Here is a 461373-nt window from a genome sequence, read left to right on the forward strand (position 1 = left end):
TGGTTCTGTTACATACCATAATTCAATTAGCCAAGCACATCCAGAAGCAATACAGATAAGTGATCGGTTTCATTTACTTAAAAATCTCACTGATTATGCCATTGAATATTTAAAAAAGCATTTTAAAAAAACTATTGATGTAATAATAAATATTACGGATACAGAAGTTCCTAAAGTAAATGAAATCAACAAAGCAAACAAGAATAGAAAACTGACTTTAGAAGAAAAATATAATAGGATATGCTTACTACAGATGGAAAATAAATCTCAAACTGAAATATGTCATGAAATTAATATGGATGTCAGGAGTTATAAAAAACTAATAAATGCTTCTAATGAAGAAAGAACAAAAATATTTTCAACAGTGTCTGCCATTAAACATGAAAATAGAGTTTTAAATAAAGTGAAAATAGTAAATGAAGTGCGTAATTTGAAAAATAAGGGGTTAAGTAAATCTGCAATTTCAAGGAAGACCGGTCTTGATCCTAGGACAATTTCAAAGTATTTAGATAAGAATTTTAATCCTGTACATGCTTCATATGGAATAAAAAAGGGAGGAATATTAAGTCCTTTTTACAGTGATATAAATAATCTTTTAAAACAAGGAATTATGTCTAGTAAAATTGAAAAAATTATACTAGAAAAAGGATTTAAAGGCTCTTCATCAACAATTAAACATTATGCATCTGAATGGAAAAAAAGATTCAAGAATGAAATAGAAGAAAATGAAACTGAAGAGGGTAAGAAAAAAATAATAATTAAAAGAACTGATATATTTAAAACCTTATTCAGACCTATATCAGATATAAAAAATTTTGAAGAAAATAAATTTTTATGCTTTTATGAGCAGTATCCTTTTTTCAAAATAATTTTAGAGTTAGTTAAGTCATTTAAAGATATTTTTACACAAAATAAACCTGAATTGCTAAAAGAATGGATATCAAAAGCAAGAAGCACGGAAATTGAAGAAATTAAAAGTTTTACAAATGGAATTGAGCGTGATTATGAAGCCGTAGTAAATGCTGTATGTTTGCCATACAGCAACGGCTTAGCTGAAGGCTGTGTAAATAAAATAAAAGTTATAAAAAGGGTTATGTATGGACGATGTAGCTTTGAAACATTAAGAAATAAAACTATTAAACTTGATAGAATTTATAAAAAAATCAACTAACTTTGGAAAGAACCACTTTTTTCTTGACAATAACAGGGTAAATAATTTGAATCTTATATGGTAAAATTTCGTCGTGAATTCGTTCATTTATAGTAAAATTTATTTTATGTTTTTAATGGCGATGCTGCCATTATTTTTGCATTGAGTTGTACTATTTCTTAAAGTACAATTTTTGTATATAATTTAAATATTTTTTAATAATTGGAGGTTTTTTAGTGAAGATAAAGAAATTATTAGTATTTTTAATCACATTTACTATGACTGCAGCACCTGTTACATTTAGCACTAAGGCTGCTTCCTCTATTTCAAGACGAGAAGCACAGGAGAGGGCTTATGAAATGGCTTATGTTACCTGGAAATATGATAAAAGTTTAAATGGTAATGTTACGGATTATATAGAATTACCTGGATATTTAAAGGACAAGACTACTTCAGAGGAAGTAGGTATTCCCTATAATTATGGAGGCTCTGACAGCATTGGTAGAAGTTCTAATAGATTGTGGAGTAACTTTTTTGATGCCCTTACCAAAAGAGCTACTGCAGGCAATGTAAAATTTGAAGGAGGTTATAAAGGTGAAACTGCAGGTATAGATGCCGCAAGTTTTATTCAAGATTCTCTTAAGATTCCAGGTACAAAACTTACTACAAACAGCATAAGCAAGTATTTAACTGCCATAGACTTCAACAGTCTCACAAATATGGATATACTTTTATCCAAAGGGAAGCACATAGCTTTCTTTCAATCATGGGTTTACAATGACCTGGGAGAAATAGTAGGAGCCGCCACATTGGAGGCTACCATTGACAATGATGACAATACAGGTCAGAAAGTTAAGGAGTACTACAGGTCTAAAGATTATATAGTAAATAATTTTAAGGCATATAGATATAGTTATATAAGTGATGACTATATAGAAGATAATGCACTGGAACCTAAACTGGAAGCTCCTTTATACGGACAAGCTATTGATAAAAACTGCAATGGTATTAATCTTAAATGGAATTTTGATAATGAGGATAATGGACAGTATCAAACTTCTTATAGAATTAGGATTTATAGTGGAGATTTAAATAGTACTTCAGACTCATCAGGAATATTGGTTAAACAAGTTTATCAGGATTCTCAAGCTAAGGAAGCAAAGGTATATTTTAGTGATATGCCAGAGGGAAGCTATTATTTTATTTTAGAAGTTAAAAGTAATAAGGGTTACTGGAGTAGTCCCACAGCAGCTCCTTTTGAATTTACAAGTGATATAAGTAAATTTCCTTCCAAAATAAATAGTGTGGTAAGGTATGGAGGAAGCAGCAGGTATGAAACCTCAAAGATAATAGCTGAAAATGAGTTCAAAAATTTTAGTTTACAAAATATAGTTATAACAAATGGAAATGATTTTGCAGATGGCCTGGCGGGAGTTACTTTGGCTAGAAAACTTAATTCCCCTATGCTTCTTGTAGATAATGAGCCTTCAGATGAAGGAAGTCAAATTACATTGCAGTATATAATGAAAAATGTTGGTAGAGATGCAAAAATATATCTGCTGGGGGGAGAAGGGGTTTTAAGTAATTCCTATGTAGAATATCTAGAGAAAAATGGATATGAAAAAAACAATATAGTAAGGATTGGCGGCTCCAACAGACTTGAGACTAGTGTTAATATTGCCAAAGAAATGGATGTTTCAAAGAATAAACCTATTATAATAGCTAGTGATTCTTCCTTTGCAGATGCATTAAGTGTGTCATCCAAAGCAGCCTCAGATCGTGTACCTATTTTATTAACTTCAAGAGATGGATTAAGTGAGGAAGTTATAGAGTATATAAAAGATGTGAAACCTTCTAAGGTATATATATTGGGAGAAACCGGGGTTATTTCAAAAAGCGTAGAAAATAATATTGCTCAGATTACTAATTTAGACAGTAGTAAAATTATCAGATTAGGTGGAGAAGATAGATATATAACCTGTGAAAAGATAAATAAATATTTTTATGGAAATCAGTGGACAAAAGTCTATTTGGCTAATGGGGAAGATTTTGCTGATTCATTAAGTGGAAGTGCAGCAGCTGCAGTAAACAGTGGAGCGCCTCTAGTTCTTGTATCAGAGTATTCCTATGGCACAGCAGGAAAAACAATAAAAAATCTTACAAGAAATAAAAAAGTTACACTTAATGTATTAGGAGGAGATAAGCTAATAACAGAATATCTTATTTCCAAGATAAATAATGCTGCAGTTAGTGCAGAAGAATAGATATTAGAAGGGGTAGTGTAAACACCCCTTCTAATATTTATTTTTATGTGGATAGATATTGATACAAAATTCTATTAGCATTGTAAATAATATAAAATTCACATTTTTATTCAATATTGTTATCATAATTATTAAGTATAATTGTCTATAGAAAGATTTAAATAATATAATATTAGATTTATTTAATTCATTAGGTGGGATTTTATTTATGATGAAGATATTAAATAAGATATTTCTTTTGACTATGACTGTTATTATTATAGTATCAGCTACAATAGTGTTAGCTGAAGATAATACTAATTTAATAGAAAGAGATGAATCACAAGTGGAAAATATTAATAGTTTCAACAGAATAACACTTCACGATGCTTGGGTAGCTTGGGAAAATAATGAGAAATTTCCTGTTGCATTTTTTGGAGATAGTACATTCGATGGCAATCAAACATCAGGATGGATTAAAAATGAAATAGGACAAGATCATCAGCCACCTAATGCCCTTACAACGTATTTACAAAATTTAATTAGAAAATATACAGGTTCTACTGCGGCCAGAATATATAATGCTGGATTTTCTGGACAAACTGCTGACTGGGGATATTCAAATATCAGTGATATCTTTTCAGGGGCTTATTCAGATGTGAAAATGATTGGTATAGGATTTGGTATTAATGATAGGCTTAATAAAACTTCAACTAAAGATTATAAGGAGCAGTTCAAGAAAAACATAGAAAATATTATAATATGGTGTTTTAAAAATAATATACAACCATTTTTAATTACTACTCAAGCTACAGTAGAGCCTGGAAGTATTGATAGTTTAAATTATCCATATCGTACAAGTGAAAATATAAACTCTATAGCAAATACAGTAAAAAAAGAGTTATCTAAAAAGTATAATATTGAATTAATAGATATGAATTATTATACTTCAAAACTTCTGGCAAATAATGAAAGTGATACTTTGAAAGATATAATTAGTACCGATCATCTCCATTTTGTTGATAAGGGGCATAGATTTGAATCTGAAGTATTGTTTGCATACTTTAATCCAAGAGTAATTATATTAGATGGCAAGAAACAAATGAAATTAGATTTTACTTCTCAGTACATAAAAAGTAATATATCAAGTGATAAGGTGTCATTGGAGGACAATCAGATTAATCTTTGGTATACAAATTATTTATTTAATAGCTTTATTTATTGTGATAAAGAAGATATGTCTGATGTTTTACTTCAAGATTTTATAATTTTAAACTTGTCGAATAATTTGAATTTATATAGTATACAGATTCAGATACCTGAAAATCCAGGGTACAGTTTACCTTCATTAGATATTCAAAAGCCATATGTTACATTCAATGATAAAAATTATATTTTAAATGATACTTTTATAGATAGCTATTTCTCTCTGGCAAATATGTATAAATTATTTTTAGTTGATAAATTAAAATTTGGTCTGAATGAAATAAAATTATACTCTGGACAATTTAATAGAATAGCAGCAGTTGGTTTTTACATCTCACAAGATTTTAAGAATTATACTTCTAAAATATCTATATCTCAAAATAATAGTACTGTTACAAAACAGTTTTTAGCTCCATATAAATTACAAAATTATTTTGAACATAAAGTGTTATTTAAACTTAAATTAGACACTAATATATCTGATTCAACAGATGTATTTATCCCTGTTGTAGATAGAATAAATTCAGGATTACTTCTAGGTATTAAAGATAATACAATAAAGTTATTTTCATACGATAGAAATAGCCTGTCTCTGGATAATATCGAAAATTTAAATCAATTATTATATTATGATATTGGATCAAGTTCAAAGGAATTAGTGAAATCTTCAGGATTATATGTTGAAATCAATACCACCTATATTAAAATATATACAGATTTGAAATCATCACCTATATTAGATTATGAGACTAATGGAAAGATTATTGGTTCGGGTATATTTGCTAATTTTATAAAAATGCTTAATCAAAGCGATAATGAATATGCTATAGTTACTACTGATACGCTATATAATCAATAATAGAAAATTAAGGGGTATTAAATAGTTTTATTAATTTATAAACCTATCAATTGATAAAATAATAAAATATTATTATAATATATGTAAATGCTATAAATTATGAGGAGATAATAATGGGGGATATCAATTTGAAAAATTTGGATATACTGGCACTACTGCCTTGTCCTTTAAAAGTTCCTGTAGAAATTGCATTCGAAAATCATTTACATGATAGTATGTGTGGTGAAAATAATGTATTAAATTATATTATTGAGGGAAATGCAAATAAGCAGATTTCATATAATCAACAGGTGGAAGAATATACAGATATAGAGTCCATACCAGATATTACAATAACTTCGGGAATAAATAGTTTTTATTATAAAAATTTCAGAGAAAATTTTGTTGAAAAAGGATATTTCTATGACGCATTAAGCCCCTGGATTAATTCTATGTTTTCAGACAGTGGTATAAAAGATCCTGAAGGCAATTATACCATAATAGCTTTAAATACATTGGTTATGGTAGTTGACATGAAAGCTTTAGGAGATGTTAAATGTCCATGTACATGGGAGGAACTTTTAAAGCCTGAATTTGAAAAAAGAGTTGCTATAAGAGGATATAATGATTCATTTTGTGAGACAACTTTACTTACTATATTTAAACAATGTGGATATGAAGGAATAGAGAAATTAGGCAGAGCTGTGAAATATGGATGGCATCCATCCCAAATGGTAAAAATGGCTGGAAGCGGAAGGACCGGGGCACCTGCCGTAAGTGTCATGCCTTATTTTTTTACTAAAACCATGCAAAATAAAAAAGATGTAAGAATAATATGGCCTGAAGATGGAGCTATTGTAAGTCCTATTACAATGATGGTGAAAAAGTCCTGTAGAGAAAAACTAACTAAAATTATAGATTTTTTTACGGGTGATAAATTAGGTGAGATATGTGCAGGGGCATTCTTACCTTCTTTGAATCCTGAGGCTTCCAATAAAGTACCTAAGGGAGCTACTTTTAATTGGATAGGTTGGGATTTTATAAAGGAAAGAGATATAGGTTCACTTATAAAAGAATTGAATACTGTTTTCATTAAATCTCATAGAGGTAAACTATGAAATTAATAACAGTTTCAGGACCGCCATCCACAGGAAAAACATCTGTAATACTTAAAACCATAAATTCCATTAGACTTAAAAATTTAAAAGTTGGAGTAATTAAGTTTGACTGTCTTTCTACTTATGATAACGAGGTATATAGTGACAGGGGAGTTGAAGTAAAAGTAGGTGTTTCAGGAAACCTATGCCCGGATCATTATTTTGTGGCCAATATTGATGAGTGTATAAGTTGGGGCTTAAATAAAGGCTTTGATATTTTAATAAGTGAAAGTGCAGGACTGTGCAATAGATGTTCTCCCTATATAAAAGAAGTACTTGCGGTTTGTGTTATTGATAATTTATCGGGAATTAATACACCTCAAAAAATAGGACCTATGCTTAAATATGCAGATATTATTGTAGTTACCAAGGGGGAAATTGTGTCTCAAGCTGAACGGGAAGTTTTCACATTTCGTATAAGACAATGTAATTCTAAAGCCATCATACTACATGTAAATGGAATAACCGGTCAGGGAAGTAATGAACTTGGAGAGCTTTTCATTAAAGCCTGCGATATTGAAAATATAGAACATAAAAAATTGAGGTTTACCATGCCCTCTGCATTATGTTCCTATTGCCTTGGGGAAACTCAAATTGGCAGTGACTTTCAACTGGGAAATGTTAAGAAAATGGAGTTATCCGAATGAGCAAATTCCACCTGACCTCAAGAATCACTTGAGAAATATGATTAAGAACATTTAAAGGAGGTGTGTTTGTTGTCAGATAAAAAAGTTATAGAAAATGACGGTAAATCTACTGTTAATAAAATAACTGTTATTGGAGGGTATGATAAACAGGGTAAACCCGAAAATATAACATTGGATTTAAATGTGGGACAGATTATATCTATAGTAGGACCTACAGGTTCAGGAAAAAGTCGTCTGCTGGCGGATATAGAATATATGTCTCAAAAGGATACACCTACGGGCAGACAAATACTTATAAATGATAAAGTACCGGATATATCAAATCGCTTTTCTTCAGAAGAAAAATTGGTGGCACAGCTTTCTCAAAATATGAATTTTGTAATGGATGTTACAGTAGGTGAATTTTTAAATATGCATTCAAGGTGCAGGAAAAATTATGCTTCAAAAGAGATAGTAGATAGTATAATTAAAAAAGCCAATGAACTTTCAGGGGAAAAATTTTTTCATTATACTCCTTTGACTGCTTTAAGTGGAGGACAGTCCAGGGCTCTTATGATTGCAGATACTGCCTATTTAAGTACATCTCCTATAGTTTTAATTGATGAAATAGAAAATGCAGGTATAGATAGAAAAAAGGCATTGGATGCTCTAATTAAAAAAGAAAAAATAGTACTTATGGCCACCCATGATCCAATTTTAATACTTATGTCAATTAAGCGCATAATTATCAAAAATGGAGGAATAAATAAAGTGATTTTTACAAGTCCTGAAGAAAAAAAAGTTCTTGAAAGTTTACAAACTATGGACAATAAAATATCATCATTGAGAAATTTATTGAGAAATGGTGATATTGTAGAGTCTATATCTTTATAATCAATTAACTCTTACCTTTAAATTTGAAAGTGAAATAGATAGATTTAATATATCAGTGATTCAGAGGTTCAGCCCTGACATAAAAAATTGTTTTGGTGTATAAATTATAATAAGGAAATATTTATCACATATTTGATAATATTAATAAGTTTTAAACCAAAATAATTTGGAGGGTGCATTATGATATATAAGTATAAAAATTTAAAAAAGGATTTAATTCTCATATTTATAATGGGCAGTATTTACATGGTTTTAGAAGGAATATGGCGTGGATGGACGCATATATCCATGCTGATAGTAGGAGGTATATCGGCTTTCTTTATTGGAAAGTTAAATGAAGATCATGCTTTTTCTAATCGTAAAATGTTGGAACAATGTTTGATAGGAACTCTTATAATTTTAATATTGGAGTTTGTTTCAGGGGTCATTCTAAACATATGGCTTCAGCTTGGAATATGGGATTATTCTAACACTTGGGGAAATATTTTGGGACAGATATGTATTCCATATGCAGTAATATGGTTTTTACTGGTTCCATTTAACATATATATTGATGATTACTTAAGATATAAGTTTTTTGGAGAAAAAAAGCCAGAGAAACTTATAACAAATTACAAACACTTATTTTTGTATAAGTAATAAAATTTATAACTATTTATAAAAGCGTTGTATACAATATATAGAAAGCAATTTAAACTTAATCAGAATACAAAGTATGTTTTTTAGATGAAAATGGAGTGCTGCGAGACTATTCTTTAAAGTAGTTTACAGCAGTTTTTATTTAAACATATACTGTAAGTTTTTATAAATTTAGTATTGACATAATATAGTATAATTAATATAATGATCATATAGTTAATTATTATAAATATTTAAAAAATGAATTGGCTGAAACTTAATACAGTTATTCTTATCAAGAGCGGCGGAGGGATAGGCCCTGTGAAGCCCGACAACCGACATTTTGTGCATCGGTGTTAATTCCTACAGAGTGTATTAATGCTCTGAAAGATAAGAAAAGTAGAAATCTTATTAAATTGTTTTGTTAGTTAATAGAGGCTATTTTTCTTATATAGGAATTATAGTCTTTTTCTTGTTGGTTAGAAAATAATTTTGTAGAAAATGTTATAGATCATAGAAGATTCACTTTAAAATGGTTGACTAGGAAACTGGAGGCTATATTTTTCTTGATGAAAAGTATAGTTTTTTTATTTTTAAAGTTTCCATATGGATTATATAGTAATGTTTAATATATTTAATTTATAAATTAGAGTGTTAAATACATTAACGAAGAAGGAGATGAAAGTATTAATGGGATATAATATTGCAGTTGCTTCAACAGATGGAGTCAACATTGATAAGCATTTTGGAGCTTCAAATTCTTTTTTCATAATAAAAGTAAATGATGATGAAAGCTATGAGAATTTAGGAGAAAGATTAGTTGAAAAAAATCAAAAGAATAGTGTGAATTGTAGTTCATATTCATCTAAACATTCTTTTGGTAACATTAATCCCAAGATTCAAAGAAAAGTAGAAGCTATTTCTGATTGCAGATGTTTGCTATGTAGTAGATACGGACCTAGTTCAGAAAAGCAATTAGGGAAAAATAACATTTCTGTATTTGGTATTAATATGAAACTTGATGAGGCATTAAAAACAATAATAGGATATTACAAAAAAAGTGATGAACGTAAATCATTGAAAGGTATAAAAAAGCAGAAAATAAATTCTTTTTAAGAAAGTAAGAAAGAAGGTATTAAATAGGGAGTGATTACATGGGCAGAGTTTCTATAAAGTTAACTGAATTGGTGGGAAATACACCATTATTACAGTTGACTGATTATAACAAAGAAAAAAAAATAAGAGGTAATTTAATTGCAAAACTAGAATATTTTAATCCTCTAAGTTCAGTTAAAGATCGTATTGCTCTAGCTATGATAGAAGATGCTGAGGAGAAGGGATTGATAAATAAAGATACTGTAATTATTGAGCCTACAAGTGGTAATACAGGAATTGGCCTGGCATTTGTAGCTGCTGCAAAAGGATATCATATTATCATAACCATGCCCGAGAGTATGAGTGATGAACGTAAAAAGCTATTAAAAGCATTAAATGTTGAATTAATACTGACACCAGCAAAAGATGGAATGAAGGGTGCAATAAGAAGGGCCGAAGAACTTTCTTTTCAAATTGAGAATTCATTTCAACCTCAGCAATTTTTTAATGAAGTGAATCCTAAAATACACAAAGAAACAACAGCCGTTGAAATTTGGAATGATTTAGAGGGAGAGATTGCAGCCTTTGTTGCAGGAGTTGGAACAGGAGGGACAATCACAGGGGTTGGTGAAGGATTAAAAGAAAAAAATCCTAATATAAAAATAATTGCAGTAGAGCCATATGATTCGCCAGTTTTATCTGGCGGAGTACCTGGTTCCCACAAACTGCAAGGGATAGGAGCAAATTTTGTGCCAGAATTAGTTAAATTCGAAAATATTGATGGAATATACAAGGTTAGAAATGAAGAAGCAATTGAAACTGCACAAGATTTGGCTAGGACAGAAGGGCTATTAGTAGGTTTTTCGTCAGGTGCAGCAGCTTTTGCTGCCACACAAATTGCAAAACGTTTAGAATTTAAAGGAAAAAATGTGGTAGTTCTATTACCTGATACAGGGGAGAGATATTTGTCCACAGATCTCTTTGATAGAATAGATAAAATACAATTTTAAATTATAAAATATTAGTCAGCCAGATGGCAGATTGGAGGAAAGATGAGCAAGTTTGTTGACAGACCACGATACTCATGTGCACTAGGAGGTGCACTGTCTACATTAAGAGCTATTTCTAGAGCAATACCCATCATACATGCAGCTTCAGGTTGTGGTTATAATTTACACAACGCAACTAATGCTGGTTCAGCTTATCTAGGAGGAGGTTATTGTGGAGCAACATCCCTGCCTAGCACAAATGTGACGGAAAGGGATATTGTTTTTGGTGGAGAAAAAAGATTGAAGGAACAAATAAAAAGTACATTGGAGATAATGGATGGAGATATATATGTCGTTGTAACAGGATGTATGGTAGAAATGATTGGTGATGATATAGAAGCAGTGGTTAAAGATTTTACTGGTACTGAAAAACCAGTTATAGCAGTTCCAACCCCTAGCTTTAAAGGAAATTCCTATTATGGTTATGATCTTCTTTTACAGGGCTTGGTAAAACAATATGTTGAACCAAAGGAGAAAAAAACTGAAAAACAAGTAAATATATTGGGTATTGTGCCTGGACAAGATATATTTTGGAAAGGTAATTTAAAAGAAATAAAACGTATTCTTGGTCTTATAGGTATAAAAGCTAATACATTATTTGGAGAAGGTGAAGATATTGAAGATATTAAAAATTCAGCTAATGCAGGCTTAAATATTGTGCTTTCAAAAGTATTTGGAAAGGAAACAGCAGAAGAGTATAAGGAAGCTCATAATATACCATATATAACAGCTCAAATTCCTATTGGATATATTCAAACAGAAAAATTCATAAGAAAGATAGGAAGGTATTTTGATATACAAGAAAGCATAATAGACAAAGCACTGGAGAAGGAAAGAAATATCTATTACGATTATTTTGAAAGATTTTTAGATATTTATACTGATGCAGATTTGCAAAGATATGCCCTTGTAGTTGGAGATTCCAATTATGCACCCTCTTTATCACGTTTTGTATCGGATGAATTGGGATGGCTGCCAGAACTTGCTGTGATTACTGATCTATTAAGTGAAAATGAAAAAGATAAAGTAGAAGAGCAATTTAAAGGATTTGAATCAGGATTGAAGACAACAGTTAAATTTGATACTGATACAAGTTCTATTAAAAGATATTTACGAGAAGTATGGGAGCCTAACAAAAATCAAAGGTATTATGAGGCTATGGCACCTCTTGTGGTTATAGGAAGTATATTTGAAAAGGAATTGGCAGCCAGCATAAATGTACCTTTAGTTACAGTTTCATTTCCCATTACAAACAGAATTGTTCTTAATAGATCCTATGTTGGATTTAATGGAGGATTAACTCTTACTGAAGACATACTGAGCTCATTGATTACAGGTAGATAAGGAGGGATAATGTATGAAAATGGAATTAAGCACGACTGCACCAGCACGTGAAGAAAGATTGAAAGCTGGTATTGCCTTTGGAGGAACATGTGCCAATTTAAAATATTGCTTGAATAAAGCATGTTTAAATAATGCAAATCGCAGCTTTTCTCAAACTTATGGATGCCAACATGGGTTAAGTCTTGGAATTTTAAATACATTAAGAAATGCTGTTGTTATAATGCATTCTCCGCTAGGATGTGGAGCCTCTACTAATAGTTCTGTAGGACAAGGTTCTAATTTTAAGCGTTTAAGAGATCCTAAAGCTGAAGGAACAATATGGCTGAGTACTAATCTGGATGAATCAGATGTAATAAGTGGAGGAGAAAAAAAGCTGAGAGATACAATTATATATGCTGATAAGGAATTTAGGCCAGAAATGATTATTGCAGTAAGTGGATGTGTTCCGGCATTAATTGGAGATGATATAGATGGAATAATCTCTGATCTGCAATCAGAAGTTGCCGCTGCTTTAATACCTGTTACTTGTGAAGGATTTAAAACAAAAGTAATGGCTACGGCATATGATGCAGCTTATAATGGTATAATGAAAAAACTTTTAAAGAATGTAGTCAGGGAAGAAAATTTAGTTGAAGATGACTTTGAAGAAATTCAGAGAAAATATTTGCTCAGCAGACATGTTAATATTTTTAATGTGGGTTCCATGAGTAGAGCTGATGAACTTGAACTAGAAAGGCTGTTAAATGCCATAGGGTTAGCTGTATCTTTCCTGCCTTGTTACTCTGCACCAAAAGATTTTGCATATTCTTTGGAAAACTCTCTAAATATAAGCGTATGTGGAACACATGATGATTATTATATTAAATATGTAGAACAAGAATATGGAATTCCTTTTATAATTGATACAATCCCAATTGGAAGAAAGAATACGACACGTTGGGTTTTAAAAATTGCAGAGCACTTTAATCTAGAAAAAGAAGCAGAAGCTTTTCTGAAAAAAGAAGATGAATTGCTTAATGAAAGTCTTAAACCATATAGAAAGAATCTTAAAGGTAAAAGGGTGTATTTAGGAGGAGGGGCTATCAGAATAGTTGCTACTGCAGAAGTATTACAGGATTTAGGAATGGAGATTGTAGGGTTTAAAGGACATCATATAGATAAATTCATAGAGCCAACCTTTGAGGCCCTGGAAAATATAGATGATGTTGTATTTAATGTAGCAACTCAACAACCTTTTGAACAAGTAAATATTGTAAATAAATTAAAACCAGATGTAATTGTAATTCATAGTGGAATTAATAATATTACTGCTAAACAAGGCTTACCTATATTGCCTCTGTTTGGACCCACCAATATTTATATGGGATATGCAGGTGTATTTGAAATTGCCTGTAGACTAAGTAGAAAAATTAAAAACAATCAATTCAATAAAAATATTTCAAAAAATAGATCACTTCCGTATAAAAGAGAGTGGTATGATAAGGAGCCGTTTACTTATATAAGAGAAGATTAAAAGAAAAATGAGAAATGAATGATGAAACTCTTTGTGATATGGGAGAAAGTTAGAAAATTTATATCAAGCGATTTTAAGATTCATTATGAAGGGCATGTTAACTAAGGTATTAAAGTCAGGAGGAACAAAATGAGTAGTAAAAAAATTGATCTTAATAATACAGTTGTAGAAAGCCGTGAACAGCGATTGGGTACTATAATTTCATGGGATGGGAAAGCATCAACTTTATCAACCTTATCAAAAACATTATATTCACGTGAAGGATGCGGATCAAACAGTGGTAATAAAAGTTGTAAGTTATGTGAACTTAATGGCCCTTTTACTCAAGGGACTAGCTGTACTATGCAAATGGTTGAATGTCAAGCTGGTCATGTACGTGATGCAGTTTTAATTCAACACTCACCTATAGGGTGTTCTGCTGGGCAAGGAGGAAACAATTCTATATTTCGAAATGGACTGGCAATGCGAAACTTACCTGTAGAAAATATCCGTATAATTTCTACTAATTTGCAAGAAAATGATATGATATTCGGAGGAGTTGATAAATTAGCTCAGTCTATACAAGATGCATGGGACCGCTATCATCCAAAGGCAATCTTTATAGGTAATTCTTGTGCAACTGGTATTATTGGAGATGATATAGATAGTGTAGCTTCTGAATTTGAAAAAAAGCTAAAAATCCCAGTTGTTGCCATGCACTGTGAAGGATTTAAATCTAAACATTGGAGTACTGGATTTGATGTGTCTCAACACGGAATTTTACGACAAATTGTACGTAAAAAATCTAAAAAGAAGCAAGATGATCTAGTTAATGTGATTAATCTTTGGGGCTCCGATGTATTTACTCCAATGTTGAAAGAATTGGGCCTTAGAGTTAATTATGCGGTAGATTTGGCTTCTGTAGATGAGTTGGCACAACTTTCTGAGGCCGCGGCAACAGTAGGTTTCTGTTATACATTGTCTTCTTATATAGCGGCAGCTTTGGAACAGGAATTTGGTGTTCCGGAAATTAAAGCACCTCAACCCTATGGATTTTCAGGGACGGATGCATGGATTCGTGAATTGACAAGAGTTACTCATCGTGAGAAGGAAGGTGAAGCTTATATAGCAAAGGAACATGCAAGAGTAATGCCGCGTGTTAAAGAATTGAGAAAATTACTTAAGGGTAAAAAAGGATATGTTGCAACGGGTTCTGCATATTCTCACGGATTGATAGCTGTACTTAAAGAACTTGAAATTGAAGTAGATGGTTCTCTAGTATTTCATCATGATCCTATTTATGACAGTGGGGATAAAAGGCAGAATTCTCTTGCTCATCTAGTTGATAATTATGGAGATGTACCTGCTTTTAGTGTAAGCAATCATCAGCAATATCAATTTTACGGATTGTTAAAAAGAGTAAATCCAGATTTTATTCTCATAAGACATGGCGGATTAGCACCGTTAGCTACGCGTTTAGGTATTCCAGCAGCTCCACTTGGTGATGAAAACAGCGTTATAGGATATCAGGGAATTATTAATTTAGGAGAAGCCATTTTAGATATTCTTTCTTTTAAGAAATTACATCGTTCTGTAGCTGTTCATGCCAGATTACCATATAAAAAATGGTGGTTGAATCAAAAAGATCCCTATATACTGGCAAAAGAGCCTAATCTGGCGCTAAAAAAGTAAAATATAAGTTTAAAAGGGGAAAGTGGAATATGTCAATAAATAAGATTACAGATAAAAGTATATCAAAGTTACATTTAAAAAAGACTAATTCTATCAGCCAAGCTCGCTATACTTGTTCTATTGGAGCCATGAACAGTGCCGCTGCAATACCAAGAGTCATTCCAATCACTCATTGTGGTGCAGGCTGTGTGTCTAATCAACAAAGTAATATTGGATCCGGTTATCAAGGTAGTTCATATGGCGGTGGATCAGTTATACCAAGTGTGAATTTTACGGAGAATGAAGTAGTATTTGGAGGTGAAAAGAAATTAAGAGAATTAATTGAAGCATCATTGAAAATTTTGGATGCAGATTTATTTGTTGTACTTACAGGTTGTGTTTCAGATCTTATAGGAGAAGATGTGGGATCCGTAGTTAAAGAGTTTCAAGACAAAGGAGTTCCAATTGTATATGCTGAAACTGGTGGATTTAAAGGGAATAATTTCAAAGGACATGAAGTAGTTACTAGAGCCATTATAGATCAGTATGTAGGATATTATGGCGGTGAGCGTAATCAAGCCTCTGTTAATGTTTGGTCATTACTCCCTTATCAAAATATTTTCTGGCGCGGTGACTTTACTGAAATTAAGAGGATTTTGGAAGGTATTGGACTTAAGGTGAATATACTTTTTGGCAATGGATCAAAAGGAATTTCCGAATGGAAGAATATACCTAAGGTTCAGTTTAATTTAGTGCTTTCACCATGGCTGGGTCTGGAAACAGTTAAACATCTTCAAAAAAAATATGGTCAGCCATTTTTACACATTCCGGTAGTTCCTATTGGTGCTGAAGAAACCAGTAGTTTTTTACGTAAAGTAGTTGATTTTGCTGGCCTCAATAGTAAAAAAGCTGAAAGATTCATCAAGAAAGAAGAAGAGATTTATTATCAATATTTGGAGGAATTTTCGGATTTTTATTCTGAGTATTGGTGGGGTTTACCGGCTAAGTTTGCAGTAATTGGTGATAGTGCTTACAATCTAGCATTAACTAAATTTTTGACAAATCAACTGGGACTAGTTCCAAGAAAACAGATTATTACAGAAAAACCACCAGAAGAATATCATGAAGCAATTCGGGAACAGTATAAAAATATTGCAGAAGATGTTTCTACAGATGTTGAATTTGAGGAAGATGGATATATAATTCAAGAAAAAATTAGAAATACTGATTTTGGTCATAAACCTCCGATTATTTTTGGCACTAGCTGGGAACAAGATATTGCAAAAGCTTTAAAAACATTTGTAGTTGAGGTAGGTTTTCCGTCATATAATGAATTGGTAATTACTCGTTCATATGTGGGATATCGTGGAGCATTTAATTTGTTGGAAAAAATTTATACTGAAGTTGTAAAACGTTAGGTAGATTAAACATAGAAAGTGTAGGTAAATTAGTAAATTGAAAAGAGAAATTTTCAATCAGAAAAAATATGGGGTATTAAAATAAAAATACCCCATAAATGTATATATTCATATAGTAAAAAATTTTAATGTAATTGGGATTTTCTTTTTAACTGCTGTTTTTTATCTTTCAGTTTTAAATTTAAATCCAAACATCTTTTATAGGAACAGTAACAAAAACTCATTCCAAGGAGTTCTGCGGATATTAAGGTTGGTATTAATTGTATCAAGGATATAGCATTATTATAAGCTAAATAATAGTAAAAGGATGGCATATAGGAAATAGCTCCTATTATTATAAATACTGATATAAATGCCAGTTTTACATCTTTTTGTTTTATGGCAAATATATATATGAAAATAAACCTGGAAATTGTTCCAATAACTCCTCCAATTATGGAAGATATAATTAATATAGTTAAAGCTTCACTGTTTATGTTTACAGCTGTTACTTGAACCATACCTACAAATAATCCTATAAACATGGATATTGATAAATTAAATAAAAAATCTTTTAAATTTCCTTTCATATCTAGCTCACCTCAAAATCCAAGAAATTTTTTGAAATCATTTAAATATTTTCGTGTAACATAAATCTCCTCATCTATATCCATGATTTTTAATATAAGCCTACTATTAAACCATGAAATAATACGATCTACTTTTACTATGTTTACAATAAAACATTTGCTTACCCTTATAAATTCCTTATTTTCTAACTTTTTTTCCAATTCATAGAGTTTTTCCTTTACCTTGTATTTTTTATCTTTTGTCTTACAAAATACATTGTTCCCTACAGATTCGAAATAATAAATGTTATCATAAGTGAGTACTTTAAGTTCGTCCTCTTCACATTTTCCTGTTATTATATTTTTAATTTCTTCCTTACTGGCTGTGCTCTGCTCTAAATAGTCCATTAAAAGGTTTAGGGTACCCATATCAAAATATATGCCTATTTTACCTGCTTCTAAATCAAATCCTTTTTCAATAATGCATACTTTAGACTTTTTACTAATTGTTATTTTACGGTTAGTAAGAACTTCCTCTAATATTCTTTTTATGTTCTCTGAGCAAATTAAATCCATCTCCATATAAAACCCTCTTCTATTTTAAGCTTCTGGAAGTAATCCCGGGATTATGATAGACAATGCAATTCCGAGAATTATTAACATATTTATAATTATAATAGTAATAGTATTATGGCCTGTTAATTCTATAATAGCATTAATTAAGTATATAGTCGTCCATATCTTTGTTATCAAAATATTAACCTCTATAAATAATGGGGATTTTCCAAAACCTTTTTTGTATCCACTTTTAGCTTCATACATAGTGTAGGGCTTTGATATTATAATAGAGATAAGTCCCATTAAACCTAGTGTTATATAAGAAGTTAAATATTTATACCCCACAACAAAATCCATTTGAAAATAAAAGTATAATATATTAGATGTAATAAAGTATACTAATAACACACAGGACATAATTCCCATATTCTTATTCATCACATTTTTTATGAATAATATTGCAATAGAACCTAAACCTAAAATAAGTCCTAGTTTACTTGACATACTCCAAAGAAGTATTAAAGGAAGAAAGCCTAGTGTTACATTTAAACTTGCCTTTAAACTGTTAATCATTACTTAGTACCTATTTTTTGAAGAACTTTTTTATGGCCTGCAATCATATGATCAATCATATTTTTTTGTACTTCTTTCCTGAATCTTTCTTTGCCCATAAAGTATCTCATAACTTTCACCTGTATTTTTTGCTTAAAGGATATGTTTTTTATCAGTCCATTTTTTTTATAGTATTTATAATCAGCTGCAAATATGGCTCCTAAGTTGCCTCCTATGGCATCGGAGAACAATTTTCTTGAGGCTACGCCTAAAAAGGTTTCGGATTTAAAATAATTTCTTTCACAGTAATTTACACTCATTTTAGCAAAGGTGTATATTTGCTTATCTATAACATCACTGTTTTCACTTTCATCAGTGACAAATCCGATTAAATTTCTGTCTTCTCCAGTATATAACTCTAATATTTGTCTTAAATTTTGGTGTTCACTTAATTTTCCAGAAATAATATAACCTATTTGTTTACCCTTTAAGAAAGGAATATGGGTGTAGCAAAAGCTTCTATCATAATAAAGTTTAAAACGTGAGGATAAATACCTATCTTTTATAGTGCCGGCAAAAATAATTATATCTCCATTTTTAATAATATAATCTAAAAATTTTCGGTAACCATCCTTGTGGTGGTAAACACATATATTTTCTTGGGCGCAGCTGCAGCAGCCTAAACAAGGACCTTTTATATCTATCTGATGAAGATTAAATACTTCTACTAAATTTTGTAAATAGCTTTTATATTTATTAATCATTTCATTAAGATTACTATCTTTTTTTTGGGCATCTGTTAAAATAATTATTTTTTTAGTAGTATGAATAAACTTATCTGTTTTACCTGGATTATATTTAAATGTGCTTTCACTTAAGGTGTTAAATAACTTATTAGTAATTAAACCTTCATCAACGTAGGTAAGTAAATTTTCAAAGAATAACTTAAGTTCCTGCCTTCTATTTTCTTTTGTTAAATCCTGCATTTCATGGGATAGATATTCTACATAGTTCATGCCCAGATCCTCACATATTGCCCTCATGTAATTATGTGCATGAATATCTGCATAATGAATAGAAGTAGAGAATACACTGGTATATTTTGCTGAAAAATAACCTGTTAAATTATTTTCAAATATTAATTCAATAAACCTTTTATAATGAGAAGGTACCAGGGCATAATATAGTGGAAAAGCCCATATGACAGCATCTGCTTCTCCAATTTTTTTACATAAAGTTTCTAATTCTTCCTTGGATTGCTCATATTTTTTTATATCTTTTATAGTGTGGATATACTCAAATTGATGATTTTCATAATTCTGTTCTAGATATTTCATTGATTGCATTGTAACGCTTTTTTGTGATTTTGGACTTCCATTTAAGACAATTATCTTCAAAAACAACACCTCCTGATCTTTACAATTTTATTTTATTGAATTACCCAAATTAAAACTATAGATTTCTTTTAACATGCAATATTTAATGGATAAGATGCATCCATGGATAAATTAGGATGCTCATTTGTAATAATAGGATAAATAAATTCACATACAATTGTTCAATTTGAACATATACACTAAATTCACAGTGTGATATTATGTATCTAAATTTATTATTAAATTAATAATAAATAGCATGTTTATTAGTAAAAATAATAATTATAAAACGGTAATATTAACAATGTTATTTTGTACATCACAACGTAAAATGTGTACATAAAGAATTATAAAAAATTATGTAAAAGGAGGATAAACAAATGGCAAAAAGTAAATATGAAGTAATTTTATCCACCCTGCCTGAGACAAAAAATAGAGTAGAGGTACTTTTCAGGCAGGCGGGTGATGGTTTTATCCAAATTGAATATGGCAGGGAACAACGGGCAGATATATTGGATTCTTTTAGAATGCTTGCTGTAGATGAATTGATAAAAGGGAAAAATATAAAGGGGCTTATTGAAACCCTTCCTGGTATCAGAACAAATATGATACATTTTGATCCTGTGGAAATTCCAGCGGAAAAAATAATCGATGAAATAAAAGATGCAGAGGATTCCATAACGAGTATAGAGGATATGGTAATTGATTCAAGGATTATACACCTGCCTATTGCATTTGAGGATAGTGAAACAAAAAAAGCAGTGGAAAAGTATGAAAAGGAGGTTAGACCTAAAGCTCCAAATGTAATTAATGGTTATAATCTTGAGTACATGGCCATGTGTAATGGAATTTCAGTGGATGAGATTAAGAAAACATTGCTAAATACCTATTGGTATAACAGCGGTTGTGGATTTTGGCCTGGAGGTGGATTTTTCTGGGCCATGGATCCAAGGTGTGCCATTGTAGTTCCAAAGTATAACCCACCTAGAATTTGGACACCAGAGGGAGCAGTGGGAATTGGGGGACCATGTGTATTTACCTATACTACTCCTACTGGAGGAGGGTATCAACTCTTTGGAAGAACTATACCTACATTTCAGCTTAGCATGAAGCATCCTCAATTTAAGGAAAGTCCATTCTTATATAGGCCTTCAGGAGACAGAATTAAATTTTATGAAATTACAGAGAAAGAATTGTTGAACATATATGATCACGTCCACAATAAAACCGATTATAAATACGAAATTGAAGATGGTGAAATAATTGTTAAGGATTACCTTGAATTTTTAAAAAGAGACGATGTTGTAAAAGGCACTGAAGAATTTCAAAAGAAACAAGAAGAAGGTACAAAAAAAGCCCCTAGGCTTTAAATATTATAAAGTGAGGTGAGTAAAAATGATAAAAATACAAAATGGAGGAATAGAAGCTATTGTTGAGGATTGGCCGGGAAGATTAGGCTATATGGGACTTGGAATGGCAGCGGCAGGTGCTATGGATAATTTGGCACTTCAACTAGGAAATTTAATTGTGGGAAATAAAATAGGTGAAGCAGGAATAGAAGTTGCAGGAGGGTACTTTCAAGCGCAGTTTGAAGAGGATATGGTTATAGCTGTTACCGGTACGGATATGAATCCTACTATAAATGATGAAAAAATTAAGTTATGGGAATCTTTTAAAGTAAATAAAGGTGATGTATTAAAATTTTCTCACTTTGGAGAATTTGGATTCAGATGTTATATATGTGTTGCCGGAGGGGTTGACGTTCCAGAATATTTAGGAAGCAAATCTACCTGTGTTTTTGGTTCTTATGGAGGCTTTGAAGGTAGACGGCTGGTCCCTGGGGACAAAATTAAAGTTGGAAAACCACTGGGTGAACTTAGCAGCCTGGAAGGACGAAAGCTAAAATCAGAAATAATTCCAGAGTATTCAAGAACATGGGAATTAAGAGCTATTCCAGGAATGAATTCAGTGCCGGATTATGTAACAGAAGAAGGTATGGACTATTTATTCAGTAATGAATTTAAAGTTTCCTATAGTTCGAATCGTTCTGCATATAGAATTTCAGAGATACCATCTTACTTTTTCTCAAGAGAGGATGGTGGGAAAGGTGGAAGTCATCCTTCAAATATTGTTGATCATGGATATAATATGCGGGGAGCTATAAATATATGTGGAAATACTCCAATTATTTTAATTGCAGATGGTCCAACCCTTGGAGGATATATATGTGTTGCAAATATAATTAATGCAGATTTGTGGAAAATAGGACAGGGCACCCCATCTAGAGATTACATAAAATTAGTTTATTGTACTAGAGATGAAGCAGTGCAAGCGAGAATAGACAGAAGTAAGATGCTTACAGAAAATTCACTATTATAAAATAAAAAAATAGATGTTTTTAGGAGGAATATATATGGAAAAGAAAGTATGTGCTCATATGCCTGGACTTGTTGCCCGTGTAGTGGTTAATGAAGGAGATAAGGTTACAAAAAATCAGGAAGTTGCCGTGTTAAATTGCATGAAAGTAGAAATACCTGTACTTGCTAGTGATGATGGTGTAGTAAAAGGCATTTTGGCAAAAGAGTGGGATGAAATGGAAATAGGAACTCCTATGGTCATATTGGAGGTTTAATGGGGGGAGATTTATGTTTAAGAAACTTCTTATAGCAAATAGAGGAGAAATTGTAAATAGAATAATAAATACTTGCGAAAAAATGGGTATAAAAACTGTAGTTATATATTCCGAAGCGGATAAAAATGCCACGTATATAAAGAGGGCAGATGAAGCCTATAATATTGGACCGGCTAATCCAATGAAAAGTTATCTAAATATTGATGAAATAGTTAAAGTGCTAAAAATATCAAATGCGGATGCAGTTCATCCCGGGTATGGTTTTCTGTCGGAGAACAGTTCCTTTGCAAATGTTATTTCAGAACTTGGTGCAAGCTGGATTGGACCATCTCCTAAAATACTTGAGGAAATAGAATCCAAATGTTATTGCAGAGAAATTGCCAATGATGTGGGGGTACCTGTAGTTCCAGGTTCTGATAAGCTTGTAAGTAGCGTTGATGAAATATTAGATATAGCAAATTCTATAGGGTATCCTATTCTTTTAAAATTGGATAAGAGCGGCGGAGGAAAGGGAATAGAAATTGCTGAAAATGGCAATGACATAAAAAATATATTTGAACGTCTTTGTCGAGTTGGAACTCTTGCCTTTGCATCTTCTGACTGCTATGTAGAAAAAGCTATAAAAAATCCAAGGCATATTGAAATACAATTTATCATGGACCAATTTGGAAAATGTGTGTGTCTAGGTGAAAGAGAATGTTCTATTCAAAGAAGATACCAAAAAATTATTGAAGAATCTCCTTCGCCGGTTGTAACACAAGAAGATAGAGAAAGACTATATGATTATACTAAAAAATTAGCATCTAAAATGCAATACAAAGGCGCAGGTACAATGGAATTTATAAGGGATGAAAGTGGGAAGTTCTATTTTATTGAAGTAAATGCAAGGCTTCAAGTAGAACATCCTGTAAGTGAATTTGTAACAGGTGTAGATATAGTAGAAAATCAAATTAGGATTGCCTGTGGAGAAGAAATTAGTTTTACTCAAGACGATATAAAGCTTAATGGTCATTCTATTGAATGTAGAATATATGCAGAAGATCCCGTGAAATTTATACCTTCTCCAGGAACAATTGAAGACATAAGTTTTCCAACTATTGATTCTAAGCATTTAAGAATTGAGCATGCACTTGAAAAAGGAAGCGTAGTTCCCCCTTATTATGATCCAATGCTGGCTAAGGTAATTTCATGGGGACAAAATAGAGATGAGGCTATTAGGATATTAGTACAAGCTCTAAATGATTTCAAAATTGAAGGTATTAAAACAAATATATCTATAAATTTAAATATATTAAAAAATCAGAAGTATATTTCAGGTGATTTTGATACTTCATTCATATCTAGTATGAATGCGGTTGAATCGGTGGAGGTATGATTATGAAAATAGATATAAATGTTGATATGGGGGAAAGTTTTGGTAGATACACCTTGGGCAATGATGAGGAAGTTATGAAGTATATAACCTCTGCTAATATAGCTGCGGGATTTCATGCAGGAGATTCTTTAGTAATGGAAAAGACAATACAATTTGCTAAAAAATACAATGTCGCAGTTGGTGCACATGTGGGGCTTAATGACAAACAGGGCTTTGGCAGAAGAGAAATTAATTTGACTCCAGAAGAATTGAGGGCAGATGTCATCTATCAACTTGGGGCTTTAGATGGTTTTCTAAAAGTAAATAATTTAAAGATGCAGCATATTAAGCCTCATGGGATATTGTATCGTATGGTTTCTGAATATGAGAAATATGTAGATTGTTTTTTAGATACAGTTAAAGAGTATAATCCAGAGCTTTATGTTGTACTTCCCGAAAATACCATTGCCTTTGGAAGGGGAAAGCAAAAAGAACTTAAAATGGTTTCAGAAATGCTGGTTGATTTAGATTATGATGATTCTGGTAATTGGGTACTTGAGAGAACTAAAAAAGCTCGCTCTCCTAAAGAAGTTGCAGAGAGGGCACTTATGGTAGCTAAAGATAAGAAAATTGAAACCGTAACTGGCAAGCTTATAAAGGCTGATGCAATCACAGTATGTGTCCACGGCGATTCTCCCAATGCTGTTGAAGTAGTGAAGGAAATTAAAGAAGTGTTGATATCAAATGGCGTAGAATTAAGTAGTATATCAAATATATATGTTTAAAGGAGGAAGTATATGAAGCCAAAAATTCCTATAGAAATTGTAGTTGCTGTACTTGCTGCTCTTTCCTGTTTAGTTTCATTGCCTGGACTAGGATTTCCAGTATGGGCACTGTTTATAGGATGGGCCTGGTATTTTGCTTTAGGTGCAACCCCCTCTACTATGAAGAGTATATATCCTTCAATGTTACCAGGGGCCTTGCTGGCAGTACTTTGCATATTCCTTATTAATGGCTTTGGAAAGATTATGCCATCAATGCCGGCAATGATGATAGCAGTACTTATAACTGTATTTTTACTTATGGTTTGTTTGAAAATTCCTTATACCAATTGTTCTCTGTCTGCATTTAATGCATATTCAACTACATTTGCAGTATTTTATGGAGGATTTTTCCCAAAGACGGGAGTACAGAGTTATGATATTTTGATGGCTTTAGTATGGGCATTAATTGGTAATGCATTAGGGCCTGTTTTCGGATACTTAAGTATAGTTCTTACAATACCAGTTAAAGATAAACAATAATTATATTGATTTCTAATTTAGCCCGGTGATTTATGAATAAAAACACTGGGTTAAATTTTGTATTAACTCCTTTAAACAATAAATGTAATATATTTCTACAAAATTTTAAAAAAACAGTTTGAAGGAAAAGTAAATCTTTTGTAGAATAATCTAATAGGGAGAGTGATATATATGTCAAATCATTTAGAAGGAAAATTTAGCACATTTGATGGCATTGAGTTATTTTATACTAAAGATGTAGTGGATTGTGCCAGGGCAGTAGTTGTAATAGTGCATGGACTTTGTGAACATTCAGGGAGATATGGGTATTTTACAGAAAAGTTAAATCAATTTAACTATACCGTTTACAGGTTTGATAATAGAGGACATGGAAAATCCGAAGGAGAAAGAGGATATGTAGAAGATTTTCAGTATTTCTTTCAGGATGCTGATAAAGTGGTAAACATGGCTCAAGAAGAAAATAAAGAAATTCCTGTTTTTATGTTCGGTCATAGTATGGGAGGATTTATTACAGCAGGTTATGGAATGAAATATAAAAATAAATTAAAAGGCCAAATATTATCAGGAGCTGCAGTTTTAGAACCTCCAGCTTTTAAAAGCTTAAAAGAGAATGATTATTTTGAAAAAAATCCAAGGGAAAAATCTCCTAATCTTTTAGCCAAACTCATGTGTAGAGATAAAGTGGTGATTGAAGATTATAATAATGATCCTCTCGTATTAAGGGAAACTAATATAAAACTCTTGGGAGAATCATTTATAAAGGGATCTAAATGGATTGGAGAAAATGTAAAAAGTTATGAGTATCCTTGTCTTATTCTTCATGGGGAAAAGGATAGAATAGTTAGAAAAGAAGAATCTGAATGGCTTTTTAACAATATAAGTTCAAAAGATAAGTCTATAAAAATATATCCTGAATGTTATCATGAAATATTAAGTGAAAAAGATCAAAAAGAAAATGTTATAGAAGATATACATAAATGGATTGAAAAAAGAATTTAGAAAAGTTATTAAATATATTTGAAATAATAGTTTTTACAGATTACAGCTTAAATGCACTTTGCATTAAGCTGAATTTTTATATGGTATAATTGAAATATTGATATTTAATAGATATAGGAGGCAGGTATATTATGGCAGATATAAAATATGATATAAGAGAAACTATAGGAATGATTTCAGAATCACCAAAGGGATGGAAAAAAGAATTGAACTTAATCAGTTGGAATAATAATGCTCCTAAATTTGATATTAGAGATTGGTCACCTGAACATACAAAAATGGGTAAGGGTATTACTTTAACAAATGAGGAATTAAAAAAGCTAAAAAATATACTAAATGAAATGAAATTATAGAAGATATGAATTTATTTAAAAATTTTGGAGGAATATCATGAATAAATTACAGCAAATATTGGATTATAATCGTTGTTTTGTAGAGAATAAAAAATATAATAAATATACTACCTCTAAACATCCGGATAAAAAGTTGGTGATTTTATCGTGTATGGATACTAGGTTAACAGAGCTTCTTCCAAAGGCGTTGAATTTTAAAAATGGGGATGTGAAACTTATTAAGAATGCCGGTGCTTCTGTGATGCATCCCTTTGGCAGTATAATGAGAAGCATTGTAGTTGCTGTATATGAATTTCAGGCAGATGAAGTTCTGGTAATTGGTCACCATGATTGTGGTATGAGTAATTTAAATTCAGATAAAATTTTAGAACAGGCCGTAAAGCGGGGAATTGCCCAAGATGTGATAATAACTTTATCTGATGCTGGCATTGATATAAAAAAATGGCTGCAAGGGTTTAATTCTGTAGAAGAATCTGTAAAAGAAAGTGTGAGTTTAATAAAAAAGCATCCTTTAATTCCAGGAGATATAAAAATTCATGGGTTAATAATGGATCCCGAAACAGGAAAATTAGAAGTTATTGTTAATGGATATTAAAAAAGTGAGAAAATCTTTAATTAATTGGAGATTTTTCATGTAATGTATTGATAGGTTAACTGTTTAAAAATATTTTCCCAATAAATTTTTATTATACATAATTATAATAAATTTGAATATATAAATAATATCAAATAACCATCATTAATTATAAGACTGGATTTATGGAGAATCAACTACTATAAATTAAGTATGCAGGTAGTAAGCTAGTCATAATCGTGTGATCCTTAGATTCAGGTGGAGTTTGATTATAATAAAAAATTATTGGGGGAGATGAGGGTTTTATGCAGGATACCGTATTGTTAAGTAAAATATCAAGAGGGTTGGATGAATGTTGTAAAAAAGAAAGAATTTCAAAAGTAAATAGCATGTCTGTTATTGTAAATAAACGCAGTTGTATTAATTCTAATAATCTATTTGAATATCTTAAAAATTATAATGAAAATATAATAGACATTTGTACACAGATAAAAATTGAAATTGGAGATTTGCCGGATGAAACCGCTATTATTAGAAATATAGAAGGGGACTTATATTGAAGAATAGTTAAGCTTTCTTAGATTCAATCTGAATTGTTTTTTTACAGCACTAAAAGATTCCTGTGACTGTTATCATGGGAATCTTTTTGATATTAAATAAATTTATCATGTTTGGGTTGTCAATTGATGAAGGGTATTTTATCAAACCTTGGATATGGATTAAAGTAAATGTCATTTACTGATATCCATTTTTTTTGTCTATTGCTTCATCTTTAATTTCTGCTCTCATGGAATTAAGAGATTTTTTCCTTCTTTCATTCTTTTCTATTAGTGTTTTTTCCATTTTTTCATCATCTGTTTTTTCAATCATTTCTTCTGCAAGATTGATATTTTTAATATTATTACTGATATTGTTCTGAATTCTATCTACGTTATTTGTTCTGTCATCTGGCTTATTCTTCATATTTGTGTATCTCCTTTTACTTAATGTGTATTTTATATAATTACAATAGTTATTTTAATAAAGTGAATAAACTTATTTAAAATTAATTTTTTAATTTAGGTAATTTTTAAATTCTAAAGATAGTGTTACCGTAAGGTAAAATTTTTATTCAATTTCCGGTGGCAGACAATAGTATATATAAAAAGTGAAAAGCCTTAAAATATAAATAATTATTATAAAAATTATATTGATATTAATTAAGTATAAATGTTATAATATAAGAAATTATGACTATAATTGTTATTTAATAGTACTTATTTACCGCTATAATTTTATTCGAAGTAAATTTATTTTTAGGAGTATTTTTGTTGTCAAAAATATATAAGATGATGGCATTTACAAGAAAGTACGTGAAAAACAATTATGAAAAACTAGGTTATAGAGGGGAAGAGAAGATACTATGGAAATTGTAGATAGGCGCAATAAAATTGTCGCAAAGATGACAATTTTTATTTGCGCTTTACTTATCGTATATTTATTTGCGTCAGTGTATTTTATAAAGCATTTATATTTTGGTTCTAAGATTAACGGTAGAAATGTATCAGGCAAAACGGTGGAAGAAATTAAGAAACAAATGACATCAGAGCTGAATACATATATTTTGAATATAAAAGAAAGAAACGGTAAAAAAGAACAAATAAAAGCAAGTGATATTAATTTAAAGTATAAATCAGATGAACAATTTCAGGATTTTAAAGATGAACAGAATCCTTTTAAATGGGTCTTATCATTTTTAAATACAAAGAGTTCTAATATGACAGCTGAGGTTTTATACAATAAAGAACAGTTAACAAAACAGGTGGACAATCTATCTTGTTTTACGTCCAGCGATATAATTGAGCCTAAAGAGCCTAGTTTTAAATATGTAGGTAATTCCTTTGTTATTATAGATCAAGTAAAAGGCAATAAGGTAGATAAAGATATTCTACTAAAATGTGCATCAGATGCCGTATCTAAAATGGAGCCTACAATAGATTTAGAATCTGCCAATTGTTACATAACTCCAAAGTATACTTCAAAATCTAAAAATGTTATAAAAGCTAGGGATGTGCTCAATAAATATGTGGCTTCAAAAGTTACATATACTTTTGGAGATAGTAAAGAAATTTTAGATGGTTCAACAATTAATAAGTGGTTTATAATTGATGACAATTTTAATGTTACACTTGATGAGGAAAAAGTAAAAGAATATGTAAAATCACTTGCTAATACTTATAATACCGTTGGTAAAACGCGAAGTTTCCATACATCATCAGGAAACACTTTAAATGTTAGTGGTGGTACCTATGGTTGGCAAATTAATATTAATAAAGAAGTACAGGATTTAATTGAGGTAATAAAACAAGGACAAACTGTAACAAAAGAACCAGCATACAATCAAACTGCAGTTTCCCACAGCAGCAATGATATTGGAAATACATATGTAGAAATAGATATGGGAAATCAACATATGTGGTTTTATAAAAATGGTTCACTGATAGTAGAAGGAGATGTTGTTACAGGTAATGTAAGTTTAAATACTGCAACACCTGGAGGAATTTACAAATTAGAATATAAAGAAAAAAACGCTACTTTAAAGGGGCAGGATTATAACTCTCCTGTTAGTTTCTGGATGCCATTTAATGGAGGCATTGGGATTCACGATGCAAGTTGGAGGAGTGTATTTGGAGGGGAAATTTACAAGACAAATGGTTCTCATGGGTGTGTAAACTCACCATATGGTTTAGCACAGACAATATTTCGTAATATTGACGTAGGTACTCCTATTGTATGCTATTATTAGAAAATTTTTTAGAATATCAAGTGATCCAGAGGTTTAGAGTGGCAGCTAATTCTAGCTTTTGGATAAAAAGATTCCCAGATTTATATCATGGGAATCTTTTTTGCTGTAAAGTAACTCTACCACGTCTGGCTTGTTTTGATAGAGGATATTTTATCAGTTCTTGAAGATGCATTAAAATAAATATCCGCTAATTGTTTGAAGTTTGGTCTTGTAACAGAATCTAATAGGTATGCTGAATGTGTTGCTCCTATAATTCGACGTTTGTTTAATGCTGCAATTATTTCATCTGCATTTTTTATGCCTATTCCATGGCCATAATATTTCCCGTTTCCCAGTACAATTACATTTTCACCTTGCCATTCTGGAGTTATAGGATTCACTTCAGGATTTTTAAAGTATCTGCAATCTCCTGGTAAATAAACATCCACATCAGTAAGAACATCTAAGGAAAGATTTTCATCTGTGTTCTGCCAATCCATTAAATATATATGTTTAAAAGTGGAGTCAAAAATTTTTTCGCGGAAAGAGCTAAGACAACCTCTGTAATATACTATGACTATTGCTGTAGCACATTCTGTACCATATTTACTGCTGTTTTTATAGATGTCATCAATGGCAGCAGAGGCTTTTATTCCTTCCTTCAATAGAAAACCACCTTGTTTTGTCCTTTCCCAGTACTCTGGGTTGCATATTGATTTACGAAAAGTACGAAAACGAAACTTACTCATACTTAATTTTATAGATGCATCTACAATATTTTTTCTTAGATCCAGTTCCAATTTCAATTCTTCCAGGGAATTATAATAATAAGTTTGGCTGCTTGAGGAAAGTTCATTAAGAATATATCTTTCTATGCTGTTATCTTTATATTGAGCTATTATTGAATTTATATCAAAATTACTGTTTGAAATTTTAATCATTGTAATACTCCTATTCTAGCAATTTTTATCTGTTTTTCCAGGGAGTATTCACACCATATATGCCATAAATATATATTTTTATAATGTATTCTAAATGAAAAATTTGCAAGCAGCACTTTGGTATTATAATCCAATTTATTAAACTGGTTTAATAAATTGGATTCTTTTTTTGATGGAGAACATAAAGCTTTTCCAGTATTAGGGGAAATACTTTTACATAAATATTTACCTTCAAGAACTATCTTATAAGGTTTAGGATTTGTAGTCTGGTGAAAACTTTCACCAGTATATTTTAAAAATGCACTATTTTCTTTCATCCAATTTAAAAATATCGTGTATTTTCTTTCTTTGGTAGTGACCTTATCTATTCCTGGTATAAAGTTCAATAGCTTAGATGCTATTTTAACGTCTTCTACATTGGAAGATAGCAAGCGTTCTCCAATAATATTTAAGCTTTTTGGATTGGCACATTCAAAAAAACCCCATACCAAATCATGGATGAAAAATCCTTTTTTATATCTCTTAAAAATCATATCTGCCATAATAGGAAGCAGGGTGGTATCTCTATAAACTTTTGTTAGAAGTATGGATGTAATGTCTAGGACTTGATCGTATTCATCATTTATACCATCATCATGAAATCCAGTTTCCAGTATCCACTTTAGAACTGAATGGATTATTTGTATATAATCAAATGATATTTGTTCTGATGCCAAATCATATTTTTTATCTGTTAGTATTTCTTTTACAATCAAAAGTGCTACTTTGTTTTTTTCTGTTAAACTGTTAAATAAGTTATTTCGCTGAAGTATTTCTTCAAGAATAAATAAAATATTAAATCCCAAATGCTTATCGTTGATAAAATCTAGTGCTTTTTTTAAATTTTTTTTAGATAATTGAAGGAAAAAGTTTTTTAAGTCATCTATTCCCTTGTCAATCCTGATTTTATCTAAAAAACTCAAGGTATTTGAATCTAAACTATACATGGATACTCTATATCTCCTTAATATATCTATCCATACATATTTATTTTTATAGATATAATTTATACTAATATATGATGAATTTTTTAAAAAATTATTTTAGCAATTTTCTAAACATATTTTCATGTTCTTCTTCTTCTCTTATGATAATGGATATAACTCTATAAATTCTATTATTTACATCATTTATATTTTGTAGTAATCTACCTTGAATATTTAAAAGAAGTGCTACATTGTTTCTTTCAAATTCTATGGCAAATTCAATTAAGTATCTGGAAGTATTTACTTCAGGAATTTTGATATTTTTTTTAAATTCAAATAAAAGTCCTGAAATTTTATCGTAGAGGTAAAAATCGATAGAATCATCCAATTTACCTTTCAAGCTAGATGACAGACTTTCATAATATTCAATATGTTTTTGTTCTTGTTTTGCAATAGTTTTAGCAAGTATACTAATTTCTTGAGATTCATTTTTAAAGTGTTCTTCTATTTTTAAGTACAGCTTTAACGACATATTTTCAATATCAATAAAACTTTGAAGTAGATCAAATATTTTATAAGTCACATTACTCAACTCCTGTTAAATGATTTGGATATTTTAGTGGAATTTTTATGTTTTAGAGAATCATTTTTAAGATGATTCTCTAAAATCTTCCGTTAAAGAATTGTTTATTGTCTATGGATATGGTAAATTGAGAATTTGTAATTAAATTTAAATCTGTATAAAATGAATTGTCTTTTGTCCAGAAAAACGCTAACATTAGTTTATTATCATTCTTAGGATTTTTAATAGTAAAAGCTCCATTTATATTTTCATTTTTAAAAGAAAAATTGTCACAGGAAATAGTATTTTTAGTTAAAAGTATTGGAAGATCGTCTTTCATAGAATTAAAGACTTTATTGTTCCATGGATTACCAAAGAGTATTATATTATTATTTTTTATATCCTCATCAGTTATATCTTTATCTTCTTTTATTGATATATCGCTGTTAGATGTCATAGTTTTTATAATATTATCCAGGGACTCTTTTTCATCTGTAGCTAAATTAGAGGGCTTTACTAGTAGGGCTTTTTCACCATTTAGTATTCTAAGCTGAAGACTGCCAAGAATTAATCCGTTGTTTTCTTCTAAATTTTTAAGCATATTCCTATATTGTTCATTTGCTAGTTTTTCTATTTGTTCATCTGTAAGCTTCAAATTTTCAGCAATATAATTGTTGGAATTTAGAGAAGCTTTAATGATATCACTTACATTTTTGCCTGCCTTTTTTTCAATGACACTTAAGAATCCTTCTATGGATGAATTTTTAAATTTATACTCTTTAAAGTAAGTTTGCATTATATCCAAGAATACAGTATCTCCTACTCTTTTTCTTAAATCTTCGATTAAAAGAGGACCTTTACCGTATATAACCATAATATATGCAGTTGCATTACCATCATCATCAAATTTATCCACACCTGATCCTATGCTTGGAAATTTATATTGAGATGAAAGTGCTCCAATACTTTCATTACTATATGCAGGTATCATATTTAGTATGCCATTTTGGGAATATTCACCTTCAGTTTTTTCAAAGTAATAGGCTGTGGAAAAAGTTGCTAAAGACTCATCTAAGAATGGTTCTTTAAATTCATTATTGCCCACAGTTACATACCACCATTGATGACTTACTTCGTGAACCGCAGCTTGTGAAATAAATGAATCCTCATATAAACTGGATATATATTGATCGTTATTAGAACTTGGTATCTTCTCAGGATACGTTGGCATTTGAATTATTTGAGGATATTCCATTGCTCCTCCAGATAGGTGACTTTCCATTAAGTCTAACTCATCGTAAGGATATTTACCAAATTGCTGGCTGAAAAATTCAACTGCACTTACAGCTGAATCCAGAACATCTTCAGCGGTACTAGTATCACTATAGCCTTCTTTAGCTAAGTAATAACTGTTTACTTTTATTCCATCTATTTCTTTAGACAGAACCTTGTAATTAGGACTCATTATAATGACAAAATCCCTTACACTGCTGGCGTTTAAATTCATTATTTTACTATTTTCATCAGAAGATTGTTCCTTTTCCTCTCCAGTAGATGCCACTACATAATCTTTAGGAACTTTCAAGTTTATGTCATAGTCGGCTGTATCGCTGTAATTGGACTCTCCTACTACATTGAAAACATTTTCATCCCATTTGTTCTCTTTATTATCGTACATTGATAGTATAGGATACCAATTGGTTAAAGAGTAGTCATTGTCTATATATCCTAATCTTGAAGTTCCCATAGGTAATTTTAATTTAAAACTAATGGAAATTTTTATGTTTTTATTGATTTCAAGAGATTCATTTAAACTTATTTTCAGTATTTGATCATCTTGAGTGAACTTCATATCTTTTTTATTCACAATGACTTTGGTTATATATATATATCCTTTTTGTGATTCAGTTAAATCTTCCATACCAGTTATACCGACTAGGGAGGGCATGGTTTCTTTTTTGTTATAAGAGTCTGGATAAAGGTGAAATACTATATCATTTAAGCTTGTACCAGTGTTATTTTTAATAGTGACTTCTTCACTTCCTGTCAAGGTTTTAGTATTTGCATTAAAGTTTAGATCCATGCTGTACTTTGCAGGAAGAGTTGAAGCTTTAACAATTCCAGTTTTAAATAAACACGGAGTCAATAGAGTTAAAAAAGAGATTAAAATAATATTCCTTGTTTTATTAAAGTTCATCTTAACATCACATCCTTTATTAATAAAGTTATTTTTAAAATAGTATAGTTATCAAATAAAATGTATTTTATGTAAATTATATCATATATTATGGAAATAAAGTATGGAATTGTCCTCTTTATTTTGGATAAAATCTAGAAAAATTATTAAAAAATAAATTATAATGATAAAAAGGGGGGAATTTAAGATGTTTAAACTATCTACTCATGGTGAAATAATCAGTAGATCTTTCAATAGGTGCATTAAATATTATATGGAAAAGGGTATACCCAGACCCAAACGAATACTTAACAGCAAGGAATTAGAAAACCTAATAAAGAAGAATAATGAGATTATAAAAATAGCAAGACCGTTTATGGAAATACTTTACGATTTTTTAAAAAAATCAGGTTTTTCATTGTATCTTGGGGATAAGAACGGGATTGTATTAACTATTATAGGTGACAAAGATATAGTAATAGAGCAAGCAAAAGCTGGAATAGTAGAAGGTGCTGATATGAGTGAAAAAAGTGCAGGCACAAATGCAATGGGAACTGCTATCTTTGAAGATTCATCAGTTCAAATTTCAGGTGAGGAACATTTCATAAACATTTTTCAGATTTATACATGTTGTGCTTCTGTTATACACAATGAACAGGGAGATATAATAGGATGTCTAAATCTAACTGGAAAACGGAAACTTGCCCATCCTCATACATTGGGACTTGTTGTATCAGCAGTAAAGTCCATTGAAAATGACTTGAAATTACATAAATCTCAAAATGAATTGTTTAAAGCATACCAATACTTGAATAAAATTATGAATTCCATAGATTTTGGAATTTTAGCTGTAGATAATAATGGAATGGTTAAAGCTATAAATAATAGTGCCTGTAATATGCTTGGAATAAATAGAAAATATATTATAGATAAAAATGTACATAAGGTTTTATATAATTGGCAATATATACTTGATGAGTTGAAATCAGGAAATGTATATAAGGATAAAGAAATTTTATACTCAGATAAAAAGAAGAGGTTCAATTTAAATGTGTATCCAATAAAGGATAAAAGTGATGATGTCACTGGAATGGTGGTTATATTTAAAGATATTCAGAATATATATAATCTGGTTAATAAATACATGAGTGGATCTGTTACTTATACATTTGATGATATAATTGCTAAAAGTGAAAAAATGATAAATTTGAAAGAACAGTTAAAAAACATATCTAATAGTCCTTCCACCGTATTAATCCAGGGAGAAAGTGGTACAGGTAAGGAGCTTATTGCACAATCCATCCACAATAGCAGTGATAGAAAAAATAAAAGTTTTATAGCCATAAATTGTGGTGCCATACCAAAAAACTTAATAGAAAGTGAATTGTTTGGATATGAAGAGGGGGCATTTACAGGGGCAAAACATGGAGGACGTGCAGGAAAATTTGAACTTGCAAATGGGGGTACTTTATTTTTAGATGAAATTGGGGAAATGCCTTTGGATATGCAAGTAAATCTTTTAAGGGTTCTTCAGGAGAAGTGTATTACGAGAATAGGGGGAAACAGATATATAAAAATAGATGTGAGAATAATTGCAGCTACCAATAAAAACTTGAGGAAAGAAATAAAAAGGGGGACATTTCGTGAAGATTTATATTATAGATTAAATGTAATACCTATATATGTGCCGCCACTGAGAGAAAGGGACATGGATGTAAAAATACTTATAGATTATTTTTTAGAAATAAAGGCTTTTAAACTTAAAAAACCTGTTCCAACAATAAAACCTCATATATATGAAAAACTTTTAAGCTATAATTGGCCTGGAAATGTCAGAGAATTAGAAAATTGTATTGAAAACATTGTAAACATGAATGGAAGTACATCTTTCTATTTCCAAAACAATCCTTCAGAAAATAAACAAAACGGCTCTTATGACCAAAGCTTCAAGTACAATATGTGTTCATTGGAAGAATGGGAAAAGAGGGCAATAGTAAATTGTATAAATAATTGTGATGGTAATATATCAAAAGCTTCTAAAATTTTAGGAATAAATAGAAGTACATTATACGCAAAGATAAAAAAATATGAAATCAATTTTTTTTAAAGCGTATGAAAAAACAACACCGTTGTAAAAAACAACACTATTTCTTAAAAAAATGTTGCTTTTTACAACAATTTTTTAAATGATTATTTTTATTCTTATAAAATATCTAGCTATAGCAAATCTTCTCATAATAAAAAATGCATTGGCATAGTAATTGCTGATATATTGAATTTATAGAATATAATTTTTAGAAGTTTGTAAATTGGCATGAATTCAATAATAAGGAGGAAAGTAATGGGAAGATTTACTTTGCCCAGGGATATTTACTTTGGTGAAAATGCCCTGGAAAATTTAAAAAATTTAGATGGAAATAGAGCAGTAGTTGTCGTAGGTGGGGGCTCCATGAAAAGGTTTGGATTCTTGGATAAAGTTGAAGAATACTTAAAAAAGGCAGGTATTGAAATTAAATTAATAGAAGGTGTGGAACCTGATCCATCTGTGGATACTGTTGTAAATGGCGCTAAAATAATGAGAGATTTTAAACCAGATTGGATAGTAGCTATGGGGGGAGGATCGCCCATTGATGCTGCTAAAGCAATGTGGATATTTTATGAATACCCTGATTTTACATTTGAGAAGGCAATAGTGCCCTTCGGACTTCCTAAATTAAGGGGGAAAGCACAATTTATTGCTATACCTTCTACAAGTGGAACGGCAACTGAAGTGACAGCATTTTCTGTAATAACGGATTATAGATCTAAGATTAAATATCCTCTTGCAGATTTTAATCTTACACCTGATGCAGCTATAATAGACCCAGCTCTTGCAGAAACAATGCCCAAAAAGCTCACAGCACATACTGGGATGGATGCACTTACCCACGCAATAGAGGCGTATGTGGCGAGTTTGCATTCGGATTTTTCAGATCCACTTGCCATGCATGCTATAATCATGATTCATAAATATTTATTGAAATCCTATGAAGGAGATAAAGAAGCTAGGGGACATATGCACATAGCCCAGTGCCTTGCTGGAATGGCATTTTCAAATGCACTTCTTGGAATAACTCATGGCATAGCTCATAAAACTGGTGCAGTATTTCACATACCTCATGGGTGTGCTAATGCTATATACTTACCTTATGTTATAGATTTTAATAAGAAGGTTTGTTCAGAAAAATATGTTGAAATAGCTAAAAGACTCAAGCTTCCAGGAAATAATGAAGATGAATTAATAGATTCATTAACTGAAATGATTCGTGATATGAATAAAAAGATGGATATTCCTCTCACAATAAAGCAATATGGTATAAGTGAAATCGATTTTAATGAAAATCTAGATTTTATAGCTCATAATGCTATGATGGATGCTTGTACTGGATCAAATCCGAGAAAAATAACTGAAGAAGAGATGAAAAAGCTTTTACAATATATGTATAATGGGCGAAAAATCAATTTTTAAGAGATGATGATAGCTCACCCGACCCATTAGTTAAAGTAGTCGGCTTATAATTATATTAAAATATACCACTACAATTTAAAAGATAATAAAGAATGTGGACAAGGTCCACATTCTAACTGGTTATATTTATTTTTAGAATTAGTCCATGTTTGTTCTGAAATATTTAATTCCAGTTAAGATACATTAATCTCGTCAAGAGTTCTACCTTTAGTTTCAATGCCTATTATAGCAACTACTACAGCAACTGCTGCAAATACTATAGTTAATATGATAAATACATAAGTGAAGCCAACTTGGTTACCCTTAGCTTCATATATTAGTCCAACTATATAAGGAGCAGCAATAGCGCCAATACGACCAATTGCAGCTGCCCAACCAACTCCACTGCCTCTTACACTCGTAGGGTAAACTTCTGGAGTATAAGCATATACAGCCCCCCAGGCACCTAGACTGAAAAAGTAGAGTAAACATCCGAAAGCAAGCACAGTAGTTACAGAGACTGCTTGACCAAATAAGTATGATGACAGAGCAGTGCCTATAAGGTAAACTACTAAAACCGGCTTACGGCCAATTTTTTCTATTAGGTAGGAAGCACTATAATATCCTGGTAACTGTGCAATACTCATAATTAATATAAATTGAAAGCCCTTTACTAAGCTGAAACCTTTGCCCACAAGTAAAGTAGGAGTCCATAAAACAAAACCATAATAACCAAAATTAATACCCAACCATAAAATCCATAACACAAAAGTACGCCTAAAATAAGTTTTATTCCATAAATCTGAAAGGGTTGTGACACTTATTTTCCCTTTTATCTGGTCATCTATAGCCACTTCACTGGTATTTATCCCAGCCTGGTGCTCCATTTTACTTACGATTTCATCTGCTTCCTTGAAACGTCCTTTTTGTTCCAGATATCGAGGAGATTCTGGAATATTTCTTCTCAGATAAGCCGCATATAGTGCCGGTATTCCTCCCAAGAAAAATCCAATACGCCATCCATAAACAGGAATTAAAAGGTAAGCAATTAAAGCTGCAGCAATCCATCCCCAAGCCCAAAAGCTTTCAAGTAAAACAACCATTCGACCACGTGCCTTAGCAGGGGAGAATTCACTAACCAAAGTAGACGCTGCCGGCAGTTCACCACCTAAGCCCAATCCAGTTAAAAATCTTAGGAAGAGCAGTACAGTAAAATTAGGGGCGAGCCCGGATACGGCACTAGCCAATCCATATAGTACAAGAGTAAATGTAACAACTGTTCTTCTACCCCACCTGTCAGCTGCCATTCCAGCTACGGCAGCACCAATGGCCATTCCCACTGCGGAAGCACTTCCCAATAAACCGAGATCAGCAGGGGTGAGTTGCCATGATTTTCCGATTGCAGCCATTACGCCAGATACCATACCCTGATCCATGGCATCAAACAACCAGCCTATACCTGCTAAGAATAGCACTTTCCAAAGCATAGGTGTAACTGGCAACTTTTCGATTCTTTGCGAAATAGTACTCATTTAATTCATCTCGCTTTCTGTATTTATATATTTTTTTATCCAGTGTCTTTAGTTCTATGTAATACTATCACTATGTCTGTAATAATAACAATTTACTACATAAATATTCACCTCTAGATACTATAAATTTTATAACGTTAACATCTATATTATAATGTATATATAAGTGTAAATACAATAACTTTATTAATTTATTTAGAAGAATAGCAGTTAATTGTTAATGGAATCTGTATATTACGAATTGCTAAGGATCAATTTTAGAATTTGACATAGATATATATCTATTTTATAATTTAGTTACATAATGGAAAAAATAAGGAAGCGAAGATGAATATGATAACTTTTATTAAAACTGCAGTTGTAACTATAATAATATCATTTATATCTGGGTGGCTGCTAGACCACTATAAAAGCTTGGCACCTAAGATATTATGCAATGTTGGAAATGGTGTACCTATAAAGATAAATAACAAAAAGATTCATGCGTATGTAGTTACTATAACAAATGCATCAAATAAAATAATTCATGAACTAACTATAAATATACAAAGTTTAAAAAACAATTTACAAATTACAGATGCCAAAATAACGAAGGGTTTAAAATTTCACTCCTCAATAAAAGATAATGTTTTAGATGTTTCCATACCTTTTTTAAGTAAAAAGGATAAGTTTTCAGTTACATTATATATAGAGGACAAAGATGGATTGCAAAGCGAACCTTTTATTACAATTAGATCACCTGAAAAATTTAAAGAAATACGTTCTATAGGAAAAACAGGCAAGGTATCTTTATTGTCTGATAGACCCCAAAATATAAATGGTAAAATTTCTAAAAAAACTAGAAAAACTAAACCAATGTCTTTCAATAAAAAAACATTGGTGTCCATTACATCCATTATACTCGTTATTATGATTGGAATTTTAGGAAAATTTTATTTTAAAGGGCTATTTACTAGTGCAAAAACTACCGATAAAACCACTGTTCACCAACAGTCTACTGACAATACAGAATCATCAAATAAAACAACTAAAAATACAGATTCGAAAACTTCATCGAATAACACAAATGGAGATATAAACTCAAAGGTATCATCGGATGGAACGACTAAAAATACAGATTCGCAAACATCATCGGATGGAACAACTAAAAATACAGATTCACAAACATCATCAGATGGAACGACTAAAAATACAGATTCCAAAACATCATCAGATGGAACGACTAAAAATACAGATTCACAAACATCATCGGATGGAACGACTAAAAATACAGATTCCAAAACATCATCAGATGAGACAACTAAAAATACAAATTCACAAACATCATCAAATGAAACGACTGAGAATACAGCTAACTAGTATTATTTTAAGGTTCAAATGGAGAAAAACATTCTTTATGTACAAACTTCATCTGAACCTAAGATAAGAATCATTTGGTAAAAAGGAAAGCACTCACACTAAGAATATAGTATCCTCTTTAATACTACTGTTCTAATTTTTTCTTTATTTCTAAAAGGAATTCCTCAGTATTAACTATTTTCTTATTTTTCAATTCTGAAAGTGGAGCTAAATCTTTAGTCATAATACCTTCCTCAATAGTTCTAATAGATGTAGTTTCAAGTCTATCTGCAAATTCAACTAATTCATTTATTTCGTCTATTTCTCCTCTTTTTCGTAGAGCTCCTGTCCATGCAAATAGGGTAGCCATGGAATTTGTAGAGGTTAACTGTCCTTTAAGGTGCTGATAATAATGTTTTTGTACAGTACCATGAGCAGCTTCGTATTCATAATAGCCTTCAGGTGACACAAGTACTGAAGTCATCATTGCAAGACTTCCAAAAGCAGTAGCAACCATATCCGACATCACATCGCCATCATAATTCTTACATGCCCATATAAAACCCCCTTCTGATTTTACAACTCTGGCAACAGCATCATCAATTAATGTATAAAAATATTCTATATCAGCATCATTAAACTTAGCATCGTATTCAGCATCATATATTTCCTGGAATATATCCTTGAATCTATGATCATAGGTTTTGGAAATCGTATCTTTTGAAGCAAACCATAAATTTTGATTCATATCCAATGCATAATTAAAGCAGGAGCGTGCAAAACTTTCAATAGATTTATCAAGGTTATGCATTCCCATTACAACACCTGGTCCATTGAAAACATGAAGTGTTTGTCTTGTTTCTTCTCCTTTTTCAGAGGTGAACACCAATTCCATTTTACCAGGTTCTTCTACTTTGTACTCTACATCTCTATACACATCACCATATGCATGTCTTGCAACTGTAATAGGCTTTTTCCATGTTCTCATAAGAGGCCTTATACTGTTCACTATAATAGGTGTACGGAAAACTGTACCATCCAGAATTGCTCTTATTGTTCCGTTAGGACTTTTCCACATATTCTTAAGGTCATATTCCTTAACTCTTTTAGCATTTGGAGTTATAGTAGCACATTTTACACCAACACCGTATTTTTTTATTGCATTTGCAGCTTCAATGGTTATTTCATCATTAGTTTCGTCTCTTTTAACAAGTCCAAGATCATAATACTCAGTTTTTAAGTCTATGTATGGTTCCAAAAGTAACTCCTTAATCATCTTCCAGATGATTCTAGTCATTTCATCTCCGTCCATTTCTACTAAAGGTACATTCATTCTAATCTTTTCAGTCATTATTAGTCCTCTCTTCATTTATATTTTTTATGTATTCATGTATTTTTTAACCAAATATATTTTATTATAAAAGAAATAGACAGTACATGCAAGTTAGCCTTGTATTTTACTAACGTCAGTTTTATTCTTATATTATACATTCAATTTGATCAGAAGTGCTATTAGTAAAATGGTTATTAATTAGTGGATATATTATAAACTATAAATGTAGAGATAATAAAAAAGAAGTCTGTTATAAATTAACTGAAAAAGCAAAGTTTCACTTGATAAATATTTCAAGTGACATTCTGTAAGACACAGATAAATAAATTAAAATAAGGAGTGATAGTGTGTTGATTGATTTAAGCGTAAAGGTTACTAGGTCATCTAATAAAGATGCTTTAGATAATGAAAAAATGGTTTCTTTTGGTCATTTGGGTACTCATTTTGATGTAATGAATAAAGAGTTTCCATTGGTGTTCACAAAGAGAAAAGGTATAGTATTTGATGTAAGTGGGATATTTGACAGAGATATTGATGTGTCGGATATTGATATTAATTTTATTGAAGCGGATATGTTTATTGCTTTTTATACAGGCTTCATAGAAGAGGAAGATTATGGCACAAAGGTTTATTTTACATTACACCCACAATTATCAGATGAGTTAATTGATCAGTTGATTCACCGTAGAGTTTCAATTATTGGTATTGACTTTGCAGGAGTAAGACGTGGTATTGAGCATACACGCAAAGACCAATATTGTGCTGACAAAGGTATATTTATTATTGAGAACCTTTGTAACTTGGGTAAGGTTTTAAATGGAAAAAATATAATGAAGTTCACAGCAAACACCTATCCAATTAATTTTTCAGGTATGACAGGATTGCCTTGTAGAGTAGTAGCTGAGGTTGAATAATTAATACAAAATTATATATGTAGTACTAATACCATTTGCAGTTCCTATAGCGGATGCAGACGACGCTCCAGGTCTCATGGGATTTCCAATCATTTTTATTTTTGTCTCAATTGTGATTGCAGTCTTTGCTGCTGTTCTTCAAAGACTTTTACAAGATGCTATTGATATAAAATCGGAAAATGATTTTAAAGATTCAGCAGGAAGAATATAAGTTACCAATAACAGCAGATGATCAACCAGATTTAGCAAATATAGATACCTTCTATCGGGAAAACAACGGAAATTTTTGGGTAGCTGTTGATAACCAGGTAGTTATAGGAACTATTGCTATAAAGAATATTGGTAATAAAAATGCTACACTTAGAAAAATGTTTGTTAAACAAGAATATAATAGAGGAAAAGACATAGGAGTATCCAGTAACCTTCTCTTGCAATTACTTGATTGGGCAAAACAAGAAAATTTTAGTAGAATATTTTTAGGAACAACATCTCAATTTTTAGCAGCACATAGGTTCTATGAAAAAAATGGATTTAAGGAGATGTTTAAATGGATAAGGTCAACGTTTATGAAAAATTGAATCTTTTTAACGAGCATTGGAGTCCAAAAATTTTAGGTGAAATTAACGACTCTTATGTAAAAATTGTTAAACTTAGTGGTGAATTTTTATGGCACACTCATGAAAACGAAGATGAAATGTTTTATATTTTAAAAGGGTCATTAATTGTTAAGTTTAGGGATAAGGATGTCATTTTAAGTCAAGGAGAATTTCTTATTATTCCAAAGGGAATTGAACATATGCCAGTTGCTAAAGAAGAAGTGCATGCAATGTTAATTGAAGCAAAAACAACATTAAATACTGGAGATGTTAAAAATGAAAGAACAGTAGAGAAACTTGATAGAATTTAGTGTAGCTCGATCATATTGCTTTCTATGAAGGTTGATTCAAGGCCTTTATTGGATGTATAGAGGAATTATTAAATATCTATCCAATAAAACTGACAGTGCAAATGAGTCAAATTGAACAATAACGGGAATGGGAGAAATAAGTATGAGCATAAGATTGGCTGAATACAAGGACTTAGAGCAAATGGTGAAAATCTATAACCAAGCAATTGAAACACATCGTTGTACTGCTGACATGGATACTTTTTCAGTGGAAGAAAGGATTTCTTGGTTTCAGGAACATCAATGTTTAGAATATCCACTCTATGTATATGAAATTGATAATAAAGTTGTAGGATATCTACATTTTACTGGTTATCGTAAAGGAAGAAGAGCTATGAGATATACTGCGGAAATCAGTTATTATATACATAATGACTATCAAAGGCAAGGGATTGGAACAAAAATGATGGAATTTGCACTTGAAAAAAGTAAAGAATTAAACTTAAAAAACTTGATAGCTATATTATTGGAGTGGAATATTCCAAGTATAAGGTTACTCGAAAAATTTGGATTTAAAGAGTGGGGCTATCTACCTAAAGTTGCAGATTTTGACGGAGAAGTATGTTCACATTTATATTATGGATTAAAGGTATAGAAATAAAGGTTAAAGATTATTACATAATATTCTTAACTTGTATCACAAATGTAATTTAATGACATACCTTCTTATTTTTTAGTTCAGAACTGTCGCACTAATTTTTAGTGCAACAGTCCCTTATGATATGTCATATTGGGTATTTAGCCTATTATCATATGATTAACATACCCTTTTAATTCATTACTTATTATTTTCAGCATAAAACTTTAGGGCTTCTCCAATAAATTTAGATGCACCATTTCCATATTTTTTATCTGTTGCTTTTATAAATTCAGGCTTTGATAAATAAAAATCTGCAATATACCCCAAATAATTTTCTCCCTCATCTACTTTTAAAGTTTCATGTATTTTTCGGTTCTCATTTGCTATTTCAGAAACAATTTGCTGGATCTCTTTTGAAGTGGGATCTTTACTTAAGTTAGATCTAAGCTTTTTATATAGAGTTTCTATTTTAGGTTCATAATCCCCCAAATAAATTTTTAAAGCTTTTCCAATAAATTTAGACGCACCTTCTCCATATTTCTTATCAATTTCTTCTAGCCACGATATACCACTTCCACCATATTTCTTATCAATTTTTATTTCCTTAGGAAATACTAAGTAAAATTGTACCATAGTGTACCAATAATAGTCTCCCATATTAGTTTTAAAAGCTTCATAATCTTTTTTAGCTATATTAGTTACCTCACCAGCAATTTGTTGAATTTCCACTGAAGAAGGATCTTTACTTAAATCAGCTGTAAGTTTTTTATATAGCTCTTTTAATTTGGGATGCTTATCATAAAGACAATCTTTTTTAAACTTATCAATTTGTTCTGATTTAGTTATTGCCAGACTATTATTTAAATTTTTCTTCAAAGCTTCAGTAAATTTTTTTATACTTCCATAATGATTTATAGCATCCTTAGCGATCTCAGCTTCCTTAGATTTACATTTTTTAATAAATTCATTATAATTATCTATACTACCATAAATTCTAATTACTTTATCCTTATTTTCTTTCTTAAATTCTTCTAATACATTATAATATTCAGTCATATCAAATTCTTTAAAACTCATCGTATTGGCTCCCTTCAAAGTTTTATCTATAAGTTCTATCAAGCTATTCAATCTATCTCTTTTTAAAACGATTAGCTTTTTATGACTTTCTAGTGCTTTCATCTTATCAAAGTGAGGGCTAGTTATGATTTCTTTAATTTCTTTCAGTGGTAAATCAAGTTCTTTAAAAAACAAAATCTGCTGCAAAGTTTCAAGAGCCTCATCATCATAAATCCTGTAGCCTGCTTCTGTTAATTTAGTTGGTTTTAATAATCCAATTTTGTCGTAGTGATGAAGCATACGCACACTTACTCCTGTTAAATCCGAAACTTGTTTTACTGTTCTCATAACTTTACCTCCAACTTTGATTTTAGAGCTGTCAATACTGCCCGATACTCTGCCGGCTGTGAGTTTTAGTTTATATTTTCAAACTCTATTTTTATATTACACTATGACATAGTGTTAGGGTCAACACTTTAAAAAATTTTTAATTCTAAAAATCATTAATCTCACTTAAACCCTAAATAAACATTTTGTAAAAATATAAAGAACAAAAAAGAGCATTTCAGCTCTTAATGTTGTATAAAATAAGAAGATTGCAAATTAGATTATACTAATAATCTACATTATTTACTTTTTTAACTGGAATGCTTTGATATTCCTAAAATCAGGAAACTTAGCACAGGGATACGGCTTATTATTTCATATAGAAAAGGCATTGCCATAATTTCAATGACTAATAAAATAAAATAATATAACAGCATTGGCAATTGCAAATATGTGGTTAATAAATATGCACTCATTATTAAAACTGGATAATGCAGCACGTATATTCCGAATGTTCTTTTGTTCATATATTCTGTAAAGTGATTTGTTCCATTAAACCATGCATTTCCACAACCTAAAATTGCAAGAATAATTATCCATAGGTAAAAATTAGTGAATGGGCTTTGTAAACAGGCTGCAGTGGTATAGTTATCTCCATAATAATAAATTGTATAAATAATTCCACAAATAACTGCAGAAATTAAAAGTGGTAAATGCCATTTCTTCAGTCTTTCCTGCACTTCATCATGTGAAAAAACGTAATATCCGAGTAAAAACATAAAAATATAGATACCATTGCGATATACAGTAATAAGAGGTGTATTTAAAATAAAAGAACTTCCCCATACTGCAAAGAACAACAATAAGATAATTGCCATATTTGCTTTTTTGCATATTTTCCATAATGTATCATTTTTATCAAATTTTCTAAATAGCAACAATATCATAGACGCTAAAAATAATTCATGTGCAAACCACAAAGGTCCTATTCCGCAAAGTGAATAAATCAGATATTTTATAAAACCTGGAATAAGATCTCCTTTGCCACCAAACATATCTACATAATGATTTGTAACATAACCACTTATCCAACCCAAAATAAAAATACCTGCAATCGAAGGCACTAACAGCCTTTTGACACGCTCTTTTGCAAATTGTTTTCCAGTTCTCTTTTGTAAAGAATAACGTGCAGATATTCCTCCTACTAAAAATAAAGAAGCCATAAACCATGGATATATAAAATACAGCATTACATCCATCTGCGGTATTCCCTTTACCCCGATATTAGATATTACTCCTACACTATTGAAAATGTATATTATATGATAAATAACAACTAATATGATAATACCCCAACGAATATTATCCAAATAATTTTTTCTCATAATTAACTCCTGTATTTCCATATGATTGAATTTATAACAGCTGCGACATTATTCTTTAAAATAGCAGAGTATTTCTTACACAGATTTTCTACTTCAAGTACACTCATTCTTCGTCATCCTCCTTTTCTGGAAGGTCTCCGTCAAAAATTGTTTTGGTCAGTTTTGTGAACAGTGATTTTGGAGGTATAGCAATACCTTTCTTCTTATCAGCAAGAACTATAATAGTATCGCCAGGCTTGATATCAAAAATATCTCTGGCTTCTTTTGGGATAACAAATTGTCCTTTTTCACCAATTTTTACTGTCCATGCATACTTGTCGTTTGGGTGCTTCATATTATTTCCTCCATTCGTTGTTGGTATAATATTAAAAGTATGATTTGTATGATTTATATAACTTTATTATAGTTATTTATTTTAAAAAGTCAAGATTTTAAACATTTTAGTAATGACACAGCCGCCGGTATTAAGCCATAATAATTACTTGGGTATCACCAACATTTCCTACAAAACCCAGGCTAAGACGAAAAATGGGTAATTGTAATCAGATAATGATATAGTTTACTTATTATTTAATTCACAGTTTTCATAAAGCGACATAACAAATATAAATGAGGAGCTTTGGTAATTGAATAAAGTAACATTTAAAATAAATACCACTTTAAATGAAAACACAATGTGTAGTTTACATAAAGTGTTGATATTCGGAGAAGCTAATTTATATAATACATTAAACTAGGAGGTTATTTTCATGCCAGATTTAAAAAATATAAAGTTAGTTTCATCAGAAATATAAGGTCTTTGGGATTCATATATGAGTGATAGCTTATTAATATGTGTTCTTAGACAGTTTCTTAATAATGTAGAAGATAATGATATACAAACATTGTTACAGCATACTTTAAATTTATCAATTCAACATATTTCAATAATTACAGATATATTTAATCAGGAAGGGTTACCGATACCTCAAGGATTTACTGATAAGGATGTAAACATAAATTCGCCACGTCTATTTAGTGATACTTTCTATGCCGCATATATTAGTTTTATAGCAAGAGTAGGAATGCACGATTATACCCTTACCTTAAATCAAATAGCTCGTTCAGATATTAGAAAGTACTTTTCAAAATGTATCACTGAGTATATAGGCTTGTATAATAAAGCAGCAGAATTAAGATTATCAAAAGGTATTTTTATAAGGGCACCGCATATAGAAATTCCTAAAGAAGTTCAATTTGTGGGAAGTCAAAGCTTTATATTCAATATTTTTGAAAAAAAGCGCGCATTACTAGCTAGGGAAATAACACATATATTTTCGCTTATTTCTGCAGATATAATAGGAGATGCTCTTGCAACAGGTTTTAGCCAGGTTTCTAGAGATAAAAAGATTTCAGCGTATTTCCTTGAAGGTAAGCATTTAGGTCAAGAAATAATTGCTGAATTAACATCAATTTTAGTAGATGAAGATATTCCGATTCCAACTACCTCCGAATCTTTTGTAACGGATTCAACTGAGTCACCGTTTTCGGAAAAATTGATGTTGTACCATGCTTTGATAATGACAGCGGCAGGGGTAAGTAGTAAGGGAGCAGCAATAGCACAAAGCATGAGGGCTGATTTAGAAGGCATGTATACTAAACTCATAGTTAAGATTATGAAATATACTAAAGATGGTATAGATATTATGAATGATAATAAGTTTCTTGAACAACCACCACAAGCTATAAGTCATGAAAAATTAGTTAAAATATGAAGTGGCTAAATATTGAATAATTTTAATATTGTATTATTTATAATCTGTAATCTATGAGAAATCCTTTATATTATGTATATGTCAGAAATAGGCACTGTTAAGGCGGTGTCTATTTTTATATTATTTACAAATAGTTATTACGTAGGACATTGGATTGTAACAAATACTGTGTATAATTATAAGTACTTTAAGGAAATAGTCTTAGAACAAATAAAAAATAATGTTGTTAATATTATATCCCTTCAAAAATAATATTATATAAAATAGGCACTCGTCATTTAGGGTGCTTATTTTGTAGAAATTTAATGGATGTAAAAATTTAGGAGGAAAGAATGTACATGGATAAAGAGAATTTAAGGCAAGAAATATTAGACATGCTAGAAAAACATAATTATATAAGCAGGTTAAGTGAATGCCCAATGACTACTTTAAAATTTCTTTTAAAAATAGATGATGCTTCTTTAATTTATGATGCTTTATGTCAACTTCAAGAAGAAGATAGGGTAATAAAAAGTTTTGAACCATTTGCCGGTAATTCGAACCAGAAAATTAATGCATCAAGATGGTATTTAAAACAACAGGGAGAAGAAGAAAACCCTGAGAGTATAGAGTGATTTCTATGCTATTTTAACTAAATAATTAGAGTATTTTAGAGAGCCTTAAGCTAGGGGCTCTTTTTTCATCTCCAAAACAAAACGAATATTAAATGAAGTTGATAAAGTGTATACTTTGGTATATAATATTTGATATTAGATAGATTTCAAAAAGAGAGGTAATTTTGTGAGTGTTTAGTATCTAAAATAGGTAACTTAATATTGATTCTAAAATTGAGGGTACAGTACCTTTAATTGTTATGGAATTAATTACTATTTATAGATACAAGTCCACGAAACTACTTTGGGGTGCAGTACCCTTTATCAAGTTTGCAATTAAAGCTGTGGAGTATCCATGGCTTTTTTATTTTATCCGATCGCTACCATTGCTAACACCACCATCGCACTCTGTGAAAGCGATTCACACAAAATTAAAAATTTTGGTTCTCTGCTTTTCTATCAAAGTGAGGGATAAGCAGTGCTACGCGCCTGGATAAGTTCTTCTAAGGTTCAGCTGGAGAAAAGCAGTTCTCATAAGCAAACTCCACCTGAACCTAAGAATCACTTGATAATTAATACTATGAAATCTATCTAGGTTTCGTCGGCTTGAATAAAGTTGGGGAAGGAATTTTAAAATGGATAATACAACATTAGAAAAATTACATTATTATGAATTAAAGGAGATAGTAAAAGGATATTGCGCAAGCGGCTTGGGTAAATCCTTAATAGATAAACTAGAGCCGAGTACAAATATAGAGGTAGTAAATAGAAGGTTAGATGAAACCTCTGAAGGAAGGACACTTTTAGATGCTTCTTATCATATACCTTTCGATGGAATATTTAATGTAAATCCACTTGTAAACAAAATGGAAAAGGGTGCAGCATTAGATCCAGAGGATTTAAGTACCATGGAAAACTTTTTAAGAGGCTGCAGAAAGCTTAAATCATTCATGAAGGATAAGGAAGGTTATGCTCCTACTTTAAGTTCATATAGCTTAAATATAACAGATTTAAGTTATATAGAAGAGGAAATAAATATATCGATATCAGGAAATAGAATAGATGCCAATGCTTCAAAGGAGCTAAAAAAAATAAGAAAGCAAATTGATGTATGTGAAGGTCAAATAAAAGGAAAGCTTGAAAAGTTTCTAAAAAATCCTTCAAATAAAGAGTATATACAAGAATTTTTTGTAAGTCAAAGAAATGGAAAATATACGATACCTATAAAAGCTGCCTTTAAAAATCAAGTTCAGGGTGAAATTGTGGAAACTTCAGTAAAGGGCAGTACTGTATTTATAGAGCCAAATGTAGTGGTGAAATACACTTCTGGGCTATCAGCTTTAAAAGTTGAAGAGTCTATAGAGGAATATAAAATATTAGCTACTTTAACAGAAATGCTATATGATAGAATAAGAGAAATTAAGATGAATATTGATGTAATAGCTGAGTATGACATGGTTTTGGCAAAAGCAAAATATAGTAGTGACATAGAAGGAATAAAACCTAAAATAAATGAGCATGGTTATATAAAAATAGTTAAGGGAGGCTATCCTTTAATTAAAAATGGAGTACCCTTAGATTTTGAAATAGGAAAAGATTATAGATCATTAATAATTACAGGACCTAATGCGGGAGGAAAGACTATAGTATTAAAAACTTTAGGAATGTTAACTCTTGCAGTTCAATCAGGTTTTCATATAAAGGCTAAAGAAGGCACAGAAGTTGCTATATTTAGCAAAATATTTGTAGATATAGGTGATAATCAAAGTGTAGAAAATGCTTTAAGTACTTTTTCATCCCATGTGAAGAATTTAGCATATATAATAAAAGAAAGTAATAAGTCAACATTATTGTTGTTTGATGAAATTGGCGGTGGAACAGAACCGAATGAAGGGGCAGCTTTAGCAATAGCTATTTTAGAAGAAGTGTATTATAAGGGCTGTATAACAGTATCAACAACCCATTATGGAGAGATTAAAAACTTTTCGGAGCAGCATCCAGACTTTGAAAATGCAGCTATGGAGTTTAGATGTGACACATTAGATCCATTATATAAGCTTAATATAGGAAAGACAGGAGATAGTAATGCTCTTTATATATCAAAGAAAATGGGTATTTCAGATAATATAATTGAAAGAACTAGAAGATATATAGAAAGTAAGAATTATAATTATGAATTAATAAGGGATAGCAAAATTATAAAGAAAAAAGATATTCAAGAAGATAAAGGTGAAAGTTATGAATTTGCTGTAGGAGATAAGGTTCTTTGGATGGACAAGAATGAAAGTGCCATTGTTTACAGAGAAATGGATATAGATAATAATGTAACTATTTTATTTAATAAAGAATTTGTTAATGTAAATTGCAAAAGGTTAAAATTAGAAATTAAAGCTTCAGAGCTATATCCAGAAGGGTATGATTTAAATCAATTATTTGTTAGTTTCAAGGAAAGAAAGCTTGAAAGGGATATAGAAAGAGGATCTAAGAAGGCTTTAAAGAAACTTAAAAAAAATCATTTGAAATAATATAGCTAATTGCATTTATTCGAGAGTTAGATTTTATTGCATGTGATGGGGAAGTAGCTATTGGTAATATTATTTACTCGAAAGCAAAGATAATTAATGAAGATAATGAAGAGTTTCAAGTTTTGTGCATGGGTCCTCTTGGAGTATTACCTTCTTATCAAAGTAAAGGTATTGGAACTTTACAAAATAAAGATGGGGAGCCAGAACATCTACCTGCCAAGAATTACAGCAGCGAAATACACAGATTTATAAAGATCATTTGGAGGGTTGTAGTTCACAAGATTTATCTAAAAAATATTTTTTATCCTTGAAAAGTATTCAAAGGATAATACGAATACAAAGAAATAGTTATTAACTTTTGGAATAAGCCAATGCAATTTTATTGTTGTATTGGCTTATTTTCTTTTACTAACTGTCTTTAAGGTTTAGCTTTGTGTGAGCAGTTGGTACAATTAAGTTGGAAAAAATACTAGATTAGGAGGAATTATAATGAAAAAGGTTTGTAATAATCCACCTGTTATCCTTCCTATTTAATTATAATAGAAAGGAGCAATTTTCATGCAAAAGGTAATCTGGAATATACAGTATCTGTCTTCACCACCTGTAATTAGGTATTGTAAGAGATGTTCTAAAAAGACAGAACATGTTTGCTCTGGATTGTTTCGGATAAATGCCCAACGCAAATATTTAGATATATGGTTAATATATAGATGTTCAGATTGCGATTCTACTTGGAATATGACTATCTGCTCACGTATCAATCCTTAAGAGTATTGCCCCCGAAATATTAGATAAATTCCATAGCAATAATGAAGAGCTTGTGAAAAAATATGCTATGGATACAGAGTTAATACGGAAGAATGGATGCGAAGTCGGTCTTCCCAAGTATACAATACTAGGAGCCAATATTGACTTAAACACTCCTGTAGAATTGCATATAAAAAGTCCCTTTCCGTCTAAGCTTAAAATATCTGCTTTGTTGCGAGAAAAATTAAATTTATCTCAAAATGCTTTTAAACAGATGATAGCCAGTGGAGCAATTCGAGGAGATAGCGGACTTGATTTGAAAAAATGCAGATTGTAAGCAGAAACTATATTGATTATTGATAAATCTATAAATTTTCCTCCTTGAAAGGAGGATTTATTTGTTTTTTGAAGAAGTATTAATCTAATATATATTGTATAAATGTAGAACATTGTGAAGTAAAGATAATTTAAATAATATAATGGGTGGTTATTGAAGCTTCGTAACATTATTAACTTGTGTCATAAGTGTAAAAAATGAGAGGCAAATATACTTTGGGAGGTGTATAATGAATTACAATTTTAATGATATAACAATTTCAAATACATGGATAAAAATTAAAAAAATAGAATACGGTTGGTCATCTGATGAAAAATATTACATAGAAGATAATAAAAATATGAAATACTTACTTCGTATATCTACTGCTGATACTTATGAACAAAAAAAGAAAGAATTTGAGGTCATTAAGAAATTTAACACACTTGATTTTCAAATGTCAAGAGCCATAGAATTTGGGTATTTTAATGAGTACAAAAATGTTTATATGCTTTTAAATTGGATAGAAGGTCATTCACTTGAAGAAAAGTTGCATTCTTTACCTCAAATAGAACAATATCGACTTGGATTACATTCAGGTGAAATTTTAAAACAAATTCATAGTATTCTAGTTGAACCACAAGATGTTCCTTCGGTAAATAAAATTTCTAAAAAGTTATTACAATTACAAAAGTATGAAGATTCATCTGTCAGAATTTCAAATGATGAAACTGCCATAGCATTTGTAAAAAACAATATTGATATGTTGTGCAAGTCATCGCCTGTTTATGAACACGGTGACTTTCATGTGGGAAATTTAATATATACACCTGATAAAACGATTGGAGTTATAGATTTTAACCGTTGGGAATGTGGTGATAAATATGAAGAGTTTTACAAGGTTCAAAGTTTTGATGTAGAATATAGTATTGCGTTCTCAGTAGGAGAAATTCAAGGATACTTTGATGGAGACCCTCCAACTGATTTTTGGAAAGTACAGGCGGTATATGTGGCACATGCGTCTTTGTATTCAATTAAATGGGCAGAAAAATTTGGACAAAAAGAAGTTGATGGAATGACCAAACGTTGTCTTCAAGCGTTCACTCATTACGATAATTTTAACTTAATAATTCCAAAATGGTATTTACAAAATAAAGATAAATACAGATTTAAATTATAGGAGATTTAAGTGTAAATACTATCTCAGCATAATTTTGTGCATATCAAAAAGATTCATGTATTTATAATTTTTTTGAAGACATGAATTCTAAATTATATTATAATGGAATTATTTTATGCGGCGGATTTGCGCCTCTTTTCTTGACAGTTGTAGAAGACTGCAAGAGTGTCAAAGAAGGTCTTTTTGTCATTTATTCTTTAAAATCAAAAACAATCTTACTATCCTTTATAATTAGAAATGCATCAAATTCCTTTCCATTCTTACTTTTGAATCCTTTTATAAGATTAGTTTTTTTATCTTTTAGTAACTTTTTAACCATAGATTCCGTTATACTTTTACTTGCTATTTTGCTACCTATAAAAAATTTACAGCCCTCTTTCCACTTATCACATCCATACCCCGATCTATTAGCTACAATATTACCTTTTCCACACACTGGACATGTTCCTAACCCTTTATTTTCAGAACTAAAATCAAATGCTACACTTTGATCTTTTATTATCAATACTGCATCAAAACTCTTTCCATTTTTACTCTTAAATCCTTTAATGACATTCGTCTTTTTATCTTTTATAAGCTTTTTTACCATTGATTCACTTATGTTTTTTCCTGCTATCTGCTTTCCTATAAAAAACTTACAACCTTCTTTCCACCTACTACAACCATAACCAGATTTATTGGCCATAATATTACCCTTACCACATACTGGGCATACCCCCATGCTCTCATATTTCTTACTTTCTATTCTATCGATTTTAATTTCATCTCCATTTCTAATTATATTATTTAATTCACTTTTTACATTATATATTATTGTATTTATTTCTATATCATTCTTATAAACCCTTTTAAGCTGTTTCCCAAATTCAACTGTTTTTCCTTTATCTAAATCAATATTTAACCTTTCTAGTACCTCGATAAGCTGTATACCCTTATTCTCACATTTAAAATGTTCCTTTACTTCTTTTATATACTCATACTTTTGGGCATTTTTGATTATTCCGGCTCTGGTTGCAACAGTGCCTATCTCGCAGCCTTCAAGTATCATTTTGTATTCTTCATCATCATTTGTACTCTCTAAGTCCTGAACTTCTTTTTTCTTAAAAGGATTTTTAAGAAAATTATTTAATTCCGATTCCGTTACTCTATTGGGTTTTTGAGTTTGCTTTTCATCCACTGAAAGTTTAGTATCTAATTCCTCACCTTCTACAAAGTCAGGTAATTCATTTTCTTTTTTCATATTTTCATATTTTAAGAATCCTTCTTGTTTAATTACAGTTCCTTTAAGCTCTATAACTTCATCATCTATTCTTATTACTACATATGTTTCCTCTATTATTGTTTCTTCATTTAAGAAATTACTTATAAACCTATTTCTTATTGCAATATAAACTTTTTTTTCATCTTCACTTAATTTCTCTATCTCCGGTATTTTTGTAGTCGGGGTAATGGCACTATGGGATTCTACTTTATTGTTATCAAATATCCTTTTCTTATCTTTAAAATCTATATCTACATTAAATTTTTCTTTTACTACTTCAATTATACTTTTTATTTTTTCTTTTTCATTTTCTGCTAAATATTCCGTATTAGTTCTTGGGTATGTGGTAAATCCACATTCATATAATTTTTGTAAATGTTTCAAAGTATCATCTAGTGACATCTTAAATTGTTTAAACATCTTATTCTGAAGTGTATCAAGAGAAAATAATTTAGGTGGCTGTTTCTTGACTTTTTTCTTTTCTACTTTATCAACTACAGCTTTTTTATCCTTTAGGCTATTCAATAAACTCTCTGCCTTTTCTCTTTCATCTGCTGAAAATCTTCTATCTTTTAATTTAGCTTTTATCGCTAAATTATCTTTTTTAATGACAGCTCCTATCTCAAAATAAGTTTCTGGCTTAAAATTTTCTATTGTCATGTCCCTGTCATAAATAAATTTTACAATAGGTATTAAAACACGACCCACAGGTAAAAAGGTTTGTGATCTTATACTTAGATACCTGGTTAAATTTATTCCATATGTCCAGTCTAAATACGTCCTTGCAAGCCCTTCATTGTATAAGTTCTTATAATCTCCATTATCTTTTAAATTTCTTAGTTCTTGTCTTATGGTTTGTGTAGTCTGTTCTGGAAGCCATAATCTCTTAACAGGCTTATTAATGTTTTCTTCTTTAAAAATCCTACTGATTATATTATTTACAATTACTTCGCCTTCTCTATCTGCATCACCACAGTTGACTATTTCAATAACATCATTTCTCCTTATCAAATTCTTTATAACTTCATATTGCTTTTTTACTCCTTTATCTTCTCTAATTTTAAATTTAAAATCTTCAGGTACAAATGGTAGTTCATCTAGATTCCATTTAGTTTTACCCCTTTTAAAATAGTTATCTACATCATATAACCTCAATAAGTGTCCATAAGCAAAAGTGACTAAATAATCCTTATTTTCAAAGTATCCATCATTTCTATTCATATTTCCAATACTCTTAATAATATTCAATGCCAAGCTTGGTTTTTCTGCTATTATCAATTTCATTTCTTACTCCTTTTCTAATCTATATTCATTATACCTAACACAAATTGATTATATTCACTTATGTAGTCTAATAGAATACTTTTACAAGCGAATTGTCAGATATCTCATTTATATTTAAAGTTCTGTTAATTGAAAAAATCACAGCGTTGTTTAACATTTATTTAACAACAGTATTTTATAATAAAAAAAGTTAACTATAAACCTTTGATAACATAAATTATTTTTTAAAAATATTAATAATTCTAGCATAAAGCTCAAAGAATTGATTGAAAAAAGGTGAAATCTTTATTATAGTTAATTTTGTAATATGAAGGAGGAGAAAGCATGATTAACATACTGGTAGTTGAAGATGATATAAAGATTAATCATATTGTATGTACCTATTTAAACGATAATGGTTATCATGCAATCGGGTGTAAAACGGCTACGGAGGCTTTTGATAAAATGATGGACAATACGATAGGTATGATAATTTCGGATATAATGATGCCTGAAATGGATGGATATGAATTTGCTGAAACTGTGCGAAAACAGAATAAAAATATTCCAATTCTTTTTATGACAGCAAGGGACGATATTTCTTCGAAGAAAAAGGGATTTAATATTGGAATAGATGATTATATGGTAAAACCTATTGAGCTGGATGAGTTACTTATGCGTATAGAAGCACTTCTTCGGCGTGCTAATATTGCCAGTGAACGTAAGCTGGCGGTTGGCTCACTAACTTTGAATGCAGATGAAAATATGGCATACCTGAATGGAGAGGAAGTACCATTAACTGTTCGGGAATTTAAAATTTTATTTAAGCTTTTATCCTATCCAAAGCGGACTTTTACCAGAACGCAGCTGATGGATGAGTTTTGGGGAATAGAAAGTGAAAGTACCCCTCGTACAGTGGATGTTTCCATTACAAAATTGAGAAGTAAGCTTGCAGAATGTGAGGACATTGAAATTGTAACGGTGCGTAGTCTTGGGTACAAAGTGGTGATAAAGACTTGAAAATTAAATATAAGGAACCAAAAGATAAAAGAGTAAATGCAAAACATTCTTTTTGGAAAGAGTATATAGTAATCTTAGGTACGGTTTTACTTTGTTGTTCAGGCGCAGTTCTTATCAATGATGCATATATGGCGGAACAAGCAAATCCATGGAGTATGGTGCTGGGTATCGGCAGTTATTTGGCGATGATATGCTTTATTGTCAGCGGAGTCATACGGTGGATTAAATATACAGCATATACAAAACCAATGGGGAAAATTGGTCAGGCAGCCAGAAAAGTGGCAGTTGGAGATTTTACAGTACGTATTGCTTCTGAGCGTAAAGATGGAAAAAAGGATGAAATGGAGTTACTAATTGATGATTTTAATAAAATGGTGGAAGAATTAGCTACTATTGAAACATTGAAAGGTGATTTTATTTCAAATATTTCTCATGAAATAAAGACGCCGCTATCTGTTATTCAAAGTTATGCAACTGTACTGCATAATGGAAATATATCAGGGGAACGAAGACAAGAATACCTGGAAACAATCCTTGAATCTACAAGAAAACTTTCAGCATTGATTACGAATATACTCCGATTGAATAAATTAGAAAATCAGGAAATCATACACGGTGAAACATATTCACTGGATGAACAGTTACGTTGCTGTATACTGGCATTAGAAGAAAAATTTGAAGAAAAGTCTATCGAATTTGATGCAAATTTGGAGGAAGTGGTTATTACTACAGATGAGAGCCTATTAGAAATCGTTTGGAACAACCTATTGACAAATGCCATTAAATTTACAGAACCTGGGGGTTCGGTGATGGTGAATTTAAAGGTAGAAAATGATATTGCAATTGTATCCATAAGTGATTCAGGCTGTGGTATGGATGAAAAAACTATACACAGTATTTTTGATAGATTTTACCAAGGAGATACATCACATTCTCGTGAAGGATATGGACTGGGATTAGCTCTTGTAAAACGTATTATAGCCCTTGTGGATGGCAATATTACAGTTGAAAGTAAACTTGGAAATGGAACAATCTTTATGGTGACAATTAAATTATAATATGTGAAATCTCTCATAATGAAATATTGTGGGAGATTTTTGTTTTTAACAGTACTTTAACAAAACTTTAACCTTATGGAATATTTGCAGGATATTATAGAGATATCAAATAAAAATTAAGGAGAATAATATGAACGAGAAAAATTTTACTATGAATGAATATCTGGATGTGAATGTTAATAAGGATTTGTTACCGCTTTGTAGTGATTGTTATCGTGCACTGGGATGGACAATTGTAAGTACAAGTAATGGCATTGGAACTGTAACAGTGAAATTGCAGCGTGACCGAAAGATTAAGAACCGTACAGCGTTATGTGATTTGCAGAGAAAGTGTGAAGAAGCATTCAAATCTATAGAATGTCTGGAAAAATCAAAAACAAAAAATGCTGTGGCTGCTTCACTTGGAATAGGACTTATAGGAACCGTTTTTATGGCAGGTTCAGTATTTGCATATTTAGCAAGTGCAATTTGGTTATGTGTCATTCTTGCAATTCCAGGATTTATCGGATGGATTTTGCCATACTTCTTATATAAAAAAATTGAAAAACAGAGTATTAACAAGGCAGTTGCTATAATTGATCAGAATTATGATGTAATATATGAATCTTGTGAAAAGGCATCAAACCTTTTAAATTAATTATTATTGCAATATTATTAATAAACATAGAGGAGAATTTAGATATGAATAATAGGATTTATTTATTAACCGGAGCAGCAGGACTTTTAGGAAGCAATGTATCAAGACAATTGATTGATCGTGGAGAACAGGTAAGGGCACTTGTGTTAAATGGAGATCCGGCAGTTAAATATATACCGGAAGAAGTAGAACTTGTAAGTGGAGATGTGACGGACACAGAATCTTTACAAAAATTTTTTACAGTATCTGAAAGCACAGATATCTATGTTATCCATTGTGCAAGTATCGTTACATTGGATCCAAACCCTAATGGGAAGGTTCATGCCGTAAATGTAGGTGGAACTCAGAATATCATTGATAAATGTGTAGAACATCAGGTTAAAAAACTGGTGTATATTAGCTCTACCGGAGCTATTCCAGAACTTCCTGGTAATATGCCAATTAAGGAAGTAACTCATTTTGGAATAGAAGGACTGGTTGGTTATTATTCTGTTACTAAAGCAGAAGCTTCACAGTTAGTAATAGATGCATTGGCAAAGTATCCGCAGCTGGATGCATCCCTTGTTCATCCAAGTGGAATTTGTGGCCCGAATGATTATTCTTTTGGACCAGTTGCAGATTTTATAATGCAGTACGCAAATGGTAATATGCCAGCATGTACTGAAGGAACATTTAATAGTGTTGATGTTCGCGATTTGGCAGAGGGAGTAATTGCCTGCTGTGATAAAGGAAGACGTGGACAATGTTATATTATGAGTAATGATCTTGTATCAATGCAGGATATGTTTAAGTTGATAAATCGTGCAGCAGGATTAAATTACAATCCAAGGATTCTGCCAGTACCTGTAGCAAAAGTTGTGGCAAAAGTAATGGGAGTTGTCAATAAAATCACAGGAAAGCCAGCACGGTTGACAGGTTTTGCAATTTATAACCTGACACGTAATAATAATTTTAACTGTAGTAAAGCAGTCCATGAACTTGGATTTAAATGCCGTCCATTCGAAGAAACAATCAGTGATGAGGTTCGTTGGCTGAAAATGGAAAGGAAAATTTAGAATGATAAGGAGAATTATTATGTATGAAACGAGAAGAAATAAAAATAAATTAACTATGAAAGCTTTAATTTACAAAGGGATTAAGCATGTAGAATTGCAAGAAAAGAAGATTCCTATCTGTGGGCAAGATGATGTAATTATAAGAAATATGAGAGCAGGTATCTGTGGATCGGATGTAACCGGATATCTGTATGGTGGAGAAAAAGTTGCAATTTACCCAGGACGAGAATTTGGCCATGAAATGGTTGGCTATGTATATGAAAAAGGTGAAAATGTTACTTGTGTGGAAGTAGGGTCAAGGGTATTTGTTGATCCGACATTTTGTACACCAAATCCATATGAAGCAGATATGGCCGGGGCATTTTCCCAGTATGTAAGAGTCCAAAATGCAAAGGAAGGATATAATCTGTATATCCTTCCAGATAATCTTTCCTATGATGATGCGGTTTTAATTGAGCCATTCAGTGTTGGAACTCATGGAAAAAATACACCGCAGGTAAAATCGGATGAAAATGTACTAGTTATAGGAGCAGGAACGATTGGCCTTTGTGCAATGAGCAGTCTTATGGCACGAGGGAATAAAAAAGTTGCCGTATTGGATATGGATGATAACCGTTTAAAGGTTGTTGAAAAAATGGGAGGTATTGGTTTTAATTCAAAGCAGGGGATAGAATCTACTGAGAAATTTTTAGAAGAATACTTTGGTGTTATGGCAAATAAGAACCATCGTATCGACATGAAAGACGGAAGGGTGATGGTTACGGAAAATTCAGTAATAGATATTGATGTAGTAATTGATTGTGCAGGAGTATCAGAATTTGTTGATGAATTTATGAAACATGCGAAACAGCATGCAAGATATTCCTGTGTTGCATTACATAAAAAAGAAGTATCAATCCGTTTTCATGAAGTTATGAGTACACAATGTGTATTAATGGGTTCAAGAGGATATACAAGTGAAGACATCAATGAAGTAATTGATAATCTTTCGCAGAATAATTCAAAAGTAACAGAAATTATTACGCATGTATTCAAGTTAGAAGATGCAAAAGAAGCTTTTGAAATGGCATCTTCCCCAGATAAAGCAATCAAAGTTGTTTTGAATATGGAGTAATAAATTTAAATTTATGGATCAGACTGCTGGCAAACATATTTTGTCAGCAGTCTGAGAAAACTTTGATTTCAAGGGCTTTTCTTATACAAAAATTTATAGATCGCCTAATTCTAATAAACATTCAAAAGAATCTATATATCTATCACAAAGTAGCTGTATTTCTTTTTTTGGTTTACATGCATATTCATCATATACTCCAATGGTATAAAAACCTGCATTTTTTGCTGTTCTGATTGCATAGTCGGCATCTTCATAAACTATGGTATCTGTTATACTTGCTTTCATTTTCTTTAGAGCAAGATAATAAATATCCGGCTTGCTTTTTCCAGAGCCGACCTCATCGCAGCATACTATAAAAGAAAAATATTGTAACACTTCCAGACGTTTCAGTGCTAACTCTGCCAATTGTACTGGTGTAGCTGTGGCTACACACATTATTATGTTATTTTTCTGTAAATATGAAAGATATTCTTTGACATATGGTTTTAATGGTATCTCATACCTATATTTATCCCTAATTAATTGATTCATGTCAGAAATGATTTGTTCAGGGTAATCCATGATTTTTAACTCTTTTCTAAAATAGTTGGCTGATTCTGTCATAGACATTGCACTTATAACTTCATTCAAGTTTTCTGGAACTTTAATTCCCTTTTTTATTAAATAATCTTTTCCAAGATTCTTCCATACAGGCATAGAATCCATAATTGTGCCGTCCATATCAAAGATAGCATGTCTATATTTTCTCAATATTTATTCCTCCATTTATAATTTTTCAAGTTATATTGATTATACTATCAATTAGGAATATGTGAAACATCATAATACTGCCTTTCCTCTTCTATTTCGTTTTTTCTCAATGAACCATACACACTGTGAATTATAACTTATTTTAATGTAAGGCACCCTTGTCTACACAGATAATCTGACACTGGCGTTGTTGTTTATAAATAAAAAAAGCATAAAAAGTAAATACACCCAGAAAAAGCAGATAACTTGGAAAATTTGAAAAACGAGATGGAAATTTTAAATGATATTGTATCTGGAAAAAGAAATTCTTTGTTAGATGCAAAAGCTAAGTCGATGGATGAACTTAAAGAGGTAATTCATAAATATCCATCAAGATATGTAGGATTTGGCACTGTCCCCGTTGGATTGAATCAAAATTTATACCTTGATACATCTGCTTATTTTTCCACACTTATTTTGAAGATAGCTGTAAATGAAGTTCCACTAAAATGTATTTTTGGTGTAGATATGCCCTATGGAGACTTAGAGATGTCAAAGGAAGCTATTAAAAAAGTATGTAATGAATCATATATTACTAATGCTGTTTTAGGTGATAATATGGCAAAAAACCGTACCGAATTTTTTGAGTACGGTTATAATTGTGAATTTGAGTGATGGAGACAAGAGGGGGTCATTTGGTATTTATAACCCACTACTTTTACTTGATATCTGATATATAATATTTATATTTTGATATTTTAAAAGTAAATAATAGATCTAGAAATTATAATTATCTTCCAATAAATTATTAAGGTCATTGTTATTAAATACGTCTAATTCTTCATCCTTTTCTTTGCTATCTGTATCTAAATCAATAATAACACTTCTTTTTTTAGTTCTTGATAATTTTCTTTTATTCTTATCTTCTAAGGCCATCTTTATTAAAGTTATTGATTCTGTGGGAGTTTCACATCCTCCAAGAACAACTATATTATTTTTCTTATTATATGTTATATATGTACTTCTATAAACCTCAAATAATTTAGTTACTTCATAGGGATCATATCCGTCAATTTTTAAATTAATGGCTAAATAGTCACAATCGTATACATCTTGTTGGACAAATACACTATTTTTTATTGCTAAATCAATAGCGGTTTTAACATCTTTTAAACCATCATACAACTTTAAAATAAGTCCCGACCCATCTGCCGTATTTATTCTGAATGAATCTTTATTGTCAATGCTGCCATCGGCATGGATACCTACTATGTTATAGGCTAAATCTAAACTTTCAATCACTTCATTATTAATTTCTTTATACGTATTTCTTTTATTATTATCTACAAATTTGACGTCATTTATCAAATCCATTATGCTATTTATATCATTCCAACATTCTATTGTATTTTTAAATGCTAACTCATCTTCCTTTAAACTAGGTAAAATAGCTACTACATTCACTTTAGAATTTGGTAGTACTTTTTTTACTATTTGTACAAAGGTTTTTATTGCTCCAGAGCCCGTTCCTCCAGCCATAGTTGTAAGTACTACAACTACTTCTGTTAAAGGATATTTGCTTAATAATGTTCCTATAGCATTGGCATTATCTCTTATCATTTCTTTAGATTTAGTTCTATCTCTTCCCGAACCATCTGTTCCTGGATATACATACACATTTTTTCCCATATCTGCGTTTTTCAATGGCTTAATGTCAAATAAACTGCTATTTATAAATAACCCATTGTATCTTGAATTTCTACTTAATAATCCATCTACAATATTTCCGGCACCTTGACCTAATGCAACTAATAACATTTTACCTTTTTCCATAATTACGCTCCCTTATTTAAAACTAATTTTTTCATATCTCACTTTAATACTAGCTTGTATTTTCTATATTTATTATCGAAAAAAGTCAGAATAACCTTATATTTTTTTAAACTAATAATATTTTTTACTTAAGCTTACCTTCTATTTGTTCGAAAAAAGAAGGAGGGGGAGTAATTATCATGGATAATAAAGATAAATATATAGATACACAAAAAGTTGAACATAAAATTCAAAATAGAAAAAGGGGCGAAATATTATATTATTCTATGAGTCAGGTTGCTGATTTGTTGAATGAAAATATTAGCAATATAAAATACTATACAAATATATTTGATGATCTTTTAAAAATTGAAATAATAGATAAAGAATTGCGTTATACTAATGATGATATTGATAATTTAGAATTTTTAATAAAATTAAAAAATAGAGGTATGACCCTTAAAGAAATTCAAGAGTATTATAGTAAATTACCTTTAAATGATAATGAAGTTCAGCATCTAGGAAGTAATTTATTATCTGTTGAAGAACTTATTAATTCAATTAAAGAAGAGCAGCGAATTCAATTTGACAATTTTAAAATTCAGTTAAATAAAGATATACAAGATGCCAATTTATTATATGTTAAAAATATTACCTCAACAATTATTGAGGCTCAAAATAAAAGCCTTAATAAATTCAAACAGGATTTATTTGAGGAAATTAGAGAATATCTAAATTCTGAATTTGATAAAATTAATGAAATTAACCTAGATTTACATAACCAATTTATTGACAATATAACAAAATTTGTATCCAAAGAAATTGATAATAAAAATAATGAATTAAAACTTAACTTACAAAATGATTTTAATGCATTTTTTCAATCATGTTTAACTAATAGTGAACGTTTAATAAAGGAAGTTAAAAGTTTCAAAAAAGTTATAGAAAATGCTTATTATACCCAATACCAGGTAGAAATGGATAATGCTAATTCAGGATTTTTGAATAAATTACTTCAAATATTTAAATCTAAATAAAATTTGAAGAGATTAATTTTATACTCTTGTTTGAAACTGTAAAAAGGTTGCTAACAGAAAATATTTGTCTGTTAACAACCTTAGTTTTTATATAGGGCTATTACACGATTTTATTCGTTTAATGCTAACAACACATAGAATGTGTTTATATTTTTGCCTTTTACATACATAACAGCTCAATGTTTTGAAAGTAATTTTAGAACTTAATAGTTTTAGGTTCTTCTGTAAAGGAATAAATGGTAGCAGTTGCATCTTTTAGATAAAGTACTTCACAATTTCCATCATCAGCAGCATACATATTTTTAAGATTTGGATATTCATCAAGCATATGTTGTCTAGCTTCTACTCTATCATCCTGAACAGCAGTGGCTGCAATACGTATCCAAGTTTCATCTTTGCCCATAGCACACATTTCAACTTTAGGATTCTTTTTCATTTGCGCAAATACCTTTTTAACATTTCCAGTCTGAATGTAAAGATTTCCCTCAAAAATAGCTATTGTCCCAAAAGGTCGAACCCTCGGCTGGTCGTCTTCAGATGTTGCTAGGTAATAAGTACCGATATTTTTTAAATATTGATAAACTTCATTCATTTTAATTACTCCCTTCATTTATGTGATATAATCATTTTAACCCTTATGCTTAAAATAACAAGTACGATTTTTATGTAATGTAAGTATTAAATTGATACTAAATCAATTCATACCATGCCGCTATCTTTAATTCTCATCCTCAAAGGTAATCTTCATCTTTTTTAAAATATAATAGGTAAATGTTGTAGATGCTATAAAAGTTTCTTTTTCATCAGTAATATTTACATTAACTACCATAGTGTTTTTCCCGTGCTTTATCACGCTAGCTTCTGCAATAAGCTTTTCCACACCAATAGCAGCATTTAGAAAATTAATGGTCCCGTTTAAAGTTGCAACTCTATTTTCACAAAATGCAGTAGATGAAGCTCCTACCATATCTGCAAAGGTAAAAATGACACCTCCATGTACAGCATTAATGGGATTTATATGTACTTTCTTGATAAGGAGTTCCCCACAAGCGTAACCCTCCCTGATTTCAAGAATCTTTACTCCAATATCTGTTGCAAAATCACCTGGTTTATTTCTTTTCTCTATGAGCTTTTTATAATCCATTTTTTTATCCTCCTATTCTTGTACAAATATTATACAACGCCAACCTGTGCATATAAAAATTGTATCATATTTATAATAGGGGTCTCTAGTATTAGAATAAGGAGCAGATACTGATTTTGGATTTAAAAATCTTGAGTGCATTAAGATTAATAACATAAAAAATTCCATCAACTTTTGACCGTTGCTGAAATTAATTGGATAAGCTTATCCTTCCTTTATTAATGAATATATTAAATTAGGTATATTTTCAAGAGATACCTGTTTTTCTACTGCTCCAATATCATATGCTACTTTCGGCATCCCATAGACTATACTTGATTTTTCATTCTGACCAATGGTCCTTGCACCGGCTTTCCTCATGGATAGAAGACCTTTAGCTCCGTCATATCCCATGCCTGTTAGTATCATTCCTACAGCATTCCTACCAATTTCTTTTGCTACAGATTCAAATAGTAAATCTACCGAGGGACAGTGACCATTTACCCGTTCTCCAGAAAAGCATTCAACTTTATATTTGCCATCTATTTTTTTTAGCTTCATATGTTTATTTCCAGGTGCTATTAGTACACTTCCCATTTCCACTATGTCTCCAGTCTGAGCTTCCTTTACTTTTAGGGAAGTTGAATTATTATTTAACCTCTCTGAAAACATACGTGAAAATATAGGGGGAATATGCTGAACTATAACAATGCCAGGAGTATTTCTCGGAAGATATTTCAATACATTGTATATAGCCTCTGTTCCTCCTGTGGAAGCTCCAATTGCAATTATTTTTATTTTATTAATTACTTTACTACTTTTATGATTTATGATCCCTTTTGATATATTATTTAATTCTCTATTGGGTACTTTAGCTATTGAAGCTATTTTGATTTTAAGTATAAGCTCCTTTATAAATGTCTCTACACTTTTAACAGACTGAACATCAGGCTTTGTAACAAAGTCAACTGCTCCGGCCCTCATAGCTTCGAACACCGATTCACTTATTGTACTGACAACAACCGTAGGCAGAGGGTATTGTGGTATAAGCCTCCGTATAAATTCTATACCGTTCATTTTAGGCATTTCCACATCACATATCATAACGTTAGGATGAAACTCCAGTATTTTATCCCTTGCGTCAAAGGGATCAACAGCTTTTGCTACTACTTCTATGTATGGATCAGAGGAAATCCCCCTTGATAATACTTCTCTGAATACGATACTATCATCAACTACTAATACTTTTATTTTTTTCCCCGTCTGCACAATATCACCTTGTATAATGAACATATAGTAAAAATTCATTATACTTTTCCTTTCTTAGAGATTTTTACTATAATTATCATAAGACGCTGTGGATTAGTTTTATCACCTATAGCTGGACTATTTTAATTGAGGATCTAACCACTGTCTTATGCTTATCTGTTAATTAGTTAGATAACGCATGACGTTTTATATATAGCAAGGATACATTTGCATGAGATTTGTGGAACATGGCGTATAATACTATAAAGGAGTTGTTCTTATGATTTATATTGGTATAGATATAGCAAAAAACAAACATGATTGCTGTATTATAGATTCAGATGGTGTTGTTTATAATGATTCTTTACGTATATCCAATTCCCGTCAAGGCTTTGAATTACTTTATTCTTCAATACTTTCCATTCTGCCTGACAAGGATATTTCCAACGTAAAAATAGGACTTGAATCAACAGGTCATTACAGCACCGATCTCCAAAACTTTTTGTATGCTAAAGGCTTCAAGCTCTCCATTCTCAACCCTTTAGCTACAAATCTCTTCCGTAAAGCCCAGTCTCTTAGAAAAACTAAGACTGATAAAACGGATGCATTGGTTATTGCTAAAATGCTCTTTTCTGATGATACAAAATCCTATTCTCCTGTATCATACCAGATTCAAGAGCTAAAGTCATTAACCAGGCATAGATATCGCTTAATTGGATATAGGTCTAAGTTGAAAACATCTGTCAATAGATTGGTAGATATTATATTTCCCGAGCTGCCCGATCTTTTTTGGTCAATTCATCAATCTTCTTCCTATGCCCTTTTATCCATACTTCCAAGCCCAAAAGATATAGCTGGCTGCCACCTGACCAAGCTAACAAACATACTAAATACAGCTTCCAGGGGCAAGTATGGAAAAGATAAAGCTATTTCTCTAAAGGAGTCTGCTGCAAATTCTATTGGCACTAACTCAAGGTCTCTAAGTTTTGAACTCAAGCAAACCATTAGGTTAATACAGTCAGTACAACACGAGATTGATTCCTTAGAGCTTCTCATAAAAGAAATCGTTGTTGAGATCAATTCCCCACTTATTAGTATTCCAGGAATTTCATATACCCTGGCAGCTATAATATTGGCAGAAATCGGCGATATTAAAAGATTCACCACTCCCTGTAAACTCCTGGCCTTTGCCGGATTAGATCCCTCCACCTATCAATCTGGAAAGTACACTGCATCCCATACACCCATGGTCAAACGGGGTTCTGCCTACCTTAGATGGGCCATACTTATGGCTGGGAGAACTGTTTCAATGAGAGATGCCACTTTCTCTGCATATTTGTCGAAGAAACGCTCTGAAGGCAAGCACTATTATGTTGCCATGAGCCATGTTGCTAAAAAATTGATACGTATAATATTTCATCTTCTAAAGACCAATGCAACTTTTGCTCCACAAATATAAACTTATCCATAAAAATTAATATTTTTCAAAAAGCAATTTTCCATTGCTCTTTTTGTCATGCTTTCTTTTTTAAATTAAATAACTATAAAAATCTTTTAATTTTTACTTGACTTCATATAGTTAGTCTCGATTATTCTTTCATGTATACAGCAGGCATAATATATTTGTATCTTGTTTCTTCTCTATTTAAGGATTCCGAATGACCAATAAATAAATATCCACCAGGCTCGGTGATGCCATAAAACTTGTGAACCAATTCTGCTTTTGTTTTAGTATCAAAATAAATCATTACATTTCTGCAGAATATGACATGAAACTTTCGTTTAAATGGAAATACTTTATCCATAAGATTAAATTTTCTATATATGATTTCATTCTTTATCTTATCCACCAGTACACTGTTTTCATCATCATATTTCTTAAAGTAACTAAGTCTCCAAGTGGACGGAAGTAAAGCTATATCTTCATTACAGTATATTCCTTTTATCGCAGTATCAAGTACTTTACTGGAAATATCAGTGGCTAAAACTTTAGTATCCCAACACATTTTCTCTTTGCCGAAGAATTCATCTATAATCATAGCAAGAGTGTAAGGCTCCTCGCCTGTGGAACAGCCTGCACTCCATATTCTTAAATCTTTATGCTTTTCTATTTTATTTAGATGTGGTAGAATTTTATCTCTGAAGTAATAAAAATGTTCAGCTTCCCTCATAAAGAAGGTATGGTTAGTAGTAATCTTATTAATCAAGGTAACTATCGAATTACCGGTTTTATCTGATATAATATAATCATAATACTCAGAGAAACTATTAAAATTGTTCTGTATAAGTACATTATGAAACCTACCCTCTACAAGAGCCTGTTTTTCTTCTTTTAAATGAATACCATAATTAGTTTTTATGTAGTCTGCGAGTTTTTTGAATTCTTTTTTCGTAATTGCAACCATGGATCTTACCTACCTTTTGATAATTAAGATAGCTTTTTAGCTCATCTTTTTTAAGTACACTAATATTTGCCAAATTCTTTATCGCTTAATGCAATTATGGATTTTGTAATTGCAGCTTCTTCATATGTGTCATTGGTTGGAGTTGAGTTACTATTCTTCTTTTCAGCCATTTTCTCAAGCATTCTTAATACTTCTGGATTTAATTTATCTAAGTTATCGTAAGATTTAACACTTTGTTTTAGGCTAAACCTACTTACCATTTTTTTAAGGAGTGCGGCTTGGCTGGAGAGTTCTTCACTTGCTGCAGCACTTTCTTCAGAAGTAGTTGAATCAGTTTGTACCACCTGTGATATTTGTATAATTCCCTGGTTAATCTGTCCTATACCCGTAGCCTGCTCATTTGAGGCAACAGCAATATCATCTACAAGATTGGCTACTTTTTCAACATCATTTACTATTTCATTAAGAGCATTAGCTGTATCTTTTGCAATTTTTGTACCATCTTCAACCTTCTTTATGGAATTCTCAATCATATCAGTTGTCTCCTTGGCAGCATTTGCTGAACGTGCAGCAAGGTTTCTTACTTCCTCGGCCACAACTGCAAACCCTTTACCATGTTGACCCACTCTTGCAGCCTCCACAGCGGCGTTAAGTGCAAGGATATTAGTCTGAAATGCAATCTCATCAATTACTTTAATGATCCTTGAAATGTTACCAGAAGCATCATTTATTTCTTCCATGGCCTTTAGCATTTCCTTCATCTGTTCATTGCCCTGCACTGCATTTGATTTAGCATCTTTAGTCAGTTCATTGACTTGATTAGCATTTTCAGCATTTAGTTTTGTTTGTGAAGATATCTCCTCAAGGGAAGCGGTTAGTTCTTCAATTGAACTTGCCTGCTCTGTTGCACCTTGTGAAAGAGCCATACTTGAATCAGATACCTGTTTTGAACTTGAGGCCACATGTTCTGCAGCATTATTTATATTTGTTAGTACCTCATTATTTTTTTCAACCATTTCAGATAATTTTTTACCAAGCAGGTCATTTTCTGATTTAATATCAACATTAAAGGTTAAATCACCTGCAGCTATCCTTTCAGCAGCTAAAGCATGTCCTTGAATATTGGCTATAATTCTTCTAAATGATTCTGCAAGACTACCTATTTCATCTTTAGTATTTACTTCAACATTTATATTGATGTCACCAACAGCAAGCTTGTTTGCAGCCTCAACCATCTTATTTACTGGTCTACTTATAATGTGGGATATGAAAATTCCAAGACCAATTGCCAGTAAAAATCCAATTATAACAGATATAATAATTGTTTTCGCAGATGAAATATGGATATTATCAAAATTTTTAAAAGTATCATCTGCTGATTTTTTATTTATATCTACAAGTTGGTTTAATAAATCTTTTGCAGCAGAAAATGATGCTCCATTAGTTATAAAAGCTTGCTGAACCATTTTCTGATAGATATCATCTGATTTGTTAACATCAAACTCTTTAACCAAACTAATATAAGCAGCATCATCACTTTCCCATTTATCCCAGGATAAGACGAATTTATCCCAAACAAGTTTTTCTTCTGGTGTTTGTGGCAATGTTTCAAATACATTTCTGGCATCATCAGCTCGTTTAAACGCAGCTATAATTTCATCGTACTGAGATTGTCTTTCTTTTCCAACTAATTCTTTTGTCAGTAATGCATTTTCTGCACTATCAACGTCTGTTTGTGCTTGACCCATTATCATTAAATTTTCAATACTAGGAAACCTGTTATCTATAATTTCATTCCCTGAGGTATTCATAGAATTCATACCATTGTAGCCCACAATTCCTATAATTGCAGCAACTACAGCAACAAGTACAAAACCTATCAAAAGTTTTACAGCAACCTTTAAATTATAAAACCATTTCATTCTTTAATTTCTCCTTTAAATATCTAGTATTTACCAAACTCTTTGTCACTTAATGTTATTTTAAGCTTGGATGCAGCGGCTTCATCACTAGCTGCATTTGAACTACTAGTACTAAATCTATTTTTTTCAGCTAAACCTTCTAACATTTTAAGTACCTCTGGATTTAACTCATCAAAATTACTTATAAGAGAACCACCTTTTTTAAGTTCAAACCTACTAACCATGTTCTTGAGTATTTCTGCTTGATTAGATAACTCTTCACTTGCTGCTGCACATTCTTCAGAGGTTGTGGAGTTAGCTTGAACAACCTGCGATACTTGTATAATACCTTGATTAACCTGTGAAATTCCCGAAGCCTGTTCACTAGAAGCGATTGCAATTTCACCAACAAGTGTAGTGGCTTTCGAAATAGCTTCAACAATACTATTTAAGGCTTCTGCTGTTTCATCAGCAATTTTTGTACCATGTTCTACTTTCTTAATAGATCCTTCTATAAGTACCGTTGTCTCTTTGGCTGCATTAGCACTTCTTGCAGCAAGATTTCTTACTTCTTCTGCAACTACAGTAAAACCCTTACCGTATTGTCCTGCTCTTGCAGCTTCAACGGCAGCATTTAATGAAAGTATATTGGTCTGAAATGCGATTTCATCAATGACTTTAATAATCTTTGATATATTACTGGAAGCCTCATTAATTTCATCCATGGCTTTTAGCATTTCACGCATTTGGTGATCACCATGGACTGCATCACTTTTAGCTGTCAATGCAAGCTTATTAGCTTCATCTGCATTTTCAGCATTTTGTTTTGTCTGTGCAGCAATTTCTTGTATAGAAGCAGTAAGTTCTTCAATAGAGCTAGCCTGCTCTGTGGATCCCTGTGATAGTCCCTGACTTGAATGTGAGACCTGACTTGCCCCGGAAGCTACCTGCTGTGCTGAATTATTAATATCATTCAATACTTAATTGAATACCTTAAGTGTAGAGTTAACATCCTCTTTCATCCTGGCATATTCTCCTTTATAGTCGCCATCCATACTCACTGTAAGGTTACTTTCAGCCATCTTCCTCAGTACGGTTGAGGATTCACTTATAGGTTTAACAACTGCGTCAATGGTCTTATTAAAGCCTTGAATAATTTCTCTGTATCCACCTAAAAATTTGTTTGAATCACCTCTAACACTTAAATCACCATTCATTGAAGCATTGGTTACATGACCAACTTCATTTATAAGTCCCTTAATTTCCTCCAACATATTAACCATTGAAGGCAATATTTGATCTTTTTCTGATCTTTTTCCGATCTTCTTAAGCTCCTCCAGTCTGCTTGTATCACCTTTACCAACACGAACCATAGCATCTTGTATACTTAATAACCTTGTATTTACCATATTTATAGAATCAGATAATTCCTTGAACATTCCATTATACTGTCCTGTCATTGTTAAAGTAAGATCATTTACTGACATCTTACCTAATACCTCTTTAGCCTCATCTAATGGAGTAACGACAATATCAAGAGTATTATTTATTCCCTGAACAATTTCTTTATAACCTCCCTTAAATTTTTGTACGTCTCCACGAATATGAATATTTCCTTCAACTCCAGCTTTAGTGATCATATTTACTTCAAAAATTAAATCCTTTATAATAACTGTAATTGTGTTAAAATACTTTATTAAATCACCGATTTCGTCTTGTGTAGGGGTCTCGTCATTAATATTAACATCACCTTCAACAATTCTGTCTGCCATTTTAACCATTCTTTTAATTGGATTACTTATAAGTTTAGCTATAAAAATTCCAAGGGCTGTGGTTGCGACCATATTAATAATTACTGTAATAATGATTATAGTTGTGGACGTATTAGCTGCAGCCGTATAGTTGTCCATACTTTTTTGCGCCTGACTTAACTGGAGTTGAAGGCTGCTTATATTTATAACTCCAATTAGTCCTACCACTCCTGCAGTGAAAGCTGCAAGAATAAATCCTGATAATATTTTTGTAGAAATTCTTAAGTTATAAAACCACTTCATAATTATATATCTCCTTTACTTGATTTACTTATAATGCCTCATTTAAATTTTTAAGTTCATCTTCCTCAATCAACTTTTCACAATCCAAAATAAGTTTTACGCCATTTCCTATTTTGCCTATTCCTTTTATATATCTATTTTGCAGATCTTTATTTACTATAGGTGGTGGGACGATATCCTGTTCTGGAATTGCCACAACTTCTGAAATGCTATCCACAATAAGACCAATTGATATGTCTTTAATATCAACTACTATTACACAAGTCCTATGGTGGTATTTTTTTAATTCTTTCTTAAAACGTAGTTTTACGTCCATTACTGGAATTATTTTGCCTCTTAAATTGATAATTCCTCTTACGTGCTCTGGAAGCTCTGGGATTTGAGTTATAGGCTGTAGGCCAATAACTTCTGTCACATATCTAATTTCCATACCGTAGTCTTCTTCTCCTAATGAGAATGTCAGGAACTTACCTTTCTGTGTGTCTTCCTGGAACTCTAAAGTTTCCTCCATTATTTTCATATCCTTTCTTTTTTCTAATAATTGATTAAATCTGATATATCTAGTATCAGACTGATACCTCCATCACCTAGCAAAGTACAACCGGCTAGCCCCCTTATTTTTTTAAAGTTTCTAAAATAGTTAGGCAAGGCTTTTACAACTACTTGGTTTTCACCTAAAAGTTCATCAGCAAATATGCAAATACTTTTACTTTCATTTTCAACCATCAATATTATTCCATCAGAAATATTGATTATTTCTGTTTCTACCCTATATATTTCATGCAGCCTTAAAATAGGGTAACATTGCTTTCTAATTAAAATCATTTCATTACCATCAGTATCTTTAATGATATCACTTGATTTAGCTTTAAAGGATTCTTTAATATTCGTAATTGGCACTGTATATCTAGATTGACCAACCTTCATGGTCATACCATTTATTATGGCAAGAGTAAGTGGTATTTTTAGGGTTATTATGGTTTCTTCACCGTACGTACTGTCTACTGAAATAATTCCACCAATGGCGCCTATATTTTTAGTTACAACATCCATACCCACTCCTCTTCCTGAAAATTCTGTTATTCTCTCCTTTGTTGAGAAGCCTGGCAAGAATATATATGAATATATTTCCTTATCTGTAAGTTCATCTTCCGGTCTGTTGATAAGTCCATTTTCTTTTGCTTTTTTAAGTATTTTTTCTTTATTTAGTCCTCTACCATCATCTTTAACAATTATTAATACATCTCCACCTGCATTTTTCGCCTCTAAAGTTACTGTTCCAACATTAGGCTTTCCCACTGATGCTCTCTCTTTGGCAACTTCTATTCCATGATCAATAGAGTTTCTAATAATATGTATTAGTGGATCGGATATGTGGTCTATAATGTTTTTATCAACCTCAGTTTCTTGACCTATTATTTTCAATTCAACTTCTTTATTTAGTTTTTTACACATATCACGAACTACCCTATTCATTTTTTGGAATGTGGTGGACAGTGGAACCATCCTTATGGACATAACGATATCTTGAAGTTCATTTGTAATTTTCTGAAGTTGTCTAGAGGCCTTATGGAAACTGTTCAAATTTAACCCTGTTAGATCAGGATTTTCAATTACCATTGCCTCTGAAATAACTAGCTCACCAATAAGATCCATAAGTTTATCTAATTTTGAAACATTAACACTAATAATATTTTGGTGGGAAGAAAATTGCTGAGTATTTTCTTTATTTTTACTAACTGTAGCTTGTTTGTTTTTTTCAGGAAAAGAGTGGTCTAAAATTATTTGTTTTATTTTCTTAAATTCATTAAGCTCTTCATGATCTTCTAGTTGGGTTAACTGCAAATCTTTTAGAAATACGGTGCCCATCAAAATGGAATGTATTTTATCAAAGGTATTATCTGATTTAAAGTATATTTTAAAACCTTCTTTTCTAATGATTTCAACACTATTGTTGCCATCATCAACATCATCAGGTACATAATGAACTTCATCGGCTATATCTTTTATAGTGTTAACAACAGTAAATGCATGTATGTCTTCCATTTCACAGTCTTCTTCGAAATAAATTACTGCTTTATAGGCATTTTTTTTAGAGGAATTAAGCATATCCTTATTTATATCATATTTTTCAGGAATATCTATTACATCACATTGTAACTCATCTGACATAACCTTTGATATTAGGTTATTTTGTTTTAATTCAGATAAAAAATTTTTTATCTGGGACATAAGCTCAGAAGCATCCCCATCAGGCTTTTTCTTACTTGTAATTTTATCTACTTCTGTTTTAATAAAATCAACGCCTTTTAAAACCATGTTTGTAAGCTTTAAGTAATCAATATTTTTTGGCTTTTCCTCACGTATAAAATAGAACATATCCTCCATGGCATGGGAAAGAGAGGATATGTTTTCAAAAAGCATCATTGCGGAAGAACCTTTTATGGTATGCATTATCCTAAAAATTTCATTGATTGCATTTTCAGTGTAACAGCTTGATTTTTCACTTTCTATTGCAGATTGTTCAAGTTGCTCAATAAGTTGGGTAGTTTCAAAGATGAACATATCAAGCATTGGTTCTTGACTAAAAATTTCCGACAACGGGTTCACCTCTTTTTGTGTAAACTGATTTTTATTAAACAGCTAAAATTTTTGTTAATGTTTTTATTACAAGTTCATTTTTGAAAGGCTTAACTATAAAGGACTTAGCACCTAATACTATGGATTTTCGTACAGTGGCTTCTTGTCCCATTGCTGAAATCATAACTACTTTAGATTTTGGATCTATATTCTTTATTTCTTTTAAAGTTTCTATACCATTCATTTTAGGCATGGTAATATCCAGAGTTACAAGATCTGGTTTTAATTCTTTATATTTTTCTATACCTACTGCTCCATTTTCAGCTTCACCAATTACTTCAAATCCATTTTTTTCAAGAATTGATTTTAAAGCTAGCCTCATAAAAGCTGCATCATCAACTATAAGTACCTTTTTCATTAATACTTCACCTCTCCTAACTTAATTTAAATCAAAAATGGTAGGCAGTATAGCAGCTGCCCACCATTAACAAACTAATTTAATAAATAAATTGTTAAACTGGAAAAATACTTGGCAACCTGACTATCATGGCAAAAAACTGCTTTAGACTCATGGCTTTGCGTCTCCACCTTTCAATGGATTTGCTATTTGCAAATACTAACTATTAAATTTTAATCATTGACCTGAACAATTAAACTAGGAAAATAACCTAATAAGCAAATTGTATTTATATTTTATAACACTATATTTGTGAAACCAAGGTAACTAATGTTAAGTTTACGCTATTAATGTAAACTTTAGTATATACTACTAGAATAGGTTCAAATTAAAGCTCCACTACTATATTTTTACCCCATTATACATTTTATCACATGAAATTCACTTTATTATGTCATACAAAAGTTATAATTTTCAAGTATTATTTTAGTATAAAAAATTTAAAAATTTAGTTAAAAAGAGTGTTTGGATGATAATTTTATACAAGTAAATTTTAGGAGGGTTTTTTATGTGGATAATTATAGCAACTACAGCATATTTTTGTATTATGTTAGCAATTTTGAAACTTTGTAAAGCTGCTTCTATAGCAGATAAACAACACGAAAAAATGTACAGCAAGGCTATAAAGGAAGTTGCTGAAAATCGTTGAAGCTTATGAATATGAACAGGAGTTAAAGTAACAATAAAAAATAAGTTGGGATTAGCATATAGCAAAAATTTTGCAGTAAAATTAAACACCAGGGATTATCCATCCCCGGTGTGGTGAAAAAGACAATGGCTATATTCAGAAAGTAAATAGAAAACATAAAAACTTTTAATGCAAGGAAAGTTTTACACAAACATAGGATATGTAAGATTAGGTTTATTATACTGGAAATATGTAGATTAGATATAAAATAAGTATCCCAAATGAATGGATGCTCATTTTTTTATTTCAAGAAGTTAACGAAATATTGTGGATAATGTGTATAACCTGTGGATAAGTTGTTGATAACTAAGGAGTATATTAATGTTTTTATTTAAAAAAGTCAGAGTAGAGTTGAAATGTTGATGTTAAGATAGCAATGGTTAAGGCTAACTCCTAGCTGTGATAAGAATTAGCCTTTTGTGAGCATGGACATGTGGATGACTATTTTTAGATTTTATCATTTTTATCATGGATGTCTAATTCAGAGTCTTTATTTTCTATCTTTTTTTTAGCAATGTTAATGGATTCTTGTTTAGTATTAGTAGTTTTAGAATTATCGATACCTAACATCTTCCATATTGCAGAATCAGGGTTGCCAATAATATTTGAGCTGCTCATTATAATCGCCTCCTTTTAGTACAATATTCAATGTAAATATGTTATCATATATTATCTTAAAAGTGGCATAAATCCTGTTAGTTTATTTACTTTTTTCTTATTCCCATAAATGGCAATTCCAAAATAATTGTGGTCTTGCTCCGATGTGGCTGCTGCTTTTGCAATATATTCGCTGTATATATTACAACTTTGTGCAACATCAGAAAAGTCAACAACCATTAAATCGCCAAATTCAGATTTATATAAACGTTCTCGCAAATTTTTCAGAATTTCCTTATCTCCGCGCAGTATTGTAACAGGTATCGAAATAATTCCCAAATGGGTGTAATTTGAAGCGTCCATTACATCGTCCCCTACCTGTTCAGGTATATGTTTTCCGAGGGTTACACCTAAGATAGCGGAAGTGTTGGCTATGACACCAATTGGCAGTTGTGAATCTATAATCATAACGCATTTTATATTAGAATCATTCATTTTAAAGTCCTCCTTTTGTCTTAATAGTAATTCTGTTTTCAGAAATAAACGGTCCCGCTAATGTAAGTAGAATTCCCAGTACAGCAAGCAATACCGGTGATTTCCTCTGTAATACAATGACTGAAGTAACCACTCCGTACAAACACTCATTTATGCAAATCTTTAAATATGTTCATATACTGTTTAGGTGTTAGTCCAATAAATTTCTTAAAAAAATTTGAAAAATGGCTCTGGTCAGTAAAGCCTGTTTGAAATGCCACGTCAATTGGCAATACGCCCTGCTCCAAAAGCTTTTTTGCCTTATCAATTCGTATCGTTTCCAAATAACTGTATGGCGAAATCCCCTTTTGTTTGGTAAAGGAGCGTAATAAATAATACTTGCTTAGTCCAGTCAGATTGCTTAAATCGTCTAATGTGATATTCTTCATGTAGTTTTGTTCTAAAAACTCACAGACGGCTTTCGCTTCTGTGCTCTGCTCAGCTTTTGGTGATGTTATGTCCTGTTCTGTGTATTCTTCGATTAGCTGATCCAAAAGAAAAAAAAATATTTCTTCTTTTCTAAAATCCTTTTCCTCTTGCATGATCATCAAATGCAGTTCCTTTAGCAGTGAAACTAATTCACTGTGAAAAACAACCTGTGGTGTAAAATAGGGTGAATAGTCTCTGCCCATTATTTCAAAAACAACTTTGCTCATAATCTCCGGTTGAATATTGATACAGCGATAATCCAGCGTTTTACCATCAATTTGCTCACATGTATGATTATCTCGTGGATTAAACAGTAATAGATCTCCAGGCGCTATAGTATATTCTTTATTTTTACAGGATAGATAGCGTTGGCCGTTTTCAATAAATCCAATCACATAATACTTATGAAAGTGGTTGGGGAATTTTTGCATGATCCCTTGAAAATGATAAGCTTCCATCATTAAATCTGTATCGAATTTCACAGTTCTTATTTCTTTTTCCAAGAATTCACCCTCTTTCCTAATTATCTGATAATCAGTGTATCACAGATTGTCGTATCATTCTTGTATGATATTGCTCTGTGAATTCTCCATGCCCATAAGTAATATTTTTATATACATTATGTATCCGCTGGTTGTCTATTCTATTGTCTTTTTGCAAGATTTGGGGTAATTGAATACATTCTACCCTAAAATTTTACCTTTGGCTCCAGGGTTAAATGGGGCTGTCAATGTGGAAAATCGTAAATAAAAATTAAACTGTATGTGTATATGTTAAAGGGCAGGCACTGTTAAGACGGTATCATTTTGTTCATAAATAGTTAATAAATATAACATTAAATTGTAACAAATACCATATATAATAATAAGTGTCCTAAGGAAATAGCCTTAGAGGAAATAAAGAATAATGCTGTTAATATTATTATCTTCAAAATAAATTGTAAAAATAGGCACTAGTTATTTAGGTGCTTATTTTTTATTGTGTGTGGATATAAAATAGTTGTTTATATTCATCAAGTGATTCTTAGGTTCAGGTGGAGTTTGCTTATGAGAACTGCTTTTCTCCAGCTGAACCTTAGAAGAACTTATCCAGGCGCGTAGCACTACTTATTCCCCCACTTTGATAGAAGATGGGGGTGTTAGCAATGGTAGCGATCGGATAAAACTTTTTAAAATATAACTAATGTATATACAAGAGTATGTACATTAGTTATAATATGTGTTAGTATATATTATATGTTGCTGTTATTGCAATGCAATTGGTAACAATCTCCAAAGTTTAAATCTTTATCACATACATTGTGACCTATTAGAGAAATAAGTACCTGAAATAATAAAGTGGTACTTATTTCTCCATGTACAAAAGTATTTAAAATATATATAGTTTTAGAGGTACTTGATTAAGTTCAGGTGCCTTTTGATATGTGTAAATATTTATTTAACCTGTACAAAATAATATAGTAACAATTGATATATATAATACACAATAAGACATGTATAATATTATAATATCCCCTGGGCATTGAGGATACATAAGGCTGTGTCTGTGGTTGCAGGGCACATTAAATATAGATGCAACCATTATTCTAAATCTAATTAAAAATAAACTTTTTACATATAAAGCAGACATCCTTTATTCAGGGTGCCTCTTTTTTATATTGTTCACAAATAGTTATCATATATGACATTGATTGGTAACAAATACCGTATATAATAAATAGTGTAAATAGCTTAAAGTTAGTTTCCCATGACGTATAAATTTAAGCTAGTGTCTGTGGTTGCAGGGCACTTTAAATTTAAATGCAACTATCATAAGTTATATATTTACTGAACCCTTAAAATAATACTGGAAATAAGTACTTAGCACTGTGGGGTGCTTATTTTATAAAATAATAAAATCTGTTCACAAATAGTTAATCATTATGCCATTAAGCTGTAACAAATACTACTTATAATTATAATTACATTTAGTGGACAAGTACCAATGTTGAATAAGTAGTTTATAAAGTATGCCCCCTAAGTATAAATGTAAACTGGTGTCTGTAGTTGCAGGACACTTAAAACTTAAATGTAACTACCACAAGATAGTATAAGTTTAGATTCCTTAAAATAATATTATCATAAAGAAAGCACTCGTCATCTAGGGTGCTTATTTTTATATTTTTTAACATACGTATAATGATATCATAACAATTAGTGAATATAATAGAGTTCAAATATCGGCCATAATAATATTAAAGGCAATACTTATAATTAAATATAAATTATTGATTGCATCTATAATTATACTCATCAACTAGAAAACTCTTTACACACAAAGTACCAACACTGTTTTGGTACTATTTTTTTATTTTGTGGAGTTAATGGAATGTTGTTGATAATTTAATATGCAAAACTGGTATTTTAAGGTATCAAACTTTTAAACCTTGTATATACTATGTATATACAAGAAAGTAAAGGTGTGATAATATTGAATAAAGAGAGTAATAAAGGAGTGAGATATGTGGCAACCGCAACTGTACGTAAGTGGGGAAATAGTTTAGCTTTACGCATTCCTCAAGAGATTTCTGAATTATTGAAATATAAAGATGGGGTTAATGTAGAGATGTACGTAAATGATAAGGAACAAGAATTGGTTTTACGAACAGTATTTCCTGATGCGAATGATCAAGTAGCGTTAAGAGAACATTTTTTATCACTGCGAGCAAAATGTAAGCCAGAAATGGAGACACATAAAGAAATTTTTGAAGAACCCAAAGGGGATGAAATAATTTAATGGGTATTACAGGCAACATAGAGCGTGGCAGCGTTATATGGTTAAATATGCACCCCACAAAAGGGCATGAACAAAATGGATGGAGAGCAGCAATTGTATTATCAGATGGGTTGATTGATCCCAATAATTCAACCTTCGCTATAGTTGTTCCAGTAACAACACAAGTGAAGGAATATCCTTTTGAGGTTGAAGTACCATTTGGAATTGACACGACAAATCCAAGAGTTCCATTTAAAGAATTAAGTGGAGTTGTGTTAACTGACCGATTTAAATCACTCGATATTAGTGCAAGAGATGCTGTTGTAATTGGTAAAGTATCTGAAGAGTCCTATTTTTATAAAACTATAATTACTAATGTAAGATCTATTTTAGCATAAGTAAGATAAAAGAAAAAATATTATTTATATGTCAGATTTTGAAAATGTTGTGACAGAACAGTAATTTATGATGCAGTAATGGAATATTAGATTATTGGATAATTGCTTTGAAATAATGGTAACCTACTAAAAAGAATTACTATATGAGGTGATAAATTTGAGGAAATCACTTTTTACGTTTCTTTCAAAATATTATAAAGAAGAAGCTGCTATAATATAAATGAAATCATAATATTCTTATTAGTGTACTATTCAAAGCACAATTGTGCTTTTTTATCTTTACTTTACTAATGGTAAAACTTTTGCTGGTATCTCAAGCCTCAAAATGAGTTTGGAAAATTATATCAGTATCAAGAAGACATAGGATCTCAAGATTAACTATATTTACTTGGATAAAAAATTCTAAAGATAAGAATGAGATCAAAGTTAAGTCTGGTAGAAAAGCTTTAGTTGGGAGAGAAAAAGAACTTGAAAATGAGTAACAGCTATGTTATTAGATCTCTATTACGAATATTTCTTGTATAAAGATAGTATTTTTGGTAAAGCTATTTTTGAGGTGATAACAATGTTTAAATTATTTACAGGAATTATTCTTGGAATTGGAATGACAATTTTGGGTATTTATGGGTTAGCTACCAAATCTATTTTAGGTATAATACTATAAGCAGGGTACTTTCCCTGTTTATTTTGACTTAGGTAGAGATGTTTTTAATTATAAACTTGCAAATACTATAGTACTTAAAAGTATAGTATAAATGCACACAAAAGCCCTAGGCAATTCCAGGGCTTTTGTAGAGTGAGACAATTAAGTGGCATACAATATATAAAAAGTGAAATAATTAAAGTGTAGGATATATAATGATAAAGTTTTATATTTATTATCCACTCCCTTACACTAAATCAAGTGATTCTAAGGTTCAGGTGGAGTTTGCTGTAGGGACTGCTTATCTCCATCTGAACCTTAGAAGAACTTATCCAGGCGCATAGCAGTGCTTATCTCCCACTTTGAAGAAGATGGGAGTATTAGCAATGGTAGCGTTCGGATAAAAAATGTGGAGGGTGATTTTTTTGAGGTATCATAGTAAAATAAAATCTTTACTTTTATCTATTGTAAATGCTATTGAGAGTAATGTAATGATTTCAATACTCAATCTAGGATTAAGGAAGAAATAATAAATAATATATTAATCCATATGTGGTATAAATTTGAAACCTAATTTCCTTTTAAAACAGGAGGAGGTTCTGGAAAATTTGATAAACCCAGTAGAAATCAAGGGTTGTGTGGATTTTGTACCCTTAAAACACATAGGGGTAGGGGGTATATAAAGAGCTGATCAATATATAAGAGATGAATATTTCTTAAGGTCGAGGTGAATATATAAATATGAAAATATTTAATATAAGGAGTATATTATGACAAGAAAAATTATAGAAATAATTCTTAGGAGTGTTTCTACTTATATTATTCTATTAACCTTGGGAAGAATAATTGGAAGAAAATTGATATCAAGAATAACATTTTATGATTTTATAGTTGGAGTTGCACTTGGGTCTATTGCAGTAAGAATAGCACTAGGTTCACAAGAATCACCATTTTTAGCCGCAATTTCAGTAATTGTCATTACTATATTAGTTGTTATTACAGATTATTTAAGTATTAAAAGTTTTAAATTTAGAACTTTAATAGATGGAAGACCTGTGATATTAATAAGTAATGGAAAAGTATTGGATTATAATTTAAAAAAAATGAAAATTGCAATAAATGAACTAATGATGCAGTTAAGAGAAAAAGATATATTTAATATAGAAGATGTAGAATTTGCAGTTATAGAAAATGATGGAGAACTAACTGTACTTCCTAAAACAAATAAGCAACCAATAACAGCTGGTGATTTAAATATTTCAATAAGCTATACTGGTTTGATGAGTGATATAATTATCGATGGCAAAATAATGTATGATAATTTAAAATTAACTAATCATGATGAGCAATGGATTGGAGAACAGCTCAAGACTCATAATATTTGTGATGTGAAGGAAGTTTTTTATGCTGGTGTAAATGCTGCAGGAATTTTATATGTTTCAACAAAAACAAAGAAATAAATTAAAAAAGAATTTAGATTATCTGGCTAAATGATCTGTTAAATAGACTATTTACACTTAATTATTTCAGAATATTTTTATTTTATGCATTTATAATTATACAAGCCAAAAAACAATGAAAACCTAGTAGGATAATCTACTAGAGTGTTTTTTATTTTTTGTAAAATACTAGGCGAAGGGTTTAATCATAAAAAAGAGAGCTTCAAGCCCTCAAATTTTCTTCCACGTATCATAGAATCAGTCAGTCTTTTTTGGGACAAACTGTTTTGCCACTTCTTTTCTAACTTTCTCGTCATTAGTTATTTCGTAAATATAAAATAACCTGAGTTCGAAAAAATAAACTACAATTTTGTATAAATATAGATATAGAAAATGCAAAAAATAATTTAACTACAAATGAAGAAATTATTTAACATTTATTCACATTTAAAGCAATATTGTGATTAAGCTAAATGAAGATGTTTGTCCAATTTCAAGGAAGGTTTTTTAGGAAGAAAACTATATGCTGCTAGTCCAGAAACTATATTTACCATAAAGTTGGTAAGGCTTCTATGACGGCTATGCTCTATTTGACATACATTCTTCAAATGATCGTTTACGTTCTCTATAACAGCTCTTTTCCTAAGAATAATTTTGTCTTCCATACACATTAACTTGTTTTTCATATTCCTTTTTAGTTTTGTTATGAGCTGTACCCCCTTGGAATACAGTATATCTGATATTTTCTTGGACAAATAACCTTTGTCCCCAAATAATTTTCCGTAGAGTTCTTTTGAGAGTTGTTCTATAACCTCTATATTCCTGTCATCCACATTCCCAGGTGTCAGATAGAAAGAAAGAATTTCACCCTTGTCATTTATGACAAGATGAAGTTTGAAGCCATAAAATCATCCTGTTGAACTCTTTCCCCTTTCTGCAATTCCCTTGAAAACCTTGTGGGAATGGATTCTCCTGTTATGGCATACATCTAAAGTGGTGGAATCAATGAAAGAAATTCCTGTACACTTGCCAATTCTAAATTTTCTCATGTATAATAGTAGTGGAAGCAATGTTTCCTGCATTAGTTCTACAAACCTGTTATAGCTTACAAGCTCAGGGAAATAGGGTCTTAGAACAGTTGATACATACTTTATATAATAGGCTTTGAAATTTCTGTAGGCTGATAAGTGAAAGTATATGATTATTGTCATGACTTCACTAAGCGATAAGTTTCTACTTTTTATTATTGAAAAATGACTACAGTTGTTTTCCTCTATAAAATGGCTCCGGCAGTATTCTTCAAAAGCTATACAATAGTTATCAACATCGTAAAATACTTCAAATAATAAATTTTGCATAAAATCCCATCCTTTTGTTTTGTTTTTTCTCTGTATTTATATAATAAAACATTTTGATGGGATTTTTTATATCTATAAATACTTTTTTTATTTTCGAACTCAGGTTATATTAGTATGTTCAAAGTCGTTATAATAGCATAGTTCAGCTATTTCAACATAAGGTGTTCTTGGAAGTTTAGATGCTATAAACCCAATTGTAGATAAGTCATCTAAAAAGGGCTTTAGCTTTTCAGGCGAATTGATTTGATTCAAAAATTTAATTGGATATTTAAGTTTTATAGGCTGACCTGTATCATTTGATAAAGATTCAAGATGCTTAATCATGTTTAAAGTTGAGCCAATATATGTAAAAAGTGGGTAAGAGTTATCCATAAACGCCCCCGTTTTAGGATTTTGTAGACCAATATAAAACTCAAATTCCTCTTTTTTGCTAGTGAATTTCGGAACTTTTATTAAACCTTCTTTAGTCTCTAACTGCTTATGTATTTGATTCAATTTAGAAAATGCTGTTATGTAATGTCCCTTATCGAGATAATAAGCACATCCAAGCATTTTAAATTCAAATTGCCCCATATAGTAGCCTTCAGCTTGAAGTTTGCTGTTTAAACGAAATATTTCTGAAATTGATGTAACACTTCTATAAATAAAACTTCCTAAACAAATTAAAATTATCATTACAAATATAGATATTATTATAATTAAACGTTTTTTTTTCATTATATTTAACTATCCTCACTTTTTCTTATTATTAATTATTTCTCGAATATAATCTAAACTTTCTTCAGCCCAATAAATGTGAGATTCAACATCATGAAAACCTCTACTAAGTGCTATTTTCCAATAATAAACTTCATCCTCTCTATCAAACATTTGTAGATATTCTCCAAGTTTATTTTCAACTGATTTAAGGTTTTCATAATCTCTTTTATACTTTTTTAATCTTTCTTGAAGCTGAAAAAATAATTTTTCAAAACCTACATTTGAGGATAAAAAAACTCTCGATAAAAAAGCATTACGGTTATCCTCGTCTATTTCATCAGGGACATTAGTAAGCCATTCTTTCAGATAGGATAACCCTTGTTCAGTAATGCTATATATACGCTTAGATGGACCCTTATCACTTGGTTTTACTACAGAAACTATGTAACCTTTTTCCTCTAATGTTTTTAATTCACGATAAATTTGACTTGTTTGAGCTGACCAAAAAAAGTTAATAGAATCATCGAAAATCTTTTTCAAATCATAACCAGTCATAGAAGCATAATTTAGCAAACCTAATAGGGTGTATGATAATGACATGAAATCACTCCTTAAACTATTATACATTTACTATAGCATAAGTAGAATAGATAATCAATTTTGAAACAAATAACGTTTTAAGCATTTATAAAAAGACTGAATTTACTCATTTATGCTAATTACTCATTATTCGTAAAATGTGAAAAGTTCTATTAAAAAATAATAGATTAAGAAAAATGTAAATGAATTGAGATTTAGCTCCTGTTCTAAATTATATATAAAGTTACGCTATCCAATCTTATTTGTAAAAAATTAAACCCTATACTAGATAGTAAATAACCATACTTAATGAACAAATCTCATCGGAGTTATTTTTATAAGCGTGAACACTGTCTGCCTTAAACTGTATTGAATTACCTGTTGTTACAACAAAATCTTTACCTTTTATACTGATATTAAGCTTGCCAGAAAATACAGTAATGAATTCCTGTGTACCTTGTTGGTGAGCTTCAGTAGATAGATAACCTTTAGGGTCAATCTCAAGGGAATACATTTCAAATCGTCTTGTGCCATCAAAAGGAAATACAGGAAATATCCTAATCTTGCCCTTATCCTCAATAAGTGGCTGTACTTGAGACTTATCTATGACTTCAAAGTCATCCTCCGGCATGTTCATAAGTTCCTTTTAAAAAAGTCTTGCAAATCTATTAAAATACGTCTAATAAATGTTGTTTCGAATGAGGGGCAAATATAGAAACATAAGACTTAATGTCATTTAAATGGCTACGAATAACATCGTCACCAATTCCACCAGGTGTATAAACAAAGAACAGTACATTTTTTGTATCGTTTGTAATACGAGTTCGATAATCTGGTCCATTTAAAATGCTTGATATGGCTCCTTTTCCGTCTGACAACATCATATCATCTTTAGTAAGCGATTGTTGCTTTTTTGATATACTTACAAAACTTTCATTTCCTTGTGCCAAATTCAATTTGATAGGAAGTTCTAGTTTATCGAGATCATGACCTGCTGTCAGAAGTAGGTTTTTTACTTCGGCAATAAACATAGCTTCAACTAATGCAGCAACATTTGGAAAAGAATTAGATTTTAAAATAATTGATTCCAGCTGTAGTTGAACGTGATAAGTTTTTTTAAACTTTTTATAATAATTTGTATAAAAACAAACAGGTTCAGATCTAATGAATTCTTTTCGATTAAAATTCTTATATTTACTTAGCAGCTGATTTTTTACTAAAATTTTAGTTTTGTTAAACTCTGAATTTGTTTGGGGATTTCTAACATCCTTCATTATAAGGATTCCAAATTTAGCATTAGAATAAACTTCCTTTAAATTTTTTGATATGATCAACAATTTATATCACTCCTATGGGTTTTATTGAGAATTTATAATCTTTATTTTATAATATTAACATACATAAAGTGGTTTCTGTAGTTCCACTTAATCTAACTTATTATAGAACCACTTTAATTAGGGGATGATAAAATAATGTGGTTGACTATTGATAAAAATATTAATACCTCTCTTATAAGACAAGTTTATGAGCAGATTAGAGCAATGATATTGGAAGGAAAATTATCTGCAGGTGATAAGCTTCCATCAACTAGATGGCTTTCTGAAAATTTAAAGATATCCAGAAATGTTATATTGGAAGCTTACGCTCAACTTACTGCGGAAGGATATATTGAAAGTAGGCGAGGTTCAGGTACAATTGTAGCAGAAGATCTCTATTTTAAAAGATGTGAAAGAAACTTAGAAAAAAGCCCACATAATTCTGTTTATACAAGAGTCGAAAATGACCTTATTGATTTTCGTTCAGGGATACCTGCGCTTGATATGTTTCCTCAAAAAGAATGGGGAAATTTGTTTAATAAGGTATGCAGCCATATGCCTTATTCATATTTCAGATACTGCCAACCTGGAGGAATTATGGAATTAAGACAAGCGCTTTCAGAATATTTGTTTAGGACTAGAGGTATATGTTGTAGAGCAGAACAAATAATGATTGTTTCTGGTTCTACACAGGGATTATCCCTAATATCAAAATTATTGTATAGGCCTAATGTGGAAGTTGTTGTAGAGGATCCTATACATTATGGCTTATTGAATGTTATTTCATCTTACGGATATTTAATAAATCCTATTCCTGTCGATAGTAAAGGTATACGTACAAACATAATTGAAACAAAAAATGATGTTGGATTTGTCTATGTGACACCATCTCATCAATTTCCTCTAGGTAGTATACTACCTATTCAAAGGCGTATTAAACTTATTAGATTTGCTGAAAAAAAGAATTGTTATATTGTTGAAGACGATTATGATAGTGAATTCCGTTATGAAGGTCATCCAATAAGTTCTTTTTATGAACTAGATCCAAATAGGGTAATATATGTTGGTTCTTTCAGTAAAATTTTAGCACCAGCACTTAGGCTTGGTTATATGATATTACCTGATTTATTAATAGATAAATATTTAAAGTTAAAAATGTATACAGATGTACATACTGAATCCATATCACAACTTGTGCTTGCACAGTTTATCAATGATGGGAAACTTGAGAAACATATTTGGAAAATGAAAAAAAAATATTATAATAAACGTCAAGCATTAATAAATAATTTAAGAATTAATTTTTTTGATGAATATGTGATAAAAGGTCATGCTGCCGGATTGCATTTAGTTGCAGAATTTCAAAACATTCTTTTTACAGAAGAAATATTGAAAAAAATCACACAACAAAAAGTAAAAGTATACCCGGTTGAGAAGTATGCAATTCATAAAGGTAGACATAGGAATAAGATTATTCTAGGTTATGGACATCTTAGTATTGATGAGATAACAGAAGGTATACGACGAATTAAGAAAGTAATACAAAATACTATCATATAGAAAGCTAATGAAAATTCTGTTAAAAATTAATATCGTGTGTATGTCAAAGGCACTTAGTTAAATCTAGGTGTCTTTTGCTATTACTATGGTAAATATTCATTTAACCTGTACGAAATAATATTGTAACAATTGATGTGTATAATACATAATAAAGTATATATAATATATCCCTAGGCGTTGAGGCTGTGTCTGTGGTTGCAGGGCACTATAAATTTAAATGCAACTATCATATTTCATATATTTACTGTACCCTTTAATATAAAATAATATTGAAAATGAGCACTTAGTGTCATTGGGTGCTTATTTTTGTTAAAAAAAGTATAATTATTTGAATATTGTGGATAATGTGTATAACTTGTGGATAATTTGTAGAAATAGAGCATATAATAATAAGTTAAAAAGTTTAAAGCAGAAAATTTTGATATAGAAGATAATGACTGACTCAGAGATTTTAGAAATATGATGCATTTAATGAAGTACGATTTTTAGTTTTAAAATAAATATAGTTTTGAACTACTAAAATCTAAACTATTTAGAATTATTAAATATTTACATTTTAAATTGAGGGTAACTTATAAGACCATTAATACTCTAAATCATAGTTAGGATTTAGAGCATTTTTTATATATTTATTTTGTAACAGTAAAATTTCAAGATATAGCAGGAATTTAAGTTAATTTACTGTGAAAAATTATGCGAACTCAGTAAAATAAATTGTTATTTGAAAATTGAATAATATGGTGTATTATGTAATTAGTGATAGTCAATAATAAAAATAGCAAAGTGAATTATAGCGAACAAAAAGGAGCGATAATTATGCAGGGATATTTTGCGATTATAACTATAATCTTACTTGTGATAATGATTTTATGTCGTGTTTTTCTATTACGTAAAATGGGTATTAAAGTTATAAAATTTGGTGAGATAGACAAAAAAGATTTCATTATTATCCCATTTGTTTTGGTGTTTTTTTATCTTGTGTTTGCAAGTGCCCTGAACTTGCTGGAAGTAGGAACAGAATTGTTTAACAATGAGATTGTTGGCTGGATTGGTGTGGTGTTATGTATGATAGGACTCTTATTATTTCTGTTAAGCCTGATTTTCTTTGGAAAAAGCTTTAGAGTCGGGATAGATGAAGAAAAACCAGGTGCTCTAATAACAACAGGTATTTTTGCAATTAGTCGCAATCCTATTTACGTTGCTTTTGGGTCTATACTGTTTGGAATATTTCTAATTTTCCCAAACTGGATATTATTGTTGTACTTAATTGCAGGTTTCTGGCTTTTTAATCGCCAAGTTCTTCGTGAAGAGGATTCTTTGAAAAAGATTTATGGCAAAGAATACGTGGAATACTGTAAAAAAGTCCGTAGATACCTTTAATGTAAAAGAAAGAATCCTGTATTAATTGGTATTTTGCTTATTTTATGATTAACATCAAAAAATGAATAAATATTTTGAACACCGTATTATTCAAAAGAATTTTATAGTGTTTTATAAAATACCAGGGATTTGAACATCCCCGGCACAAGAATTTATTATGAGAAGTAGAAATTAAAATGGAAATTAAAATAATACTTTAATAAATAGTGTGTCCAAAATAGGATTTATTATACGGGGAATTTAATATGGATTAATTGAAATTTCAAGCAGAATTAAACACCGGGGATTATCCATCCCCGGTATAAAGAGAAATAAACAATATATAAGCATAGTATCTAGTTTACACACAAGGTTAGATATTATTAATCTAATATATTGATATAACCTTATAAAAATATGATGTGCAGAATTTTAATTAATATGTTGGGAATTTAAGGGGTGATGAAATATAAGCTTGAGGAATATGCAAAACAACATAATTTAAAAATGATTTAGTTTACAAAACAAATATATTCTGATACAACTTTGTTCTGAACGATACAAGTTTATTATAAATACGGAGGAATAAAGAGTGAATGAAATAATACTTTTAGTAGATGATGAAAAGACCATTTTAGATGTACTAACCTATGCACTAAAAAAAGAAGGATATTTAGTAGAAAGAGCTTATGATGGTGAGGAAGCACTCGATAAAGTAGATATTTTTAATCCACATGTAGTAATATTAGATTTAATGCTCCCTGTAATAAATGGATACGATGTTTGTAAGAAATTAGAAGACAAAAATATTGGAATCATCATGCTTACAGCAAAAGAAGATATTGTGGACAAGATACTTGGACTTGAACTGGGAGCGGATGATTATATAACAAAACCGTTTGATATGAGAGAACTTCTTGCAAGAGTTAAGTCCCTTGTAAGGAGACTTAATAAAACTACTGATGAAAAAAAGGACAGCAGCGTCATAAATATAAATGATCTCAATATCAATAAAAAAAAGAGAACTGTAAGTATAAAAAATATTCCAATAGAGTTTACACCTATGGAATTTGATCTGTTGTATTTACTCTCTTCAAATCCGGGTGTAGTATACTCACGTGAGCAGCTTTTAAACATGATATGGAACATGAATTATGTTGGAGGAACGCGAACTGTAGATACACACATTCAAAGGATAAGAAAAAAGTTGGGCAATAATTATCAAGATTTAATACAAACTGTGTATGGTATTGGATATAAAGGGGTTGACGAATTACTTGAAAGTGGGAATTAAATTTAGACTCATATCTTTTACAGCTTCACTTTTATTGATTGTCATATTATTTTTAAGCTTTTTAGTGCTCAATGGAATAAAAAGTTACCAGAGTAAAGAAATCGAATCCATTTTATTTAAACAAAAGGATATGTTTGAAGAATACTTTGGTGAACGCATGAGTTTGAATAAGGATAGTAATTATGGAAGCCTAGCTAGAGGCAGTATTTTTAATAAGGCATGGCTAAGAACTATACCTGCAAATATATATAATACAAAAGGTGAGCTCCTTTCAGGATTTAAAACAGATGCAAAGGTAAATGAAAATGATAAGAAAAAAGTCATGATAGGCTATGCCATTAGAGGTAAAGTATCTTATAGGGAAATTAACCATGTTATATACTTTTATTCACCAATCAAGTATAGAAACAATATATCAGCAATTTTGGAACTGGAGTATTCAATTAAAGAAAAAAATTTATTTTACAGTAATATAAAAAAATTGTTTTATGGTACAGGTCTTTTGACGCTGGTGCTTGGTATAGTTGTGGGAATCTTTTATTTTTCTAGGCTGACTGGAGATATATATATAATGAAAAATTCAGTAGAAAGTATTCAAAAGGGTGAATTTAGTAAAGTAGATAAAGTTAATCGAAATGATGAATTGGGAGAATTGAGTAGTGGTCTGGTATTTATGAGTAATACCATAGAAAAAAATATTGAGGACCTTAAAGTTGAAAGGGATTCTTTAAGTGTAGCCGTAGATAAATTAAAAAGGATGGATAAGCAGCAAAAAGAGTTTATAGGAAATGTGACCCATGAATTTAAGACTCCAATCACCAGCATAAAGGCCTATTCAGATGTGATTGGAATGTATATGGATGATTTAAATTTAATTGAAGAAGGTACTTTAAGTATATCAAAAGAATGTGATAGACTTTCAAGTATGGTGGACAATGTATTAAAATTATCTGCTCTTGAGGAGTATGATTTTGAAATTAAAAAAAATGAAGTAAATTTAAAAAAAGTATTTAATGAAATATGTAAAGGAATGAATGCAAAGATTAAAAAAAACAACTTGATTTTAAAATGTGATGTCCAAAATATTGATATTACATTAGATGAAAAGAGCTTAAAGCATATTATTATCAATTTAATTGATAATGCTATAAAATATAATAAGCAAAATGGCAGTATAAATATTGAATGTTATAAAAATGATAAAGATAAGATAACTATAAGTGTCTCAGATACTGGAATAGGTATGAGTGAAGAAGTACTTCCTAAAATTTTTCAACCATTTTACAGAGCCGACAAGCATAGAAGTCGTGAAGCAGGAGGAGCAGGAATAGGATTAGCTTTAGTTAAAAAACTAGTTGAAAAACAAGGAGGAACTATAAAGGTAAGCTCCAAATTAAATGAAGGTACTACTTTTTACATTGAATTTTCTGCATAAAGTTTACAAGATTGTGACATCTGTTTATAATTTCGTGAACAAGTTTTGATAATATGAATTTATCAAGAAAAAGGAGGAAAGTTCAATGGTGAGTAAAAAAATCTTGTTTCTAGTTTTAGTTGTAGGAATAGCAGGAGGTATAAGTACATTTGAATTAACTCAGCATACTCTTGCTAAATCTACTCGGGATATAAAGGTAATGGAATATAAACCTTCTGCTAAAGTTAATGAAAATGGATATCAAATTGACAAGTATCAAAATATTGAGAGTGTTGCGTGGATAAATGAAAATGAAGTGTTGACCTTAACTAGAAAAAGTGAATTTAAAAATGCCGATTCCATTAGAACTATAAGATATTGCAGTATATATAATTTAAATACAAAAAGCTCTAAAGATTTTAAGAATGTAGATATAGATGAATTTTTAGGGGTATCACCAGATAAGAAATATGTTCTTTATGCAGAAGCGAGAAACATTCCCAAAATCGAAAGTCAAGAGTGGAAAGATGCTCTTGCTTCAGGAGACTTACTTCACAAAAATGTAAAATTATTAAATTTGTCTACGGGTGAAATTACAGATATAAATACAGAAAAGTTAAACAGTGATGCTCAGTTTATATGGGTAAGTAATAACAAAATTTTAGGAAATTATTTTACTCACTGGACAGTAATGGATACAACTGGAAGGGTATATGTTGATGGAAGTTACAATGCCGAAAAATACGATAATGCATGGATATCTGGTGTAGATGATATCAAGGATTTGGGAAGCAGCGTAGAAGGTAAATTTTATTATACACAAAATAAGAATGGAGAAGAGGGTGTGAAAGTATGCTCCATGGATGTCAAGACTAAAGAGATAAAAGATATTTATGCCAATAAATACTCTTTGCATGCAGATAAAAAGGGAAAGACAATTATAATGGATAACTACAATAACAATGGTGATGCAGTTGATGGAGTTTATGTAAATAGAACTTTTGGAGCACTTGTTATGAATGAATCTGGCAAGGTACTTCAAGATATTGAATTACCTAAAGGTAGAATAACCTCGGGATCACTTACCTCTGACTATGTACTATCACCTGATGGAAGTAAAGCTGTTTATGTTGAGAGAAATATGGATAAGAATAATCAGACAAGTTTAAACAACAATAACCTTGATGTAGATATTAAAGTTATAGATACTAAAACAGGAGATACAAAGGAAATAGTAAAAGCATCTAATTTGAAAGATAAAAATGAAGAAAATAATTATATTACAATTAAAATTAAAGATAAAGATGGCAATATAAAAGAAAAGAAAGTCACAAGAGAGCCTTGTATCTCAAACATTTCGTGGGATAGTACAAGTACTTCAATATCATTTACTTATGGAAGTTCCATTGATAGTTTTAATAAAAATAACATAAATACTTATATTGTTACCTTTGATAGATAATTTCTAATTCATATATGAAAAAGGTTTGATTTATAGAAACAGTAAAACGGTTATTATTGATTTTGGAAAATGGAGGTTATATGAATGAGTATTGAAAGTAGAAAACTTTTAAGCCATATAGATGAAACAGTGAATTGTAAGGTTGAAATACCTGGAACTGAACAGTTTTATATACGTTCACGTGAAAAAAAACGAGAGTATAGGATATTTATTGCAAAGCCTGATGTGGAATCACCACCTTCAGGTTATCCAGTTATCTATCTACTAGATGCAAATTCTGTATTTGGAACTATGGTTGAAGCAGTGCGTATACAATCCAGAAAACCTAGGAGAACAGGTGTTGTTCCAGCTGTTATTGTAGGAGTAGGCTATAGGGGGGATACTATTTTTAATATTGAACGACATTATGATTATACTCTTTCCGTTCCAGTTTCCGAACTTCCGCCAAGTCCAGATGGCAAGACATGGCCACAACAGGGCGGAGCGAATGCCTTTATAAATTTTGTTGAATCAGAATTAAAACCGATGATAGAGAGTAAAATTAAAATTGATCGCAACAGGCAAACATTATTCGGTCATTCTTTAGGAGGAATTTTTGTATTACATATGCTGTTTACAAAACCAGATACATTTCAAACATATGTAGCAGGTAGTCCATCTATTCACTGGAACAAGAAACCCATACTAGAAGAAGAGCAAAAGTTTTTGATGAGTATTAAAAGTAAAGAATTAAGTTGTAATATTAATATAATGATTGCTGTTGGAGAATTAGAAAAAGAACAGGTCATTCCTATGAACTATAATGCAAGGGAGCTTTCTAGACGATTATCTGTATATCAAAATAAAGGACTTAGGGTGCAATTTCATGAGTTTGAAGGTGAAAACCATGTGTCTGTTTTGCCAGTGCTGATCAACAGGGCTCTGCGCTTCGCATTAAGTTCTGTCATTCCATAAAATTAGGAATATGCTGATTTTCAGTGCTGTAAAATTTCCCCTCAATTCTTAATGGCATTATATTTTCTTGCTTACTCTTAGCATAGATAGTTAGAAGTATTATTTCTTTATGTTCTGTAACTTTAAATTGATGCTGCATTTTTTTCATCCCCAAATAAAGTGTCTATTGAAAATACTTTTCCATCCTCAACATCCTTAAGTCCTTTAGCTATGCCATAGTTTACATCAACACTATCTATATCTCCTAGTGATTTTAATATTTCCTTTTAACGGTATGCGTCACATAAAAAGGTGGATAGAAAATATTATTATCAGATTTAAGTTCCATTTAGCTTTTAAAAAGGCATCATAAACAAGCTGTGCATTTTTATGCTTACCAGCTGAATATCCTATTGTTTCTCTGTTATGTAGATTAATAAGAACACATATGTAGTTCCACTTTCCTGTAATATTAACATAAGTTAAATCACTTACCACTACATCTACACTCTCTTTGTTTCCCAATTTTCTGTTAACTATATTGTCCACTTTATCATTATTACAACTGGATTTGGGTACCTTAAATGGTTTAATAGCATATGTTGATAGTGGAAATTACTAAAATTTAAATATAAGAATATAAAAAAGAGCATTTGATGATAGAATTGATTTATTTTATTCGTAATAGTAGGTGTAGGGGTCCTTCGGAAAGGAGAAAATTTTGCATGGATGAAGAAATTTACTTATTAATAAAGAATAGAAATGAAAAGGGCATGGAGTTACTTATTAATGAATATGCATCGTTAATAAAAGCTATAGTAAAGAAACATTTATATAACCTTTCACAATATCATGAAGAATGTATTAATGATATATACCTTGGAATATGGAATAACATAACCAGATTTAATAGAGAAAAGAATATTTTAAAAAATTGGATAGCTGCAATATCAAAGTATAAGGCTATTGACTATAAGAGAAAGTATTTAAAAACCCTTGAATATATAGATATATCCGAAGTAGATATAGAAAGTGATTTTACCATAGAAAAAGAAGTTTTAAAGAAGGAATTAGAGTATGAAATAGAGGAGATTCTTAAAAATCTTAGTATATTGGACAAGCAACTTTTTACTAAGCTTTTTTTGAAAGGACAATCCATAAAGGAAGTTAGTGAGGAGTTTAATATTAAACCATCTGTAATATATAATAGAGTTTCTAGAGGAAAAAGCAAATTTGGAATGGAAGGGTACTAAGCTTACTTTAAATGAGTTTTTTACTGACAATTCACGAATTATTGTTAACCTCAATATTAATAAGAAAGTAAATGAGACCTATAAGAACCGTCTTAAGTTAATACCTGATGTTTATATTAATGATAAAAAGGTTGAGAGAAATTCTAATTATGTTGGAGTTAGGGTTGCAGAAATAGATGAAAATAAGGAAGAAAGTAATGTAACTCTTGAGGTGGAAGGGAAGGATTTACCCTTGAATAATAAGGAGAATGTAAAGTTAGTCTTTTCTACTTTAGCTAAGGAATGCGGTGTTAGTGATTCAGATTTTACTTATAGTTTTGTTTATGATTTAAGCAGTTATAAAAATGCTTCTAAAGTGATTAAGGTAGATAAAAATATCATAATAGGTGAAAATGAACTTACTTTAGGTAATATTACTATTACACCAGATAGAGTGCTTATTTCAGGTTATTCAAAGGGATTTAGTGTATGGGAAAATAACAAAGATGTAAATTATTATTATGATGTTGTTGATGAAAATGGTGATTCAGTTCCGTTAAAGGAGGAAATAGGAAAAGGAGCATATTTTTATAGAAATGGTGAGGTCATAAATACTTTAAAGATTATTCCTTATACTTTTAATAAGATAAATACAAATACTACTGTTAATTGTGGTGAGGATAGAATAAAATATATTATTGAAGATAAGATTATTACAGTCAATCTAAAATAAAGCATTTAACAATATTTTGTAATTCCTATATAATTAAATTAATAAATGAAATAAGTGATTTTAGTCAATAGTGGAGTAGCAGAGTTCTAAATTAAGAGCTACCATACCACAAATATAAAATTTGGAGGTATGGATATGTAGGAAGAATTTCAAGAGTTTATTGATAAGAGGTTTAATGATATTTCATTTGACTTAAATAAGAAAGATGAAAATTATAAAAAATTAGAGAGTACATTGCTGGAGGTACAGGATAAGTTTATAATTAAGGCTGAGGAAGATTTACAAGAGCTATTTATCCGAAGGCTACCATTGCTAATACACCCATCTTCTTCAAAGTGGGGGATAAGCACTCCTACACCCCTGGATAAGTTCTTCTAAGGTTCAGATGGAGAAAGGTATTCCTTACAAGCAAACTCCACCTGAGACTAAGAATCACTTGATAGAGTATGGAGATAGTGGTTTTTATGCTAATTAATTTATTTATATTAGGTGGTGCAAGATAAATATGAAAATTCGAAACCAAAAGACACATTTAACAGTGATTATTTTAGTAACAATAGACCAAGCTATTAAAATAGTAATTAGTAACAATTTTTTTAATAAAACATTTTCCATATTGCCTCCCTTGCTGTACTTTGATCCTATATTCAATAGGAACTATTCATGGCTTAATTCTATGTTACAATTAGGTATTGGTAAATGGATACATGTTTCAGCAGTAGCAATTATGGGTGTATTAATATATCTGTTTTATCAATATCTAAATAAGGCATTTGGAACTAATGAAATTATTAATATTATGTATGCTTTTATATTTTCTGGTGCTATGTGTTCATTAATTGATAAGATTTTTTGGAACGGTAGTTTAGATTACATATTATTAAATGGCTTTTTTACATTTGACTTAAAAGATGTATATATTAGTATTTTTATTGGGTTACTAATCTTAGTATCGCTCTTAAAAAACAAAATTTTAAACCAAATTGATAATAATTTAGTAAAAAATTTTACTAAATATATTCTACAAAAATTATAAGCATAAGTTATATCATTGAAAGATGTCGCCTGAGCCTGGTGGGGCCTTGGCGGCAGGATATTTTTCTTAGAAATATTTAAATTTCCAATGACCGCTGCAAAACGATCATCGACGCTGGCATGGTACATCGTCTTCGCTCCGCCATAGCTCTCTCCTGCTACAACAAGACGTTTGGGATCTACATCAGAACGGTCAAGCAACATGTCTGTAACCGCTCTCCAGCATGCCGCAAGTTCTTCTCCATTAAAGAATTTGTATGTTGCATCAGGTGCATAAAATCTTCCGCATGGATCCCATGGACCATCAAGTATTAAACAGTTGTATCCCCGGTCAAGTGCCGATTGTGTGTACATAAAATAATGGTCTTCTGCATGCGTTTCTGCACCGTTGTGTAAGTAAATGGTCGGTCTTGGCTTACCACTGTTATCATGTTTAAAGAAGCAGCCCGGAAACTTATGACCTTTGTAATCTACTGTCACCCACTCATGCGGTATAAGTTCAGACTTTGCATCAATTCCTCTTCTGAAGCATGATGTTGATTTAAAATAAATGGTGTCATGATCTTTTTCGCCAGGTGCCACACCACAAAAAGCCGCCCTATAATAGCTATATGCTCTCAAGAATGCATCGCCCGCGCTTACCCGATGTCCTTTTTCTAGACAACCTTCAGCTAATGCTTCAATTTTCTCTGCTTCTTTTACAAATTCAGCCTTCCAGCTAGTATCGTCTTTGGGATCGATACGACGGGCAACGTTGAATAGTTCGCCAAATGCACCGCCGCGTTCCCCGCAATTAGACATAAAATATTGAAACATGAAATCCATGTCTGCCTGAGCGAAGAATATTTTGTGCTTTAAACGCTCTGTTAATTTCATTTCATCTAGATTTTTATTCATTTTATTACATCTCTTTAAATTATTTTAGATACGGTACGTATCGTATCTAAAATATATGATATAATATATTTATAAAAAAGGCAATAGCAAAAAACAAATTTGGGATGAGGAATGAAAATAATTATGAATAATAAAAAAGATGAAACCTATAATAGCTTTGGCCAATTTATTGATGAGGAGCCTGCTACAAATACACGCCGCCGAGGTGAAATACTTGAGAATGTTATTCTTCAAGCTGCCTGGGATGAACTTAATGAGGTTGGCTATGCCCATCTGACTATGGAGGGAGTTGCAGCACGGGCAAAAACAAATAAACCGGCTGTGTATCGTCGCTGGCAAAAAAAACATAAGCTTGTTATGGCAGCGCTTCTCAAATTTGCACCTAAACCTGACAATGATATTCCGAATACAGGGAATCTACGCAACGATTTAGTGATTCTGCTTGACAAAGTAATGCAACTTTTGCAAGAAATTGGATCCGAGACAATTCATGGTCTTATGGCAGACTACTTGGGAAAAGAATTGTTTTCTTCTCCGCAGAAAAAGAGTTCCATATCAAAAGAAAAATGGAACACAGACATGATGATCATCCTTAAAAATGCGGAGAGCCGGGGTGAAATCCTCTTAAAAAAAATTAATCAACGTGTAGTTTCACTGCCTATTGATTTACTCCAGCACAAATTTCTTATAATTCATGAACCTATATCTGATGAAACAATAGCTGACATTGTGGATGATATTTTCTTACCACTTATTCGTGGACTACAATAAAATATCTCGCTCTCTAAAAACACATAAAACAAAGGTATCGAGACCTATACTTGCTCTTGATACCATTGAAGGGCAAAAAATCAGGGGTCAAATACCCCAAAAGGCTTATGCCATGTGGTTTAACTGCATGGCATCTTTTACTACCTAAAATTTTGGTGAAGGCGAACCGTATGAAGTTTCATACACAATTTCTCGTAGTAATATTAATAATAAACAAAAGCTCGATAAATTGATGGTCTCAACAGATATATCTAATGGAAGCTTTTATATTGCAGCAGTATTAGATAAGTCACGGAGAAATATACTTGAATAGTTTATCTGAATGCTATCATTGCTAACACCCCCGTCTTTTTCAAAGCTATACATTGCACATAGGTTTGGAAATTAATTGGTAAGTAACGTATACAGAACCAAAACATACATTTGAACATTTATACTAATAAAATGAAAGGGGCTGTTGTTTTTTATTTTTAATAGATATTTATAGAAAATTAAATGAAACAGAATAAGTGTAAATGAAAAATAAATAAATTGAAAGGAAGAATGAAAATATGTCCTCGTCAGATAGCGTCAATGCTAGTTATAGCGCTAAAATTTATTAAATATAGCTTTAAAATAGTGTCCTTTTACATGGCATTGACGTACCTTTTATAATAGTATAATATGGTATTGAGTAAAATTATAAAAATTAATATCGTGTGTATGTCAAAGGCACTTAGTTAATTCTAGGTGCCTTTTGTTAAATTGAGGACTAGGAGTTCTCGAAAGAGAAGTATAGATATAAAAAAGCAGACAGGTAGGTGGGGCGAAATTTAATATGTTCCAAGGAGCAGTTACAAAGAGGCGGCATAGGTTGATTGAGAATATAGTTAACAGGGATATGTGGATTAGTACCGTGAATTAGTATTGATGTGTTTATTTAATAGTAACGGTTTATTCATAAAAGTAATATAATAATTGCAGTAAGTAATTGTTATATTAAGGAAGGTAGACTATGTTATCTAGTACTGAATTTATACGACAATCCTTGGGATTACATCTTTTTTTTGCAAGGATTATGAAAGAACATTCATTTTTTTTGGAAGTAAGTTTTACACAGAAGAACTCAGATCTTATACTTAAAGCAGATACGCTTAGGATGGAGTTTGATGGACTTTTAGCAGATACAATAGCTCTTTCTAATGGTGTTGTTAGCTGTAGTGTATTACAGTCTGGTGAAGTAATAACCCCATTTACTTTAAAAGCTGAAATGGCTTCAGCATATTTTACAGGAATAAACATTTTGACTGATTTGACGAAGACAGAAGCAGCATTGATGTGTAATGACTTAATGATAGTTAACCCCATACTTGAACAAAGGGTATTCATGCTTAATCAAAGAGCTATGGAGCTGATTTCAACTTTAGTACAGTTTAAGTCCAGGATATTATCAGCAGTTATATCATGTAAGATATTCACAAGTAATTATCCTTTACTTATAGACCACATTTTAAGAGAAGCAAAGTTTTATCATAAGTTGATTCAAAAACTTCAAAATTGTGAAAATATGAATTTGGAAATGGAGGCTTATAAGCAAGAAGCTTTCTGGAACAGAATTATGGCCGAACATTCAAAATTTATTCGTGGACTTCTAGATCCAACCGAAAATGAACTTATAAATACGGCAAATAATTTTGGAAATGAGTTTGATAAATTGACAAAAGAAGCGAAAGAAGCTATGGAAAAGACAATGCCAATTTCAAAAGTAACAGATGACAGCCTTAAAGCAACTATAGAAATTAGTAAATTTAAAGCACAAGGTACACAAGGATTGGTAAATTGTGAAATCAAGTCCATAATAATACCGTTATTGGGTGATCATGTCTTACGAGAAGCAAATCACTATTTACGGTTATTAAAAATATTTAAGAAAGCAAAAGTATAATAAAATATTGTTGTAACAAAAATATTAGGAATTAAAGTGGAATTAAACAGGAATTAAAATGGAATTAGATTGGAATTAAAATATTGTGAAAGTGTAATATAATTATATTGTGAGAACATCAGGGACTACACTGGTAGTAACTCATATACAAATTTCTCCCTTAAAATATACCTCTGGCTCCAGGGTTAAATGGGGCCTTGCTTTTATTTAAAGGAAATAGTACTATGTATTAGGATAATATTAAAGAGGATGTATGGGGGAAAATATGGACATTTCTTTTAAAGAAGCATGTAATATTATAAACAGTAATAAAATAGAGAGGATACTTTGCATAGAAGATTCTAAGGAAGAAGATTGGGGGAAACCCAAAAGTAAAGGGGTAGCAGAATCAAGAATTGCGCTTTTTGAATGTGGACGTGATGTTGGTGTAAAGTCTATTGCTCCAATAGTTGCGATAACGGAAGATGGAGTTTTGGAGATTAGTTCTAAGAATAAAGAATTGATTTTTAATTTTAATAACGGTATGAAATATAGAATTGTTCTTTCTTAATTACACAGGTTTGGCTATAGCCTTTAATATAGCTGCCAATGCGGGAAACCGCGAATAAAAATTAATATCGTGTATATGTCAAAGGCACTTAGTTAAATCTAGGTGTCTTTTGATATGTGTAAATATTTATTTAACCTGTACAAAATAATACCATAACAATTGATGGATATAATACATAACGAAGTATACATACTATCCTCTGGGCATTGAGGATACATAAAGCTGTGTCCATGGTTGCAGGGCACATTAAATATAGATGCAACCACAACCCTAAATCCAATAAATGAACTCTTTATACACAAAGCAGGCGTCCTTTACTCAGGGTGCTTATTTTTTTATTTCAAGAAGTTAATGGAACATTGTGAATAACCCGTGGATTAATAGGAAGTGAGGTGGTATTAATGAAACTAACATTAAAGCAGAAAATATTTGTGGATGAATACTTAGTGGACCTTAATGCCACTAGAGCCTATAAGATAGCTTATCCTAGGTGTAAAAAAGATGAAACAGCAGCACAAGCAGGAAATAGATTGTTGAGAAATGTCAAGGTTAAAGATTATATAGATAAAAGGATGAATGACAGAGAAAAAAGGACTAAAATAACCCAGGATTTTGTGCTTAAAGAACTTTATTCTATAGTATCTGCTAACGGTACTGATTTCGCTAAAGTGGTTGAAAAGTCTTATATGAAACCTATATATGATGGCAAAGGTAAAAAATAGATTGAAAAGAAATATTTTACAGTGATATTGTTCTTGTATCTACTGATGAATTGCCAGAAGATAAGAAGAAGGCTATATCTGCTATTAAACAGACTAAGTTTGGAATATCAATAGATATGTGTGTAAGTTTGCATGTTGTAAAAAAGAATCGTGATATAGTAGACGAATACGCAAAAAAAATTCTTGGAATGGTGGATACTATTTGTTTTTATCGTTTTTATAAGTGTAACTATAATAACTCTGTTTCAATGATGTTGCTAGATTATCTTTATTAGAAAGAATAAAAACTTATGTCGATTATATAAGATTTATTTTGTGAAGGAAGGCATATAGTTGATTTAATCTTAATATTATGCTAAAATTAGCCTATAATTTTTAATTTATAAATCATAATTTAATTATATATGTAAGTTTTCTAGGGTTCCGCAGTTTGTAACTGGCAGGTCCGAGAGAAAACACACAGTTGACTGTGTACACGGAAGGATAAAAGCCTGGGAGATATTTAATAATATTTCTATGGCTTTTTTATTTTGTATTATTTAGGAGGATAAGGTGATGGGTGGTTTCAGTTATAAAGATATTTATATTGAAGATGGGAGAAGGGTACTGGAAGTTAACATACTTCCAGAAAAGTATTGTAACTTTGACTGCATATTTTGTCCTATTGGAAGGTCGGAAAATAAGGTGGATACTCAAAAGTCGTTTGATGAAATGGATAGTTCATTAAAAGAACTGGAAAACATGATAGAAAATACAAAAGCAGAATTAATCTTTATTAACTCAAAAGGAGAAGCCTTAATAAACGATAAAATTGGTGATATTATTGATCTTATCAAAGGCAAAGGGTTACCTGTAAGACTGCTTTCTAATGGATATTTACTAAGTAAAGATGAATATATAAAAATTGCTAATAAATTTGATGAGGTTGTTGGAGAGATAAAAGTAATAACAGAAGAAGATTTTCAAAAAATCCAAAGACCGATTGAAGGGTATACGTTAGTAGAATATATTTCAGACAAGGTTTCCTTTAATAAACAATACAAAGGTAAATTTATATTTGAAATTACTATCCTTAAGGGCTATAACGATAATGAAGAATCAATTCAAAAGATAAAAAATATTATTAAAGAAATATCTCCTAACAAGATAATTATTGCAAGAATGGAAGATGAAAGATTTAAGAAAAAACTTGGTATAACTAATGAAAGATTTGAGGAAATTTCAAACGCATTACTAAATACTTGGTAATGTTAATACAATAATATTCTTAACTTACGTTGTAAGCGGAAAATTTTGCGTCACAAAGACTTATTAACTTAAGTCTTTTTATTTTGCCTTGAATATAAAATATGGTAATATTAAATCATGAGGAGTAAATTAAAAGGATAAATAAATTATGGATTTTAAAACAAGAACAAAAAAATTAAAATCAGACATACCTGCAGTATTTATAGCATTGAAGAAGAAGGAGACTCCAATAATAGCGAAGGTTTTCGCAGGAATTACTATCGGATATGCACTGTCACCTATTGACTTTATACCTGATTTTATTCCTATACTTGGATTATTAGACGATCTTATTATATTACCCGTGCTTATAGCAATTACAATAAAATTTATACCTAAACGAATACTTAAACAGTGCAGAGATGAATCAGAGAACTTATGGAAAAATGGGAAACCGAAAAAGTGGTATTTTGCGATTTCAATTATATTAATATGGATATTGTTAATATTTCTAATAATTAAATTAGTTATTTTGTGATTTTTAAAATTGAAATATTAAGAGTTTTGGAGAAATCCAGAGCTCTTTTTTAATACGAAAAATCAAGGAGGCTACAGATGAACAAACATATATTTAACAGCATAGTGTCAGGGGTAGGAGGTGTATGTACTTACATATTTGGTGGGTGGGATACTCCTATAGTAGTCTTATTTTGGTTCATGGGAATTGACTATGCCACAGGGCTTTTAAGTGCAGCAGTACAAAATAAATTGAATTCCAAAGTAAGGTATAAAGGTATAGCAAAAAAAGCATCTATATTAGTAGTGCTTATAGTAGCAGTGTTTTTAGACAAACTTTTAAATAGTGGAATATGGGTCTTCCGTATTCTTGTTTGTTATTTCTATATAGCAAATGAGGGTATTTCTATTCTAGAAAACTGTGGGAAATGTGGACTTCCATTTCCGCAAAAATTAATTGATGCATTAGAACAATTAAAAAATAAAGAGGGTAAAACTAAGTGAAACAGATAGTAGATATTAGTAATTTAAATGGTAATGTAGATTTACAAATTTTTAAGAGCGCAGGATATAAAGGTATCGTGGCTAAGGTAAGTGAGGGCGAAACTTTTGTAGATAGATTATGGGGGCAGAATTATGGCAATGCTAGAGCACTTAACCTTATGGTGGGATTGTACCACTTCGCTAGGTTCAAGAATAAAGCTAAAGCTATTAGGGAAGCTAATTTTTTTGTGAGTTTGATACAGAATATTAGTCCCAACTTTGTAGTATTGGATTTTCAACAGGATTGTAGTGGAGATGTGACAGATGTATGTTTAGCCTTTTTAGATAGTATCTTTCTTTAACTTTTTAAATACACCTATCGCTAAAATTGTAAATACCATAGGGATTATAATAATAACAATTGAATATTTAACAATGTTTAAGTTCAAGAACAATCTTAATCCATAAAATGGTGCAAAAAATATAAGATCGAATAGAAAAAAGATGAAACAAAATAACATATACATAGAAGGAATAATAATTTTATTATAGTTTACTATAGTAATGATTGCAGATATTATAGAAATAGCAAGTCCAATTATCCAGTAATTTAACTGAAACTTTGAGAGCAACACATCTTTTTTTATATAAGTATAGGCACTTAACCCACCCCACAATAGTACATAAAAAATTGAAAAAGCACAGTCCAAATATGTGGGAGCATTTCCCATAAAAAAGTTATTACCATTTAATATTATTCCTATTATATTAAAAACAACAGTAATTAAAATAATAGATTTACCTACCATAGCCACATCCCACCTTTTATGAAACTCTCGCAATTTACACCGATTAATATGTAAATTATATCATTGTATAGTTAAACTTATCCATTGTTTAGCCAATTATTAGGCAAGGTAGAGCCAACAAATTATATAAATCAATTATCATATTTCTATTGAAACCATTTACACGCTTTATAAAATCATATATTATATACTTACAAGGTTAATTGCCTTAATTAATTTTTTACAAACCAGCATAATTTCTAAGCCTACCAGAGATTTTTCTGGTAGGCTTTACTTTTATTATCACATAGAAGATATGTCGTAAGATTAACAAAAATATTATTAATACTCTCTGTGAAAATAAAATCGAGATCGTAAAGAAGAGGAGCTCATAAATAAATGATTATGAATTTAGATATCTGTAATTATTACTTAACGTTAGATGAAGCTGGTATTAAATGCCTAGTATAAGCTTCCTTATTACAATATATAATAAAATTATTATCAATGTAAATTTTAGAATTATATATGAGTTGAATTATTATATTGAAGATAAAAATAGAAAAATTCAATGCTATTCTATATTGTTGTTTTGCACTAAAGTGACAGTTAATACGAGTCAAATATTTGTTAAAGAGAGGCGAATTAATGTAGCAGTTTTTGATAAAAGAGCTGAAAGGATATTATACAAAGTGAGGTGCAATATATATTGAAAAGAAAAAGGTTTATAAAGAAAATTCTCTTTATAGTCGTAATTATTCTTATATTTAATATAAGTGAATATCCTGTAAAATCAGTTTTAAAAATTGATTCAAATAAAAATATTTCTATATTAGTAGACATTAGTGAAGAGAGGCTTTATTTGATAGATACAAAGAAAAATATAATTTTAAAAAAATATAATATAGCTAGTGGTAAGGCAGAAACACCTTCTCCAGTAGGTACATGGAAAATTACTAGTATGGGAAAATGGAGTGGGAGTTTTGGCACAAGGTGGATTGGATTAAATGTACCTTGGGGAATATTCGGAATTCATGGGACAAATAGACCCGGTTCAATTGGAAATGAAGCTTCCCATGGATGCATTAGAATGCAAAATAAAGATGTGGAGGAGTTATATGAGTATGTAAATCTAGGAATGATAGTATGCATATATGCTGGAGCATATGGCCCTTTTGAGAAAGGATTAGTAACTCTAAAACCTGGAGATAGAGGGGCAGATGTTTTAGAGGTGCAAAGAAAAATGAAAGAAAAAGGTTATTATCCTGGAAATTTAGACGGCATATATGGAGAGGGGATGAAGCAGTATGTGATAAAATTTAGAAAAGATAATAAACTTACAATTAGTCATAATATAGACTCCGAATTTTATGAAAAACTCGGAATAAAATTAGCAGATTAAAATGATTTGTATAAAAGTTCGTCGCTTATTTCGCAGGACAGCTCGTCCGCAAAAATCATAAATCTGTGGGACGCATATTCGTCCTCATATGGCAATAAATCTATCATGGTATCAATGTCGATGATTTCCTCGCGCTGGGCGGGGATGCCGCCCTTACACCGCAGGTATTTATCGGTGTTATCCTGTACCGGTTTGCAGTAACTGTCGAACATCTGGCAGAGCCGCTTTTCTCTGTCTGTGGGAGCTGACACGGTCGTTACCTCCTTTCCGACGCTCGACCTCCTGTGCTTTTCCCCTTTCATCTATTTAGATTGCAAAGGGTACGGGAAATCGGAAAGGGTATGAGAAAAAATTTTTTCGTCTATAACGCAAAAAATTTACGGCAGCTTTTTGATTCAAAGCGGCCGTAAATCCTAAAGCTACTCATTTCAGAAGATATGTCAAGCGAAGCAATGATGCGTGTTATTGTTATTCATAATATCTTACATTTGCCATACGTCTTTGCCAGGTCTTTGACTTGTAAAATAGCCATTATTTACCTTCTCCATTATTTTTTTTTATAAAAAACAAGCTAAATTTATCCGACATAGTTGAGCGCCCCTAAAACCACCCGTTCCAACCTCGCTCCCAATCGGCCTAAAATCTCGGTTGAGACTGTTCCTGCTTGCTCTGAAATTTCACAGGCGGTTACCTCGGCTTTGCCGGACTTGCAATAATAACCGCAATATCGCCCTGCCTTATACCTTCGATACCCGTAATATCAACCATCATTTGATCCATACAGATACGGCCAACAACAGGCGCTTTCTGCCCATTAATCAGAACATGACCGATACCGCAGGAAAGGCATCGCAGGATATCGTCAGCGTATCCGATCGTCAGAACCGCAATTCTCATGTTATGAGGCGCTGTAAACGCAAGCCCATAGCCCACCGCTTCACCGGCAAAGAGGGTCTTTACCGCGCTAATCCTCGCTTTTATAGATACAAGTGCTTTTATTGTATCTAATGTTGCGATATGTGGCGATGTTAAAACTGATAGAAATACAAGGGTCATGTATGGAGTTATAGTAATTGCTAAGGATGGTACTATAGAAATAGATGATAATTGTGTAGTATCAGAGAATGCTATTTTAAGGAGCACAGTTAAACATTCGTTGAATATTGGTAATTTTGTGACTTTGGAGAAAGACTAACTATTAAAAGTCAAGTGTTAAATTGATATTTTTGAATAAAATGCAAAAATGCATTTTAAGTAAATCAGTACATTGAAAACTGCATGGCAAGTAGAGCATCTATACAGGTGCTCAAAAAATGAGTATTTAGAGTAAAGTATTAAGCTGTTTTGATATAGAGCTGCTTAGTCTTTTCTAAGTGATAGATTACCCTTACAAGTTTTTTTACAGCATGTGATATGGCAACATTATAATGTTTGCCTTCTGAGCGTTTCTTTTCAAGATAAATAGCGAAAACAGAATCCCAGTGGCAGACATATTTTGTAGCATTATAAAGTGCATACCGTAGGTATTTAGAACCTCGTTTTTCCATGTGGGAATGTGAAGAATCTAATTGTCCTGATTGATATATAGAAGGCGAGAATCCAGCATAAGCAAGTATTTTATCAGAAGAATTAAATCTGCTGAAATCACCGATTTCAGCAATAATCATAGCACCCATACGATAGTTGATGCCAGGAATACTTAGGATTGGTGAGTTAATTTTGTCCATGATGGTTTTAATTTGAGATTCTATTTCATCAATTTCAGAATTAAGTTCATGAATTAATTTAATAGTATGTTTTAATTCTAGAGATTTAGCAGGCATAATAGAACCAATAGAGTTTTTTGCAGCTTCTCGAAAAGATACAGCAGTATTCTTACTATATCTACCTTTGGAAGATTTCTCTAGCAGATTAGTAAGTTTGGTCAAATGAACATTAGCGATCAGATAAGCTCCCGGATATTGAATTAAGAGGTTATAAACAGAAACCATATGAAGTGAAGGTAAAAGTTTTTCGAGTTCTGGGAAAAGTATATTTACCAGACGTGAAATAGAGGTTTTAAGTTTTGCACGCTCTTTAACTTTGTCAAAACGATAACGGGTTAGTAACTTCAATTCTTCATTGTGATAAGAGGCGTTTGAGTAGGACTTAAGGTTTACATCAGACATTAACATCATAGCAATGGTGTGGGCATCAACTTTATCCGTTTTCGTCTTTCTAAGGCTTAGACTTTTTCTGTAAAGATTAGTATGTAACGGATTGATAACAAAGGTGAGCAGACCTTTATCGAGGAGAAATCCCAGAATATTATAGCTGTAGTGTCCAGTAGCTTCGAGCCCTACTTTCACTTTAGTTAAGTCATCTGTGACAGATTCAATTCTTTGATAAAGATTGTCAAATCCTTCTTTATTGTTTGGAATAGTAAATACTTCGAATAGTACTTTTCCATCTGAGTTAGTAATAAAGTAGTCATGGTTATCCTTGGCAACATCAATTCCCACGTATATCATAAGTAATACTCCTTTAAATATATTTGATACTGTTTTAGAACCACGGGTTCTCTCTGTGATTGTAACCTCGTTCTAAATAAACCGTCATGCGGTATCTAACTGATTAACAAATTTACAAAGAGACTGTGGTTAGAGCCTTTCTATAACCATCAAGTGGTAGAATGATTAAACTAATCCACAGTATCTTAAAATAGTATAGCAAATGTCCTTGGAGAGGGACATAAATAACTACTACTTTATAATACGAGTATTCCTGTAATAAAGAGTTTTAGACTTTGAATGAAATAAAAAAACCTGATATAAATATATTGTGTCACTTGCAAGAAGACAACAACAATCTATATCAGGAGGAAAACAATATGAATAATCGAATTATAGTTCCTAACACATTAATATTAGGGATAGACATAGCAAAGGAAAATCACTATGGTCAATTTGTAGTAAATGGTGAATATATAAAAAAGCCGTTCCTTATAAAGAATACCAGAGAATCTTTCGAATGTCTATTAGATTCAATCAGACAATTAAAGGCGAAATATAACTTAGATTATGTATTAGTAGGAATGGAGCCAACAGGTCACTATTGGAAGAATCTTGCTTACTACTTAAAAAGTCAAGGGATAGAGCTATGCTTGGTCAATCCATATCATGTTAATAAAATTAAGGAGCTTGAAGATAATAGTCCAACTAAGAATGACAAAAAAGATGCCAAGATTATTTCTAAACTTATATATCAAGGTCAATACCTAAACTGCATGTTTGAGGAAGAACTCTACGTAAATCTTCGATTATGCAGCAACAATAGGCAAGAGCTAAAAAAACAGTTTATCTCAGAAAAAGTAAGACTAATAGCGCTATTAGATGAATACTTTCCAGAATTTAAAAAGATGTTTTCAGATATCTTAGGAAAGTCCGCTTTATGTATACTGAAAACATGTCCTTTCCCACAAGATATAGTGAATATAGGAGTTTCTGAGCTTACTCAAAAGCTTCTAGATGCTACACATAATCGTGTTGGATTTAAGAAAGCAGAGCTGGTTTTTAATGCAGCTAAAACTTCAATAGGAGTGCCTGTAGGGCTTGAAGGGGCCAGATATAGATTAAGGCTTATTTTAAGGCAATTAGAAGCTTTACAAAAGGAACTAGATGATGTGGAAAAGCTCATGGAAGAATATCTTTTGCAGACAGGTTATTCAGAATATTTACTTAGCATAAAAGGTGTAGGCATAGTAACAGCTGCGGGTTTTCTAGCTGAAATTGGAGACATATCAAAATATGACAGCTATAAGCAAATACAGAAAGTGGCAGGACTTAACTTGAAAGAAACCAGCTCTGGCATGAAAAAAGGTAAAACTAAAATTAGTAAAAGAGGTCGTTCAAATTTAAGAAATATTCTATATCAGGCAGCAACTGTTATGGTAGCTAAGAATGCTGCATTTAAAGAAATATATACCCATTTAACGAAAAGACAGGAAAATCAATTAACCGGAAAACAAGCAATAGTTGCACTAAGTGTAAGACTTATAAAAGTTATGTACACTTTATGCAAGAAAAAAACAACATATACACATGACAAAGTTCATGGGTTGACAAGTTATCAACAAGCAGCTTAATTTAATATATGCATAGGTATATTGAAATTTATAGTTCTTTGAAAAGAGTAAGGTAAAGCGCGTTCAAACCCCCATAAGGGCTTAATTGACCCAGTATACGAGGATTAATGCTAGCACCTGCTCTAAAATGCAGAACGAAGGAATGTAGAGACATAGATATGTACTCCGTGAGACATGGTAGGGTAAGCATTAGAGCTATATAGGTGTGTTTCCTTCAAAATATTGGAATATCACTTACACTCTTATGCACACGTTCAACCTTCTCCATCCAGTATTACCTATATATTCAATATACTCACATATTTAAATTTAACCACTTGTTTATAAATAATGAAATTCTATGAAAATAGAAGTAAATAAAAGATAAATTAAAATTTATTGAGGTAGGAATGATTATAAAAATGAATAAGTCAAAAATAGAAAAAGTAAATTTTTATAGCGATATACTTGGTAAAGAGATGTCAATGTTGGTATATTTACCTGAATGCTATAATAGTTCAACTCCTATGCCTGTATTATACTTTCTACATGGGAGAAGTGGGAATGAAAATATAATGTTTGAAATGGATATAAACACCAAAGCTGATGGAATGATAAAAGATGAGGGAATTAAACCTATGATAATTGCATGTCCAAGAATTGAAAACAGCCGAGGATTGAATTCATCCTTAATCTGTAAAGAGGTGTCTGAACTTGGAGATAATAATAGAATCATAAATGTAGGAATGTATGAAGATTACTTTATAAAAGAGATAATACTTTTAACAGATAAAACTTTTAATACTATAAAAGATAGGAAAGGAAGGTATATAGGAGGGGCATCTGCCGGTGGTTATGCAGCTCTTCACAATGCATTTCGGCATCAGAATATGTTTTTAAAGGTAGGAGGGCATATGCCTGCTTTAGAACTTCAACTTGAAGATGAAGACAAACCATATTTCAAAAATATGGATATATGGCAAAAATATGATCCAATACATATTGCAAGAAACAATAATATTTCTTCTGATATTGATATATCTTGATGCTGGAGATAAGGATGAAGGGAGATTTTATGAAGGCTGTTCAATTTTACATAAAATATTGGAAGAAAAAGGTGTAAATTCTCAAAATCATATATTCCCGGGTAATCACAGTGCTGAATATATACAGTCAAATATTGAAAAATATCTAAAATTTTATGGAGGTTAATATATTATGAACAGACCTTGTGTATTTATACAGACAAAACTGATAATTAATAACTATTAAAGAAAGGAAGTCAGAAAAAGTGAATAATCCAGCTAAAGATTTGTTAGATGATAACAGAGTTAAAATATCAAAGCATATTGCTATAATTTGTGATGGAAATGGTAGATGGGCTAAAAAGAAAGGCTTGCCTCGAACTTTTGGCCAGATTTTAAATACGATCATTTGAAAAACGCAATTAAATACTACAATGAAATAGACTTGTAAATTTCTTAAACTTATGTATTTAATAAAAATTATGGTTTTAAGTAGAGACGGAACAGCTATTAAATAACCTGAGTTCGAAAATAAAAAAAGTATTTATAGATATAAAAAATCCCATCAAAATGTTTTATTATATAAATACAGAGAAAAAACAAAACAAAAGGATGGGATTTTATGCAAAATTTATTATTTGAAGTATTTTACGATGTTGATAACTATTGTATAGCTTTTGAAGAATACTGCCGGAGCCATTTTATAGAGGAAAACAACTGTAGTCATTTTTCAATAATAAAAAGTAGAAACTTATCGCTTAGTGAAGTCATGACAATAATCATATACTTTCACTTATCAGCCTACAGAAATTTCAAAGCCTATTATATAAAGTATGTATCAACTGTTCTAAGACCCTATTTCCCTGAGCTTGTAAGCTATAACAGGTTTGTAGAACTAATGCAGGAAACATTGCTTCCACTACTATTATACATGAGAAAATTTAGAATTGGCAAGTGTACAGGAATTTCTTTCATTGATTCCACCACTTTAGATGTATGCCATAACAGGAGAATCCATTCCCACAAGGTTTTCAAGGGAATTGCAGAAAGGGGAAAGAGTTCAACAGGATGATTTTATGGCTTCAAACTTCATCTTGTCATAAATGACAAGGGTGAAATTCTTTCTTTCTATCTGACACCTGGGAATGTGGATGACAGGAATATAGAGGTTATAGAACAACTCTCAAAAGAACTCTACGGAAAATTATTTGGGGACAAAGGTTATTTGTCCAAGAAAATATCAGATATACTGTATTCCAAGGGGGTACAGCTCATAACAAAACTAAAAAGGAATATGAAAAACAAGTTAATGTGTATGGAAGACAAAATTATTCTTAGGAAAAGAGCTGTTATAGAGAACGTAAACGATCATTTGAAGAATGTATGTCAAATAGAGCATAGCCGTCATAGAAGCCTTACCAACTTTATGGTAAATATAGTTTCTGGACTAGCAGCATATAGTTTTCTTCCTAAAAAACCTTCCTTGAAATTGGACAAACATCTTCATTTAGCTTAATCACAATATTGCTTTAAATGTGAATAAATGTTAAATAATTTCTTCATTTGTAGTTAAATTATTTTTTGCATTTTCTATATCTATATTTATACAAAATTGTAGTTTATTTTTTCGAACTCAGGTTAAATAGTATTTATAGAAGCAATACGCCCCGTATCTTCAATTATAAGTATAAGCAAATGTGAAAAAGCACAGCTAAAATTTGAGGAGGGTACCTCTTATCACACACGCTTTAAGAACATAATAAAAGCGATGTATATTTCAAAATCATTAATAACAAATGAAATCAGTAAAAGAGGTTAATTTTCAGAACAATACTTATGTTACAAGTGTTAGAAACTACGAACTAACGATTATTTATATAATGTTAGGTAAAAAGGAATTTGAAAGTGAGAAAATGTTTTTAGGATAATTCGTCAGGAACCTTCTTATATTTCACTAGAGTAGATGAAAGCCGGGTTTTCAACATGAAACTTTTCTTAAAAGGCGGCCTTTGTGGAATTAGGTCGCTTTTATAGGATTATCATAAATGCAACTAATAGAGTGTAGAGTAAAGTTGATTCTTATTAGAAGAAGTAAATAAAAGCATGTACTCTATATAGAGTTCTGTAGATTTATTTGCAACTGAAAATGTATTTGTCATCATGAGAAAAGGTATCAATAATGTAGTATGAAACGACATACTGGATTACTTAATAAAACAATCCTTTTTTCAATAGTACTTATGCCAGCTATGTAGTGATTATTTAACTTTTATTTCTATTTTTGTTAGATATGTTAAAATAAGAACCCTAGTGGTTCTAATAAATAGTTATAAGATATTGCTAGTTTACGAAAGTTATAATTGTCAGAAGGATGAGAATCATTACATTAGGTGTTCTAATCTCTAATTTGATCTTTGATTCTCATGGAGGATATTATGAATATAAACAACTTATTTTTTCATCTTCACTACTGCAATTGTAGGCAGCCAGGTGGAGTATTAAAATATTCAAGTAAAATTAATAGAACATTGCAGCATTATGAACTTTTTTTAGTTACCGGGGGTAAGGGACATATTAGTGTTCCACATAAAAGCTATCAGCTTAAGGAAGGCACTTTGTTATATCTTTGTCCAAATGTTCAATACTCCATAGATATAGATTCTGTGGAGCCTATTTGCTTTTTTTCAGTACATTTCAGTTATGCAATTGTGGGCTTTGATAATGATAAATGGGATATTACAGATGAAGTTGATACTTTGCCATTAGATCTTGTGCAAAGTTTAAAAGACTATTATCTGGTTAATAATATTTCTAGAAAGTTAGTGGAAAATTGGATGGCAAAACTACCGAATTATGAGTTCACAGCGAAAACTTTATTTCAGGAATTATTATTTGAGATCTTTCAAAATATAAAAAATAATAACAATAATTATTCAGCCTCCTTAAAGGTTGATAAAGTAATTGAGTATATGCTCCATAATATAAATAATAAAATTACTTTGACGGAATTATCTGAAATGGTGTGCTTGTCTCCTGCATATTTATCCAGAGTTTTTAAAGAAACTACCGGATATTCTGTGATAGAGTTTTTTAATAAGATAAAAGTTGATAAAGCCAAAGAGCTAATTATAGATGGTGATAAAAAAATAAAAGAAGTAGCTAAAATACTTGGCTTCACTGATGAATTTTACTTTAGCAGGAGTTTTGAAAAAATTGAGGGCATAAGTCCCTTAGAATTTTATCACAAAAATGTCCATGGATATTAAAATCCTGCATGGAACAAAGGCATTTTCATGATTATAATTAGGACATAATTATATATCATGGAGGTAAAAGTATGAATGAGGGTATGGAAAAGAAATTTAATAGTATGTTGGTTTGGAATGTTTGTATCGAGCATTGGAATGAGTCAGATTGCTCCTGTATTACCGCTTTATATAAAACATCTTGGAATTACTAACTCAGCTACAATTGCACAGTTATCTCAGCTTCGGGACTCGCAAATATAATTGCTGCTCCGAGACTTGGGAAACTATCAGATAGAATTGGAGTACAGAAAGTTATGCTCATAGCCCTTATTGTGGCAGGATTAGATTTCATACCACAAGCTTTTGTAAGAAACTCTCGGAAGTTAATGGGGCTTCGATTTATATTAGGGTTAACCAGTGCATGGCTTATACCTTCTGTAAATATACTTATTAAGAAAATTACACCAAGTGAAATCACAGGTAAGGTTATTGGTCTTAACATGTCGGCAAGTTATTTAGGCATATTTGGAGGCTGTGTTTTAGGTGGACAAGTAGCAGCCTGGTTTGGCATCAGATATATATTTTTTATTACAAGTGCATTATTACTGGTAAATGCTATGCTAGTTTATTTTAAGATTTATAAGGTAATGAACACTAGATAGGATAAGGAGGATAATTTAAATGAAGATTAAATGGTATGGTCAATCATGTTTTATGATAACATCTAAAAATGGAACTAAAATATTAACAGATCCTTATAAAAAAATGTTGGGGTATAAATTGCCTGAAATTGAAGCAAATATAGTATCTACAAGTCATAATCATGGTGATCATAATAATATAAAGGCAGTCAAAGGCAATTTTATGCATATAAATGAGATAGGTGGATTTTCGAAAGATGGGATTGAGATAAAGGGTGTACAGACATTTCATGATAAAGTTTCAGGAGCTAAGAGAGGCAAAAATACCATATATAACTTTAAAGTTGACGGAATAAATGTTTGTCATTGTGGGGATCTTGGACATACTCTGGATTCTAATCTCGTGAAAGAAATAGGCAATGTAGACATACTACTACTTCCTGTTGGTGGGAGGGCTACAACAGATGCTATTGATGCAGTTAATGTAATGAAGCAGTTAAACCCTATAGTGGTTATACCTATGCACTACAGAACGAAAGCATTAGGGATATTTGGATTCTTGTTTGCCAAGGTTGATAAATTTATATCAGCTTCAGAGCTGAAAGTAAAGGAGCATGATGTACTGGAATTAAACCAAGGGAATATTAATGATTATTCTGGGATTGTTGTTCTTAAATATGATTAATATTCGGTGCATCTTATTAAAAGGCGTATTAGAGTTATATAGTTTTTACATCTATGCTAGTTAATGTTTATTATTAATTTGCTCTCGATTGCAGGATGTTTCAAATTTAAAGAAGGAATGTGTGCAGAGTGTAATGCAATTGCAAATATAATAACCCATGGAGAAAGTAAAATTGATAAAAGTGGTTGCTATTGTACAAGATGGAAGCGCACGTTCGCTTTGTGGAGCGTGTAGAGAATATATGATGCAGTTAGATAAAGATAGTTCTGAAATAGAAATATTAATAGATTATAAGACCAGAAAAACTGTTAGATTAAAATATTTAATTCCTATAAATTCACTACAATGTGTACAATCAGGTATAATAAGGCTATACAAATGATTATGGAGATTCTATTATACCAACTGTAGAGCCAGTAAAAAAAGATATGGAGCTTTAGGAACAGAAGGATAGAAAGAAATATATATGTAATCTATGTAAAGTATTTGTAATTCTACACTTATGTGATATATAATTAAACAAGTGAACAATTGTAACTAATAACCCATTAAGATTAAGGGGGAAACCATGCAATTTAAGAAAATACATATTATTGGCGGACCAGGAAGTGGAAAGTCATATATGGCAAAGTTAACTTTTAAAGAAGCATGTAATATTATAAACAGTAATAAAATAGAGAGGATACTTTGCGTAGAAGATTCTAAGGAAGAAGATTGGGGGAGACCCAAAAGTAAAGGGGTAGTAGAATCAAGAATTGCGCTTTTTGAATGTGAACGTGATGTTGGTGTAAAGTCTATTGCTCCAATGGTTGTGATAACGGAAGATGGAGTTTTGGAGATTAGTTCTAAGAATAAAGAATTGATTTTTAATTTTAATAACGGTATGAAATATAGAATTGTTCTTTCTTAATTATACAGGTTCGGTTATAGCCTTTAATATGGCTGCCAATGCGGGAAACCGCAAATAAAAATTAATATCATGTGTATGTCAAAGGCACTTAGTTAAATCTAGGTGTCTTTTGATATGTGTAAATATTTATTTAACCTGTACAAAATAATACCATAACAATTGATGGATATAATACATAACGAAGTATACATACTATCCTCTGGGCATTGAGGATACATAAGGCTGTGTCCATGGTTGCAGGGCACATTAAATATAGATGCAACCGCAACACTAAATCCAATAAATAAACTCTTTACACACAACGCAGGCATCCTTTATTCAGGATGTCTACTTTTATATTATTTACAAATAGTTATTACATAGGACATTGGATTGTAACAAATACTGTGTATAATAAGTATTGTAAATGGCTTATGAATTAGTTTCCCACCATATGCATGTTTACGCTAGTGTCCTATAGTTGCAGGGCACGTTAAACTCAAATGCAACTGACAGAAGTTTATATGTTAAATTGATCTCCTTTTAGATAATGATTAACAATGTTATCAAAAGTAAGTACCCGTCACCTGGGTGCTTATTTTTTTTATTTCAAGAAGTTAATGGAATATTGTGAATAACCCGTGGATCAATAGGAAATGAGGTGGTAATAACAGTTAATAAAAATGTATAAAAAACCATAGAAATCCATTAATTATTTTATATATTTCTGGTACTCTAGTATTAGAGGTGAAAATAATGTATTCTATAGGAAAATTCGCCGAAAAATTAGGTGTTACAATACAAACATTAAGAAATTGGGATAAAAAAGGAAATTAAGTCCTATAAAGTTGGATAGTGGACATAGAAGGTATATAGAAGAACATTTATTGAAGGCTTTAAATTATAATAGGCCTAAGTTTCAGAAAATGTGGGATTTAATATTATCTAATCAAGTTGAAGGAATTATTATAGCTTATAAAGATAGATTTGCAAGATTTGGATATGACTTCTTTGAAACTATGTGTAAAAGATTTAATATGGAGATTGTTATTATGAATAAAGCAGAAGAAAAAACATATGCTTTCTTAATCTATACAAAATATAAAAAATTCCTGCTTATACCATAAACTATTAACGGGTCTTTAACTTTTTGATTTTTGTATGGTAAATATAACACATAATGCTTAATTAAAGTTGTACTGCTATGTACTGCTAGTCTATATCTCTTAAGCCCCTAAATAAACTTGGACAATTATATCTATATTTATTATAATGTAGAAAGTGATTGGAGGCAAACTATGAAAGGAAAAAGTTATACAAAAGAATTAAAAGAAGAGGTATTAAGAGAAGTGAAAGAAGTAGGAAATGTTTCACTGGTATCAAGAAGGCATGGGATCTCAAAATCAACTATATTTACGTGGATAAAGAATTCTAAGGATGAGATTAAAGTTAAGCCTGGTAGAAAAGCTTTGGTTGAGGGAGAAAAAGAACTTGAAAATGAGTTAACAGAAGTAACAAAAGAGAATGATCATCTAAAAAAATTGTTAGGAGAAAAAGATTTAGAAGTAGCAATTCTTAGAGACTTAATAAAAAAATCAAACCCTCAATTAAAGAAAAAGTAGAAATAGCTAAAAAATATATAGATCAAGGATACAATGCAGTATTTGTACTTAAAGTAGTTAAACTCGGAAGATCAACATATTACTATAATTTAAGCGTAGAAGGCAAAGAAAAGGCTAGACCTAAAGGTGGAAAGCCAAAAGGATACAGTATAAACGTAGATGGTGAGAAAGTATGCGATGATCAGATTAAGGAATTTATTTTGGAGGCCATTGATGGGGATGCTATTAACTATGGATATAGAAAAATAACTTACCATCTAAGAAAATATTATAATCTTGTGATTAATCACAAGAAGGTTTATCGGCTTTGCAAAGAGCTCAGAATACTTAAAGACCAGAGAATAATTAAAGCTAAAATAAAGAGAAATATTGCAGTTAACAGAACTATAACAGGCTCAAATCAACTATGGGAAATGGATATAAAATATGGCTACATAGAAGGTGAAGATAAGTTCTTCTACTTACTAAATTTAATTGATATCTTTGATAGGAGCATTATAGATTACCACATGGGTTTACACTGTGAGGCTAAAGATGCTACAGCACTACTGAGAAAGTGCTTAATAAGAAGAAACTTGTTTGAGGAAGGCTCTAAAAAGCCAGTAATAAGAACAGACAACGGGCCTCAGTTTATAAGTCATAAATTTGATGAATGCTGTGAAGGACTTAAAACTGAACATGAGAGAATACCAGTGAAGACGCCAAATAAAAACGCACATGTGGAATCATTTCACAGAATACTTGAGGATGAGTGTTTAAAAATTAATGAATTTCAAAGCTATGCGGAAGCATACAAAATAGTAAATGAATTTATGGAATTCTACAATAATAGGAGATTACATTCAAGTTTAAGATTTATGGCTCCACATGAATTTTATAACCTTTATTTTGGAGAAAACCTAACAAATATTCAAATAAGGGTCTAAATTTAAAAGAAATGAAGAATTTATTAGATTCTGTCCAAAACGAGGGGGTTAATCCGATATTTCCTTTATAGAATGTAAGAGTTTCCAATATACATACTGGAAAATTATACATGCGGAATGTAGGTTACACCTAACGAAGCTGAGGTTATTAAAAATATTACCGGATTTGACATTGGAGGATACAAGCATGAATTAACTGATAATGATATTAGACATATGCTGAATAGACATGGTAATCCTAATGGAGAAGCAAGAAAAGGACAAATTGCCATTACCTCTAATGACATCAAACAAATTCCAAATATAATTAATAATTATGATTATATCAAAAAGGGAAATTTAAATAGGAAAAACCAGACGATAGTTTACATGAAAGATATCAAGGGAATGGTCTATTACGTGGAAGTTATAAGTGAATCTAAGAATACATTGTCTAGTAAAACAATGTGGAAGAAGCCTTCTGTAACTGTCAATGACAGTACCAGAGGTACTTCCCTGACATTAGACGTCCAAACAACCGGGTACAGCCTGAAGTTATAAGAAGTAAATTGGCCGGAGATATACCAACTATATCCCATGAAATAGGGCACCATCTTGACAAGCTGTATAGATTAAATGCTCTAGTTAAAAGTAATTCTAAATTCAATGGAGAAATTATGAGTCTAGGAGAAGAACAAGCTAAATTACAAAAACTAGATGCTGACGGACAAAGAAGTGAGGGCATAGCTGAGCTTGCTAGAAAATATCTAACTGATGAAGATTTAAGTAATATTACGTTTGCTAATACTTTTGAAAAAAATGCTGGATAAAAACCTCTTAAAATCCATGCAAGAGTTTAAAAATAACTACTCAAATTATTTAAATGCTAGTTCAGGTAATTGAGCTTAATATTATATAAGAATTACACTCAAGTCAGAATGTGCTTTATGATGGTTCTATTAAGTGCTTTTGAAGTAATTACTGGCTTATATTACTGGAAGAAAGGAAAAGTAAATGACGGGAAAGTGTATATTTTTGTTGGAATATTTGTTTTTATCATTTTTACAAGTGTGACTATAATAACTTTGTTTTAATTATATTGTTAGATTATCTTTATTTAGAAAGAATAAAAACTTATACTGATTATATAAGTAAAAAATTATGTATTAATATATAAATGGAGGGATATTTTCAATGAATCCAGATGACGATCCTAAATATTGGAAATTAGGAGTTTTTTACTATAATCCAGATAATTCTTCGGAATTTGTTGATAAGAGAAGAGGCATAGGAGGTACTATTAATTTTGGTAGTAAACTCGGCAGACGCATATTTGCACTTCTATTTGTACCTATTGTCATAGTAATATTACTATTTATTATTATTGCATTTTTTAAATAAACAATAGATTATCAAAATAATTCACAACATTCTTAACTTGTGTCACAAGTGAAAGATTATGTGAGTTACAGTTATTTCAAGGTAGATATTGATAATCAATCAAGTAAGTGCTATAATTAATAAAATTAGTTTAGAGGGTGATATTATGCCAGAGGCTATTCTGAACAATAAAAGTAATAAGTCTGCTATAATTTGTTTAATACTATCTGTCTTGTTATTTCTTTTTGCTGGATTATTGCATACAATTTTAGGGAATGTCTTTATAGTTATTCCTATTCTTACTATTGTTTTTGCTGTCTTAAGTCTTGTAAAATCCGATAGAGATGGGCTGAGCTCAGTTGGAATATTGGGAATTATGATAGGAGCAATTTATGTAGGAATGTTTATATATCAACATTTATAGCATTTAAATTAATATTTATTAGGTATTGATAATCAACCAGTACTTATTTTTCTTAAAAGTTAGGAAAGCGTTCTACGAGTAAAAACTTATATAACATAACACATTAAGAGTTTTGGAGAAATCTAAGACTTTTTTTAATGCTAAAAAATAACTATGGGGAGGTCTGGAATGGAGAATGAAATATTTAAAATGGCAGTTAACCAGGGGATATGGGCGGCACTCTTTGTAGTGCTGCTTTTTAAGGTGAAGGAAGGTATTGCAGAAAATACAAATAATACAACTGTTGTAAAAGACAAAGCAATACAGAATACTTCTATTGCTCAAACCGAGTAAAACATTAAAATAACATGAATTTTATATATGTTTGTCACAATATACAATTATAATTATAATGTATTATACCTGTGTATAATAAATATTTGGGGTTTAGGAGCGACTAAATATAGTGGTATTAACAGGCCACTATATTTTTTATTATAGCTTATTTACATATACTGTAAAATAATGTGTTATATATTTATAAGATTAATTTCCTAAGTTTATTATTCTTTGCAATCTAAAACAACAAAAGCCCTGGTATTTTGCCATGGCTTTTGTTGATTGGAACTATTGAAACGATATTAAAGAAGTACACAATATTTTTATGAACATGAATTATTATGCCCAATTCACTATATTTAAAACAAAAGAGAGCTTTATATCTAAAATATTATATATTTATGAGGTCAACTTCCTAAATATAATTCTTTACAACTCAATATAAGCTTAATTCTTCCAAATTTACGCTCCAAATGGCATGGTTATCACTCAATCATACTATTTTTGATAGCAAGGCTTATTTTCTTAGCAATTATATTATCGTTTATTAACAAAAGATAGTGATGCTTTCTACATATGAGGTAAAATTTGTTATAGAATAAAATACATAGAAGATCTAAGTCAAACAGAATATACGGCTGAATGATAAAACAAAATATACATTTAGATAATAAATATATTTTTAAAATCATAAATATATTTTATATATGCTCAAAAATAGAGGAGGATAACATGAAGAGCTTGGATATATTTTCCTTGATTTTAGGCTATGCGGTAGTACCTAGCTTATATTATAGAGGTTTTTCGAATAAAATAATTAAAAAAGCTCCTACAAAAGATAAGGTTATTGCTTTAACCTTTGATGATGGACCTAGTCCACAATATACACCAAGACTTTTAGATGTACTTAAAAAGAATAATGTAAAATGCACGTTTTTTGTTCTTGCAGAAAATGCACAAAAGTATCCAGATATAATTAAGCGTATTGAAGATGAGGGACATTACATTGGACTTCATTCACTAAAGCATAGAAATGCAATTTTTTCATTACCGCACCAAACACGAAAAAATTTTTCTAAAGCTTTAAACATTATGGATAATTTAGGAATAAAAGTTGAATTTTTCAGACCTCCATGGGGGATATTTAATCCGTCAACAAATTATTATGCTAAAGCTAATAACTTAAAGGTTATTCTTTGGTCCATTCATGCTATGGATTGGAGCAGATGGGTAACTGAAGATTATATAAAGAACAAACTTATAAACAATATAAAATCTGGTGACATTATATTATTACACGATGGCAGAGGATCTAAAAATTCACCTATGAAAACAATAGGAGCTTTGCAAACTGTTTTACCTGTTCTCAAGAGAAAGGGATATAGATTTATTCTTGCTAAGGATTTATAAATGTAAAGTTATGATTTTAAAATATATACCATTAAAAGGCTGTATATTTTATTGAGAGTATAGAGGATATCTATTTTTAAGTATAGTAAAATCTCTTATATTCATTAGTAGTTTAGGATTATTAGTTATTATACCATCAACACCTAAATTGATTAACTTACGCATAGAAGTTTCGTTGTTAACTGTCCAAACATATATTTTTTTATTAGAATTATGGATGTTTTCAACTAAATTTTTTGTTACTAAATTTTCTTTTATACTATAAAAATTTACATCTATTGAATATAAATTAATATAAGGATTGGTTGTTATATAACTTGTATTAACATTGGGATCTAATTTTTTTATATTAGTTAGAATAGCATAATTTGAAGATTGAATAATACAGTGACTAATTAAATCATTTTCTTTAATAATATGAATAACTTTATTCGTTAAACTAATAGTGTCGCCATAAGGCTTAATATATATAATTAAATTAAGTTTTTTGCTAACAATAATTTATGTACGCTTATATAAAAATTTAATTATTTAGAGGGTGTGTAAATTGAAAATCAGAAAACATTATTCTATAGTTTGTTTGATGTTCTTAAGTATTTTTTTGATAAACAATTGTATAGGTCTTCAATATAATAATAGATTGAATGTTAAAGCAGCATCAAATACAGAGCATGATGAAAAGGTAATATATTTAACTTTTGATGATGGGCCAAGTATAATAACAGATAAAATTCTTGATATATTAAAAGCCAATAATGTAAAGGCAATATTTTTTTTAATAGGGAATCAAATTGAGGAAAACAAATCAACTGTAAAAAGAATATATGATGAAGGACATGGGATAGGGCTTCATACTTACAGTCATAAAATTAAGAAAATATATTCTAGTCAGGATGCTTTTATAAAAGAAATGAATAATACACGTGAAGAGATAAATAGTGTTATTGGAATAAGGCCTGATATAATAAGGTTTCCCCAAGGCAGCAGGAAGCATTTAAGTAAAAATATGCTTGAGAAATTGAATAAATATAACTATAGAGTATATGATTGGAACATAGTTACTTCAGATGGAATAAAGGCAAAAACTCCACCAGCAAAGCTTTTTAAGGAAGCTACAGGAGATAAAGATAAACCTAATCCTATTATATTACTTATGCATTGTGATTATATGCATAAAAATACATGTAAAGCTTTGCCTAAAATAATAAATTATTTAAAAACATAAAAAGTTGACCCAAGGTCAGCTAAAAATTTGAAAGGAGTAATAGCATTTAATAGTATGAACAAAATTTTGAAGTTGCATACAATGTATAGAAAACAATTTTAATTTAAATGCAAGGTATTCTTTAAATAAAATAAAAATTTTTATAATAAAAGCCCTGGCAGCACCAGAGCTTTTATTAATTGAGGTAACACATAATGAGTAAGATATTAGAAGGATTCTAGTTATGCATTAGTATTATAACCAATTCACCATATTTTATATTTATTTTCCAAATATCCATCCAATTACCTAGAGTATTTTTTATAGAAATGTACAAACTTTAAGTATAAGCAGTAAAGATTACTATGTAAAGGAGTGTTAACTATGACACGTAACAGTAATAATTTAGTAGTTCCACAGGCTAGAGAAGCTTTAAATAGATTTAAAATGGAGTCAGCTAGAGAGGTAGGAGTAGATCTAAAGAATGGATATAATGGAGATCTTACTTCAAGAGAAGCTGGCTCTATAGGTGGAAATATGGTTAAGAAAATGGTTGAAGCTTATGAGCAGGGCTTAAAGTAGGAATGTAATAAGAGCCTGTGCCTTGAGGGTGCAGGCTTTGGCTTTTTTATCTGGAATTACATATATTTATAGATAAGAGTGAAGTTTATATAATTATAAAAGCCTCAACTTAAAACTAAGCTGGAGCTATATTACTTTAAATATCTACATAATCTAAAAAGTGTAATTTATCCATTGTTGTAACTAATTTTATGCGTTCACCTTTTTTTATGTTTTTACTAGTTCTTTGTTTTCCACCTCTAATATTATAAGCATATGATAAGTCCACTAAATTCTTTTGAGTAATGTTATGTTTTGCAGCTATATCCTTCTGTGATCCATAATTTAAGCTAGCCTTCATATTTCTATATGATTGTAATATGATACGAGATTTTCTAAATCTTTCATCTCATTTTTAAACAATATTCGTAAAATTTATACTTATCCATTAAATCAACAGGAATTACATCTCCATAGTTTTCTAATATAAATTTTAAAAATATCTCTTTCTGACAATGTGGTTTTTTGAACTCTTCAAAATTGATTCTTTTTTTGATTATATAAGCTTTATATACACACTAAATAGAAAACATTGGTGATAAAGCTAGTATTCCATATTTTCAACATAGGAAATATTTACAACTTCTATCATTACAAAAAGTCTACGTCATTTATGATACGGTTCACCGTAACAAGTATAACGTAGACTTTTACTTATTAATCAGTTACAATCCTATAATCAACACTAACGACCAACTGAAAAATACTTGAAGCCTTTTTTTATCATAGGTTCATTATCATATATATTTCGGAAATCAAAAAAATAATCACCTTTCATATTTGATTTAATCTTATCCAGATTAAGACTTCTAAATTGATTCCATTCTGTAATAAGTATTATAGCATCTACACCCTCTGAAGCATCATATTCATCCTCACAGAATTTTATGATTTCTATGTCAAACTTATTAAAGGATTCCAATGCGCTATTCATAGCCTTGGGGTCATACACTCTGAATTGTGCCCCATGAAGAGATAGCTCTTTAATGATAGTCAACGATGGGGATTCTCTCATATCATCAGTATTATTTTTAAAGGACAAACCTAACACAGCAAATATTTTTCCATCCAGGGGCCCCATCTCCCCTTTAATCTTATTAACCATCCTCATCTTTTGTTTTTCATTTGCATTAATTGTTGCCTTTACAATTCCAAGTTCGCACTCATAAATTTCTCCAATGTTTACTAGAGCCTTAGTGTCCTTAGGAAAACAACTTCCACCATATCCCGGTCCTGTGTGAAGAAACTTGGAGCCAATCCTCCCATCCATACCCATTCCCTTGGCAACTTGCTGAATATTGGCACCGGTTTTTTCGCATAACTCTGACAATTCGTTAATGAAGGATATCTTTGTGGCAAGAAAAGCATTGGAAGCGTACTTTATTAATTCTGCTGTCTCAATATTTGCTATAATGAAAGGAGTCTCGTTTATATATAAAACTCTGTACACTTCTTTCATTATATCTATTGCATGCTGTGACTCAGCTCCTATTACAACTCTATCAGCATGAGTAAAATCTTGAATAGCTGAACCCTGTCTTAAAAATTCGGGATTGGAAACTACATCAAAATCAATACAGAGTCCTCGATTGCTCAATTCTCCTCTGATTATTTTTTTAACCGTTTGACCCGTTCCCACTGGAACTGTTGACTTATCAACAACAATCTTATACTCGTCCATGGAATGGCCTATTTGGCGTGCCACCTCGTAAACATTAGATAAATCGGCACCACCATCAACGTTTGATGGAGTTCCTACTGCAATGAATATTACATCGCTTTTTTTTATAACTTCATTAATGTCTGTTGTAAAGCCAATTCTTTTATAATATAAATTTCTAAATAGTAAATCTTCTAGCCCAGGTTCATATATTGTAGGATTTCCATTGTTTAGTCGGAGAATGATGTCTTCATTTTTATCATGGCATATTATCTGCCAGCCAAAGTCTGATAAGCAAAGGCCTGTAACAAGCCCCACATATCCAGTTCCAATTATACCTATTTTAATCATTTATCTTTCCCCTAGGCACTGATAGTACTCCTTTCTTTCAACACTTCCCTGTATATATCCATAAGTCCATCAATAATTTTATCCCAAGATCTACTTTTACCCGAATTTATACCATTAATTGTTATATATTCTCTTAGAGTCTTATTTTCTATTAGTTCTGTCATGCAGTGAGTTAATTGTTCACTATTTCTTGCCTTAAATTTAAGGCCATTTTGCTTGTGCTTTATAATTTCTTTAACTCCTCCTGCATCAGCACCAATTACAGCAAGACCCGAGGTCATAGCTTCTAAGACCACATTTCCAAAGGTTTCTGTAGAAGATGGACATACAAATATATCACTGGAAGCATATATCTCCGAAAGCTCCCTTCCTTTTTTAAATCCAGTAAAAATTGTGTCTTCAGGATATATGCCTCTACACTTTTCCATATAGGGTCCATCTCCTGTTATAATTAGAGCAACTTTATCTCTATGCTTTTCTTTTATTGTTTTATAACTCTCTCTCAGAATATCTAAATCTTTTTCAATAGATACTCTGCCCACATATAAAAATACCGTTTTATTTTCAATCCCAAGTTTCTTTCTCAAGGCATTATTTCTATAGCCTGGATTGAATCTTTGAGAGTCTATTCCTCTTGAAAATATTTCCACATTGCTTATGCCATTTTTATTTAGCAAATTTTGAGCTTCATTGGAGGGACATAAAGTTATATTATTTTGATTATGAAACCACTTCATATAATTCCAAATATGCTGTTTTAAGAAATCCAGTTTATAGTAATTAGCATATTGTGAAAAATTCGTTGTGTAATTAGAAATGGTTGGTATGTTGTATTTTTTACCATAATAAAGACCCGTGAAACCCATGTTAAATTCCGTCATCAAGTGTATGATATCCGGCTTGAAATCAGATAAGATTCTAGAAATTCTAAATAAATTTGGTATAGCCAACCTGCATTCAGGATACAGGAAAAACTTTAAACTATAAAATCTCTCTGTACGCAAATCTATACTATCATCATATTTTGGTACAAAAACCTTATATTCTACATTGTTATTTTCAAAATACCTAATCAACTTATTTAGTGTATTTGAAACTCCATTTATCTGTGGATTGAATGTATCCGAGAATAATGCAATTTTCATTATTGCTCCCTCCTGTTAAAGTGTTAGTGTAAAGTTTCTCACACTATTTTTTAAATTTTCTCTTTATATATCAAGGTTACAAAGTTTTTTGAAATAAAAAACAATGACCACCTAATTTCATGTTATAAATGATTGCTAATTATGCTATGACTGTTGCTGCAGTTATTAAATCTACCGTGTTACTGGTGGTTACGGAAGTGAAAATGGTGCCCTTTATGGTGTTTCTCTTTGGGCTGCCTATTATAACTTTCTACGTCGTCGGTGGCAATTTCAGAGCATTTATTTCTGATGCAGTCAAGAGTGGCGATTATAACAACCAATCCCCATTTTGAGAAAAATTTATAACCATATCAATTCTTATGAAAATATTTTTTAAAATTATTTTTTCCATATTTCACTTTACACTACCGTTAAATTTGTATAGGAATCCATTTCATTACAAGGTACGAATGTCATAGAATTAGTTAAGAAGAGACCTACTGACTCGCAAACCCAAGTAGCTGTGTTTACTGCATAAGAAATGTCTTTTTCCATAGATGCAATTTCAGACAAATACTTTAATCTCATGTTAAAAATAATAGATTTAATATTCTTTGTAAGATTGTTGTCTTCAATTTTTATTTCAAACTTTTCCTTTCTGGTTAATTCTAAAAATTTGAAATGAAGCTTCAATTCATATAAAAAATGATCGATAGATTTATTGAATATTTCTGTATTTAAATGATACATACAAAAGAAATCACATGTATAGTGACATATTTCACCTAATTTAATTGAAAAATCTTTAACTGACGCTCCTCCTTTCATTAAATTATTTCCACATGAACATACATAACTAAAATAATTATCAAAAGTATGTGAGACTTGATTTATCTTTAAAGATAAGTCAGGTTTTAAGTTACCATAAATAAAATACCTTTTATCCAATTTCATTTTGTTTTTTAAGTGCTCATATATTATTTTAGAAATAGCAATATGTGTAAAAAAGTTCATTATTATCAAACCTCCTAACGCTAATGCATCTACTTATAATATACGCCTCTATTATAGATATGACTTTAAGTGGAGTTAAACCTTTGTCAACTCTTTGTTAAACTTTTTTGGCCCTAAATTAATAAAGTCAGTCAATTAGCTCCTATTTTTTAGTATTCAACATAATGATTCGGTGTATTTGCTAAGTCAATTTATTGAGGAGATGGTAACAGATTTGTATTCGACTTACTCCCGTATAAGGGAGAATCAGGCAACATCACGTCAGATGCTTAAAATTGTACTTTATTCTTATATGAATCACAACTATTCATCAAGAGCAATGGAACAATCTTGTTATAGAGATGTTAACTTCATGTATCTTTTAGAAGGCTCTCCTGTATCAGATCATTCTACGTTTGCAAGATTTCACAGTCTTCATTTTTCACCATGTACAGAAACAATTATGTCTATATCAAAGAAAATACGCAGTTGTCATTTATCAAGCCGGCAAATTATGAGATATCCAAAACAAGAAAATATAAAAATGATATAAGTAAAATAGAAAATATGAGTTACAATGGATTTAGAGACTATTATATTTGTAAAAATAATAAAAAACTAGCCGTAAATAGGACCATAAAAAGGAAGAGCAAGACTGATTATGTAAGTGAAAAAACAGTTTATACATGTGAAGATTGTAGTAACTGTGAGTACAAAAGCAAATGTATAAAAGGACACAACTGCAAAACCCCATTAGAAGAAAGAACTAAAAATATTGAAACTTTAAAGCTATTGAATATGCTTCGCAGAGAAAACCTTGAAAGAATTGTAAGTGAAGAAAATCATTCATTCAGGGAAGTTTTTGTGGGTAAAACTGATAAAAATATAAATCCAAAGACTATCTGGATGATCATCCATAAGAGGTGGAATATTGAAAACTCATGTTTTTATCAGCTTAAAAGTTATTGTAATATGGAACATTGATTTAGGAATTTGACAAGCTGCTGGCCGAAAAAATACCCATAATATTCCAGAAAGAGCTGGATTACTTTGGGGAGGCTATCTGCGGAAAGGTGAATTCAGAAATTAAAAGCAGTGGTATATTAGCTTCCGCGTTTATAGAAGGAAAAGATATCGCAGATATAGTTGTTGCATAAAATACAACAACTCCATAGAAATAATTCTAGCCTAGTAGGTAATTCCTGCTAGGCTTCATTTTTTATGCCTCGATTAAGTGCATCTACAATTTAAATGCACTTCATGTTAAAGTTCGGCAAACCAGAAAAAGTAATCCTTATAATGCTTTCATGCATTTAAATACATCCCATGTTAAGGTGGGCCTATAATTAACTATTGATATTTAATTTTTCTTTTATTGCTTCCTGCAACAGCTGGGAAAAATTAATTTTATTTTCCTCCGCTTTATATTTTAGCCACTGGGGCATAGTCACATTGGTATTTACAGTTTTGTTGTTCATCTGGGCCCTTACAAGTTTCATATCAGCTATAATAGGGACAACAAAGTCACCTGTTTCAGTCTCAATTTTCTCTGGTAGCGTTGGCTGCGGTATATCGTCTTTATCATCCTCCATATTCCAGAGAAACAATTCTAACGCTTCTTTGGCCATATATAGTGCTTCATCTAAAGTATCACCTTCGCTTATGCACCCTGGCAAGTCCGGGAAATGTATTGAATATCCACCTTCCTCACAGGATTCAAACACTGCTGGAAACATATATCTATCCATTGTTTTCACTTCCTTTAGTAACTATTTATTTATATAATTTTAGGCGGTGTGGGGTTTTATTTCAGCCCCGCTTGCTTAAAGATTGATTCTAATGTTTTCTTTTTTAAGTCCTTGTGTCCGTGTATTGGCACTTGAACTTTACACTTTTTTGCCGGATGAATGAATTGTGCATGTGAACCATTCTGATTCTTCTTAACCCATCCATTCGCCTTTAGAAGTTTAATAACTTCTCTTGCTGTCATTTCTCTCCCTCCCTACAATTATATTATAACGCGTATTGTAACACACGTAAATAGTTTTTAGAAAGTCTTTAAAAAATTTGGTAGGCTTTACTCTTGTGTATAAATATGGATAAACTATTACTATATTGTTACAATTAAATAAAATGTACATAAATGGGGGAAGGGATTATATTGGAAAATAAAAACTTAGTAAAATGTAAAGTTTGCGGTGCAGATATTGCAAAGAATGCCCCAAAATGCCCACATTGTGGAGAAGACTAGCGAAATTTTTTTATGCGACATAAGGTATTATCTATAATAATTATTTTAATAGTATTGGATGGTATTGGTTCTGCACGGAATAATGGGGATGATAAGACAGCTACTACAAATTCTACAAAACAGGATACTACTAATAACGCCACAAAACCTAAAGTAAAAGACAAAAAATATAGTTATGATAAGTTCATGCAGATTGAAATAGGTATGACTTACGAACAGGTTAAAGTAATTCTAGGAGATGATACAGAAGAATTTTCTACAGGTGATGGAGAGACTAAAACTATAGCATATAGATGGAAAAACAGTGATGGAAGTAATCTCTCTGTAACGTTGCAAGGGGATAGAGTCATGAATAAGACACAAACATTTTTACAAAGCATGGATGTTAAAATAACTATGGATAAATATAATCAAATTGAAAATAGAATGAGTTATGACCAAGTAATTGTGGATTTGATTGGTGGAGGCGAGGGGAGTCGAACCCCTGTCCGAAAGACCGCTATTGCAGTTATCAACCCAGCATTATCAATGTGTTTCACAGTTTTATATTAAAAGTCCTTATCGGAGTGTCTGATTTTTACTGTTATTTACATTATAGCATAAGAGAGTTGAAAGTAACATACCAGAAAATATTGGTTATAGCGAAGATAGTTACAATGCAACCAAATGTAACCAAAATAAAACATACCAATTGATAATCTATTGATAATACTACTTTTCACGTTATAAATTATCTTTCACGTTGCAGGATGTTTTTACCTCTTTTAGCTGAACTATATCCAGTTTACAAGGGGTTCTTCCCACATTGCCTATTCTTCAATTTCACAATATTCTCTCTGTAAGACTGCGAATAATCAATCCTAAACCTTGTTATGACCTCTGGATATAAGTTACCTGTGAAAGCCACTGTTCTTGAGGGGCTTTAAAATGAGTTTTAAAGAGGGAAGACAAAATTAAGCCATTCTATGTAAAACACCCCCAATACATCCACTAATTCACAAATCACAAACACAAATAAATAAAAAAGCCTATATGATATATGGAATCTCATTGAGTTCCTTGGAAACAAAAACAGATAAATGATATGACATAGGTAAGTGTAACGAAGTCATTGTTTGTTTTAGATGGTGCTTTTAAGATTACAGGAGAAGGGTTTATAGAACGATAGAAAGATAATCTTTTTTCGGTTGGAACTGTGGGATAGTAAGAAGAGATGTTAACAGTGCTATCAAGATGATAGTACCGAGAGGGTAGTAAAAACAGGTGTAAAGGTAGATGGTATAGGTACCTTCCTCGTTGGGGCAAGATGTCTCCACAAAAAAACAAGAGGATACTCCAATATAAATATGAGTGGTGCTGATTACTATGAAGTTGATAAGCTAGCAATTGTCAAAATCATTCAAAGACATGAAGACGAACTTGTTCCAGATGGAGCAGTAAAAATTAAGGGTAAAGAGTTTCATGAACAGTATAGTCAAGATGACGAGACTGTGAAAATCATTCAAACAGGAATAATGATTGATGGATGGAGTTCCTACACTAGAGAAAGAAAAACTCGGAGAAATAAAAGGGTCGCCTACAGGCTGTAGACGAGCTAAATAAAGCAGGATATTAATACATAGGTACAATTTTGAACTCATCTGATTTCTTCTAAGAGAATATAAAAGTTTTAGAGGACAGCTCAAGTTTGGGCAGTCAAAACCAAAGTCTATATTCAACATTTAGAAAACGGAAAGTCCCGTTTTGGGGATTTTTTTCATATCAAGTACCTATAAAACAGGATGAAGTTGGTAAGTATAGAAACTCAATATAAAAAAATTAGATGGGCGGAATTTTCCGCTGGAACTCATGTCATCAAATACAATATGATGGAACAATAAAAGAATATTACCTATTTTCTAATTAATTATACTACTCTTTTTAAAGCTAGTAAGAGTAGTGCAGTTATCTTCTTTATCAGTTTTTGCACAAATTCCATACCACATATCATTTGGATAATCCTTTTTTATTATTTGGTCAAAATAGTATATTGTTGATGGGAGAAAGACATTGGGATTAGAATATACATCATATACAGTATCTATTATTTTCTCGCCATTATACTCTAAATCATATAATTTATTAGCCCATATAACTCCAGGCTCACTAGCGTATTTAACAATGCGAATTTTAGCTGGTTTTCTATCTTTAATATTCTTAACAAAGTCCTCTAGTTTATCAATATTATAAATTTCAGTATGATATTGTGTCGTATCTGATGATAAGTTGGAAGAAGTAATTTCTACAAAGTTTCCTTGTTTTATCGCTTTTTTAAAATATAAAGATTTATTATTTAAGATATCATTTTTCTTAATAATATTTTGATAATGCGATGGTAAATCGTAATTTTTGATATGCTCAAAACTATTGACTTCAACACCACCCGCTCCATTTACTGTAATTGTAATACGGTCAACACCTACCCCAAGATGTGGCCCAACATATGGTTTTACCTGTATTTTAAGAACAAAAAGAAATGTACGATAACCATTAGGTCTCTCAGCACTTAAAATATCAGTTGCCCAAGGGTCAACTGTGGGTATATCAGTTAGAAAGTTTGTATAATAATCCGCTACTGATTTCTGTATATATGGCGAAAGTAGCGAGAAGGAAATATCTTGATATAGTTCTTCTCTTGATTGTTCTGGTGGCTTATATAGTATGTTATCACCATATATTTTATTAGCTGACACAAAAGTAAAACATGGAAATTGTAAGCATAAAATCAAAGCTATCAAGATTGGAATACTTTTATAATTTTTTTTCATTATCATCACTCTCATAAATATTCTTACTACTTATTATCCCCAAAAACAATTTTTATCTTCTGGCAATGTGTTTAAGCATTGTATTTATATGGAATACCAAAAATGTATTTCAAAAGGGTGTACCTCTTTTCAGATAACTTTATAAACTGCCCAAATCACACTTCTCACACACGAGACACATCTTTCTCACAATATTGCCAATATTTCCGTAATTCGTGTTCATACGGTGTAAATCTAGTTATATGAAGAATTCATAAAAATAGGGACTAAAATACTAAGTCATTACAGCTAGTTCCGTGAAACACACATTAAAAAAACTAAGATATGGAGTCACACGCCAGTCTCACTATTGTTTGAATACTCAGACAATCATTCCCAAGGAAATAAACAGTAAAAACAGGAGGGAGGTATAACTTTCCTCTTATTTTTTTGTCACAAAATTAATTTTTCTCCTACATGGTTAGTGTTAAACAAAGTGAAGTTGACGAGCGAAAAACAAGGAGGTATGAGCATGGGTTAATAAAAATACTTAAATTCAACAATATTCCATGTCACAAAATAAAGTTTTTACCTACATGATTAATGAGAAACAAAATAAAATACCGGCGGGTAGGAACGCAGGAGGAAATAAAATGATGATGTATAAAATTAAATTAGAAAGAGAAATAAGACCAGAGGATAAAGAAAAATTTATATGTGTTACAGCTCACGAGTATGACTATGAAGAAGATTGTTATGAACGTATGGATTTTATATACATTAAAGATATATTTTCTAAAAAGTTACCACACGATATTAACTATCTTGTTATTCAGCAAATTTATGACCAACTTTTCAATCCAACAAAAAAAGTTTTAAAAGCAACAAAAAAGAAATTGAAAACTGCCACTACTTACTTGGTGGAACACGAAAACTTATGTCAGGATACTCTATTGTCATACGCTAGAAAGATAGCTTTACTAAGTAGAGAAGTTAAAGATAAAGAGGCACAGTTGTATAAATATAAGTATTGTATAAAGACACTTTATTATACTATGCCTGAAGATGTTTACAATAAAATCCAGATAGAAAAAACAAACCATCAAATACAATATTTAAAAGATGAGTTAAATTTTCAAAAACAAATATTAAAACAAAATAAGGCTAGTTCTAAAGTTAACAACAAGTTATAAGGACAAGATAAGCCACAGATTAATTTCCGTGGCTTCTTCTATTTTTCAAGTAACCATAGATATTGCTATGAGAACTATTATCCTGCCACTAGTGTTACAAACTGGTTAGGAGGTATCCTTAACAATCCTCGTAGTCCTGTTACTACGTACCAGTCCTACTACCTATTTTTGTAATTAAATAAGGAGTTTTTTATAGATTTACAAAGATGAGTAGGAGAGCCGAGTGATAACGAGGTGAATCCAACAACCGAAGCGTAGCGAAGGGCGTTAGTTAACAGTTATTAGTGGTTATGTTGATATATACCTTTCTTTAAGGGATTACTTGTGAAACCCAGTGATAGAGCCATTTTAAAATTGTTTTGGAACTTTTTTTTACAGAAAAGTGGCAAAGGTATATTTATCATGTCTATGAATCTGCGAAGAATCCGCAAAAGGTTTAGTTAGATAGTGTTAAAAGATTACTAAGTATAGGTAGTAAAAGATAAAGGTACATGGATAGTAAGGTAGGAGCAGTAGGACATGAAAATACTGCTTACTTTAAATATTCGGGGGTATCTGTTATGGGAAAGGAAAGCTTATTAGAGAGAGCTAGCTTTGAATTGGGAAATTTTGAGCTGAGATTATTTGTTTATGCCCTAAGTAATGGCGGTACTGTTGTCCTAAGTAAGAAAACAATGTGTGCTTTAACTTCTACAAAAATAAATAATGTGAACAAGCAATTGAAGACACTGGATTTTAAGGGAATAGCGGAATTAGATTTAATAGAGGGTACTGTGTTTACTTTGAGAGTTGTTAAACAGCTTGAGGGAGGTATTGCAAATGTCTAAAGTCACTGTAATAGACTCAATAATGGGAACTGGCAAGACAAGCTGGGCAATTCAATATATGAGCGAAGCACCTTTGTTAGAGAAGTTCATCTATATAACACCATTTTTGTCAGAGGTAGAAAGAGTTAAAACTTCTTTATCTGACATGAATTTTAAAGAGCCTTCCGTTAAGAATAGAAAGGGGAGCAAACTTGAAGGATTAAAGCAGTTACTTTCCAAAGGAGAAAACATAGTATCAACCCATGCACTGTTTAAAAGATGTGATGAAGAAGTTATAGAGTTATTACAAAAAACAGGCTATACGTTGATATTAGACGAAGTAGCTGATGTTGTGGAACAGTTTGAAATTGTAGAGGAAGATATTAGCATACTATTTAAAAGCCAGACAATTATTGAAGATGATAAGAAGTGGATTAAGTGGGTTGGAACTGGCAGGTCTTATAATGGTGGACTTAAAGATACTATGGAAGCCTGTTTTTTAAATAATGTATACCACTATGGCAAAAAATTCTATATATGGACATTTCCAATACAGATATTTAATTCCTTTGACAATGTATTCATACTCACATATATGTTTGAAGGAAGTTTACAAAAATATTACTTTGATATTTTTAGCACTGAATACACGTATAAATCCGTTACAAAAGTAGGAGATAGATACGAACTAACTGAATACAAAAAACATATTGATTTGATATCTATTGCCGAATTACTTCAAATCTATGAGGGAAAATTAAATGATTGTGGTAAAGGCGAATACACTTTCTCTGCTACAGATTTAAAAAGGCTAAAGAATAAGCCAGTACTATTAAGGTTAGTACAGAATAATATGTCAAACTATTTTAAACATATATTGAATAGCAAATCAAATGAGAATATGTGGACAACATTTAAAGACACTCAGAACTCTCTAAAAGGTAAAGGATATACTAAGGGTTTTGTTCCAGTTAATTCTAGAGCCACTAATGAATTTAAGAATAGAACAGCGCTGGCATATATAGCCAATAGATTTACACAGCCACATATTAAGCAATTCTTTAAGGCTCACGATATAGAAATCAATGAGGATAAGATAGCCTTGTCCGAATTAGTACAATGGATTTTCAGAAGTGCTATAAGAGAAGGCAAAGAAATCAACCTGTATATTCCGAGTGAAAGAATGAGAGGTCTGTTAAAAGGCTGGTTAAGCTAAAAACGGAGGAAGCCAGTATTATACATTGGCTTCTTTTTCTTGTTTATAGGCAAAAATTTATCGAGTTATTATAGTAAAAAGGCAAAAAACTGCTATAGGTTTTTCTACTACTTTTTTAAACTTCAAGTGGATTTTGAATATTCTTCTCTACGTTTTACTTCTCAAATATATTGCTGTTACTTAACAATATGACAACGTCACCTCCTAATGTAGTATATTGATATATAGATTTAGTATGTTTCTGTAATTATATGAATAACCATGCAAAGTATGGAAAATAATATAATTATAAGAAAGAGGTGTATATAGAAATGAAAAATATTTATAAAAGTGCTGTAGTGGTGGTGGCGTTTCTTACTTTAACTGCTGTAGGATATACATATTCAAAGTATTGCAATAAGTTAACTGTTAATAAAGCAATAACCAGTAATACAGTACCGACCAATACAAAAACTTCATCAAATAGTTATACTGAAAATTCTATAGTTCCATTTTCATCAGATATTGTAATTTACAATTCCCATCCAGAAGAAACTTATCCATCTGGTAAGAATGTAACTGATGTTGGTGCTTCAATTAATGATGAACTCACTAAAGTAGGATTAAATAGTAGCTTTATAAAAGTTACAGCACCTAAAGAATATACAAAATCATATGAAAATACACGTAATATAATAACAAAAAATGTAAAGAACTATGCTAACACAACTTTATTAGATGTATCTAGAGATACAGTTGATAGTGGTACATCAGATACAAAAAAAATAAAGTTAATACTTACTCAGGCCAGTCCGAGATATGAAGAAAATAAGAAATTCGCTAACCAATTGTTAGAACAGCTAAAAAAGGCTAATGGTGTTACGGCAGAAATAGTTGAATTTAATATAGATACATTGTCGTATTTAAATGAGGATTTGTCTAATAATACTGTCCTTATTGAGATTGGAAATGATAATTCTAGTGACAGTGATATTCAACAAGGTGTAAATGTATTAGCTGCGTCATTAAAGAACATACAAAATAAATAGTTTCTATGAAAACATAAGCACACAATATTTAATTGTTATCCAAAATCCACCAATTAATACTGTGTGTTTGTATTTTTACACAGTTTTTTCTTAGAATCTTTTAATCAATTAGAAGTTTTAATATGAAATTTTGTGAACAATAGGTTAGCGTTGTAACACTTGATAAGATAGTATTCAGTTTATTTGAGATTTCTTAATATAACATTTACTATATTTTAGGCTCAACGGTTTTAAATATAAATCTTAATACCATTATGACTGACGCAAGTCTATATTTTATCTCAATCGGAACTGTACTACTATCAATCATGAAATCTAAAACATACTGCGTAGGAATTTTTGCAAATTTGGCAATAGTATCGGCACTAATCTTATGCACTTCAATTAGAACTTCTAAAAATGCTTTAAATTTGAAATCTGGTTCTTCCTTTGAAAGAGTGTCTAACATAAATATTAAATTAGTAAAAGAACGCTTTTCTTCAAATCCTGCTGGTATTTCAATCTTATCTCCGTCACTTTTTCCTCTCAGCAAATGTGATAAGCATTCTGTACTCATTCCATAATCTTTCTTCAATGTATTTATTGTTTCTTCTATATCTTTGTTTCCAATCGCTTGGATTTCTTCTGCCATTGTTATCACCTCTTAAAATTGATATCTCTAAAACTTAATTCACATTTAGCTACAATTTAGGAACTAATTCCATGAAATGGCCACTTTCTTAATATTTTTATTTACTAATTTAAGTGCATGTATTATCAAATTATAGTAGTGTTTATTTATCGTTTCCTTTATATGTTCATTAGGAACACTTAATATTATTTTCTCTCCTGCTTCAACTGTACTTGAAGATATTGGTTCAATGAATTGCTTATATGATATTGAAGTTAACTCTTCTTTAATTATAGCTTTAGCTTCTTCCCAAGCGGTTTTAGCAGTATTACTTTTCACTATATTGGAGATAATTGTATCTTCATTACAGGGTGTTGCTTGTTCTTTGATAATAATGGCCTTTTCAGTTCTCTCAACCTTTTCTAATATAACCTTTAACATATCTAAAATTTCTTCATTCATTTTAAATTCCTCCATTTATGTATTACAAATTTTATCATAATCATATTATACAATAAGCTAAAGGGAAAATATTATACTATCTTTTAGTGAATATTGATTAGAAATCATGTAGGTGCGATGTAGGTGCTGTGTCCTGTACTTCGTGGACTTTTTATACCATTTCCTGTATTTTAGCATATCGGATACCCTATCCGCTTGTCCTTATGGTGTATATTGGCAGGGTTATTGGCAGAGGTTGACAGATATATACTCTTGGCAGTATCGTCCTGTTATACCTTAAAATTCACAATATTACCATTACCATCCATTGTTATACTATTATTGTATACCCTCCCACTAACGTACTATTGACATAATTCTGCTATAGGTTGTTGCTAGTGGTTCCTCATAAATACACTTTATTTCTATTTAATTCCTATAAATTCACTTAAATAAGTTTACTTCTCTTTGCATTGAAATCAATGGAAAATTACCCAACCAACGGTGGAATACCCACAGGTGCCCTGACATCCTGCCTATTGAAGATATACATACCATTTTTAAACTTCGACTCTGTTAAAGAATAGTGTTGAAAATTCACTGCAATCTGTAAAATTATGTATAATAGGGCTATACAAATGATTATGGAGATTCTGTTATACCAACTATAGAGCTAGTAAAAAAATATATGGAGGTTTTAGAAACAACAGGACAGAAAGAAATTCTACATCATCTTGAAGAAGTGTTTGTATTAGGTTCATTTGTTACAGAAGTTAAGGAAAACAGATTTTCAAAGGCAAAAGTCTGCCCTCATTGTGGTCAGAAATAGGTGTCCAGAAATGGAAGGTATGATAGAAGGAAATCCATATGTAATCCGTGTAAAATATTTGTAATTCTACACTTATGTGATATATAATTAAACAGGTGAACAATCGTAAGATATGACGAAACAAGAATGGGTGGCGATTATTTTTAGGGAGGTAAACAAATTGCTTAAAGAACTAATGGAAGAAGAATTAAAATTGATGGGATTGAACTCTCTCGAACACCCTATATTTTATAATTGCCAATATGGTATCCGTTTTGAAATAGGTGTTGGAAATGTATATAACAAAGATATGACTCCACGAAAAGAATATGTTGAAAGTGCTTTGAGTCGTGCTATGACTATATATAATAATGGAATAAAATCTCCAACGTTATTAATGTGGGAAGTATATCCACAAGGCGAAGAAGATAAGAGTGATTTTGAAATTCTCTTTTCAAAAAAGATTATATCAATTTTGCCACAGGAGGAATTTTCACAGGATATAGATATTGATAATGAAGTTATAAAGCGAACCCAATTATATTGGGATTTGAAGAAATCCAATATTCCAATGAATAAAGTATTTCGTGAAATTATTATTGGTGATTTAGGTGGCTCGGAGGACTTTATTTCGTCTATATACTTATTTGATGTTGAAAACCATGTTATGCTTCATCTGTATGATGATAGAGGGCTTGATATTGTTGCCTATGATAAGAATAAATTAATTCCAATTTATCAAAAATTGAATACATGGATACTTGATTATGACCGTAAACAAATAGATAAGATATTTTTTGTTTAGATTTAGGTTACAATATTCTTTTGTTGGTTATTAATGGTAAATATAAGATATTTAAACAATAGTAAGATTATTATGCAACAATAATAAATAATCTAAAATTTAAGATTTATATTTTGGGGGAATATTTAATGAATAAAAATATATTATCATTTTTTACAAAATTTATTTGTAATCTATATATAATATGTACTATAATTATGCTTTTTATTGTTTACAACAATATAGAAAACAATATTATTTCAAGATTTGGGATGTGTTATTTTTATTTAACGCTTTTTGTGTTTGTATATATACCATTTATTACTATTTTTAATTCAAGAAAGTTAAAATGGGTTGAAATAAAGGAAAGGCTGTTTAAATTTATTGCTTTGTCTATTTTATTTGGTGGTCTAAACTATGTTTTTGATTATGTTTTTAGACCTTCAAATATAGATTTATTTAGAGAATTTTCAATTGCTTTAGGTTTAACCTTTGGTATTTCATTTATTGACATTATATTATTGGGAAGAAAAATAGAGTGATTGATACGCATAATTCATAATTCAAGTCATAAATGTAATTTTTTACAAAAAAGACTTTGGTAAAAGGAGTTGAAACTCATAGAACCAATTAGAATAATTAGAAAAATCAAATTAAAATATTTAGAATTATTTCTTTTAAGAGAAGGATATTATGGAAAAATAATTAGTTATATGCTATTTATTGATTTTAACAGACCAAGTACACTAAGTGATTTTCCCTATCTTAAACAATTTGAAGATAAAAATGATTTTGGTAGAAGTAATTTCATTAAGGTTATATTTTTCGCAAATAGTATATTAAATGATGGAATGAAACAAGAAGTATTGAGTATTGCAGGTGGTTTTTTAGAAGATAAAGAAGATTGTGACTGGAATGCTGACTTTGAAGTAATTCCTAATAATAATTATGATATAGATGAAACTTTAAACTATGTAGATACTTTCGTTAAAGATAAATATGACTTAAGGATATGTCTAAAAAACATACCTTATTCTAAGTTTAATAATTTATCCCAAGATTAATAGTTTTACTGCACATTAATTATACTATTCGAAACAATAATCTACATATTATTAATGAAATAAGAGTTCACACATGTTAAAATGACATATAGATTTTAGTAATTGGAGGAATAAAAATGCGAATAGGTTTTTTTGACTCTGGCATTGGAGGCATTACTGTATTACATGATACATTAAAAATGTTACCTAATGAAGATTATATATATTATGCAGATACATTAAACGTTCCATATGGGCCAAAGCCCAAAGATAAAGTTAAAAAGTATATTTTTAATGCTGTAGAGTTTATTATCCAACAGGGAGTTAAGGCAATAGTTATTGCTTGTAATACTGCTACAAGCGTAGCAATCAAAGAGTTAAGGGCTAAATACAGTATTCCAATCATTGGTATGGAGCCTGCCGTAAAACCCGCTATTGAAGAAAACAAAAATATAAATAAACGAGTTCTGGTAACTGCTACAGCATTGACTGTGAAGGAAGAAAAACTGCAAAATCTTATCGCCAAATTAGATAACGAACATCTCGTCGACTTATTACCTCTTCCAGGATTAGTCCAATTTTCGGAAAGACTTGAGTTTAATGAAGAAATAGTAGTACCTTATCTTAAAGAACAGTTATTTAAATATGATTTAAGTAATTATGAAACTATTGTTTTAGGGTGTACCCATTTTTCTTATTATAAGGACATGTTTAGAAAATTACTTCCATCACATGTAAATATAATCGATGGAAACATTGGTACTGCAAAGAATCTAAAAAGAATTTTGAAAGAAATGAATTCCTTAAATGAAGGTAATGGTAGTATTACTTTCTATAATTCAGGATTCAAAATTGAGGATAAAGCTGAATTAGATAAATATAACAGACTATTCAAAAGGCTGGATACCATCAATGAATAAAATTAATTTTGGAAATTCTAATATTAAGAAGCAATATTCTTAGAAGTATTAAAGAAATATTAGATTATTGTATAACTGCTTTTAAATAATGGTAACCTACTAAAAAGAATTACTATTGAGGTGATAAGTTTGAGAAAATCACTTTTTGCTTTATTTTTAGTGTTATTAATAACTTTTAATATTCCATTAAATATTAAGGCATCTTCATATAATTATGTTAAATTTGGATTAAAAGAACATTATATTACACCTGAAAATTCAAAAGAGAAATTATATAGGGATATGCTTATGACACTATTATTGCCTATTTTACAGAATACAGTTGATAATTACTATAAAGAATATTTATCAGTATCTCCTATGGTAGCACCTTATGATATTTCGGTATTAAGAATGGATAGACTAGGTGAGAATGGAACATTTGATTTCCGTTTAAAGTTAGAGCTCCATCCGTATGTTGGTCCACACCTTGATGTAGGACTTGATTATATTACTATTAAAATAAATCCAGTAGATAAAGTTAAAATTGAAAAGTTTGAGCATATTAAGAATTATGAGTTACCATCATACTATCAAAATATTATAAAGAAGAAATTACCATAATATAAATAAAGTTATAATGTTCTTTAAATATGAAAAGTTCTCTTAAAAAATAATAGACTATCAGCATTATTTTTTAATATAGCCTAAACTTTAGATATATAAATAGTATAAGTCAGTAATACCAATGTTTCTAGAAAAATATAATATGTATAAACATAAAAAAATAACAGTCACCCCCACAATGGAAGGTGACTTTTGTTCTGCAATTGAAGCTGGCCATAAAAATTTTTGCTACATTTTTAAATATCTGAAAGAGTATCCTTGGCAATACATTTCTGTAAATCCTTCAAATTATTATGATAATATCCCATAGTAATCTCCAGTGAACTATGTCCAGCTATTGATTTTACATCTAGCGGATTACTTCCATTTTTGATTAAGTTAGTTATCGCTGTATGTCGTAGCTTATGAGCAGAAGAACTCTTGTCTAATCCTGCCTTTTTACCATAATCTATTAACTGACCTTTTATGTGTGATAGATTGACCTTGTCATGAGATACGCTGGATAAAAATACATACTCACTGCCGACATCATTGCTAATCTCTATAAGCTTCTTTAAATATACTATTAACTTGCTATTTAATGGCACTACTCTCTGTGTCCTATTCTTGGCAGTTTCAGCATTTATAACAATGTACTTTTCTTTTAGATTTATGTCCTTAACTCTGATGTTTATTGTTTCGTTTATTCTTGTACCCACGGACAACATTAAAAGTACCAGTGTGTAATCTCTTAATCCCGCGTAGGATTTCATATTTATTACTTTCAATAGCTTCTTTATATCTGAATTGGTTAAGGGTTGCTTTTCATTCTTTACTTCTCTTACCTTTTTAACTCGTTCATTAATACGCTCTTTAACATATCCTTCCTGTTCCAAGAACTGCAAATACACCTTCAAATACCTAATGCGAATATTAACAGTATTTGGACTTACCTTCTCTAACATGTAGGAAATGTAGCCTCTAATCAAAGTTATGTCATATCGAATTTGCTTATCCGAATAGACTTCATTTATGTAATTGTTCAGATACAGGAAACTTCTGTCATAATCGTACATACTGCGTGGTGAAAGGTTTTGAGAGCGTTTGTAGATAAGAAATTCATTCTGTTTATTCATGAAATCTTGAATTGTAAAATAGATTGTTCTTAATTCTTTTACTTCTGCTTCAACCCCTATCGGAGTTACTTTTTCTGTCAATTGTAGTCTTTTGGCCATTTTCAACACCTCTAAAATTTATTACAGTACTATCGGACACTGAAAAATTTAATCCTTATCGGACTGTAATATAAATCTGTAGAGTTGCTGTAACATGTTGAAAATACTGTATGTATGGTGGAGGCGAGGGGAGTCGAACCCCTGTCCGAAAGCAGAAACATTTGAGCATCTCCGAGTGCAGTCCTTATTTTAGAATTCCCTCTCTTAGACGCCTAAGGACAGGCTTCTAAGTTCAGTAGCTTCATAAATTCCGTTTCCAGGTCAAAGCTTTCCTGGACTCGTTTCCCCACTGTCGACGCCAGACCCTAAGTCGTGGGAATCTTAGGCTGACGAGCTGCTATATTAGGCAGCTAATGCTAAATTATCGTTTTCGTTTATATTTAAACCCCATAGTTTTTTAACGCGGGCCCACAGGATTCCCTCGACTCGCTTCTCAAACACATCTTACCCCCGTCGAAACCAATTACGCCCCCAAGTTGATAATTTAATACTACATATAGCAGTAAGCCAATGTAGTATTAAATTATATCATTTAAGTTGTTCTAAGTCAACTTGTTTAAATATGAAAATTTCTAATATCAAGTAATTCAGAGGTTCAATCGGAGTTTCTATATGAGGAATACTTCTTCTCCATCTGAACTTTAGAAAAACTTATCCAAACGTGTAACAATGTTTACTTCCTTTTGAAAAAGATAGGAGTATTAGCAATGTTAGCGTTTGGATAAATGGATATTCAAGCATATTTTAAAAAATCACTTTCATTATACTTATATAAAGTGTAATTTGATTATCTTAAAGTAGATAATAAGTGAAATATGTGCGGCTAAATGCAGTATCAATATTACACTATAACCGTAAAATTATCAATAGTATACAAAAGTATATTAAGTTATATTTATGGTAAATACATTAATTCTTAAACCAATTTCATCTATTATACATTATATCAAAAATGCTGCAAATAAAGTAGTTACAAGTAAACCGATTATCACAGGTTTTAGATTTCTTCTAGCTAATTCAAATGCATCTACTTTGCATATGGCAGCGACAGGTATTACTGCCCAAGGAATTATAGTTCCTCCACCAACCCATATACCTGCTATTTGACCTAGGGCTGTTAACGTAGCTATTCCTCCGCCTATTGCAGTAGAAAATAATTTGGCTACGGATCCTACCAGGGATATTCCTGAAAAGCCAGAGCCGTCCAATCCCGTTATGGCACCTACAGCAGTTAAAGTTCCAGAAGCCAACAGTGGATTTAAAGGCACTATATTTGAAAGAGCCATTCCAAGGTCGTTAACTATTCCGTGAGAAGATTGAGGTAACACTTTACCGAATATTTCAATAAAGGCTGAATCACCCAGATAAAAGAATGCTGCTATAGGAATAACCACACCAAATACTTTAAAACCAAATTGAAGCCCTTCTACAATATGAGCTGTAATATTTTCTAAAGATTTTTTGCCATAGGCTATAATTGAAATGAAGCTTAGAATAAACAGAGAAGTTCCTCCAATTAGAGCAGTAGCATCTCCACCTTGGAGTTTATACATATACATTATTATTATATCTCCTAAAAATATAGCTATAATTAATATAGTTAATATTTTTCTAAATATATTGGAGGATATAACATTTTTTTCTTCATATGTTTCTTCTTCTTTATTAAAGCTGGTATTCAATTTATTATTTTTTATGTCTTTTCTCAGCATATAAAAAGCTGTTACTGTAGTCACTATTCCCATTACTATAGTTAATGGAATACTTGCAGACATTACACTGGAGACTCCTATTCCTGCTGCATCTGCTGTAAGTTTAGGTGCTCCTTGTATTATAAAATCACTGGACAGGGCAATACCGTGACCGAATAAGTTCATAGCTACTGCAGCTCCTATAGGAGGAAGGCCCACTTTTTTTGCTATGGGTAAAAATAACGCACCTATGAGAGCTACTGCAGGAGAAGGCCAGAAAAACCAGGATAATGTCATCATAACTATACCTATGATCCAATAGCACATCCAGTAGGATTTAATTATTTTCTTAAAAGGTGATACTAATTCTTTATTTATTCCTACTACAACTAGCACATTGCTCATGGCAGTTATTATGGAAATAATAAAGATGGTAGGCATAAGTTCTTTAGTGGCATAAATGAGACTATTGAAAATTTGTATAATGGATATATATATAGAATGGGTTGAGAATATTCCAAGGGTAAAAATGCCAACTATACATATGAGAGATATATCCCTTTTTAGAATCATAGCTAGGATTATCACTAAGATAAAAATAAGGTATATATAGTGCAGATTGGTTAATACGACATTCATATCCATCCTCCGCATAAAATAAATATATTAATAATTTATGCGGAGGAAAATTCCATGGTGATTAAAAAAATAAGTGTTTATCTAAAATATTTTACCTTGTTGATTGCTTTTTTGAATTTTTATTATGGTTTTGTGCTTCTTCTGTAATAGGTGTCTGTCCTTTACTTTTCATTTTCCTGGCTTTTTTATTGTCAGGTTGACTATCTTTTGGCATTATTTCAAACCTCCTAAATTAATATGCTTTCTTATTTCCGGTTTTAGCTTTTCCTTGAATTTCCGGAACAGGTTCTAAAGTGTTTTTTTTAATGTGAGTCTTTTTGTTGCTTTCAGTTCCATGCGGGTCTTTCGGATCAGGTCTTCTGGTACCTGCTTTAGCCATAGGGACACCCTCCTTAAAATTCATTCAAAATATAATTTATAATTTTATATTTCTTTCAGTAATATTATTTGTGAAAAATTGAAAAGATATATATGAATTATTAAAAAGACATACTGTTAAATTTAACTATCAATTTTTAAGAGAGGTGATATATTTATGAAGAAAAAATTTAGCATATTTATGTTGATTATATTTGCAGTATCATTTATGGCAATGTCTGTAGTATATTCTAGAGGTATTTTTAGTTCACAAAATGAAGATGAGCAGCTTAGAATAGATTCTAAAAGAGAAGATGAGATGCCAAAAAGATTTAGAAAGACCACAGATACTATTAAAGAGGATGACGATCTTCCTAATTTAACTGGGTTTTCTTCATTAAATGAGTCAGGGAGTGCACAGTTTACTACAAAAAATATAGGACTCATGAAAAAAGCTATAGGTAATATGCCTATATTTATAATAGATTTGAGAGAAGAATCCCATGGATTTATCAATCATTTCGCAGTGAGCTGGCTAGGAGAAGATGGGAAAAATAAAGGAAATAAAGGATTGACAAAGGAAGAAGTATTGAAGAATGAAGCTAAGAGATTGAATAGCATTAAATTAAAGGAACCAATTACCATAAAAAATAAAGAAATTATACCCACTAAAGTACAAAGTGAAAAAGAGTTAGTAGAAAAGAATAAGATGTTTTATGTAAGAATACCTGTTACTGACAATGAAAGACCTGGTGATGAAATGGTAGACTATTTCATAAAATTAGTAAAAAAGCTCCCTAAAGATGGCTGGGTGCACTTTCATTGTAAAGCTGGTATTGGAAGAACCACTACTTTTATGGTGATGTATGATATCATGAAAAATGGTAAACAGGTAAGTTTAGAGGATATAATGGAAAGGCAGGTCTTAATTGGAGGAAAAAATCTTCTTAAGCCTTCTTATAAACCGGGAAGTTATTCTTCAGAAAGATCTGAATTTATAAAAGATTTTTATGAATATGTAAAAGAAAACAAGGATGGATTTAATACCAACTGGTCTCAATGGGTAAAAGATAAAAGAGAGGTAGGCGTATTGGATTGGAATATAAAAATAGCATAATAATAAATAGTATAGTATTTATTATTATGGTTTTTGCAGCGGTGAATTTAAATGTAACTATAGTTATGGCAGAGAGTACAAAACAAAATACAGAAAAATCCATAAGTGCCGATGAAAAAAAGATTATTTATCTAACTTTTGATGATGGTCCCAGTAATATAACCAATAATATCTTGAATATATTGAGAGAAAAAAATGTAAAAGCTACATTTTTCGTTATAGGAAATCAAATACCAGATAATGAGAATATAATAAGGAGAATCGCAAGTGAGGGACATAGTATAGGGCTTCATACCTATACTCATAAATATGGTAATATTTATAAGAGTAGTGATAATTTCATTAAGGAGATGAATATTACAGGCGATATGGTTAAAAAGATTACAGGATTGGAAAGTCATATAATAAGGTTTCCAGGCGGCAGCAGAAAACATTTAAATAATAAACTTTTACAGAAATTACATGAAAATAAATTTAAAATATATGACTGGAACATACAAGCTTCCGATGGAATTAATGCTAAAACATCTCCTTATAAAATATTTAAAGAAACTACTACTAATCCAGAAAACCTTAATTCAATTATACTTTTAATGCACTGTGATTATATGCATAAAAATACTTGCATTGCTCTTCCTAAAGTAATAGATTATTATAAAAATCAGGGATATGAATTTAAAATTATAACAGAGGATACTGAAGAGCTATATTTTCCTATATCTACTAAAAGAACTTCGGGATTCTTTAAAAAAATACTTACAAATTAAAAGTTTAAGGCAAGATATTAAATTATAATATGTCTTGCCTTAAACTTTTATATTATCAATGTTTAATATTAGTTTTTATAAGTTCCATAAAGGTGTCAGGAGTAACCACTTTTATTTTAGAATTTTTATTTAATTCACTTATAACCTTTTCGATATCATCCATAGTTTTACTCCAGGCGTGTACATATACAAAAGTATAGGAGTTGGGATTAGTTATATCAGTATATCCTTTATCTGCATAAGAATTAATTTTTTCAACTAAGGTGTTGTTCTCTTCTAATTTGGACCATAGAAGATTTCTACATGAAACTATTGGTTTACCATTGCTCCACAGTATTTTTCCTTTATAGTCGTCCTGTCTGTGATAATTTAAATAAAATATGCCCTGTATATTGGGATATACGGTATACTTATCCCATAGAGCTATATTATCAAAAGACCAATTATCTAAAATTGAAATATATTTTTGATTTACGTTTTCCATATAATTATTTAACCTTTTAATATTTAATTCAAGGGCATCTTCTTTAAATTTACTGGGATACATGTAACCTGCTCCAGAAGGAGATACAATAAAGTTGTCATTGTAATCCTTTTGGGAAGCACTTTTATAATACAGCTTAAATACAGTAGGAGCCAGTTCGTATAGAGAAGGACTTATGGTGAATCCCATGTTGAATTTGCCACGGCTGGGAGAGCCATACCACTTTTTAGAGCTATAATTGTTTCCAAGAGTCCACTGTTGATTATCTCCATCTGACATAATAAATGTAACAAAATGAGTGTTCTCTTTAGAAAAACTATTTGAAGAGTTATTTTTTCGAGTTAAAATTTGGTATGGAAGTGCACTAAGTACAGTTAAATTATAGGACCAGTCTGCAGGAACTATGCTTACGCCGTGTTTTGAAGCTTCTTGTACATTTTCATATTCATCTGGTCCCCAGCCTAAACAAATGGAGTCCTTCTCCATGGAGCTAAATACTTTGTCCCGTAGGGGAAATTCTTTAGGGGCGTCTTCATAAAATACAAGACATTTACTCATTATGGCATAATCCCTTAAAGCTGTGCTTTTATTTGGAGACAGTTCAATTACAATAGAATGGCTTAATTTAGAATTCCATAGATTATTGTAGGCCCAGTATTTATCGGTATTTCTGCAATCACCTTTCAATTTTTTTATGCCATGATCTCTAAGTCTATTTTCTATGGATTCATCAATGGCTATACAATTTTTTAAAGCTGCCAGAGAGCAGGCATTATTTATTGAAGGATCTTTAGAAGAAGAATTACTATAGAGTACATATCCTTTTACATATGATTTGAATTTGTCCAACAAATACCAGGGATCTTTTACTATGTCATAAGTTACCCCATGATTTTGTTTTAAATCATCCAGCCATATATTGTAATCTGGATGACTTTTGCTTAAAATATATATCTGGGAATATGAACTAGTTGATATTACTCCCTGCAGAGTAGCTATCATTGTCTTTTCTTCTGGAGTTAAATTATTTTCGTATATTGCGTAAAGGTGAGTAGGTTTTTTAGGGTTCTTTATATAGTAAGAGTGCAGAGAAGAAGCATTTGCACCTGAATTAAATATATTGATACATAGGGTAAAAATAATAACTATGGTAAAAATTTTATTAAGTTTATATTTTAATTTCAAAAATTACACCTCCTTAGTGCTTATTATGCAAATTTTTTTAATAATTTATGTGTATATAGTATTGCTGAAAAATATATTGACAATAGATTTTTTATAACCTATCATATAAAATGTTATTGTAGTTAATTGAATATTAAAAATGCAAAGAAGGGGATTAGTAAATTTTATATTCTTTTTTAGAGAGGAAACATCTGGTGAGAGTTTCTAAAGAATTATTTTGAACCTGCCCTGGAGTTTCTGTATTTTAATTATTAGAGTACAGCGGTGATAATCGTTAAAATTTTAAGTGAGTATATTTGGTATCAAATATACTAATCAGGGTGGTACCGCCGATATGACCTCGGTCCCTTTAGGGGATTAGGGGCTTTTTTATATTTAAAATAATTTATAAAAATTATAATTAAACTTGGAGGTAATTAAATTGGATAAAAAATTGGTAGAGCAAATAACATCCAGAGATGAGGATTTTGCTAAGTGGTATACTGATATTGTGAAAAAGGCAGAGCTGGCTGACTACTCAAGTGTAAGGGGATGTATGATAATAAGACCTTACGCTTATGCCATGTGGGAACATATACAAGGCTATCTGGATAGAAGATTTAAAGAGACAGGTCATGAAAATGTATATATGCCCCTTTTTATTCCAGAGTCACTTCTTGAGAAGGAAAAAGATCATGTAGAAGGATTTGCTCCTGAAGTTGCCTGGGTGACTCAGGGAGGAAATGAAGAACTTACAGAAAAATTATGTGTGAGACCTACTTCAGAAACTTTATTTTGTGAACATTATGCTAAAATAGTTCAATCTTATAAGGATCTTCCAAAATTATATAATCAATGGTGTTCTGTGGTAAGATGGGAAAAAACTACAAGACCTTTTTTGAGAACTACTGAATTTCTGTGGCAGGAAGGTCATACAATACATGCTACTAAAGAAGAGGCAGAAGAAGAGACTATAAGGATGCTTAATATATATGAAGAACTATGCAGAGAAATGCTGGCTATTCCTGTTTTAAAAGGACAGAAAACTGAAAGTGAGAAATTTGCAGGCGGAGAAGCCACCTATACCATAGAATCATTAATGCATGATGGAAAAGCGCTGCAGTCGGGTACATCCCATTATTTCGGCCAAAATTTTGCAAAACCTTTTGAAATGCAATATTTGGATAAAAACGGTAAATTGCAGTATGTATATCAAACTTCCTGGGGAATAACCACTCGTATTATAGGAGCTCTTATAATGGTACATGGAGATGACAATGGATTGGTAGTTCCGCCAAGAATAGCCCCCCTGCAGGTAATAATAGTTCCTATAGCCCAGCATAAGGAAGGAGTACTTGAGAAGGCAAATGAATTAAAAGAGGAATTAAGTAAAATTGTACGGGTAAAAATTGATGATAGTGATAAAATGCCAGGGTGGAAATTTAGTGAACATGAAATGAAAGGTGTACCTATTCGTTTAGAAGTGGGACCTAAGGATATTGCAAAAAATCAGGTTGTACTCGTAAGGAGAGATACTAGGGAGAAGATAATAGTACCTATGAGCAATCTTTGTGATGAAATACCAGCGTTATTGGATAATATTCATAATTCCATGTTAAAAAAAGCAGAGATGTTTATAGAAGAAAATACGCATAATGCTGTAGATATGGAAGAATTTAAGGCTATACAAAATAATAAAAAAGGCTTTATAAAAGCCATGTGGTGCGGGGATGCCAGGTGCGAAGAGAAAATTAAAGAACTTACTGGTGCAACTTCAAGGTGTATTCCGTTTAATCAGGAACATATTTCAGATAATTGTGTATGTTGTGGAAAGAAAGCAGATAAATTAGTTTATTGGGGTAGGGCATATTAAAATAATTATTTAGAAAATACTGATAGATATAGATGACTTGGTAAATAGTTATAATGAAAAGAGATACTGTGAATTTTCATAGTATTTCTTTTTTATATTAATAAATAACTTTGAAAATATATTATAAAGTATTAAGAAAGAAAACATTTATTGTTATAATATAACTAGAATTATAAGTCATAGTGATGTGGAGGCTCATACAAATTATGTTCAATGGTAAAAAATTCAAAGACAATAAATTTATATATTTTATTTGTTATGCATTGTTAGCTATTATAATTGTATTTACAGTTAATGAATATTTTAACGGATTAAAATATGAGCATATAAAATACAGCGATTTTGTCAATTATATTAACCAGAATAAAATATCCCAAGTTAAAATAGGAAAGGATAAATTGTTCATAACACTTAAGAGTAAGCAAAATGAAGAAGAAAAAATACTTTATACGGAAAAGTTAAATGATCCAGATTTAATACAAAAATTAGATGCTGCCAATATTAAGTTTGATGGGTCATCCCAGGAAAATGCTGTAATGAAGAACATTTTTACAGGTTGGATTTTACCTGTAATTATACTTATGTTTTTTGCAAAAGTTATTTTAGGAGCATTAGGTAAAAGAATGGGCAGTGGAGTTATGTCTTTTGGTAGAAATACTGCCAAGATATATGCAGAAAATGAAACTGGTGTTAATTTTGAAGATGTAGCAGGGCAGGAGGAAGCTAAAGAATCTCTTGTTGAAATAGTAGATTTTTTGCATAACTCTCAAAAATATGCTTCTATAGGAGCTAGACTACCTAAGGGTGCACTTCTTGTAGGTCCTCCGGGTACAGGAAAAACTTTGCTTGCAAAGGCGGTAGCAGGAGAGGCGAAAGTTCCCTTCTTCTCCATATCAGGTTCTGCTTTTGTGGAAATGTTTGTAGGCATGGGCGCTGCCCGGGTAAGAGATTTATTTCAACAGGCACAGGAAAAAGCTCCCTGCATAGTTTTTATAGATGAAATAGATGCAATAGGCAAGAGTAGAGGGGGAAATGTGTCTGGAAATGATGAAAGGGAACAGACTTTGAATCAGCTTTTGGCGGAAATGGATGGATTTGATTCTTCAAAGGGTGTAGTGATATTAGCTGCTACAAATAGACCGGAAGTTTTAGATAAGGCACTTTTAAGACCGGGAAGATTTGATAGGAGAGTAGTAGTTGATAGACCAGATTTAAAGGGTAGAGAGGATATATTAAAGGTCCATATAAAGGGAGTTAAGGTTTCAAAAGATGTAGATTTAAATGCTATAGCAAAATCTACTCCTGGAGCTGTAGGAGCAGACCTTGCCAATATAATAAATGAAGCAGCACTTAAGGCTGTTAAAAATAACAGGTATGAAGTAACTCAGGATGACCTTCAAAATGCTGTAGAATTAATTATAGCTGGTAAAGAAAAAAAGGATAGAATACTTTCTCCAGAAGAAAAACGCCAGGTTGCTTTTCACGAAGTAGGGCATGCACTGGTAGCAACACTATTAAAACATACAGATCCTGTTCATAAAATAACTATAGTACCAAGAACTATGGGATCTCTTGGATATACAATGCAGCTTCCTATAGAAGAGAAATATTTGATTACCAGAGAAGAGATGATAGATCAGATATGTGTTATGTTAGCTGGAAGAGCTGCAGAAGAGGTTAGGTTTAGTAGTATATCCACAGGAGCTGCCAACGATATTGAAAGGGCAACTGAAACTGCCAGAAGTATGGTTACCGTTTATGGAATGACAGAAAGATTCGATATGATGGCACTAGAATCAATACAAGATAAGTATCTAGATGGCAGACCAGTACAAAATTGCAGTGCAGAAACTGCTTCAATTATTGATGAGGAAACTTTAAATATAATAAAACAATGTCATAACAAGTCCAGAGAACTTCTAAAAAACAATATAGAATTACTTGAAAAAATATCAGAAGAACTTATTGAAAAGGAAACTTTAATGGGGGATGAGTTTATGGGCATAATAAGAATGTACAGAGATAGAGGAAAATAGATCTTATCGATAGGAACTTTAATAATTAAAAGTCAATGAAATGGAGATATAAATATGTATGAAGAGAATTCAAAAAAGGATTTACACAGGGAACTTGAACTCAATTTAGAAAAACAAAAACTAAAAGAAGTATTAAAAGAAATTAAAATCCAAATATTAAATTATGTGAATATTAGAAAACAAATTGTAAGTTCCATACTTGACTTGAGAGAAAAAAACTTAGAACAGTATAGAGATGATGAAGACCAATATGTAGAATATTTTAGTCATGAAATGTATGCAAGAGAAGAGCAGTATAGATTGGTAAATAAGAATATAAGAGAACTTTCCATACTTAAATCCTCACCTTATTTTGGAAAAATTGAGTTTGAGGATAGTTATGGAAAAGAAAGTATATACATAGGGAGATTTGGAATGACGACAAGGGAAGACTATGAACCCATTGTGATAGATTGGAGATCTCCTGTATGTGCCTTATTTTATGAAGGTAAATTAGGAATTTTGAAGTATCAATCTCCAGCAGGGGAAGTTGAAGCAGAAGTACTCTCAAAAAGGCAATTCATTATAAAGAAATCCAGTCTTTTGGGGATGTTTGATTCCAGTCTGGACGTAAAAGATGAAATATTACAAATGGTACTCAGTAAAAATGCAGGAGAAAAGTTAAAAGATATAGTAATGACCATACAAAAAGAACAGGATAATATAATAAGACAGCCAAGAAAAGGAGCAGTTGTGGTAAATGGGGTAGCGGGAAGTGGCAAGACCACTATAGCTTTGCACAGGGTGGCATATCTTCTGTATAATTACAGGAAAATACTACAGGAAAGGGTACTTATACTAGGGCCTAATAGCATATTTATAGACTATATTTCAAGAGTACTTCCTAGTTTAGGAGAAGAAAAAGTTATTCAAACAACTTTCAGAGAATTCTTTGGGAGTATGATAAACTTGCCATATATAATGAGTTTTAGGGAGTATACAGAAAATGCTGTGAATAAGAATAGAGAATTTATTGATGAGGTTATATATAAGGGTTCTTTAAAATATATGGATGATATAAATAAATTAATTGATGTTGTGGAAAAGTCTTATTTTAAAATGGAGGATGTACTATTTTATGATAAGGTAATAGTGTCTAAAGAACAGATGAATAAAATGTTAACATATGATTTTAAAAGTATGCCTTTATTCAAAAGAGTTAGAAGACTAAAGAGAATTATCTATTCAAAAATAAAAGATGAAAGAAATATTTTAGTAAATCTTATTCAAAAAGACTATAAAGATAGAATTGAAAATATGACAGAGGGAGAACTTAATGATTTTCAAACTGATCTAGAATATAAAAGACGAAATAAAATAAGAAATGTGATATATGAAGTAATAAAAATTAAAAAGGAAAAATTAAAGTGGATGAATGAGCCGGATGTGCTTTCTATATATAATTACTTTAATAAAAATAAGCCTCTGATTTATAATGATCTAGCCGCTATTTTATATCTTAAGATAAAATTAGAAGGATTAAAATATAACAAGGGAATAAGGCATATAGTGATAGATGAAGCTCAGGACTATTCACCTCTTCAGTTTTGGGTTATCAAGGAACTTACAGACTGTAAGTCATTTACCATAGTAGGGGATGTAAATCAAATGATTATACCCTCAGAGAACAAATGTGCCATGATGGAATTAAAAGATATTTTTACCGATATAGAAGTGAAGAATTTTTCATTGGACAAAAGCTATAGATCTACAAATGAAATAATTAGTTATGCAAATAAATATTTGAAACATAATAAAATAATATCTTTGGTGAGAAAGGGAAAAGAAGTTGTAGAAAAACAAATAGATAATCATAAAGAACTTGTGGACAAAATACTCCATGATGTTGTAGAATTAAAGGAGAGAGGTTACGAAAGTATTGCTGTAATATGTAGGGATTTAAAAAATACAGAAGCCTTAAGTGATTTAATTAAAGGAAGAATGCATATAAATCTTATAGATAGAGAAAATATGATTTATTCTAGTGGAGAAGTTATTCTTCCATCTTACTTTGCTAAAGGTCTGGAATTTGATGCCGTTATAATGGTAGATACCTCTCAAAGTAATGACGATACATTAAAATATATAATGGCCACAAGAGCTCTACATGAATTGTATGTGTATAAGACTTCCTCGATTAATTAAAGTTTCTAAGCTTCAGGTTTTGTTAAATTATCCTGAAGCTTAGTGTTTTATCCGGACATTATCATGGTTAATACCTCCATTTTCTCCAAAGTGAAAATAGGTGGATAAGTACAGATAATCGCCTGGATAAGTTCTTCTAAGATTCAGATGGAGATATGCATTCCTCATGAGTGAACTCCGTCTGAACCTAAGAATCACTTGATAAGGAGATTATAAAATTATGATAAATAAATCAGTGCAGTTAATTGAAAAAGCGGAATATGGGCATAGATTGGATAAAAACGAAATAGTTCATTTGCTTCAGGATGATGGATGTAATGAGAAACTTTTTAAGGCATCTGACAGGGTAAGAAAAGAATATGTTGGTGATAAAGTTCATCTAAGAGGATTGATAGAATTTTCAAATATGTGTAAAAGAAATTGTATGTATTGTGGGTTAAGGTGTGATAATAAAAATATTGAAAGATATAGAATATCTCCAGATGATATTATTGAACTTGCTAAAAAAGCAGAGGGGTATGGATATAAAACCATAGTTATGCAGTCTGGAGAGGATGATTACTATACTGTAGATAAGCTTAAATATATAATATCAAATATAAAGAAAATGGATATGGCACTGACTTTAAGTATAGGTGAAAAGACCTTTGAAGAATACAAATCTTTTAAAGAAGCAGGTGCAGATAGGTATCTAATAAGGATAGAGACCACAGATGAAAAGTTATATAAAAAAATGCATCCGGGTATGAGTTATAAAAATAGAAAAAGATGTTTAAGAGATCTTAAAATTTTAGGGTATGAAGTAGGCACAGGATGTTTGATAGGACTTCCAGACCAGAGTATTGAATCTTTGGCAGAAGACATATTGTTTTTTAAAGAAATAGATGCGGATATGATAGGAATAGGCCCTTTTATTCCAAATGAAGATACTCCATTAAAAGATGAAATGGGAGGGAATTTTATAACTAGCATAAAAGTTATGGCTGTAATTAGATTGTTAATGCCAGATATAAATATTCCGGCTACAACAGCCATGGAAAGTTTGGAGTTAAATGGTAGGGAAATAGCTCTTCAAAGTGGGGCAAATGTAGTTATGCCCAATGTAACAGAAGGGGTGTATAGAAAACTTTATGCTCTTTATCCGGGTAAAATTTGTACCGGAGATACACCGGCTCACTGCAGAAGCTGCATTACAGGAAAAATAAATAATATAGGTAGAAGTATTTCTGACTCTAAAGGGTTTAGAATAAAATCAGTGGTTTAGTAAATTAAAACAATTGTCTGAAAATAATGGAAAAGAGTTTTCTGACTAAAAAAGTTGAAATTAGTAAAAGTTTATGATAAACTTAGGGCAATTTAATAATTTGGCTGCCTAGGGTAGAGGTGCTGTAATTAATAGTATTTATTTTTAATCGGCAGATGTTTGAAGAATAAAGAAAGGAATTACAGCCGAAAAGTTAGTTTGGCGAACCTAACTTTGGCTTTGCATATAATATGTGTAAGGCTGTCACTGAGATATATCTTGGTGGAGAGCTACAAGGGTACACAGCTGTGCATAATGTGCAGTATAGGTCTGTGTTCCTTTACTGCACTTATTTTTTATCCTGATGAGGTATAATTAGCCACTGCTCCAGCTTCTTTAAAGTGGAGTGGATGTGCAGGGCCGCACATATGGATAAATTCTTTTAGGATTCAGATGGAAAAAAGTATTATTTTATAAGTGAAATTCATCTAAACCTAGAAATCATATGATAATCAGAAATAGGGAGGAGTATTATGGCAATTATTGTTCAAAAATATGGAGGAAGTTCTGTAGGCACTCCAGAAAAAATAAAAAATGTAGCAAATACCGTAGTAAATAAAGTAAAGGCCGGAAATAGTCTGGTAGTTGTAGTGTCAGCTATGGGAGATACTACGGATGATTTAATAGCGCTTGCAAGACAAATTACGGATAATCCAGATAAAAGAGAGCTGGATGCACTTTTATCCACGGGAGAAATGATGTCCTGTGCACTGCTTGCAATGGCTGTCAAAAATTTGGGATATGATGCGATAAGTTATACAGCTTATCAAATTGGAATAAAAACCAGTGGTCAATATGGTAAATCTCTTATAGATGATATAAATGCAGATAGAATGAAGAAAAGTTTAGATGAAGGCAAAATTATAATTGCAGCAGGCTTTCAAGGTATAAATGATGAAGGAGATGTAACTACCCTTGGCAGGGGTGGTTCAGATACTACAGCTGTGGCTATAGCTGTAAAGTTAAATGGAGTATGTGAAATATACACCGATGTAGATGGAATATACAGTGTGGATCCTAGAAAATATAAAAATGCCCAAAAATTGGATGAAATAGATTATGAGGAGATGTTGGAACTTTCAAGTCTAGGGGCACAAGTTATGCATTCTAGGTCTATAGAACTTGCACAAAAATATAATATACCTGTGTATGTAGGATTAAGCAATAGTAATATAAGAGGAACAGTTATTAAGGGGGTAGATACAATGAATTTAGAAAGTAAACCAGTAACAGGACTTGCGACCAGTGATGAGGATATTGCAATTACGGTAAAAGATATTAAAAATGATATAAATATTATTTCAAATTTATTTGAGAGTGTAGCAGAAAAAAAGATTAATGTAGATATGATAAGTCAAACTGCACCTATAGGTGGCAAGGTTAATGTATCCTTTACCATACCAAAAGATGATATGAAAGAATGTCTAACTATTCTAAAATCCTACTTTAATAATAATCAGGTGGATATAGATGAAGACATAACCAAGTTTTCCATAGTAGGTATAGGAATGAAAACCACTTCAGGAGTAGTTGCAAAAATGTTTAAGTTATTTAGAGAAAATAATATAGCTGTAAAGATGATAACTACATCAGAAATAAGAATTACATGTGCTATAAAGCAAGAAGACAAAATGAAAACAATAAGTATTATAGCAGAAAAATTTAACTTATAAGGGTTTAATTATGTTTTTGGCAAAAACTTTTAGGAGGATACCAGTGTGAGATTAATAGGTAATATGGAAGTTAAAGATAATGTTTTATATATTGGGGGAATAAGTACTGAAAAATTAGTAGAAGACTATAGAACCCCACTTTATGTAATAGATGAAAAACTAGTTAGAGATAAATGCAGAAGATATTATAAAGCTTTTAAAGCACATAAAAATAATAAAGTCACTTATGCTGGTAAGGCCTTCTTAAATTTAGCTATGTGTCAGATAATAAATAGTGAAGGACTGTATTTAGATGTGGTGTCAGAGGGAGAGCTTTATACTGCTTTAAAAAGTGGCTTTCCTATGGAAAAAATTTATTTTCATGGAAATAATAAAACATTAGAAGAAATAGAAATGGGAATAGATGTTGAAGTGGGAAGATTTGTAGTAGATAATCTTTATGAAATGGATAAGATAAATTCTTTGGCAAAGGAAAAAGACAAAATACAGAAGGTACTTTTAAGGATAACTCCTGGAATAGAAGCTCATACCCATGAGTATATAAAAACAGGACAGATAGATTCCAAGTTTGGATTTACTATGATAAACGGTGAAATCATAGATGTAGTAAAGAAAGCTATAAGTCTTTCTAATATAAAACTTACAGGTATTCACTGTCATATAGGCTCACAGATATTTGAAACCAAGCCTTATGAAGATGAAGTTGAAATTATGCTGAAACTGGTAAGGAAGATAAAGGATGAAACTGGATACGAAGTAGAAGAGCTGGATCTTGGGGGAGGATTTGGAATATATTACACTCCAGAGGATAAGCCTAAGACTGTAGAAGATTTCTGTAGTATTATACTGGAAAGGGCAGAATTGAAATCAGAGGAATTAGGTATAAGATTACCATCTTTAGTAATAGAACCTGGCAGGTCCATAATAGGGAATGCAGGAACGACCCTTTATACCATAGGTGCAATAAAGGAAATTCCGGGTGTAAGAAAGTATGTGTCTGTAGATGGAGGAATGGTAGATAATATAAGACCTGCACTCTATAATGCTCCTTATGAGTGTGCCGTAGCAAATAGAGTAGAGGATGGCAGTAAGGAAGTGGTGACTATAGCGGGAAAATGCTGTGAATCAGGAGATGTATTGATAAAAAATGTACAACTTCCAAAAGTTCAATCAGGAGATATATTGGCTGTATTTACTACAGGAGCCTATGGATATTCCATGGCAAGTAATTACAATAAGATTCCAATTCCAGCAGTGGTTTTAGTAAAGAATGGACAATCAAGACTAATCTCTAAAAGACAGAGTTTTGATAATATGATAGAAAATCAAATAATGTTGTAATTTAATTCCATCCTACTTGGGAATTTATATTTTCACTTTTATTGGGAACAATAATGAAAGTACAATTCTTTTTCACAAGAAAGGATGGATTTTTTATGCTTTATGTTATAGGTATAGCTATAATTATATTCCTTGCAATGATTTATAAAAATTTAAATAAGTGTGTTGATGTGGATGAAAATATGGTAGATGACATTCCCACACTTAATCTAGGTAAAGAAGAGTTAAAAAAATATGCTAGAGAAATATCAATTATACCTGCACGAGTTAAGAAAAGAAGCTGTAAGAAAAAATTAATTGATAGTTTAGATAAAAATTATAAAAATATTTTACATGGATATAATTTTTTTAACATGGAAATTAAAAACAGAGGGGATATAGTATTTTGTGCTGAATGGCTTTTGGATAATTTGTATTTGATTAAAAAGGAGTATAAGGATATAAAAACTAATATGCCGGGAGATTATTATAATAATCTTCCTGTAATTACCAAAGGAGCTATGAAAGGATACCCTAGAATATATTACATAGCAAGGGAAATGTTACAGTGTAGTTATGGTACTGTAAGTGAAGAGGTTATAGAGAATTTTATAAGTGCCTATGAGGAAAATACAGTATTAAAAAGCTGTGAACTTTGGGCACTGCCTATAATGCTTAGAATAGCCTTGATTCAAAATATAAGTAATATAACAGAGAATATAGTATTTATGCAAAAGGAAAGAAAAAGAGCGGAGTCTGTAGCAGAAGGTATTATAAATTCTGGAAGCAATATAGATTTTGAAATTGAACGACTTAGAAGGGATAGAATAAAATTCACTTCACCTTTTACGGAAAGATTTATAAAAATATTAAGAGACAATTTTATAGATAGTGTGAAGGTATATGATTGGATAGATGAAGAATTGGATAAAGGAGATAGCAGTGCTGCAAGGGCAGTGAATATAAATCATCAAAAGCAGGCTGTATATCAAGTATCTATGGAAAATTCCATTAATGGTATAAGAGAAGTATGTGCATTGAACTGGAAGGAAAATTTTGAACGTCTAAGTTATGTGGAACAGGTGTTAAGAAAGGATCCAGCAGGGGTCTATGAACTCATGGACTTTAATTCCAGAGATTATTACAGGCATAAAGTAGAAAAGTTATCTAAGAAGATAAATGTACCTGAGTCCTTTATAGCGAGAAAGGCCGTGGAATGTGCAGAGGAAGCATCTGGAGAGGTATATGAAAAACATGTAGGATATTATCTCATTGATAAAGGCATATCCTGTCTTAAGAAAAAGATAAAATCCAGTGGAGAAGAATATAAAAAAGTGAATTCTGAAATTGGAACTAATATAACAGTAGATCTCTATATAGGGACTATAATATTTGGTACTATTTTTTTGGATTTGTTAATAAATGGAATGAATTTTTATGGTCAGAATTTGTCCATATGGAAATACATAGCAGCGGCTGTAATACTTTTAATACCAAGTAGTGAAATATTTATATCCATATTCAATTGGAGTATAAATAAACTTGTAGAAACTAGATTTATACCTAAGATGGAATTTAAACAGGGTATACCACAGGAGTCTAGTACGGTAGTTGTAATTCCAGCACTTATAAACAATGTAGATAGGTTAAAAAGTCTTATAAGTGATTTGGAAGTGTATTATCTAGCTAACGAGGAACAGAATTTGTATTTTGCATTACTTGGAGATTTTAAGGATAGCTTCTATAAAGAAGAAAGCGGGGATAAATTAATAGTAGAGACTGCCTTAGAAGAAATAAAGAGCCTTAATAAAAAATATGGAAATGGTCACAGAGATAAATTTTATTTTTTGAGCAGATACAGAAAATATAATGAAAAAGAACAAAAATGGATTGGATGGGAAAGAAAACGGGGAAAATTAATGGAATTTAATTCTCTTGTAAGGGGAAACAAAAATACCAGTTATGATGTTATCAGCGGAGACATAACCAGCTTGTGCAGTGCAAAGTATGTAATAACATTGGATGCAGACACCAAACTTCCGAAGGACACAGCCAAATTACTTATAGGAGCTATGGCCCATCCATTGAATATTCCTTATGTTGATAAAAACAATAAAAAGGTATTGAGAGGACATGGATTAATGCAGCCTAGAGTGAGTGTAGGCGTGTTAAGTGCAAATAAGACAGTCTACTCTAATATTTTTTCTGGGGAAACAGGTATAGATATATATACAAGTGCCATTTCCGATGTATATGAAGATTTGTTTGATGAAGGTATATTTACAGGAAAGGGTATTTACGATATAGATGTGTTTAATAATATTTTACAAGATGAAATACCTGAAAATACTGTATTGAGCCATGATTTGCTGGAAGGATCTTATGTAAGGGCAGGACTGGTAACTGATATAGAGCTTATAGATGGATACCCTGCCTATTATGATTCCAGTTGTAAAAGGCTTCATAGATGGGTCAGAGGGGATTGGCAGCTTTTGCCATGGCTGTTCAAGAAAAATTCTTTAAATAAACTATCTAAATGGAAAATAATAGATAATCTAAGAAGAAGTGCTGTGAGTCCTGCAGTTATAATACTTATTGTAGGGGCTTTAACTTTATTTTCTAATTCAGATAATTTGCTTTTGATAGCCCTTATTTCACTACTCTGTCCTATATTCTTTGATGTATCGGAGACTGTGGTTTCTCCTGTAAAAGGCATAAGTCTTTCAGGAAAAGTGAGTAATTTTAAAGTTGCTATAGAACAGTTTTTCCTAATATTAAGTTTTTTGCCTTATCAGGCGTATTTAATGTTAGATGCTATAGTGAGAACGCTCTACAGGGTTTTTATAAGTGGTAAAAATTTGCTTCAGTGGCAGACTGCTGCGGATGTGGAGGCAGCTTCAAAAAAAGAATTCAGTCATTATTTGAAAACAATGTGGATAGGTAGTGTTATTGCGGTTGCAATAGGACTTTTAGGGTTTATGAACTCTTTGGAAACTGCATTTTTGGTATTGCCATTTTGTGTGGTTTGGTTCTTTTCGCCTTGGATAGCATTTAATATAAGTGAAGACAGAAATAACGATGAAGAGGAACAAATAAATGACGAGGATAGAAAATTGTTGAGGGAACTTGGCAGAAAGACTTGGGCCTATTTTGAAGACTTTATAACTTCGGAAACCAACTGGCTTTCACCAGATAACTACCAGGAAAAACCTTATAAGGGAATAGCCTATAGAACTTCTCCGACTAATATGGCTATGGGTATTACTTCTAACGTAGTAGCCTATGATCTGGGATATATAGGTATATCAGAGTTTCAGTACAGACTTCATAATATACTTTCAAATATGGAATCTTTAGAAAAGTATAAAGGCCATTTTTATAATTGGTATGATATAAAAAATAAAAAGCCGCTTTATCCAAGATATGTATCTACGGTAGACAGTGGTAATCTAGTAGGATATATATGGCTTGTAGAGGAGAGTTTGGATGAATATATGGGATATCCTCTGATAAATAAAAATTTACCTTTAGGTTTGAAGGATACCTTGAAATTAGCAGAAGGTGAGATCTATAAAGAACTTAAAATTAAACAGGTATATAGAAGTTTTATAGATAGGCTTTCTAGTGATGAGCTGAATAAATTTAAAGGGGAAGATAGGATCAATGTATTCTTGTTGAGATCATTTTTGTATGAATTAATAAAAAAATCTATGGAATTCGATAAAAAATCTATAAAATTATATTGGAATATGAAAGTTTACAATATGTGTATAAAATTTTTGGAAGAATTAAATAATGTATTTCCATGTATTGCTTTTATAGATGAAGATTCACAATTCAAAGATTTTAAACATAGATTTAATGATTTAGCAGTTAAGGTACCTTTAGAAAAGATTCCAACAGCTGTTGATGAATTAATTAATGAATTTGATCATCAGAGTGAAAACAATAATGTAAATGCTTTGAAAGAGCTTTTGTTACAGACTAAGTCAAATGTAGAAAAGATTATATTTGAAATGAGAACTATAAAAAATACTTTATCCAATATGGGAAAAGAACATAATTTCAGTATGTTGTATAATAAAAAAAGACAGCTTTTTGCCATAGGATATGATGTGGAAAAAGATACTTTAGGTAAAAATTATTATGATTTGCTTGCATCAGAAGCAAGGCAGGCCAGTTTTGTAGCTATAGCTAAAGGTGAAGTGGAACAGGCACACTGGTTTAACCTGGGAAGAGCCATGACTTCCGTAGGTGGAGGTAAAGGATTGGTTTCCTGGTCTGGAACTATGTTTGAATATTTGATGCCCCTTATAATTATGAAAGAATTTCCTGATACTTTGTTTAGTGAAACTTATGAATATATAGTTGAGGTACAAAAAAACTATGGAGATAAAAAGCATGTGCCTTGGGGTATCTCAGAATCTGCATATTATGATTTTGACATAAATTCCATATATCAATATAAGGCTTTTGGAGTTCCAGGGATAGGATTAAAAAGAGGTCTTACCAATGAATTGGTGGTTTCCCCTTATGCTTCTGTAATGGCACTTCAAGTTGATTTTAAAAATGCATTGAAGAACATAAAAAGACTTATAGAACTTGAGGCTGAAGGAATATATGGATTTTATGATGCCATAGACTATACTTGTGAAAGATTATCTAAAGGCAGAAAAAGTGCCATAGTAAACTGTTTTATGATACATCATCAGGGAATGAGTTTTATGTCTCTGGATAATGTGCTTATGAAAAATGTTTTACAAGAAAGGTTTCATAGAATTCCAAGAGTTAAATCAGTAGAACTGCTTCTGCAGGAGAAAGTTCCAAAATCTATTATTTATAATAGAGAAGAACACAGTAAAGAGGCAAAACCCCTATTTAAAGAGGAAAATATGGTGGGGAGAAAATATACCACTGCAGTTACTAAGGCACCAGAGACAAATATAATTTCAAATGGAAATTATTATTTGATGATGACAAATAGCGGCAGCGGATATAGTAAAAGAAAGGATATTATGGTATATAGGTGGCGTGAAGATGTTACTACGGATAATACAGGAATGTTCTTTTATATAAAAAATATAAATTCAAATGAGTATTGGAGTGCCACCTTTGAACCCTGTAAGTATGAAGGAGAAGATTATGAGGTCATATTTCTTCCAGATAAATGTGAATTTAAAAGAAAAGATGGTAATTTAAGAACTTATACCGAGGTCACCGTATCTCAGGAAGATGAAGGAGAAGTAAGAAGACTTTCAATTACAAATAGTAGTGATCATAAAAGAGAAGTTGAAATCACAAGCTATTTAGAGGTAACCCTTGCGCCATATAATGCGGATTTGGTCCATCCTGCTTTTGGCAATTTATTTATAGAGACTGAATTTGTTCAAGAACCAATGTGTATTATTGCAAGCAGAAGGCCTAAGTCCAAGGAGGAAAAACTATGGCTTATGCAAACCATAGCAGTAGAAGGGAAACAGATAGGTTCTGTTCAATATGAAACTAGTAGAGTTAATTTCATAGGAAGAAATAGAAATCTTATGAATCCCAGAGCTATGGATAATGATGCTCAATTAACTAAATCTATAGGTGCGGTAATTGATCCTATAATAAGTATGAGAGTTAGAGTGGTTATAGAGCCTGGAAAGACCTGCAGGGTAGCTTACAGCACTGTAACTGCAAATTCCAGGGAAAAGGCAATTGATCTTGCCAATAAATATAGAAATATGTCCAATATAGATAGGATATTCCAACTGTCCTGGACAGAAGTGCAATTAGAAATGAAATATTTGGGAATAAAATCAAATCAGGTAAATATGTACCAGAAAATGGCCTCAAGGATTTTATTTATAAATGATTTATTTAAAGACCGATATGAATATATTACTAAAGTAAAGCAAGGTCAGTCAGCACTATGGCCTTATGGAATTTCAGGAGATTTACCTATAGTTCTTCTTATTATAAGAGATGAAAAACATATGGAACTTGTGAGACAGCTTGTAAATGCACATGAATATTGGAGTTTGAAAGGATTGTCGGTAGATCTGGTTTTGCTGAATCTACAGGATACTTCTTATGTACAATTACTTCAGGATAAGATAAGAGATACAGTAAATTCCAGAAGGGCAGCCAGGAAAAATGTGCCTGGAGGAGTATATATTTATAATAATAGTACCATTAATAGGAGGGATATAGAATTTTTTATAGCTGTATCCAGAATTGTAATAGATGCTGAAAAGGGAGAGTTTGTAAAACATATTAAAGATACTGAAGGGAAAAGAGCAGCTTATGGAAATATAAGTAACAGGTATAAGAATAATACTTCAAATTACAGTTTTAAGATCCCAGAACTTCAGTATTTTAATGATATAGGGGGATTTTCTAAAGATGGAAAGTCATATTTTATAATATTAAAAAATTATAGTAATACCCCTGCTCCATGGATAAATGTGATATCGAATAAAAAATTTGGATTTCATATTTCCGAAAATGGAGTATCCTATACATGGAATAAAAACAGCAGAGAAAATAAACTTACCACATGGTCAAATGATCCGGTAGTAGATGGAGAAGCTGAAGCGCTATATATAAAAGATGAAGTTACAAAGCAGATATGGAGTATATCTCCTAAGCCCATAAGAGATTCAGGACAATATGTAATAGAACATGGCTTTGGATTCTCTACATTTAAACATGAAGCTAATGAAATATTAGGAGAGATGACTGTATTTGCAGATATTGAGCACAGTGTAAAGATCTGTCGGGTAAAATTAAAAAATATTGGAGTAGTTAAAAGAAAACTTTCACTCACCTATTATGCAAAATTAGTACTCGGAGTTTGCCATGAACAAACAGCCCAGTATATATACACAGGATTTAACAGTAGGGAAGAATATATATATGCTGTAAATCCCTATAGTGAATGTTTCGGAAGAGGCATATGCTATATGAAGATTTTAGGAGGGAAGGACTCTTCCTATACTTCAAGTAGAGAAGAATTTATAGGCAGAGGAGGAGATGTATCAGAGCCAAAGGGTTTGGAATATGAAAGTTTTTCCGGTAAAATAGGAGCTGGATTTGACCCTTGCTTTGCTGAAAATACAAGAATAGAGCTAAATGAGAATGATGAAAGTGAAATTTTAATTCTTTTGGGACAGGAAGATAGTTTTGAAGAAATAAGCAAGGTTATTGAAAAATACAGCAGTATGGAAATTTGTTTCAAAGAATTAAGTAAAGTTAAGGATTATTGGGAAAAACTATTTAATGTTATACAGGTTACCACACCAGATAATTCCATGAATATTATGTTAAATGGATGGCTTATGTATCAAGTGGTGGCATGTAGGTACTGGGCAAGAACTGCATTTTATCAGTCTGGTGGAGCATATGGATTTAGAGATCAGCTTCAAGATGTAATGGCTATTTGTTACTTAAATCCTGATATAACAAGAGAGCATATACTGTATAGTGCTTCAAGACAGTATTTAGAAGGTGATGTACAGCATTGGTGGCATCCTCATGTGGAAAGTGGAATAAGGACTAGATTTTCAGATGATTTATTGTGGATGCCTTATGTAGTGGCAGACTATATACAAAACACTGGAGATTACAGCATATTGGATGAAGAAGTACTGTACCTTGAAGATGAACAGTTGAAAGAAGGGGAAGATGAAAGATATAAAATATCCAATGTTTCAAATAAGAAAGGAAATATTTATGAACACTGTATAAAGGCTATTGAAAGATCACTAAAATTTGGCCCTCACAATATACCTCTTATGGGTTCAGGAGATTGGAATGATGGCATGAGTACTGTTGGGAATAAGGGCCAAGGTGAAAGTGTATGGTTGGGATGGTTTTTATATAGTATATTGGATAAATTTCAGTCCATATGTAAATTTAAGAGAGATGATAAGCGTTCAGATGAATATTTAAAGCTGAAAGAGTTTATAAGAGAAAATATAGAAACAAATGCATGGGATGGAAGTTGGTATAGAAGGGCATATTTTGATAATGGAACCCCTCTTGGATCCGTTGAAAATGATGAGTGTCAGATTGATGCAATTTCACAATCCTGGGCAGTTATATCAGGCGCTGCTAAGGAATCAAGGGCCAGAGAGGCTGTAGATGCTCTGGAAAGAAATCTTATAAGAGAAGATAAGGGAGTTATGCTTCTACTTACTCCAGCTTTTGATAAATCTGCTTTGGAACCTGGATATATTAAGGGATATATACCTGGAGTTAGAGAAAATGGAGGGCAATATACCCATGCTGCTATATGGTCCGTTTTGGCACTTGCTAAGATATGTCATAATGATAGAGCGTATAAAGCCTTTTCCATGATAAATCCTATAAATCACACTAAAACCTATTTGAATTGTGAGATTTATAAGGTGGAACCTTATGTAATGGCGGCAGATGTATATGCAGTGGATTCTCATGTGGGAAGAGGAGGCTGGAGCTGGTATACAGGTGCTGCGGGATGGATGTATAGAACTGGCATAGAGACAATTCTGGGGTTGAAGTTCAATGAAAATTATGGATTTACAATTTCCCCTTGTATACCAACTAGCTGGAAAGGATATACTATAAAATATACTAGAGGACAATGCATATATAATATAAAGGTAGAAAGAAATTCTGAGGTAGGAATATGGCTTGATGGCAATATCATTCACAATAAGGTTGTCCCCTTTCTAAATGGAGGAGAACATGAAGTAAAAGTAAATATATAATGTAATTATACCTCCTAAATTTATTTGGGAGGTTATAATTTTAAATAATCTAACAATTGGGGATATGTACTATATAATATAGTATGGTATAAATTAACATAGCAATTTTCAAATGTTTATAGTACAATATATGATGATATTTAGTGAAATTTGAATCTTTTGGGATTTAGGTGATACAGTGCCAGTAATACCCTATGATTGTGTATCATAGGGATTTTTCATACATTAGATGTTGAAACATGGAGGTAATGGAAATTATGGAAGAGAAAAAAAAAGTGATATTTAGCGGAATTCAGCCTTCGGGAAATTTAACTATAGGCAATTATTTAGGGGCCTTGAAAAATTGGGTAAAGCTTCAGGAGGAATATGATTGTTATTTTTGTGTAGTAGATTTACATGCAATAACCGTAAAACAAGAACCAAAGGACTTAAGGAGGAGAACTCTTGAAGTATTAGCCATATATCTGGCAGCAGGGATAAATCCAGATAAAAATACCATATTTATTCAATCTCACGTACCAACACATAGTGAAGCGGCTTGGATCTTGAATTGTTTTACTTATGTAGGGGAACTTGAAAGAATGACCCAGTATAAGAGTAAATCTCAAAACTCTGGGGAAGGAGAATCTGTACGTGCAGGACTTCTTAATTATCCTGTGTTAATGGCTGCAGATATTCTGCTTTATAATACAGATCTTGTTCCAGTGGGAAAGGATCAAACGCAGCATATTGAGCTTACAAGAGATATAGCGGAAAGATTCAACAATCTTTATAGTCCTACATTTAATATACCAGAGGGATATATACCAGAAGATGGCGCGAAAATAATGGATTTACAAAATCCTACAAAAAAAATGTCTAAATCCTCGGATAATCCAAATAGCTATATATTAATTATGGATAGCCCTGAAATTGTAAGAAAAAAAATTAATAGATGTGTTACAGATAGTATTGGAAAAGTAAGATACAGTGATGATCAGCCTGGAATAAAAAATCTTATAACCATATTAAGTGCGATAACTGGAATAACTCATGAAGAAATAGAGAAAAAATATGAGGGAAAAGGATATGCACAGTTTAAAAGTGATACCGCAGAAGCTATAATAAACGAACTTAGACCTCTTCAAGAAAAGGTAAATAATTTGCTTAAAGATAAAAAGTATTTGGAGGATATATATAAAAGAGGAGCAGAAAAAGCATACTATGTATCCAGTAAAATATTGAGAAAGATGCAAAAGAAAATAGGGTGTATACCTGTACCTGTATCGAAATCAAGTGATTCTTATTGATAGTATTCTTAGTGTTTTTAGCACTTAGAATACGTAGTAGTGTTATCCCATTTAATGCTGACCTTCGAATAAATGTGCTTGTTTTGAATATTGACATATATAAAGGAATAGCATACTATAAAAATACAAAAAATATTTTTAATTGACAGTTAGTTAAGAGTATATTTAAAAATAGTTTGAAAAGAGGTGTATATAGTGAGTTTTCTTTCAAGATCATCAAGAAAAAGAAAATATGCAAATAATCACCAGGGAAGTAGACACTATAAAAGAGAGGGTTTTTTTAGTCGTATATTCAGGATGTTTGGTTCATATTCTAATTCACATAGAAGATATAAAAAATATCATTCGTATAGTCCAGATGAAAGATACCATTATGATGAAAGAAGGTATCCACCTAGAGAATATCGTAGGAAAAGATATAAAAGCTCGTGGTCTTAATTCCTATTTTTAGAAAAAGAATATACCCACCAGATTATTTGGTTGATAAATACAAAATTATAAAGTTAATAGGTGAAGGACGGTTTGGTATATGCTACTTAGTTCATGCACAGGACAGAACGTATATATTTAAACAAATTAAGCCTAAAATTATGAAAAAATATAAAAATAAAATTATATTTGAACAACAAATACTTTCAGATATTGATTATCCTTTGATCCCCAAAATAATTGATGTAATAAATAGAGATAATATATATGGATATATTTTAGAATATAAAAAAGGCAGTACATTGGAACAGATGATTTTCGGAGATAATCACCAATTTAAATCCTTTGAGATTTATACCATAGCAAGTAAGCTAATAAAAATAATAAAATATCTTCATAAAAAAAATATTGTGCATAGAGATATAAGATTGCCTAATGTAATTGTTAATCAAAAAGATGTTTATCTTATCGATTTTGGACTTGCAAGACCCATAGATAACAAAAAGTATGTATACTGTGAGGATTTTTCATATTTAGGGCATTTACTTATTCATCTATACTATTCTTCTTTTAAGAAAACTAGCAGAAAATCAAGGCCATGGTATAATGAACTTGGATTATCATCGGAAGAATTAAATTTTTTAAAAAAGCTGCTGGGATTAAATGATGTTTATAAAAATATCTTTAACCTAGAAGAAGATTTTTTCAAATTGAAGATAACTCAATTATAATATCTTGGTGGGTAAAAATAAGTAGAAGATCAACTATCGAGTATGAAACAAGTTTCCTGATGAAATGATATTTGTCAATTTGTGGTTTTGATCTTCTACTTTTCTTACGATTACCTTTTTATAATTATTATGTTTAACCTTTTGACATGTTATAGTTACCGTTATTATTAAAATCTTCTTTAAATGCTTGCTCTGCAGCAGGCTTAAATTCTTCAGACAGCTTATCCAATTTTTCCATAAATTCTTTATCCTTAATCATCAATTCTGCACTAGGATGAGTAGCATAAGCACCTGTTTCCTTTACAATATCCCGAATGTGCTGAGGATTATCAATCATAGGGCATGGCATTAATAAATTTTTGTTATAGGGCTGTCTGTTTCTCAAGTTCTTAAAATAAGGTGATTTAAATGCCTCCATGAGGGGCTTGTTTTTAACATTTGTTGTAGCAAAGTGAGAAAATATACATGGTTCCACATCTTCTTTTGAGTTTATATGACAATAGTATTTACCGGATATGCATCCTCCTACGTATGGAGCATCATTAAAAAAGTCAATTGTAAATATTTTCTTTGTAGTTCTGATTTTCCTACTTCTTCTCCCAAGTTCTATTCTCTCTTTTGGAGAAAGCATATAATCCATTTCTTCCACTGGATTGTCACCTACAGGCATAAACATAAAATACCAGATCATTTTGCAGCCCTTATCGATAAGCATATCTATAAACTTTTCAGAAGTGACAACGTCAACATTTCTATTAGATGTAGCTGAGGAGGCTCCAAAAAGTATTCCTCTTTCATTTAACATTTCCATACCTTTTATAACAGAATTAAAAATACCATCTCCTCGCCTTGAGTCCGTTTCTTTTTGCCATCCTTCAATGGACAACATCGGCATTACATTGCCTAGTTCAGCCAATTTGTCAGCTAATTTTTCATTGAATAGAGTACCGTTGGTAAATGGTGTGAAATATATGTCATTATATCTTTTATAAATATCCAACATGTATTCGTTAAAGAAAGGTTCTCCACCTAAAATAATTATATAGTATATACCTGCATCTCTGGCCTCCTTAATAAGTCTATCTACTTCTTCATAAGGAATATCATCTTTTTTACTATAATTTGCAGCATAACATCCAGTGCATCTTAGATTGCATCTCATTGAGGGACTAATAAGTAGTACGAATGGGATCTTTGTATCATTTTTTGTACCTATTTTATCTCTTTTAGCAACTCCATACCATATAGCATTGCCAATAAAATTGGAATAAAATTTTTTCAAGCAATTTTTATTTGTATTTTTTAATATATTTTCAATATACCCTTTTACCGATGGCATGTCATTGTAGTATTTTTTTATACTTACAATTTTACTCTTTGTGAATTCATCTCTGCTTGCCTTTTCGGCGATTTCAAACAATTTGTTCACATTTTTTTCTGGATTTTTATCGATTATTTGAAATCCAGTTTTTATTATAGTTTCTTTTAATTTTCTTCTTAAATTGTCTAAATTAAGTTCCATATAAAAATTCCTCCTTATAATTAAGTTATTCCTTAAATTTATCTCTTTTTTACGGAAAATTTATAATTTTTTAATATGAGTACTTTTATGTATAGATTTTAAGAAATATTCTATTAAATAAAGAAATAAATAAAGTCCAAAGGTGCATTCTTATTTATTTTGAATAGAATGTTTTAATTTATACAATAAATAATCAGGATGCTTGAATTAAAAGAGTTGTGACATAATAATTTTATTTAAGTATTATCATGTCAGAGCTTATCTAAATAAATTATCAATAAGGCTTAATATAGTGGTTTCATAGAAAATAGGTAGAAAAAAGTGTTTGTTTTAGTTAACTGTACTTGAATCTAATAATCATTTGATAAATACAATTAATGCTGACATAGTTTTCTAAGATACATAGGTGTAAACCTTTAAGATTTAAAACTGTTTTAGTATTCTGTTAGGGTAAATATATCCTATTTTATCATCTCCCTTGTCTAATATTCAGGATATAATTACTTTCTGTAATAAGATTATTATAAACCTATATATATGTGGTTATCAACTTTTTTTATGTGAAGCATATCGCTTATAACAGCTCCATAGCATGAGAATATGTATTGTATTTAAGTGTTTTGGGAAAGTTAATATAATAATTAACATTTATATTGTTGTATTTTTTTATAAATGAAGTAAAATCAATAATGTATATTATTAATCTTAATTAAGTTTTAGTAGTATCCGCTGTTGGTCTTAAAAATTTAGAAAAATAAAAATAAATAAAAAGGAGAGGTTAAGTTTGTCTAAGTTTTCTTAACCAAAATCATAGTGATTGAGTTAATAAAATCAGTTTGTAAATTGAAAGAATATGTAGAAGATTATGAGGGATATAGGAAATGTATTAGTGATTTAATTCAACATGAAGATGTGATTTCTATGAAAAATTTTATACAGCATGGTGATATAACTTGTCTTCAACATAGTACCTATGTGTCCTATATGAGCTATTTGGTTTGTAAAGATTTGGGTCTTGACTACAGTTCTGCTGCCAGAGGGGGATTACTTCATGATTTTTTTCTATATGATTGGCATGTGAAAAGGTATGATAAGGGATTACATGGATTTACCCATCCCTATACAGCGCTAGAGAATGCAAACAGGATTTTTCAGTTAAATGAGGTGGAAAAAGATATTATAGTAAAACATATGTGGCCATTAACATTAAAATTACCTAAGTATAAAGAATCTTTCATAGTGATGTTTGTAGATAAATATTGTGCATCTATGGAAATTATTAAATTTCATAGTAAAGATAATATTTACAGGCTTATGAGTAAAATTTTATCATAATAATATCAATAATAATTCCCCCAGCTTTTTTGGATTGGGGGATAAGCTTTTTTAGATTTAGATAAAGAAAAGTATTTTTATAGTAAATTCAACTTGAATTCGAAAATCACTTAATGGAAAGATTAATATTGCAAAGTAAGCAGTATGCTGATATACTAATAATTAATTATTATGATGATAAATAATTTTCATATAACAGTAATAATATATTTTCCATAATGCTTAAGAGGATTCTAAGATAGCTTTGGGGTGAAAAAGGGGTGATGGAAATCAATTCTTATCTTAAGAAATATGTATCACTGGTAAAGTTTTTAGGTGAAGCTTTAGGAGAAGATACAGAGGTTGTATTACATGATATAACAAATGTAGACAATTCAGTTGTGGCTATAAGTAATGGTCATATAAGTGGGAGAAGCATTGGGGCACCTGCTACAAATTTGGTATTAAAGATATTAAAGGACGGAAAATATAGTCATAAAGATTATATAACAAATTATAGAGGAATATCCTCCCAGGGAAATATACTAAGATCCTCTACCTATTTTATAAAAGATAATAATAAGGAAATCATTGGAATACTCTGTATAAATATAAGTTTAGAAAGATTTAGAAAGTTAAGGGATTTTCTTAATGAATTTATACATATAAAAAATGATAGTTCAAAGGTAGAAGATGTAGAAAAGCTTGGTCAATCTGTCGAAGGAATTGCCCTGGAGAGTATGCAGGAAATCATTAAAAGTACAGGAATACCTCCAGAGAGAATGTGTCAGGAGGAAAAAATTGAAGTTGTAAAAAAATTGAATGAAAGTGGAGTATTTTTACTTAAAGGGGCAGTAAGTGAAATTGCGGGACAATTAAAGTCCTCTGAAGCTACTATATACAGGTATTTAAATAGAATTAAAAAGGATGTAGATTCTTAAAAGATATATTTTATCCTAACGCTACCATTGCTAATACTCCCATCTTCTTCAAAGTGGGAGGTAAGCATTGCTATGCGCCTGGATAAGTTCTTCTAAGGTTCAGATGGAGATAAGCAGTCCCTACAGCAAACTCCACCTGAACCTAAGAATCACTTGATTAGGATAAGGTGAAACGATTATGAGAGGAAAGTGTTGTTATGTATGAGGGAATGATTAGATTATTGCACAAAGAGGTAGTACTTGCTCTTGGATGTACAGAACCTGTAGCGGTGGCTCTTGCAGCTGCAAAGTGCAAAGAGACTTTAGGCAAGATTCCTGATACAATAGAAATATTGGCAAGTACTAACATACTTAAAAATGGAATGGGTGTTGGAATACCAGGGACAGGCATGGTGGGACTTCATATTGCAGCAGCACTTGGCGTTACTGGAGGGGATTCCCATAAACTATTAGAAGTACTTTCAGATATTAAATCAGAAGATGTTAAAGCAGCAAAAAGGATGATTGATGAGAAAAGAGTAGATATTAAACATAAAGATGCATCAGAAAAGCTTTATATTGAAGCTGTATGCAAATATAATGATGAATACTCGAGGGTAATCATAAGCGGCAGTCATACTAATATAGTTCTAGTTGAGAGCAATGGAGAAAAAATATCGGAAGAAAATGGACAAGATATTTTAGAATATAAAGAGATAAAAAATGAAAAAATTACTGTGGATTACATATATAAGTTTATAAATGAAATTTCTACTGATGAAATTATATTTTTGCTTCACGGGGCGCTTATAAATAAAAAGTTATCGGATGAGGCTTTAACTAATCATTATGGTTTGGGTGTGGGAAAAAATCTTTATGAAAATGTAAAGTATGGACGAATTGAAGATAGTATGGAAGTACGGGCCAAATATACCACTGCAGCAGCAGTGGATGCAAGAATGGCAGGATGTTCTCTCCCTGTAATGACTAACTCCGGTAGTGGGAATCAGGGTATTACAGTTTCTATGCCAGTTTTAGCAGCAGCTGAAAAATTGAAAATTCCACAGGAAAAGTTAATAAGAGCTCTTGCACTTAGTAATTTAATTGCCATACATATTAAAAGCAATTTGGGAAGGTTATCCGCATTATGTGGCTGTGTAGTTGCTTCTACTGGTGCCTGTTGTGGCATAACCTATATTTTCGGGGGTAAACTTGAGAATATAAAATATGCTATTAAAAATATGATTGGAGATATATCGGGTATGGTATGTGATGGTGCAAAATGCGGATGTGCACTTAAGGTATCTACAGGTGTCAGTGCAGCGGTTCAAGCAGCCATGCTGGCGCTGAGTAATGTAGAAATATCACAAAATGATGGTATAATTGATAAGGATGTAGAAAAGACTATAAAAAATTTATGTGAGCTTGGTACAAAGGGATTGAAAGAAGCGGATGATGTAATATTAAATATTATGACCTGCAAGTAAAACTTTAATTAAATGCTGCATAATTTTAGAAGCTGCCAATAAAGGTTATCGGCAGCTTTTTTATATAATTTATGCAATTGCATTTATATCCAAATTACCAGTGATAATTGGAGTATTGGTGCTTTGTTTTGCTTTTGTAGACAATAAACTTGCTGTATTTACTAGTTTATTTATTATGTCTAAACTATCGGTTACTTTACTACAATTATGTATATCACAACTTGCAATGCCAATGGATGCAGAAACTCGTATATTATTTGGGAATTCATATGAATCAATAATATTTAATATGTCTTGGGAAATTAATTTACTTTTATTTATACAATATGGAGTCAATATGGCAAATTCATCTCCTGCATATCTACACAGACAACAGTCCGTTGGAATGTTTTTTTTCAATATGGTACCTACATTTTTCAATATAATGTCTCCATTTATGTGACCATATTTTTTATCGATGAGGCCAAAGTTATCTAAATCTAAAAATATAATGGTTGTATTTTGCTTGTTTTCTATAAATTTATGTGCATTGTAAAACATATAATCGCTTTTATAAAGTCCAGTGAGTAAGTCAATATGTTTGCTAAATTCCACATTTAGGCTTGTCCTTGATATGTATCCCATAATATCATTATCATTTTCTAAAAGTATGATATTAATATCTTTATTTGAATCGAAAACTTCTTTAATATTCCAGATATGGATATGGCAATTAATGCAAATATATCTGTCAGACATAATATCTGCCAGTATCCTATTTGGGTGCGCTCTGACTAATTCCTTTTTAGTAACTATACCCATTAAGTCTTTATTTTCATACACTATGAAACAGTCTATATCATCTTCACAAAAAATATTTTGGATTCTCCTTACTCCATCTAGAATGTCTACCTTCATAAAATTTTTTTCTGCTATGTTAATAGCCTTTTTATTCATAAATCTACAGATTTACTAACATGTAAAATAATATCAACCTGTGCCTTTACAATAATTGATTCGTTAGCAATCTTTCCCCCTTCCTCCATTATTATGGGAATAAGTTTATCCTCTGAAAGCATATTTAATAGAGATTTTCTAACTACAATTGCTTCGATATAATCATGTTTAATTTTTATTATGTCATATTGTTCTGGAGATAATACGTCTACCATCCTTCTTGCAGCTTCAGGTCCAATTGGGGCATGTTTGCCTACTATTAATATATCCTGCATTGGAGGCATTTCAAATTCTGAAAAATGCATATTTATCTCTGCTCTTTTTGTTCCTTCTATTTTACTTTTCATTATCTTGCCACCTTCTACATAATTCACATATTATGTTATCATATTTTGTCTAATTTTTCTATTATATGTATTATATTTTAAGTGAAATTATTTAAAAAATTTTGATGAAACGATTTCCTTATGTATTTATTATGTGAAAGGTGGTCATTTATTATTAATGGAAAAATACAATTATGCCTAAACCTAAGAATTATTTTATTAAAAAGGTCATGATTAAAGGTTATCTAACCTTTATTTCATGACCTTTTTTCTTACTATTTTAGGAAAATAAAACTCTGTCACTTAATCCTTCCTGTTTTCCCTGAACTTTTTCGAAGGATTTAAGTAGTTTATCTATGGTTAATCTGCTTTTTTCTTCTCCTCTTACGTCCATAACTATCTTGCCCTCGTGCATCATAAATAGTCTGTTCCCTAAGGTTATGGCATGATTTAAGTTGTGGGTAACCATGAGGGTAGTTATTTTATTTTCCACTATTATTTTATCTGTAATTTCTATTATACGTTCTGAGGTTTTAGGATCCAGAGCTGCTATATGCTCATCTAAAAGTAATAGTTTGGGCTTGCACATTACTGCCATTATTAAAGATAAAGCCTGTCTTTGCCCGCCAGATAAAAGATTTACTTTGGTATTAAGTTTATCTTCCAATCCCAGATTTATCTGAGACAGTATTTCAATGAAAAGCTTAGTATTGTTTTTATTTACACACATTGTGAGTCCATACCTTTTTCCTTTATTGTAGGCTATAGACATATTTTCTAGTATAGTCATATTGGGCGAAACGCCTTTTGAGGGATCCTGAAATACTCTTCCTATATGTCTGGTTCTTTTATATTCAGGAAGCTTACTTATTTCCTCACCATTTAATATTATAGAACCTTCATCGGCACTTAAAGTACCGCATATTAAATTGAGCAGAGTTGACTTTCCAGCACCGTTACTGCCTATTATAGTGACAAAATCACCTTCTTCTACTGTTAAAGATAAATTGTCATATAATATATTTTCATTTAAAGTATTTTTATTAAATACTTTATGCAGTTTTTGTATCTTTAACATAGGACTCACCTCCAAGATTATGTTTCTTGGTTTTGAAACTTAATTTTTTTCCATTTAAGGATAGAGCCAGAATTACTATTAAGGCAGTTACCAATTTTAAATCATTAGACTGGAGGTTACACAAAAGTGCTAATGCTATTGCACCCTTATATAATATAGAACCCAGTAGTGCTGTAGTAGTGGATTTTAATAACTTTATTCTTCCAAATACAGATTCTCCTAGAATAACTGCTGCAAGACCCATTACTACAGTTCCAGTTCCCATTCCCACATCAGAAAAGCCTTGATATTGGGCCATCATTGAACCAGATAAAGCTACCAGTCCATTTGAAATGGCAAGTCCAATTAATTTTATATTATCTTTATTAAGACTAAGAGAAGTTACCAATTGTTCATTATCCCCTACAGCCTTTAATGCAAATCCCATTTTAGTTTTTAAAAATAAATCCAAAAGTACTTTTACTATAACCATAATAATAAACAGTATCAATAGAAGATTTATATTATTTGAAAATATGGTTTTTTGTCCAAATAAGGGCACATTAGATTTTGTCATTATTCTTAAATTTATAGAATATAGACCTATCATTACCAAGATACCAGATAAAAGGTTGCTTATTTTTAATTTTACATGGAGAATTCCTGTAAAAATTCCCCCCACACATCCAGCACCAAAAGATAAAATAGATGCTGCAAAGGGATTCATTCCTTTTACTATACATATGGCAGTTACAGCAGCACCCAAAGGAAAGGTACCATCTACGGACAAATCAGGAAAATCCAATATTCTAAAGGTTATATATACTCCAAAAGCTGCTATGGAGAATATAAGTCCCTGTTGTAATACACTTATTAGTATATCCACTAATTAACTCCTCCCTTTACTTTTTCAGCTTTAGAGTTTAAATCATCTGGAATAGTTATATTGAGCTTTTTAACTGCATCTTCATTTATAACAAGTTGCATGTCCTTTAAAGTGGTAATAGGAAGTTCACTAGGTTTTTTACCGTTTATCATTTCTACCGCCATAAGACCTGTTTGGTAGCCTAATTTAGTGTAATCGATGCCTGTAGTGGCAAGAGCACCACCAGTTACCTGTCCTTTTTCAGAACCAATTACAGGTATATTTTTCTTGTAACATGTGTTTACTACGGTAGCTATAGATGAAACAACTGCATTGTCTGTAGGTACGTATAATGCATCAATTTTTCCAACTATGGAATCTAAAGATTGAGGAACTTCACTTACATTTGTAACTCCTGCTGTTACAATTTCTAATCCGTAAGTTGGAGCAGCTTTTTTAGCATTCTCCACCTGAATTTGTGAGTTGGTTTCACTGGTGTTGTATACAATACCTAACTTTTTAGCATTAGGCACCAATTTCTTTAAAAGTTCAAATTGTTTTCCTATTGGTAGATCATCTGAAGTTCCTGTTACATTAGTTCCAGAGTTTTCAAGAGATTTTGCAATTCCCGATTTAACCGGGTCTGTTACTGCGGTTATAAGTATAGGAATATCCTTGGTAGCATTATAAGCTGCCTGGGCAGAAGGAGTTGCTATTGCAAGGATCAAATCTTCTTTTTGTGACACAAAGTTTTGAGCTATACTTTGAGTTGTAGGCATATCGCCCTGGGCATTTTGATAATTTATCTTAATGTTTTTACCATCTTCATATCCTTTTGCCTTTAATGCCTCTATAAAACCTTTTCTAGCGGAATCAAGAGCCGGGTGTTCTATAAATTGGGTAATACCAATTTTAATTACTTCTTTGTCCTTAATAGTTGATTTAGAACTGCTTGATGATGTCCCACCACATCCTCCTAGAATTGATGCAGCCAATAAAAATACTGCAAGAAATGAAAGCTTTTTCTTTCCTACCATACTACTCATCCTCCAAAATAATATTTTATATTGTATTTATATATTGAAGTGTATAGGATATATAGCAAAAATAAAAAAAAGTTCTGTGTCAGCAGAACTTTAGATAACAGAAAAATTTTTTTGTAACTTAAAATTTTTATATCTTTAGACTATATTATGTTCTACATAAACTACCAATTCTACTTAATCAAGTTCAATATAGTATTTTTTATTTTAAAATTACTATGTTATAGATTCTGCCATACTACATTATATTTTTATATAAAACTAGCCTACAATATATAAATATACGACATAATTATACTTTATATAGTATAGCTTGTCAAACACCATAAAATGCACTTTTTAGAAGTTTTTATATAGGAATAGAACGATGTCCAAGTCCGATTACTACCTCATTTAAATGCAGTAATCCTATGCTCATGAATATACATACACTTATATGTTCCTTATTTCTCGCTATACCGATTTTACCTCCTACATTCAGTCCATTTGCTTTTTGAATAATTTGAAAAAGTGCCTCTCTAGTAGCACCTGCTATAGCACCATCGTGTACATGATAATTTTCTCTTATAAGTCCTCTCTTTTTAGATGCTACCAGGGCTCTTTCAATTATTTTTGGTATACTGTTGTTGATATTTCCACCTATGTCTACAGCAGCAGTTAAAATACCTTTATCCTCGAAAAAGTCCTCTAATTTTTTTTCACTTTCCCTAGAGGATATGGACATTTCTATAGAAGCCTTTGCTACATCAGTACTTTCTATAATCATATATTTCGCCTCCATAATTAAATGAATTATTTTTGTGCCGTTAAGCCATAAAAGTTTTCACCTATACTTACAAGGGATATATTTGAAAATTTAATTTTATCTAATACTTTCATAAGGTGAAATTTATCTAATCTATGTTCTAGAGGAGGGCCAAATTCTCCCTGAATCTTTTCCCATTCTACAACAGCTAGTCGTCCTTTAGGAGAGAGAATTCTTCTAATTTCATTTAAAAGTTTTTCTTTATCTAATGCTTCGTGAAGTACATTACTTATAAAGGCAAAGGATATTGTGTTGTCTTCCAACTTTAAATTATTTTCTGATGTTAATAAAGTTCTTATATTAGAAGCAATGTTATGCTTTTTTATATTTATTTCAACTTCCTGAAGCATTTCGGGCAGAATATCCATTGCAAATATTTTTCCCCTCTCTCCTACGATTTTACATGCTGGTATTGAGAAATATCCAATTCCACAGCCTATATCTGCCATTATATCGCCCTGTTGTAATCCAAGTTTTATAAGGGTTTCCTCAGGGGGAAGCAATCTCCTCCTAGTGGCATTATCCAGTTTATGCTTATTTTTTGCATCAAATTTATGAGTCATAAGTTATAAAGTCACCTCCAAATATATTATTAAATGTTCTTTGTTTTTTAGTATTCTTTTTTTCATAATACTATATCAATAATTTATTTTCAATTTTTTAAATTGGCATTTGACAATAATAATAAATAGTAGTATTATGAAAGTGGCAAATGCCAATATAGATATAGGAGATGATTTTGTGTCAGAGTGTAATTCATGCCCGTTAAATGGTGGGTGCAGCAAGGATAAGGAAAATTGTATGGTTAAAAACAATCCCTATAATAATGTAAAAAAAATTATTGGTGTTATGAGTGGTAAAGGGGGAGTGGGAAAATCATCAATTTCTGTTCTTATAGCCAGACACTTGAAAGACATGGGATATAGTGTGGGAATTTTGGATGCAGATGTAACAGGACCAAGTATTCCTAATTTAATGGGTCTAAGAGGGAAGAAAGCAGAAACCAATGAAGAATTTATATTACCTGTAGAAACACAAAGTGGAATAAAAACGATATCATTGAATTTACTTTTACAAGATGAAAACCAACCGGTTATATGGAGGGGACCGCTAATATCTGGAGCAGTAAAACAATTTTGGACAGATGTAATATGGGGAGAACTTGATTATCTGGTAATTGACATGCCACCTGGAACAGCAGATGTTGCACTTACAGTAATGCAGTCTATTCCTATAAGTGGTTTAGTTATGGTATCTATACCACAGGATTTAGTTTCTATGATAGTTTCAAAAGCTGTGAATATGGCAAAGGCCATGAATATTAATATTTTAGGTGTTATTGAAAATATGAGTTATATAGCCTGTCCCCACTGCGGAAAAAAGATAAAACTTTTTAACGCAGAAGGTACGGGGAAATTTTTAAAGGATATGGATTTAAAACTTTTAGGGGAACTTCCCATGTTAAGCAGTATAAGTAGTTTATCAGAACAAGAAGGTAAAGGTATAGATGAAAGCCTTGAAAAGGTTTTTAATCCTATTGTTACTAATATTATAAGTGGTTTGGAGGAAAAACGATGAAGATAGCAATTTCAGCACATGGGGTGGAGGTAGAAAGTTTGTTGGATGTGAGATTTGGAAGATGTAAGTATTTTCAAATTCATGATACTGAAGGGGGAGAAATTAAGATACTAGAAAATAAGGGCCAATTTTCGGGAGGTGGTGCTGGTATTGCAGCGGCACAACAAGTGCTTGATGAAAATGTGGATGCTATAATCACTGGAAGTTTGGGACCTAATGCCTTTAAAATCATTAACAAATCAGGAATTAAAGTTTATAAGTGTGAAAGCATTGCTGTGAGTTCTATTTTGGGAAAATTTGAAAAAGATGAACTTAAAGAGTTAACCCAGTCAGGACCGGCGCATCATGGAATCTAAAATGGGATTTTAAGGAGGAAGTAACTTGAATATAGCAGTATTAAGTGGAAAAGGAGGTACAGGTAAAACTACTGTGTCTACAAATATTGCCCTTGCATTAAAGGCCAGTTATGTGGATTGTGATGTAGAAGAACCAAATGGATTCTTATTTTTGAAACCGCATATTGAAAAGACAGAACAGGTTAAGGTAGAATACCCATTTATAGATGATGAAAAATGTATTTCCTGTGGTTTATGTGTAGAAGTCTGTGAATTCAATGCCCTTGCAAAGGTTAGAGATGATATTATATTATTTCAGAAGCTATGTCATGGTTGTGGTGCCTGTAAAATTATATGTAAGCAGGATGCGCTAAGTTATAGGTATAGAAATACCGGTAAAATAGAAAAGGGTTACGCACAAAATATAGAATGTGTAAGGGGAGTACTTGATGTGGGAGAACCTATGGCAGTACCTGTAATAAAACAGCTTTTAGAAAATGTGCCACAGGGAGTAAATATAATTGACTGCAGTCCAGGCACTTCCTGTAATGTAGTAAATACTATGAGATATGCAAAAGGGGCAATACTTGTTACAGAACCAACCGAATTTGGATTTCATGACCTTAAAATGGCTATAGAAGTGGTGAAAATATTTAATATTCCTTTTGGAATAATTATAAATAAAGATAATGGTGAGGACAATGTAATAAAAAAGTACTGCAGGGAAAAAAATGTACCTTTAATAGGCAGTATTGCCTATAGTAAAAATATAGCTGAAATTTATTCAAAGGGAGAAATTCTATATAATAATCCTGAATATAAAAGGGCATTTGATGACATGGCAGAAGGTGTATTGGAGGTGCTAAAGTGGAACTAGTAATATTAAGCGGAAAAGGAGGCACCGGAAAGACCACAATTGCAACAGCATTATCAGAACTTGCCAAAGATGTGGTTAGAATAGATTGTGATGTAGATGCTCCTAATTTATATCTTTTTTACAAGGGTGTAGATATAGAAAAAAAAGATTTTTACGGCGGCAAAAAAGCAGTTATAAATGAGCATTATTGTAATAGATGTGGAAAATGTGAAATTACATGTAAATTTAATGCCATAAAAGATTATGTGGTAGATGGTTTTCTCTGTGAAGGTTGTGGAACATGTACTTTGATATGTCCTGAAAAAGCAATTAAGCTGGTGGAGGATAAATCAGCTGAAACTTTTATTACAAGTACAAACAAAGGTATAATTTCTAGGGCACAGATGAACATAGGAAGCGATGGCTCAGGAAAGTTAGTGACTTTTTTGAGGAATAACGGTAAAAAGTTTAATGCAAAAGATACACTAACAATTATTGATGCTTCTCCGGGAATAGGATGTCCTGTTATTTCATCTGTAACCGGCAGTGATGCAGTATTACTTGTTACCGAACCCACAAAATCTGGACTTGAGGATTTGAAGAGAGTGACTGCATTATGTATGAGTTTTGAATTATTTATTATGATATGTATAAATAAGTATGATATAAATTACAATATCACCGTGGAAATAGAAAAATTTGTAGCAGAAAAAGAGTTAGAGTTAGTGGGAAAAATACCTTATGATGATACCGTAATAAAATCAATAAATGAGTTGAAATCAATTATATACTATGAAAATAGTGAGGCCTGTAGATCCGTTAAGGAAATGTGGGTTAATATAAAAAAACATATTTATTAAAAATTTTGAAATGGAGGAATGTATAAATGAAAAAAGCAGTGGACTTTTATGAAGAAGGATATAATTGTGCAGAATCTATAATAAAGGTAGTAAATGAAGAAAAAAACTTAAATATTCCGGTATCAATAGCTAGTCCTTTTGGAAGGGGAATGACTGTGGGAAGCAGTTGTGGGGCAATAACAGGAGCACTTATGGCTTTAGGTGCAATAAAAGGAAGAAAAGAAGCAGTGGAACCTAATCAGTCAAGAGATTATACAAAAAAAATTATGGGTAAAATAAAGGAGAAATATGGAACATTCCAGTGTGCAGAATTAAAGAAAAAGGGTGTATCCTGTGCTGAAATAATTGAATATACCCATGGTGTTTTAAAAGAGTATATAGATTAATTTTATAATAATAAAACATACTATTTAAGGAGGATATTTTTATGAAAATAGCAGTTGCAAGTGAGGGAAAATATATAAGTGGACATTTTGGACATTGTGATGGATTTACAATTTATCAGATAGAGGATAAAAAAATAAAAAATGAGGAATTTAAACCTAATCCAGGACATAAGCCAGGATATTTACCGGTATTTTTAAAGGAACTTGATGTAAATGTAGTAATATCAGGAGGAATGGGTGCCACTGCTCAGCAGCTTTTCAATGAAAATGGAATAGAGGTTGTGGTAGGAACTGAGGGCTTATGCGGTGCTGCCGTAGAAAAATTTATAAAAGGTGAACTTAAATCCACAGGTAGTGTATGTACTGAACATGCCCATGAAGGTCACTGCAGCGAGTAATATTTAATAATATGGATAAAAATCTTTTGTTATACAAAAAGTTAATTAAAAATAAAGGATATGAGTTCACTATACAGAAGAGAATTTTGCTTTTAGAGATGATAAATGCAAATACCCATTTATCTGTAAAGCAAATTTATGAAAGAATTAAAGACAAAAATGTTGGTCTTGCTACAGTATACAGAAGTTTAAAGATATTTGGTGAGCTTGGTATAGTAAAAAAAATCAATGTTGATAATATCAATTACTATGAGATAAAAATTTTTAGCGGGAAACCTCTTCATGTACATTTTAAATGTGATAAATGTAATAGTATAATAGATGTAGATAATCTAGAGCAGGATCTTTCATATATCAAGCTAAATAAAAAAATTGAAGAAAAAAATGATTTAGAAATATATGATGTAGATATCATGTTAAAAGGACTGTGCAGTAAATGCAAAGGAGGATAAAACATGGCAAGACCAATAAAATTTAGGAAAGTAGAATTTTTTCCTAAAAGCACCTATTTTGTACCTTGGGGAAAGGCTAAATGCAAAATTAGTGAAACAGTTTTAAAAGTGGAAGAGCTTGAGGCCATGAGGTTGAAAGATATTGAGGAATTGAACCAGGAAGAATGTGCTGAAAAGATGCAGGTATCCAGACAGACTTTTCAAAATATAATTGATAGTGCAAGAAAAAAGGTGGCTGTGGCTTTGACACAGGGAAATGCTATAAGAATAAGTGGGGGGAATTACACAACTAATTTTTGTAAATTTAAGTGTTTTGATTGTGGTGAACTATATGAAGTGAATTATGAACAGGACAGACTTCTTTGTCCTGTTTGTGGTTCACAAAGGGTTTTATGCAGTAAAAAAGCAGATTTTTGCACAAAATGGTGTAAAAATAATAAGTGTGAGTAGTATATTTTAGGGGGATGAAAAGTATGTTTACAAGTGAATATACAGATACTGTTATTGAGCATTTTATGTGTCCTAGAAATGTAGGTATCATAGATGATTCAAATGGTGAGGGAAAAGCTGGAGATGCATCCTGTGGAGATTCATTAAATATATATATTAGGGTAGAAGACAATATAATAGAGGATATCAGTTTTTTAGTTTATGGGTGTCCTGCATCTATAGCTACAAGTAGTATGACAACAGAACTAGCAAAGAAGAAAACCTTAGAAGAGGCATTATCTATTGGAGAAGATGATATAATAGATGCCCTAGGAGGATTACCGGATCATAAAAAACACTGTTCTAATCTTGGTGTTGAAGCTTTAAGAAGTGCCATTTATGATTATCTTTATGAAGATAAAAAATAAAATGTTTAAAAAGGTGAGAAGTAAAAGTTGGGCTATATAGTAATTTAAGGTATGTAATGATATAATCTATTTATAACTTTTATTGTAATTAGTGAATGTACTTTTTTCTATTTACATGTATGTTGAAAATTATATTTAGGGAGATGGTTTTATGAACTTTGAACTCACCAAAGAACAACAAATGATTAGAGATAATGTTCGAAAGTTTGCAGAAGCAAAAATCGAGCCTATTGCATTTCAACTAGATGAGAAAAATATGTTTCCTGAGAAAATAGTTAATGAGATGGGAGAACTATCTATTATGGGACTTCCATATCCAAAAGAATATGGGGGCGAAGGAAAAGATGTATTGAGTTATGCTATTGCGGTAGAAGAACTATCAAGGGTAGACGCAGGTGTGGGTGTTATATTATCTGCACACACATCTCTTGGAACTTGGCCCATCATGGAATTTGGGACAAAAGAACAAAAAGAAAAATATCTAGTTCCACTGGCTTCTGGCAAAAAAATTGCCGCTTTTGGTCTTACAGAGCCTAATGCTGGAAGTGATGCAGGTAAAACAGAAACTACAGCGGTTTTAGAAGGAGATTATTATATTATAAATGGCTCTAAGGTATTTATAACGAATGCTGATTATGCGGATACTTATGTAATATTTGCAGTTACAACTCCGGGGTTGGGAACTAAGGGGATAAGTGCCTTTATTATTGAAAAAGGTATGGATGGATTTACTTTTGGTACTCATTATAATAAAATGGGTATACGTTCTTCTGCTACTGCAGAACTTTTATTTAAAAATTTGAAGGTACCAAAACATAATCTCTTGGGAAAGGAAAATGAGGGTTTTAAAATTGCCATGCAGACCCTAGAAGGTGGGCGCATAGGTATTGCAGCACAGGCACTTGGAATCGCCCAGGGTGCTTATGAAAAAGCACTAAGCTACTCCAAGGAAAGAGTTCAGTTTGGAAAACCTATCTCAAGACAACAATCCATAGCATTTAAACTTGCAGATATGGCTACTAAAATTCGGGCGGCTAGATTTATGGTATATAGTGCAGCTGTACTAAAACAGGAACATAAAAATTATGGAATGGAATCTGCTATGGCAAAATTATATGCTTCTGATATTTGCCTGGAAGTTGTTAATGATGCAGTGCAAATATATGGGGGCTCAGGATTCATTAAAGGATTTCCTGTAGAGCGTATGTACCGTGATGCTAAAATCTGTACAATATATGAAGGAACTAATGAGATTCAAAGACTGATTATCTCCAGTGATATTTTAGGCAAACCTAAAAAAGAACCCATTGAGGAAAATAAAGAGAATAAAGTTAATAAAGCAAAACCTATAACGGGAAACCGTAGGAGGGTTATTATAAAAGAAGGTTCTCCAAAAGAAAAGGTAGATGCATTTTTAAATTATATTAAAAATGAAAATATAGATATTAATAAAAGTGAAGCTTCTAGAGGAAGTATAGCAGATGCAGATAAAGTATGCAGTATAGGACTGGGATTAAAGGATAAAAAAGATTTGCCTTTAATACAATCACTAGCGGATACAATTGGTGCTGAACTTGGCTGCTCCAGACCTGTGGCTGAAGAAAGGGAATGGCTGTCACTTGATCGTTATGTAGGCATATCGGGACAGAAATTCAGTGGAACATTTTATCTTGCCATTGGTATATCAGGACAAGTTCAACATTTAAAAGGAATTGAAAATGCTGGAATTATAACTGCTATAAACATAGATGAGGATGCTCCTATATTTCAGAGTTCAGATTATGGTATTGTAGGAGATCTATATGAAATTGTGCCGCTGCTTATTGAAACTTTAAAATAGAATTTATAATTTTTTAGGAGGTGATTGTTCACCTCTTATTTTAGTATGTAAAAAAGTTAAGAATTGCATTATAATATTCTGGTACGATAAAACTAAAGAGGTGATAAAATGGCAAGGCCAAGAAAATGGAGGAAAGTCTGTACATTGCCGCAAATTAATAAATTTGGACCTGTAGATATATCAAAAGATATAAATGAACCTATAATAATGACTGTAGAAGAATACGAAACTATAAGACTTATGGATTTAGAAGGATTAAATCAAGAAGAAAGTGCAAGTGTAATGGGAGTGGCACGCTCTACTATACAAAGAATATATGATGATGCCCGTAAAAAGATAGCAAAAAGCTTGGTAAACGGGAAAATATTAAAAATAGAAGGAGGCAGTTATAAACTTTGTAGTGATTTTAATGATAAGGAAAGCTGCAGTGAGTGTATTTGTAATAAATATAGACAGTATGATGAATGTGCTGAATAAATACACTAAGAATATTATTTGGTTTATTTATTAATAAGGATATGGATTTTAAGGAAATATTAATATTAATATAGTAAATTTACCTAAGGGAATATAATAATGAAATTTTTAGGAGGTATTAATATGAGTATTTCATCAATTTCTTCTATGTCAACTGGCACAACTATAACTTCGTATAATAGCAGTAGTGATACAAGCCAATTAGAAAAGCAGGCAGCTAATATTAAACAGCAGATACAAGAAGAAAGTGCAAGTGACGATGATGAGCAAACAAAACAGGCTAAAATCCAGCAGTTACAGGCGCAACTGCAGCAGATTGAATCACAAATTCAGCAAATGCAATCTCAAAAAACATCGAAAACTCAAACTTCTATGGATAGTATAAAATCAGAAAAAATGGAAAATAGCAGTACTAATAAAACCAATGATGGTAAAAACAATTCTGATAACATAGTAGATGTATTTGCTTAAAGTATATTTATCAAAATAGTGCTCCATGAATTTGGACTTTTAAATTAGTATGTATTTTAAATTTTTAAAGTATTAAAGACTCTGATGATTCAGAGCCTTTAATACTTTAAGAAACATTAGGAATATGTTTATATAAATAAAATTTACAAAATTAATATATAATATACTGGGAATTTGAAGAAAATATAAGTACTTGAATAGAACTTTAATGTGTGCTAGAATAACTTTGGGTAGTATCATTTTGAGCTGCACCATAAGTGTTGATAAATTATTTTTCTGCTCATATCAATTTTTGAAAGAGACAGGCTGCGATTTGATTTTAAAATTTTGTTTGTATTTTTGTATTGTAAAGAGATGGTGATGCCATGAAATTTAATATTGGTTTTGTTGGAGCTGGTAGAGTAGGAGTAACCTTGGGCAAGTATTTTTCCCTTAATGGATTAAACTTGAAAGGCTACTACAGTAAAAGTAAAAGTTCAGCAGAGGAAGCTGCTGATTTTACATCCAGTAAATATTACGAAGAACTTGAAGCTTTGATAAAAGATTGTAATGTTATTTTTATAACAACCCCTGATGATATTATACAAGAAATATGGAATAAAATAAAAAAATACAAACTAAAAAATAAAATAATCTGCCATTCAAGTGGTTCTTTGTCCTCTTCAATCTTTTCAGATATTGACACTTTAGGAGCATTCGGATATTCTATCCATCCCATGTGTGCTTTTTCAGATAAATTTAATACTTATAAAACATTATATAAAATTTATTTTTCCATTGAAGGGCATGATGCTTACATCACAAATTTAAAGGGACTTTTTGAAAAAATGGGTAATAAAATTATTATACTTGACAAAAGTAAAAAACCCTTATATCATCTTGCCAATGTGACAGTTTCTAATTTAGTGCTTTCTCTTTTAAATATAGGATGTGCATATCTAGAAGACTGTGGTATTAATAAAGATGATGCAATTACTGCTCTTATGCCTTTGATTGACAATAATTTAACTAACATAAAAAACAAGGGCTTTATAAATGCATTAACTGGTCCTGTAGAACGTGGAGATATAGAGACTATTAGACATCATCTTGAGGTTATACCAGAGGTGCATAAGAATTTATACAGAGTATTGTCTTTGAATCTAGTGGAGCTGTCAGAAAAAAAACATGTGGGAACAAAATGGGATAAAATAAAAAATGAACTTGGAGGTAATGAACATGGCTAAAAATAATGTTTCTACTTTTGTAAGTGCAAAACATAATAATGAAAAGATTACAATGCTTACTGCTTATGATTACTCTATGGCTAAGCTTATGGATGAATCCGGTATTAATGGTATTCTAGTTGGAGATTCACTGGGTATGGTATGTCTTGGTTATAAAGATACCTTAAGTGTTACTATGGAGGATATGCTTCATCATATTAAAGCAGTTACAAGAGGGGCTAAAGATGCGCTGGTAGTGGGAGATATGCCTTTTATGTCCTATCAGACTTCTGTATATGATGCGGTAAAGAATGCAGGTAGGATAATTCAAGAGGGACTGGCGGGAGCTGTAAAACTTGAAGGGGGTGTTTCAGTGTATGAACAGGTGAAAGCTATTGTAAAAGCTCAAATTCCTGTAATGGGACATATAGGTCTTACCCCTCAATCTGTTAATGTATTTGGTGGTTTTAAAGTTCAGGGTAAGGATGAATCTAAGGCAAAAAATATAATTGAAGACGCAAAAAGACTTGAAGAAGCAGGAGCTTTTTCTATTGTTTTGGAAGGGATACCTTATAAACTGGCTAAAATTATTACAGAAACAGTATCTGTACCTACTATTGGAATAGGTGCAGGGAAGTATTGCGATGGACAGATATTGGTATATCAGGATATGTTGGGATTATTTTCTGATTTTAAACCTAAGTTTGTTAAGTCTTATGGAAATGCTGGGGAAGTTATAAGAAAAGCATTTAAAGACTATATTGCTGAAGTTAAGGAGGGTATTTTTCCCGATGAAGAATATAGTTTTAAAATGGATGATAGTATTATAGATAAATGCATTAAAGAAGGTGTATAAATTGGAAACGATTGTATTAAAAAGGCATAATAATATAAAAAGAGTACAGACAGTGGGTGAAGTGAGGAAGCAGATAAAAAAATGGAAAAGAGAGGGATTTACTATTGGCCTTGTACCTACTATGGGATTTTTACATGAAGGGCATGAAAGTCTTATAAAAAGAGCAGCAGAGGAAAATGACAAAGTAGTAGTTAGTGTATTTGTAAATCCTACACAATTTGGCAAAAATGAAGATTTAGGATCCTATCCTAGAGATATAAAAAGAGATGAGGTTTTATGTAAAAAAGCTGGAGCCAATTTAATATTCAATCCAGAACCTTCAGAGATGTATTATAAAGATGCAAGTACTGTTGTAAATGTAAATGGTTTGACAGAAGGTTTGTGCGGCGCAAAGAGACCTGTTCATTTTGGGGGAGTGTGTCTTGTAGTTTCAAAATTATTTAATATTGTAACTCCTGATAGGGCTTATTTTGGCGAAAAAGATGCACAGCAGCTTGCAGTTATAAAGAAAATGGTAAAAGATTTAAATTTTGATATAGAAATAGTAGGATGTCCTATAGTAAGGGAGTTTGATGGTCTTGCTAAAAGCTCAAGGAATACTTATCTCTCTTTGGAAGAAAGGAAAGCAGCCTGTATACTAAATGAAAGCCTTATTTTAGCAAAAAAAGCTTTAAATTTAGGAGAAAGAAATGTAGGCAGAATAAAGGATATGATTAATGAAAAGTTAAGTTCAGAAACTTTGGCAAAGATAGATTATATTGAAATTGTGGATAGTTTAAGTTTGGAACCTGTACAGAGTATATCTTCTTCCATTCTAGTTGCAATTGCGGTATATATAGGAAGAACCAGGCTTATAGACAATTTTACTTTTAAAGTATAGATTATATAATGTACTTATGTATTTTTGGATATTGGGATATTGTATTTAATTACATTTTATATCTTGATATCCATTTTTTTATACCATAAAATATTTAATCTATGTAGAATAATTACTTATACTAGAATATAATAAAGTTAAATCATAATAGTTCAAGTGATTCTTAAATTCAGGTACTGATGATTTAATTAAATTGGAGGAAAATATTTTGACTTTATATATTTCAGATCTAGATGGAACATTATTGAATTCAGAGCAGTTTGTAAGTGAATATTCCGTTAAAATTGTAAATAAATTAATAGCACTGGGGATAAAGTTCACTGTTGCTACTGCCAGATCTTATGAGGCTTCAAAAAATATATTAAAGCCGCTAAATTTGAGTTTACCTATTATTTTAAATAATGGATCTTTTATATATGATCCTTCTTTGAATAAAAATATCAGAGAGAATTATTTAGATAAAGGTATAGTTGAGTTTATTTTAAGGCATTATAGTTTAAAGAAAATCTCTCCTTTTGTATCTGGAATAGATTTTAATGGAAATAAAAAAATATTTTATAAAGGTATTTTTAATGAAGGTCAGAGAATATATATAAATTCACGAAAAAGACAAGAGGATAAGAGACTTACTATAGTAAAGGATTTTTCAAAGATTGGAGAATATAATATTATAAATATATTTGCCATAGAAAAGGGAAGTGAATTAGATTATTCTTATAGATTATTTAAAAATACCATAGATGCTACCTGCCATTATACAGAAGAAATTTATTCAAAAGGTTTTTTCTGGCTGGAGGTTACGAATTCCTGTGCTAATAAAAAATGTGCTGCAGAATTTTTGAAAGATTATTTAAAAATTAATGAACTTATTTGTTTTGGAGATAACTTAAATGATAAATCCCTTTTTGAATTAGCGGATGAAAAGTATGCAGTTGAAAATGCTTACAAACCATTGAAAGATATTGCCACTGGAATTATTCCCTCTAATGATAAGGATGGAGTAGCTAAATTTCTTTACCATAAATATAAAAATTTTACGGATAAATTAAAATAATTTAGCTGTGTGAATTATAATTTTAAAAAGTCTTTAATAAATTAGAGAACATTTATTAAAGACTTTTAAGTTATCTTAAAGTTATATATGAAATTTTTTTATTTTCATTGCAGCAAACCTGTACACTTTCATCTTTCAACTTTGTATTTAATTTAACTGGATATCCCCAAAGTTCATAAAGATATTTTAGAGTAGCTTCCATATAACTTGAATTTAATTCCCTTCCTTCATAAATATGATTTAAAACAAGAGTAGTATCTTTTTTTGATATACTGTCAACTACAATATTGGGAATTAAATTCATGCCGCAGAGATTACAAAGGGTATTTCTAATTTTTAGCCATCCGTCTCCGTCTGGAATCTCCCTTACTACATAGTCATCTCCTCTTTTACCATATTCAAATAAGTTTAATTCATAGCATAGTTCTTCGGTGAGATATCTTCTTATAAAGGATTCGTCTCGTTCTAACATTCGCACTTCAAATATTTTATCTATTCCATATTTTTTTTCTAGGTTTTCAAACATTTTAAAACCGACATAATAAGGATTTATACTTCCCATAGTGGGGGCTATAACGTCATTGTGTCTTTTTATAAATTCCACATAAAGGGAAGCCGTCAGATTAAGTTGATTTAAAATTTTGTAATGCCAGTAACTTGCCCAACCTTCATTCATAATTTTTGTTTCAATTTGGGGTATAAAATATAGGGTTTCATTTCTAACCACATTTAAAACATTTTTTTGCCATTCTTCTAAGGTGCCGTGGTTTATTATAAATGCTATAATATCATCTTTACATTCCTCTTCTGTTTTTTTGATTCCCACAGTTCTCACTGTTTGAAATCTTATGGCATGGGCGGTATTTAAAATTTTTTCTACTTCTTCATATCCAATGCTAGGATCATTTACATATTCTCTTATCATATCTGCGTGGTTTTTAAACATCTCGATAGCATAGGATGCATTAGTACCTTGTTTAAATAGTCTATTATTCTTAAAAAAATCATTATGTCCATATACATGGGCCATAGTAAGAATTTGAAGAAGCAGTGTATTATCTTTCATTAAATAGGCAAGACAAGGATTCGAATTTATTACCATTTCATAAGGAAGACCTGTAAGATTATATTTATATAGTGATTCAGATCTGTCGTAGGCCTTTCCAAAGCTCCAATGTGGATATCTAGAAGGCATACCCACATAAGCTTCATAGGCAATCATATCCTTATAACTTATGATTTCAAATTCCTGAGGGTAAAAGTCAAGGCCTGATTCTTCAGCTTTGGATTCTATGATATGCCCCCAGGTTTCTAAGTCCTTATTTGTATATTCCACGGAAATCACCTCTCTTCCAATTCTTTACTCAGTATTTTTTTCAGGGATTTCCATAAGTCTTGTTTTTCATGAATAGTCACTACGGTAAAATTATTATCAGTAATTTTATTTTGAAAAATGTGTTTTATGCTGCTTCCATAAGGGCTTGGAATAATTTCAGCGTAGCTAAAAAGATTGCATACCTTACATAGGTCCGTAGCACATTTTAATGCTAGACTATTATCTTCACTCCAATTATCCCCATCACTAACATAAAAAGTATAAACATTCCAGTAAGCAGGGTTATAATTTTCTTCAATTACTTCTAAAGCTTTTTTTAAGCCGCTGGATATATAAGTTCCACCAGATTCTACCTTATGAAAAAATTCATTCTCTGTAACTACTTTAGCAGAAGTAGAATGAGAAATAAATTTTACTTCTACATTATTGTATTTCATTTTTATAAATCTATATAAGACAAAGAAAAAAGATCTAGCTAAAAATTTTCTAGTACTATCCATAGAACCTGATGTATCCATTACGCAAATAATTGCAGCGTTTAGTTCTAGTTTTGGTTTCCTTTTTACTCTGAAATATCTTAAATCATCTTGTTTAAATGGAAATCTGGATTTTATAGTTGTATCTTCTGGCAGTTTATTTTTAGGCTCAGACTCCAATTCCCCATGAATTTCACGTAAAGCTCTTTTAGTACCCTGCTGTCTTTTTAATTTTTCTACCATGGTTCTCTTTTTAGCAAGTCTTGGGTTTATTCCTCTTCTCTGATAACCGGATTTTTTAGGAGAATTTTCAGAGAGAATCTGTGAAAATTTCTTTTTATCCATTAGAGGAAGCTCCAGATCTTCCATCAGGTAATCTAAAACATCTTCTATGGTAACTTCTATTTCATACATATCTTCTCCTTCTTGATTACCTGCACCTTGATTACCCTTTCCATCTCTGTCTTTTATGGCTTTTCCAATTCTATCCCCTTTTTTTTGGGAGCCATCTCCGCTGCCTACTCCGGAATTATTGTCTCCATATATAAATTGGTATTCTTTTATACCTTTTATGGGAATTTTAACTTTTTTGTTTTTACTTTGACCTATGATGCTTTCTTCAGATATTATGTCCGCCAAATTATCTTTAATGGATTTTTCTACCAATTGTCTATGGCGTCTTCTATCTTCTAAAGATCTGTCATGATGGTCATTAACATCAAATTCTCTGAAAATAGCCATAAGATCAATCCTTCCACAAATTGTTGGCAGCATATTTTAAGATAACATCGCAGCAGTGATCGCAGTAACCTGTTGCCTTTAGTTCTTCTACCATGGAATTATATTTTACATCTTGGTCTTTATCTCTAACTCTGGATTTAGTTATAATTCTAGATAATTCTTTTACTGATGCCGTAAGCTTTTTTTCAATAGCCTCTTTAAGTGGTTCATAGGAAGTATATTCAATTTTACCCCCATTTCTTATAATGTAGAACATATATGAGGTGACATCTGTTCTAAAACCTTTGGAGGAGCTTTCAGAAACTCCTATATGCTGTTCTATAGATCTCATAAAGGTTTCGTCAGGCTCAAGTTCTTCTCCAGTGGAATGATCTTTGATTTTATTTTTATTTACATAAGCTTCGGCATGATCCAGATAATTATCAAAAAGACTTTCTGCCTGTTCTTTAAAACTGTGTATAAAGGCTCTAGTCACTTCCTTTTCAAGCAGTTTATTATATTCTTTTCTTATGGTATCTTTTAAGAATGTTAGATATTTCTTTTTGTCATCTTCTGCAATATCTAAATCCTTAACTGATTTTATTAAACTTTCCATTACGCTTAGGGGATTTATACAATTATATTCTGAATTAGAAAGTGCCTGATCTAAAGCTTTTATAATGAATCTTGTGGATATTCCTGTCATACCTTCTCGCATGCCAGCTTCTTCCTTTAATTCTGAAAAATCAATTTTTTTAGTACTTCCCTTTTCTACTATATCTTCTCCATTATAAATTTTTAATTTTGTCATAGGATCCACTTTGTTCGAAGGTGAAAGCCTGGATAAAATTGCAAACATTGCTGCGATTTCCATAGTATGTGGTGCTATATGGGCGTTAAATTGGCTTCTACCAAGTATTTTTTTATATATTTTAACTTCTTCGTTTAATTCCATACAATATGGAACTTCTATTTTTACTATTCTGTCAAGAATTGCTTCATTGGTATGATCTGATTTGAATTTATTCCATTCTGATTCATTAGAATGTGCTAAAATAATTCCGTCAAAATAAATCATTGATCCTTTTCCAGGAGATGGAACAGATTTTTCCTGGGTAGCTGTAATTATAGTGTGAAGATATTCAACGTCATTTTTGAATACCTCTATAAATTCTACCAATCCTCGATTTCCTACGTTGAATGCACCATTAAGAGAAAATATTCTAGGGTCATCTTCAGGATAAATGTCCATCTTTGATATATCAATAGAACCTGTGAGTACAGAAGTATCCTGATTATTAGGATCTACAGGAGGTACTACGCCGATTCCTTTTCTGGAACGAATAGAAAAATCAGTAGTTATTACAGGAAATTTTTCATATTGCCCATTATAGTCATGTTTAAGTCTGTATTTACAAATAGGGCATAGATCTCCCTCGATTTCGACATTCAAAATTTTTTCAAAGTCATGTTTTAAATGGTTGGGTATTAAATGAAGAGGTTCTTCTCTCATAGGACAACCTTTAAGTGCATATATTGGTTCTGATGTTTCAAGGGCTTTTTTTATGGATTCAACTAAAGATGATTTCCCGGCACCTACAGGTCCTACTAGGTAGAGTACTTGTCTTGATTCTTCTCCTTTCATTGCAGCTGAATGGAAGTAATTAACCAATTTCATTATCACTTTATCAATACCAAAAAAATCATTTTTAAAAAAGTTATATCTTCTTATAGGTTCATTTCCATGCAATTTCTTAATTTTAGGGTTTTCTTCAGGGTTTAATACCTCGTATTTTTTATCTATTATAATATCATACATTCTCTTATGAGCTAATTTTACTATTTGAGGATTATCCTTTACGATTTGTAGATATTCTAAAAAAGTGCCTTCGAATTCATGTTTTTTTCTTAGTTCTCTATCTTTTTCAATTATATCTTTAAAGTTCATATTCTCCTCTCCTTTTTACTTTATCTATTACATACTACGCATGATGAATATTTATTATGTATAATAATGATAACTATTGGACTTAAATTAATTAAGTAAATATGTTCAAATGATCTTTTAAGTAGCTGTTATATTAAAAAGGAGTATATATTATTAGATTTTCAAAGATTTGGTTTAAAGTAGAATAAAAATAGTCGTTTTTATATAATTACAATTAGATAAGTGAATACTTTTATAATTTAAGTATTAATTTATTAAATGAGAGATTTGTTGCAATCATTATATTGCTTTCCTGCATTGTTGTCAATGTATTTATCATAGGTAAATCTTTACTAAATTATTATTTTTCTAATGGTTGGTTTATTAAATTATATGAAGATTAAATTTTTTTGGCACTTATAATTAAATATTTAAGGATAAAAATATAACTGGAAATTATATTTTCCAGTTATGTGAAAAATCAAATAATGTAGATTAATTACAATTATCTTCATCTAATAATAAAATAAAACTTTCTAATGCATGAATAATTTTTTCTACGCTGGTTGGATCCATATTCTTTATAGTATTAGATATGCAGTAGGCAATAAAATGTTCTTTCATTCTGACTATATCATTATTTTTTTTAAAATCCTCAGAAACAGAGAGTTTTACGATTCTTCTGTTGTTTTCAGGTATTTCTCTTATTACCACGCCCTGGCTGACTAATCGGTTTACTATACCTGAAACTGTGCTTTTGGTCAGCATTAGATGGTCACTTAATTCATTAAGAGTTATATCCGGTGTTTTGTATAAATGAAATATAACAGTAAGCTGAGGGGCTGTGAATCCATATTGTTGTGCTATTTTTTTAAATTTGCACCTAAAAGTTCTATGGATAGTTTTAAAAAGACTAATTATTTCATCAGATTGTTTGGTTATTAATTCATCATTCCAACATGACGGTTCCTCCTTCATTATACTTTGGATCACCTTCCTTATTTTGTTTTTTAGGTATTTTTTTGTTTCTCATCATTAAAGTTAAAATTATGGCTAAAACCAATACAATAGAGATTATGGCCAGGGAATAAGCCATAGCATCTATTGTAGCTTGCCCTTGAACCATTTTCGCCAGTGTGGATACTGCAGAAGCTTTAGCCGCTTTTAGGGATTGCCCCTCATACATATATGCTTGTGTTAATGTGCTTATAGTGTTATTAGAGGCTGCATTATAAACGTTTATTTGTTCAGATAGTTTTAAGTAATTATAATTAGTCTTACTCTGTATTATTGTTGACATTATAGTTACACTGAGTGAACCTGATATTTGACGTATAGTATTGGAAAGAGCAGATGCCCTTCCAATTAAATTTTTTGGCACCGCATTCATTCCAACAGTATTAATTGGCATCATGGCTAGCCCGATTCCAACTGATCTTATGCATAAAACAAGAGTTATCATTTCTCTACTGGAATTCATATTTATTAAAGTTGAAATATGATAAGAACTTAGTCCTAATATTATAATACCAGGTATTACAAGTGGTTTTGCACCAATTCTATCAAATAAATTACCGCTTATGGGCATTAAAAGTCCTGTGACTAGGGCTGCTGGCAGCATAATTATACCTGTTTCCATAGCAGTATACCCTCTTATATTTTGTAAAAATAGAGGCAATACGTATACTCCCCCCATTAATGCTAGTGTTAAAATACAAGATATAAGCTGACTTGCACTAAAATCAAATAGTTTAAAAACCCGTAAATCCAGCAGTGGATCCGGGTGAGTGAGTTCATTTACTACAAATAACACAAGACTTAAACATCCTAAGGTTAAAAGTATAGGATATTTTACATCTGCCCAATCAATGGAGGTCCATTCACCTAATACATATAGTAGACTGACCACACCTATTGTAGAAGATAAGAACCCTATTATATCAAAGGATTTGAGTTGTTTTCTTTTTGAATCTTTTAATAAAATGGCAGCCAATACAACACCTATTACACCTATAGGTACATTTATATTAAAAATAAGTCTCCAATCCATTTTTTCAATAATATATCCACCTAGTGTTGGTCCTATGGAGGGAGCTGCCATAGCGGCTATTCCCCAGATGCCAAGGGCCAGGCCTATCTTTTCTCTTGGGAATATTTCATATATCATAGCCATCCCAACAGGCATTATCATACCTCCTCCAATGGCCTGAATAATACGGAAACATATCATCGATGTGTTGTTCCAGGCAAATCCACATAACATAGAGCCTAAAGTAAACACTGTCAGTGCAAACATATATATTTTTTTAGAGCCAAAAACATCTTGAAGATATCCAGTAAGAGGTATAATTGCCCCAAGTGCTAGGGTATATGCTGTAAGTATCCATTTTGAATCATCCATTGATACTCCGAAAACAGCCATCATCTTGGGAATTGCAATATTAACTATACTACTATCTAGTATAGACATAAATGTACCAATTACAACTACAATTAATGCCAGCCAGCTGTATAGAGAATCATGATTATTTTCTTCCATTATGTATCACCTCATTACTTCACATGGATTTTCACAACAGCATTAGTCCCTGGAAGTATTTTATTGTTAAATTTATTAATGGAGATTTTTACAGGTATTCTTTGAACTACTTTTGTAAATGTACCACTAGTTGAAGAAGGTAGTATGGATAAGGCAGATTGTGATGCTTCCCCTACAGACTTCACTTTCCCTGTAAATTTCTTTGAGCCATATTGGTCTATGGTAATGGTAACAGATTGTCCAATCCTTACTTTGCCAAGTTTTGTTTCCTCGATATTAGCAGTTATGTAAAGCTTATCTGGATCTATTAATGTAGCCAAGGTTTGACCCGATGACCAAATTTCACCGATGGTTCCTTGTTTTTTAATGACTATGCCGTCAATAGGAGATCTTATTAAAGATTCATCTACACTTGAATCAGGAAGGTTAACCATTTCCTGGCGTGCCAATATCTGGTTTTTTATAACAGTATCTCCTTCTTCTACATTAAGTTCTAATAATTTTCCACTAATTTGTGGAGTTACATTAACTAAATCTGCACTTACTGATGCATCGTCAGTGGAAACATAATAGGTATTTTGATACCAATAGTAGCATCCAATACTACCAAGTGCTGCTACAATTACTATTAATATTCCTATAATCAATATTTTCCGTTTTTCCTTCATAATTAAGGTACCCTCTTTCTTGATTTATTTATCCAGACCAATTTCTGCAAACATTCCAGGTTTTAGATTTGTATCTTTGTCTGTTAAGGTTACTTTAACTAGGATGTCTCTACTTTGGGAATTTAATGTAGAATTTATAACAGCTATTTTACCATGGAATTCCTTGTCAGGTATTTCAGATACTTTGGCAATTACAGATTGTCCTTCAGAGATTTTACTTATTATGTCTGCTGGAGCATAGGCATTTACATACAAATTATTGGTATTAATTATGGAAACAAGTACTTTATCTGTAGATGCTACGTCTCCTAAATTAATATTTCTTGCATTTACTATTCCAGAGATAGGTGCTGTAATAATGGCATTATTAAGTGATGTTTGAGCAGTTTTTAAAGCTGCTTGAGCCTGGGTTATCTGAGCTTGATAAACATCTATAGAGGATTTCGTAGGGCCGTTGTTTAACATATTAAGTTGTTCCTGGGCAGTTTTATATTGTGCTTCTGCGGCAGATAACTGCTGATTAGCTGTATCTAATTCTTGTTGAGTGGCTGCTCCTTCATTTAACAATGATTGTACACGGTTGTAATTTTTCTTTGTTGTCTCGTAGGATTGAGATGCACTGCTTAGGCTGGCCTGGGCCTGGGCTATTTGTTCGGGGCGAGTACTATTTTGTGCATTTGCTAAATTAGCTTTCGCAGTATTAAGAGCAGCTTGGGCTTGATCAACTTGGCCTTGCAAATCTGTTGAATCTAATCTTATAATAACATCACCTTCATTCACTTTTGAACCTAAGTCTACTGATATTTCAGAAACTTTTGCTGAAACTTTTGCAGTTACGTCTGCTTCTTCATTTGTTGCAATTTTGCCACCCATTAAAAACTGGGTATTGGTACTTTGTTTAATGGTATTGGTAGTTTTACTGGTAATGGTGCTTGTACTAGTAACAGAACTACAACCACTTAAAAGTATTGCTGCAACTAGACAAGATAAAGTAAGTCCTTTCATTTTTATCTCTCCTCAATATAATGTTTGTATAAATACTGTTCGCATATTAACAATATTTATTATATAACCATTTAGTTGCATATTCAACAAAATTATTCTAAATATTTAATATAAAATTTCTTTTTTATTTTTTGGATATTATTAGATTTTGGAATCAAGTGATTCTTAGGTTCAGGTGGAGTTTGCTTATGAGAACTGCTTTTCTCCAGCTGAATCTTAGAAGAACTTATCCAGGCGCGTAGCACTGCTTATCCCCCACTTTGATAGAAGATGGGGTGTTAGCTAATTGCCGCGATCGAATAAATAAAATAATCTATTCCAAAGGAATAGATCAGGATATAAATCATTTGAAATTTTGGGTATATACCATAGAAAACAATGGAAGAATTTTTATTGGACAGAAACTGCTTGTCTTTTTTGCAGTTTCTGTTATATGTAGTTACGTTAGTTTTTTATTTACCAAAAATTTCGGATGAAAAAACACTTTCAGTAGATTTTGCTTTATTAATACCAAATACATAGTAGCAAACTATTAAGAGAGCAAACCAAATGGGTGCAACTATAATGGCAACTAGTGTATCTTTATTAAAAAACATCATTATAACTACAAAAGCTAAAAATGCTAAAGTAATCCAGTTCAAATAAGGGTAACCAAATACAGGGAAATGTAATTTTTTTACTTCTTCAGGGTTAAGTCTTTTCCTGAATTTAATTTGAGCAACTAAAACTATTCCCCATACCCAGATTGCTCCAAAGGTTGCAACACTGGTAACATAAGTAAATACTTTGCCAGGAACCAGATAGTTAAGCACAACTCCTATCAAGAGGAAAAGTGCTGAAACTACAATTCCTGTTATTGGAACGTGTGATTTATTAAGTTTACTAAATACTTTTGGGGCTGATCCCTGCAGGGAAAGATTATAAAGCATACGTCCTGTGCTAAATATACCGCTGTTACAGGAAGATAATGCTGCAGTTAACACTACAAAGTTTATAATGCCTGCTGCTGTTGAAATACCCAGTTTATTAAAAGTAAGTACAAAAGGACTTCCTATTGTACCAAGACTGTTCCATGGATATAGGCACATTATTACAAAAAGTGCTCCCACGTAAAATACTAGTATTCTCCAAAACACTTTATTAATTGCGGCCGGTATGGTCTTTTCAGGATTTTTTGCTTCACCAGCTGTGACACCTATAAGTTCTGTACCAAGATATGCAAACATAACCATTACTATTGAAAGCATTGGTCCCCATAAACCTTTAGGCAAAAAGCCTCCATGAGACCATAAGTTTGAAATACCAATAGGTTTTCCACCATTACCTATACCAAATATAATCATGAGAAGTCCTAAACCTATCATTATAATAATTGTAACTACTTTAATAAGTGCAAACCAAAATTCAAATTCTCCATAAGCTTTTACAGCAATTAAATTAACACAGGTCATAACAACTAGTGCTGCTAGAGCCGGTATCCATTGGGGCATATTTGGAATCCAAAATCTTACATATACACCTACTGCAGTGATTTCAGCCATACAAGTTACAATCCACATAAACCAATAGGTCCATCCAGTCAAGTATCCTGCTAAAGGTCCAATAAATTCGTTGGCATAGGCACTAAAGGAACCGGAAACTGGATATGAAGTTGCAAGTTCACCTAAAGCTCTCATAATAATAAACATGGCGAATCCTGCTATAGTGTATACTAATAAAATTGCTGGTCCAGCAGTTTGAATGGCATTAGCTGATCCTAAGAATAATCCTACTCCAATTGCTCCTCCGAGGGCAATCAATTGGATATGACGTTCTTCCAGACCACGTTTTAAGTTTTCATTTTTTAATGCATCTTGTTTACTCATCGTACTCTCCTTACTAGCCAAACGTTTTTTGCAAGTATTAATTCAAAATTATTCAGCTTAAATTTTATTCGTTCAAATTTCGCATTTATTATGCATTATTAAGAACATTTTTAAATAAATACTAGCATATTTTTTTCTTTTTAACAACTATTATTTAAATACATGTTGAATTAATAATTTTTATATTTAAAATTTATAATATTTAAATATTATTTTATCAGTAATTACATATATAGATATTATTAATGAAATGCTAGTATTTTACTTGGAATGGAAGATATATTCGTGTATTATAGGTAAAATTTATCATATCTGATATGCAGATATTTATAGAATATTAAATCTACAATTAATATATTTATGTCATTTTATATAATTAATTAATATTTTTAAGTCTTAATAGCATATTAATTAATATTTTTTGACTGTTAATATTTTATTATGATTTTAATAAATTAGTAATATAATAAAAGTTTACTTGCATATATTATTCAAAGTGGAAGATAAGCACTGCTGCGTGTCTTTGTTATTCCCCTAAAGGATAACGTATTCCAAGTGCTAAAGACGCTAATAATACTATTAATAAGGGTTAGGTGGAAAAAAATAGTTCTCCATAGCAAACTCTATCTGAACCTAAGAATCATTTGATAAGTACTTGACATGGAAATGTATTTTAATTAGAATAAGACGTAAGAATTAAGTGAAAAATACACTTTAAATTGGTCCTGTGAGGCCAGAAAGGGGTATATATCTATATGTATGGATATAGTTGTTTGTTAAAAAAAGTGAAATGTTTTATATTAAAAATTAGATATAGGTAATAGAAAAATTATTTCAAATGAGAGTTTTTCTATTACCTTTTTTGTATATTTAAAATTAATTAAGTGTATTTTTACAGGTAAAAATACAGGAGGTATATTATATATGAAAGCAAAACTTATATTAGAAAATGGACATATATTTCAAGGAGAAGCTTTTGGCTACTTAAATGATAGTATAGGAGAAGTGGTTTTTAATACGGGAATGACAGGATATCAAGAAATACTTACAGACCCGTCCTATTATGGACAAATTGTTACTATGACCTATCCTCTTATAGGAAATTACGGAGTGAATTTAGAAGATGTGGAATCTGATAGTCCCAAGGTAAGAGGATTTATAGTAAAGGAGAGTTGTAATTATTCTAGTAATTTTAGAGCAGAATTAGAACTTGAAGATTATCTAAAAATAAATAAAATTATAGGACTTTCAGGAATTGATACCAGGGCACTAACAAAGATGTTGAGAGTAGATGGTACCATGAAAGGAATTATAACTGTAAAGAATGTAAATTTTTCTACAGTAAAGGATACAATACAATGTTTTTCCAATGAAAATGCAGTAAAAGGGGTAAGTACAAAGGAGATCTATACATTAGGTAAAGGTAAAAAACATGTGGCTATATTGGATTTTGGCATAAAGAGAAGCATAATAGAGGAATTTTTAAATAGAGGCTATAAAGTAACGGTGTTTCCTTCAAATTATAATGCGGAAGATATTCTTAAACAAAATCCCGATTTGATATTTTTATCTAATGGGCCAGGAGATCCTTGTGATTTAAAGTTAGAAATAGAAAATATAAAAAAGCTTATAGGAAAGAAGCCTATAACAGGTATATGTCTTGGACATCAACTCTTAGCCCTTGCTCTTGGGGGAAGTACTGCAAAACTTAAATTTGGCCACAGGGGTTGTAATCATCCTGTAAGAAATCTTGAAAGTGGCAGGGTGCATATAACTTCCCAAAATCATGGTTATTATGTAGATAAATTACCCGACGAAATGGAACTAACCCATATAAGTCTAAATGATGGTACCATTGAAGGTATGAAGCATAAAAAATTGCCTATATTTTCGATACAGTTTCATCCAGAAGCATGTCCGGGACCTTCGGATAATAACTACATATTTGATGAATTTAATAAATACTCACTTTAAAAACTACAAATTGTGAATTGTGAATTGTACATTGTGAATTGAAAGAGGGGGTAAGGTATTATGCCTTTAAATAAGAACATTAAAAAAGTTTTGGTAATAGGTTCAGGGCCTATAATAATAGGTCAGGCAGCAGAATTTGATTATTCTGGAACCCAGGCCTGTGAATCACTTAGGGAAGAGGGAATGGAGGTTGTACTTGTAAATAGTAATCCTGCTACTATAATGACGGACAGAGAAGTAGCAGACAAGGTTTATATAGAACCACTTACAGTAGAATTTATAGAAAAGGTCATAAAGAAGGAAAGACCAGACAGCATTTTACCGGGAATGGGTGGACAAACTGCGCTTAATCTTACTGTAGAGTTATACGATAATAAAATACTTGAAAAATATAATGTAAAAATAATAGGTACTTCTATAGAGGCCATAAAAAAAGGTGAAGATAGAGAACTTTTTAGAGATACCATGAATAAAATAAATCAACCAGTTGTAGAAAGCGATATAGTTACGGATATAGAAAGTGGTATGAGATTTGCACAGAAAATAGGTTATCCTGTTATAGTAAGACCTGCCTATACCCTTGGAGGTACAGGTGGTGGAATAGCGGAAAATGAAGAGGAACTTAAAAGTATATTGGAATCTGGACTGGAACTTAGTTCCATAGGTCAGGTATTGCTTGAAAAGAGTATAAAAGGGTGGAAAGAAATAGAATATGAAGTTATGAGAGACAGCTTTGGAAACTGTATAACAGTATGTAATATGGAAAATATAGATCCTGTGGGAATTCATACAGGGGACAGTATAGTTGTAGCACCAAGCCAAACTTTATCAGATAAAGAATATCAAATGCTTAGAACTGCATCTATCGACATAATAAATGAAGTTGAAATAGAAGGTGGATGTAATGTTCAGTTGGCCTTAAATCCACATTCCTTTGAATATGTAGTTATAGAGATAAATCCTAGGGTTAGCCGTTCATCAGCTCTTGCATCAAAAGCCACAGGATATCCTATTGCAAAGGTGGCAGCTAAAATAGCTCTTGGTTATGGTTTGGATGAAATAAAAAATGCAGTTACCCAGAAAACCTATGCTTGTTTTGAGCCCTCTCTGGATTATGTAGTAATAAAAATTCCTAAATGGCCTTTTGATAAATTTCAAGGAGCAGAGAGGGAACTTGGGACTAAAATGATGGCTACAGGGGAAATAATGGCCATAGGAAGTAACTTTGAAGCTGCATTTTTAAAGGGGATAAGATCTCTTGAAATAGGAACTTATTCTTTAGATTATAAAAAGTTTAAAAATTTAAGTATGGATGAACTTAAAAATAGAATAACATATCCTGATGATGAAAGAATATTTGCACTAGCAGAGTTATTAAGAAGAAAATACAAAATTGAAAAATTATCTGAAATCACCGGTATAGATAAATTTTTTATAAATAAATTTAAAGGGATTATAGATGAAGAGGAAAAATTGAAAAACATCAGTATAAGTGATATCAATAAAGAATGGTTTGTTTTGCTGAAGAAAAAAGGATTTTCTGATAAGGGAATAGCAGACATGCTTAAGGTTTCACCAGATGAGGTTTATAGACTCAGAAAAATATGGAATATAAATCCCTCTTATAAAATGGTAGATACCTGTGCAGGGGAATTTGAAGCCCTTTCTCCTTATTATTATTCTACCTATGAAGAATATGATGAGGTGGAAGTTTCAAACAATAAAAAAGTTATAGTGATAGGATCGGGGCCTATCAGAATAGGGCAGGGTATAGAATTTGATTATGCTTCCGTACACTGCATAAAAATACTTAGAAAGCTTGGTATAGAGACTATAATAATAAATAATAACCCGGAAACTGTAAGCACAGATTTTGATATTTCAGATAAACTGTATTTTGAACCTATAACTGAAGAAGATGTTTTAAGTATATTGGATAAGGAAAAGCCATACGGTGTTATATTGCAATTTGGGGGAGAAACTGCTATAAAACTGGCAGAATTCTTAAAAGAAAAAAATATAGTTACATTAGGTACCACTGCGGACCAGATAGATATGGCAGAAGATCGGGAAAAATTTGATGATCTTCTTGAAAAATTAAACATTAAAAGACCTAAAGGAAAAGGAGTATGGACTATAGATGAGGGACTTCAAGAAGGAAGAAAGCTGGGATTTCCTGTACTTGTGAGGCCATCTTATGTACTTGGAGGACAAGGCATGGAAATAACTTATACGGAAAAAGAACTTGCATATTATCTTTCTATGGCTTTTAATAAAGATAAGAAAAATCCTATATTAATAGATAAATATTTAATGGGCAGGGAAATAGAAGTAGATGCCATATGTGACGGTGAGGATGTACTTATACCTGGAATTATGGAGCATTTGGAAAGGGCGGGGGTACACTCTGGAGACAGTATAACTATGTATCCTGCTCAAAATGTAAATGATGATATAAGAGAAAAAGTTTTAGAATATACTGTAAAGTTATCTTTAGGAATAGGTATAAAAGGTATGATAAATATTCAATTCATAGAATATGAGGGTAATCTTTATGTTATAGAAGTAAATCCTAGGGCTTCGAGAACTGTTCCTTATATAAGCAAGGTGAGTAATGTACCTATAGTTGATATTGCGACAAAGGTAATGCTTGGGGAAAAATTAAGAGATATTGGATATGGAGTTGGAATCTGCAGGGAGCCTAATATAGTGGCAGTAAAGGTTCCGGTATTTTCAACAGAGAAGCTTCCTAATGTAGAAGTTTCCTTGGGACCTGAGATGAGATCCACAGGAGAGGTCTTAGGAGTGTCTACCACCATTGAAGGGGCCCTCTATAAAGGACTTTTGGCTGCAGATATGTTTTTTAATATGAAAAATGGAGTAATACTTGCAACTATAGGAGACCATGATAAACAAGAGTTTCTACCTATAGCAAGGGAAATACATAAATTAGGAATTAAATTTATAGCCACGGAAAATACAGCAAAACTCTTAAGTAATAATGGAATTGAAGTAAAAAAGATTAGAAAAATGAAAGAAGAGAGTCCAAATATAATAGATGTTATAAAAAATGAAGAAGTGGACTTAGTAATAAATACTCCTACTAAGGGAAATGATTCTACAAGGGATGGATTTCATATAAGAAGATTGGCTGTGGAGAGGAATATAGAAGTTATAACGTCACTGGATACTTTTAGAGCTATGACTTATGTAAAAAAGAAAGATATAAATGACGATAAATTGGAAGTATTTTCAGAGTACAAATAGATAAAATCAAAAGATAATATAAATTGGGGAGGGTTTATGTTATGGAACAGTTGTGTGAAGTAGAAGAAATAAAGCACCTGGCTAATAAATATTATTCTGAAGTGGTAAACTTGAGGAGATATTTTCACACATATCCTGAGGTTAGTAAAAAGGAATTTAATACTCAAAAGAAAATAATTGAAGCGTTAGAAGGTCTTAGTTTAAATATCAGAAAAGCAGGGGGAACTGGTGTTATTGCAGAACTTAAGGGGGGAAAGCCAGGCAAAATAGTGGCAATTCGTGCGGATATAGATGCTTTGGCTATAGATGATGAAATAAGTAAAGATTATAAATCTAAAAATAAAGGTGCATGTCATGCCTGCGGACATGATGGACACACTGCCATGCTTATAGGTGTTATAAAAGTATTATGTGATATACGTCATAGAATAGAAGGTACTTTAAGATTTATATTTCAGCCTAGTGAAGAAGAAGTAATTGATGGTTCAGGGGCAGCAGCTATTATAGAAGATGGGGGCTTAGAAGGTGTAGAAGCCATTATAGGAGCTCATCTGTGGCAGCCTATTGAAATTGGAACAGTGGGAATATCAAAGGGACCTGTAATGGCTGCCAGTGATGAATTTGTAATAATTATTGAGGGAAAAGCAGGTCATGCTTCTATGCCTCACCAAACTATAGATTCAATATTAACAGCTTCTCAGATAGTTGTTGCCTTAAATACAATTGTGGGAAGAGATGTAGATCCCATGAAACAGGCTGTAGTATCGGTAGGTGTATTTCAGTCAGGACATATTTATAATGCCATATCAGGGAAGGCAGTATTAAAGGGAACTATTAGATCCCTTGATGAAGATGTGAGAAGAGAAGTGCTTATGCATATTAGAAAAATTGTGAAGCATATATGTGATATGGCAGGAGCTCACTGCAGCCTTCAAAAAAGCTCATGTACCTATGTTCTTAATAATGATTCTAAAATTACAGATATTGTACTTGAAGCGGGAAAAGAGGTAATGGGAGAGGGAGCTCATGAAGTAAAGCCGTGTATGAGTAGTGAAGATTTTTCTTACTATTTACAGAAAGTACCGGGGTGCTTTATTTTTATAGGTATAGGAAACCCTAAGAAAGGAATTATTTATCCTCAACATCATCCTAAATATGATATAGATGAAATGGCATTATTATATGGGGTTGAAGTTATGGCCAATGCAGCTTTAAAATTACTTTCCAAATTAAAATAAATAGGACGTTAAATTATAACATCCTAAGAATAGAAACTTAGTTAAAAGGAAGTATAACTTTAAATATGGAACCTTTGCCTAAAGCACTTGATACAGTTATATTTCCTTTATATTCATTGACTATAGATTTTGCTATAGACAGACCTAAGCCAAAGTTACCATTTCTATTTGAGCGGGATTTATCCACTTTATAAAATCTTTCAAAAATTTTGTCTAGATGTTCTTCTGAAATACCTTCCCCTGTATCGGATACAGCAAATTCAATCTTGTTTTTTACTGTATGCATCTTTATTTCTATAGAACCTTTTTCATAAGTATGTTTTATAGCATTATCTATGAGAATAGCTGCAAGCTGTTTGATACGGCCTTCATTGCCTAAAAAAATTACATTTTGTTGTATGTCATATGAAATATGTATTTTATATTTTATGCAAATGGCTTCAAAAGGCATTATTGATTGGGTGATAGCATTACTTAAATTAAAGCTGGAAATAGATAATGATACCTTATGTGAGTCTGACCTTGCAAGAAAAAGAAGCTCTTCTATAAGCTTAGTCATTCTAGCTGTTTCCAGTTTGATATTTCCAAGCCATTTACCTTGAGTTTCTACAGTTTCATTTTTGTTATCTAAAACTATGTCAAGATTAGTGGTTATGACTGCTAGAGGGGTACGAAGTTCATGGGAAGCATCTGCAACAAAAGACTGCTGCTTTTTCCAGGCATTTATAATAGGTTTTAAAGAAGTATTAGCAAGAAATAGACTTATTATAAATACCAATATGAGACTTGCTATACAAACTAATACAGATATAATAATCAGTCGCCTTAATACTTCACTGTCAAAGGACTTATCCTGAAAAATTATGATAAATCCATATTTTTTTGGAACTTTAAGATACCTAAAATTAAAACTTTCATATGTAATAGTACCCCGAGAGTCTTTATTGTTAAAAATATTCTTTATTATATTATAAGATACTTCCTCAGATAATGTAAAATTGCTGGAAGTTTCTCTGATTCTACCAATTTTATCCGTTTTAATAAAAAAGTTTTCTGAAGATATAAGCTCTCTATTTGGACGCTCAGGAGGGGGAGGAATATCTTCCATTTCTGATGTTTTAGCCATGTGCATATATGAAGAATGTTCAAAACTTCTTTCCATTAACACATATATACCTGAAAATATGATTATTAGAACCAAACCTGTTAATATTAAATTGATCAAAATTAATTCTATTTTTAATTTTCGAAACATAATTTAAACCTCTTTTAGACAATAACCTATTCCTCTTATGGTTTCTATAATAACATTGCAATTCAATTTTCTAAGTTTTTTTCTAAGATAGGAAAAGTACACTTCAATATTGTTATTCATCTCTACATCAGAATCAGGTCCCCAAACCCTGTCTAATATCTGATCCTTGGTCAATACTTGATTTTTATTACGAGCCAGAAGTTCCAATAGCTGAGATTCTTTAGAGGTAAGCTTAATTCTATTTTCTTTATACTGAAGTTCTCCTCTTAAGGGATCAAAAGTTAAAGAAGCCAATTGTATGGTTCCATATTGAATAAAATCTATATGTCTCCGTCCAAGAGCTCGTATTCGTGCCAGAAGTTCCTCCTTGGAAAAAGGTTTTATTAAATAGTCATCTGCCCCCTGATCCAAGCCCTCTACTCTGCTGCTTATAGAATCCATAGCTGTTAATATAATTACAGGAGTTCTGATGCCTTTGTTTCTAATATCCTTTAGAATCTCCAGGCCATTTTTCCCAGGAAGCATTCTATCTAGTATTATAACATCATATATATCTATTTCTGCCATTTCTTGTCCCTTAATTCCGTCATAGGCAAAATCTACATTGTAATTGTTTTTTTTCAATATATAAACTAGGGCTTCTGAAAGCATCACTTCATCTTCAATTAAAAGTAGTCTCATAATAATTCCTCCTAATTATAAGGTAATGTCTATATAAAAATTATAATTGGCAAATTTTAAATATCTGAAAATTTTTAGTAACAATACTATAAATCATATAATAACAATATACGATAAATTTTCAATATAAACAATATTGAATGCATATTTAAGCAAATTACTAAATTATATACTATATGTTCAAAGTTAATTTACATTTATTAGTGATGTTTTTAAGTGTTTTTTAAGGTTTTAATATAAAAATTATATTAAACTAAATATGAGGTGAATTAAATGTATAAAAGTGTTATTTACTCTATAATAGTACCTCTATATAATGAGGAGCTAGTTATCGATGAAACTTATAAAAGGTTAAAAAGTATAATGGACTCCACGTCAGAAGGTTACGAGCTCCTATTTGTAAATGATGGAAGTAGTGATGCCACACGAAAAAAGGTGGAAAAAATATGTGTTAAAGATATGAATGTAAGACTTGTTAATTTCTCTAGAAACTTTGGACATCAATGTGCTATAACTGCTGGGATGGAAGTTTCCATAGGAAAGGCAATAGTTGTAATAGATGCGGATCTTCAAGATCCTCCAGAAGTTATTCTTGAAATGATAAAAAAATGGAAGGAAGGTTATGATGTTGTATATGGAAAAAGGATAAAAAGGGAAGGGGAATCTTTCTTTAAAAAATTTACTGCTAAAACTTTTTACAGGATGCTTAAAAATATGACTAGTGTTGATATACCTGTGGATACAGGGGATTTCAGACTTATAGATAGAAAGGTGTGTAATACTTTAAACTCACTGCCGGAAAAGAATAGATATGTAAGAGGATTAGTAAGCTGGATTGGATATAAACAGACTTTTGTAGAATTTGTAAGACAGGAAAGATTTGCAGGGGATAGCAAATATCCTATTAAGAAAATGATAAAATTAGCTCTTGATGGTATAACTTCATTTTCATATAAGCCTCTTGCCTTTTCAGGTTATTTAGGTGGAATATCTTTTTTTGTGGGAATATTAATTATGGTAGTAGATATTATTAAACATTTAACTGGTGGAATAAGTATAATAAATTTTGCCTTCTTAATATCTATTGATTTAATTATGTTTGGTGTAATGTTAAGCTGCATGGGGATAATTGGCCAGTACATAGGTAGAATTTTTGACGAAAGTAAGGGAAGGCCTAATTATATTATTGAAAGTATTATAAATGATAGAAAGGTTGATAAAGAGCATGACTCAGTTAACTAAAATAAAGTATCCCATATTTAATCGTATTTTTAATGGTAAATTAAAGTGCATAAGTCGTTTTTCTGCTACAGGAGTATTAAATACTCTGGTAGATTTTTGTGTATTTACTATATGTGAAAGTTTATTTGGTATATATTATACTTTAAGTCAAGTTTTAGGTTATAGTTTTGGAATAATAAATAGCTTTATATTGAATAAAAAGTGGACATTTGAAAGTAAAGCTTCCAATAAGAAAATATATCATGAACTGATGCAATTTATTGTAGTTAATGTTTGTTCTCTTACAATTACCGTGGTGTGTATGAAGTTTTTAGTAAATAACTTTAGTATAAATATTTATATATCTAAAGTTATTGTTACTTTAATAGCTCAAGTTGTGAATTTTTTACTGTATAAACTTTGGGTGTTTAATTAAATAAGAGGGGGAAATGCATGAAGAATGTAAAATTCAAAAAAGAAAATCTTCCAATAGTATTGATTTTAATTTTATCTGCTGTATTAAATTTTGCTAACTTAACTATAGAAGGATATGGAAATGAATATTACGCTGCAGGTGTAAAAAGCATGCTTGTAAATCTTAAAAATTTTTTCTTTGTATCCTTTGACCCAGCCGGATTTGTATCCATTGATAAACCTCCTTTAGGTTTTTGGATACAGACTATTTCTGCTAAAATATTTGGATTTAGCGGCTGGAGTATAATATTGCCTCAGGCTCTTGCAGGAGTTATATCAGTTGGGCTTATATATTATATTGTAAAAAGATCTTTTGGAAATATAGCTGGAACTATTTCGGCACTTTGTCTTGCAATTACCCCTGTTTTTGTAGCTGCTAGCAGAAATAATACCATAGACAACCTTTTGGTCATGGTGCTTCTTATTGCCTGTGTATTTATTTCTAAAGCTGCAGAAAAGGGTAGGTTTAAATATATCATAATAAGCTTGGTTTTAATAGGTGTAGGCTTTAATATAAAGATGCTTCAAGCCTATATGATTATACCGGCAGTATATGTAGTTTACCTTATTTCTAGAGCTGTACCTGTAAAAAAGAGAATAAAACATCTAGCTTTAGGTACAGTTGTACTTGTAGTAGTATCTCTGTCTTGGGCGGTAATAGTAGATCTTGTGCCGGCACAGTATAGACCTTATGTAGGAAGCAGTACCAATAATACTGTTATGGAACTTATATTAGGACACAATGGACTTGAAAGATTTAATAATAGTGGTATGGGAGGAAGACAAGCACCGGGAGAATTTAGAAATACTAATATATACGGCACACAAAATCAAAGGGGTAATGGAAATGCTCAAAATGGAAATTGGACTAATAGACAAAAGACTGCAGAGGACAGTCAAAATGGAAATATGGCTAATTTTTCAGGTGGAAATGGCAATGTTCCAGAGGGAATGAAATTACCAGAAGGGTCGTCGGGAGGAAGAGGTGCCCAAGGTGGCGGCATGGCAGGAAACTTTGGTGGTCAGACAGAAGCAAGTATTACCAGATTATTCTCCAAAAATGTTTTATCAGATCAAATAGTATGGTTTTTACCTTTGGCTATATTTGGATTCATTGCAGGAGCAATAGTGGAAAAATTGAAGTTTACCTTTGATAATAGAAAAAAACTAGATTTAATATTATGGATTTTTTGGCTTATTCCTGAATTTTTATATTTTAGTTACACTAAGGGATTGTTCCATCAATACTATTTAACTATGATGGCTCCACCTATTGCGGCTTTATCAGGAATAGGACTTGTTTCTATGTGGAAGCTTTATAAGGAAAAGAGTAAGAATATCACATGGCTTCTATTGCCAGTATCCCTTGTTGCAAATGGTCTAGTTCAGCTTCTAATGTTATCTTATTACAGTAATATATCCTCTGCAATTAAAGCCATTATTATATCTTCTTTAGTACTTTGTTTTATTTCATCTACATTACTTATAGTATACAAAGTAGTTAAGAAAGGTAATTTAGAGAAGGCTGGTAATATAAAGCTTGGTAAGGCATTAACAATACTTGCTTTTGTAGGAATTTTAATAACGCCTGCTATTGGTTCCGGTGCTGCTATAAATCATAAAGTGAATGGTACCATGCCTTCAGCAGGATTGGAACTCCTATCAAATAATGAATCCGGTAATTTTATGATGGGAAGAGGTTCAGGAGGCAGTGGTAATGATAAACTTGTAAAGTTTCTTGAAAAGAATATCACAAATGAGAAATATATTCTTGTAGTTTCCAGTGCAACTTCTGCCCAGGATATAATACTACAAACTGGTAAAGGAGTAATGGCATTAGGAGGTTTCACAGGCTCTGATAAGATACTTACCTTAGATGAATTTAAAACCATGGTGAAAAATGGAGAAGTTAGATATGTACTTACAGGGGGAATGGGAAGAGGTTCCATGGATGATATTATGAATTGGGTACAGAAAAATGGCAAGGCGGTATCGGAAAGTCAATGGAGAAATACGGTAGAGTCTCAGGAGGAAAAAGGATATTCAGATTTTAATGTAACTGAATATGATAAAAATACAGATACAAAATATAACTATAAAAATGATAATTCAGGTAATAACAGTGGAAACAATAGTGGTGGTGGACCAGAGGGCATGAATTCACAAGTGCTATACGATTTAAAAGGCAGTGTAAAATAATATTTCAGAGTGATTTTTAAGTAGGCTTTTATTTTAAGGTCTACTTAAAATTTATGCACAAATATTAATTTGTTTGAGAGTACTTATAAGTGTTATAATAAAGATAATTTTATCCCAACAAAAGTCCTTCTGACATATCTGTTTAAGAGGATTTTTTGTTTGGATCAAGCTAAATATTTTGTAATTGTAAATGTTGGAGCTGATAAAATGATACAACTTATAGGTATAAAAAGCCAGTGTGATAATTGTAATAGGAGAGTATAAAATGAGAAATGATAAAATATTTGAAGAATCGAAACTATATATGCCAGGTGGGGTAAATAGTCCTGTGAGGGCTTTTAAGGATGTTCCCTTAAATCCCCCTGTAATAAAAAAAGGCAGGGGTGCTTATATATATGATGAAGATGGCAATGAATACATAGACTTTGTGTGTTCCTGGGGGCCAATGATTTTAGGCCATTGTGATGAAGATGTAGTAAATGCTATAAAATACACTAGTGAAAATGCTATATCTTTTGGAGCTACCACGGAAATTGAATTAGAGCTTTCCAAATATATATGCACTACTTTGGAAAATATAGAAATGATTAGGATGGTCAATTCAGGTACAGAAGCTACTATGAGTGCAGTGAAACTTGCCAGGGGGTATACAAAGAGAAATAAAATAATAAAATTTGCAGGATGTTATCATGGACATTTTGACGACTTCCTTGTAGAAGCAGGCTCAGGTGTTATGACAGAGGGGATTCCCGGAAGCGCAGGAGTTCCTAAAGATAGTATAAAAAATACTATTATAGCTGAATATAATAATCTTGAAGATGTAAAAAATATTTTTAAGAAGTATGGCAGTGATATTGCAGCTATTATAGTAGAGCCTGTGGCGGGAAATATGGGAGTAATTCCAGGAAAAATAGATTTTCTAAAAGGACTTAGAAAGCTATGTGATGAATACAAAAGTTTGCTTATTTTTGATGAAGTAATGAGTGGATTTAGAGTTGCCTATAAAGGAGCTCAAAGTTTATATGGAATAAAACCTGATATTACTACCATGGCAAAAATTATGGGAGGAGGATTACCCTGTGGTGCTTATGGAGGTAGAAAGGATATTATGGAAAAACTTTCTCCCCTTGGACCTGTATATCAGGCTGGGACCATGTCTGGAAATCCAATTGTAATGGCTGCAGGACTTGCCACTTTGAAGAAGCTGAATGAAAACTCCGAGTATTATGTGAATTTTGAAAAACTGGGTAAAAAATTAGAACAAGGTATAAGACAAATATCAGAGGACAAAAGCATATCTATGGTAATAAATAGATGTGGAGCCATGTTTTCTATATTTTTTACCAGTGACTCAGAAGTTAAGAATTATAAGGATGCAAGGAAATGCGATACAACTATTTTTGCTAAATTTTTTCAGCATATGCTTGAGCAAGGCATTTATATAGCACCTTCCCAGTTTGAAGCTATATTTTTAAATGTGAAACATACAGAAGAACACATTGATAAATTCTTACAGGCAGTTAATACTTTTGAAGCTTTTATTTAGAAATACTTAAAATATTTAATTTGAAGGTATAATTTTATATGCATTGATTAATAAAATAAGGTTAAAAAGATTTTAACCTTATTTCTTATGTAATTATATAAAATATATTTAATTTTTTTAATATATGTATTATAATTTGGTTAATAAATTTAAGAGGGTGACGGTGTGGACAATATCGATATTAAAATACTAAAATTGCTGCAAGAAAATGCTAGAATTTCTATTTCGGAAATGAGCGGCAAGATTAATCTGTCAATACCTGCAGTAAGTGACAGGTTGAAAAAATTAGATGCTTCAAGCTTAATTAAAAAATATACAATAATTATCAACAATAAAAAATTTAATAAGAATCTCATGGTTATAATGTTTGTAAGTCTTGAAAATCCAACATTTATTGATAAATTTATAGAGATCATCCAGGGGGAAAATGAAATTGTTGAATGTCATTATTTAGCTGGCGAGTTTGATTATGCATTGAAAATTATTACTGAAAATACAGAAACCCTTGAAAAAGTTTTAAATAAAATAAAGTGTATTAAAGGGGTTCAAAAGACTAAGACAATAGTTACCCTTTCTACAATTAAAAATAACTATTCAATAATACCTGACCAAATTAAATAATAGGGGGAATATATAGTGATTATAGGAGTGCCTAAAGAATTAAAGAATAATGAAAATAGAGTGGCTATGACACCAGCCGGGGTACATGCTCTAGTGAGGGATGGCCATCAGGTTTTGATAGAAAAGTCAGCTGGAATTGGAAGTGGAATAGAAGATAAAGAATACCAGGATGTTGGCGGCAAAATAATAGATACAAATATGGAAATATTTAAAGAATCAGATATAATAGTAAAGGTAAAAGAGCCAATAGAAGAAGAATATGAACTTTTTAAAGAAAATCAGATTTTATTCACCTATCTTCACCTTGCTGCCAATATACCTCTTACAGAGCTATTAATAAAAAAGAAAATTACATCTATAGCCTATGAAACAGTACAACTTGATAATGGAAGTCTTCCATTACTTACTCCTATGAGCGAAGTGGCAGGAAAAATGTCTATACAGATAGGGGCAAATCTACTTCAAGAGTATAATGGCGGAGCCGGTATATTACTTGGTGGAGTTCCAGGAGTACTGCCTGGAGAAGTTGTAATCATTGGAGCAGGCGGTGTGGGAACAAATGCTGCTAAAATGGCTCTGGGACTTGGAGCAAAAGTTACAATACTTGATATAAATAAGGATAGATTAGTTTATGTAGATGATATATTTAACGGAAGATTGTCTACATTAGTCTGTAATGAATTCAATGTGGCTGAGATGGTTAAAAAAGCAGACCTATTAGTAGGAGCAGTATTGGTAATAGGATCAAAAGCGCCTAAAATTGTTAAAGAGGAAATGGTTAAAACTATGAAGAAAGGTTCTGTAATAGTTGATGTAGCAATTGATCAGGGAGGATCCATAGAGACTATAGACAGGGCTACTACTCATGATAATCCATGCTATGAAAAGTATGGTGTAGTTCATTATTCAGTATCCAATATGCCTGGAGCTGTATCAAGAACATCTACCTATGCACTTACTAGTTCTACTCTTCCTTATTTGGAGGATATAGCTAACAAAGGAGCAGAGAAAGCAATGAAAGATGATAAAGCTCTTTTAAAGGGCCTCAATGTATATAAAGGCTTTGTAACTTATAAAGCAGTGGCAGATAGTTTAAAACTTGAGTACAAAGCACCAGAAAGCTTATTTTAATGTAAAAAAAGAGATGTTTCAGAGTTTGTTCTGAAACATCTCTTTTGGATCAATAAAATTTTATATCAAAAGATTCAGGATTAAATCCTTTTTTCTTAAGTACTATGTCAAGCAATATTTTTACAAGATATGCAAATAAAATTATGTTCAATATGCAAGTTCCATCGCTTATTAGAGTATGTGAAGTAGTATTTCCAAAACCTCCAAAAAGTATGGAATAGATATTACTGTAGATTGTAAGGGTGTATCCCGCCAGTAGTATTAGCAGCCTATTATCTTTTAAATATATAAAAGATAAGATGGATAGTGCTGCAGCAGGAAATAAGTATCTTTCATGCATTCCGGTAGAAAAAGTAAAAACTCCTGAAATTTGAACAAGTGCACAGGAAAAGGCAAATATTTTGTTTTTACTTTTAATATAAATGTACCAGGAAAAAGCTGTAATTGCTATAATTGCAATTATTCCCCAAATTTTATAACTGAATATAAAAAATGTAGAGGAGCTTTCTTTATAATTTCCGCCAAGTAAATTAAAAAAATTAAAAGCATTTACAGAAGCGTAAGGGTATTCTGATATGGTATTTTTATATAATTTAAAAATCCACAGTGCATTTTGATTAAAGGAAAATGGAAGTATAATAACTAAAGAAGTCACAATACATGAAGCTGCACATTTAATAAGGGTCTTTAAATTTTTCCTGGCTATAAGTTCAAATAAGAGTACAGGAAAAAATATAATTCCCTGGGGTTTCATAAGCACTAAAGAGGTAAAAAGTATAGATGAAAAAACAAATTTCCCTTCTGATAAAAAGAACAAAGAGAGAACTAAAAAAAGAGTGAAAAAAGAATCTACCTGTCCCCAAAGGGATGAATTTATAAAAATAGCTGGGCTAAAAATATAAAAAGCACTTAAAAGAATACCTATTTCTAAAGAAAAATATTTTTTAGCCAATTTATATATCATATAAGCTGTTACAATATCTGCTATTATAGAAGGCAATTTTAAAAGTAATGTATAGTAAGGAGTTATTGAACTTATTTTTGCTAATTTACCAATTAAAAATAATATATAGATATATAATGGAGGATAGTCAGCTGATTTAGAATTTACATAAAACTGAGATAGACTGTTTGCAGCAGAGGAAGCCCAGCTTTTAAATAAATTTATATCTCCACCGTATCCTTCCATAACTGTGGATAATGAAATTCTTAAAAATAAGCCTATGCAAAGAAGTGAAAATATAAGTATTTTTGTGTTTGCATTATTTATTTTAAAGTTTCTATAGCCGAAAAAATAAAAGGCTGTAATACATAGTGCAAAAAATATTATTAAATATAAAGTGAGTAATGGGGCATATTTATTATTTGAGGACATGGATTCTCCTCGTTGATTTCTTACTCCAGGAATTTGAGCATTATTGCCGGGAGCTTTATTATTATTTGATGAAAAGTTTTTATCAGGTGTATTTGAAGTAACTCCTCCTTGTGTTTTTTGTTTATCATTTATTTGTGTTCTTTGCCTGTTTTCTGAATTGAATTGTTCTACTCTGCTCCGGGATGTATTGGTATTAGCTGTATAATTTTTTATATTATAAATACATAAAAATGCAGATAATAATATTAAAAGAATTAGACCAATTTTAAGCAGATTTTTTTTGAAAAATATTTTTATCATATTTTTTTGAATCTCCTTTTCTAGAATTATATTTTTACCATTTAAATATATTTTCATTAACAAAACTTAAAATAAGCTTAAAAAGTAATACAAAATTCTGTTAATATAGTTTTAATAATGTTTTGTGATATATTATAATCTAAATAGATAGAAATATGTGGAGGCGTTTTTATGGAGAAAATTGCATTATTGACAGATTCGGCCTGTGATATAGATGAAGAAACTATAAATAAATATAATATAAATATCCTTTCCTTCAGAATCATATATAGGAGTGGAGAATATATAGATAAAGTTGAAATCACTCCAAGGGAAGTATATGATAACATGAAAGTGGAAATTCCTAAATCTTCACTGCCTTCCATGGAGGATATGGAAAAGGTCTATAAAAGACTTGAGGAAGAAAATTATACCCATGTAATTGCCGTAGTTATTTCAAGTGGACTTTCAGGTACATATAATGCTTTAAAAATAGTAAGTGAAAAGCATAAAAATTTGACTACTTATATATATGATTCTAAATCTACATCTGTGGGGGAAGGAATCATTTTAAAAGAGTGTGGTAAACTCATTGAACAGGGGAAAAATTTTCAACAAATTGTAGATACTATACCAAAAATAAAAAATAATATGCATTTCTTTTTTGTTTTTGGCACTTTGGAATATGCTAGAAAGGGTGGTCGTATAGGAAAGATACCTGGTACTATTGGAGAAATACTAGATATAAAGCCTATTGTTTATTTCGATGATAACTGTGGTGTTTGTTGTACTTATGACAAGGTCAGAGGAAGAAAGCGCTCTTTAAATAAAATGGTAGATATAGGAAAGAGGTTTTTAGATAAAAACCCATGTGAGGTGTATATAGTACATGGTAATGCAGAAGAAGATGCAGATAGAGTTCATAACATGATTTCACAATTACCTAATATAGAAAATATACACATGATAGGTCAAATAAGTCCTATAGTTGGGGCATATTCTGGTCCGGGAACAGTTGGAATATGTTATTTTACAATGTGACCATTGACATTATAAACTTAAGTTGATATAATTAAATCCGTAAATTGAATATGAATCTTGAACTTATCAAGAGAGGTGGAGGGAACAGGCCCATTGAAGCCCGGCAACCAATACGTTGTATAATGGTGCCAAATCCTGCAGCGAAGGCTGAAAGATGAGAGAAATATTATGTATGTTAAATCTGAGGTTTTCCTCAGATTTTTTAGTGCTGTATAATTTTATTTGTAGAGGCAGGGTGAATATTATTGATAAATATTAATAATGTTGGTAAGAGTTTTGATAATAAGGTTGTAATTAAAAATATAAATCTTAATATAAAAAAGGGGGAAATATTTGGAATAGTAGGACAGAGTGGAGCAGGGAAATCTACACTGCTCAGATGTTTAAATGGCCTTGAAACCTATGATACTGGAAGTATAAAGATAATGGACAAAGAGGTAAAAGACTTAAAAGGAAAAGAAATAAGAGTTTTCAGGAAAAATTTAGGTATGATATTCCAAAATTTTAATTTACTAAATAGGAAAAATGTATATGATAATATATCACTTCCCCTGGAGGTATGGGGATATGATAAAAAGAAAATAAAGACTAGAGTAGAGGAATTATTAAAATTAGTGGCACTTCGTGATAAGGCTAAAAGTATGCCAAGGCAATTAAGTGGAGGGCAAAAACAGAGGGTAGCTATTGCAAGGGCACTTGCTTTAAATCCCAGTATATTACTCTGTGATGAAGCTACTTCAGCTTTAGATCCTAATACTACCCAATCTATACTTGAACTCTTAAAGAAGATAAATAAGGAATTTGAACTAACAATAGTAGTAGTAACACATCAAATGGAAGTGATAAAAGAAATATGTAACAAGGTAGCAATTATTGACAGTGGGGAGATAAAAGTAGAAGGAGATGTGGAAGAAGTATTCCTAAGGCCAGGTGAATATTTAAAAAAATTGCTGGGAAATGAAAATTTACTGCCAGAAAGAGGAATGAACATAAGAATATTTTTCCCTAAGGAAATAAGTCAGGATAATTTGATAACTTCCATGGCTATAGATTTAAATATAAAATTTTCCATAGTATGGGGAAAACTTGAGAGATTTCGAGATAATGTACTGGGAAGCCTAGTAATAAATATAAACCAAAAAGACAAGGAAAAAATATGTAATTATCTTTCTTCAAAAAATGTAACATGGGAGGTGGAATAGTATGAGTTTTAATGAAATATTTAAGCAGGTACTATTTCCTGCTGTAGGAGAGACATTTTATATGGTAATAGTTTCTACAGTATTTGCCGTAATTATAGGATTTATACCTGCAGTTTTACTAATAATAACGCAGCCAGGGGGGCTTAGACCTAATAAGGCAGTTTATAAGGTTTTAGATGTAGTGGTAAATTTACTTAGATCATTTCCATTTATAATACTTATGATAGCTATCTTTCCTTTTACAAAGCTTATAGTTGGAAAAGCCATAGGTACCACAGCGGCCATAGTTCCACTTACCATAGCTGCAGCACCTTTTGCAGCCAGGGTAATTGAATCCTCTTTTAAAGAAGTGGATCCTGGAGTAATAGAGGCGTCTAAATCTTTTGGGGCAAGTAATATTCAAATAATATTCAAAGTTATGCTAAAAGAGGCTCTTCCATCTATAGTACTTGGAATAACACTTACAGTTATAAGTGTAGTAGGATATTCTGCTATGGCAGGTACAGTAGGGGGAGGGGGACTTGGAAATGTAGCAGTAAATTACGGATATTATAGATTTCAGACTAATATAATGGTGTATACCGTAATAATACTTGTAATAATTGTCCAACTGCTTCAAACTATTGGAGATATAATATATAAAAAACTTAATAAATAAAAATATATAAGGCATAAGTAAATTAAACTATAGTTTTACTCATGCCTTAATTTTTTAAGATTAATTGAAACTATGTAATAAAATTTATATTAATATACAAATACCATTTTACCGACTCTTAAAGCAATAGGTTTTGACCAGAGCCAGGTATTTGTTGTACTATCATCAAAGTAATACAATGCACCATTTGTTGGATCGGAACCATAGAGTGCTTCATAAGCAGCATTTTTTGAATCCTGAGAAGCAGCTTTGCTTATCCATCCATTATATACAGGAGTAAATTGATAATAGCCACCTGATACTTCATATATTACATCTTTTATAGTAGATGGAAATCTTGAATTTTGAACTCGGTTAAGTACTACAGCAGCTACAGCTACTTTAGCCTTATAAGCCTCTCCTTCAGCTTCCGCAGTTACCAGTCTTGCCAGTAAATCTAAGTCACTTTCACTATAAGGTACTATAGGATCTGAGGAGCTTGTACTCTTAAAAATCCAACCTGCAGGTATGTTTAATACTTCACCTGGATAAATATACTTGTCCACATTGTTGTTAGCTGCAATTAATGTGTTAAGAGCTATACCATATTTTTTTGCTATTAAATAAAGAGTATCTGAAGGTTTTACAGTATATGTGTTAGAATTCACATATAAGACTTGATTTGGATATATCTCGCTGCTTTTTAGATTATTATTTTTTATAATAGTGTCTACGTCGGTTTTAAATAGTATACTTATTTTAAATAGAGAATCTCCCGACTTTACTGTATAATTAGCAGCATATACCTGTGTAAAAGACAACATAGAAAGAGTTAATGCAAATAGTAGTGTTCTGATTTTTTTGAAATTCATAAATAGATATCCTCCCTAATTAGCCTACGAGGTTAGTTGACAGGTTCGGAGAGGGATTGTCCTACTTCTTAATAAAAAGATTCACCTCAAATATTGTTATCCCCCGCACTTCATTCCAGTTTTGGAAGTTTAGGCTTGTTTTATAGTTGTTATTTTAACAGCATTTTTATAATATATCCTTATTAAATTGATGGATATATTGGATTTAAAATGATTATATGGTTTATTGTGTAAAATAAATAAAAAGTAATGAAATAACTATAAAAGTAAAAACTATTGTTATGAATTCTAATAAAAATATGTGTTAATCATAATTAGGAGAGAAAATGTATGAAAAATTATATAACTTATAATCTTAGAGATAAATTAAAACATTCTGATGAGTATTATAAATTTATGCCTGATTTTTCAGAACAGGTAATACAAAAAATCAAAATTAGGACAAATAATATAATAGAGGATTTTATGGCATATATTATAGAGTTTGATATAGAACAATTGAGAAGCAGGGAAGAATACCAACTGGAAATCCTGATTATGGGGGTTTTGTGGAATGTGTATTCAGAAAAATCTTTGGATTTACCTAAAATACCTGGTAAAACTTTATCTTTACTTTCAAGTATGAGACAATACTCCTGGATTTTTAAAAAGTGTATAGATAGTATAAAAGGGAAAATGGCATATAAATATCTTTTAAAAGGAAAAATCAATAGAGATTTAGTTTATAATACACACTGTATAGAAAATGACTTTGAAAAATTAATAATATGGCTTAAATGTACAGGAGAATTTAAATTCCAAGCAGGAAGAATGGAAATATGGAATTTATTTTTTAAACATAATAATAAGGAGTATGTACGCAATGCAGGTAAACTTATTGTTGAAATAGCAGATTGGTTTGAGAAAGAATCCATGGAAAAACTCGGCAAATATACTTTAAATGTAAAAAAGTTTTTAATGAATGAATATAAGTTTTATGGAACGAGAGAAGATAATATTTTTTGTGGACGAAGAGAAATTGAATATCATCTCAACATGGTGGGAGCAGAAATTTTAAATAGAGTCTTTAGAAATACATTTTTAAAAACGGAGGATAAAATAATATTTCTTCCAGCATGTATGTGTCTAAAGCCTTATAGTACATGCAGAAGAAAAAAAACAGATAAAGGTTTTATATGTATGAGGTGTTCTGAAAATTGTAAAGTCAATATATTGAATAGAATAGGGAAAAAGTATAATTTTAAGGTTTATATAGTTCCTCACGAAAGCAATGCCTTCTCAGGCAGAAAACATATCAGATATGGGGATATAGGTATTGTAGGCATTGCCTGTGTACTAAATTTAATAGAAGGAGGATTAAAGGCTAGAAATTTGAATTTGGTACCTCAATGTGTTATTCTTGATTACTGTGGATGTAAAAATCACTGGCATAAAAGTGGTATTGAGACAGATATAAATTATAGAAAATTGTTTGAAATTTTACAAATTCCACAGGGTGATATAATAGTAAGAAATTTAAAACAGTAGAGAGTAAACATGGTAAGATGTTATAATAGAGAAGTTTAAAAAATTTAATTTTTAGATATTTAAATAGAATTTTGGAGGTAATTTTATGTCTCAAGAAAAATTATTGATATTGGATGGACATAGTTTAATGAATAGAGCTTTTTATGCACTGCCGGATTTGACCAATTCAGAAGGGACTCATACAAATGCAGTTTATGGATTTATAAATATGCTGTTGAAAATGAAAAAGGAGATTGAACCTAGTCACATAGTATGTACTTTTGATAGAAGTGCACCTACCTTTAGACATGATAAATATAGTGAATATAAAGCCGGCAGGAAAAGAATGCCTCCTGAACTGTCAGAGCAGTTTCCTATAGTTAAGGAAATATTAGAGCTTTTATCCATAAATATTTTTGAAATAGATGGATTTGAAGCAGATGATCTTATGGGTACATTATCTGTTTTTGGAGAAAAAAAAGGCATGGAAGTATATATAGTTACAGGAGATAGAGATGCCCTTCAGCTGGCTACAGATTCGGTAAAAATTGTAATAACTAAAAAAGGTATAACACAAAAGGAAATATATGATAGAAATAGAATTATAGATGATTATGGAGTAACTCCTACGGAATTCATAGATGTAAAAGGGCTTATGGGAGATGCTTCGGATAATATTCCTGGGGTACCTGGCATAGGAGAGAAAACTGCCCTTAAATTGATAAAAGAGTATAAAAGCATAGAAAATGTACTTTGTAATATAGATAACATTAGAGGGAAAAAAGTTCAAGAAAATTTAAAAAATTATATGGAACAGGCTGTATTTAGTAAAAAACTTGCTACTATTGTCACAGATGTTCCTATAGAACTGGATTTACAATCTATTGAATCTAAAGAACAGTACGATGATGAGGGCTTAAAAAAATTATTTGAGAAACTTCAGTTTAAATCCTTAATGGATAAAATACCTAAAGTAGAGAAACAGGATAAGATGGAAATGGAAGTGGAAGATCTACAGGTGGAATGTGAGGTTATAGATACTTTAAATGAATTTCATAATTTTATAGATTCTTTACATTCTAATAATATGAAAGATAATTTACTTTACATTAATTTTAAAGTTATAAATGAGAATAGTTATTCTAAAAATTACATAGATAAGATATTTGTAAATATAGGAGAAAAAAATTTTGAAATACACATAAAAGAAATATATGATGAAAATAAAATTAAAGCAGTAGAAACAGCTAAGATGTTGTTTGAAAATTCTAGCTTAAGTAAAGTGAGTTATGATGTGAAAGTACCTTGCAGTATATTGCATAGAATAGGAATAAAGCTTTTAGGCATAGAATTCGATATAAAGATAGCAGCTTATTTAATGGATCCTGCTAGGACCAACTATGAATTACCGGATATTGTTAAGGAGTATCTGAATATAGAAATCTCTGAGGAAAAGGAAAATTGTCTTATAAAGGAGACATCGTTGTTTAGCAGATTATACTCTACTTTAAAGAAGAAGATATCAGATTCTTCTATGGATAGATTGTTGTATGAAGTAGAACAGCCGCTTACTTTTGTACTGGCATCTATGGAGTGTGAAGGGTTTAAGGTGGATAAGGATAAGTTAACTGAGATGGAGGAGAAATTTAAAATAGAAATAGATAAGGTACAAAAGGAAATATATTTCCTCTCTGAGGAAGAATTTAATATAAATTCCCCAAAACAGCTGGGCAAAATATTATTTGAAAAGTTGGATTTACCTGTTATAAAAAAGACTAAAACGGGATATTCCACTAATGCAGATGTATTGGAAAGATTACATGGTAAACATCCTGTAATTGAAAAAATAATTTATTATAGACAGCTTACTAAATTATATTCTACATATATTGAAGGATTAAAAGGAGTAATAGAGGAAGATGGTAAGATTCATTCTAATTTTAATCAAACAGTAACTACTACAGGAAGACTTTCAAGTACCGAACCCAATCTTCAAAATATACCTATAAAATATGAGATGGGAAAAGAAATAAGAAAAATATTCATACCAGATAATAGGGATTGTGTTATACTCTCGGCAGATTACTCGCAAATAGAACTTAGGGTGCTTGCCCATATATCAGGGGATGAAAATTTAATAAATGCATTTATAAACCACAATGATATTCACACTAAGACTGCATCAGAGGTATTTAATGTACCTTTGGGAGAGGTAACATCCATGCAGAGAAGTAATGCAAAAGCCGTGAATTTTGGCATAGTATATGGTATTGGCGATTTTAGCTTAGCGAGGAATTTAAATATACCCAGAAAAGAAGCAAAATCTTATATAGATGCTTATTTTGAAAAATATCCTAAAGTGAAGTTATATATGAATGATATAGTAAAACAGGCCGAAAAGAATTTTTATGTTACCACCATTTTAAATAGGAGAAGGTTTATACCAGAGATAAAATCTTCTAATAAAATAATAAAAGCTCTAGGAGAAAGGTTTGCCATGAATACCCCCATTCAAGGAAGTGCAGCGGACATTATAAAAATAGCTATGGTAAATGTTTTTAATAGATTAAAAGATAATAATTCTAAAAGCAAGATAATACTTCAGGTCCACGATGAACTGGTGTTAAATGTGTATAGAGATGAACTAAAAGATGTAAAAGATATTGTAAAAGAGGAAATGGAAAATGTGTTTGAACTAAAGGTTCCTCTTGAAGTTGATATAAGTACAGGGGATAATTGGTATCAAGTTAAATAAAATGGCTGAAGGTGGGGAAAAGTGTGATTAAGATAGGACTTACTGGAGGAATAGGTAGTGGAAAAAGTACTGTTTCTAATATACTCAGGGAACAGGGTATAGCTGTAATAGATGCGGATATTATAGCTAGGGATGTAATGGAAAAATATATTGTAATAACGGATAAAATAAAATCTACTTTTGGAGAAAAATTTATTGATGGTTCGGGGAAGTTGAAAAGAAGAGAATTTGGAGATTACATATTTTCAAACAAGGATAAAAAAAATATATATGAGGACATAATAATGCCTTTTATTAAAAAAGAAATATTTGAAAAAATAGATGAACTACATAAAAAAGGAGATGAAATTTGTATAATAGATGGGGCTACTCTTATAGAAAGTGGATTTTATAAGTACACAGATGTAATTATACTTGTATGGGCAAATAAGAAAACTCAAATATTTAGGGTAAAGGAAAGAGATCAATTGACAGAAAATCAGATAATTGATAGAATAAATTCTCAAATGTCCTTAGAAGAAAAAAAGAAATATGCTGATTTTGTATTGGATAATTCAAATACTTTAGATGAAACAAAAAAACAGTTAAAAGAAATATTGAATAAGATAACTATGAATTTGTAGGGGGTGGAGTGCCTTAACATGTAATATTTAAGGCATAAATAACATTGAAATCTAAAATAAAAATAGTAGCAGTGGTATTAATAATAATAGCAATATTTAGTACACAAAGTATGGTGAGATATTATTTTCCTTTAAAATATTCGGATTACATAGTGAAGTATTCTAAAGAGTATAGTCTGGATGTTTATTTTGTAATTGCTGTAATTAAGACAGAAAGTAATTTTAAAAGGTATGTAAAATCAAATAAGAATGCCATAGGTCTCATGCAAATAACTCCAGATACAGCTAAATGGGCAGCAGAAAAAATGAATATAACTGATTTTAATGAAGACATGTTATATGATCCAGAATTTAATATTAGAATGGGATGTTGGTATCTAAATGATTTAAAGGCAGAATTTAATAATGATATGAAGCTTGTATTGGCTGCATATAATGGAGGAAGAGGAAATGTGCAAAAATGGTTAAAGAATTCGGAACATTCCACGGATGGAAAAAATCTTGACTATATACCTTTTCAGGAAACAGATAAATATATTAAAAGGGTAGAGGTGAATTACAGAATTTACAAATTTTTATACAAGAATACTTTAATGAGTATATTAGCAAATGTATATTATTAAATTTTAGTTGACAGCATTATGAAAAGTGATTATAATACTATTGTATGTTAGGTCAGTAAATATTAAGTGTTTTAAGTTATAAAAATTAAATAATACTTTTATTATTTTAATAATATGAACAATGCGAAGGTGGCGGAATAGGCAGACGCACTACTTTGAGGGGGTAGCGAGTAACATCGTGTGGGTTCAAGTCCCATCCTTCGCACCAAAACAAATAATTTAAATAATTTCTAATAGTTGGAGTAAGGTTTTTAAGCCTGCTCTTTTTTATTATATTTTATGAATGATATTTCTACAGCTACCAATACTATTGTTAATTGATTTTAAAATAGTATAGGAGGATTATAACATGAATAATGAATTTTACTTAAACTTTCCTAAAGCTGTTCCAGAACAGACTCAAAATAAACATCCGGGTATAGAATCCCAAATGAATCCCAAGCCTGTATTTGAAGATCCAAATTACAAAGGCAACAATAGGCTAAAGGATAAGGTCGCATTAATTACAGGAGGAGACAGCGGCATAGGAAGGGCAGTTGCTGCAGCTTTTTCAAAGGAAGGGGCTGAGCTGGCAATAATTTATTACGACGAACATGATGATGCCAAATACACAAAAGAAATTGTTGAAAAGAATGGAAGACAATGTTTGTTATTACCAGGAGATATTTCAGATGATAATTTTTGCAGTACTGCAGTTAAAAATACCATGGATAAGTTTAATAAGATAGATATATTAGTAAATAATGCTGGAGTACAATTTACCCAAAACAGCATTGAGGACATAACAAATGAACAGCTGGAAAGGACTTTTAAAACTAATATATTTAGTATGTTTTATCTTACCAGGGCTGTATTACCTCACTTTAATCCGGGAAGCTCCATAATCAATACCACATCTATAACTGCTTATGATGGCAATGAGACACTTTTAGATTATTCCTGTACAAAAGGTGCCATAGTATCTTTCACTCGTTCTATGGCTTTATCTTTGATAGGTAGAAACATAAGGGTAAATGCAGTGGCACCGGGACCCGTATGGACTCCTCTTATTCCATCATCCTTTAGTGCTGAAAAGGTAGGTAAGTTTGGTTCAAATAGTCCCATAAAAAGACCTGCCCAGCCAGTAGAAATAGCGCCGGCTTATGTATTTCTTGCATCAATGGAATCCTCTTATGTTACAGGTGAAGTTATACATATAAATGGAGGACAATTTATAGGAGGATAAAAAGCTAAGGGTTAAGGAGAAATTATCCATAACCCTTAACTTATTAGTTAGCATTAGAAGCACTTTTTGGTATCCATGAGGTCCTGTACTTGCACCAAGGCCTCCCCGAAACGTTGAAAGTGAACGATTTCCCTGGCCCATAGAAATTTTAAAACATCTATTATATCAACATCATCTGTTAATTTTATTAGATGTTCATAAGTTGTTCTGGCTTTTTGTTCAGCAGCCATATCTTCATGAAGGTCTGTTATAGGATCTCCTGATGCCTGAATATATGCAGCTGTCCACGGAACACCATTGGCATCTGTAGGAAAAGTGGCTTTGCCATGCTGGGTATAGTGAGAAGCTAGTCCTGCTTCTTTAAGTTCATCTATAGTGGCATCTTTTAGTAACTGGTATACCATTGTAGCTATGATTTCAACATGAGCTAATTCTTCAGTACCTATATCTGTAAGTAATCCTTGGGTTTTACCGGTAGGCATAGTGTAACGTTGATTCAAGTATCTAATACCGGCACTTAATTCCCCATCGGGACCTCCGTATTGGGCAACCAAATACTTTGCCATTTGAAGATCTTTACACCTAATATTTACAGGATGTTGTAATTTTTTTTCATAAATCCACATATACATTACCTCCTACATGTCAGATTCCCAAGGCCAGGGTTCATTTACCCATGTCCAGGGGTACTGACTTTGGGAGAAGCCAAAATTAAATAGAGCACCGAAGTTTAGTTCATATTCTCTTATAAGTTTCATAAGCTGTTTTGAGAATGTGTTGAAGTCTGATAATGCTTTTTTGTTATCGGGAAAGTTATCTAAAAATATACTTAAATCTAGTGTAGCAAATTCTAATTGACGAATTTTATTCAGTAAATTTTCGCGGTTATCCATATTTATTTTCCTCCTACACAATCTTCATTTTCAGGGTAAGGCATAACAAGGTTCGGGAATATAGTACCTTTTTTTAATGCAATATTTAAAGGAAGTAGGCCTATATAAGGCTGCATAGGAACATATGCTCTTGCAAGCCTTCTACCTGAAGAAGGAGGAAGATTAGAATTACGCATAAACTGGGGATTTACATAGGGAATAAATCTTGAATACAATATTTTCACCTCGTATATTCTCTCTACAATGATAATATATTCAAAGCTGTAAATTGTGTTAACGTAAATTATTTCAAAGATATATCTTGAAAAATTTATTAATATAGAGGTTTTAAATATATTGGTTTAATGATATAATCATGTTAAATGATATATTATAATGACTAATTTAATAAATAAGTTTGTGTAAACTCCTATAAATGTTTTTCACTATATAATTTGTGTACCCTCCAATTTATATATTTATTATTTACCAGGAGTTTACATAAATCTTTCTATATATTATACGATTAAGTAAGTCATATGGCTTCAAATAAAATATATTTTATTTGAAGTTTTTTTTGTATAAATTTATTAATGAGGATACATAATAATTTTGGAGGTGTTTTTTATGTCAATGAATTTAGCTAATGCAGTAAGTTTAAGTAATAAGGAAAGATCATTATTAGAAGATCAGAAAAGTCATGAAGCTATGTGTATACAGAAGTATACCAATTATGCTAATCAGGCAAGGGATTCACAGTTAAAACAGTTGTTTTTAAATAATGCTTCAATAGAGCAAGAACATTTAAACAGTATTAATACCATTTTACAAGGGCAGGTGCCTGATATAAATAATAAACAAAATACAAACAATATAAATTCAAATATGAATAGTTCTTCTTCATCTGCAGGAAGCCAAGTTTCTGATGCGGATATGTGCAAGGATATGCTTATGACAGAAAAGTATATTTCGGGTACATATGATACTTCCATATTTGAATTTAAAGATACAAATGTCCGGGATGTACTAAATCACATACAAAAGGAAGAACAACAACATGGAGAATCTATTTACAAATATATGGAAAGCAAAGGGTTATATAGTATTCAGTAAAAAGTGTTTAGGTTTAAAGTGGTGATTTAATCAAGGGTTACGGGAATGTATTCCATAACCCTTGATTTTTTATTGTAGATTTATACCAAGGGATGTAAGTATTTTTATTTCAACCATTTCTTTTTCAGATAAATTTTCTAGTTGAGGAGATTCTGAATTGTTTGTTTTACACCATATAACAAAATGCTCACAATTATTTTGTAGTAAATTATAACTTCTTTCTCCCAATCTTGTTCTTGCCCTTTTTACAGTTTCTTGAGGGTTAAACGGCACAGTGTTTTCTATATTTAAAATAAAGTAATTACCTTTCTTAAAATAAGGTTCCATATCTGTTTCCTGTATTTTAGCGTCTGCGGCATTACCTGTACTGCTGCAGTAATGAATGACTTTGTTATTACCTATATATATTCCCATATGATCGTACTGGTACTCCATAAATTTACCAGTAGTTCCTACTATATCTCCATATTTAGGTTCTCCTATAGATTTAGATACTTTAGTTTGTGTATGCTTTTTTACTTTAAAATATAATATGTTGTTTTGGTTCATTTCAATAGAAATGGTGCTGTTTTCATGAAATCCATCTATAGGGGGATTTATCATAAGAGTTTTACCATCAAAGCTTAAAAATACATAGGCATAAATATTATTATTATTTTCATCTTTTATGGAAATATTTTTTATAGTACTAGAGTTTAACTTATCTTTATTATCTAGGGGAATTTGAATTTGACTGTATTTATAAATATAGGTTATTTGATTTTTAAATATGTAATTTTTATATATTAAAATTGAAAGTAAAAATATAACTATAACTATAGTCAATAACCCTATTAGTTTTATAAAAAAATGTTTGTTCATGCTTAACCTCTGTTCTTTTAAAATATATATTAATTATTTTTTTAGGAAACCAACCTTTTTCTAATCTTTTTTTGTTTGAATAGCTCTAATATTCCCCAAAGGAAAGTGAATCCTAATATTCGCCCTTTATTACAGCAACATGACCAATACCTGTTAAAAGTAATACAAATAAGCCTATAATAAATCCATAGTAATTAAACATTTAATACCCCCTCGAAATTTATATGATATAATGACTTTATATGTACAAGTACTGTAAAATTTTATCCGAACATGGTAATTAGCTAATACTCCCACCTTATTCAAAGTGGGAGGTTTGAGTACTTGGATAAGTTTTTCCCCTAAAAGATAACGTATTCTAAGTGCTAAAGACACTAAGAATACTGTTAATAAGGTTTAGATGGAGAAAAGCATTTTTTATAAGCAAACTCCACTTAAATCTAAGAGTCACTTGATGGTATAAATATCTTCACCTTATTTTCTATAAATTTTTCTTCACTATATTGAATGTATATATTAGCATAAATATCATTTACGGCAGATGATATTATATTATTACCTTTTAATTTTGTTATTTTATATCTAGCTATTTTTTCGTATTTTGGACTTTCTTTTTTAGTAGATATTACTTCTAAGGAGTTTTTTTCAAAATCTATAAGATTAGGTTTTTTGGCAGTTCCTACATTTACAGTATATATTTTGATATTATTATTTATTTTTTGTTTTATATAATTCTGATTAGAAGTTGAAATTGGAGATAAATTTTTAGTTTCAGTAATTTTATCTGCAATACCTACTTCTTTAGGAAATATAAGCCATATTAAAAATGGAAGAACAACTAATAAAAATATACACAGTATGCACATTATAATTATATTTACAAACATTCTTTTTATCCAATATTCTAATAGCTGTTTTTCATTAAATTTTTTATTTTTTAATTTTTTGCTTTGCCTTTTAAATAATAATGTGCCTAATAAAATACTTAATATTGCCGATGAATATAAAAAGAAAAGCATAATTTACCCCCTTTAAAGTACACTTTATCCGAACGCGGCAATTAGCTAATACTCCCATTTTCTTCAAGGTGGGAAATAGGCACTGCCGGGCACCTGGATAAGTTCTTCTAAGGTTCAGGTGGAGATAAGCATTTTTCTATAGCAAACTCCACCTGAACCTAAGAATCACTTTATATAAAGTTTAGCAGAAACTGCATTAAAAATATATATAGTTGAGTATTTTTTAAGGTATTAATATATAAACTGACTTGGGTCTAAATCAAAGAACAGTAAAAATTTGAAATTACATTAAATAGGAGGTGTATTTGGTTTGATTTTTTTAAAAATAATAGGAATTATAGTACTATTCATTGTAATTTTTTTTATGGTCATAATATTAAATGACATAAAATATAAAATTGAATTAACCTATAGGCAGTGTAAAATTAACTATGACGTGAGGATGAGTTTGTTTTTAAGTGTTATATCTATAGTAGCAAAAGGCACTAATGAAGACATAGAAGTTTTTGTAAAAATATTATTTTTTAAAAAGAAATTAAAAACAGACTTTAAACAGCATAGACAAAATAAGATTAGGATAGAAGGTGATATAGAGGGTACATCTTTTCACATAGTAAACACAATTGAGATGATTAGCAGACATAAAGAGTATTTAGGCAAATTTATCTCTATAATTAAACCTAAGTACATAAAAATAGAAGGAGTCTATGGATTTGAGGATCCTTACATAACAGGAATACTAAGTGGATTTATAGGAGCTATTTTTTTACTTTTACCTGCACACTCTATCAAATTAAATCCTGATTTTTTTAATAAGGTTTTTGATTTAGAAGTAAAAGTTGAGGGAAAAACGAGAATTATATTTTTAATTGGTATTACACTTAGATTCCTTATATGTAATGCATATGAAAATATTATGACTAAATTAAAAGCTAAATTTAAAAAGAGATCAAAAATGGGAAAAATTAAATTCAAAAGTTCAGATGAGATGAAGTTTGATTAGAGTTTACAATAATAAAAAATATATATTTTAAGTTTGTATGTATTTGACTATAATAATTAATAATAAGATAAATTAATGAAGGAGAGGTAATTGTGGTGGATATCAAGGAAAATACAGAAGTACTATTTTCAAAATTGGAGAATTTTTTTAAAACAGAGACTGTTGTAGGTAAGCCTATAAATGTAGAGGGTATTATTTTGGTGCCCTTTATAACTGTAACATTTGGATGTGGAACTGGAGGAGGAGAAGGTTCTGATTCTGGAAATAAGCAAGAGGGGGGAGGTTTAGGTCTTGGTGCAGGTGCAAAGATAACTCCAGATGCCGTACTTGTAATAAAAGATGACACAGTTAAAATGCTCCCTATAAAAAGTAAGGCTAATATTGACAAGCTTGTAGAATTAGTGCCCGAAATAATTAAGAAAATAAAGAAAAAAGAAGATAAGTAAAATATTTTTTTAATATCAGGTTATTCTAAGGTTCATATAAAATTAGCATTAATAATCGGTAGTTAGGAGTTATTCAATATATAAATTATGTGCTTGTTCTATTAGGTTGAATGGAATGGGTCCCTTTTATAAATTACACAAAGTTCACATTGTAATTTGATAAGATAACTATAATTCTTAGATATACTATTAAGTAGTAACAAACAAATAGTAACAAACAAAAATTTAAGGGGGACCAAGAATGTTAAAAATGAAGTACAAATTGCTTTCAGCTTTAGTACTTGCAGCGCCACTACTAGTAAATACAGGAATTGTCACAACAGTACATGCATGTGACAGCAGTAATAATACCAATATCTACTGATTCAAAAGATGATAAACATGTATCTAATGATTTTAAACATAATGATTCTGCATCTAATAATTCAGGACACAAGCATTCAAAATAAAGGTATAATTAAGCTATATCTTAAGACTATATTTAATGATGTCTATGGTCTTGTTGAACTATAAAAATATTGTAGGAATATATAAGAACAAAATATATTCCTACAATAACTGTTTAGCATAAATTTGGATACTTAATTATAAAACTTACACCATTTGATCTATTTACTGCTTTGATATCTCCTTTGTAAAAGTTAATTATTTTTTTTGATATAGCAAGTCCAAGGCCGAAATTCCCTTTTTTATCTTTATACATGCTGTCAAATATGCGGTCTATATCATTATTTCTAATGGTATTTCCGTCATTATAAATTTCAAGAACAGCAAAATTATTTTCTTCCTTTAGTGTTATTTTTATAGTAGTTTTTGCATATCTTAATGCATTATCCAGTACATTTTCTATAGAAATTATCACTTTTTCTCTATTGCCCCAAATAATGCTTTCTTTGATATTTAAATCCCATACAATGTCATTGTTAAATGTTTTAAACCTGTGTATTATTTTATTAAGAATATCCTGTAGATTTGTATCTTTATTCTCTATATTGTTTTCTAGCATATAATCTAGAGTATTTAAATATAATATTTGTTTGATTTTTTTCTCAAGATATATAGCTTCATTTTTTATTATTTCAGCTGTTTTTTCAATAGAGTCTATATATAAGCCCTCTATAATGGCTTCCGCATGACTCATAATAACCATAACTGGTGTTTTCAAATCATGGGATATACTTTGAAAAAATAATTTTTCATTTTCCTCAGCATACTTTAATTTTTTTTGCATTATATTCATAGAATTTGCAAGATTCCCAATTTCATCATTACTCCTTATTCTAATTGGTTCCCCCCAATGTTTATTAGCTATTTTCTTAGTATAGTCTTCTAATTCTTTAAGAGGCTTTGAAATGTATCCTGCAACGAGTTTTGAGGTAAAAAAAGCTATAAAAATAAATATAATGCCTGTTAAAATAGCTTCATAAAGTACAGTTTTATCTAAAGAATATGGCATATAGGTAATAAAATATGATTTTTCTGAAGGTTGACTTTTTATTGGGCTTATTATAAAAAGAAACTCGGTATTATTGTAATTCTCTTTAAATTGGGTTTGGGAGTTATTTACGTACTTGATAAAACTTGTTAACCATTTTCCTTCTTTATTCTCCAATGAATCTGGTTGGTCATTAGGAGCATTTATATTTATTGTCTGAGTTGTAGTTCCATTAATATGGACGATTAAGTTTTTAATATTTACAAGATTTTTTAATTTATCAAATCTTAAAGGATCTTCAAAATTACCATTTTTTACTAATATATTGTGGGCTGCTGCTAAATCCTGAATTTTAGAATTTTCATCAAAAATTCTGAAAGCTACTAAATATAGAAGTGAAATGCAGCATATTATTATAAGAATGATAATTGTAAATGTTACCCATATTCTTAACATCAATGATTTCATTTTAAATACCTTCATAAACTTACAACCACCTTAACCTAAGAATTACTTGATTAGTTAAAAAAATTATAGCTAATAATTGTGGCTATAATATGTAATAACTATGTGAACTTTATGGAATCCTTTAAACATAAACAAGCAATCATCATTCTATTGATGACTGCTTTTAATTGGATACCTAATTATAAAACTTACCCCTTGTTCTCTGTTTACTGCCTTGATATCTCCATCATAGAAATTTATTATTTTCTTTGATATAGCAAGTCCTAACCCAAAATTACCATTTGTATCTTTGTACATATTGTCAAATATACGTTCTATATCCTCAATTTTAATATTATTTCCATCATTATAAATTTCAAGGACAGCAAAATCAGCATCTTTCTTTAATATTATTTTTATAGTAGTCTTTACGTATCTTAGTGCATTGTCTAATATGTTTTCTATAGAAATCTTTACCTGTTCTTTATTTGCAAAAATGATACTTTTAGTAATTTCTACTTTCCAATCAATATTAACATTAAATATTTGAAATCTATTTAACATATCATTAATCAGTTCTTGTAAGTTTATGTCTTCATTTTCTGAATCATTTTCTAATATATATTCAAATGTATTCAAATATAATATTTGCTTGATTTTTTTTTCAAGATCTATAGCTTCATTTTTTATTATTTCAGCTGTTTTTTCGATGGTATCTATATATACACCTTCTATAATAGCCTCTGCATGACTCATAATAACCATAACTGGTGTTTTTAAATCATGAGACATACTTTGAAAAAACAGCTTCTTATTTTCTTCATCATATTTCAGTCTTTTCTGCATCATATTTATAGAATTTACAAGATTTTCGATTTCATCATTACTTTTTATTTTAATTGGTTCACCCCAATGCTTGTCAGCTATTCTTTGGGTATAGTCTTCTAATTCTTTGAGGGGTTGTGATATATGTTGTGAAACTAGCTTTGAAGTAAAAAATGATATAACAATGAACACAATCCCTAGAAGAATAATTTTATAGAAGATCTTATTATCTAAAAAATATGGCACATAAGTAATTAAACATAATTTATGAGAAACTTGACCTAAATGTACATTTATCATCATAATCGCCTTACCTTATTTTTATCTATATCAATAATCAAATTTTGTGTATTAATGAGATTTTTAATTTATTAAAGCCTAATGAGTTTGCTTTAAATATTTTCATGACTGTTGACCAATTTATAACCATATCCATATATTGTTTCTATAGTTAACTTATTCACTTTTTTTCTAAGCCTTCTTATGGTATCATCTACTACTCGACTAGAACCAAAATAATTATTACCCCAAACATTTGTTAAAATTTGTTCTCTTAAAGTTAAACTATTTTTGTTTTCAATAAGATAACTTAATAAATCAAATTCTTTACTGGTAAGTCTAAGTTCTTTGCCTTTGAATAAGACTGTTCTCTGTTTTTTATTAATTAAGTATTGTCCAATTTGTATGTTTAAATTTTGTGTTTCACTAGTAGTACCATAAATTTTTTCAATAAGATTATTGGTTCGTATAACTAATTCTCTAGGTAAAAACGGTTTTGATAAATAATCATCACTGCCAAGCTCTAATCCCACCACTCTGTCAAATTCTTCATTTTTTGCGGATATAAATATAACAGGCGTATTTTCGTTATTTTCTTTTATGCATTTAATTAATGCATAACCATTTATATCGGGAAGCATTATATCTAATATCCAAAGGTCTGGCATATCTTTTATTCTGTTTTTTGCACAGCTTCCATCAGAAAAAGTAGTTACATCATAGCCTTCATTTTTGAGATATTTCTCAAGTAAAATGTTTAAATTAAATTCGTCCTCAACCAAATATATCTTTTTAGACAATTTTATCACCTCAACTTAAATTAGTATTATAGTTGAGTAAAATTCTAAGGTTTTTATTTTAATAGGTTCGTAATTCCAATTAAAGGATATTTTCATTGAACCATATAGTAAGTACATAATTGTAATTATATGGTTATAAATAAAATTAGAGAGAAGTTTTTAATAACTTCCCCCTAGTTTTTATGTGTTATATTCATCAAAATATTATTTGACTAAAGTTTATATATTTATTTAAAATGTTTTAATTCAATAAAGTTGTTACTATAATAAACTTTATTTAGAGGGATTGTATGGTTTTATATTATATGTCTGATTATGCGCTGGTATTTGCCAGCTAGAACCCCAGCCGCTAAATGCATTCAATATAGATATAGCTTGACTTTGTGTTATAGTTCCTGCTGCCACTAAAGCATCTAATTGAGCCTTAAAAGTTTCTCTTGTTGTTATTTTATTATTATAATATAGATTCAATATTATATTTTCTTGGTTTGAACTTATAGTTCTTGCTGCCACTAATCCATCTAATTTAGTTTTAAAGTTTTCAAAAGAAAAGTGAGATTTATAAATTATGTTAGTCTTTGCATTATTAACAGGAGATGCTTGTACTGTTGTGGCAATTCCTGTATTTACTAATAGTGGTGCTGCAAGCACTAAAACTGAAAGTAATTTGTACTTCATTTTTAACATTTCTGATACCTCCTAATTTTTTATCACAATAATATGTGGTAAATTGTTTTATTTAACTTTTCCTTTAAAAAAATTATAACTGACGATTGTGGGCTCAGTATCAAATAGTTATGTGAAGTTTATGTAATTTACAATTTAACTTATAAAACCTTATATAGGATAAAAAATAAACTGTTGCATAAATTAATTATGCAACAGCCTCTTGACAGTTTAAGAAATAATTTGCTTCTTAACACAACCATATTTTATTTTTGCTTATGTGATATTGTTTTATAAATGTAATTAATTTTTAATTTATCCGAAGGCTACCATTGCTAATACTCTCATTCTTCTTCAAAGGGGGGATAAGCACTGCTACACCCCTGGATAAGTTCTTCTAAGGTTCAGCTGGAGAAAGGTATTCCTTACAAGCAAACTCCACCTGAGCCTAAGAATCACTTGATTTAATGAACATTAGTTTGTCCAGCCACATTAGGTGCAGAATTACCATTTTGTACTTTATCCTTATTAGTTACTGTGTTATTATTTTTTGCCTTATCTTTATTAGATGATGGTGTGGTATTTTTTGTCTTATCAATTATTTTTTGGTTATCATGTGAGTCTTTAGATGGAGCCGGTATTTTCCAGGTAGAACCCCAGCCGCTAAATGTATTTAATATGAATACTGCTTGACTTTGTGTTATAGTTCCTGCTGCCACTAAAGCATCTAGTTGAGCTTTAAAAGTTTCTCTTGTTGTTATGTTACCATTATAATATAGATTTAATATTATATTTTCCTGGCTTGAATTTATAGTCCCTGATGCAACTAAGGCGTCTAGTTTGGATTTAAAATTTGCAAAAGAGTAAGAGGATTTATAAACTATACTGGCCTTTGCATTATTAACAGAAGATGCTTGTACCGTTGTGGCAATCCCTGTATTTACTAGTAATGGTGCTGCAAGTACTAAAGCTGAAAGTAATTTGTATCTTGTTTTTAACATTTCTAATACCTCCTAAAATTTTTATTATACAGTAATTTCTTTTAATTTTTTCTTTTCAATACAAATTATAATTAGGGACTATGACTATGATATGACAGAGCAATGTGAAATCTGTGTAATTTGAATAGGTAAGATTTTTAGAAAAATATGCTTTAAATATCATATATTATTTGTTTGAAGATATGTTAAAATCCATTTCTGCAATAATTACAGACAAAAATATTATGCTTGCTCCCAGCACCATATTTAAGGTGAATATTTCTTTCAAAAATATCACTGAAAAAATGGCACCAAATACGGATTCAAGAGATAATAGTATGCCTACATGATTAGGGTTAGTATATTTTTGAGCTATGTTTTGTATTAAAAAAGCCACCATAGTACTGAAAATTATTAAATATGAAAGTGAAAATAAGGCATTTCCAGGTATTTTGTTTAAATTAGGTTCGAATATAACGGCAAATATAATTGAAAGAATGCCTGCAGAGAACATCTGCAATACAGATAATATTATAGGATTTGATTTTCTGGCAAAACAGGCTATGGAAATTATATGTGATGCAAATAATACTGCACTTAGGAGAGTAAGCCAGTCACCTATAGTCATATCTAAATGCATCCCAGGTTTTAAGCTTAGCATAAATATTCCTATAAGAGAAACTATAGCAGAAACTAGGACATTCAGTTTAGGTTTTGTTTTAAATATCTTCCAGTATATAAAGGGAAGTATAATTACATAAACTGAAGTCAAAAAAGACTGTTTGCTTGCAGTAGTGTAATTAAGACCTATAGTTTGGGTAGCAAAGGCCAAAAATAAAAATATGCCTATTACAAAACCGCGAACAACATCTTCTATAGATGTTTTTATAACTATTTTTAAAAATATAGCTGAAATTAATATTCCAGCACATAGAAATCTTATAGCCATCATATAAAAAGGGGTTACATTATTTAAAGCATTTTTAGTGGCAGTATAGCCTCCTCCCCATAACATGGCCGCAAATAATAAAGATAAATCTGCCATTATGGTTTTATTTATAATTTTTGATATTTTCATTTATATACCTCATTTTAAGTAAAGTGTTTGGAATAGGATATTTTGTTTCTTCATATATTTTACAATTGTATTTTATATACATTTATATTTTATGTCAAATAATTTGATTTTTCAAATTTATCACTGAATTCTCCCAGAAATTAATGATTATGAAATAGTTTTCTTTAAGTGGTATAATAATTTTATTACATGCTTTTTATCCTAAGATCCTGTTTCTAATGATTTATATTTTTTAAAAAAGGGGGATAAACAATTGCATCTTCGGATAAAATTATTAGTATTCTAAGAAAGAAGGATGATTGATATGAGTAGAGTATTGCAAAATATTGAACCAACTGAAGTGTTTAAGTACTTTGAAGAAATTAGCAGTATACCAAGAGAATCCGGAAATGAAAAAGAAATAAGTGATTATTTGGTTTCTTTTGCAAAAAAGCATAATTTAGAAGTTATGCAGGATAAGGATCTAAATGTGGTTATAAGAAAAAAAGGGTCTAGGGGATATGAAAATAGCCAGGGGGTAATATTACAGGGACATATGGATATGGTATGCGAAAAAAATTCAGGAGTAGAACATGATTTCACCAAGGATCCGCTGAAATTAAAGATAGTAGATGATATGATATATGCTGCAGGTACAACCCTTGGAGGGGATGACGGTATAGCAGTTGCCATGGGGCTTGCCGTTTTAGCGTCTAATGGCATATCTCATCCTCCAATGGAATTACTGGTTACTACTTCAGAGGAAACTGGCATGAATGGAGCTATAGGATTGAATCCTGAAAGTATAAAGGGAAAAATTCTTATAAATATAGATTCAGAAGAAGAGGGGGTATTACTTGTAAGTTGTGCTGGGGGGTGTTCAGCTAAAGCAAGTATTCCTATAGAATGGAATAATCCAGATAAAGATGATAAGGCCTTTTCCATAAGAATTGAAGGTTTAAAAGGGGGTCATTCCGGTGCAGAAATACACAAAGGCAGGGCAAATTCAAATAAGCTTATGGCTCGTGTGCTTAAAAATCTAAGAGAGAATGTAGATTTTAAAATATCTAAAATATCAGGAGGCTCTAAACATAATGTCATAGCTTCTGATTCAGAGGCTGTTTTAGTGTTATGTTCTAAATATGAATCTGTCATGAAAAATGAAGTGGCAAATTTGCAAAAAGTACTAAAAGACGAGTTTAAAACTTCAGATTCAGATTTGAAAATAGAAGTAGAATCCCTAGATATATTACCAGAAAAAGTTATGTCCAATGATACTATAGAGAATGTAATTAATTTTATGTATTTAATCCCTAATGGAGTTCAAAGTATGAGTATAGACATAGAGGGACTTGTGGAGAGCTCACTAAATTTAGGTACAGTTGTAACCGGAGAGAACAGTGTGGAGTGCTTAAGTTCAATAAGGAGTTCTGTGAGAAGTTTAAGAGATAATATATTTAATATCATAGTTACTATAGGAAATTTTACAAAAGCTAAAGTGGAGTCTGAATCAAGTTATCCAGAATGGAAATATAGAGATGATTCTAAAATAAGAGAAGTTATGGTAGAAGTATATGAGAGATTATTTGGGAAAAAACCGTTAATAAGTGCAATTCATGCAGGACTTGAATGTGGAATTTTTTCAGAAAAATTTAATGGTCAATTAGATATGATATCCATGGGACCTAATATTTTAGATATTCATAGTCCAGATGAACATTTAAGCATATCTTCCACACAGAGAACATGGAAGTACTTATTGGAGGTATTAAAAGAACTCAAATAGATTTAAATTATATCATTAAATTGTCTTGATATTATATTTATGATATCCTCCAGCTTTTTTAACTGGAGGATAATTATTTTAAATTCACTTACTTTTCTATAAAAAAGCTTAGTATAAGTATTAAAAGTACCAATGTGGTAATTTTCACATATAAGAAGTCTTCTTCTTTTAAAAATACTAGTATAGATATTGCCACCCGCAGCATAGGTATCAGTATTAAGGCTAATAGTCCTAACATTATAATGGCATAGGGTTTTAAATAAATACTATCTTTTAATATTTCCAGGGGTGAAGTAGGATAATAGTTAGGTGAATATCCCGTATAACCTAATGTTAAAAACATTATAAGACCTGTAAGTATTATAATTGAACTTAGTATTATTCCTATTCTTAAAAAAATTCCTATTATTAATTCTATATTATATGTATCTTTTTTATTAGTGGTATGTTTTTTCATTATTTTCCTCCTAATCCTTTCAATATCATTTGTATTGATATATAAATAAGAAAAGGCACAAATATTTTTCTGATAGTCTTACTTTTCATGTTTTCCATGATTTTAGCCCCTATGGTAGCACCTAATAACACTCCCAGGGCAACTGGAGCAGAAATTTTAGGATCTATGTCTCCTCTTAAAAGATATATTCCTGCACTGGCAGTGGCAGTAACACCCATCATAAAATTACTGGTGGCACTGGAAACTTTTAGAGGTAATTTCATGAATAAGTCCATAGCCATAACTTTAAAACTTCCACTTCCAATCCCAAGGAGACCTGAAATAATTCCAGCGCCATACATTACTCCAAATCCTGAAGGCACTCCAGATACTTTGTATGATATATCTTCATTTAAAAATTTATCATGATATTGTCCATTCAGTTTGAGTTTTTCTGCAAGAGGATGAGTCTCAATAATTTCAGTAGATTCCATCCTACCTTTTTTAAACATGGCAAAGGCAGAATATAGAAGAAGTATACCAAATAAGAAGTAAAGATAATATGGATTTATGATTCCGCCCAGAAAAGCACCTGTTATAGCCCCTAGGGTAGTAGCTATTTCCAGAAACATTCCAATCCTTATATTGGTTAGTTTATCCCTTATGTAAGCCACAGCAGAACCGCTGGAGGTGGCGATTACCGATATTAGACTGGCACCTATGGCATATTTTATATCTATACCAAATAAAATTGTAAGAGCAGGGGTAATTACGGTCCCACCACCTAAGCCCAATATGGAGCCAACTATACCAGCCACTATAGATATGATAAAAATTTGCAGTATTAAAAGTGACAATAGATCATCTCCCATGTTGAATAAATTTTATTTTTCAAGTATTATTATAACAAGGAATATGTAGGTGGTATATTCAAAAACATAAAAATATTTAAAATATATGAGGATAAAGGATAGTGTTTATAATGAATGACAAAAGTTTGAATTTTAATATTAAAATCTTGTTTTTTGTAGCAGCTTTGACTGCAGCATATTTTTATGTAGATAAATTAGAAATTATTGCTTTAATTCCTTTGGCATTATGCATATATGATGCATGTTATATATTTTTTAAAGTTAAAAATAGGGATGGACTTAGAATATTTTTTATAATAACTACTGTTTTAGCATTAATTTTTATGATCCATACTGTAGTAGCCTATGGAATATCAAATCCTGTTCCAGTAATACTTATATTTATTATGACCAATTTATTTTTCATATATAATCTTATATTATACTTTTATAAAAGATATGGTAAATCAAACCTTATATTTATATTTTTGGGTTGGATTATATGTGACAGTACCCCAATAGTTATGTTGTTTATATTGTCTGCAGGACTTTCTGCTAAATAATAAATGGTAGAGATTCAGTAGAATTAGGAAAATTACCAGTTGAATTACACAAATTCAGGAATTACTTGATAATACAAAAAATTATAATACAACATATTTGATAAAAATATATGTTGTATTATAGAGGTAAATTTATTATATAGTACTTTTGTTCTTAATTATCTTTTTCAAAGTATTAATTAAAATATCAACTTCGCTATAAGTATTATATAATCCAAAACTTAATCTAACCATGCCGGGGCGAAAATCGTTATAATTATATTTAAAATAATTTATTTCCTCTGGAGAAAGTTTTAAAAGTCTCTGTACATAAGGGTTGGCACAAAAGCATCCATTTCTTACTGCAATACCACTAAGTTCTGAAAGAAGTTTCGCAGTGGTTTCGTGGTGAATTCCTTTTATATTAAAAGGCAGTATGGCAACCTTATTGCAATCAGGTTTTGTATCACCATAAAAAATAATATCTGGAAGTTTCATCATTTTATTTAAAGCATATTTATAAAGTTCTATTTCTTTATTGTCTATGGCATTCATACCTAGTTTATTCAATACTTTTATTGCGGCTGTAAGTGCTATTACTCCTATTACATTAGGAGTTCCAGCTTCGTTTTTTTCAGGAGGGTCAGCCCAGAGTACATAATCATCTGTTACAAGTTTTATAGTACCACCTCCACTGTATTCAGGAGCTGCATTATAAAAGATTTTTTTTGGACCTATCAGTACACCTATACCAAAAGGAGAATACATTTTGTGGGCAGAGAAGGCCAAATAGTCAATACATTCTTCTTTCAGGGGACGGTTCATATATATAGGGTAATGGGCTACTGCTTGTGCACCGTCTACAAGAATTTCTGCTCCAAAGCTGTGGGCAATTTTTGCTATTTCATATATTGGATTTTTATATCCTGTTACATTTGAAGCTCCTGCTACACATACCAATTTAATTTTACCGTTATGCTTTTTCAATTTATATTTTAAATCTGATAAATTTAATTTTCCGAGCTCGTCCAATTCTACATAATCTACTTTAAATTTATGCCTCCAGGGTAGATCATTAGAATGATGTTCCATTCGAGTGGTCAATATAACTGAATCTTTATACAAATCATTGAGTATATAGGATAATTTATTTATGGCTTCTGTAGTATTTTTTACATAGATTACCGTATTTTCTTTGCTGTCACAGTGGACAAAATTACATATAGTATTTCTTGAAAGCTCATAAGCTTCAGAGGAAAATTGAGATTTAAAACCAGTTCCTCTATGAATTGAGGAGTAATATGGTGAAAAATCATTTATTTTTTTTAAAACATAGTTAAAAGGGGGAGTAGTAGCTGCATTATCAAAATTTATGGCAGTTACAAATTTATTGTTTTTTGAAGGAATTTTTGTATTTACACCCGCTATAAGCCCTCTGTAGCCATAATTTATTTCACCATAGGACAATTGAAATCACTTCCTGTTAGCTTTATTATAGAAGTAAAAGCATTTAAAAAGTATAATGGCATACTTTTACTTCTATTTATATTATGTAGCGGTAATTATAAATGTACCAAATTATTTTTTTATTTTATGAATAAAACATTGCACATTTTCTATATTTCTTATATATTATATGTAACAAATATAAAGAGAATAAAATGGTGATGGATAGTATAGCTGTAAACGATAACGTAGCTGCTAAAAATATCTATTTATATAAAATATAAATGTAGAAGGAGATACATATATATGAGCATAAATGGAGTACAGGTAAGAGAAATATTAAATAGTATGGCCATATTGATAAATGAGAATGTAGATTATTTAACCGAACTTGATGCAGCTATAGGAGATGGAGATCATGGTTTGAATTTGGACAAGGGATTTACGGCTGTGAGAAGAAAACTGAAGGATAAGGACCTAAATGATATAGGGCATATTCTTAAAAAGGTTGGTATGATTCTGGTATCAAATACAGGAGGGGCATCAGGTTCTCTTTACGGTACTGCCTTTATAAGAGCAGGCATGACAGCAGATGGAAAACAGACTGTGGATATAAAGGATTTTTTAGAAATGCTTGAACAAGCTTTAGTTGGGATTAAAATGAGAGGAAGAGGAAAGCTTGGAGGTAAAACCATGATAGACGCCATAGAACCTGCAGTGAACTCTTTAAGATATTCTATAAGTAAGGGATTAGATAGTATACAATCTCTCGAGAATGTAAGAAATGCTGCTCTTATAGGAGTAAAAAGTACTGAAAGTATAATTTGTAAAAATGGAAAAGCCAGTTATCTAGGAGAAAAAAGTATAGGGTATCCAGATCCGGGGGCTACATCCAGTTATCTTATGTTAAATGCTATTTATGAAAAAGTTAAAGAACTATGTGCAGTAGAAAAGAGTTAATTTAGGTTAACTAATTTTATTAGGAGGTTATTTTGATGGTTGGCGTTGTAATCGTATCTCATAGTAGTGAAATTGCTAGAGGGGTGAAAAATCTGGTTGAACAAATTTCTCCAGAGAGTAATGTGGCATCTGCTGGAGGTACAAAGGACGGCAGACTTGGTACTGATGCATGTAAAATAAAAAGTGCTATAGAAAAGGTTTATAGTGAAGATGGAGTGCTTATATTATTTGATTTGGGCAGCGCATATATGAATGCGGAGATGGCAATTGAATTTTTGGACAAGAGTATGCAATCAAAGGTTCAAATAATAAATGGAGCATTGGTAGAATCAGCACTGATAGCTGTAGTAGATTCTAGTATAGGCAAAAGCATAGAAGAAATAAAGGAACATTTAGAATGTATGTGTATAGATAAAATGCCTTTATAAAATTAGAGAATGATAAATATCTTCAATAAAAAACAAATTAGTGTTCTAGTTTATTTCATATAATACTGTTTAAATGGATTCCTATGATGATATTATTGTCATAGGAATCTGTTTTCTGTTTGATATCAAGTAACCCTATAATTTTAATTGTTTTATCCGATCGCTACCACTGCTAACACCCCATCTTCTATCAAAGTGGGGGATAAGCACTGCTACGCGCCTGGATAAGTTCTTCCCCTAAAGGATAACGTATTCTAAGTGCTAAAGACACTAAGAATACTGTTAATAAGGTTCAGCTGGAGAAAAGCAGTTCTCATAAGCAAGCTCCACCTGAACCTAAGAATCACTTGATTTTTGGCTGTTTTTCCAATCTCTCAGGCAGTCTTTTAAAATATTGTGGAGTATATGGCCTATTTCGGAGTAGGATTCATCATTTAAGTTTGCAAGGGAGATTCTTATGGACCATTCTGGTGCATAAAATCCGGCACCACTTAATAGTACTATGGAAGATTTCTCGGCCAATTTAAAAAGAATATCCACTGGTTTATAATTTTCCTTTAAGTATGATCCAAATTCTTTACCATAATGATGCTCTGACCATTCAAGCAAATCAAATTCAGCATAATAAGAGGCATCATATTCATTTTTTTGTAAATCTATTCCCAATCCATCAAATAATAATTTTTTGCGTTTTCTACAAATGCTATTTGTTAAGTTTCTATATTTTTTTTCTTTGTCCAGTAGATCAAAAGCTGCAAAAAAAGCCATTTGTACTTGTTGGGGGGTAGAAAGGCCTGCGGTATGTTGGAGTGCTACTTGACGGCTATCTGCCACAATTCTATCGATAAAATCAATTTCTCCGGGGTTGACTGAAAGGGCTTCATAGCGTTTCTTAATAGATTTTTTTTTATTTTCCGGTAATGTTTTTAAAAGTTTATCGAATATATTATTTTTATGAAGAGCAATTGTTCCTAAACGCCAACCAGTTACTCCAAAGTATTTTGAAAAAGAATAGACTCCTATGGAATTAAAAGGTAAAGCTGATACTATAGAATGAAAATTATCTGGAAAAGTTCCATATACATCATCGGAAATTATCATTAAATTGGGGTTTTTATTTTTAACTATTTTCACCAAATATTCTATAGATTCAGATCTTATAGCTACTGAAGGAGGATTACTGGGATTAACTAAAAATAAAGCTTTAATGCCTGGGTCATATAATTTTTCAAGTTCTGATTTAGGATATTGCCAAGTATGAGTACTGTCTTCTAGAGATTCAGATGCCATAATCCTGATTAGGTCAAAATCGTATCTAGGTATAACTGGAATTTCGAGATAGGGGGTGAAAATCGGAGTCATAATTGCAATTTTATCTCTTCTATGTAATAATTCATTGGCTATTAGAGAGTCAAATATGTAACATATTGCTGCAGTGGCACCTTCTACTGAAAATAATTTAAACTCTAGGGAAGAATCTTTAATATTGTATATCCGTTCAATTAAATATTGATGAATTATTTTTTCTACATGGATTAACATTCTATTTGGAGTAGGGTAATTGTCACCAATAATTCCATCTGTTAGTTCATAAATCCAATCTTCTGCAATGAATCCTTGAAAATTGATACCATAATTTATAATGTTCTTAAGTAATTTTACTCCGGGGGAATTTTTGTGATTTTCCAGATATGTGTAAAATCTTTTATCAATACCCTTTTTCTGGGGCATTCCAGCCAAGGTATCTTGATTCCAAGTTCTTCTACATTCTTCTGCAGCGAACTGCCCAAAGGTAAAAAAGGCTTCTCTAGGGGTAATTGATACCCAATTGGGATTACCTCTTCCGGCATCTAAAAGAGTGCGAATGCTTTTTTTCTTTTGATTTTTAGCAAGATTAATTAGTTTATCTTTTAGTTCAAAAGGACTAATTCTGCCATAAATGCGTTCTAATTCTAATAATTGAATATTTTTATTATACATAGTTAATCCTCCTTATATAACTTTTTTTATAATTATATTATAATTACAAAGTTTATATTATGTAGATTTATGATGTAATATTCTAATTTTAGATATAATAATAGTATTTACTTTTATGTGTAAATTCTTATAATATAAGATTGTTGGGAGGTTGGTGTTAAGGTGAGAGAATATAGCGTTTTTGATATTTTAGGACCTATTATGATAGGGCCTTCAAGTTCTCATACGGCAGGAGCCGCAAGATTAGCTAAAATTGCGGAAATTATTGCAGAAGACAATATTTCGAAAGTTCAGTTTTTACTTCATGGTTCTTTTGCAAAAACTTATAAAGGGCATGGCACAGATAAAGCACTGGTTGCTGGAATATTAGGTATGAGTCCATGGGATGAAAATTTAAAGAACTCTATGGAAATAGCGGAGGAAAGAGGTATTTCTGTAGAATTTATAGAAATGGATTTAGGAGATGTACATCCAAATACAGTTAAATTTATTATAACTAAAAAAAACGGCGAAGTGTCACAAATAATGGGCTCATCTATAGGTGGAGGTAATGTAGTGATAAATGAAGTAGATAAGGATAAAATAGAATTTACAGGGGTTTATCCTACTATACTTATAAACCATTTAGATATGCCAGGTATGGTTGCCAGGGTATCGGAAGTACTTTATGAACATGAAATAAATATAGCTTTTATGAAAGTATATAGAAAAAGTATAAAAGGTTCCAGAGCGGTTATGGTATTTGAGGTGGATGATTTTATCATAAAAGATGTAGTGGATGAAATAGAAAATATACCTAATATATATAAAGTAAGGGCTATAAACCCTGTAAATGAGGAGGAGTAACATGGTTGATACTGGCAATGAATTAATAGATATATGCAGTAAAAAGAAGATGAAAATATGGGAGTATGTAATTGAAGAAGAAATGAAATCAGAGAATAGAAGTAGAGAAGAAGTTTTTAAGGCTATGACAAAAAATTTTTATGTGATGAAAGATTCTGCAGAATATGGGTTAACTCATAAAATGAAATCTATAAGTGGACTTACAGGAGGAGATGCTTATAAATTAAATAGATATTATGAAAAGGGAGAGACTCTTACAGGTAAGTATATGATAAAGGCTATGGCAAGAGCTTTATCATGTTCAGAAGTAAATGCTGCCATGGGAAAAATTGTGGCTGCACCTACAGCAGGCTCCTGTGGGATAATTCCAGGAGCAATAATAACTGCAGGAGAAATATTAGATAAAAAAGATGAGGATATGATTAAGGGATTGTTCACTGCTTCTGGAGTAGGGATAATAATAGCTAAAAATGCCAGTATGTCCGGGGCAGAAGGTGGATGTCAGGCAGAATGTGGTTCTGCAGCAGCCATGGCAGCTGCAGGAATAGTTGAGATTATGGGTGGTACTCCCAAACAAGCATTGGATGCAGCAGCCATAGTAATAAAGAATATAATGGGATTAGTGTGTGACCCGGTAGCAGGGCTTGTAGAAATTCCATGTGCCAAGCGAAATGTGGGTGGAACAGTAAGTGCATTGACTACAGCGGATATGGTTATGGCAGGAGTCTGCAGTAAAATTCCTTTTGATGATACTGTTTTGGCTATGTATAAAGTGGGAAGGCAATTACCCTGTGAATTAAGGGAAACAGCTCTTGGAGGGGTTGCAGTTACAGATACAGGGCTTAAATTGAAAGAAAAAGTCCTAGGAAATAATATATAAGAATTAAAAACTGTTTTTAAAAATGAAAAACCACCTTTTAAAAATAAAGGTGGTTAAAACATTCGTTCATTTATGTTAAGATGTTTTATTATGCTATAAAATTGTATTATAATTTTACAACATTAGCAGCTTGAAGACCTTTTGGTCCTTCTTCAACATCAAATTGAACTTTCTGACCTTCTTCTAAGTTCTTTCTTGCTTCATTACTCTGAATTGCAGTGAAATGTACGAAAACGTCATTTTCACCTGGGACTTCAATAAATCCAAATCCTTTCTCAGAGTTAAACCATTTTACTGTTCCTGTTTTCATTTATTATCCTCCTAAGATAAAACACTTATAATTGATATATCTTAATTTTGTATATCGGTGTTTATTAATTATTGATTACATTAGTATATCATAAAGAAATAAAATTAACAATATATTTTAAAGTATTTATTTCTATTATTGTTATTTAGTAAAAACATTATGCATTAGATTTATGATATAATCGAAATAAATTTTATAAAAATCTATGGAGGAATTTATTATGGAGCATAAAGAAATAGACCATAAAAATATAGATTCCAGACTTGTTTGGATTATGGCTATAATTTGTGGAGTAACGGTAGCAAATCTATATTACAACCAGCCTTTGCTTGGAGAGTTATCTCGAAGCTTCAATGTATCTACAAAGGATATAGGTTTAGTATCTACTTTTACTCAAATAGGATATGGAATAGGAATGTTTTTTATAATACCCTTGGGTGATATCATAGAAAGAAAAGGAATGATTTTAAAATTATTATTGGCTTCTGCAATATCTTTACTTTTATTTGTTTCTTGTAAAGATATAAAGGCTGTTATTGTCTGCAGCTTTTTAGTTGGATTTACAACAGTAATTCCCCAACTTATAGTGCCTTTTGCAGCAGAACTTTCATTGCCTGAAGAAAGGGGGAGAGTTCTAGGAACTGTTTTGAGGGGACTTCTAGCAGGCATTTTATTAGCTCGTACCATAAGTGGATTTATAGGAACTTTTCTGGGATGGAGAAGTATGTATTACATTGCTGCTGTACTCATGATTATTTTATATATAGCAGTAGTTAGATTTTTACCTAAAAGTGAGCCTTTGTCTAGGGAATCCTATAAAAATATACTTATTTCTTTAAAAGATATAATTAAGAAAGAATCACTGCTTAGAGAAGCATCTTTAAGTGGCGCCATGATGTTTGGAGCTTTCAGTATATTTTGGACAACCATTATATTCTTTTTAGAATCGCCAAGTTATAATATGGGAAGCAAGACGGCAGGATTATTTAGTCTAATTGGAATATCAGGGGTAATTGCTGCTCCTATTATAGGTAGTTTTAGTGATAAGAAAGGAACTAAATTTACTGTAGGTATTTCTATTTTTTTTGCTGCAGCGGGATTTGTAGTATTTCTCATATTTGGACATAATATTGTAGGGCTTATAATTGGATTAATATTACTAGATCTCGGTACTCAATCAGGTCAAGTTTCAAATCAAACCCGTGTACACAGTCTTTTACCAGAAGCTAGAAGTAGATTAAATACAGTTTTTATGGTTGCCTATTTTATCGGGGGAGCGTTAGGCTCTTTTATAGGTACCTACAGTTGGAATTCATACGGTTGGATGGGAGTGTGTATATCAGGACTGACTTTTTTATCTATTGCTTTAATTAATCATATAGTTACTATGAGAGCTGCGTGAGTATATTATAAATAATAAATATTTATTTTAAAATATAATTTAACGTGGCAAGAATATGTTTCAATTATAATTTTCAAGTTATATGTCATATGTTATTATATATATTAATATGTGTTAACTACATGGTGTTATAATTTTAGGAGGAGTGATATATTTTGAAGGAGATTTATTATAATAGTACCAGAGGTCTAAATAAAAATTTTACTGCATCCAGGGCAATATTAAATGGAATATCCGAGGATGGGGGATTATTTATTCCGCATACCATACCTTTTATAGATGAAGAGGGGTTAAAAAAACTTAAGTATATGACTTATAAGGAATTGGCCTTGTGTATAATTGAAAAATTCTTTACAGACTTTAGCAAAGAAGAATTAAAAGAATGCATAGATTTAGCCTATGATAATAAATTTGAATCGGATAAAATAGTTCCTTTGGAAAAAGTCGGAGATGTATTTTATCTAGAGCTATTTCATGGTCCAACTTTAGCTTTTAAGGATATGGCATTATGCCTTTTGCCGCATTTGATGAAGACTGCTGCTAAAAAACAGAAATTACATAAAGAAATAGTAATACTTACAGCGACATCTGGAGATACAGGAAAGGCCGCTTTGGAGGGCTTTGCAAATGTAGAAGGGACTAAAATAGTAGTATTTTTCCCGGAACAGGGAGTAAGCAAAATTCAAAAAAAGCAGATGGTGACCCAGCAGGGGGAAAATACAAAAGTAATAGGTATAGAAGGAAACTTTGATGATGCCCAAAGCGAAGTAAAGAAAATTTTCAATGATCATGAATTAAAGGAAGAACTAAATGAAAATTCCTACAGATTTTCTTCTGCCAATTCCATAAACATAGGAAGACTTATTCCTCAAGTAGTTTATTATTTTTATGGATATATGGAACTTTTGAGAAGAGGAGAAATAAACTTTGGGGACAAAATAAATTTTTCTGTTCCTACAGGAAACTTTGGGAATATACTTGCAGCTTATTATGCTAAAAAAATGGGACTTCCAATTAACAAGCTCATATGCGCATCAAATGAAAATAGGGTACTTTACGATTTCTTTGAAAATGGAACCTATGATGCAGAAAGAGAATTTATTTTAACTATATCTCCTTCCATGGATATACTTATATCAAGCAATCTTGAGAGACTTATATATGATATAAGCGGCAAGGATTCCACGGTTGTGAACAAACTCATGACAAATTTAAGTGAACACAGTAAGTATACAGTTAGTGAAAGCATGAAAGAGGAATTGAAGGTATTTTACGGAGGATTTGCGAGTGAAGAAGAGACTTTGAAGTGCATAAAAGAAACCTTTGATACATATCAGTATCTTATGGATACTCATACTTCTGTAGCCTATTCTGTATATAAAAATTACTTGAGGGATACTTGTGATGATACAAAAACCATAGTGATTTCAACAGCAAGTCCATTTAAATTCACCAAATCTGTAATGAGTGCTTTGGACACTAAATATAGTTCTCAGGAAGATCTGGAACTTGTGGAAGTTATGAGTAAAATTGCATCACTTGAAATTCCAGCACCTATAAGAAAATTGGAAGATAGCAAAGTTGTTCATGATACTGTATGTAAGAGGGAAGAGATGAAGGAAGAAATTAGAAAATTTTTATTGTAGTTTATTGCATAATGAAATAATACTTAATTTACCAGATGACTTGATATTTTATTTGGTAAATTCTTTTTTAACTAATCATATGTAAAATTATGTTATGTTTTTTACTCAATTATGGCCTCATTGTTAGTAAACCCCTAATATAAAAACACATAAAGGTTTAAGTAGAATTTACTAGAATTTTGGAGAATAAAGTCATAAATACTCTGTTAATTTAATGTAAAAAATCTAATGGACATTCCTTATGAGTAGTATAATGTGAAATTAAGAGTTATAATTGTAATATAAATTTTAATTTTATTATATATTATTTTAAATGAGCTGTTTGAGAGATGTAAATTGTTAAGAATAATTTACATAATGTTAGACATATTTATAAGGAAAAATTTTCTTGTGAATATACACTTTTAAAAGTATAATTATTAATATACAATAATTTTTATGGCTGCATTGTATTAATTATCTAATGGGTTAATTTATCCGAATGTTGTAAATAGCCACTGCGTCCATCTTTTTCAAAGTGGGAGATAAGCACGGCTAACGCATCTGGATAGGTTTTTCTAAGATTAAGGTGGAGAATACATTTTTTATAGGCAAACTCCACCTTAACCTAAGGAGAACTCGATCAATAGTTTTAAATAGAGGAGAGGGTTATGTTAGCATCATTATTAGAGAAATATAATAAACTAAAGCTTGATTATGAAGGTTATCAAAAAATGGCTGAAGAAACCATACAAAGACAGAATATAAAGATTGTAGAGTTAGATAAAAAGCTAGATATGTTGTCTCTAATAGTTGAGACAAGTCAGTATATAAATAAATGTCTTGGAAGTGTGGAGATAATTTCTAAAATACAGGATATAATGATAGGAATTTTAGGAGTAACTTACTCTACTGTGTATATTTTAGAAAATAGAAAATTAAAATTAAAGTGTACTAATTTAAGCAGCACTAAACATCATTATAGTATAAACGAATATAATAGTAAAATAGTACACCAGCTAGATACTAAATTACACAACTCCTTCAACAATATATGTAAAGATGATATTCAAATCCACTCTTCAATATTCATGCCAATATATTTAAAACAAAGTCTTCTTGGTGCAATTATAGTAGAGCATAAAATATATAATTATTTAAATGAAGAGCATATTAAGCTTTTGACTGCACTTAGTAACCAAATTGCCATATGTATAGAAAATAATAGACTTTATAATAAGATAAAAGAAAACTCTCAAAAAGATTTTTTAACAGGCCTTTTTACCAGAAATTATTTTTTTTCTGTCATAAAGGAAAAGATAAAGAATTGTGGCTGTGGATTTGCTATTATAATGGTAGATATAGATAACTTTAAAAGATTTAATGATAATTTTGGCCACCAATATGGTGATGTGGTGCTTAAAACTGTAAGTAATATAATAAAAAGTAGTCTTAGAAAAGAAGATTTAGTAGCTAGATATGGTGGGGAAGAAATTATAATATATATGTATGATATTAAAGGAACTTTGGATGTATATAACAGAATGACTACAATAAGAAAGCGTATAGAAGATGAACTCATAGAATATAATGAGAATTCATCTCATGTGACGGTTTCTATGGGAATAAGTATATCCTCTAATAATGAGGAAAACGTTGAAGATATGATAAGAAAGGCTGATGTAAATTTATACAAGGCAAAAAATACGGGTAAAAATAAAGTAGTATGCTAATGAACTGATATTTTTATAGAATTGAATAAGGTGATAAATGTGAATACAAAGTGGACGGAAACTCAAAAAAGTGCCATATTTACTCCAAACTGCAACCTATTGGTGGCAGCAGGAGCGGGAACTGGTAAAACTGCAGTATTGGTAGAGAGAATACTACAGAAAGTGATAGATGATAGTGAAGAAGTTGATATAGATAAATTATTGGTGGTTACATTTACAAATGCAGCAGCTTCTGAGATGAAAGAGAGAGTTGGAGAGGCACTTTCTAAACTGCTTGAGTTAAATTGTACTTCTAAAAATCTTCAAAGACAACTTGCCTTATTAAGTCAATCCAACATAATGACAATACATTCTTTTTGCCTTAAGGTTATAAAGAATAATTTTCATAGAATAGATTTAGATCCTAATTTTAGAATATGTGATGACACAGAATCCAAGTTATTAAAGCAGGATGCCCTTTTAGAACTTTTTGAGGAAAAGTATGAAGAAGAAAATTTGGAATTTTTAAATTTGGTGGACGGATATGGGGGGAAAAATGATAGTAAACTTCAAGATATTGTACTTTCCCTATATGAATTTTCTCAGGGTAATCCATGGCCTAAAAAATGGCTTCACGATGTCTTAAAAGACTTCGATTTAGGCAGTGATTTTGATTTTGGAGATACTAAGTGGGCTAAGGTATTGATGCACAATGTAACTGTGGAGCTTAAAGGTTGTAAAAATAAGATGAAAAATATACTAAATACAATTGAAAATATAGAAGGATTGGAACATTATCTGGAAGCTCTTAAAAGTGATATTGAAAGTATAGATAAACTTATGAGTATTACCGCCTGGGATGAAATAAGAGATGAATTTATTAAGTTAAGTTTTAATAAACTTCCCTCTAAAAGAACAGAGCCTCTGCTTAAATCCTATAAAGATAAAGCCAGAGATACAAGAGATGAAGTAAAAAAGAAATTAATCAGTATAAGAGAAGATATAGTTTTATGCACAGATGATATATATGAAAATTTTAAAGAAGTATATCCTTTAATGAAATCTTTAATTTTTCTTGTTATGGACTTCTATGAAAAATACCATAATAAAAAAAGTGAAAGAAATATGATAGATTTTAATGATATAGAGCATTTCTGCCTTGAAATATTAACCAGTAGAGATAAGAATGGAGATATAATTCCCTCGGAAGCGGCTTTAGAATACAGAGAATACTTTGAAGAAATATTTATAGATGAGTATCAAGACAGTAATGAAGTTCAAGAAGTTATAATGAATATGATAACTAGGAAAGATATTTATGCTAATTTATTTATGGTGGGAGATGTAAAGCAGAGTATATATAGATTTAGACAGGCAAGGCCAGAATTATTCTTAGAAAAATATAATAGTTATGATGAAAAAGAGGGTAGTAAAAATAGGAAAATCAAGCTGTCTGAAAATTTTAGAAGCAGAAAAGAAATAATAGATGCTATAAATTATATATTTAAACAAATAATGTGCAGGGAAGTTGGAGAACTTGACTATGGTGAGGAAGAATGTTTAAAGAGTTCAGCAAGATATAAACCTTCTGAAGGAAATTGTGGTGGAGATGTAGAACTTCATGTGGTAGATAAAAAGGAAAATGAGAATAAATTAGAAGAAGATGAAAATGAGGAAGATTTATTAGATGCTATTTCCGCGGAGGCACGATTGGTGGCATCAAAGATAAATGAATTAGTAAATCCCTCATTGGATCAGCATGGTTTTAAAGTATATGATAAGGAAATTGATAACTATAGATCTATAATGTATAAAGATATAGTGATATTGATGCGTGCTACACAAAATTGGGCACCTGTGTTTGTGGAGGAACTAAATAATTCAGGAATACCTGTATTTGCTGATACTTCTGTGGGGTATTTTCAGGCTATTGAAATAAAAACTATAATATCTCTTCTTCAAATAATAGATAATCCGCTTCAAGATATTCCCTTTATAGCAGTGCTCCGCTCTCCTATAGGAGGATTTTCTCCAGAGGATCTTATAGATTTAAGAGTAGTTAATAGAGAAATATCTTTTTACGAAATACTAAAAGCTATAAAGGAGCATAGTCTAGAGTTAAAATACTCTCTAGAACATATAGATGAAAAATTGGAATATAAGGTGGAACAATTTTTTAATAAACTTTGTCTTTGGAGAAGAAAAGTGATACATATGCCCATAGATGAATTTATATGGCATATTTATATAGAAACAGGATATTATGGCTTTGTAGGCGCTATGCCTGGAGGTATTCAAAGACAGGCAAATTTAAGAATGTTATTTGAAAGAGCTAAACAGTATAAAAACATTAGTTATAAGGGGCTTTTTAATTTTATAAATTTTATAAATAAACTTAAAAGCAGTAGTACTGATATGGGAAATGCCAAGATACTTGGAGAAAATGAGAATGTAGTTAGAATAATGAGCATACATAAGAGCAAAGGATTGGAGTTTCCTGTAATAATACTTTCTGGAGCAGGAAAGAGATTCAATTTGACAGATATAAATAAAAGTGTATTATTTCACAAAGAACTAGGACTTGGACCAGAGTATGTAAATTCTAAAAGACATATTTCCTATCCTACTATTGTTAAGCAGGTATTAAAAAGAAAATTAAAGATGGAAACTCTTTCAGAGGAGATGAGAATACTTTATGTAGCTTTTACCAGAGCTAAAGAAAAACTTATAATAACAGGAACAGTAGATAATATTGAAAATACTTTTCAAAAGTGGTGTGAAGCGGCTTATTGTGAAGGAGATAAACTTCCTGAATATTCACTTATAAATTCCAGGAATTTTTTGGATTGGATAGGACCTGCAGTAGCAAGGCATCCTTGTGGAGAACTTATTAGAAAAGTGTGTCCTTTTGAATATAATTTAAATCTTATAACAGAAGATGATTCTAAATGGAAAGTATTTATATACAGTAAAGATAATTTTAAAAATACATTGGATGAGAATGCAGATGAAGATATAATAGGGCAGATTAAAAGTTTAGAGTCAGATAATAATAAAGAAATATACAAAAAAGAAGTGTATAGAAGACTTAATTGGACTTATAAATATGAACAATCTTCTAAAATAGCTGCTAAATTTTCAGTATCTGAGTTAAAGAGAAGATTCAAGTTAATAGATACAGAAAATGGTATAGAATTTATGGAACCAATATACTTAAAAAAACCGGCTTTTTTAAGGGAGAGCAAAGGACTCACTCCTTCTGAAAGAGGAATTATTATGCATCTTGTTATGCAGCACATTGATATTGACAAAGTTGGTTCTTATGGACAGATAAAAGAGCAAGTAGATAAATTGGTATTTAGAGAATTTATAACTGAAGCAGAAGCTAAGTCTATATCAATATATAAAATAATAAAGTTTTTTAATTCTGAAATTGGAATAAGAATGAAAAAGTCAAATAATGTATATAGAGAAGTTCCATTTTATATGGAAATAGAAAGTACAGAATTGTATAAACAGCTGCCACAGCACATATACAGAGATGAAAAAGTATTAATTCAGGGAATAATAGATTGTTATTTTGAAGAAAACAATGAATTAATACTCGTAGATTATAAAACGGATCATGTAGGAGATATAGATTCAATTAAAGAAAAATATCAAGTTCAAATTTATTATTATGGAAGGGCATTAGAAAAATTAACAGGTAAGAAAGTTAAAAGGAAATATTTGTATTTATTTTCTAAAGACTATACACTAGATTTATCTTAAATATAATTTAGATTACACTATAATTTTTAGTAACTTTTTTGAGAGTTTTTAATAATATATAAATATAAAAGATTTCAATATATACAAATTTTTATGGCTGTATAATAAAAAAAATTTATTATAGAGCCAAAATGTTTCATTTGAGTTAACAGTTATTTATTGTATACGTTTTCTAAAAACCCATTTGAATATTGGGATTTAATAGATTGAAATTCTAAAGAGACTAAGGTAAATTGTTAGTAAGGAGGTATAAGATGAAGGATACTAAAAAATTTAAAATAACCATGGAAGTAATAGAAGAATGTTTAGAAGAGTGTCTGGAGAATGATAATGTATATAAAAACAAAGAAAAGCCAAACTTTGTTAGTAGTAGATAACAAAATTTGACTTTCTAAAAATTAGTTCCAGTATAAAGTTTGTAATAAATTATTTTACGGAATATTTTTTTTCTAACTGTCTAAACCCCATAACTAAAACTGAAGTTATAAGGAGATATAAAGCTGCAGCTATGAAAAAAGGAGTAATTGTAAAATCACGAGTTACCACCTCTTTTGCTGCTCTTAAAAGATCACCAACTCCAATAGTAGCTACTAAGGCTGAATCTTTTACTAAATTTATACTTTCGTTACACATGGCAGGAAGTACATTTCTGATAGCTTGAGGAATGATTATTTTTGTTATAGTTTCATAATAATTCATTCCTAAAGCTTTTGCAGCTTCAAATTGTCCTCTATCTATGGATTCAATACCCGCTCTAAATATTTCTGCTAAATATGCGGCATAATTTATGGTAAAGGCCAAGCTTGCAGCGGCTAATGGTGATAATCTTATGCCAATTACAGGAAGACCAAAATATGCAAAAAATAGCTGCAATAACAAAGGGGTTCCTCTAAAAGCCCAAGTATATAAGCTTAATATAACTTTTAAAGGCTTAATCTTAGATATTTTTCCTATAGCAACTATACCACCGAGAGGTATAGAAAAAATAGCAGTTATAAAAAACAATTCTATAGTTATTAAGCTTCCCTTTAGTATAAATCCTGTAATGTCCATAAGTTCAGACACGCAAATCACATCCTAACCAATTATTTTGTAACTATATTTTTACCAAACCACTTTTGAGATATTTTATCAGCGGTTCCATCACTTTTTATAGTATCCAGCGCTTCATCTAGTTTTTCCTTAAAGCTTGTATCTGTTTTTCTTATACCTACACCGTAATCCTCTACTCCAAAGTTATCGTCCAGTATCTTATATAAATCAGGTTTCTTTTCTATGTAGTACCTCCCTACAACTTCATCTACTATTACTGCATCTGTACGTCCTTGACTTAAATCTAAAAGTGCTTCTGTATTATTTGAGTATTTTCTGACTTCTTTTAAAGATTTAGAGGTATCAGCATCTGCTTTTAAGGCCTTTTCACTACTGCTTCCCATCTGTAGTCCCACTGTCTTGCCTGATAAATCCTTTTTACTGTTTATGGTGGAATTCTTTTGTACTACGATTATCTGTTTATTTTGAAGATATACCTTTGAAAAAGCTATTTGTTTTTTCCTTTCTTCAGTTATAGTTAAACCATTCCATATAACATCTATATCCTTATTATTTAAACTAAGTATTACGCCATCCCATTCAACAGGTTTAAACTCAACTTTAACTCCTAGTTTTTCTGCTGCTGCTTTTGCCATATCTATGTCAAATCCAACTATTTGACCTTTTTCGTCTCTAAACCCCATTGGAGGGAAGCTGTCATCTAGTCCTACTACAAATTTACCTTTTGCCTTTATATCATCCCAGGATGTATCATTTGATTTTTGAGTTTGTCCACATCCTGTAAGTAATATTCCCATCAGGAATATTACAATAGTTAAAACTCCAAATTTTTTTTTCATTTCATATATCCCCCTATTTGTATGAATTCTAATTACACTAAACATTATAATTTACTGTATTAAATTTGTAAACCAATAAATTATCGGATAAACAATGATAATGTAGTAATTCATAGAAAAATATATTAAAGAGGGAAAAACCCTTAAAATATAATTGAACATTTCAATTTACTTTAAGGGTATTGGTATTTATTTTCCCGTATCTATAATTTCATTGAATAATTCTTTATTCTCTTGAATTTTATCGCTGGAACCTTCTAAGAAATATATATTTTGGTTTAAAACTTTATCTAACATATTCCCATAATTTCGTATGTCTTCTGGTGTAGTAGAAAGAGCTTCTTTTTCATATTTTAAAAGATCATTAGGGGAAAAACCTGTAAGATATATTGAATCACAAAGGGCACTTTCCACAAGTGGTCCACTAATCTTTAAATTTACAAATTCTTTAATGGCACCTATGATATATTTTGTCATTTCATCATCTGATGCTTCAAAATTTTTAAGATAGTTTACTGTGGTTTTAAAAGTTTGCAGGGTTTCTTTTAGGTTTGGGTCTCTTATGGATGCAAGAATAACTTTTCCATCGGACGAGATGGAAATCTGGCCTCCATAGGCACCGCCGGCTGTTCTTAACTCATTCCATAGATATTCTGTATTTAATATATTTTGAAGTACCATCATCTTTCCACTGTAACTATATCCAGTACCTTTTAAAGTTCCACCTTGTAGTATTGTTTGCACTTTGGCAGAGGAAGAAAAGGCTACATTTTTATTGGTTTTTGTAAAAGTATAATTTTGTTCCGGAACACTTTTTGATGTAATTTCTGAACTTATACGGTTTAATTCGGTTTTAAATTTTTTAATGGAGGAGTCACTTCCACTGCAGCTTGCTATTAGATTATTTTTATTAAAGGCAAGCTTATAGGTGTCATTTAAGTTTTTATAGATATCCTCCCATTTTGAATCAAAATTATCATCTAAATCTTGTAAAAACTTATAATATGAAAGACCAGAAAGTTCTTCATTGTATTTTCCACCGTCACTCATATAGGAATTCATAGTCATAAGTGCAGCACTTCCAGAACCAGAGGTAAAAATTGATTGAAGAGCTGCTTTATTCTGCTGTATGGTCTGTTTTATTTTTTCTTTATTTTCAAAGCTGCTTTCATTTATAATTTCCTTAATTATATCCAAAGATTCATCAATGGTATCCTCAGGCATTAACATGGATACTATAATTTTAGGAGAATATTTATTAAGATTTTTACTATTTGTTATTGCAGAAGGTATAAAACTTATAGATCCTCCAGCATTTTCTAGCATTTCATTTGAAAGTTCCTCGGAAGTGTGTTTTTTGGTGTCTACATTTCCAAGTAAGGAGGATAATAAACTTAAGTAGTGCAATTCATCTTGAGGAACCCTGGATGTATCAAAGTAAAGATTCAAAGTGGATAGTCCATTTAAATTTTGAACATGACTGAGAACTTTTACACCAGATTGATTTTCAACTCTATAGCTTAAATTAGGAAGTTCAAGTTCAATGTCATCTAAAGGAAGTTTTGGCAAGGTGTCTAATGCTTCTTTAGAATCTTCACTTTTTTGCCATAAGGTAAAATCTTCTGTATCCTTTACCAAAGAATTAATTGTTGTTTCATCCAAGCTGTTTTTATAAGCTCGAAGCTTTTCTGAAAAGGCTTTGGAAGTTGTACTTTCAAGCCCCACTTCAGGTTTCATTATAACTAGTGAATAGTAATTGTTCGTAAGAAAATACTTATTAATCAGATTTTTGAAATATTCATTTTCATCTGTTTCTTTGATTTTTTCCATTATGTCATCCGTGTCAAAGTACATGGTGGGATCTTTATCATATATCCATGTAGCTAATGCGGTTTGGGATAACACAAGACCTGTTCCCCCAAGGGAAGGTAATATAAGTTCCTCAGAGTTAACGCTTATATCATAAGATGCCAGGGCAGATTTAAGAAAATTCTCATCAAATCCATTTTTATAAATATCCTGTAATGTATTAAAAATGGTTTGCTTAAAAACTTCACTGGAGGATTCATTCGAATTAGAGGCATCAATAGAAAATGTAGGTTGGATACCTTCCATATTAAAGGAAGAAGATACATTTACTGCAATACCTTTATCTGCTAGAGCTTTTTTAAGTGGAGCATTATCTGTACCCATAAGCAGGTAACTTAAAAAACTTAGGGCTATATTTTCTTCTCTGTTATCTATAGTTCCTGTGACAAAGTTTAAGGAAAGATAGGTTTTATCTTTTGTATCACTGTCTTCTGGTATAGAGTAATAAGCTGTTTTTACAGGTATACTGGACAAAGGTTCCTGTGGTTTTATGGAAGTATTTACTTCCACCTTGTCAAATTTACTTAAATAATTCTGGTCAATAAATTCAAGATACTCCGATATATTCAATTTACCATATAGATATATATAGCTGTTGGAAGGTGAATAATTTTTTTTGTATGTTGATACTAATTGTTCCATTGTAAGGTTTGGAATTTCTTCAGGATTCCCACCTGCATCCCACTTATAAGAAGTATCAGGAAAAAGCGACTGCATTTTTGCATTATGTAAATTATAATCTGGATTTGAGTAATTGCCTTTCATCTCATTGTATACTACACCATTAATTGAGAGGGTAGAATCTACCGATGGAAGTTCATATCTCCATCCTTCCTGTTTAAATATATTAGAGTTCGTAGTAAAATTTGGATAAAACACTCCGTCTAAATATACACTCATTAAATTTTTAAGATCCTGCTCATTTGTACTGGCCACAGGATATGTAGTGTAGTCATTATATGTTAATGCATTGATGAACGAACCTAAGGAGCCCTTTAAAAGCTCAGTAAATGGAGATTTAACAGGATAGTTTTTAGAACCGTCTAAGACCGAGTGTTCAATAATATGATTTACCCCAGTATTATCTGAAGTAGGAGTTCGGAAACTGATATCAAAGACTCTTTGAATATCTTCATTGCTAACATACATAAGCTTTGCACCCGTTTTTACGTGAGTAAATAACATAACAGAAGAGTTGATCTTTGGTATGTCTTTTATTGAAGTAAGTTCAAATCCATAATAGGTTTTTCCTACTTCATTACAGGTTGTAATGTTTGTATCTGATGCATAGACGATTTTGTTGGTAAATACCATATTGGACGAAGAAAATAACATAAAAGAAATTACAATTAAAGCAGTGATTTTTTTGAAAAACATTTTCATTATATGTGCCCCCCTTATATTCTTATATAGATATTATTTGACTTTTTATTGAATTTAATAATCTTTTAGGTGAAAAAATTATAATATATTAAAAGTCCATTTTTGACGTGTTTTTTGAGATTATATTTATCCCAAGGTTAGAATAACTTGACAGATGCTTTAAGTGAATTATAACATGTATTTTCCAAGTGCTCAAATTTATATATAAATTGTCAAATATAAAATATATATTAGTTAATTTTTAATATTGAAAAAATAAAAAATATTTTTACAAAGTTTATAGATATAGAAATACTTACTTTTCAATAGATGGCATAAGCAGATTTTATATAGTATACTATGTTATAATATATTTCTTTTTTATCCTCAGTAATAGTTTCAGATGGGTTGATTATATTGGATAATATTAAAAGGGGATTCTTTGTAGAAAACTAAAAATTACAATAAAATTATTTTGGCTTTTGACTTAAAAGAGGTGGGAACTAATGCATATAAATGTTATTTTTCAACCTACAGGTCGTAGGGGGAAAATATGTTCAGGAAAAACTATTTTAGAGGCTTGTCAAAAATTTGGTATTAATTTGGAATCTCCCTGTGGGGGGAATGGAGCTTGTGGAAAATGCAAAGTTAAATTGGAGAAAATATCATGCAATAAGGAGAGTGATTTCAGTAACAGCAGTATTTCACCAATTACAGAAAAAGAGAGAGAAATATTGACAAAAGAAGAGCAATTGCAGAATTTTAGATTAGCTTGTTGTACTAAAATAACCGAAGACATGGTAATTTTTGTACCTGAGAAAAGTGAGAAGGGAAAGCAAAGAATCCTTGAAACTTCAGAGTCAAAATTATTTCATTTAAATCCCGGGGTAAAAAAATATTACATAGAATTAGAAAGTCCCACACTGGAGGACTGTAGAGATGATTTTACCCGGGTTAAGGATGCATTGTTGCATAAATATAAAAATCTAGAAAAACATATTTCTATGGATTATAAAGTAATGCAAACTTTGTCTTCATTATTGAGGAAAGAAAAGTATAAGATAACTGTAACATTATGGATGGATAAGGAAATTATATCTGTAGAACCCGGATTCAATGAGAATATATATGGAGTTGCCATGGACGTAGGTACCACAACCATTGCAGCTGCTTTATGTGATTTATCTACTGGTGAAGTGATAACACAGATCTCAAGTTTAAATCCACAGATTATATATGGAGAGGATATACTATCTAGAATTTCCTATTGCAGTATAAATAAAAACGGACTTGAAGAGATGCATAATTTAATTATTAAAGAGATAAATAAACTATTAAAGGAATTGGCTGCTTCAATAAATAGGGATGTGAATCAGATTTATGACATGGTAATAGTATTTAACACTGCTATGCATCATATAGCTTTAAATATAAATCCTGAATATCTCGGACAATCTCCTTTCACACCTGTCATATCCCAGGGGCTAAATATTAAAGCAAGGGAATTAGATATAAATATATGTAAAGGGGCCTATATGTACAGTCTTCCTATCGAAGGAGGTTTTGTAGGTTCAGATAATGTTTCTGTATTAATTTCTCAGGAAACCTATAAACAGGATAAAATGCTTATAATAATTGATATTGGAACAAATGGTGAAATAGATTTTGGAAATAGAGAAGGGTTGTTTTCCACTTCCTGTGCAACTGGTCCTGCACTTGAGGGAGCACAGATAAAGTACGGCATGAGGGCAGTTACTGGAGCTATTGAAAGAGTAAAAATAAATCCTCTATCTTTAGAAGTTGATTTTAAGGTGATTGGAGAAGATAAGTGGAATAATGCAGCTGAAATGGGAGGGGTAAAAGGAATATGCGGTTCGGGCATAATAGATGCTGTGGCGGAGATGTATAAAAACGGCATAATTGGGAAGGATGGAACCTTTGACAAAAAAATAGTATGTTCCAGAATACGTAGAGATGAAGAAGGAAGAATGGAGTATGTATTGGTGTGGAAACGTCATACGTCTATAGGAGTGGATATTTCTATAACACAAAAAGATGTAAGAGCCGTACAACTTGCCAAATCAGCATTATATGCAGGGGCGAAGGTACTTATGAAAAAAATGAATGTGGACTCTGTAGAAGGGGTTATATTGGCAGGTGCCTTTGGCAGTTATATTAATAAAGAAAATGCTCTTGTTATAGGGTTGTTTCCAGATTGTGATTTAAATAATGTAGTAGTTGTAGGAAATGCCGCAGGTGAAGGAGCTAAAATAGCTCTTTTAAGTACAGACAAAAGAACTGAAGCTGAGGAAGTGGCTAAAGATGTACAGTTTATTGAGTGTGCAGCAGAAAAGGACTTTGAAATGGAGTTTTATAATGCTATGAATTTTCCACACAGTGAGGATGAATTTCCACATATTAAACATATTCTTGATAGTATTCCCGAATAATACAGAAGGTTGGTGATATAAAATGAATTTTAAATGGACGGAGTTGCAGCTAAAGAGACTGAGTGAATTAAATGTTTCGCAAGATAAAAAAATATGACTTTTTTAAGTGAAGAGGGACGTAATGCTGTTTTAATAAAATTTGTAGAATGGAAACATATACAGAAATATTTATTTGTATTATCATAGAAATTAAGATATTATTCAGTTATTAGAGAATGACTGCAATTTGGATAATAACATAGAAAGGAGGACATAAGTGTCAATTAAAAAACATGAGCTTTTCAAGAAAATATCAGATGCAGTGGTTGAGATGGACGAGGATACTGTAATTTTACTGTCAAATCAAGTGATTGAAGAAAAACAGTAAATATAAAATAGTTATAGGTGTAGTTGAAGGAGATACCCATGACATAGGAAATTTTAAGGTTATGGTTGGCGGCGGCTGTATATCTCAAGATTTTGCAGATAAAATTAAAGCTGATGGATATTCTGCAAATGCTGTAGAAGCAGTTAGACTTGCTAAAAGTCTAGTGGGATATGAGGATTAATTAAAAGTGAAAGGGGTTGGGATAAATAATGAATTTTGATATTGACTCCATATGTAAAGGTGAAAGTATAGAGCAAATTCCAACAGCAATTTTAGATAAAACAGGCATACATTTTGGAGATGCACATTTTAAAAAAGATTATATGGCTGTTGTTTCTGAAAAAATAAAGGAAGTTGATAAAAATTGTATCTGCTACATACCCTTTTCTGTAACTGCGGAAGCAGAAGCTTTTGGTGCCAAGGTGAGGTTAGATGAAGATAGCAATGGAATTTTAATAGATGGTTTTAAGTATGCTAAAATTGAAGAGCTTTCAGATGTCCATGAATTTGATACGGATAAGGGTAGGATAAAAGAAATACTGGATTGTATTGAAATATTGAGTAAAAGGGGAAATATTGTGGCACTTAATGTAGAAGCTCCCTTTACTATATTGACTTTGTTAATAGATAACTTAGCTATTTACAGGGGATTAAGACGACAAGGTGATATTATTTATAATGCACTTTTAACTATACAAAATAGTATTAGAAAATATATCATTAAAGCTTTAGAAAGAGGTACCAGAATAATATCCTATGCAGATCCCAGCGGTGATATTGATATTATAGGTCCTAAAATTTATAAAAAATTCAGTGGCGAGATATCTTATAGTCTTATAAAAAGTTTAGAGGACTATATTGATAACTCTATAATACATCTTTGTGCCAGGACTTCTTTACCTTTTGAAAAATCAGGTTTCTGTGAATCAAGTCCCATAGAAATAAAAAAGGACATTAAATATGGAGAAGCTATTTGCAGTTTATTGGATGAAAAAGATGTTAAGATTTTAGGTCATAAATGCATGAATTGTAGTAATAAAATGGTGGAAGACTCCCTTGTGTGGAAACTTGAGCTAAATAATAACTACACCTTTATTTAATTGAAAAAATATTATTTTTTTATTGACATATTAGAAAATAGTGCATATAATAACATTAAATCAAAGTTAATAGATAGGAATAGTAATAAAAGCGAAGATGAGAAGAAGTAAATTCATGGAAGCTGTCAGAGAGAAATCTCCATTGGGTGTAAGAGATTTTGAGTGGAAATTGATTGAAGTGCGTCTCGGAGTTCTGAATTGAAATGTTAGTAGACTTCAGTGGGTACGCCCGTTAAAGCGTTGAGGTATTATTGTACCAATATTTATGAGTTATTATGTACTTTATTTTTAATACATAATAAACAGAGTGGAACCGTGGAAGTTAACTTCTGCCTCTGTATTGAGGCGGGAGTTTTTTTATTTTTCTAATTATGACTTATAACAATCTAAAAAGACGTCTATAAATAAAATTAATATGTACTTATGCATGAGTATTTTGAAGCAATATCTAGAATGTGTTGCCCTTTTTCAGAAAAATATTCTAATTCTGGAAAAATATCATATAATAATCAAAAAATTGAATTATAGTGCCAACTGAATTTAAGAATCACTTTGATATGTTGTGATTAAAGAAGTGTATACAAAAAACATAGCAAGTATAAATGATAAAATGGAGGTTAAAAAATGTCAGTTAATAGAGATGAATTATATAAAAAGTTAGCAGATTCTGTATTCAATATGGATGAGGAGGAAGCAGTAAATATTTCTAACCAGGTTATTTCTGAAAAATTGGATGCATATGAGGCCATAGATAAAGGGTTGTCAGCAGGTATGGATGAGGCAGGAAAACTTTTTGAAGAGGAAGAATATTTTGTTCCCGAACTTTTGTTGTGCTCTGATGCAATGTATGCAGGTTTGGATGTGTTAAAGCCCCATATAAAAGCTAAAGATGATGAGATAAAACACAAAGTAGTTATAGGTGTAGTTGAAGGGGATACCCATGATATAGGAAAAAATCTTGTAAAGATTATGCTTGAAACTGCGGGTTTTGACATTATTGATCTTGGAAGAGATGTTCCACCTTCAACCTTTGTGGAAAAGGCAAAGGAAGAGAATGCTGAAATTATAGTACTTTCTACTTTGATGACTACTACAATGGAAGGAATGAATGAAGTCATAGAGCTTCTCAATAAGGAAAATATAAGAGAGAATTTCAAAGTTATGATAGGAGGAGGTCCCGTATCTCAAGGATATGCAGATAAGATTGGGGCTGATGGATACTCCATAAATGCTGCAGAAGCTGTGACACTTGCAAAAAGATTGATTGGAGACAAAGAGCTAGAGAGTATTTTAATTGAAGAATAGTTTAAATAAAAAGGAGGTAAAGGGTATGTCACTGATACAAAAAAAAGATGAATTAACTTCACTTGAAAGGGTTGTTCTTACTCTGCAGCATAAAAAAGCAGACAGGGTTCCAGCTGTACCACTAGTTTGTGGTGCTTCATACAGGGTTACAGGTACAAGATATGATAAATGGTCTAATGATGCAGAAATAGCAACTAAAAGTTTATTGGCAGCTCAGGAATTGATAGGACATGATGCATTTTTATTACTTGTGGATCTTTCAGTAGAGGCTGCTGATTTTGGACAAGAATTGATTTTCCCAAAGCATAGTACGGCGTATCCCGATTTTAATAATCAATTAATTGCCACTGTTGATGAATATAATAAAGTTAAAAAAATAAATCCTAGAGAAACAAGGCGTATGAAACAAGTTGTTGATATAATAAAAGGCCTTTCAAAGGCAAGGGGAAATGAAGTGGCCATCCTTGGATTTGTATATGGTCCGTTAGGTGTATTGTCTCAAATGAGGGGACACAAAAATTTGTTTGTAGATCTTATTAAGCATCCTGAAGAGGTTCTGGAAGCAGTAGATATTATAACTGATGTACTTGTAGAGTATGCTAAAGCTCAAGCAGAGGCAGGAGCTCACTCAGTATGTATAGATCCTTTGTATTCTTCAGGAACGGTACTTAGAAATACAACATGGGAAAAATTTGAGGGCCCATATCTTAAACGTATTGCTGATGCCATTCGTGAGACAGGTGCAGCAGTATCAATACACAATTGCGGAGATGGAGTATATTTTGAAGAGGTAATAAAATGGTCAGATCCCGTGGCAATATCTGTAGCACATCCTGCCCACGGATCAAAAACCTGGGAAGAGCATGCTAAAACTTGGGGAAAGAAAGTAGTTACTATTGGATATTCAGATCCTGCTGATACAGGATTGGTTATGTCTGCTGATGAAATATTAGAAGACTGCAAAAATCAAATTGATTTATTTAGAAAAAATGAAGCTGGATTTATTCTTTCCACAGGCTGTGAATTCCCTCCTAATGGAAACCTACTTAGTGCAGCAGCAATGGTTGAAGCATCTAGAAGATATGGGAGATAGAGTAACTAATATATAGGAACATATTTAGGTCTAATTCAGGTGTTAAAAAATCTGAATTAGACATCTTCAAACAACTACCCAGCATTTTACATATGATTCTGCAGCGATTATCAGTAATTTTAGGAAGTGAGACAATGAAAATAAAAATTGATATTTTTTCAGGCTTTTTAGGTGCAGGTAAGACCAAATTAATAAAAAAGTTAATAAATGAAAATTTCTATACTGAGAAAGTTATTGTTGTTGAAAATGAGTTTGGTGAAGTTAGTATTGATGATAAATTTTTACAGAAGTGTGATGTGAAAGTTAAAGAAATAAATGCTGGATGTATTTGCTGTTCAATCCTTAATGATTTTAATAATGTACTTCAAGAAATTATTAGTTCACAGGAAGCAAAAAGAATTATTATTGAACCTTCGGGAGTAGGCAAACTTTCTGAAATAGTTAAAATTGTAAAAAAGCTTGAGTCAAATAATGAAGTGCTTCTTAATATGATAATTACAGTTGTTGATATTACAATGTATGAAGATTTTATTGATTTTTTCAGTGAATTTTATAAAGATCAAATTATTTATGCCAATACAATTGTGTTAAGCAGGACACAAAATGTTGATTATAAAAAATTACAGAGTGTAGTTTCAAAAATAAGAGAGCTTAACAAAAGGGCAAATATTATAACCACGCCTTGGGATGATTTAACAGGAGATAGTATCGTTAAAGTTGGAGAAAAGGATGGTGAGAAGGATTTATTTAGAAAAGTAAATATAATTAAAAGGCCAAAGGTAGAAACAAAATTTAAAACCATAAGAAAAAATTCAGCCCCAAATATATTTAGCAGCTGGGGAATTGAAACACCTAAATTATTTTCAGTAGAAACTTTAAAATATATATTTAGTAATTTTAAAAATGAACAGTTATACGGCAAAGTATTGAGAGCAAAAGGAATAGTACAGACAGATAGAAATCATTGGGTTGAGTTTGATTTTGTACCAAATGAATTTGAAATAAGAGACACAGAACCTGACTATACTGGACAGGTATGTGTAATAGGAGTTAATTTAAATAAAGAAAATTTGATAAGTCTTTTCTAAAAATATATTTGGTTTGAAAATTAGTAGTTATATCATTAGCTGTAATAGTTTGTTGAATTGAAGTTTAGTTATGTGAAATAGCAGGGAGATATAATGATGAAGATAAAAGTAATAGCTTGTGAGGTTATGAAAGAAGAAATATTATCAATAGAGCCATTACCCCATGAAGAATTTCAGTTTATATCTATGGATTATCATCTTTATCCTAAGAAGCTTGGCAGGGAACTTCAAAATATTATTGATAAATCTTTAGGTTATAGCAGAATTATTTTGGCTTTTGGTTTGTGCGGAGGTGCTGCCAGGGACTTAAAGGCAACTAATTGTGCACTTACAATACCAAGGGTACATGATTGTATTTCTGTATTTCTTGCCTCAGATAAGGGTTATGTGTGTGATTTTGAAAAGGAAAAGGGAATATTTTATTTAACTTGTGGGTGGATGATTACAGAGAAATCAATACTTTCTGATCACCAGCGTATTCTTGAAAAACATGGTGAAAAAAAGGCATTAAGCTTATTGAACAGAATGTATGATAGTTATAAAAAAGTTTTATTCATACACACAGATCGTTCTTCTCAAGATGAAGAAATATTACAATCAAAACAAATAGCCAGTTTACTCAATGTTAAATATGAGGAGATTAAAGGGAGAATTGATTTTATTAAAAAAATCGTAAGAGGACCTTGGGATGATAAAAATTTTATAAATATAGACCCTTTGGGAGTTATTACTGAAGAAGACTTTGGGATTAGTGCAAAGTGATTGCTAATATACAAAGCAGAAGGAGAGATATTTATTATGAATGATTTAAGTCCAAAAGAACGTATAATTCGTACATTTAAAAAGGAGACCACAGATAGACCGCCTGTAATTTGTCCAGGAGGAATGATGAACTCAGCTATTGTAGAGGTAATGAATAAAACTGGACATAAGCTTCCAGAAGGTCACCATGATGGCAAACTGATGGCTGAAATTGCAAGTGATGTACATGAAAATACTGGTTTCGAAAATTTTGGCATACCATTTTGTATGACTGTTGAAGCGGAAGTATTGGGGAGTGAAATAAACTATGGAACTCTTTCCTGTGAACCTAAAATACAGAAAGAGGTATTTTCTTCTGTATCAGATGTAATATTTAAAGAATTGGGTGCAATGGAGAAGAATCTCAGGGTTAATTCAATAATTGAAGCTACCTGGGCACTTTCACGAAAGTATTCAGATGTACCTGTAATAGGGAGTCTCACAGGACCAGTCAGTGCGTCAGCATCAATTGTAGATCCTATTCAATTTTTAAAGGAGTTAAGGAAAAAGGCAAAGGATGCCCATAAGGTAATTGATTATGCAAGCAATCATATTATAGAACTGGCAAAATTAATGATAGAAAATGGGGCAAGTGTAATTTCTATTGCTGATCCAACTGCAACTGGAGAGATATTAGGACCAAAGATGTTTAAAGAATATGCAGTTAGATATATAAATAAAGTTGTTGATGCAATACATGCAATGAATACACCAGTTATTGTGCATATATGTGGAAAAATGAATGCTGTAATGAAGTATATTCCAGAAATCAGGTCTGATGCCATAAGTACAGATGCATTTATCAATTTAAAGGCATTGAAGGAAGAGTATCCTAAGCTTACTACCATGGGAAATCTTAGTACAATTCTTTTAGAGTTTGGAGATGAGCAAAAAGTTGTCAATCAAACAGATAGACTTGTAAAAGATGGCATTAACATTATATCACCAGCTTGCGGACTTAGTACATCAACCCCGCTAAAGAATATAGTATCAATGACAAAAGTGGTAAAGGAGTCATAATTTATGGTAAAAGTAAATTTTGTTACAAATAATAAATCAATTGCCGTGGAAAAAGGAACTACAATTTTAGAGGCAGCAAGGGAGGCTGGAGTTATTATAGAGTCTCCTTGTAATGCAGTAGGTGTATGTGGTAAATGTAAGGTAAAAGTTGTTAGTAATAACCTACAAGATATAGTGCAGGAGGGTAAGCATCATTTATCAGAGGAGGAGAAGTCCCAGGGTTTTGTATTATCCTGCCAGGCTAGGGTAATGGCAGATATAGATGTACAGGTGGTATCAGAGAATTTAAATAAGACCCTAAAAATATTAAATTATGGTGAGAGTTTTCATATAGAAATAGATAGTTTTATTAAAAAAGAATATAAAGATACGGGAAGGACTTTTATATATGCAGGAGAACAAATAATAGGAGAAGAACAAGGCGATACTACAGCATTGAATTATGGACTAGTTGTGGATATTGGAACTACAACATTAGTTACATCATTGGTTGATATTAATACAGGTAAAGAAGTTGGTTCAGTTTCTGCATTAAATCCACAAAGTCTACATGCCCAGGATGTTTTATCTAGAATAAAATTTGCATCTGATGAAAAAGGGTTAGGTGTAATGTATTCTGAAATAATAAAAGAATTAAATGGCATGATAGAAAAGATTACAAAAGAAACTGGAATAGATAAAAAGTATATTTATGAAGTGGTTTTCAGCGGTAATACATGTATGATTCATCTTGCGGCCAATGTAAACCCATATTCTTTAGGTAAATACCCTTATACTCCAGGGTTGGTGGGAGGAAGCTATTTAAGTGCTAAAGATCATAAATTAAACATCTCGGATAGTGGGCTTATATATTTACCACCTATTATTTCAGCATATGTAGGACCAGATATAACGTCTGGCATATTAGCTACAAGACTCCAAGATAGAAAAGGTACTACACTATTTGTGGATATTGGAACAAATGGAGAAATGGTAATAGGAAGAGATGGTGAATTATCCTCCACATCCACTGCAGCAGGCCCAGCTTTTGAAGGTATGAATATTACTTATGGTATGAGGGCTGAAAGAGGTGCTGTAGAATATTTTAATATAGAAGAAGATGGCTCTATAGAAATCAGAACCATTGAAGATGGAGAGCCTATTGGAATTTGCGGTAGCGGCCTTTTAGATATTGTTGGAGAGCTGGTTTCTAGCGGGGTTATTGGTAAAAATGGCAGGTTTGCATCACCGGAAAAGTCTAATTTACCAGAAGTACTGAAGAAAAGACTGATAAAGTTAGATGGAAAAATTGCTTTTGAAATAGCAAAAGACGTATTTCTCACCCAAAAAGATATAAGACAGGTTCAACTGGCAAAAGGTGCAGTAAGATCGGGAATAGAATTTCTTATGAAAAGTAAAGAAGTACAGTCAGATGAAGTTGATAAAATACAAATAGCCGGATCATTTGGCTATCATCTAAGAGCAAAAAGCCTCATAAATATAGGCTTATTACCAAAGGAGTTTGAAGATAAGATAGATTTTGTCGGTAATACATCTAAATCTGGAGGGCGTGCATTTTTATTAAATAAAAAATACAGAAAAGAAATGGAAGATACAGTAAAAACAATTAAAGTAGTTGAATTATCAAATGGTGAGAATTTCGATAAGATTTTTGTTAAATGTTTATCTTTTTAAAGGTAAGGAGAAAGTGAAAATATGAGTGAATTTTTATTAAAGGATGAAATGACTCCAAAAGAAAGAATTGAAGCTATGATTAATGGTAAGCCTTTTGACAGAGTACCTTGTAATATTTTTATAGGTGATCATGCTGCAACTATAATAGGTGTAAAAGTATCTGATCTTCATTTTTTCCCGGAAAAGGTTGTTGAAGGGCAATTAGCAGCAAATGAAAAATATGGAATAGAATCAACAGGAGTTAGTCCAGGGCTTGCAGGAATTGCTGAAGCATTAGGAAGTAAACTTGTTTTTCCTGATCATGGTGCTCCTTATGTTTCAGAATATGCAATAAAGGATGATTCTGATTTGGAAAAATTAAGTGTACCTCATCCTGCAAAAGCAGGGAGGTTTCCATTTGTGCTGGATACTGCAGAAAAGCTTGTAGATGAATTTGGAAAAGAAATACCAGTTTCAGTGGAAGTGCCTGGACCATTTACTTCCGCTGGAAATCTTATGAGAATAGAAAAATTTTTACGTGATACAAGAAAAAATCCTGAATTTGCCCATAGAATCCTTCGCCTTGTAACTGATACCACAATTGCATTTATAAAAGAAGCTGCAAAACTTGATGTAAGCATGGGTATAGCAGAACCATCCGCTTCTGGAAGCTTAATAAGCCAGAATATGTTCAGGGAGTTTACTCTTCCATATTTAAGAGAAATAGTTGATTCTATTAAAGCTTCAGGTAAGGGAGCTCCGTACCTTCATATCTGCGGAAACACCAAAAAAGTTTGGACGCTGATGGCAGATACAGGTGCAGAATCATTGAGCCTTGACGATGTGATAGATCTGGAAGAGGCAAAGAAGATTGTAGGAGACAGAGTAGTGTTGATTGGCAATGTAAAACCTACGGAAACTATGTATTTAGGAACACCAGAGGATGTGGAGAGAGATGCTAAAGAATGTCTTAGAAAAGCCTATGACAATCCTAAAGGTTATGTACTTGCGTTAGGATGTGGTTTTCCAATTGATACGCCTCCTGAAAATGTCCATGCTTTGCGTAAAGCGGCAATAAAATATGGCAAGTATCCATATGAACCAGAGCTGTTTAGCTAGAAATACTTAGAATTCAATAAAATATAGGAGGAGTAGAAATGTCTCTTAGAAATGAAAATAACAATGAGTTTAACTTCGATAAAAGGGCAGAACGCTATGAAGTCAAAGAGCCAAAATGGGATTTTAAAAGCCTGATTTTAACTAAAAATGTTTTGGAGGAACTTGAAATTTCCTTAAGCATTATAGAAAATGAAACCTTAGTTTTTGATACTTGGGGTTTAAGAACCTTCGAGCCTCATCCACGATCTGCTTTGAATTTTTATGGACCTCCTGGAACAGGTAAAACTATGGCTGCTCATGCCATAGCAAATAAGCTGGGCAAAAAAATATTAATAGCCAGTTATGCACAGATAGAAAGTAAATATCATGGTGAAGGTCCTAAAAATGTGGAAGCTTTATTTATGGCAGCCCAAAACAATGATGCTGTATTATTTATTGATGAAGCTGACTCAATGTTATCTAAGAGACTTACACATGTAACTCAAGGCTCAGAACAAGCTATAAATTCCATGAGAAGTCAACTGCTTATCTGTCTTGAAAAATTTAAGGGTGTAGTAATATTTGCTACTAATTTGGTAAAAAATTATGATTATGCTTTTGAAACAAGAGTTAAAAACATTAATTTTACCATGCCGGATGAAGAATGCAGAGAGAAAATTTGGGAGGTACACCTACTGCCCAGCATACCTAAAAGTTATGATGTAAATACTAAAGAACTGGCAGAAAAATTTACGGATTTTTGTGGAAGAGATATAAAAAATGCAGTTATAGATGCCTGTCTTTTTGTTGCAGTAAACAAAAAAGATGAATTAAATCAAAATGACATAATAAAAGCTTGTGATAGAATACTTGAAAAAAGAAACAATCTCCATGAAGCAGAGAATAATGATTTATATAAAAATAGTAAGTTTGATTATAATTAAGTATGTTTATTCAGATGAAAATTGATAGATTGTTACTACTATTTGTGATTTAGCAATAATAAAATTTGTTGTATAAAAACATATATAGAAGTATTAATTTATGTTACTATATAAAATAAGGGTTAGAGTATTGGTGAAAAACCACTATAAACCATATAAGTAAAAGTGAATATTAAGAAGATATGGGTTTAATCATTAATTGATTAATTAAAGAGGAATCAGGTGCAATTCCTGAACGGTCACGCCACTGTAAGAAATGAGTTTAAGTACCTTAGCCACTGGGAAACTGGGAAGGCGTACTTAGATGTAGATTTTCAAGTCAGGATACTTGCCTATATTTGTGTAATATTTTTTTCTACGAGTGATAGGAGGAAATAGCATTATGGAATGTATGGAACAATATATCCATTTATGACCTTTTAACGCTTTGTTAAAAGGTTTTTTATAAGTTTGAAGAAACAACCTGATATCAAAATTTATATAAAAAATATTAAGTGATGAGGTGTTCTTATGTCAAAAAAATATCAGATTTCATTGGGGATTTTTCTTGGATTATTGTTTATTCCTAAAAGTGTATCTGCAATGCACATTATGGAAGGATTTCTTCCGGCAAAATGGTGTATAGCATGGGGGGCTATATGCATACCTTTTATAGTTGTAGGCTTGTTTTCCATAAAAGAAAAGATAAAATTAAATCCTAAAATAAAGATGTTAATAGCAATGTCAGGTGCATTTGCATTTGTGCTTTCTGCTTTAAAAATTCCATCAGTAACAGGAAGCTGTTCACATCCTACGGGAGTAGGACTTGGAGCCATACTTTTTGGTCCGGCAATTATGAGCGTATTAGGTGTCATAGTTCTTATATTTCAAGCACTTCTTCTTGCACATGGAGGAATCACAACTCTTGGCGCTAATACTTTTTCCATGGGAATAGTTGGACCTTTAGTATCTTATTTTCTGTACAAGCTTTTAAAGAAAAGGAATGTGTCATCATCTGCAGCGGTATTTACAGCGGCGATGCTTGGAGACTTAATGACTTATATTACAACTTCAATTGAACTTGCACTGGCATTTCCTGATGCTACCGGTGGAGTTTTGGCCTCTATGGTAAAGTTTATGGGTATATTTGCAGTAACCCAGATTCCCCTTGCAATAAGTGAGGGAATACTGACTGTTGTGGTTTTCAATCTTTTAAATAGTTATGACAAAGAAGAACTTATACAGTTAAATGTTATATCAAAGGAGGCATAATAAGCATGAATATAGAAGGCAAAAATAAAAACAACAGTGTGTTTAAAAAGAATTTGATATTGTGTTTTCTTGTAATAGCTATTGCGGTTATTCCTCTAATATTTTTAAAAAATGCTGAGTTTGCAGGTTCTGATGATAAGGCTGAAAAGGCAATTACACAGATTGATAAAAGTTATAAGCCGTGGTTTTCTTCCATTTGGGAACCGCCAAGTGCTGAAATAGAAAGTCTCTTGTTTTCATTACAGGCCGCTGTGGGCTCAGGGATTGTGTGTTATTATTTCGGATACTTAAAGGGCAAATCAAAAAAGGATGAAAGTGAAAAATCATGATTTCTATAGATAAACTGGCATATATATCTCAGTTAAGAAATGTTAATCCTGTGGAAAAGTTTGTATTTTCTATTTTAACTATGATACTTTGTATACTTCTAAATAACATAGTATATTCAATAATAGTAATATTTTTTATGGGCATTATAACTGTTTTTAAAGGAAAAATACCCATTGTATCCTATATAAAATTAATGTCAGTTCCACTGGTATTTTTGGTTATTGGAACTGTTACTATTGCAATAAACATAATTGGAAATACTAATGATATATTGTTCAGTTTTAGTATATTAAATGTTACACTTGGCTGTACAAAAGATAGTATGTTTATATCTTCAAAAATATTTTTTAAGGCACTTGCCTCAGTTTCCTGTTTATATTTTCTTACTCTCTCAACTCCTATTTTTGAGGTTTTGATGGTACTTAGAAAGCTGAGAGTACCTAAATTATTTGTTGAACTGATGGGACTTATATACAGATTCATTTTTGTACTTTTAGATACAGCCAATATGATTTTTATTTCGCAAAATTCAAGGCTTGGATATTCAACAATGAAGACGGGGTATAATTCATTAGGGAAATTGGTTACCTGCCTGTTTATAAGTTCACATAAGCGGTCACAGGATATTTATACTGCAATGGAATCCAGGTGCTATGATGGTGAAATAAATTTAATAGAAAATAGTTATGAAATTTCATATAAAAACATTTTATTGATGATTATTATACAAATAGTGTTCATACTTGTAACTTTTGGTAAAAGCATTTTTGGGGGAATTCTATAATGAATAAATATATACTTGAGGCAAAGAATTTAAGCTTTCAGTATCCAGATGGAACTAAGGCATTGAATAATATAAATTTGAAAATTGAAAAGGGGAAAAAAATATCATTTATCGGAGTTAATGGTTCTGGAAAATCCACACTATTTTTAAATTTTAATGGTGTTTTAAAACCAACTAAAGGCAGTTTGGTATATAAGGGAACTGAGATGAGATATAATCAAAAATCCTTGATGGAATTAAGAAAAAATATCGGAATAGTTTTTCAAGATCCGGAAAATCAACTATTTTCAGCAAGTGTATATCAGGAAGTTTCTTTTGGAGCTGTAAATTTAAAACTCAGTGAAGCTGAGGTGAGAGAAAGGGTGGATGTGGCTCTGGAGAATATAGGCATGTATGACTATAAAGATAAGGCTGTACATTTTTTAAGTTATGGACAGAAGAAAAGGGTGTCAATTGCAGATATACTTGTTATGAATCCAGAGGTAATAGTATTTGATGAACCTACTTCAAGCCTTGATCCTAAACATGCAAGGCAGATTATTGATATATTTAATGATATTAATGAAAAGGGTATTACTGTTATTTTATCAACCCATGATGTAGAACTGGCATATTCCTGGTCGGATTATATTTTTGTTATGAAAAATGGGGAGATAGTTAGAGAGGGAAGACCTTATGAGATTTTTTCTGATAATGATTTAATAAATGAATGTTATCTTGAGAAGCCTCTGGTTCTTGAAGTTTTTGAGCATTTGTATAGAAATGGACAAATAAGTTCTTCCAGCAAAATACCAAAAAACAAACAGGAGCTTTTTGAAATGATGATTAAAACAAATAACACAAAATGGAGGTAATAGAATGTTTAGTAGACATAGAAGACTTAGAAAAAATCCTACAATAAGAAGTATTGTAAGAGAAACAGAATTAAATCCAGAAGACTTTATTTATCCTTTATTTGTTGTGGAAGGAGAAAATATAAAAAAAGAAATAAAATCTCTTCCAGATAATTTTCACTGGTCTTTGGATAGGCTTACTGAGCTGATTGATGACATAGTTCAATCAGGTGTGAAAGGTATAATGATTTTTGGAATTCCAGATTATAAAGATGATATAGGCAGTGCTGCTTATGACTGTGAGGGCATAGTTCAAAAAGCAGTGAGAAGAATAAAGGAAATTGCACCTGAGCTTTGGGTTATTACAGATGTATGTATGTGTGAATATACAAGCCATGGGCACTGCGGCATAGTTGTAGATAATAATGTAGATAATGATGAAACATTAAAATACATAGCAAAAATAGCACTTTCCCATGCACAGGCAGGAGCTGACATGGTGGCACCTTCAGATATGATGGATGGAAGGGTAGAAGCAATTAGAAATATTTTAGATGACAATGGATATAAAGATGTAAGTATTATGGCATATAGTGCAAAATATGCTTCGGCCTTCTATGGGCCATTTAGGGAAGCTGCGGATTCATGTCCACAATTTGGAGACAGGAAAGGCTATCAGATGGATCCGGCCAATGGCAGAGAGGCAATGCTTGAAATTGAAGAAGATATTGCTGAAGGGGCTGACATAGTTATGGTAAAGCCGGCTTTATCTTATCTTGATGTAATAAGGATGGCACGAGATAAATTTAATCATACCATAGCAGCTTATAGCGTAAGCGGGGAGTTTGCCATGGTTAAGGCTGCAGCATCCATTGGAGTTATAGATGAAAGGTCCATAGTACTTGAGATGCTTACATCAATTAAAAGGGCAGGTGCAGATATAATAATAACTTATTATGCCATGGAGGCGGCCAGGTGGACAAAAAAATGATTGCAGCTTTAAGGCTGCTGTGAAAGGGGGACGTAGAATGCTTCATGGAGGAGATATTTATACTGATGGAGTTTTTAAACAAAGGAAATTGTTAGATTATAGTTCTAATATTAATCCTCTTGGACTTCCTAGAGTTTTTTCGGAAAATATACAAGAAGCTTTAAAAAATGCAGTGGTTTATCCTGATATTCACTATAGAAATTTGATAAAGTATATAAAAGAATATATTGGCCAGGAAAATGTAAATATTGTTTTAGGTAATGGTGCTTCTGAAATTATTGACATTTCAATAAGCCTGTTTAAAAGTATACTTATTGTTGTGCCTTCTTATGTAGAGTATGAAATGGATGCAAAAAGATGGAACTGTAGAATTGAATTTTCTTATTTGTCTTCTAATATGGAAATTGATTATGATGACATAATGTCTAAACTCACAGGAGTAGATTCCATTATAATTGGAAATCCCAATAATCCAAATGGCGGAGTAATTGATAAGAATAAATTTCATCCTATACTGGATTTTTGTGAAAAAAATGGTAAGACAATTATTTTAGATGAAACTTTTATAGAATTTACAGGAAAACCTGAATTTAGTTTTATAAGTGAAATTCAAAAATATAAAAGTCTTTTCATAATAAAGGCAATGACCAAGTTTTTTGCAATGCCGGGTATACGATTTGGATATGGCATAAGTAAAGATGACAGCATTATAAATAAAATAAAGAGCATGCAGAATCCTTGGAATATTAACTGTTTTGCGGAAGTGGCTGCTAAATATTGCTTAAGTGATAGGGATTATATTAATGACTCAATTGTCTGTATTGAAAAAGAAAGAGAATTTATGATGGAGGAGCTTGAAAAATTATATTTTGTAGAAAAAGTATTCTTGACTTACGCAAACTTTGTATTATGCAAGATAAGAAATATAAGCTTGAATCAGGTATATGATTACTGTCTTCACAGGGGAGTAATTATAAGAAAAGCTGATAATTTCAGGGGACTTGATAAAAACTTTATAAGATTTGCAATAAAAGATAGAAGTTCCAATGAAAAGCTGTTAGCTATTTTAAGGCATCTTCAAAGAAACAGCCAGCCGGTATGCTAGCATATTGACTTGTTATTTATAATCCAGATTTAAAAGGAGGTAAAAATATGGGTAAATTAAAAAAGGGTTTTGTTCAGGTATATACGGGAAACGGAAAAGGTAAAACCACAGCAGCTTTAGGATTGGCATTAAGAGCTGTAGGAAATAACCTTAAGGTGTATATGGTTGAATTTTTAAAAACTTCTAAATCAGGCGAAATTGAAAGTGCAAAAAAATTAGAAAGTAATTTTAAAATATATAGGTTTGAAAAGAAAAAAGGGTTTTTCTGGACATTAAATGATGAGGAAAAAGAAGAACTAAAAAAAGAAGTAGAGAAAGCCTATGAGTTTTGTTTAAAAACTCTTGAAAATAATGACTGTGATATTTTGATAATGGATGAGGTTATGGGGACACTTTCAAATAAGCTGCTTTCTGTAGAAAAAATTATTAAACTTATTGATAAAAAACCAGACAATATGGAACTTGTATTGACTGGAAGAAATGTACCTGAGGAAATTTTAGAAAGGGCTGATCTTGTAACCGAGATGAAAGATATAAAACATTATATGGATAAAGGGGTACCTGCAAGGGAAGGCATAGAGTATTAGAATATGAATATAGCACTAATTAGCTTGAATAAATATGGTGATGTAATTGGTGAAAAAATAAATGGTGTTATACCGGTAAATATATTTTCAAAGAGTAAAATTAAAAATTTTAAAATTACAAAGCTTGCGGAAGAACTTATGAAAAATTATGATGCTATAATCTTTATTTCTTCTACAGGTATAGCCGTTAGAGCCATTGCCCCTTTTATAAAAAATAAGACTAAAGACCCTGCTGTTATTGTAGTTGACATACTGGGGAAATATGTTATAAGCCTTTTGAGTGGACATTTAGGTGGTGCCAATGAGTTTTCAAAAAAAATAGCTGAGATAATAAATGCAGAAGCTGTAATTACTACTGCCACAGATAACTTGAATTTAGAATCCCCAGATATTATTGCAAAAGAAAATAAGTTAATAATAGATAATATGAAAAAAGCCAAGTGTATTTCAGCTCTTATGGTAAATGGTGAGAATATTGGCTTTAAAGATGAAGAAAATCTTATTCAGCTTCCAAGAGGCTATACAACTGATTTAGAAATTGCCAGAGGAATTGTATATGTAACAAATAAACTAAATTATCTTAAAGGTTATGATAATACAGTTAAACTTAAGCTCATAAGGAAAAATATCATTATTGGAATTGGCTGCAGAAAAAATTATTCAGCTGAAACAATGAAAGGTATAGTAAGAGAAAAACTTAAGGAACATAACATAGATGAAAGGGCCGTCAAGATAGTTGCCTCATCCAGTGTGAAAAGTGAAGAGAAGGCAATTGTAGAACTAAGGGAATTTTTAGGGGCACAATTTAGGACCTTTAGCAATGAGGATATAAAAACGGTGCAGTATAAGTATAGAGGCAGTAAATTTGTAGAAGAACATATTGGTGTGAAGGCTGTGTGTGAACCCTGTGTTGAACTCTCAGGAGGGAAAATTCTAGTTAGTAAGCTAAATTTATCTGGAATGACCTTATGCATAGGAGTGGAGGTAATTCACAATTCACAATAGTTGTAGTTATTAGGATGAGCCAGAAAAGAGGGGAAATATGAAAGCTGCTGCAAGTTATCCGGGGAGTATAGGTGAAATGATTCAGGGCAATTTTAATGGAAAAGATATATTAATATCCTGTCCGGTGAATTTTTTTACTAGAGTAACTTTATTTGAAAGTAATTGTCCAGTATTTAAGTATAATTACACAAAAAGTATGAAGTTTATGAATAATATCCTTGAAAAATGGAGTTATGCGGGTTATGAAAAAAATATAGACATGGTTATAACTTCCCAAATTCCAAGGGGAAAAGGATTTGCAAGCAGTACCGCAGACCTTTGTGCTACTTATTATGCACTTTTAAAGCTTTTTAATAGATCATTTAATGAAGAAGAATTAATAAAATCATGTATTCAAGTTGAGCCTACAGACAGTATAATATTTAATTCAATGACTATATTTGATTATAAAGAAGGTGTATTTAAAGAAAACATAGGGGAATATATCAAATTTTATATGTTAGTCTTTGAAGGAAGTAAAATAGTAAACACTGTGGAATTTAATAATAAGGAACTTAAACCCTTAAGTTCAGTAGATGATTTAATTAAAATATTTAAAAATGGATTAAGAAAAAAATCTCTGGCAGATATGGCCTTAGCATCAACGGAAAGTATATATAGAAATCAGATTAGACTTAAATATGATGTATTGCCGCAGATTATGAAAATCAAGACTTCAACAGGAGGACTTGGTATTATAGGTGCTCACAGCGGTGATGCACTTGCTATAATTTATGAAGATTTAGAAGCTGTAGACAGGTCTGTAAAAAGCCTTCAGAATATTCATAGTTATAAGGTATATAAACTTGAAACAATGGATAAAAATGAACTTTATCATTGTATACAAAATGAAAGGTTATTTGAAGATGCATTAGGATAGGGGGAAAAACTATGGATTTGGAAAACGCAGTAAAAGGGATTAGGGGGATAGACAAAGAAGTAACGGAAAAAATTCAAAAAAGACTGGACAATTTAACAAAACCTCTGGGGAGTCTTGGAAGGCTAGAAGAAATAGTAAAACAAATTGGTGGAATTACAGGAGAGTTATTTCCAAGTGTTAAAAATAAAACTGTAGTCATTATGTGTGCGGATAATGGTGTGGTAGATGAAGGAGTAAGTTCATGTCCTAAAAGTGTTACATCAACAGTTACTAAAAATTTCATGAAGGGTTTTACCGGAGTTAATGTATTTAGTAGACATGCTGGGGCAAATATAAAGGTAATAGATATTGGTGTAGATGATGATATATTTGAAAAGGGAATAATAAATAAAAAGATTAGAAAAAGTACATGGAATATGGCAAAAGGACCTGCTATGAGCAGAGAAGAGGCCATAAGAGCTATAGAAGTGGGCATTGAAATAATAGAAGACTTGAAGGAAGAAAAGGTTAATTTAATAGGAACAGGTGAAATGGGTATAGGTAATACAACTACAAGTAGTGCAGTAGCGGCAGTACTTACAGGGTGTAATATAAAAGATGTAGTGGGTGTGGGTTCAGGATTAACCAAAGAAGCTTTTAAGAACAAAATAAAGATTATAGAGCATTGCATAGATATAAATAAACCTAAGCCCTGGGATCCAGTAGATGTGCTTGCAAAAGTTGGCGGTTTTGATATAGCTGGTCTTGTGGGATGTTTTTTAGGGGCTGCACTATACAGGATACCTATAGTAATCGATGGTTTTATATCTGCTGCAGCAGCCCTTGCTGCAGTTAAAATAAAACCAGAAGTAAAAGAGTTCATATTCCCATCTCACGGTTCTGCAGAACCTGGAAGTGAGGAGATTATGAAAGAGCTGGGTTTAGAGCCCATGTTAAAGCTTGGCATGAGACTAGGCGAAGGTACTGGTGCAGTACTTGGTTTTCAGCTTATTGATATGGCAGTTACGGCTTATACTGAAATGGGAACCTTTCAAGCAGCAAATATTGAACCTTATAAGCCGCTAAGCTGATAGTACATAATAACATTTATATTATTTGGAGATGATTACATGCTACAACTAATAGGAGTAAAAAGTAATTATGATATTGAAATCAGACAAAAATTTTCAATTGTACCCTCAAGATTTGAAAGTAATCTTAAAAGATTTAAGGAAATAGTTGATGAAATTATAATTATTAGTACCTGCAATAGAACGGAGATATATATTAATTCTCAAATGTCCTATGATGAGTTAATTAATTCTGTATTTTATAATTTCAATTGGGATAAATACCTAATCTCATATACATTTTATAAAGAAGGAAAAGATGTGGTGACACATCTTATGGAGGTTATTTGTGGATTTGATTCAAAAATATTGGGTGAAGAGCAAATTCTTGGTCAAATAAAAACAGCATATACTTTAGCCTTAAAAAATAATTCCATAAAAGGAGAGCTGCAGAGATTATTTCAAGAGGGAATAGCCTGTAGTAAAAATTTCAGGCAGCATTGTGAAATATACAAGATACCTGTATCGTCTGCTTCTATAGTAGTTAAGGAAGCTTTAAAGGAAGACATTAAAAGGTTTATGATAATAGGATTTGGAGAAACAGGAAGGTTGGTTTTAAAGTATTTACTCAGTTATGAAATAGATATAGTTTATGTAGTAGTTAGAGATAAAAATAATATTAAAAATAATAGCATCATGGATGAAAAAGTAAGATTTATAAATTTTGAAGATAAAAATAAATTTTACAATGAAGTAGATTCCATAGTAAGCTGTACTTCAGCGCCTCATACCATAATACATAGAGAGGAACTGCCTGAGCAAAAAAGTATACTTATATTTGATTTAGCGGTTCCAAAAGATGTAGATAAGGAAGTGGTAAATTTAAGGAATATCAGGGTGCTGGATATTGATGATATAAGCAGCATGGATGATAACAATAAAATTATGAGAAGAAAAAAGATGGAAAAATATAAATATATTTTAGATGAGTATATAGATAAGTTTATCACATGGCAGAGTATAAATGAACTTTCACCTGAAATCCAATATATAAAAAATTTTGGTGAAGAGGTTAACCGAGAAAGGATTAAAACTTTTAAAAATAAAAAGAATACTAAAGATCATGAGGAGCTTGCTGAAACGTTAATTAAAAGTACTTCCAAGGTATACATAAACAGATTTATAGAAGTGTTAAAAGAGGAAAAATTAGAGGGAAGAGAAAAGTATTGTCTGGAAATAATGAAGAAAATTTTTTGTTAGGTATCTGAAAATAATAAATGAAAGATGAGGGTATTAATTTGAGTTTTAAAATTGCTACGAGAAAAAGTAGGCTGGCATTAGTACAAACTGAATATATAATAAACTTATTAACTGAAAATTTTGGAATTGAATGTGAAAAAGTTTTAATAAAAACAGAAGGCGACAGAAAACTTAATGTATCTCTTGATAAGATTGGAGGGAAAGGCCTTTTTGTAAAAGATATTGAAAAGGCATTAATGGAAAAGCGTGCTGAGGCAGCAGTACACAGCATGAAAGATATGCCAAATGAATTATTAGATTTATTTGAAATAATTGCAATGCCAGTAAGAGAAGATGTGAGAGATGTTTTTATATCCCGGGAAGGCATGAAATTTTCGGAGCTTCCTAAAGGTGCAGTAATAGGCACCAGCAGTAACAGGAGGGCAGTTCAAATAAAAAGTTTGAGAGATGATATAAAAATAGTACCTGTAAGGGGAAATATAGAAACCAGAATAAGAAAAATGCATGAACAAAAATTAGATGGTATAGTGCTTGCAGCAGCTGGAGTTAAAAGATTAAACATGACAGAGGTTATAACGGAATATTTTGATCCTCTCAAGTTTGTTCCGGCAGTTGCTCAGGGAGCAATAGGAGTAGAAGCTTTAAAAAGCAGTGAATATGCAAGTGTCTTAAAAAAGATTGATAATGAAGATGTAAGAATAGGTGTTGAAGCAGAGAGAAGTTTTTTGAAAAAGTTAGGGGGAGATTGTCATACGCCTGTAGGGGCATATTCCATAATTGAAGGTGAAACTCTTAATATAACTGGCATTTTTCAAATTGGTACTGAACTCATAAAAAAAGATATCTGCGGCAGTAAGTGGGATTATATTAGCCTAGGAGAGAGATTAGGAGAGAAGATCATACGAAGCTGTGTGTAATGAAAGGAGATAGGGAATCTATGGGAAAAGTATACTTAATAGGTGCAGGACCTGGAAATGAGGAATTAGTTACACTAAAAGCAATAAGAGTTTTGAAGGAATGTACGGCAGTACTATATGATAGGCTTTCAGGAGAGGGCTTACTTAAATATTTAAATAAGGACTGTAAAATATTTTATTGTGGAAAAGAACCAGGATGCCATTATAAATCTCAAAATGAAATAAACAATATGCTTGTTAAGCTTGCAAGGGAAGGTCATACAGTAGGAAGAATAAAAGGTGGAGATCCTTATGTATTTGGAAGAGGAGGAGAAGAGGGCATTAGACTGAGTGAGGAGGGGATTTCCTTTGAGAGTATTCCTGGAATTACATCTGCCATAGCTGTTTTAAATTATGCAGGAATTCCTGTTACTCATAGGGGAATTGCCAGGAGTTTTCATGTTTTTACGGGTATGAGCAGAGAGGGACTAAGTCTTCAATGGGAATATATTTCAAAATTATCAGGAACTTTGATTTTTCTTATGGGTATGGAACATATAGAAGAAATATCTAAAAACCTTATAAAAAACGGAAAAAGCGAGAATACACCTGCAGGAGTGATAATGAGGGGAACCACTTCAAAACAAAAAATGGTAATAGGAAATTTGATAAATATAACACAAAAGGCACAAGATGAAAAGCTTAAGGCACCTTGTATTATTGTGGTGGGGGAAGTAGTATCTTTCAGTAAAACTTTGAATTGGTATAATAAAATGAAATTATCTGGTACTAATGTATGTATTACAAGGAGCAGAGAACAAGCTTATGAGGTTAAAAACAAGCTTCTTAAATTAGGTGCAGAAGTTACGGAAATTAATGCAATAAAGATTTTAAGTACCACTGAAAATATGAAACAGTATTTAGATAGACTCAATACTTATGATTTTATAGTTATGAGCAGTGTAAATAGTGTAAATATATTTTTAAATTATTTAAAAGAAAAAAGGTATGATGTTAGAAATATAAAAGGGAAATTTGCAGTAATCGGCACTGCTACGGAAAAGGCTTTAATGGAAAGAGGCATATATGCAGATATCAGGGCTAAAGAATTTGTAAGTGAAAGCTTGAAGGAAGAACTTATGAAGAAAGTAAAAAAATCTGACAGAATATTAATACCTTGTTCAAAACATTCTAGAAGAAAAGTAGCCCAAAGTTTAATTGATTTTGGCTGTATAGTAGATGAAGTTTATATTTATGAACCGGTGCAGGGTGACATATCCAATAAAAAAGCCTTTGATGAGGTGGATGTTGTATTTTTAACCAGCCCTTCTACAGTGAAAAATATGATAAATATTGTAGGCTTGGATAAGCTTCGTGAAAAAATCAATATAGCCATAGGTCCCATTACTTATAAGGAACTAGAAAATCACAATATATCTGGGTTTATCAGTGATGAATTTACAACGGACGGCATGATTAATAAGCTTATAGAGTTAAGGTACAATAAAGATTAGGAAGTGATTATGTGAAAAAGGCAATTTTAGTTGTTAGTTTTGGAACAACTTATGAAAGTACAAGAAAACTTACAATTGATGTTATTGAAGATAAAATAAGAAAAAGATTTAGCGATTATGAAATCAGAAGGGCATTTACGGCTTATAAAATAATAAACGTATTAAAAACAAGAGATAAAGTAATAGTAGATACACCTGGAGAAGCTCTGGAAAAATTAAAAAATGAGGGTTTTGAAAAAGTAATTGTGCAGCCGCTTCATATAATACCTGGAGAAGAGTATGAATTCATTGTAAGGATAGTCCAAAAATATAATAAAAGTTTTAAAGAAATAAAAATAGGTAGACCTGTATTATTTTATAAAGGAATAAATGAAGAAATTCCAGATGATTATGATGTGATGGTAGCTGCAATTAAAAAAATACTCCCAAAAGGTACATTAAGCATATTAATGGGTCATGGCAGTACCCACTGGGCTAATGCCTGTTATTCCTGTCTGCAGCTTGTTTTAAGAGAAAATGGATTTAATAATTGTTTTATTGCTAATGTAGAAGGCTACCCGGATTTCGATAATGTAGTACAGCATATTAATAAAAATTTTGTTTTTGAGAAAGAAGCAGATAAAAAAATTACATTAATTCCACTGATGTTGGTGGCAGGAAATCACGCCCTAGTAGATATGGCGGGGGAAGAAGAGGAATCCTGGAAAAATATTTTAATGAGACTTGGATTTAATGTAGAAACTTATATCCATGGGCTTGGAGAAATCGAAGAATTTCAAAATATTTACATAGAACATATACAAGACATTATAGATTCAAAGTATGATTATACATCTCATAAAAAAGAGGAGGAATATGAATGTCAAAAATTATGATTCAGGGAACGGCTTCTTCTGTTGGTAAAAGTATAATTGTTACGGCTTTATGCAGGATTTTTAAGCAGGATGGGTTTAAAGTCTGTCCTTATAAGTCCCAAAATATGTCATTGAATTCCTATATTACACTGGATGGTAAGGAGATGGGAAGGGCACAGGTACTGCAGGCTTATGCGTCAGGTTTGGAACCGGAAGCTTATATGAATCCCATACTTTTAAAACCTACTACAGATAAAAACTGTCAGGTTATTGTAAATGGTGAGGTGTATTGTAATTCCAGTGCCCAGGAATATTATGATATGAAGAAAAAATTTGCACCCATGCTAAAAGAGGATTTTAAAAAACTAGAGGATAACTTTGATATAGTTGTAATTGAAGGAGCAGGGAGCCCTGCCGAAATAAACTTAAGAGATAATGATATTGTTAATATGGGGCTGGCAGAAATGGTGGATGCTCCTGTAATTTTAGTAGGAGATATAGATAGAGGAGGAGTATTTGCTTCCCTGGCAGGTACTATGCTGCTTTTAAATGAAAATGAAAAAAAACGGGTGAAGGGAACTATTATCAATAAGTTCAGAGGAGATGTGGAAATATTAAAGCCTGGACTATCAATGCTGGAAGAAAAAATAACAGTGCCTTGTATGGGAGTAGTTCCATATTTCAGATTGGCTTTAGAAGACGAAGATGGTGCAGTTGAGTTTAATACTAAAATTAATGCACCCATTGATATAGCCGTTATAAGACTGCCTCATATCTCTAATTTTACAGATATTGATGCGCTAAAAATTGAAGAAGATGTATCCCTGCGTTATATAACAAGTGCAGATAATTTTGGAAATCCAGATTTGATTATAATACCAGGAAGTAAAAATACCATAGGTGATTTACTTTACATAAGGAAAATAGGCATAGAAAATGAAATAAAGAAATATTCAAGTAAAAATGGACTTATTATTGGATTGTGCGGAGGATATCAAATGTTAGGTAAGTCTATAGAGGACCCTTATGGAGTGGAGACAAAGCTTAAAAGTGTGGAAGGTATTGGCGTTTTAGATGTAAGTACCGTCTTTGAAAAAGAAAAAGTAACAACAAGAGTTAATGGTACAGTTTGTGGGCTGTCTGAAAAGATTAATATCTATGGCTATGAAATCCATATGGGCATATGTAATTATGGTGAAAATGCAAAGCCTCTCATTGAAATAACTGATAAAAATGGACAAGAAGTTAGCTTAAAGGACGGAGCTGTTAACTCCAGTGGAAATGTTATGGGCACATACATTCATGGAATTTTTGACGGAGCTGAGCTTAGACAGTATATAGTTAATTTGTTGAGGGATAGGAAGGGACTAAAAAAGAGAGAGGCAAGGGTGTATGAAAACTTAAGGGATGTGGAAATTGACAAATTAGCTCATATTGTAAGGTCTAATTTGGATATGGAAAAAATATATGAACTGTTAAACATTGAAAGTAAAGTTATGAGGTAGCAATATGAAAAGCATAATTATATCATCTAATAGCAGCGGAGGTGGAAAAACCACGGTAACTTTGGGACTTATGAAAGCCCTTATAAATAGAGGCATTTCAGTGCAAGGATATAAAGTGGGTCCGGATTATATAGATACGGCATTTCATGAACATATTACAAAAAAGGCCTCCAGAAATTTAGATTTATATTTAATGGGTGAAAAAGGATTAAAAGCTTCCTATGCAAGAGGTGAGGGACAATATGGAATAGTTGAAGGTGTAATGGGTCTATATGACGGTAAAGGAATAACTTCGGAATACTCTACAGCGGCTGTAAGTAAACTTTTAAAGCTTCCGCTTATATTAGTTCTCACACCTAAGGCCCAAAGTGTTACATTGTGTGCAGAAATAAGCGGCCTTATAGATTTTGAACAAATAGATGTGGCAGGAATTATTTTAAATAATATAAATGAAAATTACTATAAACTCTTAAAGACTATAATTGAAAAAAATTTTTCTGGAAAAGTTAAGGTATTTGGATACCTTCCTAAAGATGAAAGCCTAAATTTAAAAAGTAGGCATTTAGGGCTTGTTCAGAGCAGTGAAGTAAAAGACTTGGATGAAAAAATCCAAAAATGCAGTGAATTGCTTGAAAAATATGTACAAATTGATGAATTATTAAGGTGTTTTTCAGAAACACAAAAGTTTGAAGATTCTTATCATTTAGAAAACAGAAAACTAAAAATTGCTGTGGCAAAAGATAAAGCTTTTAGTTTTTACTATAAAGAGAACTTAGAATTATTAGAAGAATTAGGAGAAGTTCAATATTTTAGCCCTTTAAAGGATAAAGCATTACCGGAGAATATAGATTTTTTATATTTAGGAGGTGGTTATCCTGAAATATTCAGGGAAGAATTAAGCAGTAATAAAACTTTGCTCTGCAGCATAAATAATGCATTAAACAAAGGGACAAAATGTTATGCAGAGTGCGGGGGACTTATGTATTTAATGGACAGTATAGAACATAAGAATATGGTAGGATTTTTAAAGGGAAGTGCTTATATGGGTACAAAACTTTATAATTTTGGATATGCAGAAATTGAAGTGGAAGTTGATAATTATATAATACCTAAAGGCATAAAAATAAATTGTCATGAATTTCATAAGTCGTATATAAAAACAGGGGAGAGAAGAATATATAAATTAATTAAAGACACATATAGCGGAGAACAAAAAAAATGGAAATGTGGTTACTTGAAAAATAATACTCTGGCAGCCTATGCCCATGTACATTTTTTCGGAAATGTAGATTTTATAAAGCATTTAACTACTTAGGTACATTTTAATAAAAAGGAAGTGACATTTTTATGGATTATATTAAAAATCCTATGATGATTGAAAAAAAGAGTTTTGAAATTATTGAGGAAGAATTAGGGGCTAATAATTTTACTGATAAGGAACTTTTAATAATAAAGAGAGTAATACATACTACTGCTGATTTTGAATATAAGGATTTATTATATATTAGACCGGGAGCAATAGATGCTGCACTAGAACTGCTAAAAAAAGGGGGAACTACAATTTACACAGATACAAATATGATCTTGGCGGGAATAAATAAAAAGGCACTGAAGGCTTTAAATTGTACAGTAGTTTCCTATGTGGGAAGTGATGAAATAAGCCAAATTGCAAAACAAAAAGGTATAACCCGCTCTATGGTGTCAATAGAAAAGGCTTCAGGGGAAGGAATAAATTTTTTCGTATTTGGAAATGCTCCAACTGCATTATATAAGCTGAAGGAGTTAGTGGAAGAAGACAGGTGTAAACCGGATTTTGTAATAGCTGCTCCTGTGGGCTTTGTTGGTGCGGCGCAATCAAAAGAAGATTTCGAAAAGTTGCCTTTGCCAATGATTACGGTAAGAGGGAGAAAAGGAGGCAGCACAGTAGCGGCGGCAATTGTCAATTCACTTTTATATATGCTTATAAATAGGGAATAGGGAGTGTAAGGATGCTTAAACTATATGTAAATTGTGAAGGAAAAAAATTAAGATGCGGTTATACAACAGGTTCCTGTGCTGCAGCTGCTGCAAAGGCTGCTGCAAAAATGCTTTATTCACAAACGGATTTAGATTATATAGACATAGATACACCTAAAAATATTGAACTTAACTTGCATATTGAAAGTGTGAAGAGAGGACTAAATTACGTGGAATGCTGTATAATAAAAGACGGTGGAGATGATCCTGATGTGACAAATGGAATTGAAATATGGGCAAGAGCTGAAAAAAGTAATAGAGAATACAGCTTAAAGGCTGGTGTTGGGGTGGGAATAGTTCAAGGTGAAGGATTATATGTTAAAAAAGGTGACTTTGCCATAAATCCTGTTCCTAGAGTTATGATTGAAAAAGAAGTAAGGAAAGTTCTGCCCCAGGGAAAAGGGGTTACCATAACCATATTTGTTCCAAAGGGTGAAAAAATTGCAGAAAAAACATTTAATCCAAGATTAAATATAATAGGCGGCATATCTATTTTAGGCACCACAGGGATAGTAGTACCTATGTCAGAAGAGGCACTAAAGGAATCAATAAAACTTGAAATTTCTCAAAAAGTTGCAAGTGGCCATAAAGATTTAATACTCCTATTTGGAAATATGGGAGAGGATAAGGCAAAAGAACTTGGACTTGATATGAAAAAATCCGTAATAATATCCAATTATATTGGATTTGCTTTAAATTGTTGTGTGGAAAATAATATAAGGAAAATACTGATAGTGGGACATATTGGGAAACTTTCCAAAGTTGCTGCAGGGTGTTTTAATACCCACAGCAGGGTATGTGATGTAAGAATGGAGGTTCTGGCTCTTGAACTTGCACTTATGGGAGCAGATAAAAAAATTGTAGAGGCTGTATATAATGAGAAAACCACAGAGGGGGCAGTAAAAATTATAAGCCCTGAGTATAGAGATATATATGAAAAAATTGGAATTAAAATAATAAAAAGAATAGAACAATTTACCTATGGAACTTTAGAAGCTGAGGCAATTATGTACTGTATGGCAAGTGGAGTTTTGTGGGATGGAAGAAAGTGAGAGAATAAACATTATGGTGTATATTGTTGGCATTGGGCCTGGTGCGGCGGATTATATAATACCTAAGGCAGAAAAGACTATGAAAAATTCCGATGTAGTTATTGGTTTTGAAAGAGCTATAAAAAGTCTTGATTATATAAATCAGAAAAAAATTGTAGTTGATTCATTTTCTAAGATACTTGAATTTATAAAGCATAACAGGGATAAGAATATATCTGTTGCAGCTTCAGGAGATCCTTGTTTTTATGGTATAACAGATTATTTTAATAGAAATTTTCATGGGGAGTTTGAAGTAATTTCAGGTATAAGTTCTTTCCAGTATTTAATGTCAAAGGTGGGTAAGTCATGGCAGCATGCAAGATTATACAGTCTTCATGGAAGAGAGGAGAAATTAATTGAGAGGGTTAAAAATAATAAACTGACCGTATGGCTTACAGATAAAAACAACACTCCTAATTATATCTGTAGTGAATTAATAAAAAACCATATTAACGCCCAGGTATATGTAGGTGAAAATCTGTCTTATGAAGATGAGAAAATTTCAAAGGGAACTGCAGAGGAAATTCACAAAAAAAATTACAGCAGTTTATGCGTAGTAGTTATTGAAAATGGAGATGACTTAGCATGATATATATAAAAGATGAAGAATTTGTAAGGGGAAATTGCCCTATGACAAAGGAAGAAATTAGAATATTAAGTATAGCAAAAATGGAAATCAAAGATAAGGATATTTTACTGGATATTGGTGCAGGAACAGGTTCACTCAGTATACAAATGAGTAAATGCAGCCCCTTAGGTAAGGTAATAGCTGTGGAGAGGGATAAGGAAGCACTTGAAATACTTGAGAAAAATAAAAAGAAATTTGAGGCAGACAATCTTTATATAGTAAAAGGAGAGGCACTTCAGGTAGAACCTGACATAGAAAAATTATTTGATGCTATTTTTATTGGTGGAAGTGGGGGAAATATTGAAGAAATAATTAGAAGATACTCTTTGAAGCTGAAAAAGGGTGGAAAGATGGTAATGAATTTTATAACTATCGACAATCTATATAAGGCTATGGAAGCTCTAAAAGCACTGGAATTTGAAACAGAATGCACCCAGGTAGGAATAAGCAAAACAAAAAATAAAGGTTATATGTTATTTTCCAATAACTCAATTTATATATTAAGTGGAAAAAAATAATGGAGGTTATAATATGGCTAAATTATATGGAGTAGGAGTAGGACCAGGTGATAGTGAATTATTAACATTAAAGGCATTAAATGTAATAGAAAAGTGCCAGGTTATAGTGGCACCAAGTTCCATGGCAGGCGGCAGGAGTATTGCACTTGATACGGCAAAACAGTTTATAAGAGAAAGCTCAGAGATAATAGTAAAGCATTTTCCAATGGGGGGAGAACAGCAGGAAGGAAAAATATATGAAGCTTTTCAGGTTATAGAGCAAAAAATACAAGAAGGAAAAAATGTAGCCTTTTTAACCATTGGAGATCCTCTCATATATAGTACTTACATTTATTTGTTAAAATATATTGAAGAAAAAGGATATGATACGGAAACAATTCCTGGAATTACATCTTTTTGTGCCTGTGCCAGTGTGGCAAAGGAAGCTTTAGTTATAGGGGATGAACCACTTTTAATAGTTCCCGGGAACAGGCTGGATGCTATAAAGGATGAAAAAAATGTTGTAATAATGAAAGTTTACAAAAGGGAAGAAGAGATAATAAATTATTTGGAAGAAAGGGAATTTACCTATGTATGTGTAAAAAAAGCTGGCAGGGAAGGACAGAAAATTACACGAAATAGGGATGAAATATTAAATGAAAAAGAGTATATGTCTATAATAATAGCTCATAGAAAATGAGAGGAGGAGTTTAATATGGTTTATTTTATCGGAGCAGGACCTGGGGATGTGGATTTAATTACAGTGAAGGGAAGAGAAATTTTAAAAAAGGCAGATGTAGTTATATATGCAGGTTCCTTAGTAAGTAGTGATCATATGGATTTTTGCAGAGAAGGGACAAGCATATATAATTCAGCTTCTATGAATTTAGAACAGGTACTTTGTGTAATAGAAAAGGCTGAAAAGGAGAATAAGCTAACAGTAAGACTTCACACAGGAGACCCTTCCATTTATGGTGCCATTAAAGAACAGATGGATGAGTTGGATAAAAAAAATATTAAATATGAAATTATCCCAGGGGTGAGTTCTTTTACAGCAGCAGCTGCAGTTATAAAAAAAGAATTTACTTTGCCGGAGGTAAGTCAGACTGTAATTCTTACAAGGATAGAAGGAAGGACGCCGGTACCAGGAAAAGAAGATATAGAAAAATTAGCTGGTATTGGAGCATCCATGGCTATATTTTTGTCGGTTGGTATGATTGACAAGGTGGTGGAAAGGCTGAAAAAAGGATATGGAAGGAATGTACCAATTGCGGTAGTTGAAAGGGCCTCCTGGGAGGATGAAAGAGCTATAATTGGGACTCTTGATGATATATGTGAAAAAGTAAAGGAGGCTAATATTACAAAATGTGCACAAATACTTGTGGGGGATTTTATAGATTGTGAATATAAGAAAAGTTTACTTTATGATAAAAGTTTTACACACATGTTTAGAAAAGGTGAAAGTAAATGATTGGCCTCATACTAGGAACTTCTGAAGGAAAAAATATAGTTGGAGGATTAAATAGATTTACTGACAATATTTTGATTTCAACAGCTACAATTTATGGCGGTGAATTATTTAATGAATATAAATATAAGTTTCTAAATACAAAGCCGCTGAGCTTTGATGAATTAAGACAAATGTTCCTAAAGAATAATATATCAGTTTTAGTGGATGCATCTCATCCCTATGCTGTAGAAATATCTTGTAACTGTGAGAAGTTATGTGAGGAGTTAAATATAAAATATCTAAGATATGAGAGAGCTTCTGTATGTGATAAATATAAAAATAAAGATAAGGTAATCTTTGTTAAAGACTATCAGGAACTGATAGATAAGATAAAAAGTATTAAAGAACTTCATAATAAGAATGCTACTATTTTAAATACTACAGGAAGTAAGAATGTAGATAAATTTATATGTTCAGGTATTTTAAATAGGATTGTTCATAGAATTCTACCTTCTGTAGAGGTAATGAAACAGTGCTTTAAATTAGGCATAAACACAGAAGATATTATTGCCATAAAAGGTCCTATAGGATATAAGCTTAATTTAGGGTTTATAGAGCAGTATAATGCAAAGGCAATAATTTTAAAAGATAGCGGAATTCAAGGGGGAACAGAGGAAAAAATTGAAGCGGCCTTATATAAAGATATATATATTTTCATAATTGAAAGAAAAAAGAAAGTATATCAAAATATTTTTTATAATGAGGAAGAAGTGGTTAAATATATAAAGGATAAAAAGCTCTATTGAGGGGGAGGAAAATTTGGGCAAATTATATGTAGTAGGAATTGGACCTGGAGGCATAGAACATATGACCTTAAGGGCAAAGCAGGTTATAGAGGAAAGTGAAGTTATTGTTGGATATACAAAATATATTAAGTTAGTTGACACTTTAATTAGAGGAAAAGAAATATTTGCAACAGGAATGAAGGCTGAAGTGGAGAGGTGTAAAAAAGCTTTGGAGTTATCCCATAATAAAGTAGTTTCAATAATAAGCACAGGTGATGCAGGAATATATGGTATGGCTGGTTTGATTTTAGAGATGAAGCAGGAAAAGGAGACAGTAGAAATTATACCGGGTGTAACGGCAGCTACGGCAGCAGCTTCATTATTAGGTTCTCCACTTATGCATGACAGCTGCAATATAAGTTTAAGTGATTTAATGACACCCTATGATTTAATAAAAAAAAGAGTTGAACTTGCAGCGCAGGGTGATTTTGTGATATCATTTTATAATCCCAGGAGCAATGGAAGACCGAACTATTTAAGAGAGTGTACCGACTTAATAAGAAAATACAGAGATGGAAATATACCAGTAGGTGTAGTGAAAAATGCTTTACGACATGGGGAAAAAGTGAAATTGTTTACTTTAGATACTTTTAGTGACAATGAAGTTGACATGTTGTCTATAGTGATTATTGGAAATAGTAATACATTTATAAAAGAAGATAAAATCATAACTCCAAGAGGATATGTATTGTAGGAGTTTACCATTTACAATGCACAATTCACAGTTCACAATGCACAATTACAGTTCAGAATTATAGTGATTATTCTCCGTTTTGAAGAAGATGGGTATGTAGCCATGAGATAATCAGAAAATTTTTGAGTTAGTGTTCTTTCAAAATACATAACTGTAAAGGATGGTAGTAATGGGAAAGTTGATTCTTATAACAGGCGGTGCAAGAAGTGGGAAGAGTTCTTACGCAGAAAAACTGGCAAAAGAACTTAAAGGTGACATTTTATATGTGGCTACTTCTATTCCTTTTGATGAGGAAATGAAGCTCAGGATAAAAAAACATGTAGAAAGAAGACCAGAAAGCTGGGAGACTTTAGAAGCCTATAAAGATTTTCATAGTAAATTAATACCTATGTTAAATGGAAAGTCGGGAGTGCTTTTGGATTGTATAACAAATTTGGTTTCAAATTTATTGTTAGAAAAATGTGAAGATACTGAAAAAACTACAACTGCCAGAGCATTAGAAATTGAAAAATATATTAAGGCAGAAGTATCAGAAATTATAAATATTTCAAAAGAGGCATCTATGCCTTTTATTATGGTTACCAATGAAGTGGGAATGGCACTAGTGCCAGAATATCCTCTGGGGAGGATATTTAGAGATTTGGCAGGCAGTGTAAATCAGATGATAGCAAAAGAAGCAGAGGAAGTGTATTTTTGTATTTCCGGTATACCTCTAAAAATTAAATAAAGTGGTGTAATTTTTGGATAAAAGTTGGGGATGATAAGAGTGGTATTTTTAAAAAGATTAATTCTAATGATTCAATTTTTTACTTCAATACCTATTAAATCTGAAAGTGATATTGGCAGTGAGGATTTTGGAAAAGCATTGGCATTTATACCGGTGGTAGGATTAATTATAGGAATAATAATGGGCATTTCTTATATAATTTTACTCCATGTATTTTCTGTAAAGATTAGTACCACATTGGTATTAATAGAATATATTTTTCTTACGGGGGGGATTCATTTAGATGGTTTAGGAGATACTTTTGATGGGATATTTTCAAATAGGACAAAGGATAGAATACTTGAAATCATGAGAGATAGCAGGGTGGGAACAAATGCCGTACTTGCTATAGTGTCACTTTTAATTCTTAATTCAGTTATTTTATCTGAAATTAATTCTTTATATATGGTTAAAATACTTATTCTTTTTCCTGTTGCAGGTAGGGTTGGCTCTATAATTGCTGCCAGTTTGTCTAAATATGCAAGAAGCGGTGAAGGTATGGGAAAGTCATTTATTGACTATTGTGGAATTAAAGAACTGGTGATGGGAGTAATATTATATTTAATAATATTTTACCTAACAAACTTATATAGGGGATATATAATTATGTTTTTTCCAATTGCCACGGCAATAATACTTATCAAATTTTTAAGTAGGAAGATAAATGGTGCCACAGGTGATGTACTGGGTGCAGTATGTGAATTAAATCAGACACTTTTTATAATGATTTCATATATTATTTTGAATTATGGGGGGAATTTATAATGTTGGAGTTAGTTATGGTAAGACATGGTGAAACTGACAGTAATAAAAATGGAAAATACTTGGGATGGACAGATGTAGAGCTTAATAAATATGGAATTAGCCAGGCTGAAAAAGCAAGAGATAAATTAAAACATATTAGTTTTGATGTTGTAATATCCAGCCCTCTTAAAAGGGCAAGAGAAACTGCTGAAATTATCAGTGAAGATATAATCTATGACAGTGAATTAAAGGAGACTAATTTTGGGTTATGGGATAACCTTTCTTTTCAAGAGATTAAAGAAAAATATCCACAAGATTATAAATTGTGGATGAAAGATTGGGGAGGGTTTATTTTCCCAGGGGGAGAAAGTGCTCTGGATATGCACAAAAGGGCAGTAAATTTTGTTGATGAAATAATTAATAAAAAGCAACAAGGTACTGTTCTAATTGTAACCCATGCAGGATTAATAAGAAGTATTATAGCGCATTTGCTTGGCATGGAAATAGCGGGGGCATGGCATTTCCACATAGATAATTGCAGTATAACTAGGATTCAAATAACAGATGGCTATGCCATCTTAATTGAGCTAAATGGTTAAGGTTATAATACTTTTTAAGAGAATGTTCTCTGATAGTATATCTATGGGATAAATTTGTTTTCGTTTGAAATGAAGTGATTCTTAAGTTCAGGTGGAAAAAAGCACTTCTTATAGGCAGATTCCACCTAAACTTAAGAATTATTTCATTTTCAGATATATAATTTTAAAATTTTATTTCTTTAGGGGGCTCTCCTGTTAAATGTGAAATTGATGCTGCGCCATGTTCAATGTAAAATACTTTAAAGATAGGATTATCAGTTGATTTATACAAGCTTTTCACAAGTTCTGATGAATCCAATACTTTTTGCTTTTTATCTATATCTTCTGTAAATACAATTTCACCATTTATTCTTGCCGTAACCATATCTTTAGAAGTGGCACTGTACTCTACATAGGGAGTTTCAATTAATTGTTTATACACCTTTTTTGTATTACTGGTGCAAAAATAAAGTTTGCCATTTTCATAAAACATGAAACCAAAGGGTCTAACCCTAGGTTTTCCATCTTCTACTGTAGCTAGAAATCCATATCCATTTTCTTTAAAAATTTTTATTACCTCTTCCATTATATATACCTCCTTGATTTTTTTTCTTATTATTAGTATAATACGTATGTTATATAATACAAGTACGCATATTTATATTACATAGTCATAAAAAATAGACTATTGAGAAAGGATAGGGTATTGATGAATGATGAAATTAAATTTTGTCCGGTATCTGTAGCTCAAAATATATTGATGGGAAAATGGAAATTATCGATTTTGTGGGTTCTTAAAGGCAAGACAAGACGTTTTAATGAATTACAGAAATTGATGGCTACAATTTCGAGAGGTGTACTTACACAACAATTGAGAGAACTGGAACGGGATAAACTTGTTAATAGAAAGGTGTATAGGGAGGTACCACCAAAGGTGGAATATTCTCTTACTGAGATCGGCAAAAGCTTTATTCCAATAATGGTTCAGATTATAGAATGGGGAGCAGAATATATTGAAAAAGTAAATAATTGCAATATGGATATTTGTATATTAAATAAATTTCCCTGTCAAAAGTGCCATGAAATGCTGCAGACAAATAAGAAAAAATAGTATAACCATGATTTTAACAAGGTTATACCATTTTGTGTTTTGATGAATATAATAATATGCTTTAAATTATTAAGAAATTTTAAATCTATGAACTAGTTCATTTAATTCAGTCACAATAGACTTAAGCTTTTGAGTACTGGTATTTATTACTTCAAAGGATATCTCCTGTTCTTTGATTGAAGCAGAAACCTCTTCAGATGCTGCAGCGGATTCCTGTGATATAGCAGATATATTCTCAATTGAGGTTATAACGCTGTTTTTATCTTTATTTATCTCTGTAATTTCACTGTTCAGTTCAGTTATTATAGATATCATGTTGTTTATAGATGTATTCATAGTTTCAAAATGTTTTTCTGACTGAACCATGGAAGTATTGGCAGTTTTACCCATCTCCTGTGTTTTATCCATATTGGCCTTGGTATTGTTAATTTGAATTTGAATTTCATTTACCATATCACTTATTTCCTGAGTTGAATTGGAGGTCTGTTCTGCCAATTTTCTGATTTCCTCTGCAACAACAGCAAATCCTTTTCCAGATGCCCCAGCACTGGCTGCTTCAATGGCAGCGTTTAACGCAAGCAGATTGGTTTGTTTTGCTATGGATTCTATAGTCTGTACTATGTTTCCGATTGAGTCTGATTTATCTGATAAAATTGATATATTTTCTGAAACTTTTCTTGCAGCATTACTTCTTTCGTTAAGTTTTGAATAAAGTTCTCGTACTGCAGAGGACACATCCTTATTGATTTTTTCTGTGGTTTTAGAGTACTCAATGACTTCTGCAGAATTTTTTGTAACCTTATCTATTTTATTTGATAAAACATTTAATTTTTCAAGCCCTAGAGATACTTCTTGTGCCTGGTCTGTAGAACCTTTTGCCACTGCTTCCATGGAATTGGTAATTTCTTTTATTGTTTTAAATGTTTTATTTATGGAGGAAGATACATTTTCCGACTGACTGTGGACTTCATCAGAATTATTCTTTAAAGATATAATTATATTTTTAAGTTGTTCTCTTAATTTTCTTATAGAAATTCCTATTGTACCAACTTCGTCTTTATATTTTAAGACATAATTATAATCAATACCGCTAGGAGATAAATCCAGATCTTTGGTCTTATTTACTATTTTTGATAATTCTATTAAAGGCTTTGTTATCTTATTTCCAAAAGCTAAGGAAAATATTATAGATATAATTACAAAAATTAAAGCTATTGCTATATATGCATATATTAAGTTATTTAAGGGTTTCTTAAATTCAATAGTTGGAATGGCAAAGCCTACTGTCCATTTTGAGGATGATACTTCAGCTGAGGCGAAATATCTTTTTGCTTTATCATAGTCTGTTAAAATTATTCCCGTACTTCCTTTACTGTTATTAAGTATTTGTTTATAACTACCTTCCATAACTTTATTGATATTTTTTAGTTCTTTTTCAGTAGGTTTAAATGATTTATTAGGATGTACTATAATATTGTTTTCATCATCAAACAAATAGGCATAACTGTTGTTTACGGGCTTAGCTTTTTCGATAATTTTTGTAACCGTATCTATATATATATCAGTTCCCACCACTCCAACAACTTGTCCATCTCGGGATAAGGGTTTTCCAATAGTTATTATCATTTTCTTGGTTATTGCATCAAGATAAGGAGCGGAATAAGTTAATTTGTTATTTTTTATAGTTTTTTTATACCAGTCTCTTACTGTACAGTCGTATCCTTCAGGGGGTATCCAGCCTGAACCATCCCAAAAATCTTTACTTGAAAAACCTATATATACATCTGTAACGTATGAATTAGTTTTAGCTTTGTGGGTCATATATGATATTACGTCTTCTTTGTTAAAGTCTGGATTGGTCTCTAGGTCGTCTGCAATATCCTCTAAAAATTTCCCCTGTACACTTAACCAGCTATTTATAATTTCAGAGTATTTTTGGGATGTAATAAGTGTTTTATCTGTAATTTGTTTATTTAAAGCATTATATGATATAGCATAGGATATAATTATAGAGAAAAATAAAACTATAATACAGGTACCGCATATGGCCGCTGCGAATTTTGATTTTAAACTTTTCATGTATAAGCCTCCCCATTTATTTTTAGTTTGTCAAGTTATTCAAGTATTTTGGGCCCAATGTATTTGTATTTGTATACAATTAAAAACAAAACAACTTAATCATTTACTAAAATTAATAGATAATTAAGAAATTATTGCTAATATATTAGCATATAGCATATGAAATTACAATAATATTTATAAATAAATATTATTTTTATTAAATTATAAATGCTTTTAAGATGTTATGAAGTATTTTGTCTATATTTCTTTGAATATTAATTTATAATACAAATAAAATATGAAAATTTGCTTTATTTTTTTAAAATATTCCTATATAATCTATTCTAATATTAATAATTTATCATAATAACTAAATATATAATTTTAAATTACTAAAATATATAAATCAAAATTGGAAAGTAAAGGATTTGGTATAGTTTACTTTTATCAGATCGCTACCATTGCTAACCCCCCCATCTTCTATCAAAGTGGGGGATAAGCAGTGCTACGCGCCTGGATAAGTTCTTCTAAGGTTCAGTTGGAGAAAAGCAGTTCTCATAAGCAAACTCCACCTGAACCTAAGAATTACTTGATAGATTACTTTAGAAAGGTGGATAAATAAAATGAAACAATTAGTATTTCATGGTACTTCTATTATTATAGGAAAAGGGTCTTTGGAGTATATAAAGAACCTGGAGTTTAAGAAAGCTTTTATTATAACTGGTGGACAGTCTATGATTAAAAGCGGAGTTATTTCTATGGTGAAGGATATGATAGAGAAAGCCAATAGAGAGGTTTTTATATACAGTGGTATTACTAAGAATCCGGATACGAAAACAGTATTAAATGGCCTTGAAAGGGTAAAAGAATTTAAGCCGGATATTATAATATCTATAGGTGGAGGATCTTCTATAGATGCTGCAAAAATTATAACGTTATTTTATGAATATGAGGATATAAATTTTAGTAATGTGTTAGAAAACAAGCTGCCTGAATATAGAAGTAAAGTTAAATTTGTAGCTGTACCTTCTACTTCTGGTACGGGTACAGAAGTTACAAAAGTATCTGTTATTACATTTAAAGAAAAAAATTTAAAAATAGGCATAAAATGTGGAGCACTAATACCAGATGTAGCTATACTGGATCCAAATTTAACAATGACTATGCCAGATAATATAGCAGCTGAAACGGGAATGGATGCTTTAACCCATGCTCTGGAATGTTATACAAACAATGCTTTAGATGACTTTACTGAAGTTATGGCAAAAGGTGCTGTAGAGGGGCTCTTTAAATATTTACCATATTCTTATAAAGATAAAGATATAGTAAGTAGAGAAAAAGTTCACAATTTTCAGTGTATGGCAGGTTGTGCTTTTTCTAATGTGGGATTAGGAATGGTACATGGAATTTCTCATGCTTTCGGCGGCAGGTATAATATGGCTCATGGCCTTGCTAATGCTATTGTTTTACCTTATGTACTACAGTATAATTCGAGAAATAAGTTAGTAGCGGAAAAGTTAAAGTATCTTTCAAAGATAATTGATAGAGAAGATATAATAGAGGCAGTAAAAGAACTTAAGAGAGAATTAAATATTCCCCTGTCTTTTAAAGAAGCCGGTATATTAGAGGAAAATTTTAAAAAGGATTTTCATCTTTTAGTTGATAATAGTTTATTAGGATCAACTAGGGTAAATCCTATTTTAGTAACTAGAGAACATATGGAATATATCGTGAACAGCATATATGAAGGAAAAGATATAGATATATAGAGGTGTCCGGTTATTTAAGGAGGATAAAATGAATATATTACCCAAAATAGGAGATAAGGTTTCTTTGACACAAAAAGCTTATGATGCAATTAAAGATGCTATTATGTCTAATAAATTTAAGCCTGGGGAATTATTAATTGAAGAAAGATTAGCAAAACAACTTGCTATTAGCAGAACTCCTTTAAGAAGTGCATTGAAAATGCTCGCTTATGAACACTTAGTTACTATAAATTCTTCAAGAAATGTTATTGTTTCCAGCATTGATAAAAATGATATAGATAATATTACAGTTGTTCGTGAATCTCTGGAAGTTGCTGTAATTAAACAGCTACAATTTAACATAACTGAAAAACAAATAAAAGAACTAGATAGAATGTTAAAAGATCAAATAGAAGCTTGTCAGAATGAGAATTATGAACTATTTATAGATTTGGAGTATAAATTTCATGTAAGTATGGCGGAATTTACAAGGAATAAATGGATGTATGAAATGGTAAAGAATATAAATACTATTGTACAGAGGTATTTAATACTGTCAGGAAGTTTAAAAAGATATGCACAAATTGCTCTGGAGGAACATGAGAAAATATTGAAGGCCATAAAAGATTGTGATTATAGAAAAGCTTCATATAACATGAAGTGGCATATTACAAATGTTAGTAAAAGAATGCTGGAGTAAATACTATATTTAAAAGAAAATTTGTTTAAAGATCTATATAAATACAAATGTTTTAAAAGTAAGGAGGTTTTTAATTGGAGGATTTATTTGAGGAAATAGAAAAGTTAACTATAGAATTGATTAATATACCAAGTATTAATAATTCTATAGGAGAAAGAAATATATGTAATAGAATAAGTGAGTACATAAACAATATAGAATATTTTAAAGAACATAAAGAGTACACTTTTCAAGTTTCTCTTAATGAGGATCCTTATAGAAGAGTTAATGTTTTTGCGTTATTAAGAGGAGAAGGAGGATTTTCAAATAAAACTGTAATTTTACACGGGCATGTGGATACTGTGGGTATAGAAAATTTTGGAGGACTGGCAGAATATGCTTTTGACAGTAAAAGTCTGAATGAAAAATTGAAGGAACTAGATTTACCAAAAGAAATAAAAAATGATTTACATAGCGGAGATTGGATATTTGGCAGAGGAGCTGCAGATATGAAAAGTGGAGTGGCTGTTCATCTTGTGATTCTTAAAGAGCTGAGCAAAAATATTAAGAATTTTAGTGGGAATATTTTGTTTATGGCAAATCCTGTAGAGGAAAATCAGCATACGGGCATTATAGAAGCTTTTGCTACATTTATTTATTTCAATTATTTTGTACACAACTCTTCTGTGAATAAAATAATAAATAATTTAAAAAACATAGCAGAAAAATCCTTTGGTGAAGTTATTTCTAAGGTTAATACAGAATATGAAAAGTTTTGCAAATTAACAAAGGAAGAATATAGTCCTTTACCATGGAAAAGTAATGTAATTACTTATAAAGAATTATATGAGGAAGTAAAAAATGGGCATGGATGTAAAGTAGATGAGGAAATAAGTAATTTAACTAAAACTTTAACCAAACAGGGTATGGATAGAAGGGAAATTTGTCTTAATATAGTAGAAAAACTTTGGAGGTTAAGCAATAATAGAGAGCCTTCCATTGTAATATTCTTCGCTCCACCCTATTGTCCACATAATACTTTAAAAATTAAAGATAAGAATGAACGTAATGTTATAGAAAAAATAGAAGAATGCGTAGAGGAGATCTCTAGGAAAAGTAATGAGGAATTCAAAATACTGCAGTTTTTTCCCAGTTTATCAGATAGCAGTTACTTAAAGATAGATGATAATTTTAATTCTTTGAAAAATTTAATGGATAATTTTCCTAATTGGAAGGAAATATATAATATACCTGTGGATAATATAAAGAAATTGGATATACCCTCAGTTAATTATGGATGCTATGGTAAAGATGCTCATAAATGGACGGAAAGAGTATGTAAACCCTATTCTTTTAATATATTACCTAGATTAATATTGACTACGGTTTATAAATTTTTACATGAAACAAGATAGTCTAGTCCTATTTAGAGGCAGGACTAGACCATTTTGTTTTTTATTAAGATTTTAAATCTGTGAACTAAATTATTTATTTTCATTTTGAACTGTACTGTGAGTTCTTCCGTAGATAAAATAGACTATAAGTCCCAGACACAGCCAGATGAGGAAGCCAATCCAGGTTATTTTTCGCATTGATGTTAAAAGTAACAAGCAGCATAATACCGTTATTATGGGTGTAAATGGTACACCTGGACATTTGAATTTTCTTTCAATATCTGGCATGGATTTTCTTAAATAGATAACTCCCATAGATACAATTATAAAGCTTAATAAAGTTCCTATACTTAAAAATTCAACTATTATTCTAAGTGGTAATATACCTGCTATAATGGAAGCTATAATTCCTGTTATTATAGTTGCTTTAACTGGAGTATTATGAACTTTGTTGATTTTAGAAAAAATTTTGGGCATCAATCCATCTCTTGACATAACCATAAATATTCTAACCTGTCCATAAAGCATTGTAAGCATTACAGAAACCATTCCTACAATGGCACCAACTCCAACTAATGCTGAACCCCAGTTAATTCCTATCCTTCCAAGGGCATCAGGTACTGCATTATCTGAAACTATTTCTTTATAAGGAACTATTCCTGTAAGTACTACAGCCACTAGAACATAGAGTATACAAACTACTATAAGACATAATATTATTCCTCTGGATACATCCTTTTTAGGATCTACTGCTTCTTCTGCAGATGTGGAAATGGCATCAAATCCTATAAAAGAGAAGAACACCATACTTGCACCAGTGAAAACTCCTTTCCAGCCATAAGGCATAAAAGGTTTATAGTTAGACACATTTATATGCGATGCTCCTAAAAAAATGAATAAAAGAATTATAAGTATTTTTATTCCTACAATAATATTATTTATCTTGGAACTTTGCTGCATGCCATAACAAAGAAGTGATGTTAATATTAATATTATGGCAACTGCAGGTACATCGATTATTCCACCGTTACTTGGTGATGCAGCTATGGCCTTAGGCAGCGTAATTCCTGCAGAGGTTAGAACTCCTCTAAAGGTTCCTGACCATCCTGAGGCTACTGCACTCACTGCAACTAAATATTCTGCAGTTAAACACCAACCTATTATCATAGCAGTAAATTCTCCAAAAGCAATATAAGCATAAGAATATGTACTTCCCGCTACAGGAAACATAGTGGCAAGTTCACAATAACATAGTCCACATAGACAAGCCACTATTCCAGATAATATAAATGAGAGTATAATTCCAGGTCCTGCAGAGTGTGCTCCCTCGCCTGTGGCAACGAATATACCTACACCTACTACAGCACCTATGCCTAATGCAGCTATATCTTTTGCCCTGAGATTTTTTTGTAAATTTGTCTTTTTAACGCTATCTCTTAATTGATCTAGAGACTTTTTTTTAAAAAGATCCATAAAAGAAGTCCTCCCTTTAGTCTTTAGTGATCCATAATCTTAATGTCAGTAAAAACTAGTATATTTTATTTTGTACATTTTATAATTATATAATATTTTTTAAAAAAATGAAATATATTATGTGTCATAATATATTATTGATGGTTTTTTTCATACAATTATTAAAATATTGCAAGGAGAGGGAGAAGGCATGAAATACTGATTTTAAATGGGAATGTATATATTCAAATTATTTCCATAAATATATATATTTTAGTAAAAATATATATTATAATAAAATCTATACATTAGAATGGGGGGAGAATACTATGGATCAGTGGGAAATGATGCTGAAATTGGTTCTTTCAGGAGTACTTGGGGCTCTGATAGGATTTGAAAGAAGAAGTCGTTCTAAACAGGCAGGACTTAGAACCCACTTTGTTGTGGCAGTTGGAAGTGCACTTATTATGCTGGTATCTAAATATGGCTTTCAGGATTTGTTAGATGTGTCTTCAGTTTCAATTGATCCAAGTAGAATAGCCGCCCAGGTGGTAAGTGGAGTTGGGTTTCTTGGAGCAGGTACTATAATTGTAGAACATCAATTTGTAAGAGGACTGACTACTGCTGCTGGATTGTGGGCTACTGCGGGAATTGGTATAGCAATTGGAGCAGGTATGTATATACCTGGTATAGGAGCTACTATATTTATAGTAATAGGACTCGAGATATTTAATAGAGTACAAAAAAATTCTGTTCATTGTTTAGGCAGAGTAATTTTATCTCTAGACGGAATTAACCCAGTGCTTGATATATTAAAAAATTCTAAAGAGAGAATATCTAATATTCAAGTTAATAGACATTACAATAAAAATAATAAGGATTCTGAAGCTAAAATTATTTTTAGAATGTATGGTGTAAATCAGAGTCAGACAAAAGATATTATGGTAAATATTCTGAAGGTACCTTATGTAAAAGATGTAAACATAGAATAGTGTACTGTAAATAATTTAAAGTTGGGAGTGAGTTGTTTATGGAAAGTAAAATTTTAGTTGTGTACTATTCACTTGAAGGAAATACCAAATTAATAGCTGAAACTATTTCAAATGAAGTGTCAGCTGATATATTGGAAGTAAAACCTAAAAAAGACATAGAGCCTCATAGTAAAATAAAATATTTAATAGGTGGGAAGCAAGCTATAACCAAAGAGAAGCCGGAACTTGTACATTATGATGTGAATATTGAAAATTATGAAATTTTATTTATTGGGACTCCAGTTTGGGCGTGGACTTTTGCACCTGCCATAAGAAGTTTTTTTGCTAACACAAATTTAAAGAATAAAAAGATAGCACTATTTAGTTGTAATGGAGGAGCTAACGGAAAAACTTTTCAAAATATGAAAGCAGAACTCGGGGGAAATGAATTTTTAGGTGAAATTGAATTTAAGGATCCTCTTAAAAATGATAGAGGAGAAAATGTAGAGAAGGCTAAAAAATGGTCCCAGGATATTTGTAAATTAAATATAAAGTAAGTTATTTAACTCATGGATTGATATAATCTATGAGTATTTTTATTTACAATATTATAAGATTTGTTTTAAACACAATAGATATTAATATTAAAATATATAAATATATTTTTAATATTTTATTGACATTTAGCTATTAAAAATGTTATTTTATTAATAAATTAATATTAAAAATATCATTTAGTTATTTGTTGTGAAATTTCATGTAAAGGAGAATTGTATTTAGTTATGAAAAAGAACATAAATGAAAATATAAGGTTACTTAAATATAATTATCTACCTTTGCAGCCAGGTTTCGAAATTAAGTGTGAAAACTATATGGAGATGAAATTAGATAAAACTGATGCATTGAGCAAAACCATATCTGTATTTTATCAATTTAAAGTTACTGAAAGTGTGGAGAATTTTATCCCGGTAATTCCAGATGGATGTGTTGACATTATATTTTACTGCAGTCCAGATAATTCTTTTTCAAATATTTGTGGCAGTGTTATTAAAAGTAAAAAAATATCTTTTTTATATGGATGTGAATATTTTGGAGTTAGATTTTTCCCGGGAGAAGCTATTAGAGTTTTAAAGTGTTCAATTAAAGAATTCATTGATAATGAAATACCTTTAATTGACATAGTTAAAAAGGATTTATTTATTAGCGAAAAAATATCTAAAGCAGAGAATTTTTATGATAGAATAGCTGTATTTAAAAATTTTATTACAAGTTTTCTTTTGGATACACATATACCAATTATAATTCAAAACTCAATAAATAGAATATGTGAAAATAAAGGCCTAGTAAGTATAAGTGAATTGGCAGAATATACGGGGTATTCAACCAGATACCTAAGGAAAACATTTGAAACTTTTGTGGGAATATCACCAAAACTGTTAAGTCAGATTGTGAGATTCCAAAACTGTTTATATATTATTATTAATGAGGGTAATTACCATGTGATGGATACAATATTGGAATGCGGATATTATGATCAATCTCATTTTATTAATGAATTCAAAAAATTTACTTATCTTACACCAAATCAAATAAAATTGAAAAACTTTTGATATAGTTAAGTCTCTATGGGTTTTGAACATAGAGGCTTTTTTGGATTTGCAATTTATCATTAATCAGTTCCGATTTTTACAATACGATTAAAAATATTGGTGATATATTAATAATGTGATTAGAATGAGCCTTTAAAATTATTCGAATCATATTATTATTTTAAGCTTAAAGGAGGAGTAAAAGTTGGATAATGATGTAAAATTAGAGTCTTTTGGTTACAAGCAAGAATTGAAAAAGGTATTGGGACTAAAAGATTTAGTGATTTTCGGAATAGTATTTATGGGACCAGTATCTGTTATGACGCTATTTGGTATAATGCATGTTACTTCGAGAGGGCACTCTGTTCTAGCCTACGCCATTGCTTTTGTAGCTATGCTTTTTACAGCATATAGTTATGGTGAAATGGTAACAGCATTTCCTATAGCTGGATCTACCTATAGTTATACTCAAAGAGCCGTTAATCCTAAACTTGGATTTATATCTGGCTGGGTAATGATATTAGATTACGTCCTGATTCCTATGTTGCTCTATTTAATTAGTTCAAGCTTTGCCAATGCAATGATCCCACAAATACCTATATGGGGATGGGTATTAATGTATGCTATACCTGTTACAGTAATAAACTTAATAGGTATAGAAGTTGCAGCTAGGGCAAACTTCATTATAGCAGCTGTTATGTTTGCAGCCGTTATAGCTTTTGTAATTTTAGCATTGAAATATATTATTACCGGGCATGTAAGTAGTGGAATTTCTATGGCTACAATATACAACAAAAATGCATTTACCTTTAAGGCTTTAGTAAGTGGTTCTGCAATAGCAGTTGTATGTTACTTAGGCTTTGATGCCATAACAACACTATCTGAGGAAACTAATGTTGGAGGCAGGAAAATAGGATTGGCAATTATGTTAGCTTGTCTTATTCAAACATTTATTTATGTTGCAGTTGCATTTTTAGCAACAGTTATAACTCCAGATTATACCAAGATAGTTAATCCAGATACAGCTTTCTTTGATATAGCTTCAAAAGTTGGAGGCAGCTTTTTGCAAATTTTTGTATCTGTTGTAATTATGATTGCAGGGGTAGGAACATCATTGGCAGGGCAATCAGCAGCCAGCCGCTTATTGTATGGTATGGGCAGAGATAAGGTTCTCCCTGAGAAGATATTTTCATATCTTCATCCTAAATTTAAAACACCTTTTAATAGCATATTATTTATGTCAATAATAGGTACTACTGGAGCACTGCTTTTAAGTGTAGGAACAGTATCAGAGCTAACTGCTTTTGGAGGTCTGTTTGGGTTTACATGTGTAAATCTATCAGTTATAGTTTATTACTACTTTAAAAATAAAAGCGGAAAAGTAGTAAGACATTTAATTGTGCCGCTGCTTGGAATGTGTGTTTGTGTGTATATATTATTAGGACTTTCTACTATTGCTAAAATTGTAGGATTTACTTGGATGGGATTAGGTATAGTATACCTTATTATAAGATGTGGATTATCGGAAGACTTTAAGAAAAATATTTCAAATGTTAGTTTTAAAGAAGCGTCCTAATATTTTTATTAATGAAATTTATAATTATTTGGAGGTAAAGGGGAATGAAAGAAACAAAAATAGATTTTATTTATTTAAATGAAAAAGACATGATTAAGGCAGGTGTTAAAGATATGGCTGCTTGTGTCGATGTAATGGAGGAAATGTTCAAATTACTAAAAATGGGCGATTACCGCATGGGTGGCCCTAATGGAAATTCACATGGTGTAATGCTTTCTTTTCCAGAGAATTCTGAATTTCCTGATATGCCAAAAGACGGCCCAGACAGAAGATTTATGGCTATGCCAGCATATCTTGGTGGAAGGTTCCGTATGACAGGTATGAAATGGTATGGTTCTAATGTTGAAAATAAGAGCAAAGGACTTCCAAGATCAATTCTTATGCTCACATTAAATGATAAAGATACAGGAGCACCTCTTGCATATATGTCAGCCAATATTTTGAGTGCTTACAGAACAGGGGCTGTTCCAGGTGTTGGTGTAAAATATTTCTCAAAAGAAAACTCAAGAGTTGTTGGCATCATTGGACCTGGTGTTATGAGTAAGACTGCGTTTGCAGCCACAATAGCAGTAAGAGCAGGAATTGAAACTGTTAAAATCAAAGGTAGAAGTAAGAAATCAATAGAGGGTTTCATTAAATATTTAAATGAAGAGTATCCTAAGATAAAAGATATTAGAGTAGTTGAAACAATTGAAGAGGTAGTAAGAGACAGTGATATTATTCATGTTGCAACTTCAAGTCCAACAGGAGATTCAAGTCAGTACCCATATATTAATGAAGCATGGATTAAGTCAGGGGCACTTTTATGCTGTCCAGCTGCTGCAAGATTTGATGATGATTTCATTTTAAACAGAGCAAGAACTGTAACAGATAACATTGGATTATATGAAGCATGGGCTGAAGAAATGACTTATCCGGCATACAACACAATTCCAATTCCAGCTGTTCATTGTATGGATCTTATAAAAGAAGGAAAAATGACTAGAAATCAGATTGATGATTTAGGGGATATATTAATGGGGAAAATTCCAATAAAACGTAAAGAAGACGAAGTTGTTATTTACTCTGTCGGCGGTATGCCAATTGAAGACGTTGCATGGGGAACAATTGTATATAGAAATGCAATTGAAAAAGGAATCGGAGTTAAATTAAACTTATGGGATATGCCGGAGCTTGCATAATTTTATAGGATCAAGTTTATAAGGAGATGATTTGGATGAGGATTACAGAACATCCAATTTTGGGTGAAGCTAATAAAGGACGTTTAGTAACTTTTAATTTGGATGGGAAAATACTTGAAGGCTATGAAGGAGAGCCAATAGCTGCTGCATTAAAGGCGGCAGGTGTAATGGTGCACAGGCATACAAAGAAAGGAAACTCTCCAAGAGGTATATTTTGTGCTATCGGAAGATGTACAGACTGTGTCATGGTAGTAGATGGTAAGCCTAATGTAAGAACTTGCGTAACTCCTCTTGTTGAAGGTATGAAGGTCCAAACTCAATATGGTGTTTCTGCAAGGAAACTGGATTAAACTTAAAAATACTTTTAGGAAAGGATAGAGAGTCGTATGAAAAGATATGATGTAATAGTTGTGGGTGCGGGACCTGCAGGACTTTCAGCGGCTGTTGAAGCGGCAAGGAGAGGATTAAAGGTTGTTATATTTGATGAGAATTCTAAACCAGGCGGACAATTATTTAAACAAATTCACAAGTTTTTCGGTTCCAAAGAGCATAGGGCTAAGATGAGAGGTTTTAAGATAGGTGAGGAGCTTTTAAAGGAAGCAGAGGAAGCTTCAGTAGAAGTTGTGTTAAATGCCATAGTAATAGGGTTATTTTTGGATAAGGAGATTACTGTAAGTATAAATAAGGAAGTTGTCCATTATAAAGGAGATGCAATTATAGTTTCAACAGGTGCCTCCGAAAATATGGTTACTTTTGAAGGGTGGACTCTTCCTGGAGTTATAGGTGCCGGTGCAGCGCAGACCATGATGAATCTTCATAGTGTAAAGCCGGGAAAGAAAATACTTATGCTTGGCAGTGGAAATGTTGGGGTAGTTGTTAGTTATCAGCTTATACAGTCAGGCTGCCAGGTGGTTGCCATTGTAGATGCAGCACCTAAAATTGGTGGATACGGAGTTCATGCTGCAAAGGTAGCTAGGTGTGGAGTACCTTTTTACTTATCCCATACCATAATTAAGGCTGAAGGGGATCAATATGTAACAGGGGTTACTATTGGTGAAGTTGACAGCAAGTTTAAGGTAATACCTGGAACGGAGAAACACTTTGATGTTGACACCATATGTGTTGCAGTAGGTCTTTCTCCTATGTCACAGCTTCTCAAAATGGCTGGATGTAATATGGAGGAAAATCCTAAAAAGGGAGGGCTTGTTCCTCTTTGTGATAAATATGGTGAAACTTCAATTTCAAATATATTTGTGGCAGGGGACGTTTCAGGAATAGAAGAAGCAAGTTCAGCTATGCTTGAAGGGAGAATTTCAGGGGCAGCAGCTGCTTATAAATTAGGATTTATTCATAAAGAAGAATTAGAAGCAAGAACAGCAGAATTGGAAAAGGCATTATTTAGTTTAAGGCAGGGAATGTTCGGACCTGAGAATAAAGGAAAAGATATTTCTAAAACAGAGGAAGGTTATGATATTTCAACAAATCTTTTAAAAAAGGGATATCTCACGGATGAAGAAGTAATGAAATATCCAGGAGTAAAGTTTATTAAAGGAATTCATCCTGTAATAGAATGTTCTCAAAATATTCCCTGCAATCCATGTCAAGATGCCTGTCCTAGGCAATGTATTAAGGTTAGAGAAAAAATCACATCCCTTCCTATTGTGGATGAAGCAGCAGCTTGTACTGGATGCGGACTATGTGTGGCATCTTGTTCAGGACAGTCAATATTCCTCATAAATGAAGATTATGAAGAAGGATATACTGCAGTAACACTTCCCTACGAGTTTTTACCACTACCGGAGAAGGGTATGAGAGGTGCTGCTTTAGGTCGAAGCGGACAAGAGCTCTGTGAAGCAGAAGTTGTTGAAGTTAAATCACTTTCTGCGTTTGATCACACAAATTTATTAACTATAAAGGTCCCTAGAGAAATGGGGATGAAGGCTAGATTTTTTAAACAGCAAGGGGTGGGAATATGAACAAAGTGAATGATAGATCAAGGGATATAGGTGAATTTATTCCACAGTGTGATGATAATATGATAATCTGCCGCTGTGAGGAAGTTACAAAGGGTGAAATTAGAAAAGCAGTACATGATGGAATGTTTACCATTACGGAGATAAGAAGATATTTAAGAACAGGTATGGGGCTCTGTCAGGGTCAGACCTGTAGTAAATTAGTAAAAGGTATTGTGGCAAGAGAATTAAATGTTTCTCCGTCAAGGTTAGAATCAGCAATGTCACGTGCACCTATGAGGCCTATAGAAATGAAAGTTTTTGGGAATGAGAGGAGGAAATAACATGAGAAATTGTGCTGATGTAATAATTATAGGAAGTGGTGTAATTGGAAATGCTGCAGCATATTATTTGGCCCAAAAAGGCTGCTCTGTTATTGTCCTTGAGAAAAGCGATAGTATTGGCAATGGAGGTTCTACAAGAAATGGTGGAGGAGTTCGTCAGTCAGGACGTGATAAAAGAGAGCTTCCCCTTGCCATGTACGGAGTGAAAAATATCTGGCCCACATTGTCAGAAGAATTGGAAATAGATGTGGAATATTATCAGCACGGTAATTTAAGATTAGGCAAGACGGAGGAGCATATGGGAATCTTGAAGAATCTTACTAAAAGTGCTAAGGACTGTGGTCTTGATGTAAGAATGATTTCAGCTGAAGAGGGGAGAAATATTTGCCCTTATCTTTCAGAAGAAGTTATTGGTGCAAGCTGGTGTCCTACTGATGGACATGCTAATCCGCTGCTGACAACCTTAGGTTATTACCGCAGGGCAAGACAGATAGGGGTTCGTTTTATAACTGGAGAAGAGGTTATGGAGATAAAAAAGATAAAGGGTAAAGCAAGACAGGTAGTAACTCAGAATAATATATATGAAGGAGAAAATATCATTCTAGCTGCAGGCTATGAAAGTCGTAAAATAGCTTCTACTTTTGGAATTGATATTCCAATGAATAAGGTTTTATTAGAGGTTCTTGTTACAGAGGCACAGCCTCCTATGTTTTATCAAATGTTAGGTACTGCAGCAGCTGACTTTTATGGCCATCAGAGTAAGCACGGATCATTTGTTTTTGGTGGTTCATCAGGTTATGAAGCTTTTAATAAAGATAATGGGACACCAACTACATCTAGTATTACAGCATCTGCTATCTGCCGTGGTATTATGAAGTATTTTCCTATACTGGAGGATGCTAAAATTGTGCGTACCTGGGCGGGATGGATAGATGATTGTGCAGATCACATACCTGTTATAAGTTTTGTAGAAGAGGTTCCAGGACTAATACTTGCCTGTGCATTTTCAGGACATGGTTTTGGAATATCCCCAACGGTAGGTATGCTTTTATCTGAGATGGTAGTAGAGGGTAAAACATCTATTGATGTATCTGCTTTCCGTTATGATAGATTTAAAGCAAAAATATAATATTTTTAAAAAGGAGAATTTATCCGAACGCTACCATTGCTAATACTCCCATTTTTTTAAAAGTGGGAGGTAAGCACTGTTACGCACCTGGATAAGTTCTTCCCCTAAAGGATAACGTATTCTAAGTGCTAAAGACACTAAGAATACTGTTAATAAGGTTCAGCTGGAGAAAAGCAGTTCTCATAAGCAAACTCCACCTGAACCTAAGAATCACTTGATTTTTTAAATTTTTAATTGTAATTTTTACAGTATCATTAAAAATAATAAGGTAGATTAAAAAAGATAGTACTATAGCTGTCTTTTTTAATTTTTGATAATACGAAATGCTAATGAGGTAATTGATAACAGGGCAGTTGAATCTTTAAGTGAGGAAAATTATTTAGACTATTTAAAATATAAAATATATTTATAATATATTTTATATTTTAAATAGTCAGAAAAATAATTGACATATGTGACTATGCGTTATATAATAAAGTTAAAACTTAGGATAAGATTTCCATAGAGGATTTTTATTAATAATATAAATAGTTTTACAAATAATATACTGGAGTATATTTAAGCTAAAGAGAGGGAAAATATTGATAATCCTTAGACACAGGTAAACTAGCAGCTTTAAGGCTTTACGATTATTTAAAATCAAGATATACAGGAGGTAGTTATTATGAAAAACAAATCTTTATTTGAGCCTATTAAAATAGGTAATATGGAAGTGAAAAACAAAATAGCAATGGCCCCTATGGGAGCCTTTGGACTTGTGGATAATGAATGTTGTTTTAATCAAAGGGCTGTTGATTATTATGTGGAAAGAGCTAAAGGTGGTACAGGACTCATTATAACCAGTGTAGTAAAAGTGGAAAATGAATTGGATAAGGTTCTAACAGGAGTACTTCCTATCACTTCAATAAATCCTGCAAAATTTATTATGACATCTTCAGAAATGACAGAGAGAGTTCATGCTTATGGTTCAAAAATATTTCTCCAATTGTCAATGGGATTTGGGAGAAGTGGTGCACCAGGAGGACTTTTAACCTCACAACCTGTTTCGGCATCAGCTGTTCCAAATTACTGGGATCCAACTGTTACCTGTAGGGAACTTACAACCTCAGAGGTAGAATGGATAGTTGAAAAGTTTGCAGAGGGCGCTAAGATTGCCCATAAAGCAGGGTTTGATGGTGTTGAAATACATGCAGTACATGAAGGATACTTACTTGATCAATTTACATTGTCAATATTTAATAGAAGAACAGATAAATATGGGGGAGATTTAAGGGGAAGACTTCAACTTCCTATAGAAATAGTTGAAGCAATAAAGGGTGAAGTAGGAAGTGATTTTCCTGTAGGATTGAGATATAGTGTTAAAAGTTGTATAAAAGATTGGGGGCAGGGAGGACTTGCTGAGGAAGACTATGTAGAAAAGGGCCGTGATTTAGAAGAAGGCCTTGAAGCGGCAAAAATTCTTGAAGCGGCAGGATATGATGCATTTAATGCGGATTTAGGAACCTACGATGCCTGGTATTGGGCACATCCACCTCTGTATCAAAAAGATGGATTATATCTTCCATATACTAAAGAACTTAAAAAAGTTGTAAAAATACCTGTTATGGTTGCAGGAAAAATGGGTATGCCTGATGTTGCAAAAGGAGCTCTTGAGGATGAAGCTGCAGATATGGTTACGCTTGGAAGACCTCTTTTATGTGATGCATATTGGCCTAAGAAGGTATTTATGGGGCAAATTGATAGAATACGACCTTGTATTGGATGTCATACTGGATGTATGGGAAGAGGATTTGAAGGAAGGCCACTAAGTTGTACAGTAAACCCTGCAGCGGGAAGAGAGAGATACTATGAAGTAAAGCCAGCAGCTGCACCTAAAAAAGTTATGATTGTAGGTGGAGGAGTGGCAGGAATGGAAGCAGCTAGAATTACAGCTATGAGAGGCCATAAGGTTTCTATGTATGAAGGCACAAAGGAACTTGGAGGGCAGGTTATTCCGGCTTCAGTTCCTGATTTTAAAATAGATGATAGAAGACTGCTTGATTGGTACAGGAATGAAATGAAGGAACTTAAAGTTAAATTGGTTTTAGATACAAATGTAACAGAAGAAGTTGTAGAAAAAGAAAAACCAGATGTAGTTATTATAGCCACAGGTGCTAAAGAAATCAAATTGAATTTGCCTGGAATAGAAAAGGATAAGGTTGCAGCGGTAATTGAGGTTTTAAAAGGTAGTAAACAAGTAGGAGAAAATGTACTTATGGTAGGCGGTGGACTGGCAGGATGTGAAACGGCCCTTTACCTTGCAAAACAGGGTAAAAAGGTTACAATTATCGAGGCAAGAGATACCATATTAAATGCTGGCAAACCAGTTCCACATATGAATAAGATTATGCTTATTGATCTCCTTAAAAATAGTGGAGTAGAGGTTATTACAGAGACTTCTTTACTTGAGGTAACTGATAGAGGAGCTATTTTAATTGATAATAAATTTAAAAAGCAAAATATAGATGCAGATACCGTTGTAATTGCTGTTGGATTTAAAGCAGATAGGGAACTGTATAATAAACTAAGAGATAAGGTAGCAGATTTATATCTTGTAGGTGATGCAAATGAGAGTGCAAATATAATGAATGCAATCTGGAGTGCCAATGAAATTGCTCTTAACTGTTAAGGAAAATGAATATGTACTTAAAAAAGAAGTCTATATAGAAATATTATAATTGTATGTTGAAAAGCACAAAATAATCCTATTCTTTTAATTAAATCATAGTAATTTTATAAAATTAATAAAAAATATGTTGATTTTTTATCGAAATAGTAATATAGTATATGTAAGAGATGGTTTTAAATAAACCCATAAAAATGTAAATCTCCTATAAATGATATATGATGTGTATTTAGGTATTAAATGATCAGACAAGAAAAAAGATGCCCATATAGGCGTCTTTTTTCTATGAATCACATGGTGAAGAAAGAGAATCATGATATTTGCGTTAATATCATACTTAAATCCCATAAACTATGTATTACAATCGGGCATATTAAGGAATCAGTTTCTTCAAAGAAATATCCAAAAATTAATGATAAAATTCCTACTTGAACAAAGTATAATGGATCTATATTATGATTATTTATAGATATAGGTATATGTATCATTGCAAACATTAAACTAGTTATTATATTTGAACCAATGAATCCCATATACAATTTCAATTTTTGCATAATATACCCTCTGAAGGCTATTTCTTCAATGATACCTACTACTAGAAATGTATTTATAAAATCTGAGTAGGTAATATGTATGTTGAAATTTTTTGTCTTTACGATATTTATAACTAAAAATGCAATACCTAATAATAGTCCAAAAGATATTCCTTTCATTATATTGGAATTTAATTTTAAGAATGAAATTGGATTAAGTTTTTGCAATTTTAAAATAACATATACAGGAACTATCCAAATAACTCCTTTTAAAATTGCCTCACATAATGCATAGGAAAGGGAGGTGTTAGGTAAAGTTTTTTCTAATTCAGGTAATAATATTAACCTTGATATACTCCAAAAGACTAAGAGAAATAAAAAATATGCACCCACATATATTAATTCTTGTTTTGTGGTTTTACGGTTTCTGTTCAATTCAATCATAATAACCCTACTCTCTTCAATTTATTTATAAAGTGGTTCTTAGGTTCAGATAGAATAAATTTATAATATCAAAAAGTAAACAATAGTTCAACATTATTATACATGGAATATGATTTTAAAGTATGTGGGGAAAAGTTCATTAAATAAGTAATTTTAATGGAAAAAGACACTATATTTAGTGCCCTTTTTCACGAATTCATTTTGTCTGTTTAGCTGCTGTAATATTTTCGTAAGATGCTAAAGGAATTATTCTAAATCCATAAGTTTTAATTTCATATTTTCTTCTTATCATAAGTCCCCTGTATAGATCTTCAGAATTAAATTTAAATTCTAGTATGCTGTTATCATTTTTAAAGGCCTTGATAGTGCCATCTTCCATTTGAGTATATATAATATACCGTATATCTTTATTATTCTGACTTTTTATTTGTTTACTTGCAATGGTTACTATATAAGTATTTCTAAAAAAATGTGGAAGAACAGTTATCATAAACCATATTACAATAACTATAATTATTATTGGAATTATTTTAGCTCTTAAGTGCTTAATGGATTGAAACTTATAAAAATTATTTTTTCTCATAAAATCCTCTCAATAAATACGTGCTTTTTTATTAATATTCTTGTTTTAATTAAAATAGTCTTTTATTCCTTCAAAGTTTAAGTATAAACAAATAATCTTTACCATGGCAAAGATTATAGATTTAATAGGAGAACTTAGCGTGATATAGTTTGAAGAGAGTAAGTTCATTGTGGAGTTAATTATATAATAGATTTTTAATAATTGCTTATATAAGGTGTATATATAGACAGAAGCTTGACAAAATAGTAAAATATAATTAGTTAGAATATTTTTTAAAATTGAATTACTTAATTTAATGAAGGAGATAATTTTATGGATGATTTTTATATGAATAGAATTCAAGATATGGTAAAAAATATAATGAAAGATATGCAAAATTCTGAGGAGCAAAGTATATATAAAAACTTATTTTCCAAAGGTAAAATTGGTAGTTTGGAATTAAAAAATAGAATAGTAATGACACCTATGGAAAATTGCCTAAATAATAAGGATGCTACTGTATCAGATGAGATGATTGCCTTTTATGTTGAGAGGGCAAAAGGTGGCATTGGTCTTATAATCACAGAGGTAACAAGGGTAAATGATGAAAATGGAGTAGCTGACAGACAGCAATTATCTGCGGCTCATGATAAATATATACCAGGTCTTAAAAAGCTGGCTGATGCTGTACATGAAAATGGAGGTAAAATATTTATTCAACTTCACCATCCGGGAAGACAGGGCTTTTCTGAGGTAAACGGTAACAAGCCAATGATGGCACCAAGTAGAACTCAATGTAATGTGGTACACCAGGAAACAAGGGAAATGACTACAAAAGAAGCAGAAGGATTAGTACAGGATTTTATAAATGCTGCCTGTAGAGTTAAAGCAGCGGGTATTGACGGGGTTGAAGTACACGGTGCTCATGGATATTTGATCAATCAATTTTTAAGTCCTTATACAAATAAAAGAACTGATAAATATGGTGGAAGTTTTGAAAATAGAATAAGATTTATAGAGGAAATAGTTATAGGAATAAGAGAAAAATGTGGACAAGATTATCCGGTTATAGCGAGGTTGTCCGTAGATGAATTCTTAAGGACTAAGGGTATTGAGGATGGAATACTTTTGAAAGATGGAGTTAAAATTGCAAAACATCTAGAGAAGATAGGGGTTGATGCGATAGATGTAAGTGCAGGTATTTATGAAACCATGAATGTATCCTGGGAACCTACATCTTTTCCTCAAGGGTGGAAGCTGTACCTTGCAGAAGAAATAAAGAAATCAATTAACATTCCTGTAATATCAGCGGCGGTAATTAGAGAAGCAGCTTATGCAGATAAAATAATAGGAGAAGGCCGTACAGATTTTGTGGGATCTGCAAGGCTTCATTTTGCAGACCCTGAGTGGTCTAATAAAGCAAGAGAAAACCGTGCTTATGAATCCAGGTTATGTATATCCTGTCTTCACTGTATAGAAACCTTGTTTAGTGGAGTAGCTACAGGTAATCCTATAGAGTGTAGTATAAATATTCAGGCAGGAAAAGAATTTAAGTATTGTAATATGAAAAAAAATGGAGATGGAAGGGTGGTAGTAATATTGGGAGCAGGTCCTTCAGGACTTGAAGCCGCAAGGGTACTTGCCATGAGAAAATTCAAACCTATAATATTTGAAAAATCAGACAGGATAGGTGGTCAACTTAATTTGGCAAATAAACCTCCTAAAAAAGAAAAAATATCATGGCTTATAAATTATTTGCAATTACAAGTCCATAAGTTGGGAGTGGAAATAAGGCTTAATAAAATACCTACCATTGATGAAATTAAGAAACTAAGTCCTTATGCTGTATTCGTGGCAGAAGGCTCAAGTCCTATAATTCCTGAGTCCATAAATGGTATTCATGGAAAAAATGTATTTACTATTGTGGATGTATTATCAGGGAAAACAGAAATTTATAATAAAAAAGCAGCAGTAATAGGTTCAGGAATGACAGGTCTTGAAACTGCAGAATTTTTGGCATCAAAGAATAATGATGTAACTGTATTTGAGATGGGAGATAATATAGGTCCTGGTGTATTCTTTCAGAATTTAACAGATGTTCAAGAAAGATTAAAAGAACATAATGTAAAAATGATTACAAAGCATAAATTAATTAGCATAAAAAATAATACAGCTGTATTTGAATTACTTTCTTATGGGGAAATAAAAGAATATTATTTTGATTATATAATCATATCATTAGGGACAAGCTCAAACAAAGATCTTATAGATGAAATAAGTTCAAACTTTTATACAGTAAGGGTAATAGGAGATGCTAAAAATCCTGGAAGAATACGAAATGCCATGGAAACTGGATTTGAAAGTGCGTATAATCTATAAAAATTGATCTAAAATATACTATAGATAATATTAATTTTACTATATTATATTTTAGCATTGTATATTTAAGGAGTATTTATGCGTGATTTAACGATTTTAGGATTTTTATTCTATGATATAGTACTTTATATTGCCATATATGGATTTTTAGGATGGTGCCTTGAAGTTGTTTATGCAACAGTTAATACGGGAAGATTTATAAATAGGGGATTTCTTAATGGACCTGTGTGTCCTATATATGGTTTTGGAGCTGTTATAATTATAATTTGTCTTGCTCCTTTTAAAAATAATTTATTTTTGTTATTTATAGGTTCTGTTTTTATAACTTCCCTGCTTGAATATATAACAGGACTTATACTTGAGAAAGTGTTTTATAATAAGTGGTGGGATTATTCTCATATGCCTTTTAATATTAAAGGATATATATGTTTGAAGTTTTCACTTGCTTGGGGTATTGCTTGTATTTTTCTCGTTAGAATTGTTCATCCTGTTATTTCAGGTATAATTAATTTAATTCCGTATATTTTAGTGCAAATTTGTGCTGTAATTATTATAATTTTATTTATTATTGATTTAATAGCTTCTATCAATACCATATTAAAACTTAATATAACATTACAAAAGATTCAAGAAATAGGAATTAAAATAAGAGAAAAGTCAGATGAATTAGGTGAAGATATATTAGAAGAAGCTCTTGAATTTAAAAAGAAATATGAAAATTTTTCTAAAGAAACAATTGAACTTAAAAAAAGGTATATAAATCTTATAAAGAAAAATAGATTTTATACGAGACTTATTAAAGCATTTCCACATGTTAAGTCTAACAAGTATTTTGATTCCCTTGAAATTTTGAAAAAAAATGTAATATATAAGGGGAGAAATAAAAAATAGTTATTTGAGTTTTCTACAAAATCACTTAAGAATAGACTCAATTTTAAAGTTCATGGAAAATGTTGCAAAAGTATGGTATAATTTTAATACAATACCTAATCCCAAAATTATTGTATATATTTAAAATAAGTACCTTTATTTAGGTGCTTGTTTTTTTGTTCAAAAATTAGTTTTTATGGATAAAGTGTTTGTAACTTATTCGATTGAATCTAAGAAACCTGACAGTATACTCCATCTATGATTAAACCAAGAATAAATTTTCCGTATACATATTAGAATACAAGGGATAATAATATTATCATTTTTATGTTTATCGTATGTATTGTTAAAAAAGAAAAAATAGTATATACTGATGTATATACAGTAGAACGGTAAATCTTATAATTAAAATATTTAATTATTTTAAGAGTTAGCTACTTAGTTATATGTATAAAATATGGATTCAGAGGTGTAAACAATGGATGATTTATTTTTGGTAAATGAAATAAACAGACTAAAAATAGAAAGGGATGCCTGTATATTGGCACATAATTATCAACTGCCAGAAGTTCAAGATATAGCAGACATTGTAGGAGATTCTCTTGCGCTTAGCAAGGCAGCGGCAGAAACTACTAACAAGGTTATAGTTTTTTGTGGGGTAAAATTTATGGCAGAAAGCGCTAAAATTTTATCACCAGATAAAACGGTTTTAATCCCGTCAAAATATGCAGGATGTCCTTTAGCAGATTCTATAACCAAGGAGCAGTTGGAAATTGAAAAGAAAAAATATCCAGAAGCGGAAGTTATATGTTATGTAAATTCTTCTGCAGAAGTTAAAGCTGTAAGTGATGTAAGCTGTACTTCTTCAAATGCAGTAAAAGTAGTTCAGAATTCAAAATCCAATAAAATATTATTTGTACCAGATGAAAATTTGGCAGGATATGTAGCAGAACAGGTTTCTGATAAGGAAATCATACCTTGGGCGGGACATTGCATTACCCATGCAAGGATAACTGTAGATGATGTCATCAAGGCACAAGAGGAACACCCAGAGGCTGAAATGCTGGTACATCCAGAGGTTTCGGAGGAAATAAGGGAAAATGCAGACTTTGTGGGAAGTACTTCCGCTATAATCAATTATGCAAAAAATTCTGATGGCAAAGAATTTATCATAGGTACTGAGATAGGCGTATTGCACAAGATGAAGAAGGATAGTCCTGAAAAACAATTTTATTTGCTTAGTCCAAGACTTGTATGTGAAAATATGAAAATGACAAGACTTGTAGACGTATACAATTCTTTGATGAATATGCAGTATGAAGTTTTTGTTCCGGAAAATGTAAGAATAAAGGCTCTAGGTTCTCTTGAGAAGATGATAAGTATTGAATAAATTTATATTAATAAGGTAGGGATATAAATTGAGAAGATATCTAGTTGATTATAATGAAAGTTTTGTTATTGACCAAAATTTTGATGTGGCTATAATTGGAGCAGGAATAGCAGGATTATATACGGCATTGATGCTGCCAAAGGATTTAAAAATAGTAATTTTAAGTAAGAAGAATATAGAGGATTGTGATTCCTATTTGGCTCAAGGAGGAATTGCTGCCAGTATAAAAAATGACAACAGGGAGCTTCATGTAAAAGATACCATAAATGCAGGATGTTATGTAAATAATTTAGATGCGGTTAATGTGCTTATAGATGAGTCACAGGAAGCAATTGATGGTCTAGTGGAATTGGGAGTGGATTTTGATAGGGATTCTCTAGGAAACTTTTACAGATCTTTAGAAGGAAATCATTCCATTCCAAGAATACTTCATGTACATGGAGATTCTACAGGAAAAGGAATAATGGATATACTGATAAGAAACGTTAAAGAGGCTTCCAATATAACTGTTATAACTGATATTTTTGCTATGGATGTGGTTGATAGTGAAAAAATATATAAAGGTATAACTGCCTACCATAATGACAAGTTTTTTTATTTTAATACTAAATTTTGTGTAGTAGCGTCAGGAGGAATTGGACAATTATTTTCAAAGACCACAAATGTAGATATACTTACAGGAGATGGCATTGCTATGGCACTCAGAGCAGACGTGAATTTGGACAATATGGAGTATATACAGTTTCATCCAACAGCTTTCTACTCTAAAGACGTGAAAGATAAGTTATTTTTGATATCAGAAGCAGTAAGAGGAGAAGGAGCTGTACTTAGAAATATAAACGAGGAAAGATTTATGGGTGAATATGATAATAGAATGGAGCTAGCACCTAGAGATATTGTGGCAAGAGCTATTAAGGATCAAATGGATAAAACTAAAACTGATTATGTTTATTTGGATGTAACCATGTATGATAAGAATTTCTTAAAACGTAGATTTAATACCATTTATTCTGAGTGTGAAAGTCAAGGAATTGAAATGAATAAGGACTATATTCCTGTGACTCCTGCAGCACACTATTTTATGGGAGGAATAAAAGTAGATTTATACGGAAGAACTAATATTCAAAATTTTTATGCAGTAGGAGAATGTGCCTGTACAGGAGTACATGGGGCTAATCGTCTGGCAAGCAATTCTCTCATGGAAGCATTGGTTTTTGGAAAAAGGGCTGCAGTAGATATATCTTGTAGAATGAAACAGAAAAAGTATTTAGACTATGAGGATATGAATGAAATGGGCATAAAAACTTTATTTAATGGATTTAAAACTGAACATATGAAAATTGATTTTTCTGTATTAAAGGAAGAACTAAAAAATTTCATGGAAGATACGGCAGGCATAGTTAGAAGTGTAGATAAACTTAAGAAGGTATTAGATTATATAAATAATGTTTTATATGAAATTGAGAATTGTAATTTTAATGATGTATATTCCATGGAAGTTTATAATATGTATCAGGTATCAGGCGCTATTGTCACATCAATTTTAGATAGTAAAGCTTCTATAGGAAGTAATTATGTGGAAGAATATTGTGAACGTAGTTTAGTACGTCAAATTTGAGGTGATATAATTTGAATTATTTAATAATTGATAAGCTGATTAAAAATGGTCTTATAGAAGATATAAATTATGGAGATGTCACTACAGATAATTTATTTCATGGACAAGAAATTTCAAAGGGGAAGTTTATTGCGAAAGAACATGGAATTATAGCTGGTATAGAGGTGGCTGAGAGAGTATTTCAAATTTTAGACGGTAGTATAGTATTTGAAAAATATCTAAAAGATGGACATGAGGTAAAAAAAGGAGATACTATAGCTTATATAGAAGGTAGTTCTAATAGTATACTAAAAGGGGAAAGAGTTGCTTTAAATATATTGCAGAGAATGTGCGGCATTGCCACTAAAACTTTTAAAATAGTTCAACTGGTGAAAGATTACGATGTTAAAATAGTGGATACAAGAAAAACTCTTCCTGGATTCAGAATTTTAGATAAGTATTCTGTAAGAATGGGAGGAGGATACAATCACAGACTGAATTTATCGGATTTTGTAATGATTAAAGATAATCATATAAAGGCAGCAGGTTCTATAAAAGAAGCAGTAGAAAGAATAAAAAGTAAAGTCCCCTTTACTACTAAAATTGAAGTGGAAGTAGAAAGTTTTCACCAGCTTAAAGAAGCCCTTGATGCAAAGGTGGATGTAATCATGCTGGACAATATGGACGTAGAGCACATGAAAAAGGCAGTAGAATTCGTAGATAAAAGGGTTATCTTAGAGGCTTCAGGAAATGTGAATGAGAACAATGTGGCAGACATTGCATCTACTGGAGTAGATATAATATCTATGGGGAGTCTTACTCATTCTGTAAAAGCTTTGGATATAAGCTTGAGATTTCAATAAGTTATATTATGTAAAAATATAGAGTTAAAGATAAATAAATTTATTCTTTAACTCTATTTATTATGTGATAAGTTTTGTAACATACAGATCCTTTTCTTTTTTCAAGTCCAGAAACCCGTTTTCTCCAAGTAAAAGAGGTTTTGTCAAATCGTTTATATGAACTTGGATAACTTTGCAGGAGTGTTTATTATTTAACATAACATTTTCACCCATAAAGTAAGTTATTACATGATTTAAAAACATACTACAGTATGAATGATCAAATTTATGGAGACTTTCTTCCTGAATCACCTTCAATGCATCAAAAGGACCGTTGATCTTTTTGGAATAGGTATTGGAATTTACTCTATCAAACAAATCTGCGATGGCTATTATCTTAGCGAACTTGTGAATTTTATCACCTTTAATACCCAGTGGATATCCTGAACCATCTATTCTTTCGTGGTGCATTAGTATGCCTCTTGATACAGAACTGTCTAAATAAGGTATTTCTTTAACAAAATCATAACCTATTACAGGGTGAGTTTTAAAAATTTCATACTCTGTAGAGGTAAGCTTGGTTTTTTTTAGAAATATTTTTTTATCCAGTTTCATTTTGCCAAAATCATGCAGTATTGCAGAATAGGTTAATAGATTTATTTCTCTTTCATTAAGTCCAAGCCATTTACCCAGTATAAAGCTCATAGCTGCCACATTTACACTATGTCTATAAATATTGTTCTTTCCGCTGCCATAGAAGATTATGTTTCTAATAACGATACCTGTTGAGTTAAATTCCTCTTGTATTTTTTTTGAAAAAGTTCTTATTTCATCTATTTCGCTAGCTTTTAAATGAGATATTTTATCAAATATATCCTCTAAATTAGAAGAAAATTCATTAAAGGTATTTTCAACTTCTTCTACAGTTTTTATTTTAAAGGTTAAAGGTTCAATAGAGTCACCTTCTAAGTACACTTCTACTTCATCTATCATATAATTGCGTTTTAGTTGGATTAAGGAGGATTCCGTAATAGCCATATCCTTGCCTAGAAGGACCTTATTTTCAAAAACAACGTCGCTTGCCAATATCATTCCTGGTTTTAATTCACTAACTTGTAATAATTTTTTCTTCCATAACACGTGTTTCACCTCGTTACAATTAATTGCACTAATAATTCACAAAAACTCTAGTTATCTTATCGTATTGTTTCAATATTTCTAAAGATATTTTAAAAAGAAATTTATTTATATTGAAAATTATACTTAAATATAGTTTTTGGGGTTTATATACAAAATGTAAATGTTTTATATGGAAGATATTTTAATTTGTAAACTGCAGTGTCATTGGGTAAGAGTATAAAATAATTTTTTATTCCATTATGCCTATATCGGATAATTTTATATTTTTATTATGATCTAAAGCCCAGCTGATAGACCACTGGCTTTGAAATATCAAGATATTTCTACCTTTTAAATCCGTTACTTTTTTAGTATCACTTGTTAAAATTAAATTTTCTAAATTTATATCAGAATGTTCTATCCACCTTATATACTTGTAAGGTAATATATCTATTTTTATATCTGTATTATATTCATTTTTCATTCTGTATTCCAATACTTCCAGTTGAAGTATACCAACTACTCCTATAATAATTTCTTCAATACCTATATGAAGTTCTTTAAATACCTGAATGGCACCTTCCTGGGAGATTTCACTAATGCCTTTTATGAATTGTTTTCTTCGCATGGTATCTACAGTCTTAACTCTTGCAAAATGTTCAGGAGCAAAGGCAGGAATACTTTCAAATTTAAATTTTTTATTTGGAGAACACAGGGTATCTCCTATGCTGTAAATACCTGGATCGAATACCCCTATTATATCTCCTGCATAGGCCTCTTCAATAATCTCTCTATCCTGGGCTAAAAATTGTTGGGGCTGGGAGAGTTTAACTTTATTTCCTCCCTGCATATGATATACTTCCATTCCCTTTTTAAATTTACCGGAACATATTCTCATAAATGCAATTCTGTCTCTATGAGATGGATTCATATTGGCTTGTATTTTAAATACAAAAGCTGAAAATTTAGAATCAAAAGGATTGATTTCTCCAGCATCTGATTCTCTTGACAGAGGGGATGAGGTTAAGTTTAAAAATTCTTCTAGAAAAGGTTCCACTCCAAAATTAGTTAGGGCGCTACCGAAAAATACAGGAGTAAGAGAACCTCTTCTAACTTTATCTAAATGAAATTCGTCTCCAGCTACATCTAAAAGCTCTATGTCTTCCCGAAGCTTTTCATGCAAATTTTCTCCAAGTAGGTCTTTGAATATAATGTCTTCTACATTACCTTCCATGGATTCTACTGCCGTTTGACCATGATTACCCCCATTAAATATTTCTATTAAACTTTTTTTTCTGTCATATACTCCTCTGAAGTCTTTTCCAGATCCTATAGGCCAGTTCATAGGATAAGATTTTATGCCCAGTACATCTTCTAAATCTTCCATTAATTCGAAAGGATCTTTGCTTTCTCTATCCATTTTATTTATAAATGTAAATATGGGAATTCCCCTTAAGCTGCATACATTAAAAAGTTTTTTTGTTTGTGATTCTACTCCTTTTGCTGCATCTATTACCATAACGGCACTATCTGCTGCCATTAAAGTTCTATATGTATCTTCACTAAAATCCTGATGACCTGGTGTGTCTAATATATTTATACAATAATTATTATAGTTAAACTGCATTACTGATGAAGTTACAGAAATACCCCTTTGTTTTTCTATATCCATCCAATCCGATACTGCGTGCTTGGATGCTCTTCTAGCTTTAACTGAACCTGCAAGTCTTATGGCACCCCCGTATAATAGTAATTTTTCAGTAAGAGTTGTTTTGCCTGCATCAGGATGAGATATTATTGCAAATGTTCTTCTTCTTTCTATCTCTTTTTTTAAGTCTGCCACTACCTCTTCGCTCCTTCTTTTATTAGTTTCATCACTGATTTTAACTTTATTATATGTCAATGTCAACTTATGATATTGTGAGCAGGTCAAACTTTGCCTGAATCTAAGAATCACCTACTTAGATTGATCTCAAATACTTTAAAATACAATTAAAAAACACTAAGTATTGTTTGTATTAATACTTAGTGTGTCTCTATAACTAAATTTTAACCTTTATATAATTCATCAAACATTCCTCTGAAAAAAGGCTTAGTCTTTTCAGTTCTATGAACATTACGAATACCTTCTACAACTATTACTGTAGGGGTCGTATCACTTTTTATCTCTTCTACCTTAAATTCAACCATACACATAGCAGAACTATTATTCATAGTTTCTCTTATTACTTTGGCACTTCCTTTTATTCCAAGTGCTATATCGTGTCCTTCTAAGATTGTTATAAATGCCTTTGAATTATTTTTAATGTTTGCCACGGTTTTATGTACTTTCATCAGGGCCAGTCTAATGGTTGAATGGTCTGGTGCAAACATTAAATGTACAGGCATAGCGTGGGGAAAACCATCTTCTGTAACTGTTGATATTATAGCTGTAGTTAGTTCTTTATTAAATAAATCTATAACCTCAGCAGAAAGAGTATTGCCTAAAATCTTACTCATTTGAATCATCCTTTCGTAAATATAATTATCTTTACTTACATATTACTTGCATATAAATAATCTGTCAATGAATCCTATTTATTATTATATATTTGTCTATATAAGTTCTATTCAATTTTTCATATTGCTTACATAAAAGCTATCCACATATATAGAATTCCTATTTTTATAGTAAAATACATCTAAAGGTCTTTTTAGGGGTATTTTAATTTTGTTTAATATGAAATCTGCTAGCTTTACAGTTATATAACCTAATAGCATTCCGGCAATAACATCCAGTACCCAGTGGATTTCTAGGTATAAAGTTGAATATATTATGCTGAGGCAGAAAAAACTAAATAGAAATTTAAATAATTTATTTTTTTCTCTAAGTGCAAGTAAAAACATGGCAAAGGATATGGATGTGTGCATGGATGGAAAACAGTTAAGGGTAGTACCGGCGGCAGCATTAGTAGCTAAATGCCTGGCTAATCCATCAGGATGTTTAAGGACATACCACACTTCTTGAAGATGGAAGGTAAGATAAAAAGGTGTTATCAGGAATACCTGTAGTATATGTGCCGATAAAGCGTATCTTATCATTTTTTTAAAATCCATTATTATAGCGGATCTATATAGTGCAAGTAATACAGGTAATACAAATCCGTTATTATAGACTATTCTAAAAAAACTGGGTTAAAGTCTCAGATTTGTAAATTCTTGTGAAACTACCATTGTTAAAAGGTATATGAGCAAATATAGGATTTAAATTTACTACTATAGTCCTGCTTATTTGCCATCTTAACATTCTTCCCCAAAAATTATAGCCATTCTTATTTATATAAAATATAAATATAAAAAACAGGGTGCATAGTATTAAAAATGAAATTGTATTTATATCTTTCCGTATATCTGAATAGGCAGAGAAACATATTAATGCCAGTATGAACATATGTATATTTTGTCTTTGGACAATAGATGAATGAAAAGTTTCATATATGGCTGATAAAAGAAAACATGAACCTATAAATATAAAATAGTAATTTTTTATCCAATTGAACAGTCCATAAAATTTATATTCATTCATAGTGGATATTTTTTTTATAAATTTACGCATAAAAATATACCTCCCTCTTACACACAGAATAAATTATATCATTAGCAAAAAGGAAAGTATATGAAAATATTTTTAAGTAAAAAGAGTGTGTTTTACAGTTACTTAAAGTCCTTTCTTTTAATAAAGAATATATCTATCATAAAAATGAAGGTACATATTAAAAGTAGTATATTTATAAATATAGCTCCTACTTTCAGTATTATACCTACAAATAGGAATATTAGTATAAGGCTGCAGAGCCATTTAAAAAATGTCATATTAAGTACTCCTTAATAGTTTAGTTTAGTATTTTATGCTCTATAACTCAAATATATTTCAAATGTTATATAGTATAGTATTACCTTTAATCTATAAAGTTATTAAAATAAAAAGTAGTTTTTTAAAAATTGTATGGGTACATTTGATTTTTTTGTAAAAAAAAATATAATGGTATTAATTTATGAAAAGGAGGCGGCATATTTTGATAGAACAAAAAAAATTAGAACTTAATAGTCTAAAAGTGAGAGATATGGTCCAAGTATCACTTATGGCTGCAATAATTTATATTTCTACAGCTATAATTAATATACCTACACCGGGAGTTATATTTAAAGGAGTTGTACATCTTGGAGACAGTATGGTGCTTTTAGGGGCCATATTACTAGGAAAAAGAAAAGGATTTTTTTCAGCGGCGGTGGGAATGTGTTTATTTGATATTCTTTCACCCTATGCTGTTTGGGCTCCATTTACCTTTTTTATAAAAGGAATCATGGCATGGATTGCTGCGGCTATTGCTTATAGAAAAGGAAATAATGGAGAGAAATTTGCAAATAACGTATTTGCATTTACAATAGCATGTATTTGGATGATACTAGCCTATTATGTGGTAGGTGCTTTAATGATGCATTTTGTAGCTAACTTAGGTTTAGTTAAAGCATTTGCGGTATCCGCTGCAGAGATTCCTGGAAATATAGCTCAAAGTTTGATGGGTATGGTTATAGCGCTGCCTTTAAGTAGGATACTAAAAAGAAAAATTTAATTTAGTAATGCAAGATTAAATAATTCTTAGGTTTATTATGGAATTTGTTCATAAACAATAACTAGGAGGGATAAATTCCCTCCTAAGATTATTATCTAGGTCTCATTTTATTTTTTTCAGCTTTTCTTTTTCTTCTACAGTCTATACATCTTACAGGATCATTTTCAAATCCTTTTTCTTTGTAGAATTCCTGTTCACCTTCTGTGAATATAAATTCTTTTCCACAATCTTTACATACAATTGTCTTGTCTGTCATAAAAAAAACCTCCTTAAACCTAGGACTAATTTTATTCTTGATAATCTACCTCCAGGATTAAGGAGAATATAGTACCTTGAAAAAATTTGACCTAACATTATATAAAAAATATTTATAGTTAGAGTAAAACTCTATGCTCATTATACCATATTCTAATAAAAAAACAATGTTTTAGAAAAATATTGTTTTTTGTAATGGCTTGATATAGCTGGAGGAAGGGGAATATGACGGGCCTTAAATTTACATAATAAGGAATTTGAAAAATAGCTCCTAAGTAAATATAATATTATATATGTAAATTAAAATTCTATAAAAAATCTATAAAATAATAACAATAGATTATAATTAAATTAACTTTTATAGAGTATAATTAAAAATATACATACATATAAATATTGAGGTTATTTTTATGGATACTAAAAAATTTCTTAATTTATTAAAAAAGATAGAAGGACCTAAATTGGATTTTAAGCAGTGTATAAATATAGATAGTGATGGTGGAAAAAAGGAGTTAGCTAAAGATGTATGTGCCATAGCTAATTCTAGAGGAGGAAGAGGTTATCTCATAATAGGGGTTGAAGATAAAACAAAAAAGATACTTGGTATAGGTGAAGCAAATTTTGATGAAGAAAAAATACAGCAGATAATAAGTTCCAGAATAGATCCTCCTATACCAATTTCCTTGGAAATTTTTAAATATGAAGGTAAAAAAATAGCCATTATAACTATATACGATGGCCCCCAAAAACCCTATCAAATGAGGGACAATGGTTCTTTTTACATAAGAAGGGGCTCTACAAACGATACTATGCGCAAGCAAGAAATAGTTTCTGCACTTGAAGAAAATCTCAGCATAAGTATAGAATCATGTCCCATACCCCGTAGTAATTTGAATTGCATAGATAGTGAACTGGTAAATAAATATTTCTCATTTCAAGGAATAAATGTGACAGATGAAAATAAACTAGAGTTAATGGAGAATACTTCAATAGTATATATGGATAAAGATTCAGGAAAATATATGGCAACTTTAGGAGGATTATTAATTTTTTCTAAGAACAATAATGTATATATACCTCATAATATGATAAAAATAGTTAATAAGGTCAATAAAAATTTAAGTCCAATTAGTATAATCCAAGGTGACCTTATATCTATAATGGATAAAACAGAAAGTGTGATAGAAAAAATTGTAACTGCAAAATCCTATCCTCTGGGATTTGTAAATGAAGGAATAAGAGATGCAATAATATATAGAGATTATTCTGATTTTTATAGAACCATAGAAGTTATTATAGATTTTAACAGTATAATAGTTACAGGACCAGGTATTTTGGAGCATAAAAGAAATAAAAATGAATACAACTACATGAAAAGAAATATGTGGGTATATGAAAAGATAATTGCACTAGATACAAAGAAAAGACTCATAAGAACTTCCACGGGATTAAATAAAATGAAAAAGGTATTTAAAAATACAGTTAAATTCATAAACTCTATAAAAAATAATGATTTTAAAATTATTTATCCTGGAATTAAGAAATTTAAATAGGAAAATTTTATTTTAAGAAAAATGTAAGAATATGTAATGCTTTTTTTAAAAGAATTTCTTATTTATATGTTGAAAAAATATTCTGAACATTATATAATTTAAATATAATTTGATTATGAGAATGGCACCTATGTATTAAATTAAAGGGGTGGTAAAAATGATTAATGTATTCTGCAGTAAAAGAGGTTCAGGGAAGACTAAAGAGTTAATTAATTTGGCCAATGAAAAGGCAATGATAGGAAGGGGGCATGTTGTATATATAGACGATGATAAAGGACCTATGTGTCAATTGAACAGGGAAATTAGGTTTGTAGTAACAAGTGATTTTAAATTAAGAAAAATGGAAAGCTTTTATGGTTTTTTGTGTGGCATACTTTCAAAAGATTATGATATTGATACGATTTTTGTAGATGGATTACTCAATATTATAGATGAAAATCTTGAAAATGTGTCACATTTGTTTTATAATATTGAAAAATTAGCAGAGGAATATAATGTGGATTTTTATATAAGTGTAAATGAGGATGAAGGAAAAATGCCTCAATTCATAATGAAGTATGTGGCAGCATAATTAATGCTGACATAGGCAGTTATATTATTAATTAGAAAATAATGGTGATTTTATATATTTAAGACTGGAAACCTTTCCAGTCTTAAAATTTTACTTAATATGAAATTTTAGTAAAGACAATTATAGGTTGATAAAAAGAAGGTTTAAATATATACTATAACTTATAACAACTGTGCTAGTTATTTGAAAGGTAGGGATACAAGTTGGCTAACGTTTATGACATATTATTAGAACGTGGTTACATAAAACAAATTACCCATGAAGATGAAGTAAGAGAATTATTAGGAAGGGAAAAGATAACATTTTATATAGGATTTGATCCTACGGCAGATAGTCTGCATATAGGGCATTTTCTACAGATGATGGTTATGTCCTATATGCAAAAAGCAGGACATAAACCTATAGCTTTGCTTGGGGGAGGAACTGCAATGATTGGTGATCCCACAGGAAAGACTGATATGAGAAAAATGTTATCACAAGAACAGATACAGCATAATGCCGATTGTTTTAAAAAGCAGTTTTCTAAGTTTATAGATTTTGAAGATGAAAAAGCTATAATGGCAAATAACGCAGATTGGCTTATGAATTTAAATTATGTTAATTTTCTGAGAGAAATAGGGGTGCATTTTTCTGTAAATAAAATGCTTACGGCGGAATGTTTTAAGCAGAGAATGGAAAAAGGATTAACTTTTCTTGAATTTAATTATATGTTAATGCAGGGATATGACTTTTTAGAATTAAACAGAAGATACGGATGTACATTCCAAATGGGAGGAGACGACCAGTGGGCAAATATAATAGCAGGGGTAAATCTGATTAGAAAAAAGGAGAGAAAACCTGCTTTTGGAATGACTTTTACACTTTTAACCAAAAGTGACGGCAAGAAGATGGGAAAAACTGAAGGAGGAGCTATATGGCTGGATAAGGAAAAAACATCTCCTTATGACTTCTACCAGTACTGGAGAAATGTAGATGATGCAGATGTGGAAAAATGCCTTTTGCTTTTAACTTTTCTTCCTATGGATGAGGTAAAAAGATTGTCATCTCTTCCAGGAGAAAAAATAAATGAGGCTAAAAGAGTACTTGCCTATGAGGTTACTAGAATTATACATGGTGAGAAAGAGGCACAAAAAGCTAAAGAAGCGGCAGAAGCTTTATTTTCTGGAGGAGAAAACTTAAATAATGTACCAACCATAGAATTGGATGAGAGTGGTTTAGGATGCTCTGTAGTCGAACTATTGGTCGATATTCACATATTACCGTCAAAAAGTGAAGCAAGAAGGCTTATAAGACAAAATGGACTTACTATAAATGGTGAAAAGGTAATGGATTCAGAGCTAAAGGTTACAAAAGACCATTTTAAAAATGGAGAATTGCTTATAAGGAGAGGTAAGAAAAATTATAATAGAATTATAATTAAGTAAAATAATTAAATATGTAAAGTCTATAAGGCTGTTTTTATAAATTAAAGGTGAACTGTGTGCCTATTAAGTTATAAAAACAGTCTTATGTTTTAAATATGATATTTCCACATTATTATAGCATCTTCTTTGTTATCTCCATAGTATTCCCTTCTTATACCGGATTCTATAAAACCATATTTTTTGTAAAGGTTTTGGGCTACTATATTGGATTTTCTAACTTCTAAAGTCATACTGTTTATAGATTCAATTTTACAGATTTCTATTAGGGATTCAAGGAGCAGATTTCCCGCACCTATTCCTCTGTATTTTGGATCAACAGCTACAGTGGTTATATGTCCTTCATCTAATATGAGCCACATACCCGCATAACCAATAATGAATTCGGATTTTTTAGCTATAATATATCGGGCAAGGGTATTACCTTCAATTTCTTTTTTAAAGGATTCACGGCTCCAGGGTACGGGAAAACATAAATTATCTATTAAGAGGATTCTGTCAATATGTTCTAATTTCAAAGAAGATATTTCTATGTCATTCATTTCTACAAGACTCCAATTTTTTTTCGTATTCTCTTTCAGCTTGTGACTTTCTCAAGTAGAAAGGGGCAAAATTATATATATTATCTTCTATACCTGAATTTAATAGATGTAAGCCTAATTCACCAAGTGAAGAAGCTTTTACCACATTTAAATTTATAGGGGCAAAGCTGGGATTTTTTATTTTTGAAATCAGTATATCCTTGAATTTTGGAACAGCATTTCCTATAAAGCATACAGGCTGGTGATACTTATTTACAAGTTCAATTAAGTCATTGATGGATACAGCCATATAATCAGTTATAATATCCAATTTATTATGAACAAACCTATAGAGTGCAGTATATACATTTTCTCTTAATGCATCTAATATAGGACATATAATCCCTGGAGTATAGCACAAACTATATGCAAGAGCATCTAGGGAGGAAACTCCCACAAAAGGTTTACCAGTACCTTGGCTTAATCCTTTAATAACAGAGGCCCCAATTCTGAGACCGGTAAAGGAACCTGGACCTTTAGATACTACAAAGCCATCTAGAGAAGTTATATCTGTGTTTAAATTTTTTAAAAGTATATCTATTGTAGGCATAATAATTGTTGAATGTTGTTTTTTACAGTTTAAAGTAATTTCACCTAACAATTTGTAATCATCTAATACAGCACAAGTTGCTGATTCAGTAGAAGAATCTAAACTCAATATTTTCATGTTATTATTTTAACTCCTTTATATAATCATATCTGCTGCCATGATATTCTATGGTTATTTTTCTCCCATTGGGATTTTCTTCAGGTAATTTATAGATATTTATGTATATATGTTCCTCTGGTATTAGTTCATCAATATAATTAGCCCATTCTATAATATTTACAGCATTACTATAAATATACTCATCAAATCCTAAAGAGAGTAGCTCCTCTATATCATTAACTCTATATACATCAAAATGATGGAGTTTTAGTCTGCCTCTATATTCATTTACTATTGTAAAAGTAGGGCTTGTTATAGGTTCTTTTATTTCAAGTCCCTTTGCTATTCCTTTAGTGAAATAGGTTTTTCCAGTACCTAAATCACCAGTAAGACAAATTATATCACCAGGATTTAATAGATTACCTAATTTTTCACCCAGTTTTACAGTATCTTCAACACTGTTTAAAGTAAATTCCACATTAATTCACCTCGAAATATTTTCTGTAAAGTAAATATTAAACTATATTTTTATGGGTATTGGAAGCTGCAGTGTATTTCTTAGGAGAATTTAAAGAATATATGGTTTCTTTTAAATGTCCAAGTGCAGCAGCACATATAAAACCACCGGATACCATCTCATCCATTATATTAAATGCATTATTAATATTCAATCCTTTGCGATAAGGTCTGTCTTCTGTAAGTGCCTGATATATATCACATACTGCCATAATTCGAGATTCTTCAGAGAGCTCATCTGCCTTTAATCCCCGTGGATAACCTTGACCATTTAGTTTTTCATGATGATTGGATGCCCATTCGCTTATATTGGGGATATCCTCTATTTTATCTAAGATAATTTTAGTATAGTAAGCATGAGATTTTATTATACCAAATTCCTGTGAAGTCAAAGGACCATTTTTATCAAGTATATTAAGAGGAATGGCCAATTTTCCAATGTCATGTAATAATCCTGCAATTTTCATTTCACAGCATTTTTCATCTGTATACCCCCGGAATTTTGAAACTGTATAAGCTAGGTTTGCTATGCCTTTAGAATGGATTGCAGTAAATTTACTTTTGTTATCTATTATATTTGCAAATATTTCAGATATTTGCTCAAACTCCCTTATATCCATAAATATATTCAATTTAGGTTGAATTTTATCTAATATAAACTCAGCAAAAGAGATATTTTCAATATTAAGCCAGAAAATATCTCTGGAAGCATTTTTTAAAAAAGCAGTTACAAGTTTTTCAGAGAAGATTTTATTACAATTGTTTTTAACCCATTTTATAATTCTATCTCTTTGTTTAAAGTTTGATATATTTTCATCATATAGTAGTTCTATTAAATCAGCTATTCTTATTATTTGACTTTCTATAGGGATATTATCTTTTTCTAAATTCATGGCACCACTGCCGTCAAAATTTTCATGATGATATAATATTATATTTGATAAATCACAAAAATAAGGAAAGGATTTAGTTATATTAGTACCAGTTTCACAATGATTTTTTATAAATGAATTAGCAGAATGACTCTTAGAGAGACAAGTCGTAGCACCTATATCATGTAATAAGGCTGATATATAGATCTGTTTTTTACTTTTTTCATTTAAATTTAATTGATTGGAAATCTCTAGTGCTATATAGGTAGTTCGTAGTGAGTGATGCATAAATGTATGGTCTGAATAATTCACATTAGTTATATCCTCAATTACAGCATCGTGACCACAATCATCGTACTTGGAACTTGCTTGAGCTAGGTCTAGTGCTATTGACATAGCTCTTATGGTTTTATCCATACTAATTTTCATGGCTAAACCTCCCTTTAATAGTGGTTGTACATCTTCAAAGAAAAATTTATTAGTTATTTTAAAAATGCCGCATATTATGCTTTATACCTAATTTTAACACAATAAAATGAACTGATAAACTATTATTATTTTAAGTATATGTAAAAATATAATAAATCAGTGTTTGCATTGTTAAATTACATTATGTAAAATATATTTGTTATGAATTAATATATAGTAAATATGAACATAATGTGATAGATATATATTATTTTACATATGGAGGCGAAAGGATTGAGGAAAATATTAACTTTGGTTATGCTTTCTTTCATAGTATTTTTTACTGCCTGTGGAGATAACAAAGATTATAAAGATTCAACTTATACTAATAAATTGGAAGTAAGAAAGGATGTTCAATTAAATATAGAAACTACAGATAAACTTTTATACAATATGGTAAAATCCATAGTAGAAGATAGACATATAGTAGAGTGTATGTTTAATAATAGAGAAAGTGAGATAAGTTTTAAATTTACTGAAGATAGTATAAATAACATATCCAAAAAAGATTTATTTTTTTATGTAGGAGCAGGTTTTGAACCATGGATGGATACTTTTGTAGATAAATTAGATAAAAATAAAGTTGGCGTTATAAATGTTTCAAGAGGGGTAGGATTATTATCCTATAATAAAATAGTAAAATATAACGATACCACATTAAAGGATAACCCTTATTATTTTACTAATATTGATAATTATATGACAGCCCTTATGAATATAAGAAATGCAGTCCAAGACAAGGATCCTAGAAATAGAGATTTCTATGAGAAAAACTTTTCTGAAGCTTTAAAAGTGTTAGAAACTTATAAAGAAAAGCTGAAATCAGTGGATAATGAACTAAGTAATTATGAATTCATCATAGTTGAAGATGAATTGAATTATTTTGTAAAGTATAATAATTTAAAGCTTGTAGATGTGGGATTAGGAGAAAACAATATAATTACATTGAGTTCATCACAGCGGGAAAATTTACAACAGAAATCAAATCGTAATAATTTAATAATCCTTTACAATGACGACTCGGTTGTTAAAAATAATGAAGTATTGTTAAAGAAATATAATATACCTGCTGTAAAGCTTCAAATTTACAATGGGGAGCTTAGTTATGAAGAAACTCTCACACATAATATTAGTGCACTGGAGAGTATATATAAAGCTCAATAAATCTAAAGCGTAAAATGTCAATTTGTTCTATTTTATATTTTAAATAATAAACTGGTTAATGAAAATAGTTTATTTATAGAAAGGTATCTTATGGGATATTATATTAAAGTAGAGCCAAATGTGAAAGTTTATGTAGAAGATCTTAATCCTAAAGGAAAGCATACTATTTTATTTCTTCATGGATGGCCTGGAAGTCATGACCTATTTGAATATCAGTTTGATGAACTTCCCAAAAGAGGATATAGATGTATCGGTGTGGATCAAAGAGGTTTTGGACAATCAGATAGGCCCTTTACAGGGTATGACTATGATAGACTATCAGATGATGTGCGAAATGTAGTGGAAGCACTTAAATTAAAAGATTTTACTCTAGGAGGTCATTCTACAGGAGGGGCAATAGCTGTTAGGTATATGGCAAGACATAATGGATATGGGGTGGCAAAGCTTGCTCTTTTTGCAGCTGCTGTGCCTAGTCTCATAAAGCGGTCATATTTTCCCTATGGTTTAACAAAACAAGCTGTAGAGGGAATAATTAAAGAAACATATAATGATCGTCCTAAAATGCTGAGGGGATTTGGTGATATGTTTTTTTTCAAGTATATTACAGGTGCCTTTTCAGATTGGTTTTTTCAACTGGGGCTTCAGGCGGCAGGCTGGGCTACTGCAGCTGTAGCAAAGACATGGCTGGGTGAGGAGGAGTTATTTTCCGATATGAAAAAAATAACGGTTCCTACATTGATTCTTCATGGTATTCACGATAAGGTTTGTTTATTTCCTCTGGCAGAAGCACAACAAAAGGGTATTAAAAATTCTATACTTATACCTTTTGCATACAGTGGACATGGACTATTTTACGATCAGCGTGATAAGTTCAATAAGGAATTAATGGAGTTTATTGAAAGTTGAACTGTTAAAAATAAATAAATAATATTATTGAATACCATCCAGCTATCTGTAAATTTGAAAATCTGCACTATTTTATGTGCGGATTTTTCTATTACAAATTTTTACATAAATAATGCAGTATGATAAAAATTTTGTTAAAAATACTTTTATAACTTATATTTTAATGTTATACTAACATTTGTATTAAAAAATATAGCATAAGATATATATATTAGCTATTATTTAAAGAAATGGCATATTTAAGATATATAGTGTAATGACAAAAGGGAAGGGGTATAACTTTCTAATCTAAACTTGCACTATGTCATCAAGTCATCTATGTCACTTCATCAATTTATCGTAAAACAGTTATATAACTGTTTTATATATTTATATTTAATTATTCGAGATATATTAAAATTATTTAAGTAGGAGGTATAAAAATGTCTCAATATCTAAAAAACAATGATGTTTTAAGTACTACAAATAGGGGGAATCCTGCAGAGTCAGGCCTTTGTACCTTATGTAGAGCGGACTGCCAGGGAAAATGTGAAACATGGATGTCAAGTATGAAAGGGAGAAAATTACTCTATCCAAGAGATTTTGGTACAATTACCGCTGGAAGTTCAAACATAAACCATGTTGGGGTATGCTATAATAATCTAAGAGTTCAAGGGTATAATTATGGTGCAAATGGTATGCCATCCAATTTAACATGTGATGCTGACGACTGTATTTTTCCAAATGTAAACGTTGAATCGGAGTTTGGAAAAGCTGTTAAAACAAAATCCAAGCTGCCAATAATGACTGGAGCTTTAGGATCAACATTTATTGCACAAAAATATTGGGAGTCTTTTGCAATAGGTGCTGCCTTAGTCGGGATTCCTATAGTTGTTGGTGAAAATGTTGTTGGTGTTGACAAAGAAGCTGTTATCGAAAAAGGCAAAATCATAAAGGCACCTGAATTGGATAGAAGAATAAAGCAATACTTAAGTCATTATGATGGATATGGCGCTATAATTATCCAGATGAATGTGGAAGATACAAGAAATGGTGTAGCGGAATATGTAATTAATAAATATGGCAATGATGTAATTATAGAATTAAAATGGGGACAAGGTGCTAAAAATATAGGTGGAGAAATACAGGTTGATTCATTAGATTATGCTGTTTTCTTAAAAAATAGAGGTTACATTGTAGATCCAGATCCAACAGAGTCAGGAGTGCAGGAAGCTTACAAAGCTGGTGCAATTAAGGCTTTCGCAAGACATAGTAGATTAGGATATACAAACTTAAATTCTGCTTCAGATGTAAAAGAAGATTTTATGAAATCTATCGAATATTTAAGAAGTTTAGGATATAAGAGAATTACTTTAAAGACAGGCTCTTATGGAATGGAAGCATTAGCTATGGCTATTAAATATGCTACTGAAGCTAAACTTGATTTATTAACTATTGATGGCTCTGGGGGTGGAACAGGTATGAGCCCCTGGAATATGATGGAATCTTGGGGGATACCTTCAATATTCCTACACTCTAAAGCTTATGAGTATGCAAAAATATTAAAGGATAAAGGATATGATGTTGTGGATATAGCATTTGCCGGTGGTCTTGCGAGAGAAGATCATATATTTAAGGCATTGGCACTAGGTGCACCATTTACGAAACTTGTCTGTATGGGTAGGGCATTAATGATTCCTGCATTCTTAGGGGCTAATATTGAAGGCGTATTATATCCTGACAGAAAAGAATTAAGAAATGGAAACTGGAGTGCACTTCCAAAGCATATTGTTAATGAATTCGGTTCTTCACCAGAAGAAGTATTTGCTGGATATTTTGATGTAAAAGAAAAGGTTGGAGCAGATTATATGAAGAATATCCCATTAGGTGCAATAGCATTTTGGACTCTTGCAGATAAGTTAAAAGCAGGACTTCAGCAGTTAATGGCAGGAGCTAGAAAATTTAATATTTCTGAAATATCAAGAAATGACATATTCGCTGCAAATAGAGAAACAGAATTAGAAACAGGAATCAAGTTTATGACTGATGTTGACGACGATGCAGCAAAAAAAATATTAAGCGAATAATTACTGTTCAAATTAAAACAAATACCGTGCTAAAAAGAAGAAATATCTTCAAGCACGGTCATATTTGCTATTTTCATTCTACTTATTTTAGTTTTTACAAAAGATTTGCACCTTTTTTAGAAAAGCTAATCTAGTAGTCTGTATTATGATCCCTGTAAAAATAAGAACACATCCTATTAACATCTGAAAACTTAGACTTTCATTTAAAAGGATTACTGCAAATATTCCTCCAAAGGCTGACTCTAAAGTTAATATAAGAGCGGTACTTGTGGAGGATATATACTTCTGGGCAATATTTTGCACTACAAAAGGTATTACTGTTGTAAAGATTGTTAAGTAGGCTATTGATTTTAATACCTTTGAACTTAAGTGTATGGTAAAAAATTCAAAAATTCCTGTAAGTATAATAAATAAAATTGAGGTAACTAAAAACTGTATTATAGTTGATACAATTGGATCTGAATCCTTGTTGAAGTATTCAATGGCAATCATGTGACAGGCGAAGGACAATGAACATAATATGGAAATCAAGTCCCCCTTATTAATATAAAAAGAGCCGTTTAATGTAAGTAGTCCTATACCAAATACTGCAAGTACTGCACCAAAAACTGAGTGTATGTTTGGGGGCTTTTTATATATTATCCATCCTAAAAAAGGAACTATAAGTATATAGGCTCCCACCAAAAAGGATTGTTTTGATGCAGTGGTGTAAAATATGCCTGTAACTAAATTTAAAAATGCCAAAAAAAGAAATATGCCAATTATACTCCCATGTAATATGTCTTTTTTTCTTATACTTTTCAGTTTGGTTGGAAATATGGCACATAAAAAAATTGTAGAAATACCAAATCTTAAACTCATTAATGTAAAGGGTCTTATATCACTTAGTATATCTTTTATAATTGCATAGCTTGTTCCCCAAAGCAAGGCGATTAGTCCTAAAGCTATTGAATACATGATAGATTTCTTTTTATAATCCATGAAGTTGTCCACCCCTTCTTTCTTCAAACTGTCTTTTAATCACTTCATATAATGATAATAGTCCATACGTTAAAGTATATATCTTTTATTTATAATTGTTAAGGAGTAAAATTCAATGAACTTTTTAGTTGTTTAAGATTCAATCTTTAATGTTTTGGTTTCATTAGTTGAAAAAGTAAAGAATATTAAAAATAACAGCATTAGGATAAAAAACATATTAAAAGTACATATTAATAAAATGGATATTATTACGTTGAAAGGGGTATTTATATGGGTGATTATTTTGTGAAAAATTCGACGGGTGTTTTAAAGAAAGTGTTGCTTTGTCCACCTGATCATATAAAGCTTTATTCTATTAATGTTATATCTGAAGAATGGATTAAAAGGGGTATTAAACTAAATATAGAGCGTTGTATTAAGGAACATGAGGAATTAATACAGGCATATAAAGAAAATGGTGTAGAAGTAGTTTTAATGGAACCGGACGTAAAACTAACCAATGAAGTGTTCGCAAGAGATTTTGGTGCATGTATAAGAGAGGGATATATTTTAGGGAATTTTAAGGAAAAAATTAGAACAGGAGAAACAGTAGCTTACAGAAATAAGATGAAAGAGCTGGGAATACCCTGTGTGGCAGAAGTTTCAAAGGGTTTCTTTGAAGGCGGAGATTTTTGGTTTTTGGATTATGATACGTTGGCTATAGGGGTTATTGACAGAACTAACGAAACAGCCATAGAAGAGATCAAAGAGCAGCTTAATAAATTTGAATATAATATAATCCCTGTAAAGTGTGAAGAGGATAATTTACATTTAGATATGTGCTTTAATATTGTAGAAGAAAAAATTGCAGTGGTGTGTAGAGAAGCATTGCCGGACAGTTTTATTAAAATTTTAGAAGAAAAAGGATTTTACTTAATTGATATTTCCCAGGAAGATGTTTTTAAACATTATGGCAATCTTCAATCTTTAGGTAATGGAAGAGTAATATCACTTAAATCAAATAAAAAGGTGAATGAACAATTAAAATCACATGGAATTAGTGTAATAGATTTGGATATAAGCGAGATACTTAAAAGTGGAGGAGGGCCGCATTGTATGACATTTCCTTTGGTTAGAATATGATTGAAATATAGTGAAAATATATATTGTATTTTCACTATATTTCAGTAATTTTAGTTGATATCTATTTTTAGATATTTTAAACTAATTTTTAAAGCTGTGAACGGGGGCTGGAATTTTTCCTCCTCTTGATATAAAGGCTTCACTGGAAAATTTGCTTACAGACATTATAGGAGCTTTACCTAGAAGTCCGCCGAAATTAGCTTCTTCCCCGATTTTTTTGCCATATACTGGAATTATTCTTACTGCAGTGGTTTTATTGTTTATCATTCCGATGGCAGCTTCATCTGCAATTATGGCAGATAGGGTGGATTCAGGAGTATCACCCGGTATTCCTATCATATCCAGTCCTACAGAACATACACAGGTCATGGCTTCTAGTTTTTCAAGGTTTAAAGAACCTGTATTTACTGCGTGTATCATTCCTTCATCTTCGCTTACAGGTATAAATGCACCACTTAGTCCTCCTACTTGAGAAGCTGCCATTATACCTCCTTTTTTTACTGCATCATTTAAAAGTGCCAGGGCAGCGGTAGTTCCTGGACAACCACAGCTTTCAAGTCCCATTTCCTCCAGTACTCTGGCTACACTGTCTCCCACGGCAGGAGTAGGTGCTAGGGATAAATCTACTATACCAAAGGGAACATTTAGTCTTCTTGAAGCTTCTGCAGCAACTAACTGTCCCATTCTTGTTATTTTAAAAGCAGTCTTTTTTATTGTCTCTGCTACCACATTGAAATTTTCTCCTTTTATTTCTTCAAGGGCACATTTTACAACACCAGGGCCACTTACTCCTACGTTTATTATGCAGTCAGCTTCTCCTACTCCATGAAATGCTCCTGCCATGAAAGGGTTATCTTCAACAGCATTTGAAAATACTACAAGTTTAGCACATCCTATACTTTCCTTTTTCCGTGTGAGATAGGCAGTCTGTTTTATTATACGTCCCATATCTCTTACAGCATCCATATTTATTCCAGCTTTAGTAGTGGCTACATTTACAGAAGAACATACTTTTTCAGTAACAGATAGTGCTTCTGGAAGGGATTCAATTAATATCTTGTCGCCTTTAGAATAGCCTTTATGTACAAGACATGAAAAGCCTCCAATGAAATCAATACCCAGTGTTTGGGTTGCCTTATCTAAAATTTTTGCATATTCTATATAATCTGTATCGGAACTTGCCTGTGCAATAAGAGAAATAGGAGTTACAGATATTCTTTTATTTATTATGGGAATACCGTATTCCACTTCGATTTCCTGGGCAGTTTTAACTAGATTTTCAGCGCAAGTAGTTATTTTATCATATATTTTTGTACGTGCTTTTTTACCATCACTATCTATACAATCTAAAAGGGATATTCCCATGGTTATAGTTCTTATATCTAAATTTTCTCTATGGATCATATCAATTGTTTCCAATATATTCTTAGTATTGATCATTTTATCCAACTCCTCAGTTTAAATTTCATGCATGGAAGTAAATATATCTTCTCGTTGAATTTTGATAACTACATCAATTTTTTTTGCCTTATCTTCAAGGGCAGTTTTTAAATTACTAAAAGTTATATTCATTTGCGATAGGTCTACAAGCATTACCATGGTAAAGTAATCTTTTATGAGAGTTTGGTTTATGTCTAAGATATTTATATTATTTTCATATAAAACAGAAGTTACATTATAGATAATACCTGTTTTATCCTCGCCAATTACAGTTATGAATGCTTTCATTATTTACATCTCCTTAATAGTTATTGTATTGTTAATAATTTACCCAGAAAAAATAAAATGAGACTAAAGATAAAATTAGTCTCTGGAAAACAGGTTTTAAGTATGCATCCATAAAAAATAGACAGAAACTTAAAACATGAAATCCCCTGTCCTTTTTACCTGAGAGTTTCACCAAAATTTTGGCTTTCCCCTTCGGTGCTCTTAAAGAGTCTCTCCAGAGGTTCGTCCAATAACGGTTTACAAAGTTACTCCCATTATCTTCATCCGTTCTTATTAAATTAATAAAATGATTATAACACTTTTAAACAGTCAATTCAAATCAATTGTAAATTGACAGAATGTTGACAAAAATACAAGGTATATGTTAGAATAAAGCGATCTTTAGTTACAACTTTTAAATATATTTAAAGTTGTTAGTTTAGAAGATTGTAGTTATTATTCTAAATTGGATAGGGAGAATATTATGTCACAAATAGAAGTAAAAAATGTATATAAGATTTTCGGGAAAAATCCTAAAAGGGTAATTTCACTTTTGGAAAAAGGAATGACAAAAAATGAAATACATAATAAGACAGGAAATGCTGTAGGCGTAAATAATGCTAGTTTTCAAGTAAACGAAGGTGAATTTTTTGTAATTATGGGTCTATCAGGAAGTGGTAAATCTACTTTAATAAGATGCCTGAATAGATTAATAGATGCAACAAGTGGCATGATATTAATTGATGGAGAAGATATATTAAAATGCAGTGAAGATAAACTTCGTGAAATCAGGCGAAAAAAAATAGCCATGGTATTTCAAAATTTCGCTCTTTTTCCCCATAGAACCATATGCAGTAATGTAGAATATGGATTGGAAATACAGGGAATTGACTTAAAAGTAAGAAAAGAGAAGGCATATAATGCTTTAGAATTGGTGGGGTTAAAAGGATATGAGGAAAGTATGCCTGATGAATTGAGCGGAGGTATGAAACAGAGAGTTGGACTTGCTAGAGCTTTAGCAACGGATGCAGGTATACTGTTAATGGATGAAGCATTCAGTGCGTTAGATCCGTTGATACGCAAAGAGATGCAAGAAGAGATGCTGCAGTTGCAATCAAGAATGCATAAAACTGTGATATTTATAACTCATGATTTGGATGAGGCACTGAGATTAGGTGATAGAATTGCCATAATGAAGGACGGAAATATAGAGCAAATTGGTACATCAGAAAATATATTGACCCATCCTGCTAACAAGTATGTAAAGAGGTTTGTACAGGATGTGGATAGGACCAAAATAATCACTGCATCGGCTATAATGGAAAAATCCAAGGCAATTATTCTTTCTAAAGATGGTCCTAAATCAGCAGTAAGACTTATGAAAGATGAAGGCATATCCAGTATTTATGTAACAGATAAGTATAGAAAATTAAAGGGAATAGTAAGGATAGACGATACCATAGAACTGGTAGAGCAGAGAGTTTCTAATATAGAAAGTATACTTATAACTGAAGTTCCTACAACATCACCAGATACATCCATATCGGATCTATTGTCTGTTGCAAAAGATGCAGTATATCCAATAGCAGTGGTAGACGAAGACCACATTATGTTGGGAATTATAAAAAGGTCTACTATTATAGCGGGAATAGCAAGAGAGGAGGACTGATTTGTTTACATTTCACGTAGGACCATTTTTTGAATTTATCGTTAATTGGCTTACAGATAATATGGAACCGTTTTTTCACTTAATAACGTTAATTAACAGTACACTTATAGAAGGATTGGAAACTGTACTTTTATCTGTTCCAAGTATAATTGTTATAATAGTGTTTTCTTTATTGGCTTTAAAATTATCAGGTAAAAAAGTAGCTGTATTTACTGCCATTGGGTTATTATTTATAGATTGTATAGAATTGTGGCCTCAGACAATGGAAACACTTGCATTGGTTATTGTCTCAACGTTAATATCTCTAATAATTGGCATACCTCTTGGAATACTGGCATCAAGGAGTGAAGGTTTTAATAGAGTGATACGACCAATATTAGATTTCATGCAGACAATGCCGGCTTTTGTATATTTGATACCGGCAGTTTTATTCTTTGGAATGGGAAAAGTGCCAGGAGCAATTTCAACTGTAATATTTTCCATGCCGCCTGCAGTAAGACTTACCAATTTAGGAATTAGACAAGTACCTGAGGATGTTATAGAAGCAGCTAGGTCTTTTGGCTCCACTAATAGTCAGATGCTTTATAAAGTACAAATTCCCATAGCGTTACCTACAATATTGGCGGGGGTAAATCAAACAATAATGCTTTCTCTTTCAATGGTTGTTATTTCAGCCATGATAGGGGCAGGCGGACTTGGAAGGGAAGTTTATAATGGTATAACTCAGATGGAAATAGGCAGTGGCTTTGAGAGTGGTATTGCTGTTGTAATTCTGGCAATGGTATTAGATAGAATAACTCAATCATTAGGCCACAAAAAGAAATAAATTCTTAGGGGGTATAATAAATTATGAACAAAGAATTAAAAAAACTTGTTGTATTAGCTTTTTCAATTATATTAGTCATAGGCACATTATCTGGCTGTGGTAATACTATAGGTGATGCCAATGATAAGGAATCAAAAAGAACAGTTAAATTAGTATATGTGAACTGGGCGGAAGGAATTGCCATGACAAATCTGGTAAGTGCCATATTACAGGATAAAATGGGATATAAAGTTGACATGAAACAAGGGGATGTTGGAATGGTATTTACTTCTCTGTCTAGTGGTGACATGGATGTATTTTTAGATGGATGGCTTCCGCTTACCCACAAGGATTATATGGACAAGTATAAAGGAAAATTGGACAATTTAGGTGTTAATTTTGAAAACGCAAAAATCGGATTGGTTGTTCCAAGCTATATGAACATAAATAGTATTGAAGAATTAAATGGCATTAAAGACGAATTAGATGGTAAAATAGTGGGAATAGACGCAGGTGCAGGTATAATGAAAGTCACTAATAAAGCCATAAAAGAATATAACTTAAACTATGAACTTCTTGAAGGCAGTGGAGCCACCATGACTGCTATGCTGAAGAAGGCAGAAGACAAAAAAGGACCTATTGTGGTTACAGGATGGAAGCCTCACTGGAAATTTGCCACTTGGGATCTTAAATTTCTTGATGATCCTAAAGGAGTGTTTGGTGAAACAGAAAATATTTATACTATAACCAGAACTGGATTTGAAAAAGATATGCCAGAAGTTGCACAATTTCTAAAGAATTTCAAAATGAACGATCAGCAGCTAGGAAGTTTAATGGGAGATATCAAAGACAATGCTAGTAAAGAACCTATAGATGTTGCAAGAGAATGGATGAAAAATAATGAAGAATTGGTTAATAGCTGGGTGCCAAAAAGTAAATAGAGAGATGTAAATTTTGACTTATTTCTAACTGTATTTTATTGAACACTGGAATATATGAATGTAGGACAAAAAGGGGTTTACGGAATGTTTATGTAACCCCTTTTTTGATCTATCTAAGCCATCAACATTATATTTGAGGCTGTAGCTTCAGAGCCAATTTTAAGTCTCAAGCTTTATTAGCACATCTATTGTGATAATGGAATATATTTTATTTTCATTTTTCTTATCTGAAATAACCCTACAATAATTTTGCACTGACAGTCTGTAGAAATTGTAAATTTACTTAAGATTTATGGTGTATACTAGATGTTAATAAGGAAGTGATATATATGGAAAATTTATCAGGAAAAGTAGCAGTGGTTACTGGAGCATCAAGAGGTATAGGGAGAAGTATTGCAGTAAATTTAGCTAGATGTGGTGCTTTAGTGGCAGTAAATTATATTAAAAATGAAAAAGAGGCTTGCAAGACTTTAGATATGGTAAAACAGGAGGGGTCTAATGGAATAATAGTACAGGGAGATGTGAGCTTATATGATAGTGCTAAAAAAATAATGAAAATCACTTTGAGCAATATGGGTAGGATAGATATATTGGTAAATAATGCAGGTATATCCAAGGTAGGCCTTTTTATAGATATGAGAGAAAATGAATGGCAGCAGATAATAGACATTAACCTTAAGGGAGTGCTTAATTGTACCCATTGTGTATTAGAACACATGATCTCAAGAAAATCAGGTTCCATAGTAAACATATCTTCTATGTGGGGAAAAGTAGGGGCATCTTGTGAGTCTATTTATTCTGCATCTAAGGGAGCTGTAAATCTTTTTACAAAGTCTATAGCCAAGGAAATGGGGCCTTCTAACATAAGAATAAATGCTGTGGCACCTGGTGTTATCGATACAGAGATGAATTCATGGCTTCAGGAGGAAGAAAGAAAAAATCTAATAGAGGAGATACCTATAGGTAGATTTGGAAAAAGTGATGATATAGGAAAAATTGTATGTTTTTTAGCAGGAGAATCATCTCAGTATATAACGGGTCAGATAATAACTGTAGATGGAGGTATGATTTAGCTGAAAAGGAAATTTTTATATTTACATAGTTAGTAGTTTACTAAAGTAATATTTATATTAAACGATAAATAAAATAAGTTATAGGTATTTAGTTTAAAAATTTAAATATTATAGGATGAAAAAAATTATGTATAAGATTATAATGCTGGATGATACGGCTTATGTTAGATATAGAGTAAAGGATATTTTGGAAGGTATAGGGATGGAATTATGTGAGTCAGGAACTTCTTTTGATTTTTTTAATAAATTATATGACAATAAGAAAGAATTAAATTTAATAATATTGGAAGTAGGACTCAGTAGTGAAGACGGTTTTAGTGTGCTTAGAAAAATAAAAGGTAGGGGTTTAAACATACCTGTAATGGTACTTACTAAATTAAGTGATAGAAGTTCTTTTATAAAATGCATAAAAGAAGGTACTTCGGATTATATATTAAAACCTTTTAATAATAAATTGTTAATTGACAGAATATCTAAGCTTGTAGTCTGTCACGAAAATTCAAATAAACCAGAGGAAATAATACATTTAAACTTCCAACAGTATATTGTTAGACAAGTTACTAAATGTAAAGCGGAAAGTAAGAAATTTTCAATTATTATGGTAAGTCTAATAAAAGAACATTTTACAGAATTAGATGAGAAGATAGAGGTAAGAGATAGGTATCTTATTTTAATAGATTTTCTTTATAATCAACTAAAAGTTATTTTTAAAATATCAGATTTATTTGAAAAATACGGATTGTCAACTTTTGTAGGGGTACTTCCCGATTGTGATGAGAAAAAAATTATTTCAATTATAAATAGTATGAAATTGATTTATACTAAATTAAAAGCAATAGATAAAAGATATAGTGAATATACCCTTCAATGCAGTTTTGTGGTATTCCCAGAAGATGGTGAGGACAAACAACAATTACTAGATAAACTGACTGTTAAAATGAAGTTAGAAATGATTAGAAGTTGAATTAAAAAAGAATCCCTATTTTAATCCGTTTGTGGAGATTCTTTTTCAATAAAGTAAAATTATATATTTATATAGTCTGAATGAACATATCCAACTGTAGAGCCCCATTGTATTTTATACCATCTACCTTCAGTATCTAAAATTGTAACACTAGTTCCATTTGGCAGTGTGGTAAGAATACGGCCTGTCCAAGGATTATTCCTTAAGTTTAATACTGAAGAACTATTGCTTAAAGTTACTGTTCCGGTTTGGCTGCTAGTCGATGATTGGCTTGTAGAGGTATTTGTAGCTGCTACATTAGATGGAGCTGCAGTTTGTGAAGTACTTATATAACTTGAATATACATATCCTGTAGTACTATTTACAGATACCTTGTACCAGCTTCCGTTAGATTCTAAAATATTTACAGCGGTTCCGTTAGGGAGAGAGGATATTATATTACCTTGAGGTGTACTTCTCAAGTTCAATGTAGAAGAGGCAGTGCTTAATTTAACATATCCTGAACCTGTTGAAGTACTGCTTCCTGAATTCTGTGATGATGAATTAGAAGAAAGCTGCTGAACTGCACTATTGGTGGAACTGGCGCCTGAACTTATATAATTGGAACTAACATATCCATAAGACGAATTTAATTTGATTTTATACCAATCGCCGATAGTTCCTACGATTTGAACCGTTTCCCCTTTTTTCAAATAACCTAGTATTGAGAAAGAAGTGCCTGCTCCATTTCTTATATTTAAAACTGAACTGTTATTTGATATATTTACCACTCCACTTTGATAAGTACCATTACTTACAGGTTGGTATGTATCTGTAGAAGAACTGCTGCTTTCATTAGAATTAGAACCAGAAGATGCCTGAGTAGTACCTTCACCTACATATATGTATCCTTTAAGATATAAATTTCCCCTGTTCTTTATGGCTTCTTTTGAAATAGTTTTTATATTCCCATCATAGCTTCCACGTACACTAAAGTTACCTTCATTAAAATATATAGTATCGCCATCTACTTCTTCTACAAACCCCACATGTCCATAACCTACTGAGCCGCCGCCCCATACGATTATGGAATTTGCCTTTGGTTCTGAACCATAGGAATATACATTATCTTTAGCATTGGCATACCACCAATCTACTGCATTACCATAAAATTCTGAAGGAAGTGCAATTCCCAATTTTTCAAGAACACGTCCATAGGTAAACCAGGTGCATTGACCTGCATATCCACACTTTGCAAATATATTTCCCACTGCAGTATACGCACTGCTTTGTATATTTGGTAAATCACTGGAAGCATGTACAGTATTTACTATATTTTTACTGTTCATAATAGCTGTTGAAATAAAAAAAGCAAATACTAACTTTTTAGATCTATTCATACTTGTGTACCCCCTGAAAACATAATATGAATTTAAATCATATTTAATCTAATAATAAATAAACAAACTCTTAAAAGATTATCGTAGATTAATAAAGAATATTTAATAGAATATTTAATATAATTATACTATTTTTTTCATATTATTTCATCCTATAATTAAAACTTTTTTAACTTATTTTGTAATTCTATAGAAATTGTAATGTTATAAAAATTTTAAATTATACAAATAAATAAAAAATATAAAATTTGCTGTTGACATAGAGATAAAAAATGTTATAATTAAGAACAAATAGAATATATCACTTTACAGGATTAAATTGAAATTCCTGTGAATGTTTTGTTTAAGTATTTTTTAAATATTTTATAAAATTATTGTAATAGTAACTTTTGTGGAGGTTAGGTATAATGGAAAATATCATCGGAAAGGAAAGAGAAGCAGTAGTAAATAATAATTCATATTATTTTAACTTTACTTTTAGCTGGGGCTATTTTTATTTTAGCGCTGGTTATGTTTGCTTCCCTAAAAAAATAAAGTTTCCTTCTGATGAGTTAGGATAAATTATAAAAATGCATGATTAAAGAAATTTTTATATACAGTGTGTATTTAGTTAATTCAAACAAGGCTCATTAGAGCCTTGTTTTTTATTTGGAAATAACTTCTAAAGCTAGCATAGAAGTTATCCTATAATTTTAAAGTGTTCAAAAATTTAAGGAGGAACTGAGATGATAGTAATTATGAGTCCAAACACACCAACAGAAGAAATAATCATATTAAAACAAAAGATTGAATCAGAAAATAATGTTTCTATAAATTTAATACAGGGAAAAGAATATTGTATATTAGGACTGATTGGAGACACTACAAAGGTTGATGCAAGTAAAATAAGGGCTAATGAATTTGTAGAAAATGTGGAAAAAGTTCAGCAACCCTACAAATTGGTTAACAGATTGTTTCATCCAGAAGATACTGTAATTAATGTAAAAGATACTTCTATAGGTGGAGAAAAACTGGCAGTTATAGCAGGCCCTTGCTCTGTGGAAAGTGAAGAACAAATAGTAGAAATTGCAAAAAATGTAAAGGACAGCGGTGCTAAATTTTTAAGAGGAGGTGCTTTTAAACCAAGGACGTCACCTTACAGCTTTCAGGGACTTGGAACTGAAGGATTGGAACTTTTAAAAGTTGCAAGGCAGGAAACAGGACTTCCCATAGTTACAGAAATTATGTCTGAAGATATGATAGATAAGTTTGTAGAAGATGTGGATGTAATACAGGTAGGCGCAAGAAGCATGCAAAATTTTGAGCTTTTAAAACAATTAGGAAAAACTAAAAAGCCAATTCTTTTAAAAAGAGGATTATCCTCTACTATTGAAGAACTTTTAATGTCTGCAGAATATATAATGTCTGAAGGAAATGAAAATGTAATACTTTGTGAGAGAGGAATAAGAACTTTTGAAACTTATACTAGAAACACCTTGGATTTAAGTGCCATTCCTGCTATAAAAAAATTAAGTCACCTTCCTATAATAGTTGATCCAAGTCATGCTGCAGGGCTCTGGTGGATGGTAGAACCTCTTGCAAAAGCAGCTGTGGCAGTGGGAGCAGACGGGCTTATGATAGAAGTTCATAATGATCCTGCCAATGCAAAATGTGATGGACAGCAATCCATAAAACCAAAAGTTTTCCAGAATCTTATGACAGATATAAATAAGATGGTAGATGTGAAAATGGATAAACTGCAGATATTATAAAACCATAGGAGTATATGCTGAAGGAGGAAATATAAGTGGAAGATTGTGACTTTAATATTAATATAGCTGTAATAGGTATGGGACTTATCGGAGGATCTTATGCCATGGCTCTTAGGGATTTGGATCCTAAATGTATTATTGGAATAGATAAAGATAAATATACTTTAAAAAGTGCTTTAGATGATGGGATTATAGATGGGGCTTATGAAAGTGGAGGAGATTTCTTAAAAGAAATAGATCTTATTATAGTGGCTCTCTATCCTAAAGATACAATTGAATTTATAAAAAGTAATTTACAGTATTTAAAAAAGGGTACCCTTATAACGGATACTTCCGGTATAAAACAAGATATAGTTGACAATATAAATTCATTCTTGCCTGAATATTTGGAATTTATTCCTGGACATCCTATGGCGGGAAAAGAATCTAGAGGCATAAAAGGGGCATCTAAAGATATTTTTAAAGGAGCCAATTATATAATAACTCCCGGGGGAAAGAATACTTCCCGGGGGCTTCAAAAAATAGATAAAATGGCAAGGGCTATAGGCTGTAGTAATGTAACCTATATAAGTCCAAAGGAGCATGATAGAATAATTACTTTTACAAGTCAACTTCCCCATATTATAGCTGTATCTCTTATGAATTTACATGAAGAAGACTATAAAGGTAATATAGAATTATTTACTGGGGGAAGCTTTAAAGATGCTACCAGAGTAGCACAGATTAATTCTAAATTGTGGACTGAATTATTTATTATGAATTCAGATAATCTCATAGAAGAAATAGAAAATTTTCAAAGCAGCATGGAGATATTGAAGAAAGCTATAATGAGTAAGGATATAAGTACTATGAGATGTATTTTTGAAAAGTCCATGTTAAAAAGAAAAGAATTAGTTAAAGGACAGTGATTTGTGTGAAGGCTATTGATATTAATGTTAAAGAAAAAAGTTATAAAATATCTATAAAAAAAGGTATATTGAGTTCTATAGGAGAAAGATTGAAAACTATTTACCAGAGTAGAAATATAGTGGTGATTACGGACACAAATGTGGAAAAAGTCTATATGGAAACATTGAAAAATTCTCTTTTAGAAAGTGGATTTACAATGAAAATTATATCTATAGAACCAGGAGAAAAGAGTAAAAACTTAGCTACACTGGAAAGAGTATATGAAAAACTATGTGAATTTCAGATAAGGAGAAAAGATATAATAATTTCTCTAGGAGGTGGAGTAGTTGGAGATCTTTCGGGCTTTGCTGCTTCCACTTATTTGAGGGGGATAAATTATATTCAAGTTCCTACTTCTCTTTTAGCCCAGGTAGATAGCAGTATAGGTGGAAAAGTAGCTGTAGATTTGCCCTGGGGTAAAAATTTGGTAGGAAGCTTTTATCATCCAGATGCCGTATTTATAGATCCAGATGTACTTCTATCTTTGAATGATAAATTTTTTAGTGATGGGATGGGAGAAGTTATAAAATACGGATTTATAAAGGATAAGAGTATTTTAAACCTGCTGGATTCTTGTAAAGATAAGGATGAAGTTTTACAATATATTGAGGATATAATATATAAATGCTGCAGTATAAAAAAACATTTGGTAGAAAAGGATGAAAGAGACTTGGGAGAAAGGATGATGTTAAATTTTGGTCATACACTGGCACATGGGATAGAAAAATATTATAACTATGGTAAATATAGTCATGGAGAAGCTGTTGCTATAGGTATGGCATATATAACAAATATAACTGAAAGAATGGATATAACTAAGAAAGGAACTCATGACTATATGAAAGGTATATTGACAAAATATGGACTTCCAGTAAATATGCCGGATATGGATAAACAAGCTCTTGTTAACTCTATAGCTTTAGATAAAAAGTCTTCAGGAGATGAAATAAATATCATAGTTATAGAAGAGGCGGGGATATGTAAAATAATGAAGATAAAATTACAGGAAGTATATGGGTTCTTATTTCCAGAAGATATTATATAGGCTAATTTTTAGTTGAAAATAGGTAAAAAGGGGACAATCTATGAAATATGTATCAATAAATCCGACTAAATTAGGGGGACAGGTAAAGATTCCTCCTTCAAAAAGTGTATGCCATAGGGCCTTAATATGTGCTTCTTTGAGCAGTGGTGTGAGTAATATAACTAATGTGGATTTTTCAGAAGATATAGAGGCTACCTGTGAAGCTTTAAAGAGTTTAGGAGTAATTATAGAAAAAGGAAGCAATTCATTAGCTATAAAAGGGAATTCTAATTTGTATGTAAAAAAACCTAATGTACACTGCTTTCAATCTGGCTCTACGTTGAGATTTCTAATACCTTTGGCGGCAACTCTAGGTGAAGAAATAACTTTTACAGGGGATGGAAAGTTAGTAGAAAGACCTTTAAATGTATACTATGATATATTTGAGAGCCAAAAAATTTATTATAAAACAGAGGGTGGAAAACTGCCTTTAACCGTAAATGGAAAGTTAAAATCAGGAGATTATAAAGTCAGGGGAGATGTAAGTTCCCAATTCGTAACAGGGCTTCTCTTTGCACTTCCTCTTTTATCGGGAGATTCAAAAATAGAAATAACTACAGAACTGGAGTCTAAATCCTATGTGGATATTACTATTGACATGCTTGAAAAATTTGGGGTTTGCGTGGATGGAAGCAGTTATAGAGAATTTATAATTAAAGGTAATCAAACCTATAAAGAAGTAGATTGTAATATAGAAGGGGATTTTTCACAGGTGGCATTTTGGCTTGTTATGGGTGCCTTGGGGAAAGGAATTACCTGCATGGGACTTGATACGGATTCTATTCAAGGAGATAGAATTATAGTACATATACTAAAAGATATGGGAGTAGAAATTGAGGAAAAGGAAAATTGTATAGAGGTTAAACCTTCTAAGACGACCGGTGTTGTTATTGATGTTTCCCAATGTCCAGATCTTGTACCTGTTCTTGCAGCATTAGCTTCTGTAAGTCATGGAACTACTGAAATTATAAATGCAGCAAGACTTAGGATTAAAGAATCAGATAGACTAAAGGCAATAACTTCTGAATTGAATAAAATTGGGGCAGAGGTAATAGAAAAAGAGGATTCACTTATAATATACGGAAAAGAAAAGCTTAAAGGAGGAAATGTTACCAGCTGGAAAGATCATAGGATAGCCATGGCACTGGCAGCAGTATCATCAAAATGTACAGAACCTTTAGTAATAGAGGGAGCTGAATGTGTGAAAAAGTCCTATCCGGGTTTTTGGGAAGACTTTAGAAGTTTAGGAGGGGAAATAGATGAGTGGAGTGTGGGGAAATAAAATAAAGTTATCTATTTTTGGAGAATCACATGGAAAAGCTATAGGAATAGTTATGGATGGACTAAAACCGGGAATTGAAATTGATATAGAGTATATAAAAAATGAAATGAAGAGAAGAGCTCCAGGAAATAGTCCTCTTTCTACCCCTAGAAAAGAAACGGATAAATTTGATATCTTAAGTGGCTATTTTAATGGAAGAACTACAGGTACACCACTTTCAGCAATTATATTAAATAATAATACCCGCTCTCGTGACTATGAAAAAACTGCAAGCCTTTTAAGGCCTGGCCATGCAGATTTTACTGGTAATGTAAGGTATAGAGGGTTTAATGACTATAGAGGGGGAGGACATTTTTCAGGAAGAATAACGGCACCTTTGGTTTTTGCAGGTGCCATATGTAAAAAAATACTGGAGGATAAGGGAATATTAATAGGGAGTCATATAAAAAGCATAGGTGCAATTGAAGACGGAAGCTGTTTTGATCCTGTTTCTATAAGCAAAGAAGATATTTTAAAGCTTTCAAAAAGTAAATTTCCTGTACTGGATGAAGTAAAAGGGAAAGATATGGAAGAGAGTATTTTAAAAGTAAAAGAAGAAGGAGACTCTGTAGGAGGAGTCATAGAAACTGTAGTAGTAAATTTACCCCCAGGTATAGGAGAGCCCTTTTTCGATTCTGTAGAGAGCAGTATTTCACATTTGTTATTTTCTATTCCAGCAGTTAAGGGGGTAGAATTTGGGGAGGGTTTTAATATAGCTTCAATGAAAGGTTCTGAGGCCAATGATGAATATTATATTTCAGAAGAGAGTATAACGAAAACTCACACCAATAATAATGGAGGAGTTTTAGGGGGAATTACAAATGGAATGCCTGTTATATTTAGAACAGCTATAAAACCCACTCCTTCTATAGCAAAAACCCAAAGAACTGTAGATATAAAGAAGAAACAAAATACATTTCTAAAAATAGAAGGAAGGCATGATCCATGTATTGTACCTAGGGCTGTGCCTGTGGTAGAAGCTGTGGCGGCTATAGGAATACTAAATTTAATGGAATATTGAGTTTTACATTATTTATGGAGGTAGTATTTTGGATAACTTAGATTATTTAAGAGATAAGATAGATAAGATTGATGGAGAAATGATTAAGCTCTTTCAGGAAAGAATGGATGTGGTATATAAAGTAGCAGAATATAAAAAGGAAAAGGGTATGGACATACTTGATAAAAGTCGTGAAGAAAATGTTATAAAGACTCAATTAAAAAGACTTGAAAATAAATCTATAGAAAAAGAAGCAGGAGTTTTCTTAAAAGAAATTATGAAAATAAGTAGAAATTTCCAAAAGAAAAGTTTCCAAAGTTCATATTATAATAATGAATGTTTAAGTGTAAAAAAATATGATAAATCATGCAGAGTAGGATTTCAAGGTGTACTGGCTTCCTTTAGTTATGAGGCCTTAATTGATTATTTTGGGCATGAAGTTGAAGCCGTAAATTTTGAGACATTTAAAGATGTGTTTCAAGGGTTGAAGGATGGAAAGATAAATTATGGTGTACTGCCTATTGAAAATTCTTCTACGGGAGGAATTCTGGAAGTATATGACTTGCTTCGGGATTATGGATTTTATATAGTAGGAGAAAAATGTATTAAAGTTAATCATAATTTATTAGGAGTAAAAGGTGCTTCTCTTAATGATGTAAAAGAAGTTTATTCCCACAGTCAAGCCTTTATGCAAAGTAGTAAATTTTTAGATAAGCATGAAAATTGGTGTCTCATACCTTATTTTAATACAGCTAGAAGTGCTAAATATATAAGTGAAGAAAATGATAAAAGCAGGGCATCCATAGCCAGTAAAAAAGCAGCTGAACTCTATGGTTTAGAAATATTAAGTGAAAATATAAATTATAATACTAACAATTATACCAGATTTATAATAATAAGTAGAAATGAAGAATGTAATAAAGATAATGATAAAATCAGTATATTAATTACTCTGCCACATGAACCCGGAAGTCTGTATAAAGTGCTTAAGTATTTTAATAAGAATAACCTGAATATGACTAAAATTGAGTCTAGACCAATGGTAGATAGATCCTGGGAATATTTTTTCTATATTGATTTTTATGGCAGTATTTTAGAGGAAAATACTAAAGAAGCCTTAAAAGGAATAGAAAGTGAAAGTGTTTATTTTAAATTATTAGGTAAATATAAAGGGGACTGTATAATCTAATATTGTATTTTAAATTAGGCGGTGTTTTAATATGGGTAATTTTTATGGACTTATAGGTGCCAAGCTAGGGCATAGTTTTTCCCCGGTAATACATGAAATGATCTTAAAAAAGATAAATTTACAGGGGAAATATAATCTGTTTGAAATAGAATCACAGAATTTAGGCGAAGCAATTGGGGCACTAAAGATTTTAGGGTGCAGGGGTGTAAATGTTACTATACCTTATAAAATTAAGATTATGAAGTATATGGATTATATATCTGAAGAAGCATTAAACATAGGATCAATAAATACTATACAATTTATAGACAATAAATTAAAAGCATACAATACAGATTATTATGGATTTGGAATGACTTTAAAAAGATATGAAATAGATGTGCTTAATAAAAGTGTAATAATACTTGGAACAGGAGGAGCTTCTAAGGCTGTGCTAAGGTATAGTATGGATAAGGGCGCAAAGTCTATTATATATGTGAGCAGAAAACCTGAGAATGTATCCAATGGGGAAGTAGATGTTATTTCTTATGAACAGCTGCATCATATAAAGAATGGAGATATTGTAATAAATTCTACTCCCTGTGGAATGTATCCTCAAACAGATACTTGCGCCGTGGATAGTGAAATCTTAAGTAAATTTAATACAGCTGTAGATTTAGTGTACAATCCACAGGAAACCATGTTTTTAAAAACAGGGGAGAAATTAGGCTTAAAGACAGCCAATGGGTTATATATGTTGGTGGCTCAGGCGGTAGCCGCTCAACAGATTTGGCAGGATGGAGAGATATCCTTGAAAACTTTAGATGAAATATATTATAAATTATTGAATATGCAGCAATAAGTCAGAATATTGGAATAATTGACATATTTCTAAAAATGTAATAGATTCTATGGTTTTAAATTGAGGAGGAGTTTATTGTGAAGAAACAAGTTAAAAATATAGTTATTATAGGTATGCCAGGTTGTGGCAAAACTACAATTGGAAAGATGATATCATCTAAGTTAAACAGAAAGTTTGTAGATTTAGATGATTATATAGTAGATAAGGCAGGATGTACTATTCCAGAAATTTTTCAAAAGGGAGAAGAACATTTTAGAAATATAGAATCAGAGGCGGTAGAGGAAGTTAGTATTGAGGGGTCTATGGTAGTATCTACGGGAGGAGGAGTAATAAAGAATCAGAAAAATATTGTAAATCTTAAGAAAAATGGCATTGTATTTTTCGTGGATAGACCTTTGGAAAATATAGTAAGCGATGTGGATATATCAACCAGACCTCTTTTAAAAAATGGCACCGGAGAAATAGAAAAACTTTTTAAAGAGAGATATGCAATATACAATAGTTCCTGTGACTTTTCAGTAGATAATATATATACTATTGAAAAAGTTGTAGATGACATAGTAGAAATCTATAAAAATTGCATTTAAGTGAGATGAAAGCTAATGACAATAAATTTTGTTGTTGGCTTTTTATCATAATTTTTATAAAAAGAGTAATATGATAATATATAATATTCTTATAGGAGAGATAAAATATTTGATCAATTAAGGGTTTAAACTGGGAGAGGATATTTATGGAAAAGTTGAAAGCTATTTTAATTGAGATAGTAGTTATAATTGTCATATTATTTATTATATCTATAGCGGCTCTTGTAGATCTTAGGTTAAAAGATTCTAATTCAACTTCAGAGGCAATAGGAGATATGTACCTTAGCCTTGAACAGGAAAAAAAAGAAATAAATTCTTTAGGGAATAATATTAAAAAGGAAGGTGAGGAACTGAGGAATTTGAAGGATGAAATGAATAGTATAAAGTCAGATAGAGGAGATGAATGGAATAACCTGGTGGTAGAATATAATAGCAAATTAAATGAATATAATAAAAAGACAACGGAATATAATGAGAAAGTAAAAAGTTATGATAAAAGATATGAGCAGTATGAGAAAATGAAACAAAAAAATGAAAATATAATAAAATGGTTTAAAACACTAATTGGAACGGATTGATAAAAATATGGATAAAAGTGAAGTGGTTTTATGAAAAATAAAAACAGATTTTTTCCTCTTATATTTTTAATTTTTGGTATGATATTAATATTAACTATATCTTTGGTATCTGTAAAAAGATATATTAAACAAAGTAAAAATGAAAGTAGTGACAAGGATATTGTTTTAAAAGAAAAGGTAATAAAAAATGATGAAGAAGAATTGTTTTTTAAAAAACCTGAAAAATTTCCGGGTACGACTTTTGTAAAAATATACAAGGAGAGAAGGATAATAGAACTTTATGGGGATAATAAGTTAATAGGTAGATTTAAGATGGCGCTTGGGAGAGTTCCCCAAGGTAAAAAACAAAGGGAAGGAGATAATAAGACTCCTGAAGGAAATTATTATATATGTTATATAAATTCCAAGACCAAGTATAAGTATTTTTTAGGAATAAGTTATCCTAATATTCAAGATGCAAAGTGTGCTTTAGATGAAGGTGTCATAGATGAGAATACCTTTCAAAAAATTGAGAAAGCTATAGAAAATAAAGAACAGCCACCTTGGAATACTCCTCTTGGTGGAGCTATAGGTATACATGGAGGGGGTACAGACTATAATTGGACCTATGGATGTATTGCCATATCAGATAATGATATGGATATATTAAAACAATATGTTCTTGTTAGAACTTCTGTGGAAATATATAAATAATCTTTTCATTTGTAAAATTTTTTATTTATCTATGAAAATAAGAATATATATGGCAAAAAAGGCACAAAATAAAATAAGAAGAATATTTAAAAAGGATGGTGCCTATGCTAAAGCATAAATTATATAGAGTTTTATTTATATTGGTTTTATTTATACTATTTTTCAGCGGGGCATTTATAACTATGGAATATAGAGCCAGATCACTGGCCAAGGATGTAAATGATTCTAGAAGTTATTATTTTATAATAGGGGGAAAAGATACTATTTACAAGATGGATTCAGTTACCAATGAGATTGTAAATGAAATCAAAGTAGAAGGTTCTCCGCAGGATATTAAAGTTTCAGCAGATGGAAATACACTGCTGGTAGTTGTATTAAATGCTAAAGATGAAGATGATAAAGGATATATTCTATTCTACAACATTAAAGATAATAAACTTGTAAAAAAAGTTCAGGTTGGTAAACATCCAGGTAGAGTTGTATTTACTCCCAACAAAAAATATATAATGGTAAGCAATACTGGAAGTAATGACATATCTTTAATTGATGGCAAAAATTATACTATATTACAATCCATAGAAGTAGGGAGAGAGCCACAGGGATTTTGCATATCAAAGGATGGCGAATACTGTTATGTGGCAAATACAGGAGAAGACACTGTGAGCATATTGGATATGACAATTTTTAAAAGTATAAAAAAAATAAGGGTAGGAAGGTATCCTACAGATATTTCAATAAATAAGGATAATGGAAATGTGATGGTGACTTTAAGCAAGGAGAAATCTGTAGCCCTTATAAATCCTCGTACGGAAGATATTCAAAAAGTAAGTCTGAATAATAGCCCTACAGGTATTTGTAATTAATGATTTTTCTAGTTTAATTTTTGAAATATACTATGAAAAATTTCCTATAGGGTTTATAATAAACATATAATAAAATTTAAACATAATATTAAATGTTTAAATTTTATATTTTTATAAAATAACCACCCCACTAGGGTGGGGGGAGGTAAATATGAATGAAGAAAAAAAGAAAGCATTTCAGGCATTAAAGACTTCAAAAGGCCAGATTGAGGGCATAATGAAAATGATAGAAAATGGAAGGTACTGTATTGATATATCAAATCAAATAATAGCAGCTCAGGCACTTTTAAAAAGAGCCAATTTGCTTATATTAAAACAGCATTTAAATCACTGTGTAAAAGAAGCTTTTCTACAAAATACTGGAGAAGAAAAAGTGGAAGAAATAGTTGACTTATTAGGAAAATTATTAGATAAAAATGGATAGGAGGGTAAAGAATGAAGGATGAAATATTAAAGATAGAAGGAATGAGCTGTGCAGCTTGTGTAAGAGCGGTAGAAAGAGCAGTAAAAAAAGTGGATGGAGTTGAAAGTGCAGGTGTTAACTTTGCTACTGAAAAGTTAACTGTAAGTTTTGATCAATCAAAAACCACACTTTCAGATATAAAAACTGCTGTAGAAAAGGCAGGATATAAAGCATTGGGTGAAATTGAAAGTTTGGATATTCATGAGGAAAGTAAACAGAAAGAAATTCAGAAATTAAAACAGCGATTTGTAATATCTGCTGTATTTACAGTTCCACTGCTTATCGTAGCTATGGGACCTATGATAGCTCAGCAGTTGAATATAATGCCTCCTTCTATTATAGATCCCATGGTACATCAAAAAATATTTGCAATAATTCAGTTATTGTTGGTACTACCTGTAATGATAATAGGAAGAAGTTATTTTATAATAGGTTTTAAATCTTTATTTAGAAAAAATCCTAATATGGATTCTCTTATAGCCATAGGAACTTCTGCAGCATTTTTATACAGTTTTTCTTCCATAGTAAGTATGTTTTATAATGATAACCACTATCATTATCATCTATATTTTGAATCTGCAGGAGTTATACTTACCCTTATAACTTTAGGCAAATATCTTGAGAGTATAGCTAAAGGAAAAACTTCTGAAGCTATAAAGAAGCTTATGAATCTTACACCTAAAACTGCTAATATAGTACAGGATGGAAAACAGGTTGAAATCGCAATTGATGAAGTGGAAGTAGGAGATGTGGTTGTAGTAAAGCCTGGAGAAAAAATTCCTGTAGATGGAGAAGTTATAGAAGGACTTACTTCTGTGGATGAATCCATGCTTACAGGAGAAAGCATACCTGTGGAGAAGACTGTTGGCAGTAAAATTATTGGTGCTACTATAAATAAGAATGGTTCTATAAAATATAAAGCTACTAAAGTAGGAAAAGATACTGTGCTTTCACGCATAATAAAATTAGTTGAAGAGGCTCAAGGTTCAAAGGCTCCTATAGCAAAGATGGCAGATATAATAGCAGGGTATTTTGTACCTGTAGTTATAATATTGGCTTTAATAGCGTCAGTGATATGGTATGTGTCTGGTCAATCCTTGGTATTTGCAGTGACCATATTTATATCTGTACTTGTGATAGCCTGCCCATGTGCATTGGGACTGGCTACCCCTACTGCTATAATGGTGGGTACTGGAAAAGGAGCGGAATATGGTGTTCTTATAAAAAGTGGAGTAGCCTTAGAAATTTCCCATAAGATACAAACTATAGTTTTTGATAAGACGGGTACTATAACTGAAGGAAAACCTAAGGTTACGGACATAATAGTATCAGGGGATATAGAAGAAAACTATTTACTTCAAATAGCTGCATCTGCAGAAAAGTCCTCAGAACATCCATTGGGAGAAGCTATTGTAAGAGAAGCTGAAAATAAGAGTATTCAGTTTTTAAAGATAGACTCCTTCATGGCTATACCAGGACAGGGTATTGAAGTATCCATAGAAGATAGTGAAGTGTTTTTAGGAAATAAAAAATTAATGATTGAAAAAAATATTCCCCTGAAAAATGTGGAGGATATATCACATACACTTTCTAATGAAGGTAAAACTCCTATGTATATAGCACTTCAGGATAAATTGGTAGGTATAATAGCTGTGGCGGATACAGTGAAAGAAAGCAGTAAAAAAGCTATAAAAAGACTTAATTCTTTAGGTATAGAAGTGGCCATGATAACTGGCGATAATAAAAACACAGCTGAGGCTATAGCATCTCAGGTGGGAATTCATAGAGTACTTGCGGAAGTTCTTCCGCAGGATAAAGCAGATGAAATAAAAAAACTTCAAGGGGAAAATAAAAAAGTTGCCATGGTAGGAGATGGAATAAATGATGCGCCAGCTCTGGCACAGGCAGATGTTGGAATCGCAATAGGTTCTGGAACAGATGTGGCCATGGAGTCAGCAGATATTGTACTTATGAAAAGTGATTTGATGGATGTGGTTACTGCAATAGATTTAAGCAGGAAAACAATAAAGAATATAAAAGAAAATCTTTTCTGGGCTTTTGGATATAATTCACTTGGTATACCAGTGGCTATGGGAGTACTTTTCATATTTGGAGGGCCTCTTTTAAATCCTATGCTGGCGGCTCTTGCTATGAGTTTTAGTTCAGTGTCAGTTCTTTTGAATGCACTTAGATTAAAAAGATTCAAGCCCAGCATATCAAATAATTAAAGGGTAATGATTGATTACTAAATTGTTTTAAATCAATTTTAAATAAAATATAAGGAGTGTATTTGCTATGTTATTCAAAGGAAAAATAAAAAAAGTAATACATGTAGAGGGAATGACTTGCCAGCATTGTGTTAGCCATGTTAAATCAGCTTTGGAGTCTATAAAGGGAGTTTTAAATGTTAAAGTGAACCTAGATGGCAATACTGCTGTAATAAAATCTTCTACTGAGATTTCTGATTCCAATATAGAAAAAGTTATTAAAGAAGCAGGGTATGAAGTGAAAGGTATAGAGAAAGCCTAATATGTGCTTAGCAGGTACTTGCCAGGCAGATGTAGAGTTTTAATGAATGGAATTGGGTCGGTAATTTATTACCGGCCTAATTCTTATTTAGGTGTATAATATATATGAAAATTAAAATATAGGAGAAGATAATATGGTAGAGCAATTATATAAATTACAAAATGGTACGGATATAAGGGGAGTTGCAACTAAAAATCCAGAGAAAGAGGTTAATTTAACCGTGGAAAGAGTAAGGCTTATAACTAGAGGCTTTATAAAATGGATTAAAAATAAAAAAAATTTGGAAAACAACAAAATAAAAATTGCAATAGGCATGGACTCTAGGTTGTCAGGGCCTGAATTCAAGCAATGTATTTGTGGGGAACTTTTAAATTCAGGATGTTATGTATACGATTGTGGACTTTGTACAACTCCTGCTATGTTTATGACTACAGTAACCGAAAATTACAGGTGCCATGGAGCTATTATGGTAACAGGTAGTCACTTGCCTTATTATTATAATGGATTAAAGTTTTTTACTGAAAGTGGAGGATGTGAAAAAGAAGATATAAAGTATATATTAAATGGAGCCTTGGATAAATATGATAATAGTGTACATAGTAGAGGAACTATTTCTAAGGTAGATTTTATTGATGAATACTCTGATATATTGGTTAAAAAAATTAGGGAAGATATAAATTCCAAAGTAAATTACAATAAACCACTTTCAGGATTTAAAATCATTGTAGATGCGGGAAATGGAGCAGGAGGGTTTTTTGCAAATAAAGTTTTAGAATCTTTAGGAGCAAAAATTCAGGGAAGTCAATTTATTATCCCTGATGGCAGATTTCCAAATCACCTTCCAAATCCAGAAGATAAGGAAGCCATGCATTCTATTAAAGAGGCAGTTATAAAAAATAAAGCTGATCTCGGCATAATATTTGATGCAGATGTAGATAGGGCAGCTATTGTAGATTGCAGTGGAAGAGAAATAAATAGAAATGCATTGATAGCTTTAATTTCTACAATAATTCTAGAAGAATATCCTGGTACTACTATAGTAACAGATTCGGTAACCTCTGATGGATTAAGTGAGTTTATCCAGGAACTTGGAGGAAAACATCATAGATTTAAAAGAGGATATAGAAATGTAATAAATGAAGGAATAAGGTTAAATAATCAAAATGAAGGATGTTATTTGGCAATAGAAACCTCAGGGCATGCAGCTTTTAAAGAAAACTATTTTTTAGATGACGGGGCTTATCTGATAGCTAAGGTATTAATAAAAATGGCTAGACTAAACTCAGAGGGCAAAAGTATAGAAGATTTAATACAGAATATGAAAATGCCCGTTGAAAGTTTGGAATTTAGATTTGATATTTTAGATGAAAATTTTAAAGAGTATGGGGACAAAATACTGGAAGAATTAAAATTATATATAAAAAAAGTTGAAGGATGGTCTGAGGTATCCCCAAATTATGAAGGTGTCAGGATAAATTGCTGTAGCTTCAAGGGAAGTGGGTGGTTTTTGCTTAGATTGTCTCTTCATGAGCCTGTACTGTGCTTAAATATTGAATGTGATTTATCAGGTTATTCAAATATTATAATAGATAAATTAAAATCTTTTTTAATAGAGTATAAAGAACTTGATATTACAAATCTAAATACCCATTAAAATAACTTAAGAGTATTCTTAAGTTTAATAACAAAATTGTTTTATTATGTAGATATATGATATATTAATTTATACATATTATACTATACAGGATAATAGTGATATACTATAATGTATTATAGTATATCACTTATATTTATAAAAATAAAAAGGAGAAAGTGAGAATGATTTTCTATGATGAGAATAATTTAGATGTAATAGAAAAAGATTTAAGATATCTTAAATTATTATCTAAAGAATACTCTACAATATCTAGTGCAAGTACGGAAATTATAAATCTTCAGGCTATATTAAATTTACCCAAAGCTACTGAACATTTCATAAGTGATGTTCATGGAGAATATGAATCTTTTACCCATATGTTAAGGAATGCATCTGGAGTGATAAAAAGAAAAATAGATGATGTATTTGGAGATTCACTTAGAGAAGAACAAAAGGCTGCCTTGGCTACTTTAGTATACTATCCAGAGAAGAAATTAGAGATTATTAAAGAAAAAGAAGAAAACTTAGAGGACTGGTACAGGATAACTTTGTATCAGTTGATTGAAGTATGTAGAGATGTAGCATCTAAATATACTAGATCTAAAGTGAGAAAAGCTCTTCCAAAGGACTTTTCATATATAATAGAAGAACTGCTCAATAAACAGGATGATAGATCAGATAAACAAGCCTATTATAGTGGAATAATAAAAACTATAATAGAGATAGATAGGGCACCTGAAGTTATTATAGCTATGTCAAATGTAATACGAAGGTTGGTAGTAGACAGGCTTCATATTATCGGAGATATATATGATAGGGGACCAGGTGCGGAAATTATAATGGATGCCCTTATGAAACATCATTCTGTAGATATACAATGGGGAAACCATGATGTGCTTTGGATGGGAGCGGCCTCTGGATGTGAAGCTTGTATGGCTAATGTACTTAGGATATCGTTAAGATATGCTAATTTAAAAACCATTGAGGATGGATATGGAATAAATCTGCTGCCACTTGCAACGTTTGCTTTAGAATTTTATCAGGATGATCCTTGTGAAAGGTTTATTCCTAAAACCTTAGATAAAGAAATAAGTGAAAACGAGCTGTATCTTTTGGCAAAAATGCATAAGGCTATAGCCATAATGCAGTTTAAATTAGAAGGACAAATAATAAAAAGACGACCTGAATTTAAAATGGAAGACAGGCTTCTGTTAGATAAAATAGATGTGGAAAAATGGGAAATAAGTGTATATGGAAATACCTATAAATTAAATGACACTAATTTTCCTACAATAGACTGGAATGATCCCTATAAGCTTACAGCTAGAGAAGAAGAGATTATTGATAAGTTAACTAATTCTTTTATAAACAGTGAAAAACTCCAAAGACATATTAGATTTTTGTATAGTAAAGGAAGTATGTATTTGATTTATAATTCTAATCTTTTATATCATGGATGTATACCACTAAATGAAGATGGAAGTCTTAAAGAGGTTAAGATAGGAAAAATAAATTACAGTGGAAAAGAACTTCTTGATAGATATGATCGTGTTGCTAGAGATTCATTTTTCTTTAAGCATAATACTTATAATAAGAAATATGGAATGGATATGGTGTGGTATATGTGGTGTGGAGAAGACTCACCTGTATTTGGAAAAATAAGAATGACAACTTTTGAAAGATATTTTATTAGTGAAAAAGCCTCACATTATGAACAAAAAAATTATTATTATAAATACAGAGATAATGAAGAAGTTTGCAGAAATATATTAAAAGAATTCAATCTATCCCCAGATAGTTCTCATATTATAAATGGTCACATTCCTGTAAAGACTAAAGAGGGAGAGAGTCCTATAAAAGCAAATGGAAGGCTGCTTGTAATAGATGGAGGATTCTGTAAGGCATATCAGCCTGAAACAGGTATTGCAGGATATACCCTTATATATAATTCCTATGGATTATTACTTACTTCCCATGAGCCTTTTTCTGCTATAAAAAATGCCATAGAAGAGGACAAGGATATATTATCTTCTACAATAATTTTAGAACATGCTGCCAGAAGAAAGAGAGTAATGGATACAGATGTAGGTACAAAAATCAGAACACAGGTAGCAGATCTTGAAAAACTTTTAATTGCCTATAGAAAAGGACTAATCAAGGAAGACAATAATGAATTAGAGTAAAGACGTGAAAAATATAACTCCGTAGTTTGATGGTAAAATTAGCTGAAATCCCCCAATTTCTTCAAAAAGGGGGATAAACGCTGCTGTGAGCCTTTATAGGTTCTTCTGAAGTTCAGAAGGAGAAAAGTATTTCTCTATAGCAAACTCCACCTGAACATAAGAATCATTTTATTATAATAGTGAGGAGAATATTCTGCAAAAAGCTTCAAAGAACTTAATAAAGGGGGATAAATTATCAAAATACTCTTGTGTAATTCTTTTGCTGTTTCGAATATCTTCAAAAAATAAATTTTCAAGTTCTTCTGTAGTTTCTTCATCGTAAATCATTGCATTTATTTCATAATTCAATTCATAGCTCCTTATGTCCATATTGGCAGTACCAATGCTGCACACCTTACCGTCTATGGAGGTGGTTTTAGAGTGTATAAAACAATCTTTATCATAAAAATAAACTTTTACTCCATTTTTAAGAACATCTTCTAAATAAGTTCGAGAAGCATAATATACTAGTATGTGATCAAATCTACCAGGAAATATAATGCGTACATCTACGCCGCTTAAGGATGAAATTTTAAGTGCATTTAATATGCTTTCTGTAGGTACAAAATAAGGTGTTGTTATATAGATATGGTCTTTTGCCATACTTATCATTTTTAAAACTGCCTGTTCAATGGCAGGAAATTGAGAATCAGGTCCGCTTTTTACAAGCTGCATTAATTTATTTCCCGTAGTATTATTCGATAGTTCAGGAAAAAATTCCTCAAAGTTCCCATCATAGAAAAAATAGTCTTTATTAGCTGATTTTATGGTGGCAAAATCGTCTATAAAGACTGCCTGCAGCCCAAATACGAAATCACCTTCCACCATTATATGTGTATCACGCCAGTAGCCATATTTGCTGTGACCTAGGTATTCATCTCCTATATTTATTCCTCCTACAAATCCTACCTTACCGTCAATTACTACTGTTTTTCTATGATTTCTATAATTTATTTGAGTATTTATATGTCTCAAAATTGGAGCCAAAAAGTAGGAATATTGGACTACGTCTACACCTGAATCTTTTAAATCACTTATATACTTTCTACCTAATCGTATACAACCGACCCTGTCTAAAATAAGTCTTACACTTACACCACTTAAAGATTTTTCTATTAGAATATCTTTTATTTCATTTCCTATATTATCATTTTTAATTATAAAGTATTCTATATGAATGTGGTGCTGTGCTTTTAAAAGTTCTTCTTTCAAGCACTGGAATTTTTCTATTCCATCTTTAAAGATCTTTATGGAATTATTTGTAAATAACGGGGATTCGCTATTTTTAGAAAGAAGTTCAATTAAAGGAGTATAGGTATTGTCTTTTATGTCTTTTATGGCCTCATATATTAATTCTTCTATATTTATATTTGTTTCTTCGTGAAGCTTGTGTTTTTTCCAGTTGCGTCCTAAAAATATATATACTATTAATCCTAGAACAGGAAGTACTATAAAAACCGATAACCATGCAATTGTTTTTTCAGGGTTTTTTCTCTCTAAGATTATAACCGTTACAGATAATATGGCATTTATTATAATCACAAAATAGAGGATATTTTTCATATTTTTATCACCTCTTTCTATAAAACAGGCTATTTTTTTAAACACTATAAGAAAAGATATGTAATCCATTTCTTCTGTATTTATAATACCAAGAATTTAATATATTATCATCTAATTAATAATATACACTATTAATATAAAATTGATAGTAGTTTTAGTGAAATAGAGCTATAAACTTTATAATACAATGTTGGTATAAAATTATTACTATGAAATGTAAAATTATCATAAATTTTTATAAAAATTTAAACAAAATTCATGATTTTTTATAAGTGTAATAGAGCAAAAGCTGTGATATAATAATAATATAAATTATAATGAAAATCCAATATAAATTGGGAGGGGAAAAATTGTTAAAATGCCAGATATGTGGAAAACCGGCAGACAAACATCATATAGTTTATAGGAGTCAAGGAGGATTAGAGTTTCCTTTAAATTTTAAATATCTTTGTTCAGAACATCATAGAGGAAAAAACGGACCTCATAAAAATAAAAAAGTAGATCTGGAATATAAACTAGAAATGCAAAAGCAACTTGAAAAATTACTTTGTAAGAAATTTTATAGGTTGGATGAATTAATTACCCTTCTCCAAATTAATAAAAGAATATTAAAAAAGCTTTTTAAGGATTATAAGTTGTATAAAGAAGGATATAAAAGTATTGACATTATATATAGACTTATGGGCAACAAGATATACACAGAATATATGATGGAAGAATATTATGATTTTACAGCTAATTTTTAAACAGTTCTTTGAAAATTTATTTTATAAATTGTTATATTATTAAGTAGAGATTGAATATAGATGACAAATAATGCTTTTAAAGGGTTATTTATTATAAAATTTATATTTATCAATGCTATTAATAAAATTATCTCTAAATAGGCACTTTATATTAACTTAAATTTTACGAAATGTTATAAAAGGGATAATAGATACAGGTCACTTTCTAAAAGATTAAGTTAGATAAGGGGGTTATTAACATGAAAGAGAATATACTTATGTTGTTAACACTAGAGGAAATAAGTAATATAACTAAAGGTTTAAAACTTGCAATAGAGGCGGTCAATGAAGATAATTTAAACATTGATGAAGAATTGGAAGATAATATAGAAGAGGTACTTAGAAAATTACTTCAGGTAGAGGCTGAATGTTCCAGATAATAGTGAAGACTAGGCCAATTAAAATTTTTGATTTATAGTTAAAGTAAATAATTGGTCTGGCTTATGGAACTTAAGTTATTTACTTAATGAATAATTTTCTGATTATAAGGGCATATTTTATTTGTTAGGGCAGGTTAAATAAAACATTTAGCCTTAAATATATAAATTATGTGATATTAAGGAGTAGAAAATATATGAATATAGCATTTTTTCTCACACCTAAAGAGGATGTAGTCTGTGAAACTCTTAATTCGTCTATGAGACAAGCACTTGAGAGAATGGAAAAATACAGATATACAGCCATTCCACTTATTGATAATAAGGGCAAGTATGTAGGTACTCTTACAGAAGGAGATTTATTGTGGAAATTAAAAGATACTCAGGAGTTTAACTTTAAAAATACAAGCAAAATACTATTAAAGGAAATTCCAAGACATATGAATAATAAACCTGTTAGAATTAATTCCAACATGGAAGATCTGGTATCTTTAGCTGTTAATCAAAATTTTGTACCAGTGATAGATGATAATGATGTCTTCATAGGAATTATCAAGCGAAGTGATATAATAAATTATTGTTACAGGGAGTTATTTGATAAAAATTGTAATTTCACTTTAAATATGAGATAAATATTTTTGAATTTAGTGGTTAATAGTTATTGACAGCATAATATTTAAGTGATATTATGTTAATAATTTAATTAGTAAATCCTTTGACGAGGAATAGTAGCTATGTTGTTGAATTCTAGAGAGTTGAGGAAGGTGGAATCTCAATATTACAACTTGTAGTGAATGGGCCTAAGAGGAGTAAATTGAAATCTATGTGTATAGAGAGTAGTGGTTAACGTTAGCCGTACGTTACAACGGATAGGACATGTTAGTGTCTGATAAAGAGGTGTTTTAAAAAGCACAATTTAGGTGGTACCGCGGGTAATATCTCCGTCCTAGTTTTTAGGATGGGGATTTTTTATTTTATTTAACTTGTATTTAATATAATTTAAGGGAGTGTTATTTATGAATTTAAAAAGGATGATTATAAATTCTATATTACTTGCTATAGGTGCTGTATTACATCAGATTGCACCTCCTCTTATACTTGGAATGAAACCGGATATTTCACTGGCAATGCTTTTTGTAATACTTATATTCAATAGAGAATATAAGACCTGTCTTGTTGCAGGTATTGTAGCAGGCATTTTGGCTGCAGCAACTACAACTTTTCCAGGTGGACAATATGCAAATGTAATAGATAAAATAATAACCATAAATGTGATGTTTTTACTTTTCAAACCATTTAGAGATAAATTAAATAATCAAATAAATATTATAATAATTACTGCTCTTGGAACTATAGTAAGTGGTTCTACATTTTTAATGGTAATTTTGGTTACCATGGGACTTGATGCTGGATTTAGTGTAATGTTTTTCTCAGTGGTTTTACCTGCAGCGGTGATAAATACTATAGTAGGTGCAATTTTATTTAATATTATAAATGTAGCTTTAAAAAGAGGTTCTATTAAACAAGCATAGATACAGAGTGCATATTACTGATGATGTTAACTTTTTTGGCATTAATTTTATAGAGTATTAATTTAAAAACTGCATAAACTTTATTTGTACAGTGATTAAATAAAATCTATCTAATTATTAAGGAGTGATTAATAATGGCAGGTAGAAAAAATAAAGTATTAGTTCCAGAAGTAAAAGCAGCTGTAGATAGATTTAAAATGGAATCAGCAAAAGAAGTAGGAGTAAACTTAAAAGAGGGCTATAATGGAGATATTACATCTAGAGAAGCAGGTTCCGTAGGAGGACAGATGGTAAAAAAGATGGTAGAGGCTTATGAGCATGACTTAAAGTAATGTAACTGTTATAAAAATGGCCGGGTGGGATTCAACACCCGGTCTTAATTTATTCATTCACATATTTACATGTATATAAAATATATTTATTATATATTAAGGTATGAATTTTAGAATCACTTGATTATGGAGGGAGAGTATAATTATGCCTGAAAAATATTGGCCCGAAACAGTTATACTTTGGGGAGCTGGCGCTACTAAGAATTTAGGACTTCATGCAACAAAAGAATTGATAAAATTAATTTTAGATATCAGCAATAATGATTTTTCTTTTTTAAAGGATAAAGATAAAAAATTAGCCGATGCATTTAAAAAATTAGTAACAGAAGATTTAATAAGGGATCCAATGCTTTCTAGAATATACGATTTAAAGGCACTTGATATTATAATAAGTACCAATAATAAATTTAATATGCATGATCTTTTCACTATGTTAGATCAACTTATTGAGAATGATATGGGATTCAATGCATTTTGCAATGGTAGAACACAATTTTTAAGGGTAGAAAGGGTAAAAGCTGCAAAAAGATGCCTCATATTGCTTATTGAGGAATTAGAAAGATTAAGTGTACAGAAAACACCAGGATATGTAGACAAAGAGAAAATAGAACCCTATTATGAATTTGCTAAAATTCTTACAGAACTCATGGTGGAAGAAGCAAGGGCTTTTGAAGATAGGGGATATAAAAGAGATACCAGAAGATTTTATCTTTATTCCTATGCCATAATATCATTTAACTGGGATCCTTTAATACTTTGGAATATATTTAATGTACATAAAGAAGAAAATAGAAATCCTATATGTCTTAAAGATGGGCTGGAACTACAATTGTATGATGATTTTGGCACGAAAGTAGCCTCAAACTATTTAGATGGAGATGAGTCTGAGATATGGTATACTTCAGATGAATCTCAATGTAGAAGTATCAATGATTATAATTATCCATCTAGAATAGCCAGGATAGGCAAAGTATTATTTCCACATGGCATGTTTGGCTCTAGAATTTGCCCAGAGTGCGGTAAATCTATAATCACATTTGAAGAAAAATGGGATAGGTTATCCACAGAAATTTTTGGACCTTCTATTTTACAAGATTTACAGAAAAACTGGAAATATAAAACGCATAAAGAGAATAAATATAAAAAAGGTGCTATAGAATGTCCTTATTGTGGACAGATAACCTATCCCTATGATATGACACTTATAATACAGAGTCTTTCAAAGCAAAAAAATGTGGCAGCTTTAGAAGAGCTAAAAACTGAAATGGGACTACTTATGAAAAATGCAAAACATATAATATTTGCAGGATATAGCCTACCTTTGGATGATATAATGGTTAAAACATTTTTTATGTCTTCTATATCTGGAAATGATAAAAATAAATTAAAATGCACTGTGATAAATTATGATGAAAAATATAGAGGAGAAGACTGGCTAACAGGACAAAATATATATAAATACATGAGAAGATCGAAAAATCATTCTGTAGTAGAATGTATAAGAAATGTACTTGACATATTTTTAGAAAAAAATATAAGAGTATGCCTTAAAGGAATACCAGAGGTATTTATGAAAGATGGAAGCATAAGCAAAAAAAAGGTAATAGATATACTATATCCCAGGGATTATTTTAGGGAAGGTTTTCCTATAAAAAGAGATTAAATAGTATCGAATTAGTTAAGATAATTGAAGAAAGTTGTTAATTAATATACAAGTATATTGCTCATATTAATGAGATGTAATGCTTTAATATAAAAATAACAACGATTTCACCTCTGCATAAAGTTAAAAATATAGATAATTATGACTTTATATATAAGATAATTGTGTTTTTTTTAACTAACATATTGAACTTTTTTTTTTACGTGATAAAATAAAGTTGTCAGTATTTCTAGAAAAACTGAACTAAATTTATAAAGGAGGTTCCGTGTTGTATCTTAAAATAGAATAACAACGGAGAAAACTAATGGAGAGACAAATAAGAACAAGATTAAAGTTTAATGTTAAGCAGATTACAGTAATTGGTATGCTGTCTGGAATTTCTATTATGCTTGGGTTAACTGGATTAGGATTTATACCTATTCCACCAGTTAAAGCTACTATAATGCATGTTCCTGTAATAATAGGGGCTATTTTGGAGGGCCCTTTAGTAGGGGCCATGGTTGGACTTATTTTTGGTATATTTAGTATAATTCAGTCTATAACGGCACCTACACCAGTTTCTTTTGCTTTTATAAATCCATTGGTATCAGTTTTGCCAAGGATATTAATAGGACTAGCGTCTTATTATTTATACAGGGCTATCAGCAATAAAAATAGAAAAATTATACCTATGGGAATAGCTGCAGCGGTTGGCTCCATGGTAAATACTGTAGGGGTTTTAGGAATGATGTACCTTATATATTTAGAACCTTATGCAAAGGCTTTGAATATAAGTTTAGGTGCTGCAAAGAAAGGTATATTGGCGGTGGCCTTTACCAATGGTATACCGGAGATGATTTTATCTGTAATTATTACGGTATCTGTTATTACTGCGGTAAATAAGATTAGGCATAATTAATTAAATGGTTTATGATTAAATTAAAAGTTAGATTAAAAAATCACCCTAAGTCTGAACAGACTTAGGGTTTTAATAGTAGGAGGAAAAAATGAAAAGTATTTTATTTAATAGTATAGAAGGAATTAAAGTAGGAAATGCACAAAATTTAAATGGGCCTACGGGGTGTACTGTGATCATATGTGAAGAGGGAGCATCAGCTGGAGTTGATGTAAGAGGAGGTTCCCCAGGTACCAGAGAGACAGATCTTTTGAATCCGGTAAATTTGGTAGATAAAATTCATGCAGTAGTACTTGCAGGGGGAAGTGCTTTTGGGCTAGATGCGTCAAGTGGTGCAATGCAGTATTTAGAGGAGAGAGATATAGGATTTGATGTAACAGTTACAAGAGTACCCATAGTTTGTGGAGCCGTTTTATTCGATCTTGCCATAGGAGATTTTACTATAAGACCGGATAAAATTATGGGATATGAGGCTTGCAAGAATTCTGAATTAAATTTATGTGAAAATGGTAATATTGGAGCTGGCGCTGGAGCAACTGTGGGAAAAATAAAGGGAAGTAAATATTCAATGAAAGGAGGGCTCGGTTCCTTTGCAGTTCAAATAGGAGATTTGAAAGTGGGCGCCTTAGTGGCGGTGAACTGCCTTGGAGATGTAGTAGATAGTAAAACTGGAAATATAATAGCAGGGGCTTTAAATGAAGATGGAAAATCTTTTGCAAATACAGAAAATATAATGCTTGAAACATATTATGAGAAGAAAAATTTATTTAACAGAAATACTACTATTGGAGTTGTTGTGAATAACGGAAAATTTACAAAATCAGAAATGAATAAAATTGCCTCTATGGCGCATAATGGCTATGCTAGAACTATGAGACCTGCCCATTCTATCTTTGACGGAGATACTATTTTTTCTATGGCTACAGGAAAAGTAGAAGCAGATTTGAGTGTGGTAGGCTTTTTATCTGCACAGGTTATGGAAACAGCCATTATAAATGCTATAAAAAATTCTGAATCCATCTTAGGCTATAAAAGTTATAAGGATATTTAATTTATGGCATTTTTGCAATTTTTAATTGTAATTTTTTGACTAAATATAGCTAGTAAAGAATAAAAAATGTATATGAGTTAAGTTTTGAACAGGAAACCCTATATTTATGATAAAATATAACTTATAATTGCATTAATATAGATAAAAGGAGATGGGATTTATGATAAATAATGATCAGACAAATTCAGTAGATGGAATAATAAATGAAACTGATATGGAGTCTGTATGGAGCAAACTTGAAAATGAATTTAAGAATGAAGATATTTTTGAAGTAGTTATAAAAGAATCAGTTAAAGGAGGACTTATAACGGATTTACATGGTCTTAGGGCTTTTGTACCTGCTTCTCATATTTCAGTAAAGTATACAGATGATCTCAAAGAATTTATTGGTAAAACTTTAAGGGTAAAGTTGATACAATTAGATAAAAGTAAAAATAAAATTGTACTATCAGGAAAAGAAGTTGAGAAACTAGAACTTGAAGAAATATCAAAAAAATTATGGAGTACTATATCAAAAGGAGACAAGATAGAAGGCAGGGTAAGTAGAATAACAAATTTTGGAGTTTTTGTAGATTTAGGTGGTGTAGAGGGACTTGTCCATATATCTGAATTGTCATGGAAAAAAATAAAAAACCCTTCAGAAGTGGTATCTGTGGGAGATAAGTTGAAAGTTTATGTATTAAACTTGGATCAAGATAGAAATAGGATTTCTCTCTCCATAAAGAGAATATTAAATAGCCCCTGGGAGAACATAGGCAAAAAGTATAAATCAAATGATATAGTGGATGGAATAGTAAGTAAAGTTATAAATATAGGTGCTTTTATAGAAATTGAACCTGGGCTTGAGGGCTTGGTTCACATATCCGAGATATCGCAAGAGCATATTACTACACCTGAAGAAGTTCTAAAAGTGGGGGATAAGGTAAAAGTAAAAATACTTAATATAGATGAAAAAGCTAGTAGAATATCATTGAGTATAAAAGAAGTTCAGGATAAATTTTCTCCGAATTTTAAAGAATATAAAGAATATTTAGATAAAGATAATGATAAAATTACATTAGGAGATCTATTTAAGGATAAACTAAAAGATATGAAATTTAATTAAAAAGATACTTAACTTTTTCAAATTAATTATATGATCTATGATAAATATTAATGCTTAAAGTTTAGAATAAAAAATTTAGAATGGATAAATAATAAACGAATAATTATGTAATAAAATGTTGTAAGATATATAGTTTTATATGTATTATTGAATAGAGAAAAAGTGTAGTGATAGATGAAAGTTGGTGTTAATATGGATTATAGAGTTTCAGATATGCTAAATATATCTGAACTTAAGGATTTTATGGAAAGTATCTATAATATGACAGGAGTAGCATGTGTTATTAAAGACATTCAAGGAGAAGTAATAAATATGGTTTCCGAATATAATATGTTTGATAACTTAGAAAGTAATGATTGTCATTTCAATATACTTAATCAAATTAATAGGGGAAAAAAGGTGGCAATTCATAAGTGCAATAATGGATTGGTTTATGTAGGCATACCTATATTTATGATAAAAAAACATGTTGGAACTATATTTTTAAGCCCTGTATTTTTTAAAGAAAGTCATAGAGAACCCTTTGAAAGATGGCTAAATTTTGATGATTCGCATAAACAAGAGTATTTGGTAAATATAGAAAAAATACCTGTTATAGGATGGAGAAAATTAAAAAAGATTATTAAATTTTTTTGCAGTTCTTCTTTAATATTAGGCAGAATAGGAGATAGAATTATTAAAGATTTAGATAAAAATGAAATGTTAAATCAAAGTTATAGAAAGCTTTCAGATGTATATAAACGGTTGAGTATAGCACAAAATGAATTAAGATCTCAATATGATGAAATTGAAAAGATAGCCTATTATGATCAGTTAACGGGACTGCCAAATTGGAATTTTTTTGGTATAGAAGTTGAGGATAGAATCAAAAAGAATCCTGATGAAGGATTCTCCATATTTCAAATAGATTTGGATAATTTCAAAAATGTAAATGATATATTTGGATATGAATATGGAGATAAATTACTAAGGGAAATAGGAAATACTTTAAATTCACTACATATGGGAGTAGTTTCAAGATCCTCTGGAAATGAGTTTTTGATTTTGAAAGATAGATGTGAAAGTATAGAGAGTTTAAATGATACTGCCGAATATATCCTAAATACTATAAGTGGACTTTGGAATTTAGATGGAAATGAAATATTGATATCAGTCAGTATAGGTATAACAGTTTATCCCAAGCATGGAGATAAGTTTACTACATTGATTAGAAATACAGATATAGCTTTAAATAAAACCAAACTGCTGGGAAAAAATTCATATAAACTATTTGAAAAATCCATGTATGATGAAATTCTAAAAAAGGCAGAAATGGAAAAAGAGTTAAGAAGAGCAGTACAGAATAATGAATTTATCTTATACTACCAGCCCCAGGTAGACCTAAAGACTAGAAAGGCCGTAAGTTTTGAAGCTTTAATTAGATGGAAAAATCCAAAGTTGGGATGGGTTATGCCTTTAGATTTTATAAGTCTGGCGGAAGAAACGGGACTTATAGTACCTATAGGAGAATGGGTTCTTAAGACTGCTTGTATGCAAAATAAAGTGTGGAAGAGTAAAGGATATCCCTATGATTTTATATCCATAAATGTTTCCCCTATACAATTGAAGGATAAAAATTTTTTAAATATAGTAAAAAAGATTCTAAGAGAAACTCAGTTGGAGTCACAGCATCTGGAAATAGAGATAACTGAAAGTGTTATGATGGAATCTCTTGAGGGAAATTTAAAGGTTATAAATGAACTTAAAAGTATGGGTATAAGAGTAGCATTAGATGATTTTGGAAGTGGATATTCTTCTTTAAATTATTTAAAGAGTATTCCAATAAATACTCTTAAGATTGATAAAACCTTTATAGATGGAATATGTAAAGATTCTTATAAAGATATTATAACAGAAGAAATAATAAAGCTAGCCCATAGGATGGAACTGGAAGTAGTAGCAGAAGGAGTAGAGGGAGAGGAACAAATACAATCTTTGCGGGGAAAAAATTGTAACAAAATTCAAGGATATTACTTTGGAAAACCTATGCCTTCAGAACATATAGAAACTTTATTTAAAAAACAATCTGCAATATGATTCTTAAACTGAAAAGAAGTGGCTATATTATCAGCCAATTCTAAAGATCCTCTATTTTTTAAGATAGAGGATCTCTATTTAAATTACTATGAATGAGAAAATGCAAATGGAAATCCTTTATAACTCCCATATATCATAGGGAATTAATGGCAGACTTTCTAAATCACTTCCTCGATCAATATCAGGTCTTGTGGTTATAAATTCTTTTAATATAATTTCTGCTCCTCTTTTCCAGGTTTTATAACCAGTGCTTACTAATGTTATATATTTATCACCCTTTTTAATATTTTCTATAACTTCTTCTATTGGTTGATCCTGGAAGCTATCACTAAATTTATCTTCTCCCGTTACTTCACAAACTCTAACTTTTGTGATATGTGCATCACCCTTAGTACAATTATAATTTTCATATTCTACTTTAATAATTCCATATTCCATACTATCATCTCCTCTCATTACACTATTATACCATTTTTGCAGAGACAGCCAATATACTCTAACTATAATAATTTGACTTATTTTTCAGGGTATGAAGATAGAGATAAAATTCAATATAAATTTTTAAAATATACTTTAAAATCTAAAGGATAGCCGCAGCTCAAAATCTAAAAGGAAAATATTTTGCCATATAAATTTTTACTGTGATGAACTGATATATTTAAAAAAAGTATTGACAACCTAAGTATAAAAGTGTATAGTATCTATCAACAGATATGTATGGCATCAATGGTGAAATTTTTAAAAATAGTTAAAATAAAAAACTTCTTATCTAGAGAGACGGAGGGACTGGCCCTATGATGTCCGGCAACCAATATTTTTGATTAAGAATGTATGGTGCCAATTCCAGCAGGTGTGCCTGAAAGATGAGAGAAAATGTGAAGATTTAAACTTCCTGTATGTTTTCTCATTAGGGAGTTTTTTATTTGGTAGAATTGGTTCACTGGATAAACTGGAGACTAATCAAATTTAAAATTTGATTAGTCTTTTTAGTAAGGGGGAAAAATAAAATGAATGAGATCTATCTTTTTTCATATTCCATGTATTGCTGCAAATAAGCTCAATCGTATTTAAAAATTTTTTAATTAAAATCAATAAATCACAAACTTCGACATTATTTTTTAAAAAATATTGACAAGGTAATTATAACAGTGTATATTAAATATCAATAAATATGACTGATATGATTGACAGTGAATTTCAAAAGTGGTTAAAATAGAAAACTTCTTATCTAGAAGGACGGAGGGACTGGCCCTATGACGTCCGGCAACCAACATTTTTCATTAGAATGTATGGTGCTAATTCCAGCAGGTAGAACCTGAGAGATGAGAGAATACGAGGATTCAAACTTCCTGTATTTTCTTACAAGGAAGTTTTTTTATTTTATCCGAACGCTACCAGTGCTAATACTCCCATCTTCTTCAAAGTGGGAGATAAGCACTGCTATGCGCCTGGATAAGTTCTCCTAAGGTTCAGATGGAGATAAGCAGTCCCTACAGCAAACTCCACCTGAACCTAAGAATCACTTGATAAAATTGAATTTAGTGAAATTAGTCGACTGGATAAACTAGAGACTGATCAAATCAAAAATTTGATCAGTCTTTTCTATTTATTGCTGTATTGCTACTGCTGTAAATAAAATAATTTAATCTCTTGTGCTAGTTAATTATTTTGGCATAATTTGATTTACAGATAGAAAAACTCCAACATAATATATTAACCTTTCATTAAAAATGAGCAAATAATCAATGGGGATAACATATATGTCAGAGCTTCTTAATACAATATTATTTTACCATAAATATTGAAAATTTGAAAGACTTTATTAATCTAATTCGTTGGATTAATAATCAAAATAATGAAAATACATGTGTTAATTTTAATAGCACAAGATATAAATTTAATATGTTTTTGATGATTATGATTGACTAGATAAACTAGAGATCTGGGAAACTTAAATATTTTTGTATTAGTTTTCTTGGTCTCTTTTATTTAATGAGAATTTAATAGAAATACAAAAAATAAATACAGGGGGTTTCGTAATGAGTCAAGAAGCGGTTCAAGCTATTTTAAAACCTGATTTCAGCACTGATGTTAAATTGCAAGTTAAAAATATTACAAAAAAATTTATTATAAGAAAAAAGCAAGGCGGGGAATATTCTACTGTAACTATACTAGACAATATAAGTCTTGAAGTGAAAAAAGGGGAATTTCTTGTAATTGTTGGGCCAAGCGGTTGCGGTAAGACCACGCTCCTTGATATTTTTGGCGGACTTTCCAAACCAACAGAGGGTACTGTAAGTATTGATGGTGAAATCGTAGATGAACCTGATTTGAACAGGGGAATAGTTTTTCAACAGTATGCACTGTTTCCATGGCTTACAGCTGCCGAGAATGTGGGATTTGTACTAGAAAGTCAAAATGTTAAGAAAAAGGAACGGGATAAAATTGTAGATGAACTTTTAGAATTGGTAGGACTTTCAGGTTTTAAAAATCATTACCCACACCAATTGAGCGGAGGAATGAAGCAGAGAGCAGCCATTGCAAGAGCATTGTCCTTTGAGCCTGATATACTGCTCATGGATGAACCTTTTGGAGCTCTTGATTCTCTTACCAGGGAAATTCTACAAAGAGAGCTTCTTAGAATAAGAAACAAGACAGGCAAGACCATAATATTTATCACTCATAGCATTGATGAAGCTGTTTTTCTTGCGGACAGGGTGGTAGTTATGACGGTTAGACCAGGAACTATAAAGAAAATTGTAAAAATACCACTGTCCCGCTGTTCCAGACTGGAAAATGAGGATATTAGATCCACAGGGGAATTTGTACAAACACGTCAAAATTTATGGGCATTGATAAAAGAAGAGGTTTTTAAAAGTCAGAAATATTCTAAAGAAGAAAGGAAGTGATAAGATGCAAAAAGAAGTTCATTTTTCAGAGATAAGACCAGGAGTCGAGAAAGTTAAATCCAAATTTATAAATGTCTATCAGCGAACTATTGTTATTATTGTTGTTTTAGCTATATGGGAGGTTGCACCCCGATTCAATTTAATTGATCCCGTATTTATACCGCCTCCATCTGCAATAGTATCTGCCCTAGTGAAATTGATTTTGTCCAATGAACTGATAAAATTGATAGCTGCTAGTATGCAAAGAGCAGTAATTGGTTATGCTATAGCAGTTGTTTTGGCTATTCCATTGGGATTCCTTGTGGGGTGGTTTAAAAAATTTGAAAAGTATATGGATCCATTGTTCCAGACTTTACGTCAGGTCAACACCATGACTATTTTGCCTTTATTTATTCTGCTGCTGGGGATAGGCGAGGCTTCAAAAATAGCTATGATAGCTTTTGCAAGTTTTTGGTCTACTTTCATGAATACAGTGAGTGCAGTTAAAGGTGTCGACCCGCTGTATATAAAATGTGCCAGATCAATAAAGCTCTCCAACAGTAAAATATTTAGAAAGGTGGTTTTGCCATCAGCCATCCCGTCTATTTTTACTGGATTAAGATATAGTGCCTCTGTAGCACTTCTATTATTGATAACCACTGAAATGTTAGGTGGTACCAGTGGACTTGGATATGCAATTACCAATTGGCAGATGCTTTTTCAGACGGATAAAATGTGGGCAGGCATTGTTACAATGGCCGTAATTGGATTGATTATAAATAATATTTTTGTGTGGTTTGAAAAGAGATTGACCTATTGGAAGTATGATTTCCATCAGTAAACTAGAGTTTAAATTATAAAGCAGAGGAGTTATTATTATGAAAAAAAAATTTAAATTTTTAACGCCGCTTAAAATTGTATCAGTTTTTGTAGTATTGGTATTAGGATTAACAGCATGTGGAACAAGCAGTGCAGGGAATTCAACATCGAATAAAAAAACAGCAGCATCGGGGAAAGTAACTACTGTAAATGTAGCTGGATATTGGGGGGCAGGAGGTCTTACTACCTATGATCCACTAATAGTTGCACAAAAGCTGGGATATTTTAAAAACATCAAAATTGTAGATTCCAGTGTACCAGTAGGGGCTGATACACTAGCAGCTCTTACATCCGGACGTGTTCAGGCAGCTCATCTCCAGTATTCAATTGCTATAAGTGCTGTGGCAAAAGGTGCAAAGTTAAAAGCAGTTGCAGCTGCACATGGCGGACAAAATACTTCTAATCTACATTTCTATGTACCAAAAGATAGTCAGATTAATGGTCCCGAGGATTTAAAGGGCAAGTCAATTGGTGGTATTAGGATTGGCGATTCTGCATATTATGGTCTTTCGGATTGGCTGAAAAAAGGTGGAGTATCAATAAATGATGTTAAATTTGTTACAGTACAACCAGGTGAGACATTTCAGGTATTGGAGAAAAATCAATTAGCAGGAGTAGGAACCTGGTCAGATTTTGAACAAAAACCTATAGAAGAATCAGGTAAATATCGTGTGCTATTTACTGTATATGATCTTTTTCCAAAAGGACTTATTCACTGTGGGTTGTTTCTCAACCAGAAGTTTATAGATGAAAATCCTGAAGCAGTTAAAGAACTTACTGTTGGCTTTGAAAAGGCAAATACCTGGCTTCAGGAAAATCCAGAAAAAGGTAAAGAGCTGCATGTTCAAATCGCAAAAGAAAGAGGATTGGATTCATCTGCAATAGAAAAATATTATTCTGTAGTTGATATTAGACCTCACTCACTGGCAAAAAATAGCGATGCCCAATATTTTATAGATAAATTGGAGGAATATGACTATATACCAAAAGGAAAAGTTAAAGTGTCAGATGTACTTACAAATGAGTTTAACCCTTATGATAGTAAAAGTGAGTAATATTTTGGGTGTAGGAACTCTATTGGCTTTCCCGGGCAGCATAATAGGAGCCATAGTGGCCTATCCGATGGCAAGTTTCTTGATTTCATTTGCTTTAGTTTAATTTTATTTTAAAAATAAAATTCAATATAAAATGTAGGGAGGATATTATTATGTCAAAAGAACAGAAAAAGGAAATAGATCTTACTCAAAGCACTAGTCCCATTAGAGAAGATAGCTTAGGAAGCATTAAAGCTTTTTCAGGTAAGGTAAGTGATTTGATAAATGGGAAACGTGTTGGCGAAAATCTAGCTTGGCGTGAGCATGAGTTTCAGCAGACAGGAGGATGCCTTTTGACCCAGACTGTAGGGAGACTTGTAACTATAAGGGATTCTGCACTTATTGTCCATGGACCTGTGGGGTGCGCTCAGGGTACAAATAGTTATAGGGAAATATATCAGGGAATTCCTGAAAAATCCAGGGCATGGAGGGGAGATGTGGAACTTCATTCAGTGAGCAGCAATCTTACGGAAAGTGATATTGTGTTTGGAGGAGAAAGGAAACTGAGGCTGGCAATAAAAGAGGCAGCTGGAAGATATAATCCAAAGGCAATTATAATTGCTTGTTCCTGCGCTTCAGGAGTTATGGGTGATGATATAGACGGTATAGTGGCATCGATTCAACCTGAAGTAGAGCCTATACTTGTTCCTGTACACTGCGAGGGCTTCAGATCTCAAATATCACAGAGTGCTTTTGATAGTTCATCTCATGCCATAGTGAAATATATAGTTGAAAAACCTAAAAAAAGGCAAAAGGATTTGGTGGGTGTGATAGCCCCTATGAGTGTGACATTGGGGGATAAAAATGATCTCATAAGAATGTTCAATAAAATTGGTTTGAGGGTAATATTTATTCCGGATTTTGCTACAGTAGATGAATTAAAGGAAATTTCGGAAGCAGCGGTGATTGCACCTACATGCCAGTCATACGGGCAGTATATGCAGAAAGCTCTTTATGAAAATTATGATACACCTTATTTCCTTGATCCAGCTCCGCTTGGGATTGAAAATACTAAAATATGGTTTAGAGAGGTAGCTAAGTATACAGGCAAGGAAAAAGAAGTAGAACAACTTATAAAAGAAGAATTGGATTTTGTACTGCCTAAATTGAATGAGCTCAAAAAATCATTTAAGGGTAGGGAAGCAAGTATTTATGTATCTGCAGGTCAAGCTAGGGCTGTATTTATTCCGAGGTTTGCAACTGAGTTGGGTATTGATGTAGCAGCGGTTAATACTTTGGAATTGGATCCCAATATAGTGGATGAATTTGAAGAGGTGTATAATGAAATCGGTGATTTTGAAGTACATGCATCGGATTATCAGCCTTTTGAACAGAGTCATTTATTAAACAGATTGAAACCTGATCTTTATACAGGTTGTGCATTTATGGGTCTTTATAAAAGGGAGGGCAGTCAGCTTAGGAATCACTCTTTTCTTTCTGATTTTTCACCACAGTCAAATCAATTTTTCTTCAGGGGTATATTGAATTATGGAACTATTCTGGAACGTGCTTTGAAAAATCCTTCCCTCAATAAAACATTGTACAGGGAGACTCCAAGCCCATACAAATCATGGTGGTACGAGCAGGACGATATTGAAGTTTATATTAAACAAAAAAAATCGTATGCGGAAAAAAAATAAATTCGGGAGGAGAGGATAGGTTTGTCAGATAGCATTCAAAAACTAAAACTACAGGAAGTGGAAAGTGATAAGAGGGTTCTGGAAAATCCTAAATATACTTGTGCATTGGGAGGGGCACTTTCGGTTATTACCAATATTCACAGGGCAGTGCCTATAATTCATGCAGGAATAGGCTGCGGTATGAATCAAATGCTTAGTTATAGAGCTGCAGGTGCCCAGCAGGGTGTGGGATATGTAAGTGGATTAAGTATTCCTTCCAGCAATCTTTCGGAGAGAGATGTTGTATTTGGTGGAGAAATAAGACTCAGGGAAGAGATTCGTTCTACAATAGATCTCATTGACGGGGATTTTTACTTTGTGGCAAATGGCTGCATTGCAGGAATGATCGGAGATGATGTTGAGGGAATTGTAAATGAATTTTCAGAGGAGCCAACTCCTGTATTGTATGTCGATTCAAGCGGGTTCAGAGGAAACACCTATTTTGGGTATGAAGCGGTTTTTGAGGCTGCTGTGGAACAGTTGGTTAAGCCCCTGCCTAAGGAAAAAGGACTGGTAAATATACTGGGGTTTGTACCATATCAGGATATATTCTGGAGAGGAAACTTACGTGAAATAAGAAGACTGCTCGATAAAATTGGATTGAAGACAAACCAGGTAATAGGGGATTTCAGCGGTATTGAGGGATTGAAAAAACTTTCTGCGGCAGAATACACTATAGTAGTGTCTCCTTGGGTTGGAAGAAAAACTGCAAGGCTCTTGGAAGAGAAATTTGACATACCCTATGTTAATTTTCCCAATATACCTGTAGGACCAAGGGATTCCAGTGAGTTTTTACATGCCATAGGAGAAAAAGTAGGCATATCCAGAGCAAAGATTGAGAAAGTGGTTGCAGAAGAAGAGAGAGAAGCTTATGAAGATCTCAACATCATAGGAGATGTCTGCTCAAGATTTTCAGCATCACTTCCCTTTGCAGTAGTTTCCGGATCAGCAACAGCTGTGGGGATCACCAGATTTTTAACAAATGAAGTAGGATTTACTCCAAAACTTGTAATCATAAATGACGATCCGCCAGCTGATACCAGGAAAGAAATATTAGAGAGGATCAAGAATCTTGGCGATAAAAATACTGTAGTTGAAAGTGGTGGAATTAATCCCAAAGTTATTTTTGAAATAGATTCCTATGAGATACATGAACATTTGAGAAATGCTTATTTCAGGGTGATTTTTGCAAGTTCCCAGGAGAGATATGAAGCTGAAGGTAAAAGGCAGATACATTTAAGTGTAACATTCCCAGCAGAGAATCGTGTTGTCGTAAGAGATACTTACACGGGATACGGCGGAGGAATCTCACTTATAGAAGATTTCTTAAGCAAATTTGTGCGACCATAATAGGAGAGGAGGTTAATATATGGCGAAAGTTGCTGTAGCAAGCAGCGATGGTGTTTTTATAAATGAACATTTTGCAAGGGCGGATAAATTCTTTATTTATGAAATTCACCAGGGTGGAGAATATGAATTCATAGAGATACGAGCGGTTCATTTCAATAATTCTAAAAGTGGAGAAGATAAATTAAACAAGATTATAAAGCTGATGGGAGATGTAAAATTGGTATTAGCCAGCAGTGTTGGCTCTGGAGCAGTATATGTGCTTCATGATAGGAATATTGTGGCTGTAAGTCTCAGTGGATCCATAGAGAGAGCCCTTAAATCCTATGCTAAAAGGGGAAAGATACTTGAATATCTTGTGGCCAAGGATACCTTTGGAGGTTCAGTGGATAAATCTAATTGTCCAATTAGGGCAGCAAAGATTCTGTCAAACATACGCCGTTTTGATGATTAAAAAAATTCTTTCTAATAGGCATATATATGTTTATCCGAACGCTACCATTGCTAATACTCTCATCTTCTTCAAAGTGGGAGATAAGCACTGCTATGCGCCTGGATAAGTTCTTCTAAGGTTCAGATGGAGATAAGCAGTCCCTACAGCAAGCTCCACCTGAACCTAAGAATCACTTGATTTTACAGGGTATATTTACTAGTTGGTCTATTTGTTATATTTTGAAAAATGTCTTATTCTGAATTTTTAAGAGCGTACAATATTCATATTTGGGGGAATGTTTATGGCCTACGAAGAGTTAATAGTGTCAGCATTTGGACAATCAGTTTCATGTGCAACTATGTGTGGAATGTGTGAATCATTATATAAAAAGTATAAATTTGAGAATTACAGGGTAATTGATTATGCTGATAGAAAATATAATTTACCTAAAAAAAATGAAATGGTCATTGATGACGAGCATTTGTTTGTATGGCTTTTAAGTAAAGCTTGTAAATTATTTTTTCAAAAGAAAACTATAGACTATAAGATAAAATGGCTTGTGAGAGATGCACTTCTGATTTTTATTATTTATAGGGAAAGCGGACCTAAATTACTTCTAAAAATAAATAAAATATTATCCTTTGAATGGACAAAAGGTGTATTAAAGTCAGAACTGGAACATTTTTTTAAGTATTATGAACATGAGTGGAGCCAAATATATTATAGAAATTCGGTAGAGAAAAGAGATATAAATGATATGTTTAATAAATTATTTTTTATACTTAGCAATAATAATGTATTTATTGATACTCCTATTTATAATTGGTCAGACAGACATAAATGTAGAATACACATTTGCTAATAAAGTATTTACAATGATTGATAAAAGTAAATTGAGAGGAGTGAGTAATATGCATATGGCAGATGCATTAGTATCTCCGATAGTAGCGGGCACTATGTATACTTGTTCTGCAGCAGTGGCTATATATTCAGGTAATAAAGTTAAAGTAGAAAATGACTTAAAAAAAGTATCGGCAATGGGAGTGATGGGTGCATTTGTGTTTGCAACCCAGATGATTAATTTTACAATTCCAGGTACTGGTTCAAGTGGTCATTTATGTGGTGGAATGTTACTAGCAGTAATTTTAGGACCATATGCTGCCTTTTGTACCATGATAGGTATTCTGATGATTCAGTGTTTGATGTTTGCTGATGGTGGCCTGCTTGCATTGGGAGCAAATATATGGAATATGGCCTTCTATGGATGTTTTATTGGATATTTTTTCATTTGGAGGCCATTAACAAAAGCAGAGATAACAAAAAAAAGAATTATTATTGCCTCCATTCTAGGATGTATTTTGACCCTACAGTTAGGAGCATTTAGTGTAACATTAGAGACATTATCATCAGGGATAACAATGCTGCCTTTTAGTATTTTTGTAGGTGTTATGCAGCCAATCCATCTGGCCATTGGATTAATAGAAGGATTAATTACGGCGGCAGTATTAATTTTTGTATTTGAGGCAAGGCCAGAATTATTTCAAGAAAGTAACCATTATGATTTAAAGGGGAAGATGTCGTTCAAAAAAACTCTAACAGTTTTAGGCATAATAACATTATTAATTGGGGGAGGACTTTCGCTTGCTGCTTCTTCCAAGCCGGATGGATTAGAATGGTCAATCGAAAAAATTACGGGTTCTAATGAGATAAAAGAAAAAGAAAAGGGTATTTATGAAAAAGCAAAACAGTTACAAAATATGACAGCTGTACTTCCGGATTATTCATTTCAGAATTCGAAGACTGTCCTTGGAACAACATTTTCAGGTATAGCAGGATCTGGTGTCATTCTGATTATATGTATGACAGGGTGTTATGCTTTTAATATAATTAGGAAAAGTAAGAAAAATGAATAAAATAAGTAATGCAATATATGAAATAAATAAACTAGATGAACTGGCAAATCAAAAACAGTGGATAAATCAAATACATCCATTGATAAAATTGCTGGTTACAGTGGGATATATTATAATAATTATTTCTTTTGATCAGTATGATTTGTCCAAAGTATTGGTAATGGGAGTGTATCCTATTACTATATTTATACTAGGTGAGATATCTTTTATGGAAAGCCTATGGCGATTGAGAATTGTGTTGCCTTTGGTTTGTGTTATAGGGATATTCAACCCATTCTATGATAAGACAGTAGCTTTTCAAATTGGAGAGATAGAAGTGACAGCTGGGATGATTTCTATGGCTACATTAATGATTAAGGGTATCTACAGTGTTCTGGCTTCTTATTTATTAATTGTGACAACAACAATTGAAAAAATATGTTATGCCTTGCGTCTATTGCACGTGCCAGTCATCCTGATTACGCAGATCTTATTAACTTATCGTTATATAAGTGTATTGTTGTCAGAAGTTAATAGAATTACACAGGCGTATTCTCTACGTGCACCGAATCAAAAAGGAATTCATGTAAAAGTTTGGGGTTCTTTAATGGGACAATTGCTATTGAGAAGTATAGATAGGGCAGGGATTATTTATGACAGTATGAATTTGCGAGGGTATGATGGAAGATTTTATTATTATGGGAGAAAAGTGTGTAATGCAAAGAACTGGATATATTTATTCTTCTGGGTAAGCATTTTTCTTGTCCTGAAGTTTGGTATGTCATACCTTGATTAATTGATTTAACCATTATTAAATCATAGGTATTATCAATATTCAGGCAACCAATAAAGAAGGATAATAGTTTGCAAGGCTATTGTCCTTTTTTATCCGAAGGCTACCATTGCTAATACTCCCATCTTCTTCAAAGTGGGAGATAAGCACTGCTATGCGCCTGGATAAGTTCTTCTAAGGTTCAGATGGAGATAAGCAGTCCCTACAGCAAACTCCACCTGAACCTAAGAATCACTTGATAACCAATTAAGACTTTAAATTTCTTTTTTAAATTATTGAGTTAGGAGCAATTAGTTATGAGTCATATACATATTGAACTTAAAGATGTCAGTTTTGCGTATGAGAAGGGACAAACTGTTTTATCACATATCACCATGGAGGCTGGAGAGCATAATAGTATTGGACTTATTGGTGCAAATGGAATGGGTAAATCCACATTGCTGCGCCTACTGGTAGGATTAAATTTAAATTATGAAGGAAGTATCAGTATTGAAGGGATACCTGTTAATCAACGTATGTTGGCTAGGGTTAGAGAAAAAATAGGATATGTGTTTCAAGATTCTGATAACCAATTATTTATGCCCACTGTTTATGATGAATTAGCATTTGCACCAAGAAACTATGGATTTTTACAAGAGGAAGTAGAATATCGTGTGAATAGAGCACTTGAGATGACAGAAAGTGTGCATTTAAAAGATAGACAGATTTATAAGTTATCTGGTGGAGAAAAGAAGTTAATATCTATTGCGTCGGTATTGACGGTAACTCCCGATATTATTTTAATGGATGAGCCAAGTATTGCATTGGATCCAAAAAATAGACGAAATTTAATACGAATCCTAAATCAATTTGAGCATTTGAAAATTATTGCATCCCATGATTTAGATATGATATTAGAAACGTGTAATCGGGTTATACTGTTAGACGGTGGAAGAATAGTTTGTGATGGAAAAACTAAAGACATTTTATATGATAAGAAACTGTTAGAAGAACATAATCTGGAACTTCCATTATCAATTGCCAAAGACAAATAAGATATAAGATATTTTAAATGAATAACTTATCTTGACATGGAAAAACATATATGATAACATTTATACGACTATTATTTAAATAATAGTCGTATAAATGTTATGAAATGGTCGTAAAGGAGAATATGCTTATGTCACCTAAAATATTTGATATTCAGGAAAGGGAAAATATAAAAATCCAAATGATGGAAGCTGGATTTTTATTGGTAAAAGAATATGGCATGACCCATGCTTCTGTAGAAAAGGTTACTAAGGCTGTAGGTTTGGGGAAAAGTACTTTTTATAATTTCTTTCATTCTAAAGAAATATTTATATGTGAAATTATAAAGTACCAAAGAGACAGGGCAAAACAGTTTTTTACGGATATATTAGGAGATAGGGACAGAATGAGTATGTCAGAGGGCAAAGAATTCCTGAAAAAAATTATATTTAGTGAAAATAGTATTTATAAATATCTTACCATGGAGGACATTGATAAATTGAAAGCAGCACTTCCACTTGAATATGTAATAGACTTTAATGTTGAAAAAAAGGTTATGGATGGTTTGTTTGGACACGTGGAGGGGGTTAGGGAAGATATAGATTACAAGGTGGTAGCTAATCTTATTAAAATTATGGCACTTTCAATGATGGGAAAGGAAGAACTTCATCAAGATGCTCTGGAAAGAACTTTGGAGCAAATGTATAATCTGTTATTTTCCTGTATCTTTAAAGAGAACACAAACTAGTTTTCTTTTTGCAAAAAGTTAGAGCGTTATAACTTTTCTTAGTTCATTTGTTACGAAAGGAGTAGATATTATTATGAAAAAAAGAGATGCTTCTGCCAAGAAGAAAGCAGGTTTATCCCGTTTGATGGAGCTTGCAGGTGCTAAAAAGAAAAAATTAATATTTGCATGCTTTTTGTCGGTGTTATCATCTGCAGCACGAATGGTTCCTTTTTTTACTATTTATGGGGTGATAAAAGAACTTTTAGTCTACTATACATTACCTTCTAGTATGAATGTGGAAACAATTTACAGAATGGTTTTTATTACTTTTGGAGCAGCACTGATATATGGAATTTGTGCTTTTTCATCATCAGTACTGGCTCATGGCTCTGCCTATGACATTATATATGAACTGAGGGTACAGGTTATGAACAAACTTGGACGTATTCCATCTGGTTTTTTTACTGGAACTACACAAGGAGCTATTAAAAAAGTAATTTCCGATGATGTAGAACAGATTGAAGTGTTTATTGCCCACCATATTATAGATATTGCTGCTGCAATAGCCACACCTTTGTTTACACTAATCTACCTATTCATTATAGATTGGCGGCTGGCCTTTGTAACACTAATACCTATTTTTGTATCTCTATTTCTATTGAGCAGTGGCTTAAAAAACCCGAAAGGAGCACAAACCCAAAAGGATATGCATGATACTAAGGAGAAAATGGAAGGAACTATTGTAGAGTACATACATGGAATGCCTGTTATTAAAATTTTCAACCGTACCCTCAGTGCTTTTCATCAATTTGAGGAAAATATATCTGCATATGTGAATACTGTGGAACATACTGCCTATCATTTTGCTTCTCGAATGGGTGCATACTATGCTTTTTTCGGAGCACAACTTTTGTTTCTGCTGCCTGTAGGTTTAGTTATTTCTACTAATGCCTCATCTTATATGGATTTTCTTCCCATACTTTTAATGTTCTTTCTTATAGGAGGAGGATTGAAAGAACCTATGGAAAATATGATGAATATGGTAATTCACAGTGGAAAAATTGCGGAAGGTGTAGCACGTATTGATGGAATCTTAAATCAGCCGGAGTTTGAGAATACTGGAAATGGAGATCCCTCTACATATGATATTGTCTTTGAGCATGTTTCTTTTTCCTATAATAAGAATGTACAAGCAATTAAGGATATAAGTTTTGTGGTGAAGGAAGGAACTATTAATGGACTGGTGGGTCCATCTGGCGGTGGAAAATCCACTCTAGCACAACTTTTATTACGATTTTATGAACCACAGCAGGGCAGTGTAAAAATAGGTGGAGTGGATATCCGTGATATTTCACCGGAAAAGTTGATGGACATCATATCCTATGTGTTTCAGGATTCCTTTCTCTTTCGAGGGACTATTGAAAATAATATCCGTATGGGTAATGAAAAAGCTGACTTTAAGGAAGTGGAAAAGGCTGCAAAGAATGCTAATATCCATGATGTAATTATGTCCCTGCCTCAAGGTTATAGCACTGTTGTAGGAGAGAAGGATGTTTATCTTTCAGGGGGAGAAAAACAGCGTATTGCTATTGCGAGGGTATTTTTAAAGGATACTCCTATTGTAATTTTAGATGAAGCTACTGCTTATGCTGACGCTGAAAATGAAAGTAAAATTCAACAGGCCTTTGCCCGTCTTGCTGAAAATAAAACAATACTGATAATTGCTCACCGAATTAAATCCATTGAAAAGGCAAACAAAATTTTGGTGCTTGATAAAGGTGAATTAAAAGGCTTTGGAAATCATAAAGAACTTTTAGAACAGTGTCATATATATTGCCATATGGTAGATGCAAATGAACGTCGTCATTGTTGGACTATGCGGAAAGGAGTGATTTGATTATGAATAATTTTAAAATTTGGTTTAGTACTGTTACTTTTGGAGAAACAAAAAAATATACAAAACTTTTTCTGTGGAATTTTTTAGATAGTTTTGTGGTGACCATTCCTTATGCTGTTATGGTTCTTGCCGTTTATCTTCTCTTAATTCCAGTGGCTCATTCTTCAGAGATGCTTCCGTTAAACCGACTTTGGATTTTGTGTGGTGTACTTTTGGCTCAAACCATTGTGTATGGTTTTATAAGAAGGCGTACTTATATTAAAATCTGTGTAGGATTTGCACAAACTACAAAAAAAGCTCGTATTTCCATGGGAGAGCATTTAAGAACGTTATCTATGGGGTTTTTTAGTAAACGAGATGCAGGTGATTTATCTACAGTGCTGCTTAGAGATTATACAGAGATGGAAAATTTGGCTTCTGGTCTTATTCCTCAAGTTTCTGTTATTCTGGTACGGCTTATTATTTCTATTATTGTACTATCGGCTTTTGACTGGCGTATGGTGCTTGCAGTAATTTTAACAATTCCCATGTCACTTCCCTTTGCTATCATCAGTTACAAGCGTATGGGAAAAATAAGTGATAAGCTTTTGAAAACTCAGCAGGAGGCTGCTTCCCGTATACTTGAGTATGTAGGAGGTATTCAGACCTTGAAGGCTTTCAATCAGGCAGGAGAACATTTCCGTATTTTGAAAGAAACTTTCCTTAACCAGAGTAAGCACTCTAAACGTATGGAATTGGCTGCAGCACCTATTGGTATGATTGGGCGTTTTATTCTTAATTGCGGCATAGGTATAGTAATGTTGTGCGGAGTATGGCTTTTAACAGGCGGAGAAATGTCTCCCTTTTACTATATTGTATTTTTACTCCTTTCTTTAAATATTTACGAACCCATTATGACAGTATTTGCTTTTATTGCGGATTATGCCAGAACTAATGGTTCTGCTCAGCGCATATGTACTCTAAACAATGAAAAGCCTTTGCTAGAGCCTAAAAATAGTCTCCCCATATCAGGTACAGAAATTATATTTAAAGATGTTTCCTTTAGTTATGGTGATAAGGAAGTATTGCATAATGTTTCTTTCTCTATTCCACCAAAAGGTTTGACAGCTCTAGTAGGTCCCTCGGGTTCAGGAAAATCCACCATCGTAAAGCTTGTAGCACGATTTTGGGATGTGGATAAAGGGGAAATTATTATTGGAGGTGTACCGGTAGCTAAAATAAAAAATGACCATTTGCTTTCTAAAATAAGTATGGTATTTCAAGATGTGTATCTGTTTCATGATACAATTGAGTCCAATATACGTATGGGTAACTCCAATGCAACCATGGATGAGGTTGTAGAGGCGGCAAAAAAAGCGGCATGCCATCAGTTTATATCAGCATTGCCACAGGGTTATAATACTCTGGTGGGAGAAGGTGGTTCTACTTTATCTGGCGGGGAAAAACAGAGGATTTCCATTGCCAGAGCTTTGCTTAAAAATGCACCTATTGTTCTTTTAGATGAAGCCACAGCCTCCCTTGATCCGGAAAATCAGATACTTATACAGCAGGCTATCAGTGCACTTGTAGAAGATAAAACAGTGATAGTCATTGCACATAGGCTTCAGTCCATTAGAAATGCACAGCAAATTATTGTACTTGATAGTGGAGAGATCAGAGAAAGGGGAAGTCATGATACACTGCTAAAGAAAGGCGGCATGTATGACCATCTTTGGGAAGAACAAAGCAGGGCCGGAAGTTGGAGGTTGATGGATAGTATTGTGAATTAAAAGCTATAAAAAAGATAGGTGGAGAAAAGTATCATTTATCCGATCGCTACCATTGCTAATACCCCATCTTCTATCAAAGTGGGGGATAAGCAGTGCTACGCGCCTGGATAAGTGATTCTAAGGTTCAGCTGGAGAAAAGCAGTTCTCATAAGCAAACTCCACCTGAACCTAAGAATCACTTGATTAACCAACTCCACCTGAACTCTAAATTACTTGATCTATTTTGATACTCTAAAATAGTATTCTGGAGTATTTTCTGTAATTGCTTTAAATTCATAACCACAATTTTTATAGTATTTAATGATTTTAGGAAGTGCCCTGCAGGTATTCTCATTAGTACCATCACAGTGTGCCAGTAGAAATACTTTATTTGGATTGACACATTTTCTTGTAGCTTCATTATATAGTTTATCAACTGATGTTCTATAGTTTATACCATCTGACAAAGAAAGGTTCCAGTCGTATATTTTGTATTCATTAGTGTGTAATTTTTCTAGAAGAGAAGTGGTAAGATGATTTTTGCTTCCCGTAGGGAAACGTATTATTTTAGGAGAAAATCCTAAAACCTTTTTTACTTCATTTTCAGTTTTTATCATCTCATTTAAAAAAGAATTTTCATTGGAATATATTACACCGCATTTATGGGTGTATGTATGTAGACCTATACTGTGACCTTCATTATACATTCTTTTTAACAAATCTTCTCTACCTTCAATTTTATAGCCTATTATAAAAAAAGAGGCTTTTACATTTTGTTCCTTTAAAATATCTAATATTTTACCTGTAACTGTGCTGCTTGGGCCATCATCAAAGGTAAGATAAATTACTTTATCAGGGGAAGGAGTGGTTATATCTTCTGCACAGAATAAGTCTTTTGAAAGGGCTTTTACAGGAGAAGTATAATATATTACCATATATAAAATAAATATTGTAGTTAATAAAAAATGTTTAATCTTCATTTAAACATATCTCCTTTGCTGTTAGGATTTTGTCCCTATTAGTATTTGCTTTTATACTTAATTTATAAGTGCTTAAGTAAAAACCTTTAAAAATAGGTTTTGCTATGTTTTATATAAGTATGATAATATATGTTATATTGTTTAATTATTTTGACATACAAAGGAGTGAAAACAGTGGAAGTTTATTTTGACAACAGTGCTACCACTAAGCCCTATAATGAAGTTATAGATTCTATGGCAGATACTATGAGAAAATATTATGGTAATCCTTCTTCTGCATATTCTTTAGGGTTAAAGGCAGAATTAAAGATGAATGAGAGTAGAGATGTAATAGCTCATACTATAAATTGCAGCAGGGATGAAATAATATTTACTTCTGGAGGAAGTGAAAGTAATAATTTTTTAATAAAAGGTTTTATAAAACCAGGTAAACACCTTATAACAAGTAAAATAGAGCATCCAAGTATTTTAAATACCTGTAGACAATTAGAAAGTCAGGGGGTAAAAGTTACTTATTTAAATGTGAATAACAGGGGAGAAGTAGATTTGGAGGAACTGGATGCAAGTATTACCAAGGAAACTCATATAGTAAGTATAATGCATACCAATAATGAAATTGGAAGTGTTCAGAATATTGAATATATAGGTAAATACATAAAAGAGAGAAATAGTAGAATAAAGTTCCATGTAGATGCAGTTCAAGGCTATGGAAAATACATCATAGATGTGAAAAAAAGTAATATAGATTTGTTATCTGCAAGTGGACATAAAATACATGGACCCAGAGGGATTGGTATCGCCTATATCAGAAAAGGATTTATTCCACTGCCTTTAATATGTGGAGGAGGACAGGAAAAAGGTTTTAGATCAGGTACTGAAAATTTGTCATCTATTGTGGGATTTGCAAATGCAGCTAAAAAAGTATATGAAAGTAGAGAAGAAAATTTTAATAAAGTAAGTAAGTTGAAAAATTATTTTATGGATAGATTGAAGGATATTCCCACAGTCAAGATAAATAGTGAAGGTGATAATTATTCTCCTTATGTGCTTAGTGTATCTTTTGTAGGAGTCAAGGGAGAGGTGCTACTCCATCTTTTGGAAGAAAAACACATATATGTCTCTACAGGATCTGCATGTTCTGCCAGAGATAATGAAGAGAGTCACGTATTGAAGGCTATAGGATTAAAAAAAGAAGAATTAGATGGAACTATAAGGTTTAGCTTTGCAGAAGATAATTCATTGGAGGAGATAGACTACACTTTAGATGTATTAATTAAATCTTTAAAATTTTTAAGGAGAGTTGGTAAATGAGAAGGCTACTGCTGGTAAAATATGCATCAGAAATATTTTTAAAAGGGTTAAATAAAGGCAAATTTGAGAAAAAATTAAAAGACAATATAAAAAATATTCTAAAAGATGTGCAATATAGTTTTGTAATGGATCAAGGAAGATGGTTTATAGAATGTAGTGACATTGAAAAGGGCATAGAAAAGTTAAAATCAGTATTTGGAATATGGGAAATTTGTGTGGTAGATGAGGTGGAAGCTGATATGGAAAAAATAAAGGAGCAGTCACTTAAAAATGCCCTTGAAAGTAAGGGAATCACATTTAAAGTACTTACTAAGAGGGCAGATAAAAGTTTTCCAGGAACATCTATGGAGATAAGTAGAGAAATCGGAGCTTATATTCTACAAAATGCTCCAAATTTATCTGTAGATATAAAAAATCCAGATTTTTTTATTAATATAGAAATAAGAAATAAAGCTTATGTATATTCAAAGAAAATAAAGGCAGTAGGGGGAATGCCCTATGGTACTAATGGAAATACATTGCTTATGCTTTCAGGAGGAATAGATTCACCGGTGGCAGGATATATGATGGCAAGACGGGGAGTTCAATTAAATTGTATATATTTTCACAGTCATCCTTATACCAGTGAGAGGGCAAAAGAAAAAGTTAAAGAACTGGCAGGGATATTAAAAGGATATACGGGAAATATAAATCTTTATATAACACCTTTTACAGAAATACAGATGCAAATAATTGAAAAGTGCAGAAAGGATGAACTAACTATAATAATGAGAAGATTCATGATGAGGATAGCCTGCATTATAGCTGATAAGTATAATATAAATTCCGTAACGACAGGTGAAAGTATAGGGCAGGTTGCAAGTCAAACTATGGAGGGTCTAGTTGTAAGTAATCAGGCAGCAGATAGGCCTGTGTTCAGGCCCTTAATTGCCATGGATAAAATAGATATAATGGAAGTGGCAAGGGAAATAGGCACCTATGAAACTTCCATATTACCTTATGAAGATTGTTGTACTATATTTGTTCCAAAACACCCTAAGACTAAACCAAGACTTCAAGAAATAATAAAATCGGAAGAGAACTTGGATATAGACGTTTTAGTAGAAGAAGCCGTTTGTGACACTGAATTTTTATCTATATAAATTTTAATCATAAGATGCAGCTTGTTTGGAGCTGCATCTTTAAGCATTTAAACACTCTATTTAGTGCTATTAGTTTTTCCACTTAAAATTTTAAGTACGTTATTTTCATACCCTACATTATAGATGATATTATATGTATTTACGGTTGAATTTGATTTAGTCCCTTGAGTGGCCTGTATGGTAGTAGATACCTGTATATTTCCGTTATCCAGTTTACCACAGGTCATAGTATCTATTTTTACGGATAGGGTTTCTATATAATCTTTTCTAAAATTATCATAAGTTATGCTTTCTTGCCAACTGGAGCCTAGTAATGAGTAGGCCGTTACATAATCCTGGGAATTAATATTGTTATAAAAATAGGAAACCAAATAAGCTGCATCCTCTGTAGATAAGTTTGAATGTTCTTCAGTATAGGATTTATCCGTATTTTCCGAGGAAGATGTATATGCAATAGGGTTATCAGCCCAGGTATTTACAAGAGGGAGAATTTGAGTTATTGGTATACTGAAACCTATAGACTCATTTCCAGACTTTGCAGAATTTATTCCTATAACTTCACCTGTAGTCTTATCTAAGAGAGGGCCGCCGCTGTTGCCAGAAGATATAGGAGCAGAAATTTGATATGCTCCTTTATATTCATAATTTTCTATGTAAAAATCTCTGTTAAGACCACTTATTATACCTATAGTAGCTGTATTTTGAAGACCTAAAGGACTTCCCATTGCTATTATTTCATCACCTATATCTACACTGCTGGATTTTGAGATTTTCATGGGAGTTTTTTCTTTTAATTTATCAACTCTAACTAAAGCTACATCTGTAACATCACTTTTACCTATAAGAGTACCTTTATAAGTAGTGGTATCAGACATTTTTACTGTAATAGAAGAGGCACCGTCTATTACATGGGCGTTGGTTATTATATCTCCCTTAGTATTATATAAAAATCCAGAACCTGTGACTTTTCCAGTGCTTTTTTCCACATCAAGAGATACAACCAGTTTTTCATTTTCATGTATTATTGTCTTTAAGTCTTTAGGTTTAGAGCTACTTAAAACATCTTCTATATCTGCTAACTTAGAAGAATTCTTAGATGTTTTAAGACTTATATTCTTATGTATCAAAAAACATAATGTTACTCCACAGCATATAACAATAATTGTTATAATGAGGGAAATTACAAAGTTTTTATTTTTTTTCATGTTAACCTCCTATTGTAAAAACCAGGTTATATTTGTGATTTTAATATGATGTCCCTTTAACATATTATATTCTGTATTTTCAAATTTTCCTGTAGCACCTACATCTAAGTAATTAGGATATACATAAGTAGAGCCACTGCCAAGATTTTTGTTATTTGAATCAAATATGTCATAGTATATTTTTATGGAACTTATGGGTTTGGTAGCTATATTTTTAACAGTTCCTTTGATAACAAAATCACCATACTTATTTATATTGGTAGAAGTGGAAGTCACTTCTACAGCATTGGTTTTATTATTTTTATCTTCTGTAGCAGCGGAAGTAAGTGCCTGTTGGATTCTATTTTGCTCAGCTTTTTCAAAGGAATTTTTCTTAGCTACTATAGTTTCTTTAAAATTAAGTAATTTTTCGTCCTTTGGATTGTAGGTTATTCCTTTGTTTATGGTATCAAGAGCAGAAATAAAATTATTCTTTTTCAGATATTCATTTGCAGTATCATAGGCTACACTACTTATTCTATTCCGAAGTTCATTTGCAGTATCTTTTGCTTCTTGTATGGTATAATTTGATATCTTAGTAAGAAGATCTGCTAGATCATCTATACTGCTTTCATTATTCATTTCACTTTTTATTTGTATTACAGTTACAGCCATTCTTTTATTTTCTATAGTTTTATTTAATAAAGAGTAAAAAGCTCCCTGTTTATTATATATTAAATCGTTTGCTTTATCTAATTCATTAAAAGCCTGTATGTAATTTTTCTTTTTAATATAGTTGTCCACTATATTTATGTGTGAATTTATATTTTCCCCATCTTGTAAAATTTTTTTATCTGCCTGTAAAGTCTTATTATTTGGGCGTAAACTCAAGGCCTTGTCCACTTTAGCATAGGCTTCCGATATATTACCTTTAAGAGCTATAGTCTCAGCATTTACTCTATTTTTTTCCACATTTTTTGAAACGGTTATTTCATAGAAATAATAACCTATAGTTATAAATGTCATAAGTATTGTTGATACAAGGGGGATCATTATATTTTTATTTTTATAAAAAGAAAATTTGAAATATATCTTATTGCCATTTTTATTAGAGTCATTTTTTTTAGAAGTAGTTTTAATGGGAGGTAAAGTTTTTACCTGGCTATTTTCTACAGTATTTTTTAAAATTTTGTTAATTTTATAAACTTGAATGGTATCACTATTTGAATTTATTTCAGTGTCTTCTTTTTTTAATCTAGCACCACATTTATGACAAAAAACGGCATTATCAGACACTTCTATTTTGCAGTTATAACAAAACATAGTATTATTTCTCCTTAAATTTTGTATTAATATATAAAGTTTTACCTAGCGTATGTATATTGTACCAAAAATTCTATGTTTGGACTATAGTAATTCTTTACAGTGAGTGCTTATTATATTATATTTTTAATCTAAAAATCATTTTTGATGTAATATTATGATAAAATGTACTGGTAAATCAAATTACTACATGGTAAAATATGTATAAATGTACAAAAGGTAAAACAAATGTTATTTTTATGTGAAGGCTGCAATCGGAAAATAATTCCATGTTATTAAAGGGAGATAAATACTGCTGTGTACCTTTATAAATTCTTTAACGTATTCTAAGTGCTAAAGACATTAAGAATACTGTTAATAAGGTTCATATGGAGTAACATCTCTCTATATGCAAATTCCGCCTGAACCTTAGAAGAACTTGATTAAAATAGAGTGGAGAGAGGTTTTATGAATAAAAAGGATTTATCAAATATAAGGAAAGAATTTAAATTAGGAAGTTATATGCTTAAGATTAGAGAAGTTTATAGTGTTTATTTGAAAAAAGATAATGGAGAAGTAATAACAGGAGAACTGGAATATTTTGAAATGATGGAAGTGGAAAAGAGAGAGCTCTATTTAAATAATTTTAAGAAAGTGCTTACAGGAGCTCTTGACTCTAAAATATTTGAATTGGATTTTAAAAATATGAGTGAAGAAGAATCAGAAGAAAATACACAGCGTATATTATATGGAGCTTTAAATTCAAAGGAAAGAATAAATGAATATGTAGATAAAATAGTGAATAAAATTTGTGAAAATTATAATTATGATACGGATATAGTTATAAGTTTTACAAAAGCAGAATATTATAGTTCTGATAAGAGAGAGAAGGGGTCTTTGGACGAATATGTACAAGCTATTGATATTATATTATGTAGTGTAAATAAGGTAGAAATACCCAAGAGGATGTTAAAGTTTGATTATGCGGAGATGAGATTTAAACCTAATTCTGCATTAGACATGATTATAAATTTGAATTCTCCCATAGAAGGATTTATGTTTCCAAGCTTTACACTTGAATATGTAGATGTAAATAAGATAATTTATTATTCTTCAAAATCAAAGAATATAAACAATATTTTTGTAGAAAAAATATTAGAGTGTAATATTAAACCTACAGCTTTAGAAGAAAAGGAAAACTTTAATGCTATTTTAGGAACTTCATTAGGAGGAAAAATAAAGCCCGACATAGTTCAGGATATATACGAAAGAATAAATGAAAAATTTGAAAGTGAAGAAGAAGAGCCTATTTTAGATATAAATGAAGTAACTAGATTGTTAGAGGAAAGTGGAGTTCAAAATATAGGAGTAGTTAAAAGTGCTTTCGAAGAAGTGTGTGGTGGAGATTATGAATTTAAAGTTAGAAATGTAATACCGGATTTTAAGAGTAAATCTATAAAGATAGAAAATGAAAATACTAATATAACAATAAGTCCAAGAGATTTAAGCGCTGTAAAACAGGTAGTGAACAGATTTGGGAAGAAATGTTTGCTAATAGAACTTAAGGAGGATATGGTTATAGATGGATTCAACCTGGAAACAGAGAAAATAGAAGAATATATTTAAAAAGGATGTATTTTTAAATATACATCCTTTTGTAAACTTAATTATAATGTTATTTTTTAAATATACCAAAAGGTTTTCCTATAGGTAAAAATTCTCTTCCAAAGTGAGGATTTAATACAGCAGCAGCAGAACCATAAAAAGCTGTAAGTGATGCCAATAATTCTGCAATTCCTGCTAGTTTGTGGGAAAACTCTGGCAAAATGTCAAAAGAATTAAGTGACAGTCCTATAAATAAGAAAATTATAAAAAAGAAAACTGAAAATAATACCTTGTTAGTCTCAGCTGCACCTATGGTCATAAATATAGTGAATATTAAATATGCTATAAATGCAAAACCCAACTGTTTTGGATCTACTGATCCTGCAAGACCTTGTCCAAATGTACCGGCGTTAATTATCCATGACATACCTACTGCAAACCAGAATAGTGCAAAAGCTCCAAAGGCTGTTGTGCCAAAAGTATTTTGTCTTTTGGAATCGTTAATACAAGCAAATAGTTGAGCAAAACCACCTAAAAATATTGCCCAGGGAATTACAAAAGAAGTGCCTTCAGTGATGCCCAGTTTCTGAGAGGAAGCTACTAAAGTTACAACAGCAAGTCCAAATAGCCCCAATGCCGATGGATCACAGTTAGCGATTTTGATGTGTTGAATTTCATTTGAATTCATGATAAGTCCCCCTTATAAGTTATATTTGTGAATTATTTCACATAAATAATTTATCAAAAAAAAATGCATTTGTAAAGTAAATTTTGAAATTTTATAAATTTAATTTTTTTTGCCCAGAGATAAATAAAATTATTCTATTTTCAGTAAATTAAAAGTTGTTAAATTTTATATTATAAAAATATTGACAATATACCTAAGCACTGATATACTAATTACTACAATATTAAATATCATAACTTATTAAGAGAGGCGGAGGGAAAGGCCCTATGAAGCCCGGCAACCAGCATTATGTAATGCATTGGTGCTAAATCCTGCAGCATTGTAGCTGAAAGATGAGGTAGTCATTGAGGATGTAAACTCAGGGATTTACCCCCCTGAGTTTTTATAATTTAATCAATCTAAAAGTTGACCAGAAAAACTGGAGACTAAATCTTAACTTTATAAGTATAAGATTTAGTCTTTTTTGTTTTGATATATTTATTTAAATTAAAATAAGAAGTATATAGGTGAATGCTGGGTGTAAGGGGGTAAAGACCGATTATATGATAGATATAAGAAATTTAAATAAAACATTTAATACATCTAAGGGTAAAGTTGAAGTTTTAAAGGATATAAATCTTAAAGTTGAAAAAGGAGATATTTTTGGCATTATAGGATTTAGTGGGGCTGGAAAGTCTACTATGATACGATGTTTGAACAGACTTGAAGAACCTACTTCTGGAAGTATATTTATTGGAAATAATGATATTGTGGCTATGAATAAAGCTGAGCTTAGAGAAGCCAGAAAAAAAATTGGAATGATATTTCAAGATTTTAATTTATTTGATTCAATGAATGTATATAAAAATGTAGCTTTCCCTTTAAAAATAGCTGGTTACTCTGAAGAAAAAATAAAAAATAGAGTGTATGAAATATTAAATTTAGTGGAACTAAGTGATAAAGTAGACTTTTATCCCGCACAACTAAGTGGAGGTCAAAAGCAAAGAGTAGGTATAGCAAGGGCTCTGGCTAATGAACCAGATGTTTTGTTAAGTGATGAAGCTACTTCTGCTTTAGATCCACAAACTACTTATTCTATATTGGAACTTTTAAGAGATATAAATAAAAAATTGAATTTAACTATATTACTTATAACTCATGAATTAGATGTTATTAAATATATATGCAATAATATGGCAGTAATTGAAGATGGCAGTATCGTGGAAGCAGGAAGCACAAATTCAGTATTTTTAAATCCTAAAAGTAATACTGCAAAAAAATTTGTTAAAATAATGGGAAATCTCAGTATAAATTCTGAATGTGCTGGAGGGGAGGTAATATGACTGATGATTTTAAAATATTTGTTCTAAAGGGATTATCGGAAACTATAGAAATGGTGATTATAGCTGGCAGTATAGCTTTACTTATAGGAATGCCACTTGGAATCATTCTTGTTGTTACTAAAAAAGGACATATTTTGGAGAATGAAAGATTAAATAAGATATTAGCTACTATGGTAAATGCAATAAGATCTCTTCCTTCTATAATATTAATTGTAGTTTTACTGCCCTTAGCTAGGTTAATTGTAGGGACTACACTTGGTATGAAGGCGGCTATTGTACCTATATCCATAGGAATATCACCTCTTTTGGCTAGAATTATTGAGACATCTATAGAACAAGTAGAATGGGGAAAGATTGAAGCAGCATTATCTATGGGAGCAAAACCATTTCAGATTATATCAAAGGTTTTAATACCGGAGGCACTTCCTTCCCTTATAAAGGGAATTACAATTTCAATTATATCTATTATTGAATTTACTGCTGTGGCTGGGGTTATAGGTGCAGGGGGATTAGGGAGTCTGGCAATACGTTTTGGTTATCAGAGATTTCGTGAGGATATAATGATAGCTACAGTAATATTATTAATTTTTTTAGTACAGTTTATACAGTTTTCAGGAGATCGCATTTCTAAGCATGTAAATAAAAAGAGATATAAATTTGATTGATTATTTTTAAGGGGGATAAATCAATATGAAGAGAAAAAGTATAATATTTTTAGTTTTGGCGTTGGTTGTAGGATTATTTTCGGGCTGCGGCAATGGGGATGACTCAAAAAGTGCAGACAGTAAAAGTGACAAGGCTGTGGTGAAAATAGGAGCAGCGGCAGTGCCACATGCAGAAATATTGAATCATATAAAACCTGCACTGGCAAAAGAGGGGATAGATTTACAAGTTATTGTTTTAGATAGCGAAGATGAGTTAAATCCAGCTTTACAGGAAAAACAAATAGATGCCAATTATTTTCAACATGTACCTTATTTAGAGTCTGTAGCTAAAGAAAAAGGATATAATTTTGCAGTGGCTGGAAAAGTTCATGTGGAACCCATAGGTTTTTATTCTGATAAAATTAAATCTAAAGATGAACTTAAAGATGGCGCCAAGATTGCTATACCTAATAATCCTTCAAATGAATACAGAGCTTTAGCTCTTCTTGAAGCTCAAAAACTTATTAAATTAAAATCCGGGATATCTAATTATAATGCTACGCCTTCAGATATTGCAGATAATCCTAAAAATCTGGAATTTGTAGAAGTTGATGCAGCCCAGCTTCCAAGGGTATTGCCAGATGTAGATGGCTCCGTAATAAATACAAATCTTGTATTAGAAGCTAAAATGGATCCAAATAAAGCACTATTTAGAGAAGATAGCAATTCACCTTATGCAAATGTAATTGTTGTAAGAAAGGGTGATGAAAATAAAAAAGAAATTAAAGCCATAGTGGCAAAGCTGAATTCAGAGGATGTGAAAAACTTTATAAAAAGCAAATATGGAGTTGCAGTAGTGCCGGCTTTTTAAAATAATTAGAAAGGGAGATGCCGCTTGAAAAGAATCTATATTTTTTCATATTCTATGTATCAATGCGATTTATCTGAAGGCTAGAATTAGCTAATACTCCCATCCTCTTCAAGATTGGAGATAAGTACGGCTAACGCACATGGATAAGTAATTCTAAGGTTCAACTGGAGATAAGCATTTTTCTATAGCCAAACTCCATCTGAACCTAAGAATTACTTGATGATTATAAACTATATTGTTTAAAAAGTATGTATAATTTGGATGTTTAGTTGACCAGTATACTGGAGACTAAACTTTATGTTTTGTAAAGCAAAATCTCCTCATAGTATTTGGATTCATATAAATATGTAAAAGGTTAAATGATAATTATAAAGGAGGTATATTTTTGGGTATTAATATAAAATCCTCAGAGGTTGAAATTAGAGAATCTAGATTAGGTTCTATTACTGGCTTTGCAGGAACTGCTAAAGAGCTTTGTAATAGATCTAAAGGTAAAAGATTATGTGATAGAAGGCGCTCTTTTAGCCAATGTTTAGGATGTAATTCAGGTTATTCACTGTGTCAGCTTATTATGATACAGGATTCTGTGGTAATAAATCATGCCCCAATAGGATGTTGTGCAGATTTACCTGATTTTAATTTTACTAACAGAGTAGGACAAATTAAAAGGAATCTTCCATTAAGAAATGCAAGACTATTGAATACAAATTTAACGGAAAAGGATACTATATATGGGGGAGAGGAAAAATTAAGAAAAACTATAAAAGAAGCTTATGAAAGATTCAAGCCTAATGCAATTTTTGTTACCACTTCCTGTGCCTCGGGAATTATAGGGGATGATGTAGAAGTAGTAACTAATGAAGCAGAAAAAGAATTGGGGATACCCATAGTTTTCGTAGCTTGTGAGGGTTTTAGATCAAAAATTTGGACAACAGGTTTTGATGCAGCATATCATGCCATTTTAAGAAAAATTGTTAAGCCTCCTGTTAATAAAAGGGAGGATCTAGTAAATGTAATTAATTTTTGGGGAACTGATATATTTACAGAGCTATTTGGACGAATTGGGCTAAAGCCTAATTACATTGTACCATTTTCTACTATAGCACAGCTTGAAAAAATATCTGAAGCTGCAGCTACAGTACAAATATGTCCTACACTTGGCACATATTTAGCAGCAGGATTGGAGCAAGAGTATGGAGTGCCAGAAGTAAAAGCACCACCTGCTTATGGACTTAAGGGTACAGATCTTTGGTTTAGGGAACTTGGCAGAATAACAGGAAAAGAAAAGGAAGTTGAAGAATTGATAAAGTCTGAAAGAGAAAGAATTGCCCCTAAACTTAAGGAACTGAGAAGTAAATTAAGGGGAAAAAGAGTATATATTACTGCAGGTGCAGCTCATGGCCATAGTTTAATAGCGCTTTTAAAGGACCTCCATATGGAAGTGGCAGGTGCAGCAATATTTCATCATGATCCTTGCTGTGATAATAAAGATCCTAGAAGTGAAAGTCTTCCTCATGTAGTGAAGAATTATGGAGATGTTAAAAATTTCAACGTATGCAATAAACAACCTTTTGAGTTAGTGAATGTACTAAACAGGTTAAAACCAGATTTGTTTATAGCACGGCATGGAGGTATGTCCGCCTGGGGGCCAAAGCTTGGAATACCTACATTCTTAATGGGAGATGAGCAATTTGGACTGGGATATCAAGGATTGATTAATTATGGTGATAAAATCATAGATGTACTTTTAACTAAAGAGTTTGTAACTAACATTGCAGCGCATTCCAAGCTGCCATATACTGATTGGTGGCTTAAACAGGATCCTTATACTTTTCTGGGAGGTGATATCTGATGGATGAAATAATAGAGCAGCCTAGACATTATTGTGCATTAGGTGCACAACAATCAGTACTAGCTATAAAAGGAGCTATTCCTATACTTCATTCAGGGCCAGGTTGTGGAATTAAACTTTTTGATGGTCTTAGTGTCGATTCAGGATATCAAGGAGTAGGTTATTCTGGTGGAAGTTCTGTACCTTGTACAAATACTACAGAAAGAGAAGTTGTGTTTGGGGGAGAGCAGAGATTAAAGCAAGTGATAGATGGAACTCTTAAGGTTTTAAAAGGAGATCTTTTTGTAGTTTTAACAGGATGTACTTCTGATATAATAGGAGATGATGTAGGGCAAGTAGTAAGTGAATATAAAGATAAAGGCATACCTATAGTTTATGCAGAGACAGCAGGTTTTAAAGGAAGTAATTTTAAAGGTCATGAATTAGTTATTGAAGCCATTATAAATCAGTTTGTAGGTGAAGAACCAGTAAAAAAAGAAATGGGATTAGTAAATGTATGGTCTGTACTTCCTTATCAGGATACATTTTGGTGTGGAAATTTAAGCGAGATAAAGAAATTACTTGAAGGAATAGGGCTAAAAGTGAATATACTTTTTGGTACAGAGTCCGGCGGCGTCAGTGAATGGAAAACAATACCACAAGCACAATTTAATTTAGTTTTATCACCTTGGGTAGGTCTAAGTACTGCCAAATTATTGAAGAAAAAGTATGGTACTCCTTATTTGCATTATCCAATTTTGCCCATAGGTGCAAAAGAAACTAGTAAATTTTTAAGAACTGTGGGGGATTTTGCTAAGCTTAATAAAGAAAGGGTGGAAGCTTTTATAAATGAAGAAGAAGAGAGATTTTATTATTATATTGATAGATCAATAGACTTCTTTATAGAATTCAGATATAGTGTGGCAGATAGATTCTTTAATATAACAGATTCTTTTTATGCCCTTGGAATTAGTAAATTTTTAACCAATGAACTAGGTATTGTTCCAGGAGAACAATATATTACAGATGATACTCCTTGGCAATATAGAAAAAGCATAGAGTATGAATTTGAACATCTTTCAAATAGCACTTCTGCTAAAGTAATATTTGAAGTAGATGGAGGAAAAATACATCAAAGTTTGAGAAAATATGAATATGGCAATCATACTCCTCTGATTTTAGGCAGTTCATGGGATAGAGATATAGTGTCAGAATTAAATGGATTTGGAATAAATATATCTCTGCCGGTGAAGCATAGGTTAGTGCTAAATAGAACTTATGTGGGATATAATGGGGGATTAACTTTAACGGAGGACATATACAGTAATATACTGGAGACTTATAAATAATGGTATATAAAATTTATGTAGTACAAATCTGATTTATTAAAAAAATTATTTCAATTTTATTGACATCGTAAAGTTTAATATAATATAATGAAAATTAATGAAAGTAATAATTCAAAAATTTAATGAATATCCTTATCAAGAGAAACTTAGGGAATGGCCCGATGAAGTTTCAGCAACCACATTTTAATTTTATGTAAGGTGCTAAGTCCATCAGAACATAGTTCTGGAAGATGAGGTAAAGAAAAAACCTTTAAGGTCGATTCTTTTATATCTTAATGATGATATACAACCCTCTTCTTGTTTGGAAGGGGGTTTTTGATTTTTATATTAATAAGATTGTATAAAAGGGGGTATAATATAAAAATGGAGAAAAAAATTGAAAGGAAAAATCAGATTTCGGAAGAATATATAAGAAAAATAGTTGAATCATTGAAAAATATAAGCTACGGATCAATAACTTTGGTAATTCAAGATGGGATAGTGATTCAAGTGGAAACTAAAGAAAAAATAAGACTTAAATAAAAGGGTAGTTGTTGATTATCCTCTGAATAAAGAGTAAAATATAATCAGAAACAATGTTGAGCGTTTAGGTCGGGTATTACCCTGTTTAACTGCTGGAGTAACTTTGTGGCTGATTTTTTTTATATTTAAATATGAGTCAAATACTCGGATTTAAAGGAGAGATAAAATGTCAAATAAATTATTAGAAATAAACAATTTAAAAGTAAAGGTTGAAGATAAAGAAATATTAAAGGGAGTAAACTTAGAAATTGGTAAGGGTGAAGTTCATGCCATAATGGGACCAAATGGTGCGGGAAAATCTACACTTGTAAATACTATTATGGGCCATCCTAAATATAATATGACAGCAGGAGATATAATGATTGAAGGAAAGTCTATCAGTGACTTAGAAGTAAATGAAAGGGCAAGGTGTGGAATCTTTATGTCTTTTCAATATCCACAGGAGATACCAGGTATAACTGTGGAAAATTTCTTAAGAAGCGCAAAAATCTCAGTTTCTAAAAAGAAAATAGGCATTTTGGCATTTAGAAAAATTTTGAAAGAAAAATTAGAACTTTTAAAAATAGATGAAAGTTATATTAAAAGATATTTAAATGTGGGATTTTCTGGTGGAGAAAAGAAGAAAAATGAAATACTTCAGATGGCGGTGCTTGAACCAAAACTTGCTATGCTAGATGAAACGGATTCAGGACTTGATATAGATGCAGTAAAAATAGTATCAGAAGGAGTAAGCAAGCTTAGAACAAAGGAGAATTCTATACTTATAATTACCCATCATAATAGTATTTTAGAGTATTTAAAACCAGATTATGTCCATATACTTGTAGATGGAAAAATAGTTGAGACCGGGAATGCATCTTTAGCTGAAGAAATAGAGAAAAGCGGATATGATAAATTTAAGTCTTTGGTATAGTTTACTGCTTAATAAGAGAGGTGATCCTGTTGAAAAAAAATAAGACTTATATAAAAGATATAATAAGAAGTATTTATGACATAAAGAACAAAGATAAATCTGTTTATAAAACGGATAGAGGGCTTACAAAGGAGATAATAGAGGAAATATCTTATGAAAAAAATGATCCAGCTTGGATGAAGGAGTTTAGGCTTAAGGCTTTGGATATATATGATAATATGTCAATGCCATCCTGGGGACCTGATTTAACAGATCTAAATATGGATAATATAGTTGCCTATGTGAGACCAGATACTGACATAAAACATAATTGGAGAGATGTTCCTAAGGATATAAAAAATACTTTTGATTTGCTGGGTATACCTAAAGCAGAGCAAAAATCACTAGCAGGAGTGGGTGCCCAATATGATTCTGAAGTTGTTTACCATAATGTAAGTGAAGATTTGAAAAAACAAGGTGTACTATATATGGATATGGAAACAGCCATAAGGGATTATGAAGAATTGGTTAGACCTCATTTTATGAAACTTGTACCTCCAACGGATCATAAATTTGCTGCACTTCATGGAGCAGTTTGGTCTGGTGGATCTTTTGTATATGTTCCACAGGGAGTGAAGGTTGATATTCCAATTCAATCTTATTTTAGATTAAATGCCCCAGGAGCAGGACAATTTGAACATACCCTTATAATAGTTGAAAAGGGAGCGAAAATTCATTATATAGAGGGCTGCTCTGCACCTAAATATTATGTGAATAATCTGCATGCAGGTTGTGTGGAAGTTTATATAAGAGAAGGAGCTTCATTAAAGTATAGTACCATAGAGAATTGGTCCAGAAATATGTATAATTTAAATACAAAAAGGGCAATAGTAGATAAAAATGGTCATATAGAATGGGTAACAGGGTCTTTTGGCTCTAAAGTGTCAATGCTGTACCCTATGAGTATATTAAAAGGCGAAGGGGCAAAATGTGATTTTACAGGTATAACTTTTGCAGGTGCTAATCAGTATTTAGATACAGGTTCAAAGGTAGTTCATGCAGCACCAAATACTACATCTACTGTAAATTCAAAGTCCATATCTAAAGATGGAGGTGTCGCTATTTATAGGGGACTTTTAAGTTCTACAAAAAATGCAGTTAACTCAAAATCAAGTGTATCCTGTGAATCACTCATGTTGGATAGTAAGTCCAGATCAGATACCATACCTGTTATAAATGTATCCAATAATAATGTAGACATAGGACATGAAGCTAAAATAGGAAGAATAAGTGAGGATGCTATTTTTTATCTTATGAGTAGAGGACTCACAGAGGAAGAAGCAAGGGGTATGATAGTCACGGGTTTTGTAGAACCTATAGCAAAAGAGCTTCCACTTGAGTATGCTGTAGAGATGAATAATTTGATTAAGGTAGAGTTAAAGGGAACTATAGGATAAGGAGGTATGTAGTAGGATGTTTAATGAAAACAAAGACAAGGAAGTTATATTTCAGGATAAAAGGGACTTTAAGCTGAATTTAGCCTATGTCCCCACATGGAAATATCTTGGACTAAATAATTTTCACATTAAAAATTGTAGACTTTCCAAAATAAACCCTTATAATAAGGATTATATAAATTATAAAATTGAAGATTTTAAAGAGGCTGTTATAATGCCTATGAATAAAGGAATAAAAAATGAATATTTTCATGATTATCCCAGTTTTAAAAAAGCAGCTTTATTATGTGGAGATTTTGTAAACTTGGGAGAAGAGATGTTTAATTCGGGGGTATTTATAAAAGTTCCCCAAAATAGGATTTTGCATTCAAATGTGAGGCTTGATTTTAATTTGGATAAAGATAATAATATGGTCATAGATCATAATATAATCGTAGCGGAACCAAATAGTAAGGTTACTTTTATAGTAGATTATCATACAGATAATGGAGAAATAAATGCCTTTCATAATGGACTGACTAAAATAATTGCAAAAGATGGGGCAGAGGTGGATGTTATAAAAGTTCAAAGGATGAGTAATAAATCCTCTCATTTCGATTGGAATATGGCAATTTTAGAAAAAAACGCAAAAATAAATTGGATAACCATAGAAATTGGAAGTAGTATAAATGTTACAAATTATAATTCCGATTTACTAGGAGAACATAGTGAGGTTAATATTTATTCAGCCTATATGGTGGATGGAGATAGAAAACAGGATATTTATTATACCAACAATCATTTTGGTGAAAAGAGCGTTAGTAATATGTGGATAGAAGGGGTTCTAAAGGATAGAGCAAAGAAGATATTTAAAGGTAATATAGATTTTAAAAAAGGATGTCATGAATCCAAGGGATCACAGATGGAAGAAGTACTTCTTTTAAATCCTGAAGTGAAAACAGATTCTATTCCAATGCTTCTTTGTGGGGAAGAGGATGTAGATGGAGCACATGCAGCCAGTATTGGTAAAATAGATGAAGATGAACTTTTTTATTTAATGAGCAGAGGTTTTAATTATAGTGAAGCACAAAAGCTTGTAATAGAAGCCAGATTCAATCCTATTTTTGATAAAATTCCTGAGGAGGATTTGAGAAAACTTTTATCTGAAGAACTTAATAGGAGGATTATATAATGAGTGGTTTAGATGCAAAAATAACAAATATAAATGTAAAAAAAATAAGAAAGGATTTTCCTATACTATCTATAAAAGTGAATGGAAATGATTTGGTATATTTAGATAATGGTGCCACAACTCAAAAACCAATAGCTGTGATAAAAGCTGTTGAAAACTATAATGAAAATTATAATGGAAATCCTCATAGAGGTGCTCACTATTTGGGAGTTACATCTACAGAAGCTTATGAGGGAGCCCGTGAAAAAGTAAGAGAATTTATAGGAGCAAAAAAATGCTCTGAAATAATATTTACAAGAAATGCTACAGAGTCTCTCAACTTGGTAGCGTATACCTACGGTATAAATTTTATAAACAAAGGGGATGAAATAGTAATTCCTATATCAGAACATCATAGTAATATACTTCCCTGGCAAATGATATCAAAAGCCAAAGGTGCAGTACTGAAATATATGTATACTGATAAAAATGGAAGATTAACTGAAGCGGAGTATAAACGTAAAATTACAGATAAAACAAAGCTTGTTTCTATTGCACAGATGTCCAATGTACTTGGAACAAAATATCCAGTTAAAGAAATTGCAAAATATGCTCATGAAAAAGGAGCTGTGGTTATAGTGGATGGAGCCCAGAGTGCTCCCCATATGAAAGTAGATGTGTGTGATATTGATGCAGATTTTTTTGTGTTTTCAGGTCATAAAATGTTGTCTTCCATGGGGATTGGAGTACTTTATGGAAAAGAAGAACTTCTGCTAAAAATGCCGCCTTTTTTAAGAGGAGGGGATATGATAGAATATGTCACAGAACAGGAAGCTACTTTTGCAGAACTTCCATATAAATTTGAAGCAGGAACTCAAAATGTAGAAGGAGCTGTATCTATTGGGGCAGCTATTGATTATTTAAATTCAATAGGACTTGATAAGATTGAAGCATATGAAAAAGAACTTACAGAATATGCACTTGAAAAAATCAGTGAAATAGAGTATGTTACAGTATATGGAGCTAAAGATACAGAACATAGAGGAGGAATTATTTCCTTCAATGTAAAAGATGTGCATCCTCATGATGTGTCAACAATATTAAATAATTACGGAGTGGCAATAAGAGCAGGACATCACTGTGCACAGCCCCTTATGAAATATTTAGGTATACAGTCATCTTCAAGAGCTAGTTTTTATTTCTATAACACCTATGAAGAAATAGATAAATTTATAGAGGGTCTTAGGCAGGTAAGGAAGTGGTTAGGATATGGACGATCTTAGTATGATATACTCAGAAATAATAACAGAACATAATCAAGATACTACAAATAAAAGATATATAAAAGATGCAGATGTAAAAGAGAGAGGACATAATCCCAGCTGTGGAGATGATATAACTCTTTTATTAAAATTTAATGGAGATGTAATAAGTGATTTGGCTTATGAAGGCAGTGGATGTGCCATATCTCAGGCTTCTACATCTATGATGATAGATTTGGTAAAAGGTAAAACCATTGATGAAGCCATAGATTATGTAAATCTCTTTATAGGGATGATAAAAAAAGAAGTTACTGATGAGAAAGAATTAGAAAAATTGGAAGATGCCATTGCCCTTAAAAATATATCTACATTGCCTGGTAGAGTAAAATGTGCAGTACTTGCATGGCATACTTTAGAAGAAGCTATAAAAAATAGAAAAGTAGTTTAGAAAATCAAGTAATTCTTAGGCTCAGGTGGAGTTTGCTCATGAGGAATGCTTTTCTCCACCTGAACCTTGGAAGAACTTATCCAGGCACGTAGCAGTGCTTATCCCCAACTTTAAAGAAGCTTGGGGGTGTTAGCAATGGTAGTGTTCGGATAAATCTCCTACCCAAAGTAAGTATCTTAGGCAGGAGATTTTTAAGTAAAAGTAAACTATAAAATAGGATTGGCTAACTCTATCACATTTATGGTGGATAGATATTCTTCACATAGTTTGTTTATATCTTCTTTGGATGCAAAGGAAGATTCTATTCCATTTTTTATAACTTTTTTTATGTCATCAAATCTAAAGCTTTGATATTTTATAAGATAATTGAATTCTTCAATTAAGTTAGTATTTGATACAGTTGTATTATCGGTATTTACTGTAATGATTAGATCTTCATCTAAATATTTTTTTATAGGATGTTCCTGGTAAGAAGTTACAGCTGAAGTATTTACGTTACTGGTTATACATACTTCCAGGGGAATTCTATTTCCTTTTAGGTAGTTTATTATTTCTTTGTCCTTGTATGCATAAGTGCCGTGTCCTATTCTTTCCGCCCCTAAAATATTTATAGATTTTATTATATTTTCTGGCAAACCCGTTTCTCCAGCGTGTACTGTTCGATGAAGTCCGTATTTTCTGGCTAGTGTAAAAGCTTCTTCATGAATTTCAGGAGGAAAGTCTGATTCATTTCCCGCAAGATCTACAGCAACTACACCTTTGCCAACATATTTTTTAGCTGTATTTACAAGCTCTATTCCTTTTTCTACAGGTTCTTGTCTTAGTATACATAAAATTAAGTTAGACATAATATTTAAATGAGTTCTTCCGTAATTCATAGCGGTTAATACAGTATTTATAACTTGATCTAAAGTTAAACCATCTTTTAAATGATTGAAAGGGGCAAAGCGTATTTCTATATATTTTATATTTTGTTTTAAAGCATCTTCTAATAGTTCTAAAGTTACCCTATATATATGTTCCTCCTTCTGCATGATTTGTATGGGAAGATTGAACTTATTTAAGTATTCTTTTAAAGAAGTACATTTTCCAATGACTTTAATTTCTTCTTGGAAGTTAGCTAGTTCTTTATTTGGAAGAGGTATGTTCTCCTTACAGGCGATATCTAAAATAGTTTCTGGCCTTAAACTACCGTCTAAATGACAGTGTAAATCTGTTTTGGGAATAAGTTTAAGTATTTTATTTAAATTCATTATGGTATCACTCCTTTAAAAGTTTTTTAGAATAATAATATTGAAGTTTATCTGAAGGTGGCAATTAGCTGATACTCTCTCTTAAAAATGGAGATAAGCATTGCTGCGTGGCTAGATAAGTTCTTCCCCTAAAGGATAACGTATTCTAAGTGCTAAAGACACTGAGAATACTGTTAATAAGGTTTAGGTGAGGCAAGTATTTCTCATAAGCAAACTCCACCTTAGCCTAAGAATTACTTGATAATATAGTATCATTATTAGTATGCATTTACAATAAAGAGGTTTTAATGTATGTTAATACATTATTTGTCTAAATGTAATATTTGATAGTATAATTTATGTTTTAAAGTAAATAAATGTATTATATTAATTATTGCAATATATAAGAGAAAGTAATACAATAAAAAAGGTTGTAAAAAATTAATAAATGGAGTGAAAATTTATGAAACGAATAGAGCAACTTAGAGAAAGATTAAATGAGCTGGTTGTTAAAAGCGATGTATTATATAGAGGAGAAGTATTGAAGTTAAGTCAGGAATTAGATAAGTTAATATATGTTCAATATAACAAGGACATTAAAGAGAATGGTGATAGTTTTCAATATGATATGTAAAAATGATTTTAAATGTATTGGAGAAGTATGAGGTATTGGTATCCTAAATATAAAATTTATTTGTACATATTACATTTAAAATAAAAAGCTTGTGTGTATAAATTTTTATAAAAGTACATAATGCATAATAAAAGCATATAATGCTATAAGTCCTCTTACTGTTCCAATTACTTTGTAAGATTAAATGAATCAATTTTTATAAAATAAAAAAGTGATATAATAATGTTGACAAAGAGAAAATGAGATGATATACTGTAAAAGCTGTCTGGGGAAGAAGACAGTAAAGCTGAAATATGATCCTTGAAAATTAAACAGAATGAAGAAGATAGGTAAACTTATTTATTAAGAATAAACCAGCAATTCTTTTGAGCTGCGAGAGCAGTAAAGAGAGTAATTTCGTAAAGTAAGAAATGAGTCAAAAACTTTTAAAATAAGAGTTTGATCCTGGCTCAGGACGAACGCTGGCGGCGTGCCTAACACATGCAAGTCGAGCGAAGAAGTCCCTTCGGGGATGGATTAGCGGCGGACGGGTGAGTAACACGTGGGTAACCTGGCTCAAAGAGGGGGATAGCCTCCCGAAAGGGAGATTAATACCGCATAAAAGGTAAATATCGCATGGTAAATACCTTAAAGGAGAAATCCGCTTTGAGATGGGCCCGCGTCGCATTAGCTAGTTGGAGGGATAAAAGCCCCCCAAGGCGACGATGCGTAGCCGACCTGAGAGGGTGAACGGCCACATTGGAACTGAGATACGGTCCAGACTCCTACGGGAGGCAGCAGTGGGGAATATTGCACAATGGGGGAAACCCTGATGCAGCAACGCCGCGTGAGTGAAGAAGGTTTTCGGATCGTAAAGCTCTGTCATCCGGGACGATAATGACGGTACCGGAAGAGGAAGCCACGGCTAACTACGTGCCAGCAGCCGCGGTAATACGTAGGTGGCGAGCGTTGTCCGGAATTACTGGGCGTAAAGGGTGTGCAGGCGGATATTTAAGTGAGATGTGAAAGACCCGGGCTTAACCCGGGCAGTGCATTTCAAACTGGATATCTAGAGTGCAGGAGAGGAGAACGGAATTCCTAGTGTAGCGGTGAAATGCGTAGAGATTAGGAAGAACACCAGTGGCGAAGGCGGTTCTCTGGACTGTAACTGACGCTGAGGCACGAAAGCGTGGGTAGCAAACAGGATTAGATACCCTGGTAGTCCACGCCGTAAACGATGAGTACTAGGTGTAGGGGGTATCGACCCCCCCTGTGCCGCAGTAAACACAATAAGTACTCCGCCTGGGAAGTACGATCGCAAGATTAAAACTCAAAGGAATTGACGGGGACCCGCACAAGCAGCGGAGCATGTGGTTTAATTCGAAGCAACGCGAAGAACCTTACCTGGACTTGACATCCCCTGAATAACTCGTAATGGAGGAAGCCCTTCGGGGCAGGGAGACAGGTGGTGCATGGTTGTCGTCAGCTCGTGTCGTGAGATGTTAGGTTAAGTCCTGCAACGAGCGCAACCCCTGTCGTTAGTTGCCATCACGTAAAGGTGGGCACCCTAACGAGACTGCCGCGGTTAACGTGGAGGAAGGTGGGGATGACGTCAAATCATCATGCCCCTTATGTCCAGGGCAACACACGTGCTACAATGGGCAGAACAGAGAGAAGCAATACCGCGAGGAGGAGCAAATCTCAAAAACTGCCCCCAGTTCGGATTGCAGGCTGAAACCCGCCTGCATGAAGTTGGAGTTGCTAGTAATCGCGAATCAGCATGTCGCGGTGAATACGTTCCCGGGTCTTGTACACACCGCCCGTCACACCATGAGAGCTGGCAACACCCGAAGTCCGTAGTCTAACCAAAAGGAGGACGCGGCCGAAGGTGGGGTTAGTGATTGGGGTGAAGTCGTAACAAGGTAGCCGTAGGAGAACCTGCGGCTGGATCACCTCCTTTCTAAGGAGTCGAAAGGCTGGGAAAAAACCTGCCTTAAAAGCTGGAATTTGAGATAAATAAGATTTACCGAGTTTATACTTAAAATGTGAGTATAGACCAGAAATTGATAATAACGAACAAGTCAAGGAAAAGCTTGAGTGAGGAGCAGAGTTTACTTGTGTAAATGAGCACCGCAGGGAAAGTTTTGACGATGGATTGTGAAGTTATTAGCAACTTCCTGCTTATTCTGTTTAATTTTGAGGGATCATAGTCAGTTGACAATAAAGAATTGACAATTGACAGTTAGATTCCCATTCCAATTGTACGGTGTAAACAGTAATAGTAAATTGTGCACTGTGAATTGAAAGAATTTTGTCCTTTGAAAATTGCACAGTAAATAAAAGAAGTAAAGCTAAGGTTAGAAATAACCTTTGTAGTAGTAAGTATAATTAAAGTTATACTTATAGATAGGTTATAACAAACAGTTATAATAAATAACTAAGGATAAAAATTGATAATAACGAGTACAGCAAGGAAAAGGTCGAAGGAGGAGTAGAATTTACTTATGTAAATGAGCACCACAGTGAGGCATTTGACGCAGTTGTACGAAGTTAATAGCAATTTTTTAATGAAACTCACTCAGCTGAGGCTGAGGAGTGCAATTTAGTAACCAAATCGAAGATTTGGACTAAATTATCAGGTCAAGCTACAAAGGGCGCATGGAGGATGCCTTGGCACCAGGAGCCGAAGAAGGACGTGATAAGCTGCGAAAAGCTCTGGGTAGGCGCAAATAGCCAGAGAACCAGAGATGTCCGAATGGGGAAACCCACCTATAAAACAATAGGTACTGCATGCTGAATATATAGGCATGGAGGGGAAAACCCGGGGAACTGAAACATCTAAGTACCCGGAGGAAGAGAAAGAAAAATCGATTTTCTAAGTAGCGGCGAGCGAAAGGGAAAGAGCCCAAACCGGAAACTTGTTTCCGGGGTAGAGGTCAGGTAATAAAAAATGTGGAAGCTTAATTGAATTCAACTGGAAAGTTGGGCCGCAGAAGGTAAAAGCCCTGTAAGTGAAAAGCAGAAACAAAAAAACCTGTACCGGAGTACCACGAGACACGAGAAACCTTGTGGGAAGCAGGGAGGACCACCTCCCAAGGCTAAATACTACCTGGTGACCGATAGAGGAGGAGTACCGTGAGGGAAAGGTGAAAAGAACCCCGGGAGGGGAGTGAAATAGAACCTGAAACCGTGTGTCCACAAACAGTCGAAGTACGTTAAAGTACGACGGCGTGCTTTTTGTAGAACGAGCCAGCGAGTTACGGTATGCAGCAAGGTTAAGTACTTAAGGTACGGAGCCGAAGGGAAACCGAGTCTGAAAAGGGCGGGGAGTTGTATGCCGTAGACCCGAAACCGGGTGACCTATCCATGGCCAGGTTGAAGCGGAAGTAAAATTTCGTGGAGGACCGAACCACGTTGGTGTTGAAAAACCATGGGATGAGCTGTGGATAGCGGAGAAATTCCAATCGAACTCGGAGATAGCTGGTTCTCCTCGAAATAGCTTTAGGGCTAGCGTCGGGAGTGAGTAATGGAGGTAGAGCACTGACTGGGGTAGGGGCTGACAACAGTTACCGAACCTTATCAAACTCCGAATGCCATATACTTGAATCCCGGCAGTCAGACTGCGAATGATAAGATCCGTAGTCAAAAGGGAAAAAGCCCAGATCAACAGCTAAGGTCCCGAAGTGTAAGTTAAGTGGAAAAGGATGTGTGATTTCGAAGACAACTAGGATGTTGGCTTAGAAGCAGCCATACATTTAAAGAGTGCGTAATAGCTCACTAGTCAAGAGGTCATGCGCCGAAGATGTCCGGGGCTAAAACTTACCACCGAAGCTATGGGCCTGAAAGGGCGGTAGGGGAGCATGCTGCACAGGCAGAAGCCATACCGGAAGGAATGGTGGACAGTGCAGGAGAGAGAATGCTGGCATAAGTAGCGAGAAATAAGTGAGAATCTTATTGGTCGAAAACCTAAGGTTTCCTGGGGAAGGTTCGTCCGCCCAGGGTAAGTCGGGACCTAAGCCGAGGCCGAAAGGCGTAGGCGATGGACAACCGGTTGAGATTCCGGTACCACATTTTTGCGAAAAAGAACAGAAGGGATGACGCAGAAGGATAGGATGTGCACACGAATGGATGTGTGTCCAAGGAGTGAGGGAGGACATAAAGGAAAAACCGTATGTCCGATAATCCTGGGCTTTGAAGGGGAGTCCGCAAGGACGAGTATCTGATTTCACACTGCCAAGAAAAGTCTCTATGGAGCAGGAGTGTGCCCGTACCGCAAACCGACACAGGTAGGTGAGGAGAGAATCCTAAGACCATCGGAAGAATTGTTGTTAAGGAACTCGGCAAATTGACTCCGTAACCTAGGGAAAAGGAGTGCCATGAAAGTGGCCGCAGAGAAAAGGCCCAAGCAACTGTTTATCAAAAACACAGGTCTCTGCTAAAGCGAAAGCTGAAGTATAGGGGCTGACGCCTGCCCGGTGCTGGAAGGTTAAGGGGACTGCTTAGCGTAAGCGAAGGCAAGAACTTAAGCCCCAGTAAACGGCGGCCGTAACTATAACGGTCCTAAGGTAGCGAAATTCCTTGTCGGGTAAGTTCCGACCCGCACGAATGGCGTAATGATTTGGGCACTGTCTCAACAACAAATCCGGCGAAATTGAAGTGCAAGTGAAGATGCTTGCTACCCGCGATTGGACGGAAAGACCCCGTAGAGCTTTACTGCAGTTTATCACTGAATTTTGGTATTGCCTGTACAGGATAGGTGGGAGGCAGAGAAGGAAGTGCGCCAGCATTTCTGGAGTCAACGTTGGGATACCACCCTGGCAGTACTGGAATTCTAACCGGAGTGCATGAAACTGGACACGGGACAATGATAGGCGGGCAGTTTGACTGGGGCGGTCGCCTCCAAAAGAGTAACGGAGGCGTACAAAGGTTCCCTCAGAAGGGTTGGAAATTCTTCGGAGAGTGCAAAGGCAAAAGGGAGCTTGACTGCGACACACACAGGTGGAGCAGGGACGAAAGTCGGGCTTAGTGATCCGGTGGTACCTCGTGGGAGGGCCATCGCTCAACGGATAAAAGCTACCTCGGGGATAACAGGCTGATCTCCCCCAAGAGTTCACATCGACGGGGAGGTTTGGCACCTCGATGTCGGCTCGTCGCATCCTGGGGCTGGAGTAGGTCCCAAGGGTTGGGCTGTTCGCCCATTAAAGCGGCACGCGAGCTGGGTTCAGAACGTCGTGAGACAGTTCGGTCCCTATCCGTCGCGGGCGTAGGAAATTTGAGGGGAGCTGTCCCTAGTACGAGAGGACCGGGATGGACTGACCGCTGGTGAACCAGTTGTTCCGCCAGGAGCACAGCTGGGTAGCTAAGTCGGGAAGGGATAAACGCTGAAAGCATCTAAGTGTGAAGCCCACCCCAAGACAAGATTTCCCATGGCGAAAGCCAGTAAGACCCCTCCGAGAAGAGGAGGAGATAGGTCAGGGGTGTAAGCATGGCAACATGTTAAGCTGACTGATACTAATAGGTCGAGGGCTTGACCAAATAATATTTACTGTGCAATTTTCAGGGGATACTATAAAAAATGTATAGATTATATATTGTTAAGATTAATGTAAAATTTTAAACTTGATGTAGAGGAATTTCTTCATCAAGTTTTTTGTTTATCCGAACGCTACCATTGCTAATACTCCCATCTTCTTCAAAGTAGGAGATAAGCACTGCTATGCGCCTGGATAAGTTCTTCTAAGGTTCAGATAGAGATAAGCAGTCCTTACAGCAAACTCCACCTGAACCTAAGAATCACTTGATCTAAATGATACTATTCCCATTAAGAATTACTTAATAAACTTCTTTTTATTGTTCTTTTATTTACATTTAAAACATGTTATACTGAAGTTGAATAGATTGTTTACATATTAACAATCCATATAGACATAGGAAGTGTGTTTTATTTGAATGCGTGAAAATTTTCACATAGTAAAAGGCATATATTAGGAGGCATAATAAGAATAATTTTCATATATACTATATAAAAATCATACTTATTGTTAATATTTTAGTTTTGTTGAGCTAATGGCTGTTACAAGAAAATGAAGTCGTTTACAAAAGGGTGTTGATAATTTTAGTACATAGGCTAAAGTCTCACGGACAACTGATTAAATGTATGAGTGAGAGTATTAAATGAAATTATTTGAATTGATAAATTTATAGAGGTGAAAAATTATGGGCAATAAAAAGAAAATTTATGTATGTTGTGGAACAGGGTGTATAGCTAAAAACAGTATGTCAATTTTTGAAGAATTTAGAGATAAAATACAACAGATGGAAATTGATGCAGAAGTATCAGCCAAGCTGACATCCAGTGTATGTAGTGGAATATGTGATAAAGGTCCTGTAGTCAAAATTTATCCAAATATAACTTATTATGGGGTTAAAATTAAAGATGTTGAAGAAATAATTCAAAGGACAGTGGTGAATGATGAAATTGTTAGTAGATTGATAAAAGCTACTCCGTCTATGAAGGAGAAGTTAAAAGATTATCATGAAAGTGGATTTTATAAAAGACAGTATAAAGTAGCTCTAAAAAATGTGGATGATATAGATCCTACTACCATAGATCAATATATTGAAAAAGGTGGATATGAAGCTTTAAAGGAAGTACTGCTTGAAATGAAACCAGAAATTATTATAGGTGATAGAAATTGCATGGTGGATGTTGTTAAAGATTACTTAAGTTTTTTAAGTAAAGAATTTTGCGGGAAATGTATACCCTGTAGAGAGGGAGTAAAGAGAATGCTGGAGATGGTCACTGATATCTGTGAAGGTAATGCAAAGGAAAGAGATATAGAAAATATGCTTCAGATGTCTTATGTTATTAGTCAGGCTTCTTTATGCAATCTTGGTAAGCGGGCACAGAATCCAATAATGATTGCTATTAGATACTTTAGAGATGAATTTGAGGAACATTTGAAAAATAAGCGATGTAGACAAGGAGTCTGTAAAAATCTCACTACCTTTTATATAGATAAAGATAAGTGTATGGGATGTAAATTGTGTAAGAAGAATTGCGACAGCAATTGTATTATAGGAGAATTCAAAAAACCTCATGAAATAGATGAGAGTAAATGCATAAGATGTGGTAATTGTATAGATATATGTAGATTTGATGCTATTAAGATTTTATAAAGAGGTGAGTTTATAATGAAAATTATGATAAATGGTGAAAGTTATGAAACCCAAAAAGGAGATACCATATTAAAAGTAGCTAGAAGAAATAATATATATATACCTACACTATGTCATAGTGATGCATTGCCTGGTTTGGCTACCTGTAGATTTTGTATAGTAGAGGTTATAGACGGAGAAGAGTGTAAAGTGGCGGCTTCTTGTATATCTCCTGCAAATCCCGGAAATAGGGAAATAGAAGTCATAACTGATTCAGATAAGATAAAAAGGATGAGGAAAGTCATAGCTATGCTGCTTCAGGCTAGATGTCCTAATAATAAAGAAATAGAAAAATTTGCAGAAGCTTTTGGAGTAGAGAAAAGAAAAGTAAATAGATTTAAATTAGAAAAAGGAGAAGATTGTGCTTTATGTGGACTTTGTGTAAAGGCATGTAAGGCAGTAGGGGTAGGAGTACTTTCTTTAGTTAATAAGGGTATATATAAGAAATTAGATATTTCTGATAAATCCACACAAAGATGTATAGGGTGTGGTTCCTGTGCTAACGTATGTCCCACTAATGCCATAGACATTATAGATAAAGATGGCAAAAGAGAAATATGGGGCAATAAATTTAAAATGGTGAAATGTGATTGCTGTGGAGAATACTTTGCTACGGAAGAGCATGTTAAATATGCTTATGATAAGTTAGGAATAGAACAACCGGGAAAATTTTACTGCAGCAGGTGTAAACGGGAACAAGCAGTTCAGGGCATGAACCATGTATTGGAAAGTATTTAAAGTTATATATTAAAATAGGAAAGGTGGTAAGCTAAATGGAAGAGCATGTGAATTCTTTTGTAATGGCAAATTCAAATAAATGCATAGGATGTAGAGCCTGTGAAATTGCCTGTGCTGCAAAGCACAGAAAAAATAATTCTGGAGGTACTGTTGGAACTATGAATAATGAAGTGGTACCTAGATTATTTCTTGTTAAAAAAGAGAGTATGGCAATGCCCATACAATGTAGACATTGTACAGAAGCTTTTTGTGTAAATGTTTGTCCTGTGAAAGCTATAGTTGAAAATCATGGGTCAGTATTTATTCAGGAGGATAAGTGTATAGGATGCAAAAATTGTATGCTGGTATGCGCAGTAGGAGCTGTAAATTTATTACCAAGAATTGAAAGTCAGGTGAGTAAAGGAAGGATCAAGCCTAAAGTTAGTGCCGTAGCATATAAATGTGATTTATGTATAGAAGAAGGCGGAAAACCTGCCTGTATTGAAGAATGTTCACAGGGAGCGTTGAAATTAGTAAAATGTGAAGAAAATGAAGACTATAGTGGAGAGCTCAATACTAAGAAAACATTGTAATCAATTAAATGAAATAAAAATTTTATTAAGAAAGGAATGTTAGATATGTGGACTAATACTCCCATGATAAATATAGATAGGGAATTATGTACAGGTTGTAGGCGATGTGCCGATGTATGTCCAGTAGATGCTATAGGAGGCAGCAAGGGTGAACCACAAGTGATAAATATGGAAAAATGTATTATGTGCGGCCAATGTATTCAAGTTTGTAAAGGATATTATTCTATATATGATGATGTTGCTACACCTATGAGTAAAAAATTGTTTGATAGGGGATTATTAGATAATGTAGATGAACCACTTTTTGCGGCATATAGTACAAGCAGGGTTAAAAATGTTAAGGAAATACTTAGAAATACAGATGTATTTAAAATCGTACAGTGTGCTCCTGCTGTAAGAGTTGCCATAGGAGAAGAGTTTGGATTGCCTTTTGGAACTTTAAGTGAGGGAAAAATGGCAGCTGTGCTTAGAAAAATTGGATTTGATAGGGTATATGATACAAATTTTGGGGCAGATCTTACTATAATGGAAGAAGGTAGTGAGTTATTAGATAGGATAACAAAAGGGGGAACCTTACCTATGTTTACTTCTTGTTGTCCAGCATGGGTGAAATACGTGGAACAAACTTATCCAGAACTTTTGGATCATCTTTCAAGTTGTAAATCTCCTCAGCAGATGGCGGGTGCCATTTTTAAAAGTTATGGAGCCCAAATGAACAAGGTAAATCCGGCTAAGATATATAACGTAGCTGTTATGCCCTGTACCTGTAAAGAATTTGAAAGTGAAAGAGAAGAAATGAGTTGTAATGAATATAGGAGTGTGGATGTAGTTATAACTACGAGAGAATTAGCACACTTAATAAAAGATGCAGGTATTGACTTTAATACTCTTTCCGATGATAAATTTGATGATGTGCTGGGGATGTATACTGGAGCGGGAACTATATTTGGTTCTACTGGAGGTGTAATGGAAGCAGCCCTTAGAACAGGGTATGAATTATATACTAAGAAATCCATTCCTAGTGTAGAACTTACTAACATTAGAGGAGGAGAAGGATTTAGAACTGCAGAAGTGGAATTAGGAGATTTTAAATTGAAGGTAGGAGTAGTATCAGGTTTAAAACATGTAAAAAAAGTATTGGATATGATAAAAAATGGAAAATGTGATATGCATTTTATAGAGATAATGACGTGTCCCGAAGGCTGTGTCAGTGGAGGAGGACAACCTAAAATTATATTTGAATCAGATAAGGCTGCAGCCTATGATGCCAGAAAAAGGGGACTTTACAATCATGATTCCAGTCTTCCTTATAGAAAGTCTCATGAGAACCCGGGCATACAAAAATTATATAGTGAATTTTTAGGAGAACCTTTAGGACATAAATCTCATGAACTGCTGCACACAAAATATAAATCCAGAAAGAATATTAATTTATAATATATATAAATTAATAATTTATAATATTTAGGATTTAAATTAATAAAAAATTCACATAAAAAAGAGGATAAATAAACACAAACAGGTTAAGTATAGTCAATATAAAAATATGATATAGGAATAATCTGATCTATAATTGTTCTTATATCATATATATTATAATTGATTTTTTAATTTTTAAGCAAATGTGGAAAAGTTTTTTTCATTTGTTAATGATATTAGTAAATAATCTGTGAAAATTTAATGATTTTATTTATAAAATGATGTATAATTCTATTTATCAGATACAATCTTTACTTTACTTTATGTTGTTGCTGTTGTATTACTGAAGTTGTTTATGTATTTTCGGAAGTTTCTTCATTGATATATTTAAATTTATCAATATTATGTCAGTATATGAAGATGTAAAGAAAGTACATAAATATATAAAGAAAATACAATTTTAAATAGTTAATATAGGTATTAAACTAAACAATATTTTGCAAGATAAGTATATAAAAATGATATACAATAGGAAATGTAAAAATATTAATAAAAATAATTTTAAATTTCATGGAGGTGTTCTTATGGGACAAGAAGCATTAGGTATGATTGAAACAAAAGGATTAGTTGGAGCTATTGAGGCAGCTGATTCAATGGTAAAGGCAGCAAATGTTCAATTAATAGGAAAAGAACAAATAGGTTCAGGACTTGTAACCGTTATGGTAAGAGGAGACGTAGGTGCAGTAAAAGCTGCTACAGATGCAGGGGCTGCTTCAGCTCAGAGAGTAGGAGAACTTGTATCAGTACACGTTATTCCAAGACCTCATACAGATGTTGAAAAAATATTACCTAAAATTGGTTAATAGCATCAAATCTGATTGTTAATAAAAGCAGTTATGTCAAGTGATGATTTAATCGAAAAGGTTTTAAATCAGTGTAACAAAAATATAATTTGAAAAATTTTGACCTATAAAATTTTAGTAATACATTAGGAAAATGGATTTAGTTTAGTAAGGGCTCCGGTAATAACAGTTGAATTTGCAGAAAAAGCTGTAGGTGTTAAATATGAAAAATTACAGAGGTTAAAACTGGACATAAGGTTATTAATCATTAAGTAACTGCTAAAGATGTATCTGATGAAAAAGGGCAGTAGAAGAACCACTTGAATAAGAATTAAAAGTATAGTATTGAGTGGGATTTTAAGTGCTGTTACACAGTCAGTAATTGCCGCCCAAGAAGTAAGAGACAGAGGTAGTTGCCTTAAAATTATTGGGACAAAGTTCTGTTTCTACTACTAACTTTTATATCTAAAGAGGGTGGTGTAAATTAATGAGAAGATCTGAAAGATTTGAGATATTAGAACAAAGGTCAATTCATAAGGATGGCTTTGTGGAAGAATGGCCGGAAATAGGACTTGCAGCCATAGAAAGTCCTAATAATCCTATTCCAAGTGTTAAAGTGGAAGATGGGAAAATAATTGAGATGGATGGAAAAAGCAGAGAGGAGTTTGATTTTATAGATATCTTTCTTGCAGAACATTCAATCAATGTAAAAAATACAGAAAAAGCCATGGCAATGGATTCACTGGATATTGCTAGAATGTTGGTTGATATAAATATTTCCAGAGATGAAATTATGAATATAGCCAATTCACTTACAGCGGCAAAATTGGTAGAAATAATTAGTAACTTAAATGTAGTAGAAATGATGATGGCTCTTCAGAAAATGAAAGCCAGAAGGACACCTGCAAACCAAGCATGTGTGACTAATTTGCGGGATAATCCTGTTCAAATTGCAGCAGATTCAGCGGAGGGAGCCCTTAGGGGTTTTGCAGAAATGGAAACAAGGGCAGGAATGTTAAGATATACCCTTTTCAATGCAATTTCAGTTTTAATAGGTTCTCAGGTAGGAAGACCTGGGGTATTAACACAATGCTTACTGGAAGATGCTACAGAAATTAAATTGAGTATGCTTGGTTTTGCTTCTTATGTGGAAACTATATCTGTATATGGTACAGAAAGTGCATTTGTAGAGGGTGATGATACTCCCTGGTCTGATTCTTTTTTAGCTTCAGCATATACTTCGAGGGGATTTAAAATGAGGTTTTCTTCAAGCATTGGTTCTGAAGTTCAAATGGGATATTCAGAGGGAAAATCAATGCTTTATTTAGAAGCAAGATGTATAATGATGGCTAAAGGTACAGGGGTTCAAGGATTGCAAAATGGATTGGTGAATGGTGTAGGCATTTCAGCAGCAGTACCAGAAGGTATGAGAGCAATTTTAGGAAGAAGCCTTTTAATTGAAATGCTTGGACTAGAAGTTGTATCGGGTAATGAGCAAGTTTTCACAAATTCTGAAATTAGAAAAACTTCAAAAGCTATGTTGCAATTTCTGCCTGGAGTTGATTTTGTATCTCCGGGGTATAATTCTACTCCAAGTTACGATAATATGTTTACACATTCCAATTGGAATGCAGAAGATTATGATGACTGGTTAATTTTACAAAGAGATTTAAGAATTGATGGGGGTCTTAAGCCTGTTAAAGAAGAAAAAGTTATAGCAGTTAGGAATAAGGCTGCTAGAGCAATTCAGGCTTTATTTAAGGAATTAGGATTGCCATCTATAACTGATGAAGAAGTGGAAGCTGCAACTTATGCCCATGGCAGTAGAGATATGCCAGCTAGAAATGTAGAAGAAGATTTAAAGTCAATTGAAAAATTATTGAATAAGGGCATTACAGTTTTAGATATAGTTAAGGGGCTTTACAGCGGAGGCTTTGCTGATGTTGCTGAAAGTACACTTAATATGTTTAAGCAGAGATTAATAGGGGATTATTTGCACCAGTCTTCAATATTTGATGAGCAGTATAATGTTATAAGTGCAATAAATGATAGAAACGATTATATGGGCCCTGGAACTGGTTATAGGGTGGAAGCAAAAAAATGGGATGAATTGAAGAATGTAAACTTTGCTTTAGAACCCCATAAGATTTAAAAACATTAATTATTTATCTTAATTTTACAGGCGACCATTGATTATATAAAAATTTTCAGATTTAAAAACATTATGAGTAAATTTTGAATAGGGGTGAAGCCATGAGTAGTAATGATTTAATAGAACAAATAGTTAAAGAAGTTTTGAAAAGTATGGAATCTATTCAAAATGATGAACACAAATATGAGTCTGAAGAAATTCATGGTAGTGGAAGAGCTTGTGAAATTGTAAGTAAAAAAGATTATCCTTTAGGTAAGAAGAGACCGGAGCTTATAAAGACAAGTACAGGTAAATCTATAGATGATATAAGTTTAGAAAATGTGTTAAATGGAAAAATAACTTTAGATGATGTTAAGATAAATAAGAAAACACTTTTATATCAAGCTCAAATAGCAGAATCTGTAGGTAATATTCAACTTGCAGCAAATCTTAGAAGAGCAGCTGAACTCACTGTAGTTCCAGATGCTAGGGTATTGGAGATTTATAATGCTTTAAAACCTCATAAATCTACAAGACAGCAATTGATTGAAATAGCAGAAGAACTTGAAAATAAGTATAAAGCTAAATTAAATGCTGAGTTTGTTAGGGAAGCAGCTGAGTCATATGAAAAAAGAAATATGATAAAAGTGTAGGTTTAAAGAGTAGTGTTTAAATTCTAAACATTGGATATACTGAGATAGGTTGTAGTAAAGCTTTGGAAATCTATAATGGAGACAGCCGGTGCAATTAAAAACGATAGGAGCAGTACTTCATCGCTATAAACTTAAAGAAAATCACCCTCTTATTAATAAAGGACTCTAAATATTTATGAAAGAATAAAGTAGATATAGAATAATTGGGTGTAACGCTTCAAGATTCTATAAAGTTATACCTTTGAGATCAATTTATAGTGCAAGTAATGAGAAATTAGAACAACAGACAAAATAGTTCTGTAGTCATTTCTATTTTTAAGAAGTATAATTATTCTCTAAAATTTATGCATTAACTCCATAATGTAGCAAGGGGGGGATTTTGATGAATGGAGAAGCTATTGGTGTTATTGAAACTATTGGAATGACTGCAGCAGTAGAAGCTGCAGATAGTTGTGTGAAATCGGCTAATGTGACCCTTATAGGTTATGAGTTGACAACAGGAGGACTTGTAACAATTAAAATAGAAGGTGACGTAGGAGCAGTTAAAGCTGCCATTGATGCAGGAAAAGTAAGTGCAGAAAGAATAGGTACTGTAGTTGGAACTCTTGTCATACCAAGACCTGCACAGAATTTACACAAGATTATAGAATCCGATTCAACAGTAGGAATTAAAAGTACAGAAACAGAAGAAAATTTAATTTGTGATAAAAAAGAAGAACTACAGGAAACGTTAGTTTCTGAAAAAAATTTAGAACCGGAAGAAGAGCCGGTTTCAGAAGAAACTGAAGAATCAAAAGAAGAGCCAGTTTCAAAAGAGATTGAAGAACCAGAAGAAGAGCCAATCTCAGAGGAAACTGAAGAAGAGCCAATTTCAGAGGAAACTGAAGAAGAGCCAATTTCAGAGGAAACTGAAGAACCAGAAGAAGAGCCAGTTTCAGAAGAAACTGAAGAATCAAAAGAAGAGTCGGTTTCAGAAGAGATTGAAGAACCGGAAGAAGAGTCAATTTCAGAGGAAACTGAAAAACCAGAAGAAGAGCCAGTTTCAGAAGAAACTGAGGAATCAAAAGAAGAGCCGGTTTCAGAAGAGATTGAAGAACTGGGAGAAGAGTCAATTTCAGAAGAGACTGAAGAACCAGAAGAAGAGCCGGTTTCAGAGGAAACTGAAGAATCAGAAGAGGATTTAACTCCTGAAAAAGATGTAGAGTCAGAAGAGAATTTGACTCTCAAGGAAAGCGTAGAGCCAAATGATAATGATCTTAATGAAGAAGCAAAGGAAAAAGACGAAGAAGTAGCTGTTAAAAAAGATAAAGGTAAAACAGGAAATCATGTTTCTTCAAAAAAGAATGCTAAGGATAATGAAGTATGTAATATATGTCGTGATCCTGCATGCCCTAGGAGAAAAGGACAGCCAAGGCATTTATGCCTTCATTATAAAAAGATGGGAAAGTGATGAATTATGGTAGAAATAAATGAAAAATTAATACAAGATATAGTAGCTAAAATTATAACTGGAAATAAACCTGAACCTAAGGCTGAAATTGATAAAGATGGATTTTCTATACCTGTAGGTATATCCAATAGACATATACATTTAACTAAAGAGCATTTAGAGTGTTTATTTGGTGAAGGATATGAATTAGGAGTTAAAGGTTCAGTAAAACAACCAGGACAATTTGCAGCAAATGAAACTGTTGCCATTGCAGGACCAAAGGCTATTTTTCCTAAAGTAAGAATTTTAGGGCCTATAAGAAGCTATAGTCAGATTGAAATATCTAGAACAGATTCACGTACTCTTGGGATAAAAGCACCAGTTAGAAATTCTGGAGATTTAGATAATTCAGCAACTCTTTCTGTTATTGGACCTAAGGGATCAATAATCCTAAAGAATGGAGTTATATGTGCTAATAGACATGTTCATATGTTACCAGAACAGGCAAAGGTTTATGAAGTAAAAGATGGAGACTTAGTAAAGGTAGAAACTATGGGAGATAAAGGGGTTATTTTTAAGAATGTTTTAGTTAGAGTAACTGATACATCCGCTTTAGAATTCCATATAGATACAGATGAAGCTAATGCGTGTGAAATAAAAAATGATGCTTTAGTTAGAATATTAAAATAAGCAGGTGATGATATGGCAAGAAAGCTTTCAAGAATTTTATTAGGAGTAAATGATCCACCTAAAAAATCTTTAAAACGTGATGTGCCTAAAGAAACTCCAAAAGAGGTTTCAGAAGAAGTTCCAGAACAGAATTCAAAAGAAGTTTCAAAAGAAACTTCAAAAGAAACTTCAAAAGAAAGTGTACCTAAGAAACCAGCTAAGAAAAGTATATTAGATGATGCTAATGCATTCATAATGGATATGGAAAAAGTCATGAAAAAGCCTAGGGCAGTGGGAAAAGATGATAAATTAAAGGTTGGAGTAGATTTAGGTACTTCTAATATTGTTATAGCAGTATTAGATGAGAACAATAAACCAGTGGCAGGAGAATTATTTTCTGCAAATGTAGTTAGAGATGGTATAGTTGTTGAATATCTAAATGCTGTGACTATACTCAGAAAATTAAAAGGTAAATTGGAGGGCACTTTAAATAGAGAATTATTGTATGCTGCTACGGCTATACCTCCAGGAATAAGTACAGGGAATACAAAAGTTATTCAAAATGTAGTAGAAGCAGCAGAATTTCAAGTAAGTAATGTAGTAGATGAACCAACTGCAGCTTCTGAAGTTTTGAAAATAAAAAATGGTGCAGTAGTGGATGTAGGTGGTGGAACTACGGGAATATCCATATTACAAGATGGAGAAGTAGTGTATTCAGCAGATGAACCTACAGGAGGACATCATTTAAGTTTAGTTGTGGCTGGAGCACTTCAGATGGATTATGAAGCGGCGGAAAAATATAAAGTTGATATGAAAAATTATAATAGAGTGTTTACATTAGTAAGACCAGTAGTAGAAAAGATGGCAGATATAGTCGTTCAGCATATTAAGGGGTTTAATGTAAATGAAATTTATCTGGTTGGAGGAACCTGTTGTCTAAAAGATATAGAAAAGGTATTTGAAAAGTATACAGGTATAAAAACTATTAAACCACACGATCCCCTTTTAGTAACACCTATGGGAATTGCTATGAATGATACTAAGTTCAGTTAGGAAATGTTCTATAAAGTGCGGCTAGGGGTTAAATGACTTAAAAATAAGTGAGGTGAGTAAATGGATATTCAAGATTTACTAAGGCCTATAGTTACTCAAATTGTAAATATGTTAAACAAGAGAGCACTTTTGTTTATATCTGGAGGAGAAGTTAATTTAAATGAAATATTTGAATCTCTTTCTTCCATGGGCATTATAAAATACGATATAGTTATGACAGAAAATGCCAAGAGCGTTATTCCAGAAAGTTACATTAGTAGTTTGAAAGGAAAGATAATAGAATCTAGAGAAGAATTGACTGGCGCTTTAAAAGCAGACGATTTAATAGTAATACCAGTAATGACTAGAAACACATTGTCTAAATGTGCGGTTGGAATACAAGACAACTTAGTTACTACGGGGATAGCAGAAGCTCTTATGATGGATAAGGAAATAATTGCAGTAACAGATAGTTTTGATCCGGAAAATCCTACAAATGTGTCTTTAGGGCTTAATAAAAATAAAGCATATAATAAATTCATATTGAATTACAAGGATACTTTGAGTAGTTTAGGAATTAATTTTGTAGAAGGAAGTAACTTGAAGAAAGCAATAGAAGAAAAATGTGTTCTTATAAATCACAGGACTGTACATGGTGAGGAAAAGAGTGAGCCTGTGAATAAAGAAAGTATGGAAGATCTAATCAGTGCTATAGTAGAGAAGCAAATAAATAGTAGACTCGGAAATATGAAGCCAGTAAACAATACTGTACAAGAACAAGCAAGTAATACTGTAGAAAAAGTAAAAGACACACCAACAGTTTGTGAGATTCCAAAGGTGTCTTCAGATACAAGTTCAAATAAACCAAAAGTAGTTGAAGACAAAAGAATGTTATCGGGGATTATAACAATGAAAGATATTACGCAAAATGCTCACGGGTGTAAAGAAATTAATGTAAAAGAAGGTGCTTTAATAACTCCTTTAGCAAAAGATTATATAAAAAATAATGATATAACTGTAAGGTATTGTTAATAGCTGAGAAATTTTAAGAAAAGGAGAATAAATATGTTTTTAGCTAAAGTAGTGGGAAACGTTGTTTCTACTCAAAAGCATGAAAAGCTCATAGGAAATAAACTTCTAATAGTTAAAAAACTAGATGAGAAAGAAAATATAATACAAACTGAACCTATGGTTGCTATAGATACAGTAGGTGCCGGCATTAACGAAATTGTTATTGTGGTTACAGGAAGTGGAGCAAGAAAAGCAAGTAATACTATAGATATACCAACAGATGCTTCAATTGTGGGGATTGTAGATTCCGTTGAGTGGAACGAAAGTTTGATTTAATGCATCCTTTTCAAAATAATATTTTATATAGTTGATTTTAGTAAATATATTCTTAAATAATATTGTATATGATTAGAATATATATTACTTTATTTTTTAAAAGTGCTCTTTATTGTATTTACCCATTGTATTTGCAAGTGAGGGTTGTGTGATATTTTTATGATATTGTGGTACTAATATAAGTAAAGGATTAACAGTTGTAAATTTCTTTACTGAACTCAGAAAATGAAGTATAATGTCATAATAGTAATATAAATATTGCAACACTTTAGAGGGAAGAGAGGTGTAATAGATGGATTTACTAAAAAAGATTAAAGATGCAGGTATTATAGGAGCTGGAGGAGCAGGATTTCCAACTCATGTAAAACTGAATACCAAAGTTGAATATTTCATAGTAAATGGTTTAGAATGTGAACCATTACTGCAGTCAGATAAATATTTGATGAGAAATTACAGTGACGAAATAGTAGAGACAGTACAAAAAATAGGGGAAGCGATTGGAGCAGCACATGCTGTAATAGGCTTGAAAGCAGCTTACCACACTGAAATAGAAGTACTTAAAAAGTCAATAAACAAATTGAATTCAACAGTAGAATTATTTTTAAGTGAAGCTTTTTATCCTGCAGGTGATGAGCAAGTATTAGTTTATGAAGTAACAGGAAGGACAATACCACCAGGAGGAATACCTTCAAGCGTAGGAGCAGTGGTATCAAATGTAGGTACAGTAGTTAATATTGCTGATGCTGTTAATGATAAACCGGTTACATATAAGTATGTAACTGTTATAGGAGAAGTAGGAAACCCTTCAATCATAAAAGTTCCAATAGGAACAAAAGTTATGGAATGTATAGACAAATGTGGGGGAACTACAGTAGATGACTATATAGTAATAATGGGTGGACCTATGATGGGAAAGAAGCTTTCAAAAGAGGAAGCAGAAGACACAGTTATTACGAAAACTAATGGAGGAATTATAGTAATTCCAAGGAACCATCTTATACAGCAAAAAGAATCAATATCAATAGATCACATGATAAACAAGGCAAAATCATCATGTATACAATGTCATTATTGTACAGATATGTGTCCAAGATTTTTGATTGGACATCCATTACATCCACACAAGGTAATGAGAGGCATAGCTTTAGCTGAAGGAAATGAAGCACTTAAAGAAGCAATAATATGCTGTCAATGTGGAGTGTGTGAAATGTTTGCATGTCCTATGGGATTATCACCAAGGAGAATGAATGCATATGTTAAAGCACAGATGATGGCAAAGGGTATAAAATGGAAAAATGAAACAGACCAATTTGAAGGCAGGATAATGAGAGAAGAGAAGAGAATACCAACAGGTAGATTAATCGCAAGATTAAGAATGAATAAATATAAAGGACAGTCAATTAAAGAGGGAGAAGAATTAGTTCCAGGACAGGTAAGTATACCATTGAAACAGGGACTTGGAGCACCATCTACAGCAATAGTTTCAGTAGGAGACATAGTGGAAGTAGGACAGATGGTAGGTGCAATAGACGAAGGAAAAATGGGAACAAATGTGCATGCCAGCATTAAAGGCGAAGTTATAGAAGTAAATGAAAATGTAGTCATAAAGGCTATATAAAAAGTTGAGGTGATATCATGGTAAGAACTATAGGAATGGTAGAGTTAAATAGTATAGCGAAAGGAATAAAAACAGCAGATGCCATGGTAAAGGCTGCAGAAGTAAAGCTGCTTTTATCAAAGACTGTTTGTCCAGGAAAATACATTATATTGATTACAGGAAATGTAGGAGCTGTTACAGCTTCAATAGAAGCGGGAGTAAGCATAGGAGGACAACATGTAGTAGACAAGTTATTACTTCCAAATGTACATGAACAGGTAATTCCAGCAATAAATGAAGCAACAGGGGTTTCACAATTAAAAGACCTAGGAGTTATGGAGTTCTTCAGTATAGCAACAGGAATAGTTGCAGCAGATGCAGCAGCTAAATCAGCAGATGTACAGCTTATAGAAGTTAGAATGGGAGTTGGAGTAGGGGGAAAATCCTTCGTAACTTTAACAGGAGATGTAAGTGCAGTTAAGAATGCAGTAGAAGCTGGAGTTAATGTTTCACTTGAAACTGGAATGCTTGTAAATAGTGAAGTTATATCCGGACCAAGCAAAGATTTATTACAATATTTATTGTAAGATTTAAATTTGTTAGAAATGCACCTTCTTATGCAGCGATGCTTTGGAGGGAAGTATATAATTAATAGTAAATAGTAATATAAATATTACGACATTTCAGGGGGAAGAGAGGTGTAATGATGGACTTACTAAAAAAGATCAAAGATGCAGGTATTATAGGAGCTGGAGGAGCAGGATTTCCTACTCATGTAAAGCTGAATACCAAAGTTAAATATTTCATAGTAAATGCTTTAGAATGTGAACCGCTATTACAGTCTGATAAATATTTCATGAGAAATCACAGTGACGAAATAGTAGGAGCAACAGAGATAATAGGAAAATCATTAGGGGCAGAAAAAATTGTAATAGGTTTAAAAAACGTTTATTATAATGAAATAGATGCACTTACAAAGTCTATAAAGAAATTAAATTCTCCAGTAGAACTGTTTTTAAACAGGAGTTTCTATCCAGCAGGAGATGAGCAGATACTGGTTTATGAAGTAACAGGAAAGACAATACCACCAGGAGCAATACCTTCAAGTGTAGGAGCAGTGGTATCAAATGTAGGTACAGTATTTAATGTATTTGAAGCTCTAAAAGATGAGCCTGTTACATACAAATATGTAACTGTTGTAGGAGAAGTGGGAAGTCCTGCCATAGTAAAAGTTCCAATAGGAACAAAAGTTACAGAATGTATAGAAAAATGCGGAGGAGCCACAGTAGGTGATTACGTAGTAATAATGGGCGGACCTATGATGGGAAAGAAAATCTCAAAAGAGGAAGCAGAAAATACATTTATTACAAAAACCAATGGAGGAATTATAGTAATTCCAAAGGAACATTATGTAGCTGAAAGAGAAAGACTTACTATAGATGAGATGGTACACAGAGCAAAAGCAGCCTGTGAACAATGCCGTTATTGTACAGAATTATGTCCTAGATATCAGATTGGACATCCACTACACCCACATAAAATAATGAGAACTATGGCATTAGGGAGAAACGATGAAGAAGTTCTTAAGGAAGCAATAATATGCTGTCAGTGTGGAGTATGTGAAATGTATGCATGTCCAAATGGGTTATCTCCAAGACGTATAAATGGATATGTCAAAGCTCAGTTAGGAGCAAAAGGTATAAAATGGAAGAATGAAACAGACGTATTTACAGGGGATCCTCAGAGAGAATTCAGAAAAGTTCCTACAGGTATGCTTATAACAAGACTTGGAATGAATAAGTATAAGGGACAACCATATAAAGAAAATGAAGAATTGGTACCAGCACAGGTAAGTATTCCATTGAAACAGGGTATAGGTGCACCATCTACAGCAGTTGTAAAAGTAGGAGATGTGGTTAAAAAAGGACAGATGATAGGAGCAATAGACGAAGGAAAAATGGGAACAAATGTACATGCCAGCATCAACGGAACTGTTGTTGAAGTAAATGAAAATGTAGTTATAAAAGCTATTTAAGGGTTGAGGTGATAACCATGATAAAAACTATAGGAATGATAGAATTAAACAGTATAGCAAGAGGAATAAAGACAGCAGATGCCATGATAAAGGCAGCAGAAGTTGAATTACTGTTAGCAAAAACTATTTGTCCTGGTAAATACATTGTGATGATTACAGGAAATGTAGGAGCTGTTACAGCTTCAATAGAGGCAGCAGTGAGCATAGGAGGAAAACATGTAGTAGACAAGTTATTGCTTCCAAATGTTCATGAACAGGTAATTCCTGCAGTAAATGAGGCTACAGGTGTTGTAAAATTAAAGGATTTAGGAGTTATGGAATTCTTTAGTGTGGCAACAGGAATTGTTGCAGCAGATGCGGCAGCTAAAGCGGCAGATGTACAGCTTATAGAAGTTAGATTAGGAATGGGAATGGGCGGAAAATCTTTTGTAACTCTTACAGGAGATGTAAGTGCGGTTAAGAATGCAATAGAAGCAGGTGTTAATGTTTCACTTGAGACTGGAATGCTTGTAAACAGTGAAGTCGTATCCGGACCAAACAGAGATTTATTGCCACATTTGTTATAGAATATGTAAGGAATAATATAAGTAGAGTAGTATAGTATTACAACACTTTAGGGTTAAGAGAGGTGTAATGATGGATTTACTAAAAAAGATTAAAGATGCAGGTATTATAGGAGCTGGAGGAGCAGGATTTCCAACTCATGTAAAACTGAATACCAAAGTTGAATATTTCATAGTAAATGGTTTAGAATGTGAACCATTACTGCAGTCAGATAAATATTTGATGAGAAATTACAGTGACGAAATAGTAGAGACAGTACAAAAAATAGGGGAAGCGATTGGAGCAGCACATGCTGTAATAGGCTTGAAAGCAGCTTACCACACTGAAATAGAAGTACTTAAAAAGTCAATAAACAAATTGAATTCAACAGTAGAATTATTTTTAAGTGAAGCTTTTTATCCTGCAGGTGATGAGCAAGTATTAGTTTATGAAGTAACAGGAAGGACAATACCACCAGGAGGAATACCTTCAAGCGTAGGAGCAGTGGTATCAAATGTAGGTACAGTAGTTAATATTGCTGATGCTGTTAATGATAAACCGGTTACATATAAGTATGTAACTGTTATAGGAGAAGTAGGAAACCCTTCAATCATAAAAGTTCCAATAGGAACAAAAGTTATGGAATGTATAGACAAATGTGGGGGAACTACAGTAGATGACTATATAGTAATAATGGGTGGACCTATGATGGGAAAGAAGCTTTCAAAAGAGGAAGCAGAAGACACAGTTATTACGAAAACTAATGGAGGAATTATAGTAATTCCAAGGAACCATCTTATACAGCAAAAAGAATCAATATCAATAGACCACATGATAAACAAGGCAAAATCATCATGTATACAATGTCATTATTGTACAGATATGTGTCCAAGATTTTTGATTGGACATCCATTACATCCACACAAGGTAATGAGAGGCATAGCTTTAGCTGAAGGAAATGAAGCACTTAAAGAAGCAATAATATGCTGTCAATGTGGAGTGTGTGAAATGTTTGCATGTCCTATGGGATTATCACCAAGGAGAATGAATGCATATGTTAAAGCACAGATGATGGCAAAGGGTATAAAATGGAAAAATGAAACAGACCAATTTGAAGGCAGGATAATGAGAGAAGAGAAGAGAATACCAACAGGTAGATTAATCGCAAGATTAAGAATGAATAAATATAAAGGACAGTCAATTAAAGAGGGAGAAGAATTAGTTCCAGGACAGGTAAGTATACCATTGAAACAGGGACTTGGAGCACCATCTACAGCAATAGTTTCAGTAGGAGACATAGTGGAAGTAGGACAGATGGTAGGTGCAATAGACGAAGGAAAAATGGGAACAAATGTGCATGCCAGCATTAAAGGCGAAGTTATAGAAGTAAATGAAAATGTAGTCATAAAGGCTATATAAAAAGTTGAGGTGATATCATGGTAAGAACTATAGGAATGGTAGAGTTAAATAGTATAGCGAAAGGAATAAAAACAGCAGATGCCATGGTAAAGGCTGCAGAAGTAAAGCTGCTTTTATCAAAGACTGTTTGTCCAGGAAAATACATTATATTGATTACAGGAAATGTAGGAGCTGTTACAGCTTCAATAGAAGCGGGAGTAAGCATAGGAGGACAACATGTAGTAGACAAGTTATTACTTCCAAATGTACATGAACAGGTAATTCCAGCAATAAATGAAGCAACAGGGGTTTCACAATTAAAAGACCTAGGAGTTATGGAGTTCTTCAGTATAGCAACAGGAATAGTTGCAGCAGATGCAGCAGCTAAATCAGCAGATGTACAGCTTATAGAAGTTAGAATGGGAGTTGGAGTAGGGGGAAAATCCTTCGTAACTTTAACAGGAGATGTAAGTGCAGTTAAGAATGCAGTAGAAGCTGGAGTTAATGTTTCACTTGAAACTGGAATGCTTGTAAATAGTGAAGTTATATCCGGACCAAGCAAAGATTTATTACAATATTTATTGTAAGATATATAAAATTATATTTAAATAAGATAATTTATAGGTATGTAATATAATCTAATAGTATAGATTTATCTAAAAAAATAGATACTACTATATTTGTTAAGAATGCACCTTCTTATGCAGAAATAGGCTTTGGAGGATAGACATATAACATTCACAATAATGTAAATACGGTAGTATAAATATTACAACCTTTAGGGGTAAGAGAGGTGTAATGATGGATTTACTAAAAAAGATCAAAGATGCAGGTATTATAGGAGCTGGAGGAGCAGGATTTCCTACTCATGTAAAGCTGAATACCAAAGTTAAATATTTCATAGTAAATGCTTTAGAGTGTGAACCGCTATTACAGTCTGATAAATATTTCATGAGAAATCACAGTGACGAAATAGTAGGAGCAACAGAGATAATAGGAAAATCATTAGGGGCAGAAAAAATTGTAATAGGTTTAAAAAACGTTTATTATAATGAAATAGATGCACTTACAAAGTCTATAAAGAAATTAAATTCTCCAGTAGAACTGTTTTTAAACAGGAGTTTCTATCCAGCAGGAGATGAGCAGATACTGGTTTATGAAGTAACAGGAAAGACAATACCACCAGGAGCAATACCTTCAAGTGTAGGAGCAGTGGTATCAAATGTAGGTACAGTATTTAATGTATTTGAAGCTCTAAAAGATGAGCCTGTTACATACAAATATGTAACTGTTGTAGGAGAAGTGGGAAGTCCTGCCATAGTAAAAGTTCCAATAGGAACAAAAGTTACAGAATGTATAGAAAAATGCGGAGGAGCCACAGTAGGTGATTACGTAGTAATAATGGGCGGACCTATGATGGGAAAGAAAATCTCAAAAGAGGAAGCAGAAAATACATTTATTACAAAAACCAATGGAGGAATTATAGTAATTCCAAAGGAACATTATGTAGCTGAAAGAGAAAGACTTACTATAGATGAGATGGTACACAGAGCAAAAGCAGCCTGTGAACAATGCCGTTATTGTACAGAATTATGTCCTAGATATCAGATTGGACATCCACTACACCCACATAAAATAATGAGAACTATGGCATTAGGGAGAAACGATGAAGAAGTTCTTAAGGAAGCAATAATATGCTGTCAGTGTGGAGTATGTGAAATGTATGCATGTCCAAATGGGTTATCTCCAAGACGTATAAATGGATATGTCAAAGCTCAGTTAGGAGCAAAAGGTATAAAATGGAAGAATGAAACAGACGTATTTACAGGGGATCCTCAGAGAGAATTCAGAAAAGTTCCTACAGGTATGCTTATAACAAGACTTGGAATGAATAAGTATAAGGGACAACCATATAAAGAAAATGAAGAATTGGTACCAGCACAGGTAAGTATTCCATTGAAACAGGGTATAGGTGCACCATCTACAGCAGTTGTAAAAGTAGGAGATGTGGTTAAAAAAGGACAGATGATAGGAGCAATAGACGAAGGAAAAATGGGAACAAATGTACATGCCAGCATCAACGGAACTGTTGTTGAAGTAAATGAAAATGTAGTCATAAAAGCTATTTAAGGGTTGAGGTGATAACCATGATAAAAACTATAGGAATGATAGAATTAAACAGTATAGCAAGAGGAATAAAGACAGCAGATGCCATGATAAAGGCAGCAGAAGTTGAATTACTGTTAGCAAAAACTATTTGTCCTGGTAAATACATTGTGATGATTACAGGAAATGTAGGAGCTGTTACAGCTTCAATAGAGGCAGCAGTGAGCATAGGAGGAAAACATGTAGTAGACAAGTTATTGCTTCCAAATGTTCATGAACAGGTAATTCCTGCAGTAAATGAGGCTACAGGTGTTGTAAAATTAAAGGATTTAGGAGTTATGGAATTCTTTAGTGTGGCAACAGGAATTGTTGCAGCAGATGCGGCAGCTAAAGCGGCAGATGTACAGCTTATAGAAGTTAGATTAGGAATGGGAATGGGCGGAAAATCTTTTGTAACTCTTACAGGAGATGTAAGTGCGGTTAAGAATGCAATAGAAGCAGGTGTTAATGTTTCACTTGAAACTGGAATGCTTGTAAACAGTGAAGTTGTATCCGGACCAAACAGAGATTTATTGCCACATTTGTTATAGGATATTAAGAACAAAGTGAATTTTAATAACTATCAAGATTGAAACAGAGAATATTTTAAATTAAATTCCAGTAAAATGAACTATTTATTTTACTGGAATTTAATTTTGCAGTAAAATTTTTTATAAAGTTGTTGAATATTTATTTTATATGTGGTAATATAATTCATATATTCAATTGAAAAACACATGTCTTTCAATTGCGGACAAGGTGTGAAGTTATGAAAAATAAATTTCTTATAATTGATACTAGTATACTTCCTGATGTGTTTGACAAAGTGGTAAAGGTAAAGGAACTTCTTAGAACTGGCCATGTGAAGGATATATCAGAAGGAGTAAAGCAAGTAGGTATAAGCAGAAGTACTTATTATAAATATAGAGATTCAGTTTTTACCTTGTCTGAAAGTGTGGCAGGGCATAAAATAACTTTGGGATTAACTTTAGCCCATAAGGCAGGAACATTATCGAAAATACTTGATAATATAGCTCAGAAAAAGGGAAATATACTTACTATAAATCAAGATATACCTATTAATAATGCCGCTAATGTATCTATAACTTTTGATGCCTCTCAGCTAGAGGTTGAAGTTAACGAGTTGATGGAAGATATAAGAACCTTGAAAAGTGTAATAAAGGTAAATTTAGTTGCAGTAGAGTAAAAAAGATATTTAATAATATCTATACATATATTTAGTTATGTTGAATACCTTTAATGACTTATCTATGTGAAATTATATATAAATAAAACTATGAAAAGGAAGAGTAAATAATAAACTACTTTAAAGAGAGAGGAATTCCGTGGCTGAAATATTCCTTGAGGGAGAATTATTGAAAACCACCTTTGAGTTGTATACTGAAATTCTTATTAGGTATTTCCGCAGATCTGCGTTATGGATATGGAGATAACAGTATGAAGATTGTTAAGTATAAGATTATCTATTGTTACACATAATTTGGGGTATGTGTATTAAATAATTTTAATTAAATATTACTGTTAATTTGGGTGGAATCGCGATAAAACTCGTCCCATGTGGGAAGAGTTTTTTGTTTTCATAACAAGGGAATTAATTATTTGTTTGAAAGTGTTAAATAAAAAGGAGGGCGATAATATGGTTAATATAGCAATGCTTGGATATGGTGTAGTAGGTAGTGGTGTAGCTGAACTTATATTTAGAAATAAAGATAAATTCAAAGATGAATTAAATGAAGAATTGGTATTATCAAAAATTTTAGTTAGAAATATTAGTAAGCACACAGATAACAAGAACAAAGAACTTTTAACAGAGGATATAGATGATATTTTTAAAGAAAAAGTGGACATCATAGTTGAAGCCATGGGGGGACTTGATCCATCCTATGAATATGTAAAGAGGGCTTTAAATATGAAAAAACATGTGGTTACAGCTAACAAAGATTTAATTGCGGAATATGGTTATGAACTTTTACAAATAGCAAAGAAGAATGGAGTTACTATTCATTTTGAAGCTAGTGTAGGAGGAGGAATACCTATACTTAAATCAATAAATGAATGTCTTGTAGGAAATGAAATAAAAAGCATAAAATCCATATTGAATGGTACTACTAATTTTATATTATCTAAAATGAATCATAATGGCATGAGTTATACAGAAGCGCTGGAACTTGCACAAAAATTAGGATTTGCAGAAGCCAATCCAGAATCAGATGTTAAAGGATATGATGCAGCCAGAAAACTCTCAATTTTATCTACAATTGCTTACAATAGGAGGGTAGACTGGAAGGATATAAACATAGAGGGAATTACAGAAATCGATGAATATGATTTTAAATATGCTAAAATGGAGAAATGCAGTATAAAATTAATGGGAATTAGTAAACTGGGAAGTAAACATATATATGCTACAGTTATGCCTGTTATGGTAAAAGAAGATTCTGTTCTTGGGAAAATTGAGGACGAGTATAACGCTATTTTGGTAGAAGGAGATGCTGTGGGAGATGTTATGTTTTCAGGAAAGGGCGCAGGAATGTTTCCTACTGCTAGTGCGGTATTTGCGGATATAGCGGATATAGTTAAACAGAAGAGAAAAAAATGCATTACTTTTAGCAGTGAAAAGGCGGAAATAGATAAGAGTTGGGGATTGAAGGGAAAGTGGTTTCTTAGAGTAAAAACACAAAATAGAGTAAAAATTATACAGGGCATATCTTCAAGCTTTAAGAGTTGTTATATTTTATCTAGTACTTTTTCAGGAAATAAAGAAGAAGTGGTAGCTTTTGTAAATGCAGATAATGAGGTCTGTATAGATAATTATATTGAGAAAGTTAAATTAAAAGGAGAAGCCTGTGATGTTAAAAAATTGTTGGTTTTACACTAAAAAGTCTATCCAAAATGAATGGCTAGCTTATTATACTAGTCTAGTTACATAATATCCGTTGATTAATAATTACTGGCAGAATTTGTTTTCCAAGGTATCTTCATAAAAAATATTTTATCAATTGGGAGGAAGTTGAATATGGCTAAAGTGAAAGTAAGAATACCAGCTACTACTGCAAATATGGGACCGGGATTTGATACTTTGGGTATGGCCTTAAAGTTATATAATGAAATTGAAGTGGAAGAAATAAATGGGAAAACACAAATATATAATAATGGACTAAAATCTGAGGAGGATTTTGGAAATAATCTTATATATAAAAGTATAATAGAAACCATGAATAAAGGAGAATATTCTTATAAAGGATTTAGAATTGATGTAGTTAAGTGTGATGTACCTATCTCTAGGGGACTTGGAAGTAGTTCCGCTT

General features: G+C 31.6%; 420 protein-coding genes, 1 tRNA gene, 2 rRNA genes, 1 other RNA gene, 16 pseudogenes, 12 riboswitches and 3 other annotated features (2 of these 455 running past the window's edge). Of the genes and pseudogenes, 318 read left to right on the forward strand and 122 right to left on the reverse strand.

Annotation, left to right across the window (positions count from 1 at the left end; translation table 11 throughout):
- The 13 genes from BS101_RS03405 to BS101_RS03465 all read left to right on the forward strand — a co-directional run.
- Window positions 1-1171, forward strand: the 3' portion of a protein-coding gene (locus BS101_RS03405; RefSeq protein ID WP_083585641.1) for an ISL3 family transposase. Its footprint begins 170 nt before the window's first position; only the last 1171 of its 1341 coding nucleotides appear in the window; its start codon lies off the left edge, out of view; it ends in the stop codon at window positions 1169-1171.
- 215 nt (window positions 1172-1386) lie between these two features.
- Window positions 1387-3414, forward strand: coding sequence for a cell wall-binding repeat-containing protein (locus tag BS101_RS03410; protein WP_073537537.1), 2028 nt, complete (start codon window positions 1387-1389; stop codon window positions 3412-3414).
- Between the two features lie 208 nt (window positions 3415-3622).
- A complete protein-coding gene (locus BS101_RS03415; protein WP_073537539.1) occupies window positions 3623-5458 on the forward strand; it encodes an SGNH/GDSL hydrolase family protein in 1836 nt (611 codons plus the stop codon).
- Window positions 5459-5586: 128 nt separating this feature from the next.
- A complete protein-coding gene (locus tag BS101_RS03420; protein ID WP_242951388.1) occupies window positions 5587-6555 on the forward strand; it encodes an ABC transporter substrate-binding protein in 969 nt (322 codons plus the stop codon).
- Complete coding sequence (locus BS101_RS03425) at window positions 6552-7241, forward strand: GTP-binding protein (RefSeq protein ID WP_073537541.1); 690 nt, start codon at window positions 6552-6554, stop codon at window positions 7239-7241. The genes BS101_RS03420 and BS101_RS03425 overlap by 4 nt, the downstream gene beginning before the upstream one ends.
- 66 nt (window positions 7242-7307) lie before the next feature.
- A complete protein-coding gene (locus tag BS101_RS03430; protein WP_242951389.1) occupies window positions 7308-8114 on the forward strand; it encodes an ATP-binding cassette domain-containing protein in 807 nt (268 codons plus the stop codon).
- 180 nt (window positions 8115-8294) lie between these two features.
- A complete protein-coding gene (locus BS101_RS03435; RefSeq protein ID WP_073537543.1) occupies window positions 8295-8753 on the forward strand; it encodes a putative ABC transporter permease in 459 nt (152 codons plus the stop codon).
- A gap of 268 nt (window positions 8754-9021) precedes the next feature.
- A riboswitch (SAM riboswitch) is annotated at window positions 9022-9129 on the forward strand.
- A gap of 293 nt (window positions 9130-9422) precedes the next feature.
- A complete protein-coding gene (locus tag BS101_RS03440; RefSeq protein ID WP_073537544.1) occupies window positions 9423-9848 on the forward strand; it encodes a NifB/NifX family molybdenum-iron cluster-binding protein in 426 nt (141 codons plus the stop codon).
- A 38-nt stretch (window positions 9849-9886) separates the two neighbouring features.
- Window positions 9887-10837, forward strand: a complete 951-nt coding sequence (gene cysK / locus BS101_RS03445) for a cysteine synthase A (RefSeq protein WP_073537545.1) — start codon at window positions 9887-9889, stop codon at window positions 10835-10837.
- Window positions 10838-10879: 42 nt separating this feature from the next.
- Window positions 10880-12220, forward strand: coding sequence for a nitrogenase component 1 (locus tag BS101_RS03450; RefSeq protein ID WP_073537546.1), 1341 nt, complete (start codon window positions 10880-10882; stop codon window positions 12218-12220).
- Between the two features lie 13 nt (window positions 12221-12233).
- Complete coding sequence (locus BS101_RS03455; RefSeq protein WP_073537547.1) at window positions 12234-13733, forward strand: nitrogenase component 1; 1500 nt, start codon at window positions 12234-12236, stop codon at window positions 13731-13733.
- Between the two features lie 129 nt (window positions 13734-13862).
- Window positions 13863-15404, forward strand: coding sequence for a nitrogenase component 1 (locus BS101_RS03460; RefSeq protein ID WP_073537549.1), 1542 nt, complete (start codon window positions 13863-13865; stop codon window positions 15402-15404).
- 29 nt (window positions 15405-15433) lie between these two features.
- Window positions 15434-16801: a nitrogenase component 1 gene (locus BS101_RS03465; RefSeq protein ID WP_073537550.1), complete on the forward strand. Its 1368-nt coding sequence runs from the start codon at window positions 15434-15436 to the stop codon at window positions 16799-16801.
- 125 nt (window positions 16802-16926) lie between these two features.
- Here the strand turns inward: BS101_RS03465 and BS101_RS03470 are convergent, their stop codons facing one another.
- Genes BS101_RS03470 through BS101_RS03485 form a run of 4 tightly spaced genes read right to left on the reverse strand, consistent with a single transcriptional unit; the run spans window position 16927 to window position 19865 of the window.
- Window positions 16927-17370 (reverse strand): hypothetical protein, encoded by a 444-nt coding sequence (locus tag BS101_RS03470; RefSeq protein WP_073537551.1) that lies wholly within the window; start codon window positions 17368-17370, stop codon window positions 16927-16929.
- 12 nt (window positions 17371-17382) lie between these two features.
- Window positions 17383-17931, reverse strand: coding sequence for a LytTR family DNA-binding domain-containing protein (locus tag BS101_RS03475; RefSeq protein WP_073537552.1), 549 nt, complete (start codon window positions 17929-17931; stop codon window positions 17383-17385).
- 18 nt (window positions 17932-17949) lie between these two features.
- Complete coding sequence (locus tag BS101_RS03480) at window positions 17950-18480, reverse strand: hypothetical protein (protein WP_073537553.1); 531 nt, start codon at window positions 18478-18480, stop codon at window positions 17950-17952.
- Complete coding sequence (locus tag BS101_RS03485) at window positions 18480-19865, reverse strand: NAD(P)H-dependent oxidoreductase (protein ID WP_242951390.1); 1386 nt, start codon at window positions 19863-19865, stop codon at window positions 18480-18482. The genes BS101_RS03480 and BS101_RS03485 overlap by 1 nt, the downstream gene beginning before the upstream one ends.
- 350 nt (window positions 19866-20215) lie before the next feature.
- On the opposite strand from BS101_RS03485, the gene BS101_RS03490 reads away from it, so the two are divergent.
- From BS101_RS03490 to BS101_RS03535, 10 genes are all read left to right on the forward strand, one after another.
- Window positions 20216-21205 carry a 5-oxoprolinase subunit B family protein gene (locus BS101_RS03490; protein ID WP_073537555.1) on the forward strand — a complete coding sequence of 330 codons (990 nt, stop codon included), beginning with the start codon at window positions 20216-20218 and terminating at the stop codon, window positions 21203-21205.
- A gap of 25 nt (window positions 21206-21230) precedes the next feature.
- On the forward strand, window positions 21231-22214 hold the full coding sequence (locus tag BS101_RS03495) for a biotin-dependent carboxyltransferase family protein (protein ID WP_073537556.1): 984 nt from the start codon (window positions 21231-21233) through the stop codon (window positions 22212-22214).
- Window positions 22215-22248: 34 nt separating this feature from the next.
- On the forward strand, window positions 22249-22467 hold the full coding sequence (locus BS101_RS03500) for an acetyl-CoA carboxylase biotin carboxyl carrier protein subunit (RefSeq protein WP_073537557.1): 219 nt from the start codon (window positions 22249-22251) through the stop codon (window positions 22465-22467).
- Between the two features lie 13 nt (window positions 22468-22480).
- Complete coding sequence (locus BS101_RS03505; RefSeq protein WP_073537559.1) at window positions 22481-23842, forward strand: acetyl-CoA carboxylase biotin carboxylase subunit; 1362 nt, start codon at window positions 22481-22483, stop codon at window positions 23840-23842.
- Window positions 23843-23844: 2 nt separating this feature from the next.
- Window positions 23845-24606, forward strand: a complete 762-nt coding sequence (locus tag BS101_RS03510) for a 5-oxoprolinase subunit PxpA (protein WP_073537561.1) — start codon at window positions 23845-23847, stop codon at window positions 24604-24606.
- A gap of 12 nt (window positions 24607-24618) precedes the next feature.
- Entirely contained in the window at window positions 24619-25125 is a 507-nt protein-coding gene (locus BS101_RS03515) for a DUF1097 domain-containing protein (RefSeq protein ID WP_073537562.1), read from the forward strand.
- A 171-nt stretch (window positions 25126-25296) separates the two neighbouring features.
- The gene (locus BS101_RS03520; protein WP_073537563.1) at window positions 25297-26124 is read left to right on the forward strand and encodes an alpha/beta hydrolase; all 828 of its coding nucleotides are present in this window, start codon (window positions 25297-25299) and stop codon (window positions 26122-26124) included.
- 131 nt (window positions 26125-26255) lie between these two features.
- Window positions 26256-26477 carry a YdbC family protein gene (locus BS101_RS03525; RefSeq protein WP_073537565.1) on the forward strand — a complete coding sequence of 74 codons (222 nt, stop codon included), beginning with the start codon at window positions 26256-26258 and terminating at the stop codon, window positions 26475-26477.
- A 37-nt stretch (window positions 26478-26514) separates the two neighbouring features.
- Complete coding sequence (locus BS101_RS03530) at window positions 26515-27072, forward strand: beta-class carbonic anhydrase (RefSeq protein WP_073537566.1); 558 nt, start codon at window positions 26515-26517, stop codon at window positions 27070-27072.
- Between the two features lie 284 nt (window positions 27073-27356).
- The gene (locus BS101_RS03535; protein ID WP_073537567.1) at window positions 27357-27611 is read left to right on the forward strand and encodes a hypothetical protein; all 255 of its coding nucleotides are present in this window, start codon (window positions 27357-27359) and stop codon (window positions 27609-27611) included.
- 175 nt (window positions 27612-27786) lie between these two features.
- Here BS101_RS03535 and tlp read toward each other — a convergent pair whose 3' ends face one another.
- Complete coding sequence (gene tlp / locus BS101_RS03540) at window positions 27787-28014, reverse strand: small acid-soluble spore protein Tlp (protein ID WP_073537569.1); 228 nt, start codon at window positions 28012-28014, stop codon at window positions 27787-27789.
- Window positions 28015-28453: 439 nt separating this feature from the next.
- Between tlp and BS101_RS03545 the strand changes: the two genes are divergently transcribed.
- Window positions 28454-29836: a L,D-transpeptidase family protein gene (locus tag BS101_RS03545; protein WP_073537570.1), complete on the forward strand. Its 1383-nt coding sequence runs from the start codon at window positions 28454-28456 to the stop codon at window positions 29834-29836.
- A gap of 116 nt (window positions 29837-29952) precedes the next feature.
- Here the strand turns inward: BS101_RS03545 and BS101_RS03550 are convergent, their stop codons facing one another.
- The 4 genes from BS101_RS03550 to BS101_RS03565 form a co-directional block, all read right to left on the reverse strand.
- Window positions 29953-30756 (reverse strand): protein-glutamine gamma-glutamyltransferase, encoded by an 804-nt coding sequence (locus BS101_RS03550; RefSeq protein ID WP_073537571.1) that lies wholly within the window; start codon window positions 30754-30756, stop codon window positions 29953-29955.
- Window positions 30753-31742 (reverse strand): hypothetical protein, encoded by a 990-nt coding sequence (locus BS101_RS03555; protein WP_073537573.1) that lies wholly within the window; start codon window positions 31740-31742, stop codon window positions 30753-30755. The genes BS101_RS03550 and BS101_RS03555 overlap by 4 nt, the downstream gene beginning before the upstream one ends.
- Before the next feature lie 91 nt (window positions 31743-31833).
- Complete coding sequence (locus BS101_RS03560) at window positions 31834-32304, reverse strand: ferritin family protein (protein WP_073537574.1); 471 nt, start codon at window positions 32302-32304, stop codon at window positions 31834-31836.
- A gap of 79 nt (window positions 32305-32383) precedes the next feature.
- Window positions 32384-34480, reverse strand: a complete 2097-nt coding sequence (locus BS101_RS03565) for a M1 family metallopeptidase (protein WP_073537575.1) — start codon at window positions 34478-34480, stop codon at window positions 32384-32386.
- Between the two features lie 187 nt (window positions 34481-34667).
- Here BS101_RS03565 and BS101_RS03570 point away from each other — a divergent pair, with 187 nt between their 5' ends.
- Together BS101_RS03570 and BS101_RS03575 are read left to right on the forward strand one after the other, a co-directional pair.
- The gene (locus BS101_RS03570; RefSeq protein ID WP_073537576.1) at window positions 34668-36566 is read left to right on the forward strand and encodes a sigma-54-dependent Fis family transcriptional regulator; all 1899 of its coding nucleotides are present in this window, start codon (window positions 34668-34670) and stop codon (window positions 36564-36566) included.
- Window positions 36567-36800: 234 nt separating this feature from the next.
- Window positions 36801-37967 (forward strand): iron-containing alcohol dehydrogenase, encoded by a 1167-nt coding sequence (locus tag BS101_RS03575; RefSeq protein WP_073537577.1) that lies wholly within the window; start codon window positions 36801-36803, stop codon window positions 37965-37967.
- Window positions 37968-38140: 173 nt separating this feature from the next.
- Here the strand turns inward: BS101_RS03575 and BS101_RS03580 are convergent, their stop codons facing one another.
- Window positions 38141-39478, reverse strand: coding sequence for an MFS transporter (locus BS101_RS03580; RefSeq protein WP_073537578.1), 1338 nt, complete (start codon window positions 39476-39478; stop codon window positions 38141-38143).
- A gap of 327 nt (window positions 39479-39805) precedes the next feature.
- Here BS101_RS03580 and BS101_RS03585 point away from each other — a divergent pair, with 327 nt between their 5' ends.
- Window positions 39806-40837, forward strand: coding sequence for a hypothetical protein (locus BS101_RS03585; RefSeq protein ID WP_322977210.1), 1032 nt, complete (start codon window positions 39806-39808; stop codon window positions 40835-40837).
- A 124-nt stretch (window positions 40838-40961) separates the two neighbouring features.
- On the opposite strand, the gene BS101_RS03590 is transcribed toward BS101_RS03585, so the two are convergent.
- Entirely contained in the window at window positions 40962-42167 is a 1206-nt protein-coding gene (locus BS101_RS03590) for an NADP-dependent isocitrate dehydrogenase (protein ID WP_073537579.1), read from the reverse strand.
- A gap of 329 nt (window positions 42168-42496) precedes the next feature.
- On the opposite strand from BS101_RS03590, the gene BS101_RS03595 reads away from it, so the two are divergent.
- The 5 genes and pseudogenes from BS101_RS03595 to BS101_RS03615 all read left to right on the forward strand — a co-directional run bounded on the left by BS101_RS03595 (window position 42497) and on the right by BS101_RS03615 (window position 44604).
- The gene (locus BS101_RS03595) at window positions 42497-43063 is read left to right on the forward strand and encodes a cyclase family protein (RefSeq protein WP_073537580.1); all 567 of its coding nucleotides are present in this window, start codon (window positions 42497-42499) and stop codon (window positions 43061-43063) included.
- A 10-nt stretch (window positions 43064-43073) separates the two neighbouring features.
- Window positions 43074-43274 (forward strand): annotated as a pseudogene (locus BS101_RS03600) (DUF2975 domain-containing protein); the annotation flags it as partial.
- On the forward strand, window positions 43243-43641 hold the full coding sequence (locus BS101_RS03605; protein ID WP_073537582.1) for a GNAT family N-acetyltransferase: 399 nt from the start codon (window positions 43243-43245) through the stop codon (window positions 43639-43641). The pseudogene BS101_RS03600 and the gene BS101_RS03605, both read left to right, overlap by 32 nt.
- Window positions 43611-43970 (forward strand): cupin domain-containing protein, encoded by a 360-nt coding sequence (locus BS101_RS03610; RefSeq protein WP_073537583.1) that lies wholly within the window; start codon window positions 43611-43613, stop codon window positions 43968-43970. Before BS101_RS03605 ends, BS101_RS03610 begins: the two co-directional genes overlap by 31 nt.
- A gap of 142 nt (window positions 43971-44112) precedes the next feature.
- On the forward strand, window positions 44113-44604 hold the full coding sequence (locus BS101_RS03615) for a GNAT family N-acetyltransferase (protein WP_073537584.1): 492 nt from the start codon (window positions 44113-44115) through the stop codon (window positions 44602-44604).
- Between the two features lie 183 nt (window positions 44605-44787).
- Here BS101_RS03615 and BS101_RS03620 read toward each other — a convergent pair whose 3' ends face one another.
- The 3 genes from BS101_RS03620 to BS101_RS03630 all read right to left on the reverse strand — a co-directional run bounded on the left by BS101_RS03620 (window position 44788) and on the right by BS101_RS03630 (window position 47691).
- Window positions 44788-45993 carry a MerR family transcriptional regulator gene (locus BS101_RS03620; RefSeq protein WP_073537585.1) on the reverse strand — a complete coding sequence of 402 codons (1206 nt, stop codon included), beginning with the start codon at window positions 45991-45993 and terminating at the stop codon, window positions 44788-44790.
- Between the two features lie 290 nt (window positions 45994-46283).
- A complete protein-coding gene (locus BS101_RS03625) occupies window positions 46284-47357 on the reverse strand; it encodes an acyltransferase family protein (RefSeq protein WP_242951391.1) in 1074 nt (357 codons plus the stop codon).
- A 103-nt stretch (window positions 47358-47460) separates the two neighbouring features.
- Window positions 47461-47691: an AbrB/MazE/SpoVT family DNA-binding domain-containing protein gene (locus BS101_RS03630; RefSeq protein ID WP_073537587.1), complete on the reverse strand. Its 231-nt coding sequence runs from the start codon at window positions 47689-47691 to the stop codon at window positions 47461-47463.
- Between the two features lie 472 nt (window positions 47692-48163).
- Between BS101_RS03630 and BS101_RS24345 the strand changes: the two are divergent.
- The 7 genes and pseudogenes from BS101_RS24345 to BS101_RS03660 form a co-directional block, all read left to right on the forward strand.
- Window positions 48164-49111: pseudogene (locus BS101_RS24345) on the forward strand (DUF3231 family protein); the annotation flags it as partial.
- A 332-nt stretch (window positions 49112-49443) separates the two neighbouring features.
- Window positions 49444-49725 (forward strand): hypothetical protein, encoded by a 282-nt coding sequence (locus BS101_RS03640; RefSeq protein ID WP_073537588.1) that lies wholly within the window; start codon window positions 49444-49446, stop codon window positions 49723-49725.
- A 614-nt stretch (window positions 49726-50339) separates the two neighbouring features.
- On the forward strand, window positions 50340-52229 hold the full coding sequence (locus BS101_RS03645) for an endonuclease MutS2 (RefSeq protein WP_073537589.1): 1890 nt from the start codon (window positions 50340-50342) through the stop codon (window positions 52227-52229).
- A gap of 232 nt (window positions 52230-52461) precedes the next feature.
- Window positions 52462-52584 (forward strand): annotated as a pseudogene (locus BS101_RS24350) (hypothetical protein); the annotation flags it as partial.
- Window positions 52585-52787: 203 nt separating this feature from the next.
- The gene (locus BS101_RS24190; protein ID WP_278335276.1) at window positions 52788-52997 is read left to right on the forward strand and encodes a DUF1062 domain-containing protein; all 210 of its coding nucleotides are present in this window, start codon (window positions 52788-52790) and stop codon (window positions 52995-52997) included.
- 52 nt (window positions 52998-53049) lie between these two features.
- Entirely contained in the window at window positions 53050-53313 is a 264-nt protein-coding gene (locus BS101_RS24195; RefSeq protein ID WP_265874717.1) for a DUF1062 domain-containing protein, read from the forward strand.
- A gap of 229 nt (window positions 53314-53542) precedes the next feature.
- Complete coding sequence (locus BS101_RS03660) at window positions 53543-54472, forward strand: aminoglycoside phosphotransferase family protein (protein ID WP_073537591.1); 930 nt, start codon at window positions 53543-53545, stop codon at window positions 54470-54472.
- Between the two features lie 190 nt (window positions 54473-54662).
- Here BS101_RS03660 and BS101_RS03665 read toward each other — a convergent pair whose 3' ends face one another.
- Window positions 54663-57017 (reverse strand): type IA DNA topoisomerase, encoded by a 2355-nt coding sequence (locus BS101_RS03665; RefSeq protein WP_073537592.1) that lies wholly within the window; start codon window positions 57015-57017, stop codon window positions 54663-54665.
- 324 nt (window positions 57018-57341) lie between these two features.
- Here BS101_RS03665 and BS101_RS03670 point away from each other — a divergent pair, with 324 nt between their 5' ends.
- From BS101_RS03670 to BS101_RS03690, 5 genes are all read left to right on the forward strand, one after another.
- On the forward strand, window positions 57342-58016 hold the full coding sequence (locus BS101_RS03670) for a response regulator transcription factor (protein WP_073537593.1): 675 nt from the start codon (window positions 57342-57344) through the stop codon (window positions 58014-58016).
- Window positions 58013-59074: a HAMP domain-containing sensor histidine kinase gene (locus BS101_RS03675; protein WP_073537594.1), complete on the forward strand. Its 1062-nt coding sequence runs from the start codon at window positions 58013-58015 to the stop codon at window positions 59072-59074. Before BS101_RS03670 ends, BS101_RS03675 begins: the two co-directional genes overlap by 4 nt.
- 130 nt (window positions 59075-59204) lie before the next feature.
- Window positions 59205-59711, forward strand: a complete 507-nt coding sequence (locus tag BS101_RS03680; RefSeq protein ID WP_083585644.1) for a hypothetical protein — start codon at window positions 59205-59207, stop codon at window positions 59709-59711.
- Window positions 59712-59755: 44 nt separating this feature from the next.
- On the forward strand, window positions 59756-60766 hold the full coding sequence (locus tag BS101_RS03685) for an NAD-dependent epimerase/dehydratase family protein (RefSeq protein WP_073537596.1): 1011 nt from the start codon (window positions 59756-59758) through the stop codon (window positions 60764-60766).
- Window positions 60767-60785: 19 nt separating this feature from the next.
- On the forward strand, window positions 60786-61880 hold the full coding sequence (locus BS101_RS03690; protein ID WP_242951393.1) for a zinc-dependent alcohol dehydrogenase: 1095 nt from the start codon (window positions 60786-60788) through the stop codon (window positions 61878-61880).
- Window positions 61881-61973: 93 nt separating this feature from the next.
- On the opposite strand, the gene BS101_RS03695 is transcribed toward BS101_RS03690, so the two are convergent.
- Window positions 61974-62630 carry an HAD family hydrolase gene (locus BS101_RS03695; protein ID WP_073537599.1) on the reverse strand — a complete coding sequence of 219 codons (657 nt, stop codon included), beginning with the start codon at window positions 62628-62630 and terminating at the stop codon, window positions 61974-61976.
- Between the two features lie 255 nt (window positions 62631-62885).
- Here BS101_RS03695 and BS101_RS03700 point away from each other — a divergent pair, with 255 nt between their 5' ends.
- Complete coding sequence (locus tag BS101_RS03700) at window positions 62886-63284, forward strand: hypothetical protein (protein WP_242951394.1); 399 nt, start codon at window positions 62886-62888, stop codon at window positions 63282-63284.
- Window positions 63285-63386: 102 nt separating this feature from the next.
- Here the strand turns inward: BS101_RS03700 and BS101_RS03705 are convergent, their stop codons facing one another.
- Window positions 63387-64442 (reverse strand): cell division protein FtsZ, encoded by a 1056-nt coding sequence (locus BS101_RS03705; protein WP_073537601.1) that lies wholly within the window; start codon window positions 64440-64442, stop codon window positions 63387-63389.
- 179 nt (window positions 64443-64621) lie between these two features.
- Between BS101_RS03705 and BS101_RS03710 the strand changes: the two genes are divergently transcribed.
- Window positions 64622-65458 (forward strand): helix-turn-helix domain-containing protein, encoded by an 837-nt coding sequence (locus BS101_RS03710; protein WP_073537602.1) that lies wholly within the window; start codon window positions 64622-64624, stop codon window positions 65456-65458.
- A gap of 196 nt (window positions 65459-65654) precedes the next feature.
- Here the strand turns inward: BS101_RS03710 and BS101_RS03715 are convergent, their stop codons facing one another.
- From BS101_RS03715 to BS101_RS03725, 3 genes are all read right to left on the reverse strand, one after another.
- The gene (locus BS101_RS03715) at window positions 65655-66050 is read right to left on the reverse strand and encodes a pyridoxamine 5'-phosphate oxidase family protein (RefSeq protein ID WP_073537603.1); all 396 of its coding nucleotides are present in this window, start codon (window positions 66048-66050) and stop codon (window positions 65655-65657) included.
- 126 nt (window positions 66051-66176) lie between these two features.
- Window positions 66177-66602: a PaaI family thioesterase gene (locus BS101_RS03720; RefSeq protein ID WP_073537604.1), complete on the reverse strand. Its 426-nt coding sequence runs from the start codon at window positions 66600-66602 to the stop codon at window positions 66177-66179.
- Between the two features lie 204 nt (window positions 66603-66806).
- Window positions 66807-67889 carry a protein-glutamate methylesterase/protein-glutamine glutaminase gene (locus tag BS101_RS03725; protein ID WP_242951395.1) on the reverse strand — a complete coding sequence of 361 codons (1083 nt, stop codon included), beginning with the start codon at window positions 67887-67889 and terminating at the stop codon, window positions 66807-66809.
- A gap of 220 nt (window positions 67890-68109) precedes the next feature.
- Between BS101_RS03725 and BS101_RS03730 the strand changes: the two genes are divergently transcribed.
- On the forward strand, window positions 68110-69288 hold the full coding sequence (locus tag BS101_RS03730; protein WP_073537605.1) for an IS110 family transposase: 1179 nt from the start codon (window positions 68110-68112) through the stop codon (window positions 69286-69288).
- Between the two features lie 130 nt (window positions 69289-69418).
- Here BS101_RS03730 and BS101_RS03735 read toward each other — a convergent pair whose 3' ends face one another.
- The 7 genes and pseudogenes from BS101_RS03735 to BS101_RS03765 form a co-directional block, all read right to left on the reverse strand.
- Window positions 69419-70234: a CheR family methyltransferase gene (locus BS101_RS03735; RefSeq protein WP_073537606.1), complete on the reverse strand. Its 816-nt coding sequence runs from the start codon at window positions 70232-70234 to the stop codon at window positions 69419-69421.
- Between the two features lie 59 nt (window positions 70235-70293).
- Complete coding sequence (locus BS101_RS03740) at window positions 70294-72156, reverse strand: methyl-accepting chemotaxis protein (RefSeq protein ID WP_073537608.1); 1863 nt, start codon at window positions 72154-72156, stop codon at window positions 70294-70296.
- A gap of 23 nt (window positions 72157-72179) precedes the next feature.
- Window positions 72180-73799: pseudogene (locus BS101_RS24505) on the reverse strand (methyl-accepting chemotaxis protein); the annotation flags it as partial.
- Window positions 73800-73826: 27 nt separating this feature from the next.
- Window positions 73827-74189: pseudogene (locus tag BS101_RS24510) on the reverse strand (MCP four helix bundle domain-containing protein); the annotation flags it as partial.
- 28 nt (window positions 74190-74217) lie between these two features.
- Window positions 74218-74709 (reverse strand): chemotaxis protein CheW, encoded by a 492-nt coding sequence (locus tag BS101_RS03755; RefSeq protein WP_156875997.1) that lies wholly within the window; start codon window positions 74707-74709, stop codon window positions 74218-74220.
- A gap of 14 nt (window positions 74710-74723) precedes the next feature.
- Window positions 74724-76790: a chemotaxis protein CheA gene (locus BS101_RS03760; protein ID WP_073537612.1), complete on the reverse strand. Its 2067-nt coding sequence runs from the start codon at window positions 76788-76790 to the stop codon at window positions 74724-74726.
- A gap of 34 nt (window positions 76791-76824) precedes the next feature.
- Window positions 76825-77187 (reverse strand): response regulator, encoded by a 363-nt coding sequence (locus BS101_RS03765; protein ID WP_073537613.1) that lies wholly within the window; start codon window positions 77185-77187, stop codon window positions 76825-76827.
- Between the two features lie 110 nt (window positions 77188-77297).
- Window positions 77298-77384: riboswitch (cyclic di-GMP riboswitch) on the reverse strand.
- A 350-nt stretch (window positions 77385-77734) separates the two neighbouring features.
- Between BS101_RS03765 and BS101_RS22585 the strand changes: the two genes are divergently transcribed.
- Window positions 77735-77875, forward strand: a complete 141-nt coding sequence (locus BS101_RS22585) for a hypothetical protein (RefSeq protein WP_156875998.1) — start codon at window positions 77735-77737, stop codon at window positions 77873-77875.
- Between the two features lie 486 nt (window positions 77876-78361).
- On the opposite strand, the gene BS101_RS22590 is transcribed toward BS101_RS22585, so the two are convergent.
- The 3 genes from BS101_RS22590 to BS101_RS03775 all read right to left on the reverse strand — a co-directional run bounded on the left by BS101_RS22590 (window position 78362) and on the right by BS101_RS03775 (window position 79977).
- Window positions 78362-78532 (reverse strand): DUF2188 domain-containing protein, encoded by a 171-nt coding sequence (locus BS101_RS22590; protein WP_156875999.1) that lies wholly within the window; start codon window positions 78530-78532, stop codon window positions 78362-78364.
- A gap of 51 nt (window positions 78533-78583) precedes the next feature.
- Window positions 78584-79006 carry a DUF2000 domain-containing protein gene (locus tag BS101_RS03770; protein WP_073537614.1) on the reverse strand — a complete coding sequence of 141 codons (423 nt, stop codon included), beginning with the start codon at window positions 79004-79006 and terminating at the stop codon, window positions 78584-78586.
- Between the two features lie 146 nt (window positions 79007-79152).
- Window positions 79153-79977, reverse strand: a complete 825-nt coding sequence (locus BS101_RS03775) for an AraC family ligand binding domain-containing protein (protein WP_073537615.1) — start codon at window positions 79975-79977, stop codon at window positions 79153-79155.
- A gap of 1966 nt (window positions 79978-81943) precedes the next feature.
- Between BS101_RS03775 and BS101_RS03780 the strand changes: the two genes are divergently transcribed.
- From BS101_RS03780 to BS101_RS03795, 3 genes are all read left to right on the forward strand, one after another.
- Window positions 81944-82249: an AbrB/MazE/SpoVT family DNA-binding domain-containing protein gene (locus tag BS101_RS03780; protein WP_073537616.1), complete on the forward strand. Its 306-nt coding sequence runs from the start codon at window positions 81944-81946 to the stop codon at window positions 82247-82249.
- A complete protein-coding gene (locus BS101_RS03785; protein ID WP_073537617.1) occupies window positions 82249-82626 on the forward strand; it encodes a type II toxin-antitoxin system PemK/MazF family toxin in 378 nt (125 codons plus the stop codon). The genes BS101_RS03780 and BS101_RS03785 overlap by 1 nt, the downstream gene beginning before the upstream one ends.
- 1413 nt (window positions 82627-84039) lie before the next feature.
- Complete coding sequence (locus BS101_RS03795; RefSeq protein ID WP_073537618.1) at window positions 84040-84729, forward strand: DUF421 domain-containing protein; 690 nt, start codon at window positions 84040-84042, stop codon at window positions 84727-84729.
- Window positions 84730-85172: 443 nt separating this feature from the next.
- Here BS101_RS03795 and BS101_RS03800 read toward each other — a convergent pair.
- From BS101_RS03800 to BS101_RS03820, 5 genes and pseudogenes are all read right to left on the reverse strand, one after another.
- Window positions 85173-86066, reverse strand: a pseudogene (locus tag BS101_RS03800) (IS982 family transposase).
- A gap of 99 nt (window positions 86067-86165) precedes the next feature.
- Entirely contained in the window at window positions 86166-86783 is a 618-nt protein-coding gene (locus tag BS101_RS03805) for a hypothetical protein (protein WP_073537619.1), read from the reverse strand.
- Between the two features lie 15 nt (window positions 86784-86798).
- On the reverse strand, window positions 86799-87365 hold the full coding sequence (locus BS101_RS03810) for a PadR family transcriptional regulator (protein ID WP_073537620.1): 567 nt from the start codon (window positions 87363-87365) through the stop codon (window positions 86799-86801).
- Between the two features lie 259 nt (window positions 87366-87624).
- Window positions 87625-87981: a cupin domain-containing protein gene (locus BS101_RS03815; RefSeq protein WP_083585646.1), complete on the reverse strand. Its 357-nt coding sequence runs from the start codon at window positions 87979-87981 to the stop codon at window positions 87625-87627.
- Window positions 87982-88012: 31 nt separating this feature from the next.
- Window positions 88013-88681 carry a phenylalanine--tRNA ligase beta subunit-related protein gene (locus BS101_RS03820; protein ID WP_073537622.1) on the reverse strand — a complete coding sequence of 223 codons (669 nt, stop codon included), beginning with the start codon at window positions 88679-88681 and terminating at the stop codon, window positions 88013-88015.
- Window positions 88682-88816: 135 nt separating this feature from the next.
- On the opposite strand from BS101_RS03820, the gene BS101_RS03825 reads away from it, so the two are divergent.
- The 6 genes from BS101_RS03825 (at window position 88817) to BS101_RS03850 (ending at window position 96703) form a co-directional block, all read left to right on the forward strand.
- Entirely contained in the window at window positions 88817-90220 is a 1404-nt protein-coding gene (locus BS101_RS03825) for a PLP-dependent aminotransferase family protein (protein WP_073537623.1), read from the forward strand.
- A gap of 816 nt (window positions 90221-91036) precedes the next feature.
- Window positions 91037-91600: a methyltransferase family protein gene (locus tag BS101_RS03830; protein WP_073537624.1), complete on the forward strand. Its 564-nt coding sequence runs from the start codon at window positions 91037-91039 to the stop codon at window positions 91598-91600.
- A gap of 571 nt (window positions 91601-92171) precedes the next feature.
- The gene (locus BS101_RS03835; protein WP_073537625.1) at window positions 92172-92873 is read left to right on the forward strand and encodes a response regulator transcription factor; all 702 of its coding nucleotides are present in this window, start codon (window positions 92172-92174) and stop codon (window positions 92871-92873) included.
- The gene (locus BS101_RS03840) at window positions 92863-94308 is read left to right on the forward strand and encodes a sensor histidine kinase (protein ID WP_242951462.1); all 1446 of its coding nucleotides are present in this window, start codon (window positions 92863-92865) and stop codon (window positions 94306-94308) included. The genes BS101_RS03835 and BS101_RS03840 overlap by 11 nt, the downstream gene beginning before the upstream one ends.
- Before the next feature lie 85 nt (window positions 94309-94393).
- Window positions 94394-95749 carry a hypothetical protein gene (locus BS101_RS03845; protein WP_073537627.1) on the forward strand — a complete coding sequence of 452 codons (1356 nt, stop codon included), beginning with the start codon at window positions 94394-94396 and terminating at the stop codon, window positions 95747-95749.
- An 84-nt stretch (window positions 95750-95833) separates the two neighbouring features.
- On the forward strand, window positions 95834-96703 hold the full coding sequence (locus BS101_RS03850) for an alpha/beta hydrolase (protein WP_083585647.1): 870 nt from the start codon (window positions 95834-95836) through the stop codon (window positions 96701-96703).
- On the opposite strand, the gene BS101_RS22595 is transcribed toward BS101_RS03850, so the two are convergent.
- A complete protein-coding gene (locus BS101_RS22595; RefSeq protein WP_198039559.1) occupies window positions 96693-96857 on the reverse strand; it encodes a hypothetical protein in 165 nt (54 codons plus the stop codon). The genes BS101_RS03850 and BS101_RS22595 overlap by 11 nt on opposite strands.
- A 125-nt stretch (window positions 96858-96982) precedes the next feature.
- On the reverse strand, window positions 96983-97231 hold the full coding sequence (locus tag BS101_RS03855) for an IS3 family transposase (RefSeq protein WP_073537628.1): 249 nt from the start codon (window positions 97229-97231) through the stop codon (window positions 96983-96985).
- Between the two features lie 176 nt (window positions 97232-97407).
- Here BS101_RS03855 and BS101_RS03860 point away from each other — a divergent pair, with 176 nt between their 5' ends.
- From BS101_RS03860 to BS101_RS03910, 11 genes and pseudogenes are all read left to right on the forward strand, one after another.
- Window positions 97408-97935: a sigma-70 family RNA polymerase sigma factor gene (locus BS101_RS03860; protein ID WP_073537629.1), complete on the forward strand. Its 528-nt coding sequence runs from the start codon at window positions 97408-97410 to the stop codon at window positions 97933-97935.
- Window positions 97916-98647 carry a hypothetical protein gene (locus BS101_RS03865; protein ID WP_073537630.1) on the forward strand — a complete coding sequence of 244 codons (732 nt, stop codon included), beginning with the start codon at window positions 97916-97918 and terminating at the stop codon, window positions 98645-98647. Before BS101_RS03860 ends, BS101_RS03865 begins: the two co-directional genes overlap by 20 nt.
- Window positions 98648-99152: 505 nt before the next feature.
- Window positions 99153-99683 (forward strand): signal peptidase II, encoded by a 531-nt coding sequence (locus BS101_RS24515; RefSeq protein WP_073537631.1) that lies wholly within the window; start codon window positions 99153-99155, stop codon window positions 99681-99683.
- A gap of 1019 nt (window positions 99684-100702) precedes the next feature.
- A complete protein-coding gene (locus BS101_RS03875; protein ID WP_083585807.1) occupies window positions 100703-101350 on the forward strand; it encodes a TetR/AcrR family transcriptional regulator in 648 nt (215 codons plus the stop codon).
- Window positions 101351-102344: 994 nt separating this feature from the next.
- Window positions 102345-103274: a DUF2935 domain-containing protein gene (locus BS101_RS03880; protein WP_073537632.1), complete on the forward strand. Its 930-nt coding sequence runs from the start codon at window positions 102345-102347 to the stop codon at window positions 103272-103274.
- Between the two features lie 253 nt (window positions 103275-103527).
- Window positions 103528-103824 carry a hypothetical protein gene (locus tag BS101_RS03885; RefSeq protein WP_242951397.1) on the forward strand — a complete coding sequence of 99 codons (297 nt, stop codon included), beginning with the start codon at window positions 103528-103530 and terminating at the stop codon, window positions 103822-103824.
- A 401-nt stretch (window positions 103825-104225) separates the two neighbouring features.
- Window positions 104226-104662: pseudogene (locus BS101_RS22600) on the forward strand (terminase small subunit); the annotation flags it as partial.
- 288 nt (window positions 104663-104950) lie between these two features.
- Window positions 104951-105046: riboswitch (guanidine-I (ykkC/yxkD leader) on the forward strand.
- A 55-nt stretch (window positions 105047-105101) separates the two neighbouring features.
- On the forward strand, window positions 105102-105794 hold the full coding sequence (locus tag BS101_RS03895; protein WP_073537634.1) for a radical SAM protein: 693 nt from the start codon (window positions 105102-105104) through the stop codon (window positions 105792-105794).
- 148 nt (window positions 105795-105942) lie between these two features.
- Window positions 105943-106311, forward strand: coding sequence for a YkvA family protein (locus tag BS101_RS03900; RefSeq protein ID WP_198039562.1), 369 nt, complete (start codon window positions 105943-105945; stop codon window positions 106309-106311).
- 77 nt (window positions 106312-106388) lie between these two features.
- A complete protein-coding gene (locus BS101_RS03905; protein WP_073537636.1) occupies window positions 106389-106793 on the forward strand; it encodes a phage holin family protein in 405 nt (134 codons plus the stop codon).
- A complete protein-coding gene (locus BS101_RS03910) occupies window positions 106790-107134 on the forward strand; it encodes a glycoside hydrolase family 25 protein (RefSeq protein ID WP_073537637.1) in 345 nt (114 codons plus the stop codon). Before BS101_RS03905 ends, BS101_RS03910 begins: the two co-directional genes overlap by 4 nt.
- On the opposite strand, the gene BS101_RS03915 is transcribed toward BS101_RS03910, so the two are convergent.
- Entirely contained in the window at window positions 107114-107581 is a 468-nt protein-coding gene (locus BS101_RS03915) for a hypothetical protein (RefSeq protein WP_073537638.1), read from the reverse strand. The genes BS101_RS03910 and BS101_RS03915 overlap by 21 nt on opposite strands.
- A gap of 688 nt (window positions 107582-108269) precedes the next feature.
- Between BS101_RS03915 and BS101_RS03925 the strand changes: the two genes are divergently transcribed.
- Entirely contained in the window at window positions 108270-108962 is a 693-nt protein-coding gene (locus BS101_RS03925; protein WP_073537640.1) for a L,D-transpeptidase family protein, read from the forward strand.
- Here BS101_RS03925 and BS101_RS03930 read toward each other — a convergent pair.
- The 3 genes from BS101_RS03930 to BS101_RS03940 form a co-directional block, all read right to left on the reverse strand.
- Entirely contained in the window at window positions 108959-109213 is a 255-nt protein-coding gene (locus tag BS101_RS03930; protein WP_073537641.1) for a hypothetical protein, read from the reverse strand. The two genes, BS101_RS03925 and BS101_RS03930, sit on opposite strands and share 4 nt — an antisense overlap.
- Before the next feature lie 436 nt (window positions 109214-109649).
- Window positions 109650-110105: an alanine racemase C-terminal domain-containing protein gene (locus BS101_RS03935; RefSeq protein ID WP_156876001.1), complete on the reverse strand. Its 456-nt coding sequence runs from the start codon at window positions 110103-110105 to the stop codon at window positions 109650-109652.
- A gap of 191 nt (window positions 110106-110296) precedes the next feature.
- The gene (locus BS101_RS03940; RefSeq protein ID WP_073537643.1) at window positions 110297-111472 is read right to left on the reverse strand and encodes an IS110 family transposase; all 1176 of its coding nucleotides are present in this window, start codon (window positions 111470-111472) and stop codon (window positions 110297-110299) included.
- 359 nt (window positions 111473-111831) lie between these two features.
- On the opposite strand from BS101_RS03940, the gene BS101_RS03945 reads away from it, so the two are divergent.
- From BS101_RS03945 to BS101_RS04030, 19 genes and pseudogenes are all read left to right on the forward strand, one after another.
- On the forward strand, window positions 111832-113085 hold the full coding sequence (locus tag BS101_RS03945; RefSeq protein WP_073537418.1) for an IS110 family transposase: 1254 nt from the start codon (window positions 111832-111834) through the stop codon (window positions 113083-113085).
- 401 nt (window positions 113086-113486) lie between these two features.
- Window positions 113487-114276: pseudogene (locus tag BS101_RS03950) on the forward strand (alpha/beta hydrolase).
- A 79-nt stretch (window positions 114277-114355) separates the two neighbouring features.
- Window positions 114356-114478, forward strand: a pseudogene (locus tag BS101_RS22605) (isoprenyl transferase); the annotation flags it as partial.
- A gap of 233 nt (window positions 114479-114711) precedes the next feature.
- Window positions 114712-115605, forward strand: a pseudogene (locus BS101_RS03955) (IS982 family transposase).
- Window positions 115606-116524: 919 nt separating this feature from the next.
- The gene (locus BS101_RS03960) at window positions 116525-117355 is read left to right on the forward strand and encodes an AraC family transcriptional regulator (protein ID WP_073537644.1); all 831 of its coding nucleotides are present in this window, start codon (window positions 116525-116527) and stop codon (window positions 117353-117355) included.
- Window positions 117356-117430: 75 nt separating this feature from the next.
- A complete protein-coding gene (locus tag BS101_RS23680; protein WP_242951398.1) occupies window positions 117431-117598 on the forward strand; it encodes a hypothetical protein in 168 nt (55 codons plus the stop codon).
- A pseudogene (locus BS101_RS22265) lies at window positions 117574-117999 on the forward strand (MFS transporter); the annotation flags it as partial. The gene BS101_RS23680 and the pseudogene BS101_RS22265, both read left to right, overlap by 25 nt.
- 19 nt (window positions 118000-118018) lie before the next feature.
- On the forward strand, window positions 118019-118663 hold the full coding sequence (locus BS101_RS03970) for an MBL fold metallo-hydrolase (protein ID WP_073537646.1): 645 nt from the start codon (window positions 118019-118021) through the stop codon (window positions 118661-118663).
- Between the two features lie 114 nt (window positions 118664-118777).
- Window positions 118778-119045, forward strand: a pseudogene (locus BS101_RS03975) (hypothetical protein); the annotation flags it as partial.
- 186 nt (window positions 119046-119231) lie between these two features.
- Window positions 119232-119573, forward strand: a complete 342-nt coding sequence (locus BS101_RS03980) for a hypothetical protein (RefSeq protein ID WP_242951399.1) — start codon at window positions 119232-119234, stop codon at window positions 119571-119573.
- Between the two features lie 735 nt (window positions 119574-120308).
- Window positions 120309-120389: a MerR family DNA-binding transcriptional regulator gene (locus tag BS101_RS24520; protein ID WP_073537647.1), complete on the forward strand. Its 81-nt coding sequence runs from the start codon at window positions 120309-120311 to the stop codon at window positions 120387-120389.
- An 11-nt stretch (window positions 120390-120400) separates the two neighbouring features.
- Complete coding sequence (locus BS101_RS03990; protein ID WP_073537648.1) at window positions 120401-120679, forward strand: hypothetical protein; 279 nt, start codon at window positions 120401-120403, stop codon at window positions 120677-120679.
- A 171-nt stretch (window positions 120680-120850) separates the two neighbouring features.
- Window positions 120851-122100, forward strand: a protein-coding gene (locus BS101_RS22270; RefSeq protein WP_156876004.1) for an IS3 family transposase whose coding sequence is annotated in 2 segments (ribosomal slippage) — window positions 120851-121139 and window positions 121139-122100 — 1251 coding nt in all. Because the reading frame shifts where the segments join, the coding sequence is not laid out codon by codon here.
- A gap of 147 nt (window positions 122101-122247) precedes the next feature.
- Entirely contained in the window at window positions 122248-122640 is a 393-nt protein-coding gene (locus BS101_RS04005; protein ID WP_198039595.1) for a hypothetical protein, read from the forward strand.
- A gap of 8 nt (window positions 122641-122648) precedes the next feature.
- Window positions 122649-122909, forward strand: coding sequence for a hypothetical protein (locus BS101_RS04010; protein WP_073537652.1), 261 nt, complete (start codon window positions 122649-122651; stop codon window positions 122907-122909).
- Between the two features lie 364 nt (window positions 122910-123273).
- Entirely contained in the window at window positions 123274-123480 is a 207-nt protein-coding gene (locus BS101_RS04015; RefSeq protein ID WP_073537653.1) for a DUF5808 domain-containing protein, read from the forward strand.
- Between the two features lie 145 nt (window positions 123481-123625).
- A complete protein-coding gene (locus BS101_RS04020) occupies window positions 123626-123883 on the forward strand; it encodes a hypothetical protein (protein ID WP_073537654.1) in 258 nt (85 codons plus the stop codon).
- A gap of 168 nt (window positions 123884-124051) precedes the next feature.
- On the forward strand, window positions 124052-124216 hold the full coding sequence (locus BS101_RS04025) for a BhlA/UviB family holin-like peptide (protein ID WP_198039564.1): 165 nt from the start codon (window positions 124052-124054) through the stop codon (window positions 124214-124216).
- Between the two features lie 717 nt (window positions 124217-124933).
- Window positions 124934-125611: a polysaccharide deacetylase family protein gene (locus BS101_RS04030; protein WP_073537656.1), complete on the forward strand. Its 678-nt coding sequence runs from the start codon at window positions 124934-124936 to the stop codon at window positions 125609-125611.
- 48 nt (window positions 125612-125659) lie between these two features.
- Here BS101_RS04030 and BS101_RS24525 read toward each other — a convergent pair whose 3' ends face one another.
- Window positions 125660-126112: a glycerophosphodiester phosphodiesterase family protein gene (locus BS101_RS24525; protein ID WP_083585648.1), complete on the reverse strand. Its 453-nt coding sequence runs from the start codon at window positions 126110-126112 to the stop codon at window positions 125660-125662.
- Window positions 126113-126158: 46 nt separating this feature from the next.
- Here BS101_RS24525 and BS101_RS04040 point away from each other — a divergent pair, with 46 nt between their 5' ends.
- Window positions 126159-126836, forward strand: a complete 678-nt coding sequence (locus tag BS101_RS04040; RefSeq protein WP_073537657.1) for a polysaccharide deacetylase family protein — start codon at window positions 126159-126161, stop codon at window positions 126834-126836.
- Window positions 126837-127199: 363 nt separating this feature from the next.
- The gene (locus tag BS101_RS04045) at window positions 127200-127397 is read left to right on the forward strand and encodes an alpha/beta-type small acid-soluble spore protein (protein WP_073537658.1); all 198 of its coding nucleotides are present in this window, start codon (window positions 127200-127202) and stop codon (window positions 127395-127397) included.
- A gap of 136 nt (window positions 127398-127533) precedes the next feature.
- Here BS101_RS04045 and BS101_RS23220 read toward each other — a convergent pair whose 3' ends face one another.
- The 4 genes from BS101_RS23220 to BS101_RS04070 form a co-directional block, all read right to left on the reverse strand.
- On the reverse strand, window positions 127534-127737 hold the full coding sequence (locus BS101_RS23220) for a hypothetical protein (protein WP_073537659.1): 204 nt from the start codon (window positions 127735-127737) through the stop codon (window positions 127534-127536).
- Between the two features lie 384 nt (window positions 127738-128121).
- Window positions 128122-129447, reverse strand: a complete 1326-nt coding sequence (locus BS101_RS04055) for a UDP-glucose dehydrogenase family protein (RefSeq protein ID WP_073537660.1) — start codon at window positions 129445-129447, stop codon at window positions 128122-128124.
- A gap of 11 nt (window positions 129448-129458) precedes the next feature.
- Complete coding sequence (locus tag BS101_RS04060; RefSeq protein WP_073537661.1) at window positions 129459-130592, reverse strand: glycosyltransferase family 4 protein; 1134 nt, start codon at window positions 130590-130592, stop codon at window positions 129459-129461.
- A gap of 399 nt (window positions 130593-130991) precedes the next feature.
- Entirely contained in the window at window positions 130992-131585 is a 594-nt protein-coding gene (locus tag BS101_RS04070) for a zinc dependent phospholipase C family protein (RefSeq protein ID WP_073537662.1), read from the reverse strand.
- Window positions 131586-131733: 148 nt separating this feature from the next.
- Here BS101_RS04070 and BS101_RS24530 point away from each other — a divergent pair.
- A pseudogene (locus tag BS101_RS24530) lies at window positions 131734-132419 on the forward strand (transposase); the annotation flags it as partial.
- A gap of 491 nt (window positions 132420-132910) precedes the next feature.
- Here the strand turns inward: BS101_RS24530 and BS101_RS04085 are convergent.
- Both BS101_RS04085 and BS101_RS04090 read right to left on the reverse strand, forming a co-directional pair.
- Entirely contained in the window at window positions 132911-133312 is a 402-nt protein-coding gene (locus BS101_RS04085) for a type II toxin-antitoxin system HicB family antitoxin (protein WP_073537664.1), read from the reverse strand.
- Between the two features lie 56 nt (window positions 133313-133368).
- Window positions 133369-133554: a type II toxin-antitoxin system HicA family toxin gene (locus BS101_RS04090; RefSeq protein ID WP_073537665.1), complete on the reverse strand. Its 186-nt coding sequence runs from the start codon at window positions 133552-133554 to the stop codon at window positions 133369-133371.
- A 171-nt stretch (window positions 133555-133725) separates the two neighbouring features.
- On the opposite strand from BS101_RS04090, the gene BS101_RS22615 reads away from it, so the two are divergent.
- The 3 genes from BS101_RS22615 (at window position 133726) to BS101_RS04105 (ending at window position 135404) form a co-directional block, all read left to right on the forward strand.
- Window positions 133726-133815 (forward strand): zinc-ribbon domain-containing protein, encoded by a 90-nt coding sequence (locus BS101_RS22615; protein WP_198039565.1) that lies wholly within the window; start codon window positions 133726-133728, stop codon window positions 133813-133815.
- 12 nt (window positions 133816-133827) lie between these two features.
- The gene (locus tag BS101_RS04100; protein ID WP_242951400.1) at window positions 133828-134367 is read left to right on the forward strand and encodes a DUF3862 domain-containing protein; all 540 of its coding nucleotides are present in this window, start codon (window positions 133828-133830) and stop codon (window positions 134365-134367) included.
- 794 nt (window positions 134368-135161) lie between these two features.
- A complete protein-coding gene (locus BS101_RS04105) occupies window positions 135162-135404 on the forward strand; it encodes a hypothetical protein (RefSeq protein WP_073537666.1) in 243 nt (80 codons plus the stop codon).
- Window positions 135405-135713: 309 nt separating this feature from the next.
- Here BS101_RS04105 and BS101_RS04110 read toward each other — a convergent pair whose 3' ends face one another.
- On the reverse strand, window positions 135714-136622 hold the full coding sequence (locus tag BS101_RS04110) for a DUF3888 domain-containing protein (protein WP_073537667.1): 909 nt from the start codon (window positions 136620-136622) through the stop codon (window positions 135714-135716).
- Between the two features lie 632 nt (window positions 136623-137254).
- Here BS101_RS04110 and BS101_RS04115 point away from each other — a divergent pair.
- The 4 genes from BS101_RS04115 to BS101_RS04130 all read left to right on the forward strand — a co-directional run bounded on the left by BS101_RS04115 (window position 137255) and on the right by BS101_RS04130 (window position 140844).
- Window positions 137255-137794, forward strand: a complete 540-nt coding sequence (locus tag BS101_RS04115) for a hypothetical protein (protein WP_073537668.1) — start codon at window positions 137255-137257, stop codon at window positions 137792-137794.
- A 491-nt stretch (window positions 137795-138285) separates the two neighbouring features.
- Entirely contained in the window at window positions 138286-138621 is a 336-nt protein-coding gene (locus tag BS101_RS04120; RefSeq protein WP_073537669.1) for a hypothetical protein, read from the forward strand.
- Entirely contained in the window at window positions 138614-139816 is a 1203-nt protein-coding gene (locus BS101_RS04125; protein WP_073537670.1) for a hypothetical protein, read from the forward strand. The genes BS101_RS04120 and BS101_RS04125 overlap by 8 nt, the downstream gene beginning before the upstream one ends.
- A 311-nt stretch (window positions 139817-140127) precedes the next feature.
- The gene (locus BS101_RS04130) at window positions 140128-140844 is read left to right on the forward strand and encodes a stage II sporulation protein P (RefSeq protein WP_073537671.1); all 717 of its coding nucleotides are present in this window, start codon (window positions 140128-140130) and stop codon (window positions 140842-140844) included.
- A gap of 208 nt (window positions 140845-141052) precedes the next feature.
- On the opposite strand, the gene BS101_RS04135 is transcribed toward BS101_RS04130, so the two are convergent.
- Both BS101_RS04135 and BS101_RS04140 read right to left on the reverse strand, forming a co-directional pair.
- Entirely contained in the window at window positions 141053-141475 is a 423-nt protein-coding gene (locus BS101_RS04135; RefSeq protein WP_073537672.1) for an HTH domain-containing protein, read from the reverse strand.
- A 63-nt stretch (window positions 141476-141538) separates the two neighbouring features.
- Window positions 141539-141916, reverse strand: coding sequence for a DnaA N-terminal domain-containing protein (locus tag BS101_RS04140; protein WP_073537673.1), 378 nt, complete (start codon window positions 141914-141916; stop codon window positions 141539-141541).
- A gap of 667 nt (window positions 141917-142583) precedes the next feature.
- On the opposite strand from BS101_RS04140, the pseudogene BS101_RS23225 reads away from it, so the two are divergent.
- The 6 genes and pseudogenes from BS101_RS23225 to BS101_RS04165 all read left to right on the forward strand — a co-directional run.
- Window positions 142584-142721: pseudogene (locus tag BS101_RS23225) on the forward strand (IS1595 family transposase); the annotation flags it as partial.
- Between the two features lie 163 nt (window positions 142722-142884).
- The gene (locus BS101_RS04145) at window positions 142885-143508 is read left to right on the forward strand and encodes a DUF3885 domain-containing protein (protein WP_073537674.1); all 624 of its coding nucleotides are present in this window, start codon (window positions 142885-142887) and stop codon (window positions 143506-143508) included.
- Between the two features lie 128 nt (window positions 143509-143636).
- Window positions 143637-144029 (forward strand): hypothetical protein, encoded by a 393-nt coding sequence (locus BS101_RS04150; protein ID WP_073537675.1) that lies wholly within the window; start codon window positions 143637-143639, stop codon window positions 144027-144029.
- Window positions 144030-144098: 69 nt separating this feature from the next.
- Complete coding sequence (locus BS101_RS04155; protein WP_073537676.1) at window positions 144099-144551, forward strand: hypothetical protein; 453 nt, start codon at window positions 144099-144101, stop codon at window positions 144549-144551.
- A gap of 116 nt (window positions 144552-144667) precedes the next feature.
- Window positions 144668-145450 (forward strand): glutamate racemase, encoded by a 783-nt coding sequence (gene murI, locus BS101_RS04160; protein WP_073537677.1) that lies wholly within the window; start codon window positions 144668-144670, stop codon window positions 145448-145450.
- A 129-nt stretch (window positions 145451-145579) separates the two neighbouring features.
- Complete coding sequence (locus tag BS101_RS04165; RefSeq protein ID WP_073537678.1) at window positions 145580-146053, forward strand: DUF3888 domain-containing protein; 474 nt, start codon at window positions 145580-145582, stop codon at window positions 146051-146053.
- A 239-nt stretch (window positions 146054-146292) separates the two neighbouring features.
- Here BS101_RS04165 and BS101_RS04170 read toward each other — a convergent pair whose 3' ends face one another.
- The 5 genes from BS101_RS04170 to BS101_RS23230 all read right to left on the reverse strand — a co-directional run bounded on the left by BS101_RS04170 (window position 146293) and on the right by BS101_RS23230 (window position 149979).
- Entirely contained in the window at window positions 146293-147270 is a 978-nt protein-coding gene (locus BS101_RS04170) for a tyrosine-type recombinase/integrase (RefSeq protein WP_073537679.1), read from the reverse strand.
- A gap of 115 nt (window positions 147271-147385) precedes the next feature.
- Window positions 147386-147743, reverse strand: a transfer-messenger RNA (tmRNA) gene (gene ssrA, locus BS101_RS04175).
- 468 nt (window positions 147744-148211) lie between these two features.
- Window positions 148212-149600 (reverse strand): hypothetical protein, encoded by a 1389-nt coding sequence (locus tag BS101_RS04180; RefSeq protein ID WP_073537680.1) that lies wholly within the window; start codon window positions 149598-149600, stop codon window positions 148212-148214.
- A gap of 91 nt (window positions 149601-149691) precedes the next feature.
- The gene (locus BS101_RS24200; RefSeq protein ID WP_265874612.1) at window positions 149692-149814 is read right to left on the reverse strand and encodes a hypothetical protein; all 123 of its coding nucleotides are present in this window, start codon (window positions 149812-149814) and stop codon (window positions 149692-149694) included.
- A gap of 18 nt (window positions 149815-149832) precedes the next feature.
- Window positions 149833-149979, reverse strand: coding sequence for a hypothetical protein (locus tag BS101_RS23230; RefSeq protein WP_198039567.1), 147 nt, complete (start codon window positions 149977-149979; stop codon window positions 149833-149835).
- Window positions 149980-150135: 156 nt separating this feature from the next.
- On the opposite strand from BS101_RS23230, the gene BS101_RS04185 reads away from it, so the two are divergent.
- Both BS101_RS04185 and BS101_RS04190 read left to right on the forward strand, forming a co-directional pair.
- Window positions 150136-151074, forward strand: coding sequence for a fused DSP-PTPase phosphatase/NAD kinase-like protein (locus BS101_RS04185; RefSeq protein WP_073537681.1), 939 nt, complete (start codon window positions 150136-150138; stop codon window positions 151072-151074).
- Complete coding sequence (locus tag BS101_RS04190) at window positions 151053-151841, forward strand: polysaccharide deacetylase family protein (protein ID WP_073537682.1); 789 nt, start codon at window positions 151053-151055, stop codon at window positions 151839-151841. Before BS101_RS04185 ends, BS101_RS04190 begins: the two co-directional genes overlap by 22 nt.
- 55 nt (window positions 151842-151896) lie before the next feature.
- Here BS101_RS04190 and BS101_RS04195 read toward each other — a convergent pair whose 3' ends face one another.
- The gene (locus BS101_RS04195) at window positions 151897-153510 is read right to left on the reverse strand and encodes a GxGYxYP domain-containing protein (RefSeq protein WP_073537683.1); all 1614 of its coding nucleotides are present in this window, start codon (window positions 153508-153510) and stop codon (window positions 151897-151899) included.
- A 135-nt stretch (window positions 153511-153645) separates the two neighbouring features.
- Window positions 153646-153862: a binding site (T-box leader), on the forward strand.
- Window positions 153863-153925: 63 nt separating this feature from the next.
- On the opposite strand from BS101_RS04195, the gene proS reads away from it, so the two are divergent.
- The 10 genes from proS (at window position 153926) to BS101_RS04245 (ending at window position 175062) form a co-directional block, all read left to right on the forward strand.
- A complete protein-coding gene (gene proS / locus BS101_RS04200; protein ID WP_073541124.1) occupies window positions 153926-155362 on the forward strand; it encodes a proline--tRNA ligase in 1437 nt (478 codons plus the stop codon).
- Window positions 155363-155568: 206 nt separating this feature from the next.
- Window positions 155569-157398 (forward strand): ATP-dependent zinc metalloprotease FtsH, encoded by a 1830-nt coding sequence (ftsH, locus tag BS101_RS04205; protein ID WP_073537684.1) that lies wholly within the window; start codon window positions 155569-155571, stop codon window positions 157396-157398.
- A 54-nt stretch (window positions 157399-157452) separates the two neighbouring features.
- Entirely contained in the window at window positions 157453-159582 is a 2130-nt protein-coding gene (locus BS101_RS04210) for a HelD family protein (RefSeq protein WP_073537685.1), read from the forward strand.
- A gap of 220 nt (window positions 159583-159802) precedes the next feature.
- On the forward strand, window positions 159803-160846 hold the full coding sequence (hydE, locus tag BS101_RS04215; RefSeq protein WP_073537686.1) for a [FeFe] hydrogenase H-cluster radical SAM maturase HydE: 1044 nt from the start codon (window positions 159803-159805) through the stop codon (window positions 160844-160846).
- A 106-nt stretch (window positions 160847-160952) separates the two neighbouring features.
- Window positions 160953-161126: riboswitch (Lysine riboswitch) on the forward strand.
- 232 nt (window positions 161127-161358) lie between these two features.
- Window positions 161359-162558 carry an aspartate kinase gene (locus BS101_RS04220; RefSeq protein WP_073537687.1) on the forward strand — a complete coding sequence of 400 codons (1200 nt, stop codon included), beginning with the start codon at window positions 161359-161361 and terminating at the stop codon, window positions 162556-162558.
- A gap of 45 nt (window positions 162559-162603) precedes the next feature.
- The gene (gene lysA / locus BS101_RS04225) at window positions 162604-163899 is read left to right on the forward strand and encodes a diaminopimelate decarboxylase (RefSeq protein WP_073537688.1); all 1296 of its coding nucleotides are present in this window, start codon (window positions 162604-162606) and stop codon (window positions 163897-163899) included.
- A 95-nt stretch (window positions 163900-163994) separates the two neighbouring features.
- The gene (locus BS101_RS04230) at window positions 163995-172613 is read left to right on the forward strand and encodes a GH36-type glycosyl hydrolase domain-containing protein (protein ID WP_073537689.1); all 8619 of its coding nucleotides are present in this window, start codon (window positions 163995-163997) and stop codon (window positions 172611-172613) included.
- A gap of 257 nt (window positions 172614-172870) precedes the next feature.
- Window positions 172871-173902, forward strand: a complete 1032-nt coding sequence (gene trpS, locus BS101_RS04235; RefSeq protein ID WP_073537690.1) for a tryptophan--tRNA ligase — start codon at window positions 172871-172873, stop codon at window positions 173900-173902.
- A 232-nt stretch (window positions 173903-174134) separates the two neighbouring features.
- Window positions 174135-174353, forward strand: a complete 219-nt coding sequence (locus BS101_RS04240) for a hypothetical protein (RefSeq protein ID WP_156876006.1) — start codon at window positions 174135-174137, stop codon at window positions 174351-174353.
- The gene (locus BS101_RS04245; protein ID WP_073537692.1) at window positions 174331-175062 is read left to right on the forward strand and encodes a protein kinase domain-containing protein; all 732 of its coding nucleotides are present in this window, start codon (window positions 174331-174333) and stop codon (window positions 175060-175062) included. The genes BS101_RS04240 and BS101_RS04245 overlap by 23 nt, the downstream gene beginning before the upstream one ends.
- Window positions 175063-175195: 133 nt before the next feature.
- On the opposite strand, the gene BS101_RS04250 is transcribed toward BS101_RS04245, so the two are convergent.
- The gene (locus tag BS101_RS04250) at window positions 175196-176584 is read right to left on the reverse strand and encodes a radical SAM protein (protein WP_073537693.1); all 1389 of its coding nucleotides are present in this window, start codon (window positions 176582-176584) and stop codon (window positions 175196-175198) included.
- A gap of 813 nt (window positions 176585-177397) precedes the next feature.
- Between BS101_RS04250 and BS101_RS04255 the strand changes: the two genes are divergently transcribed.
- The 3 genes from BS101_RS04255 (at window position 177398) to BS101_RS04265 (ending at window position 180305) form a co-directional block, all read left to right on the forward strand.
- Window positions 177398-177919 (forward strand): HD family phosphohydrolase, encoded by a 522-nt coding sequence (locus BS101_RS04255; RefSeq protein ID WP_073537694.1) that lies wholly within the window; start codon window positions 177398-177400, stop codon window positions 177917-177919.
- A gap of 263 nt (window positions 177920-178182) precedes the next feature.
- On the forward strand, window positions 178183-178839 hold the full coding sequence (locus tag BS101_RS04260; RefSeq protein ID WP_242951465.1) for a helix-turn-helix transcriptional regulator: 657 nt from the start codon (window positions 178183-178185) through the stop codon (window positions 178837-178839).
- A 209-nt stretch (window positions 178840-179048) separates the two neighbouring features.
- Window positions 179049-180305, forward strand: coding sequence for a serine dehydratase subunit alpha family protein (locus tag BS101_RS04265; protein ID WP_242951401.1), 1257 nt, complete (start codon window positions 179049-179051; stop codon window positions 180303-180305).
- 69 nt (window positions 180306-180374) lie between these two features.
- Here BS101_RS04265 and BS101_RS04270 read toward each other — a convergent pair whose 3' ends face one another.
- From BS101_RS04270 to BS101_RS04300, 7 genes are all read right to left on the reverse strand, one after another.
- Window positions 180375-181241 carry a diguanylate cyclase gene (locus tag BS101_RS04270; protein WP_073537697.1) on the reverse strand — a complete coding sequence of 289 codons (867 nt, stop codon included), beginning with the start codon at window positions 181239-181241 and terminating at the stop codon, window positions 180375-180377.
- Complete coding sequence (locus BS101_RS04275) at window positions 181238-181588, reverse strand: hypothetical protein (protein WP_011989187.1); 351 nt, start codon at window positions 181586-181588, stop codon at window positions 181238-181240. Before BS101_RS04275 ends, BS101_RS04270 begins: the two co-directional genes overlap by 4 nt.
- Before the next feature lie 259 nt (window positions 181589-181847).
- Window positions 181848-182645 (reverse strand): ABC transporter ATP-binding protein, encoded by a 798-nt coding sequence (locus tag BS101_RS04280; RefSeq protein WP_073537698.1) that lies wholly within the window; start codon window positions 182643-182645, stop codon window positions 181848-181850.
- Window positions 182620-183510, reverse strand: coding sequence for an ABC transporter permease (locus BS101_RS04285; protein WP_073537699.1), 891 nt, complete (start codon window positions 183508-183510; stop codon window positions 182620-182622). Before BS101_RS04285 ends, BS101_RS04280 begins: the two co-directional genes overlap by 26 nt.
- Complete coding sequence (locus tag BS101_RS04290) at window positions 183510-184526, reverse strand: ABC transporter substrate-binding protein (protein WP_073537700.1); 1017 nt, start codon at window positions 184524-184526, stop codon at window positions 183510-183512. The genes BS101_RS04285 and BS101_RS04290 overlap by 1 nt, the downstream gene beginning before the upstream one ends.
- 355 nt (window positions 184527-184881) lie before the next feature.
- Entirely contained in the window at window positions 184882-185298 is a 417-nt protein-coding gene (locus BS101_RS04295; protein ID WP_073537701.1) for a HutP family protein, read from the reverse strand.
- 26 nt (window positions 185299-185324) lie between these two features.
- On the reverse strand, window positions 185325-185900 hold the full coding sequence (locus BS101_RS04300) for a class I SAM-dependent methyltransferase (protein ID WP_073537702.1): 576 nt from the start codon (window positions 185898-185900) through the stop codon (window positions 185325-185327).
- A 178-nt stretch (window positions 185901-186078) separates the two neighbouring features.
- On the opposite strand from BS101_RS04300, the gene BS101_RS04305 reads away from it, so the two are divergent.
- The 16 genes from BS101_RS04305 (at window position 186079) to BS101_RS04380 (ending at window position 197842) form a co-directional block, all read left to right on the forward strand.
- Complete coding sequence (locus BS101_RS04305; RefSeq protein WP_073541126.1) at window positions 186079-186915, forward strand: Mrp/NBP35 family ATP-binding protein; 837 nt, start codon at window positions 186079-186081, stop codon at window positions 186913-186915.
- The gene (locus BS101_RS04310) at window positions 186912-187271 is read left to right on the forward strand and encodes a NifB/NifX family molybdenum-iron cluster-binding protein (RefSeq protein WP_073537703.1); all 360 of its coding nucleotides are present in this window, start codon (window positions 186912-186914) and stop codon (window positions 187269-187271) included. Before BS101_RS04305 ends, BS101_RS04310 begins: the two co-directional genes overlap by 4 nt.
- Window positions 187272-187296: 25 nt before the next feature.
- Window positions 187297-188127 (forward strand): P-loop NTPase, encoded by an 831-nt coding sequence (locus tag BS101_RS04315; protein WP_073537704.1) that lies wholly within the window; start codon window positions 187297-187299, stop codon window positions 188125-188127.
- Complete coding sequence (locus tag BS101_RS04320) at window positions 188118-188966, forward strand: ATP-binding protein (RefSeq protein WP_073537705.1); 849 nt, start codon at window positions 188118-188120, stop codon at window positions 188964-188966. The genes BS101_RS04315 and BS101_RS04320 overlap by 10 nt, the downstream gene beginning before the upstream one ends.
- 26 nt (window positions 188967-188992) lie before the next feature.
- The gene (locus BS101_RS04325) at window positions 188993-189352 is read left to right on the forward strand and encodes a C-GCAxxG-C-C family (seleno)protein (protein ID WP_073537706.1); all 360 of its coding nucleotides are present in this window, start codon (window positions 188993-188995) and stop codon (window positions 189350-189352) included.
- A gap of 41 nt (window positions 189353-189393) precedes the next feature.
- Window positions 189394-189750: a NifB/NifX family molybdenum-iron cluster-binding protein gene (locus tag BS101_RS04330; RefSeq protein WP_073537707.1), complete on the forward strand. Its 357-nt coding sequence runs from the start codon at window positions 189394-189396 to the stop codon at window positions 189748-189750.
- Window positions 189751-189761: 11 nt separating this feature from the next.
- On the forward strand, window positions 189762-190202 hold the full coding sequence (locus tag BS101_RS04335) for a Fur family transcriptional regulator (protein ID WP_073537708.1): 441 nt from the start codon (window positions 189762-189764) through the stop codon (window positions 190200-190202).
- Between the two features lie 3 nt (window positions 190203-190205).
- Entirely contained in the window at window positions 190206-190652 is a 447-nt protein-coding gene (locus tag BS101_RS04340; protein ID WP_073537709.1) for a DUF134 domain-containing protein, read from the forward strand.
- Between the two features lie 23 nt (window positions 190653-190675).
- On the forward strand, window positions 190676-191059 hold the full coding sequence (locus BS101_RS04345; RefSeq protein ID WP_073537710.1) for an iron-sulfur cluster assembly scaffold protein: 384 nt from the start codon (window positions 190676-190678) through the stop codon (window positions 191057-191059).
- Between the two features lie 151 nt (window positions 191060-191210).
- On the forward strand, window positions 191211-192899 hold the full coding sequence (locus BS101_RS04350; protein WP_073537711.1) for an acyl-CoA dehydrogenase family protein: 1689 nt from the start codon (window positions 191211-191213) through the stop codon (window positions 192897-192899).
- Window positions 192900-193007: 108 nt separating this feature from the next.
- Window positions 193008-193376, forward strand: a complete 369-nt coding sequence (locus tag BS101_RS04355) for a DUF134 domain-containing protein (RefSeq protein WP_073537712.1) — start codon at window positions 193008-193010, stop codon at window positions 193374-193376.
- A gap of 123 nt (window positions 193377-193499) precedes the next feature.
- A complete protein-coding gene (locus tag BS101_RS04360) occupies window positions 193500-193847 on the forward strand; it encodes a FlxA-like family protein (RefSeq protein ID WP_073537713.1) in 348 nt (115 codons plus the stop codon).
- Window positions 193848-194212: 365 nt separating this feature from the next.
- On the forward strand, window positions 194213-195073 hold the full coding sequence (locus BS101_RS04365) for a Rossmann-like and DUF2520 domain-containing protein (protein ID WP_073537714.1): 861 nt from the start codon (window positions 194213-194215) through the stop codon (window positions 195071-195073).
- Entirely contained in the window at window positions 195066-195908 is an 843-nt protein-coding gene (gene panB / locus BS101_RS04370) for a 3-methyl-2-oxobutanoate hydroxymethyltransferase (RefSeq protein WP_073537715.1), read from the forward strand. The genes BS101_RS04365 and panB overlap by 8 nt, the downstream gene beginning before the upstream one ends.
- A gap of 34 nt (window positions 195909-195942) precedes the next feature.
- Window positions 195943-196788 (forward strand): pantoate--beta-alanine ligase, encoded by an 846-nt coding sequence (panC, locus tag BS101_RS04375; protein ID WP_073541128.1) that lies wholly within the window; start codon window positions 195943-195945, stop codon window positions 196786-196788.
- A 208-nt stretch (window positions 196789-196996) separates the two neighbouring features.
- The gene (locus tag BS101_RS04380) at window positions 196997-197842 is read left to right on the forward strand and encodes an HAD family hydrolase (protein ID WP_083585653.1); all 846 of its coding nucleotides are present in this window, start codon (window positions 196997-196999) and stop codon (window positions 197840-197842) included.
- Window positions 197843-197912: 70 nt separating this feature from the next.
- Here BS101_RS04380 and BS101_RS04385 read toward each other — a convergent pair whose 3' ends face one another.
- The 8 genes from BS101_RS04385 to BS101_RS04420 all read right to left on the reverse strand — a co-directional run bounded on the left by BS101_RS04385 (window position 197913) and on the right by BS101_RS04420 (window position 208378).
- A complete protein-coding gene (locus BS101_RS04385) occupies window positions 197913-199178 on the reverse strand; it encodes a SpoVR family protein (protein ID WP_073537717.1) in 1266 nt (421 codons plus the stop codon).
- 5 nt (window positions 199179-199183) lie between these two features.
- Window positions 199184-200395, reverse strand: a complete 1212-nt coding sequence (yhbH, locus tag BS101_RS04390; protein ID WP_073537718.1) for a sporulation protein YhbH — start codon at window positions 200393-200395, stop codon at window positions 199184-199186.
- Between the two features lie 4 nt (window positions 200396-200399).
- Window positions 200400-202322, reverse strand: a complete 1923-nt coding sequence (locus tag BS101_RS04395) for a PrkA family serine protein kinase (RefSeq protein ID WP_073537719.1) — start codon at window positions 202320-202322, stop codon at window positions 200400-200402.
- Window positions 202323-202796: 474 nt separating this feature from the next.
- Window positions 202797-203279, reverse strand: coding sequence for a MarR family winged helix-turn-helix transcriptional regulator (locus tag BS101_RS04400; RefSeq protein ID WP_073537720.1), 483 nt, complete (start codon window positions 203277-203279; stop codon window positions 202797-202799).
- Window positions 203251-204840, reverse strand: coding sequence for a DHA2 family efflux MFS transporter permease subunit (locus tag BS101_RS04405; protein ID WP_073537721.1), 1590 nt, complete (start codon window positions 204838-204840; stop codon window positions 203251-203253). Before BS101_RS04405 ends, BS101_RS04400 begins: the two co-directional genes overlap by 29 nt.
- A 14-nt stretch (window positions 204841-204854) precedes the next feature.
- A complete protein-coding gene (locus tag BS101_RS04410; protein ID WP_073537722.1) occupies window positions 204855-205508 on the reverse strand; it encodes an HlyD family efflux transporter periplasmic adaptor subunit in 654 nt (217 codons plus the stop codon).
- A 24-nt stretch (window positions 205509-205532) separates the two neighbouring features.
- The gene (locus BS101_RS04415) at window positions 205533-206513 is read right to left on the reverse strand and encodes an efflux RND transporter periplasmic adaptor subunit (protein ID WP_073537723.1); all 981 of its coding nucleotides are present in this window, start codon (window positions 206511-206513) and stop codon (window positions 205533-205535) included.
- Window positions 206514-206965: 452 nt separating this feature from the next.
- A complete protein-coding gene (locus tag BS101_RS04420) occupies window positions 206966-208378 on the reverse strand; it encodes an amino acid permease (RefSeq protein ID WP_073537724.1) in 1413 nt (470 codons plus the stop codon).
- Between the two features lie 924 nt (window positions 208379-209302).
- On the opposite strand from BS101_RS04420, the gene BS101_RS04425 reads away from it, so the two are divergent.
- From BS101_RS04425 to BS101_RS04435, 3 genes are read left to right on the forward strand one after another with little or no spacing between them, the layout of a single operon-like run.
- Window positions 209303-210352, forward strand: coding sequence for a carbamoyl phosphate synthase small subunit (locus BS101_RS04425; RefSeq protein ID WP_073537725.1), 1050 nt, complete (start codon window positions 209303-209305; stop codon window positions 210350-210352).
- A gap of 60 nt (window positions 210353-210412) precedes the next feature.
- Window positions 210413-213619, forward strand: coding sequence for a carbamoyl-phosphate synthase large subunit (gene carB / locus BS101_RS04430; protein ID WP_073537726.1), 3207 nt, complete (start codon window positions 210413-210415; stop codon window positions 213617-213619).
- A gap of 41 nt (window positions 213620-213660) precedes the next feature.
- Window positions 213661-214857 carry a M20 metallopeptidase family protein gene (locus tag BS101_RS04435; RefSeq protein ID WP_073537727.1) on the forward strand — a complete coding sequence of 399 codons (1197 nt, stop codon included), beginning with the start codon at window positions 213661-213663 and terminating at the stop codon, window positions 214855-214857.
- Between the two features lie 37 nt (window positions 214858-214894).
- Here BS101_RS04435 and BS101_RS04440 read toward each other — a convergent pair whose 3' ends face one another.
- Together BS101_RS04440 and BS101_RS04445 are read right to left on the reverse strand one after the other, a co-directional pair.
- Entirely contained in the window at window positions 214895-216112 is a 1218-nt protein-coding gene (locus BS101_RS04440; protein WP_073537728.1) for a sensor histidine kinase, read from the reverse strand.
- Window positions 216113-216115: 3 nt separating this feature from the next.
- Complete coding sequence (locus tag BS101_RS04445) at window positions 216116-216793, reverse strand: response regulator transcription factor (RefSeq protein ID WP_073537729.1); 678 nt, start codon at window positions 216791-216793, stop codon at window positions 216116-216118.
- Window positions 216794-217066: 273 nt separating this feature from the next.
- Between BS101_RS04445 and BS101_RS04450 the strand changes: the two genes are divergently transcribed.
- From BS101_RS04450 to ald, 6 genes are all read left to right on the forward strand, one after another.
- A complete protein-coding gene (locus tag BS101_RS04450; RefSeq protein WP_073537730.1) occupies window positions 217067-218035 on the forward strand; it encodes a glycosyltransferase family 2 protein in 969 nt (322 codons plus the stop codon).
- Complete coding sequence (locus tag BS101_RS04455; RefSeq protein WP_073537731.1) at window positions 218019-218450, forward strand: GtrA family protein; 432 nt, start codon at window positions 218019-218021, stop codon at window positions 218448-218450. The genes BS101_RS04450 and BS101_RS04455 overlap by 17 nt, the downstream gene beginning before the upstream one ends.
- Before the next feature lie 17 nt (window positions 218451-218467).
- Entirely contained in the window at window positions 218468-220687 is a 2220-nt protein-coding gene (locus BS101_RS04460) for a glycosyltransferase family 39 protein (protein WP_073537732.1), read from the forward strand.
- A 265-nt stretch (window positions 220688-220952) separates the two neighbouring features.
- Window positions 220953-222233 (forward strand): glutamate-1-semialdehyde 2,1-aminomutase, encoded by a 1281-nt coding sequence (gene hemL, locus BS101_RS04465; protein WP_073537733.1) that lies wholly within the window; start codon window positions 220953-220955, stop codon window positions 222231-222233.
- A 165-nt stretch (window positions 222234-222398) separates the two neighbouring features.
- Entirely contained in the window at window positions 222399-222854 is a 456-nt protein-coding gene (locus tag BS101_RS04470; RefSeq protein WP_011989228.1) for an Lrp/AsnC family transcriptional regulator, read from the forward strand.
- 15 nt (window positions 222855-222869) lie between these two features.
- Window positions 222870-223985, forward strand: coding sequence for an alanine dehydrogenase (gene ald / locus BS101_RS04475; protein ID WP_073537734.1), 1116 nt, complete (start codon window positions 222870-222872; stop codon window positions 223983-223985).
- A 49-nt stretch (window positions 223986-224034) separates the two neighbouring features.
- Here the strand turns inward: ald and BS101_RS04480 are convergent, their stop codons facing one another.
- Complete coding sequence (locus tag BS101_RS04480; RefSeq protein WP_073537735.1) at window positions 224035-225660, reverse strand: glycosyltransferase family 39 protein; 1626 nt, start codon at window positions 225658-225660, stop codon at window positions 224035-224037.
- Between the two features lie 171 nt (window positions 225661-225831).
- Here BS101_RS04480 and BS101_RS04485 point away from each other — a divergent pair, with 171 nt between their 5' ends.
- From BS101_RS04485 to BS101_RS04495, 3 genes are all read left to right on the forward strand, one after another.
- Window positions 225832-226680, forward strand: a complete 849-nt coding sequence (locus BS101_RS04485; RefSeq protein ID WP_073537736.1) for a DegV family protein — start codon at window positions 225832-225834, stop codon at window positions 226678-226680.
- A gap of 60 nt (window positions 226681-226740) precedes the next feature.
- A riboswitch (SAM riboswitch) is annotated at window positions 226741-226841 on the forward strand.
- An 84-nt stretch (window positions 226842-226925) separates the two neighbouring features.
- Window positions 226926-227882 carry a methionine ABC transporter ATP-binding protein gene (locus BS101_RS04490; protein WP_073537737.1) on the forward strand — a complete coding sequence of 319 codons (957 nt, stop codon included), beginning with the start codon at window positions 226926-226928 and terminating at the stop codon, window positions 227880-227882.
- Between the two features lies 1 nt (window position 227883).
- The gene (locus tag BS101_RS04495) at window positions 227884-228540 is read left to right on the forward strand and encodes a methionine ABC transporter permease (protein WP_011989235.1); all 657 of its coding nucleotides are present in this window, start codon (window positions 227884-227886) and stop codon (window positions 228538-228540) included.
- An 89-nt stretch (window positions 228541-228629) separates the two neighbouring features.
- On the opposite strand, the gene BS101_RS04500 is transcribed toward BS101_RS04495, so the two are convergent.
- The gene (locus BS101_RS04500) at window positions 228630-229391 is read right to left on the reverse strand and encodes a cell wall hydrolase (RefSeq protein ID WP_073537738.1); all 762 of its coding nucleotides are present in this window, start codon (window positions 229389-229391) and stop codon (window positions 228630-228632) included.
- Between the two features lie 6 nt (window positions 229392-229397).
- Window positions 229398-229537, reverse strand: a riboswitch (cyclic di-AMP (ydaO/yuaA leader).
- 184 nt (window positions 229538-229721) lie between these two features.
- Here BS101_RS04500 and BS101_RS04505 point away from each other — a divergent pair.
- The 6 genes from BS101_RS04505 (at window position 229722) to BS101_RS04530 (ending at window position 236123) form a co-directional block, all read left to right on the forward strand.
- Window positions 229722-230918 (forward strand): DUF116 domain-containing protein, encoded by a 1197-nt coding sequence (locus BS101_RS04505; RefSeq protein WP_073537739.1) that lies wholly within the window; start codon window positions 229722-229724, stop codon window positions 230916-230918.
- Window positions 230919-231003: 85 nt separating this feature from the next.
- Window positions 231004-233652, forward strand: coding sequence for a DNA polymerase I (gene polA, locus BS101_RS04510; protein WP_073537740.1), 2649 nt, complete (start codon window positions 231004-231006; stop codon window positions 233650-233652).
- A gap of 23 nt (window positions 233653-233675) precedes the next feature.
- Entirely contained in the window at window positions 233676-234275 is a 600-nt protein-coding gene (gene coaE, locus BS101_RS04515; protein ID WP_073537741.1) for a dephospho-CoA kinase, read from the forward strand.
- A 44-nt stretch (window positions 234276-234319) separates the two neighbouring features.
- On the forward strand, window positions 234320-234898 hold the full coding sequence (locus BS101_RS04520) for a lytic transglycosylase domain-containing protein (protein WP_073537742.1): 579 nt from the start codon (window positions 234320-234322) through the stop codon (window positions 234896-234898).
- A gap of 123 nt (window positions 234899-235021) precedes the next feature.
- Window positions 235022-235106: transfer RNA gene (locus tag BS101_RS04525), tRNA-Leu, on the forward strand.
- A gap of 141 nt (window positions 235107-235247) precedes the next feature.
- A complete protein-coding gene (locus tag BS101_RS04530) occupies window positions 235248-236123 on the forward strand; it encodes an SDR family oxidoreductase (RefSeq protein ID WP_073537743.1) in 876 nt (291 codons plus the stop codon).
- A 53-nt stretch (window positions 236124-236176) separates the two neighbouring features.
- On the opposite strand, the gene BS101_RS04535 is transcribed toward BS101_RS04530, so the two are convergent.
- Genes BS101_RS04535 through BS101_RS04545 form a run of 3 tightly spaced genes read right to left on the reverse strand, consistent with a single transcriptional unit; the run spans window position 236177 to window position 237240 of the window.
- Complete coding sequence (locus BS101_RS04535) at window positions 236177-236749, reverse strand: manganese catalase family protein (RefSeq protein WP_011989244.1); 573 nt, start codon at window positions 236747-236749, stop codon at window positions 236177-236179.
- Between the two features lie 12 nt (window positions 236750-236761).
- A complete protein-coding gene (locus tag BS101_RS04540) occupies window positions 236762-237016 on the reverse strand; it encodes a spore coat protein CotJB (protein ID WP_011989245.1) in 255 nt (84 codons plus the stop codon).
- 2 nt (window positions 237017-237018) lie between these two features.
- A complete protein-coding gene (locus BS101_RS04545; protein WP_242951402.1) occupies window positions 237019-237240 on the reverse strand; it encodes a spore coat associated protein CotJA in 222 nt (73 codons plus the stop codon).
- Window positions 237241-237622: 382 nt separating this feature from the next.
- On the opposite strand from BS101_RS04545, the gene BS101_RS04550 reads away from it, so the two are divergent.
- A complete protein-coding gene (locus tag BS101_RS04550; RefSeq protein ID WP_083585654.1) occupies window positions 237623-238108 on the forward strand; it encodes a spore coat protein in 486 nt (161 codons plus the stop codon).
- A 69-nt stretch (window positions 238109-238177) separates the two neighbouring features.
- Here the strand turns inward: BS101_RS04550 and BS101_RS04555 are convergent, their stop codons facing one another.
- From BS101_RS04555 to BS101_RS04560, 3 genes and pseudogenes are all read right to left on the reverse strand, one after another.
- Window positions 238178-238969: a lecithin retinol acyltransferase family protein gene (locus BS101_RS04555; protein ID WP_073537745.1), complete on the reverse strand. Its 792-nt coding sequence runs from the start codon at window positions 238967-238969 to the stop codon at window positions 238178-238180.
- Window positions 238970-239006: 37 nt separating this feature from the next.
- Window positions 239007-239171, reverse strand: a pseudogene (locus BS101_RS22280) (DUF4491 family protein); the annotation flags it as partial.
- 238 nt (window positions 239172-239409) lie between these two features.
- Window positions 239410-239988: a hypothetical protein gene (locus BS101_RS04560; RefSeq protein WP_073537746.1), complete on the reverse strand. Its 579-nt coding sequence runs from the start codon at window positions 239986-239988 to the stop codon at window positions 239410-239412.
- Window positions 239989-240298: 310 nt separating this feature from the next.
- Here BS101_RS04560 and BS101_RS04565 point away from each other — a divergent pair, with 310 nt between their 5' ends.
- The 3 genes from BS101_RS04565 (at window position 240299) to BS101_RS24535 (ending at window position 241801) form a co-directional block, all read left to right on the forward strand.
- Window positions 240299-240991 (forward strand): DUF2953 domain-containing protein, encoded by a 693-nt coding sequence (locus BS101_RS04565; protein WP_073537747.1) that lies wholly within the window; start codon window positions 240299-240301, stop codon window positions 240989-240991.
- Between the two features lie 92 nt (window positions 240992-241083).
- Window positions 241084-241437: a GerW family sporulation protein gene (locus BS101_RS04570; protein ID WP_011989252.1), complete on the forward strand. Its 354-nt coding sequence runs from the start codon at window positions 241084-241086 to the stop codon at window positions 241435-241437.
- Between the two features lie 241 nt (window positions 241438-241678).
- Entirely contained in the window at window positions 241679-241801 is a 123-nt protein-coding gene (locus BS101_RS24535; protein WP_416232338.1) for a hypothetical protein, read from the forward strand.
- Between the two features lie 198 nt (window positions 241802-241999).
- On the opposite strand, the gene BS101_RS04575 is transcribed toward BS101_RS24535, so the two are convergent.
- The 6 genes from BS101_RS04575 to BS101_RS04600 form a co-directional block, all read right to left on the reverse strand.
- On the reverse strand, window positions 242000-243355 hold the full coding sequence (locus BS101_RS04575; protein ID WP_073537748.1) for a HAMP domain-containing sensor histidine kinase: 1356 nt from the start codon (window positions 243353-243355) through the stop codon (window positions 242000-242002).
- A 132-nt stretch (window positions 243356-243487) separates the two neighbouring features.
- Window positions 243488-244447, reverse strand: coding sequence for a sensor histidine kinase (locus BS101_RS04580; protein WP_073537749.1), 960 nt, complete (start codon window positions 244445-244447; stop codon window positions 243488-243490).
- Window positions 244448-244536: 89 nt separating this feature from the next.
- Window positions 244537-245223, reverse strand: coding sequence for a response regulator transcription factor (locus tag BS101_RS04585; RefSeq protein ID WP_073537750.1), 687 nt, complete (start codon window positions 245221-245223; stop codon window positions 244537-244539).
- 273 nt (window positions 245224-245496) lie between these two features.
- Complete coding sequence (locus tag BS101_RS04590) at window positions 245497-245910, reverse strand: hypothetical protein (RefSeq protein WP_073537751.1); 414 nt, start codon at window positions 245908-245910, stop codon at window positions 245497-245499.
- A gap of 443 nt (window positions 245911-246353) precedes the next feature.
- The gene (locus tag BS101_RS04595; RefSeq protein ID WP_073537752.1) at window positions 246354-246890 is read right to left on the reverse strand and encodes a hypothetical protein; all 537 of its coding nucleotides are present in this window, start codon (window positions 246888-246890) and stop codon (window positions 246354-246356) included.
- Between the two features lie 166 nt (window positions 246891-247056).
- Window positions 247057-247947: a DMT family transporter gene (locus BS101_RS04600; RefSeq protein ID WP_073537753.1), complete on the reverse strand. Its 891-nt coding sequence runs from the start codon at window positions 247945-247947 to the stop codon at window positions 247057-247059.
- A 304-nt stretch (window positions 247948-248251) separates the two neighbouring features.
- On the opposite strand from BS101_RS04600, the gene BS101_RS04605 reads away from it, so the two are divergent.
- Window positions 248252-249712 (forward strand): aminoacyl-histidine dipeptidase, encoded by a 1461-nt coding sequence (locus BS101_RS04605; RefSeq protein WP_073537754.1) that lies wholly within the window; start codon window positions 248252-248254, stop codon window positions 249710-249712.
- Window positions 249713-249800: 88 nt separating this feature from the next.
- Here BS101_RS04605 and BS101_RS04610 read toward each other — a convergent pair whose 3' ends face one another.
- Complete coding sequence (locus BS101_RS04610) at window positions 249801-250169, reverse strand: DUF1634 domain-containing protein (protein ID WP_073537755.1); 369 nt, start codon at window positions 250167-250169, stop codon at window positions 249801-249803.
- Window positions 250169-251020, reverse strand: coding sequence for a sulfite exporter TauE/SafE family protein (locus BS101_RS04615; RefSeq protein ID WP_198039569.1), 852 nt, complete (start codon window positions 251018-251020; stop codon window positions 250169-250171). Before BS101_RS04615 ends, BS101_RS04610 begins: the two co-directional genes overlap by 1 nt.
- A gap of 110 nt (window positions 251021-251130) precedes the next feature.
- Between BS101_RS04615 and BS101_RS04620 the strand changes: the two genes are divergently transcribed.
- The gene (locus BS101_RS04620; RefSeq protein ID WP_073537757.1) at window positions 251131-251562 is read left to right on the forward strand and encodes a hypothetical protein; all 432 of its coding nucleotides are present in this window, start codon (window positions 251131-251133) and stop codon (window positions 251560-251562) included.
- Window positions 251563-251697: 135 nt separating this feature from the next.
- On the opposite strand, the gene BS101_RS04625 is transcribed toward BS101_RS04620, so the two are convergent.
- On the reverse strand, window positions 251698-253008 hold the full coding sequence (locus tag BS101_RS04625) for an aminotransferase class V-fold PLP-dependent enzyme (RefSeq protein ID WP_073537758.1): 1311 nt from the start codon (window positions 253006-253008) through the stop codon (window positions 251698-251700).
- Window positions 253009-253293: 285 nt separating this feature from the next.
- Here BS101_RS04625 and dhaL point away from each other — a divergent pair, with 285 nt between their 5' ends.
- Both dhaL and dhaM read left to right on the forward strand, forming a co-directional pair.
- The gene (dhaL, locus tag BS101_RS04630; protein WP_073537759.1) at window positions 253294-253947 is read left to right on the forward strand and encodes a dihydroxyacetone kinase subunit DhaL; all 654 of its coding nucleotides are present in this window, start codon (window positions 253294-253296) and stop codon (window positions 253945-253947) included.
- A gap of 35 nt (window positions 253948-253982) precedes the next feature.
- Window positions 253983-254375: a dihydroxyacetone kinase phosphoryl donor subunit DhaM gene (gene dhaM / locus BS101_RS04635; protein WP_011989266.1), complete on the forward strand. Its 393-nt coding sequence runs from the start codon at window positions 253983-253985 to the stop codon at window positions 254373-254375.
- 336 nt (window positions 254376-254711) lie between these two features.
- On the opposite strand, the gene aspD is transcribed toward dhaM, so the two are convergent.
- A complete protein-coding gene (gene aspD / locus BS101_RS04640) occupies window positions 254712-256355 on the reverse strand; it encodes an aspartate 4-decarboxylase (RefSeq protein WP_073537760.1) in 1644 nt (547 codons plus the stop codon).
- A 162-nt stretch (window positions 256356-256517) separates the two neighbouring features.
- Between aspD and sdaAB the strand changes: the two genes are divergently transcribed.
- Window positions 256518-257201 carry an L-serine ammonia-lyase, iron-sulfur-dependent subunit beta gene (sdaAB, locus tag BS101_RS04645; protein ID WP_073537761.1) on the forward strand — a complete coding sequence of 228 codons (684 nt, stop codon included), beginning with the start codon at window positions 256518-256520 and terminating at the stop codon, window positions 257199-257201.
- 1 nt (window position 257202) lies between these two features.
- Window positions 257203-258081 (forward strand): L-serine ammonia-lyase, iron-sulfur-dependent, subunit alpha, encoded by an 879-nt coding sequence (sdaAA, locus tag BS101_RS04650; RefSeq protein WP_073537762.1) that lies wholly within the window; start codon window positions 257203-257205, stop codon window positions 258079-258081.
- Window positions 258082-258187: 106 nt separating this feature from the next.
- On the opposite strand, the gene BS101_RS04655 is transcribed toward sdaAA, so the two are convergent.
- Entirely contained in the window at window positions 258188-258391 is a 204-nt protein-coding gene (locus BS101_RS04655) for a cold-shock protein (protein WP_011989270.1), read from the reverse strand.
- 220 nt (window positions 258392-258611) lie between these two features.
- Between BS101_RS04655 and BS101_RS04660 the strand changes: the two genes are divergently transcribed.
- The 5 genes from BS101_RS04660 (at window position 258612) to BS101_RS24205 (ending at window position 267278) form a co-directional block, all read left to right on the forward strand.
- Window positions 258612-259793, forward strand: coding sequence for an MFS transporter (locus tag BS101_RS04660; protein ID WP_073537763.1), 1182 nt, complete (start codon window positions 258612-258614; stop codon window positions 259791-259793).
- Between the two features lie 155 nt (window positions 259794-259948).
- On the forward strand, window positions 259949-261439 hold the full coding sequence (thrC, locus tag BS101_RS04665; RefSeq protein WP_073537764.1) for a threonine synthase: 1491 nt from the start codon (window positions 259949-259951) through the stop codon (window positions 261437-261439).
- Window positions 261440-262089: 650 nt separating this feature from the next.
- Complete coding sequence (locus BS101_RS04670) at window positions 262090-263151, forward strand: sensor domain-containing diguanylate cyclase (RefSeq protein ID WP_073537765.1); 1062 nt, start codon at window positions 262090-262092, stop codon at window positions 263149-263151.
- 39 nt (window positions 263152-263190) lie between these two features.
- Window positions 263191-266901, forward strand: a complete 3711-nt coding sequence (gene addA / locus BS101_RS04675) for a helicase-exonuclease AddAB subunit AddA (RefSeq protein WP_073537766.1) — start codon at window positions 263191-263193, stop codon at window positions 266899-266901.
- Between the two features lie 254 nt (window positions 266902-267155).
- A complete protein-coding gene (locus BS101_RS24205) occupies window positions 267156-267278 on the forward strand; it encodes a hypothetical protein (RefSeq protein WP_265874532.1) in 123 nt (40 codons plus the stop codon).
- Window positions 267279-267327: 49 nt separating this feature from the next.
- Here BS101_RS24205 and BS101_RS04680 read toward each other — a convergent pair whose 3' ends face one another.
- The 3 genes from BS101_RS04680 to BS101_RS04690 form a co-directional block, all read right to left on the reverse strand.
- Complete coding sequence (locus BS101_RS04680) at window positions 267328-267966, reverse strand: amino acid ABC transporter permease (protein ID WP_073537767.1); 639 nt, start codon at window positions 267964-267966, stop codon at window positions 267328-267330.
- A gap of 20 nt (window positions 267967-267986) precedes the next feature.
- Window positions 267987-268793 carry an amino acid ABC transporter substrate-binding protein gene (locus BS101_RS04685; RefSeq protein WP_073537768.1) on the reverse strand — a complete coding sequence of 269 codons (807 nt, stop codon included), beginning with the start codon at window positions 268791-268793 and terminating at the stop codon, window positions 267987-267989.
- A 189-nt stretch (window positions 268794-268982) separates the two neighbouring features.
- Window positions 268983-272045 carry an insulinase family protein gene (locus BS101_RS04690; protein ID WP_073537769.1) on the reverse strand — a complete coding sequence of 1021 codons (3063 nt, stop codon included), beginning with the start codon at window positions 272043-272045 and terminating at the stop codon, window positions 268983-268985.
- Window positions 272046-272530: 485 nt separating this feature from the next.
- Here BS101_RS04690 and BS101_RS04695 point away from each other — a divergent pair, with 485 nt between their 5' ends.
- From BS101_RS04695 to cobC, 38 genes are all read left to right on the forward strand, one after another.
- On the forward strand, window positions 272531-274474 hold the full coding sequence (locus BS101_RS04695) for an ASKHA domain-containing protein (RefSeq protein WP_073537770.1): 1944 nt from the start codon (window positions 272531-272533) through the stop codon (window positions 274472-274474).
- 350 nt (window positions 274475-274824) lie between these two features.
- Entirely contained in the window at window positions 274825-275022 is a 198-nt protein-coding gene (locus tag BS101_RS23685; RefSeq protein ID WP_073537771.1) for a hypothetical protein, read from the forward strand.
- 28 nt (window positions 275023-275050) lie between these two features.
- Window positions 275051-275941 carry a uroporphyrinogen decarboxylase family protein gene (locus BS101_RS04705; RefSeq protein ID WP_073537772.1) on the forward strand — a complete coding sequence of 297 codons (891 nt, stop codon included), beginning with the start codon at window positions 275051-275053 and terminating at the stop codon, window positions 275939-275941.
- A gap of 624 nt (window positions 275942-276565) precedes the next feature.
- Window positions 276566-277246, forward strand: coding sequence for a corrinoid protein (locus tag BS101_RS04710; RefSeq protein WP_073537773.1), 681 nt, complete (start codon window positions 276566-276568; stop codon window positions 277244-277246).
- A 25-nt stretch (window positions 277247-277271) separates the two neighbouring features.
- Window positions 277272-278339: a uroporphyrinogen decarboxylase family protein gene (locus BS101_RS04715; protein ID WP_073537774.1), complete on the forward strand. Its 1068-nt coding sequence runs from the start codon at window positions 277272-277274 to the stop codon at window positions 278337-278339.
- A gap of 134 nt (window positions 278340-278473) precedes the next feature.
- Window positions 278474-279427, forward strand: coding sequence for a CobW family GTP-binding protein (locus tag BS101_RS04720; protein WP_073537775.1), 954 nt, complete (start codon window positions 278474-278476; stop codon window positions 279425-279427).
- Window positions 279428-279520: 93 nt separating this feature from the next.
- The gene (locus BS101_RS04725) at window positions 279521-280189 is read left to right on the forward strand and encodes a DUF1638 domain-containing protein (RefSeq protein WP_242951403.1); all 669 of its coding nucleotides are present in this window, start codon (window positions 279521-279523) and stop codon (window positions 280187-280189) included.
- Between the two features lie 36 nt (window positions 280190-280225).
- On the forward strand, window positions 280226-281248 hold the full coding sequence (locus BS101_RS04730; protein ID WP_073537777.1) for a uroporphyrinogen decarboxylase family protein: 1023 nt from the start codon (window positions 280226-280228) through the stop codon (window positions 281246-281248).
- Between the two features lie 3 nt (window positions 281249-281251).
- The gene (locus tag BS101_RS04735) at window positions 281252-282922 is read left to right on the forward strand and encodes an ASKHA domain-containing protein (protein ID WP_073537778.1); all 1671 of its coding nucleotides are present in this window, start codon (window positions 281252-281254) and stop codon (window positions 282920-282922) included.
- A 21-nt stretch (window positions 282923-282943) separates the two neighbouring features.
- On the forward strand, window positions 282944-284020 hold the full coding sequence (locus BS101_RS04740; protein ID WP_073537779.1) for a uroporphyrinogen decarboxylase family protein: 1077 nt from the start codon (window positions 282944-282946) through the stop codon (window positions 284018-284020).
- Window positions 284021-284058: 38 nt separating this feature from the next.
- Window positions 284059-284943 (forward strand): ATP-binding protein, encoded by an 885-nt coding sequence (locus tag BS101_RS04745; protein WP_073537780.1) that lies wholly within the window; start codon window positions 284059-284061, stop codon window positions 284941-284943.
- A 167-nt stretch (window positions 284944-285110) separates the two neighbouring features.
- Window positions 285111-285293, forward strand: a riboswitch (cobalamin riboswitch).
- A 160-nt stretch (window positions 285294-285453) separates the two neighbouring features.
- Complete coding sequence (locus tag BS101_RS04750) at window positions 285454-286194, forward strand: energy-coupling factor ABC transporter permease (RefSeq protein ID WP_073537781.1); 741 nt, start codon at window positions 285454-285456, stop codon at window positions 286192-286194.
- A 5-nt stretch (window positions 286195-286199) separates the two neighbouring features.
- A complete protein-coding gene (locus tag BS101_RS04755; RefSeq protein WP_073537782.1) occupies window positions 286200-286523 on the forward strand; it encodes an energy-coupling factor ABC transporter substrate-binding protein in 324 nt (107 codons plus the stop codon).
- Window positions 286520-287308, forward strand: a complete 789-nt coding sequence (cbiQ, locus tag BS101_RS04760) for a cobalt ECF transporter T component CbiQ (RefSeq protein WP_073537783.1) — start codon at window positions 286520-286522, stop codon at window positions 287306-287308. The genes BS101_RS04755 and cbiQ (BS101_RS04760) overlap by 4 nt, the downstream gene beginning before the upstream one ends.
- Window positions 287308-288162, forward strand: a complete 855-nt coding sequence (locus BS101_RS04765; protein ID WP_073537784.1) for an energy-coupling factor ABC transporter ATP-binding protein — start codon at window positions 287308-287310, stop codon at window positions 288160-288162. The genes cbiQ (BS101_RS04760) and BS101_RS04765 overlap by 1 nt, the downstream gene beginning before the upstream one ends.
- A gap of 4 nt (window positions 288163-288166) precedes the next feature.
- Window positions 288167-289132: a porphobilinogen synthase gene (gene hemB, locus BS101_RS04770; protein ID WP_073537785.1), complete on the forward strand. Its 966-nt coding sequence runs from the start codon at window positions 288167-288169 to the stop codon at window positions 289130-289132.
- A 37-nt stretch (window positions 289133-289169) separates the two neighbouring features.
- Window positions 289170-290237: a pyridoxal phosphate-dependent aminotransferase gene (locus tag BS101_RS04775; protein WP_073537786.1), complete on the forward strand. Its 1068-nt coding sequence runs from the start codon at window positions 289170-289172 to the stop codon at window positions 290235-290237.
- Window positions 290238-290284: 47 nt separating this feature from the next.
- A complete protein-coding gene (locus BS101_RS04780; RefSeq protein WP_073537787.1) occupies window positions 290285-290824 on the forward strand; it encodes a cob(I)yrinic acid a,c-diamide adenosyltransferase in 540 nt (179 codons plus the stop codon).
- Window positions 290825-290827: 3 nt separating this feature from the next.
- Window positions 290828-291829 (forward strand): cobalt-precorrin 5A hydrolase, encoded by a 1002-nt coding sequence (cbiG, locus tag BS101_RS04785; RefSeq protein WP_073537788.1) that lies wholly within the window; start codon window positions 290828-290830, stop codon window positions 291827-291829.
- Between the two features lie 37 nt (window positions 291830-291866).
- Window positions 291867-292748: a kinase gene (locus BS101_RS04790; protein WP_073537789.1), complete on the forward strand. Its 882-nt coding sequence runs from the start codon at window positions 291867-291869 to the stop codon at window positions 292746-292748.
- Window positions 292749-292759: 11 nt separating this feature from the next.
- Complete coding sequence (gene cobT / locus BS101_RS04795) at window positions 292760-293818, forward strand: nicotinate-nucleotide--dimethylbenzimidazole phosphoribosyltransferase (protein WP_073537790.1); 1059 nt, start codon at window positions 292760-292762, stop codon at window positions 293816-293818.
- Window positions 293819-293857: 39 nt separating this feature from the next.
- The gene (hemA, locus tag BS101_RS04800) at window positions 293858-295057 is read left to right on the forward strand and encodes a glutamyl-tRNA reductase (protein WP_073537791.1); all 1200 of its coding nucleotides are present in this window, start codon (window positions 293858-293860) and stop codon (window positions 295055-295057) included.
- 38 nt (window positions 295058-295095) lie between these two features.
- On the forward strand, window positions 295096-295974 hold the full coding sequence (gene hemC / locus BS101_RS04805; RefSeq protein WP_156876009.1) for a hydroxymethylbilane synthase: 879 nt from the start codon (window positions 295096-295098) through the stop codon (window positions 295972-295974).
- A 20-nt stretch (window positions 295975-295994) separates the two neighbouring features.
- Window positions 295995-297467, forward strand: coding sequence for a uroporphyrinogen-III C-methyltransferase (gene cobA / locus BS101_RS04810; RefSeq protein ID WP_073541132.1), 1473 nt, complete (start codon window positions 295995-295997; stop codon window positions 297465-297467).
- An 11-nt stretch (window positions 297468-297478) separates the two neighbouring features.
- Window positions 297479-298342: a sirohydrochlorin cobaltochelatase gene (locus tag BS101_RS04815; RefSeq protein ID WP_073537793.1), complete on the forward strand. Its 864-nt coding sequence runs from the start codon at window positions 297479-297481 to the stop codon at window positions 298340-298342.
- On the forward strand, window positions 298327-299826 hold the full coding sequence (locus BS101_RS04820; protein WP_073537794.1) for a cobyric acid synthase: 1500 nt from the start codon (window positions 298327-298329) through the stop codon (window positions 299824-299826). The genes BS101_RS04815 and BS101_RS04820 overlap by 16 nt, the downstream gene beginning before the upstream one ends.
- 4 nt (window positions 299827-299830) lie before the next feature.
- Entirely contained in the window at window positions 299831-301141 is a 1311-nt protein-coding gene (locus tag BS101_RS04825) for a cobyrinate a,c-diamide synthase (RefSeq protein ID WP_073537795.1), read from the forward strand.
- Window positions 301142-301173: 32 nt separating this feature from the next.
- Entirely contained in the window at window positions 301174-301803 is a 630-nt protein-coding gene (locus BS101_RS04830) for a precorrin-8X methylmutase (RefSeq protein WP_073537796.1), read from the forward strand.
- Window positions 301804-301814: 11 nt separating this feature from the next.
- A complete protein-coding gene (gene cbiD, locus BS101_RS04835; protein WP_073537797.1) occupies window positions 301815-302894 on the forward strand; it encodes a cobalt-precorrin-5B (C(1))-methyltransferase CbiD in 1080 nt (359 codons plus the stop codon).
- A 13-nt stretch (window positions 302895-302907) separates the two neighbouring features.
- Entirely contained in the window at window positions 302908-303522 is a 615-nt protein-coding gene (cbiE, locus tag BS101_RS04840) for a precorrin-6y C5,15-methyltransferase (decarboxylating) subunit CbiE (protein ID WP_073541134.1), read from the forward strand.
- Window positions 303519-304079 (forward strand): precorrin-6Y C5,15-methyltransferase (decarboxylating) subunit CbiT, encoded by a 561-nt coding sequence (cbiT, locus tag BS101_RS04845; RefSeq protein WP_073537798.1) that lies wholly within the window; start codon window positions 303519-303521, stop codon window positions 304077-304079. The genes cbiE and cbiT overlap by 4 nt, the downstream gene beginning before the upstream one ends.
- Before the next feature lie 13 nt (window positions 304080-304092).
- Entirely contained in the window at window positions 304093-304758 is a 666-nt protein-coding gene (locus BS101_RS04850; RefSeq protein ID WP_073537799.1) for a cobalt-factor II C(20)-methyltransferase, read from the forward strand.
- A gap of 15 nt (window positions 304759-304773) precedes the next feature.
- The gene (cobM, locus tag BS101_RS04855) at window positions 304774-305529 is read left to right on the forward strand and encodes a precorrin-4 C(11)-methyltransferase (protein ID WP_073537800.1); all 756 of its coding nucleotides are present in this window, start codon (window positions 304774-304776) and stop codon (window positions 305527-305529) included.
- Window positions 305526-306314 (forward strand): cobalt-precorrin-6A reductase, encoded by a 789-nt coding sequence (locus BS101_RS04860; protein ID WP_073537801.1) that lies wholly within the window; start codon window positions 305526-305528, stop codon window positions 306312-306314. Before cobM ends, BS101_RS04860 begins: the two co-directional genes overlap by 4 nt.
- Before the next feature lie 13 nt (window positions 306315-306327).
- The gene (gene cobJ / locus BS101_RS04865; RefSeq protein WP_073537802.1) at window positions 306328-307047 is read left to right on the forward strand and encodes a precorrin-3B C(17)-methyltransferase; all 720 of its coding nucleotides are present in this window, start codon (window positions 306328-306330) and stop codon (window positions 307045-307047) included.
- 169 nt (window positions 307048-307216) lie between these two features.
- Window positions 307217-307774: a bifunctional adenosylcobinamide kinase/adenosylcobinamide-phosphate guanylyltransferase gene (gene cobU, locus BS101_RS04870; protein ID WP_073537803.1), complete on the forward strand. Its 558-nt coding sequence runs from the start codon at window positions 307217-307219 to the stop codon at window positions 307772-307774.
- 39 nt (window positions 307775-307813) lie between these two features.
- On the forward strand, window positions 307814-308578 hold the full coding sequence (cobS, locus tag BS101_RS04875; protein WP_073537804.1) for an adenosylcobinamide-GDP ribazoletransferase: 765 nt from the start codon (window positions 307814-307816) through the stop codon (window positions 308576-308578).
- Entirely contained in the window at window positions 308578-309156 is a 579-nt protein-coding gene (cobC, locus tag BS101_RS04880; protein WP_073537805.1) for an alpha-ribazole phosphatase, read from the forward strand. The genes cobS and cobC overlap by 1 nt, the downstream gene beginning before the upstream one ends.
- Before the next feature lie 163 nt (window positions 309157-309319).
- Here the strand turns inward: cobC and BS101_RS04885 are convergent, their stop codons facing one another.
- Complete coding sequence (locus BS101_RS04885; protein ID WP_073537806.1) at window positions 309320-309721, reverse strand: pyridoxamine 5'-phosphate oxidase family protein; 402 nt, start codon at window positions 309719-309721, stop codon at window positions 309320-309322.
- A gap of 123 nt (window positions 309722-309844) precedes the next feature.
- Between BS101_RS04885 and BS101_RS04890 the strand changes: the two genes are divergently transcribed.
- Window positions 309845-310246, forward strand: coding sequence for a winged helix-turn-helix transcriptional regulator (locus BS101_RS04890; RefSeq protein ID WP_073537807.1), 402 nt, complete (start codon window positions 309845-309847; stop codon window positions 310244-310246).
- A gap of 69 nt (window positions 310247-310315) precedes the next feature.
- Here the strand turns inward: BS101_RS04890 and BS101_RS04895 are convergent, their stop codons facing one another.
- Complete coding sequence (locus BS101_RS04895; protein WP_073537808.1) at window positions 310316-312325, reverse strand: methyl-accepting chemotaxis protein; 2010 nt, start codon at window positions 312323-312325, stop codon at window positions 310316-310318.
- A gap of 605 nt (window positions 312326-312930) precedes the next feature.
- Here BS101_RS04895 and BS101_RS04900 point away from each other — a divergent pair.
- The 3 genes from BS101_RS04900 (at window position 312931) to BS101_RS04910 (ending at window position 316149) form a co-directional block, all read left to right on the forward strand.
- Window positions 312931-314076, forward strand: coding sequence for an iron-containing alcohol dehydrogenase (locus BS101_RS04900; RefSeq protein ID WP_073537809.1), 1146 nt, complete (start codon window positions 312931-312933; stop codon window positions 314074-314076).
- A gap of 28 nt (window positions 314077-314104) precedes the next feature.
- A complete protein-coding gene (locus tag BS101_RS04905) occupies window positions 314105-314755 on the forward strand; it encodes a GntR family transcriptional regulator (protein WP_073537810.1) in 651 nt (216 codons plus the stop codon).
- Window positions 314756-314829: 74 nt separating this feature from the next.
- Complete coding sequence (locus tag BS101_RS04910) at window positions 314830-316149, forward strand: M20/M25/M40 family metallo-hydrolase (RefSeq protein WP_073537811.1); 1320 nt, start codon at window positions 314830-314832, stop codon at window positions 316147-316149.
- 69 nt (window positions 316150-316218) lie between these two features.
- Here the strand turns inward: BS101_RS04910 and BS101_RS04915 are convergent, their stop codons facing one another.
- The gene (locus BS101_RS04915; RefSeq protein ID WP_073537812.1) at window positions 316219-317601 is read right to left on the reverse strand and encodes an APC family permease; all 1383 of its coding nucleotides are present in this window, start codon (window positions 317599-317601) and stop codon (window positions 316219-316221) included.
- A gap of 308 nt (window positions 317602-317909) precedes the next feature.
- On the opposite strand from BS101_RS04915, the gene BS101_RS04920 reads away from it, so the two are divergent.
- The 10 genes from BS101_RS04920 to BS101_RS04965 all read left to right on the forward strand — a co-directional run bounded on the left by BS101_RS04920 (window position 317910) and on the right by BS101_RS04965 (window position 328990).
- A complete protein-coding gene (locus tag BS101_RS04920) occupies window positions 317910-318572 on the forward strand; it encodes an MgtC/SapB family protein (protein WP_073537813.1) in 663 nt (220 codons plus the stop codon).
- Window positions 318573-318610: 38 nt separating this feature from the next.
- Complete coding sequence (locus BS101_RS04925; protein ID WP_073537814.1) at window positions 318611-319108, forward strand: flavodoxin family protein; 498 nt, start codon at window positions 318611-318613, stop codon at window positions 319106-319108.
- Between the two features lie 225 nt (window positions 319109-319333).
- Window positions 319334-320161 (forward strand): helix-turn-helix transcriptional regulator, encoded by an 828-nt coding sequence (locus BS101_RS23235; RefSeq protein WP_073537815.1) that lies wholly within the window; start codon window positions 319334-319336, stop codon window positions 320159-320161.
- A 184-nt stretch (window positions 320162-320345) separates the two neighbouring features.
- Window positions 320346-321716, forward strand: a complete 1371-nt coding sequence (locus tag BS101_RS04935; protein WP_073537816.1) for an APC family permease — start codon at window positions 320346-320348, stop codon at window positions 321714-321716.
- 44 nt (window positions 321717-321760) lie between these two features.
- Window positions 321761-322897, forward strand: a complete 1137-nt coding sequence (locus BS101_RS04940) for a tyramine oxidase subunit B (protein WP_073537817.1) — start codon at window positions 321761-321763, stop codon at window positions 322895-322897.
- A 35-nt stretch (window positions 322898-322932) separates the two neighbouring features.
- Entirely contained in the window at window positions 322933-323247 is a 315-nt protein-coding gene (locus BS101_RS04945; RefSeq protein WP_073537818.1) for a (2Fe-2S)-binding protein, read from the forward strand.
- 36 nt (window positions 323248-323283) lie between these two features.
- Window positions 323284-324873 carry an FAD-dependent oxidoreductase gene (locus BS101_RS04950; RefSeq protein WP_073537819.1) on the forward strand — a complete coding sequence of 530 codons (1590 nt, stop codon included), beginning with the start codon at window positions 323284-323286 and terminating at the stop codon, window positions 324871-324873.
- A complete protein-coding gene (locus BS101_RS04955) occupies window positions 324870-325193 on the forward strand; it encodes a (2Fe-2S)-binding protein (RefSeq protein WP_073537820.1) in 324 nt (107 codons plus the stop codon). Before BS101_RS04950 ends, BS101_RS04955 begins: the two co-directional genes overlap by 4 nt.
- Window position 325194: 1 nt before the next feature.
- Window positions 325195-326322, forward strand: a complete 1128-nt coding sequence (locus BS101_RS04960; protein WP_073537821.1) for an NAD(P)/FAD-dependent oxidoreductase — start codon at window positions 325195-325197, stop codon at window positions 326320-326322.
- Between the two features lie 664 nt (window positions 326323-326986).
- The gene (locus BS101_RS04965) at window positions 326987-328990 is read left to right on the forward strand and encodes an FAD-dependent oxidoreductase (protein ID WP_073537822.1); all 2004 of its coding nucleotides are present in this window, start codon (window positions 326987-326989) and stop codon (window positions 328988-328990) included.
- A 308-nt stretch (window positions 328991-329298) separates the two neighbouring features.
- Here BS101_RS04965 and BS101_RS04970 read toward each other — a convergent pair whose 3' ends face one another.
- Together BS101_RS04970 and BS101_RS04975 are read right to left on the reverse strand one after the other, a co-directional pair.
- Entirely contained in the window at window positions 329299-329964 is a 666-nt protein-coding gene (locus BS101_RS04970; RefSeq protein ID WP_073537823.1) for a CPBP family intramembrane glutamic endopeptidase, read from the reverse strand.
- A 196-nt stretch (window positions 329965-330160) separates the two neighbouring features.
- A complete protein-coding gene (locus BS101_RS04975) occupies window positions 330161-330547 on the reverse strand; it encodes a DUF1523 family protein (protein WP_073537824.1) in 387 nt (128 codons plus the stop codon).
- 312 nt (window positions 330548-330859) lie between these two features.
- On the opposite strand from BS101_RS04975, the gene BS101_RS04980 reads away from it, so the two are divergent.
- The 5 genes from BS101_RS04980 to nadC all read left to right on the forward strand — a co-directional run bounded on the left by BS101_RS04980 (window position 330860) and on the right by nadC (window position 337625).
- On the forward strand, window positions 330860-332905 hold the full coding sequence (locus BS101_RS04980; protein ID WP_073537825.1) for an FAD-dependent oxidoreductase: 2046 nt from the start codon (window positions 330860-330862) through the stop codon (window positions 332903-332905).
- A 78-nt stretch (window positions 332906-332983) separates the two neighbouring features.
- Entirely contained in the window at window positions 332984-333796 is an 813-nt protein-coding gene (locus BS101_RS04985; RefSeq protein WP_073537826.1) for a putative ABC transporter permease, read from the forward strand.
- A 457-nt stretch (window positions 333797-334253) separates the two neighbouring features.
- The gene (nadA, locus tag BS101_RS04990; RefSeq protein ID WP_073537827.1) at window positions 334254-335165 is read left to right on the forward strand and encodes a quinolinate synthase NadA; all 912 of its coding nucleotides are present in this window, start codon (window positions 334254-334256) and stop codon (window positions 335163-335165) included.
- 28 nt (window positions 335166-335193) lie between these two features.
- Window positions 335194-336783 carry an L-aspartate oxidase gene (locus tag BS101_RS04995; protein ID WP_073537828.1) on the forward strand — a complete coding sequence of 530 codons (1590 nt, stop codon included), beginning with the start codon at window positions 335194-335196 and terminating at the stop codon, window positions 336781-336783.
- Window positions 336784-336794: 11 nt separating this feature from the next.
- Window positions 336795-337625, forward strand: a complete 831-nt coding sequence (gene nadC / locus BS101_RS05000) for a carboxylating nicotinate-nucleotide diphosphorylase (protein ID WP_073537829.1) — start codon at window positions 336795-336797, stop codon at window positions 337623-337625.
- Window positions 337626-337685: 60 nt separating this feature from the next.
- Here nadC and BS101_RS05005 read toward each other — a convergent pair whose 3' ends face one another.
- From BS101_RS05005 to BS101_RS05020, 4 genes and pseudogenes are all read right to left on the reverse strand, one after another.
- Window positions 337686-338744, reverse strand: a complete 1059-nt coding sequence (locus BS101_RS05005) for an HD-GYP domain-containing protein (protein WP_156876010.1) — start codon at window positions 338742-338744, stop codon at window positions 337686-337688.
- Window positions 338745-338973: 229 nt separating this feature from the next.
- Window positions 338974-340566 (reverse strand): peptide chain release factor 3, encoded by a 1593-nt coding sequence (locus BS101_RS05010; RefSeq protein ID WP_073537830.1) that lies wholly within the window; start codon window positions 340564-340566, stop codon window positions 338974-338976.
- Window positions 340567-340772: 206 nt separating this feature from the next.
- The gene (locus BS101_RS05015) at window positions 340773-341222 is read right to left on the reverse strand and encodes a pyridoxamine 5'-phosphate oxidase family protein (protein WP_073537831.1); all 450 of its coding nucleotides are present in this window, start codon (window positions 341220-341222) and stop codon (window positions 340773-340775) included.
- 111 nt (window positions 341223-341333) lie between these two features.
- Window positions 341334-342318, reverse strand: a pseudogene (locus tag BS101_RS05020) (phosphatase PAP2 family protein).
- 463 nt (window positions 342319-342781) lie between these two features.
- Between BS101_RS05020 and BS101_RS05025 the strand changes: the two are divergent.
- Window positions 342782-343336 carry an ECF transporter S component gene (locus BS101_RS05025; protein ID WP_242951466.1) on the forward strand — a complete coding sequence of 185 codons (555 nt, stop codon included), beginning with the start codon at window positions 342782-342784 and terminating at the stop codon, window positions 343334-343336.
- Window positions 343337-343427: 91 nt separating this feature from the next.
- Here BS101_RS05025 and BS101_RS05030 read toward each other — a convergent pair whose 3' ends face one another.
- Window positions 343428-343592 carry a zinc-ribbon domain-containing protein gene (locus BS101_RS05030; RefSeq protein WP_012620224.1) on the reverse strand — a complete coding sequence of 55 codons (165 nt, stop codon included), beginning with the start codon at window positions 343590-343592 and terminating at the stop codon, window positions 343428-343430.
- 409 nt (window positions 343593-344001) lie between these two features.
- On the opposite strand from BS101_RS05030, the gene BS101_RS05035 reads away from it, so the two are divergent.
- The 3 genes from BS101_RS05035 to tyrS all read left to right on the forward strand — a co-directional run bounded on the left by BS101_RS05035 (window position 344002) and on the right by tyrS (window position 347139).
- A complete protein-coding gene (locus BS101_RS05035) occupies window positions 344002-345144 on the forward strand; it encodes an AlbA family DNA-binding domain-containing protein (RefSeq protein WP_073537833.1) in 1143 nt (380 codons plus the stop codon).
- 157 nt (window positions 345145-345301) lie between these two features.
- Window positions 345302-345715: a hypothetical protein gene (locus BS101_RS05040; RefSeq protein WP_011989325.1), complete on the forward strand. Its 414-nt coding sequence runs from the start codon at window positions 345302-345304 to the stop codon at window positions 345713-345715.
- Window positions 345716-345918: 203 nt separating this feature from the next.
- Window positions 345919-347139 (forward strand): tyrosine--tRNA ligase, encoded by a 1221-nt coding sequence (gene tyrS, locus BS101_RS05045; protein WP_073537834.1) that lies wholly within the window; start codon window positions 345919-345921, stop codon window positions 347137-347139.
- An 89-nt stretch (window positions 347140-347228) separates the two neighbouring features.
- On the opposite strand, the gene rimI is transcribed toward tyrS, so the two are convergent.
- The 4 genes from rimI to BS101_RS05065 are packed head-to-tail and all read right to left on the reverse strand — an operon-like array spanning window position 347229 to window position 350183.
- A complete protein-coding gene (rimI, locus tag BS101_RS05050; protein WP_073537835.1) occupies window positions 347229-347678 on the reverse strand; it encodes a ribosomal protein S18-alanine N-acetyltransferase in 450 nt (149 codons plus the stop codon).
- On the reverse strand, window positions 347671-348384 hold the full coding sequence (gene tsaB / locus BS101_RS05055) for a tRNA (adenosine(37)-N6)-threonylcarbamoyltransferase complex dimerization subunit type 1 TsaB (protein WP_073537836.1): 714 nt from the start codon (window positions 348382-348384) through the stop codon (window positions 347671-347673). The genes rimI and tsaB overlap by 8 nt, the downstream gene beginning before the upstream one ends.
- A gap of 4 nt (window positions 348385-348388) precedes the next feature.
- On the reverse strand, window positions 348389-348844 hold the full coding sequence (gene tsaE, locus BS101_RS05060) for a tRNA (adenosine(37)-N6)-threonylcarbamoyltransferase complex ATPase subunit type 1 TsaE (RefSeq protein ID WP_073537837.1): 456 nt from the start codon (window positions 348842-348844) through the stop codon (window positions 348389-348391).
- A 37-nt stretch (window positions 348845-348881) separates the two neighbouring features.
- On the reverse strand, window positions 348882-350183 hold the full coding sequence (locus BS101_RS05065) for an HD-GYP domain-containing protein (protein ID WP_073537838.1): 1302 nt from the start codon (window positions 350181-350183) through the stop codon (window positions 348882-348884).
- A gap of 273 nt (window positions 350184-350456) precedes the next feature.
- Between BS101_RS05065 and BS101_RS05070 the strand changes: the two genes are divergently transcribed.
- From BS101_RS05070 to BS101_RS05080, 3 genes are all read left to right on the forward strand, one after another.
- Window positions 350457-351386, forward strand: a complete 930-nt coding sequence (locus BS101_RS05070) for a metal ABC transporter substrate-binding protein (protein ID WP_242951404.1) — start codon at window positions 350457-350459, stop codon at window positions 351384-351386.
- 90 nt (window positions 351387-351476) lie between these two features.
- On the forward strand, window positions 351477-352292 hold the full coding sequence (locus BS101_RS05075; RefSeq protein WP_073537840.1) for an alpha/beta fold hydrolase: 816 nt from the start codon (window positions 351477-351479) through the stop codon (window positions 352290-352292).
- A 422-nt stretch (window positions 352293-352714) separates the two neighbouring features.
- A complete protein-coding gene (locus tag BS101_RS05080; protein WP_073537841.1) occupies window positions 352715-354358 on the forward strand; it encodes a glutamate synthase-related protein in 1644 nt (547 codons plus the stop codon).
- 87 nt (window positions 354359-354445) lie between these two features.
- On the opposite strand, the gene BS101_RS05085 is transcribed toward BS101_RS05080, so the two are convergent.
- A complete protein-coding gene (locus BS101_RS05085; protein WP_073537842.1) occupies window positions 354446-355339 on the reverse strand; it encodes a DMT family transporter in 894 nt (297 codons plus the stop codon).
- A 270-nt stretch (window positions 355340-355609) separates the two neighbouring features.
- Between BS101_RS05085 and BS101_RS05090 the strand changes: the two genes are divergently transcribed.
- Complete coding sequence (locus BS101_RS05090; protein WP_073537843.1) at window positions 355610-356461, forward strand: dimethylarginine dimethylaminohydrolase family protein; 852 nt, start codon at window positions 355610-355612, stop codon at window positions 356459-356461.
- 81 nt (window positions 356462-356542) lie between these two features.
- Here the strand turns inward: BS101_RS05090 and BS101_RS05095 are convergent, their stop codons facing one another.
- Both BS101_RS05095 and BS101_RS05100 read right to left on the reverse strand, forming a co-directional pair.
- A complete protein-coding gene (locus BS101_RS05095) occupies window positions 356543-357901 on the reverse strand; it encodes a PFL family protein (RefSeq protein ID WP_073537844.1) in 1359 nt (452 codons plus the stop codon).
- A gap of 18 nt (window positions 357902-357919) precedes the next feature.
- Entirely contained in the window at window positions 357920-358189 is a 270-nt protein-coding gene (locus BS101_RS05100; RefSeq protein ID WP_011989344.1) for an ACT domain-containing protein, read from the reverse strand.
- 136 nt (window positions 358190-358325) lie between these two features.
- Window positions 358326-358417, reverse strand: a riboswitch (glycine riboswitch).
- Between the two features lie 235 nt (window positions 358418-358652).
- Here BS101_RS05100 and BS101_RS05105 point away from each other — a divergent pair.
- From BS101_RS05105 to BS101_RS05125, 5 genes are all read left to right on the forward strand, one after another.
- Window positions 358653-359837 carry a quaternary amine ABC transporter ATP-binding protein gene (locus tag BS101_RS05105; protein WP_073537845.1) on the forward strand — a complete coding sequence of 395 codons (1185 nt, stop codon included), beginning with the start codon at window positions 358653-358655 and terminating at the stop codon, window positions 359835-359837.
- Window position 359838: 1 nt separating this feature from the next.
- A complete protein-coding gene (locus BS101_RS05110; RefSeq protein ID WP_073537846.1) occupies window positions 359839-360663 on the forward strand; it encodes an ABC transporter permease in 825 nt (274 codons plus the stop codon).
- 23 nt (window positions 360664-360686) lie between these two features.
- A complete protein-coding gene (locus tag BS101_RS05115; RefSeq protein WP_073537847.1) occupies window positions 360687-361583 on the forward strand; it encodes a glycine betaine ABC transporter substrate-binding protein in 897 nt (298 codons plus the stop codon).
- 329 nt (window positions 361584-361912) lie between these two features.
- Window positions 361913-362656, forward strand: coding sequence for an elongation factor P 5-aminopentanone reductase (gene ymfI / locus BS101_RS05120; protein ID WP_073537848.1), 744 nt, complete (start codon window positions 361913-361915; stop codon window positions 362654-362656).
- 127 nt (window positions 362657-362783) lie between these two features.
- Window positions 362784-363620 (forward strand): response regulator transcription factor, encoded by an 837-nt coding sequence (locus BS101_RS05125; RefSeq protein WP_073537849.1) that lies wholly within the window; start codon window positions 362784-362786, stop codon window positions 363618-363620.
- A 59-nt stretch (window positions 363621-363679) separates the two neighbouring features.
- Here BS101_RS05125 and BS101_RS05130 read toward each other — a convergent pair whose 3' ends face one another.
- Window positions 363680-364999, reverse strand: a complete 1320-nt coding sequence (locus BS101_RS05130) for an SH3 domain-containing protein (RefSeq protein ID WP_073537850.1) — start codon at window positions 364997-364999, stop codon at window positions 363680-363682.
- Window positions 365000-365406: 407 nt separating this feature from the next.
- Here BS101_RS05130 and BS101_RS23240 point away from each other — a divergent pair, with 407 nt between their 5' ends.
- The 17 genes from BS101_RS23240 to BS101_RS05210 all read left to right on the forward strand — a co-directional run bounded on the left by BS101_RS23240 (window position 365407) and on the right by BS101_RS05210 (window position 382665).
- Window positions 365407-365559, forward strand: coding sequence for a hypothetical protein (locus BS101_RS23240; RefSeq protein WP_198039570.1), 153 nt, complete (start codon window positions 365407-365409; stop codon window positions 365557-365559).
- Between the two features lie 165 nt (window positions 365560-365724).
- Complete coding sequence (aroF, locus tag BS101_RS05135; RefSeq protein WP_073537851.1) at window positions 365725-366750, forward strand: 3-deoxy-7-phosphoheptulonate synthase; 1026 nt, start codon at window positions 365725-365727, stop codon at window positions 366748-366750.
- Between the two features lie 35 nt (window positions 366751-366785).
- Window positions 366786-367658 carry a prephenate dehydrogenase gene (locus BS101_RS05140; RefSeq protein WP_073537852.1) on the forward strand — a complete coding sequence of 291 codons (873 nt, stop codon included), beginning with the start codon at window positions 366786-366788 and terminating at the stop codon, window positions 367656-367658.
- 5 nt (window positions 367659-367663) lie between these two features.
- On the forward strand, window positions 367664-368743 hold the full coding sequence (gene aroB / locus BS101_RS05145) for a 3-dehydroquinate synthase (RefSeq protein WP_073537853.1): 1080 nt from the start codon (window positions 367664-367666) through the stop codon (window positions 368741-368743).
- A gap of 40 nt (window positions 368744-368783) precedes the next feature.
- Complete coding sequence (aroA, locus tag BS101_RS05150) at window positions 368784-370064, forward strand: 3-phosphoshikimate 1-carboxyvinyltransferase (protein ID WP_073537854.1); 1281 nt, start codon at window positions 368784-368786, stop codon at window positions 370062-370064.
- The gene (aroC, locus tag BS101_RS05155; RefSeq protein WP_073537855.1) at window positions 370042-371124 is read left to right on the forward strand and encodes a chorismate synthase; all 1083 of its coding nucleotides are present in this window, start codon (window positions 370042-370044) and stop codon (window positions 371122-371124) included. Before aroA ends, aroC begins: the two co-directional genes overlap by 23 nt.
- A gap of 28 nt (window positions 371125-371152) precedes the next feature.
- Window positions 371153-372292 carry a prephenate dehydratase gene (pheA, locus tag BS101_RS05160; RefSeq protein WP_073537856.1) on the forward strand — a complete coding sequence of 380 codons (1140 nt, stop codon included), beginning with the start codon at window positions 371153-371155 and terminating at the stop codon, window positions 372290-372292.
- Window positions 372293-372323: 31 nt separating this feature from the next.
- Complete coding sequence (gene aroE, locus BS101_RS05165) at window positions 372324-373133, forward strand: shikimate dehydrogenase (RefSeq protein WP_073537857.1); 810 nt, start codon at window positions 372324-372326, stop codon at window positions 373131-373133.
- 77 nt (window positions 373134-373210) lie between these two features.
- The gene (locus BS101_RS05170) at window positions 373211-373720 is read left to right on the forward strand and encodes a shikimate kinase (RefSeq protein WP_073537858.1); all 510 of its coding nucleotides are present in this window, start codon (window positions 373211-373213) and stop codon (window positions 373718-373720) included.
- Between the two features lie 146 nt (window positions 373721-373866).
- Entirely contained in the window at window positions 373867-374298 is a 432-nt protein-coding gene (locus tag BS101_RS05175; RefSeq protein ID WP_073537859.1) for a hypothetical protein, read from the forward strand.
- Window positions 374299-374328: 30 nt separating this feature from the next.
- Window positions 374329-374991, forward strand: a complete 663-nt coding sequence (locus BS101_RS05180) for a L,D-transpeptidase family protein (protein WP_073537860.1) — start codon at window positions 374329-374331, stop codon at window positions 374989-374991.
- A gap of 104 nt (window positions 374992-375095) precedes the next feature.
- Window positions 375096-375854, forward strand: coding sequence for a YncE family protein (locus BS101_RS05185; RefSeq protein ID WP_073537861.1), 759 nt, complete (start codon window positions 375096-375098; stop codon window positions 375852-375854).
- A gap of 151 nt (window positions 375855-376005) precedes the next feature.
- Complete coding sequence (locus tag BS101_RS05190; RefSeq protein WP_011989363.1) at window positions 376006-376278, forward strand: metal-sensing transcriptional repressor; 273 nt, start codon at window positions 376006-376008, stop codon at window positions 376276-376278.
- An 11-nt stretch (window positions 376279-376289) separates the two neighbouring features.
- Window positions 376290-378545, forward strand: coding sequence for a heavy metal translocating P-type ATPase (locus BS101_RS05195; RefSeq protein ID WP_073537862.1), 2256 nt, complete (start codon window positions 376290-376292; stop codon window positions 378543-378545).
- Window positions 378546-378612: 67 nt separating this feature from the next.
- Entirely contained in the window at window positions 378613-378846 is a 234-nt protein-coding gene (locus tag BS101_RS05200; RefSeq protein WP_073537863.1) for a heavy-metal-associated domain-containing protein, read from the forward strand.
- 133 nt (window positions 378847-378979) lie between these two features.
- Window positions 378980-380500 carry a phosphomannomutase/phosphoglucomutase gene (locus tag BS101_RS05205; RefSeq protein ID WP_073537864.1) on the forward strand — a complete coding sequence of 507 codons (1521 nt, stop codon included), beginning with the start codon at window positions 378980-378982 and terminating at the stop codon, window positions 380498-380500.
- Window positions 380501-380664: 164 nt separating this feature from the next.
- A complete protein-coding gene (locus BS101_RS05210; protein WP_073537865.1) occupies window positions 380665-382665 on the forward strand; it encodes a fructose-1,6-bisphosphatase in 2001 nt (666 codons plus the stop codon).
- A 171-nt stretch (window positions 382666-382836) separates the two neighbouring features.
- On the opposite strand, the gene cls is transcribed toward BS101_RS05210, so the two are convergent.
- Window positions 382837-384267 carry a cardiolipin synthase gene (cls, locus tag BS101_RS05215; RefSeq protein ID WP_073541138.1) on the reverse strand — a complete coding sequence of 477 codons (1431 nt, stop codon included), beginning with the start codon at window positions 384265-384267 and terminating at the stop codon, window positions 382837-382839.
- Between the two features lie 350 nt (window positions 384268-384617).
- Here cls and BS101_RS05220 point away from each other — a divergent pair, with 350 nt between their 5' ends.
- The 10 genes from BS101_RS05220 (at window position 384618) to BS101_RS05265 (ending at window position 394083) form a co-directional block, all read left to right on the forward strand.
- Window positions 384618-385013: an HNH endonuclease gene (locus BS101_RS05220; protein WP_083585658.1), complete on the forward strand. Its 396-nt coding sequence runs from the start codon at window positions 384618-384620 to the stop codon at window positions 385011-385013.
- Between the two features lie 239 nt (window positions 385014-385252).
- Complete coding sequence (locus BS101_RS05225) at window positions 385253-385432, forward strand: hypothetical protein (RefSeq protein WP_011989370.1); 180 nt, start codon at window positions 385253-385255, stop codon at window positions 385430-385432.
- Window positions 385433-385626: 194 nt separating this feature from the next.
- A complete protein-coding gene (locus tag BS101_RS05230) occupies window positions 385627-386061 on the forward strand; it encodes a CBS domain-containing protein (protein WP_011989371.1) in 435 nt (144 codons plus the stop codon).
- A 74-nt stretch (window positions 386062-386135) separates the two neighbouring features.
- Window positions 386136-386381 (forward strand) — a binding site (T-box leader).
- Between the two features lie 64 nt (window positions 386382-386445).
- The gene (locus BS101_RS05235) at window positions 386446-386961 is read left to right on the forward strand and encodes a tryptophan transporter (RefSeq protein ID WP_073537867.1); all 516 of its coding nucleotides are present in this window, start codon (window positions 386446-386448) and stop codon (window positions 386959-386961) included.
- A gap of 134 nt (window positions 386962-387095) precedes the next feature.
- On the forward strand, window positions 387096-387293 hold the full coding sequence (locus BS101_RS05240; protein WP_073537868.1) for an alpha/beta-type small acid-soluble spore protein: 198 nt from the start codon (window positions 387096-387098) through the stop codon (window positions 387291-387293).
- 145 nt (window positions 387294-387438) lie between these two features.
- Window positions 387439-388956, forward strand: a complete 1518-nt coding sequence (locus tag BS101_RS05245) for a hypothetical protein (protein WP_073537869.1) — start codon at window positions 387439-387441, stop codon at window positions 388954-388956.
- 304 nt (window positions 388957-389260) lie between these two features.
- On the forward strand, window positions 389261-389854 hold the full coding sequence (locus tag BS101_RS05250; protein WP_073537870.1) for an ECF transporter S component: 594 nt from the start codon (window positions 389261-389263) through the stop codon (window positions 389852-389854).
- Window positions 389855-389942: 88 nt separating this feature from the next.
- Window positions 389943-390902, forward strand: coding sequence for a P1 family peptidase (locus tag BS101_RS05255; RefSeq protein WP_073537871.1), 960 nt, complete (start codon window positions 389943-389945; stop codon window positions 390900-390902).
- Between the two features lie 160 nt (window positions 390903-391062).
- Window positions 391063-392007, forward strand: a complete 945-nt coding sequence (gene rpsA / locus BS101_RS05260; protein WP_242951405.1) for a 30S ribosomal protein S1 — start codon at window positions 391063-391065, stop codon at window positions 392005-392007.
- Between the two features lie 174 nt (window positions 392008-392181).
- Window positions 392182-394083 (forward strand): EAL domain-containing protein, encoded by a 1902-nt coding sequence (locus tag BS101_RS05265; protein WP_242951406.1) that lies wholly within the window; start codon window positions 392182-392184, stop codon window positions 394081-394083.
- Between the two features lie 117 nt (window positions 394084-394200).
- On the opposite strand, the gene BS101_RS05270 is transcribed toward BS101_RS05265, so the two are convergent.
- The gene (locus BS101_RS05270; RefSeq protein WP_242951407.1) at window positions 394201-394521 is read right to left on the reverse strand and encodes a DUF3892 domain-containing protein; all 321 of its coding nucleotides are present in this window, start codon (window positions 394519-394521) and stop codon (window positions 394201-394203) included.
- Window positions 394522-394845: 324 nt separating this feature from the next.
- Window positions 394846-394953, forward strand: a riboswitch (SAM riboswitch).
- A 351-nt stretch (window positions 394954-395304) separates the two neighbouring features.
- Window positions 395305-395412, forward strand: a riboswitch (SAM riboswitch).
- 710 nt (window positions 395413-396122) lie between these two features.
- Between BS101_RS05270 and BS101_RS05275 the strand changes: the two genes are divergently transcribed.
- The 13 genes from BS101_RS05275 (at window position 396123) to BS101_RS05335 (ending at window position 410492) form a co-directional block, all read left to right on the forward strand.
- Window positions 396123-396992, forward strand: coding sequence for an ABC transporter ATP-binding protein (locus BS101_RS05275; RefSeq protein ID WP_073537874.1), 870 nt, complete (start codon window positions 396123-396125; stop codon window positions 396990-396992).
- A 4-nt stretch (window positions 396993-396996) separates the two neighbouring features.
- The gene (locus BS101_RS05280; protein WP_073537875.1) at window positions 396997-397812 is read left to right on the forward strand and encodes an ABC transporter permease; all 816 of its coding nucleotides are present in this window, start codon (window positions 396997-396999) and stop codon (window positions 397810-397812) included.
- A 37-nt stretch (window positions 397813-397849) separates the two neighbouring features.
- Window positions 397850-398905 carry an ABC transporter substrate-binding protein gene (locus BS101_RS05285; protein ID WP_073537876.1) on the forward strand — a complete coding sequence of 352 codons (1056 nt, stop codon included), beginning with the start codon at window positions 397850-397852 and terminating at the stop codon, window positions 398903-398905.
- Between the two features lie 152 nt (window positions 398906-399057).
- A complete protein-coding gene (locus BS101_RS05290; protein WP_073537877.1) occupies window positions 399058-400584 on the forward strand; it encodes a nitrogenase component 1 in 1527 nt (508 codons plus the stop codon).
- Window positions 400585-400605: 21 nt separating this feature from the next.
- Window positions 400606-401973: a nitrogenase component 1 gene (locus BS101_RS05295; protein WP_073537878.1), complete on the forward strand. Its 1368-nt coding sequence runs from the start codon at window positions 400606-400608 to the stop codon at window positions 401971-401973.
- A 19-nt stretch (window positions 401974-401992) separates the two neighbouring features.
- Entirely contained in the window at window positions 401993-402424 is a 432-nt protein-coding gene (locus BS101_RS05300) for a NifB/NifX family molybdenum-iron cluster-binding protein (RefSeq protein ID WP_073537879.1), read from the forward strand.
- Window positions 402425-402704: 280 nt separating this feature from the next.
- On the forward strand, window positions 402705-403265 hold the full coding sequence (locus BS101_RS05305) for a hypothetical protein (RefSeq protein WP_073537880.1): 561 nt from the start codon (window positions 402705-402707) through the stop codon (window positions 403263-403265).
- Window positions 403266-403314: 49 nt separating this feature from the next.
- Window positions 403315-404316 carry an energy-coupling factor ABC transporter permease gene (locus BS101_RS05310; RefSeq protein WP_073537881.1) on the forward strand — a complete coding sequence of 334 codons (1002 nt, stop codon included), beginning with the start codon at window positions 403315-403317 and terminating at the stop codon, window positions 404314-404316.
- A complete protein-coding gene (cbiQ, locus tag BS101_RS05315; protein WP_073537882.1) occupies window positions 404309-405091 on the forward strand; it encodes a cobalt ECF transporter T component CbiQ in 783 nt (260 codons plus the stop codon). The genes BS101_RS05310 and cbiQ (BS101_RS05315) overlap by 8 nt, the downstream gene beginning before the upstream one ends.
- Before the next feature lie 293 nt (window positions 405092-405384).
- Window positions 405385-406122: an energy-coupling factor ABC transporter ATP-binding protein gene (locus BS101_RS05320; RefSeq protein WP_073537883.1), complete on the forward strand. Its 738-nt coding sequence runs from the start codon at window positions 405385-405387 to the stop codon at window positions 406120-406122.
- 128 nt (window positions 406123-406250) lie between these two features.
- Entirely contained in the window at window positions 406251-406847 is a 597-nt protein-coding gene (locus tag BS101_RS05325; protein ID WP_073537884.1) for a TetR/AcrR family transcriptional regulator, read from the forward strand.
- 73 nt (window positions 406848-406920) lie between these two features.
- Window positions 406921-408723: an ABC transporter ATP-binding protein gene (locus tag BS101_RS05330; RefSeq protein WP_073537885.1), complete on the forward strand. Its 1803-nt coding sequence runs from the start codon at window positions 406921-406923 to the stop codon at window positions 408721-408723.
- 2 nt (window positions 408724-408725) lie between these two features.
- Complete coding sequence (locus tag BS101_RS05335; RefSeq protein ID WP_242951408.1) at window positions 408726-410492, forward strand: ABC transporter ATP-binding protein; 1767 nt, start codon at window positions 408726-408728, stop codon at window positions 410490-410492.
- A gap of 218 nt (window positions 410493-410710) precedes the next feature.
- Here BS101_RS05335 and BS101_RS05340 read toward each other — a convergent pair whose 3' ends face one another.
- Window positions 410711-411451: a polysaccharide deacetylase family protein gene (locus BS101_RS05340; protein ID WP_073537886.1), complete on the reverse strand. Its 741-nt coding sequence runs from the start codon at window positions 411449-411451 to the stop codon at window positions 410711-410713.
- Window positions 411452-411625: 174 nt separating this feature from the next.
- On the opposite strand from BS101_RS05340, the gene BS101_RS05345 reads away from it, so the two are divergent.
- Window positions 411626-412762: a cysteine desulfurase family protein gene (locus tag BS101_RS05345; protein WP_073537887.1), complete on the forward strand. Its 1137-nt coding sequence runs from the start codon at window positions 411626-411628 to the stop codon at window positions 412760-412762.
- Window positions 412759-413904 (forward strand): tRNA uracil 4-sulfurtransferase ThiI, encoded by a 1146-nt coding sequence (gene thiI / locus BS101_RS05350; RefSeq protein WP_073537888.1) that lies wholly within the window; start codon window positions 412759-412761, stop codon window positions 413902-413904. The genes BS101_RS05345 and thiI overlap by 4 nt, the downstream gene beginning before the upstream one ends.
- Window positions 413905-413960: 56 nt before the next feature.
- On the opposite strand, the gene BS101_RS05355 is transcribed toward thiI, so the two are convergent.
- A complete protein-coding gene (locus tag BS101_RS05355; protein ID WP_073537889.1) occupies window positions 413961-415109 on the reverse strand; it encodes a S1C family serine protease in 1149 nt (382 codons plus the stop codon).
- A gap of 9 nt (window positions 415110-415118) precedes the next feature.
- A complete protein-coding gene (locus tag BS101_RS05360) occupies window positions 415119-416411 on the reverse strand; it encodes an FxLYD domain-containing protein (RefSeq protein ID WP_073537890.1) in 1293 nt (430 codons plus the stop codon).
- A gap of 447 nt (window positions 416412-416858) precedes the next feature.
- Between BS101_RS05360 and BS101_RS05365 the strand changes: the two genes are divergently transcribed.
- Window positions 416859-418016, forward strand: a complete 1158-nt coding sequence (locus tag BS101_RS05365) for a DUF4317 family protein (RefSeq protein WP_073537891.1) — start codon at window positions 416859-416861, stop codon at window positions 418014-418016.
- A 49-nt stretch (window positions 418017-418065) separates the two neighbouring features.
- Here the strand turns inward: BS101_RS05365 and BS101_RS05370 are convergent, their stop codons facing one another.
- The gene (locus tag BS101_RS05370; RefSeq protein ID WP_073537892.1) at window positions 418066-418683 is read right to left on the reverse strand and encodes an acetate uptake transporter; all 618 of its coding nucleotides are present in this window, start codon (window positions 418681-418683) and stop codon (window positions 418066-418068) included.
- Window positions 418684-418917: 234 nt separating this feature from the next.
- Window positions 418918-419022, forward strand: a riboswitch (SAM riboswitch).
- Between the two features lie 203 nt (window positions 419023-419225).
- On the opposite strand from BS101_RS05370, the gene BS101_RS05375 reads away from it, so the two are divergent.
- The 11 genes from BS101_RS05375 to sufU all read left to right on the forward strand — a co-directional run bounded on the left by BS101_RS05375 (window position 419226) and on the right by sufU (window position 430431).
- Window positions 419226-420005 (forward strand): methionine ABC transporter ATP-binding protein, encoded by a 780-nt coding sequence (locus BS101_RS05375; protein WP_073537893.1) that lies wholly within the window; start codon window positions 419226-419228, stop codon window positions 420003-420005.
- Entirely contained in the window at window positions 420002-420670 is a 669-nt protein-coding gene (locus tag BS101_RS05380; protein ID WP_073537894.1) for a methionine ABC transporter permease, read from the forward strand. The genes BS101_RS05375 and BS101_RS05380 overlap by 4 nt, the downstream gene beginning before the upstream one ends.
- A gap of 25 nt (window positions 420671-420695) precedes the next feature.
- A complete protein-coding gene (locus tag BS101_RS05385; protein ID WP_073537895.1) occupies window positions 420696-421520 on the forward strand; it encodes a MetQ/NlpA family ABC transporter substrate-binding protein in 825 nt (274 codons plus the stop codon).
- A 385-nt stretch (window positions 421521-421905) separates the two neighbouring features.
- Window positions 421906-423372, forward strand: a complete 1467-nt coding sequence (locus BS101_RS05390) for a nitrogenase component 1 (protein ID WP_073537896.1) — start codon at window positions 421906-421908, stop codon at window positions 423370-423372.
- Window positions 423372-424700 carry a nitrogenase component 1 gene (locus BS101_RS05395; protein WP_073537897.1) on the forward strand — a complete coding sequence of 443 codons (1329 nt, stop codon included), beginning with the start codon at window positions 423372-423374 and terminating at the stop codon, window positions 424698-424700. Before BS101_RS05390 ends, BS101_RS05395 begins: the two co-directional genes overlap by 1 nt.
- A 129-nt stretch (window positions 424701-424829) precedes the next feature.
- A riboswitch (SAM riboswitch) is annotated at window positions 424830-424937 on the forward strand.
- A 78-nt stretch (window positions 424938-425015) separates the two neighbouring features.
- Window positions 425016-425222, forward strand: a complete 207-nt coding sequence (locus BS101_RS05400) for a YezD family protein (RefSeq protein WP_156876011.1) — start codon at window positions 425016-425018, stop codon at window positions 425220-425222.
- A 166-nt stretch (window positions 425223-425388) separates the two neighbouring features.
- Window positions 425389-426135 carry a Fe-S cluster assembly ATPase SufC gene (sufC, locus tag BS101_RS05405; protein ID WP_073537898.1) on the forward strand — a complete coding sequence of 249 codons (747 nt, stop codon included), beginning with the start codon at window positions 425389-425391 and terminating at the stop codon, window positions 426133-426135.
- 29 nt (window positions 426136-426164) lie between these two features.
- Window positions 426165-427571 (forward strand): Fe-S cluster assembly protein SufB, encoded by a 1407-nt coding sequence (sufB, locus tag BS101_RS05410; RefSeq protein ID WP_073537899.1) that lies wholly within the window; start codon window positions 426165-426167, stop codon window positions 427569-427571.
- Between the two features lie 16 nt (window positions 427572-427587).
- The gene (gene sufD / locus BS101_RS05415; RefSeq protein WP_073537900.1) at window positions 427588-428742 is read left to right on the forward strand and encodes a Fe-S cluster assembly protein SufD; all 1155 of its coding nucleotides are present in this window, start codon (window positions 427588-427590) and stop codon (window positions 428740-428742) included.
- Complete coding sequence (locus BS101_RS05420) at window positions 428742-430004, forward strand: cysteine desulfurase (protein WP_073537901.1); 1263 nt, start codon at window positions 428742-428744, stop codon at window positions 430002-430004. Before sufD ends, BS101_RS05420 begins: the two co-directional genes overlap by 1 nt.
- Entirely contained in the window at window positions 429991-430431 is a 441-nt protein-coding gene (gene sufU, locus BS101_RS05425) for a Fe-S cluster assembly sulfur transfer protein SufU (protein ID WP_073537902.1), read from the forward strand. The genes BS101_RS05420 and sufU overlap by 14 nt, the downstream gene beginning before the upstream one ends.
- 206 nt (window positions 430432-430637) lie before the next feature.
- Here the strand turns inward: sufU and add are convergent, their stop codons facing one another.
- Window positions 430638-431684 carry an adenosine deaminase gene (add, locus tag BS101_RS05430; protein ID WP_073537903.1) on the reverse strand — a complete coding sequence of 349 codons (1047 nt, stop codon included), beginning with the start codon at window positions 431682-431684 and terminating at the stop codon, window positions 430638-430640.
- 442 nt (window positions 431685-432126) lie between these two features.
- On the opposite strand from add, the gene BS101_RS05435 reads away from it, so the two are divergent.
- From BS101_RS05435 to thrB, 26 genes are all read left to right on the forward strand, one after another.
- Entirely contained in the window at window positions 432127-432297 is a 171-nt protein-coding gene (locus BS101_RS05435) for an aspartyl-phosphate phosphatase Spo0E family protein (protein ID WP_073537904.1), read from the forward strand.
- A 426-nt stretch (window positions 432298-432723) separates the two neighbouring features.
- Window positions 432724-434236 (forward strand): 16S ribosomal RNA (locus BS101_RS05440).
- Between the two features lie 678 nt (window positions 434237-434914).
- A 23S ribosomal RNA gene (locus BS101_RS05445) occupies window positions 434915-437811 on the forward strand.
- The 16S and 23S rRNA genes sit together here, the layout of an rRNA operon.
- A gap of 681 nt (window positions 437812-438492) precedes the next feature.
- Entirely contained in the window at window positions 438493-439455 is a 963-nt protein-coding gene (locus BS101_RS05450) for an NADH-ubiquinone oxidoreductase-F iron-sulfur binding region domain-containing protein (RefSeq protein WP_073537905.1), read from the forward strand.
- Between the two features lie 15 nt (window positions 439456-439470).
- Window positions 439471-440232 carry a 2Fe-2S iron-sulfur cluster-binding protein gene (locus BS101_RS05455; RefSeq protein WP_073537906.1) on the forward strand — a complete coding sequence of 254 codons (762 nt, stop codon included), beginning with the start codon at window positions 439471-439473 and terminating at the stop codon, window positions 440230-440232.
- 35 nt (window positions 440233-440267) lie between these two features.
- Window positions 440268-440804 (forward strand): 4Fe-4S dicluster domain-containing protein, encoded by a 537-nt coding sequence (locus tag BS101_RS05460; protein ID WP_073537907.1) that lies wholly within the window; start codon window positions 440268-440270, stop codon window positions 440802-440804.
- Window positions 440805-440840: 36 nt separating this feature from the next.
- Window positions 440841-442241, forward strand: coding sequence for a [FeFe] hydrogenase, group A (locus BS101_RS05465; protein ID WP_242951409.1), 1401 nt, complete (start codon window positions 440841-440843; stop codon window positions 442239-442241).
- 566 nt (window positions 442242-442807) lie between these two features.
- Complete coding sequence (eutM, locus tag BS101_RS05470; protein ID WP_073537908.1) at window positions 442808-443086, forward strand: ethanolamine utilization microcompartment protein EutM; 279 nt, start codon at window positions 442808-442810, stop codon at window positions 443084-443086.
- A gap of 466 nt (window positions 443087-443552) precedes the next feature.
- Window positions 443553-445217 (forward strand): propanediol/glycerol family dehydratase large subunit, encoded by a 1665-nt coding sequence (locus BS101_RS05475; protein ID WP_073537909.1) that lies wholly within the window; start codon window positions 443553-443555, stop codon window positions 445215-445217.
- Window positions 445218-445318: 101 nt separating this feature from the next.
- On the forward strand, window positions 445319-445849 hold the full coding sequence (locus tag BS101_RS05480; protein WP_073537910.1) for a diol dehydratase small subunit: 531 nt from the start codon (window positions 445319-445321) through the stop codon (window positions 445847-445849).
- Between the two features lie 382 nt (window positions 445850-446231).
- Window positions 446232-447299: a BMC domain-containing protein gene (locus BS101_RS24210; protein WP_073537911.1), complete on the forward strand. Its 1068-nt coding sequence runs from the start codon at window positions 446232-446234 to the stop codon at window positions 447297-447299.
- 6 nt (window positions 447300-447305) lie between these two features.
- The gene (locus tag BS101_RS05490; protein WP_073537912.1) at window positions 447306-447968 is read left to right on the forward strand and encodes a phosphate propanoyltransferase; all 663 of its coding nucleotides are present in this window, start codon (window positions 447306-447308) and stop codon (window positions 447966-447968) included.
- 12 nt (window positions 447969-447980) lie between these two features.
- Window positions 447981-449000, forward strand: a complete 1020-nt coding sequence (eutJ, locus tag BS101_RS05495) for an ethanolamine utilization protein EutJ (protein ID WP_073537913.1) — start codon at window positions 447981-447983, stop codon at window positions 448998-449000.
- A gap of 60 nt (window positions 449001-449060) precedes the next feature.
- Window positions 449061-450011, forward strand: a complete 951-nt coding sequence (locus tag BS101_RS05500) for a flavoprotein (RefSeq protein WP_073537914.1) — start codon at window positions 449061-449063, stop codon at window positions 450009-450011.
- 33 nt (window positions 450012-450044) lie between these two features.
- A complete protein-coding gene (locus BS101_RS05505) occupies window positions 450045-450326 on the forward strand; it encodes a EutN/CcmL family microcompartment protein (RefSeq protein WP_011989415.1) in 282 nt (93 codons plus the stop codon).
- 292 nt (window positions 450327-450618) lie between these two features.
- Window positions 450619-451944: a 4Fe-4S dicluster domain-containing protein gene (locus BS101_RS05510; RefSeq protein WP_073537915.1), complete on the forward strand. Its 1326-nt coding sequence runs from the start codon at window positions 450619-450621 to the stop codon at window positions 451942-451944.
- A 17-nt stretch (window positions 451945-451961) separates the two neighbouring features.
- Complete coding sequence (locus tag BS101_RS05515; protein ID WP_011989417.1) at window positions 451962-452510, forward strand: BMC domain-containing protein; 549 nt, start codon at window positions 451962-451964, stop codon at window positions 452508-452510.
- A gap of 119 nt (window positions 452511-452629) precedes the next feature.
- Window positions 452630-453958: a 4Fe-4S dicluster domain-containing protein gene (locus tag BS101_RS05520; RefSeq protein ID WP_073537917.1), complete on the forward strand. Its 1329-nt coding sequence runs from the start codon at window positions 452630-452632 to the stop codon at window positions 453956-453958.
- A 17-nt stretch (window positions 453959-453975) separates the two neighbouring features.
- Window positions 453976-454524 (forward strand): BMC domain-containing protein, encoded by a 549-nt coding sequence (locus BS101_RS05525; RefSeq protein WP_073537916.1) that lies wholly within the window; start codon window positions 453976-453978, stop codon window positions 454522-454524.
- A 70-nt stretch (window positions 454525-454594) separates the two neighbouring features.
- Entirely contained in the window at window positions 454595-455920 is a 1326-nt protein-coding gene (locus tag BS101_RS05530) for a 4Fe-4S dicluster domain-containing protein (RefSeq protein ID WP_073537915.1), read from the forward strand.
- A gap of 17 nt (window positions 455921-455937) precedes the next feature.
- Window positions 455938-456486 carry a BMC domain-containing protein gene (locus tag BS101_RS05535; RefSeq protein WP_011989417.1) on the forward strand — a complete coding sequence of 183 codons (549 nt, stop codon included), beginning with the start codon at window positions 455938-455940 and terminating at the stop codon, window positions 456484-456486.
- Window positions 456487-456700: 214 nt separating this feature from the next.
- A complete protein-coding gene (locus BS101_RS05540; protein WP_073537917.1) occupies window positions 456701-458029 on the forward strand; it encodes a 4Fe-4S dicluster domain-containing protein in 1329 nt (442 codons plus the stop codon).
- A gap of 17 nt (window positions 458030-458046) precedes the next feature.
- Window positions 458047-458595 carry a BMC domain-containing protein gene (locus BS101_RS05545; protein ID WP_073537916.1) on the forward strand — a complete coding sequence of 183 codons (549 nt, stop codon included), beginning with the start codon at window positions 458047-458049 and terminating at the stop codon, window positions 458593-458595.
- 218 nt (window positions 458596-458813) lie between these two features.
- Window positions 458814-459251 (forward strand): ACT domain-containing protein, encoded by a 438-nt coding sequence (locus tag BS101_RS05550; RefSeq protein ID WP_073537918.1) that lies wholly within the window; start codon window positions 458814-458816, stop codon window positions 459249-459251.
- An 81-nt stretch (window positions 459252-459332) separates the two neighbouring features.
- Window positions 459333-459624 (forward strand) — a binding site (T-box leader).
- A 77-nt stretch (window positions 459625-459701) separates the two neighbouring features.
- A complete protein-coding gene (locus BS101_RS05555) occupies window positions 459702-460943 on the forward strand; it encodes a homoserine dehydrogenase (protein ID WP_073537919.1) in 1242 nt (413 codons plus the stop codon).
- A 138-nt stretch (window positions 460944-461081) separates the two neighbouring features.
- Window positions 461082-461373 carry the 5' end (the start) of a homoserine kinase gene (gene thrB / locus BS101_RS05560; RefSeq protein ID WP_073537920.1) on the forward strand. Its footprint extends 611 nt past the window's final position, so the window shows 292 of its 903 coding nt (coding positions 1-292); its start codon is at window positions 461082-461084; its stop codon lies off the right edge, out of view.

This window comes from Clostridium kluyveri, from assembly GCF_001902295.1.
Taxonomy (GTDB): Bacteria; Bacillota; Clostridia; order Clostridiales; family Clostridiaceae; genus Clostridium_B; species Clostridium_B kluyveri_B.

What these genes read in the sequence shown, in the direction of transcription:
- BS101_RS03415 (WP_073537539.1), top strand. Translation starts at nt 3,623, where the DNA reads ATGATGAAGATATTAAATAAGATATTTCTTTTGACTATGACTGTTATT.
- BS101_RS03425 (WP_073537541.1), top strand. Translation starts at nt 6,552, where the DNA reads ATGAAATTAATAACAGTTTCAGGACCGCCATCCACAGGAAAAACATCT.
- BS101_RS03435 (WP_073537543.1), top strand. Translation starts at nt 8,295, where the DNA reads ATGATATATAAGTATAAAAATTTAAAAAAGGATTTAATTCTCATATTT.
- BS101_RS03440 (WP_073537544.1), top strand. Translation starts at nt 9,423, where the DNA reads ATGGGATATAATATTGCAGTTGCTTCAACAGATGGAGTCAACATTGAT.
- cysK (WP_073537545.1), top strand. Translation starts at nt 9,887, where the DNA reads ATGGGCAGAGTTTCTATAAAGTTAACTGAATTGGTGGGAAATACACCA.
- BS101_RS03450 (WP_073537546.1), top strand. Translation starts at nt 10,880, where the DNA reads ATGAGCAAGTTTGTTGACAGACCACGATACTCATGTGCACTAGGAGGT.
- BS101_RS03455 (WP_073537547.1), top strand. Translation starts at nt 12,234, where the DNA reads ATGAAAATGGAATTAAGCACGACTGCACCAGCACGTGAAGAAAGATTG.
- BS101_RS03460 (WP_073537549.1), top strand. Translation starts at nt 13,863, where the DNA reads ATGAGTAGTAAAAAAATTGATCTTAATAATACAGTTGTAGAAAGCCGT.
- BS101_RS03465 (WP_073537550.1), top strand. Translation starts at nt 15,434, where the DNA reads ATGTCAATAAATAAGATTACAGATAAAAGTATATCAAAGTTACATTTA.
- BS101_RS03470 (WP_073537551.1), bottom strand. Translation starts at nt 17,370, where the DNA reads ATGAAAGGAAATTTAAAAGATTTTTTATTTAATTTATCAATATCCATG.
- BS101_RS03475 (WP_073537552.1), bottom strand. Translation starts at nt 17,931, where the DNA reads ATGGAGATGGATTTAATTTGCTCAGAGAACATAAAAAGAATATTAGAG.
- BS101_RS03480 (WP_073537553.1), bottom strand. Translation starts at nt 18,480, where the DNA reads ATGATTAACAGTTTAAAGGCAAGTTTAAATGTAACACTAGGCTTTCTT.
- BS101_RS03490 (WP_073537555.1), top strand. Translation starts at nt 20,216, where the DNA reads ATGGCAAAAAGTAAATATGAAGTAATTTTATCCACCCTGCCTGAGACA.
- BS101_RS03495 (WP_073537556.1), top strand. Translation starts at nt 21,231, where the DNA reads ATGATAAAAATACAAAATGGAGGAATAGAAGCTATTGTTGAGGATTGG.
- BS101_RS03500 (WP_073537557.1), top strand. Translation starts at nt 22,249, where the DNA reads ATGGAAAAGAAAGTATGTGCTCATATGCCTGGACTTGTTGCCCGTGTA.
- BS101_RS03505 (WP_073537559.1), top strand. Translation starts at nt 22,481, where the DNA reads ATGTTTAAGAAACTTCTTATAGCAAATAGAGGAGAAATTGTAAATAGA.
- BS101_RS03510 (WP_073537561.1), top strand. Translation starts at nt 23,845, where the DNA reads ATGAAAATAGATATAAATGTTGATATGGGGGAAAGTTTTGGTAGATAC.
- BS101_RS03515 (WP_073537562.1), top strand. Translation starts at nt 24,619, where the DNA reads ATGAAGCCAAAAATTCCTATAGAAATTGTAGTTGCTGTACTTGCTGCT.
- BS101_RS03520 (WP_073537563.1), top strand. Translation starts at nt 25,297, where the DNA reads ATGTCAAATCATTTAGAAGGAAAATTTAGCACATTTGATGGCATTGAG.
- BS101_RS03525 (WP_073537565.1), top strand. Translation starts at nt 26,256, where the DNA reads ATGGCAGATATAAAATATGATATAAGAGAAACTATAGGAATGATTTCA.
- BS101_RS03530 (WP_073537566.1), top strand. Translation starts at nt 26,515, where the DNA reads ATGAATAAATTACAGCAAATATTGGATTATAATCGTTGTTTTGTAGAG.
- BS101_RS03535 (WP_073537567.1), top strand. Translation starts at nt 27,357, where the DNA reads ATGCAGGATACCGTATTGTTAAGTAAAATATCAAGAGGGTTGGATGAA.
- tlp (WP_073537569.1), bottom strand. Translation starts at nt 28,014, where the DNA reads ATGAAGAATAAGCCAGATGACAGAACAAATAACGTAGATAGAATTCAG.
- BS101_RS03545 (WP_073537570.1), top strand. Translation starts at nt 28,454, where the DNA reads ATGGAAATTGTAGATAGGCGCAATAAAATTGTCGCAAAGATGACAATT.
- BS101_RS03550 (WP_073537571.1), bottom strand. Translation starts at nt 30,756, where the DNA reads ATGATTAAAATTTCAAACAGTAATTTTGATATAAATTCAATAATAGCT.
- BS101_RS03555 (WP_073537573.1), bottom strand. Translation starts at nt 31,742, where the DNA reads ATGTATAGTTTAGATTCAAATACCTTGAGTTTTTTAGATAAAATCAGG.
- BS101_RS03565 (WP_073537575.1), bottom strand. Translation starts at nt 34,480, where the DNA reads ATGAACTTTAATAAAACAAGGAATATTATTTTAATCTCTTTTTTAACT.
- BS101_RS03570 (WP_073537576.1), top strand. Translation starts at nt 34,668, where the DNA reads ATGTTTAAACTATCTACTCATGGTGAAATAATCAGTAGATCTTTCAAT.
- BS101_RS03575 (WP_073537577.1), top strand. Translation starts at nt 36,801, where the DNA reads ATGGGAAGATTTACTTTGCCCAGGGATATTTACTTTGGTGAAAATGCC.
- BS101_RS03580 (WP_073537578.1), bottom strand. Translation starts at nt 39,478, where the DNA reads ATGAGTACTATTTCGCAAAGAATCGAAAAGTTGCCAGTTACACCTATG.
- BS101_RS03585 (WP_322977210.1), top strand. Translation starts at nt 39,806, where the DNA reads ATGAATATGATAACTTTTATTAAAACTGCAGTTGTAACTATAATAATA.
- BS101_RS03590 (WP_073537579.1), bottom strand. Translation starts at nt 42,167, where the DNA reads ATGACTGAAAAGATTAGAATGAATGTACCTTTAGTAGAAATGGACGGA.
- BS101_RS03605 (WP_073537582.1), top strand. Translation starts at nt 43,243, where the DNA reads ATGATTTTAAAGATTCAGCAGGAAGAATATAAGTTACCAATAACAGCA.
- BS101_RS03610 (WP_073537583.1), top strand. Translation starts at nt 43,611, where the DNA reads ATGGATAAGGTCAACGTTTATGAAAAATTGAATCTTTTTAACGAGCAT.
- BS101_RS03615 (WP_073537584.1), top strand. Translation starts at nt 44,113, where the DNA reads ATGAGCATAAGATTGGCTGAATACAAGGACTTAGAGCAAATGGTGAAA.
- BS101_RS03620 (WP_073537585.1), bottom strand. Translation starts at nt 45,993, where the DNA reads ATGAGAACAGTAAAACAAGTTTCGGATTTAACAGGAGTAAGTGTGCGT.
- BS101_RS03625 (WP_242951391.1), bottom strand. Translation starts at nt 47,357, where the DNA reads ATGAGAAAAAATTATTTGGATAATATTCGTTGGGGTATTATCATATTA.
- BS101_RS03630 (WP_073537587.1), bottom strand. Translation starts at nt 47,691, where the DNA reads ATGAAGCACCCAAACGACAAGTATGCATGGACAGTAAAAATTGGTGAA.
- BS101_RS03640 (WP_073537588.1), top strand. Translation starts at nt 49,444, where the DNA reads ATGTACATGGATAAAGAGAATTTAAGGCAAGAAATATTAGACATGCTA.
- BS101_RS03645 (WP_073537589.1), top strand. Translation starts at nt 50,340, where the DNA reads ATGGATAATACAACATTAGAAAAATTACATTATTATGAATTAAAGGAG.
- BS101_RS24190 (WP_278335276.1), top strand. Translation starts at nt 52,788, where the DNA reads ATGCAAAAGGTAATCTGGAATATACAGTATCTGTCTTCACCACCTGTA.
- BS101_RS03660 (WP_073537591.1), top strand. Translation starts at nt 53,543, where the DNA reads ATGAATTACAATTTTAATGATATAACAATTTCAAATACATGGATAAAA.
- BS101_RS03665 (WP_073537592.1), bottom strand. Translation starts at nt 57,017, where the DNA reads ATGAAATTGATAATAGCAGAAAAACCAAGCTTGGCATTGAATATTATT.
- BS101_RS03670 (WP_073537593.1), top strand. Translation starts at nt 57,342, where the DNA reads ATGATTAACATACTGGTAGTTGAAGATGATATAAAGATTAATCATATT.
- BS101_RS03680 (WP_083585644.1), top strand. Translation starts at nt 59,205, where the DNA reads ATGAACGAGAAAAATTTTACTATGAATGAATATCTGGATGTGAATGTT.
- BS101_RS03685 (WP_073537596.1), top strand. Translation starts at nt 59,756, where the DNA reads ATGAATAATAGGATTTATTTATTAACCGGAGCAGCAGGACTTTTAGGA.
- BS101_RS03690 (WP_242951393.1), top strand. Translation starts at nt 60,786, where the DNA reads ATGTATGAAACGAGAAGAAATAAAAATAAATTAACTATGAAAGCTTTA.
- BS101_RS03705 (WP_073537601.1), bottom strand. Translation starts at nt 64,442, where the DNA reads ATGGAAAAAGGTAAAATGTTATTAGTTGCATTAGGTCAAGGTGCCGGA.
- BS101_RS03710 (WP_073537602.1), top strand. Translation starts at nt 64,622, where the DNA reads ATGGATAATAAAGATAAATATATAGATACACAAAAAGTTGAACATAAA.
- BS101_RS03715 (WP_073537603.1), bottom strand. Translation starts at nt 66,050, where the DNA reads ATGAATGAAGTTTATCAATATTTAAAAAATATCGGTACTTATTACCTA.
- BS101_RS03720 (WP_073537604.1), bottom strand. Translation starts at nt 66,602, where the DNA reads ATGGATTATAAAAAGCTCATAGAGAAAAGAAATAAACCAGGTGATTTT.
- BS101_RS03725 (WP_242951395.1), bottom strand. Translation starts at nt 67,889, where the DNA reads ATGAATTTTTACTATATGTTCATTATACAAGGTGATATTGTGCAGACG.
- BS101_RS03730 (WP_073537605.1), top strand. Translation starts at nt 68,110, where the DNA reads ATGATTTATATTGGTATAGATATAGCAAAAAACAAACATGATTGCTGT.
- BS101_RS03735 (WP_073537606.1), bottom strand. Translation starts at nt 70,234, where the DNA reads ATGGTTGCAATTACGAAAAAAGAATTCAAAAAACTCGCAGACTACATA.
- BS101_RS03740 (WP_073537608.1), bottom strand. Translation starts at nt 72,156, where the DNA reads ATGAAATGGTTTTATAATTTAAAGGTTGCTGTAAAACTTTTGATAGGT.
- BS101_RS03755 (WP_156875997.1), bottom strand. Translation starts at nt 74,709, where the DNA reads ATGAAAATAATGGAGGAAACTTTAGAGTTCCAGGAAGACACACAGAAA.
- BS101_RS03765 (WP_073537613.1), bottom strand. Translation starts at nt 77,187, where the DNA reads ATGAAAAAGGTACTTATAGTTGATGATGCAGCTTTTATGAGGCTAGCT.
- BS101_RS22585 (WP_156875998.1), top strand. Translation starts at nt 77,735, where the DNA reads ATGTGGATAATTATAGCAACTACAGCATATTTTTGTATTATGTTAGCA.
- BS101_RS22590 (WP_156875999.1), bottom strand. Translation starts at nt 78,532, where the DNA reads ATGAGCAGCTCAAATATTATTGGCAACCCTGATTCTGCAATATGGAAG.
- BS101_RS03770 (WP_073537614.1), bottom strand. Translation starts at nt 79,006, where the DNA reads ATGAATGATTCTAATATAAAATGCGTTATGATTATAGATTCACAACTG.
- BS101_RS03785 (WP_073537617.1), top strand. Translation starts at nt 82,249, where the DNA reads ATGGGTATTACAGGCAACATAGAGCGTGGCAGCGTTATATGGTTAAAT.
- BS101_RS03795 (WP_073537618.1), top strand. Translation starts at nt 84,040, where the DNA reads ATGACAAGAAAAATTATAGAAATAATTCTTAGGAGTGTTTCTACTTAT.
- BS101_RS03805 (WP_073537619.1), bottom strand. Translation starts at nt 86,783, where the DNA reads ATGAAAAAAAAACGTTTAATTATAATAATATCTATATTTGTAATGATA.
- BS101_RS03810 (WP_073537620.1), bottom strand. Translation starts at nt 87,365, where the DNA reads ATGTCATTATCATACACCCTATTAGGTTTGCTAAATTATGCTTCTATG.
- BS101_RS03815 (WP_083585646.1), bottom strand. Translation starts at nt 87,981, where the DNA reads ATGAACATGCCGGAGGATGACTTTGAAGTCATAGATAAGTCTCAAGTA.
- BS101_RS03825 (WP_073537623.1), top strand. Translation starts at nt 88,817, where the DNA reads ATGTGGTTGACTATTGATAAAAATATTAATACCTCTCTTATAAGACAA.
- BS101_RS03830 (WP_073537624.1), top strand. Translation starts at nt 91,037, where the DNA reads ATGCAGGGATATTTTGCGATTATAACTATAATCTTACTTGTGATAATG.
- BS101_RS03845 (WP_073537627.1), top strand. Translation starts at nt 94,394, where the DNA reads ATGGTGAGTAAAAAAATCTTGTTTCTAGTTTTAGTTGTAGGAATAGCA.
- BS101_RS03850 (WP_083585647.1), top strand. Translation starts at nt 95,834, where the DNA reads ATGAGTATTGAAAGTAGAAAACTTTTAAGCCATATAGATGAAACAGTG.
- BS101_RS03860 (WP_073537629.1), top strand. Translation starts at nt 97,408, where the DNA reads ATGGATGAAGAAATTTACTTATTAATAAAGAATAGAAATGAAAAGGGC.
- BS101_RS24515 (WP_073537631.1), top strand. Translation starts at nt 99,153, where the DNA reads ATGAAAATTCGAAACCAAAAGACACATTTAACAGTGATTATTTTAGTA.
- BS101_RS03875 (WP_083585807.1), top strand. Translation starts at nt 100,703, where the DNA reads ATGAATAATAAAAAAGATGAAACCTATAATAGCTTTGGCCAATTTATT.
- BS101_RS03880 (WP_073537632.1), top strand. Translation starts at nt 102,345, where the DNA reads ATGTTATCTAGTACTGAATTTATACGACAATCCTTGGGATTACATCTT.
- BS101_RS03885 (WP_242951397.1), top strand. Translation starts at nt 103,528, where the DNA reads ATGGGGGAAAATATGGACATTTCTTTTAAAGAAGCATGTAATATTATA.
- BS101_RS03895 (WP_073537634.1), top strand. Translation starts at nt 105,102, where the DNA reads ATGGGTGGTTTCAGTTATAAAGATATTTATATTGAAGATGGGAGAAGG.
- BS101_RS03900 (WP_198039562.1), top strand. Translation starts at nt 105,943, where the DNA reads ATGGATTTTAAAACAAGAACAAAAAAATTAAAATCAGACATACCTGCA.
- BS101_RS03905 (WP_073537636.1), top strand. Translation starts at nt 106,389, where the DNA reads ATGAACAAACATATATTTAACAGCATAGTGTCAGGGGTAGGAGGTGTA.
- BS101_RS03915 (WP_073537638.1), bottom strand. Translation starts at nt 107,581, where the DNA reads ATGGTAGGTAAATCTATTATTTTAATTACTGTTGTTTTTAATATAATA.
- BS101_RS03940 (WP_073537643.1), bottom strand. Translation starts at nt 111,472, where the DNA reads ATGATATACGTGGGAATTGATGTTGCCAAGGATAACCATGACTACTTT.
- BS101_RS03945 (WP_073537418.1), top strand. Translation starts at nt 111,832, where the DNA reads ATGAATAATCGAATTATAGTTCCTAACACATTAATATTAGGGATAGAC.
- BS101_RS03960 (WP_073537644.1), top strand. Translation starts at nt 116,525, where the DNA reads ATGAATATAAACAACTTATTTTTTCATCTTCACTACTGCAATTGTAGG.
- BS101_RS23680 (WP_242951398.1), top strand. Translation starts at nt 117,431, where the DNA reads ATGAGGGTATGGAAAAGAAATTTAATAGTATGTTGGTTTGGAATGTTT.
- BS101_RS03970 (WP_073537646.1), top strand. Translation starts at nt 118,019, where the DNA reads ATGAAGATTAAATGGTATGGTCAATCATGTTTTATGATAACATCTAAA.
- BS101_RS03980 (WP_242951399.1), top strand. Translation starts at nt 119,232, where the DNA reads ATGCAATTTAAGAAAATACATATTATTGGCGGACCAGGAAGTGGAAAG.
- BS101_RS24520 (WP_073537647.1), top strand. Translation starts at nt 120,309, where the DNA reads ATGTATTCTATAGGAAAATTCGCCGAAAAATTAGGTGTTACAATACAA.
- BS101_RS04015 (WP_073537653.1), top strand. Translation starts at nt 123,274, where the DNA reads ATGAATCCAGATGACGATCCTAAATATTGGAAATTAGGAGTTTTTTAC.
- BS101_RS04020 (WP_073537654.1), top strand. Translation starts at nt 123,626, where the DNA reads ATGCCAGAGGCTATTCTGAACAATAAAAGTAATAAGTCTGCTATAATT.
- BS101_RS04025 (WP_198039564.1), top strand. Translation starts at nt 124,052, where the DNA reads ATGGAGAATGAAATATTTAAAATGGCAGTTAACCAGGGGATATGGGCG.
- BS101_RS04030 (WP_073537656.1), top strand. Translation starts at nt 124,934, where the DNA reads ATGAAGAGCTTGGATATATTTTCCTTGATTTTAGGCTATGCGGTAGTA.
- BS101_RS04045 (WP_073537658.1), top strand. Translation starts at nt 127,200, where the DNA reads ATGACACGTAACAGTAATAATTTAGTAGTTCCACAGGCTAGAGAAGCT.
- BS101_RS23220 (WP_073537659.1), bottom strand. Translation starts at nt 127,737, where the DNA reads ATGAAGGCTAGCTTAAATTATGGATCACAGAAGGATATAGCTGCAAAA.
- BS101_RS04055 (WP_073537660.1), bottom strand. Translation starts at nt 129,447, where the DNA reads ATGATTAAAATAGGTATAATTGGAACTGGATATGTGGGGCTTGTTACA.
- BS101_RS04060 (WP_073537661.1), bottom strand. Translation starts at nt 130,592, where the DNA reads ATGAAAATTGCATTATTCTCGGATACATTCAATCCACAGATAAATGGA.
- BS101_RS04070 (WP_073537662.1), bottom strand. Translation starts at nt 131,585, where the DNA reads ATGAACTTTTTTACACATATTGCTATTTCTAAAATAATATATGAGCAC.
- BS101_RS04085 (WP_073537664.1), bottom strand. Translation starts at nt 133,312, where the DNA reads ATGGATAGATATATGTTTCCAGCAGTGTTTGAATCCTGTGAGGAAGGT.
- BS101_RS04090 (WP_073537665.1), bottom strand. Translation starts at nt 133,554, where the DNA reads ATGACAGCAAGAGAAGTTATTAAACTTCTAAAGGCGAATGGATGGGTT.
- BS101_RS04100 (WP_242951400.1), top strand. Translation starts at nt 133,828, where the DNA reads ATGCGACATAAGGTATTATCTATAATAATTATTTTAATAGTATTGGAT.
- BS101_RS04105 (WP_073537666.1), top strand. Translation starts at nt 135,162, where the DNA reads ATGAGTGGTGCTGATTACTATGAAGTTGATAAGCTAGCAATTGTCAAA.
- BS101_RS04110 (WP_073537667.1), bottom strand. Translation starts at nt 136,622, where the DNA reads ATGAAAAAAAATTATAAAAGTATTCCAATCTTGATAGCTTTGATTTTA.
- BS101_RS04115 (WP_073537668.1), top strand. Translation starts at nt 137,255, where the DNA reads ATGATGATGTATAAAATTAAATTAGAAAGAGAAATAAGACCAGAGGAT.
- BS101_RS04120 (WP_073537669.1), top strand. Translation starts at nt 138,286, where the DNA reads ATGGATAGTAAGGTAGGAGCAGTAGGACATGAAAATACTGCTTACTTT.
- BS101_RS04125 (WP_073537670.1), top strand. Translation starts at nt 138,614, where the DNA reads ATGTCTAAAGTCACTGTAATAGACTCAATAATGGGAACTGGCAAGACA.
- BS101_RS04130 (WP_073537671.1), top strand. Translation starts at nt 140,128, where the DNA reads ATGAAAAATATTTATAAAAGTGCTGTAGTGGTGGTGGCGTTTCTTACT.
- BS101_RS04135 (WP_073537672.1), bottom strand. Translation starts at nt 141,475, where the DNA reads ATGGCAGAAGAAATCCAAGCGATTGGAAACAAAGATATAGAAGAAACA.
- BS101_RS04140 (WP_073537673.1), bottom strand. Translation starts at nt 141,916, where the DNA reads ATGAATGAAGAAATTTTAGATATGTTAAAGGTTATATTAGAAAAGGTT.
- BS101_RS04150 (WP_073537675.1), top strand. Translation starts at nt 143,637, where the DNA reads ATGAATAAAAATATATTATCATTTTTTACAAAATTTATTTGTAATCTA.
- murI (WP_073537677.1), top strand. Translation starts at nt 144,668, where the DNA reads ATGCGAATAGGTTTTTTTGACTCTGGCATTGGAGGCATTACTGTATTA.
- BS101_RS04170 (WP_073537679.1), bottom strand. Translation starts at nt 147,270, where the DNA reads ATGGCCAAAAGACTACAATTGACAGAAAAAGTAACTCCGATAGGGGTT.
- BS101_RS04180 (WP_073537680.1), bottom strand. Translation starts at nt 149,600, where the DNA reads ATGAATGTCGTATTAACCAATCTGCACTATATATACCTTATTTTTATC.
- BS101_RS24200 (WP_265874612.1), bottom strand. Translation starts at nt 149,814, where the DNA reads ATGCCAAAAGATAGTCAACCTGACAATAAAAAAGCCAGGAAAATGAAA.
- BS101_RS23230 (WP_198039567.1), bottom strand. Translation starts at nt 149,979, where the DNA reads ATGGCTAAAGCAGGTACCAGAAGACCTGATCCGAAAGACCCGCATGGA.
- BS101_RS04185 (WP_073537681.1), top strand. Translation starts at nt 150,136, where the DNA reads ATGAAGAAAAAATTTAGCATATTTATGTTGATTATATTTGCAGTATCA.
- ftsH (WP_073537684.1), top strand. Translation starts at nt 155,569, where the DNA reads ATGTTCAATGGTAAAAAATTCAAAGACAATAAATTTATATATTTTATT.
- BS101_RS04210 (WP_073537685.1), top strand. Translation starts at nt 157,453, where the DNA reads ATGTATGAAGAGAATTCAAAAAAGGATTTACACAGGGAACTTGAACTC.
- hydE (WP_073537686.1), top strand. Translation starts at nt 159,803, where the DNA reads ATGATAAATAAATCAGTGCAGTTAATTGAAAAAGCGGAATATGGGCAT.
- BS101_RS04220 (WP_073537687.1), top strand. Translation starts at nt 161,359, where the DNA reads ATGGCAATTATTGTTCAAAAATATGGAGGAAGTTCTGTAGGCACTCCA.
- BS101_RS04230 (WP_073537689.1), top strand. Translation starts at nt 163,995, where the DNA reads ATGCTTTATGTTATAGGTATAGCTATAATTATATTCCTTGCAATGATT.
- trpS (WP_073537690.1), top strand. Translation starts at nt 172,871, where the DNA reads ATGGAAGAGAAAAAAAAAGTGATATTTAGCGGAATTCAGCCTTCGGGA.
- BS101_RS04240 (WP_156876006.1), top strand. Translation starts at nt 174,135, where the DNA reads ATGCAAATAATCACCAGGGAAGTAGACACTATAAAAGAGAGGGTTTTT.
- BS101_RS04250 (WP_073537693.1), bottom strand. Translation starts at nt 176,584, where the DNA reads ATGGAACTTAATTTAGACAATTTAAGAAGAAAATTAAAAGAAACTATA.
- BS101_RS04260 (WP_242951465.1), top strand. Translation starts at nt 178,183, where the DNA reads ATGGAAATCAATTCTTATCTTAAGAAATATGTATCACTGGTAAAGTTT.
- BS101_RS04265 (WP_242951401.1), top strand. Translation starts at nt 179,049, where the DNA reads ATGATTAGATTATTGCACAAAGAGGTAGTACTTGCTCTTGGATGTACA.
- BS101_RS04270 (WP_073537697.1), bottom strand. Translation starts at nt 181,241, where the DNA reads ATGAATAAAAAGGCTATTAACATAGCAGAAAAAAATTTTATGAAGGTA.
- BS101_RS04275 (WP_011989187.1), bottom strand. Translation starts at nt 181,588, where the DNA reads ATGAAAAGTAAAATAGAAGGAACAAAAAGAGCAGAGATAAATATGCAT.
- BS101_RS04280 (WP_073537698.1), bottom strand. Translation starts at nt 182,645, where the DNA reads ATGTTAAAGATACAAAAACTGCATAAAGTATTTAATAAAAATACTTTA.
- BS101_RS04290 (WP_073537700.1), bottom strand. Translation starts at nt 184,526, where the DNA reads ATGGTAGGAAAGAAAAAGCTTTCATTTCTTGCAGTATTTTTATTGGCT.
- BS101_RS04295 (WP_073537701.1), bottom strand. Translation starts at nt 185,298, where the DNA reads ATGATTATAGAAAGTACTGATGTAGCAAAGGCTTCTATAGAAATGTCC.
- BS101_RS04300 (WP_073537702.1), bottom strand. Translation starts at nt 185,900, where the DNA reads ATGACTCATAAATTTGATGCAAAAAATAAGCATAAACTGGATAATGCC.
- BS101_RS04310 (WP_073537703.1), top strand. Translation starts at nt 186,912, where the DNA reads ATGAAGATAGCAATTTCAGCACATGGGGTGGAGGTAGAAAGTTTGTTG.
- BS101_RS04325 (WP_073537706.1), top strand. Translation starts at nt 188,993, where the DNA reads ATGAAAAAAGCAGTGGACTTTTATGAAGAAGGATATAATTGTGCAGAA.
- BS101_RS04330 (WP_073537707.1), top strand. Translation starts at nt 189,394, where the DNA reads ATGAAAATAGCAGTTGCAAGTGAGGGAAAATATATAAGTGGACATTTT.
- BS101_RS04335 (WP_073537708.1), top strand. Translation starts at nt 189,762, where the DNA reads ATGGATAAAAATCTTTTGTTATACAAAAAGTTAATTAAAAATAAAGGA.
- BS101_RS04340 (WP_073537709.1), top strand. Translation starts at nt 190,206, where the DNA reads ATGGCAAGACCAATAAAATTTAGGAAAGTAGAATTTTTTCCTAAAAGC.
- BS101_RS04345 (WP_073537710.1), top strand. Translation starts at nt 190,676, where the DNA reads ATGTTTACAAGTGAATATACAGATACTGTTATTGAGCATTTTATGTGT.
- BS101_RS04350 (WP_073537711.1), top strand. Translation starts at nt 191,211, where the DNA reads ATGAACTTTGAACTCACCAAAGAACAACAAATGATTAGAGATAATGTT.
- BS101_RS04355 (WP_073537712.1), top strand. Translation starts at nt 193,008, where the DNA reads ATGGCAAGGCCAAGAAAATGGAGGAAAGTCTGTACATTGCCGCAAATT.
- BS101_RS04360 (WP_073537713.1), top strand. Translation starts at nt 193,500, where the DNA reads ATGAGTATTTCATCAATTTCTTCTATGTCAACTGGCACAACTATAACT.
- BS101_RS04365 (WP_073537714.1), top strand. Translation starts at nt 194,213, where the DNA reads ATGAAATTTAATATTGGTTTTGTTGGAGCTGGTAGAGTAGGAGTAACC.
- panB (WP_073537715.1), top strand. Translation starts at nt 195,066, where the DNA reads ATGGCTAAAAATAATGTTTCTACTTTTGTAAGTGCAAAACATAATAAT.
- yhbH (WP_073537718.1), bottom strand. Translation starts at nt 200,395, where the DNA reads ATGGCTATTTTCAGAGAATTTGATGTTAATGACCATCATGACAGATCT.
- BS101_RS04395 (WP_073537719.1), bottom strand. Translation starts at nt 202,322, where the DNA reads ATGAACTTTAAAGATATAATTGAAAAAGATAGAGAACTAAGAAAAAAA.
- BS101_RS04400 (WP_073537720.1), bottom strand. Translation starts at nt 203,279, where the DNA reads ATGAAGGAGGAACCGTCATGTTGGAATGATGAATTAATAACCAAACAA.
- BS101_RS04405 (WP_073537721.1), bottom strand. Translation starts at nt 204,840, where the DNA reads ATGGAAGAAAATAATCATGATTCTCTATACAGCTGGCTGGCATTAATT.
- BS101_RS04410 (WP_073537722.1), bottom strand. Translation starts at nt 205,508, where the DNA reads ATGAAGGAAAAACGGAAAATATTGATTATAGGAATATTAATAGTAATT.
- BS101_RS04415 (WP_073537723.1), bottom strand. Translation starts at nt 206,513, where the DNA reads ATGAAAGGACTTACTTTATCTTGTCTAGTTGCAGCAATACTTTTAAGT.
- BS101_RS04420 (WP_073537724.1), bottom strand. Translation starts at nt 208,378, where the DNA reads ATGAGTAAACAAGATGCATTAAAAAATGAAAACTTAAAACGTGGTCTG.
- BS101_RS04425 (WP_073537725.1), top strand. Translation starts at nt 209,303, where the DNA reads ATGAAAGCAAAACTTATATTAGAAAATGGACATATATTTCAAGGAGAA.
- carB (WP_073537726.1), top strand. Translation starts at nt 210,413, where the DNA reads ATGCCTTTAAATAAGAACATTAAAAAAGTTTTGGTAATAGGTTCAGGG.
- BS101_RS04435 (WP_073537727.1), top strand. Translation starts at nt 213,661, where the DNA reads ATGGAACAGTTGTGTGAAGTAGAAGAAATAAAGCACCTGGCTAATAAA.
- BS101_RS04440 (WP_073537728.1), bottom strand. Translation starts at nt 216,112, where the DNA reads ATGTTTCGAAAATTAAAAATAGAATTAATTTTGATCAATTTAATATTA.
- BS101_RS04445 (WP_073537729.1), bottom strand. Translation starts at nt 216,793, where the DNA reads ATGAGACTACTTTTAATTGAAGATGAAGTGATGCTTTCAGAAGCCCTA.
- BS101_RS04450 (WP_073537730.1), top strand. Translation starts at nt 217,067, where the DNA reads ATGTATAAAAGTGTTATTTACTCTATAATAGTACCTCTATATAATGAG.
- BS101_RS04455 (WP_073537731.1), top strand. Translation starts at nt 218,019, where the DNA reads ATGACTCAGTTAACTAAAATAAAGTATCCCATATTTAATCGTATTTTT.
- BS101_RS04460 (WP_073537732.1), top strand. Translation starts at nt 218,468, where the DNA reads ATGAAGAATGTAAAATTCAAAAAAGAAAATCTTCCAATAGTATTGATT.
- hemL (WP_073537733.1), top strand. Translation starts at nt 220,953, where the DNA reads ATGAGAAATGATAAAATATTTGAAGAATCGAAACTATATATGCCAGGT.
- BS101_RS04480 (WP_073537735.1), bottom strand. Translation starts at nt 225,660, where the DNA reads ATGATAAAAATATTTTTCAAAAAAAATCTGCTTAAAATTGGTCTAATT.
- BS101_RS04485 (WP_073537736.1), top strand. Translation starts at nt 225,832, where the DNA reads ATGGAGAAAATTGCATTATTGACAGATTCGGCCTGTGATATAGATGAA.
- BS101_RS04495 (WP_011989235.1), top strand. Translation starts at nt 227,884, where the DNA reads ATGAGTTTTAATGAAATATTTAAGCAGGTACTATTTCCTGCTGTAGGA.
- BS101_RS04500 (WP_073537738.1), bottom strand. Translation starts at nt 229,391, where the DNA reads ATGAATTTCAAAAAAATCAGAACACTACTATTTGCATTAACTCTTTCT.
- BS101_RS04505 (WP_073537739.1), top strand. Translation starts at nt 229,722, where the DNA reads ATGAAAAATTATATAACTTATAATCTTAGAGATAAATTAAAACATTCT.
- polA (WP_073537740.1), top strand. Translation starts at nt 231,004, where the DNA reads ATGTCTCAAGAAAAATTATTGATATTGGATGGACATAGTTTAATGAAT.
- BS101_RS04530 (WP_073537743.1), top strand. Translation starts at nt 235,248, where the DNA reads ATGAATAATGAATTTTACTTAAACTTTCCTAAAGCTGTTCCAGAACAG.
- BS101_RS04535 (WP_011989244.1), bottom strand. Translation starts at nt 236,749, where the DNA reads ATGTGGATTTATGAAAAAAAATTACAACATCCTGTAAATATTAGGTGT.
- BS101_RS04540 (WP_011989245.1), bottom strand. Translation starts at nt 237,016, where the DNA reads ATGGATAACCGCGAAAATTTACTGAATAAAATTCGTCAATTAGAATTT.
- BS101_RS04550 (WP_083585654.1), top strand. Translation starts at nt 237,623, where the DNA reads ATGTCAATGAATTTAGCTAATGCAGTAAGTTTAAGTAATAAGGAAAGA.
- BS101_RS04555 (WP_073537745.1), bottom strand. Translation starts at nt 238,969, where the DNA reads ATGAACAAACATTTTTTTATAAAACTAATAGGGTTATTGACTATAGTT.
- BS101_RS04560 (WP_073537746.1), bottom strand. Translation starts at nt 239,988, where the DNA reads ATGCTTTTCTTTTTATATTCATCGGCAATATTAAGTATTTTATTAGGC.
- BS101_RS24535 (WP_416232338.1), top strand. Translation starts at nt 241,679, where the DNA reads ATGTTAAAAATGAAGTACAAATTGCTTTCAGCTTTAGTACTTGCAGCG.
- BS101_RS04575 (WP_073537748.1), bottom strand. Translation starts at nt 243,355, where the DNA reads ATGAAGGTATTTAAAATGAAATCATTGATGTTAAGAATATGGGTAACA.
- BS101_RS04580 (WP_073537749.1), bottom strand. Translation starts at nt 244,447, where the DNA reads ATGATGATAAATGTACATTTAGGTCAAGTTTCTCATAAATTATGTTTA.
- BS101_RS04590 (WP_073537751.1), bottom strand. Translation starts at nt 245,910, where the DNA reads ATGTTAAAAATGAAGTACAAATTACTTTCAGTTTTAGTGCTTGCAGCA.
- BS101_RS04595 (WP_073537752.1), bottom strand. Translation starts at nt 246,890, where the DNA reads ATGTTAAAAACAAGATACAAATTACTTTCAGCTTTAGTACTTGCAGCA.
- BS101_RS04600 (WP_073537753.1), bottom strand. Translation starts at nt 247,947, where the DNA reads ATGAAAATATCAAAAATTATAAATAAAACCATAATGGCAGATTTATCT.
- BS101_RS04605 (WP_073537754.1), top strand. Translation starts at nt 248,252, where the DNA reads ATGAGTAGAGTATTGCAAAATATTGAACCAACTGAAGTGTTTAAGTAC.
- BS101_RS04610 (WP_073537755.1), bottom strand. Translation starts at nt 250,169, where the DNA reads ATGAAAAAACATACCACTAATAAAAAAGATACATATAATATAGAATTA.
- BS101_RS04615 (WP_198039569.1), bottom strand. Translation starts at nt 251,020, where the DNA reads ATGGGAGATGATCTATTGTCACTTTTAATACTGCAAATTTTTATCATA.
- BS101_RS04620 (WP_073537757.1), top strand. Translation starts at nt 251,131, where the DNA reads ATGAATGACAAAAGTTTGAATTTTAATATTAAAATCTTGTTTTTTGTA.
- dhaL (WP_073537759.1), top strand. Translation starts at nt 253,294, where the DNA reads ATGAGCATAAATGGAGTACAGGTAAGAGAAATATTAAATAGTATGGCC.
- dhaM (WP_011989266.1), top strand. Translation starts at nt 253,983, where the DNA reads ATGGTTGGCGTTGTAATCGTATCTCATAGTAGTGAAATTGCTAGAGGG.
- aspD (WP_073537760.1), bottom strand. Translation starts at nt 256,355, where the DNA reads ATGTATAATAAAAATATTCAATTATTAGAATTAGAACGCATTTATGGC.
- sdaAA (WP_073537762.1), top strand. Translation starts at nt 257,203, where the DNA reads ATGGTTGATACTGGCAATGAATTAATAGATATATGCAGTAAAAAGAAG.
- BS101_RS04655 (WP_011989270.1), bottom strand. Translation starts at nt 258,391, where the DNA reads ATGAAAACAGGAACAGTAAAATGGTTTAACTCTGAGAAAGGATTTGGA.
- BS101_RS04660 (WP_073537763.1), top strand. Translation starts at nt 258,612, where the DNA reads ATGGAGCATAAAGAAATAGACCATAAAAATATAGATTCCAGACTTGTT.
- BS101_RS04670 (WP_073537765.1), top strand. Translation starts at nt 262,090, where the DNA reads ATGTTAGCATCATTATTAGAGAAATATAATAAACTAAAGCTTGATTAT.
- BS101_RS24205 (WP_265874532.1), top strand. Translation starts at nt 267,156, where the DNA reads ATGAAGGATACTAAAAAATTTAAAATAACCATGGAAGTAATAGAAGAA.
- BS101_RS04685 (WP_073537768.1), bottom strand. Translation starts at nt 268,793, where the DNA reads ATGAAAAAAAAATTTGGAGTTTTAACTATTGTAATATTCCTGATGGGA.
- BS101_RS04690 (WP_073537769.1), bottom strand. Translation starts at nt 272,045, where the DNA reads ATGAAAATGTTTTTCAAAAAAATCACTGCTTTAATTGTAATTTCTTTT.
- BS101_RS04695 (WP_073537770.1), top strand. Translation starts at nt 272,531, where the DNA reads ATGCATATAAATGTTATTTTTCAACCTACAGGTCGTAGGGGGAAAATA.
- BS101_RS04705 (WP_073537772.1), top strand. Translation starts at nt 275,051, where the DNA reads ATGAATTTTGATATTGACTCCATATGTAAAGGTGAAAGTATAGAGCAA.
- BS101_RS04710 (WP_073537773.1), top strand. Translation starts at nt 276,566, where the DNA reads ATGTCAGTTAATAGAGATGAATTATATAAAAAGTTAGCAGATTCTGTA.
- BS101_RS04715 (WP_073537774.1), top strand. Translation starts at nt 277,272, where the DNA reads ATGTCACTGATACAAAAAAAAGATGAATTAACTTCACTTGAAAGGGTT.
- BS101_RS04720 (WP_073537775.1), top strand. Translation starts at nt 278,474, where the DNA reads ATGAAAATAAAAATTGATATTTTTTCAGGCTTTTTAGGTGCAGGTAAG.
- BS101_RS04725 (WP_242951403.1), top strand. Translation starts at nt 279,521, where the DNA reads ATGATGAAGATAAAAGTAATAGCTTGTGAGGTTATGAAAGAAGAAATA.
- BS101_RS04730 (WP_073537777.1), top strand. Translation starts at nt 280,226, where the DNA reads ATGAATGATTTAAGTCCAAAAGAACGTATAATTCGTACATTTAAAAAG.
- BS101_RS04735 (WP_073537778.1), top strand. Translation starts at nt 281,252, where the DNA reads ATGGTAAAAGTAAATTTTGTTACAAATAATAAATCAATTGCCGTGGAA.
- BS101_RS04740 (WP_073537779.1), top strand. Translation starts at nt 282,944, where the DNA reads ATGAGTGAATTTTTATTAAAGGATGAAATGACTCCAAAAGAAAGAATT.
- BS101_RS04745 (WP_073537780.1), top strand. Translation starts at nt 284,059, where the DNA reads ATGTCTCTTAGAAATGAAAATAACAATGAGTTTAACTTCGATAAAAGG.
- BS101_RS04750 (WP_073537781.1), top strand. Translation starts at nt 285,454, where the DNA reads ATGTCAAAAAAATATCAGATTTCATTGGGGATTTTTCTTGGATTATTG.
- BS101_RS04755 (WP_073537782.1), top strand. Translation starts at nt 286,200, where the DNA reads ATGAATATAGAAGGCAAAAATAAAAACAACAGTGTGTTTAAAAAGAAT.
- cbiQ (WP_073537783.1), top strand. Translation starts at nt 286,520, where the DNA reads ATGATTTCTATAGATAAACTGGCATATATATCTCAGTTAAGAAATGTT.
- BS101_RS04765 (WP_073537784.1), top strand. Translation starts at nt 287,308, where the DNA reads ATGAATAAATATATACTTGAGGCAAAGAATTTAAGCTTTCAGTATCCA.
- hemB (WP_073537785.1), top strand. Translation starts at nt 288,167, where the DNA reads ATGTTTAGTAGACATAGAAGACTTAGAAAAAATCCTACAATAAGAAGT.
- BS101_RS04775 (WP_073537786.1), top strand. Translation starts at nt 289,170, where the DNA reads ATGCTTCATGGAGGAGATATTTATACTGATGGAGTTTTTAAACAAAGG.
- BS101_RS04780 (WP_073537787.1), top strand. Translation starts at nt 290,285, where the DNA reads ATGGGTAAATTAAAAAAGGGTTTTGTTCAGGTATATACGGGAAACGGA.
- cbiG (WP_073537788.1), top strand. Translation starts at nt 290,828, where the DNA reads ATGAATATAGCACTAATTAGCTTGAATAAATATGGTGATGTAATTGGT.
- BS101_RS04790 (WP_073537789.1), top strand. Translation starts at nt 291,867, where the DNA reads ATGAAAGCTGCTGCAAGTTATCCGGGGAGTATAGGTGAAATGATTCAG.
- cobT (WP_073537790.1), top strand. Translation starts at nt 292,760, where the DNA reads ATGGATTTGGAAAACGCAGTAAAAGGGATTAGGGGGATAGACAAAGAA.
- hemA (WP_073537791.1), top strand. Translation starts at nt 293,858, where the DNA reads ATGCTACAACTAATAGGAGTAAAAAGTAATTATGATATTGAAATCAGA.
- cobA (WP_073541132.1), top strand. Translation starts at nt 295,995, where the DNA reads ATGGGAAAAGTATACTTAATAGGTGCAGGACCTGGAAATGAGGAATTA.
- BS101_RS04820 (WP_073537794.1), top strand. Translation starts at nt 298,327, where the DNA reads ATGTCAAAAATTATGATTCAGGGAACGGCTTCTTCTGTTGGTAAAAGT.
- BS101_RS04825 (WP_073537795.1), top strand. Translation starts at nt 299,831, where the DNA reads ATGAAAAGCATAATTATATCATCTAATAGCAGCGGAGGTGGAAAAACC.
- BS101_RS04830 (WP_073537796.1), top strand. Translation starts at nt 301,174, where the DNA reads ATGGATTATATTAAAAATCCTATGATGATTGAAAAAAAGAGTTTTGAA.
- cbiD (WP_073537797.1), top strand. Translation starts at nt 301,815, where the DNA reads ATGCTTAAACTATATGTAAATTGTGAAGGAAAAAAATTAAGATGCGGT.
- cbiE (WP_073541134.1), top strand. Translation starts at nt 302,908, where the DNA reads ATGGTGTATATTGTTGGCATTGGGCCTGGTGCGGCGGATTATATAATA.
- cbiT (WP_073537798.1), top strand. Translation starts at nt 303,519, where the DNA reads ATGATATATATAAAAGATGAAGAATTTGTAAGGGGAAATTGCCCTATG.
- BS101_RS04850 (WP_073537799.1), top strand. Translation starts at nt 304,093, where the DNA reads ATGGCTAAATTATATGGAGTAGGAGTAGGACCAGGTGATAGTGAATTA.
- cobM (WP_073537800.1), top strand. Translation starts at nt 304,774, where the DNA reads ATGGTTTATTTTATCGGAGCAGGACCTGGGGATGTGGATTTAATTACA.
- BS101_RS04860 (WP_073537801.1), top strand. Translation starts at nt 305,526, where the DNA reads ATGATTGGCCTCATACTAGGAACTTCTGAAGGAAAAAATATAGTTGGA.
- cobU (WP_073537803.1), top strand. Translation starts at nt 307,217, where the DNA reads ATGGGAAAGTTGATTCTTATAACAGGCGGTGCAAGAAGTGGGAAGAGT.
- cobC (WP_073537805.1), top strand. Translation starts at nt 308,578, where the DNA reads ATGTTGGAGTTAGTTATGGTAAGACATGGTGAAACTGACAGTAATAAA.
- BS101_RS04885 (WP_073537806.1), bottom strand. Translation starts at nt 309,721, where the DNA reads ATGGAAGAGGTAATAAAAATTTTTAAAGAAAATGGATATGGATTTCTA.
- BS101_RS04890 (WP_073537807.1), top strand. Translation starts at nt 309,845, where the DNA reads ATGAATGATGAAATTAAATTTTGTCCGGTATCTGTAGCTCAAAATATA.
- BS101_RS04895 (WP_073537808.1), bottom strand. Translation starts at nt 312,325, where the DNA reads ATGAAAAGTTTAAAATCAAAATTCGCAGCGGCCATATGCGGTACCTGT.
- BS101_RS04900 (WP_073537809.1), top strand. Translation starts at nt 312,931, where the DNA reads ATGAAACAATTAGTATTTCATGGTACTTCTATTATTATAGGAAAAGGG.
- BS101_RS04905 (WP_073537810.1), top strand. Translation starts at nt 314,105, where the DNA reads ATGAATATATTACCCAAAATAGGAGATAAGGTTTCTTTGACACAAAAA.
- BS101_RS04915 (WP_073537812.1), bottom strand. Translation starts at nt 317,601, where the DNA reads ATGGATCTTTTTAAAAAAAAGTCTCTAGATCAATTAAGAGATAGCGTT.
- BS101_RS04920 (WP_073537813.1), top strand. Translation starts at nt 317,910, where the DNA reads ATGGATCAGTGGGAAATGATGCTGAAATTGGTTCTTTCAGGAGTACTT.
- BS101_RS04925 (WP_073537814.1), top strand. Translation starts at nt 318,611, where the DNA reads ATGGAAAGTAAAATTTTAGTTGTGTACTATTCACTTGAAGGAAATACC.
- BS101_RS23235 (WP_073537815.1), top strand. Translation starts at nt 319,334, where the DNA reads ATGAAAAAGAACATAAATGAAAATATAAGGTTACTTAAATATAATTAT.
- BS101_RS04940 (WP_073537817.1), top strand. Translation starts at nt 321,761, where the DNA reads ATGAAAGAAACAAAAATAGATTTTATTTATTTAAATGAAAAAGACATG.
- BS101_RS04945 (WP_073537818.1), top strand. Translation starts at nt 322,933, where the DNA reads ATGAGGATTACAGAACATCCAATTTTGGGTGAAGCTAATAAAGGACGT.
- BS101_RS04950 (WP_073537819.1), top strand. Translation starts at nt 323,284, where the DNA reads ATGAAAAGATATGATGTAATAGTTGTGGGTGCGGGACCTGCAGGACTT.
- BS101_RS04955 (WP_073537820.1), top strand. Translation starts at nt 324,870, where the DNA reads ATGAACAAAGTGAATGATAGATCAAGGGATATAGGTGAATTTATTCCA.
- BS101_RS04960 (WP_073537821.1), top strand. Translation starts at nt 325,195, where the DNA reads ATGAGAAATTGTGCTGATGTAATAATTATAGGAAGTGGTGTAATTGGA.
- BS101_RS04965 (WP_073537822.1), top strand. Translation starts at nt 326,987, where the DNA reads ATGAAAAACAAATCTTTATTTGAGCCTATTAAAATAGGTAATATGGAA.
- BS101_RS04970 (WP_073537823.1), bottom strand. Translation starts at nt 329,964, where the DNA reads ATGATTGAATTGAACAGAAACCGTAAAACCACAAAACAAGAATTAATA.
- BS101_RS04975 (WP_073537824.1), bottom strand. Translation starts at nt 330,547, where the DNA reads ATGAGAAAAAATAATTTTTATAAGTTTCAATCCATTAAGCACTTAAGA.
- BS101_RS04980 (WP_073537825.1), top strand. Translation starts at nt 330,860, where the DNA reads ATGGATGATTTTTATATGAATAGAATTCAAGATATGGTAAAAAATATA.
- BS101_RS04985 (WP_073537826.1), top strand. Translation starts at nt 332,984, where the DNA reads ATGCGTGATTTAACGATTTTAGGATTTTTATTCTATGATATAGTACTT.
- nadA (WP_073537827.1), top strand. Translation starts at nt 334,254, where the DNA reads ATGGATGATTTATTTTTGGTAAATGAAATAAACAGACTAAAAATAGAA.
- BS101_RS05015 (WP_073537831.1), bottom strand. Translation starts at nt 341,222, where the DNA reads ATGAGTAAGATTTTAGGCAATACTCTTTCTGCTGAGGTTATAGATTTA.
- BS101_RS05030 (WP_012620224.1), bottom strand. Translation starts at nt 343,592, where the DNA reads ATGACAGACAAGACAATTGTATGTAAAGATTGTGGAAAAGAATTTATA.
- BS101_RS05035 (WP_073537833.1), top strand. Translation starts at nt 344,002, where the DNA reads ATGGATACTAAAAAATTTCTTAATTTATTAAAAAAGATAGAAGGACCT.
- BS101_RS05040 (WP_011989325.1), top strand. Translation starts at nt 345,302, where the DNA reads ATGATTAATGTATTCTGCAGTAAAAGAGGTTCAGGGAAGACTAAAGAG.
- rimI (WP_073537835.1), bottom strand. Translation starts at nt 347,678, where the DNA reads ATGAATGACATAGAAATATCTTCTTTGAAATTAGAACATATTGACAGA.
- tsaB (WP_073537836.1), bottom strand. Translation starts at nt 348,384, where the DNA reads ATGAAAATATTGAGTTTAGATTCTTCTACTGAATCAGCAACTTGTGCT.
- BS101_RS05065 (WP_073537838.1), bottom strand. Translation starts at nt 350,183, where the DNA reads ATGAAAATTAGTATGGATAAAACCATAAGAGCTATGTCAATAGCACTA.
- BS101_RS05075 (WP_073537840.1), top strand. Translation starts at nt 351,477, where the DNA reads ATGGGATATTATATTAAAGTAGAGCCAAATGTGAAAGTTTATGTAGAA.
- BS101_RS05080 (WP_073537841.1), top strand. Translation starts at nt 352,715, where the DNA reads ATGTCTCAATATCTAAAAAACAATGATGTTTTAAGTACTACAAATAGG.
- BS101_RS05085 (WP_073537842.1), bottom strand. Translation starts at nt 355,339, where the DNA reads ATGGATTATAAAAAGAAATCTATCATGTATTCAATAGCTTTAGGACTA.
- BS101_RS05090 (WP_073537843.1), top strand. Translation starts at nt 355,610, where the DNA reads ATGGGTGATTATTTTGTGAAAAATTCGACGGGTGTTTTAAAGAAAGTG.
- BS101_RS05095 (WP_073537844.1), bottom strand. Translation starts at nt 357,901, where the DNA reads ATGATCAATACTAAGAATATATTGGAAACAATTGATATGATCCATAGA.
- BS101_RS05100 (WP_011989344.1), bottom strand. Translation starts at nt 358,189, where the DNA reads ATGAAAGCATTCATAACTGTAATTGGCGAGGATAAAACAGGTATTATC.
- BS101_RS05105 (WP_073537845.1), top strand. Translation starts at nt 358,653, where the DNA reads ATGTCACAAATAGAAGTAAAAAATGTATATAAGATTTTCGGGAAAAAT.
- BS101_RS05115 (WP_073537847.1), top strand. Translation starts at nt 360,687, where the DNA reads ATGAACAAAGAATTAAAAAAACTTGTTGTATTAGCTTTTTCAATTATA.
- ymfI (WP_073537848.1), top strand. Translation starts at nt 361,913, where the DNA reads ATGGAAAATTTATCAGGAAAAGTAGCAGTGGTTACTGGAGCATCAAGA.
- BS101_RS05125 (WP_073537849.1), top strand. Translation starts at nt 362,784, where the DNA reads ATGTATAAGATTATAATGCTGGATGATACGGCTTATGTTAGATATAGA.
- BS101_RS05130 (WP_073537850.1), bottom strand. Translation starts at nt 364,999, where the DNA reads ATGAATAGATCTAAAAAGTTAGTATTTGCTTTTTTTATTTCAACAGCT.
- BS101_RS23240 (WP_198039570.1), top strand. Translation starts at nt 365,407, where the DNA reads ATGGAAAATATCATCGGAAAGGAAAGAGAAGCAGTAGTAAATAATAAT.
- aroF (WP_073537851.1), top strand. Translation starts at nt 365,725, where the DNA reads ATGATAGTAATTATGAGTCCAAACACACCAACAGAAGAAATAATCATA.
- aroA (WP_073537854.1), top strand. Translation starts at nt 368,784, where the DNA reads ATGAAATATGTATCAATAAATCCGACTAAATTAGGGGGACAGGTAAAG.
- aroC (WP_073537855.1), top strand. Translation starts at nt 370,042, where the DNA reads ATGAGTGGAGTGTGGGGAAATAAAATAAAGTTATCTATTTTTGGAGAA.
- aroE (WP_073537857.1), top strand. Translation starts at nt 372,324, where the DNA reads ATGGGTAATTTTTATGGACTTATAGGTGCCAAGCTAGGGCATAGTTTT.
- BS101_RS05175 (WP_073537859.1), top strand. Translation starts at nt 373,867, where the DNA reads ATGGAAAAGTTGAAAGCTATTTTAATTGAGATAGTAGTTATAATTGTC.
- BS101_RS05180 (WP_073537860.1), top strand. Translation starts at nt 374,329, where the DNA reads ATGAAAAATAAAAACAGATTTTTTCCTCTTATATTTTTAATTTTTGGT.
- BS101_RS05185 (WP_073537861.1), top strand. Translation starts at nt 375,096, where the DNA reads ATGCTAAAGCATAAATTATATAGAGTTTTATTTATATTGGTTTTATTT.
- BS101_RS05190 (WP_011989363.1), top strand. Translation starts at nt 376,006, where the DNA reads ATGAATGAAGAAAAAAAGAAAGCATTTCAGGCATTAAAGACTTCAAAA.
- BS101_RS05195 (WP_073537862.1), top strand. Translation starts at nt 376,290, where the DNA reads ATGAAGGATGAAATATTAAAGATAGAAGGAATGAGCTGTGCAGCTTGT.
- BS101_RS05200 (WP_073537863.1), top strand. Translation starts at nt 378,613, where the DNA reads ATGTTATTCAAAGGAAAAATAAAAAAAGTAATACATGTAGAGGGAATG.
- BS101_RS05205 (WP_073537864.1), top strand. Translation starts at nt 378,980, where the DNA reads ATGGTAGAGCAATTATATAAATTACAAAATGGTACGGATATAAGGGGA.
- BS101_RS05210 (WP_073537865.1), top strand. Translation starts at nt 380,665, where the DNA reads ATGATTTTCTATGATGAGAATAATTTAGATGTAATAGAAAAAGATTTA.
- cls (WP_073541138.1), bottom strand. Translation starts at nt 384,267, where the DNA reads ATGAAAAATATCCTCTATTTTGTGATTATAATAAATGCCATATTATCT.
- BS101_RS05225 (WP_011989370.1), top strand. Translation starts at nt 385,253, where the DNA reads ATGAAAGAGAATATACTTATGTTGTTAACACTAGAGGAAATAAGTAAT.
- BS101_RS05230 (WP_011989371.1), top strand. Translation starts at nt 385,627, where the DNA reads ATGAATATAGCATTTTTTCTCACACCTAAAGAGGATGTAGTCTGTGAA.
- BS101_RS05235 (WP_073537867.1), top strand. Translation starts at nt 386,446, where the DNA reads ATGAATTTAAAAAGGATGATTATAAATTCTATATTACTTGCTATAGGT.
- BS101_RS05240 (WP_073537868.1), top strand. Translation starts at nt 387,096, where the DNA reads ATGGCAGGTAGAAAAAATAAAGTATTAGTTCCAGAAGTAAAAGCAGCT.
- BS101_RS05245 (WP_073537869.1), top strand. Translation starts at nt 387,439, where the DNA reads ATGCCTGAAAAATATTGGCCCGAAACAGTTATACTTTGGGGAGCTGGC.
- BS101_RS05250 (WP_073537870.1), top strand. Translation starts at nt 389,261, where the DNA reads ATGGAGAGACAAATAAGAACAAGATTAAAGTTTAATGTTAAGCAGATT.
- BS101_RS05255 (WP_073537871.1), top strand. Translation starts at nt 389,943, where the DNA reads ATGAAAAGTATTTTATTTAATAGTATAGAAGGAATTAAAGTAGGAAAT.
- rpsA (WP_242951405.1), top strand. Translation starts at nt 391,063, where the DNA reads ATGATAAATAATGATCAGACAAATTCAGTAGATGGAATAATAAATGAA.
- BS101_RS05265 (WP_242951406.1), top strand. Translation starts at nt 392,182, where the DNA reads ATGAAAGTTGGTGTTAATATGGATTATAGAGTTTCAGATATGCTAAAT.
- BS101_RS05270 (WP_242951407.1), bottom strand. Translation starts at nt 394,521, where the DNA reads ATGGAATATGGAATTATTAAAGTAGAATATGAAAATTATAATTGTACT.
- BS101_RS05275 (WP_073537874.1), top strand. Translation starts at nt 396,123, where the DNA reads ATGAGTCAAGAAGCGGTTCAAGCTATTTTAAAACCTGATTTCAGCACT.
- BS101_RS05280 (WP_073537875.1), top strand. Translation starts at nt 396,997, where the DNA reads ATGCAAAAAGAAGTTCATTTTTCAGAGATAAGACCAGGAGTCGAGAAA.
- BS101_RS05285 (WP_073537876.1), top strand. Translation starts at nt 397,850, where the DNA reads ATGAAAAAAAAATTTAAATTTTTAACGCCGCTTAAAATTGTATCAGTT.
- BS101_RS05290 (WP_073537877.1), top strand. Translation starts at nt 399,058, where the DNA reads ATGTCAAAAGAACAGAAAAAGGAAATAGATCTTACTCAAAGCACTAGT.
- BS101_RS05300 (WP_073537879.1), top strand. Translation starts at nt 401,993, where the DNA reads ATGGCGAAAGTTGCTGTAGCAAGCAGCGATGGTGTTTTTATAAATGAA.
- BS101_RS05305 (WP_073537880.1), top strand. Translation starts at nt 402,705, where the DNA reads ATGGCCTACGAAGAGTTAATAGTGTCAGCATTTGGACAATCAGTTTCA.
- BS101_RS05310 (WP_073537881.1), top strand. Translation starts at nt 403,315, where the DNA reads ATGCATATGGCAGATGCATTAGTATCTCCGATAGTAGCGGGCACTATG.
- cbiQ (WP_073537882.1), top strand. Translation starts at nt 404,309, where the DNA reads ATGAATAAAATAAGTAATGCAATATATGAAATAAATAAACTAGATGAA.
- BS101_RS05320 (WP_073537883.1), top strand. Translation starts at nt 405,385, where the DNA reads ATGAGTCATATACATATTGAACTTAAAGATGTCAGTTTTGCGTATGAG.
- BS101_RS05325 (WP_073537884.1), top strand. Translation starts at nt 406,251, where the DNA reads ATGTCACCTAAAATATTTGATATTCAGGAAAGGGAAAATATAAAAATC.
- BS101_RS05330 (WP_073537885.1), top strand. Translation starts at nt 406,921, where the DNA reads ATGAAAAAAAGAGATGCTTCTGCCAAGAAGAAAGCAGGTTTATCCCGT.
- BS101_RS05335 (WP_242951408.1), top strand. Translation starts at nt 408,726, where the DNA reads ATGAATAATTTTAAAATTTGGTTTAGTACTGTTACTTTTGGAGAAACA.
- BS101_RS05340 (WP_073537886.1), bottom strand. Translation starts at nt 411,451, where the DNA reads ATGAAGATTAAACATTTTTTATTAACTACAATATTTATTTTATATATG.
- thiI (WP_073537888.1), top strand. Translation starts at nt 412,759, where the DNA reads ATGAGAAGGCTACTGCTGGTAAAATATGCATCAGAAATATTTTTAAAA.
- BS101_RS05355 (WP_073537889.1), bottom strand. Translation starts at nt 415,109, where the DNA reads ATGAAAAAAAATAAAAACTTTGTAATTTCCCTCATTATAACAATTATT.
- BS101_RS05360 (WP_073537890.1), bottom strand. Translation starts at nt 416,411, where the DNA reads ATGTTTTGTTATAACTGCAAAATAGAAGTGTCTGATAATGCCGTTTTT.
- BS101_RS05365 (WP_073537891.1), top strand. Translation starts at nt 416,859, where the DNA reads ATGAATAAAAAGGATTTATCAAATATAAGGAAAGAATTTAAATTAGGA.
- BS101_RS05370 (WP_073537892.1), bottom strand. Translation starts at nt 418,683, where the DNA reads ATGAATTCAAATGAAATTCAACACATCAAAATCGCTAACTGTGATCCA.
- BS101_RS05375 (WP_073537893.1), top strand. Translation starts at nt 419,226, where the DNA reads ATGATAGATATAAGAAATTTAAATAAAACATTTAATACATCTAAGGGT.
- BS101_RS05380 (WP_073537894.1), top strand. Translation starts at nt 420,002, where the DNA reads ATGACTGATGATTTTAAAATATTTGTTCTAAAGGGATTATCGGAAACT.
- BS101_RS05385 (WP_073537895.1), top strand. Translation starts at nt 420,696, where the DNA reads ATGAAGAGAAAAAGTATAATATTTTTAGTTTTGGCGTTGGTTGTAGGA.
- BS101_RS05395 (WP_073537897.1), top strand. Translation starts at nt 423,372, where the DNA reads ATGGATGAAATAATAGAGCAGCCTAGACATTATTGTGCATTAGGTGCA.
- sufC (WP_073537898.1), top strand. Translation starts at nt 425,389, where the DNA reads ATGTCAAATAAATTATTAGAAATAAACAATTTAAAAGTAAAGGTTGAA.
- sufD (WP_073537900.1), top strand. Translation starts at nt 427,588, where the DNA reads ATGTTTAATGAAAACAAAGACAAGGAAGTTATATTTCAGGATAAAAGG.
- BS101_RS05420 (WP_073537901.1), top strand. Translation starts at nt 428,742, where the DNA reads ATGAGTGGTTTAGATGCAAAAATAACAAATATAAATGTAAAAAAAATA.
- sufU (WP_073537902.1), top strand. Translation starts at nt 429,991, where the DNA reads ATGGACGATCTTAGTATGATATACTCAGAAATAATAACAGAACATAAT.
- add (WP_073537903.1), bottom strand. Translation starts at nt 431,684, where the DNA reads ATGAATTTAAATAAAATACTTAAACTTATTCCCAAAACAGATTTACAC.
- BS101_RS05435 (WP_073537904.1), top strand. Translation starts at nt 432,127, where the DNA reads ATGAAACGAATAGAGCAACTTAGAGAAAGATTAAATGAGCTGGTTGTT.
- BS101_RS05450 (WP_073537905.1), top strand. Translation starts at nt 438,493, where the DNA reads ATGGGCAATAAAAAGAAAATTTATGTATGTTGTGGAACAGGGTGTATA.
- BS101_RS05455 (WP_073537906.1), top strand. Translation starts at nt 439,471, where the DNA reads ATGAAAATTATGATAAATGGTGAAAGTTATGAAACCCAAAAAGGAGAT.
- BS101_RS05460 (WP_073537907.1), top strand. Translation starts at nt 440,268, where the DNA reads ATGGAAGAGCATGTGAATTCTTTTGTAATGGCAAATTCAAATAAATGC.
- BS101_RS05465 (WP_242951409.1), top strand. Translation starts at nt 440,841, where the DNA reads ATGTTAGATATGTGGACTAATACTCCCATGATAAATATAGATAGGGAA.
- eutM (WP_073537908.1), top strand. Translation starts at nt 442,808, where the DNA reads ATGGGACAAGAAGCATTAGGTATGATTGAAACAAAAGGATTAGTTGGA.
- BS101_RS05475 (WP_073537909.1), top strand. Translation starts at nt 443,553, where the DNA reads ATGAGAAGATCTGAAAGATTTGAGATATTAGAACAAAGGTCAATTCAT.
- BS101_RS05480 (WP_073537910.1), top strand. Translation starts at nt 445,319, where the DNA reads ATGAGTAGTAATGATTTAATAGAACAAATAGTTAAAGAAGTTTTGAAA.
- BS101_RS24210 (WP_073537911.1), top strand. Translation starts at nt 446,232, where the DNA reads ATGAATGGAGAAGCTATTGGTGTTATTGAAACTATTGGAATGACTGCA.
- BS101_RS05490 (WP_073537912.1), top strand. Translation starts at nt 447,306, where the DNA reads ATGGTAGAAATAAATGAAAAATTAATACAAGATATAGTAGCTAAAATT.
- eutJ (WP_073537913.1), top strand. Translation starts at nt 447,981, where the DNA reads ATGGCAAGAAAGCTTTCAAGAATTTTATTAGGAGTAAATGATCCACCT.
- BS101_RS05500 (WP_073537914.1), top strand. Translation starts at nt 449,061, where the DNA reads ATGGATATTCAAGATTTACTAAGGCCTATAGTTACTCAAATTGTAAAT.
- BS101_RS05505 (WP_011989415.1), top strand. Translation starts at nt 450,045, where the DNA reads ATGTTTTTAGCTAAAGTAGTGGGAAACGTTGTTTCTACTCAAAAGCAT.
- BS101_RS05510 (WP_073537915.1), top strand. Translation starts at nt 450,619, where the DNA reads ATGGATTTACTAAAAAAGATTAAAGATGCAGGTATTATAGGAGCTGGA.
- BS101_RS05515 (WP_011989417.1), top strand. Translation starts at nt 451,962, where the DNA reads ATGGTAAGAACTATAGGAATGGTAGAGTTAAATAGTATAGCGAAAGGA.
- BS101_RS05520 (WP_073537917.1), top strand. Translation starts at nt 452,630, where the DNA reads ATGGACTTACTAAAAAAGATCAAAGATGCAGGTATTATAGGAGCTGGA.
- BS101_RS05525 (WP_073537916.1), top strand. Translation starts at nt 453,976, where the DNA reads ATGATAAAAACTATAGGAATGATAGAATTAAACAGTATAGCAAGAGGA.
- BS101_RS05530 (WP_073537915.1), top strand. Translation starts at nt 454,595, where the DNA reads ATGGATTTACTAAAAAAGATTAAAGATGCAGGTATTATAGGAGCTGGA.
- BS101_RS05535 (WP_011989417.1), top strand. Translation starts at nt 455,938, where the DNA reads ATGGTAAGAACTATAGGAATGGTAGAGTTAAATAGTATAGCGAAAGGA.
- BS101_RS05540 (WP_073537917.1), top strand. Translation starts at nt 456,701, where the DNA reads ATGGATTTACTAAAAAAGATCAAAGATGCAGGTATTATAGGAGCTGGA.
- BS101_RS05545 (WP_073537916.1), top strand. Translation starts at nt 458,047, where the DNA reads ATGATAAAAACTATAGGAATGATAGAATTAAACAGTATAGCAAGAGGA.
- BS101_RS05550 (WP_073537918.1), top strand. Translation starts at nt 458,814, where the DNA reads ATGAAAAATAAATTTCTTATAATTGATACTAGTATACTTCCTGATGTG.
- BS101_RS05555 (WP_073537919.1), top strand. Translation starts at nt 459,702, where the DNA reads ATGGTTAATATAGCAATGCTTGGATATGGTGTAGTAGGTAGTGGTGTA.